We start from the raw sequence: 456,823 nt of genomic DNA on the forward strand, positions 1-456,823 counted from the left end.
GAGGGTCTCGATCAGCACGGCGGTCTGCACCGTCATGTGCAGGGAGCCGGCGATCCGGGCACCCTTGAGCGGCTGGCTTGCGCCGAACTCCTCGCGCAGGGACATCAGGCCGGGCATTTCGTGCTCGGCGAGGCGGATCTGGTGGCGGCCTGCCTCGGCCAGGGAGATGTCCGCAATCTTGTAATCGAGAGTCATTTGAATCCTTTGTTGTTGCCGGCGGGCAGGTCCGGGACCTGGCCGCCTGTGAAGTCGGTAGAGGTGCTTATCGGTGGCTGGAAAGTACTTCGAAGCCGAGCGGCAAAGCGATGGGCCCGGGGGCTAAGCGCCAGTGGGGCGGGAGGCTGCATCGGGCTTGGCTGCGTCGGGCTGGCCGCCGTCGTGCTGGAAAGCCGGGGCCGCCGCGGCGGCCGGAAGCAGTTCCGGCGGCAGCAGCAGGGGGATGCCGTCCTCGATCGCGTAGCGCAGCTTCTCTCCGGAGGGGCCGGCCGTGGCGGTGACGAGTTCCTCGCCGTCCTGCACCAGCGGCGAACCGGTCACGGGGCATCTCAGGACAGACAACAGTTCGGGACTGATCTTCGGCATGGTGAACGCTCCCTGGTGGACGCCGCAGCAGGCGCCGGTGGCTTACGGATTTTGCAGTTCCCAGCCTACCGCCAGTTGCCGCCTACGAAGGTTCGCGCAGGACGCGCAGATGGCCCCGGCGGGTGCCTTCGGCCCCGGCAGGAGCTTCAAGGGCCGGATGGACGCTGCGCTGGCCCTGGCCGGATTCCGGCGCGGCGGGCCGCGAGGCCGCTTCCCGGACGGCATTGGCGAGGGCGAGGAGGTCATCGGGGCCGGGACCTGCGGGGGTCGCCGGCATGGCCAGCCGCATCACTTCCCAGCCGCGCGGGACGGTCAGGGACCCGGCGTGCTGTTCACACAAGTCGTAGCAGTGCGGCTCGGCATAGGTTGCCAGGGGTCCCAGGACCGCGGTGGAGTCGGCATACACGTACGTCAAAGTGGCCACCGCTGAGTTGCGGCAGGCTGACCTTGAACAAAGACGAATTGCACCCACGACATCACAGACTACTCCCCCGCGCCGCCGGACGGCGCCCGGCGCGCTGACGGCGGGTCGGGCGGCCCGTATCGCGTAAACCATTCGCCGGGTTTAGAGTCGAGATATGCAGTCATCGCACCACGATCCGGGTTTTACGGTCCGCTTGGCTGAAAGCGACGCCGGACGTCACGATGCCGGTTCCCCGGCGGGCGGTTCAGGGCGCCCCACGGCGGCCCGGGGGTTCCGCCAGCGGCGCAGGAACCGGCACGGCCGCGGGCTCCGCGGCGAGATCATGCTGCCCACACTGCCCGGCTACCGTACCCGCTCCGACCGCTTCGACGACTTCGTCCTCGACTCAGCCGAGCGGCTGCACGACATTTGGGGCAAGCCGCTGGACGGCGTCCGTTTCGCCGTCGATGAGATTCCGCCGGGGCTCGAACAGCTCGTGGCGGACCGGGCTCCTGCCCCCATGGGTTCCTACTCCCCCGCCACGGCGGACGAAGGTCCCGTGATCACCCTGTACCGCCGGGTCGTCGAGCAGGCCTGCGTGACCCGCGAGGAACTTCAGGACCTGGTCCATGACGTTGTGGTGGAGTACACGGCCGAGATGCTCGGTGTGCCGCCGGAGTCACTGGACCCTGTCTACCGCCGCCGCTACTAGGGCGCCCCGCTGGACCCAACTGCCGGGCCGCCGCTATCCGGCTGCCGCGGGCGGAACTGCGCTGCCCCGGCGTGATCAGTAGCCGAGCGTGACCGGGACCTGCTCCTGGCCCGCCACTCCCGGGGCAATGGCGATCGTTGAAATGTCCTGCCTGCCGTCCTGCTGCAGCAGGACCGCGCCGTAGGCGGGATCGCCCGCGGCGGACACCAGGTAGCCGACAAGCTGTGAGCCCTCGACCTCGGCGGGGACCTTGATGGAGGCAGTCGTGCCGCCGGCGATGTCGGCGGCTGCGGCCGCGCGGATCTTTCCATCCGCAGTGATCGGAGTGTAGGAAATCGTGGCGCGGCCCTCGGGAGCGCCGAAAATGAGGAAGCGGTCCCCCGCGCCCGGGACCGGCACAACGTGTTGGCTTCCCAGCCTCGCCGACGCCGCCGACCACGCGAAGTCGGAGGCGTCTTCGGCTTTGAGGCCCCTGGTGACACGCGCCGCCGCGGTGAAGGAAACGTCCGAGCTGACGGCCACCGTGTAAGGCCCGGCCGGCACGCCGGCGAGCGGAACCTGGGTGACGGATCCAGCCTTCGCCGTGACCACGCCGCCGCCGGGCAGGGCCTTCTGGCCGTCCCGTCCGAACAACTTGATCGCGACGACGGCGTCGGCGGACCCCGGCACCGCGATCTGCAGGGCAGGTCCGGCATCCGCGAAACCGGACTTCCCGGTGAGGTCCGACAGCCCAGCGGGGTCCTGGATGTCGACACCGGAGACCACCTGGCGGAGCGCCGGGGCCGTGGCGGGGGCGATGAACTCCACACCGCCGGGCGTCAGCCCCCGCAGCACGCTCTGCTGGATAACCGCTGCCACGGGTCCGCCGGCGCTGCGCACCCGGACGCTGAGTTGCTCCTGCCCCGGAGCGAGCCCGGCCAGGATAACCGAGCGTGTGGTGCCCGGTGCGACGAGGAGTCCACGGCTGCCCGGGGCCTGGAGGGGGCCTTTGGCTCCGAAGAGATCGAGGCTGACTGTGGCCGGGCTGCTGGAGGCGTTGCTGAGGTTCAGTACGGCCGTCCGGCCCAGCGCGGTGTTCGCACCGACGAGCCAGAGATCGTTGGCAGGCTGCTGGCAGGCGGCGGCCGCCGAACCCCGGAGGTCACCGTCCTCTGCTGTGTAGCGCAGGACGGCCCCGGCGGCGGGCTGGCGGTCGCCCTGTGCATCGGCGCTCAGGACGCCCACACCATCGACGCTGCGCTGGGATACGACGCCGGCCAGTGGCACGGAATTAGCGGGTTTGGGCGCCGCGGCGGGGCTTGCGGACGCCGCTGTGGACTTGGCGAGTTCAACCAGGGTGCTGCCGGTGAGTGAAGCGAGCCTGCTGCCGGGCAGGACGCCAGCACCGGAGCCCAGCACGAGGGCATTGACCTCGGTCTTGGCGGTGGCGGACTCGGGGCTGAACTGCGGATCGGTGCCCACGGGCGCGCCTTCGAGCAGCCGGGCCGGCCCCGGGCAGACGCCGACGCTGCTGCCCGCCGGGACGGCCGCCAGCGGCGCCGCGATGGGCCGGCTGCTGCCGGGACCCTGCGGGGTGAGCGCCGTTGCGGACACGAGTCCGCCGCCGGCAGCGACAAGGACGGCGGCGGAAAGGACGCCACCCAGCCGCCGGGCGCGCGGAGTAGCCGTCAGCCGCGACAGGAGCGGCACGCGTGTCCTGCGCCCGGTCCGGCCAGGGACGCCGGCGTCGTCCGGGGTGTCCGGGGTCTCCTGGGCGTCCGGAGCGTCGTTCGCGGGGTTGTCGTCCCTAGGCATCAAGATGTTCCTTACGCAGGGAGCCTTCGTCCCTGGACAGGCCGGTGTTCGGCCGGCGGGCAGGCATGGGGATGGCAAGCAGGGCGGTCAGGCCAATGATGACGGCCTGGGCGACGCCGGTCCAGACGGCCCAGTGTGCCTCGTAGCGGAGGCTGAGCCGGCCGCCCTCGGCGGGCAGGGTGAAGGCCTGCGCCCACCCTGACGTGGTGGCGGTGAGGCGGCGGCCGTCGAGCCAGGCACTCCACCCCGGATCGGCGCGTTCCGCCAGCACCACGAGCCGTCCTTCCGGTCCGGCGGGAACCCCGGCGTCCGCGGACACGGCCTGGGACGGGACCAGCCCGACCGTTGCGCCGGCGCCGTCGACAATCCGCACGCGGTGCGCGACGTCGGCGGCCTGGATCACCGGCTGGTTAAGGGGACTGATCCGCCAGAGCCAACCGACGTCGGTCTTTCCGACGGCGACGAGGCCGGGGACGGCGTCCATCCGGCTCGCGGTCAGCTGGGCCGCGGTATCGGCGGCCCGCAGAACCACAAAGCCGACACCGAGCCGCTCGAGCTCTTCGCGTGGATCGACGCCCTGGCCGGCCACGATGGTGGCCACGACATTGCGGACGGAAGCCACAACGGCGTCGTCGTCACGCACGGTCTCCTGCCCCGGCTCCCCCATGATCGGGCGGGCGGCGGCAATCGTGGACAGGGCATCAAGGGTGGTGCCGGCACCGCGCATCAGCGCGGCGTCGAATGTTCCGTTTTCGCCGGTCGAGATGATGAGGGTGCGCGCCTGTTCCGGCCCCTCGCCGCGGTCGATGGCCGTTGCCGGGAGGGTCCGGGACTCGGCCGGCTGCACAAGCCTCCAGGCGCCCAGAGAGGCCGTGCCCGGTGAATCAGTGCCGGCCAGCCCGGAGGCCCGTTCCGCGCCGGGCATGGCTGCGGCCTCGGTGGCCTGCGGCAGGACGTTTTGCGCGGCCCACACCGTAAGGCCGGCCAGCGGGCCTGCCAGCAGGAGGATCATGGCCGTGACCGCGGTGGCGCGGGTGAGGACCTTGCGGCCCATCGTTGCGGCGGCGGCCCGGTCCGCGGCGTCCAGCAGGCCTGCCGCGCCGATCAGTGACGCCCCCAGGATGGCGAAGGCTGCGGCCGAAACGGCGGGTCCCGTGAAGGGAGTCACCAGGACGTTGGCGCTGACTCCCGTGGCAACCTGGCCGCTGAGCCAGCCGCCGGCCAGCACCATCAGTGCCGCGGCCCAGAGGGCCCGGGCACTCCGCGGTGCACGGCCCGGCAGGAACAGTGCAGCCACGGCCAGGAGCACGACGGGCAGACCGATCAGGAGGGCGAGCAGGAGCGCCCACGGCACGGCAGTGCCTGGGCCGAACGCCGGGAGGCCGGTGAGGCCGCCGTCGGCTGCGAAGCGCAGCGGCTGGCCCAGGGCCTGTTGCCATAGGGGTGCGGCGTCAAAGCCCAGCGGCAGGCCGGGGTCTGCAAGGAGGGCGCGGGGCCGGTCAATGGTGGAGGCCAGGAACGGTACGAACAGCGCAAGACTGGGCAGCAGTGCCCACCAGACGGTCCGCCCGCGACGGCCCAGGAGCGTGCCGCAGAGTGCCACGAGGACGACGCCGGGCAGCAGCAGCGATGGTGCTGCCGCGGTGACGACCGCCAGTGCCAGGCCGGCCGCGGCGGCGGCGGTCCAGGAGGGTGTGCCGTTGATGCCAGGTTTCGCCGGGGGCGCTTCGGTGAAGCGCCGCTCCCCGGGGGCCGGAACGGCGTAGCGGCCGCGTCCCGCGGCGGTGCCGGTGGCCCGCAGCAGGGCGAGCACCAGCAGGGGCGTCACGACGTGGACAACCAGGGCCCCGACGCGGCCCTGGTTGAGCGCCACCTGCAGGGCAGGCGCTCCGGCCCACACGAGGGCTGCGGCGAGGCGGAGGCGGCGGCGTTGCGTCAGTGCGCCGGCGGCAAACCAGGCGCCGAGGGCGGAAAGCGGCATGGCCAGGATCAGCAGCCAGCCGAGTGCGCTGTTGGCGTTTCCGGCACCGAGCACGCCGAGGACCCACAGGACATAGCCGAAGGGGTCGCCGTGGCCGGGAAGCCCTGCGCCGAGCGTGATCCACCAGCCGGAGGCATGGTTCCAGATTTCGCCCAGACGCAGCGAGACGGGAATCATCGCGCCGCCGGAGACGGCTTCTGCCCGGAAGATGTTGAGCAGGCCGATCAGCGAGGCAGCGGTGGTGACCAGGATGGCAAGCAGCGCGCCGTTGCCCACCCAGCCACGATCGGAGGTAGTGAGTGCGGCGAAGTCGTCGGAAGAGTCGCCGGTGGGCTGTTCGGCCAGCGGGTCGTTCCCGGTCAGGCCTTCCCCGGAATCGTCCGCGCCGATGGCTTCCATCAGTGAGCGGCGGTGCGCCCAGACCTCACGCCGTGGGGTCTGCAGCCCCTTGATGACAGAACGCCGGATGCGGCGCGTCCGGGCAGCGTTTCGCCGCCCCCGGATCACGGCTCCCGGGCGTCCGAGGGCGCCGAACGTGGCCAGGAGCTGCGAGAAACCGTGGCCCGGATCTTTCACCGCGATGCTCAGGACCAGTTTGAAAATGCTGCCCAGCAGGGCGCCGGCGGCGTGCAGCGGAACCTTCCACGCCGGGGCGTGCTTGAGCCGGAGGTGCACCTGCGCCTTGCGGGCCGCTGTGGCGTTGCCCAGGGCGTGCGGGCGGTGCGAGACGTGGAACATCCTTGCGCTGGGGACCACCACCACCCGGTGTCCGGCCAGCCGGTTGCGCCAGCAGAAATCGACGTCGTCGCCGCTGCCCGGCAGGGCGGGGTCGAAGCCGCGAAGGTCCTCCCAGACGTCGCGGCGGACCAGCATGCCGGCGGAGTTGACGGCGAACGTGTCGCTGCGGCCGTCGTATTGTCCCTGGTCGAGCTCGTCGGCTTCGATGAGGGTCAGCCGCTCGGCCCAGCGGCTGGTGGAGAGCCCGACGTCGATCAGCCGGCGTTCGGAGTACCAGTCCAGCTGCTTGCAGCCGGCCACCGTGACGGACGGAGCGCGTTCCACCGCTTGGAGGAGTTCGGCCAGGGCTTCGGGAGCGGGGGCGGCGTCGTCATGCAGCAGCCAGATCCACTCGGCCGGCGCACCGGCAACGGTGCCGCCGCCGGAAGTGCCGCCGCCGGAAGTGCCGCCGCCCCAAGGGGCGAGCGCGCTGAGGCCTGCTTGCACGGCCCCGCCCATGCCGCTGCGGGTCTGGTCGAAAACGGTGACGTTGGCGGCGCCGAAAGTCTGTTCGAGGAGCGCCGCGGACTGGTCGCGGGAACCGGTGTCAACCCCGATGCAGGTGTCCGCGGGCCGGGTTTGGGCCGCCAGCGCCGCGAGGGTCCTGGGGAGAAAGTCACCGCCGTCGTGGGAAACCAGGACGGCGGTGACTCGTACTTCCTGAAGAATTAGATCGCTCGCTTCCTAAGCCGGCGCCGCTCGCGCTCGGAGAGGCCACCCCAGATTCCGAAACGCTCGTCGTTGGAGAGAGCGTATTCGAGGCACTGGGAGCGGACGTTGCACGCCCCGCAGACCTTCTTGGCGTCGCGGGTGGAGCCACCCTTCTCAGGGAAGAACGCTTCCGGGTCGGTCTGTGCGCAGAGCGCGTCCGTCTGCCAGCCCAGCTCGCCTTCATCGTCGAAGTCCTGCTGGGAGGGCAATCCGATCCATACCGGCTGCGTGGTGGTGCCCGCGTGGAGGGTCTGGAGTTCCATCGGTGGATCGTGAAGGTCGTTGTCCTGGTCCGGACGGGCCAGTAGTTCGTCATGCGCCGCGAGGAAGGCGGTCGCCTGGTCCTGCAGCGAGTCTTTGGTGTGTTCGTTATAGCGGTCCGCTGCGTCCGGATCGGCCGGATCTACATACCAGTCGCTCGGCACTCCGCGTGAACGGTACTTGGCCGTGGCCTGCCCAGCAACGACGGCCTCTTCATGGATACGCTCTGCTAGCCCCATTGGCGTTCCCTCTCTGATTTGCAGCCCTTGCCTGACCCTTGAACACTCGGTTGAGTGCCGGTTTCCGCGCATTGGCCTTCGATACCTAATTACACGTGTGTAAGTATCCAGGAGTCAAGCCACGGCGGAGATAATAATCAACTTGAGACCCAAAGCCGGGGCACGCCACGCCCGGGATTTTTCGGCCACACCCCGGAGAACGCGCAGAATAATCAGGGTACTGAGCACTTCGGAGAATTTTTGCTGAATTCACGGGGAACTTCCCGGCACGGTCCGGGGCTGCCCGCCGACGGCGACCGGGATGCGTATGACAGAGATCACACGAGCGGCCGCCGTGGCAAGATGAACCCATGAGCATCCCGGCAATCGAACTGATGACAGCCCTGCGTTCCGGCCAGTCGACCTCCCCCCGGCTCACCTGGTACGGGCCTGATTCGGAGCGGGTTGAGCTCTCCGGCCGGGTCCTGGACAACTGGGTGGCGAAGACTTCCAACCTGCTGCAGGACGAACTCGACGCCGAACCCGGGACGCGGTTGCGGCTGGACCTGCCGGCCCACTGGAAGTCAGTAATCCTTGCCCTCGCCGCCTGGCAGCTTGGCATGGAGGTCGTGTTCAACGACGCCGGGGCGGACCTGCTGGCCACCGCCGATCCGGGTCCCGGGGCGGCGCAGGGGGCTTTCGACGCTGTCCTGGCAGTGGCACTGCCGGCGTTGGCCATGCGGTGGCCGGGCGAGCTGCCCACCGGCGTCGTGGATTATGCCGCCGAGGTGCGCTCCCACGGCGACGTCTTTATGCCACACGTGGATCCGGAAGCCTCGCGGCGTGCCGTGCTGGCCGCCGCGGGAACGGAACACACCCACGGCGGACTGCTTGACGGCTTCGCGGCGGCGCACGCAGACGGCGTGCGGCTGCTGGTGCCCGCCGGCGACGGCCTGGAAACAGCCCTCGCCCACGCCCTGGGTGCCTGGAAAGGCGACGGCTCCGTGGTTCTGGTGCACCCCGGCGTCGCGGTGACGGCGAAGCTGCTCGCGGACGAACGCGTCAATGGCAGCTGAGCACTGTCCCTAGGCCGGCGGGCCCGGCAGCTCGGAATCCTCGACGGTGCGGCTCCCGGCGACTGGGCTGTCCACGCTGCGGCTCCCGGCGACGGGGCCGGGGTGGGTGTGCGGGTGCAGTTCGATGATTTCGTGGTCATGGGAGAACTCCGGCTCTTCGTCGAGTTCCTTGTTGAAGACCAGGAACCGGTAGGCGAAGAAGCGCACCACCGTGGCGACCAGGATGCCAACGATTCCGGCGGCGAACAGCATGTTCTTGTCCGTGACACCGAGACTGTACTTGGCGAGGGCGGTGAACCCGGTAGAGATACCGATGCCGATGCCATTGATCAGGATGAACATCGCGAACTCGCGGATCACATTGTCCTGGCGGCGGTGGCGGAACGTCCAGAAGCGGTTAGCAATCCACGAAAAGATGGTTGCGACGGTGGCGCCGACGAAGCGGGCTTTGGCCTCACTGTCGGTCATCGGCCCGTGCATCAGGTAATACGTGAGTCCGTTGTCAATGATGAACGCGACACCGCCCACCGCACCGAACTTGGCCACTTCGCGCCAGAAGAGCGAGGCAAGCCCGCGCAAGCGCTCGGTAAGTGTAGTAATCATGACCCTCCGTGGCCTTCTTTGAACTGTCGGCCATTGGGCCAAGGGCCCATTTTAGCGCCGATTGCCATCCGCGCGCCCCGGCACGCGGTCCCCCGGCCGCAACCACCCGGGTCGAAAGCCTGCCGGCCGGCGGTCATCAGCCCGGCAATATCCCCCGTCGAACCGCGCCGAAAAGCGGCCGCCGACGGCCCGGTACCAGCACCGGGACTGCCAAAAGCCGGGTTATGGCGAGGTTTTCGGTAGGCTGGGACTTGTGACTTTTCCTGTGATCGGTGTGGTTGGCGGCGGCCAGCTCGCCCGAATGATGGCCCCGGCGGCCACCGCCCTGGGCTTCGAGCTCCGCGTCCTTGCCGAAGGTGAGGACGTCTCAGCCGTCTCCGCCGTGGCCCAGGCCCCGGTCGGTGACTACACCGACCTCGACCATCTCCTTGAGTTCTCCCGCGGCCTGGACGTCCTGACGTTCGACCACGAACACGTCCCCACCGAACACCTCCGGTCCCTGCAGCGGGCCGGCGTCAACGTCCACCCCGGACCGGATGCGCTGGTCAACGCCCAGGACAAACTCGTGATGCGGGCGGCCATCGACCGGCTGGAGCTGCCCAATCCGCGCTGGGCCCCCGTCGACGACGTCGCCGGGCTGATCGCCTTCGGCGAGGACACCGGCTGGCCGGTCGTCCTGAAAACCCCGCGCGGCGGCTACGACGGCAAGGGCGTGCGGATCGTGGACTCCGCAGCCGACGCCGCGGACACCGCGGACTGGTTCGAAGCGATGTCGCCGCTGCTCGCGGAGGCCAAAGTGGAATTCAGCCGCGAACTCTCGGCCCTCGTTGCCCGGACCCCGGACGGCGAGGCGCGGGCCTGGCCCGTGGTGCACACCATCCAGGTCGACGGCGTCTGTGACGAAGTCATCGCCCCGGCCCTGGACATCCCGCTGGACGTCGCTGCCGCGGCGGAGAACGCCGCCCTGCGGATCGCCAGCGAACTCGGCGTCACGGGTGTTATGGCCGTGGAACTGTTCGAGACCCCGGGGGTGGGTGCCGGCTTCCTGATCAACGAACTCGCCATGCGTCCACACAACACCGGCCACTGGACACAGGACGGCTCGGTGACAAGCCAGTTTGAACAGCATCTCCGGGCCATCCTCAATCTGCCGCTCGGCGCCACGGACCTACTGGGCCCCGTTGTGGTCATGAAGAACTTCCTGGGCGGCGCGAACCAGAATCTGTTCTCCGCATACCCAGCAGCCCTGGCCAGCGAACCTGCGGCGAAGGTCCACTGCTACGGCAAGGCCGTCCGGCCGGGCCGCAAGATCGGCCACGTCAACCTCGTCGGAGGCTCCGTTGCCGACGTCGACTCCGTACGCGAACGCGCCACTACGGTCGCCAACATCATCCGGAACGGAACGGCCCAGTCCCGAACCGCAGCGGGAGCCCACGAGGAGAACCCATGAGCGCCAGCAACACAGCCCCTTCCAGCGACGTCCAGTTCCCGGCAGCGTCGGACACCGGCGACGACGCCCCCATCGTCGGACTCGTGATGGGCTCGGACTCCGACTGGCCCGTGATGGAGGCCGCTGCCGAGGCCCTCGCCGAATTCGGAATCCCCTTTGAGGCCGACGTCGTCTCCGCACACCGCATGCCGCTCGAAATGATCCGTTACGGCCAGACGGCCCATGAGCGCGGCCTGCGCGTCGTCATTGCCGGCGCCGGCGGCGCCGCCCACCTGCCGGGCATGCTCGCCTCTGTCACGCCCTTGCCGGTCATCGGAGTCCCGGTGCCACTGAAGACCCTTGACGGGATGGACTCCCTGCTCTCCATCGTCCAGATGCCCGCCGGAGTCCCGGTCGCAACCGTCTCCATCGGCGGGGCCCGGAACGCCGGCCTCCTGGCTGTGCGCATGCTGGCCGCCGGCACGGATCCGCTGGCCGCCCGGCTCCGGACCGAGCTGCTCGACTTCGCCCAGGAGCTCAATGACGTCGCCACCCGGAAAGGCGCGAACCTGCGGCAGAAGGTGAGCGAAGTGTTCGCCGACGCAAACGTCATCACCCGGGGCAGCCGTTAAGGATTACCAGATGACCAACAGTTACGCCCCTTCCCGTCAGCCGGCGCCGAGAAACCCGACGCCTGCCGGGACCCTCACGGATCCCGTCCGCTACCCCTCGGGGGCGGCAGCTCCGGTCCTGACCAAACGTGCCTTCCTGCTGGTCCTGATGACGCTGCTGGTGCCCGGCAGCGCCCAGATTGTCGCCGGCAACCGGCGACTGGGCCGGATGGCGTTGCGCGTCACCCTCACGGTCTGGGTGCTGGCCATCCTCGCGGTGTTGCTCCTCCTGGTTTCACGGTCGACGCTGATCAACCTGTTCACCAGCCCCGTTACGTCGCTGCTGCTGATCATCGGGCTCGTGGCGCTGGCCATCGGCTGGGCGGCCCTCTTCCTCAACACCCTGCGTCTGATCCGCCCCGTGCTGCTGGCACCCGGCGTGCGCCCCGCCGTCGTCGTTGCCCTGGTGCTCGCGATGGTCCTCGGCAGCGGTTCGCTCGGCTACGCCGCCTACCTGCTCAACGTCAGCCGCGACGCCATCGGCAACATCTTCTCCACCGGACCCACCATGCAGCCTTCGGAGGGCCGGTACAACTTCCTGATGATGGGCGGCGACGCCGGGGCCGACCGCACCGGCCGCCGGCCGGACAGCCTCTCGGTTATCAGCGTGGATGCCAAGACCGGCCAGACCGCCATCATCTCGGTGCCCCGCAACCTCCAGAATGCGCAGTTCAGCGAAGACTCCCCGATGCGCACGATTTATCCTGACGGCTACGACTGCGGCAATGAATGCCTCATTAACGCCATCAACACCGAGGTCACCAACGAGCACAAGGACCTGTACCCCGGGGTGGAGGACCCCGGCGCGCAGGCCACGCTGGAGGCCGTGTCGGGATCCCTGGGCATCAAGGTCCAGGCCTACGTCCTGGTGGACATGGACGGCTTCGCCAAGCTCATTGACGCCATGGGCGGCATCCGGATCAAGGCCGGCGGCTGGGTCCCGATCAGCGGCGAGACCGTGGACGAAGCCAACGGAATCCACGGAATGCCGCTGGGCTGGATCCCGGCTGGCGAGAACACCCTGGACGGCTACCATGCCCTCTGGTACGGCCGCTCGCGCGAATTCGTGGACGACTACGCACGCATCGCACGCCAGCAGTGCGTCCAGCAGGCCATGCTCAAGCAGCTGGACCCGGCAACCCTCCTGGCCAAGTTCGAGGACATCGCCAAGGCCGGCACCAAGGTGGTCGACTCCAACGTCTCCGCCAGCCAGCTCGGCAGTTTTGTGGACCTGGCCATGAAGGCCAAGGGCCAGGAATCAAAGCGGCTGACCATCGGACCGCCCGACTTCGACGCCTCCTTCTCGACGGTCCCGGACTTCGACCAGATCCACCAGAAGGTCGACGCCCTCCTCGGACCCGCTCCCGCGGCGGGCCCCGCCGACGACGGCATCCGCCGGCAGGACGCGGCGCCCGGACCGCTCTCGGCGGCCGGCGGGGTGCCGCTCGCCCAGCCCGGCACCCAGCCCGCGCCGTCGTCGGACTTCACTCCGGTAACCACCACTCCGGACGGCGAGCCGATCACCGAAGAGATGCTGAACCAGTTCAAGCTCGACGGCGACGAACAGTCGATCCGCAACCTGGTCGCCACGAACGGCCAGTGCGCGCCGCTCTAGCAGTTATTCCGTAAACAGGATTCCACAATAGACAGGGACACCCCGGCAGTGTATGAACTCGAAAATGTCCTCCGGCCCTATGCCTGGGGCTCCACAACAGCCATTGCCGGGCTCCTCGGCAGGGCAGCATCCGGCGGCCCGGAAGCGGAGCTGTGGATCGGCGCGCACCCGGACTCCCCGTCCGTGGCGCTCAGCCCGGCCGGTGCCGGGTCGGCTGGCGCCCACGCTGCGGTGGCGGACGACGGCGGACGCCTGGCCCTGGACGCGCTGATCGCGGAGGATCCGGAGCACCACCTGGGCAGTGACAGTGTGGCCGAGTTCGGCCCCCGGCTCCCGTTCCTGCTCAAGGTCCTGGCTGCCGACAGCCCCCTGTCCCTCCAGGTGCACCCGACGCTCGAGCAGGCCCGCGCGGGGTTCGCCCGCGAGGAGGCCGCCGGCGTCGACCGCGCCGCTGCGGAACGCAATTACAAGGACGACAACCACAAGCCGGAGATGATCCTCGCGCTGACACCGTTCGAGGCGCTGTGCGGCTTCAAACCGGCGGCGGACGCCCGCGCCGTCTTCGAGCGGCTCGTGGCGGATTTTGAGCTGGCCGGCCTCGAACTCCCGCCGCTTGTTCCGCTGCTGCTGCAGGATTTGGCACAGCCGGACGAACACTCGGCCCTGCGTTCGGCCTTCGAACGGCTGATCGCCGGTGGCGGGGAGGTGGCTGAGGCGACGGCCGCGATTGAGTCAGCCCTCATCTCCGGCGCCCCGACCGCCCCTTACCAGGCGGAGCTGTCCACCGTTGTCACCCTCAACGCGCAGTACCCGGGAGATCCCGGCGTGCTGATTTCGCTGCTGCTCAACCGGATCTCGCTGGCACCGGGCGAGGCTGTCTATTTGCCGGCCGGCAACGTCCACGCCTACCTGCACGGCCTCGGCATCGAGATCATGGCTTCCTCGGACAACGTGCTGCGCGGCGGACTGACCCCGAAGTTCGTCGATGTCCCCGAGCTCCTCCGGACCATCTCCTTTGAGTCGGCCGGCGTGCCGATGCTGAGCCCCGAGACCACCATGCTGGGACAGGAGGTCTTCCGGCCGCCGTTCCGCGAGTTCCAGCTGCAGCGCATCGTGTTGGAGCCCGGCGCGGAGCCCGTCCCGCTGGCGCAGTCAGGAGCCGCAGTCATCATCGTGGTGTCCGGATCCGTGCTCCTTGACTCCCCCAAGGGCGAGCTGCGGCTGGAGCGCGGCTCAAGCGCGTTCCTGCCCGCGGCCGAGGCCCCGGTCAATGCGCACGCCGCGTCCGGCGCCACCGGGCCCGCCCTGGCCTTTGCCGTCACCACCGCCCTGGAAACCTGAGCCCGTGGACCACTTCCTGCAAAGCCCCGCCTGGGCCGATTTCCAGCGCAGCCTCGGCCGGACCGTGCACCGACGCTCCGGCCCCGGCTGGAGTTTCCTGGCCATCGAGGAAAGCAAACCGGCCGGGAAACTCCTCTACGCACCCTATGGCCCGGTCGCCGCATCCCTTGTCGCGTTCGACGCCGCCCTGGCGGCGCTGACGGACCTGGCCCGCAGTTGCGGGGCCGTGTTCGTCCGGATTGAACCGGTCGACGCCGGCTTCACAGCCGCCGACGCCGACGCTGTCCTGCGCACGCGCGGCCTCCGGCGCGCCCCGGCCAAGCAGCAGCCGGACCTGAGCTGGATCGTGGACCTGGACCGGGAGTTCAAGGACGTCCTCGCGGACATGAAACCGGCGAACCGCAACCTGTACCGGAACATCCACAAGAAGGGCGTGACGTTCCGCTCCAGCCAGGACCCGGAGGAGATCTCCATCCTGCTGGGGTTCCTGCATCTGACGGCGGCGCGCAATGGCTTCAAGCCGCAGAGCGACGACTACCTCACCCAGGTGGCCCGCTCACTGATGCCGGCCGGGGCTGCCACGCTCTTCATTGCCGAACTCGAGGGCGCGCCGATCGCGGCTGCCCTGGCCTACGACTCCGCGGACACACGGACCTATGCCCACGCCGCGCTCGATGACGCGCACCGGAAGCTCAGTGCCGGGATTCCGCTGCTGGTCACGCTGATGGCAGATGCCAGGGACCGGGGCCTGAAGCATGTGGATCTCTGGGGGGTGGCACCTGCGGACCAGCCGGACCACAAGTGGGCGGGTTTCACGGCCTTCAAGAAGTCCTTCGGCGGCCGCGAAGTCGCGTACCCCGGAACCTGGGACCTCCCGGTGCGGACCTTGCGCTACGGCGCCTACCAGCTGGCCCGGAAGTGCGCTCAGGCTGCGCGCAGGGGCATCACCTCGGCGCGCAGGCTCTCCGCGGCGCTCCGCCGCTAGCCCGCAGCCCCGGCTGGGCCCACCCTCCCCGGCTGGGCCTACCCTCCCCGGCTGGGCCTACCCTCCCCGGCTGGGCCTACCCTCCCCCACTGGGCATGCCCCCCGTCAGCCCTGGCGGGTGGACATAAACCCACTCTGTCCATTCCTGGGCCCGGCCACCGGGCATGTCCCCCGGGCAGCAGCACTAACCTGGGCCTCAGCACTGAGCATGTCCCGCACGTGCAGGATCAACCTGGGTCTGACCGCTGGACATGCCCCGCGTCAGCCCTGGCGGGTGGACATAAACCCACTCTGTCCATTCCTGGGCCCGACCACTGGGCATGTCCCCCCTTGGGGTGGGCTTGGGGCGAGCCCGACCACTGGGCATGTCTAGAGGGCCGCGGAGGCAGCTTTCTTCTGCGCCTCGTAGGCGCTGGCGACCATGTCCTCGACGGAGTGCCGCATCTTCCAGTCCAGGTCGCGGGCGGCAAGGGTGCCGTCGGCCACGATCCGGTCCGGGTCACCGGCCCGGCGGGGTCCGATCTCGGGCTCGAAGTCGATGCCGGTGACCTTGGCCATGGCCGTCATGATCTGCCGTACGGAGAGGCCGTCGCCGGACCCGAGGTTGTAGACGCGTTCCAGCGGCTTGCCGGCGGCGAGGGCCTGGGCTGCCGAAACGTGCGAGGTCGCCAGGTCGGCCACATGGACGTAGTCGCGCACGCAGGTGCCGTCTGCGGTGTTGTAGTCGGTGCCGTTGATGCGGGGCGTCTTGCCTGCAGTCAATGCGCGGAGCACGATCGGAAAGAGATTGTGCGGGCTTGTGTCGTAGAGCTCGGGCGAGCCCGAGCCGACGACGTTGAAGTAGCGCAGCGAGGTGTGCTTCAGCCCCCGTGCCGTCCCCTGGTCACGGATCAGCCATTCGCCGATCAGTTTGCTTTCCCCGTAAGGGGATTCCGGCTGCGTCGGGGTCTCCTCGGTGACGATGTCCCCGGTGGGGGTTCCGTAGGTTGCGGCCGAGGAGGAGAAGACCAGCTTGTCCACCTCGGCGAGCTCCATCGCCTTCAGCAGTTCCGCCGTCCCGGTGACGTTCTGCTCATATGTCAGCAGCGGCTCCTGCACGGAGACGCCGGCGTACTTGAAGCCCGCGAGGTGGATGACGCCGGTCACGCCGTGGTCCAGCATGGTGCGGGCCACGAGCTCGGAGTCGAGGATGGTGCCGTGCACGAAGGGCACGTCCTCCGGGACGAACTCGCGGTGCCCGCTGGAGAGCGAGTCAATCACCACCGCCTGGATCCCGGCCCCGCGCAAAGCGGAGACCACGTGTGAACCGATATATCCTGCGCCACCTGTTACGAGCCATGTCATGGTTCCACCCTACCTAATGCCGCCCCGCCGCCCGGAAACCGCCGCCCGGAAACGGCGGATCCCGGGGCGCGATTCGCGCCCCGGGATCCGGGTGTTCTGGCTGGTGCGGCAGGCGTTAGCTCTTGCGCGCGTAGCCTTCCCACTTGCTGGCCTGGTGCTCGCCATCAACAAAGCGGATGGTCCCGGACTTGGAGCGCATCACGATGGACTGGGTGAGGACCTTGTCCTTGGAGTAACGCACGCCCTTGAGCAGGTCACCGTCGGTGATACCCGTGGCCGCGAAGTAGCAGTTGTCGCTGGAGACGAGGTCGTTGGTCGACAGCACCCGGTCGAGGTCGTGGCCGGCGTCGATCGCCTTCTGCTTCTCGTCATCGCTCGTGGGCCACAGCCGGCCCTGGATGACGCCGCCGAGGGACTTGATGGCGCAAGCCGATACGATGCCTTCCGGCGTTCCGCCGATACCCATCAGGGCATCGACACCCGTCCCGGCGCGTGCGGCAGCGATGGCGCCGGCGACGTCGCCGTCCATGATGAACTTGGTTCGGGCACCGGCCTCGCGGATCTCCTCCACGAGCCCACGGTGCCGGTCCCGGTCCAGGATCATGACGTTGAGCTGGTTGACCTTGACACCCTTGGCCTTGGCGATCAGGTGCAGGTTCTGTTTGACGGGCAGGCGCAGGTCCACCATGTCGGCGGCTTCCGGGCCGGTCACGAGCTTCTCCATGTAGAACACCGCGGAGGGGTCGAACATGGAGCCCCGCTCGGCGACGGCCAGGACGGCGAGGGCGTTGTTGATGCCGAGGGCGGCCAGGCGGGTTCCGTCAATGGGGTCGACGGCGACGTCGCACTCGGGGCCGGTGCCGTCACCGACGTTTTCGCCGTTGAAGAGCATCGGGGCTTCGTCCTTCTCGCCCTCGCCGATCACCACCACACCATTGAAGTGAACGGTCTGGAGGAAGGAGCGCATGGCGTCGACGGCGGCGCCGTCGGCCTTGTTCTTGTCCCCGAACCCCACCCAGTGGCCGCCGGCGATGGCGGCGGCTTCGGTGACGCGGACCAGTTCCAGAGCAAGGTTGCGGTCCGGCTCGTCGATGCCGACGGCAAGAGACGGGGAGAGCGTGGAGTACTTCTGGGTCATTGGCGCTGGTGTCACGTGAACCTCTTCTTCGAGTGGCGATCATTGAAGCCGTACGGACAGGATCGATCCGTCGCGGTGATTCGTTTGTTTGTGATCTCGTCTGTTACTGATCATAGTCGCGGCGGAAAGCCGCGTCTTGGAATGACCAATCCGTGAACGCCCGCCTGTCGGGCCGCCCGGCACTGCCGAATGTGAGATCGGCCGGGAATGGGCGACTATAGAGGGGTGAGTGAATTGCAGGAAACGCCCCCCTCAGCCCCCGCTTCCCCTGCCGGCACCGCCGGCCCGGAAGCGCATGGCGCGGATGGCCAGCCGCCCGTCAAGCCCGTCCTGACCGCGGGAGCGGCGAAGCGCGCGAACGCCTCGGTAATCGGCATGATCATTGCGCTGGTCGTGAGCATCGCGGCCTTCCTGCCGATCGTCCTGATGAACCCGTCGCCCAAAACCGACGGCTACCGGCCCAACATCGACGTCAGCGCTGTGGCGCGCAACGCGGCCGGTGTGGCGGGATTCACACCCGCGGCCCCGGAAACCGGCGACACATTCCGCGCAAATTACGCCCGCTGGGAATCCGGCGCGGGCAGCGGCGTCCCGACGTGGGAGGTGGGCTACCTCACCCCCAAGGAGTCCTTCATCGCCCTGGTGCAGGCCCGGCAGTCCAATCCCACGTGGCTCCTGCAGCAGGTGAAGAGCGCACCCGTGACCGGCACCCGCAGCGCCGGAGGACGCGACTGGGAACTCCGTGACACGGGCAAGGGCGAGAAGAGCATGGTGCTTGCCGACGCCGGCGGCACCACCGTTATCCTGACCGGATCCGCGCAGCTTGACGAATTCGCGCTGCTGGCAGCCGCTGTGGTGAAGTCCCTTGAGGGCACGTCCGGTGCGGCCGGCGGCGCGTCACCCGGGAGCACCGCGGAAGCCACCGTTTCGCCCTCCGCCGTCCCTTCGTCGTAAGGTAAGGCCGTGGCCACCTATCTCACCCCCGCCCTTGCCTGGCGCCGCCTCCGCGAAGGCAACGCGCGTTTCGTTTCAGGCAATTCTTCCCATCCCAACCAGGATGCGTCCCGGCGTTCCTCCCTCGTGGAGAACCAGCACCCCTTTGCGGTAATCTTCGGCTGCTCGGATTCCCGGCTGGCCGCTGAAATCATCTTCGACCTCGGCCTTGGCGATGCATTCGTGGTCCGCACCGCAGGCCATGTGATCGACGACGCCGTCCTCGGCTCGCTCGAATACAGCGTCAGCGTCCTGTCGGTGCCGCTGATCGTCGTCCTCGGGCATGACAGCTGCGGCGCGGTCACGGCCACCAAGAACGCCATGGAGACCGGGCTGATGCCCGTGGGCTTCATGCGCAGCCTCGTCGAGCGCATCACCCCGTCGGTGCTGACCTCGCTGCGCAACAACCAGAACGACATCAACGACATGGTGGTCGAGAACGTCAAACAGACGTCGCAGCGGCTCGTGGACAGCTCGCGGGTCATTTCCGAGGCAGTTGAAGGCGGCCGGGCCGCGGTAATCGGCCTTGCCTACAGCCTGTCCGATGGCAGGGCCGACCTCGTTTCCGGAATCGGCGAGCTCTGAGTTCCCGCCGCAGCACTCCTGCCGCCTCCGGGTAGCAAGCACTTCACGGTTTTCGATGGAACGCCTCCGCCCAATAAGCTAGCCCCATGACTTCCACAGAAGAGTTGAACACCGAAGAGTTCCGCATTGAACACGACACGATGGGCGAAGTCCGCGTCCCCGTGAACGCCCTGTACCGTGCCCAGACACAGCGTGCCGTCGAAAACTTCCCGATCTCCGGCAAGACCCTCGAGCGCGCCCACATCGAAGCCCTCGCCCGCGTCAAGAAGGCCGCAGCGCAGGCCAACGCCGAACTCGGAGTGCTCGACGGCGAGCTCGCCCAGGCGATCGCGGACGCTGCCGATGAGGTCGCCACCGGAAAGTACGACGGCGACTTCCCGATCGACGTCTTCCAGACCGGCTCGGGCACTTCCTCCAACATGAACACCAACGAGGTGCTTGCCGAACTGGCCACCCGCGCGCTCAAGGCCGCCGGCAGCGACAAGGTGGTCCACCCCAACGACCACGTCAACGCCTCACAGTCCTCCAACGACGTCTTCCCCACCTCGGTCCACGTGGCTGCCACGTCCGCACTGATCAACGACCTGATCCCGGCACTGGGCTACCTCGCGGAGTCCCTGGAGCGTAAGGCCGTCGAGTTCAAGGACGTCGTGAAGTCCGGCCGCACCCACCTCATGGACGCCACGCCGGTGACGCTGGGCCAGGAGTTCGGCGGCTACGCCGCGCAGGTCCGCTACGGCGTCGAGCGCATCAATGCCTCCCTCCCCCGCGTCGCTGAGGTTCCGCTCGGCGGCACCGCCGTCGGCACCGGCATCAACACCCCCGCCGGCTTCCCGGAGCGCGTCATCGAACTGCTGGCCGCCGACACCGGGCTGCCGCTGACCGAGGCCCGCGACCACTTCGAGGCGCAGGCCAACCGAGACGGCCTGATCGAGGCGTCCAGCCAGCTGCGCAACATCGCGATCTCCTTCATGAAGATCAACAACGACCTTCGCTGGATGGGCTCCGGCCCCAACACCGGCCTCGGCGAAATCTCGATCCCGGACCTGCAGCCGGGCTCCTCGATCATGCCCGGCAAGGTCAACCCGGTGATCTGCGAGGCCTCCATCATGGTCTGCGCCCAGGTCATCGGCAACGACACCGCCATCGCCTGGTCCGGCACCAACGGCGCCTTCGAGCTCAACGTCGGCATCCCCGTGATGGCCGCCAACCTGCTCGAGTCCGTGCGCCTGCTGGCCAACACCAGCCGCGTCATGGCGGACAAGATGATCGACGGCATCACCGCCAACGTCGAGCGCGCCCGCTTCCTGGCCGAGGCTTCGCCGTCGATCGTCACGCCGCTGAACAAGTTCATCGGTTACGAGAACGCCGCGAAGATCGCGAAGAAGTCCGTGGCCGAGGGCCTGACCATCCGCGAAACTGTGGTGGCGATGGGCTTCCTGGAGCGCGGCGAACTGACCGAGGAGCAGCTGGACACCGCCCTGGACGTTATGTCCATGACCCGTCCGCCGCACAAGGCCTAGGTCCCCGCGGGCGGGACGCCCGCTCTCCCGCCAGAACGTCCGACGCCGGCCGGCACCTTTGCGTGAAAGGTGCCGGCCGGCGTCGTTCGTGGCGCCGATGTTCCGGCCGCCCTGGGGCCGGGTACCGGCACCGGCCGATAATGTTGCACTTACCAAAACAAAGTGCAAATATTTACTTTGTGAATGAAAGTGCAATTATTGAGGGCGGACTCCGCGAGCGCAAGCGCGCCGCGACGCGGGCGGCGATCACCGCCGTCGCACGTTCCCTGACGGCAGCGCATGGCCTGAACGGCTACACGGTGGAGGAGGTCTGCGAACGGACGGGAATCTCCCGCCGGACGTTTTTTAACTACTTCCCCACCAAGGAAGACGCCATCATCGGACACGTCGACGACGACTTCCCGGCCGCCGTCGTCAGTCGCTTCGTGGCGGGCGGGGCCGGCTCCCCGGCCGGCGCGATCTCCCCCACCCTGCTGTCGGACCTCGTGCAGCTCTCTCTTGACCTGTCCGAACAGATGACCGCCGGCGAGGAAGAAACCCGCCAGCTGATCGGCGTCATCCAAAAGGAACCCCAGCTGATGCTGCGGATCATCGGCGCCTCGGAACAGCGCGAAGCCGAATTCGCCCGAATGCTCGCGGCCCGGGAAAGCGTCCCGCCGGACCACCCGGTGGTCCGTATGGCCGTCCTGCTCCTGGGCAACATCGCCCGGAAGACGAGCGCCGCCTACTTCTCCGCGGACAACACCCGCCCCTACGAGGACATGCTGCTCGAAAACGTCGCAGCCGCCCGCTCACTTTTTTGCCAGCCCCTGGACATCGCCCCGTCCGTCTCCACCGAAGGACCCCAATGAGTTCCACCGCCAGCATCACACCGGCAGCCGAGCCGCTGCTGCTGACCCAGAAACGCATCTGGATCATTTTCTCCGCCCTGATCGCCGGCATGCTGCTCTCCAGCCTGGACCAGACGATTGTCTCCACCGCCATGCCCACCATCGTCGGCAAGCTCGGGGGCGTGGAACACCAGGCGTGGATCACCACCGCCTACCTGCTGGCCACCACCATCGTGATGCCGATCTACGGCAAGTTCGGCGACATCCTGGGCCGCCGGAACCTGTTCCTGGTTGCCATCGCCCTGTTCACGCTGGCCTCGATCGGCTGCGCCTTCGCCACAGACTTCTGGGGCTTCGTCATCTTCCGCGCCGTCCAGGGCCTGGGCGGCGGCGGGCTCATGATCCTCTCGCAGGCCATCATCGCCGACATCGTCCCGGCCAAGGACCGCGGCAAGTACATGGGCCCGCTGGGCGCCATCTTCGGCCTGTCCGCCGTCGCCGGCCCGCTCCTGGGCGGCTACTTCGTGGACCACCTGACGTGGGAATGGGCCTTCTACATCAACATCCCGATCGGCATCGCGGCGTTCACCATTGCCTGGTTCACGCTGACCCTGCCCAACAAGAAGGCCGAAAAGCGGATCGACATCCTGGGTGTGCTCCTGCTGTCCGCGGCCACCACCTGCCTGATCTTCTTCACTGATTTCGGCGGCAAGAAGGATGAAGGCTGGGATTCCCCGCTGACGTGGGCCTTCGGCGCCGGCATGGTGCTTGCCGCCGTCGCCTTCGTCCTCATGGAGCGCAGGGCCGAGGACCCCATCATCCCGTTGAGCCTGTTCAGGAACCGGATTTTCGTCAACTCCACGGCGATCGGCTTCACCCTTGGCCTGGGCATGTTTGCCGCCATCGCCTTTGTCCCCACGTTCCTGCAGATGTCCTCCGGGACCTCCGCGGCGGAGTCCGGCCTGCTGATGCTGCCCATGATGGTGGGGCTGATGGGCATGGCCATCTTCTCGGGCATCCGCATCTCCAAGACCGGCAAGTACAAGATGTTCCCGATCCTTGGGGCCGTCCTCACCATTGCCGCGATGCTGTGGCTGACCACGCTCACCGCCGCGACCCCCATCTGGATCATTTGCGTCCAGCTGTTCATCTTCGGGGCCGGACTCGGCTCCATCATGCAGGTGATCGTGCTGGTGGTGCAGAACTCCGTTCCCGCCGAACAGATCGGCACGGCCACTAGCACCAACAACTACTTCCGTGAAGTGGGCGCCTCGCTCGGCGTCGCGGTCTTTGGTTCCATCTTCACCGCCCGGCTCTCCGAGTCCCTGTCCCGGGCGTTCACCGGAGCGGGCGCCACGGCGGAGCAGGCGTCGCAGTCCACCCGCACCCTGGACCCGCAGGCCCTCAGCCAGCTCCCGGCCCAGCTCAAGGACGCAATCGTCAACGCCTACGCCGATTCACTGGCCCCCGTGTTCTGGTACCTGCTGCCGTTCCTCGGGATCGCCCTGGTGCTCGCGCTGACCCTGAAGCAGATCCCGCTCTCGGACACCGCCGGCATGGTGGCCCGCGGCGAGGCCGTGGGCGGCGAGGAGGCCGAACGCCTTGAGGCCGAACGCCACGCCGGAGTCACCTCGCCTCCGGAGCCGGTCCCAGACGCGCCGGCAGACGACGAACTCCACAGCCTGCACCGCTAGACGATATGAAGTGTGGTGGGCCGGTCCTGATGTAGGACTGGAACCTCGGGTTCAAAGAGGTTCGTGGGTTACCGGTCCGGGTCTTCCCCCGCATACCTGCGGGGGTGTGGACTGGCAGAGCCACATTTGAACGTCTGGAGGTTCCAGCCATGAATAAGCGTACTTACGTCGGTTTGGATGTCCATGCGCGCAGTGTGAAGGGCTGCGCGATCGACCGTGAAACGGGCGAGATCCTGAGGCAGAGCCTGGCCGCCAACGATGCCGGGGTCGCCGAGTGGGTTTCCGGGTTGCCGGGCCCGGTCCTCGTTGTCTATGAGGCAGGGCCAACCGGATTCGGATTGGCCCGGTTACTGGTCGGTGCAGGGATCGAGTGCCTGGTTGTGGCGCCCTCGAAGCTTCAGCGGCCGCCCGGGGACCGGGTGAAGACCGATGCGCGCGATGCTGAGCATCTGGCCCGGTTGGCCCTGCTCGGACAGATAACGTCCGTGCGGGTTCCGGGCCGTGCGGATGAAGCAGCCCGGGATCTGGTGCGTGCCCGTGAGGACGTCCGCGCGGATTTGATGCGGGCCAGGAACCGCGTTTCCAAGCTCCTGCTGCGCCATGGCCTGGTCTACTCCGGCGGCCATGCCTGGACCGACGCCCACCACACCTGGCTGCACCGGCAACGATTCGATGACCCTGCCCTGCAGGCCGCGTACGAGGCCTGTCTGGAAGCGGCAGAACTGACACTGGACCGCAGGAACAGGTTGGACGCGAAGATCACGGCCCTCGCTGCGACCGACCGCTACGCCCCCGTGGTCCACGCTTTGATGTGCCTGCGCGGGATCTCGGTGCTCACCGCTTTCGGCCTCGCGGTGGAGATTGGTGACTGGACCCGCTTCACCGGCTCTACGATCGGCGCGTATCTGGGTCTGGTTCCCTCGGAGCATTCATCCGGCGCTTCCCGGTCCCAGGGCGGGATCACTAAAACCGGCAACATCCATGCCCGCCGCCTGCTGGTCGAGGCCGCCTGGCACCATCGCCGCCCCTACACCCATGCCAGCCGGGACATGCGCGCCCGCTGGGACGCAGCCGATGAGGTCTCCCGGGTCCGCGGCCATCAAGGCAACCACCGGCTGCATCACAGGTGGGACCAGTTCGAAGCCAGGCACAAACGCCGGGTCATCGCTAACGTCGCCGTCGCCCGCGAACTGGCTGGCTGGTGCTGGTCTCTCGCCGCCCAAGTCCAACGGGAGCAGCCATGGACCGATGAATAGAGGTGTGCCGTTCCCGGCCGGCCTGGATGGCTCGGCAGCGTGGAGGAGACCCGCGATACAACTATGGACAACCGGCAATCCCCGGTGACGCCCGACATTGCTAGACCAGCGGCACCCCTCCAGCCGAACACCTCGTCCTGCGGCAGCCAACCCGCGCATATCAGTCTGACAGCGCCGTCGATCATGACGCGCCGGCCGGCCGGACCAGGCAGGGAACGAACACAGGTGAGCGGTCCAAGACATCCAGTCTTGGACCGCTCACCCTTGCCCTCTTGACAAGGAACAACTACATATCAGCTGTACTCGGCCAGGACGTTGGTTACATGTTGAAAAGGGTGAAGACCTCTTAGGTTGGTGGTTACCACACACACCTAACGACTAAGAGGTCTTCATGGTCCACCGTAATGCCCGTCTGACTCCTGCCGGTAGAAGCATCCTTGTCCAGCGTCTTCTGGGCGGCCGTCCCGTGGCGCATGTGGCGAAGGAAATGGGTGTTTCCCGCGCATGCGCCCACCGGTGGCTCAAGCGCTATGTCGAACACGGCTGGGACGGGATGGAGGACCGGTCCTCACGCCCGCATTCGTGCCCGCACGCCACCCCCGAGGCGAAGATCGAGGACGTGCTCGCGGCTCGGGAGAAGCACCGCGAAGGCCCGGTCGAGCTGGCCGAACGCTGCAAGGTCCCGGCCCGCACGGTCTCTAGGATCATCGCCAGGGCCGGGCTGCCCCGGTTGTGGGAACTGGACCCGATCAGCGGCGAACGCATCCGGGCCGGCCGGGCCACCGACCACCGTTACGAACGCGACACCGCCGGAGAGTTGCTGCATATCGACGTCAAGAAACTCGGCGGCATAGCGAACGGCGGCGGCTGGCGGGTCCATGGCCGCAGCGAAGCCGTCAGAGGCCGCGGCATCGGGTACGACTACGTCCACGTCGCCGTGGATGACCACTCCCGCCTGGCCTACGTTGAGGTCCTGCCCGACGAGAAAGGGCCGACCTGCGCCCGGTTCCTGACCAACGCCGCGGCGTTCATGGCCGCGAACGGGGCACCGGTGCGCGAAGTCATGACCGACAACGCCCTGGCCTACATCCGGTCCGCGGACTTCGCTACGGCCATCGCGGATCTCGGCGCCAAACACCGGCGCACCAAACCGCGCAGCCCGTGGCAGAACGGCAAGGCCGAGCGGTTCAACCGCACTCTCCAGGAAGGCTGGGCCTATAAGAACGCCTATGACTCCAGCGACGACCGCACACAGGCCCTCACGGGCTGGCTAGACTTCTACAACCACCGCCGCAACCACCCATCAGCAGATGTAACCAACCTGCTGGCTGAGTACAGCTAGCGCCGGAAGTGGGCAGCCCCGTCGGCCTGCCCGGCACGCTTAATGCTCTCCAGGTGCCCGGGCATCAGCTCGGGGAACTCCTCCGGCCGGAACCAGCCCACGGCGAGGGATTCGTCGTCGTTGACCCGCGCCTCCCCGGAGACATAACGGCACCGGAACACGAGCGTCAGGAAGTGGCAGACGTCGCCGTTCGGATAGGTGGTGGGCCCGACGGCGTCCACCGAGACGAGCCGTTCGGCGGCGGCCACGACACCGGTCTCCTCCAGGACCTCCCGCAGCAGGCCCGTCGCCGGCTCTTCGCCGGGCTCCAGAATCCCGGTGATCAGCCCCCAGCGGCCGTTGTCGGCCCGCTGGCCGAGCAGGACCCGGCCGGCGTCGTCGAACACGACGGCCCGGGCGCCGGGAATCCAGAGGGTCTCGTGACCAACCTTGGCACGGAGCTTGAGAATGAAATCGGGGGTAGCCATCCCGCCAGCCTAGCCAACGGGCACGGGGGTCTCCGCCTCAGGCCGCCGGGAGAAGGAGCATGGCCGCGGCGGCGCCGGCCAGCATGAACGGCCCGAAGGGGATGCTCGATTTCAGGTTGCCGCGCCGCGAAACCAGCAGGCCCAGGCTCCACAGCCCGCCGAAAAGGAACGCGGCGAAGGTCCCGGCAAACACGTGCGGCCAGCCGAGGAAGCCCAGATACATTCCGAGCACGCCTGCCAGCTTGACGTCGCCAAAACCCATCCCCGGCGGGTACGCGGCCCGCAGCAGGAAGTAGAAAAGCCACAACGCCGCTCCCCCGGCCACCACGCGCAGTCCGGGCACCCCGAAGAGCCCGGCCCCGCCGTCGGGCACGGCAGCCGCGGCCGGGGCTCCCGACGCCGCGTGGACCGCCACTGCACCCAGCAGCAGCACCCCGGCGACGGCGTAGGCCGGAAAGACGATCCGGTCCGGCAGCAGATGGTGCCTGACGTCGATGACCGCGAGGCGGACGGCGGTGACCGCAAGGTAGGTGCACGCCAGAAGCACCAGCCAGAAGGCCAGCGGGGTCACTTCGCCCAGTCCACCGAGTCGTTGGATCACTCTCGGATGCTACTGGAATTTCCGGCTGGCGTGGCGGGGCCCGCGCGTAAACTGTGGATATGGCCGCATGGGACAACGCAAACGCGCGCGGGCCGCGCACGCCCGGGGACCCCGCGGAACAGGCGGCCGCTTTCCGGAACCTGTGCCGCTCCTCGCCGTGGAAATGGCACTCCCTGCGCTTCGAGTACCTTGACCGGCCCCTCGCCGCCGGTTCCGGTGCCCCTGAAACGGCACCGCCCCCGGACCTGGTCCGTGCCTGGCTTCGCCGCCCCGGGGCCCTGCGGCTGGAGACGGCCGACGGCCTGGTCCTGCAAAGCACCACCGGCATCAATGATTCCCGTGACGTGTTCTACGTCCGCTCCACCAGGAAGACCTGGTTACTGCCGCCCCACCTCGTCACCCCGGTCTACGACGACCGCGGCCTGGTCCGGCGCCGCCCCGAAGCCGCCTACGGCGAGCCCGGCTTCGGCAACGGCCGGTTCGCCGCCGCGCTGGACCCGGTGGAACTGGCCGGCAACGCCCCCGTCCCGCTCGAATTCCCCAATTCAAATGCTGTGGAACTGGGCACCATCACCGAAGTGCTGCACGAAGGCCGACCCGCGCTGGAAGCCACCGTGACTCCGAACCCCGGCTACCGTCCCAGCGACCCCGGGTCGCCGCTGTGCCGGCCGGGCCGCACGCTGGTGAGGATCGACGCCGGCACGGGCGTTTGCGTCGCGAGCCGCTGGCTGGAGGGCGGGCAGGAAGGGGACGGACCGGACGGGTATGGGCACTGGATCCGGATCCTGGCCGTGGATGAGTACATGCTGGATGACTTGTTCCTCGCCGAGTCCATGAACCTCACGGATGTCCGCCGGCACATCAGCTGGGAACTCCCGGCGGGCTGAAGGCGCGTGTGACTGGCTGGGCCCCGGCTGCGCGGCTAGGCTTCCCGGATGACTGAACTCGCCCGCTACTGGCCGCCCTTCGGCCTCACCCTGACCACACCACGCCTGGCGCTGCGGCCCATCCGCGACGAGGAGATCCCCGTGGCGGTGCAGGCGGCCCTGAGCGGCATCCACGAGCCGGGCCGCAGCCCGTTCAGCCGGCCCTGGGCCGAGGCCCCGCCGGAGGAGCTCGGTCCGAATATGGCGCAGTGGTACTGGCGCTGCCGCGGGAACATGTCGCCGCAGGAATGGACCCTGCTGCTGGGCATCTGGCACGAGGACGAGTTCATCGGCTGCCAGGACATCGAGGCCAGGGACTTCGCCACCCTGAAAACGGTGAGCACCGGATCCTGGCTCAAACAAAGCGTGCACGGCCGCGGACTCGGCAAGGAGATGCGCGCCGCCGTCGCCCTCTATGCCTTCGACTGGCTCGGCGCGGAGGTCGCGGAATCCGAGGCGGCCGCCTGGAACCAGCAGTCCCTCGGCGTCTCCCGTTCTCTCGGCTACGAACTCAACGGCGTCACCCGCGTCACTTGGGGCGGCCAGCGCCAGGAAGCCCAAAAAGTCCGCCTCACCCCCGCCACGTTCAACCGCCCCGACTGGCACCTGCAAGTGCAAGGCCACGACCCCACGGCAAAATACCTGGGGATCCAGGAATAAAGGCGACAAAGGCAACAAAGGTGACAGAGCCGCACGCCGGGTCGCGGTCCTTCGCGTAGGAGCGCATTGCCGACCAAAGCGAAGCGGAGGTCGCCCCGCGACCGCAGTGGGCCCCATGCGACGTAAGCAGCGTCCCGAGGGCCCCGAGGCGAGCTTGCGAGCCTTGGGAAGGGACCTCTGCGCTAAGCGACGGCGAAGGGCCGCGACCCGGCGAACCCGGCCACGGCCCCCAGCAGAGGCGAGTCGAAGAACCCGGCTTAGATCTCCGCCCCCTCGAGCAACTCCGTAACAAGCGCAGCGATCGGCGAGCGCTCCGAACGCGTGAGGGTGACGTGGCCGAAGAGCGGATGCCCCTTGAGCGTCTCGACGACGGCGGCCACGCCGTCGTGCCGGCCGACCCGGAGGTTGTCGCGCTGGGCGACGTCGTGGGTCAGGACGATCTTGGAGTTCTGCCCGATCCGGCTCATGACGGTCAGCAGCACGTTCTTCTCCAGCGACTGGGCCTCATCCACGATCACGAACGCGTCATGCAGCGACCGGCCCCGGATGTGGGTCAGCGGCATCACCTCGAGCATGCCGCGGTCCATCACTTCCTCCACGACCTCCTGGCTGACCAGGGCGCCGAGCGTGTCGAAGACGGCCTGCGCCCACGGGTTCATTTTCTCCGCCTCGGAGCCGGGCAGGTAGCCGAGCTCCTGCCCGCCCACCGCGTAGAGCGGCCGGAAGACGATGACCTTGCGGTGTTCCTGGCGCTCCAGGACGGCTTCGAGGCCCGCGCACAGGGCCAGCGCGGACTTTCCCGTGCCGGCGCGGCCGCCGAGGGACACAATGCCCACGGAGGGGTCCATCAGCAGGTCGATCGCCAGCCGCTGTTCGGCCGACCGCCCGTGCAGACCGAACACGTCGCGGTCGCCCTTCACCAGCCGGACCTGCTTGTCGGCGCCTACCCGGCCCAGCGCAGAGCCCCGCTGAGAGAGGAGCACCAGGCCGGTGTTCGTCGGCATCTCGGCCGCCTCCGGGATGAAGACGGGCTCGTGGCCGTAGAGGGTGGAGACTTCCTCCTCGCTCGCGTCGATTTCCGCGACGCCGGTCCAGCCCGAGTCCTTGACGAGTTCGTTGCGGTACTCGTCGGCCTGCAGCCCCATGGCCGAGGCCTTGACGCGCATCGGAAGGTCCTTGGACACCACCGTGACGTCCCGCCCTTCGTTGGCGAGGTTCTTGGCGACGGCGAGGATCCGGCTGTCGTTGTCCCCGCCGCGGAAGCCTGCGGGGAGCACCTCGGCGGAGATGTGGTTCAGCTCCACCATGAGCGTGCCGCCGTCGTGCCCGAGGGGGATGGGGCGGTCGAGCCCGCCGTGTTCCACCCGCAGGTCGTCCAGGAGCCTGAGTGCCTTGCGGGCGAAATAGCCGAGCTCGGGATCGTGCCGCTTGCCTTCGAGTTCGGTGATGACGACGATCGGCAGGATCACTTCATGCTCCGCGAAGCGCAGCAGCGCCCGCGGGTCCGAGAGCAGCACCGAGGTGTCGATCACGAAGCTCCGGGCCGGTTCCATACTTGCTGTCCCTTCCCCGGAAACAGCAAGACCGGCCGCAGCGTCAATCTCCGCTGCACCGGTCTTTGAGGTGGCTCGCTTGGCGCGAGAGGTAGCTTTCTGTCCCTGGTCGGTCACGACGTCGGGCAGTTGTTCAGAAATAGCCACATCGACTCCAGCCCCGGGGCGCATGCCCGGAATTGTTAGTGGTGAGGCGGCTCGGCCTGGAGGCCGGACGCGGCCTCCCATACACCCGGTGCGAACTTCCGCTCCATGTACTGGCCTCCCCGATCAGCCGGCGGTTTGCCTGCTGATGGGATTAACGTACGTCCGGGGCGCGGCGTTTCTGTGCCAATTCGTCGGCGATTCTTGTTGCCATCGTGTGAACAGCTCATGACGCGTCAGGAACCGTAACGGCGCTGCCTGCCGGCGTAGTCGCGGAGGGCCCGGAGGAAGTCCACTTTCCGGAAGGCGGGCCACAGGGCTTCGCAGAAATAGAACTCGCTGTACGCGCTTTGCCACATCAGGAAGCCGGAGAGCCGCTGCTCCCCGGAGGTCCTGATCACGAGGTCCGGATCGGGCTGGCCGCGCGTGTAGAGGAATCGTGAGATGTCGTCGACGCTCAGTTCGTCGGCCAGTTTTCCGATGTCCGCACCGCGCGCGACGGCGTCGTGCAGCAGTTCGCGGACGGCGTCGACGATTTCGCGGCGTCCGCCGTAGCCGACGGCGACATTGACGTGGAGTTTCTCGCGCGTCGGGGTCCGGGCCGTGAGCCGGTTGAGCCGTGCGGCGAGGTAGTCAGGCAGCAGTTCCGGGGCGCCCATGGCATGGACCGAGATTTCGGCGTCCTCGTCCAGCCGGTCCAGCGTGTTGGCGATGATCGCCATGAGGAGGTCGAGTTCTTCGCTCGAGCGGTTCATGTTGTCCGTGGAGAGCATGTAGAGGGTGACCACTTTGACGCCCAGTTCCTGGCACCAGCCAAGGAACTCGTGGATCTTGTCGGCCCCGGCCTGGTGGCCCTGGCTGGTGGGGGCGTTGAACTGCCGGGCCCAGCGGCGGTTGCCGTCCACCATGACGCCGATATGCCGGGGGATGCGCTCCGGGTCCAGCGAGCGCTGGAGTTTGCGCTCGTAGAAGCCATAGAGGAACCCGGGCATTTCCATCCGGAGATTCACCTGGCTTCCTTGAAGTGCGACTGCTGTGCACATCCTAGGCTACCCGCCGCAGGGGCCGCCGGGGCGCAGGAACGAGACGACTGTGGCCCCCGGGCGTTATTACTCGCAGGTAACTTACCGGACCGTAGTTTATTATGGCGGCATGGACAGCAACACCCCCGAGCCCCGGCCCGAGCATCCCCCGGACCGTGGAACCGGCCCGATAGACGACGCTGCCGTCCGGCTGGCCGAGCTCCTGATGATCAAACCCAAGTGGCGCGGATGGATCCACACCGTGACGGCTCCGCTGGCGCTGGCCGCCGGCCTGGTGCTGGTGATTCTGGCGCCGACACCGGACCTGAAGATCGCCTGCGCCATCTATGCGTTCACCGGGGTGCTGTTGTTCGGCATCAGTGCCATCTACCACCGCGGCAACTGGTCGCCGCGGGTCAAGATCGTGCTGAAGCGGCTGGACCACACGAACATCATGCTGGTGATCGCCGGCAGCTACACGCCGCTGGCCTGGGCACTCCTGGACCGGCCCAAGGCCGAACTCCTCCTGTGGGTGATCTGGACCGGCGCCATCCTGGGCGTGCTGTTCCGGCTGCTGTGGACCCATGCCCCGCGCTGGCTCTACGTGCCGATCTACATCGCCCTGGGGTGCGGCGCGCTGTTCTACCTCCCGGACTTCTTCGCCGCCAATGTTGCCTCCGCCGTGCTGATCTGCGTCGGCGGCGCCCTCTACATCACCGGCGCCATCTTCTACGCGCTGAAGAAGCCAAACTTCAGCTACGAACACTTCGGTTTCCACGAACTTTTCCACGCCCTTACGGTCTTCGCCTTCGCCGCGCACTACATTGCGATTGCCATCGCCGTCCTGAGCTGACGTCCTGCCTCCGCGGACTCACCCCACCTTTGAGAGGAGGACGCCGCGACTCACCGGCTCTTCTGCCCGACACACCGGGCTCCGACTTCAAACGTGGGGAATTTCCGGCGTCAGGGCCCGCCGGTCGGGGCCCCGGCGTGCGGGAGCAGGTCCGGGGTGAGGAGTCATTCCGCCAGTGTAGCCAGCCGGTCCCGCACCTCGTCGGCAGAACCCAGCGGAAGCCCGCAGACCATCCCGCGGCACAGATAGACCACAGGCCTTCCGTCGGGCGCTGCCTCCCGGCCGCGCAACAGGGGCACGGCAGCGTCGTTGTCCTGCCTGGCGTTGTCCGGCCTGGCGTCGTCCTGCAGGGCGACCACCAGCCCGGGGCTGGGCGAGAGCAGCAGCTCCCGGTGCAGTGCCGCCCGTTCCGGCGTGTCCGGCCCGACGACGGCGGCCTCCACCGGGCCGGCGAGCGCGGCCTGCGCCGTCGCGAGGAGCCAGCCCGCCGCCCGCGGCGCGCGGGTGGCCAGCGGTGGCAGCAGCGAAAGGATGTTGCCGGCGAGGGCCCGGTATTCAGAGGAGCCTGAAAGTGCCGCACAGGACAGCAGCGCGCCCGCGAAGGCGGCGGCGCCGCTCGGCGTGGCATTGTCGAAGAGCTCCAGCGACGCGCGTCCGCCGTGGGCGTTGGCGACTTGTGCAGGCTCCACCGCGGTGTCCTTGAGCGTGCCGTCCGAGGTGAACCGTGCGCAGGCTGCAGCCAGGATGTCCTCGGCCAGCCGGTACCAGCGTGTCCGGCCGGAGACGGCGTAAAGCGCGATCAGGCCCTCGACGCAGAAGGCGTAGTCCTCCAGGAGCCCGCCGATCCCCCGGGCGGCGCCGCCGTGGGAGATCCGCATGAGTGTGCCGGGCTGGCCATCGGCACCGGGACGCCAGTGCACCCGTTCCAGGTAGTTGGCAATCCTCCCGGCCGCGGCGGCCAGCCGGGGTTGTCCCAGCACGGCGCCGGCCTCGGCCAGCGCCGCGACCGCCAGCCCGTTCCAGCCGGCCACCACCTTGTCGTCCCGGGCAGGCTGGGGCCGGCGGGAGCGCCCGGCGAGCAGCACCGGCCGGACCCGCTGCCACAGTCCCGCTTCGTCGGCGCTGAACGCCTGGCCGGGGTGCAAGGGGGATCCCTCCGGGGTGACGGTGCCGCGGGGGTGGACGTTCAGGAGGCGGGCGACGGCGGCGCCGTCGGCGGGTCCCAGCACGGAGGCCAGGGCTGCCGGGGTCCACAGGTAGCTGCCCCCCTCGGCGTGGACACCGTTCACGACAGTATCGGCGTCGAGTGACGAGGCCAGGGCCTCGGGCACCGCTCCGGGGCCCGAACCGGCGTGCCCCAGTCCCAGTGAGGCGAGGAGCCAGCCGGCGGTGCGGCCAGCGACGTCGGCGGCTTGCGCGGCGGGGTACCCGGGGGTGCCGCCCAGCCGGACCCAATGGACGTAGACGCGCAGCAGCTGGGCGTTGTCGTAGAGCATTTTCTCGAAGTGCGGCACGGACCAGTCGCGGGTCACGGAATAGCGGGCGAAGCCGCCGGCGAGCTGGTCGAACAGGGCCGAGCGGGACATCGCGGCGAGGGTCCGGCCCGCCAGGTCCCGGGCCATGGCTGGGGTCTCTGCCTCCCCGGCCAGCGAGGGCCCGGCCTGCCGGGAAACAGCCCGGACGGGAACGGCGGCGTGACGGATCAGGAATTCCAGCACGGCCGACGGCGGGAACTTCGGCGCGGTGCCGAAGCCTCCGTATACGGGGTCTTCGTCGCCGGCCAGCGCCCGCACGGCATCCCCGGGCAGGGACGGGTCGAGCGCCTCCGGCACACCGTCCAGCCGCACGGCGGCGCGCGGTTGCGAAGCGGCGAGGCCGCGGGCCAGGGCGTCGGCGTTCTGTTCCACGGTGTCGCGGCGCTCCCGCCACGCATCGGCCACGGCTTCCAGTACCTGGTGGAAGGAGGGCCGGCCCGGCTGCGGCCGGGGCGGGTAGTAGGTGCCGGCGTGGAAGGCCCGGCCATCGGGCAGCAGAAAGACGGACATCGGCCAGCCGCCTTCACCGCTGATGGCCTGGGTCGCGGCCATGTAGACGGCGTCGACGTCGGGACGCTCCTCGCGGTCCACCTTCACGGCCACGAAGTTGGCGTTCAGGAAGTCCGCGGTGTCCGGGTCTTCAAAGGATTCCCGGGCCATGACGTGGCACCAGTGGCAGGCCGCGTAGCCGACCGAAAGGAAGACGGGCACATCGCGGGCCGCGGCGAAAGCGAACGCCGCGTCGCCGAAGGGCCGCCAGTGCACGGGGTTCCCGGCGTGCTGCCGGAGGTAGGCAGAGGGCTCTCCACCCAGGGCATTGGCGGCCTCGGGGAAGGGCGGGGGTGTGCCGCGGTCAGCGGTTTCCGGGTCCTGCATCACCGTCGGCGTCCGGACGGGCGCCGGGCTGGCCGGCCGGATCCTGGGTCCCTGTGGCCTGCGCAGCGCCCTCGTTGACGGAAGCCCCGGCGGCGGCCGCGCGTTCCTCCTCCACCTGGGCCCGGTAGCGGACGCGGCGGATGCGGCGGACCATGTCGACAATGAGCAGCGCCGTCAGCACCACGATGAAGGCGGTCAGGAGGAAGCCCAGCAGGCCGGGCGTCACCTGGTCCTGGGACAATCCCTCGCGGAGCGACGGCGAGGGAGCGGGCGCCGGGGTGGTTGCCAGGGCGGTGAGCAAGGATTGCACGGTGAGGACCTTCTATGGGGGCTAAATGGCGGCCCGACGGGGCTGGCTGCGGAGTTGGAACTGTTTCCACGACGTCTTCTACGCGTCATAGAACTGGCCTGTTGGGTCTATCTTAGCCCGGCGAAGAAGTCCTTTTCAGGCAGGTCGGCGGGGACCCTGGACTGGATCAGCGAGTAGTCCTCCCACGGCCAGACTCGGCGCTGCATCGCAGGCGAGACGGCGAAGAAGAAGCCCTCCGGGTCCACCTGGGTGCGGTGTGCACGGAGTGCGTCATCGCGGGCTTCGAAGAAATCCCCGCACTCGATCTGGGTGGTGGTGGCGTGGGTCGACGCCGGCGGGGTGTGGCCTTCCGCGTCGGCTTCGAGCCAGGCGGCGATCCGCTCGGCGTAGGGCGACTGGAGCCCGGATTCCTCCAGCGCAAAATGCAGGGCCCGGAACCGTTCGGGGCTGAAGGCCCGGTCGTAGTAGAGCTTGCTCGGCGCCCAGGCCTCGCCGGTTCCCGGGTAGCGGGCGGGGTCCCCCGCGGCTTCGAAAGCCTCGACGGCGACGCGGTGCGCCATGATGTGGTCCGGGTGCGGGTAGCCGCCGTTCTCGTCGTAACTCAGGATGACCTGCGGTTTGAAGCTGCGGACCAGCCGGACCAACGGCGCGGCCGCCCGTTCCAGCGGCAGTGTCGCGAAGGAGCCGGCCGGCAGCGGCGGCAGCGGGTCGCCCTCGGGCAGCCCCGAATCCACGAAGCCCAGCCAGCGCTGGCGGACGCCCAGTACCGCGGCGGCGTGCTCCATCTCGAGCCTGCGCGCTCCAGCCATGTCGCGTTTGGGGTGCGGCACGCCTTCCATCGCCGGGTTCTGGATGTCGCCGCGCGAGCCGTCCGTGCACGTGGCCACCAGGACGTCGACGCCTGATGCGGCGTACATGGCCATCGTGGCGGCGCCCTTGCTGGATTCGTCGTCGGGATGAGCATGGACAGCCAACATCCGAAGCGGCGCTGACGGGCTGGTGGACGCTGTCATCGTGGGACGGCTCCTCTTTCATCTACAGGTTTCATCTACAGGTACAGAACTCTTGGCGGGCGCCGCCGGCCGGATCGGCGGAGCGGCGAATACCCGTCCCGATCCACACTAAACTGGACTAGTGACTTCCAAGGATCAGCCTGCCGCGCCCGCATCGGCATCTCCCAGCCTAGCCAATCGTTACGGCGGTCAAAAGCGGACGCTGAGCCGCAAAGCCAAACGCACCGCACTGGTCGTTGCCCTTGCTGCCGGGATGGGCTTTATGGCTTGGATTTCAACGTCCAACGCGACGGAAAGCGTTACGTTCAAGGACATCGGCTACAGCACGCCGGACGCCACCCTGGCCGAGGTGGATTTCCAGGTCACCAAGGAGCCGGCCACTGCCGCCAAATGTTCCGTCAAGGCGCTGGATTCCAAGTTCGCCGTCGTCGGCTGGAAAGTCGTGGACATCACCCCCAACGCCGCCGACGCCGGCCCCGACGGCGGACGCACCATCGCACACCGGGCGACGGTGCGCACCGAGTCCCAGGCCGTGTCCGGCATCGTAGACAGTTGCTGGATCCCCGACGCCGGCAAGTAGCCCGGCGCCGCGCAGCCGGCCGGGGTGCGGGAACACGGTGTGATCCACGCCGCAGCCATCTTTGGTTTATCCACAGGATTGACTACAATGGACCAATACCTTTCCCCCGCTGAGCTGGTTACTGAGTCCCAAAAGTGGCCACCGTGGCGGGGTCTTTGCTTGTTTGACCATAAAGGAGAAGTCCGTGTCTACCACCAACAGCGCAACTGCAGCTTGGCTTACCCAGGAAGCTTTTGACCGCCTGAAGGCAGAGCTGGACCACCTCTCCGGCCCCGGCCGGGCGGAAATCGTCCAGAAAATCGAAGCCGCGCGCCAGGAAGGCGACCTCAAGGAAAACGGCGGCTACCACGCGGCCAAAGAGGAGCAGGGCAAGATCGAAGCCCGCATCCGCCAGCTGACCGCGCTGCTCCGGGACGCCCACGTGGGCGAATCCCCGGCGGACGACGGCATCGTCGAGCCCGGCATGATCGTCGTTGCCAAAATCGCCGGTGACGAGGAATCCTTCCTGCTCGGCTCACGCGAAATCGCGGGCGACTCGGACCTGGATGTCTTCAGCGAGAAGTCCCCCCTGGGCGCGGCCATCGTCGGCCACAAGGAGGGCGACAAGCTCAGCTACACCGCTCCGAACGGCAAGGTCATCACAGTGGAGATCATCTCCGCCAAGCCGTACGCCGGCTAACACAGGACTTCGGCGCAGCCAGCCGCAACGGTCCCACCAGAAAGTCCCTGCCACGGCGGGGACTTTCTGCGTTCCGGGCGCCGGTTACGGCCTGCTGGGCTGGGTCCCCACCCGGGGCGCGCTCAGGAGCAGGGCGGCGAGCACTCCACCGATGGCGCCGCCGAGGTGCGCCTGCCACGACACGAAGCCCACCACAGTGGGCAGGACGCCGAACAAAATCCCGCCGTAGCTCAGGAACAACACCACGGAGAGCAGGATCTGCCACCAGTTGCGGTTGAAGAAGCCCCGCACCAGCAGGAACGCGAAGAGCCCGAAGACCAGTCCGGACGCCCCGACGGTGATGTTGAAGCCGCCGATCAGCCACACCACCACCCCCGAGGCCAGCCAGCTCAGGGCCAGGGTGGTGAAGAACACCCGCGGGCCGGACAGCAGCACCAGGAAACCGAAGATGATCAACGGAAGCGTGTTGGAGAACAAGTGCGCCAGGTTGGCGTGCAGCAGCGGGAACGTCAGAATATCCAGGACCCCGTCGAGGCTGCGGGGGCGCAGGCCGAACATGCCGTTGAGCGAATGCAGCATGAGGGCGTTGATGATCTCGATGACGTACAGCACCAGCACGAACGACCCCACCACCAGCAGTCCCGTGCGGGCGCGCCCCGCCGCGGTCTCGCCGGCTCGTGGCCTGCCGTTCCGGGTGGAGTCCAGCATCATGGTCCCCTAGTGCACCACGATCGGCTGGAAGCCTTCGGCCCGGAGCGCCGCGAGGACCTGCTCGCAGTGCTCGTGGCCTTTGGTCTCCAGGTTCACGGTGATGGACACGTCGCCCATGCTGATCGAGCCGCCCACCCGGGTGTGGTCCAGTCCCGTCACGTTGGCGTCGTTCTCTGCGATGATCCGGGCGATGGTGGCCAGCGAGCCGGGCCGGTCGTCCAGCATCATGCGAACGGTCATATACCGGCCCGCGGCGGAGAGGCCTCGCTGGATGACCTTGAGCATCAGCATCGGGTCGATGTTGCCGCCGGACAGGACCACGGCGACAGTGCCCGGGTTCTCGATCTTGCCCTCCATCAGGGCTGCGACGCCCACTGCGCCGGCGGGCTCGACGACCATCTTGGCGCGCTCCAGCAGGAAGATGAGCGCCCGGGCCAGGGCGTCCTCGCTGACGGTGACGACGTCGTCGACGAGTTCCCGGATGATGCTGAACGGCAACTGGCCGGGCCGGCCGACGGCGATGCCGTCGGCCATCGTGGAGACGCGCTTGAGCGGCACGAGGGCGTCCGCGGCGAGCGACGGCGGGTAGGCGGCCGCGTTTTCGGCCTGGACGCCGATGATCCGGATCTCCCGGCCCAGTTCCTTGGCCCTGGCTTTCACGGCCACGGCGACTCCGGCCAGGAGCCCGCCGCCGCCGACGCCCATCAGGATGGTGTCGACGTACGGGACCTGTTCCAGGATTTCCAGCCCGACGGTGCCCTGGCCTGCGACGACGTCGACGTCGTCAAAGGGGTGGACGAAGACGGCGCCGGTCTCGTCGGCGTAGCGCTTCGCTTCAGCGAGGGCCTCGTCGACGTTGTGGCCGTGCAGGACCACCTCGGCCCCGTGGCTGCGGGTCGCGGCGAGTTTGGGCAGGGCGACGCCCAGCGGCATGTAGATGCGGGCTTTGATGCCCAGGCTCTTGGCCGCGACGGCCACCCCCTGGGCATGGTTGCCGGCCGAGGCCGCCACAACGCCGCGCCTTTTTTCCTCGGCGCTGAGCTTGGCCATCCGGACGTAGGCGCCACGGACCTTGAAGGAACCGGCCCGCTGCAGGTTCTCGCATTTGAGGAAGACCTCACCGCCGACCATGGCGCCCAGGGCACGCGAGGATTCAACCGGGGTCCGCGTAATAATCCCGTCGAGCAGCTTCTGCGCCTCCAGGACATCGTCCAGCGTGACGGGCAGGCTCTCAAGGGTGTTCACGAACTAGTCTCCTTCTACGGCTCAGTCTTCGGACCTGGCATCGTTGCTGCGCCCGGAGGTTTCACCCGGCAGGCGGGCGTCCCTCACGGTGTGGTCGGCGCCGGACGCAGGGGCAAGGACGTCCTGATGGCCCGCGGCGGCCAGCGCACTTTCATGTTCCCACGTTCTGCCGGCAATGTAGCGAATCGACGAGTTTGCTACGGCGAGGATGGGAACGGAGAACAGGGCTCCGGGGATGCCGGCGAGGTAGGAACCGGCGGCGACGGCCAGGATGACGGCCACCGGGTGCAGCGAGACGGCCTTGCCCATCACCAGCGGCTGCAGGATGTGGCTCTCCAGCTGCTGGACCAGCAGGACGATCCCCAGCATGATCAGGGCGTTCACCCACCCGTTGGCGACGAGGGCCAGCAGCACGGCGACGGCGCCGGTCACGAGCGCGCCGATGATCGGGATGAAGGAGCCCAGGAACACCAGCACGCCCAGCGGCAGCGCCAGGGGCACGCCGATGATTGCGGCCCCCACGCCGATCCCGACCGCGTCCACAAAAGCAACGAACATCTGGATCCGGGCGTAGCTCACCATCGAGGACCAGCCCACCCGGCCGGCCCCGTCCGTCGCGGCACGGGCCTTTCTGGGCAGTAGCCGCACAAGGAAGGCCCAGATGCGGTCTCCTTCCAGCAGGAAGAAGATGAGGATAAACAGCGCCAGGATCATTCCGGCCGCAAAATGCCCGGCGGTGCTGCCGAAGGACAGTGCTCCGCTGAGGATGCTGCTGCTGTTGTTCTGCAGTGCTTCGGTGGCGTCCTTGAGGTACTGGTCGATCTGGGCCGCTGTCAGGTGCAGGGGGCCGTCGGCGAGCCAGACCTGGATTTTTTGGACTCCGGTCAGCGCCTCGCTCCACAACTCGGAGAAGCCGGACACAAGCTGCCGCCCCACGAGGGCCAAGGCCCCGCCAATCACGCCGATGAAGCCCAGGACGGTGATGGCGACGGCCAGCCCGTTGGGGACGCGGTTCCTTTTGAGCCAGTTCTTCACCGGTGCCAGCAGCCCGGCCAGCAGCGCGGCAACCATCACCGGAATGAGGAGGAAGCTGACCCGGCTGAGCAGCCACACGAGGGCGCCCGCCACGAGAATGATGAGTCCAAGGCGCCAGGACCAGGACGCGGCGATCCGGACGCCGTACGGGATGTCCTGGTCGATTTCCCGGTCCGTGACAGTCCGCACCTGTGCGGAAATTCCGGCGGAGACGCTGTCGGCGGGGCGGGAGGCGTACGGGAGGTCCCGCGGGGCGGGATCGTCAGCTGGCGTCATAGCCCCATGATTCACCAGCACCCCCCGGATGGGAAACTCGGATGGGAAACTCAGATGGGAAACTCTGATGCGAAACTCTGTGCCCGCTCAAGGTTCCAGGGACGCGCTGATCCCCCAGCTCATGGCGAAGCTCTCGCCCGGCGGCAGCCAGCGGAGGCCGTCGCCGCTGTTGAAGGCGTTGGCCGGGCCGGTCATCGGTTCGATCGCCACCGCTTTGGTCCGGCCCGGGAACTGCGTGGTGACGAAAACGTGGACGTAGCCGCAGCTCCCGTCCTGCCAGAGGCTCACGCTCCGGCCGTCCGGCGCGGTCAGCGTGTGGCGGGCCGCGCCGGAGTCGAACTCCAGGTCCGTGTAGGCGGAATCGAGATCCAGTTCGGCCACGGACTTTCCGGTGCGGAGGTCGAAGTCGCCGCTGACCGGCTCCGTCGCGCGCGGGATCAGGCGCCCGTCCGTCACCAGCCGCGTGCCGGCACGGACGGTGATGGTCAGCTCCTCGCTGCGCACCTCCCCCAGCCGGAGATACGGGTGCGCGCCCAGGACGAACGGGGCCTGCTCCTGGGAGTCGTTGATCAGCTCCTGCCGGACCACAAGGCCCAGGTCCGCGGCCAGTTCGTAGCGCACGCGGTGACGCAGCAGGAAGGGATAGCCGTGCTGCGGGAACACGGCTGCTTCGAGGGTGACCGAGAATTCGGATTCGTCGACAAGCTCATAGGAGGCGTTGCGCAGCAGCCCGTGGCTGGCGTTGTTGCGGGACACCTCCGTGATATCCAGCTGTTGCTTCTTGCCGTTCAGGTACCAGACGCCGTCCTCTACCCGGTTCGCCCATGGCGCCAGTGTGATGCCGGCCGCGCCGGGCGAAATCTCCGCGTCCCCATAGCTTTCCGTCAGCGGCGTCCCGCCTCGGCTGTACAGCCTCAGCCCGGCGGCCAGTTCAGTGACGACGGCGAGCGCGTCGCCGCGCCGCAGCTCGTACTGCCGGCCCGAGGCATAGCGCCGGGCGGCGGCGTCGGGCCCGGGGCCGTCGGGGTGAGGGGAAGCAGGGGGCAGCAGGTTCATGGTCACCACCGTACCCAGCCGCATGCCGCGGCGTATACCGTGGATCCATGACCCGCACTTCCCGGACCGCCGCCGACGGCACGGCATGACACGCCCCCTCAGCGCCGGGCAGCTGGCTGACAGGTTCGATTCCGTCTTCGGCGCGGCGCCGGACGGCGTCTGGCAGGCACCCGGCCGCGTCAACCTGATCGGTGAGCACACGGACTACAACGAGGGCTTTGTGCTGCCCTTTGCGATCGACAAGGCAGCCCGGGTCGCCGTCCGCCTGCGTCCGGACTCCCGGGTCCGGCTGCTGTCAACGTTTGGAAACCAGGGGCTGACGACGGCGGATGCCGGGTCCCTGAACCGCGGCACGGCGAGGGGGTGGACCAAGTACCCGCTGGGTGTCCTGTGGGCGCTTCAGCAGCGCGGACTCCCCGTCCGCGGCCTGGACCTCCTACTGGACTCCGATGTTCCCCGCGGCGCCGGGCTGTCCTCGTCCCATGCCATCGAATGCGCCGTCATCTCCGCGCTCAACGAGCTCGCCGCGGCGGGCCTGGACGCCCGGGACATGGTGCTGGCCACCCAGCGCGCGGAAAATGACTTCGTCGGCGCGCCCACCGGCATCATGGACCAGTCCGCGTCCCTGCGCGCCGCTGCCGGGCATGCCCTCTTCCTGGACTGCCGCGACCAGAGCATACGGCTGGTCCCGTTCGACGCCGAAAGCGCCGGGCTGGTGATGCTAGTGATTGACACGAAGGTGTCGCATTCCCATGCCGGCGGCGGCTACGCCTCCCGGCGGGCGTCCTGTGAGCTGGGCGCCGAGGTCCTCGGGGTCAAGGCGCTGCGCGACGTCGGGATTGGCGAGCTCGACGAGGCGTGCGGCCTGCTGGATCAGGAGACGTTCCGCCGGGTGCGCCACGTGGTCACTGAGAATGACCGGGTCCTGCAGACGGTCGGGCTCCTCGACGGCGCCGGGCCGGCGGCGATCGGGCCGCTGCTCGATGCTTCCCACGCCTCCATGCGGGACGACTTCGAGATCTCCTGCCCCGAGCTGGATCTCGCCGTGGAAGCCGCCCGCGCTGCCGGCGCCATCGGTGCGCGGATGACCGGGGGCGGCTTCGGCGGCTCCGCAATCGCGCTCACCCCGGCGTCGGAAGAGCAGCAGGTGCGTGCCGCCGTCGAACACGCCTTCGCGGGAGCCGGGTACCCGGCGCCGGACATCTTCAGCGTCCGGCCCTCGGCAGGGGCCATGCGCCTGGCATAGCCGGAGCGCAGGCCAAAAACCAGAGGAGCCCCGCCAATGTGGCGGGGCTCCTCTGGTTTTGGTCGTCAGCGACCGGCTGCGGGCTGAAGCTGTTAGTCGTCGCCGCGCAGGATCGCCAGGAGGCGGATGATCTCCACGTAGAGCCACACCAGCGTGACCGTGAGGCCGAAGGCCGCGGTCCAGGAGAAGCGCTGGGGGGCGCCGCTGCGGACGCCGGCTTCGATGCTGGTGAAGTCCATGATCAGCGAGAAAGCGGCGAGGCCGATCGCCAGCAGGCCGATGAAGACACCCAGCGGGATCCCGAAGATCTCCACCTCGGTGCGCAGTCCGAACGGGGAATCGACGACGCCGGTCCACATCATGACCATGTTGATGAGCGCGAAGACGGCGTAGCCGATCGTCGCGATCATAAAGAAGCGCATGGCCTTCGGGGTGGCCCGGACCTTGCCGCTCCGGAAGAGCAGCAGGGTCACGGCGAACACGGAGAGTGTGCCGATCACGGCCTGCAGGCCGACGCCCGGGAACATGCCGTCCAGGATGCGCGTCAGGCCGCCGAGGAAAAGCCCCTCGAGGGCCGCGTAGGCGAGGATCAGGGCCGGTGAGGGCTGCTTCTTAAAGGTGTTGACGAGGGCGAGGGCGAAGCCGCCCAGCGCGCCGACGATCATCAGCAGGTTGGCCAGGCCCGGTGCCACCACGAGGGTGACGGCCGCACCGGCGACGACGGCGCCGAGGCAGGCCGCGGTCTTCATGATGACATCGTCGTAGGTCATGCGGCCCGTGTCGGCGGGTCCGGCGGCGGGCCGGTTGTACAAGTCCTGGAGCTGGTCCTGGCTCATGCCCTGCTGGGCAGGGTTCCAGCCGGTCTGGGTCTGTCCATACTGGGCCTGGCCGTACTGGGCCTGGCCGTACGCGTTCTGTCCGTAAGCCTGCGGGGCAGGCGGTGCCTGGGTTGCTCCACGGAAGTTCTTTCCGTTGAAGACTGGGTTTCCGCCAAGTGCCATTGCGGGTGTCCTCCATATAACGGGGGTGGGTGGTGATCTGGTCGTGCCTTGTTACAACACGCTACCAATTCCAACAGCCGGCGGGCAGCGTTAGTTCCCGGGACGTCCGGGCCGCAACCCAACCGTGACCTCTGCGCCCCGTCACCGCGTCCTGCACCACGACCGGGACCGGCGACTGTTTAGGCATACTCCGGAACAACAAAAGTTTACTTTAGGACAGGTAAACCACCCAGTAGCCTGCGCTTCACGGTCGTTATCCGATCGCGACATTTTGCCTGCTCGCGACGGCATTCATTGCCCCAAGCGGGCTGTAACATGGGCCAAACAGGGTGACGGATATCACAAGCATTACTTCACCAAGCATTACTTCACCACCGCATCGCATCAGGTACCACCCCCGTCACCCGGACTGTTCGCAGCGGTTGCAATGGCGCAACCCACACCACCCCCATGTGGAGGTTTCATTTTGAGAAGCACACCGAGAGGCCTGTCGCAGAGACGGCGCGGCAGACTGCTGAAAGCTGTGGGGGCTGTTTTCGCCGCCGTGGCCGCGCTACTGCTGATCGTCGCGCCGGCATCCCAGGCCACGAGCCCCTCGCCGACACCATCCCCGTCGGCAACAACGTTCCAGAACAGCATCAGCGGCTTCCTGCGCGGCGACGACCGCGCGCCGATCGCTGACGTCACCATCACCGCCAAGAGCGGCGACTTCACCGGAACGGCCAAATCCAGCGCCAACGGATCCTGGACCATCGGGGTACCCACCCAGGGCACCTACGAAGTTAAGCTCGACGAATCCACGCTCCCGGAGGGCATCAAGCTCGCCGACGGCCAGGAAAACCCCCGCCAGGTCACTTTCAGCCAGACCTCCAACCTGTCGGTGATCTTCGCTTTCGGCAAGGGCATCGTGATCCAGCAGCAGGACTTCGGCCAGAACCTGATCAACCGCCTCGTGGCGGGCCTGAGCTTCGGCCTGCTGCTGGCCCTGGCCTCGGTGGGGCTCTCGCTGATCTTCGGCACCACCGGCCTGACCAACTTCGCCCACGGTGAAATGGTCACCCTCGGGGCCGTCCTGGTCTTCGCCTTCAACGCCATGAACCTCCCGTTCTGGCTGGCCATCCTGCTCGCGCTGCTCGGCGGCGGTCTATTCGGCTACGTCCAGGACGCCGGCCTGTGGAAACCGCTCCGGCGCCGCGGCACCGGCCTGGTACCGATGATGATCGTCAGCATCGGCCTCGCCCTGGCCGTGCGCTACGTCATCCAGTTCTTCTTCGGCGGCGCCACCCAGCAGCTGCCCTTCGCCCAGAGCGCGGAAATCCAGCTCGGCCCGATCTCCATTTCCCCCAACAACCTCTGGTCCCTCGTGATCAGCGCTGTCGTCATCGCCATCCTCGGCATCGTCCTGCTCAAGACCCGGCTCGGCAAAGCCACCCGCGCGGTTGCCGACAACCCCGCACTGGCTGCCGCCTCGGGCATCGACGTCGATTCCGTCATCCGGATTGTCTGGGTCACCGGCGGCATGCTGGCCTCCCTCGGCGGCATCCTGTGGGCGTACTACCGGCCCGGCGTCACCTTCGACATGGGATCGCAGATCCTGCTGCTCATCTTCGCCGGCGTCACCCTGGGCGGCCTCGGCACCGTATGGGGTGCCCTGATCGGATCCATCATCGTTGGTATCTTCGTGGAGCTGACCACCGTGTTCGGCCTCGCCGCAGACCTCAAATACGTGGGAGCACTGTTCATCATGATTATTGTCCTTCTGTTCCGGCCCCAAGGCATCTTGGGCCGGCGCGAGCGCGTGGGTTAGGAGACAGCCATGGACTTCGGATTCATATTTTCCAGCGCTGCCGGTGAACTGTTCAGCCCGACGACGGCGGCATACGCCCTCGCCACCCTCGGCCTTGCGGTTCACTTCGGCTACTCCGGCCTGCTCAACTTCGGCCAGGCCGGCTTCATGGCGGTGGGTGCCTATGGCTTCGCCATCTCCACCCTGTCGTTCGGCGTGCCGTTCTTCGTCGGCCTGCTCATCGCCGTGGTCTGCTCGGCCATCTTCGCCTTGCTGCTCGGTATTCCCACCCTCCGGCTGCGGGCCGACTACCTCGCCATCGTTACGATCGCGGCGGCGGAAATCGTGCGCTACATCGTCACGACCAACCAGCTGACCGCCGTCACGGGTTCGGCCAACGGCCTCGCCGCATTCGAGGGAGACTTCTACTCCATGAACCCGTTCCCCCCGGGCTCCTACATGGGGATGAACAACCGGGACTTCTTCATCCGCATAGTCGCCTGGGCAGTCGTGGCCCTGTTCTGCACCCTCGTGTGGCTGCTGATGCGCAGCCCCTGGGGCCGTGTCCTCAAGGGCATCCGCGAGGACGAGAATGCTGTCCGCTCGCTCGGCAAGAACGTGTACGCCTACAAGATGCAGGCCCTGATCATCGGCGGCGTCCTCGGCGCCCTCGCAGGCATGATCTTCACCCTCCCCCGCGGCGCGGTGCAGCCGGCGAACTACGGCACCGAGCTGACGTTCTTCCTCTACACCTGCCTGCTGCTCGGCGGTCTGGGCACGGTGCTGGGGCCGGTCATCGGCGCCATGATCTTCTGGGTCGTGCTGTCCCTCACCCAAGGCATCCTGTACGGCCTCATCGAATCCGGCGCCGTGACCTGGCTGAACACTGTCCAGGCCGGCCAGCTGCGGTACATCCTTGTGGGTGTCGCACTGATGCTGCTGATGATCTTCAGGCCCCAGGGCGTCCTCGGCAATAAGAAGGAGCTGGCGTTCGCATGAGCACGCAGAGCGAAGAAAGTGGCATCGACTACATGACGGATACGCGTCCGATCGCCGCCGGGGAGACTTCCCCCGGCTGCAAGAAGCGCGACCCGATCGTGGTGGCGGAAAACGTCACCCGCAGCTTCGGCGGCATCAACGCCGTCGACGTCGAGTACCTCGAGATCCCGCGGCACAAAATCACGGCACTGATCGGCCCCAACGGCGCCGGCAAGACCACCCTGTTCAACCTGCTCACGGGTTTCGACACACCCAACACGGGCAAGTGGCAATTCGAAGGCAACAGCCTTGCCGGGGTCTCCTCCTACAAGGTGGCCCGCATGGGCATGGTCCGCACCTTCCAGCTGACCAAGGTCATGGGCAAGCTCACGGTGATGGAGAACATGCGTCTCGGCGCCTCGAACCAGTCCGGCGAACGGCTCTCCAAGGCCCTGTTCAAAGGCATCTGGGGCGGCCAGGAAAAGAAGATCACCGCCGACGCCAACGTGCTGCTGGAGAAGTTCAAGCTGGATGCCAAGAAGGACGACTATGCGGCGTCCCTCTCCGGCGGCCAGCGCAAGCTCCTGGAAATGGCCCGCTCGCTTATGGTGCGGCCGAAGCTCGTGATGCTTGACGAGCCGATGGCCGGCGTCAACCCCGCACTGACCCAGTCGCTGCTGGACCACATCAAGAACCTCAAGGCCGAGGGCATGACCGTATTGTTCGTCGAACACGACATGCACATGGTCCGGCACATCGCCGACTGGGTTGTTGTTATGGCCGAGGGCAAGATCGTGGCCGAAGGCCCTCCTGCCGAGGTCATGAAGAACCCGGCCGTGATTGACGCCTACCTGGGCGCCCACCACGACGTGGACCTCGGGGACTCGGAAGGCATCAAGGAACTCGCGGCCGAACTCGTCGCCGACGAGGAGTCGATTGTCGGCACCGAAAATGCCGGCATCATCTCGCTCGACGTCGTCGCTGCGGAAACGGACAAGCCGGCAGGCCCGGACAGCAACGGGCCGGCGCGCGGCAGGCGCAGCGCCGATGAGCCGACCCACACAGAGAAGGACACAGAATGAGCGCCACCAGCGCGGCACCCGCCGCTCAGCCCGTGCACGATGAGGATTCGGTCGTCAAGGTCACCGACCTGGTGGCGGGCTACATTCCCGGCGTCAACATCCTCAACGGCTGCAGCATCGAGGCCCGCAAGGGCGAGCTGATCGGTATCATCGGCCCCAACGGCGCCGGCAAGTCCACGCTGCTGAAGGCGATGTTCGGCCTGGTCAAGGTCCACTCGGGTTCCGTCGTGGTCCGCGGCCAGGACATCACCGGGCTCAAGGCCAACAAGCTGGTCAGCCGGGGCATCGGCTTTGTGCCGCAGAACAACAACGTGTTCGCGGCGCTGACCATCGAAGAGAATCTCCAGATGGGCATGTTCCAGCGCCCCAAGGACTTCGCCGAGCGCTTCGACTTCGTCACGGGCCTGTTCCCGGAACTCGCCAAGCGGCGGGCCCAGCGGGCGGGGTCGCTCTCCGGCGGCGAACGCCAGATGGTTGCGATGGGTCGGGCCCTCATGATGGATCCCGCCGTGCTGCTTCTCGACGAGCCCTCCGCAGGCCTCTCCCCTGTCAAGCAGGACGAGACCTTTCTCCGGGTCCACGAGATCAACCGCGCGGGCGTCTCGGTCATCATGGTCGAGCAGAACGCAAGGCGCTGCCTGCAGATCTGTGACCGCGGTTATGTCCTGGACCAGGGCAAGGACGCGTACACCGGCACCGGCCGGGAGCTCATGAAGGACCCCAAGGTCATCCAGCTCTACCTGGGCACCCTCGCCGACACTGTCGAGTAATTCCCCGCAGCTCCACAGCAGCAGAAGGGCCGTCACCAGCCGGTGGCGGCCCTTCTGCGCGCCCGGGGTGCGCGGTTCCAGGTCCCGGGCCCGTGGAGGCTCCGGGCGCTTCCGCAGCCACGTGCTCCCCCGGCCGAAGGACGGCAGCGTCACGCCTGGCAGGGTTTGAGGCGGGCTGTCCCAGTGTGCCCCCCGAATTTCCGGCGTCTGGCGCTCCTCGGCCCGGCAAGAGTCTGCGGTGCGTGACGCGTAGCCTGGGGCCCTTTGCTGCCGCCCCGCCTGCACCTCGCCCCGCACGCAGGAAACCCCCATCCGGAGCGGACGGGGGTTTCCTGTTGTCAGGGAAGGGGCGAGCTTAGAGCTTGCCGAATTCTTCCTTGACGGCCTTATAGGTGTTGTCATCCTGGAACTCGTAGATCCCGACGTAGGCTTCCGTCGGGTCGCCGGCGTCGGAGAACGTCACGGGGCCGGACTGGCCATCGTAGTCAATGTCCTTGCCACCGCGGAGCAGAGTGACGCAGGACGGGAAGGTGTTGCACTTCTCTCCGACTTCGGAAACTGCCTTGAGCTGGGCGGCAATATCGACACCCTTGGTGCTCTTGGCAGCCTCCGTGGCCAGGGCGATCAGGTTCACGGCATCGTAGGACTCGCCTGCGTAGCTGTAGTCCTTCAGCGCGGGATCGATCGCCAGCAGCTTCTTCTTGAAGTCATCCTTGGCGAACGTGCCCGGGATGGTGCCCTGGGCGCCCTTCAATGTGCCCGGCTGGAAAACCTTGCTGTAGTCGGCCATGTTGCCGTCCACTAGGAACAGCTGGCTGGGCTTGACGCCCTTACCCGTAATCAGCGGAACGATGCTCTTCGCCTCATCGAAGGTAATCAGGGCAATGGCATCCGGCTTGGCTGCCACGACTTTGTCCACCTGGCTGCTGAACTGGGAATCGCCTGTGTTGAAGAGTTCCTCTGCGACAACCTTGCCGCCCGCCGCCTCGAAAGCGGCCCTCACGCTCTTTGCGAGGCCGGTGCCGTAGGCGTCGTTGAGGACCACCAGACCAATGGTCTGGGCCCCACAGGTGGCCATGTAGTTGCCGAGGACCCTGCCCTGGAGAATGTCCGAGGGGGCGGTGCGCCAGTAGAGGCCCTTGTCGTCCCATGCGGACAGTTCTGCGGCGGTGTTGGCCGGGGAGAACTGGACCACACCGGCACCGGTGATCTGGTTGATCACGGTCTTCGTCACGCCGGAGGAGGCAGCACCTATGATGGCGCTGACGCCTGAGCCAAGCAACGCGTTGGTGGACTGGGTGGCGATGTCGGTCTTGGTGTCGCCGGAGTCGCGGTGAATGACCTCCACGGGCTTGCCGAGCACGCCGCCGGCGTCATTGATTTCCTTGATGCCAAGGTTGACACCCGCGATTTCGGGCGGGCCGAGGAAGGCCAGCGACCCGGTGGTCGGCAGGAGCGAGCCGATCTTGAGCGCCGTCGGGGTGGTGGTGGCGGAGGGGGGCACTGCACCGCCGGCACCGGCGGCAGAGGTGGCGCTGCCGGTTGCGCTGGGGGCCGGGCAGGCGATGCCTGCGGCCTTGGCGGTTCCGGATCCGGTCGACGTCGGGGTGGACGAGCCACCACAAGCCGTAGCCAGAAGGGCGACGCCGATGCTAAGCGCTGTCAGCTTAGCGATGCGGGGCGCCACCTGGGGGAGTGAAGTCATTTACAATCTCCTCGATCTAAAGGTGCGAACGGCCTTTGATGCGAAAGATCAGGTGTTCCTGATTTAACTTCAAGCTAGTGCAATTCCGGCCCGATCCAAAGTGACTACGGTCACATCCTTATAACACTCGTTGCATAGAGGAAATCTGGCCGAAGGACCGCCGGGCGCCACGAAGAGTGCCCCAGGTGGGACTCGAACCCACAACACGCGGATTTTAAGTCCGCTGCCTCTGCCAATTGGGCTACTGGGGCCCGGTCCATGATATCCCGCCGGGCGGCGGGCCAGGCGATACCGAACGGCTTGGCGTAGCGGAACGTTCCGCTCACCCCGCCCCGCCAGACGGCCAGCGGAAGCAGCTGGAAGTGGACGCCCCACTCAGGGTCGGGGGCCTCCACCCCGAGCGACGTCGACGGCACGAAGCCGAAACGCGAGTAGTACTCCGGGTCGCCGAGCAGCGCGATGCCGCGCTCCCCCGCGGCGTTGGCCCGGGCAATCGTTTCCGTCATGAGCGCGCTGCCGATGCCGTGGCGCTGCAGGCGCGGCACCACACCGATCGGGCCCAGGCCCAGGAGCTCCAGCTCCCCAACCCAGCCGCGGGTGCTGATCACGTGCCCCACGACTTCGCCGCCGAGCTCCGCGACGATGCTGAACTCCGGCAGGCACTCCTCACAGTCAAAGAGCGCACGCACGAGTTCCACTTCTTCGGGTTCGCCCTCAACGGGCAGCCCGGTGACCGGGGAGACGGCAAAGGCCGCGGCCGTGAGGTCGAGGATGGCGGGCCGGTCCGCGGGCTGTTCGCTGCGCAGCACCAGCTCCGGAGCGGGTTTGGGTTCCCCGCTTGCCGCGACGAGTTCGTGCAGCACCTCAAGCGCCCGGTCAGCGTCAGCGACGGGGACCAGGAGGTGGTCATGGTGGAATCCGGCCAGGACATTGCAGCTGATTTTGGCCTGGGTCAGGGCCGCGCTGACCGCCGCCGTCAGGCCGATGGCTTCGAGCGAGGAGTGGACCTGGAGGGTGATCCAGGCGCCGACGAAGTCGTAGGGCAGCCCGAGGCTGTCGGCGTCGGCGCGCGGCAGCACTACGGTCAGGCCTTCCGCTTCGCGGACGGCGGCCGCGACGGCCCCGGCGAGCGGCCGGCCGTGCGGCCAGAGGACGTAGACGAACTCGCCCTCGCGGACTTCCGGGTGCATCGTGGCCAGCAGGGTGTGGAGGTCCTTTTCAGCTGTCATCCAGCCAGTCTAGGCGCGGCCCCGGCCCGCCCGGGTAAGGCTGGCGGTGACGGCGCACCGGGTTAACGACGACGGCGGCCGCTCCCCCGCAGGGGAACGGCCGCCGTCGGACGCTGATGCGGGCTACTTCGAGTCGGCCGACACAGCTTCCTTGTTTACAGCCTTGCCGGCCTCTGTCGCCGGCTTTTCAGCGGCGGGAGCGGCGGGTGCCGCGGCCGGCTTGGGCGCCGGTGTTGCAGCGGCCACGAACGCGCCGCGCGGGTTGTCAAGGTCCATCAGCTGGGTCGTGTCGCGGCCCATAAAGAAGGCGAGGATCCAGCCGAAGATGACGCGGATCTTGCGTTCCACGGTCGGCATCGCCAGGCCGTGGTAGCCACGGTGCGCCAGCCAGGCCAGCGGGCCCTTGAGCCCGATGCGGCCCAGAAGGTTGATGTTGGCAACACCCTTCCATTCGCCGAAACCGGCGACGGCGCCGAGGTTCTTGTGCTTGTAGTCCTTGAGCTCCTTGTCCCAGCGGGAGGCCCACAGGTTCTTGGCGAGGCGCTTGGCCTGGCGGAGCGCGTGCTGGGCGTTCGGGACACAGGTGCCGTCCGGCAGGCCGTTGCCCGTAAGGTCCGGCACGGCCGCGACGTCGCCGGCGGCCCAGGCGTTCTCGATGATGCCTTCGTCGCCGGCGATGCGCAGGTCCGCGAGGACACGGACGCGGCCGCGGGGCTCAAGCGGGAAGTCGGTGGAACGGACCATCGGGTTGGCCTGCACGCCGGCAGTCCAGACCAAGGTGTCCGCTTGGAACTCCTGGGCGGCGGTCTTGTCCGGGAGGTTGATGAGCTTCAGGCTGCCCTCGGCGCTGTCCAGCGAAGTGTTGAGCAGGACTTCGATGCCGCGGCTGCGCAGGTGCTCGACGACCCACTCGGCCTGGCTAGCGGTGACCTCGGGCATGATGCGTCCCATGGCCTCAACCAGGACGAAGCGGACTTCCTCCTGCTTGACGCGGGGGTTGTTCTTGACTGCGGCCCGGGCGAGGTCTTCCATTTCGGTGATGCACTCGATGCCGGCGAAGCCGCCGCCGACAACCACGAAGGTCAGGGCGCGGGCGCGTTCGGCCGCGTCGGTCATCAGCGAGCCGGCTTCGATCCGGTCGAGGACCTTGTTGCGCAGCGCAACGGCTTCCTCGATGGTCTTGAGGCCGATGCCTTTGTCCGCGAGTCCCTTGATCGGGAAGGTGCGGGTGATCGCGCCGGCGGCGACCACGACGTCGAAGTAGGGAACCTCGAAGTTCTCGCCGCCGTCAGCCGGGGCAACCACGGCGGTGCGGTTTGCGTGGTCGATCGAGGTGACGCGGCCCTGGATGAGCTCGGTCTGCTTGAGGTGCTGGCGGTGCGAGACGACGGCGTGGCGTGCCTCGATGTTGCCGCCGGCAACTTCGGGGAGGAAGGGCTGGTAGGTCATGTAAGGCAGGGGATCAACGACGGTGACGATGCCACCGGCATTCGCGATCTTCTTCTGCAGTTTGAGGGCTACGTACAGGCCGACGTAGCCGCCGCCGACGACGAGTACCCTGGGACGGTCCTGGAGCTGAGGGGAGGATGCCATTCCCCAAGAATACCGTACTTTGTGAAAAACTTCACTAACTACTGTTTCCCGGTGGAATCCACCGAATCGAGCACGCCGGTGTCCGGGTTTTCCGGCCCGTCGGGGCCTGCGTCCGGGGTCGTCCGCGCGGCACGGCGGAGCTGGAAGACGGCGGCCCCCACGATGCACAGGAACAGCCCGCCGAAGCCGAGCACCACCATGGCCGGCACGGCGCTGTCCAGCTCGGATGGGGGCTCCGCGACGGGCACGGTGGCCTCCGGGAGGGTGGGGGCGGCACTGGAGGGGGGCGCCGAGGCGGGCGCGGGCGAGGTGGCCAGGTTGCCCCGCCGGTGGACGCGGATCCAGTCCGAAATGGAGCCCAGTGGATTGATCCGGGTTTCGGGCACGTCGGCCTTAAGGGCCGCCTCGGCGTTGAGGACCCCGAAACCGTACAGGGGGTCCTTCCCCGGCGCGCCGGCGTCCTTCGCGGTGCTGACGATTCGGTTGATGACCTGGCTGGCGGTCATTTCCGGCCATTTGGAGCGGATCAGGGCCGCGACGCCGGCCACGATCGGGGTGGCGCCCGAGGTGCCCGCCCATTCCGCGTAGCCGCCGCCGGGGAGGCCGCCGATCAGATTCTCCGCCGGTGCCGCGACGCCGATGCTGATGCCCTGGGATGAGGAATCGATACTGGCTGCGCCCTTGCGGTCCAGCCCGGCGACGGTCAGGACGCCGGGGATGGTGGCCGGAGCACCGACCTGGACGTTGCCTCCCCCGCGGTTGCCCGCGGCAGCGACGATCACCACGTCCTTCTGCTCAGCGTAAAGGAAGGCTGCGTCCCAGCTTTGCGGCCACTCCGGCGAGGTGCTGCCGAGCGAGATGTTGATGACGCGGGCTCCGTTGTCGACGGCCCAGCGGACGGCCTGCGGGATCTGGTCCTGGTCGGTCTTGCCGCCGGGGTTAACCGATCCGAGCCACGTGGAGACGGACAGCAGCTGCGCCTCGGGGGCCACGCCCACGATTCCGTCCGGGCCGACGGACGGGCCTGCGCCGGGGGTGGGCTTGGCCGTGGAATCGGCGGGCTGGTGGCCGCGGCCTGCCAGCAGGGTGGCGACGAGGGTTCCGTGTTCGGGTTTCGCGCCGATGCTCTTCTGGCCGTCCGGGGCCCCGGCGCCGGAGATGTCGACGCCACCGGCCAGAACGCCGGCGAGGTCGGGGTGTTTGCCGTCCACACCGCTGTCGATCACGGCGACCTTGACGTTGGCGCCCTTGGAGACTTCCCAGGCCTTGGTGATGCCTGATTCGGCGAGCCAGTATTCCTTGTCGCGCCACGCGTCGGCGTGGGCGGCTGGGGCGGCGGTCAGGGCGGCCGCCAAAGTGCTTCCCGCAAGGGCCAAGGCCATCAACGCGGAGGCGGTCCGGCGGCGCCGGGCTGTTGCTCTGGTCATTCGGGTCCGATCGGCGGGGCACCAGGGTGCTGGGGAAACGGGGCGTGCTGCGTTTTGGTGGCGCTGCGGAACGCCGGGAGAGCTCTGGGCGGGGAGCTGGAGGCCGGGTGCCGGCTGGCGGGGCGTCTGGCTGACGCAGTCCAGCCGGGCTACCGCCTAGCTGATACTCAAGGCAATTCCGTCAAGAATATCGTGTTCGCTGGTGACGGCCGTGCCGACCCTGCCGTCCGTCGCCTCGGACAGCCGTTCCATGACGCGCCGCCAGACAAGGGCGCCCGCTCCGATCACGTCCACCCGGCCCGGGTGCATGTAAGGCAGGGCCGCCCGTTCCGCGTGGGACATCTCCAGCAGTTCGGTGCAGGCCCGGCGCACGGCGTCGAGTGGGAGTTCCGTGCCGTGGATCGCCGCGGCGGAGTACTCCGGCAGCGCGAGGGCGTGGGCAGTAATGGTGGTGATGGAACCGGCCACCCCGACGACGGCGGCGGCGCGGTCCAGCGGGACCGTCCGGGCCGCCTCGTCGACGGCCGCGTCGACGTCGGCTTCCGCGGCGGCGATCTGTTCTGCCGTGGGCGGGTCGCTGCGCAGGTGGCGTTCGGTCAGCCGGACACAGCCGATGTCGACGCTCCTGGCGGCGATGACGCCGTCGGCGTTGCCCAGCACGAACTCCGTGCTGCCGCCGCCGAGGTCCACGACAAGGACGGGGTCCTCGCCGCGGGAGGGCAGGACGCTGCTGGCGCCGGCGAAGGACAGGGCGGCCTCGCTGTCCCCGGTGATGACCTCGGGTTCGACGCCGAGGAGCTCGCGGATGCCGTCGACGAAGACCTGCCGGTTGCGGGCGTCGCGGGTGGCGGAGGTCGCGACGAAGCGCACCTTGCTGGCACCGTGGTGGCGGATCTGCCCGGCGTAGTCCGCGGCGGCGGCGAAGGTCCGGTCCAGGGCCTCCTGGGCGAGTTCGCCGGTGGCGTCCACGCCCTGGCCGAGCCGGACGACGCGCATCTCGCGGACGACGTCGTTCAGCCGGGGCGCCGCACCGTCCGTTTCCACGTCGGCGATGAGCAGGCGGATCGAGTTGGTGCCGCAGTCGACGGCGGCGACGCGGGTCACTTGTCCGCTCCGCTGGTGCCGGCGTCTCCGGCGTCGGTGCTGCTGCCGGCGTCCTGGGCGCGTGCCTTGCGGACCGGGGCCGGGCGGCCCACGATCTCCGGGAGCCCCTGCGGGCCGTGCCGGCTGAGGTCCTGCGAGGGGGCCTCGCCGCCGGTGTCCCAGGCGCCGTCGCAATAGCAGCGGTCTTTGGTCCACCATTCGCCGATGGCGGCGACGGCCTCGTCGCCGAGCGGGTTCACGCCCGGTCCGGCAGCGAGTGCATGGCCCACCAGCACGTGCAGGCATTTGACGCGGGTGGGCATGCCGCCGGCGGAGATGCCGTCGATTTCGGGGACGGCGCCGATTCCGGACCGGGCGCCGATCTCTGCCCGGGACGCGAGATAGGCCTCGTGCGCGGCCCGGTAGTCCGCTGCCAGTGCCTCGTTTTCGCCGAGCCTGTCGTTCATCTCGTTCATCAGTCCGGCCGCCTCAAGCCGCGACACAGCGGACGTGATCACCGGGTGGGTGAGGTAGAACGTCGTGGGGAAGGGTGTGCCGTTGCTCAGCCGCGGGGAGGTGGCCGCCACCAGCGGGTTGCCGCAGACGCAGCGGGCCGGGATTTCCACGACATCGCGCACCGGGCGTCCCAGTTGCCGGCTCAGGACATCGAGGTCCCGGGGCGAGGGCCGGCGGGATTCCTCCACGGAACTGGCCGGCTCCGGGGTTCCCGGCGTCACTGCCATCGGGTTCTCTGCCGTGAGGGTCTCGTCCACTCGGTTCTCGTCCACGGGCGCGGCACCTTCCTGCCCTGTCTGGTTTGTCCGGCGGACAATCCTGCGGCGGGCGCCGCTTCTTAGTCTGTTGCCGAACGCCGGATGGAGTCCCAGAGGGAGTCCACCCAGGGCAGATCGGCCGGGTCCTGTTGTGATCCTGCACCGGCCGCGCCACTGGACGTTCCGGCAGGAAGATCACTGCCGAAGACCCAGTAGCCCGTCTCGCCGGGCATAACCATGTTAATGCGGTCGCGGGCCTGTTGCTTCACGTAGTTCGGATCCTGCCACCGGGAGACCTGGCGCCTGAGCTCGTTTTGCTGGGACTGCTTGGCGGAGATATCCGCCTGCAGGGCGGCAATTTCGGCCCTTTTCTCGAAGAAGATCTTGACCGTGGGCGCCAGCATGATGGTGATCGCAATCATGACGACGAACAGTGCCAGCATGCGGCCGGAGAAGGCCTTGGCCGGGACGGGGTCGAGGCTCTCCCCCGCCGGCACTGCGCCGTCCCGGGACTGTTTGGTGCTGGGCTTGACGGTGCCCTGCTTGGCGGTGCCCTGTGTGTTCGTACCTGGTTTCGCAGCGTTCGGCTTTGCAGCGCTCTGCCGCGCAACATTGTGTTGGGCGGCATTGTTCTGGGCCGCATTCTTCTGGGCGGCATTGTGCTGCCCGGCGCCCGACCGGGATCCGCCCGGTGTGGATGCCGGGTTGCCGGCCGTGTGGCCCGGGGCTCCGCGGGAACCGCCGAAATCAGCCTGGATGACGTCGCCGCCGCCGTCGGTGTCCGGAGACTTGGGGGCCGCAGGCGTAGCCCGGGGAACCTTGGGTCGGCGGGTAACCATGTCACTCCTGTAATGCCAGGTTCTCCCCCGGCTGGCTTGCGGCTTGCTGGTTCAGTGCTGTTCAGTGCTGTTCAGTGCTGATCCCCGTGGCCTGGGCCGGGCACCGGCACGGAGCCGACAGCGCGGCGCCACAAGGAAGGTGCCAAAAAAGGACCGGTGGCCATAGTCTTTCAACCATAGCCACCGGTCGGCAGTTCCTGCGGTTACTAGCCCTTGAAACGCGGGAAGGCGCTGCGTCCGGCGTAGCGTGCGGCGTCGTCGAGTTCCTCTTCGATGCGCAGCAGCTGGTTGTACTTGGCAACGCGCTCGGAACGGGCCGGGGCACCGGTCTTGATCTGCCCCGCGTTGGTGGCAACGGCGATGTCGGCGATGGTGGTGTCCTCGGTCTCGCCGGAGCGGTGCGAGGTGATGGTGGTGTAACCGGCGCGCTGGGCGAGGGAGACAGCATCCAGGGTTTCGGTCAGGGAACCGATCTGGTTGACCTTGACCAGGAGCGAGTTCGCGGTCTTCGAATCGATGCCGGTCTGCAGGCGCTCCGGGTTGGTGACGAAGAGGTCGTCACCAACGATCTGGACTTTGTCGCCGATGGCGTCGGTGAGGGTCTTCCAGCCCTCCCAGTCGTTTTCGTCCAGCGGGTCCTCGATGGACACCAGCGGGTAGTCGGCGACGAGTTCGGCGTAGTAGGCGCTCATCTCGGTGGAGCTGAGGGACTTGCCTTCGAACTGGTAGGCGCCGTCCTTGAAGAACTCGGACGAGGCGACGTCCAGGGCGAGGGCGATGTCCTGTCCCGGGGTGTAGCCGGCGTTCCGGATGGCTTCCTGGATGAGGTCCAGGGCGGCGCGGTTGGACGGCAGGTTCGGCGCGAAGCCGCCTTCATCGCCGAGGCCGGTGGACAGGCCCTTGGCCTGCAGGACCGCCTTGAGTGCGTGGTAGACCTCGACGCCCCAGCGCAGGCCCTCGGAGAAGGTCTCGGCACCAAGCGGGACCACCATGAATTCCTGGATGTCGACGTCGGAGTCGGCGTGTGAGCCGCCGTTGAGGATGTTCATCAGCGGTACGGGCAGGACGTGTGCGTTCGGTCCGCCGAGGTACTTGTAGAGCGGCAGGTCGGCGGAGGCGGCAGCCGCGTTGGCGACGGCCAGGGACACGCCCAGGATGGCGTTGGCGCCGAGCTTGCTCTTGTTGGCGGTGCCGTCCAGGTCGATCATCGACTGGTCGATGCTGCGCTGGTCGGTGGCGTCGAAGCCGATCAGGGCCGGGGCGATCTGGTCGATGACCGCGTCAACGGCCTTCTGGACGCCCTTGCCGAGGTACCGGCCCTTGTCGCCGTCGCGGAGTTCAACGGCTTCGTGCTCGCCGGTGGAGGCTCCGGAGGGAACGGCCGCGCGGCCGATCTGGCCGTCCGAGAGCAGGACTTCAACTTCTACGGTGGGGTTGCCACGGGAATCGAGGATCTCGCGGGCGTGGATGGCATCGATAAGCGCCATGGATAGGCTCCTTTGGGTGAAGCGATCTGCTGGGAATCTGATGGGAAATCAAGCTGGGAATCACGCTGAAAAACAGACGTCCTCGTCGCTACCCAGCGTAGTCGAGAGTGGGATGAGTTACAGAAACCTATCCAGCACCCGGACGTCATTTTGGCCGATTATGGGGACGGCGGCGGGGGCGCGCCCTCCTGGAAGCGGCGGTTCGCGCCGCGGAGGGCACGCTCGGCGTCGAGGCCCCGGTCCCGGGCTGCGGCGGCGATGGCGAAGAGAAGGTCCCCGAGGTGCTCTTCCGCGGACGGGACGTCCACCGGCCGGGTGGACGCCGGGAGTCCGGCCCGTTCGGCGCGGTCCTGGAGTTTCTGCGCCCGCGCCAGGGCCGGAAGGGCGGCGGGGACACCCCCGAGCGCCCCCAGCCGGGAAGGATCAGCGCGGGAGGGTTCAGGGCCGGGCTCGGCGGCCCCGGAGTGCAGGACCTGCTCCGAGCGCTTGACCGCGTCCCACGTCTGGACGATTTCCTCCACCGTCGCCGGGAAGGACTCCTGCAGGGTTCCGTCCGGACGGAACACGTGCGGGTTGCGCCGGACCATTTTGGCGGTGAGGCCGCGGGCGACGTCGTCGAGGTCGAAGGCGCCGCGCTCCTGGGCGAGCCGGGCGTGGAGGACCACCTGGAGCAGGACATCTCCAAGTTCGGCCTTCAGCTCGGCGTCGCCGCCGGCCGTCTCGATGGTCTCGGCCACCTCGTAGGCCTCCTCGAGGAGGTACTCCACGAGGGATTCATGGGTGAGGGCACCCATCCAGGGGCAGTGTTCGCGCAGGGCGGCAATCGTTTCGATCAGCTCTGCCAGCTGCCCCCGGACGGGTGGAATGTCCTCTTTAGCCAAGCTCGTCGTAGAACTCGTTGATGTATTCAACGAGGGCTTCCTTCTCTTCGAGCGGCAGGAAAGCAGCTTCGGCCGCGTTGAGCGTCAGCTCCAGCAGGTCATCGAGGTCGTATTCGAAGGTCTCGACCAGCAGTTCGAACTCGTCCGTGAGGGTCACGCCGCTCATGAGCCGGTTGTCCGTGTTGATGGTGACGTTGAAGCCGAGCTGGTAGAGCATGTCCAGCGGGTGGCTTTCGATTCCCTCGCCGAAGCCGGCGATGGCGCCGGTCTGCAGGTTGGAGGACGGGCAGATCTCCAGGGCAATGCCGCGGTCGCGGACCCAGCTGGCGAGATCGCCAAGGGTGACCATGCCGATGTTGTCGTTGGCCTCGTCGCTGCTGCCGTTGAATTCGGCGTCGCCGTCTTCGTCGTCGAATTCGACGGTGATGTCCTCGGCGATCCGGACGCCGTGGCCCAGGCGCAGGGCGCGTCCGTCGACCAGGGCGGACTGGATGCTTTCGAGTCCGGCAGCTTCCCCGGCGTGCACAGTGGCCGGGAAGTTGTGCTGGGCAAGGTAGGTGAAGGCGTCCCTGAACCGGGACGGCAGGAAGCCGTCCTCGGCACCGGCAATGTCGAAGCCGACGGCGCCGTTGTTGCGGTGGCGGACCGCCAGTTCCGCGATTTCCTGGCCGCGGTCGGCATGGCGCATGGCGGTGATGAGCTGGCCGACCTGGATGTCGCGGCCGGTCTCGGCGACGGCGTCGACGCCGGCCTCGAGGCCCGCCTGCACGGCGTCCACGACGTCGTCCAGGCTCAGGCCCTGCTGGAGGTGCTGCTCGGGCGCCCAGCGCACTTCACCGTAGACAACGCCGTCGTCGGCAAGGTCTTCGACGAATTCCTTGGCGACGCGGAAGAGTCCGTCCTTGGTCTGCATCACGGCGATGGTGTGGTCGAAGGTCTCGAGGTAGCGGACCAGCGAGCCGGAGTCGGCGGATTCGCGGAACCACTCCCCCAGGGCGACGGGGTCGGTGGAGGGCAGGGTGTGTCCCACGGCCTCGGCAAGTTCAATGATGGTGGCCGGCCGGAGTCCGCCGTCCAGGTGGTCGTGAAGGGAAACCTTGGGGAGGCCCTTCAGGTCGAAGTCGAGGTCAGGGGCAGCGTCAAGAATTATCTCAGTCACGTTCCAACCTTAGGGTCGGAGGCCCGGCAACACCAGCCGGGCGGAATCAGGCCTCGACGTCGGCCGGTGCTGCCAGTTGCGGCGGCGTGGGCGGGGTGCCGGAGGCCTGTCCGGCCGTGGGCGGGGTGCCGGCCCTGGCCTCGGCCGCCATTGAAGCGGCCCGGCTGGCCGCCGCGGCAGCGCCCTTGGTGTCGCGCCAGCGGTGCAGCCAGGTCAGCAGGTGGTCGATCACGATGCCCAGCACGATGGCGAAGGCGATGGCGATGCCGACCCCAAGCAGCGGGTGTTCGTGGACCCAGTTGCCGGCGAGGATGCCGACGCCGGCGGAATAGGCCACCCAGGTGACGGAGGCGAAGATGTCCAGGATGACGAAGCGCCGGCGCGGGTAGGCGGTGGTGCCGGCGATCCAGTTGACGGCCACTCGTCCCACCGGGATGTAGCGGGCCGTGAAGATCAGCATGGCGCCGCGCTTGTCCAGCTCATAGCGTGCCCAGTTCAGGGCGCGCTGGACCTTGGGTTTGCGCATCCAGCGGAAGCGCTCGACGCCGACATGGCGGCCCAGCAGGTAGGCCATGTTGTCGCCGGCGATAGCCCCGAGGGCAGCGGCCGCCATAACGAACCACATGTTCGGCTGGCCGGACGTGACGGACAGGGCACCCAAGGCGACGATCAGGGTTTCACTCGGCAGAATCGGAACGAATCCGTCGATGAAGCAGAAGATCGTGAGAATCGGATAAATCCACCATTGTCCCGCGGCATGGAGAATTGCCTCATTGATAAATTCCACGCGGGCGTTGCTCCTAGGAAAGTGATGAAAAGCGCTCTTCAGTGTCCCATGACCGGAAGGGATGCGCTACGTTCCGTCCGGATAAATCTCCCTTAACGATGGGCTGCTTCGTCAGGAGGGCTCCACTGGCGGGACGGGCTGTTCGACGTCCTCGGGAAGGGTCCCGCGCAGCCTGCTGATCACGACGTCCACCAGGATGCCCAGGCCGATCGCGCAGATGACGGCGACGATGACGGCGAGCAGGTGGTTGTCTTCGAACCATTGGCCGAAGAACAGTCCGATTGCGACGGAGTAGGCGGCCCAGAGCACCGCGGAGAGGACTGTCAGACCGACGAAGCGTGGCCGCGGGAAATGGGTGGCGCCGGCCGTCAGGTTGACCGCCACCCGGCCGATCGGTACGAACCGCGCGACGAGGATCAGGGACGCGGGCCGTTTGCGCAGCTCCGTGCCGGCCCACCGGAAGGCCCGCTGCATGCGGTAGCCGCGCATCCAGGCCCAGCGCTGCGTTCCGGTGTTGCGGCCGATCAGGTAGGCGATGTTGTCGCCAAGGAAGGCGCCCGCGGCTGCGGTCGCGGCCAGGAGCACCGCGTTGGGGCTGCCGGCGCCGGCGGCCACCGCGGCGAGTCCAACGACCACGGATTCGCTCGGGATGGGCGGGAAGAAGCCGTCAATCACACAGCACGCGAACACAAGGAAGAGCACCCAGGGTTGCCCTGCTGCGGCCAGGATGAAGTCGTTGATTGCCTGCACGGTTTCCTACCAAACAACGGGGGTACGGCTGTCGTGCCAGTGTACCTGCGGGCCCGCGCCCCAGCTTGTCCTTATCCCTTGTGGCGGCTGGGCCCCGGGCAAAGTCAACTGGTTGGGGACCACAAGTGAGAGGGCAAGCCGGCAGCTAGGCGATTCGGTCGATGATGAGCTGCTGCGCCGGCCGGGAACCTTCGGGCGCAATCACAACGGCGTGCTGGAGGGCCTCCTTGGCCCGGTCGAACTTCTCCGGGGTGTCTGACAGGAGCGTCATGAGCGGTTCGCCGGCCTTGACCATGGCGCCGGGCTTGGCGTGCATCCGCACCCCGGCACCGGCCTGGACCTGGTCCTCCTTGCGCGCGCGTCCGGCGCCGAGGCGCCAGGCCGCGACGCCGACGGCCATCGCGTCGAGTTCCACCAGCACACCGTCGGCCGGCGCATAGATCACTTCGGATTCCCGGGCGACCGGGAGCTTGGCCCGCGGGTCGCCGCCCTGCGCCTCGATCATGCGGTTCCAGACGTCCATGGCCCGGCCGTCCCGGAGGGCGGCGCGTGGATCGGCGTCGTGGACGCCCGCGCAGGCGAGCATTTCCTCCGCGAGCCGGACCGTGAGCTCGACGACGTCTTCCGGACCGCCCCCGGCGAGGACCTCCACCGATTCCTCGACCTCGATCGCGTTGCCCGCGGTGAGGCCCAGCGGCGTGTTCATGTTGGTCAGCAGGGCCACCGTGTTGACGCCGGCGTCCTTGCCCAGTGCCACCATGGTCTCGGCGAGTTCGCGGGCGCGGGCCTCGTCCTTCATAAACGCGCCGCTGCCGACCTTGACGTCCAGCACCAGCGAACCGGTGCCTTCCGCGATCTTCTTGCTCATGATCGAGGACGCGATCAGCGGGATGGCCTCGACGGTGCCGGTGACGTCGCGCAGGGCGTAGAGCTTCTTGTCGGCCGGGGCCAGCCCGGCGCCGGCGGCGCAGATGACTGCGCCGACGTCCTGGAGCTGGGCCAGCATTTCCTCGTTGCTGAGCGCGGCCCGCCAGCCCGGGATCGCCTCGAGCTTGTCCAGGGTGCCGCCGGTGTGGCCCAGGCCGCGGCCGGAGAGCTGCGGCACGGCAACGCCGAAGACCGCCACCAGGGGTGCCAGCGGCAGGGTGGTTTTGTCCCCGACGCCGCCGGTGGAGTGCTTGTCGGACGTGGGCTTCACGCTACCGTCGGGGCGGCGCAGGCTGGAGAAGTCCATCCGCTCGCCGGAGGCGATCATTGCCGCGGTCCAGCGGGAGATCTCGGCCCGGTCCATGCCGTTGAGCAGGATGGCCATGTTCAGGGCGGCCATCTGTTCGTCGGCGATCGCGCCGCGGGTATACGCGTCGATCGTCCAGTCGATCTGGGCGGGGCTGAGCACGCCCTTGTCGCGTTTGATGCGGATGATGTCGACGGCGTCGAACGCTTCGGAGCGGCTGTTGGTCTGCGTTATGTGTGTCACCGAGGTTCCTCCAGGTGTTGGGGGCCAAAGGCATCGGGAAGGACCTGGTCCATGGTCTTGATTCCCTGGGTGGTCATGAGCTCCATGTCGGGAGCCCTGAATTCGTAGAGCAGCTGCCGGCAGCGCCCGCACGGCATGAGGACGTTGCCGGCGGCGTCGACGCAGTAAAAGGCGCGGAGCAGGCCGCCTCCGGTCATGTGCAGATTGCCGACGAGGGCACACTCGGCGCACAGGGTGAGACCGTAGCTGGCGTTTTCGACATTGCAGCCGCTCACGATCCGGCCGTCCGCGGTGAGGGCTGCTGCCCCCACCGCGAACTCCGAATACGGCGCATAGGCGTTCCCCATGGCGGCCACCGCGGCGGCCTCGAGGGCAGCCCAGTCGACGTCGATGCTGTCCATCGTCAACCCTTGACGTACGGTATGCCGTCGGCGGCCGGGGGCCGGGACCGGCCGACGAGTCCGGCGACGGCAAACACGGTCACGAGGTAGGGCAGCATGGCCATGAACTGGCTCGGCACCGGGGTGCCAATGATCGTCACAATGCTCTGCAGGTTGTCGGCAAAGCCGAACAGCAGCGCGGCGAAGAACGCCCCGATCGGATTCCAGCGCCCCAGGATCATTGCGGCGAGGGCGATGAAGCCGCGGCCACCGGAGATCTCCTTCGTGAAACTGTCGATCGCGACAAGCGTGAAAAACGATCCGCCGATCCCTGCGACGGCGCCGCCCAGCGTGACGTTCCAGAACCGGGTCGCGTTGACCTTGATGCCCAGGGTGTCGGCAGCCTGCGGGTGCTCGCCCACAGCGCGGACGCGCAGGCCCCACTTCGTCTTGAACAGCCCGATCCACACCACAATCACCGCCACGTACATCAGGTAGCCCACCACGGACTGCTTGAAGAGGATGGGGCCGAGGACCGGGATGCTGGACAGGACCGGGATTTCGATGATCGGAAGCCGGCCCGGCGAGTTGAACAATTCCTTGTTCGCCTGCATCACGGTGCTGAACAGGAACCCCGTGAGGCCCGAGATGAGGACGTTGAGCACCACGCCGACGATGATCTGGTTGACCACGTACTTGATGCTGAAGACCGCCAGGACCATCGAGACGAGGGCGCCGGCGACGGCCGCCGCGAGCAGGCCCAGGTACGGGTTGTTGGTCATACTGGCGACGATCGCGGCCGTGAAGGCGCCGCCCAGGAGCTGGCCCTCAATGGCGATGTTCACAACGCCGGCGCGTTCGCACAGGACACCGGACAGGGAGCCAAAAACGATCGGCACGGCGAGGGTCACGGACCCGGCGATCAGCCCGGCCAGCGAGATGCTGGGCGTCCTGGCGCCGCCGACCACCCAGATCAGGAAGGACACCACAAACAGGACCGTGAACAGGACCGGCAGCCAGCGCGGGGGCCGGACGTTCCTGGTCTTCAGGAACATGGCGTAGCCCGCGAGGCCCAGCATGATCACGGAGAGCACAATCCCGGCAAGGAACGCGGGAACCTCGATGGCGGGGAGCTGGAAGAAGTCACCGCCCGAGGAAATGCCGAACTTGGCCGTCGCGTGCGGGCCCAGAAGGCCAAAGAAGATGAACGCAACGACGGCGAGCACCAGCAGCGTCACCGGCAGCTTCCAGGTGACAGGCTTGGCGGACACTGTCGGCTTGTGGCTTTTCTCCGAGCGGGGGCGTCCCTGCTGGGGTTCCCGGGGGGTTCCCGGGACGGGCGAGGTTGCTGTTGTGCTCATACTGCACCTCCGGTGGCTGCTGCCTTCTGGGACTTGCCGGCGGTTGCGGCTTTCTTCTTGCGCGGGTTGAGTCCGAAGATCGCCCGGACCAGGGGCGGCGCCGCGATGAACAGCACAATGAGCGACTGGACCACCAGCACAATGTCGATGGGCGTTCCGGTCTGGATCTGCATCTGCACGGCTCCGGCGCGGAAGGCGCCAAACAGGACACCGGCGGCGAAGGTGCCCCACGGCGACGAACGTCCCAGCAGGGCGACGGTGATGGCGTCGAAGCCGTACGTTGCCGCGACACCGTCGGTGAGGACCTTTTCGGTGCCCGCCACCTGCGCGACGCCGGCCAGCCCGGCCAGGCCACCGGCGATGGTCATCACCAGGATGGTGGCGCGGGGGACGTTGATGCCGGCGGTGAGGGCTGCCTTGGGGTTGGCCCCCACTGCGCGGAACTCGAAGCCGATCGTGGAGCGGTTCAGCAGCCAGGACACAAATACTGTCGCCGCGATCGCCAGCAGGAAGCCGATGTGCAGCCGGTACTGGCTGCCGAAGATCTGCGGGTACAACGCGGACGGGTCCAGGATCGGGGAAATCGGGGTGGTCTCCCCCGGCCGCTGGAACAAATCCGTGTCCAGCAGGTAGCGCAGGAAATACAGGGCGATGTAGTTGAACATGATGGTCACAATGACCTCATGGGCGCCGGTTCTCGCCTTGAGCACACCGACGAGGCCGCCCCAGACGGCGCCGCCGATGACGCCGGCGACCAGGACGAGCAGCAGGTGGAGCCCCACCGGCAGGTCCAGCGCGAAGCCCACCCAGGCGGCAAGAATGCCGGCCATGATGATCTGGCCCTGGGCACCGATGTTGAACAGGCCCGCACGGAAGGCCAGTGCGACGCCGAGGCCGGCGGTGATCAGCGGGGTGGCGATGGTGAGGGTTTCCATCAACGGAGCGAACTGTCCGCCGACGCCGCTCCCCCGCGGGTTGAACACAGAGCCCTGGAAGAGCGCGACGTAGGAGCTCGTCGCGGCCGACCAGACGGCGGCCAGGAAGTCGGTCGGCCGGGCAAAGAAGTAGCTCGACGTCGCCGCGACCACCTTGTCCGTGGCGGCAATGAGCAGGCCGCCGAGGATCAGGGCGAGGAGGACGGCCAGGATCGTCACGATGCCGTTGCCGGTGAAGATCTTGCGCAGCACCGAGTCCGAATCGTCGGCGCCCGGGAGGGAACCGCTCTGGGCCGAGACCGGAACCGCCGACGGCCGCATCGCCCCGCCGGCTGTGTCCAGCGAGGTGACCAGGGCGGCGTCCTCTACGGGAGCCTCAGGCTCCGCGCCGGGCGCCGGAGCCGGCTGTGGTTCAGGGGGCAGTGTGTCCGGAATCCGGTCCGGATCCGGTGCAACCGAGCGTCGCGGCTCGTTGTTCTCACTCATGGTTGTCTCCTACGGCGCCGGAGCTGGACTCCTGCACGAGCTGGGCGGCGGGCGCCTGGTTCGTTGCTTGGGGTTCGGCGGGGTCTTCCGCGGGCACTTCCCCGGGTTGCCGGGCCGCGTCCTTGCTCGCGGTGTCAGCGTGGGCGTCCTCCGGGGACAGCCCTGCCATCATCAGGCCCAGGACGTCACGACGGGTGCCGGCCGGGACAATCCCGACCAGCTTGCCCTTGTAGAGCACGGCGATCCGGTCGGCGAGCTCGATCACCTCGTCCAGTTCGGTGGAGATGATCATCACGGGGGTGCCGTGGTCACGCTCGGCCACGATGCGCTTGTGCAGGAACTCGATGGATCCGACGTCCACGCCGCGGGTGGGCTGGGAGGCGATGAAGAGCCGCAGCGGCCGGGAGAGCTCCCGGGCCATGACCAACTTCTGCTGGTTGCCGCCGGACAGCGTGCCGGCCGCGAGTGAACCTGAGGGCGTGCGCACGTCGAACTCGTCGATCCGGGTCTGGGCGTTCTCCAGGACCTTGGCCGGGCTCATGCTGATGCCCTTGGCGAACGGCGCCTGGTCATAGCGGTCCAGAATCAGGTTTTCGGCGATCGAGAAGGTGCCGATCAGGCCGTCGACGGAGCGGTCTTCCGGCACGAACCCGACGCCCGCGTTGAGGACCTCCTTGACGCTGCGGCCGACGAGTTCTTCGCCGTCGAGCAGGATGGAGCCGTGGACGCGGTCCTGGAGGCCCAGGATGGCCTCGGTCAGTTCCGTCTGGCCGTTGCCCTGGACGCCGGCGACGGCGAGGATCTCGCCGCGGGCGATGTCGAAGCTGATGCCGTCCACCACGTGCTGGCCGCTGGGCGCGATCACGGTGAGGTCCTTGACCTGGAAGGTGGTCTCCTGGGGATTGGCCGGGGCCTTGTCCAGGGTCAGGTTGACGGCGCGGCCCACCATCATGGACGCCAGTTCCGTCGTCGAGGCGCTGGGATCGGCGGTGCCGACTACCTTGCCGCGCCGGATCACCGTGATGGTGTCCGAGACGGCCTTGACCTCGCGAAGCTTGTGCGAAATGAAGACGATCGAGGTGCCGTGGCTCTTGAGCTGGCGCATGATGTCCAGCAGCTCATCGGTGTCCTGCGGGGTCAGCACGGCCGTGGGCTCATCGAGGATCAGCACCTTGGCGTCGCGGACCAGCGCCTTGATGATTTCGACGCGCTGCTGCACACCCACCGGGAGGTCCTCGATCATCGCATCGGGATCAACGTCGAAGCCGTACCGGTCCGAGATCTCCTGGATCTTCCGCCGGGTGTCATCCAGGTTCAGGAACCCGCCCGCCGTGGTGGTTTCCGCTCCCAGCGCGACGTTTTCGGCGACCGTGAAAACGGGGACCAGCATAAAGTGCTGGTGCACCATGCCGATGCCCGCGGCCATGGCGTCGCCCGGGCCGCGGAAGGTGACGGGTTTGTCGTCAACGAGGATCTGGCCCTCGGTCGGCTCGTACAGTCCGTACAGGACGTTCATCAGCGTGGACTTGCCCGCGCCGTTTTCGCCGAGCAGACAGTGAATCTGTCCGGGTTCAACCACCACATCAATGTGATCGTTGGCTACCAGGGAGCCGAAGCGTTTGGTGATCCCCTTGAGTTCAAGTTTCAAAACTCTGACCAATCTCGAAGTGTCCGGGCGTCTCGGCCGGACGGATGATGGGGCTGCAGGATCAGCCTAGTGCCTGCAGCCGGAAGCGGAGTCGGTCCGCTCAACGAAAAGCGCCACAGCCCGTGCGGTGGATGACCGGACGGGCCGTGGCGCTTAGCGGCGGAAGTTAGACCTTCGGGCTGGCTGCGGATTCAACCTTCAGCTTGCCGTCGGCGATGTCCTTCTTGATCTGCTCCAGCTGGGCCTTCAGTTCGGCCGGAACCGCGGAATCCAGGTCGTGGAACGGAGCCAGCTGCACGCCGTCGTTCGCGAGGGTGCCAACGTACGGCGTGTTGGAGAACTTGCCGTCCTTGTCCTGCTTGACGACGGTCTCGACGGCCTCGCCCATCAGCTTCATGACGGAGGAGAGCATGATGTCCTTGTAATCCGGTGCCGTGAGGAAGCCGTCGGAGTCAACCCAGATGAGCTTGACGTCCTTGCCTGCTGCCTTGGCTTCCTTCAGGGCCGCGCCCGCACCCTTGCCGACCGGACCGGCGACGGGCATGACGATGTCCGCGCCCTGGTCCAGGAAGTTCTGGGTGAACTGCTTGCCCTTGTCCTGCTTTTCGAAGTCACCGGTGAAGGAGCCATCCTGCTTGGCCTTGTCCCAGCCAAGGACCTTGACGTCCTTGCCGTTCTTCTCGTTGTAGTGCTTGACGCCGTCGGCGTAGCCGTCCATGAAGATGGTGACGGTGGGGATCTTGATGCCGCCGAAGGTGGCAACCGTTCCGGTCTTGGTGGTGCCGGCTGCGAGGTAGCCCGCCAGGAACGCGGCCTGGGCCGTGTCGTAGATGATCGGCTTGACGTTGCTGATCGGGGTCTCGTAGCCGAAATCGATGATGGCGAAGTGCTTGTCCGGGTTCGCCGTGGCCTGGGCCTTGGTGGCGTCGCCGAGCAGGAAGCCGACCGTGACGGTCAGGTTGCAGCCGGCAGTGACCATCGCGCGCAGGTTGGGCTCGAAGTCGTTGTTGGTCTTGGACTCGGCCTGGTTGACCTTGATGCCCAGATCCTTCTCAGCCTTCTTCAGCCCCTCGTAGGAGGACTGGTTGAATGACTGGTCGTCGAATCCACCCGAGTCGGAAACGATGCAACCGGTGTAATTGCTGGCCGACGGGGTGGCGCTGCTGCTGGCTGTCGGGGCGGCCCCGCAACCGGTCAGCATAAGTGCAGCCGCACCGGCGGTGGCGACTCCTGCCATTGAACCGCGCTTGAAGGTTGCACGCAGAGAGTTCTTCAATTTTCCTCCAGGAAGAAAGAGTAGGCGCTACGACGGAGCTCAATGAGTGTCTGTTGGCGGTGTTGCCGCTGAAACGCTGTTTTCACTGATGGATTTCGCAGCACTGCGCCGAGGCGCACTGATGGAAGCCACTTTAGTGTCCTGTGACACGTCCAAGTAGCACAGTTCACAGCGATTCCACAGATTGTTGAGAACTTGTTACCAAGCGGTAGAGACAGAAAGCCCCGCACCGGGCATTTCCGGTACGGGGCGTGCAATCTGCGGGGCTGGCGGCCTGCCTGGAACTCGTGCCTAGAGCCGGACCAGCATCTTGCCGGTGTTGGCGCCGTCCAGCAGGTCCATGAAGGCCTGCGGGGCGTTCTCCAGCCCGTCCACGATGGTCTCGTCGTAGCGCACGGTGCCGTCTGCGAGCCAGCCGGACATGGTCTCGACGAACTCGGCCATGTGCTGCCAGTAGCCGCCGACCAGGAAACCCTTGAGGGTCAGCTGCTTGCCGATGGCCTGCATGAGGTTCCGCGGGGCCGGGGTGGGCTCGGTCGAGTTGTACTGCGAAATGGCGCCGCACATGGCCACGCGGCCACCGACAGTGAGCGCCGACAGTGCGGCTTCGAGGTGTTCCCCGCCGACGTTGTCGAAATACACGTCGATCCCGCGGTCCCCCGCGGCCGCGGCGAGCTGCGCGGCCACCGGGCCGTCGTGGTAGTTGAAGGCCGCATCGAAGCCGAGCTCCAGCAGCCGGGCCACCTTTTCCGGGGAGCCCGCGCTGCCGATGACGCGGGACGCGCCCATCGCCTTGGCGATCTGGCCCACGAGCGAGCCGACGGCACCTGCGGCGCCCGAGACGAAGACGACCTCTCCGGCTTTGAAGCCGGCGACCTTGAGCAGTCCGGCGTACGCCGTCAGGCCGGTCATTCCCAGCGCTCCGAGGAACGCGGAAGCGGGGGCCAGGTCGGTGCGGGCCGGCGTGGTGGCGCCTGCGTCGAGTACGGCGTATTCACGCCATCCCAGGGAATGGACGACGGCGTCGCCCACCTTACGGTCCGCGGAGCGGGAGGCAATGACTTCGCCCACGGCGCCGCCGTCGAGCGCGGTGTCCAGGGCAAACGGCGCGGAGTAGGACTTGACGTCGTTCATCCGGCCGCGCATGTAAGGATCGACGGAGATGAAGAAGTTGCGGACCAGGACCTGGCCGTCCTGGAGTTCGGGTAGCGCCGTCTCGGCACTGCGGAAGTTCTCCGGTACGGGACGGCCGTGCGGCCGGGATGCCAGCTGGATCTCCCGCGTGGCGGCGGGAAGGACTGTGGTTTCGGTGTGGGTCCTCATGCGGCTACCTCCAGGATGGTGATGTCGACAGTGATGTTGCCACGGGTGGCATTGGAGTAGGGGCAGACTTCGTGAGCCTTGGCCACGAGGGCCTCAGCCGTTGCCCGGTCCACGGCGGGCAGCGCGATTTCGAGTTCCGCGGCGATGCCGTAGCCGGATCCGTCGCCGAGCGCGCCCAGGTGGATCCTGGCGGCGACGGCGGAATCCGTCAGGTCGGCTTTCTGCTGGCGGCCGACGAGGCGCAGCGCGGAGTGGAAGCAGGCCGCGTATCCGGCGGCGAAGAGCTGCTCCGGGTTGGTGCCCTCGCCGTTGCCGCCGAGTTCCACCGGGCTGGCCAGGGCTACGTTGAGCTTGCCATCCTTGGTGACGGCGGTGCCGTCGCGGCCTTCGCCCGAGGCCAGGGCCTCGGCTGTATAGAGAGTCTTCATGGGAGATCCAATCTGTTTGCGGTGGAAGGAAGTCAGTGGGGGTGGAAGTCAGTGGGAGCCGTGCAGGGCGGCGGCCAGCCGGCTCAGCGTTTCGCGGAGCTGGTCAAGTTCTGCCGGCGAGAGCCCGGCGGCGTCTGCGAGCCGCTGCGGGATGCCGGTGGCCCGGGCGCTGAGGGCGGAGCCGGCGTCGGTCAGGAAGACCTCAACCCTGCGCTCGTCCGTGGCGGACCGGCGCCGCTCCACGAGGCCCAGGGACTCGAGCCGCTTGAGCAAGGGGGACAGCGTGCCCGAGTCCAGCCCCAGCTCCTCCCCCAGCCCGCGGACGCTGCGCGGTTCCTCTTCCCAGAGGACCAGCATGACGAGGTACTGCGGGTACGTAAGGCCCAGCTCCTCGAGCATCGGCCGGTACGCCGCCGTGGCGGCCCGCGACGCCGAGTACATGGCGAAGCACAGCTGCCGGTCCAGGCGGGGGGCGTTGAGGCGCGGGGCGTCGGTCATGACTCTACGATAGCTCACAATTAAATTGTGCACAACTCAAAACGGCCGGCCGGTACACGCCGAGGTGAGAGTTCGCGCCCATGGAGCGCCCAACAATGGGCGCGAAGTCTCACCTCGACGGCGGCACGGAACGGCAGGGGGTTTACCCCGCTAGAGGTCGCGGAGGGTGCGCAGGGCTGCTGCGGTGAGGACCTTGACGCCCAGGCCCAGGGCGCGTTCGTCCAGGATGTAGTCGCCGCGGTGCAGGTCGTACTCCTCGCCGCCGGGGGTCTTGGTGCCGAGGCGCATCATGGCGCCCGGGAGGTCGGCCAGGAACCAGGCAAAGTCTTCCCCGCCCATGGACTGGGGGGTCAGGACCACGGCGCCTTCACCGATCTCGGCGCGCGCTGCGGCCTCGATCAGGGCGGTCTCGTGTTCGGAGTTCACCACGGGAGGCACGCCGCGGGTGTGCTCCAGGTGGACGTCGACACCGTACGGTGCCGCAATCTGCTGGATGACCTCGTCGAGGATTTCACCCGCGCTGTGCCAGGCGTCGCGGTCGAGGCAGCGCATGGTGCCGGCCATGTAGCCGCTGGCCGGGATTGCGTTGGGTGCGGAGCCGGCGGAGATGTGGCCCCAGACCACGGACACGCCGCTGCGGACATCGACGCGGCGGGAGAGCACGGCCGGAACGTTGACCGCGATCTGCGCCAGGGCAAAGACGAGTTCTTCGGTCAGGTGCGGGCGTGAGGTGTGGCCGCCGCGGCCGTTCAGTTCGATCTTGATCGTGTCCGAGGCGGAGGTGATGGCGCCGATCCGGGTGCCGATCTTGCCCACCTCGATCCGGGGATCGCAGTGCAGCGCGAAGATCCGGGGAACGCCGTCGAGGACACCCTGCTCGATGCAGCTCTGGGCCCCGCCGGGCATGGTTTCCTCGGCCGGCTGGAAGATGATCCGCACGGTACCGCGCAGCGGCGACTCCTCGTGCATCCGCTGCAGGACCAGGGCCGCGCCGAGCATGGTGGCGGTGTGGACGTCGTGGCCGCAGGCGTGGGTGACGCCGTGGTTCTTTGAGGCGAACGGAAGGCCCGTCTCCTCGATGATGGGCAGGGCGTCAATGTCGCCGCGGAGGGCGGTGGCGATCGGGCCCTCCCCGATGTCCACCGTCAGGCCCGTTCCTTCGAGGCGCCGGGGCTTGAGGCCCGCTTCCTCGAGTCGCCTTGCGAGCTTGTCCGTGGTGCGGAACTCCTTGAAGGAGAGCTCCGGGTGCGCATGCAAGTCCCGGCGGAAGGCAATCAGCTCCGGCAGGAGAGGCTCGAGCCACGGCCCCACCAGTGTGGTGGGCTCAGCTTCAGTAGAGTAGTTACGCACGGAATAACTCTAGCGAGCGAACAAATAATAGCGTCATCGCGTACGGCGCGTTACGGCCCGGCAAACTAGAGGACGTCGGTGTCGCCACTGGCCTTCAGGGCGTCCACGGCCTGCTTCACGCGCTGCGAGTGTTCCTTGTGCATCACGAGCAAGGCGTCAGGGGTATCCACCACCACCACGTCCTTGATCCCGATCAGCGCGATCACACGCTTGGTATCGGAGACCACCACACCGCTGGCGTCCTCCGTGAAGACACGGGCACCCTCACCGATCACGGTGACGTCCTTGACTTCCTTGGCGCTGTTGAGCCGGCCCACCGAGGCAAAGTCCCCGACGTCGTCCCAGCGGAAGGTGCCGGGTACGACGGCGACGTCGCCGGCGGCGGCGGCAGGTTCGGCCACAGCGTAGTCAATCGCAATTTTCGGCAGGGTGGGCCACACGCGCACCTTGACCTCGTCGCGCTGCGGGGTATCCCAGGCCTTGGCGATTTCCTGCACACCGGCGAAGAGCTCGGGCTGGTTGGCTTCGAGGTGCTTGAGCATCAGCGCGACGGGCGCCACGAACATACCGGCATTCCAGAGGTATTCGCCGCTGTCGAGGTACTCCTGGGCGACCTCTTCGCTGGGCTTCTCCACAAACTCGACGACGGCCTGGGCGCTGGGCGCCCCGTCCACGCCGAGGTTCTTTCCGGCCCGGATGTAGCCGAAGCCGGTGGAGGCGTGGGTGGGCTTGATGCCGATCGTGACGATCTTGCCGGCCGCGGCCGCGTGGATGGCCTCCCTGACGGCCTCGTGGAACAACTCGTCGGGGCTGATCACCTGGTCAGCGGCGAAGGAGCCCATGATGGTGTCAGGATCGCGCTCGTGCAGGATGGCGGCGGCCAAACCGATGGCGGCGCCGGAGTCTTTGGGCTCGCTCTCGAGCACGAGGTCGGCGTCGTCAATCTCGGGGAGCTGGCGGCAGACCGCGTCCCGGTGGGCCATTCCGGTCACCACGAGCATGTGCTTGCCGGCGAGCGGCTCGAGCCGGTCGTAGGTGGACCTCAGGAGGGTACTGCCCGAGCCCGTGAGGTCGTGGAGGAACTTGGGGGCTGCTGCTCGCGACAGGGGCCAGAGGCGGGTCCCCACTCCGCCTGCCGGAATCACCGCAATGAATCGGCTCAGGGCCGAGCCCTGCGCCGAACCCTGCAGTGTGTCCTGGCTTGTCACTTTGTCTGTAGTCATCACCGCTACTTTAGCCGAACGTGCTGTGCCGGCCCTTGATGCCGTGTCGGAGGGGCACGGCACAGCCCTCCCGGGCTCCCATCTTTAAGAAACTCTTTAGGCAATGGCGCTGCCCCCGCGCAGTCCAGAGAATGTGGTGTTCGTCTCAAAAGGAGTCGAAAAGCCTGCCGGGCGTCGTCACCAACGGGTGGCTGAATTGAATAAGCTGTGAGCGAAGCCTAGATTTAGGCTTGAGTTTATGAGTGCTCTCGCAGCAGGCGTTCCCCCCGCGTGGATCCCATGCCAGCGCCGCTGTGTTGCAGGGAGGTTTATTCAGTGCCGACAAAACCAGCTGGCACCTTGTACCGCGGCCGTGAAGGCATGTGGTCCTGGGTTGGACACCGCATTACCGGTGTAGTGATCTTTTTCTTCTTGTTGGTCCATGTGCTGGACACCTCACTGGTGCGTGTGTCCCCCGAGGCCTACACCGCCGTGATTGGTGCCTACAAGAACCCCCTGATGGCCCTGGGTGAAACGGGCCTTGTCGCAGCGATTGTGTTCCACGCCTTCAACGGCCTGCGGATCATCGCCGTCGACTTCTGGAAGAAGGGCGCGAAGTACCAGCGCCAGATGCTGTGGACGGTGCTCATTCTTTGGGTAGTCGTCATGGTGGGCTTCTCCATCCGCCACCTTTCCCTCGCCCTTGGAGGTCACTAGCCATGAGTGCAACTGAAATTCAGAGCCCACGCAGTGCCGCAAAGATCGGCAGCAACCGGATTGCGCCGCAGTACCGCCGCCACGGCGGTTCCAAGGGGAACTTCGAAATGCTCGCATGGCTCTTCATGCGGCTTTCCGGTGTGGTCCTGGTTGTCCTGATCTTCGGGCACCTGGCCGTCAACCTGCTGGTGGGCGAGGGCATCCACGCCATCGACTTCGGCTTTGTGGCCGGCAAGTGGGCCGACCCGTTCTGGCAGATCTGGGACCTCGCCATGCTGTGGCTGGCCATGCTGCACGGCACCAACGGTGTGCGCACCATCATCAACGATTACGCCGAGAAGGACGCCACTCGCCTGTGGCTGAAGATCGTGCTGTACGCGGCCACCACCGCCATCATCATCCTCGGCACGATGGTCATCTTCACCTTTGACCCGTGCCCCGTGGTCAACGGTGTCCAGCTGCCCGGCGGATTCTGCCCCGCGCCGTAGCGGCGCAGCCCCAGCGGCACCCGAACATTGCCTGCCAGTGCAGGCACGGGATTTCCACGAGGTTTCACCGGGCCTGCTCCGCCGGCCGGTGTTGTTAGCGAATTTTGAGAGAAAGAGCGTCTGGTATGCAGGTCCATAAGTACGACGTCGTCATCGTCGGTGCCGGTGGCGCCGGGATGCGCGCGGCGATCGAATCAGGTCAGCGCGCCAAAACAGCAGTACTGACCAAGCTGTACCCCACCCGCTCCCACACCGGCGCGGCGCAGGGCGGCATGTGCGCAGCCCTGGCCAACGTCGAAGAGGACAACTGGGAGTGGCACACCTTCGACACCATCAAGGGCGGCGACTACCTGGTTGACCAGGACGCCGCCGAGGTCATGGCGAAGGAAGCGATCGACGCCGTCCTGGACCTGGAAAAGATGGGCCTGCCGTTCAACCGCACGCCCGAAGGCCGGATTGACCAGCGCCGCTTCGGCGGCCACACCCGCGACCACGGCAAGGCCCCGGTCCGCCGTGCGTGCTACGCCGCCGACCGCACCGGCCACATGATCCTGCAGACCCTGTACCAAAACTGCGTCAAGCACAACGTTGAGTTCTACAACGAGTACTACGTCCTTGACCTGCTCACGGTCGAGGAGGACGCTGTCCGCGAGGACGGCACGCCGTACAAGCAGAAGCGCGTTGCCGGCGTCGTGTCCTACGACCTCGCCTCCGGCGAGCTGCACGTCTTCCAGGCCAAGTCCGTGGTGTTCGCCTCCGGCGGCGCGGGCAAGGTCTTCAAGACCACGTCCAACGCCCACACCCTGACCGGTGACGGCATGGGCATCGCGTTCCGCCGCGGTATCCCCCTGGAGGACATGGAATTCTTCCAGTTCCACCCGACAGGCCTCGCCGGCCTGGGCATCCTGCTCTCCGAGGCCGCCCGCGGCGAAGGCGCGATCCTGCGCAACTCCGAGGGTGAACGCTTCATGGAGCGCTACGCCCCCACCATCAAGGACCTCGCCCCCCGCGACATTGTGGCCCGCTCCATGGCCAACGAGGTCAGGGAGGGACGCGGCTGCGGCCCGAACAAGGACTACGTCCTGCTGGACCTGACGCACCTTGAGCCGGCACACATCGACGCCAAGCTGCCGGACATCACCGAGTTCGCCCGCACCTACCTGGGTGTCGAGCCGTACACGGAGCCGGTGCCGGTCTTCCCGACGGCGCACTACGCCATGGGCGGCATCCCCACCAACATCAGCGCCGAGGTGCTCCAGGACAACGACACCGTGGTCCCGGGACTCTACGCCGCCGGTGAGGTTGCCTGCGTCTCCGTGCACGGCTCCAACCGCCTGGGCACCAACTCGCTCCTGGACATCAACGTCTTCGGCAAGCGCGCCGGCATCGCCGCCGCGGAGTACGCCAAGACCGCCGACTTCGTGGATCTCCCGGGTGACCCGGAGGCCTACACCCTGGACCTCCTGAACCACGTCCGCACCTCTGACGGCACTGAGAAGGTCGCTGCGATCCGCAAGGAACTGCAGGACACGATGGATGCCAACATGCAGGTGTTCCGCACCGCCGACACGCTGAACCAGGTCCTGACGGACATCGCGTCCTTCGAGGAGCGGTACCAGCGCATCAGCGTCCAGGACAAGGGCAAGCGCTTCAACCTCGACCTGCTCGAGGCCGTGGAGCTGGGCTTCCTGCTGGAGCTCGCCAAGGTCATGACCGTGGCGGCTCTGCACCGCGAGGAATCCCGTGGCGGCCACTTCCGCGAGGACTTCCCCGAGCGCGACGACGAAAAATTCATGAAGCACTCCATGGCGTACAAGGATGAGCATGCTCCGGCGGATGGTTCCGCGGAGGCCATTGCGGGCATCCGGCTGGCCACCAAACCGGTGGTCTTTACGCGTTACGAGCCGATGGTGAGGAAGTACTAAGATGACCGCTGAACTTGCTGAGCCAGCCTCCAAGATCGAACTGCCCGCCCACATCGGGGGCGGCGGGGACATCCCCTCCTTCGACGTCCACCTGCGGGTGCGCCGCTACAACCCGGAGGTCTCCGACGAGTCCACCTGGGACGACTTCCACGTGACCATGTACGGCACCGACCGTGTCCTTGACGCCCTGCACAAGATCAAGTGGGAAATCGACGGCAGCGTCTCCTTCCGCCGTTCCTGTGCCCACGGCGTCTGCGGTTCCGATGCCATGCGCATCAACGGCCGCAACCGCCTCGCCTGCAAGACCCTGCTGAAGGACCTGGACACGTCCAAGCCCATCACGGTCGAGCCGATCAAGGGCCTGCCGGTGGAGAAGGACCTGATCGTGGACATGGAACCGTTCTTCCAGTCCTTCCGCGAAGTCATGCCGTTCCTGATCAACCGCGGCCACGAGCCCACCAAGGAACGCCTGCAGTCCGCCGAGGACCGCGAGCGGTTCGACGACACCACCAAGTGCATCCTCTGCGCCGCGTGCACGTCGTCCTGCCCGGTGTTCTGGACCGACGGCCAGTACTTCGGCCCGGCGGCCATCGTGAACGCGCACCGCTTCATCTTCGATTCCCGTGATGATGCCGGCGACATGCGCCTGGAGATCCTCAACGACAAGGAAGGCGTGTGGCGCTGCCGCACCACCTTCAACTGCACCGAGGCATGCCCGCGCGGCATCCAGGTCACGCAGGCCATCGCTGAGGTCAAGCAGGCCATTCTGTCCCGCAAGATCTAGCAACTGGTTCGCCAGAACTTAGACAACAGCACGACGACGGCGCCTCCCACCTTCCCGGTGGGGGCGCCGTCGTCGTCGTCGGCCCCCTTATCGAAAGATCCACGTGTCCCGCTCCGAAAAAGTCTCCTTCCAGGGTTCCACCGGTGAAATCCTCTCCGGCATCGTCGATGTCCCCGAGGGGCCTGTGAAAGGCTGGGGCGTCTTCTCGCACGGCTTCACGCTGGGCAAGGACAGCCCCTCGGCCTCGCGGATGTGCAAGGCTCTGGCGGACAACGGGGTGGGCATGCTCCGCTTCGACAACCTGGGCCTGGGCGAATCGGCCGGGCTGTGGTCGGAGGGCTCCTTCAGCCACAAGGTGGCGGACACCGTGAAGGCGGCCGAGTTCATTCGTGACTCGGGCCGGCCGGTTTCCCTGCTCGTGGGTCATTCCTTTGGCGGGGCCGCGGTGCTGGCGGCCGCACGGGAGATCCCGGAGCTCGACGCCGTGGCAACCGTGGGCGCCCCGTTCTCGCCCAAACACGTGGCCCACGTCTTTGACGCCGCGCTGGACCGGATCCTGAGCGAGGGAAGCGCCGAGGTGGACCTGGGCGGCAAGCGGGTGGCGATCCGCCGGCATTTCGTGGAGGACCTGGAACACGCGGACCTGACGGACTGCATCCGGCAGCTGCACAAACCGCTGCTGGTGCTGCACTCCCCCACTGACAACACCGTGGGCATCGAGAACGCCAGCACCATCTTCCAGACCGCACGCCATCCGCGCAGCTTCGTCTCGCTGGAGGGCTCCGACCACCTCCTGACCGGCAAGGGCCAGGCGGCTCGCGCCGCGAAGATTATTTCAGCCTGGGCCGACCAGTACCTCGACGCCACCGCGTAGCCACGGCCGGGCGGTGGCCCTCGCCGGACTCCACGGGCGTCTTGCCTGGCTGGACCCGGCGGGCGCCCCACCCGGTCTTTTTGGTGGCCGGCTGCAGGCTGAGGTCCCGCTCCCGGACCGCCACCCACGCGGCGCAGACCACGTACACCTGGCTGACCAGGTTGAACCAGATCAGCAGGCCGATGATGATGGCGAAGGGCGCCAGGATGGGGTTTTTCCCCGCACTGGCCAGCAGCTGGGTGCTGAAGATCTGCAGCACGGTGGTGCCCACCGCGGCGAGGAGGGTCCCTTCCAGGAGTGAGCGCCGGGCCAGCTTCAGCCCCGCGGCCACCCGGAACATGATCAGGGCGGTCCCCCAGCCGAGCAGCAGCGGCACCAGGATCGTCACGGAGGTCGTCAGGGGCCCGGCGATCAGCGGATCGAGGCTCAGCTGCCCGGCCACCCAGCCCGCCGCCGTACCGAAGACCAGCGAGGCTGCCGAGCTGATCACGAGGGCCACCCCGAGCAGGAGGAGGGTGCCGGCGTCGCGGAGTATCTGCAGGACCGGATTCATCCCCCGCGGGCCGAGCTGCATCATGCCCCGCACACCGTCGCGGATGCCGCTCATCCAACCCAGGGCAGTGAACACCGTCACCGCGGCCGCGATCACCGCAGTCCAGCCGAGGTTGGAAGGGTTCAGCAGCTGGTAGGGATCAACCAGGCCCTCGCCGCCGTCGACCTGCAGGAGGCCGGGCGCCGCCGTGGCCACGCTCTTGATGATCTGGTCCAGCAGCGCAGGCTGTCCGCTCAGGAACAGGCCCGCCAGGGAGAATCCGGTGGCCAGCAGACCGGTGATGGAAAAGAACATCCTGAAGCCGATGCCGGCGCTCATCAGCGGGCCGTGCTGGAGGTTGTAGTGCTGGAAGGCGCGGAGCGGACGCAAGGTGTTGAGCCGGGCTAGCAGCCACGGCACCATCGCCATCAGTGATGCCATCCCCCCGCCGCCGGAGCGCCGGACCTTGCCCCAATCGAGCCTCTTGCGGATGACTTCCAGCTTGAGCCCGGCCAGATCAGTGGGAAGGGGTGGCTTAGCGGGCGCCTGCGGCACCGTCCTCGCCTCGGTCGCTGTCACGTTCGGTCCCAAAGTCAAGCTCTTCCCGTAGCTGCCAAATGCCGTTGTCGTCGTGTTCGTAAAGTCCCATGCTAGCCACCGGGAACGTGGCCCTGTAATCCTTGAGGGCCGTTTCGGCCTCGTCGAGGCTTTCCGGCGCGACGTCGTGGGCGACCGTGACGTGCGGGTGGTACGCGAACGGCAGCTCCCGCTCCAGCGGTCCGGTCTGGAGCTGCTGGTGAAGGCTGACGCAGTCGCCGAAACCGTCCTCTACGTTGAGGAAGACCACTGGGGACACCGGCCGGAAGGACCCGGTGCCGGCGATGGTGACGTTGAAGGGCTCCTGCTTGCTCGCGACCTCACGCACGTGGTTCCGCGTCGCGTCCCAGTCCTGGGTCATGGTAGTCGTCACGAGCGTGATGTGGGCAGGGATGACGCCCGCCATGGGGTCGCCGAAGGAGGCGCGCCAGCGCTGGAGTTCCTCGGCGATCTCCGCCGGAAATCCCAGGATCACGCCGATGCTGATGCCTTCGCTGCGCTGTCCATTGCCCTCGGCGTCCCGGATCTCCGGAGCCGTGCTGCTGCCGGCGCGCGGGGTGCCGCGTTTCGGCTCGTGAGCGGTGACTTTGCTGACGGAGGACATCGCGCTAGCGGACCCCGGCCAAGCTGAGCGAGGGCAGGAACCCCATGCGCTCGTAGACCCGGGCCAGCGTGACGGAGGCAATTTCGCGGGCACGCTCCGCGCCCTGGGCCAGCAGCCTGTCAAGCTCCGCAGGATCGGCCATCAGTTCGTTGGTACGGTTCCGCAGCGGCGTGATGAAGTCCACCATCACCTCGGCCAGATCCGTCTTCAGGTGGCCGTACATCTTGCCCTGGTACTCGGCTTCCAGCTCTGCCACGGGCTTGCCGGTCAGCGTCGAGTAGATGGTCAGCAGGTTGGAGACGCCCGGCTTGCCTTCCGGGTCGAAGCGGATTTCCGTACCGGCATCCGTCACGGCGGACTTGATGCGCTTGGCGGCGACTTTGGGGTCCTCGAGCAGCTGGATGGATCCGTTGGGCGACTCGCCGGTCTTGGACATCTTGGCTGCGGGGTTCTGGAGGTCGTAGATCTTCGCGCTGGCCTTGAGGATGGTCGCTTCGGGCACCGTGAAGGTCTCCCCGAAGCGGGTGTTGAAGCGCTGCGCCAGGTTGCGCGTCAGCTCCAGGTGCTGGCGCTGGTCCTCGCCCACCGGCACCAGGTCCGTCTGGTAGAGCAGGATGTCGGCGGCCATCAGGGTCGGATACGCGAAGAGGCCCAGGGTCGCGGCCTCCGCTCCGGACTTCTGGGTCTTGTCCTTGAACTGTGTCATGCGGGATGCTTCGCCGAACCCCGTGATGCAGTTCAGCGCCCACGCCAGCTGTGCATGTTCAGGGACATGCGACTGCACGAAGAAGATGGATTTGTCCGGATCGATCCCGGCCGCAATGTACTGGGCGGCCACGACGCGCGTTCGCTTGGCCAGTTCGGAAGGCTCGAAGTCGACGGTAATGGCGTGCAGGTCGGGGATAAAGAACACGGCGTCGTATTCGGACTGCATGTCCACCCAGTTGCGGACGGCACCGATGTAGTTGCCCAGGTGCAGGGAATCCGCGGTGGGCTTGGCACCGGAGAGGATGCGTTTCTTGGGTGCAGCGGCGGTTGAGCTAGTCATCTTGATAAAAACCTTCGGACTTAGAGCCGGTAGTCCACTACCAGCGGGGCATGGTCGGAAAAGCGGGTGTCCCAGGACGGTGCCCTGTCGACAACGGCTGACACTGCGGCAGCAGCGAGAGCGGGCGTGGCCATGTGGTAATCAATGCGCCAGCCCGTGTCGTTGTCGAAGGCCTGTCCCCGTTGCGACCACCAGGTGTAGGGGCCGTCGACGGTGCCCGACAAGCCCCTGTGAACATCCTTCCAGCCGATGTCCTCGCCGAAGAAGCGGTCGAAGTACGCACGCTCCTCGGGAAGGAAGCCGGCACGTTTGACGTTGCCCTTCCAGTTCCTGATATCCAGCTCCGTGTGGCCAACGTTGAGGTCGCCCACCACGAGGGCGTGGTCGCTGTGTTTGGCCAGCTCGGGGAGCCGGTCGACCATCACGTCGAGGAAACGGAATTTGTCGTCCTGTTTCGGGGTGCCCGCTTCGCCGGAGTGGACATAAGCGCTGACGACGGTCAGCTGTGAGGCCTCGCCCGCCGCGTTGCGGACGGTGTAGTCGGCTTCGACCCAGCGGCCCGCGGTGGCGAAGTAATCGTCGCCGATGCCCACCCGGGTCTGCAGGGGTTCGGTTCGGGACGCGATGGCGACGCCGGCGCGGCCTTTCGCCTCGGCTTCCGAGTGCAGGATGTACCAGCCATCGCCGAGCAACTCGTGGACGATCGCGTCAGGCGCGCGGACCTCCTGCAGGCAGAGAATGTCCACTTCGCGCGGCTCAAGCCACTCCGCCATGCCCTTCTTATACGCGGCGCGGAGGCCATTGACGTTCACTGTTGCGATGCGAAGGTTGTCCTTCTTCAATGCCGATATCACCCGATCCACTCTAGTCGACAATGGTTCCGGAGACGGGTTCGTCCGTGCCGCCGGAGGACTTGATCATGTCCCGGGCGTTGGTGGCGGTGATCTCGATGGTTTCGAGGGCCCGGCGGATCGTGTCCTGGTCCGAGGCGGCGCCTTTCGCCCGTTCCTGCTCGACGACGCGGACCTGCACCTGCACGATCTTGAACGAGTGGTCGAGTTTCAGGTCCCGCACTTCGTCGGTTTCGCGGCGGACCTCCACCAGCCTGGTGCTGCCATGGTCAACACTGCCCGACGACGGCGACCGGCCGGCCGCCGCGTTGAAGGCGTTCTGCGCTTCCGTGAGCTTGGCTCCGGCCTTCTTGGCTGCCTTCTGGATGCTGAAGACCACGAAAGAGGCCAGGGCGAGCCAGAAGCCGGCGATGATCGCCACGATCCAGCCGACGACGTCGTTCTGGTTCGCGGCGAAGATGACCGCGACGACGAAGGCGATGATGAACACCATCATCCCGGGACCGCTGATGCGGAACATGGAGAATTTGGCGCCGTTCGTGGACGGCTTGGAAGACGCGGGGTTGCCCAGAGATTGCATGAGCCCATTATCGCAAACCCCCGCAGCACCCCGGGCCGCTTCCACCCCGGGCGAACGGGCGCCTGCGGACGGGGCCGCCGTCGGTCAATCCCAACTAGCTGGCAGCAGGGGCCGTTCTGACCGCTCAAAGCGGCCCCTGCTGCCAGTTAGTTTGGGTCGGCTATTTGAGGAACAGCCGGCGCAGCCGTCCGGTGGTCAGCAGCAGGCCGCAGGCGATCATGACGAGGTAGTAGCCGATGTGGACCGCTGTTGCCGGGGTGAAGGCTCCCACGCTGATCTGCCGGAGCAGTTCCACGCCGTGCCACAGCGGCATCGCCTGGATGAGCCACTGGATGTACTGCGGGTAGACGCTGAGCGGGTAGAAGGTGGCGCTGAACAGGAACATCGGCAACATGACGAAGTTGATCCAGTCCATCTGCTGGAACGTCTTCATGAAGCTTGTGATGCCCATCCCGAAGCTCGCGAAGCCGAAGGCGATCAGGACTGCGGCCGGGACCATGAGGATGGCCCACGGCGTCGTGACCAGCCCCATGAGGCCCATGACGGCGGTGAACCCGGTGGCGTACATCAGGCCGCGCAGCAGGGCCAGGAAGATCTCCCCCATGGCGACGTCCAGCGGGCCCAGCGAGGTGTAGAGCATGCCCTGGTACAGCTTGGCGAAGTTCATTTTGAAGAAGACGTTCCATGTGGAGTCGTAGACGGCACCGTTCATCGCGGACACGGCCAGCAGCGCCGGCGCGATGTAGGCGGCATAGGAGATCTCCCCGCCGCCGGGCCCCTGCACTGAGCCGACGATCGGCCCCAGGCCCACTCCCATGGCAATCAGGTACAGCACGGGCTCGAAGAAGCCGGAGAGCATGACCATCCAGTTGCTGCTCTTGGTGGCCATCAGCCCGCGGGCGATGACGGCCCGGACGTTTCGGGAGTAAAGCGGCCCGAACTTCCGGTTGCGTGCGGCCTCGGTGGCGCTGTGGCTGGTGGTGACGGCGCTCATCCGGCCATCCTCCTGATGAACTGGCGTTTGGTCAGGACCCAGCCGAGCACCGTGAGGGCCAGCAGGAAGACGACGTGCGCGATGGTCAGCAGCGGGGCCTCCGGGTAGCCGTAGCTGAAGACCCTGCCCAGCTCGGTGCCGTGCCAGATCGGTGAGATCCAGCCGATCCAGCGCACGGCGAGGGGCAGCGTGTCCAGCGGGAAGAAGGTGCCGGAAAACAGGAACAGCGGCATCACGATAAACCGCATGACCATGGCGAACTGGCCTTTGTCCTGCTTGATCGAGGCCGCGTAGGCCATCAGCGGCAATCCAAAAGCCAAACCCGCGAGGGTGGCTACCAGGATCGAGACCCAGCCCCAGCCGCTCGGGGACGCCCCGAACAGCGCGACGACGGCGAAATAGATCGCGGACTGCAGCAGGAAACGCACAGTGACGGCGATGATCTGTCCGAGGGCAATCTGCTCCGGCGTCAACGGCGAGGCGTGCGGCCCGTAGAAGACGCGGCGCCACTTGAAACCGTCCATAATCGGGAAGGTCAATTCGCTGGCGGCCGTCATCACCGCGGCCGAGACCAGCAGGGCCGGAGCAATGAAGACCAGGTAGCTGACGCCGCCGAAGATTGGGGTGCTGCTGGTGTCTACGAGGCTTGCGAGCCCCACGCCCATGGCGAAGAGGTAGGCGACAGGCTGCCCGACGCCGTACATGACGATGGTCCAGCCGTAGCTCTTCATCACCCGGAGGACGTGCTCGGCGAAGTAGAGCGAGCCCCAGCGCCGGGCTCGGGCGGCCGAGACCTCCGGCGAGTGGGCGCGCAGCACGGGGGCCGGCGTCGTCTCCGACCTACTCAACGAGGCTCCTGCCGGTCAGGCGCAGGAAAACGTCTTCGAGCGAGGACCGGCGCACCAGCGACGTCACCGGCCGCAGCCCGCGGGCGGAGACCTCTTCGAGGGCGGCCTCGCCGTCGTGGGCGTAGATGAGGACGCGGTCCGGCAGGGTTTCGAGCCGTTCGCCGATGCCTTCGAGTTCGGCACCGATGGTGGCGTTGCGTTCCGAGCCGAAGCGCAGTTCCAGGACCTCGCGGGTCGAGTATTCGCGGATCAGGCTGGCGGGCGAGCCTTCGGCCATGATCCTGCCCTTGTCCACCACGATCAGGCGGTCGCAGAGCTGCTCGGCCTCGTCCATGTAGTGGGTGGTGAGGATCAGGGTGACGCCCTGCTCCTTGAGCCGGAACAGCCGGTCCCAGAGGATGTGCCGCGCCTGCGGGTCCAGCCCGGTGGTGGGTTCATCCAGAAGCAGGATCCGGGGTTCGTTGATGAGGGAGCGCGCGATCGTCAGCCGGCGCTTCATGCCGCCGGAGAGCGCATCCACCTTGGACTTGGCCTTGTCGGTGAGCTGGGCGAACTCCAGCAGTTCATCGGCTTTGGGCTTGAGGTAGCTCATCGGCAGGCCGAAGTAGCGTCCGTAGACCAGGAGGTTGTCCCGGACCTTAAGTTCCTCGTCGAGGTTGTCCTGCTGCGGGACGACGCCCAGGTGCGCACGCACCTCCGGCCCGTTCTGGTCCGGGTCCAGGCCCATGATGCTCAGGCTCCCGGAGGTCCGCTGGGACACCCCGCCGATCATCTTCATGGTGGTGGACTTGCCCGCCCCGTTGGGGCCGAGCAGGCCGAACGCCTCGCCGGCGGGCACGGAGAAGGAGATACCGTCGACGGCGACCACGTCGCCGTAGCGCTTTGTCAGGTTTTCGGCCGTGATCACATACTGCGGCGGGCCGGATTCGGCGGGGCTCACGCGGGCTTCCTTGGGTGAGGATTCTTTCGAGTCGAGTTCAGGCACCCGAATCACGGTAGTGGAAACCGCCGAACTATGAAAGAGTCTTTTCGTAAAAAATCCAGACGTTTGCCATTCCGTTATCTCGGCACCCGCGCCGGGGGCTTAAACGCCGCAGGGCGCCGTCTCCGGGAGGAGGGGCGCCCTGCGTGTGTAGGCTCAGGCGCCGGCCGGGGCGTCCGCCTCCGCCAGGTGGCGTTCCGCGGTTTCCACCACGTTGGCCAGCAGCATGGCGCGGGTCATCGGGCCCACTCCCCCGGGGTTCGGGGACAGCCAGGCGGCGACGTCGGCCGCTGCAGGGTCCACGTCTCCGGTGACCACGGCTTTTCCGGAGCCGTCATCGACGCGGCTCACGCCGACGTCGAGCACGATGGCGCCCGGTTTGAGGTCCGCCGCCTTGATCATGTGCGGCTGGCCGGCAGCGGCAATCACGACGTCGGCCTGCCGGAGTTCGGCGGGCAGGTCCACGGTGCCGGTGTGGGCCAGGATGACAGTCGCGTTGACGTCCTTGCGGGTGAGCAGCAGTCCCACCGGGCGGCCGATCGTGACGCCTCGGCCCACCACCAGCACGCGCTTGCCGCTGAGGCTGATGCCGTGCCGGGTGAGCAGCTCCACGCAGCCCTTTGGGGTGCACGGCAGCGGGGACTTCATGGGGCCGCTGACGTTGGCCACGAGCCGGCCGAGGTTCATCGGGTGCAGGCCATCGGCGTCCTTGTCCGGGTCCATGGCCTCCAGGATGACGTCCTGGTCGATATGCTTGGGCAGCGGGAGCTGGACGATGTAGCCGGTGCATTCCGGGTTCTCGTTGAGCTCCCGGACCACGGCCAGGAGCTCCTCCTGGGTGGTCTCCTCCGGCAGGTCACGCCGGATGGACGTGATGCCCACCTCGGCGCAGTCCTTGTGCTTGCCGCCGACGTACCAGGTGCTGCCCGGGTCGGAACCCACCAGGATGGTGCCCAGTCCGGGCACCATCCCCCGGGTCTTGAGCGCGGCCACGCGTTCGGTCAGTTCGGCCTTGATGGTGGCGGCGGTGGCTTTGCCGTCGAGGATCTGCGCCCGTTCAGGTGTTTGTGCAGTCTCTGCAGAAGTCATGGCCTACCACTGCTCGTGCTGCGGGTACAGCGGGAAGTCGGCGGCGAGCTTGTCCACGCGGGACTGGAGCGCCTCGATGTCGGCGGCGGAACCGGCCTTCAGGGCGGTGGCGATGATCTCGGCGACCTCCGTGAACTCCCCGGCGCCGAAGCCGCGGGTGGCCAGGGCCGGGGTGCCGATGCGCAGGCCCGAGGTGACCATAGGCGGCCGGGGGTCGAACGGCACGGCGTTGCGGTTGACCGTGATGCCGACCGAGTGCAGGAGGTCTTCCGCCTGCTGGCCGTCGAGCTGGGAGTTCCGCAGGTCCACCAGGACCAGGTGCACGTCGGTCCCGCCGGTGAGGACGGAAACGCCGGCGTCGGACACATCGGCCTGGTTCAGGCGGTCGGCGATGATCCGGGCGCCTTCCAGGACGCGCTCCTGGCGCTCCTTGAATTCCTCCGTCCCGGCGATCTTGAACGCGACGGCCTTGGCAGCGATGACGTGCATGAGAGGTCCGCCCTGCTGGCCCGGGAAGACGTTGGAGTTGATCTTCTTGGCCCACTCCTTCTTGGCCAGGATCACGCCGGAGCGGGGGCCGGCGAGGGTCTTGTGCACAGTGGAGGTGACGACGTCGGAGTACGGCACCGGACTCGGGTGCAGGCCGGCGGCCACAAGGCCGGCGAAGTGCGCCATGTCGGTCCAGAGCAGCGCCCCGACCTCATCGGCGATCGAGCGGAAGGCTTCGAAGTCCAGGTGCCGCGGGTAGGCGGACCAGCCGGCGATGATGACCTGGGGCTTCTCGGCGATGGCCTGCTCGCGGAGCTTGTCCATGTCGATACGGAAGTTGCCTTCCTCGACCTGGTACGCGGCAACCTGGTAGAGCTTGCCGGAGAAGTTGAGCTTCATGCCGTGCGTCAGGTGGCCTCCGTGGGCCAGGGACAGGCCGAGGATTTTGTCCCCCGGGGTGATCATGGCCGAGAGCGCCGCGGCGTTGGCCTGGGCGCCGGAGTGCGGCTGGACGTTGGCGTATTCGGCGCCGAAGAGCTCCTTGACCCGGTCGATCGCGAGCTGCTCGGCGATGTCGACGTATTCGCAGCCGCCGTAGTAGCGGCGGCCCGGGTAACCCTCGGCGTACTTGTTGGTCAGGACCGAACCCTGGGCTTCCATCACAGCGCGCGGGGCGAAGTTCTCGGAGGCGATCATCTCCAGGGTGCCGCGCTGGCGGCCAAGCTCCTGGGCGAGGACTGCGGCGATTTCGGGGTCAAGTTCGGCCAGCGGCTGGTTGCTCACGGCGGCGGAAGAAAGGCTAAGAGAGGTGGTCACGGGGGAACTCCTGGCTAGGCAACGGGCAGTGCTTAAGGTCAGGTTACCGGCTGGCCCGCGGCGGCGCCCCTAGATTACGGCCCCGGAAGAGGAGGCGTGCCAAGGGACCGGCACCCGTTGAGGGTGCCGACGGCGGGCCGGCAGCAAGGCGCTGCCGACCGGAAAACATGACCCTCGGCCCAGGCGTACGATCCGTGGTCTTCGTGAGTGCCGCTCCCTGGTGGTTAACCACCCAACGCCAGTTGCGACCGTTCCAGAATACCCCAGGCCGGCGGCCCGGACCGAGCCCCTGAGTGACCGCGGGTAGGCTGTCTTCCGTGACTGATGACCAGCTGACTGCTTCCTATATCCTGACCCTCTCCTGCCCGGACCGCCCCGGGATCGTGCACGCCGTCGCGGGCGCCCTGCTCGTTGCGGGCTGTAACATCACCGACTCGCAGCAGTACGGCAGCCAGGGCACCGGTACCTTCTTTATGCGCGTCGAGGCCACGACGGCGAACTCCCAGCTGGAGCTTCAGGCCGCCCTGGAGCCCGTGGCCCAGGCCTTCGGGATGCAGTGGAGCCTCAACCCGGCCGGCCGGAAGATCCGGACCCTGTTGATGGCCAGCACGTCTGCGCACTGCCTCAACGACCTGCTGTTCCTGCAGCGATCCGGCACCCTGCCCATCGAGATCCCGGCCATCGTGTCCAACCACCGGGACCTGGCGGGCCTGGCCGAGTTCTACGGCATCCCCTTCCACCACATCCCGGTCACCCCGGACACCAAGGCCCAGGCCGAAGACCAGCTGCGGGCGCTGATGGCCGAGCACGACATCGAGCTCACGGTCCTGGCCCGCTACATGCAGATCATCTCCGACGAGCTGTGCCAGCACCTGACCGGCAAGGCCATCAACATCCACCACTCCTTCCTGCCGTCCTTCAAGGGCGCCAAGCCCTACCACCAGGCTCACGCCCGCGGCGTGAAGCTCATCGGCGCCACCGCCCACTATGTGACGGCCGCCCTGGACGAGGGCCCGATCATCGAGCAGGAAGTCATTCGGGTGGACCACCGGCGCACTGCCGAGCAGTTCGTCCAGATGGGCCGCGACGTCGAGGGCCGCACCCTGGCCCAGGCCGTGCAGTGGCATGCAGAACACCGGGTCCTGCTGGACGGGAACCGCACGGTTGTTTTCAACTGACCTGCGGTCATTGAATAGGGGTATGGCACTTTCCCCGGAAGACCCGCTGACCGAGTTCGTCGCCCTGCTCAAGGCTGAGGGCCGCAAGGGTGTGCTCGGCCTGGACTGCGGCCGGGGCACGGACGGGCTGCGCTTTGTCCAGTCCGGCATCCATTTCACCGGCGTGGACCGGTCCGAGGAGAACATCCACGCGGCACGGGCCCGGGGCCTGGAAGCCTCGGTCGCGGCGGCCGGGGCCCTGCCCTTTGCCGACTCGGCGTTCCCGTCGGTGTGGGCGGTGGACGCCCTGGCAGGACTGCCGCCGGAGGAATGGGACGACGTCGTCCGCGAACTGGGGCGCGTCGCGGCACCCGGGGCGCCGATCGCCGTCGTCTTCCCCGAACCCGACGTCCCCGAACCCGAACCCGACCTCCCCAAACAAGTCCTTTCCGAACAGCGCGCCGGCGTCACGGTGCTCCGCTCCCCCGCCTGACCCCTCTTTCCCGTTGAGCTATCAGTTGGGGCTGTTATCCGGCCCCCATAAGGACCACAACTGATAGCGCAACGCGGCGGGAGACGTGTCCTAGGCTGGAGGCATGGCTCCCATTTATGCTTTCGCCGGCGACACCCCGGCTGTCCACGAATCCGCCTTCATCGCACCGAGCGCCTCGGTGATCGGCAAGGCAACGCTCGCCGAGAACTCCAGTGCCTTCTACGGCGTCTCCGTCCGGGCCGACACCGCCGCGATCACCGTCGGTGCCGGCACCAACCTGCAGGACAACGTGGTGCTGCACGCAGACCCGGGCTTCCCCTGCACGGTCGGCGCCCGGGTCAGCGTCGGCCACAGCGCCGTCGTGCACGGCTGCACGGTGGAGGACGACTGCCTGATCGGCATGAGCGCCACCATCCTCAACGGCGCCGTGATCGGCGCCGGCTCGCTCATCGCCGCCGGCGCGGTGGTCCTGGAAGGCACCGTCATTCCGCCCCGCTCGCTGGTCGCCGGCGTGCCGGCCAAGGTCCGCCGCGAACTCAGCGACGAGGAGTTCGCCGGCGTCCGGCAGAACGCCGCGCATTACCAGGACCTGGCCCGCGCCCACCGCGAACTGCACGGCTGAGGGCCTCAGTCCAGGGAGATCGGGCCCAGCTCGTCCAGCACATCGCCCGGGCCCGGGTTCCCGGTGGCCGATGACCCGCCAAGGTGGTTAACGACCCCCCAGACCGCGTTCAGCCCGGTGGTAACCGCGCCTTCGGCCCATCCCGCGGTGAAGGATACGTCGTCGCCGGCCAGGAAGATGCCGCGCTGCCGGTCGGGGAGCTTGTCCTGCTTGAAGTGGCTGAAGAGCCGCTGCTGGTAGCGGTAGTGCCCCGGCAGGTTGGCCTTGAAGGCCCCCATGAAGTTGGGGTCCGCCTCCCACGAGACGGTGATGGGCTGGCCGACGATGTGGCTGGCGATGTCCACGTCCGGGTAGATCTGCGCGAGCGAGTGCAGCATAAGCTCCACCCGCTGGTCCGCGTCCAGGGCCAGCCATTTCAGCGCGTCGTCATTCCATGTGTAGGACAGCAGGATCACCGCCGGCTTGTCCGGACCGTTGTCCAGGAGGTAGGTGGCACGGTTCAGCCGGTCCGTCAGCGTCATGGACATGACCTCGCGGCCCGTCCGGGGATCGAGGTCTTTCCAGAAGGGCCGGTCGACCATCACAAAGGTCTTGGACGACTGCATGTAGTGCGAGCGTTCGATCGCTGTCCACAGTTCGGCCGGGAACAAGGTTTCTTCGGTGTGGATCCGCGTCGACAGGAGCCACGACTGGCACGTCGTCACGACGGCGGGATAGGCAGCCTCGCGGCCCCACCGTTCCCGGATGCGGAAGTCGCTGCTGCCGTCCCGGGCGATCCTGTCCACGGCGCCCCGCGGCGCACCGGCGTGCAGCGACGCCAGCGACGTTCCGTCGGGCCAGTGAACCATGCCCGACGGCGCGTGCTGCCAGAGCGCTTCCGGGAGCCGTTGCGCTCCGCCTTCAATGAGCCGATGCGCGTCGTCGGCGTCGGTGTAGACCACACGCAGGATCTCGAGGATGGAGTTGGGGAAGTCCGTGTCCCAGCCGCCCGTGCCGAAGCCCACTTGACCGAACGCCTCGCGGTGGGCGAAGCCGGCCTGCTTGAACGAGTCGCTGCCGGCGATGAATCCGTAGAAGGTCTGTTCATCCAGGAGGGGAAGGAGCCCGTTCCACAGTTCCTTGATCCGGGCGGTGTCCCGGGCGCGGATGGCGTCCTGCATCTCGGTGAACTTGGCCCCGTCGTTGACGGCGGCCTTCCATGCCTCCGCGACTTCCCGGAAGAACGGCGGGAGGTCCGCCGGGGTGCGGGCGTAGTATTTCTGCCCGGCAAGCTCGATCACCGTGCTGGAGGTCGCCGCCGCCAGCGGGTTGGGGAACTCCGCGGTCTCCAGCCCGAGCAACTCGACATAGTGGTAGAACGCCTTGCCCGAGACCGGGAAGCGCATCCCGCCGAGGTCGGCGACCACGCCGGCGGCGGACGGGAAGCTTGCGGTCCGCAGCCGGCCGCCGATCTGGTCCGCCTCGTAAATGACCGGGCGCAGGCCCAGTTTCATCAGCTCGTAGGCCGCAACCAGCCCGGAGAGCCCGGCACCGACGACGGCGACCTCCGTCCCGTACAGTTCGGGCGGTACCGCACCCAGACCGCCGGGGTGGGCCAGGTAATGGTCGTAGCTGAACGGGAAATCCGGATTCAGCATGGTGATGGGCGCCCCGGCGCCGGAGTCCGGCGTCGTCGGTCCGGGGGCCGGGAGTTCTGTGGCAGTTGTCATGAGTGGTGTGCCTTCATCGGTTCGGGGCTCGAGGTGGTGTCGGAGGGGGCTGCGGCGGATAGTTCACGGTATTCCTCGTGGCTGAGCGCCGCTACCCGGGAGTTCCTGCGGCCGTAGCCGAAGTAGACGGCCCCGCCCACCAGCATCCACAGCCCAAAGACCACCCACGTGTCGGTGCCAAGGTTGAGCATGAGATAGCCGCACATGGCAGCACCGAGAATGGGCGTCAGCGGAAACAGCGGGACGCGGAAGCTGCGCTTGAGTTCCGGCCGGCTGCGCCGCAGGTAGATGACGGCGATGTTGACCAGGGCGAAGGCGAACAGCGTGCCGATGCTGGTGGCGTCGGCCAGCGCGCCGAGCGGGACGAGGCCGGCGGTGAGTGCGACCACGATGCCGACAATCAGGGTCCCGGCAACCGGGGTGCCGGTGCGGGGCGAGACGCGGCCAAAGATCCTGGGGACCATTCCGTCCCGTGCCATGGAGAGCAGGATGCGGGTCTGGCCGTAGAGGACCGTCAGCACGATGCTGGCGATGGCCAGCACGGCGCCGACGGCGAACACCAGGGCAATCCAGGGCTGCCCGGTCGTCTCTTCCAGGATCTTCACGAGGGCGGCTTCGGTGCCGTCGAACCAGCCCCACGGACGCGCACCGATCGCTGCGACGGCGACGAGCACGTAGATGGTGGTGACGATCAGCATCGAGAGCAGGATGGCCCGGGGCAGGTCGCGCTTCGGATTGCGGGCTTCCTCGCCTGCTGTGGAGGCTGCGTCGAATCCGATGTAGGAGAAGAACACCCGGGACGCTGCGGCCGAGACGCCGGCAGCGCCCATCGGCATCAGCGGCTCGAAGTGTGCGGCGTTGAAGGCGGTGAAGGCCACGGCGCAGAAGAACACCAGGATGCCGACCTTGACCAGCACGATGGCGGTGTTGATCCCGGCGCTTTCCTTGGCGCCGCGGACCAGCAGCGCCATGGCCAGGACCACGATCACGACTGCCGGCGCGTTCAGGACGCCGCCGTCGCCGGGGGGCTGCGATATGGCGTCCGGGAGTTCCAGGCCGAAGACGGCAAGGGCTTCGTTGACGTACTGGCCGGCGCCGACGGCGACGGCGGCCACCGACACGGCATATTCCAGCACCAGGCACCAGCCGCAGATCCAGGCCATGCCTTCGCCCATGGTCGCGTACGTGTAGGAGTAGCTCGATCCCGCTGCGGGCACCAGCCCGGCCATTTCGGCGTAGGAAACAGCAGAGAGCAGCGCCGCGAGGCCGGCGATCGCGAAGGAGATCCAGATGGCCGGTCCGGCCAGCGGCACGGATTCGCTCAGGATCACGAGGATGCCGGTGCCGAGGGTGGCGCCCACACTGATCATCGTCAGTTGCAGCACACCGAAGCTGCGGACCAGCCGCGTGCCGCCGTGGCCCGTTTCGGCTTCGCTGACGAGCTGTCCGATCGGCTTGCGGCGAAGCAGTTGCGCCGTCAGTCCGGGACGGTCCGTGGTGGCCGGTGGCCGTTCCCCAATAAGAGTTGGCACAGTCATCGTTGACGTCCGTTCTTCAGTAGTGGTCTTTTCCCCGCGTCCAGCCTAGGCGTGTGAGCCAGCTCTCACGGTTGTGCAAAATGACCTATAGTCTTCAGCAATGAGACTTAATGCACTGTGGTCCCCGGTTCTGGACTCCCGTGGCAGCCATGGCTGCTGAAGACACCGAACGGCTGGGGTTCGTTACCCTGGCGCAGTTCCTGCGCCAGCTGCCGCCGGAACTGTCGGTCCTGAACGACGGCGGCAACGGGGCTGAGCGGCTGCGTTGGGTGGAGCCGAGCGAACTGGAGGATCCCACCCCGTACCTGCTCGACGGCGAGTTCCTGCTCACGGCCGGCCTGCCGTTCCTGGGCGCGGGCGGGCACGAGGAGTTCGGGGATGCCTATGTGCAGCGGCTCGTCGCAGCGCGTGTCTCCGCACTGGGCTTCGGGCTGGAACCCTACTTCGACGCAGTGCCGGAATCCGTGGTCGTGGCCTGCCGGCGGCACAACCTGACGCTCGTGGCCGTCCCGAAAACCGTTCCCTTCGCCGCCGTCGGCCTTGCGTTCTCCCAGCTGCTGGAATCGGACAACGCCACGACGTTCCGGCAGCTTGCGGACACGAACAGGCAGCTGATGCGCGCCGTGCTGTCGGCGCGGCCGGAACACGAGCTCCTGGCCGCCCTCGCGCAGCGGGTTCCGGTCTGGGCGGTGCTCGTGGGTGCCGACGGACGGCTGCGTGCCCGCGGAAGCGCCGGCACCCCAGGGGAACACGCAACACCGGGCGTGGACCTGGCAACGCTGCAGCCCCTGCTGGCGAGGCTGCGGTCGGGCAGCGGCCCCCGCGTGGAGATGGACTCGTTCGGCGCGGCAGGTTCGGCACTGGTTTTCGGGTACCCCCTGCGCAGCACCCGCGACGCCAACCTCGGTGCCCTCATCCTTGGGACCGATGCCCCGCTGACCCCGGCACAGAACAGTGTCGTCTCCACCGCTGTCGGGCTGCTGGAACTGCTGGTGCGGCAGCGGACCAGCGGCTCACTGGCGCCCAGCCAGCTCGCCACCGCGCTGTTGCTGCATCCGGAAAGCCTGGTGTCGGGGGGCACGCGTCATCTCAACGGGCTCAAGGACCTGCTGGCGCAGAGCGTTTCCTCCACCCGGTCGGGGCAGCTGCGCGTGCTCCTGGGCATCCGCCCGGACGCTGCCGGGACCCCCGCCGGCCCTGCCGGCACCGTCGCGCCTGCCAGCACCATTGCGCCGGCCGGCACCGCAGCCCCGGGCCGCTCCGGCCGCCCGGGCGACGGTCCCGTCCGGGAGCTGCTGGAGTGGCGCCGGATGTTTGATACCAAGCTGGTGGAGATCACCGATGACGGTTTTGCCGCCATCACCCGGCTGAAGGTCGACGACGCCGTGCTGGCCGGCGTTGAACGGCTCGGCTGGCGCCTCGTCATCGGGAGCCCCACCGAACTCTCCGGCCTGGCGGAGGCCTACCAGCGGGCCTGGTCCCTTCGCGGCCGCGTTGTGGCCACCGGGCGCAGCGTCCGGGTTGATGAGGTGACGTGGTCCGTGGCCGGGCTGCTCGGCAAGGACGCGGGCGCCATGCTGGCAGCCCGGCTGCTCGCCCCCGTCCTGGCACTGGAGCCGGAGCGGCGGGACGCCCTGCTCGGCATCCTCCGCGCCTGGCTCGCCGAGAACGGCAGCTGGGATGCGACGGCCAAATCCACGGGCCTGCACCGCAACAGCATCCGCCGGCAGATCGGCATCCTCGCGGAGCTGCTGGAGCTTGATCTCAACCAGGCGCAGGCCCGGGCGGAACTCTGGATTGCCTTGCAGTACACGGACGAGCTGCCCGGGATGCGGGCGTCGGCTCCGGCGTCCCCGGATTCCGGCACCCTCCTGCCCGTTCAGCTGCCCGTTCAGCTACCCCAGGAGCGGTAGATCTCCGGCCGAAGATCGTCCAGATATGCCACGTCCTGCCCGGCCGCCCCGGGCGCGGGCAGCTCGGCGAACAACAGCTCGGTCCCGGGCCCAGCCGACGCCAGGAGGCCGCCATCCGGGGCCGCGACGACGCTGCCGCCCAGGAAGTCACAGCCGTCCTCGGTCCCGGAGTGGTTGGCGTAGGCCACCGTCAGGTGGTTCTCCAGCGCCCGCGCCCTGACCAGCACCTGCGGCACGGCCTCAAAGCCCTCGCCGAGGGCTGTCGGCACGAGCAGCAGTTCAGCGCCGCGCAGCGCGGCGGCGCGGACGGACTCGGGAAACTCCACGTCGTAGCAGATCACCATGGACACCCTGACTCCGTGGAAGTCCACCACGCCGGGGCTTGCCACGGCCGGGACAAACGCCTGGCGTTCCTCCGGGCCGAAGAGGTGAACCTTGGCGTAGCTGAGGAGCTCGTCCCCGTGCTCGTCGACGAGGGTGGCCGTAATCTGCCACTCCCCTGCTGCGGTGACGGCGGGGAGGCTGTAGACCAGCGCGATGCCGTTCGTGCGGGCAATACCCGCCAGGGCCCGACGGATCGTGGCAAGCGCCGCCGGGTCAAGCTCCGCCCGCAGCCGGAGGGGCGCATACCCCACCGGAAAGAGCTCCGGGGTGAGGAGCAGCTGGGCACCGGCCGCAGCAGCCGTTGCAGCGGCGGCATCCACCGCACCGCAATTGGCTTCGATGTCCAGCACGACGGCGTTCGCTTGCATCAGGGCCAGTAGCACCATTACCACCTCAGCATCCTTAGGGTCCGCCCTTGGCGGCGGGCCCTCGCCCCTCCAGCCTAGCCACGCGGCACCCACGCCGTCCCGGTGCATTTCCGCCCGGCCGGGGCCGCAGCAGGGCGGAATGTCCCGCCCTGCCCCGCGGACTCTCGCACGGACCCCACGGCCGGGCTCGCACCGGGCCCGGCAGTGGCCCGGCAGCGGACTTCCCCGCCCGTGTTGCGTTAACTTCTTGACTACAAGACTCGAATGGGGCAATCTTCATTGCATGCCCTCACCAACGCGCTCAACGAGGAGCCGAACCAAGAACCCCGGATCACAATCCGCACTCCGGCATCTGAACCAGCAGCGGATCATTGAATGCCTTCTCGCCGGGCCCTCCACGCAGGCGGAACTCGCCCGGCAGACCGGCCTCTCGACGGCCACGGTCTCCAACATTGTCAAGATCATGCAGGACGCGGGACTGGCCTCCACCGAACCGATCACCAGCTCCGGCCGGCGGGCCCTGAACGTCCGGCTCAACAGCAACGGGGCCGTCGCCGTCGGCATCGACTTCGGACGCCGGCACCTGCGCGTCGTCCTGGCCTCCCTCAGCTACCACGTCATCGCCGAGGAATCGGTCCTGCTCCCCCTGGGCCACCACGCCGAGGAGGGGATCAGCGCCGCCGTCGGACTGCTGGACCGGCTCCTGGCCGGCAGCGGCGTGGAACGCAGCGCGGTGGTCGGCGCCGGCGTCGGCATCCCGGGCCCTATCGACCGGCGCACGGGGACGGTGGCGCAGGGGGCGATCCTGCCCGAATGGGTAGGCATCAACATCCTGCAACGCCTCGAGGAAGCGCTGGATCTCCCGGTTTTCGTGGACAACGACGCCAACCTCGGCGCCCTGTCCGAGGTCACCTGGGGGCCCCATAGCGGCATCAGCAACCTGATGTTCCTCAAGATCGGCTCCGGCATCGGCGCGGGCCTGATCCTGAACGGCATGCCCTATTACGGCAACGTCGGAATCACCGGCGAAATCGGCCATGCGACCATCCATGAGCACGGACTGGTCTGCCGCTGCGGGAACCGCGGCTGCCTCGAAACCATCGCCTCGACCACCACCATGATCGAGCTCCTGAGCCGCGGCGAGGACAAGCCGCTGACCCCGGAGGACATCGTCCGCAAGGCCCTCGCCCGGGACTCCGCGACCCTGCGCGTGGTGGACGACGCCGGACTCGCCGTCGGACGCGCCCTGGGCAATGTGGCGAACCTGATCAACCCCGAAGTGATCGTGGTCGGCGGTCCGCTGGCGGGACTCGGGGAGCTCTTGCTGGACCCGATCCGCCGGGGCCTCGTCCGGCACGCGGTGCCCGTGATCGGCGAGACCACAACACTGACAATGTCCTCCCTGGGGAACCGCGCCGAGGCGCTCGGCGCCACCGCATTGGTCTTCCAGCATGCCGGAATCCGGCGCGACTGAGGTTTTCGTTATCGGCCCGTTGCGTTAAAGACTTGACGACAAGGCCTGTGATCCAGTTTACTTTTCCATCAGACGGCCCTGCGGTTTGCAGGGGCGGACAACGAAGTCATGCATTGGAGGCGTAAGGGCAGATGACGTCCCTCAACACGCACAGCGATCCGATTATTCTCGAGATGCGCTCCATCACTAAAGAGTTCCCCGGCGTTAAAGCATTGGCCGAGGTGAACCTGCGGGTGAAGGCCGGTGAGATCCACGCGATCTGCGGTGAGAACGGCGCCGGAAAGTCGACCCTCATGAAGGTGCTCTCCGGGGTATACCCGTTCGGCACCTACACCGGGGACATCGTCTACCAGAGCGAAGTCCAGCAGTTCAAGGACATCCGGGCCAGCGAGCACGCCGGCATCGTGATCATCCACCAGGAACTCGCGCTGATCCCCGAGCTGTCCATCATGGAGAACATCTTCCTGGGCAACGAGCCCACCAGGCGCGGGGTGATCGACTGGGCCGAGGCCCGGGTCCGCTCCACCGAGCTGCTGGCACGCGTCGGGCTGCGGGAAGACCCGGAGACCCCAATCAAGGAAATCGGCGTCGGCAAGCAGCAGCTCGTCGAAATCGCCAAGGCCCTGAACAAGTCTGTGAAGCTGCTCATCCTCGACGAGCCCACGGCGGCCCTGAACGAATCCGATTCCCAGCACCTGCTGGACCTGATGCTCGGCCTGAAGGGCCGCGGCATCACCTCCATCATCATTTCCCACAAGCTGAACGAGATCGAGCAGATCGCGGACTCCATCACCATCATCCGCGACGGCAAATCGATCGAGACGCTGGACGTCAAGGCCGACGGCGTCGACGAGGACCGCATCATCAAGGGCATGGTGGGCCGGACCCTGGAATCCCGCTTCCCGGACCACGAGCCGAAGATCGGCGAGGTCTTCTTCGAGGTCAAGAACTGGAACGTGGGGCACCCGCAGGTCCAGGACCGCCTGGTCTGCAAGAACTCCAACTTCTTCGTCCGGCGCGGCGAGATCGTCGGCTTCGCCGGGCTGATGGGCGCGGGACGCACCGAGCTGGCCCGCTCCGTCTTCGGCCGCTCCTACGGCCGCTTCCTCTCCGGGCAGGTGTACATGGACGGCAAGGAGATCGAGCTCAAGAGCGTCAAGCAGGCCATCGACGCCGGACTGGGCTACGTCACCGAGGACCGCAAGTCCCTGGGGCTGAACCTGCTCGATGACATCAAGGCCACCACGGTCTCGGCCAACCTCAAAAAGGTCAGCAAACACAATGTGATTGACGCCAACAAGGTGTTCACCGTCGCCGAGCAGTACCGCAAATCGCTACGGACCAAGGCCCCGTCGGTGGAAGAGGGTGTCGCCAAACTTTCCGGCGGCAACCAGCAGAAGGTGGTGCTGGCGAAGTGGATGTTCACCGACCCTGAGCTGCTGATCCTGGACGAACCCACCCGCGGGATCGACGTCGGCGCCAAGTACGAGATTTACGGCATAATCCAGCAGTTGGCCAACCAGGGGAAGGGCGTCATCGTGATCTCCTCGGAACTGCCCGAGCTGCTGGGCCTCTCGGACCGCATCTACACCATCTTCGAAGGCGCCATTACCGGCGTGCTCAACAAGGACGAAGCAAGTCAGGAAAACCTTATGAAGCTCATGACCTCGGCACGCAAAACCGCCTGACCCGCTGGGGCCAACTGCTCCGAAGACTCCGAACCCTCCGAACACTCCGGAAACAAGGACTGAAACAATGAACGCGCTCAAGAAGCTCTTTGGCGGCAACACCCGCCAATTCGGCATGATCTTCGCCCTGGTGGCGCTGATCATCTTCTTCCAGATTGCAACAGATGGCCGCACGCTCACCCCGGGCAACGTCATCAACCTCTTCAACGGCAACTCCTACATCCTGATCCTCGCCATCGGCATGGTCCTGGTCATCATTGCCGGCCACATCGACCTCTCCGTCGGCTCGGTAGCGGCGTTCGTGGGCGTCTGCGTGGCCCTCTTCATCCGGGACTGGGGCATTCCCTGGTACCTGGGTGTCCTGCTGGGGCTGCTGCTGGGCGTCCTGATCGGCGCCTGGCAAGGGTTCTGGACGGCCTACGTCGGTATCCCGGCGTTCATTGTCACGCTGGCCGGCATGCTGATCTTCCGCGGCGCCAACCAGTACGTGGGCAAGTCCAACACCATCCCGGTACCGGCCGATTTCCAAAAGATCGGCTCCGGCTACCTGCCCGAGATCGGGCCACCCACCGGCTACAACAATCTGACCCTGCTGCTGGGCCTCGCCGGCGTGGCATTTGTGATCTTCAGCGAGATCCGTTCCCGCCGCAACGCCAAGGCCCTGGGCGCCGAGGTACCCGAAGCCTGGGTCAGCATCACCAAGCTGGTCCTGATCTGCGGGGCCATCCTCTACGCGACGTACCTGTTCGCCACCGGCCGGCCGGGCACGTCCTTCCCGATCCCGGGCCTGATCCTGGCAGCCCTCGTGCTCATCTACGGCTTCATCTCCTCCAAGACCGTCATCGGCCGCCACATCTACGCGGTCGGCGGCAACCGGCACGCCGCCGAGCTCTCCGGCGTCCAGTCCAAGAAGGTCAACTTCCTGGTCATGATGAACATGTCCGTCCTGGCGGGCCTCGCCGGCATGATCTTTGTCGGCCGCTCCACCGCCTCAGGACCGTTCGACGGCGTCGGCTGGGAACTGGACGCCATTGCGGCCGTGTTCATCGGCGGCGCCGCCGTCACCGGCGGCGTCGGCACCGTGATCGGCTCGATCGTCGGTGGCCTGGTGATGGCCGTGCTGAACAACGGCCTGCAGCTCCTCGGCGTCGGCGCCGACCTCACCCAGATCATCAAGGGCCTGGTGCTCCTGATCGCCGTCGCGTTCGACGTCTACAACAAGACTCAGGGCAAGAAATCGATCATTGGCCTGATGTTCAAGAACTTCGGCCGCAGCAGCGAGTTGAAGCCCGACGAGACCACGTCCACCAAAGAGGTCATCTCCAAGGGCGCCTAGTTCGCTCCCTGATCCGTTCCCCTGTACTCATTTCACCGAATTTCCGCACACCACCTAAAGAAAGTGAACCAAGCAATGCGAATGATTGGTAAAGCAGGAAAGGCAGCAGCAATCGCTGCTATTGCGGCACTGGCGCTGACAGCCTGCGGCCGCAGCGACACCGGGACCACCGGCGGTTCCTCCTCCGGCGGCGAAGCGTTCCCGAAGGACTCCCTGATCGGCGTCGCTCTCCCGCAGAAGACCAGCGAAAACTGGGTCCTCGCGGAGACGCTCTTCAACGACGGCCTCAAGAATGCCGGCTTCAAGCCGGACGTGCAGTTCGCCAACGGCGGCGTTTCGGAACAGCAGAACCAGATCAGCGCCATGATCACCAAGGGCGCCAAGGTCATCATCGTCGGCGCCATCGACGGTGCGCAGCTGGGCACCCAGCTCCAGCAGGCCAAGGAATCCGGCGCCACGATCATCGCGTATGACCGTCTGCTCCTGAACACCGCCAACGTGGACTACTACGTGGCCTACGACAACTTCAAGGTCGGTGAACTCCAGGGCCAGGCGCTGCTGGAGGGTATGAAGGCCAAGAAGCCGGCCGGCCCGTACAACATTGAGCTGTTCGCCGGTTCCCCCGACGATGCCAATGCGAAGGTCTTCTTCGACGGCGCCATGAGCGTCCTGAAGCCGAAGATCGACGACGGCACCCTCAAGGTCCTGTCCGGCCAGACGACGTTCGAGCAGGCTGTCACCCAGGGCTGGAAGGCAGAGAACGCCCAGCGCCGCATGGACACCCTGCTCGCCGGTACCTACGGCAGCGCAACGCTCGACGGTGTGCTTTCCCCGAATGACACACTCGCCCGCGCGATCATCACCTCGGTCAAGGCCGCCGGCAAGCCGATTCCGGTCGTTACGGGCCAGGACTCCGAAGTTGAGTCCGTCAAGTCCATCATGGCCGGAGAGCAGTACTCCACCATCAACAAGGACACCAGCAAGCTCGTCGAGCATGCCATCACCATGGTCAAGGACCTCCAGGCCGGCAAAAAGCCTGAGGTCAACGACGACAAGTCCTACAACAACACGGTCAAGGTTGTTCCGGCGTACCTGCTGCAGCCGGTCATCGTGACCAAGGAGAACGTCAAGACGGCTTACGTCAACGATCCGGTACTCGGACCGCTGACGAAGTAGTTCCTTCGTCGCAGACACCAAAGGGCCCCGGCTCCGCCTCCTGGCGGGCCGGGGCTTTTTGCTGCCCGCATGCCCTGGGCCGGGCTTCACAGCGGAGTCCTCACAGCGGAGTCTTCACAGCGGAGTCTTCACAGCGGATCCATAGCTCCGGACAGCGGTCCGCACAGCAACCCGTACCAGTGTGGTGTCAGCCGCCGGCCATTCCGGCCGGCCTGAGATCCCTAGGAGTCACGTGAGCGTCCTTGCCCGGAGTATAGGCAACGCCTTCAGAAACAAGGTCCGAACAGCAGCTGTGGTGGCCGTCCTGGCGGTTGCCATCGGCCTCGCGCTGGCCATGCTGGTGGCCAACCAGGCTGTCGCGGGGAAGGTCGCGGAACTGAACGCCTCGGTGGGCACGGTGCTCACCGTCAATCCCGCCGGCGGCCAGGGCTTTGAAGGCGGCGGCGAGCCGCTCACCGCAGACCAGGCCACGACGGCGGCCGCCGTTCCCAATGTGAGCACCGTCGTCGGCACCAAGGCGCTGCGGCTGCGTAACGCGGCTGCGGCCGCAGCGCAGACCGCGGCGGGCGCGCAGGGCGGACCAGGCGCGCAGGGAGGTCCGGGAGGTCCCGGCGGCCAATCAGCCACCACTGTAACCACGAGCCTCACGGCCGCCGTCGACGCCGGCACGCTCGGCAACCGCAACCAGTCCGCGACCGGCAGCACGGGATCCACCGGCACTTCCGGAACCGCTGCGCCGGCACCGGCGTTCTCCGTGCCCATCACGGCCACCGGCATCGGTGCCGAGGTGGACACCACCGGCAAGGCGCTTGAGCTGACAGAGGGCACGGGACTGGGCGACTACACGGCGGCCTCCACCGGCGCCCTGCTGGGCACCACCCTGGCCGAGAAGAACGGCCTCACCGTCGGCTCCACGTTCACCATCAACGACCAGAGCTTCACCGTGGCGGGCCTGTTCGACGCCGGCACCGCCTTCGGCAACAACGCCCTGTACGTCACGCTCCCCTCGGCCCAGACACTCGCGCAGCTCCCCGGGGAACTGTCCACCATGATCGTCACCGTCAATTCCATGGAGAACGTCGACGCCGCCAAAACGGCGCTGCAGACAGCGCTCGGAACCGACAAGGCCGACGTCAGCCAGGGCCAGCGCAACCTTGAAACCGCGGTCAGCTCACTCGGCAGCGTCAAGAACATCTCCTTCATTGCCTTCGTGGCAGCCCTGGCCACCGCGGGCCTGATCATCCTGCTGATCATGGTCATGCTGGTCCGCGAGCGCCGCCGGGAAATCGGTGTCCTGAAGGCGATCGGCGCCCCGAACCGCACCATCGGCCTGCAGTTCGTGCTGGAGGCGCTGGTCCTCGTGGCCATGGGCAGCGTGGTGGGTGCCGCCGTCGCATCCTTCGCCAGCGGCGGTATCGCCACTGCCCTCATCAGTTCCAACTCATCCTCCGCTACGGCGGCGCCCACCGGCCAGCGCGGCCCCGGCGGCGGGTTCCCCGGCGGCGGGTTCCCCGGCGGCGGGTTCCCCGGCGGCGGTGCCAACGGCCCCTTCGGCGGGGCCAGCCAGCTGTTGACCTCCGTGACCGCAAGCGCGTCCCCCGGCGTGATTGCCGCCGGCATCGCTGCCGTGTTCGGCGTCGCCATCATCGGGGCGCTGGTTCCGGCCCTGCTCACCGCCCGCATCCGCCCCATCGAAGTCCTCCGAGGAGAGTAGCCATGCTCGAAGTCAAGAACCTGGTCCGAACGTTCAAATCCGGCGACCGCACCATCAAGCCGGTCAACGACGTCAGCTTCGAGCTCCAGCAGGGCACCCTGGCCTCGATCGTGGGCAAGAGCGGCAGCGGCAAAAGCACCCTCCTGTCCTTGCTCGGCGCCCTCGACAAACCAACCAGTGGGGATGTGCTCGTCAACGGAGTGAGCCTGGCGGGCATGCCGGACAGCAAGCTCACCGAATACCGGCGCCGGGACATCGGCTTTGTCTTCCAGCAGTTCAACCTGATCCCGAACCTCTCCGCCCTGGACAACGTCATGCTCCCGATGGAGTTTGCCGGGATCCGCAAAGCCGCACGCCAGGAACGTGCCCGCCAGCTGCTCGAACAGGTGCAGCTCGACCCGGATAAGCATGTCCGCCGCATCAACCGGCTCTCCGGCGGCGAGCAACAGCGCGTGGCCATCGCCCGGGCGCTGGCCAATTCCCCCAAGCTGATCCTCGCCGACGAGCCCACCGGCAACCTGGACGAACAGACCGGCGAGCACATCATCGAACTGCTCAGCTCGCTCAGCCGGGACCACAACACCACGATCCTCGTCGTCACCCACGACCGGTCCCTGGCCAACAAGACAGACCGGCGGTTCCGGCTCCAGCAGGGCCGGCTGACGGAGGAGCCGGCGAGCAGCCGGGTCGCGGCCGGGTCGCCCGCGTAGCGCCCCGCCCCACAGACGCCGCGGAAGCCGGGGGCTCCCTCCTCAACCCGCCCCCAGCTTCCGCGGCCAACACCCCGACGCTCCCTCAGGTCTCGCGCCCAACACCCCGACGCTCCCTCAACCGGGTGAGAAGATGGCTCCATGACCGCCCACATCGCCACGCCCTGGTTGTCCAGCCAGCCGGACCCCGATCCCCGCACTGCCACCGGTGCCAGGCTGCGCTGGGGGGTCATCGCCACGGGAGGCATTGCGGCGTCCGTAACCCGCGACCTGGAGCTCCTGGCCGACGCCGAGCTCTACGCCGTCAGCTCGCGCACCCAGGCGGCAGCCGATGCGTTTGCCGCCGACTTCGGCTTCGCCCGGGCCTACGGTGACCTGGACGGGCGGACCGGCTATGAACGGCTGCTCGCCAATGACGCAGTCGACGTCGTATACGTCGCCACGCCGCACGCCCACCACCACGAAATCGCGCTGGCGGCCCTGACCGCCGGCAAGCATGTCCTGTGCGAAAAGGCGCTCACCGTCAATGCGCGCGAGGCCGCCGAGCTCGTGTCCCTGGCCCGGGCCAAGGGTCTGTTCCTCATGGAGGCCATGTGGAGCCGCTTCCTGCCCAGCATGCAGCGGGCCTTCCAGATCGCCGCCTCCGGTGAGATCGGCGAGGTCAAGTGGGTAGGGGCGGACCTGGGCTTCCCGGCGCCGTATTCGCCCACCTCACGCCTCTGGGCACCGAAGGACGGCGGCGGCGCCCTGCTGGACCTCACCGTCTACCCGCTGCTCTGGGCGCTCGGCACCCTGGGTTTCCCGCAGACCGTCAGTGCCACCGGCTGGCTGAACGACGACGGCGTCGACGCCCAGAACGCGCTGACCCTCGGCTACCACCACGGCGGCCAGGCACAACTGACCTCATCCCTCCTGGCCCACGGTCCCCGGACCGCCACCGTGGCCGGCAGCCAGGGGTTCCTGCAGGCCATCGGTTCGATCAACAACCCCAAGGAACTCCACATTCGGGTTGGCTTGGACGAGCCCCGCAGCGAGTCCTTCGACGTCGTCGGGCGGGGCTACAGCTATGAACTGCGCGAGGTGACCCGCTGCATCCAGCAAGGACTCACCGAGAGCCCCGTGATGCCCCTCGAGGACTCCCTCAACACCATGCGGCTGTTCGACGGCGTGCGCGCCCAACTGGGTGTGAGCTACCCGAACGACGCCCGGTGACCCGGGATTCCGCCTCCTGAACCCCACGAGTTTACGGTTCACTCTGGACTCGCCCACGCGCGCGGACTTACCCTATAGGCAACCGTCGAGCTTTCCGGGGAAATGGGGTGTGCGCGTGGACCCAGCATCAGTCCCGTTGCGCGCGCGCCGACCACTCCGGCGGGTCATTCTGGGAGGCGTCGCCGGAATCGCCTGGCTGGCCCTCTCCGCGGCAGCTGCCAGCGCGGAAGACGCCGCCACTCCCGGCCCGACGGCCGGCGCCGCGGCCGCAACTGTCATCACGGTTCCCGCGGACGCCGTCCCAGCCCTCATTGTCGCAGCGCCGCCGGCTTCCGCGGCTGTCGAGGCGGCTGTCGGGACGGGCTCCATACCCGGGGGAACGCCCTGGGCCGTTGTTCCGGTCCCGGCCCCCACCGCGGACCCTGCACCCGACCCCGGTGTTCCTGTCCCCCCGCCCGCGGCTGCTGTTCCCCCGCCGGCTGCCGAACCTGCCCCCGAGCCCACCGCTGTGCCGGCTCCCCCGCAGTTTGAGGTTCCGGCGGCCGCGCCCGAGCCCACAGCAGTGCCGGCCCCTCCGCCCGCTACGGAACCCGCCCCCGAACCCACTGCCCCGCCCGCTGCGGAACCCACGCCCGAGCCGGTCACCAATCCGGCACCGGCACCGTCTCCAACACCCACCCGCCCGGGCCCCACGCCGTCGCCCGCTCCGGACCCGGAAGTGACCTACCCGGCGCCCGCCCCGGATTCCACGCCACCCGTCGTCGCACCCGAGCCAACGATGCCCGCAACCGGCCCGGTCCTGGACCCCACGGCGCCGGTCCTCGATCCGGCGCTCCCGGCACCGGCGCCTGCCGACCCGGTGGTGGCGGTACCGTTGCCGGCGGACCCCGCGGCAACGGTACCGCCGGCCGAACCAGTGGCTCCAGATCTGGCCCTGCTTGACGGGGCGCTCCCTGCCGGGGCGCTCCCAGGGCCGGGTCCTGTTCCTCCGGACCCCGTCATCGCCGCAGAATCCGGAGTCCCCCCGGACTGCCACGTCACCGACGCCGTTCTTGCCGCCTTGCAGGAGGCCACGCCCGTGCCCGCCGCCGATGTCTTTGGCGGCGCACTGTATCTCCCTGCCCTGGATACCGCTGTCCGGCCGAAAGCCGACGCCCTGCAGACCGGCACCGCTCCTCCGGCAGGCTCTGCCCCGGGGGGCAATGTGCCGGCAGCGCCCGGCGGCAAGGACCACCGGAACCCGTGGCCAAACGGGACAGGTCTGCCCGCTCCCGATGCCCTGCCTGCAGCTCCCGGCTCCGGATCCGGAAACACCCTCTCGTCCGGTGGCCCCGCAGGTGGGGCTGCCTGGCTTCCCAGCCCGTATTTGGTGATTCCCACCGCCGGTGCTGATCCAATCCGTGGCCCGCTGCAGCACGTGCACCCTGCCGTCGCAGCTGACCCCGGTTCATCTCCTGACTAGTTAGCCGTCTCTGCCCTCCACAGAGCACGGCCAATCGGGCTGCCTTGAGCGCCCGCCAACAGTCATTCAGGAGATCCCCGATGGACGCCACCGTCCGCCGCCGGTGTTCCGGCACCCCCTTTTCCCTTCTCGCCGTCCCCGTGAAGGGACCCGCGCCTTCGGCGCCCGCGGCGCTGCGCCCTGCGACGGCCCGCCCGTCTGGACCACCGGCGCGCCGCAAACCCATGCCGCACCACGAGGAGCGCCCACCCTAGGGGCGCCGCCGCCAAGCAAAGGTCTTGTGACGCCGGAGTGAAGTCGTTGGGTCCGCTGGGGGATCCAACGGCGACGCAGGCTCCGGTACAGCATTCAGTCGTTGGGTCCGCTGGGGGATCCAACGGCGACGCAGGCTCCGGTACAGCATTCAGTCGTTGGGTCCGCTGGGGGATCCAACGGCTTACAAGGCTCCGGCAGCATCCACCCGCACGGCGGCCGTCGGTCGGCGGCCGCAGTGCGGGGAGCCAATACCCGTCCCGGTATCATTCTTCAGAGGCGCCGCCGTGGCGCCGGGGGAAAGGACGGGGACAAGCGTGGACAGTTCGCCCAATAGCGACACGGTGGAGCTCTTGAGCGGCCGCTACCGGCTGGGGGAAGTGATCGGCCGGGGCGGCATGGCCTCCGTCTATTCAGCCAAGGACACGAACCTCGGCCGCGACGTGGCACTCAAGCTTTTTGCCCCACAGTCCGCCGACCCCGACGAACTCAGGCGCCAGGAAGCCGAGATTGAACTCCTCGCCACCCTGAACCATCCGAGCCTGGTGACCCTCTTCGATGCCGGCACAGACACCCGGATCCCCGGGGAACCCCGGCCGTTCCTGACCATGGAACTGGTCGACGGGCAAGACCTCCGGGCCCGGATCCGGCACAGCCCGCTGCCGCTGGATGAGATCGCGGTCATCGGCGCCGGTGTGTCCGACGCCTTGGCCTACGTCCACTCGCTCGGCATCGTCCACCGGGACATCAAGCCGGCCAACATCCTGCTTGTCCCCGTCCGCCCAGGGGAACCGCTGCGGCCAAAACTCACCGATTTCGGGATCGCCCGCATCATGGACGGGACCCGGCTGACGGCTACAGGAACCATGGTGGGCACCGCCGCGTATTTGAGCCCGGAACAGTCCCGGGGCGCCGACCTGGGCCCGGCCAGCGACATCTATTCCTTGGGGCTGGTCCTGCTCGAATGCATCAAGGGCGAGATCGAGTACCCCGGCGGTGCTGTGGAATCCGCCGTCGCGAGACTGCACCGAGCCCCGGCCATCCCCGATACCGTGCCCGTGGAATGGGCCAAGCTGATCCGGGCGATGACAGCACTGGACCCCCTGGACCGGCCGTCCGCCGCGGACCTCGAAGTGGCGCTGCGGCATGCCCTGGTCTCGCCCGAGTCACTACCCGGGCTCCTCGCCGAAGAGCGCACCCGGGTGCTGCCCGCACCGCCGGCCCGGCCCCCGCGGCGGTCCTCCCCCGGGCCAGGTGCCAGCCCCGGCATCCCGGGCGGTTATCTTCTGGACCCGGACGCAGCACCCGGCCCGCGGTCAACCCGCGGCTCCTTCGTGTCCCGGACCGCATCGCGCTTCCGGCGGGCCCGGCGCCGCTCCCAGATCCTGCTCTCCCTGGCCCTCCTGGCGGCGGTCACCGGTGGAGTCGCGGCCGCCGTCGCCCTCTCAGCACCCGAACCGACCGACGTCGTTCCCTCCTACCCGGCCGTGACCGGGGACCTGGGCCAGCACCTCCAAGAGCTGCAGAAGAGTGTGGAGCCATGAACCTGACCACCCCGCCGGTTCCGGAAGCCAGGCCCGGACGCTCCCGTCGGATCCTCGCCGGACTGCTCCTCGGTTCGGTGCTGGCCACTGGCTCGCTCGCCGGCTGCTCCGCGGCCCCGGAGCTGGACCGCGATGCCGCCCGGCAGCTTCAATCCCAGGTCCTTGCCGTCACCGAGGCCGCCGCCTCCAGTGATCCGGCAGCGTCGCTGAAACGCCTCGACGAGCTCGTGGTGAACCTGGACGAGGCGGCCGCCCGCGGTGAGGTGTCCTTCAAGCGGCACCAGAGCATCAGGAAGTCCGTCGATACCGTCCGTGCGGACCTCACTGCCCAGCAGGCCGCTGCCGAAGCGGCCCGTGCTGCTGCCGCTGAAGCTGCCCGCGTTGCTGCCGAGCAGGAAGCGGCCGCACAGGCAGCCGCGGCCGCCGCGTCGGCTTCGCCGCCCGCCGTCGCGCCCGTGCCGGCCGACAGCGGCAAGGCCAAAGGCAAGGGCAAGGGCAAGGGCAACGGCTAGCCACGACAGCAAAACGCCCCGCTTCCCTGGTGGGAGGCGGGGCGTTTGTGTGGCGCTGAACGGCTGTTAGCCGAGCATGGACAGCACTTCGCTGAACTTCGCCGAGGGCCGCATGGCTGCAGTGACCTTGGCCTCGTCCGGGTGGTAATAGCCACCGAGATCCACCGGGGAACCCTGGACGGCCAGGAGCTCGCCGACGATGGTCTCCTCACCGGAATCCAGCGCTCCGGAAACGGCGGCGAACGCCGCGGCCAGCTCGGCGTCGTCACTCTGGCGGGACAGTTCCTGGGCCCAGAACTTGGCCAGGTAGAAGTGGCTGCCGCGGTTGTCGAGCTCGCCCGCCTTGCGCTTCGGGGACTTGTTCTCCAGCAGGAAGGTGCCGGTGGCGCGGTCCAGGGTGTCGGCCAGGATCTGCGCGCGGGCGTTGCCCGTGGAGGTGGCCAGGTGCTCGAAGCTGACGGCGAGGGCCAGGAACTCGCCCAGGCTGTCCCAGCGCAGGTGGTTTTCCTTGAGCAGCTGCTGGACGTGCTTCGGGGCGGAGCCACCGGCACCGGTTTCGAAGAGGCCGCCGCCGTTGATCAGCGGAACCACGGAGAGCATCTTGGCGCTGGTGCCGAGTTCCAGGATCGGGAACAGGTCCGTGAGGTAGTCGCGCAGCACATTGCCGGTCACCGAGATGGTGTCCTCGCCCTTGCGGATACGCTCCAGGGTGAAGGCCATCGCGTCCTCAGGGGTCATGATGTCGATCTGGAGGCCCTCGGTGTCGTATTCCTTGAGGTATTCCTCAACCTTGGCGATCATCTGGGCGTCGTGCGCGCGGCCCTTGTCCAGCCAGAAGATGGCCGGCATGGCGGAGGCGCGGGCACGGGTGACGGCCAGCTTGACCCAGTCGCGGATCGGCACGTCCTTGGTCTGGCAGGCACGCCAGATGTCGCCCGGGGCAACCTGGTGCTCGATCAGCACGGTGCCGGCGTCGTCGACTACCTGGACGGTGCCGGCGGACTGGATCTCGAAGGTCTTGTCGTGGCTGCCGTATTCCTCGGCGGCCTGGGCCATCAGGCCAACGTTCGGGACGGTGCCCATCGTGGTCGGGTCGAAGGCGCCGTGGGCGCGGCAGTCGTCCAGGACCACCTGGTAGATGCCCGCGTAGCTGCTGTCCGGGAGGACGGCGAGCGTGTCGGCTTCCTGCCCGTCGCGGCCCCACATGTGGCCGGAGCTGCGGATCATGGCCGGCATGGAGGCGTCCACGATCACGTCGGAGGGGACGTGGAGGTTGGTGATGCCCTTGTCGGAATCGACCATGGCCAGTTCGGGGCCGTCGTTCAGGCCCTTGGTGATGGCCGCCTCGACGTCGCCGCGGATCTCCTCGGGGAGGTCCTCGAGGCCGTTGAGAATGGAGGCCAGGCCGTTGTTCGGGCTCAGGCCGGCGGCGGCGATCTGGGCGCCGTAGGTGTCGAAGAGCTCGGCGAAGTATGCCTTGACGACATGCCCGAACATGATCGGGTCCGAGACCTTCATCATGGTCGCCTTGAGGTGGGCGGAGAACAGCACGCCCTCTTCCTTGGCACGGGCAACCTGTGCCGCGAGGAAGGTGTCCAGGGCGGCGGCGCGCATTACGGTGCCGTCAATGACCTCGCCGGCGAGGACGGGGAAGGCCCGCTTGAGGACTTTGACTGTGCTGTCTTCCTTGACCAGCTGGATCTTGATGTTCCCGTCGGCCCTGATGACCACGGACTTCTCGTTGGCGCGGAAGTCATCGGCGTCCATCGTGGCGACGTTGGTCTTGGACTCGGAGGTCCAGGCGCCCATGCTGTGCGGGTTCTGGCGGGCGTAGGCCTTGACCGAAAGCGGTGCGCGGCGGTCCGAGTTTCCTTCACGCAGCACCGGGTTGACGGCGGAGCCCTTGATCTTGTCGTAGCGGGAGCGGATGTCCGTCTCCTCGTCCGAGGACGGGTTGTCCGGGTAGTCCGGGAGGGCGTAGCCCTGGCTCTGGAGTTCCGCGATGGCGGCCTTCAACTGCGGCGTCGAGGCGCTGATGTTGGGCAGCTTGATGATGTTGGCTTCGGGCTTCTTGACGAGGGCGCCAAGTTCGGCCAGCGCGTCACCGACGCGCTGCTCTTCGGTGAGGTAGTCGCCGAACGCGGCGATGATGCGGCCGGCCAGCGAAATGTCGCGGGTCTCCACTGCCACACCGGCCGTCGAAGCGAAGGCTTCGACAATCGGCAAGAACGAATAGGTTGCCAGCATCGGCGCTTCGTCGGTGTGGGTATAGATAATCTTTGCCATTGCTCGGGCGTCTCCCTGAAGGTCTGGGTATTTCCGGAATTTAGTGCCATTTCAACATCCCTAACTTACCCGAGGGAGCCGGGTTGCCGCCTACCGGTGTCGTACGCCCCACATTCCATGACGACCGCAACATGGCATGACAGAAGTTGACAAGATGCTTTACAGATTCGTCAAAGTCCCGTAGTTTCGTTCCCATCACAGCGGCCATCAACGGCGGCCGCCCCGCTTTCCACCGGTTAGGACACCCATGAGAACACCCAAGACTCTGGCCACCAGCCTTCTCACCCTCTCGGCAGCGGCGCTGTTGGCGCTGGGCGCTGCGGGCGCAGCGACCGCCGCCCCGGCTTCAGGCAAGGCACCGACGGAGACGTCGGGCGTCAGCAGCCACGCCGTCGTCGAGACCGGCGGAGCGGAGTACTGGACGGAGGAGCGGATGCGCAACGCCATCCCCGGTGACGTGCTGGCCGACAAGGCAGTGCAGCGCGGCGCCAATTCCAAGGCCGCCCTGAACCGCCCGGCGGAAGCGGGAGCACCAAGCACCGTCGAGGCCCTGGCCCCGAGCCGGCAGGCGAAGGAAGTCCAGCCGCTCCAGCCGAGGGCCAATGCGAGCGAAACCCCGGTCAAGCACATCGGCAAGGTCTTCTTCACCCTCGGCGGCACCAACTACGTGTGCTCCGGCAACTCGGTCTCCTCCACGAACAAGAGCACCGTCTCCACGGCCGGGCACTGCGTCAACGAGGGCCCCGGCGCTTTCGCCACCAAGTTCACGTTCGTCCCCGCCTACCTCAACGGCTCCGCCCCCTACGGCATGTGGACGGCCAAGGCCCTCTACGCCCCGACCCAGTGGAGCTCCGGCGGCGACATGACGTACGACACCGGCTTCGCGGTCATGAACACCCTCAACGGCCAGAAGCTGGCGGATGTCGTGGGCGCCTCGGGCGTGCAGTTCAACGCTGCCCGCGGCCTGAGCTACAAGTCCTTCGGCTACCCGGCGGCGGCACCCTTCAACGGCGAGTCCCTGAAGAGCTGCAGCGGCACCGCCACAAACGACCCGTACAACCCGCAGTTCAACTCCCAGGGCATCCCCTGCAACATGACCGGCGGATCCTCGGGCGGCCCGTGGTTCATCGGTTCCAGCTCCACCGGCTACCAGAACTCGGTCAACAGCTACGGCTATGGCAGCAATTCCACCACGATGTACGGTCCGTACTGGGGCTCCGTCGTCCAGCAGGCCTACAGCACGGCGGCAGCTGCCTAGGACAGCCAGCCACACCACCAGCGCGGGGTCACATGCGGCCCATCTCCAGCAGCGGGGATGGGCAACGGTGGCCCCGCGTTGCCGTTTAACCCCGGCGCCACCGCGGGACATGCCCTCCGCGCAGACCCAGGGCTGGACACAATCCCATTCTGCCCACTCCTTGGCGCGAACAATGGGCATGTCCCGCGCGCGGGCTGGCCGCACACAGGCTGGCCCTCCCCGGGCACCACGCAACATGTCCCCGGCACCACGGGACATGCACTCCGCGCCGACCCAGGGCTGGACACAATCCCATTCTGCCCACTCCTTGGCGCGAACAATGGGCATGTCCCGCGGGGTTCCGGGTCCGGGGCTCTGGGTAGGGTGGGGCGCATGACAATCCGGGACGAGACCAAGACGTTCGAGACCTCGGGCGGCCCGGGCACCTCCGCCGGCGATACTGCGGGAATCAGCCAGGAAGGTACGCGCGGCGCCCGCCACGCGGAGCTCCTCCGGCTGGTCAACGCCGTGATCTGGCCGGGATTCTGCGGCCAGACCGTGCCGCAGTGGCTCGCGGCCGCCCTGCGCCAGGGCGTTGCGGGCGTGGTCTACTTCAGCCAGAACATCGACCCCGACGACCCGGCCCAGCTGGCCCGGCTCTCGGCGTCCGTCAGGGATGCCAACCCCCTCGCGGTCATCGGCAGCGATGAGGAAGGCGGGAACGTCACCCGGCTGGAGTCCCGCCTCGGCTCGTCGATTCCCGGTGCCGCCGTGCTCGGCTGGATCGACGACGCCAGTGTCACCGAGGCCGCCGGCCGCGCCATCGGCGAGATGTGCCGGAACGCGGGAATCAACCTGGTCCTGGCACCCGTGGCCGATGTGAACACCAATCCCCTGAACCCCGTGATCGGTGTGCGGTCCTTCGGCGACCGGCCCGGGCTTGCAGGCAGGCACACGGCGGCCATGGTCACCGGGATCCAGTCCGCGGGAGTCGGGGCCTGCGCCAAGCACTTCCCCGGCCACGGCGACACCAGCGCAGATTCCCACCTGGAACTCCCCACCCTGCGGCAGACGCTTGACGAGATCAAGGCCGGGCACCTGCCGCCATTCCGCGATGGCGTCGCCGCCGGGGTCAAAGCCGTCATGACCGCCCACATCGTGGTCCCCGGGCTCGGACCGGCCCCGGCAACCCTGAACCCTGCGGCCGGTTCGCTGCTGCGCGGCCTGGGATTCGAGGGCCTGCAGATCACGGACGCGTTGGACATGGCGGCCATCCGCGCCACCACCGGGTCCGGCCGCGGTGCCGTCCTGGCCGTTCTGGCCGGAGCTGACCTGCTCTGCCTCGGCAACCCGGCGACGTCCGGGGATGGCGTCGACGCCGCCACCCGCAACGACGACGGCGACGGCGACGGCGGCATCCGTCCCGACGAGGCCGCCTACCTCGAGGTGCGGGACGCCCTGCTGGCAGCCGTGGCCGACGGCACCCTCACCGTGGAGCAGCTTCGGGACGCCGGGCGCCGGGTGGCGGACTTCGCCCACTGGGCCGGGGACGCCTCGGCTGCGGCAGCGGCACGCCCCACACTGCCGGTTCCGGACTGGGTGGCGGCCGCCGCCGGAGCCTGCAGCTTTAGCCACCCCGCCGGAACAGGCGACGACGCCGGGACAGACCAAGTGCAACCCGTAGTACTGCCGCCGGGGACCAGAAAGGTGCTGCTGGTCGACGCAAGACGTGGCCAGAACCAGGCCGCCGGACGCACCTCGGACCTCTTTGCCGCGGCCCTGGCGGACTACGTCACGGTGGCGCCGCTGCCGGCCTCGGACCTCCCCGGCGCCGGACGTCGGCACACACACCACGACACGCCAGCCCACGGGGAGTCGGTCGTGGTCCTTGTTGGGGGCCTGGCCGCCGGGAGCCCCGGGCTCGCCGCGGCGGAAGCCGCCCGGGCCATCCCCGGGGCCGTCTGCATCAACACCGGCGTCGCGGCGCCACCGGACCCGCCGCTGCCCACGCTCAACTGCTTTGGCTCGTCCCGGGCAACGGCGCAGGCAGTGGCCCGGATCCTGTGCGCGGCCGGACCGGCCGAACGCCGGACCGTTTAAGCGCCCGGGCCAAGCGCCGGGCCGGCCAGGCCCGTCCGCGTGAAGACGACGGCTAGTGGCTCGGCCCCGGCCGGCCCAGCACGGCCTCGCGGGTGGTCTCCAGCGCCTCGAGCGTGGCCCCGTAGCTCAGCCGCGCCACACTGACAAAGAGACAGTCCACCACGGAGAGCTGGGCAATCCGGGACACCATCGCGCCGGAACGGAATGCCGTCTCCCGCACCACGGTGAACAGGCTCAGGTCTGCTTCATGGACGATCGGAGAGGCTGCGGCATTGCTGACCGCCACCGTCGTAGCTCCCGAGGCCTTGGCCCGGCGGAGGAATTCCAGGGTCTCCCGGGTCCGGCCGCTGTGCGAAAAGGCAATCGCGACGTCCTCCGGACCCATGAGGGATGCCCCCATCAGCGCGTCATGCTGGTCGCGGAACGACGTCGCCTGCCGCCGGATCCGGAAGAGTTTGTAGCGGAGGTCATCCGCGACGATGGCCCCGGCGCCCACCCCGTAGATCAGCGTGTGCGGCGCAGCATTGATCTTCTCCGCGACAGCGCCGAGGACGTCGAGGTCAAGGCCGTCCAGGGTCTCCTGGATGCCCATGGTCTCGGTGTACCGGACTTTGGCGACGGCGTCCGCGAGGGAATCCTCCGGCCGGATGTCCTCGCCGAATTTCTTCCCCATCGCCCCCGTGCTGTGCTCCCGGCCGATTTCCGTGGCCAGGGCCAGCCGGAGCTGGACGTAGCCGCTGAACCCAATGGCGCGGCAGAACCGCACCACGGACGGTTCCGAGGTGTTGCACATGGTGGCGAGCTCGGAGATGGTCAGTCCCAGCACGACACCCGGGTCGGCGACGATCACCTCGGCAACGCGCCGTGCGGCGGGCGCCAGCGAGGGCAGGAGGGAATGAATGGTGGACTGGATACTCACGTACGGCTCCCCTGGGCCCGGGCCCTGCGCTGCGGTCCCTGAGGCGCCGGCCGCCCAGGGTTCTCGGATTCTATGTCCTGACGGGCGCCACGGCATCGACCGGCGTGGACGTGACGGCCGAGAACGTCAGGCTCTGCACCCTGGGGACCGCCTCGGGGGTCATCGACAACTCGCAGTGGAGGCCGCCGCGGGATCCGGGAATCACCCAATCGAGCCTCGCCGCCGTCACGCTGAGGCCGGGCTCCGACGCGCCGTGCCGCAGCGGCCCTACAGTTGCGAGCGCCAGCTGGAGCCGGTGTCGCCTGTCCGCGATCGCTTCATCCAGCTCGACATTTCCGGCGAAGACCGAGCGCGCCAGTCCGTCATCCCACGCTTCCACCAGACGTTCGACGACGGCGCGCGCCGCCAGCGTTTCCGGCCACGGGGTCACCCCGGCCCGTGCGGGCTCCTCGGCGGCCGGTGTCGCGGGTTCGCCGGAAGAGCGGCCGCCGGAAGGGGCGGTCTGACCATCCAGCACCCCGCCGAGCACTTCGCGGACCAGCCCGCCGACCTTCGCGTAGCTGGCATTCTCGAAGCCGACGACGGCGCTCCCGCTCGCGGGGTGCCACGTCATGTGCGAGCTGAAGCCCGGATAGCCGCCAGAGTGGCCGATGACCAGTCCCCGGTCCGGGTCCTCCAAGATCCGGAGCCCAAAGCCATACCCCCCGATGCCGGCCACCGCGCCGGTCCCGCCAGACCCGCCGGTCCCCTCCGGGACGAGGTTCTCCGGGCCGGAATACCGGTGCAGCTGCTGCATTTCCCGACGGCTTGCCCGGCTCAGTGGTTCCCCGGCGGGCTCCGGCCCGTCGGTGAAGCCGTCGGCGAGCCAGTCCGCCCAGCGGCCGAGGTCCTTGAGTGTGCTGAAGAGCCCGCCGATGGCCGAGAAGGCGCCGGGTCCGCTGAACGGCTGCGGTTCCCACGCCTCGCCGCAACGGCAATAGCCCTGGGCCACTCCCCCGGCCGCCCGGACGCGCGCGTCGAAGCCGGTGCTCCACAGCCCCAGCGGCCCCAGCAGCTCCTCCCGGACAACCTCGGTGTAGTCGCGTCCGGCTGCCGCCGTGATGACCGCTCCGAGCATGGCGTAGCCGAGGTTCGAGTATTCGTAGGCCGTGCCGGGCGTGCGGACCAGGCGGACCCCGGCCCGGAGCAGCGCCTCGAAGTCCGTGCCGGACATCGCTTCCTGCCGGTCGGCCCAGGGATCGTCGGTGGGCAGGCCGCCGGACATGGTCAGGAGCATCCGCAGGGTCAGCGGACCGTTGGGCATGTCCTCCCCCGGGCCGATCAGCCGGAGGTAAGGCAGGTGGGCCGAGACCTCGCTGTCGAGGTCCAGGAGCCCGCGGTCCCGCAGGATCAGGACGGCGGCAGCGGTGAACGATTTTGTGCAGGACGCGATCCGGAAGGCGGTGTCGGCCCGCGGCGGACGGCCGGCCCCATCGATGCCGCCGCGCAGGACGGTGGCCCGCAGCTTCCCTCCGGTGAAAACGCCGACGGCGAGCGCCGGGGCCGTTCCGGCAGCGGCGCGGTCCGCTGCCAAGGCATCAAGGCGCGCCGCCAGGGAAGCCCCAGCCCGGTCCCGGAAATCCCTGTCGGGCTGCCCGTCCACACCTGCGGCCGGCCGGGGACTCATACGTTCTCCAGGAAGTCCTGCAGGATGAGCTGCCCGCTGCGGACACTCGCCACCGGGACACGCTCGTCCACACCGTGCACGCCGTCCACGGTCCGGCCCCCGGGGTCGGCGCCCAGTGGCGCGAAACCGAAGCAGGAAATCCCCAGCCGGGCGAACGCCTTGGCATCCGTCCCGCCGCCCATGCAGTACGGCACCACGACGGCGGCCGGGTCGTGCCGCAGCAGGGCACTGCTCATCGATTCGAACCAGTGCGAGCCCGCGTCCGATTGGGTCGGCGGCTGGTGCGAGAGGAATTCCCGCGTGATCCCCGGCCCCAGCAGCGCATCGATGGTCTCCATGGTGGATTCCTCGGTCCCCGGCAGGCAGCGGATGTCGATGTCGGCTTCGGCAACGCCCGGGATGACGTTGACCTTGTAGCCGGCGCGCAGCACTGTGGGGGTGGAAGAGCAGCGTATGGTCACCCCCGCCACGGTACCCGCCGCCCCCATGGCGTCAATAGCCAGCCCGACTCCTGCCTCGGTCTCCAGGTCGGCGTTGTGCCCCAGCGCCGCAGAGGTCTGTTCGATGTAGGCGCGCACGGCCGGCGTGAGGGTGAGCGGCCAGCGGTGGCTTCCCACCCGCTCGAGCCCGGAGATGAGGGTTTTGACGGCGTTGGCGGGCACCGGGCGGGAGCCGTGGCCCGAGTTCCCTTCGGCGCGGACCCGGATGTGCAGGGTGCCGCGCTCCGCCACCGCCACCGGGTACAGCCGGACCGGGGCGCCGTCGACGGCGGTAAGGAGCGTGGCGTGGCCGCCGGACTCGCCGATGGCAGCCCCGACGCCGTCGAACAGTTCGGGGTGCTCGGCCACCAGCCAGAGCGCGCCATGGTCGCCTTTGTCCTCCTCGTCTGCCACGAACGCCACGACGATGTCCCGCAACGGCCGGGTTCCGGCTGCCGACCACTCAAGCAGGGTCGCGAGGGTCATGGCCACCATGTCCTTCATATCGGAGGCACCCCTGCCGTGGATGTAGCCGCCGTCGATCTCGCCGGAGAACGGATCGCGGCTCCACTGCTCCGGTTCGGCCGGCACAACGTCGAGGTGGGCGTGGACCAGCAGGCCCGGCAGCGACCGGTCCGTGCCCTCGATCCGCACCACCACCGAGGCACGTTCCGGCGAGGGTCCCAACAGGAGGGGGGTGTAGCCGGCGGCCTCCAGCAGCGAGGCAATGTATTCCGCGCACTCCCGTTCCCCGGCGCTCCTGCCCTCCCCGTGGTTGGTGGTGTCGAAGCGGATCAACCGGGCGCACAGCGCGGCCGCGTCGATGGGCGGAGCAGCCGCCGGTCCAGGGGTGGTCGTCGCAGTGCTCGGCGCATTTATGGTCACGGTTGGGTCTCCCTGGATGGTTTTCTGAACACCTCGGCTATAGGGTGAGCGTAAGTGAATTGCATCACGTTATTCAATCCGGTAATTCATTTACATGCTGGTTACATCCGCGACACAACTCCCGGATACCTTGAAGCCGTCCCCCGGCCCAGCCAGGGGATACTGCGCCAGCCGCCACCAGACGCACTGATCACAGCACCACGATGATCACTGAACCACTAGGGGAACGCGATGACACCGACACGGACCGCGACAGCACCGACACCACCGCCGGGAAGCAGGAAACCGGGAGGCAGGACACTGTCCGGGATGCGCCTTCCGGCGGCCCTGGCTGCCGCCGTCGTCGCCCTCGCCCCGGCCGTCATGGCCGCACCGGCAACGGCCACCACCTCCAAGGCGAGCAGCACCACCCTCAAGCTCGCCCTGACCGGCGACATTGACTCGCTCAACCCCTTCAAGGCGATCCTCTCCAGCAGCACCGGCATCCTCGCCCTGCAGTACCAGTCCCTGGTGGCTTACGGGCCGAAGAACAACGAGGACATCCCCAGCATGGCGGACAAGTGGGAGACCTCCACCGACGGCAAGGTCTGGACCTTCCACCTGCCCAAGGACCGCAAGTGGTCCGACGGCCAGCCGATCACGGCCAAGGACGGCGCCTGGACCTTCAAGGCCATCCAGACGAACGACCAGCTCAAGCAGGCCAACGGCTCGCTCCTGTCCTCCGTCGCCGCGGTGGAAGCCAAGGACGACGAAACGCTCGTCATCACGCTCAAGGCCCCGCAGGCCCCCAACCCGGGAACCCAGCTCCCGATCATGCCCGAACACGTCTGGTCCAAGGTCGAGAACCCGGCCACGTTCGCCAACGACAAGGATTCGGTGGGCTCGGGCCCCTTCACGGTCACCAGCTACGACAAGGCAGCCGGCGTCACGATGAAGTCCAACCCCTACTACTGGCGGGGCAAGGCCAAGATTGACGGCATCACCTACGCGCCCTACAAGAACAGCGATGCCGCTGTGCAGGCCCTCAAGACCGGCGAAGTGGACCTGATCAGCGGCCTGACGCCGGCCCAGTACAAGGCCCTGCAGAACCAGCCCGGCATCACCACCAATGCCGGCACCGGCCGCCGCTACCAGGCCATCGGCATCAACCCCGGCACGCAGACCCCCGACAACACCCCCATCGGCGACGGCAGCCCCGCGCTGCACGACGTCGAACTGCGCCGCGCGATCGTGATGGCGGTCGACAACAAGACCCTCCTCGACAAAGTCCTCCAGGGCCTCGGCCAGGAGGCGACCGGCGAGGTTCCGCTGGCCTACCCGCAGTACAACTGGGACACCAAGGACCTGCCGCTGAAGTACAACCCGCAGGGCGCCAACGAGCTGCTGGACAAGGCGGGCTACACCAAGGGCGCCGACGGGATCCGCCTGGACAAGTCCGGGAACCCGCTCAAGCTGCGCCTGATGGGCCGCAACACCGATCCCACGCACCAGCAGATGGCCGACTACGTCAAGCCGTGGCTGAAGGAAATCGGCATCGACGTCACCACCGTGATGAAGTCCTCCGCCCAGGTCAACGACGACTCCACGGTGGGCAACTACGACCTCTACTTCACCGGCTGGGGCATGGGACCGGACCCGGACTTCCAGCTCTCCATCAACACCTGCGCCTCCCGCCCGAACGCTGACGGCACCGGCGCCACGTCGGAGAACAACTACTGCTCCCCCGAGTTCGACGCGCTCTTCAAGAGCCAGCACGAGGAACTCGACCAGGCCAAGCGCAGCGCCCTCGTCAAGCAGGGCCAGGAAATGATCTACAACGCCGCCGTCAACAACGTCATGTACTACGCCAACACGCTGGAGGCGTACCGGTCGGACAAGTTCCAGCCGTTCGTCACGCAGCCGGAGAAGGGTGGCGTCATCACGGGCCAGAACGGTCCGTGGGGCTACTACAGCGCCACGCCCGTCGGCATGAACACCGGCACCGGCACTGATGAGGCCTCCGCCGGCTTCAACCCGGCCACGGTGATCGTGCCCGCCGTCGTGGTCCTGGCCCTGGCCGCCGGCGGATTTGTGCTCTACCGCCGCCGCAGCGTGACTGCAGGAGACCGCGAGTAACAATGGAATCAACGCTCAGTGAACCCGTCCTCGGAGGGGCAGTGCCCGCACCGGCTGCCCCTCCCGGCGGGGCCCCGGCAAAGGATACCGACGAACCCCGGCGCGGGGGCTCCTGGCTGCGCTACATCGGCGCGAAAGCCGGCGGCGCGGCGGTGTCCCTGGTCATGGTGGTCCTCCTTGGCTTTTTCGCCTTCCGTATCCTGCCGGGCGACCCGGTCCGCTCGCTGGCGGACGGCCGGCAGGTCACGCCGGAGCAGATGGACATCCTGCGCCGGCAGTACGGCCTGGACCAGCCGCTCCCGGCGCAGTTCTGGCGGTACCTGACGGACCTGTTCCAGGGCAAACTGGGCGATTCCTACACCTACAACCGGCCGGTGATGGAGCTGATCCTGGACCGGATCGGCCCCACCCTGCTGCTCACCGGCACCGCCGCCGCGCTGTCCGTTGTCCTGGGCCTCTGGCTCGGGCAGCGGGCCGCGTGGCGGCGCGGCAGCCGCTTCGACAAGACCCAGACCGGCCTGGCCCTGGTCTTCTGGTCCGTCCCCACGTTCTGGCTGGGCCTGCTGATGCTGCTGGTTTTCGCCGGCGGGCTGCACTGGTTCCCGACCGGCGGCATGGTCACCGCGGGCGTCCGGGCCACCGGCTTCGAGTACGCCTGGGACGTGGCCCGCCACATGGTCCTGCCGGTCCTGACCATGGTCGCCGTCGTCTATGCCCAGTACCTCATGGTGATGCGGGCCTCCCTGCTGGAGGAAATGAGCGCCGACTACCTCGTCACCGCGCGGGCCAAGGGCCTGCGGGAGGACGAGGTGCGGCGCAAGCACGCCGTCCCCAACGCGCTGCTGCCCACCGTGACGCTGATCTTCCTGACCCTCGGCGGGCTGGTCGGCGGGGCCGTGACGGTGGAGACGGTCTTCTCCTGGCCGGGCCTGGGCTACCTGACGTTCCAGGCCCTATCCGCCCCGGACTTCCCGCTGCTGCAGGGAACCTTTGTTGTCTTCTCCTCGATTGTGATCATCATGAATTTCTTCGCCGACATCGTCTACCGCCTCCTCGACCCCCGGCTGCGTGCCTCATGAGCACTCTCACGACCAGCCGGCGCAGTGTGGCCACCGCCCGCCGGGTCCAGCGCCTCCGCGAGGTGTGGGCGGAGTTTGCCGCCAACCGCGCCGGGCTGATCGGGCTGGTCCTGCTCGGCGTCGTGATCCTGCTGGCCTTCCTGGCCCCCGTGCTGGCGCCGGAGGAAACACTCAACGTCACCCGGATCACCTCGGCCCAGAACGAGCCGCCCACCTGGGCGAACCCGCTGGGCACCGACCCTGCCGGACGGTCCATCCTGGCGATGCTCGTCTGGGGTGCCCGGATCTCGCTGCTGGTGGGCTTCGCCGCCACCGCCGTGTCCATGCTGATCGGCACCGTGGTGGGCATGGCGGCCGGGCACTTCACCGGCGTCACCCAGGGCGTGCTGATGCGCGTCATCGACTTCTTCCTGGTGGTCCCCAGCCTGGTCCTGGCGATTGTGCTGTCCTCGGTGATCGGTCCCGGCGTCGCCACGATCGTGATCGCCATCGGGATCACCTCCTGGGCCGGCACCGCCCGCCTGGTCCGCTCCCAGACGCTCAGCGTGGAGTCCCGCGCGTACATCGAACGCAGCTGGGCGCTCGGCGCCTCCGACGCGCACATCATCGGCAAGCACGTGCTGCCGGCTGTGATGCCGCTGGTCCTGGCCAACACCACCCTCACCGTCGGTTCGGCCATCATCGCCGAATCCACGCTGTCCTTCCTCGGCATGGGAGACCCCGGGCAGATCTCCTGGGGCTCCATGCTGAAGGCCGCCCTGGACACCGGCGCCGCCACCGGCGGCTACTGGTGGTTCGTGCTGACCCCCGGCATCGCCATCGTCCTCGTCGTGCTGTGTTTCACCCTGGTGGGCCGCGCCTTCGAGTCAGTCATCAACCCGACCCTGAGAGGCCGCTAATGCCGCGTCTTGAATTCAAGGACCTCCGCGTCACCTACGCCACCCAGGGCGAGGACGGCCCCCGCACCCTGACGGCGGTCGACGGCGTCAACCTCGTTGTCGAGCCCGGCTCAACCCTGGGCCTGGCCGGCGAATCCGGCTGCGGCAAATCCACCCTTGCCATGTCCGTGCTCCGGCTGCTGCCCGCCAACGCCAAGGTTGAAGGCAGCATCCTGCTCGGCGAGGAGAACGTCCCGGACCTGAGCTGGGGCCGGCTCCGCACGGTCCGCTGGACCGAGGCCTCCATCGTGTTCCAGGGTGCCATGCACTCACTTAATCCGGTCCGCAAGGTCCGGGAGCAGATCGCTGAAGCCCTCCGCATCCACGCCAAAGCGCTCCCCTACAAGGACGAGGCCGCGCGGGACGCCCGGGTTGACGAACTGCTGGAACTCGTGGACCTCTCCGCGGCCAAGGGCGCCTCCTACCCGCATGAACTCTCCGGCGGACAGAAACAGCGCGTCATGATCGCCATGGCCCTGGCCTGCGACCCCGAGCTCATCATCGCCGACGAACCCACCACTGCCCTGGACGTCATCGTGCAGGCCCAGGTCCTCAACGTCCTCACCGCCCTGGTGGCCTCCCGCGGGCTGTCCCTCATCATGATCAGCCATGACCTCTCCGTCCTCGCGGCCACGTGCGAGCGGATCGTCGTGATGCAGCAGGGCAAAATTGTGGAGGACGGACCCTCCGCGGACGTCATGCGCACCCCGCAGCATCCGCACACCCAGGCCCTCGCCGCCGCGTTCCCGCTGATCGGCGACCCGGCGTCCCGGCTCCGGCTGCCCGGCTACACCGCACCGGACGCGCCCGGCGCGACGCCGCTGGAAAAGGCCGGCACGTTCACGGCCCCGGACCCGGCGGACGTTGTGCTCGAGGCCCGGAACCTGTCGGTGACCTTCGCCGGCCGCGGCGGCAACGTCAAGGCTGTGGACTCGGTGAACCTCACGTGCGGCCGCGGCGAAATCGTGGCGCTCGTGGGACAGTCCGGCTCCGGCAAGACCACTCTGGCCCGCACCATGCTGGCCCTGCCGCGGCCGACGTCGGGCGAGGTGCTGTTCGAGGGCAAGGCCCTCTCCCACAACCGGAAGGCCCTGAAGGACTACCGGCGCAGCGTCCAGTTCGTGCTGCAGGACCCCTCCGCGGCACTGAACCCGAAGCACTCGGTCTACGAGGCCGTCGCCGAGGGTCCCCGGCTGCACAAGCTGCCCGGCAACGAGCGGGAGACCGTCACCGCGGCCCTGCGGAAAGCGGAACTGAACCCGCCGGAGCGCTTCCTCGCGGCCATCCCCCAGGAGCTCTCCGGCGGGCAGCGCCAGCGCGTCGTCATTGCTGGCGCCCTGGCCCTGGACCCGGAATTCCTGGTCGCCGATGAGCCCGTGGCCAGCCTGGACGCCTCCGTGCGCGCCGAAATCCTTGCCCTGCTCCTGCGGCTGCGCTGCGAGCTGGGCCTCGGCGCCCTGGTCATCACGCACGACCTCGGCCTGGCCTGGAATATCGCCGACCGGGTTGTGGTGATGTTCGAAGGCCGGATCGTCGAGGAAGGCCGGGTCGAAGATGTGCTGCTGAACCCGCAGCACGAGTACACCCGGAAGCTGCTCAGCGTGGTGCCCACCAACAACGTTGTGGAGGACGACGCCAGCGTCGCGATCGGTGCCGGGTCATGACGGCACCGCTGGGCATGTCCCCCGCCCCGGGCGCCGTCCCTGCAGCCGTCCCGGCCCTGGCACCGCTCAGGCCCGGGGACCGTGTGGGGCTCGTGGCGAGCTCGGGGCCGCCGCTGCCGGCGATGCTGGAGCGGTCCGTGGCGCTGCTGGAATCGTGGGGGCTGGTGCCGGTCCCCGGGCAGCACCTCCGGGCGACGCACCCCCGCGCGGCGTACCTCGCCGGCGGGGATGCCGAGCGGGCCGCCGATCTGCAGGACGCCTGGTGTGATCCGACGCTGTCCGCCGTTTTCGTGATCCGCGGCGGCTACGGCGCCGTGCGGCTGCTGGACCTGCTCGACGTCGACAAGCTCCGCGCCGCTGCCCCGAAGCCGCTGTTCGGGTCCTCGGACGTCACCGGGATCCACGAGTTCTGGGCCGAACGGCTGGACATGCCCTCCTGGTTCACGCCGATGCTCGCCACCGGCGCGCTGCTCGATGACCCCGCCGCGGCCGCGAGTTTGAAGCAGGCCGTGTTCGAGCCGTTCACCGGCCGCCGGTACACGGCGGACGCGGCCGAGACCCTCGTGCCCGGCACCGCCCGCGGAAGCCTGACCGGCGGGAACCTGAGCCTGCTCGCGATGACCCTCGGCGCCCGGGGCAGGCCGCCCCTGGACAACGCCGGCCGGATCGGCCTGCTGGAGGATGTCACGGAGGCGCCCTACAAGATTGACGGGATGCTCCACTCGCTGCTGCGGGCCGGCTGGTTCGACGGGCTGGCCGGGCTCGCCCTGGGCTCCTGGCAGGACTGCGGGGATCTGGCCGAGGTCAAGGACCTCTGCGCCGAGCTGCTCGCCCCGCTGGGGATCCCGCTCGTCTGGGAACTCGGTTTCGGCCACGGACCGGCGGCGCACAGCATTCCGCTCGGGGTCCATGCCACGCTGCACGCGCCCGCGTCCGGCCGGCCCAGCCTGGTGCTCGGCTGATGGCCCGGCACGGCCGGCTGCACGCCGAGCTCCAGCGCCTGCTCGACTCCGCAGTGAAGGATGGCATCACGCCGTCGGCGGTCTGCGCCGTCGCGGTCGGCGGCGAACGGCTGCCGGTCGTTACGGCCGGTGACGCCGTGCGCTTCGGCGCTGACGGCGTCGAACTCCCGGAGGGACAGCGCACCGCGGCCGACGCCGGGACGTACTACGACCTCGCCTCCGTCACCAAGGTCTTCACCGCGGTCACCGCGCTGGCGTTGGTCGACGGCGGCGTCCTGGCGCTCGACGAGGCGGTGCCGGTCCCGGTGGGCGGATCCGGAGTGACGCTCCGCCAGCTCCTCACCCACACCTCGGGGCTGCCCGGGATCTGGGAGGGCTGGCGCGGACCGCTCGCCGCCGGAGCGGGTTTCGACCGGCGGGAGCTGATCGTGGACCTCCTCGCCCTGGAGCCTGTGCACCCGCCGGGGACACGCTTTGAGTACTCCTGCGCCGGGTTCAACACCATCATGGCCGTCGCCGAGCACACCACGGGACGGTCCTGGCCGGAGCTGGTCGCGGAGCATGTCCTCTCCAGGCTGGCCCCGGACACCGCGGTGGGCTTCGTCCCGGACCCCGGCCGCACCGCCGCGACCGAATACCAGCCCGAACACGGCCGGGGCATGATCCGAGGCACCGTGCACGACGAGGCAGCATGGTCCCTCGGCGGGGCCAGCGGCAACGCCGGAATGTTCGGCACCGCCCCGGCGCTGCTGGACTTCGGCGAGGCACTGCGGGCCGGCCTGCCCGGCATTCTCTCCCACGCGACGGCGGACGCCATGTGGACGGACCAGCTCCCGGCGGTGCTGGGCGCGTCCCTGCGGACGTCCGGCACCGAATTCGGGCACGGGCTTGGGCTGCGGATCGGGCAGGCGGCGTGGATGGGTTCCCCCGCCGCCCGCGGCCACAACGGTTTCACCGGGACCTCGCTGCTGGTCGACCGCGATGCCGGAATCAGCGTCGTCCTGCTGGGCAACCGGGTCCACCCCCGCCGCGAGCTCTCCGATTTCCAGCCCGTCCGCCTGGCCGTGTCCCGCGCGGTCTACGCCGCCCTCAGCTAGGAGCATCCCGTGCCTGTTCGTTCCGACTACAGCGACGGTGTCCCCGCGATCGCCTACTGCCTCACCGCGATGGACGGCACCGTCCTGGCCCACCGGGACGCGGACCTGCCCTTCTATTCCGCGAGCACCATCAAGCTCGGCGTGCTGGCGGCGGCCATCCAGGCGGTGGAGCGCGGCGCCCTGGATCTGGAGCAGCCGGTCATCGCGGCGCACACCTTCCCCTCCGCCGCCGGCGGCGGGGAGACCTTCAGCTTCGAGCCCGGGGAGCGCGACGCCGGCATGCCCGCCCCCGGAACCGCCATGCCCCTGCGCGCCGTGCTGCGCCGCATGGTCACCGTCTCCTCGAACGAGGCCACCAATCTGGCCGTGCAGCTTGTCGGGCTGCCGGCGGTCAACGCGGCCCTGTCCGCCTGCGGCGCCGGCTCGTCCCGGATGGAGCGGCTGATCGGTGACATTCCCGCGCTGCGGGCCGGGCTGAGCCATCAGGTTACGGCCCGGGACCTGACCGCAGTCGTCCGGGCGATCGTGACCGGGGCCGCCGCCGGGCCGGTGCTCACCGCGCTCATGACGGAGTGGCTCGTCGCGCAGGAGTTCGGCGATCTCGGCGCGGAACTGGACGCCGCAGGGGCCGACGTCGTCTGGGGCAGCAAGTCGGGCTGGGTCACCGGGATCCAGCACGACGTCGCGTTTGTCGCCCCGCGCAGCGGCCCGCTCAGTGCGGGCTATGTGCTGGCGGTCTGCACCCGCGCGTACGACGAACAGGACGCACCGCCGGCCATCCGGTCGATCTCGCGGCTGGCCTGGGAACTGCACGGGGTGAAGGTGACGGGGTGAAGGTGACGGTGTGAGGGTGACGGTATGAAGGGGACGGCCCTCAGCTGAGCCCGGTGATCCCGAGCCCGGGCGCCGGGGCAAGCCTGATGGTCCGGCCGCTGTAGCCGGCGCCGCCGTGCACGGGGGACGCGGCCAGCCAGAGTCCGCCGTCGAGGTCCTGTGCTGCGGACCGGCCTGTGGCGGCCGGGAGCAGCGAGGCGAGCGAGGCAGCGGCGGCGATCCCCACCGGGCTCTCCAGCATGCAGCCGATCACCACACCCAGGCCCTCGGCCCGGGCGCGTTCCAGCAGCCTGCGGCCGTGGCGCAGCCCGCCGGATTTGGCCAGTTTGATGTTGACCAGGGGCGCGGCCCGGTGCGCGAGCAGCCGGTCCAGGTCCGCGAGGGTCCAGAGGCTTTCATCGGCCATGACCGGGGTGTCGACGGCGGCGCTGACCTGCGCCAGTGCCGCCCAGTCACCGGCCGGTACGGGCTGTTCCGCGAGCTCGATCTCCAGCCCGGCGTCCTCGAGTTGCCGGATGATCCGGATGGCCGTCCCGGCGTCGAACGCCTGGTTCGCGTCGATCCGCAGTATGACGTCCGGCCCGGCGGCCGCCCGGACCGCCCGCATCGAGGCGAGGACATCCATCCGGGCATCCAGTTTCACCTTCAGGCAGCGGAAGCCGGCGGCCGCGTGCACCGCCGCCTTCGCCGCGAGTTCCTCCGGCGGCGCGACGGAGAGCGTCATGTCCGTCTCGACAGTTGCTCCCGGAGCGGCTCCGGGAGCAACTCCGGGCCCGGGCTCAGACGCAGTGCCGGCTCCAGTTCCGGCTCCGGCGCCGCCGAGGTACGCGCCGAGTGTCAGCCCGAGCTGCTGGGCGGCCAGATCATGCAGGGCACAGTCCACCGCCATCCGGGCAGCTGCCGGTTCACTGCTGTGTTCCAGCCTCGCCAGGACGCCGTCGAGTTCCACTGTCCCCAGCACCAGGGCAGCCAGCGGACCCTGGATGCTGGCCACCGCCTGCTCGGTGGAGAGCCGGGTGACCCGGCTGATCGGCGCCTCGCCCCAGCCGCTGCGGCCGTCGGAATCGACGGCTTCCACGAGCACTGTCTCGAGTTCCGTCGCGCTGCGCACCGCGGTGGTGAAGTGCCCCACCAGCGGCACGCGGACGCGGTGGACGCGCAACACTGTCAGCCTGGCCATCGGCTCCCCCTGCCTGTTCGTCCGGCTTAGTGGAAGAAGTGCCGGGCGCCGGTGAAGTACATCGTGATGCCGGCGGCGTTGGCCGCGGCGACGACTTCCTCGTCCCGGACCGAGCCGCCGGGCTGGACGACAGCGCGGACGCCGGCGTCGATCAGGATCTGCAGTCCGTCGGCGAACGGGAAGAACGCGTCCGACGCCGCCACGGCGCCGCGGGCACGCTCCGGTGCACCGCTGGCATCGGCATTCGAGGCACCGCCCGCACCGTCGACGTCGGAGTCCACGCTCACGCCGAGCGAGTTGGCGCGCTCGACGGCGAGCTTGCAGGAATCGAGCCGGTTGACCTGGCCCATGCCGATGCCCACGGCCGCGCCGTGGTCTGCCAGCAGGATGGCGTTGGACTTGGCCGCGCGGCAGGCGGTCCAGGCGAAGGCGAGGTCCGCCAGGGTCTCGGCGTCGGCGGCAACACCGGCGGCGAGGGTCCAGTTGGCGGGGTTGTCGCCCTCGGCGTCGACCTTGTCCGTGGCCTGGACCAGCATGCCGCCGGAGACCTGGCGGAACTCGGTCGGGTAGCGGCCGTAGCCCTCGGGCAGAGCGAGGAGGCGGATGTTCTTCTTCTTGGAGAGGATTTCCACGGCCTCGTCCTCGAAGCCCGGGGCGATGACGACCTCGGTGAAGATGCCCGCGACGGTCCTGGCCATGCCGGCGGTGACGGTGCGGTTGGCCGCGATCACGCCGCCGAACGCGGACACGGGATCGCAGGCGTGGGCCTTGGCGTGGGCTTCCGCGATCGGGTCCGCCGCGGAAGCGGACCCCACTGCCACACCGCAGGGGGTGGCGTGCTTGATGATCGCGACGGCGGGCTCGGCGAAGTCGAACGCGGCGCGCAGGGCGGCGTCGGCGTCGACGAAGTTGTTGTAGCTCATGGCCTTGCCGTGCAGCTGGTCGGCCTGGGCGATGCCGGCCGGGGCGGCCCTGTCCACGTAGAGGGCGGCCTGCTGGTGCGGGTTTTCGCCGTAGCGCAGCACCTCGGAGCGCTCCAGGGCCAGGCCGGCGTACGCGGGCCAGTCGATGAGGCCGTCGCCGTCCTCATCGAGGAACTGGCTGGCGGTCCAGGTCGCCACGGCGGTGTCGTAGGACGCGGTGTGCGCGAACGCCTTGGCGGCGAGCCGGCGCCGGGTCTTCAGGTCAAACCCGCCCGAGGCGGCGGCAGCAACGACGTCGTGATAGGACGACGGGTCAACCACAATGGCGACGGCGGCGTGGTTTTTCGCGGCGGAGCGGACCATCGCGGGGCCTCCGATGTCGATCTGCTCGACGACGTCGTCCTGCGCGGCGCCCGACTTCACGGTGTCCACGAAGGGGTAGAGGTTCACGACGACGAGGTCGAACGGCTCGATGTCCATCGACGCGAGCGTGTCCATGTGGGCCGGGACGCGGCGGTCGGCGAGAATGCCGCCGTGGACGCGCGGGTGGAGGGTCTTGACGCGGCCGTCCAGCATTTCCGGGGAGCCGGTGACTTCTTCGACTTCCTGCACCGGGATGCCGGCGGCGGCGATCTTCTTGGCGGTGGAACCGGTGGAGACGATCTTGACGCCGGCGTCGTGCAGGCCCCTCGCGAGCTCCTCCAGACCGGTCTTGTCGTAGACCGAAATCAGGGCCCGGCGGATGGGAACACGGTCGATGGATACACGGTCAAGCGGCGTGAAGCTCACAAAAGTCTCCGTCTTATATCGCGGCGGGGCCGCGGGTGGTGGGGATGGGGCCAGTTTATCGCGTCGACGCCCTGTGCCTTCCCGCGGGGCTGCCCGCGCGCCGGAGTATGAAGCGCAGCGCACCGGCGGATGGCCACGTAGAGTTTTCCCAGGAGGCTGAGAGATGAATACGTACACCACTGTGCCCAGCGGCGAACAAGTGGTCCAGGAACTGCCGTGGCGCTGGAAGGTGCAGGGCCGGATCTTCCTGATCGGCGGCCTGGGCTTTATGTTCGACGCCTGGGACGTCACGCTCAACGGCATCCTGATTCCGCTGCTGTCCAGGCACTGGTCCCTCACACCGGGCGAGGCCGCCTGGATCGGCGCCTCGAACCTGATCGGCATGGCCCTGGGCGCCTTCGTCTGGGGCACCATCGCGGACACCATCGGACGGAAGAAGGCCTTCACGGCCACGTTGCTGATCTTCTCGGTCTTCACCGTGCTCGGCGCGTTCTCCCCCGACTTCCTCTGGTTTGTCGCGTTCCGCTTTATGGCCGGCTTCGGTTTGGGCGGCTGCATCCCGGTGGACTACGCGCTGGTGGGCGAGTTCACCCCCCGCAAGCAGCGCGGCAGGGTCCTCACCGCGATGGACGGCTGGTGGCCGATCGGGGCGGCGCTGTGCGGCTTCGTCTCCGCCGGGCTCGTTGCGGCGTTCGCGGACTGGCGGCTGACCATGCTGGTGATGGTGCTTCCGGCGCTGCTGGTGTTCTGGATCCGCCGCAGCGTCCCGGAATCCCCGCTGTTCCTGATCCGCAAGGGCCGCCGGGACGAGGCCGCCAAGGTGATCGACGACCTCGTCGCGGCCACCGGCGCCGAACCCCGCGTCTACAGCCTGCCCGAGCCGCAGGATGCTCCGCGGCTCTCCGCCGGGAGCGCCTGGACGCAGTTGCGCGCGCTCTGGCAGTACGACTGGAAAATCACGACGGCGGCCTGGTCCCTGTTCTTCTCCATCCTGCTGGTCTACTACCTGTCGCTGACCTGGATGCCGCGGATCCTGATCGGCGCCGGCTTCGAGGAATACAAGGCCTTCCTCACCACCGCCTCCATGGCCGCCGTCGGGCTCCTGGGCGTGGTGGTGGCCGCGCTGCTGGTGGAGCGCGTGGGCCGGAAATGGATCCTGGCGATCACCGGCCCGCTGTCCGCGCTGACCCTGGTGATCGTGGCGATCGTGGTGGACATCCCGACGGCGGCCGTGTTCTGGCTGCTGGTCTTCGGCTTTGTGGTGCAGGTGGCCATCCCGGTGCTCTACGCCTATGTCTCCGAGCTGTACCCGACCGAGCTGCGTGGCTCAGGCTTCGGCTGGGCGTCGACGTTCTCCCGGCTCGGCGCGGGGTTCGGCCCGCTGGTCTTCGCGGCCTTCCTCTGGCCGGAACTGGGACTCGCGACCTCGTTCGCCCTGGCCGGCGCTCTGGTGCTGGTCTCCGTGCTGTGGATGGCGTTCTTCGCCCCCGAAACCAAGCAGCGCCACCTCGAATAGCCCGCCCGTCAACTTCCCGGCGGTTGCGCTATCACTTGTGGTGCTTCTGGGCCTCGGAGGAGCACCACAAGTGATAGCGCATCGAGGCGGTCAGGGCGTATGTGCAGCAGCCAGGGCAGCCAGCGTCGAGACCAGCAGGCGGCGCTCGACGACCTTGATCCGCTCGTGCAGGGAATCCTCGGATTCGCCCTCGGCAATCGCCACGGCCTCCTGCGCGATGATGGGCCCGGTGTCCACCCCGGCGTCGGCCCAGTGGACGGTGCAGCCGGTGACTTTCACGCCATAAGCCAGTGCGTCGCGCACCCCGTGGGCGCCGGGGAACGACGGCAGCAGGGCCGGGTGGGTGTTGAGGTACTTGCCACCGAATGCGTCGATGAAGTCCGCGCTGACAATCCGCATGAACCCTGACGACACGACGACGGCCGGAGAATACGCGGCCACGGCCTCGGTGAGCGCGGCGTTCCAGGCGGCCCGGTCGGGGTAGGCCTTGAAGTCCACCACGAAGGTCGGGATTCCGGCGGCGGCCGAGCGCTCCACCCCGTAGGTTCCGGGCCGGTCCGCGCCGACGGCGGCGATCTCGACGTCGAGCCTGCCCTCCTGAACGGCGTCGATGACGGCCTGAAGGTTGGAGCCGGTGCCGGAGACGAGGACTACGATGCGCATTGTCCTAGCTTATGGGGCCGCTCGCGTAGGCTGGAAAACATGAATCCCCCGAACGACTCCGCCGGCAGCCCGGGCAGCCAGCACCCGCTCAGCGACGCGGCCAAAGCCTCGCAGGCGAAAACCCACAATCTGTTCCGCAGCTTCATCGTGGCGGTGCTTGGATCGTTCTTCGTCTACCAGCTGGACATCAACTACCTCTGGCTGAGCGCACTCCTGACGGTGATCGCCATCATGCTGGGCATCATGGTGCTGGTCCGGTACGCCAGGCTCAAGGAATCCAAGCTGGTGCTGTTCGGGACGATTTCCGGGATGGTGGTCCTGGCCGTCCAGGTGCTGCTGCTCCTGACCTCGGCGCTGTTCTTCACCCAGGTCCGGGACTACCAGCAGTGCAGCCGCCAGGCCCTCACCCAGCAGGCCGCCTCCATGTGCCAGACCCAGCTGGAAAAGTCACTGCCGCAGTTCCGCTAGGCGCGGGGCCGCGTTACAGGGAAGCCGACTCAAGGTCCGCTTCGCGCAGCTTCTGCTGGCGTTCCAGCCACGGTCCCGCGGCGTAACCGATCACGACGCCGATCGCCACCTCCGCGGCCACGAACAGTGCCGTGCGGAGCGGGTCGGGGCCAATCTCGGTGAGCCGTCCGATGCCCGCGGATCCCCCGGCCAGCCAGGCCAGGCCTGCCGCGAGCAGCCCGGCGACGCTGCCGACCATCACGCCGAGCGACAGCGTGGAGACCGTGGCAGTGAACCAGCGGGCGTGGACCTTGATGGAGAGCCATTCGTCAAAGTGGTTCTCTCCTTCGCGCAGGAACCACCAGCCCGCCAGCGTTCCGGCGAGAACCGGCACCACCAGCACGGCCATGCCGTAGTCCAGCGACCCGGCCGGCAGCGCCGCGAACACGGGGATCGACGGCAGGGGGCCGACCGCAGTGCCGAGCGCCCCGGTCTGGGAGCCGACGCCGAGGGCGACGCCCGCGCCGGAGGTCCAAGCGAGCGCGAACACGGCCAGGTTGGGCAGGAAGCCGAGCTGCGCAATGGTGAGCACGGCACCTCCCAGGGGTCCGGCGTCGAGCGCTTCATAGACCGCGATCACGAGGTTCCAATGGATGAACAAAGTGGCGGCGAGGAGGGCGCAGGACATCGCCAGGCTGGCCATCAGCGCCACGAAGCCGGCTTTGACGGCGGACCCGAGGTAGGAGCCGGCCCAGCGCGAATGCTGGCTGGTGCGGGAAAGCCAGGCGACAGCGTCGACGCCGATCAGGCGGCTCCAGGAGCCGGCTTCACGGCGCGCGCCAATCACCATGCCGAGCCCGAACGGAATCAGGGGTATGAGGGCGGCGGACCAGAGGCCCACGCCGACGTCGGGGGTGCGGCAGATGAAGCCGGTGGCCAGGCCGAAGCCGGCGTACATCAGCCAGGAACCGAGCAGCGCCTGCCAGAGCTGGTCGGTGTAGGACGCCCGGGCGAGCCGGCGGCCGGCGCGCCAGGCGAGCAGGAACGGAATCAGGGTCAGCCCGAGCGGGGTAAGCGACAAGACGCCGGCCTGCGGCTGGGCCACCGAGCCCATGCCCGCGGTGTCGAGCAGCAGCGGAACGCCGTGGATCAGGAGCCAGGCCTGGCCGGCGAGGCGGGCCAGGGCGTCGGTGGCGCCGTTCTGGAACCCGGCCGTGGCCCACACGGCGACAATCGGCAGGGCCACCGCCAGGGCTGAGATGATGGCTGCCTGCGCGGATTCGAGGGCTCCCTGCAGCCACAACGGCATCGGAAGTCCACGTTCCCCGGTCTGATCAGCGCGCAGTTTCATCGTGTTCCATGGTGCCATGTGCGGGGCGCGCCACCGGGATCCGACAGGCTCTTGCGGAAAATCAGGAGGGGGCGCCCCTGAAGTGTGGGACACACGCCGTTTGCGGGCCCACCAACCAGTCCGAAACTCTGCGACCCCGGCTATGCTCGCACCATCATTGGTTGGGGCGGGGGCTGCAGTGGCATTGAGTGACGGGCGTGTTCATCTACGGAGCCTGACGGGTTTTCGTTTCTACGCAGCGATGGCGGTGGTTCTCTACCACGTGGCGCTCTACTTCCCTGGCCTCGGGCACACCCTTGATGTCTTCGGATACGGGTTCGCGGGGGTGAGTTTCTTCTTTATCCTGTCCGGGTTTGTTTTGACCTGGTCTCATGGTGCTGGGGATCGGGCGGGGAAGTTCTACTGGAATCGCGTCGCCCGGGTTTGGCCCCTCCATGCCTTGACCACATTCCTGGCAGTCCTCGCTCCACCGTTGGCATCCACAACGACCATCTGGCCGGCCCTCCCGTTCGTCCTGACCCTCACCCAGTCATGGTTCCCCGGGGGCGGATTCGTCACGGCATTCAACGGAGTGTCCTGGTCGCTCTCCTGCGAGGCCTTCTTCTACCTGCTGTTCCCGCTGCTCATCAAGGGACTTCGAAACCACCGAAGGCCGGAACTTGTCGCCGGCGCCCTGTTCACTGCCATGGTCGGCGTCGGAATTGCAGTCTCGGTGTCAGTACCGGGGCCGGTCGCGGGCTACCTGCTCGGTTGGTTGCCGCTCTATCGTCTCGGTGAATTCGCTTTGGGCATCTGCCTTGCGCTGCTGATCAAGAACGGATGGCGTCCGCGGTTTACGCTGGGCCACGCCGTCGGCCTTACCGGTTTCCTCTACGCATCACTGCTCGCAGCATCCTTGATCACGTCCGGCACGCCTGGTTCCGCGCCCGTAACCTATGCCGACCTCACCATGATGCCCGGGTTCCTGGCCATGATAGCGGCGGCCGCCGCGTCTGATCTGAAGGACAAGGCCAGCAGCCTCAGCTCGCACACCATCGTCCGGTTGGGGCAATGGTCGTTCGCGCTCTACTTGGTTCACGAACTGGTCATCCGCATGGTCAGGCCACTCGTGGACGGGTCACCGATTGGGACCGTGTTCATCGCGTCCGCGCTTGTCATTGCAGCCTCTGTCCTTCTCTCCGGCGCGTTACACGAACTGGTGGAAAGGCCTGCTGAGCGCTGGCTCAGAGCGTGGAGAACCAGCGGGAGAGCGCGCATCGGACAGGATCAAGGTCCGGCACTCCCCTAGACGACCGGTGCCATTCAGGGCTCTACGACAGCGCTTTTTTCCCTACCCGGCCGTAAAATTGTAATGTCCGCAATCATTGGTTGGAGGCAGAAAATGACTACCGCATCTCCACATGCACACGGCGTTCACTTCGGACGGACAGATGTCCAGAACGTCGGCATGGGTGTAGGTATCGTCCTTATAGTCGTGGGCATCCTGGGGTTCATCCCCGGCATCACCACGCAGTACAACTCATTGGCGATCATTGGACCGAATTCCACGGCCCTGTTCCTGGGCCTGTTCCAGGTATCGATGCTGCTGAACATCATTCAGGCCCTCATCGGCGTCATAGGCGTGGTGATGTCCCGGAACAACCCCATGGGCGCCCGGAACTTCCTCATGGGCTTTGGCCTGCTGTACATCGTCCTGAGCGTCTACAGCCTCATTGTCGGTGTGGGGTCGGCGGCCAATTTCCTGTCGCTGAATGTCATGGGCGCGTGGGGTTTCATGATCATGGGCGTAGCAATGGTAGGCGCCGGTTGGCTGATGTCCAGGCATCTGGCCGAGGACGCAAAAACCCGGTAAGTGAACAACCGGGACAAAGGGAGCCGCGAATGAGTAACGTTTCATAGCAATCCGAAAATTCGTACTACCTGCTGGTGCAGTCGCCTCGCGGAAACGCAGCGACTGCACCAGCTTTCTTTGTGCGGGGGGCTTGGCGGCGCGGGCTCATCGCCGACCCCGGCGTCCGCGCCCCGGGGGCACCGTTCCCGGAGGTCCTCCGGCTGAGCATGCTCAATCATCTGGCCGAGGCGGCCGCGGCTTTGGCAGCGCGTTCGACGACGGCCCTCACCACCGCTGGGAGCTACTGATGGATCTCGGAATCACCGGCAGGACAGCCCTCGTCGCCGCCTCCACCGGCGGCCTGGGGCTCGCCATCGCCCGGGCCCTCGCCGCGGAAGGCGTCCGCGTCGCCGTCACCGGACGGCGCCAGGAACGCGCCAGGGAGATCGTTGCCGAACTCACGGATGCCTACGGGCCGGGCGCCGTCGCCATTGGGGCGGACCTCAGCACCCCGGACGGCGCGGCAGCCGCCGTCGAACAGACCGTGGCGGAACTCGGACCCATCGACATCCTGGTGCTCAACGGCCCCGGCCCCAAGCCCGGAGCCGCGGCCACGCTCAGCGCCGACGACATCGCCGCTGCGTTCGAGCTGCTGGTCAAGCCGCACCACGCCCTCGTGTCCCGGGTGCTGCCCGGCATGCGGGAACGGCGCTGGGGACGGATCCTCGCCGTCGGCTCCAGCGGCGTGGTGGCGCCCCTGCCCAACCTGGCCGTGTCCAACACCGGGCGCGCCGCCCTGGCCGGCTACCTCAAGACCCTCGCCGCCGAGGTCGCGCTGGACGCGGTCACGGTGAACATGCTCCTTCCCGGCCGGATCGCCACCGACCGCGTGGCCGAACTGGACCATGCCGCCGCCAAACGCCGCGGCACCACGGTGGAGGAAATCCAACTCGAGTCCCGCAAGACCATCCCCGCCCGCCGCTACGGCGAACCCGAGGAGTTCGGTGCCGCCGCCGCGTTCCTCTGCGGCGCCCCGGCGTCGTACATCACCGGCGTCGCACTCAGGTGCGACGGCGGCCTCATTCGCAGCCTCTAGACCTTCCTCGCACTGTCCCCACCACCCGAAGGAACACCATGACTTCCACGGCAACAGACCTCTCCACTGTGACCCCCACCGACCGCGGGCTCATCACCGCCCGGCACCTCATCAACGACGTCCCGGACGAGTGGGCCGACTACGTCCGGGCCAATGTGGAGTTCTTCGAGGAACTGGGGTCCCCGCAGGGAGCCTCGGCCCTCGGGAACCTGGGGCGTGACCACCCTGTGGTGGCAGGGGAACCGCTGCCTGGGGCGGTCGCTGCGGCCGTGCCGGTTCCGGCCCCCTGACCACCGGCCCTTCGCCCATTCGCCACAATCGGCCGCTCTGGTTCCGGCATAGCGGCCACTTGAGTCCAATCGCCCGACGAGCGCCTGCAACCAGCCCCGGACCGCTCCTGCGAGAATGGCCAGATGACCGCCATCATCCTGGGCTGGAACCCGGACCACTGGAATGACTGGACCTACACGGACGCTTTCGGGCGCGTCGCCGGGACCGGGCTGTCGCTTCACCCGTGGAGCGTGGGCCGCCACACGGCTGTCCCCGCGGGAACCGACGTCTGGCTGCTCCTGCAGGGCGACCATGGCCGGGGACTGGTCGGCCACGGCGTCGTGGCCTCGGATGTGGCCTTGGAGCTGCCCGGATCCGACTCGCCTGTTGCCAGCGACGGCACCCCGGGCCCGGCCCGGATGCTGGTGCAGGTTGCGTTCGACGCCCTTCTGCCGCCCGGGGAGCAGATCGCCGTCGAGGTTCTCGGGGATGCCCTGCCCGGGATCGCGTGGGGTGCCGATGATGTCTCCGAGCTGATCGTGGAACCGGCCGATGAAGCGACGATCAGGGCCTTGTGGCGCGATTTCGGACCCCAGCCCGGCCCGGACCCCACCCAGCCCGTTCCCGGCACCTACCCGCAGGACGCGGTAACGCGGGTCGAGGTGAACCGCTTCGAACGGGACTCCGACGCGCGGCGGGCCTGCATCGCGCACCACGGCACCAATTGCGCGGCCTGCGGGTTCTCCTTCGAACAGAAGTACGGCGGGATCGGGGCGGACTTCATCCCGGTGCACCATCTCGTCCCGGTATCCCTGCTCGGCGGCAGCTACGAACTCGACCCCATCACGGACCTCGTCCCGCTCTGCGCCAACTGTCACGCCATGGCCCACCAGGGTGTGAGCACTCCGCGGACCGTGGCCGAGCTTCGCCGGATGATCGCCGACGCCGGGTTCCTCCGCGGCTCCATCGTCACCGCCGAACAGCTCGAGGCCCAGCGGCAGGCGAGGGAGCTCCTGGGACCGCAGTAGGTTCGCACCGCTCACTCAAGCGGACCAGACCTGCCGGAACTTGCCGCTGCGGTCGGTCCGGGGCGGCTCATCGGCAGGTTCGATGGCAACCGCTCCAGTCCCTTGGGCGGCGAAGAAGCTGCCCAGTCGCTCCTCGACTGCGTTCCGCACATGCGCTATGTCGGCGCCCGGCGCGACTTCCAGCCGCAGGCGCAAGGCCGCCGGGCCGGTCCGGATCGCCTGGAACCGGCGTACCCCGGCGGTCTCCTCGATCACCGTGCCCAGTGCCAGCGGCAGGACGGTGACCGTGCCGCCGCCGGACGCCCCGAAGACCAGCACGTCTCCGGAACGGCCCTCGATCTTCACCGCAGGAAAAGGACTGCCGCAGCGGCACGGAGCTGTTGCCGGCGTGACCCGGTCGCCGAGGTCATAGCGGATGATGGGCTGCACCCGGTTGGCCAGGTTGGTGACCAGCACCGTGTGGGAGGTGACGCCGGCCGGGACCGGCTGGTAGTCCGCGTCCACCGGCTCGAGGATGTACCAGTCAGTGTTGACGTGGAAGCTACCATTCCGGCACTGGCTGGTCAGGGCCGGGACTTCCGAGGAAGGATAGCGTTCGGTCACCCTGCAGCCGAGCTGCGCTTCGATGGTGGCACGCCCAGCGGCGGACAGGTTTTCGCCGGAGCTGATGGCCAGGACTGGGCGGATCCGCAGCCGCCCAGCCTGCTGCTCGGCGGCCAGTTGCAGCATGGCGCTGGGGTAGCCGTAAAGTGCCGTGGGCTGGAAGCCGTTGAGCTCCTGCACCAGTTCGGCCAGAGGCCTCAGCACGGAAAAGACCCGGACCCGCCGGGCGACGATGGGGGCGCGCCGCCGCACGGATTCCGTCAGGACCACGCCCGCGAAGTGGCCGCCTCCGGCGACGAGGGCCGCAGCCCGCAGCCCGTGGCGCAGAAACTCCCGTACTTCCGCAGCCCGGACCAGGGTCCGCCGCTCGCGAACCCGCACCACCAGGTTGACCACGACCCACGAGAACCGGTCGTGAACCAGGATGGCCGGCTCCCCGGTGGTGCCGGACGTGGTCACCACCAGGTATTTCCCGCGGTAGGACCTCCCAAGCTGGGAGAGGTCCGAGAGCAATTCCGACTCCAGCTTCGCCAGGGTGATGTGCGGGTCCGTCACCCAGTCGTCGAAGTTCTCCATCAGCTCCCGTTTGCCTACCCGGGGAAGCTGACGCGGATCCGTGATGTCGTCCGGCACGTCCCGGTACAAGCGGCGGTAGTAGGGCGACGCTGACCGGGCAAACTCCACGAGCTCGGCCAGCCGGGCCTGCTGCCGGCGTGCGATCCCTTCCGGGCCGCCGCGCTCAGCCCGCCAGATGTCCCAGGCGACGCCGATCATCGTTTCGGATACGCCGCGCATCGCGAATCACCTTTCCGGGACCGCCCGGCGGTCCCACCTCCACCCTTCCACTGCGGCCGACGCCGTGACAGGGGCTTTCGTCCCCGCCACATCCAATCGCTGGACTTTAGGCCGCGGAGCGCCTAAGACTGTCTACATCAGCTGGATTGGCGGCCCCGCACTTCCGCATTCGCGTCCGGCCGGGCTCTATCGGCGGAGCGGTTGGGGGCCGTCCCGCAACACCTTTTCCAGCATCGCGAAAGGACCCGGTATGCCGGATTTTTCAATTTTCTTCCCGCTATTTGCCACGCTCATCGGCGCGGCCGTTGTCATCGCCGTTATTTGGCTGACGACAAAACTGATGTGGAAAGTGGCTGAGCCCAATGAGGCCCTTATTATCTCGGGGCTGACGCGGGGAACCCTGGAGACCCGGGAGGGAATGGACTTCAAGATCGTCACCGGCAAGGGCGCGCTTGTGTTTCCCGGGCTGCAGACCGTCAGGACCCTGTCCCTGACCCTCAATGAAACCGAGCTCAAAGTCTCCTGTGTGACGTCGCAGGGCATCCAGGTGATCGTCGAAGGTGTCGTCATCTACAAGATCGGGGACGCCCCTCCGTTTATCGCCAACGCCGCGCGGCGCTTCCTCGGCCAGCAGCCGAAAATGGAAAGCCAGGTCTACAACGTTTTCGAGGGGCACCTGCGTTCCATCATCGGCAGCATGACCATGGAAGAAATCATCCGCGAGCGCGACAAGCTCGGATCACAGGTCCGCAGCGCCAGCGGTGTTGAAATGGAAAAGCTCGGATTGGTGGTCGATTCGCTCCAGATCAAGGACCTGCAGGATCCCACCGGCTACATCGAGAACATCGCCAAACCGCACATCGCCCTGGTCAAGATGGAGGCGCGCATCGCCGAGGCCACCAGGAACCGTGAGGCGGCGGAAAAGGAAGCCGAAGCGGAGGCGCTGATCGCGGACGCCCGGAGCGTCTCAGCCATCCGCCAATCCGAGGCGCAGGCCAACGCCGAACGGGCCAAGGCTCACGCCGCCCAGGCCGGCCCCCTCGCCGACGCGACGGCCCGCCAGCAGGTGGTGGTCCAGGAGACTGAGGTGGCCAAGCTTGAGGCGGACCGGGAGGAACAGAAGCTGCAGACCACCGTCCGCAAGCCCGCCGATGCCAAGGCCTATGCCAAGCGCACCGATGCCGAGGGCCAGAAGTCCGCCGATATCAGCGCCGCCGAGGCCCTGGCCCGGCGCACGGAGCTCGAAGCTGAGGTCAATGCCAGGCGCACGGAACTGCAGGCCAACGCCAATGCCACGGCGGCGGCAGCTGCGGCCGGGGCCACCCGGGTTACCGGTGAGGCGGAGGCGGCGGCCACGAAGGCCCGCGGCGATGCTGCTGCCTCGGCGATCAAGGCCAAGGCGTTGGCCGAGGCGGACGGCATCAAGGCACGCGCCGAGGCCCTCGGCACGAACCAGGAGGCTGTGATTTCGCAGCAGCTGGCGGAAAACATGCCGGCCATCATCGCGGCAGCAGCGGAACCGTTCGCCCACGTCGGACAACTCACCGTCCTCAACGGCGGCGAGGGCATCAACCGCATGATCGGCGGAATCCTGGCCCAGGTGGGCGACTACCTCCCCGCTCTCAGGTCCGCTCTCAGGAGCGGCCGGGAGGGTTCAAAGGGGCCCGCGAAAGCTCCGGATGCATGATGCACAGGGACGTTGACCGGAGCCTCACCGGCAGGGTCGGGCGGGTTACCGGACGCATCGCGCCGGGCACCATCGGCGAAGTGATGCTGCCGTTCCGTGGTGGAACAAGCGCCTTCCACGCCCACCCATTCGACAAGACCAGCGTCTTCGCGGTGGGCGAGGAAGTGCTGGTCATCTACTACGAGCCGCCACAAACCGTTTACGTTGATGAGCTGCCGGAGGTCCTGAGGAAGGACACCCGCGGTTAGAAACGCCACACGGAGCACGGGACACTCGGCAGGTTGTCCGCCTTCCAGGGACGCTCCGAGGCCTCGACGTGGCGGCCATCTCGGGCAAATCGTGCGACTCCCGGGCGTGCAGCCGGACTTGCCCCCGGTGGACATGCCCATTTTTCGTGGCAACGAGAGCGCCCATGGGCATTATGTCCAGGCCCTGGCCCGGCAGGAGGGCATGTCCAGCGGACGGTCTCGCCCGAGCCCAAACCAGCCCTGCGCCGCGGACCTCGCTCCACGCGGACATGCTCATTTTTCGTGGCAACGAGAGCGCACATAGGCACTATGTCCAGGCCCTGGCCCGGCAGGAGGGCATGTCCAGCGGACGGGGTGCCCCAGAGGCTGCCGCCACGCACCCCCGCCCCGCCCCGCATCCCCGCCCCAACCACACCCCGTTAACCCACTCTTCCCTCCCCCGCCATACGCCCACCCCCGCGCCGAAAGCCTGCCCCCGCACTGTGGAGGGGTGAGGATCGCAATTGTCGCCGAGTCATTCCTGCCGCTCATGAATGGGGTAACCCACTCGATCCTGCGGGTCCTGGAGCATCTGCAGGAGCGCGGAGACGAGGTGCTCGTGATCGCGCCGTCCACGCAGGACACGGAGGCCCCCACGGAGGTCTCCGGGGCGCATGTCCACCGGCTGCCGTCGGTTCCGCTGGCCGGCTACGCGAACGTTCGAGTGGCGATGGGCGGTGTCTATCGGGTCAAGCGAATCCTTGCCGACTATGCACCGGACGTGGTCCACCTGGCGTCGCCGTTCGTGCTCGGCTGGCGCGCGGCACAGGCCGCCCACCAGCTGGGGATCCCCACCATAGCCATCTACCAGACCGAGGTCCCCGCCTACGCCGGGCGGTACGGCGTGCCCTTCCTGGAGAACTGGGCCTGGAACCGGGTGGAGAATATCCACCTGCTGGCATCCCGGACCCTCGCCCCCTCCAGCTTCGCGCTCAACCAGCTCCGCGGCCGCGGCATTCCGCGGGTCGAGATGTGGCGCCGCGGCGTTGACACCCAGCGGTTCTCCCCGGAGAAGCGCGACGCCGGGTGGCGGGCCGCCGTCGCCCCGGCCGGCGAGCGCATCATCGGCTACGTGGGCCGGCTCGCGGTCGAAAAGCAGGTGCAGGACCTCGCCGTGCTGGCCGATGTTCCCGGGACCCGGCTGGTGATCGTGGGCGACGGACCGCAGCGGCAGGCCCTCCAGGACGCCCTGCCGGACGCGGCCTTCACCGGGTTCCTCGGCGGCGAGGAGCTGGCCCGCGCGGTGGCGTCCTTCGATCTCTTTGTGCACCCCGGCGAGTTCGAGACCTTCTGCCAGACCATCCAGGAGGCGATGGCCTCGGGCGTGCCGGTGGTCGCCACGGGCCGCGGCGGCCCGCTGGACCTCGTCGAGAACTCCCGCACCGGCTGGCTGTATGAGCCGGGCGACCTCGGCGCGCTGCGGTCCCATGTCATGGACCTGATGGGCGACGACGCCAAGCGCCGCGCGTTCGCGGCGGCCGCCCACGCTTCGGTCCAGGGACGGACGTGGTCCGCCCTGGGCGCCGAGCTGGTCCAGCACTACCAGGCGGTCCTCGCCGCCGACATCCCCCCGACAAGACCTACAGCAACTACAAATCCCCAAGGAGTCGCCCTGTGAGAATTTCCGTGATCGGCTGCGGTTACCTCGGAGCCGTGCACGCGGCCACCCTCGCCTCGATGGGCCACAGCGTGGTCGGAATCGACGTCGATGCCGCCAAGGTGGACCAGCTGGGCCGCGGTGCGGCGCCGTTCTTCGAGCCGGGACTGGACGAGCTCCTGCGCGACGGCATCGCCTCCGGCCGGCTCAGCTTCTCCACGGACTTCTCCGACGCCTCCTGCGCGCAGCTGCATTTCCTCTGCGTGGGCACACCGCAGTCGAAGACCTCCGACGGCGCCGACCTCAGTTACCTCGTCGCCGCCACGGAGGCGCTGCTCCCGCACCTGGCCGACCGCGCCGCCGTCGTGGGCAAGTCCACCGTCCCGGTCGGAACAGTGGACATGCTCAGCGGTGTGTTGTCCGTGCGGCCGGACGTGCTCCTGGGCTGGAACCCCGAATTCCTGCGCCAGGGCACCGCGGTCAAGGACTCCCTGGTCCCGGACCGCCTGGTCTACGGCGTCCCGGAGGACGGCACCGCGATCACTGCAGCCCTCGACGCCGTCTACACGCCCCTGCTGGCCGCCGGGATTCCGCGGCTGGTCTGCAACTTCGCCACGGCGGAACTGATCAAGTCGGCGTCGAACGCGTACCTTGCCACGAAACTCAGTTTCATCAACGCCATGGCCGAGCTCTGCGACGCCACGGGCGCCGACGTGAAACAGCTGGGCGCGGCCATGGGCCTGGATCCGCGGATCGGCAGCCGGTACCTCCATGCCGGCCTGGGGTTCGGCGGCGGCTGCCTGCCCAAGGACATCCGCTCCCTCCGGGTCCAGGCCGCCGGGCTGGGGGTGGAGTCCGTGGACCGGTGGATGGACGTCGTGGATTCCATCAACCGGGACCAGCGTTCCCGCACGGTCGGACTGGCCCGGGAACTGTGCGGCGGCCAGCTCGGCGGCCGCCGGCTCACGGTGCTCGGCGCGGCCTTCAAGCCGGACACGGACGACATCCGGGACTCCCCCGCGCTGGACGTCGCCCTCCAGCTGGCGGCGGCCGGCGCCCACGTCACGGTGACCGACCCTGCCGCAATCAACAACGCCTGGCTCCGCTTCCCGCAGCTGCGCTTCGAGCCGTCCACGTCCCAGGCGCTGGAAGGGGCGGAACTCGTGCTGCTCCTGACCGAATGGGACGAGTACGCCTCGCTTTCACCCGCCGACGCCGGGACCCTGGTCCGGCGACGGACGCTGTTGGATGCCCGGAACGTCCTCGACGCGGCCGTCTGGGAGGCGGAGGGCTGGACGGTCCGCGGCCTGGGCCGCGCAGCCCGTGCGACGGCAACCGGTCCCAAGACCACCAGCACCGGCCCAACGAACCCCGGCCCGGCCCGCCTGAGCCCCGCGGGATACCGGCCCGCCTGACCCGCCACCGCCGCAAAAACCCGGCCGCCGAAACCGGGGCCCCCAAAACGCCGCACCCCCGGCTTGGACGCGGGCCGGCGGCGGGACCCCTATGATTTCCTGAGGGGAGGGCTTGATCAATGGCATACCGGTGGTCTCATATTTTCACGGCAGTGGCCGCGTGATGGCTTCGCCGCACCCTGCCCCAGCCGTCGAGGCGGTGCTGGAATCCAGCCCGGACGCCATCCTGGTGATCACCGAGGACGGAACCATCCGCTTCGTCAACGCCGCCACCGAGCGCATGTTCGGCTACTCCCGCGACGAGCTCCTGGGCCAGGACCACCGGATGCTCCTCGCCGAAGGCTTCCGCAGCGGCCAGCAGCGCATCTTCTTCGCCCTCCGCAAGGACGCTGACGCCGGCCCGGTCACCACAGACGCCATGGCCGCCCCCGCCTTCCCGCCGGTCGAGGCCTACGGTGTGCGCCGGGACGGCACCGAATTCCAGGGCGAAGTCGCCTGCTCGCTGCTGGCGGAGGACAACGCCGACGCGCCCATCAGCATGGCCGTCGCCGTCCGGGACACGTCCCACCGGCTTGCCGCGGATGCGGGACTCCGGGAAGCCATGTCCCTGCTCAGCGCCACGCTGGAATCCACGGCCGACGGCATTCTGGTGGTCGGCGGGGACGGCCGGATCGCCGGTGTCAACAACCAGTTCGTCTCCATGTGGGGCATCCCGCGGGAGCTCCTGTCCGCCCAAAACGACGACGCCGTCCTTGGCTTCGTCGTGGACCAGCTGGCGGATCCCGCGCAGTTCATGGAGAAGGTCACCGCGCTCTACGCCGATCCCACCGCGGAAAGCCACGATGTCCTGGACTTCCGCGACGGCCGGACGTTCGAGCGCTACTCCCGCCCGCAGAAAGTCGCGGACCGGGTGGTCGGGCGCGTCTGGAGTTTCCGGGACGTCACGCCGGCCCGGATCGCGCAGGAGCGGATCACCCGGGCCATGACCGACCTCGCCGAGCAGGCCGCACAGCTCAAGGCCCTCGCGTTCCAGGACCCGCTGACCGGCCTGTCAAACCGCCAGCTCTTCAACGACCACCTGGCGGCAGCGCTGCGCGGGCCGTGCGGGACCGCCGTCGACGTCCTCCTCCTGGATCTGGACGACTTCAAGGAGGTCAACGACATCCTGGGCCACCACGCCGGCGACCAGATGCTGATCGAGGTCGGCCGGCGGCTGCGCGAGTGTGTCCGCCCGAACGACGTTGTAGCACGCCTGGGCGGTGACGAATTCGTGGTGCTGCTGGTCGGCTCGCTGGACCCCGAGGCAGTGGCCGAGCGGACCGTTGACTCCCTGCGGGTGCCGCTCTGGATCGAGGGGACCATGCTGCGCCCCAGCCTGAGCCTGGGACTGGCGTCCATCCACGAGGACGCCGTGGACGCCTCCGAGCTGCTGCGCCGCGCCGACGTCGCGATGTACGCGGCGAAAACTGCCGGGAAGAACAGGTACCTGCGGTTCCGGCCGGAGATGATGAAGTCGCTCGTGGAGCGCACCGAGCTGGAGGCCGGGCTGCGGGTGGCCGTGGACGCCGGCCAGATCGCCGTGCACTACCAGCCGATCGTCTCGTCCCGGCTCGGCGTCGTCGTCAAGGTTGAGGCGCTGGCCCGCTGGGTGCGCGACGGCGAAACCGTCCCGCCCGAGCAGTTCATCCCGGCGGCGGAGCGCAGCGGCCTGATCGTCGAGATCGGCACCGAGGTGCTGCTGAAGGGCTGCACCGAGTTGAAACCCTGGCTCGCGGAGGACTCCTCCCGCGCGCTGGCCGTCAACGTCTCCGGGGTGCAGCTGCAGCATGGGGACTTCGCCGAGCTGGTGCAGGCCGTCGCGCGGTCCGCCGGCGTGGATCCGCGCCAGCTGGTCCTGGAAGTCACCGAAAGCGTCTTCTTCGACGACGACTGCCACGTCATCCAGCAGCTCACGGCCCTGCGCACGGCGGGCGTGCGGGTCGCCCTGGACGACTTCGGTACCGGCTACTCCTCGCTGGGCAGGCTCCAGGGGCTGCCCGTGGACACCCTGAAGATCGATCAGTCCTTCACCTCCATGATCCGCACCGGCGAGGAGAATCTTCCGATCCTCAGCTGCATGATCGCCATGGCCCACGGCCTCGGCCTGACCGTCACGGCCGAGGGTGTGGAGACGCCCGCGCAGGCCGAATACCTGATCAATCTGGACTGCGATTCGCTGCAGGGCTTCCTGTTCTCCGGCGCCGAAGCCCAGCCGGCCCTGGCCTCCGCCATCGACCGGTCCGCCAACGCGTTCGCCGCCTTGCGGGGGGATCGGGTCGCCGGGCACCGGTGACGCGGTGGAAACGCGCGGGTAACGCCCCTGTGACGCGGCACGTTCCAGTGCCCGGGTACTGGACACCGGCGAAACGGACCCTATGATGCAGGAAGCGCATTGTCCCGGGCCCCGGCCCGGACAGCCATCAACACACCATCCGTCGCTTGGGGGCCGGTATCGCCGTGGGAACTGGGATTGAAGAGAGCCTGCTCGAACAGGGCCCCGATGCCTTCTTGCTGCTGAACGCGGTCGGAAACATCGTGTATGTGAACTCTGCAGCGGAGCGGCTCTTTGACTATCAGCGCGAACAGTTGCTCGGCGTCGGGCACAACATCCTGCTCTCCGAGGACGAGCGCGGCGGATTCCTGCGGATGTTTGGCCGGCTGGGCCGCGGCAGCGCGGCGGGCCGCCGGCCGTTCGCGGCGGCAGGCCGGCGTCGGGATGGCAGCGAACTCCCGCTGGAAATCACCTGCTCGCTGGTAACGCTCGGCGACGGCCCGGCGATGGCGGTTGCCATCCGGGACGGCAGCTACCGGGAGGACACCGACTCGGGCCGCCGCCTGGCGGTCTCGCTGCTCGACGCGACGCTGGAAACCACCGCCGACGGGATCGTGGTGGTCTCCACCGAAGGCATGATCACCGGTATCAATGACCAGTACCTCAAATTGTGGGGCATGCCGCCGGAGCTGATCGCGGCAGAGGACCCGACGGCGTTGGTCAGGTTCATCTCCCAGCAGCTGCTGGATCCGGACTACTTCCTGCGGAAGGTCGCGGAACTGCACGCCGACAGGGCCCGGCAGAGCCACGACGTGCTGGAGTTCACCGACGGCCGAACCGTGGAGCTGAACTCCCGGCCGCAGAAGGTCGCGGACGTGATCGTGGGCCGGATCTGGAACTTTCGCGACATCACCACGCGGCAACGCGCCCAGGACCAGGCCCGCCGTGCCATGGAGGAGCTCGCCGAGCAGGCCGACAAGCTGAAGGAACTCGCATTCCAGGATCCCCTGACCGGGCTGGCCAACCGGATGCTCTTCAATGAACGCGCCGCCGACGCGCTGCTGACCCCCGGCCCGGTGCACGTGCTGCTGCTGGACCTGGACGACTTCAAGGAAGTCAACGACGTCCTGGGCCACCACGCCGGGGATGAGATGCTCGTGGAGATCTCCCGCCGGCTGCAGCAGTGCGTCGGGCCGCACGGCACGGTCGCACGCCTCGGCGGCGACGAGTTCGTCGTCCTGCTGGTCGACTGCAACGATGCCGACACAGTGGCCCAGCGGATCGTGGCCACCTTGAACGCCCCCGTCTCCATCGAGGGCACCCTCATGCGGCCTGCGCTGAGCCTGGGCGTGGCCTCGCGCGGCTCCGGGACCATGACGTCCTCCGAGCTGCTGCGCCAGGCCGACCTCGCCATGTACGCGGCCAAGGAGGCGGGCAAGAACTGTTACGTGCACTTCCGGCCGGAGATGCTCGCCGCCCTGCTGGAGCGCACCCAGCTGACCGCGGGCCTGCGGCGGGCCGTGGAACTCGGGCAGATCGTCGTGCACTACCAGCCGGTGGTGTCTACGGAGAAACTGGAAGTCGTGCAGTTCGAGGCCCTGGCCCGCTGGCAGTGGGAAGGCCAGCTGGTTCCGCCGGATGAGTTCATCCTGACCGCGGAGCGCAGCGGCCTGATCCGGGACATCGGTGCTGACGTGCTGCGGCGCAGCTGCACCGAGCTGCAGCCCTGGCTTGCGAAAGACCCGTCCCGGTCGCTGGCCGTCAACGTCTCCGGCGTGCAGCTGCAGCACCCGGACTTCGCCGAGCGCGTCCTGGATATTGCGGCGTGGAGCGGTGTGGACCCGCACCAGCTGGTGCTGGAGGTAACGGAGAGTGTGTTCTTCGACGCCCACTGCCAGGTCATTACCCAGCTCGTGACCCTGCGCGGGGCCGGGGTCCGGGTGGCGCTGGACGATTTCGGCACCGGCTATTCCTCCCTCGGCCGGCTGCAGGAACTCCCGGTGGACGTCGTCAAGATCGACAAGTCCTTCGTCTCCATGCTGCGCACCGGGGCGGAAAAGCTGCCCATCCTGACCTCCATGATCCACATGGCCCGCAGCCTGGGCCTGAAGGTCACGGCGGAAGGCATCGAAACCCCTGAGCAGGCGCGATACCTGATGGGCCACGGCTGCGATGCCCTGCAGGGCTTCCTCTTCTCCCGCCCGCAGCCCGGGCCCCGCCGGGAGATCGGCATCCGCAGCGCGGCCGCCGCCATTGCCGCGCTGGAAGGCGTCCCGCTGCCCGCGTAGCATCACGCCCCGGCGACGCTGCGGCCGCCGCCGAAAAAGACACATTAATCGGCACGGCATGACGCGTATCACTGACGGCGCCCGCACCACATATGATTCAGTGAGCGCAGCCCGCCGTGTTCTCCGCAACACCGGCTGCCACTTCACATCCGTCGCTTGGGGGGCAGGCAAAAAACATGGAACCAGGACTCGCACAACTACTGCTGGAGCACAGCCCGGACCCGCTGTTGCTGCTCGCTCCGGACGGGTCCATTTCTTTCCTGAACGCCGCCGCCGAGGGCCTCTTCGGCTACTCCCGCGCCCAGCTGCTGGGCGCTGATTCGTCCCTGCTCCTGGCCGAGGCCTCCCGTGAACCCTTCCACGGCGTGCTGTCCGGCCTCGGCGCCTCCACGCCACGCTCCGGCCAGCCGTTCGCCGGCTCCGGCCGCCGCGCCGACGGCACCGAAGTCCCGGTCGAGATCACCTGCTCCCTGCTGCCGCCCGACGCCGGTACCGGCTCGCCCGCGCGGTCCGTCGCGCTCTCGGTCCGCAGCGCCGGTCACCGCCCGGATGTGCCGTCCGGGAGTGGCACTGCCGGGACCAGTACTGCCGCCAGCCAGGGCGGCGCCGGAGCCGCCGAGGACGCCGCGGCGCACCGCCGTCGGACGCTTGCTGCCTCCGCGGCCGTTCCCGCCGCCTTCGCCGCGCACGATGACCAGTTGCGGGCCGGGGTGCTGCGGGATCCGCTGACGTCTCTGCCCAACGGCACCCTGTTCAACGAGCGGCTCGCCGCGGCGCTGCGGCGGCCGGACCCGGTGGACGTGCTGCTGCTGAACCTGGATGACTTCAAGAACCTCAACGACATGCTGGGCCGTTCCTCCGCAGATGAGCTCCTGGTGGAGGTCGCGAGCCGGCTGCGCAACTGCGTCCGGCCGCACGACACGGTGGCCCGGCTCGGCGGCGACGAATTCGTGGTGCTGCTGACCGAATGCCTCAACGCCGACGCGGTGGCCAAGCGGATTTCGGAGTCCCTGTACGAGCCGGTGCGCGCCGGCGGCTCGCTGATCCGGCCCGGCGTCAGCATGGGCCTGGCCTCCCGGACCGCCGGGACGCTCGACGGCGCGGAGCTGCTCCGGCAGGCCGACGCGGCCATGACGGCGGCGAAGTCCGGGGGCAAGAATGCCTGGCTGCGGTTCCGGCCGGAGATGCTGAACACTGTGGTGAGCAAGGTGGACGGCCAGGCCGGGCTCCGGCAGGCGGTGGAGCTGGGCCAGATCTCGGTCCACTACCAGCCCGTGGTGAATCCCGGGCTCGGGGCAGTGGTGCAGTTCGAGGCGTTTGCGCGCTGGGAACGGCACGGCCGGCTGATCCCGCCCAACCAGTTCCTGCCCGTGGCCGAACAGAGCGGCCTGATCCGCGAGATCGGCGACGAGGTCATGCGCCGGGCCTGCGCCGAAATCCGGCCCTGGCTGGCCGGCGATGCCGCGTACAGCGTCGCGGTGAACGTCTCGGGCCTGCAGTTCCAGAACCGCGACTTCGCCACGGACGTGCTGTCAATCCTGGCGTCCACCGGCGTGGATCCGCGCCAGCTCATGCTGGAACTGACCGAGAGTGTGTTCTTCGAGTCGGATTCGGACGTGCTGCGGCAGCTCCGTCAGCTGCGGGCGGCCGGTGTGCGGATTGCGATGGATGATTTCGGCACGGGCTACGCGGCCCTGGGCCGGCTCAAGGAACTGCCGCTGGACAAGGTAAAGATCGACCGCTCCTTTGTGGCCATGATCAAGACCGGCCAGGAACACCTGCCGTTCTTCGGCACCATGATCAATGCCGCGCATGACCTGGGACTGAAGGTCACGGCCGAGGGAATCGAGACTCCCGCCCAGGCCCGGTACCTGATGGAGCGCGGCTGCGACTCCCTGCAGGGCTACCTTTTCGCCAGGCCGGCCCCCGCCAGTGAACTGGCCGGGACCATGGAAAGCGCGCTGACGGCGATCGACAAGGTCGACGCCGCGCGGTAGCCCAGGCGACGCTCCCTCAGAACCGGCAGGACCAACAGCGACGCTTTACGAGCAGGATGTCGTTACGCCGGGGAGTCGAGCTTGTCGACGTCCTGTGACACCATCGCCTCGCTGCGGTCCCACAGCTCCCTAGCGATTTCCGGGTCGTACGCCACCTTGTTCGCCTTAGCCAGCGCGCGCTTCGCGTAGTAGGCGCCGGAGATCCAGTCCTGACCCGGCGTGGCCGTGGCGAGCCACACGAGAGTGTCCGCGCCCTGTTCAGGGCTCAGCATGAACCTGTTGAGGAAGCTCCGGTACATGAAGCGGAACGGGCTGGTGGTGTCAGCTGCAAAGTTTGTGGCCACGACGCCGGGGTGGAAGGCTGCCGTCGAGATCCCAGCTGCGTGGTAGCGGTTGTGCAGCTCTGCAGTGAAGAGGATGTTCTCCAGCTTGGCGTTGCCGTACGCGAGGTTGGCGGAGTACTTGTTCGCTACCTCGAGGTCATTGAGGTCCAGCTTGCCGTAGAGCGAGTTTGCGGCGCTGGAGGTGTTGATGACGGTGGCGTTGCTGGCCGTGAGCACGTCCAGCAGCTCGGTGGTGAGCAGGAACGGCGCCAGGTGGTTAATCTGGAAGGTCTTCTCGTGGCCGTCCACGGTGAGCCCGCGGCGACCCATGATGCCGCCGGCGTTGTTGGCCAGGACGTCGATCCGCGGGTATTTCTCCTTCAGCCGCGCGGCGAGTTGGCGCACCTGTGCCAGCTCGGCGAAGTCGCTGACGAAGTAGTCCGCGCCGATCTCCGTCGCCATCCGCTCGGTCTTCTCTGGGGAACGTCCGACGACGACCACCCGTTCACCCTGTTCGCTGAGGGTCCGGGCGGCGGACGCGCCGATGCCGTCGCTGGCTCCGGTGATGACAATGGTCCGTGCGGTCATGAAGGAGTCCTTTGTTCGGAAGCGGTTATCTGGCTGTCGAATCGAGCCTACCGAACCACAACGACGCCGGGTTGACGGCTCATCGACTTTTAGCGTGGTGTCCTTCAAATGAAGGGGCTCGTAGCCCTGCGAGCATAGGTGTTGTCGAGACATCTATTGCTGAGGACTACGAGCCTTGTTACAGATTACGCAGACGTGCGATGCCGCGTCGATTCTGTTCAATTTGGAGGGCCATGTTGTGCTCTCCGCCGAGCGCGCCGGCGGGGTCCGGACGGTTCTTGTCGAGCCGGTCGAGCGGGAAGGGGCTTGTCCTGACTGCGGGGTGTTGTCGTCCCGGATCCAGGCCCGTCCGGTTCACCGTGTCCGGGATGTCCAGTGCGGCGGAGAGCCCTTGGACGTCAGGGTCCGGAAGCGGCGGCTGGCGTGTCTGGAACCGCAGTGTCCGCGGCGGTCCTTCGTGCAGACCACCGATGAGATTCCGCTGCGTTCCCGGCTGACCAGCAGGCTCGTGGCCGGCATTGTCGCAGACCTGTCCGCGGAGCTTCGGGCCGTCTCCCGGGTTGCCGCGGCCTCGGGTGTGTCGTGGACGACCGCCATGCGTGTCATGGAGGACACTGCCGTCCTGGACGGCGGTGTGGACCGTCGCCTGGTCCGCCGTCTGGGCGTGGACGAGCACCGCTTCCGGCGGGTCCGCTACCTGAAAAACGATGCCGGAAAAGTCACCCGGGTAGAGCCCTGGTCGATCGTTTTCACGGACCTGGACACCGGCGCGATCCTGGACATTGTGGACGGCCGCCGCGGCCAGGCGGTGCGTGACTGGATCGGCGCACGACCGCGCTGGTGGCGTAACAAGGTGGAAATGGTGGCCATGGACATGTCCACCGAGTTCCGCCGGGCCATCCGCAAGGTCCTGCCCAAGGCAGCCATCACCGTGGACCACTGGCATGTGGTGGCCCGGGCGAACCAGATGGTCACCGATGTCCGGCGGCGCCGCGCTCACGACCTCCACGGCAGGCGCGGCAGGGCCACGGATCCGGCCTGGAAGTACCGGAAATTGCTGACCTGCAACCAGGAAAACATGTCCTCCGCCCAGCGCGGACGGATGCAGGAAATCATTGGCTCTGACCTTGAACTCGGTGTCGTCTGGGGCATCAAGGAACACGTCCGCCAGCTGCTGAAGACCAATCACATCGACGGCTTCCACCGAGCCTGGGCCGAGCTCGAAAACGCCGTGAAAGCGACCAGAATGCGCGAGGCGAAATCACTGTTCCTGACCCTGAAAATGTGGCGCAAAGAACTGCTCACGTTCTGCCGGGCCAGGGTCACGAACGCGCGCAGCGAAGCGGCGAACCTCAGCGCCAAGAACCTCAAACGAGCGGCCCGCGGATACCGGAATCATGAGCATTACAGGCTCCGGCTATTGTTGTACACGGCAGCCCAACAAGCATGCTGAACACCTGCCGCCACGCCAAAAGTGGAAGAGCCGGGTTGACCAACATTCCCTCTGTGGATTTCCGGGTTAAATGCGGGAGAGCCCCAACCAGTGTGGTTGGGGCTCTCGACCGTTTAATGATGTTCCGGCGGTGACCTACTCTCCCACACCCTCCCGGGTGCAGTACCATCGGCGCTGTGGGTCTTAGCTTCCGGGTTCGGAATGGGACCGGGCGTTTCCCCCACGCTATGACCGCCGTAACCTTATGTCCCGTTCCCCCTGGGGGGTGGGAAGTCTGGTGTTACAACTGTGGTGTTATTCAGTTGGTTTGGTTCCTCGAACAACGGGTTTGTTGTTTGGGAACCACATAGTGGACGCAAGCAGTCTTGTTTCTTTGTACTCTCTTCATGGTGTGAACGTCTTTTGAATCCGTTCACGAAGAGAGTGTGTGGTGTAAGTTATCGGCCTATTAGTACCGGTCAGCTTCACGAGTCGTTAGTCCTCGCTTCCACATCCGGCCTATCAACCCAGTGGTCTGGCTGGGGGCCTCTCACACACAAGGTGTATGGAAATCTCATCTCGAAGCGAGCTTCCCGCTTAGATGCTTTCAGCGGTTATCCCATCCGAACGTAGCTAATCAGCGGTGCACTTGGCAGTACAACTGACACACCAGAGGTTCGTCCGTCCCGGTCCTCTCGTACTAAGGACAGCCCTTCTCAAATTTCCTGCGCGCGCAGCGGATAGGGACCGAACTGTCTCACGACGTTCTAAACCCAGCTCGCGTACCGCTTTAATGGGCGAACAGCCCAACCCTTGGGACCTACTCCAGCCCCAGGATGCGACGAGCCGACATCGAGGTGCCAAACCATGCCGTCGATATGGACTCTTGGGCAAGATCAGCCTGTTATCCCCGAGGTACCTTTTATCCGTTGAGCGACGGCCATTCCACAATGTACCGCCGGATCACTAGTCCCGACTTTCGTCCCTGCTCGAGATGTCTCTCTCACAGTCAAGCTCCCTTGTGCACTTACACTCGACACCTGATTGCCAACCAGGCTGAGGGAACCTTTGGGCGCCTCCGTTACTTTTTAGGAGGCAACCGCCCCAGTTAAACTACCCATCAGGCACTGTCCCTGACCCGGATTACGGGCCGAAGTTAGATGTCCAAAGTGACCAGAGTGGTATTTCAACGATGACTCCACCCGAACTGGCGTCCGGGCTTCAACGTCTCCCACCTATCCTACACAAGCCACTCCGAACACCAATACCAAACTATAGTAAAGGTCTCGGGGTCTTTCCGTCCTGCTGCGCGTAACGAGCATCTTTACTCGTACTGCAATTTCGCCGAGTTTATGGTTGAGACAGCGGGGAAGTCGTTACTCCATTCGTGCAGGTCGGAACTTACCCGACAAGGAATTTCGCTACCTTAGGATGGTTATAGTTACCACCGCCGTTTACTGGGGCTTGAATTCTCAGCTTCGCCTTGCGGCTAACCGGTCCTCTTAACCTTCCAGCACCGGGCAGGAGTCAGTCCGTATACATCGTCTTGCGACTTCGCACGGACCTGTGTTTTTAGTAAACAGTCGCTTCCCCCTGGTCTCTGCGGCCCCTGCACGCTCCGGACAGCTTGTGTCCATCACGATGGGGGCCCCCCTTCTCCCGAAGTTACGGGGGCATTTTGCCGAGTTCCTTAACCATAATTCTCTCGATCGCCTTAGTATTCTCTACCTGATCACCTGTGTCGGTTTGGGGTACGGGCGGCTAAAACCTCGCGTCGATGCTTTTCTAGGCAGCATAGGATCACCGAATCCCCCCTTACGGGAGTCCCATCGGGTCTCAGGCATCATGAACGGCGGATTTGCCTACCGTTCGCCCTACATCCTTAGACCGGGACAACCATCGCCCGGCTCGGCTACCTTCCTGCGTCACACCTGTTAATACGCTTGCCTCCCAGGATCAGGTCCCGCGCTCCACCAAAACCCTTCACCCACAAGGGGTGTCAGGCAGGCTTCGGGCGGTTAGTATCCCCTGTTCAGCATGGGCGGTTTTTCGCCGGTACGGGAATATCAACCCGTTGTCCATCGACTACGCCTGTCGGCCTCGCCTTAGGTCCCGACTTACCCAGGGCAGATTAGCTTGACCCTGGAACCCTTGATCATTCGGCGGACGGGTTTCTCACCCGTCTTTCGCTACTCATGCCTGCATTCTCACTCGTGTAGGCTCCACCGCTGGTTTACACCGCGACTTCACTGCCCACACGACGCTCCCCTACCACTCCAGACGCCTGAACCAACCCACAAGGGGCGGCTTAGCTAATATCTGAAATCCACAACTTCGGCGGTGTACTTGAGCCCCGCTACATTGTCGGCGCGGAATCACTTGACCAGTGAGCTATTACGCACTCTTTTAAGGATGGCTGCTTCTAAGCCAACCTCCTGGTTGTCTTCGCAACTCCACATCCTTTCCCACTTAGCACACGCTTAGGGGCCTTAGTTGGTGGTCTGGGCTGTTTCCCTCTCGACTATGAAGCTTATCCCCCACAGTCTCACTGCTGCGCTCTCACTTACCGGCATTCGGAGTTTGGCTGACGTCAGTAACCTTGTAGGGCCCATTAGCCATCCAGTAGCTCTACCTCCGGTAAGAAACACGCAACGCTGCACCTAAATGCATTTCGGGGAGAACCAGCTATCACGAAGTTTGATTGGCCTTTCACCCCTACCCACAGCTCATCCCCTCCATTTTCAACTGAAGTGGGTTCGGTCCTCCACGACGTCTTACCGTCGCTTCAACCTGGCCATGGGTAGATCACTTCGCTTCGGGTCTAGATCACGCCACTGCAACGCCCTATTCAGACTCGCTTTCGCTACGGCTTCCCCACACGGGTTAACCTCGCGACGTAACACTAACTCGCAGGCTCATTCTTCAAAAGGCACGCCGTCACAACTACAAGGTTGCTCCGACGGATTGTAAGCACACGGTTTCAGGTACTGTTTCACTCCCCTCCCGGGGTACTTTTCACCTTTCCCTCACGGTACTGGTCCGCTATCGGTCATTAGGGAGTATTTAGGCTTATCAGGTGGTCCTGACAGATTCGCACGGGATTTCTCGGGCCCCGTGCTACTTGGGATACTCCCCGGGCGGTACACAACATTTCGGTTACGGGGCTCACACCCTCTCTGGCCGGCCTTTCAAGACCGTTCACCTATGCCTGCACTACACACCCCACTGTCCCGGCAGAGACAGAATGGGAAGTCCCACAACCCCGACCATGCAACGCCCGCCGGCTATCACACATGGAACGGTTTAGCCTGATCCGCGTTCGCTCGCCACTACTGACGGAATCACTATTGTTTTCTCTTCCTGCGGGTACTGAGATGTTTCACTTCCCCGCGTTCCCTCCACGCACCCTATGTGTTCAGATGCGGGTCACCAGGCAGCTCGCGCCCCTGGCGGGGTTTCCCCATTCGGACACCCTGGGATCACAGTCCGGTTATCGACTCCCCCAGGCTTATCGCAGATTCCTACGTCCTTCTTCGGCTCCTAATGCCAAGGCATCCACCGTGTGCTCTTAAAAACTTGACCACAAAAGATCAAAAACGCTAATTTTCGAGAGAACCATGAAAACCACACCGCCACCCCAGCCACACCCCCAAAGGGCACAACCAACGCAACGGCACAGATCCAGGTTCATATTCTTGGAAATTGCTTCTTATAAAAGATGCTCGCGTCCACTATGTAGTTCTCAAACAACAACCCCATACCACACACCCCACACACACGTGTGCGCTCGGTGCAGCCAGGAAACCAGAAACACAAGTCCCGGACACCACAGCCAAAGCCGCGGACCCCGGTCCTGTTGCCTCAGGACCCAACAGTGTGCCAAACACTAAACCGCCCGTACCCCCCGGACACCGTTCCAGGAACCCCGCACTTCCAAAGAAGCACAAAAGGATCCGTACTGGGTGCCGCAGGAAAAACCAGCGGCCGCTATTTGTTGATATTCCACCCGTGAGCACCCGCCGCAGAACTAGCGTCTGCGCAACGGGCGTACTCCTGACAACACCACCACACAGACATAACGCCTGGCGAGGTTGTTGTAGGTGCTCCTTAGAAAGGAGGTGATCCAGCCGCACCTTCCGGTACGGCTACCTTGTTACGACTTAGTCCCAATCGCCAGTCCCACCTTCGACAGCTCCCTCCCACAAGGGGTTAGGCCACCGGCTTCGGGTGTTACCAACTTTCGTGACTTGACGGGCGGTGTGTACAAGGCCCGGGAACGTATTCACCGCAGCGTTGCTGATCTGCGATTACTAGCGACTCCGACTTCATGGGGTCGAGTTGCAGACCCCAATCCGAACTGAGACCGGCTTTTTGGGATTAGCTCCACCTCACAGTATCGCAACCCTTTGTACCGGCCATTGTAGCATGCGTGAAGCCCAAGACATAAGGGGCATGATGATTTGACGTCGTCCCCACCTTCCTCCGAGTTGACCCCGGCAGTCTCCTATGAGTCCCCGCCATAACGCGCTGGCAACATAGAACGAGGGTTGCGCTCGTTGCGGGACTTAACCCAACATCTCACGACACGAGCTGACGACAACCATGCACCACCTGTAAACCGACCGCAAGCGGGGCACCTGTTTCCAGGTATTTCCGGTTCATGTCAAGCCTTGGTAAGGTTCTTCGCGTTGCATCGAATTAATCCGCATGCTCCGCCGCTTGTGCGGGCCCCCGTCAATTCCTTTGAGTTTTAGCCTTGCGGCCGTACTCCCCAGGCGGGGCACTTAATGCGTTAGCTACGGCGCGGAAAACGTGGAATGTCCCCCACACCTAGTGCCCAACGTTTACGGCATGGACTACCAGGGTATCTAATCCTGTTCGCTCCCCATGCTTTCGCTCCTCAGCGTCAGTTAATGCCCAGAGACCTGCCTTCGCCATCGGTGTTCCTCCTGATATCTGCGCATTTCACCGCTACACCAGGAATTCCAGTCTCCCCTACATCACTCTAGTCTGCCCGTACCCACCGCAGATCCGGAGTTGAGCCCCGGACTTTCACGGCAGACGCGACAAACCGCCTACGAGCTCTTTACGCCCAATAATTCCGGATAACGCTTGCGCCCTACGTATTACCGCGGCTGCTGGCACGTAGTTAGCCGGCGCTTCTTCTGCAGGTACCGTCACTTTCGCTTCTTCCCTACTGAAAGAGGTTTACAACCCGAAGGCCGTCATCCCTCACGCGGCGTCGCTGCATCAGGCTTTCGCCCATTGTGCAATATTCCCCACTGCTGCCTCCCGTAGGAGTCTGGGCCGTGTCTCAGTCCCAGTGTGGCCGGTCACCCTCTCAGGCCGGCTACCCGTCGTCGCCTTGGTGAGCCATTACCTCACCAACAAGCTGATAGGCCGCGAGTCCATCCAAAACCACAATAAAGCTTTCCACCCCCCACCATGCGATGAGGAGTCATATCCGGTATTAGACCCAGTTTCCCAGGCTTATCCCAGAGTTAAGGGCAGGTTACTCACGTGTTACTCACCCGTTCGCCACTAATCCCCCCACAAGTGAGGTTCATCGTTCGACTTGCATGTGTTAAGCACGCCGCCAGCGTTCATCCTGAGCCAGGATCAAACTCTCCGTTGAAGTAAAACAGACACAACACGCGCCCCCGGGAAAACGGGATGCACGCGCTGCACAAAATTTGAAACCAGCTGTAAAAACCAGACCACACCACGGGGTGGCGGACCTGGTCAATTCAACCAATTCAATACAATAAATTGGTATCAACAAACTTGGCACACTATTGAGTTCTCAAACAACAGACACACCCGGCACCACCACAACCAAGGCCGTGGATCGCTCCGGAGCAACTTATCAAACTTACCCGAACCCGGAAGCCTTTGCAAATCAGCGTTTCCGCGACTCACAACTCCACGAGGGGATCCCCACCCGAAACACCGGCACGCCACAAAGCGCGCCATATTCAAGGCCATTCAATCAGGGGGTCGGTCGCAATCTCTCCGCAACAGCGGCGGCGACTCGAATTACTTTACACGCCACCAGACCCCCACACAAATCCACCCCCACCACCACCCCCACACCCCCAAAAACCCCGCCACCACACGAAAAACAGACACCCCACAAGGCCCCCGCACCCCAATACACGAAAATCTGGTACCTGTGTACTGGCTCACATCCGCGCGGGCCCTGTAGACCTTCTTACGGGCCTTCGAGCAACCTCTGAACCTGCATGAGGAACTTCCGTCCGCCGTCGGTCAGGTTTGCCGTTTCGCCGAACGTGCGTTCCGGAACTTTCAGCTGCAGGCAGTCCAACATCCAGCGCACGTCCGAATAGAGATCCTGAGCAGCATCCAGGGGCACCGGTTTGCCTCCCTCCACCCGGAACCCCGCCGCATTCAGGGTGTCCGCAATGATCTGTCTCCGCTGTTCCCAGGATGGCGTAGCCCCCTCTAACAGCCAGTGGACCATCATCCGGGTCACGACGGCCGTTGCCTGATCCGCGGGGAAGGCCACCGCTTCGGCGAGGTAGTCCCACAGCGGGCGGCCGCCGTCGCGCATCTTGCGTCCGGCCGGTGACAGGACCAGGCGGCCTTTGCTCTTGCGCAGCAGCTTCCAGGCCTGCACCTGCTGCCGCAGCATCAGAACGGGCAGGGTCTGGCTTTCGCGGTTCGCGGCTCCCGGCCAGCGGTAGGCCCAGTCGAGTTCGCGGACGGCCTGGTTGACCACGGCAGGTTTGAGATAGCCGTCCTGGGTTAATTGCAGTCCGTCTGGGCCCGCCTGGTTCAGCAGCCACTGCACGGGCCGGATGACGGCGTCGATCTCCTCGTCCGTGGGCGGTTCCGGCCAGAGGCGTTTCGCCAATTCATCCAAACGTCGGTTGAGGGCGGCGGCGTCGAACGTATACGGCTCAAAAGTGCTGGCGTCCTGTCCCGTCGCAAATTTGTACCAGCCGGAGAGCTCCTGGTGTTCCTCATGCGAGGGATCGGCGAGGGCTTCAATGAGGCGCGCATAACCGTAGGTCCCGCCGGCGTCCTCCACCGGGCCCCGGTTGGCGCCGCCGATGCAGCGCACGGCACCCATCTGAAGCTCGGCCGGCCCCATCACTTCTACGAGGTGGGTCCACGAATCGCCATAGTCGTACTCGTATTCGAGCGTGCTCGCCCCGGCCTGCTCCGCGTCCAGTAGTTCAAGGAGCACGACGCCGGAAGCGGGCTCGTCGCCCATTTCCTCCGCTGCGTCGTCGGGGCCGATGATGACGCGGGGCTGGCCAAGCCGGTCCACGCACCGGATGCCAAAAAGGTGCCGGTTCTCCCAGCCGAAGGCCGTCTGGAGCACCCGGTGCAGTTCCGGGACGGTGATGGTTTCCGGCACCAGCGGGCGTCGCCAGATCTCGGGTTCGGTGTCCTGGATGCTGACGCGGAGGTCGTAGGCGGGGGCGGGGGTTGGGGACTCCATGCTGGCTATCCTGCCAGAGCCCCGCCGCATGATCGTGGAGTGGCGCGGCTAGCGCATCCACGCCCCGGGCAGATACCAGGCGTCCGGCGCCGAGTACGGTTCGCTCGGCAGGTTACCCGCGCGCCAGGGCTCCGCGGAACGGACCTCGGGGGTGTGGCCGTGGCCGTCCTTGAGGACGGAGCGGAGGGTTCCGGGGACGGCGACGAGTATGGTTCCGGCTAGAACGGCGATCAGGACTTCCATTGTTGGGTCACCTCAGGTGGTGGGCGGGTTTGTGATCCCAGTGTCTTCAGCCGCCGTGTGAGCAGGCGTGTGACGCGAAGGGTTTGCCCGGGGCTGTTCTCCTGACGCACCCACGCTGCTACCTTTTCTGGATGGAACAATCACTGATGAGGCCACGGAACCGCAAGATCATCGCGGGAGTCTGCGCGGCCATTGCCGGCCGCTTCGGCATCTCTGTGACGCTGGTCCGCCTCGGCTTCGTGTTCTTCGGCCTCTTCGGCGTCGGTGAGCTCGTCTACATCGCGTTGTGGATCCTCATCCCGAAGGCTAAGTAGCGGTCAGACCGGCAGCGGCTCTCAGACGGGCGCCGGCGTCGAAATCCCCCTTGAAACCTGCCGGGCCGGGCGTATCGTTTTTTCATGGGACCGATTGACGCGCCCCGCCAGGTGGACACCCTCGTGATCGGGGCCGGCCAGGCGGGCCTGGCCATAAGCTACTGGCTGAACCAGTCCGGCGTCGAGCACCAGGTGCTGGAACGCCGCCCGACCCTCGGCGGCGCCTGGCACGACCGGTGGGACGGGTTCTGCCTGAACACCCCGAACTTCTCGCTGCAGTTGCCGGGCATGCCCTACGCCGGCCCGGAACCGGATGCCTTTATGCCGCGCAATGACCTCATCGACTACTTCCGGCACTACGGCGAGTCCATCGGCGCGCCCGTCCTCACCGGTACGGAGGTCACGCGCATCGCGCCCGCGCAGGACGGCGGCTTCGGCGTGGAGACAACCCGCGGCAGCTGGTCCGCGCGCAGCGTGGTGCTGGCCACCGGGGCGTTCCAGAAACCGAGAATCCCCGCTCTGTCCTCACAGCTCCCGGGGCACGTCCTGCAGCTGCACACCCATGACTACCGCAACGCGGGCCAGTTGCCGGATGGCGCCGTCTTGGTCGTGGGGACCGGCCAGTCCGGCGGGCAGATCGCCGAGGAGCTGCTGGCCGCCGGCCGCGAGGTCCATCTGGCCGTGTCGGCCTGCCCGGAGGCGCCGCGCCGGTACCGCGGCAGGGACGCCATCTACTGGATGATGCAGCTCGGCTTTCACGGCCCGGAGTACGGGCTCAACGGCCTCACTGTCGCTCAGCTGCCCTCCCCCGCGGCGCGGTTCATGTGCAACCCGCTGCTGTCCGGCGCGGACGGCGGCCACGACATTCACCTGCGGGACCTCGGCCGCCGCGGCATCCGCCTGCACGGCCACCTGGAAGCAGCCGACGACGGCGGCCTCGTCTTCACCGACGACCTCCCGGAGCGACTGGCCCTGGTGGAGGCCGGGTTCGGCCAGCGCCTGCAGCCGATGTTCGATGCCTACATTGCCGCGGCGGGGATCAAAGCCCCGGCGGCGGACCCGCCGCGGGCGGACAATTGGCTGCCGTCAACACCGCCGCGGCTGGATCTCGCCGCCGGGAACATCACGTCCGTCATCTGGGCCACCGGCTACCGGCTGGACTTCAGCGTCCTGGACATCCCGGTCCTTGACGAGTGGAACTACCCCCGCCACCGGCGCGGGGTCACGGACTACCCGGGCCTCTACGCGGTGGGGCTGCCGTGGCTCAACGGGCACTGGTCGGCGATCGTCGGGGGCGTGGGCCGCGACGCCGAGTATCTTGCCGGGCACATTGCGGGGCGGTGAGCCACCGGCCCACCGCCCCGCAATCGTTCGTAGCTACTGGACCCGCGCCCCCGGCCGGTACCAGGTCAGGGCCGAGATGTAGGGTTCGCTGGGCAGGTTGCCGGCGTACCAGGACTCGGTGGACCGCACCTCGGGGGTGTGTCCGTGGCCGTCCTTGAGCATCGCGCGGACCGTGGCGGTGCCGGCGGCAATCACGAGTCCGAACAGCAGGACTACAAACAGTTCCATTTTTAGTTCCTCGGGTGGAGTTCGGATTTGATGAGTCCAGTTTCTGCAGCCGCCGTGTGAGCAACCGTGTGAATCCGCCGGGCTGAATACCCCGGCTGAATACCCCGGGACTGATTTCCCCAGCACGCTGGGGGCCCCGCGGCGTAAAATTACTCCTATGGCCGAGACATGGATTCGGCTCCTCGGTCCGCCAACGATCGAGTCCTCCGGCACCACTCCCCCACAGCCCAAGGGCCGCAAAGCCTGGGCCGTGCTGGCTTACCTCGCCCTGCAGCCGGAGGGCATCAGCCGGTCCCGGACCGCCACGCTCCTGTTCCCGGATGCCGCGGATCCGCTGGGTGCCTTGCGCTGGAACCTCTCCGAGCTGCGCCGGACCCTGTCCGGCGTCGCCATCAGCGGCGACCCGCTGCGGCTGGCCTTCGTGCAGCCCTGGCGCTGCGATGCCCTGGAGCTGGTCGGCACGGCCAACGGCCCCGGCCTGGACCCGCGGCGGTTCAACGGCCAGCTGCTGGAGGGCCTCACCCTTGCGGACAGCCCTGTCTTTGACTCCTGGCTGGCGGACCAGCGGTACCGGCTCGAGAACTGCGTCCAGTCACTCCTGTACGAAGGGGCGCTGGCCGCCTTGGCCTCGGGCACCCCGGCGGACGCCGTCGAGCTCGCCACGCTGGCGCTGCGCCGGGACCCCTTCCACGCGGACTGCACCGCCGTCCTGGTGAAGGCGCTGGTTGCCCTCGGTGAGCACCGGCGGGCTCGGGATGAGGTCACCAAATGCGCGGACCTCTACCACCGGGAGCTGGGCCTGCCGCTGCCGGCGGAAGTACGTCGTGCGCTGTCCGACTCTGTGCCGGTCGCCGACCCCGAGCTCCACGCCACCGTGGCCACCGTCCGGTCGTATCTCGACGCCGGCAGCGCCTCCCTGTCGGCGGGCGCCGTGGACCGGGGCCTCGACCAGTTGCGGCTCGCCGTCGTCCTGGCCCAGCGCACCGTTGACCGCCACCTTGTGGCCGAGTCGCTGGTGACGCTCGCCGGGGCGCTGATCCACCAGGCCGGCGGCCGCGGCGCCGAGGTGGCCGATTTCCTGCACCGTGCGTTGTCGGCGGAAGCGCCCGACGGCGTCTCCCGGACTGCCGCCGCCGCGTTCCGCGAGCTGGGCTACTTGTCCGTGCAGCGCGGTGTTCCAGACCGCGCGGCCGGCTGGCTGGAGAGGGCGATGCAGGCGGCGCGGGGAATCCCCGACGAGCAGGCCCGGATTCTGGCGATCCAGGGCATGCTGGCGTCGGACACCGCGCACTACGGCGACGCGGTGACGGCGTTCACTGAATCCGGACGGCTCGCCAAGGCGGCCCGGAACCGCCGGCAGCAGGCCTTCAGCGAGGCATTGCTGGGACGCGTGCATTTGCTCCGCGGGGACCTGGAGCTGGCGGCCGCCTGCCTGGACCGGGCGCTGGACTGGATTGCGGAGGAACACTGGACAGCGTTCGAGCCGTTTGTCGCCGGGGTCCGCGGTGAGACCTACCTGGCTGCCGGCCGGCTGGAGGAAGCCGCGGCCCTGATTGACCGGTCCTGGGTGATGGCCGATCTCGCCGGCGACCACTGCTACATGGCCCTGGCGGCAGGTGCCCAAGCGCGGCTGTTCCTGGCGCACGGCGACCTCGCTGCCGCCGAGCACTGGATCGGCCGGGGCCTGGAACCGACTCCGTGGTACCTCTGGTACACGGCCCGGCTGCTGGACACCGCGGCGGAAGTCGCCATCGCCACGGGTTCGCCGCGGGCCGGACAGTTCGCGGACCGGCTGGCCGCGCTGGCCAGCCGGAGCGGGATGCGGGAGTTCGTCGTCCGGGCGCAGTCGCACCGGGCGGTGCTCGGCGACGAGGCCGCCGCCCAGTCCGTGCCTTGGCTGGCGAAGGAGATCGACAACCCTGCGCTGGCCGCGTTCCTGGCCCGGCGGCACGGCGTTTGAGTGGGGAGGGCGAGCGGGTCCGGAGGTGATTGCGGAAGCCCTGTCCCGCCGTCGTCCGCGGGACTACCATGCTCCTGTACCGATGGGATTACCACCGTGCTCACTACTGCGTGGAAGGAAATCTGTCATGGAATGCATTACGTGGTTCGCGCCGATTTTGCCCGGGAAACTGGAGGAGTGGAAGGCGCTCGATGCGGAGATGAGCGGCTCGCGTCGGGAGGAACATGCACGCTCGAGGAAGCGCATGGGCGTCACCCGGGAGGTCGCCAGCCTCGTGCAGACCCCGCAGGGGGATTTTGTCTGCCTGTTCCATGAGGCCGAGGATCTGGCCAAGGCCTTCCAGACCCTCGCGGCCTCGGACGATCCCTACGATGTCTGGTTCCGGGAGCATCTGGTGAGCCTGCACGGGCTGACGGCCGAGATGCTGCAGGGTCCTCCCCCGGCGACGCTGCACTTCGACTACCACGACGCCGGCTGAGCGGCTTAGGATGCGCAAACCGGTCCACGACGCGCAAATTTCCTGACGCGTCCCGAATTCCGGTAGCGACAGGAATTCCGCGCATCGTGGGCCGGAATTCGGGGTTATAGGACAAAACGTGTGTATGGATTGTGCCTGTTTCCCAGTGACGGCGGGGGAAATCCGGGGTAGCTAAGCTTTGAAAGCTTAGGGTGGCTGGGGTGCTTGTATATCTCTGGAATGTTTGATTTGTGGTCGTGCGCTGGTTCGGAACGGAAAAACGGCGGCTGGCAAGCAGCGGTACCGGTGTCTGGAATGCGGGGCGAGCCGCTCGGGTGAACGCCCGGATGTGAGCCGGCGCGCGGAGCTGGACGCCTTTCTGGGCTGGTTGTTGGGCGCCGGCAGCCAGGCAGGGGCTGTCTCGTTCGGCACGGCCCGGTCGTTCCGGCGCCGCACGGCATGGTGCTGGAATATTTCCCCGGCGATACCGGCCACTGGCGAGGTCCATGATCAGGTCCAGATCGACGGGATCTACGTCGGGTCGTGGTGCTGTCTGATCGCGATCGCCGGAGAGCACGTGATCGGCTGGCAGTGGTGCGACACCGAGAAAAAGGCTGCCTGGGCTGCCCTGCTTCAACGGTTCCCCGCGCCGCGCGTGGTGATCACCGACGGTGGTTCCGGGATCGCGGCCGCATTGTCTGACTGCTGGTCCGATAGCGCCGTGCAGCGCTGCCTCGTCCACGTCCAACGCAACGTGCGCACCCACTTGACCAGCCGGCCCAGGACCGAGGCAGGAAAAGCCCTCCTGCGCCTTGGCCGGGCACTGACACGGATCCGCACCTCGGCGCAGGCCGCGGCGTGGCTGGGCCACCTCAACGACTGGTACCAGGACTACGGGGACCTGGTCCGGGCCCGGACCTACCGCGGCACCACCACCCCGGCGCCGGCCTGGGTGCGGGCGAATCAGACCTGGTGGTTCACCCACGACAGGCTCCGCAAGGCCTACCGCCTCCTGGAACGAATCAGCCAGGCAGGGACGCTGTTCACCTACCTCCGCCACGAGTTCATCGGACTCGACATCGCCGCGACGACCAACCGGATCGAAGGCGGCACGAACGCCCAGCTTCGCCTGATCCTGCGGGCCCACCGCGGGATGAGCGAGGAGCACCAGAAACGGGCCATCGAGTGGTATCTGTACCTGCATAGCGAAACCCCGGTCCCGCCCGCCCGGCTCATCCGCCCGGAGCACCAAACGCCCATACGCCTACCGGCTCAGACCGCCCCCGACCAACCCCACGGACCCGAGGAATACGGCAAAGCAGCCACCGCAGAAGAAGGCCTCTGGGCCCGCAAAGGATGGGCAGGACGACCCTGACACGCCCGGAATTTACACACGTTTTGTCCTATAACCCGGAATTCGTCGCGCGACGTGGGTCGACGCAGCACACCCGGGTTAAACAAAAGCAGGGCCCGTCAAAGACGGACCCTGCTCGAAACCTGTAAGGTTCCGGACTCAGAAGAGTTAGCTGGAAGCTAAGTCTTAGAGAGCCTGGATGTTTACGGCCTGGGGACCCTTGGGGCCCTGCTCGGTTTCGAAGGAGACCTTCTGGTTCTCTTCGAGGGAGCGGAAGCCGGAAGAGGCGATCGCGGAGTAGTGTGCGAAGACGTCCTGTGAGGAGTCATCGGGGGAAATGAAGCCGAAGCCCTTTTCAGCGTTAAACCATTTGACGGTACCAGTAGCCATTATTTTTTGTCCTTCGTGAAGGTGGAGGAAAAGTCCCGACTTTCGGGTCCTCCTGTGTGGGGTGCTCAAAACCGCTGCTTCAGAAGAACAAGGTCTTGCAACCTTGCGTACTGCCTGAACTACGAACTGCATAAACACAACAACAGGATCAACTCTACAGGAGATTCTCGGGCCGGGTTACCACACGTGTTTTGGGGGTGCCCCGGCCGCATCAATGGGCCCCTCCGCCGGGACGCCTCCGGATCTAGAATGGCGGCATGACACCGCAGGAGTTGGCCAACCTGGCGCACCTGCGCCGGGCCCGGGACCTGATCGACCGCGACTACGCGCGGCCGCTCGACGTCCCCACGATGGCCGCCGGTGCCCTGATGTCCCCGGCGCACTTCTCCCGCCAGTTCAAGGCCGCCTATGGCGAGACGCCCTACAACTACCTCATGACCCGGCGGATCGAACGCGCCATGGCTCTGCTGCGCGCCGGCGCCAGCGTGACGGATGCGTGCATGGAGGTCGGCTGCACCTCGCTGGGATCGTTCAGCTCGCGGTTCACCGAGATCGTCGGCATGACCCCCAGCGCCTACCGGGCCCGGGAGCACCACGCGGTGCAGGCCATGCCGCCGTGCATCGCCCGGCTGCGCACACGGCCCGCCCGCAAGCCGAGCAGGATTGAAGAAGCGCCCCCGCAAGCGCTGCAATAGCGTGGAAGACATGAACATTTCACTGCAGTACTCACAAATCACCGTCAACGACCTCGACGAGTCGCTCGCCTTCTACCGGGACGTGCTCGGCCTGGAAGTGCGCAACGACGTCGGCTCGGACGGGCAGCGCTGGGTCACCCTCGGCAGCGCGGCCCAGCCCGATCTGGAGCTGGTGCTCTCCGTCCCGCACGCCGGCCGCTCCCGGGACGACGGCGACGCCCTCCAGCAGCTGCTCGTCAAGGGCGCCCTCCCTATCCTCGTATTCCGCACGGACGATCTCGACGCCACGTTCGAGGCGGTCCGGGCCTCCGGTGCGGAGGTCCTCCAGGAACCCATCGTCCAGCCCTGGGGCCCACGCGACTGCGCCTTCCGCGACCCGTCCGGCAACATGGTCCGGTTTAACCAGGCCTAAGGCACGAAGACGCGAACGACGCCGGGGCGGGGCAATACGATGGACAAATGCATGCACACTCAAGCCCGGATGGCACCATCCAAGCCCCTGACAACATCAGTATTTCGTTTGACGGGGACGTCGTGGGCCAGGAGGCCATGTCGGCCAGGGCCGCTGCCGACTTTTTGGGCCGTCCGGGCGGCAGCAGCACCATTCGGGCCGTCCCGCTCCTGCATGTCTCTGGGGAACCGGGACAGCGCCTCGTGATGGTGGGTCACTCACGGGTGATCGTCCAGGACGTCGACCACGTGGCCGTGGAGTGCTTCCTGAGCAACATCTGGACTGAAGGCGCGGACGAGGGCGAGTTCACCCTGGTGGACAAAGGCGACGCGGCCGGCAACGCCCGTGTCACGGAGGCAGTCTTAAGGTTCAAGGACGCCCTACCTGCGTGGCCGGAGGCGTCCGAAGCCGGGGATCCGCAGATGCATGCGGCCCGGCATGCCAAGGCTCTGGCGGAAATGTCGCGAAACTCAGTGGCCCAGGTCCGGGAAATCCGCTATGGACTCGAACACCGGTTGGCGGTGTTCAGCGGCAAAGGACATCAAACGTCCAGCAATACACCCATCGTCGCTTCGCTGCTCGAATTGAATATCATCTGCGGCCGCGCGGCTGACCAGGCGAGGGAAGCAGTTCGGGAAGGCCTCTGGCTGCACCTTTCGGACTCCGTGGCCTATCACTCATACCGCAGGCTGCAGGACCCGTCGATCATCAATGAAGCCGCCGTGGCGACGCCCGGCACACGCACATGGATGAGGCTCCATGACGCCGCCATCCGCCAGTGCCTGGAAATGCGCAAGCAACTGGATGCTGAATCGGCCACCACGCGGGCCCTCATGGCCGCGGCAGCCAGCATTTCGAACTCCAGGGAAGCCGACGCGCAGTCTTCCTTCAACACCCTTGCGGCAGTGGCCTCTCTGGGCCTCGGCATACCGGCGCTGGTCTTGGCCCTCTATGGCGCTGACCGGCTCCTGCCTCTGAACACAGAGTCCAAGCAGCTCGCGTTCATTCCGGTTGCGGCCGGCTTGTTCTTCGCTGCGCTTATCGCGATCTGGCGGGCCCCGAAGGGGAAGTCCAGCCGTGTCTGGATCTTCGCGGCCATCGGTATCATCCTTATTCTGCTCAGTCTTCTGATCACGGCAGGACTCCTCGCACCTTCCAATTAGCGCCGCCCAACGTTACCGGGAGCGGGACCCGGCATATTCCCGTGCTACTGGAGGCGACGGCGCTTCTGCCGGTTGTGGGATAGCCGGACTGTCCGCGGGAGCGTCGCGGCGGATCCGGCGGCCCACGGCACGCCCCACGGCCATCGAGAGCCGGTGGGCGGGCTGTTCCACGTAGCGGAAGAACAGCTCCGCGATCGCGAACGAGGCGGCCACGGAAACGGCGAGCGCCATCGGAAGCGAGACGGATCGCAGCAGGGTGACGCCGGCCAGGATGATCGGAAGGTGCACCAGGTAGAGGCTGAAGGACACGCGGCCCAGCCATTGCGCGGCGGCGGTGTCGCCGAGCCGCTTGGCCGAGCCGCACGAGATGAACAGCAGGACGATCAGCGTCGCGCCCACCGTGACAACGGCCTCGACGCCGGGTATCGGCTGCTCGCGGCTGATCCATTCAGCGTTGGCCAGGAAGAGTCCCGCGGCGGCCACGAGGAACCAGGCGACGCGCGGCCACTTCCGGGTCAGCTCGCGGATCCGCTCACGCTCGACGCCGAGGACGGCCCCGATGAGGAAAATCGGGAGGTAGGACAGCCAGTCGAGGTGCTGCAGGGCTCCCACCAGGGCCAGGAGCAGTGCCAGGCCGATCTTCACGTGCCAGAAGCGCCGCCAGCGGAGTGCGAGGAAGACGTAGGCCGGGAGCAGGAGGGAGAACAGGACTTCCCATTTGAGCGACCACAGCGGGGTGTTGATGGTGCTGGCGTTCAGCAGGAGCAGGCCGTCCTTGAGGACCTGGCCCACGCTGGGGTGGATCACGTACATGTCCGCCCACGGGCTCTGCAGCGGCGACGCCGTCCGGGGAATCAGCAGGATCAACGCAACGGCCACCGCCAGCGACGCCCAGGCCGGTATATAGAGGCGGAAAAAGCGCTTGGCGTAGTACTGCGCCCAGCTCCTGGCCGGGCCCGGCCGGGTGAACGGCAGGACCAGGACGAAGCCGGAGAGCACAAAAAAGACGTGGACAGCCGGCGTGCCGTTCCAGAGGACGTGCAGCGGAGAGAACACAGCCCAGGTCTCTGCCGTATTGAGCGCCGCGGACCGGTTGCCCTTTACGACGTTCCCGATTCCCGGGAGCGTGGACACTACGTGGCAGGCAACAACCACCAGGGCGGCAATCCCCCTGAGGCCATCAAGCTGCGTGACTCGTGTTTGACCAGACTTAGACAGCATCCGTCCCATGTTACCAGTTCGTTACATTTGACGGCGGCCGGGGAGTCGCCAAGACTGAGGTCCCTGCCGGCCAACAGGTCAGTTTTGGCTTGCCCTTCCCCTGATGTACGCAGCCGCCCTGCCCGGCGGATTGCGGAGCCCAGATGCCATTCATCTCGCCGCCGCCATCCGGCTGCAGTCCGACGTCCTGGTAGCCTACGACGCCGACCTGCTGGCTTCCGCGGTGGACGCCGGCCTTAACGTCGCGTCCCCCGGAAGCGCGGGCTGATCGTGGCCTGAGCCAATCCCGGTCGGGTTGCGTCCGGGGCCCCAGTTCAGCTCCGGCGCAGTGGCCAGGGTTTCCATCCGCGGGCCACCTCCCGCAGCCGGACCTCCGCGTCGTGCAGTCGCCCGGCACTGGCCGGGGGCGGTTCGCCCTGGCCGCTCTCCGAGCCGGAACCGTCGAACGCTGCCAAGGCATACTCGCTCCACCGCTTGCGGCCCACCGGGTAGCGTTCGCTGTATCCGCCGGCCGCGACCGAGAGCACCAACAGCTCCAGCCGATCCGCTGTTGTCTCCACCGTTTCGTCGCAGGAATCGCAGCCGCACACCGGAAACGCGAAGTCATGCAGCACTCCGGCGTGCACCATCACGCCCGGGTAGACGGTCAGCACAATCGTCAGGGCCGCCGCCCCGGAATCCCGCGGGATGATTTTGACGGCCTGCAGGACGCCCGGCCCCTGCATCAGCAGCTCCCCGCCATGGGCCGGATCATCCTGGACATCGACGTCGTACACCGCCGTCAGGTGCTCGATCAGCGCACGGGCGACGACGTGGAGCCCGGCGAAGCGCTCGGGGTGGCTGTCCACGCTGTAGGAATCCGGGTCGGGCCCGTCCGCGCCCCAGTGCCGGCCGTAGGGAATGGGCTCCCCGTCGCGGGAGTAATAGGTGGTCGTCGGCAGGTCCGGCCGGACGTAGCGGGGCCGTCCTGCCGCCGGGCGTACCGGAACGGGCGGACGGGCCGGGGGCTCATCCGGCTCGTCCTGCGCCCAGTCCGAGAGCACGTCAATCAGCCCGCGGACCGCGTCGTCGTCCGCGCTGCGAAGAGCTTCGAGCAGGCGGTCCACCTCGAACGCTTTGTCCCGGTTTCCCACCGTAGATGGGGCCCCTTCATAGGCGGCCCACTGCGCGTCGGGCCGCAGCCGGGCGATGGTGTTCCCGGCGAAGACCGCCGCAGCCGCGCTGAGGGTGCTGTCGTCGGCGAGCTGGGAGCCTGCCGTGCGCAGGAACCGGATGAGCCGTTCAGGGTCTGCAGCCAGTTCGCCCGCCCGTGCGCCCTGCGCCGCGCAGAAGTCAACGAACGGGGCATAGCCCTCCAGGTGCCGGACCACCGCGGGACCGGACCCTTCCCGATACAACGCGGTGCCGCGCGGCATCGGTTCCGGCATTCCGGTGGCCTGCCCTTCAAACAAGTCCTCTGCTGTCCCCATACCGCGATCCTAATCCGCCGCCGGAACCGCCACGCACTAAAATAAGGCTTTCGAAAGGCTGCGGGGCGAACCCCGTCCGATTAGGTAGGCCCGGCCCGCAGCCGGCGCCGGAGATTGTATCTCAGCTCCCCAGACCCAGAAAAATGGCCAGCGACTGCTCAACTGCAACCATCGTCTTGGCATCCACTCGTCCCATTCGCTGCCCGAGGCTGGCGCGACGCACCGTTGTCAGCTTGTCCACCATGATCTGGCTAACGCGTTCCAACCCGGTCAGCTGTCCTGGCTCCACGGTCAACCTCAGCAGCGGCGCGTCCGTCAATTGGGACGTCAGCGGCAGAAGGGTGATCGACTCAGACGCTGCAAACAGATCATCTTGAATGATGAGCGCCGGCCTGGGTTTTTGCGCATATGTGCCACCCGAGACCGTCCAAAGCTCGCCCCGATTCACTCGGGCCAGTCTTCCGAAATCTGTTCGATGAAGTCCTGGTCGTCACCCGCGCGGTCCGCGGCGGCAACCGCAAGCGCCTGGCGCCGCGCCTCGCGCTTGAACTCTTCCGTGCGGGCGTCTGGCACCCACATCTGAATCTGCCGGAAGCCACGCTCGCGCATAGCAGCCCGGTGCCGTGCGACGCGATCCCTAACGCTCATAGCCCAATGTTACATGTAACTTCTGACTGCCAGCCGGTCAGCCGGGCCAAACGGACGAGCGTTGGCGGGCGGCTCTCCTGCTCGCGGCAGCCTGAGGAGCCAGCTACCTGAGGCTTCACCTTCGCCGCGCCTACTCCCCGCGGGCGATTGCCAGGTGGCTGGCTGCAGCGATTTCGAGGTGCGTCAGGTCCGAGGCCACGGTCACAAAGGTGAAGCCCTCCTCGATGCGCTGCCGGGCAATTTCTCCGCTGGCCGTATGAATGGCCGCGATGACGCCCGCGGACTGGGCTGCCTCACGGATGGTGACCAGCGCGGCATTGAATTCCTCGGCCACGTCCGGATCGTTGGGAAATCTTCCGCCCACAGCCAGGCACAGGTCGGACGGACCGATGTAGACGCCGTCGATTCCCGGGACCGCGCAGATTTCCTTGACGTTCTGCAGTCCTTCGGGCGTCTCGATCATGGCCAGGCACAGCACGGTGGCGTCGGCGTCGGCGGGTTTGGGGCCGATGCGCAGGGCAGACCTCATCGGCCCGTAGGAGCGCATGCCATGTGGCGGGTACCGGACTGCCCGGACGGCGTCGGCCGCTTCGGCCGCATTGTTCACCAGGGGGACGATCACCCCGGCCGCGCCGGCGTCGAGTGCCTGTCCGATAAGGGCCGCGTTGTTGGCCGGAACCCGGACGATGCCGGCGGCGCCCGCGGCATCTATGGCCATGAGTCCGTTCAGCCACCCGGAGTACCCCATCAACCCGTGTTGTGCATCGAGCGCGACGTAGTCGTACCCGACGCGGGCAACCCGTTCTGTGGAAACGGGCGAATCCAAAACGATCCAATAGCCGACGACGGCCTCGTGGGCGCGGGCTTTGGCAGCAAATGATGCGGCGGTCATGGCAGTTACCTCTTCAGTTTGGCGTTGTGTGAGCCGGGGCGGTTATCGGTTGTAGTTGGGCATCGGTCCGCGGATTTCCGCGGCAACGTCGTCGCAGGCGCGGACGATGTCCGCCGGCAGCGGGCCCTTGGCCGCGGCGTCGATGTTGGCCTGGAGCTGTTCGATTTTGGAGCCGCCCAGCAGGATGGAACCGACCCCCGGTTTGCTCAAGAGCCACCGGAAGGACAGCTCCGGCAGCGGCAGTCCCGCGCCGTCCGCAATGTCGCCCAGCTGGCGTATCGCCTCGAAGAGCCGGGGATCCCAGTACCGCTTCTTGTACATTTCGGCCAGCCGGGAACTGCCGAACCGGCCCTCCGTGGGCGACTCCGTGAACGCGTGTTTGCCCGTGAGAAGGCCGCCGCCGAGCGGGTTGTAGACCATGGTCAGCAGGCCCGTGTGCTGGGCGAACTCAAGGTATTCGTCCTCGATCCGGGTCGCCAGCAGGTTGTACAGCTGCTGCGCCACCACCGGCCGGGGGGTTCCGGAGGCGTCGGCGGCCGCGTTCAGCTCGCTGATCTGCCAGGCCGCAAAGTTGGACACGCCCCAGGCGCCGATCTTGCCTTCGGCGATCAGCTGCCCGACGATGGCGAGCGTCTCTTCCAGCGGGGCCTTCCGGTCCGGCTGGTGGAGGTAGAAAAGGTCCAGCCGGTCCGCCGCCAGCCGCCGGAGGCTGCCCTCGACGGAGCGCCGGAGCCCTTCGGCCGACAGCGGGGAGTGGTCTCCCGCATCCGGGTGCGGCATTCCCGCTTTGGAGGCCAGGATGACGGCATCGCGCTTTCCCGGCAGGAGCTTGGCCAGCATTTCCTCGGTGGCGCTGCCCGCGTACCCGTTGGCGGTGTCAACCACCGTGATCCCGGCGTCGAGCGCGGCAGACAGCATGCCGGCGGCAACCTCCTCCGACACTGTGTCGCCAAAGGTCATGGTGCCCAGGGCCAGCTGCGAAATGGGAAGCTCGAGGCCTGCCACGTTGGTTCCCTGCATCAGCTTGCATCCTCCATCAGTACGGGGTCACCCTGCGGGGCTACCTTGTTCAGTCTTGAGACCAGCTGGCGCGGTTTGCGGCCGGTCATGGTCAGCGGATCCAGGGCGGCCGCCCGCAGCGCCCGCGTGTAAGGGTCCCTGGGTCTGCTGAGGACCTGTTCAGTGTTCCCCTGCTCCACGATCTTTCCCTTGGACATCACCACGACGTGGCTGCTGCTTTCGCGCACCACACCGAGGTTGTGGCTGATCATCAGGTACGTGAGTCCGCTGTCCCGCTGGATGTCCGCGAGGAGTTCCAGAACCTGCGCCTGGACCGACACGTCCAGGGCGCTGGTTGCCTCATCACAGACCAGCAGTTCAGGCTGGGACGCGAGTGCCCGGGCAATGCCGATCCGCTGGCGCTGCCCGCCGGAAAATTCCGCCGGCCGGCGGCCCAGGGCCGAAACGGGAAGGCCCACCTGGTCCATCAGTTTGGCGGCTGCGGCCCGGCGTTCCTTGCCGGACCGGATGCCCCGCAGCGTCAGGGGTTCGGCCACGATGTCCTCGGCCGTGAGGTGCGGGTCCAGTGAACCGTAGGGATCCTGGAACACCATCTGAACCTTTGACCGGAGGGGACGCAGCTGCCGGGCGGGCATCCGGGCGATGTCCTGGCCGTTGAGCAGGATCTCCCCGGATGTTGGGGTGAGCAGCCGGACGATCGCCTTGGCGATGGTGGACTTGCCGCAGCCCGACTCCCCCACAATGGCCACCGTGCTGCCGCGCGGGACGTCGAAGCTGACATCGTCCACGGCCCGGAAGCTGGTCCGGTGCACGGCGTAGTCCACCGTGAGGTTGCGAATGGACAGCACCAGGTCCTGCCCGATGGGCGTGCTGCCGGGCGTGCTCGCGGCAGTGTTCGTTGCAGGGCTCACGGGTGTGCTCCGTTCAGGGCTGCATGGCTGCCGGACTCCAGCGGATCCGGCTGGGATTCGCCGTCCCAGGCGCCCAGCCGGGGTACCGCGGCAAGGAGTTTCTTCGTGTAGTCCGTCTGCGGATACTCCACGATCTGTTCCACCTCGCCGCTTTCCACAAACTGTCCGTTCTTCATCACGTGGATCCGGTCCGAGACCAGCCGGGCCACGCCCAGATCGTGCGTGATCATCAGGATGGCCACGTGGGTGCGCTCCTGGAGTTCCATCAGGAGGTCCAGGATGCCGGCCTGCACGGTGACGTCCAGCGCGCTGGTCGGTTCGTCGGCCACCAGCAGTACCGGGTCCACGGCGAGCGCCATGGCGATCAGCACACGCTGCAGCATGCCGCCGGAGAGCTGGTGCGGGTACTTCTTCAGCTGCGCTTCCGGCGCGGGGATCCGGACCTGTTCCAGGAGCTCCACGGACCGCCGGGTCGCCTCGGCCTTGGACGCGGGACCTTTCCGGAGGACCGCCTCGCCCAACTGCCGCCCGATGGTGTGCACCGGGGACAGCGCGGTCATGGCGTCCTGCGGGATAAGGGCAACCGAGCGGCCCCGGAGCTTGGCAAATTTCCGTGGCTCGGTCACCACGTCCACGCCGTCCAGCACTGCGTGGCCGGAGATGACGGCGAGGTCGTCCGGCAGGAGCCTGAGGAGGCCCATCGCCGTCGTACTTTTGCCGGAACCGGACTCACCGATCACGGTGACGGTCTCTCCGGCGTCGATGGAGAAGGAGATGCCGTCCACGGCGCGGATCACACCGGCAGTGGTCATCAGTTCGACGGAAAGGTCCTTGACTTCCAGGACGCTCATGACGTTGCTTCCTTCCGGCGTCGTACGCGGTCCCGCAGGCCGTCGGCCAGCAGGTTGACCCCCACCACCAGGGTGGCGATCACCGCTCCGGGGAAGGTGACGATCCACCAGGCGGTGGTGAGGAAATCCTGGCCGTCGGAGATGATCCGGCCCCAGGTGGCGAAGGGCCGCTGCGGGCCTGCTCCGAGGAAGCTCAAGGCGCTTTCCATCAGGACGGCCGTGGCCAGGAGCAGCAGGACCACCACAATGACCTGGTTGATGACGTTGGGGATGACGTGCTTCACCAGGGTGGTGATCTGGTGCAGACCCAGGACCTTGGCGGCCTGGACGTAGGGCTTTTCGCGTTCCACCAGCACCAGGGAGCGGGTGAGGCGGGCGGGCTCGGGCCACTGGGCGATGGCGATCACAAAGGTGATCACCGGAATGGAGGGGCCGAAGAGCGCCACCACCAGCAGGAGCATCATGAGCAAGGGCAGGGACAGCTGTGCCTCGATCAGGCGGGACACCACGGCGTCCACCCAGCCGCCGAAAAAGCCGGCGAGCGCACCGAGGACCACGCCCACCAGGCCGGAAATCACCACGGCCAGCACGCCGATGGTCAAGGAGACCTGGCCGCCGTGCAGGACCCGGGAGAGGATGTCCCGTCCCAGCTGGTCGGTGCCGAACAGGTGGCCCGGGCTGAACGGGGGCAGGAAGCGGGACGCGATGGCCTGGGCATCGGCATCCGGCAGCGGAAGGACCTGGGCCAGGACAATCGGCAGCACCACCAGCGCGGTGAGGACGGCGCCCAGCAGCATCTTGACGTTGGCCGAGCGCTCCCGCCGTGCGGCCGAGGAGCGCCGGAGCAGGCGCTTCGTCACCGCCGTCCGCGGTTCTATGGTCTCGGCGACGATCGGGATTTCCTTGACAGTACTCATGCGACGGACACCTTTCCGAGCCGGACCCGCGGGTCCAGCAGCGGGTAACACAAATCGATGAGGAGCTGGACTCCGACGGCGAGCACGGACGTCACCAGCACCGTTGCCTGGATGAGGGGATAGTCGCGGGTTTCGAGGGCCCGGACCACCAGCGACCCGAGGCCGGGCCAGTTGAACACCACTTCCACCACCACCACACCGTTGAGCATGCCGGCGAACCGGGTCCCCAGGGTGGTGAGGATGGGGATGGAGGAGTTGCGCATGGCGTAGGCCCAGGTGAGCTTCTGCTCGCCGGTGCCGCGGGCCCTGGCCACCGTAAGGTACGGGGCCGTCATGTTGGCGCCCACCTCGCGGCGGACCATCCGGGACACCAGCGCGATCTGCATGATGGCCACCGTCGTGACGGGCAGGACCACCCCGGACCAGCTGGTGAAGCCGGAGGACGGGAAGATCGGGATCACCACCGCGAACAGGGTCAGCAGCATGATGCCGATCCAGAAGTCAGGCATGGACTGCCCGGCGATGGTCAGTACGTTGACCCCGAGCTCGCGCTTGGTGTCGGCGCGCTTGGCCATCCACACCCCCAGCGGGATGGCCACCACAATGGCCGCGAGGATGGCGAGCACCGCCAGGAAGACGGTGTTGGGCAGCCGGGCCATCACGACGTCCAGGGCGGGTGCCTGGAACGAATAGGACTTTCCGATGTTCCCGGCGGCAAGCTCCCGGAGGAAAATGCCGTACTGGGTCAGCAGGGGTTCGTTGAGCCCCATGGAGGTCCGGATTTTCTCGAGGTCTCCGGTGGAGGCCAGCGGACCGGCCAGGGCGTAGGCCGGGTCGCCGGGAGCCATCCGGATCAGGACAAAGACTGTGGACACGGTCAGGAAGATCGTGAGCAGGCTCTGCCCCAACCGCTTGGAGACGTATCTGAGCATGGGACTAGCCGTTCACCTTGACTGAGGAGAGCTGGTACGAGTTGATCGGGCGGAGCTTGATGCCCTCCACCCGGGCGCGGCGGGCCAGCACGGCGTTGGGAATGAAGGCCCACATGCAGGGCCACTGGGCCCAGATGTCCTTCTGCACGGCGCTGAGCAGCTGCGTGCTCTTGGCCGCATCCGTCTCCGAGGTGGCGGCGATGATCCTGCTGCTGATCTCGGGGAAGACGAAGCCGTGGTACGTGTCGCGGGTGGCTTCCTTCTCGGCAGTGCCGGCGTACATGCCCTGCAGGTTGGTCAGCGCCAGGCCGGTCTGGTTCCCGTAGCCGTTGCCCAGGATGTCCCAGTCGCCCGCCTTGCCCTGGCGCCAGGCGGAGATGTCGCCGCCGGGCTGGAACTGCTGGAGCTCGGCCGTGACGCCGATGTCCTTCATCATCTGGACGAGGGCTTCCATGATGGATACGTCGCCGGCGAATTCCCCGGTCTCCCAGATGACCTTGACCGCCAGGTTGGACACGCCCAGGTCCGCGAGCATCTTCTTGGCCTTGGTGGGATCGAACTTGTACTCTCCGGTCTCCACCGCGCCGGCCAGCGTCTGCGGGACAACACCCTTGGCCGAGGTGACGGTGCCGCCCAGGATGCCGTCCACCACGCTCTTGCTGTCGAAGCCGTAGGACAGCGCTTCGCGGACCTTCGGATCCGACATGGGGCTGCCCGCGGGCTTGCGGAAGTTGTAGAAGAGCTGGTTGTAGCGGGTGCCCGTGACCGATTCGATGGTGATGCCGTCAACGGTCTTCAGCTGAGCCACGGAATCCGGGGTGATGGAGTCGATGACGTCCACCTCGCCGGAGCGCAAAGCAACCACGCGGCTGGATTCCTCGGACATGAACCGGACGTTGACCTCGGCGACGCTCGGCTTGTCGCCCCAGTAGTTCTCGTTGATGACCAGCTTGTAGGTGCCGGTGCCGCGGTCCGCGGAGGCCACCTTGTACGGGCCGGTGCCCACGCCCTCCTGGAGCTCTTCCGGCTTGTTGGCGGCGGCCGGCGTGATGAGGATGTTGGACATCAGCGTGTTCAGCACGGGCAGCGGGGCCTTGGTGTTCAGGGTGAAGGTCGTCTCGTCCTTCTTGGTCACGGTGGGCCACTCCGGGAACTGGGGTGCCAGGAAGGAGCCGTTGACCTGGCTGTACATCTGAAGGGCCTTCGCCACATCCTCAACGGCAACCTTGGTGCCGTCCGAATACTTGATGTCATTGCGGAGCTTGACGGTCCACTGTGTGGGGCTGGTCAGTTCGAAGCTTTCCGCCAGGACATTGCGCGGTTTGAGGTCGTCGCCGATTTCCGTCAGGGCCTGGCGGACGGCGCGCTGGACGGTGACTGCGGCATCGAACTGGTTGAGCTTGTTGTCCAGGCTGACCAGCGAGCGGTTCAGTCCGAGGGTTAGGGTGCTGGTGCCGGTGGCGCCGCTACTGGCGGCGGACGGACCCACGCAGGCGGTGACGGCGGGACCCAGCACGGCGCCGGCTCCGGCCATGGCGCCCCACCGGAGGAGTGAACGCCGGGAGAGCGAACGCTGCGCTACTTCGCCGAGGAATCCGCTGCCGCCGGCAACGCTGTCGGGCTGAGTCATCTTTGACCTCCAAGTAAGGGCCGGCTCCTGCCGGCTTTGGCGTTGCATCCTGCTGATACGACCGCCGCGGTTTGTTGCTTCGATCACAATGCCACGATTGCGCATACCGCGCAAGTGAGTTAGCGTGTTTTGTGCAAGCACGTTCTCAACGGCCTGGTTTGCCCTACATCTCACCGCACCCGGATCCCCGCTTATGCCAAAGGAGGCAGCAGTGCAGCGCATCATCGCCATTGCTGACGACCTCTCCGGCGCCGCCGAGACGGCAGTGGCCTTTCTGGCCGGATCCGACGGGCCGGACACCGGCACTGCGCAAAGCGCGCATCCCGGCACTCACCTGGACGCGGCGGACGACGGCGGCCCGCTGGTCTGCATGTTGCCCCACCTTCCGGAGGAGCTGGGGCCCGCGCTCGGGGAGCTCCGTCCGGGCGCCGGACCCTTGGTGCTGGATACGGACAACCGCAGGTTCCCCGCTGATGAGGCCGCCGTGCGGCTGCGCCGGATCCTGGACGCGCTCCCCGCAGGAGAGGGCGCCCCGACGGTGTTCCTCAAGATCGACTCCCTGCTCCGCGGCCCCCTGGCGTCCCAACTCGCGGTTTTTTCTGCGGCCGGGCCCGTCATCCTGGCCCCGGCCCTGCCTCCCCTGGGCCGCAGCACTGTCGACGGAACGGTGCACCATCAGGGGGTGCCGCTGCACCAGACAACGCTGTGGCATGCCGAACCCTCGGCCCCGCCCGCCACCGTAGCCGCACTCCTCGCCCCGCTGCCCACCGCCGTGGTGGACCTTGCCACCGTCCGCAGCGGCAGCAGGGAACTCCGCGCCGCGCTGCACACGGCCACCGCCGGATACCCCCATCCGGTGGTGATCTGCGACGCCGAGACCCCCGACGACCTGGACGCGATCGCCGCCGCGGGCCTCAGCCTCCCCGGCATCCGCTTCGCCGGTGCTTCCGCTCTGGGAGCCGCGCTGGCCCGGACCGCCGGCCAGGCACCCCCCGGCGGTGCCGCCGTCGTCCGTTCCCCAACCGGCCCGCCCGGCTCCACGAGGTTTCCGCTGCTGGTGGTCGGTTCGGCCTCCGGCCCGGCACGGGAGCAGCTGCAGGCGCTGGCCGAGACCGGCGTCGCCGTCATTACCCTCTCCCCCGCGGACCTTCTGGCCGGAACGGCTGATCCCGCTCCGCTGCAGGAGGCGCTGGCGGCAGGTCCCACGGCGGTGACCGTGGATGCGTCGGCGGTGGACCCCGGGGTTTCGTCGCGGATCGCGGCCGCGTTGGCCCGGGCGGTAGCTCCCCTCGCCGCCGGCCGGCCGCTGATGGTCACGGGCGGGGAAACCGCCCGCTCGGTGCTGGATGCCCTGGGCGTCAAGCGGCTGAGCGTGCTGGGCGAAATCGAACACGGCGCCGTCCTGTCGCTGGCTCCGGGGGGACACCCCGTGGTCACCCGTCCCGGCAGCTTCGGGAACGCCACCAGCCTCCGCACCATCGTGGCCGCACTGGCCAACCACCGCGCAGCGGCTTCCCCGACGGGGAATCCCGCTCCGAAACACTTCCCTCTGCCGACGGCATCCCGGCCGTCCCTGCCCGGAAAAGGACCTTCCATGAACATTGTCGATTCCCCGGACCTCCCCTACGTCGCCGTCACCATGGGCGACGGCGCCGGCGTGGGGCCCGAGGTGGTGGTGGCCGCCGTCCTGGACCCGCAGATCAACGCCGAGTGCCGGCCCGTGGTGATCGGGGACGCGCTGCGCCTCCGCCAGGCGGCGGACGCCCTGGGGATCCAGGCGGACATCCAGCCCGTGGCCACCGTGCAGGACGCGGTGTTCAGCCCGGGCCGGGTGAACGTGATCGACCTCGCGCTGCTTCCGGAGGACCTCGCGTGGGGTGAACTCTCTCCGGTGGCGGGCCATGCCGCGTACGAGTACATCCGGGTGGCCAGCGAGCTGGCCATGGCCGGAACGGTGCAGGCCATTTGCACGGCGCCGCTGAACAAGGAGGCGCTGCATGCCGCCGGCCACATCTTCCCCGGGCACACCGAACTGCTGGCGCAGCTGACCGGGACGGAGGAAGTGTCCATGATGCTCTCCACGCCCAAGATCAAGGTCATCCACGTGACCACGCACATCGGCCTGATGGACGCCGTGCGGAAGATCAACCCGGCGCTGGTGGAGCGCACCATCCGCCGCGGCCACGACGCGCTGATCCGGGCGGGCGTCCCGCAGCCGAAAATCGGGGTGTGCGCCATCAACCCGCATGCCGGCGAGGGCGGGCTATTCGGCCAGGGCGAAGAGGCGGAGAAGATCGAGCCCGGCGTCCGGGCCGCCCGCGAGTCCGGGATCGACGTGACCGGCCCGCTGCCGGCGGATACCCTGTTCTTCCTGGCCGGCCGGGGTGATTACGACCTCGTGGTGGCCATGTATCACGACCAGGGGCACGGCCCGGTGAAGGTGCTCGGTATCGAGGCCGGCGTGAACATCACGGTGGGCCTGCCGGTGATCCGGACTTCCGTGGACCACGGCACCGCCTTTGACATCGCCGGCAAGGCGATCGCCGATTCCCGCAGCATGATCGAAGCCCTGCACCAGGCGGCCGAGATGGCCACCCGGCCCAGCATGGCAGTCTAGGCGGAGCAGGCGATGCTGCAGGCAGTCACCCCGGGCCGGAACTAGCATGGGTACCACGCCCACGGGAAGGAGACCGGGAATGCTGTCCGCAAACGCCAGGCGCGAGGAGATCTACCATCTGGCAGTCACCACCGGACTGGCCTCCGTGGAGGAACTTTCCGCCCGGTTCGAGGTCACGGCCTCCACGATCCGCCGCGACCTCGCACTGTTGAACGGGCAGGGCCGGCTGGCCCGCACCTACGGCGGCGCCATGGCCATGGGCGCGCACCCCGAGGCATCGCTGCGGCAGCGCATCGGCGAAGCCTTCGAACAGAAGCACGCCATTGCCCGTTGGGCGGCGTCCGTGATCCGGCCCGGGGAGAACATCCTGCTCGACGCCGGCTCCACGGTGGGTGCCCTGGCGCACGAGCTGCGCAACTTTGACCCGCTCTCCGTCACCACGCCCGGGATCAACACCCTGCAGGAGCTGGCAGACTCCGAGGGCATCGAGGTGAACTGCCTCGGCGGCCGGCTGCGGACCCTGAGCCAGAGCTTCGTGGGCCCGCTTGCCGAAGCGGCCCTGGAACGGATGAGCTTCGACCGCGTGTTCCTGGGCGCTGACGCCGTGACGGCCGAGGACGGCATCTGCGAGGCCGACCACGCCCAGACCAGGCTCAAGGAGCTCATGGCCCGGCGCGGCAACACCGTCTACGTGCTGACGGATTCCTCCAAGCTGGGCCTGCGGCCCTTCCACGCGTGGGCGCGGCTGGCGCTGCCCTGGACGCTGGTGACGGACGACGGCGCGGATCCGGGGCAGGTGCAGAAGTTCCGGGAGGCCGGGGTGAACGTTGAGGTCGCCGCCGTCGGTGTGGAGGCCGCGGCGTCTTAGCCTGACCGCCTGTACTGTGTCCGGCGGCGGGCATATCCTGCAGGAAGACCCGTTCCTGATCAGCAATTCGGGAGGTACCCCGTGGAAATGCCCAAAGCGTCCGACGCCGACAAGGAACACTTCCGCTCGGTACTGCCGGACATTCCCGAGGTGGTCATCAAGCCGATGTTCGGAAACCTCGGCGCCTTCGTGAACGGCAACATGTTCGCGGGCCTGTTCGGCCCCACCATCGGGGTGAAGCTGGCGGCGTCCGACAAAGAACTGCTCGAAAGCACGGAGCGGACCGTTCCGTTCGGGCCCGCCGAGCGGCCCATGGGCGGGTACACCGGGTTGCCGGACATCTGGAACGCCGAGGGCGACGGCGACAAAGCGCGGGCCCGGGCCTGGGTGGAGAAGGCCTTCGAGCATGTGGCCGGACTCCCGCCCAAGGCCCCCAAGATTCCCAAAGCGAAGGCCGCGAAGAAGTAGCCATGCTCTCCCCCCGCCGCAGGCCCAGTCCACGGGGTCGACACCCTGGTGATCGGCGCGGGGCAGGCCGGCCTGGCCACCAGCTGCTGGCTGACCCGGCACGGCGTCGAACATCAACTGCTGGAGCGGCGGCCGGAACTGGGCGGCGCCTGGCAGGACCGCTGGGACTCGTTTTACCTGAACACCCCGAACTTCTCGTTCCTGCTGCCGGGGATGACCTACGGCGGGCCCGAACCGGACGCCTTCCTCCCCCGGGACGAGGTGATCGGGCTCTTCCGGAACTACGCCGCGAGGATCGGGGCGCCGGTCCTGCTCGGCACGGAGGTGACCCGGGTCAGCGCGGCCAACGGCGGCTTCGCCGTGGACACCAACCACGGCCGCTGGCAGACCCGGAACGTGGTCCTCGCAAACGGCGCCTTCCAGCGCCCGCGCATCCCGCCAGCCGCCGCCGCGCTGCCAGCGCATATCCGCCAGCTGCACAGCCACGACTACCGCAACCCGCAGCAGCTCCCCGACGGCGCCGTGCTGGTGGTGGGCACCGGGCAGTCCGGCGGGCAGATCACCGAGGACCTGCTCGACGCCGGCCGGGAGGTCCACCTTTCCGTCTCGGCCTGCCCCGAGGCCCCGCGGCGGTACCGCGGCCAGGATGTTTTCCACTGGATTCTGGAGGTTAACCTCCATGGCCCCGAGCACGGCATCAACGGCCTCCAGTCGGACCAGCTTCCCTCCCCCGCCGCGCGCTTTATGTGCAACCCGCTAATCTCCGGCAACGGTGGCGGCCACAGCATCCATCTGCGGGACCTCGGCCGCCGGGGCGTCCGGCTGCACGGCCGGTTTGAGGGAACGGACGACGGCGTACTCGTCTTCAGCGACGACCTCCCCGCGCGCATCGCCCTGGTGGAGGCGGGGTTCGGTGCGCGGCTGGGGCGGATGGCCGACGCCTACATTCACGCCGCAGGCATCGACGCTCCGCCCGCTGACCCTGTGCCGGCGGACGACTGGCTGCCCGCGGACACCGGGGCACGCCTGGACCTTGATGCCGAGGGAGTCACCTCCGTCATCTGGTCCACCGGATACGGCCTCGACTTCAGCTTCCTGGACATCCCGGTGCTCGACGAGTGGAACTACCCGTGCCACTCCCGCGGCGTCACCGACGTCCCGGGTCTCTACGCCGTGGGCCTCCCCTGGCTCACCAAACATCTGTCGGCCACGCTGTCCGTGGTGGGCGACGATGCCGAATTCGTGGCGGCGCAGATCGCAGCCCGCTGACTGGGCGGCGAGGGCCACGGCGCGCTCAGGTTCCTCTCCCCGGTCACCGCCGAATCGGCAAACGCCAGGAAGCCGCCAATTGGGCAAGTCTCAAACGCTATCTGGAATCAATGCCGGCAGCTGGCACACCGGAAAGCGGCCGGCGCTAACGTCAATCGACGGGGTGTTAACCCGGTCAACAGGTCTTGTCACGTAGTTAACCGCGCATTCACATCGTCCACAGAACCTGTCCAACAAGCCTTCGTACGGTCGAAGGCATGGACAACATTTCACGCAGATCCGTTCTTTCCGCAGGCCTCGGGGCCGGGCTCGTCGCCGCCTGGCCGGGTGCCGCCGTCGCCGCTTCCACCGCGGACGACGCCGGTCTCCGCGCCGATCCGTTCCAGCTCGGAATCGCCTCCGGCGAACCGTGGCCGGACGGCTTCGTGATCTGGACCCGGCTGGCGCTGGACCCGGTGGCCGTAGACGGCCTGGGCGGCATGCCCTCGCGCAACGTCGCGGTGGCGTGGGAAGTGGCAGAGGACGCCGGCATGCGCAAGGTAGTCGCCCGCGGCGTCGAGCACGCCCGGATCGAAACCGCGCACTCGGTGCACGTGGAGCTGAAAGGCCTCCGGCCGGGACGTGAATACTTCTACCGGTTCCGTACCGGACGGAACCTCAGCGCCGTGGGCCGGACGCTCACCAGCCCGGCGCCGCACGAGACGCCGGCGGCGCTGGCCATGGCGTTCGCCAGCTGCGCGCAGTTCGAACACGGCTGCTTCACCGCCTACGCCCGGCTGGCGCAGGACCACCCGGACCTGGTGCTGCACCTGGGCGACTACCTGTACGAGTACAAAAAGGACAGCTACGTGATCGGCGGCGGCAACCCGCGTGACCACGCGGGCCCCGAGACCACCAACCTGGCCAGCTACCGGCAGCGGCACGCGCAGTACAAGGCCGACGCCGATCTGCAGGCCGCGCACGCTGTGGCGCCGTGGCTGGTGGTGTGGGATGACCACGAGGTGGACAACAACTGGGCGGACGAGGTCCCAGAGAACAAGGACGCCGGGCAGCTGAACGACACCACCGAGCATTTCCGGCAGCGCCGGGCCGCGGCGTTCCAGGCGTACTACGAGAACATGCCGCTGCGGCCGTCGTCCGTGCCCGCGGGCGCCGACATGAAGATCTACCGGAAGCTGCAGTGGGGCCAGCTTGCCAATTTCCACATGATGGATACCCGGCAGTACCGGGACGACCAGCTCGCCGGCGACGGCTGGCAAAAGAACGTGGCCGGGCGTCTGGCCGAGGACCGCACCATCACCGGCGCGGAGCAGGAGAAGTGGCTGCTGGACGGCTTCAAGAACTCCACCCAGCGCTGGGACATCCTGGGCCAGCAGGTGTTCTTCGCCGAGCGGGACCGGGACAGGGCGCCGGAGATCGACGACGTCTCCATGGACGGGTGGGACGGCTACGCCGCGTCGCGCCGCCGCATCACCCAGGGCTGGGTGGACGCAAAAGTGCGCAACGCCGTCGTCCTCACCGGTGACGTGCACCGCAACTGGGCCAACGACGTCAAGGTGGACTACAAGGACCCGGCCTCCCCCGTGGTGGGCTCGGAACTGGTGTGCACGTCCATCTCGTCCACCGGCAACGGCACAGGCTCCACCACGGATGCAACGATGGCCTGGAACCCGCACCTGAAGTTCTACAACGACAACCGCGGCTACGTGAACACCCGCATCACGAAGGACGCCATGACCGCCGACTTCCGGACGCTGGACTATGTCACGACGCCGGGATCCCCGGTTGGCACGAAGGCATCCTTCGCGATCCGGGACGGGGTTCCGGGGCTGCCGTAGCGGGGGTAGAACCTGTCGAAACCAGCCAGGACGACGACGGCGGGCGCGCCCGCCGTCGTCTCCCCGGCCGTTAGGCCTGCCGAAACACCTCCATGGCGACCGCGTAGCCACTGCACATCAGCCTTACTCACGAGGAAGAAGCGCGAAAACAGCAGAATTTTGTACCCGACGGTACGATCTCCGCAACGCAGCCACCGCCGCTGGAATTCTTCGCGGCATGCTCGACGGCGTTCTGGCTGCGGTCGCCCTCCCCCGGCTTTTCGTGGTGGTTCTTACGATTGTTCGGGCCGTCATCCGCGCCAGAGACCTGAAACGCCGGGGGTATGGCCCGCGCCGGTGGCCAGTGCGAGATGGAGTCCGGACTCCGGCAGCAGTGCCATCTGCCATCGTAAATAAGTGTGAACTTGGAAGAAATGTAGATCTACACAATTGACAAATATTACACAAAACTAATGACAGAAATTGTTAAGTGGAAAGCCTATTTTGAACTGGCGTCCCAGTGCTAAGGTCGGCGAGAACTTTAGTCAAGATCTGATTTATTGGGGGCACAAGTGAATACATTCTTTTGGCGCAAAGATGTTCGACTTCCGGACTTAAAAGTCTCTTGCCAGCCTGCTAACGACAAACGGCTTTCGCCAGCTTCGGGTCGGCTGGCAAAAACCGCCACCGTGGCGAGCGCCGCTCTTCTGGCTCTGACTGCATGTGGAGGCCAGGCCGCTGCCTCGCTGCCCACATCGCCAGGTTCCACACCAGCTTCCGCGACTGCCGCGGCGTCGGCAAAAACTACTGCGCCGACGACAGTTTCCTGTACTGCAGAAAATTCGCGCGAAACGCACGAGCAAACGGTCTTTGTCTGCACGAAGACTGACGATGGAAAACTGCAATGGATGGAAAAGTCGGCCTCGCAGCGTGTGACGGATGCTCGAGCGGCGGCCGCCTCGCTTGCGGTCAAAGCCGGTGCCGACAAAGCAGCATCTGATGCAGCCGCCCAGGAAGCGCAACTGAAAGCTGCGCAGGAACAAGCGGCGGCCGAAGCCGCACAGCAGCAGGCGGCCGCCGCTGAAACCGCACGGCAGGAGGCAGCTGCAGCAGCGGCAGCGAAGGTTCCGGCTCCCGTCCAGCCAGCTGTCCCGGCCGCTCCCTCCGGATGCGACCGCAATTATTCAGGGGCATGCGTACCGATCGCATCTGATGTGGACTGCGCGGGCGGGAACGGCAACGGACCGGCCTACGTAAGGGGACCGGTAACTGTCGTCGGAAGTGACATCTACGGATTGGACCGAAACGGGGACGGTGTTGGCTGCGAATAGTGACGGATTCGCCATTTCAGTGGACGACCCGGGACTGGTCTTGTGGGTCACTGCAAAATTGGTGAGACAGCACTAGCGAAACAGGCTTACGGGACACACCTGGCCGGTAAAGCCCGGCTCGGTTCGGACGGTCGACTCTTCTATGTCTGTCAAGCCGCGTTTATCGCTATTGCCGCCGCGCTGAGCGTGCGGTAGATGCGGCGGGCCAGGTAGCGTTTGATGCAACGACGAATTTCCTTGTCCGTACGACCCTCGGCGCGTCGCTTTTCCACGTACTGGCGGGTTTCGCCATCATGGGTCATCCTGACGACCGCGACCATGTGCAAGGCGCTGTTCAGGGACCGGTCACCGCCCCGGTTCAAGCGGTGGCGGACAGTGTTCCCGGAGGACGCGGGGATCGGATTTACCCCGGCCAGGGAGGCAAATGCTGCCTCGTTGCGGACTCTGCCTTCGTGCGACCACGCGGCGAGGCACTTCGCGGCGCTGATCGCCCTGAACCCCGTCTCCTCCAGCAAGGGTGCGGCATCGCTGACCTTCACCAGCTCGTCCAGCTGGTTCTCGTTGGCCGTGAGTTGCTCATCCAGCGCCAGGACGTGTTTGGCCAGCCGCACGGCCTCAGCACGGGCGATGGACAAGGCGAGCTCTTCCTCGCGGGAACGCCACTTTGAGACCTCGGTGATCTGGGCGCCTGTGAGCTTCTGGCGGGCATCGATGCCCAGGTCATTGCCCCGCACCAGGGCGTTGAGCGCGTTGACCGACCGGGTCCGGTCCTTGCTCATGGACCCCCGCGCTGTGACCAGGATCCGCACGCCCTGGCGGACCCCGTCATGAAGGCGTGGTCGGCGCAGCTTGTCCACCGGCAGGGGCAGAACGGCCATGGCGATCTGGTGGGCGTCCAGGGCATCGGACTTGCCCACGCCACGGCGCTTCTTGGCATCCATGCGCGGCGCTTCGGCGACTGGGAATCCGTGGGTTGCCACGGTGCCGGCGAGGATCGCTCCGTAGGATGCGGCTCCTTCGATGACCCAGAGGGTGTCTGCGTCGGCGTTGGTGCGGCGTGCGATCCATTTAATGGCCCGGTTGATCCCGGCTGTGGTGGTGGGGAATGACTGCGTATCCAGTAGTGCGCCGTTGGTGGCGTCGAGGATGGCGTAAACATGGTTTCGGGCGTGCGTGTCGACACCCACGACAAATGGATGGGCATGCGCGACGATAGACATGGCGGTCATTCCTACCTTCCTCTTCACGGATGTGGTCATGGCCGTCACCGGCCAGCGCCAGTCCGGGTAGAGGTCACCAAAGGAACAGCACTGTGATGGGTCACGCCCCGCAAGGGGTGGACAATCTTCTGATCAAGCTACCGAGGTGGGCCGGACAGGTGCCGGCCGGACCACCCCGATGGACGGACAAGTCGATCGAATGACACCTGGGGGTCAGTCGCAACAGGAGTCACGTCCACGGGATGGAACGGCCGATATCTATCCTGCCAGCCAGTCCCAGACCAGCTACAACCAATACTCACAGTCGCAACAACTGTCGGTGACGGTCGAAAGTGAGCCATTCTGACGGCGGCAGAATTCATTGGTCGTTGCACTAGCTATGAACCTGCCGGTGCTGCAGACGGTCTAGTCAGGTGCCCCAGAGGGCATTCCAGCCCAGAGACTGACGGTCAGGGAAGTTCGGGGACGGAAACAGGATATGAAGTTCCAGTGCAGGTCGATCTCGTCCATCGGCAATGGCTCAGGATCCACGCCGGGGGCTCCCGTGAGGACAAAGGCGTCCTTCGCGATCCCGGATGGGGTTCCGGGGCTTCAGGCACGGTAGCCGAAGAACCCCCACCTAGGGGAAGCGGACGACGACGGGTACGCACCCGCCGTCGTCCGCCGCTTCCCCGGGGGTGTTCTGCCCATGGCCGGACGCGACGCAGGTGTGACAGCATTCCCTAGTGGGCCCGTCACCGGATCCCGTCCGCAGAACTGGGGGAAAATGAACGGCCGAACGCAATCGCACCTGTCGTCCGGTGTCCGGACGGTTTTCCTGATCCTCGTCGCAACCCTGATGGCTGGCTGCACGGCACCGCAGCAGCCCCCCGTAGCGACAAGCAGCGCCCCGCCGGCCACCCAGGCCCCCGCGCCGGTGGCGGAAAGCTTCGCCAAGTACGAGGCCCTGCGTGCAGAGATGATTGCGGCGCTGGAAGCGAAAATGCCGGACATCAGCTGGACCGTGGACAAGCCAGCCACCCTGGCCGCTTCGAAGGACGGCAGATGCCTGCTCACGCCGCAGACCATGAAGAGCAGCGCCGACGTGGTGGAGCCCTCCAACCACTTCGCTGACATTTTCGCGGCTGGCGACCCGGTCCTGGCGCGGCACGGATTCCCTGCCTTCGGTGGAACGGACGCAGTTCCCGGCGGCTGGGTGGTAGCCCGCAGCACGGACGCCGACGGCGCCACCCTGACGATCGAATCAAAGAGCCCGGCATACCTGCGCATCAGCGTCCCGGTTGACTCCCCCACTTGCAACGCGGACGAGATCCCCCCGAAATGACGGAGGCATAACTCCCCGGCAGGAGAACCGCGGCAGACAGACAACACCACAGCTTGACGTTATCTTAAGGGGAGAACCGGATGCCGGGATTTTATGGCGCCGACATTGGCCAGTTGCGGGCACTCGCAAAAACGATGGCGCAGCATTCCGACAAGGTGGGCGCATTGTCCACGGAACTGGGCCAGCTGCTTTCCCGGGCACCTTGGGAAGGGCGTGACGCCGTCGCGTTCCGGGCCGACTGGCTCTCGGAACACCGGCCAACGCTCCAACGCGTTGCCGCCGGACTCCGCGATCAAGCACAGGAACTGACCCGCAATGCGGACCAGCAGGACCGTGCCAGCGCGGGAGCTGCTGGGTCTGGAGGTTCAGGAAAGCCGGACTCTAATCCTCCCGGGGATCCGGGACCGCTGGACCCGGACCGCCCCGACGTCGACGTGCCCGGTGACGTCCGCGAGGACCCGGATGCCGGCGATCCCGGCGATATCCGGCAGGGACAGATTGGCGACTGCTGGCTCCTGGCAGGGATCGGATCGGTTGCCCAGACCCTGGAACGGGAAGACAAGCTCGATGAATTCCTCGCCGAACACATGCGCCCCGTGGGTGATCCGGCCACGCAATGGGTGGTCACCCTTCACGAAGACGGCGAGCCTGTGGAAGTCACGGTTGAAGCCAAGTCCACCGACGGCGGCGTCCGGGGTGAAGATGGCGAGCCCAGCTGGCTGTCCATCTACGAACGCGCCGCGGCGGAGCACCGGGGCGGTTCCTATGACGACATCGACGGCGGCTTCAGCCACGAGGCCATGGAACTGATGACAGGTAGGTCCGCGGACAAGGACGGCGAACTGGACCTGGCTGAGATCGAGGACAAGCTCGCCGGCGGCCAGGCTGTGTCCGTGGGCACCGAAGACACCAAGGACGACGATTTTGACTGGGTCTGGGAGTCCGACGAGGTCAACCGCACCGACGTCGTGCCCAACCACGCGTACGTCGTGGTTGAGGTGAAAACCAACGATGACGGCGAGAAGGTAGTTGTTCTGGCTAACCCATGGGGACCGTCCGGCGGCTTCATGAGCGGCGACGACGACCGCAAGGCGGGGACCCTGGAACTGACCGAGGATGAGTACAAGGAAAACTTTGATTCCGTGTACTCCGTGGATACGAAGTGAGGGCGGCAGTGGAACAGCTTGTAACAGTCAAACAGGGCATGCAGCCCACGTTCGGCGGTGTCCAGGTGGGGATCGTCAAGATCGGCGTGGCTGACGGCGCCCCGGCCATCCAGGTCTGGATACGGACCTCACAGCAGCAGCGTAAGCAGGCATTCCGCGAGGGCCACTCGGTCGCCTTGCCCGGCGCAGGAACCCTACGGTTCGCTTCCATTCAGCCAGCGGACGGAAACACTCCCGCGTCGGCAGTCCTGGCCTACGAGGCCGTCAGCACCACAGCCCCGGGAGCTAGCGACTGATCGGACTCCGGCCGGAAATGCGGGAGGGGCCGGGGGAAAGTCGCAGGTAGTGAGTGAGGGTTCAGCGTTCTGGCCCGAAATCTGAGAGAGCGTCGGGTGAGAGGGGGCGACTCCGCAAATGACGTGGTTCTGACCGGTGATGGACTTTCTGTGCGGCTTCAATAGCCGCCCAAGCAGGCGTCCGCAGCGGGCTGGCCGCCCAGCCGAGATCGTTCAGTATCGGGGTGTCGGTAGGGCCCGGCGGCGAGAGCTCCTGCGCTCACGTCCGGCCGAGCCCCATTACAGCCTTGGTTGCGGCGTACTGGGCTTTTGCACGGCGACCCCGTGGAGGTGCGGCTTCCTAGCAGCAGCACCCTCCCGCCTTCGGGCATGGACGACACCAGGGCGTTGGCCGCTGCCACGTGGATGGTCCGGCGGCATGGACCAGCGACTCCGGCGTCGGGAAATCTGCCTGCTGCCACCTGAAGTTCTTGTCCAGGCACGACTCGCTGTGGCCAGCCCGGTCACCGCCACCTGTCGGCAGTCGTTCGGCAATCGCCTGGCGAGCAGCCCTTGGATCCGGTCGTCTTGCGTACATTCCTGGAAGGCCCAGAATGGCTCATGCACAGTCCAGACATTTGCCTCGTCAAGACGAAGAGGCCGGAGGACTGGCAGTACCAAGATTACGAGCTCTACCGACGCCAGAGCTGTCGAGTCACAGGTGCAGGCTAAGTCACGGCGGGGGCTGTCATCGACTGGAGACGATGGAAGGCCAGCGTGGGCCCGCCCCCCACCGTTCCGATCCGCAGATGCGCCACTGATTGGTCAGAGGCGCCACGTCAGGCCTTTGCCCAGGCGGATCGTAATCCTGCCCCGACTATTCACGGTCAATGGACCCGCCTTGCGCGAAACTGACACGCCGCTTTTGGAAAGGTTTAACTTGGTGTTCTTACCAAGCTTCTTTGTGCGACGAAAAATAATCCCCAACGACTTACCCTTCCACGAAGTTCGACACGCACTTACGCCGGTTACTTGTACCAGACAGAAACGCCTCTGTGACCGGAGCACGTTCCGCGATGATTGGCCGAAAAGGACAACGTGCCATCGACACATAGGGCTGTGGCGCCGCTCGCATTCTGCTGAGTTGGCGCTTGGTTCGCTGCTTGTTGAGCTGCCGCAGCTTGATCCGCAGCTGCTTGCTGGGCGGCTGTCTGCTGGGCTGCCAGCGTGTCAGCGGCCGCTTTGTCAGCAGCAGCCTTGTCAGCAATTGCCTTGTCTGCAATTGCTTTGTCCGCAGCAGCCTTATCAGCTGCCACCTTGTCTGCCGCGGCTTTATCCGAAGCTTGCTTCTGAGCCACGACCCGTTTGGACTCGGACTCGGACATCCACACCAGACGCTGATCGCTTCCCATGGTGCATATGAAGAGGTCGCCGGTGTAATTCCGTGTCTCGCTTGCGGTAAGACACGCCGAGTTGGCCGGGCTCGTGGCTGTGGGCGTTGCAGTGGGCGTTGCAGTGTCCGACTGCTGCGCGGAGGCTACCAAGGCCGACTTATCGGAGACGACGCTTGGGGCCGCGGTAGCGGCCGCCACACCCGCCCCCACGATGAAGGCAACAACACCAGACACTGCCACCAAACCTGCTGACTTCCGGTGCGGAAGCCCGACCCAGGATTTCCGCTTGAAGAGCAGGGCGTACAACCCAGTGAGCACGGCTACGATTCCGAGAATCAAGAGGACCCCGCCAACGCCGCCCACCGCAGCGAAGATTATGACCAGAAACAGCACCAATGCTGCCACTATCCAAAATGACACAGAGGGCTGCCAGCGGCGCTTTGGGCGCGAGGCAGCGCCAGGACTTTCGATCATTGTTTCCCCCATAGAAGATGTGACGCGGTGTGCGGCTGGGTCAATATAACACCCGTTCTCGCCACCGTTCCACTGATGCGCATCCCGGGAAGGCCGGAGATTGTTCAGACGCAGTGCAAATCGGGCCGCGGTTTCGTTGAGCGCAATCCCACCGGCATGCTCGATGGCCCAATACCTCTCGGGCGCAATGCAAAGCAAGCGGCGCTCTGCCCATGAAAAAGGGGCCCCAAGGATTCCCCTGGGGCCCGTCGGCGCCGCCGCGGCTACGCGGGGCGCAAAGCGCTGGTCACGTCTCCAAACAGCTGATCGATGAGCTTGGCGGTCCGCGAGCCCTGCTGGATCTGCCCGCCCACTTTGCCCACGCCGTTAACCTTCAGAGTCGAGCCACCTTCCGCGGGAACGACCTGGGCTGTGAACTTCTCTCCCCACGTGAATGCGCTAGCACCGCTGCTGAAGGTGCAGAGCATGGTGAAATCGTCCGCGGACTTGAGCGAGAAACGCTTCTTGACCGCACCCTGGAGTGCGGAAAACGCGGCGGCCGGCGGTACCGGCAGGTAGAGCTCATTGCTCTGCTGGTTGTTCCCAAACATTGATTGTCCCCCTATGAAAATTGCGACCGCTGAGCGGCCGATTGCTGACAGGAGTCATCTTAGTTCCGACATTCGTGAGCGGAGCTCCTATGCTGTCGACACGCTGACCGCCATTTCCGCAGCGCCGCATGGCCGCACGGCGGTCGGATTGACCGCCTGAGAATTGTGCCCAGTCGGGACGCCCAGAACTCCTTTAAACGCAATACAAGGCTCCGGGGTGGAAAACTCGGTCCGCTGCTGTGGCTCGCTAGACTCAGGGCAGCATCCGCAGTGGCAAGAGTTAGGACACGAGTGAACCGCGAGGAACAGGACCAGGCTCTGGCGTTGGCAGAGGAACTCCTTCAAGACATCGAATTGGATCGAACCACGGTTGACAAGCAAGTGCTGAAGGCGTCGAGACTCGCACGTTTGATGAACGATGAAAAGATTTCAGACTGGCTAAGAAGGGAGCGTCAAGGCTATTCCGCCAAGGACGTTGACTACACGTACTTCGTCCGAACATCGCGGAAGTATATGAAATCGGAGCATCACGTTTTCTCCAGCGCCGCGCAAATCCAGGCCAAAGTGGAGACATACGAACGTGAACTGGCATCCATGCGGATACCAAACGTATCGGGCGAGTGGGCCAACAAAGTGAATGTCGATGCACTAAATCGAATGACTAACACCCGTAATATGATCGTTAAGCAGAGGGGGATACTGGCTTCCGTCTCAGGGCATCTCCATACCTTTGCATCCGCGACATACCACTCGCTTCGTTTCAGCACGACGCAAAACACGATGTTCGAGAAAGCCAAAGAGGAAATTGACTCACTGCTCTTGCAGCTTGACGAAAACACGCTCAGGAGGATTGACTCGGCATACTCCAACTTGCAGGCCGAGGACGCGGAATCAATCTCAGGGGCGATGAATAGCCTGAGGCGATTGATCGACGGCTTCACAGACGCGGTATTTCCGCCCACGCATGAAACGCGGCCTCACCCCCAGGCGGGTAAACCTGCCATCCAGCTTGGTCAGCAACAACGCATGAACAGGTTGCGTGCCTTCATCGACGACCATGCATTGAGCAAGTCGAGAGCCAAGCGCCTCGGAGAATCCGCCGAGTCCATCTACGCAAGAGTCTCGAACGGGGTGCACAACGACGCGTCGAAGACAGAAGCGGATTACTTGTTCCTGACAACGTACGTGCTTCTTGGGGAAATATTGAACCTCAAAGCGAAGTCTCATGAAACAACCATGACCGTCACTGTTGGAGAAAACTCCTGACTTCCGAGCACTACGGGAGCCTGCGAGCGTCACGAGAGGGCCATGTCGCGCGGCCCAGCTCGCCAGCCGCCGTGGTACTGAAGGAGGTGCATGCCGACGTCGGGAAGGCCGGGCTGGCTGTCACGAGACGCAATGCATAACGGTCAGTCCGAGGAGTTGAGCAACTGGGGCGAGCATCTGGTGTGTCTGGTAATTCCGGCAGGCCCAAGTTGAGGTCGATGAGTTAGGAGAGATCCCCCGCAGGTCATGTTCAGGGGGACTAGGTATCTTCCGATGTCAGCTATTGAGCTACGGCGGCCGCCGTCGCAAACACGTCCGCCGGCATCGGCCGGTGCAGCTTCCAGGTAATGGCGATCGGCCTCTCCCCCGAATGCTGCACATAGTCCACCTGGCCGAGGCACATGTAGGGAACGGTCAGCCCCGTCTCGTCTTCCGAGGTATCCCGGGTGAACATCAGGATCTTCGAACCGTGCGCAGTCCGGTCCAGGTACCGTTTGCCCGTCGGACTCCCCGGCGACGTCGCGTTCTGCGATTCCCAGTGGAACAGTTCCGGGCTGATGGCGTAGTCCTTGTACATCGTCGTGGCCGCATGCTTCTTGTCGTCCTTGTTGAGCGTGACAAAGAAGGCGTCCGTGGAGGTCTGAGGGCACCAGGCGACCCCCTCGCGGTGCTGCACGTTTTTGCCGAGCTCCAGCGACCCGTATTGGAGTGCGGCCAGTATCTCCTCACGCCGGTAGGTCGCGTGCGAGAGCAGCGGAACGTGCTGCAGCCCCGTACCCAAACCCTTGGCTGCATGCTTTGACGCTGCCACTCCGAGCTTCACGAGCTGACGGATCTCGCTGCAGACAAACTGGTAGCCGCGCAGATAGTCCAGGCCGGCGTCGTACGACTGGAAACCGCCGCCGTCGTCCCAGAGGGTGTAAAACAGCATGCGCGCGAACGTCTGCTCGCGCATGCCGAGGTCCGCGTAGCGGAGCGCGTCGGCGCCGACGAGCATCGAGTAGGCCTCGGCGCGCTCTGGATCGTCCACATGGATCAGCGCTGCCATGCGGCCGAGGAGCTTCTTCTCGTCGGCATCGGACAGCTCCTGTATCTTTCCGCTGAGGACGGCCTCCAACGGAGAGAACCCCTCGATCAACCCGGCCTGGCGAAGGTAGCCGGTCCACGAATCCTTGGTCGACCGGTAAATCGACTTCGCGTCATTCCCAGACCGCTCCAGATACGCCTCCAGCTCGGTCTCCGCGTACGAGGCGATGTCCCGGACCAGCTGCGCCCGGTTGAACCGCAGCTGCGCCTTGATGTTGTCCAGCACGACCTTCTGCGCCACTCGGTCCAGCACGATCTGCGAGCCCGACGGCAGATAGGGGAATTCGTCCTCGACGGCCTTTTCCAGCTCCTTGCGCCCGTAGCCGGTGAGCGCCCGGTAGCGCAGATCGAAGCGGAACTCACGGCGTTGCTGGCCGATGAAGTCCATGACAGTCAGCACCGCTTTGCCCTCGGCACGGCGCAGCCCGCGCCCCAGCTGCTGGAGGAAGATCGTGGCGCTCTGCGTGGGCCGGAGCAGCAGGATGGTGTCCACCTGCGGCAGGTCCAGGCCTTCGTTGAAGAGGTCGACGGCGAAGATGCAGTTGATCTCCCGGGTGCGGAGCCGGTCCAGTGCCGCCGCGCGGTCAGCGTCGTCGGTGCTCCCGTCGACGGCAACGGAGGCGATGCCGGCGCGGTTGAATACCAGCGCCATGTAGTGGGCGTGCTGCACCGAGACGCAGAAGCCGATGGCCCGCATGTGGTCCGTGCTGGTCACCTTGTCGCGCAGTTCGCGGATCACCTTGGCAGCGCGGGCATCGTTGCCGGTGTACAGGTTGCTCAGTTGCGCGGTGTCGTAGTTGCCGCGTTTCCACTCCAGCTGGCTCAGGTCGACGTCGTCCGAGACGCCGAAGTAGTGGAACGGCACCAGCAGGTCGGCTTCCAGGGCATCCCAGAGGCGCAGTTCGCTGGCGGTGCGGCCGTCGAAGAACTGCTTCGCGACGTCGACGCCGTCACCGCGTTCCGGCGTCGCCGTCAGTCCGAGGAGCTGCTGCGGCTGGAGGTGGTCCAGCAGCCGGCGGTAGGTGGGCGCCATGGCGTGGTGGAACTCGTCGATGACGACAACGTCGAAGAAGTCCGGTTCCAGCTGCTCGATGCCGAGGGAGGACAGCGACTGGACGGAGGCGAAGATGTGCTTCCACTGCCGGGGTTTGTGTTCCCCGACATAGAGCTCGCCGAAGACGCCGTTCTGCATGACGTCTCGGTAGGTGCGCATGGCCTGTTTGAGGATTTCCTGGCGGTGGGCGACGAACAGCAGTTTCAGGTCGCGGCCGGCCGCCTCGCAGAGGCGCTTGTAGTCCAGCGCGGCGATGACCGTCTTCCCGGTGCCCGTGGCCGCGACCACGAGGTTGTGGTTGAAGCCCTTGAGCCGTTCGGCTTCCAGGTCCTCGAGCATCTCTTCCTGGTGGAGGTACGGCTGGACTTCGAGGCCGGTGGCTGCCCCCGGGATGGCCGTGCGCCGGCCGCCGTTGCGTTCGAGGGCGGCGTCCAGTTTTTCGCCGTCGCGTTCCGGGTCGTAGCTTTGGAAGGCGCGCTGTGCCCAGTAGCTGTCGAAGGTGACCTCGAACTTGTTCAGCAGGGCGGGCGTGCCGACGGAGCTGAGCCGGACGTTCCATTCGAGGCCGTCCAGCAGGGCTGCCTGGCTGAGGTTGGAGCTGCCGACATAGGCGGTGTCGAATCCTGAGTCCCGGCGGAACAGCCAGGCCTTGGCGTGGAGGCGCGTAGCCTGCGTTTCATAGCTGATCTTCACCTCGGCCCCGTAACGCGAGACGAGTTCGTCGATGGCGCGGCGTTCTGTGGCACCCATATAGGTGGTGGTGATGACGCGGAGTTTCGCGCCGCGCTCTTTGAGTTGTTCGAGCGCGGGGTGGAGGAGGCGCAGCCCGGTCCAGCGGACGAAGGCGCAGAGGAGGTCTACGGTGTTGGCGGACTCGATCTCGGTTCGGAGTTCCGCGGCGAGGTTCGGATCGTCTTTGCTGTTGGTAAGGAGGGCGGAATCGCTCAGTTTGGTGGTGGGCCGGCGAAGGTTGCGGCGTTTCAGGGTGTCCGGGCGGTACAGGGACTGGAGCTGGGTGGGACCTTCGGCGATGCGATCTGTGTGGTGAAGCTCTTTGAGGAGCTTGTTTGCGAGGGCCACGCGTTCCGTTGGCTTGGCTGCGGCCAGCGCCTGGCGAACGGCGTCGGCAACGTGACGGGAGAGGATGTCCGGGCTGTCTTCATCATCCATGTCTGCGAAGATCGGCTGCAACTCTGCTGCTTGGTCCAGGCGTGTGCCGAGTAAATCAGTACTGAGTAGTTCGTACAAGCCCTCGGGCAGCTGCTCCGCTGCCATTCCCCCAATGAAATTAGTCACTGCGCCAGGCTATGGCCCGCCCGGACAAATTGCGAGTCGGATCAAGCGTCCTCAGAGTCGTTCTGGTCGTCATAACCGGAGATGGAGTCCGAGCCCCTCCTCCGCGGACAGGCAATCGGTGCCCAGAGAACCAAAAGCCAGAGCCTCGAAAAAGTCTCCGTGGAGAACGTGAAGCTTCGGATAGAAGTGGCGGTAGACGAAATCGACAAATCTTCCGACTCGAATCGGCGCAGAACAAGCGATCCGACATGTCGAAGAGTTGATCGTCAAGTGCGACGCAGGGTGGCCGGGCTTCGCCTGGGCTGGTGCGAAATCAAATCGCAGAGGAGAACGCAATCTTACATCGCCCAGCTTCTCAAGCTTATAGAGCTCCACGGCATCGCCCGGAGTCATTTCCAGCATGATGCCAGAATCAATATCAAAGGGACACGGGACGTATGCCAACCGATGACCTGACACCTCACCCTCGTCGAAATCATAGGAAATTTGGAGGAGAGAACCATCCATTAATATGGCAGAGTAGTGTCCGTCTATTATCCATTGATGATATTGCTCGATGGTCGGATCGCCCCTGTAAGTAAGAAAGCCGCTTCCTTTCCCTGCAGCCCAAGAAATCGTACTTACCGTCTTTGACACAGCATTGGTAAAATATGCCAAATCCTTCTTCTGCATATAATCTAGGATATTTTGAGTTTCCTGATGCAGGCTATTCCAATCACTCATCTCTATCAGGCATGGCGGGTTCCGAAGAAGAAATTTTGCTCCGGAAATCCAATGGCAGATCATCCAAAGATAATGAGCCATTTTTCAAAGCATTCAGCAGGTTCTCCAAAATCCCCTCTGCGGGTGCAAGAGTTGATCCCACATTCTCCTGATGTCGCAATACGGCCAAGGACTCAGCGCTGGGGATATTAAATTCCAATTTGTAATCAGAACGAACAATTTTATCGATCTCATCACGGATAACAGAAATCCTGGCCCCAAAACCGCAAACGCGTACCCACGCGCGGCTTCTAGTAATGGCTGTGAACAAAGTGTTTCGTCGTGAAACGTGATTCTGACCGAGGACGGTTCGCTGTGCATCCAGGACGTAGACCATTGGGGCCTCATTGCCCTTGGCGCGATGAATGTGGGTTATCGCAACCGATCCGTCCCTGAAGACCTCGTCTTGGCTTGAGTTGACGCCGACCAAATGAGCAGCAATGCCAAGACGGGCAAGCATTGATATAATGGCGGCGGCGCGCGACTTTGCAGTGTAGGCATCGGGAAGGACAATCAAGATGTCATCTGATTCAAGCTCGTCATGACCGAGGTTAATACGGATTTGCTCCGCCACCCAACGATCCTGCTGTTCTTCCACTTCAAAAGCGTGAACCGAAAGTGCATCGCTGTCGCTGAGCAGCGTACGGAAATACTCCGGCGTGTGACGACTGGATCTTTGTAGGGAGACGCGCTCACCCAACTCAAGCTTCCCGGCCTTTACGTCATACCCGATTTCCGACCAGAGTTTCGGGTTGTCCGGATGTTGAACGAGACCTTCAGTTCTATAAACACCTATTCCCAGTCCGTGCGCCACTGCCAGCGCCCATGGCGTATTGCGATAGCAAACCGGTAGGATAATGTCCCGCTGAGGAGCATTTTCCGCCTGGTGAAGACTGACCAAACTTTCGCCATCCTCACCTTTTCCGAAAAGCTCATCCGTTTCTGGCATCATGGCTTCTGAAAGCTTCTGGAGCTCGTCAAAGCCCCAAACAATTCTCTTTGGCTCCCGCGTAAACTTGTAGATCAGCTGAAAGAACTCCGGAGGAAGATCCTGAGCCTCATCAATAAGCACGGCGTCAAACAAAGGAACTACGTCAATACCCCGAGAATAGTCTAAAAGCTCCCTACAGATACCCTGAAACGCGTTATCGCGACCATACATTCCGCTGGCATAAGCAAAGTCGCGAATAGGCGCATTTAGGCTCGAAGCAATCCGACTGTAGATCCCCGACTTGCTGGCCGACCCCCATGAATGAAGAACCTGCAACTTGGCAGGGTCTGGCCTGTCGCTCATGTGCTCAAATGTGAACCTTGTGATTAAATCGTCTATTTGCTGATACAGGGCACGGGACTGAAAAGTAAAAGCGATATCCCATGTTGGATTATTTGAGTGAAGAAGAGCCGCTTTCAGTGCGAGGACTACGGTCTTCCCAGAACCTGCCAGACCGCGAATTCTTTGGGGCCCGTCAGGTGTCTCGATGGCTGCAGCTTGCTGCCAACGGTCGAGATTGGCAATCGATTTTTCGATTATTTTCAGTTTGGATCCACGAGAACCCTCACGGATGGCGTCAACCCGCTTCTTCAAGGGTTTGATGTTCGTAACACGCTGGAGGACAGAAAGAAGCCTCGCCACTAGGGCGTCGTCCAATGGATCAAGACTCTGCAACCATTCGGACAGTTGCCCGAATGAGAGGTACACACCATCCGTTTCGGGTACTTCTCCGATTGGGTGTGGGTACAGCGTCACGGTATTGACATCGAAAGCTAGTCCCCGCCTGTGCCGGAGTGACTCATGCCTGCGAAGATGCGCCTCTAGCCCGGTAAAGAGTCGGTCCTGATCTCCGATTGCTTCCTCCCAGCTTGGAGCATCCGAAGGGCTTTCGTCGGCAAATCGAAACGCGACAATCCCATGATCGGGGCTGACCAGGATGGCGTCGACATTTATCGGTTCATCCGCAGTCGCCAGAAGCGGATAGCCAAGGTACAGCGTCCCTGAAGTGTTCAACTCCGTGAGAACCGCTATCAACATAGCCGCCGCGGGCTGGTTCTTGCCCGTCCCCATAATGATTGTGAGATTCTTTGTCACTGCCACCTCTTAGCTCGGTCCCTTTTAGAAGCATAAGCTTCCTGCGGGGTCTCGATGACATCCGCAAGGTGGTGCGCCACGGCCAACTCAGCCTTGCATACCGAGGCGCCCAGGAATGACGCGCGTGCTCTAGACCTCATGACGGCACACAGGGCTGTGTTCTCGGATCCCGCGAGAGTCAGCAGGGTGACCGACGGCCGCGGTATCAACCTCCCGCGAGCAAACTGGTCCTCGGGGCCGTTTACGAAACGCAACGCGATCCCCCGACCACCCCCTACTGTTGATCCTGCACCTAACGAAACCGTTTACGTAAACCGTTTTCCGAAACCGATTACGTAACCAACGCAACGGACAACGAAGACACCTCAGGGAGGAGGAACAGTGGTCACCATCCGCGATGTCGCCAAGCACGCCGGCGTCTCCCCGGCCACCGTCTCCCGGGTTGTCAACGGCCTCGTCGGCTACTCCGACGAGACCCGGGAACGGGTCGAGACTGCGGTCAAGAGCCTCAGCTACGAAACGGACTACCTCGCCCGCGGCCTGAAAACCCGGCAGACGTCCGTGATCGGGCTCCTCGCCCCCATGGTCTCCGACGCCCTGGCCTCCCAGGTCATGCAGGGCGTGGAGGAGGAAGCCCAGGAACGCGGCTACGCCGTGATGCTTGGCCGCACCGGCGCCAAGTCCGCGTACATCGCCGGCTACCTGCGGACCCTGCGCACCTACCGGGCCGCCGGCGTCATCCTCATCTCCGCGGTGATCACGCCGGAGACCAGGCAGCTGCTGGGGCCCCACGTCCCCATCATCTCCGTCGCCATCAGCGACAAGTCCGGCTCCCCCAGCGTGGCCATCGACGACGACCAGGCAGCCTACGACGCGACCCGTCACCTGCTGCGGCTAGGTCACAGGCGCATCGGCCTGCTGACCGGCGATCCGGCGTCAATCTACGTCGCACAGCCCCGCCAGCGCGGCTACGCCCGCGCCATGACCGAGGCGAACTGCAACCCGGTCACCGCCACGGGCAGCTTCTTCTACGAAAGCGGCGCTCAAGGCGTCGACCAGCTCCTGCAGCAGGATCCCGGACTCACCGCGATCTTCGCGATGAGCGACGAGATGGGCGCCGCCGTCGTCAATGAACTGCAGCGCCGGGGCCTCCGGGTGCCGGAAGACGTCTCCGTCCTGGGCTTCGACAACACCTCCACCTCCCTGCACGTGAACCCGCCGCTGAGCACCATGGCCCAGCCGCTCGAGGACATGGGACGGATGGCCGTGAAAAAGCTGCTCCGCTCCCGCGACCTGGGGCCGAAGATCATGCCGCACCGGCTGATCGAGCGCGGCTCCACCGCGCCGCCGCATCAAACGGCGCCAGATCCGCCCGGCAGCCAAGCACCTTCCAGCTAGCCCCAACAGACCACACCCACCACCGGCGGCAGCCGGCACTCCCCCGTGCCACAAACCAGGCAGCCGCCGCAGTTCCGCATGCACCAAACCACTTGCACCACCACACATAACAAGGAGCACTACATGAGGCAGCGCCGCCGCACCTGGCAGACTCTTCTCGCCACCACCGCAACCCTGACCGTCGCCGCCGTCGCCCTCACCGGCTGCGGCGGGGCCGCCACGGAAGTGAAGAGCACCCCGAAGGCCGCCGCCGCGTCCTTCGAGGGCAAGGGCCCCATCAACTACGTCTCCAACCGCGACGCCTCCGGTGCCGCGAACAAGAGCATTGACGAGTGGAACGCCGCCCACCCGGAAGAGAAGGTCACGTTCATCGAACTGCCCGACTCCGCGGACCAGCAGCGCCAGCAGCTCATCCAGAACGCCCAGATCAAGTCGGACACCTTCAGCGTGCTGAACCTGGACGTCGTCTGGACCTCCGAATTCGCCGCCAACAAGTGGATCCTGCCGCTGCCGGCCGACGCCGTCCCCACCGACAAGATGATCCCGGCCACGGTCAACGCCGCGACCTACCGGGACTCCCTGGTCGGCGCCCCGTACTACACCGACGGCGCCCTGTTCTACTTCCGCTCCGACCTGCTGAAGGCCGCCGGCATCGCCGCCGCGCCCAAGACCTGGGACGAAATGAAGACCGCCTGCAAGGCGATCCTGGCCCTCCCCGAAGCCGCCGGCATGTCCTGCTACGCCGGACAGTTCGACAAGAACGAGGCCCTCACGGTCAACTTCTCCGAAGCCGTGGCCTCCGCCGGCGGCCACATCGTCGACGCCGACGGCAAGCCCACCGTCAACACCGCCGAGGCCAAGAAGGGCCTGAACCTGCTGGTAGACGGCTTCAAGGACGGAATGTTCCCGTCCGACGCCATCACCTACCTTGAAGAACAGGGCCGCCGCGCCTTCCAGGACGGCAAAGTGGTCTTCCTGCGCAACTGGCCCTTCGTCTACGCGTCCCTGAGCGCCACCGACGGCTCCAGCAAGGTCAACGGCAAGTTCGACATCACCTCCATCCCGGGCACCGACGGCCCCGGCGTCTCCACCCTGGGCGGCCGCAGCCTGGCGATCTCCCCGTTCACCCCGAACAAGGCCACCGCGCTGGAATTCGTCAAGTTCTTCACCAGCCAGGAGCAGGCGCAGAAGCGCCTCGCCCTGTCCTCCCGCGCCCCGGTCTACGGCGCCCTCTTCGAGGACCCCGCCGTCGTCGCCAAGCGCCCGTTCTTCCCCACGCTGCTGACGTCGCTGAACAACGCCCAGCCCCGCCCCAAGGTGGTCCAGTACGGCGCCACCACCAAGGCCATCCAGGAAGAGGCCTACGCGGCCATCACCGGCAAGAAGGACACGGACACGGCCCTGAACGACATGCAGGCCAAGCTCGCCGAGCTGTCCAAGTAGTTCAGCAGTAATCGAGTAACTCAGTAATTCCCCAGCAGTTCAGACCACCCGCCTGGCCGGCCGGTTCATCCCGGCCGGCCAGGCACGCTGCAACTCCAGTTAGGTACCCAGCATGACGACGACGACGACCGTCCCGCCCGCCGGCGCGCAGACCGGCACGCCCCAAGCACCCCGGCCCCGCAAACGCGCCCGGCGCACCGCCGGCGAAGGCCGCATGGCCGCGATGCTGCTCTCCCCCACCATCCTGGTGCTGGCCCTAGTGATCGTGTACCCGCTGCTCTCGGCGCTGCACCAGTCTCTCTACCGCGCCGAATCCGGCCTGGACGCGGACGGCTTCGTCACCGATGTGGATGCCTTCGTGGGCCTGGCCAACTACGCCGACCTGTTCGTCGGCGAATCCGGCCGGCGCTTCCTGAACGCCTTCGCCAACACCACGTTCTTCACCGTCACCACGGTCTTCTTCGAAACCGTCCTGGGCCTCTGCCTGGCCCTGGCCATGAACCGCGCCTTCCGCGGCCGGTCCTTCCTACGCGCCAGCATCCTGGTCCCGTGGGCCGTCCCCACCGCCGTCTCCGGCCTGCTGTGGCGCTGGATCTTCCAGTCCGACGGCATCGCCAACACCCTCATCGGCAGCGAAATCCTCTGGACCGCCGAGGGTGACGCGTCCAAGCTCGCCGTGATCGTCGCCGAAGTCTGGAAGACCGCCCCGTTCATCGGCCTGCTGGTCCTCGCCGGCATGCAGGTCATCCCCGGCGAAGTCTACGAAGCTGCCAAGATCGACGGCGCCGGCTGGTGGCGCCAGCTCGGCTCCATCACTCTCCCACTGGTCAAACCCACCCTGCTGGTGGCCGTGCTCTTCCGCATGCTCGACGCCCTGCGCATGTTCGACCTGCCCTTCGTGCTGATCGGCCCCGGCAAGGAATCCGTGGAAACCCTCTCCATGCTCGCCTGGGACGAATCCAACCAGCTCCGCTACGGCTCCGCCTCCGCGTTCGCCGTCATGCTCTTCCTGTACGTCGCCGTCGTCGCAATCGTGTTTGTGAAGGTGCTCGGCGCCGACGTCACCGGCGCCAAGGAACTGAAGCTGCTCTCGAAGAAAAACGCGAAGAAGTCCCGCACCCAGGCCAACTCCGAACAGAAGAAGGCCGAGGCCACCCGATGACCATCTCCGACCTCCGCAACGCTGCAGCCGACGCCGGCGCCGTCGCCCCCGACGCACGCACCGCCGTCGTACCCAAAAAACCGAAAGCGCAGCGCACCTGGCGCTCCTACAGTGTCTACGCCGGCCTGGCGCTGATCTTCGCCTACTGCCTGGCCCCGTTCTACTGGATGCTGGTCTCCAGCCTGCGCCGCACCGCGGACATCTTCGACAACACCCTGCTGCCGGCCCCGTTCTCGCTGGAGAACTACACCAAGGTCTTCGACGGCTCCACGATGTTCGGCCAGGCGCTGCTGAACTCCCTGATCGTCGCCGGCACCACCACGGCGTTCGCGCTGGTCCTGGGCATCTTCGCCGCCTACGCCATCTCCCGGCTGAACTTCCGCTTCAAATCGGTGATCCTCGGCGTCATCATCGCCACCTCGATGTTCCCCGGCATCTCCGTGGTGGTCCCGCTGCTGCGGCTCTTCACGGACATCGGCTGGATCAACACCTACCAGGCGATGATCGTGCCCAACCTGTCCTTCGCGATCCCGCTGGCGGTCTGGAACCTCACCACGTTCATGAAGGCCCTGCCGTTCGACCTCGAGGAAGCCGCCATGATCGACGGCTGCACCAAGTGGCAGGCGTTCCGCAAGGTCCTGCTCCCGCTGGCCGCGCCGGGCGTCTTCACCACCGCGATCCTGACGTTCATCCACAGCTGGAACGAGTTCATCATCGCCCTGTCCATGGTCAACGACCCGCGGATCCAGACCGCCACGGTCGCGATCTCCAAGTTCACCGGCGCCACCGAATTCCAGGCGCCGTTCGGCGAGCAGATGGCCGCCGGCGTGATCGTCACCGTACCGTTGGTCATTATGGTGCTGATCTTCCAGCGGCGGATCGTCGAAGGCCTCACCGCGGGCGCCAGCAAATGAGCCCTGTTGAATCGACGGCCCAGGCGCCCTCCGCTGAGTGGTGGCAGTCCGCCGTCATCTACCAGGTCTATCCGCGCTCGTTCGCCGACGGCGACGGCGACGGCGTGGGCGACCTCGCCGGTCTGACCTCCCGGCTACCGTACATCGCCTCGCTCGGCGTCGACGGCATCTGGATGACTCCGTTCCAGCCCTCCCCGCAGGTGGACCAGGGCTACGACGTGTCCGACTACTGCGGCGTGGACCCGCTGTTCGGCACCATGGAACAGTTCGATACTTTGCTGGAACTGGCGCACTCGCTGGGCCTGCGGATCCTGCTCGACGTCGTCCCCAACCACTGCTCCTCGGAGCACCCGCTGTTCCAGGCTGCGCTGGCGGCCGGTCCGGGCTCGCCGGAGCGGGACATGTTCCACTTTGTCCCGGGGCCAAAGGACATGTCCGACGGCGCCGGCAGTAACGTCGCCAGCGACGTCGCGCCGAACAACTGGCAGAGCGTCTTCGGCGGCCGCGCCTGGAGCCGCGCCACCGCCGGCTCCGGGACGGACACCGACTGGTACCTGCACCTGTTCTCCCCCGAGCAGCCGGACTGGAACTGGCGGAACCCCGCCGTCGGCGACTACTTCGACGGCGTGCTGCGCTTCTGGTTCGACAAGGGCGTGGACGGCCTCCGGATCGACGTCGCCCATGCCCTGTTCAAGGCCGACGGCTTGCCGGACTCGCCCTCCGAGGGCGGCGTGGTGGACGGGCTGCGGTCCAACCCGCAGGTCTCGGACCAAGAGGAAGTCCACGAGGTCTACCGCCGCTGGCGCACCCTGGCCGAGAAGTATGAGCCGCACCGCCTGCTGGTGGGCGAGGTCAACCTCGAACCGGCCCGCGCCGCCCGCTACACCCGGGCCGATGAGATGCAGCAGGCGTTCGCCTTCGCGTTCGTGAAGCTCGGCTGGGACCCGGAGGCCTGGGCCGCCGTCGGGAACGAACTCGAGGCCGCCCGCCGGCTCCACGGCGCCACCCCCACCTGGGCGCTGGAAAACCACGACATCGTCCGCTCCGTCACCCGCTTCGGCGGCGGCGAGGTGGGCGCACTGCGTGCCCGCGCCGCGCTGGTTGCCCTGCTGGGGCTGCCCGGCCCGGCGTACCTCTACCAGGGCCAGGAACTCGGGCTGCCCGAGGTCATCGTCCCGTCCGAGGCCCGGGTGGATCCCATGTGGGCCCGCGGCGGCGTCTGCCGCGACGGCGCCCGCGTCCCGCTGGCCTGGACCGAGGACGCGGCGCTGAACCACGGCTTCTCGCTCACCGAGAGCGCAGCGGCACCGTGGCTCCCGCTGCCCGCGGACTGGGGCAGGCACGCGATCGAACTCCAGCGGCAGGACCCGGGGTCCCAGCTGGCGCTGGCCATCAGAGCGCTGGAGATGCGCCGGCTGCTCTGGAAAAACGAAGTCTTCGGCCCGGACGACGGCGGCACCTGGCGCGTCGAAGCTGGCAACCTACTGATCTGCGAACGCAGTGATGACTTCTTCGTCGCTGTCGCGATGGGCACCCAACCGGTGCCGCTACCCGCGGGAACCGTACTGCTTAGCGCTGCGCCGCTGGCCGAGGACGGCTGGCTGCAGCCGAACAACGCCGCGTGGGTGCTGCGAGACCAAGCCCAGTCCGTTCGGGGCCGCCCGCGTTCCAGACACACCCCCGTTGCGCTATCACTTGAAGCTGCTATCAGCGGCTGAGAACGACCACAGGTGATAGCGCAAACGGGATCACGTTCCGTCACCAAACAACCTCTTGCCAACATGGAGGTACCCCGACGATCCTGCCTGCTTCATGCCCAACTCGCCGGATACTCGAACGAAAGAACAACGAGTGGGCACCCGTGATTGAGTGCGCTCAGAGCGCGACTAGTGCGGAGTCACTCGCTGGAGCGCACGAGTACTAATTCCCCAGGCACAAGTGAGGACCAATGTCGGATTCGGATACAGATGAGCAGGCTGGCGTGTCCACCCGGATCAGCGTCTTCAACCTCGACCCGGTCGAGCAGTCGAAGCTGTGGTTGCAGGTCGGGCCGACCGAGGCGAGGCGGATACTTGTCGGGGTCTTGCGCGCCGCGCTGCTCTTCGGCGGCACGGTCGTCGTCGACCGCAATCAGCTCCTTGAGGGGATATTCTTCATTGCCATGCCTCCGGAGCGCTTGGCCTGGCACCTCGGATTAGAGCCGGGAGCGCCGCTTCCGATCGAAGTGCAACTGCTGCCGGCGCCATCCAGCCCGTCGACAGTATCGGGACCATGGGAACTCGCCGACGGACAGAAACGCTGGGGCGTCGACGACGATCTAGTGACGGCAATAGAGGCGAATCACGCGGCGATCCGTGACGACCTCCACCGGGTATCGTCTCCGCTCATCGCCCTGACCGGCGGAGCCTACGAACGTGCCTCGGATGCAAGCCAGAGGTCCCATTCGTCCTCCGGTGCAAAGTTCGATGAGGCGTGGCGCGTTTCGGACCCGGTCGTGGTGCCACAGGCTCTCTGGGCCGAGCGGGACATTGGAGTGGCGAAAAAAGTGCGGGAGAGCGGCCGGAGCGCCTGGGTCGAGGCAATGCGGGACGGGCGCGTCCAGGTCCGCAGCAGCGCCAGCCTGGGACCGAATCCGCTTGGACCCGAGCTCGATTCCGAGCTTCCCCCGAACGATGATCAGCTCCCGGAGGTGGATGAACTCGTTGCCGCGCTGATGAATCTCGAGTATGCGAACGATGCTGACCGGCGCAAGACCGCTCCCTGCCTGGTGGTGCACTCGGGCGGTGCCGAGCCATGTCAGAGAGCCCATGTGACGACTCGGTCCCTTGTGACTCGGTGGCTTGACGGCGAGCACGTGGAACTATTGAACCCGTCGCAACTGCCGGACTCCCTGCAGCATGACGAGTTGGCGGTGCACCGCAGCTCTGCACTCGGCTGGTGGACACTTGCCTACAACCGTGCCATCTGCAATCGGGACGACCTGAGGTTGCTCACTATCTTTAACGCGCTGCCGTCGCCCTCGGGCATCCGTGGCGACGATGCCGAGGCTGCCGAGCTCGCCTGGGGACTCCGGCGGCCTAAGGAGAGAATCAGCGCCCGGATGCGCGCGCGCCTTCGACGCCGGTCGCGGTCCTCGGTCGCGAGCACTCTGCCTATCGCTGGCGATGTTGTCACGCGCCTCGCGGCATTCACGCCCGCCGAGTACTCACGGCTTCAGGCGTTCGATGCTGTTGGCTCGCGCGAGTTGTTGCGTAACCCGGGGCGGCGGTCGCTCTTCGACCTCGTCGTCGCTATCGACGAGATCGCCGGTGACACGACGTCACGATCCCGGCGGATGCGGTCGACGATGCTGCGTGCCGCCGTCGTCACCATCGGTGGGCTCGCGGTGGTGCTTTACGACAACGGGGTCATCGCCCTTACCGGCCCAGTGTGGGCGATCATCGCATTCGTTGCCGCTGCTCTCCTCGCGGCACCCTGGTCGGATCTTGGCAGCCTTCGCCGCATGAGCGGCTCTCAGTTGCAGTCCCCCCTTCGGTTCAAGGCATGACGGCGGCCCGCCGCTGGCGCGACGTCTGGACGGCACCCGGAGAACGGCTCTTCGTGCAGGCGCGCGACGAGGAAGGTTGGACTCGTCACAGGATCCTGTCGAATTCCGAAGGTGACGGGGCCGTTGCCGTCGTCGTCGACGGATCACGGGTCTTGTTCATTGACGCGGAACGCCCTGCAATCGGGAGGAATCTGTGGGAACTGCCGCGCGGACAGGCCGACGCCGCGGACGGATCCCCGGAGGCGACGGCTGCACGGGAACTTCTCGAAGAGACCGGTCTGATCTCGGTTGAGTCCCGCCTGCTCGGCCAGATCTGGGCGGAGAGCGGCCTGAGCGGGGATGCGGTGAACGTCGTGCAAGTCCGCGTCGATCCTCTTGCCAGGCGGGCCGTTGCGGAATATTCGGCGCTGCGGTGGATTGATATGCACCGGATCAGTCAGGAGATAGCCGACGACCAGATCCGTGACGGCATCAGCATTGCCGCCCTCGCGCTCGCGTGGGCGAAAGGCCAGCTCAATACTGCATCACCCGCCTAGAGCGTCGAGCCAAGTGCCCTAAATACCTCGACGCGCGGGCCAGCTGACAGACGGACCTAGGCGTGTGCCGATGCAACAAGGACCAAGATGCGCCACAGCTGCAGCGCGCACCAAGCCGCGCGCCGGCGCTCTCTCCGATGGCACGAAAAAGGAGGCCGATGACGACACCCAGTGTCGCCGTCGGCCTCCTTTTAATGCCCGGCGGTGGTGCTGCCCCCGCATGGGGCTGGACCCTAGGCCGCCGTTGGAAGCGTTACGTAGCTGCCCTCGATGGCGCCGGCGGCAACAACGGGAGTGCCGTCTACTGTGACATAGCTGCCACGGGTGACGGGGGGCAGGTTTCGAGCGCCAGCGACGGTGACATAGCTGCCCTCGACGCCGACGGGGACGCTGCCGGCGGGGAGAGTCACGTAGCTGCCGCCGCGCACTGCGGTGTCAGCGACGGTGGTAGCGGTAGCGGCCTTGAGGGTGGCTTCGGTGGTGGATGAGGAGGTTGCGGGGCGTTCGGTCAGCAAAGTCATGGGTTCTCCGTGGGGTTTCGCGATGAGGGGCGTACAGGTTCTTGTGCCGCTCAAGCAGGAGGGCGGTTGCGCGTTGTGTCGCTTGCCCCGCTGGCCCGGGTGTCTTCACCGGTGCGGTACTCAAGGGCTACGTCGGCCTGCACCTAACTTTACAGGCTTATCGTGAGTTACTCACAATAAGGTGGGAAGGCTCACGTTCATGCAAGGCGGCTGACCAGAGCGGGGTAGGGGAAGTTCAGTGCAAACTGCCTCGAGAATGGTCTTGCGGAGGCAACGGCAGGTCCCAATGATCCGGGGCAGTTCTCCCACGGCACCCAGGCAAAACTGCAGGCCGGGAACCTCGTGGTCCCCGGCTATGCCCCCACCTTCGACGGACGGGCGGTGGCCATCATGTGTACTTCACCGCTTCCCTCGATCCGGCCAGGCGGGGCGCTGAATTAAGCGCGGGCGAGGGACTAGGGGCATTTAACCACGGACGTTAGTGACAGTCGGCGTCGTGGGGTGACATGAAGAAGACCTCCGAGTGGAGTGGGGCTTGTCTAGAGTCCAGTTCCACAAACGGAGGTCTTCTTCATGTCCTAGCCTCATGCTTTTCTCGCTCCCCGGGAACGACGGATCATCGCGCTAAGGGTCAGCCGCCGCTGGGGCCGGCCAGAATCGGCTACCTGCTGGTTATCCATCCCTCCACGGTGAACAAGGTCCTCTCCCGGTACCGGCTGGCACGGCTATCCCCAAGCTCCCGAGCGGAGCTGGTTCGGATTCTGCCGAACGGCGGAATCAGCGGCTGGCGCCGAGCGCCGCCCACGCCTCGTTCTTGCGTTCAGCAAGTTCTTTGCGCGCCAAGAGGGCCTCTTCCTGGCTGACCGCTTCAAACCGGGTGGCCGTGCCGGGAGCCGCGCGGGCCACCAGGTCCATGTCGGCGCTGATCACGGTGCCCACCATGGCGTACCCGCCGCCGGAGACGGCATCACGATGCAGGATGATCGGCTGCGTACCGCCAGGAATCTGGATCGAGCCTACCGCGTACCCGGCATCCACAATGTTGGACGGGTCCGACCCCGCGCCGAAGGGCTGCACCCGCTCCTTCCATTTCACGCCTGGGCCCGAATACCGCAAACCCATCCGGTCTGCCACCGGGGTCACCTTCCATTCGCCGTTGAGAAGGTTGTCCAGTCCGTCCTCGGTGAGGCGGTGGTCATACAGGCCCAGGACGATCCGGACGGTCTGTTCCTTGGTGTACGCGGGACGGAACTCGTCCGCAACCGTATCGCCGGCGGGGAGCTGACCGCCGTTGAGCGGACTGCCGACCGGGACCAGGTCGCCGGCCTCGAGTTTCCGGCCCTGGAATCCGCCGATCGCGCCCAGGCTGTAGGTGGAGCGGCTGCCGAGCACCTCGGGCACGTCGATGCCGCCCTGGACGGCGATGTAGTACCGCGTACCGCCCTGGATGACGCCGAAGCTGAGTTCATCGCCGGCTTTGAGCAGTAGCCGGGTCCACTGGGGCCGGGACTCGCCGTTGACCTTCACGTCCACGGGCGCTCCGGTGACGGCAATGACGGCATCCCGGCCAGTGGTCAGTGCCGGACCGAGGTAAGTGCACTCGAGGACGGCCTCCTTGGGGGTGTTACCTACCAGCGCGTTGCCGAGATCTGCCGAGTATTGGTCCATTGACCCGCTCTGCGGGATGCCCACGTTGTAGTGGCCGGTCCGACCCTGGTCCTGGACCGTGGTGGCAAGGCCCGGGGTCTTGATCTCAAATGCCATTGAGTGCCTCCATGAGTTCCTGGTTGTAGCCTGCCGGGTCGGCCAGCGCCTTGGAGAGCTCGAAGGTCGCCGGCGCCTGCCGGTACCGGAACGTTCCCTCGGAGATCTGCGTCTGGATCTCGTTGTACTCGGCCTCCGTGACCGGCCTGAACTTCACGATGTCACCCGGGCGGAAAAGCACCATGAAGTCCTTGAAATCGTCCAGGGCCTGGGCCGGATCGAAGATCGGCGCGGCAGCGACACCGAACATCTGGTAACCGCCTGCGCCGCGGACTGAGTAGATGCAGGCGAAGCATCCGCCGTGGCCCACCGTCAGTTTGGGGGTGTCGGTGCGGGGGCTGAGATACTTCGGGACCTCCAGTTGCTTGTCCTGGTCCACCAGTTGGAAGAGGAACGGCAGCCCGGCCACGAATCCGACCATCGAAACCAGCCACGGCTGCTCGTGGTGGCGCTGGATGAATTCGGCGGCGTCCTTGAGGTTGTTGACCTTCGCCGCGTAGTCAATGTCCGTGCCGCCGGGCTCCTGATGGAACCCTTCACGGAAACGCTCCGCCACCTCAGCGGTGAAGGGATCGTCGTACCAGACGGGGACCTCGATGATCCGGGTTTCGAGCGCCTGCTCCTCTTCGTTCCCCAGGTCCCGTTCGATGTCCCGGACGGTTTCTTCCAGGGTCGAGGGCGCCAGGACGTCCGGATCGAACCTCACCAGCAGCGAGGCGTTGGCGGGGCAGATGTCCACGATGCCGGGAAGGTCCGCGGCGGACAGCTTGCTTGCCAGGGTCATGACTTTGAAGTTGGCGGCGAGGCTCATGGATTCCGAGACTTCAACGAACAGGAATTCGTCGCCGCCCCAGGTGTAGCGGGCCTGCTGCGCAGCAGCAGTGCTTGGGCTGGTCATTGTGCCTCCGTTAGGTCCGCCGCAGTTTCAATGAATTTCGAGTGGTGGGTCACGGCCGCAAATTCGGGCCGTGCCAGCAGCATCTTGTGTACTGGAATGGTGGTCTTGACTCCTTCGATGCGCGTCCCCTCCAAGGCAGCCAACATGGCGGCGGTAGCCGCCTCACGGTCGGCGGCGTGGACGATCAGTTTGGCGAGCATGGAGTCGTAGTACGGGCTCACCACGGATCCTGCTTCAACGCCGGTGTCTACCCGGATGCCCTCGCCCGAGGGCCATTCCATGGTCTGGATGCGGCCGGGGCTGGGGAAGAAATTGTTGTCCGGGTCTTCGGCGTTGATGCGGCATTCGATGGCGTGGCCGCTGAAGCGCACGTCATCCTGCCGGACCGACATGGATCCCGTGGACGCGATGAGCAACTGCTCCCGCACCAGGTCGATACCGGTGATCTGCTCGGTGATGGGGTGCTCAACCTGGATGCGCGTGTTCATTTCAATGAACGCGGCTTCGTGGTTGATCGGGTCATAGAGGAACTCGACCGTTCCGGCTCCGCTGTAGCCGCATTCCCGGGCGAGTTCCACCGAGGAGTCCCGGATCCTCTGGCGGACGGCGTCGGGAAGATCCGGAGCCGGTGCTTCCTCGATGACCTTCTGCGAGCGTCGCTGCATGGAGCAGTCACGGTCTCCGAGGTGGATGAAGTTGGTGCCGTCGCCGAGGATCTGCACCTCCACGTGGCGGGCATGCTGGACGAAGCGTTCCAGGTAAACCGTGGGGTCGCCGAAGACGGACCCCGCCTCACCGCGCGCCAGCTCGATCGTTTCCAGCAGTTCGTCTTCGCTCTGTACGAAACGGATGCCGCGGCCACCGCCGCCGGCGGAGGCCTTGACCACGAGCGGATACCCGATTCCGCGGGCGACTTCAACGGCGTCAGCCTCGGGGTCCAGGGGGCCGTCCGAGCCCTTGAGCACAGGGACGCCGGACTTCCGGGCGGATTCCCTGGCCAGGGACTTATTGCCCATCATCTCGATGGCTGCCGCGTCGGGGCCCACCCAGATCAAGCCCGCGTCCACGACCTTGCGGGCGAACGCCGAGTTCTCGGAGAGGAAACCATAGCCCGGGTGGACCGCATCACAGCCGTGGTCCAGCGCGGCAGCGATAACGGCGTCATGGTTCAGATAGCTGGCCGTGGCAGGAGCCGGGCCGATAACCGCCACGTGGTCAACCGAACGCGCCGCCAAGGAATCGGCATCGGGTTCGCTTGCCACCAGGACGGTCTCGATGCCCATGTCCCGGGCGGTGCGGGCGATTCTTACCGCAATCTCGCCGCGGTTGGCGATCAGAAGTTTCTTCACGGCTATCCCTCGCGGATGACGATGATCGCATCGCCGGGGTTAACCATGTCGCCTTCGTTGACCTCAAAGGACTCAAGGACTCCGGCCACATCAGCCTGGATTTCGGTGAATTGCTTCATGATTTCGACGATGCCCAAGGTCTGGCCGATCTCGATGGTGTCGCCTTCATTGGCGAAGGGCGGTTTGCCCGGTCCGGGCTTGCGGTAGAAGATTCCGGGGAGCGGGGAGACGATGGTTGCCACGTGATTTTTCGCTTTCAGTTGGTCGGATAAGTCAGAGTGAACCGAGGACCGCACGTACGGCGGACGCCACGGCGGGTGAGTTGGGCGCGTCGGAATGGACGCAGATGCTCTGGAAAGAGATGTCCAATTCGGTGCCGTCAACGGCGAGGACCGGCTTCCCGGCTATGGCCCGGCTGACGCGCTCGGCGGCGGCAGCGGGATCCGTGGGCGCCGGACGGCGCTGGATCAAGAGCTCGCCCCCGGGGCCATAGTTGAGGTCCACATAGAGTTCGCCCACGAATTCCACACCCATCGCCCGGCACACGGATTCGTGCGCGGTGCCAGCCAGACCGTAGAAAGGCACGCCGAACTGTTTGGCAGTTCCGGCGGCCGCCTGCATCAGTTCCTCGTCGCCCGCCAACATTCCGTAGAGGGCGCCGTGGGGTTTGATGTGGTTGAGTTCGAGCCCGTGTTTTCCGAGAAACGCGGTGAGCGCCCCTGTCTGGTACAGAATGATCGACTCGACCTCTTCAGGGCTGAGCGCCATGCGGCGGCGTCCGAATCCCACCACGTCCGGAAGGCCCGGGTGGGCACCGACGGCCACGCCATGCTCCGCCGCGAGGGCCACGGTGCGGTTCATGACGTCCGGATCGCCGGCGTGAAAGCCGCACGCAACGTTGGCGACATCGATGATGCGCATAAGGTCTTCGTCGTTGCCGAACTCGTGGAGGCCCAAGCCTTCACCCATGTCGGAGTTCAAGAGCACACGGCCTGAAGTGCCGGGGGTCACAGATTTTTGCATGTGGGCAACGCTACCCAACCGGGACGACAGCCGGTATTGTGCAAAGCGCTGAAACCACATGACCGAATTATGAAGACTGCACTATTACGCGGGGGGATCTCGCGATTTGGAGGCTTACTTGCGCATTTCTGACCTGGTGGACGACCCCGATCTGAAAATCCGCTTGCGCGTGAGGGGAGGCGAGGGCCGGCTGGAGCGGCCCATCACTTGGTGTGCTCCGACGGAACATATGGATCCCACGCCCTTTCTCGGCGTCAACGCCCTTGTGTTGACCAACGGCATGGGCCTCAATGTCAAGGACTTCAGGATCTGGGATGCCTACGTCGAACGGCTGATGTCGATACCTGTTGCGGGCCTGGCGTTCGGCTTGGGCGCCGCACACCGTGAGCTCCCCGTCGGCTTGATCCAAGCCTGCGAAGCCCATGGCCTGCCACTGCTGGAACTGCCGCCGGACGTGCCCTTCCTGCTGGTGATGAGGCACGTCGATCTGATCATCGGCTCCGAGCGGTATGCGGAACTGCGCGCGGGCTGGGAACTGGCCGACGAATGCACCCGGCTGGCGGCCGACGGCCATTCCCTCGCCGAGGTTCTGGAGCGTGTGGCCCATGCCATCAAGGCACGGGTGGCAGTCATCGACCACAATTCGTTCGAGCTCCTCTCCGCTGGAGCGGCGGGCGGCGGGACAGCCCGGAGCACGCTCCGGCTCCCCAGCGGGGACTCCCACCGCTTCCAGCTGATCATCGAGGGCATCAATAGCAGCGTGGTGCTGCAGCCCATCCTGGGGCCGGTGGCCGCCGTCATCGCCATGCAGCTGAGCTACACTCTCGGGTCACGATCACCGCTGCATTCACGGGAGGCCGCGCGCTTTATCGAAGCACTGTACGAGGGCGGAGGGGCGCCCTCCGCGCCGCTTCGACGCTACGCCCTTGAGGCCGGTTTTGAGCCCGACGGCGAATGGGGTGCGGTCCTCATCGGCGGCGCGGAACACGAGGCCCCGGCGAAGCTCCGAGCTGTCGCATGGCGTGCGCGCGTGGGGCTTCAGGCCAGCTTCGGCACGGTGCGCTTCATGGAGGAAACGGCGCTCACCACCTTGCTTGTGCAGCACCGCGCCGGCGTGGTTGAACTGCTTGACGCCGTTCAACAGTTTTTCACCGACGCCCCGGAACTTTCCGTCATTGTTTCGGAATCCGGAAGCCTCAGCGAGCTGTCCCTGTCTCTGCAGTTGGCCCGCCGCCAGGTAGGAAAGCCCGGCGTTCGCCGCGCTCCGCTGGCCGACCTTGCCGGCGTCGTGCGGGGGCTGCCGAGTCCGGGGCTGGTCGCGATGTCCCAGCGACTCTTGGCGCCGCTGGCCACGGACGGCAGCGGACCGCTGCGCGAGACCCTCGATGCCTACCTGCGCCACAGCGGAAGCTCGCGGGAGATTTGCGATGAGCTCTTCATCCACCGGAACACGCTCAGCTACCGTCTACGGAAAATCGAAGAGCTCCTGCAACTCGATCTATCCGACGGCGAGGTCCGCGCCACCTGCCTGCTGGCCCTGGGTATCGTGGCGGCGCTTCAGTAAGGCGGATATGACGTAGTGGGTAGCCGCTCGCCTCTGCGCCAAGAGCTTCGACGGCCCACCAGGGCGGCCGCCCTTCTGTTCCCTTGTGCAGGCAGCACAGTTAAACGCCATAACAGTGGGCAAACGGCTACTGGGATCTGCACCGAAGCCTACGTATGGTTTCCCTCATGCTGAGCGAAAATGTGAAAGAAATCATAAGCAGAGTCGAAATCAACTGCGATATGGGAGAGGGCTACAGCCTCTACAAATGCGGCGACGACGAAGGCATCATGCCGTACATCGACCTCGCAAACGTGGCATGCGGGTTTCATGCGTCCGACCCCTCGGTAATGTACTCCACGGTTGCGTTGGCGAAGAAGCATGATGTGAAAGTGGGCGCGCACCCTTCGTTCCCCGACCGGCAAGGATTCGGACGGCGGGTCATGGCCATGGAGCCTGAGGAAATTACCGCGGCTGTGCTGTACCAGGTGGGTGCCCTTACGTCGTTCCTCCGCCAAGCGAAAATGGACCTTCACCACATAAAGGCTCACGGCGCCCTGTATATACTTGCCAGTCGCGACCGTACGGTGGCCTCCGCAATCGCAGCCGCGGCCGATGTCTACGGCGTGCCGCTGATGGGAATGGCAAACACTGTCCACGAGGAGGTCTGGGGACCTCGCTCGAGCGGGTTCCTCGCGGAGTACTACACCGATCTCGACTACAACCCGGACGGGTCCCTGATCCTCACCCGTGATCACATCGCTTACGATCCCCAACTCGCGGCAGAGCGCTCGATCCGCGTTCTTACCGACGGCGTGGCGAGTGCTGTCGACGGCTCCGACATCCCAATGCGTGCCGATTGCATCTGCATCCACTCAGACACACCCGGCGCGGTCGAGTTGGCCCGGTCAGTCAGCCATGCGGTGAAATCCCACCTCAGCGCGGCGTAACGCTAGCGGGCCGGACAGGCCACTGACCGAACACCTGAAATCCCTCAACGAAGCGAGCTGTCACCATGCCACTTGTCCGTATCGATATGTTTCCAGGCCGGACCCTCGACCAGAAGCGCGAAATAACCGAAGTGCTCACGAAGGAACTTTGCCGCATCGCCAAATGCCGACCTGAGACGATCACCGTGATGTTCAACGAAGTGGCTCGAGATGACTGGGGCCGCGCTGGAAAGCTGTTCATCGACGAATACCCTTACGACACTCCAGACTCTGGACCGGGAAACTGACAACCGTTAGGCGGCTTGGACCCAACGGCGCGGCTCCGTGGACGATCATGGCCGTTCTTGGGCGCTGCTTTCCCTTACGCAGAGCGCCGGCTTTAACGCCACGGCTTCAACGCGTTCACCATGGAGCACACGTTGAAATAGCTGAACAGCAGTCCGGCCGATGTCGAGCATCGGCGAGCGCACGGAGGACAGCGGGATCGGCAGTTCCGCGGCCAGGGAGGTGTCGTTGAATCCCACCACCGCCACGTCCCGGCCCACAGTCAGGCCATGGGACCGCAGTGCTCCCATCGCACCGATGGCGGCGAAGTCGTTCACCGCGAAAAGGGCGGTGGGCTGGCAGTTCATCAGAATCTTTTCGGCTGCTTCACGGCCTCCGGCCGTGTCGAAACGGGACCAGACCACGTTGCTGTCGGCGATGTCGCCGCCCAGGGACCTCCAGCGAGCCACGAACCCGGCCGTTCGATCAATAGCCGTGCTGGCGTAAGGCTCGCCGGCGATCACGGATACCTTCCGGTGGCCCTTCTCCCACAGGTGGTCCGCGACGAGCTCGCCACCGAGGACGTCGTCACACGTCGCCGAGGGGTACCCCGCCGCCCGGCGGTTCATCAAGACAAAGGGAACTTTCCGGGCCGTCAACTCCTGCAACAGACTGCTGCCCAAGTGCACATCGCCAATGATCAACCCATCCACCCGCCGGGCCAGCATGATGTCGATTTTCCGACGCTGTTCCCCTGGGTCATCAAGGGAGTTCATCACGAAAGTGGAGACACCGAGCTCAGCTGCCGACTCTTCAATACCCTCGTACATGGTGGCAAGTACCAGGTCCGACAGCCGGGGAACTATCACGCCGAGAAGCCGGGTCCGCCTTGTCCGGAGCCCCATGGCCTGCGGGTCCGGGGAGTAGCCGCGTTTTCGCGCCAGCTCGCGCACGCGCTCGGCGGTGGCGGCAGAAGCCGCTCCCTTGGCTATCTCCGAGCTGGAATGCAGGACCCTCGAGACGGTCGAGGGATGAATTCCAAGCTCGACCGCCAGATCCTTCAGCGTGACTGCCTGGCCGCCGTCGCCATTGTCCCTCATTCGCTCCCCGCCATGTCTACGTCGCGCACGTTTCCCGGCTTCCAGAAATGTCCAGGAAAACCCTTGACGTGCTCCCTCTCACATTTTACAGTTACGAAGCGGTACCCAATCGATTGGGTAACGCGGCGTCCCGCCCCTCTGAGTTCAATTTGTTTACACTCCCGAAACTCGCGGGCGCAACCACCGAAACATCCCACGGATACTTTTTAGCCCATCAACCCAATCGATTGGGTAAACCTGTCAGACGGCAGGTGCACGACAAAACGGAGCAGAAATGAGCGTCAGAGATTTGCCACCAGCCCACGTGGTGCTGCTGGCCACCGGAGGCACCATTTCGTCACGTGCCGTGGCACCGGGGGCGGGCGCCGTGGCCTCAGACACCGGAGAGCAGGTATTTGCCAGCCTGGGCTCGGCAACCTCCTACCCGGTGCGGGTGGTCGACGTCTTTCAGAAGGGTTCCTACCTGCTGGCCGTCGATGACATGATCACGATCTGCGGAATGATCAAGGAAGCGCTGCAGGACCCCCAGGTACTGGGGGTTGTCGTCACGCACGGCACCGACACCATGGAGGAGACTGCCTACCTCGCTGAGCTCGTTCACGATGATGAGCGGCCCGTGGTGTTCACGGGGGCACAGCAAGCAGCCGATTCGGCGTCCCCCGACGGCCCGGGGAACTTGGCCCGCGCGATCGCTCTCGCTGGTTCTCCCGAGGCCCGGGGCAGGGGCGTGCTGATTGCCTTCGCCGGCACGGTCTTCCCGGCTAGCGGTGTTCGCAAGAGCCACACCACCAGACTGGAGGCTTTCGCCAACCCGGACTTCGGAGTCGCCGGGCGGGTCTCCGATACCGGCGAGGTTCGTTTGACGGAGGCCCCGCCCCGACTTGCGCCGCTGCCGTTCACCGGATTCGAATCCGGTTCACCGCGGGTGGACGTCATCCCTTCCTACCCTGGGGCGGATGCCACCCTTCTGCGGGCCGCTCTGCAGGCCGGCGCGGCGGGAATTGTGCTGCAAGGGACGGGAGCGGGCAACGCCAATGCGGAGCTCTGCGCCGAGGTCGCAGCCGCGACCGCGGCGGGCGTCATCGTCGTGACGAGCACCCGCGTCGACGCTGGAGCAGTGCTGCCCGTTTATGGTGCCGGCGGGGGCCAGGACCTGAGGGCGGCCGGCGCCATACCTTCAGGGCTGCTCAGACCCTCCCAGTCGCTCATTTTGCTCAGCCTCCTGCTCCGACTCCGCACCCCGAGGGACCGGATTGCACAAGTTTTCGCCGGAAGGGCCAGACTTCCCGACCGTTCCGGCGAATAGCGCACAACACACCAACTACAAACACAGTGAAAGGTAACTACTCAATGGCTAAGGACATACAAGTAGCGTTCGGCGTCGACGTGGACGCTGTCGCCGGAATGCTCGGCTCGTACGGGGGCGAAGATTCCCCGTGCGATATCTCCCGCGGACTTTTCAGCGGAGAAGTCGGAGGTCCCAGGCTCATCCGGCTGTTCGAGAAATACGGACTCCCGGCGACCTGGTTCGTACCCGGTCATTCAATTGAAACCTTCCCCGAACTGACCCAGATGATCGTGGACGCCGGACACGAAATCGGCGTTCACGGGTACTCGCACGAAAACCCCATCGCCATGACCCGGGAACAGGAAACGGCCATCCTTGACCGCTCGATCGAACTGATCGAAAAGGTCTCCGGCCGTCGCCCCACGGGCTACGTTGCGCCGTGGTGGGAGTTCTCCCCGGTCACGAACGAGATCCTCCTCGAACGCGGAATCAAATACGACCACTCCCTGATGCACCGCGATTTCGAGCCCTACTACGTCCGGGTCGGCGACAGCTGGAAAAAGATCGACTACACCAAGGACGCCGAAACCTGGATGGAGCCGCTGGTCCGCGGCGAGGAAACCGACCTGGTTGAGATTCCGGCGAACTGGTACCTCGATGACCTGCCTCCGATGATGTTCATCAAGGCCGCCCCCAACTCTCACGGCTTCGTCAACCCCCGTGACATCGAGCAGATGTGGCGTGACCAGTTCGACTGGGTCTACCGGGAAATGGACGAGGCAGTGTTCACCATGACCATCCACCCTGATGTCTCGGGGCGCCCGCAGGTACTGCTCATGCTTGAGCGCCTCATCGAACACATCAACTCCCACGAAGGCGTCCGCTGGCAGACCTTTGACCAGATTGCCGACACTTTCCTCGACCGGAACCCACGTAAAGGAAGCAACTCATGAGCACGCCCACCACGCAGATCGACCTCACGCCGCCCCAGTCGAACGAGAAGCGCAAGCTGCCCCCGTTCTCCAAGAAAAACACCACCATCGCTTCGACCATCGCACTGCTGGCCTGGACGGTAGCTGTCTTTGACTACGGCCTCTTCGGCACGCTGCTGCCGGCGATGCAGGAGGACTTCGGCTGGACAGAAACCGAAGCCTACGCCATCAACACTTGGATTGCCGTCGGTACTGCCATCGTCTGCTTCGGCATCGGACCTGTCATCGACCGGCTCGGACGGCGGAAGGGCATGATGGTCACCGTGGGAGGCACCGCCGCCGTCTCCGGGATCACGGCGCTGATTCCCACTGGCATTCCGTTCCTCAGCAACGGGCTGATGGTCCTGGTCCGTTCCTTCGGCGGCCTCGGTTTCTCCGAGCAGGCCGTCAACGCGACCTACATGAACGAGGTCTACCAGGTCACCGAGGACGAAAAGAAGCGCAAGCGGCCCGGCTTCTACTACTCCTTCATCCAGGGCGGCTGGCCGCTGGGATTCCTGCTGGCCAGCGCGCTGGCCCTCGCGTTCCTTCCCTCCCTCGGCTGGCGTGCCTTGTACCTCATGGCAACCATCCCGGCATTCATCATCGTCTGGGTCATCTCGAAAAAACTGAAAGAAACACCCCAGTTCGAACTCCACCACAAGCTCACCGAACTTGAAAAGCAGGGTAACACCGAGCAAGCCCACGCTCTCGCGAAATCCTACGGCGTGGAGCACTCCTCAACGGCCCCGCTGAAGCGCATCTGGGAGCCCCACCTGCGCAGGAACACCATTGTTTTCTCCCTCGCCTGGATCTTGAACTTCTTCGGCATCACCATCTTCAGCGTGCTGGGCAGCTCGGTGCTCAAAAACGCCAAGGGCGTGGAGCTCTCCGACGCCTTCTGGATGCTCATCGTCATCAACCTGCTCGCTTACTTCGGTTACGTCTTCCACGGCTGGCTCGGCGACAAGGTGGGGCGCAAGAAGACCATCATCGCTGGCTGGATCATCTCCGGCATCGCCTTCGCCGTCATGCTCAGCCCCATCGCCACCAGCCCCTTCATGATCATCCTGACCTACGGCACCGGCTTGTTCTTCCTGGTCGGTCCCTACGCTGCGATCCAGTACTTCATGGCCGAGTGCTACCCGGTGAGCTGCCGGGCCACGGGCACCGCCTTCATCGGCGCCATGAGCCAGCCCGGCACCATCATCGGCGGCGCCATCTTCACCGCCATCGCCGCCGGGTCCGGCACCGGGCCCGCAGCCCTCTGGGTCGGCGCGCTGGGTACGCTGATTTCCGGATTGCTCATGTTCGCGGCCAAGCCGCCGGTCGAAGCCCTGCTGGAGGACCACCCCCATGACGTCTGAAAATAGGGTGGCGGTGATCACGGGAGCAGCCAGCGGCATCGGACGCGCCCTGGCGGTCCACTACGCCCGGCAAGGTGTGCGTTCCATCATCGGGACCTTCCCCGGGGATCCGCACGACCCCGAGGAAACACTTCGCCTGGTGAAAGAGGCCAAGGGTGAAGCTGTCATCCAGGAGGTGGACGTCCGGTCCAGCGAATCGGTCGAAGTCTTTGCCCAGCGGGCCGTCGACGAGTACGGCCGGCTTGACTACGCCATCGCCAACGCAGGGATCCTCCGCAACTCGCCGCTCGGTGAGATGACGGACGACCGCTGGAACGACATGCTCAACGTCGACCTCACCGGAGTCCTGCGCACCCTGCGTTCCGGTGCCGCCAGGATGACAGAAGGCGGCTCCATGGTCGCCGTCTCCTCCATCGCCGGCGGCGTCTACGGCTGGGAGGAACATTCCCACTACGCGGCTGCCAAGGCCGGATTGCTCGGCCTGATCCGCAGCGTGGCTGTGGAACTCGGGCCCCGCCGGATCCGCGCCAACGCCGTAATCCCTGGGCTTATTGAGACCCCGCAGTCCCTGGACCCCGTCAACTCCCTGGGCCCGGACGGGCTCCGGCGGGCCGGGGACGACATCCCGTGGGGCCGGGTGGGGAAGCCGGAGGAAGTCGCCAGTGTCATCGGCTTCCTGACTTCGGATGACTCCCGGTATGTGACCGGGCAGTCCCTGATCGTCGACGGTGGCCTCACCGTCAAGATGCGCGCCTAGGAGCAGGACAATATGAACACGTCAGCATTGAGTTATCCGGAAGGAGCGGGACGTGCGGTGGTCGTCACCGGCGGTGCCAGCGGAATCGGCGCGGCGATCGCCGCCGCTTTCACGGACAACGGGGACCGCGTGGTGGTCATGGACCGGTTCAGCGGCAACGGGACCATCGGCGTCGACGTAGCCGACGAAGCCAGCGTGCGGGCCGCCTTCGTGGAAGCCCGGGAACGCCTCGGATCGATCGACGTCCTTGTCAATAGCGCGGGCCTGCTCACCGAGTCGCCGCTGGAAAGCATGTCCTTGGACAAGTGGAACGAAACGATCGCGGTGGACCTGACCGGGGTGTTCCTTTGCTGCCGTGAGGTGGTCGGCGGGATGCGCCAGCAAAAGTGGGGGCGCATCATCAACATCGCCTCCCAGCTCGCGATCAAGGGCGGGGTGGGGCTGAGCCACTACAGTGCCGCGAAAGCCGGGGTGGTGGGCTTGTCCAAGGCGCTGGCGCTGGAAATGGCTGCGGACAATGTCCTGGTCAATTGCATCGCACCGGGCCCGATCGACACTCCCCTGGTTGACGGCATTTCCGAAAGCTGGAAGGCCGCCAAGCGCGCGGAACTTCCGCTGGGCCGTTTCGGCACGGCGGCAGAGGTGGCGCCCGCGGCGCTGCTTCTCGCCAGCGACCCCGGAGGGAACCTCTTCGTCGGGCAAACCCTTGGGCCTAACTCCGGCGACGTGATGCCGTAGGAAGGGGATCGCATGTGCGGAGCGTGCGGAAGCGCGGTCGTGCCGGATCCCGTTTTGGGGGCGGTGCGGACCCTCCGGCAACATCTGATCGTCGCGCAGACGGTCAACACCGTGTGCGGCGGATTACCCGGAGCCCCCAAGGTGAAGGCACTCTCCGATGGTTGGCTGCTGTCCGGACCGTCGGGGGCGTCACTGCTGTGCCGTACCGTCGAAGAGCTGTGGACGGCTGTGATCCGGGGCTTCGTTGCCGGGCCACAGCTGGATGCCCTCATCGAACACCAGCAGGCCTTTGCCGCCGGCTCTGACGGCGCGGGGCTGCCCGCCCGCGCCGTCAGCGTCGGGCGGGCGCTCGCGGCGGCGGCACAGGCGGTCGGCAGCCAGCGAGACGACGCGCCAGAAATATCCCCCGGCCAGGTGGCGTTGGCACCCACGGGAGCAGGTCCCAATGCGGACCGGTTCCCTCCATTTAGACAAACTTGAAGGAGCAATACATGCCCGATTTCACCCCGCTCTGGTCAGCTGTTCAGATCGGTTCCACCACACTGGCCAATCGAGTCGCTTTGGCGCCCATGACGCGAGTCAGTGCAAGCGAGGACGGACATGCCACGGAGAGAATGGCCTCCTACTACGAGAGGTTTGCCCGGGGAGGCTTCGGTCTGCTGATCACCGAGGGCATCTATCCGGACACCAGCTACAGCCAGGGCTACCTGTTCCAGCCGGGCATCGCCACCAAGGAACAGGCACAGTCCTGGGTCAAGGTGGTCGAGCGCGTCCATGCCGCCGACGCGCGGATATTCGCCCAGCTCATGCACGCCGGAGCCCAAGCCCAGGGCAACCGATTCGTGGACTCCTCGGTCGGTCCGTCGGCGATCGCCCCCAAGGGTGAGCAGCTGGCTTTCTACCGTGGAGAAGGGCCCTTCCCGGTTCCTACGGAAATCACCGCTGCCCAAATGGACGAGGTCCGGCAGGGGTTCGTCACCGCGGCGCTCCACGCCAAGGACGCGGGCTTCGACGGCGTCGAGATTCACGGCGCCAACGGCTACCTCCTCGACCAGTTCCTCACCGACTACCTGAACAAGAGGACCGACAACTATGGCGGCTCCCCCGAAAACAGGGTGCGTTTCGCCGCGGAGATTTGCCAGGCGGTCCGCGAGGCCGTCGGCCCGGACATGACCGTGGGGATCCGTATCTCCCAGGGCAAGGTCAGCGACAACGACCACCGGTGGAGCGGAGGCGCGGAGGAAGCAAAGGTCATCTTTGCCGCCCTCGGGGCCACCGGCATCGACTTCATCCACACCACCGAATACAGGGCCGCCGCTCCGGCGTTCGAGGACGGCCCGGAGTCCCTGGCAACTCTGGCCAAACGGCACTCCGGAGTAACCGTCATCGCCAACGGCAACCTCGACGACCCGGAAACGGCCGTGTCCCTGCTTCAGGACGGCGCCGCCGACGTCGTCGCGCTCGGCAAGGCCGCTCTGGCCACCCGGGACTGGCCGCACCGCGTCCGGAACAACCAGGCCTTCGACGAGCTCGACGGCAGTGTGTTCGCTCCGGTCGCGGACGTCAAGGACTGGGAGCTGGAACTGCCCGCATAAGGGTGCAATTCCATTGGGCAGGCCAGGCGGACATCGCCTGGCCTGCCCTGTTGTTGGCCCCAAGCCGAAGCGGGCGCACGGGGCTTGGGCGGTCAGGGCAAAATGGACACATGACTGACAGTTCGGGCGTTCGCAGCGATGGCATCCCGCCAGCCGGAATCCCGTCGGCCGCTACCAAGGGCGCCGGCGAACTCATGGCGATGCTCGACCATGGCGTTTCCGCGGCTGATCTGGAGACCACGCTGTCGGCCTGGCTGGAATCCGGGGCCATCGACCAGTCCACTGCGGCGGCCGCCCGCCGTTTGAACGCCCAGTTGTGGGAGGCGAGTCGCCGGGAGGGCCTGCTGCGCGTCCTTTACGATACGGCCACTGATCTGACCGGCATACGCGACGTCGAGGCGGTGCTCAAGGCCATCGTCCGGCGCACCCGGTCCTTGATCGGCAGCGACATCGCCTACTTGAGCCTGAACGACTACGACAGCGGCGAGTCCTACGTCCGGGTGACCGACGGCGCAACCACCGCTCTCTTCCGCAACATCCGCATGCCCCTCGGCGAAGGCGTGCTCGGCGCTGTGGCGACGGGCGAGGCGCCCGCCCAGAGCCCCGACTACTTAGCGGATGAGTCTAAATCGCATCTGGAGTCCAGCGACACTGCTGTGGCAGCGGAGGGTGTCCGGGCGATCATGGGGGTCCCCCTTCGCGCGGCAGGCAAAGTGATCGGCGCGCTCCTGGTCGCTGACAGGCATGCGCACCAGTTCAGCAGTGATGACGTGGCCTTGATGGAATCCATTGGTACACACGCAGCGGTCGCGCTGGAGAACGCCCGGTACATCAGTGAAATGGCCGGTGCCCTCAGCCGACTCGACCAGGCACAGCAGCAGAACCTGGCCCACGTGCGAGCCCTGGAAGAACTCTCAACCCTGGACCGGCGGCTTATGGAGACGCTGGCCTCAACCGGCAGCCTTCCGCACCTCCTCAACCTGCTGACCGAGTCCCTGGACACTCCTGTCTTTTTGGTCTCTCCCATGGGCGAGCCGCTGGCAGGGCTCGAATCCGAGGGAGAGTTCGGCAGCCTGTCGGCCCTGAGCGCCGCTGAGGAGTCTGCGGCCAGGAGGGCGGCGGTACGTTTTGAGGTCAAGGGCAAGAAGTACACCGTCATGTCCGCCGTAGCGGGCGACCAACACCTCGCCTCTCTCATCGTCGCCGAGCAACTCAGCCCGGCCCGACTCGCGGTCCTGGAACGCAGCGCCCTGGTGCTCAGTGTGTCGCTGCTGTTCGAACGCACCTTCCAGGACGCGCAATACCGTCTGCAGCTGGAACTTATCGATGACCTGCTCAGCCCCCGCTCTGAACACGCGGCGGCGCTTGGCCGCCGGGCCGGTCAGTTCGGTCTGGCGAACCACCTCCAGCTCGTAGTGCGGGTGGTGGGGGTCAGCGACGACCAGCGCCAACGGGCGCTCTCCGTGCTGAGGCATCGGCCCGAAGGGACTCCGGGAATCATCGCCCTGCACGAATCACACCTATGCATCATCGAACCCTTCGAACGACGCGACAGCCGCCCGAACGAAGCCCGCGGTGCCGCACACACCGGCCAGTCCATCGTTGACGAACTGAAACGACGCCGCATCACGGCCAGCGTGGGAACGTCGGAGCCAGTGACCGGCTTTGCCCGTCTGTCCGCTGCTCACACCGAAGCCCACGCCGTCCTCCGTGCCCTGCAGGCCCTCTCGCGCAACGGGGAAGCAGCGAACCGGGCCGCCTTGGGTACCGCAGGAATGTTGCTCGGAGCGATGGACAGCCCCTTCGCTGGACAGCTACTGGCTGCCCAGCTGGGGCCTCTTCTGAGCTACGACGAGCGGCGGGGAACACAGCTGGTCCTCACAGCGTGGACGTTCCACGAAAACGGCGGCGCCCTCCAGGAAGCCGCCGACTCCCTGCACATCCACTCCAATACCCTGCGGCAACGCCTGGACCGGATCGACGCCCTGATCGGTGCCCCGTGGCGCCGGGGAAGCCGTTCCCTGGACGTGCAAGTGGCGCTGCGCCTATGGCGGCTGAAGACAGCTGGCGTCAGCTCCGGCGGCTCCTGAACAAAGGGACCGCTTTCCACGACCTGAAGCACATGGCGCAGGCACACATGCGCACGGGCTTTATATGGCACGAAGCCACATGGTGGGTGTCACGTAGCTCTGGAATGCTGAGATCTGCGGCACCTTTCAGGTAACCGCCCATCCCATCTCTAGGAGTTATTCACAATGTCGTGTGCGCATGCAGCGGGTATCCGTCCCGCAACTTTCGGCGTCCTCCGCCTGCCGCGGAGCGTCGTCGTCGGCGCCCAGCAGCGCTTCGCCGTCGCCAATATCGCAGCCGAATTCGGGACCAACGTCCTGGTCTGCACCGATCCGCGGCTGGCCGTCTCAGAGGAACTTCAGGCCCTGGTCCGCAGCCTCGAGGACCGGGACCTGACCGTGCGGGTCTACGGTGACACCCAGGCCGAGCTTCCGGTGCCGGGAATCATCGCTTGCGTCGAGGAGCTCAAGGGCCAGGAGATCGACGTCATCATCGGTTTTGGCGGCGGCAGCTGCATGGACATGGCGAAGGTCGTGTCCGTGCTGCTCACCCACGGCGGCAAGCCGAGCGACTACTACGGCGAGTTCGCCGTTCCCGGCCCCACCAAGCCTGTCATCGCCCTGCCCACAACGGCGGGCACGGGTTCCGAAGCGACAGCGATTGCCGTCGTGTCCGATCCGGAGCTGGGCATGAAAATGGGCATCTCGAGCCCCCACATCATCCCGTTCGCTGCAGTGTGCGATCCCGAGCTCACCTACTCCTGCCCGCCGTCCCTGACGGCTGCCACCGGCGCTGATACCTTCGTGCACCTGGTCGAGTCCTTCACCGCCATCACACGGGAACCCACCTCTACCCTGGCCACGGAACGGGTCTTCGTCGGCAAGAACATCCTGACGGACTCAATTGCCTTGAACGGCATCGGGCTGGTGGGCCGCAGCCTGGTCACCGCCTACAAGGACCCGGAAAACACCGAGGCCCGTGGCGGGATGATGCTCGCGGCACTCTACGGCGGTGTGGTCCTCAGCAACGCCGGAACCGCCGCGGCGCACGCCATCCAGTACCCGGTAGGCGCACTTACCCACACCCCGCACGGGGTGGGCGTCGGCCTCCTGCTCCCCTACGTCGTCCGCCACAACTTCCAGGCGATCCAGCCGCAGCTGGCGCAGATCGCCGAGGCCCTGGGGCGCGATATCCGCGGACTCGACGAGCGCGCCGCCGCCGTCGCGGGCGTCGAGGCAATCGACGAGGTCATCGCGGCCATCGAGCTGCCGCCGACGCTGCAGGCCCTTGGCGTGCAGGAAAGCGATCTCGACCAGATCGCCAAACTGTCGTTGAACTCCAAGCGGCTCATCGACAACAACCCCGTGCCGCTTGATCTCGACGCCGTAACCTCCATCGTTCACGCCGCCTACGCCGGCGACCGCACGATCCGCTAATCAGGACTAAGGACCACTGATGACTCTTCTTTCAACCTCTGAACCGCTCGACGTCGACGGGCTGACGGTGCCCCGCCAGCTGCTGATCGCCGGAAACTGGCAGGACGCCAGCGGCGGTGACACTGTCGAGGTGATCAACCCCTCCGACGCTTCCGCCATCACCGGCATCGCCGACGCCGACGTCGAAGACGGCCTCGCTGCTGTCGACGCCGCGGCCGCAGCCTTCCCGGACTGGGCCGCAACGCCGCCGCGCCGGCGCGCCGAAATCCTGCGCCGCTGCTTCGAACTCATGACCGAGCGCAGCGAGCAAATCGCCCACCTCATCTCCCTCGAAAACGGCAAGGCCCTGGCCGACGCCCGCGGGGAAGTGGCGTACGCCGCCGAATTCTTCCGCTGGTACGCCGAAGAAGCGGTCCGGATCATCGGCGATGTGTCCGTCTCGCCGTCGGGCGCCAACCGGATCCTGGTCCAGCACATGCCGATCGGCGTCTGCGTGCTGATCACCCCCTGGAACTTCCCGGCTGCCATGGCCACCCGGAAGCTGGCACCGGCCTTGGCCGCCGGCTGCACCGCCGTGCTGAAGCCCGCCACGCTCACGCCGCTGACCACCCTGGCGATCGCCCAGCTGATGATCGACGCCGGTGTCCCCGCCGGCGTCGTCAACGTCATCACCACGAGCAAAACCAGCGAGGTCATGACCCCGATCCTCGCGGACCCCCGGGTTCGCAAGCTGTCCTTCACCGGTTCCACCAGCGTGGGACGCCACCTGCTGCGCCAGGCAGCCGACAACGTGCTCAAGTGCTCCATGGAACTCGGCGGCAACGCTCCGTTCCTCGTCTTCGATGACGCAGACCTCGATCTGGCCCTCGACGGCGCCATGATTGCCAAGATGCGCAACGGCGGCCAGGCATGCACCGCCGCCAACCGGATCTACGTCCAGCGCGGCATCCACGATGAGTTCGCCCGCCGTCTTGCGGAACGTATGGGCGCCATGCGCGTGGGCCCGGGCACCGACGCCGACACCGAGGTCGGTCCGCTCGTGGATGAGGCCAGCGTCCGCAAAGTCGACTCGCTGGTCCGCGACGCGGTCAGCCAGGGAGCCAGGCTCCTCGCCGGCGGCAAGGCCATCGACGGCGCCGGGTACTACTACCCGCCCACTGTCGTGACCAACGTGCCGCTGCACGCCCGCATGGTCAGTGAGGAAATCTTCGGACCGGTGGCCTCGGTCATCCCCTTCGACACCGAAGAGGAAGTCATCGCCGCCGCCAACGACTCCGAGTACGGCCTCGCAGCCTACGTGTTCACAGAGGACCTTCGCCGCGGACTCAGGGTCTCCGAGCGCATCGAAAGCGGCATGGTGGCCCTCAACCGAGGACTCGTCTCCGATCCCGCAGCACCCTTCGGCGGAGTCAAGCAGAGCGGCCTCGGCCGCGAAGGTGCCCACCAGGGCCTGCTGGACTTCACCGAAACCAAATACATCGCCCTCGACTGGTAGCACTGCCGCTCCCCTTTGTTTCCACCCGAAAGAAAAGACCAATGACGATCTCCACTTCCAAAGCCAAGACGAAGGCGCCCTGGCGCGTTCCGGCAGCCAGCTTCATCGGCACCACCATCGAATGGTACGACTACTACATCTTCGGCCTGCTCGCCGCCACTGGCGTCTTCAGCCGCCTGTACTTCCCCGAACAGGACCCGGCCACCGGGCTCCTCCTGGCCTTCGTCACGTACGCCGTCGGCTTCGTCGCACGTCCCTTCGGCGGCATGTTCGCCGGCCACTTCGGGGACAAGATTGGCCGCAAGCCCATGCTTGTGCTCTCGTTGCTCATCATGGGCTTCGCCACCCTGGCCATGGGGCTGCTTCCCACCTACGCCCAGATCGGCGTCTGGGCTCCCATCCTGCTGACGGTGCTGCGCCTCATGCAGGGCTTCGGCGCCGGCGCCGAATGGGCCGGTGCGGCCGTCATCTCCATCGAACACGCGCCTCCCGGCCGGAGCGGGTTCTTCGGCAGCTTCACCCAGATGGGTGTCCCGGCCGGCATGTTGCTGGCCAACTCCAGCGTCCTTGCCGTCAAGGCCGCCGTGCCGGCGGACGTCTTCGACGCCTGGGCCTGGCGCCTTCCGTTCCTCCTCAGCGTAATCCTGATCGTGACCGGCATGGTGGTCCGCGCCAAGCTTGAAGACTCCAACGACTTCAAGGAACTCGTGGAGACGAACCAGACCTCGAAGAAGCCGCTGGGCGAGGCCATGAAGAAGGAATCCAAGGGCATCTGGCTTGTGGTCGGCATGCGGCTTGCAGAAAACTCCGCCTTCTACCTGTACACGACCTTCTCCGTGGTCTACATCATGAAGACCTTCGGTGCTGAACGCGCCAACCAGGGCACCATGTCTGTCCTGATTGCCTCCGCCATCGGCGTCTTTGCCGTGCCGCTCTGGGCCATCCTCTCGGACAAGATCGGGCGCAAGCCCCTGTACCTGTTCGGTTCCATCGGCGGACTCCTGTTCTTCCCGTTGTACTTCGTCATGACGGACACCGGCAGCGCACTGCTGGCAACACTCGCCATCATCATCGGCCTCGCGGTCTTCCACAACTCGATGTACGGCCCCCAGGCTGCCTTCTTTGCGGAGCTGTTCTCCACCAAGCTGCGCTACAGCGGCGCGTCCATGGGCTACCAGTTCGGCTCGGTCCTGGCCGGCGGCATCGCGCCTCTGGTCGCCGTGGCCCTGCTCACCGCCGGCAACGGCAAGCCGGGCTGGGTGATCCTGTACTTCAGCATCATCGGCGTCATCACGGTTGTGGCGACCATCCTCGCACCGGAAACGCTCGAGAAACTGGACAAGCGCATCACCGCCGCCCAGGAGCTGGACGAGAAAAACGCAGCAATTGCACAGGAGCGCGCCAGCGCTAACTGATACTCCCTAAAGTAAGGCGGGCGTCGTCCGGGTCAAAGGCAGACCTGGACGGCGCCCTTCTTTCTGCGCCTTCTACTCCTTGCCGTCGGGACGGGAGTCCTGACGGCATCGCTGTGTGTTGCCGGGCATGACAAGCACCCTTGCGAGGCAGCGGAACCGCGGGACCTTCCCAGGCCCCATATATAGACTGCTCGGGTACGTGTCCCTCGACTATTAGGAGAAGTTCATGAGCTACAGCGGAAGTCCGTCCGAGAAGCCGGTCGCAGCCGGTGACCTGGACCGCAGCCATATCGGTCAGACTGTGAGCTTTGAACCTAACGACTTCACAGTTGTCTTCGGAACACTCTCCGGCATCGCCCGGACGGACGCCATGGTCTACCTGTCTCTTCAGGGCGTGGGCGGCGGCACCCATCTGAAGGATGAGTACGACTTGCCTGTCGGCCACAACGTCTACGTTCAGATGGATCCCCTGAGCAGTGCGAGCAAAACCCTCTCGGAGGCAGAACGGGTCATCAAGGAGAAGTTCGACGAGATCAAGAAGAACCTCCGGGACCGGGAACAGAAACCCGGTTCCGAGTAACCTGGGTCCAGTCAGCGAGGAACCCCGCAGTGCCCGGCACTGCGGGGTTCCTCTGTTTGTCGTTGCGCCCGGGGCGCCGCCCATAAGATGAGGCATGGACTTTGAGGACACGCTCTGGACGGTTTTGGGGGCCGGGCTGGTTCTGCTGATGCTCGTCGACGTCTTTCGTACGCTGCTTTATCCCCACGGTTCCGGTCCTGTGGGCCGGGCGATCATGCGTGGATTCTGGCTGGTGTCGAGAAAACTGCGGGGCCGGGGCTCCTTCATCGCAGCACCTTTGGCCATGGCGGCTGTCATTGGCGCATGGGCGGGCCTCGCGGCCATCGGCTGGGCCCTGCTGTACTTGCCGCATCTGACGGACGGTTTTGTTTACGGACCCGGGATTCCGCTGCGGGCCGACTTTGCCGAAGCCCTCTACATCTCCCTGGTCACTCTCTCCACGGTGGGGTTCGGCGATATCGTTGCAGTGCATCCGCTGCTCAGGCTGGTTGTGGCCCTCCAGGCCGTCACCGGTTTCGGGTTGCTGACAGCAACGGTCACCTGGATCCTGCAGATGTACCCGGCCCTTAACCGCCGCCGGGCCCTTGCCCACGAGCTGAACCTGTTCAGGGAGGCTGCCGGTCCTGCAGGTGTTCTGTCCCTGGAACCCCGGCATGCCGCCGGGCTGCTGGAGTCAATGGCCGGAAACGTAGCTTTGGTGAGCATCGATCTGCTTGCGTTCCATGAAACCTACTACTTCCGTGAAGTCGAGCAGCGCGGCTCCTTGCCGGCCACAGTCGCCTACGCCCAGGAGCTGGCCTCCCAGGCCCAGCGCAGCGACAACCCTGAGCTCCAGTTCGCCGGACGGATGCTCCGCGCGGCGCTGGACGGACTCGCGGACGTCCTTCGCGGGAAGTTCGGCCATTCAGGAGCCACCTCTTCTGATGTGTTCGACAGCTACGAATTGCACCACCGTCACCTGCGGGGCGGGAACTAGACGCGAACTAGCGGGCGGGCACTGATTTCCAAGTGCCGCGTTCTCATCGTTCGTAGCTACGCTGAAACCGGCTCCCGCCTTGGTCGCGGAAGCCGGCTCCCTTCGGTTCGCTGCTGGCGGCAGCGCTGCTTTGCGTCGTTGATCGGTGCGGGACTGCGGCCTACGCGCGCTGGGCGATGTTGATGATGTTTCCCTCGCTATCCAGGAACCAGGCTGCCTTCCCCCAGTCGGCGGTGGCAACGCCGTTCTCCGTCTTCAGGCCGGGAAAATCGTAGTCTTCAAAGACGACGCCGCGGCCCCGCAGTTCCTCCATCTCGCCTTCGAGATTGTCCGTTTCCCAGCCCATCTGGGTGTTCTTCGCTGACCCGGCATTATCTGTCTGGTAAACGAGGAAGCGGGTTCCCTGGCCGCAGCTGTACATGAGGCTGCCCTCCTCCATGGATTCGGAGGGTTCGATTCCCAGCTTGTCCCGGTAGAAGTCCTTCGCCCTGTTGATGTCCTTCGCGGGGAGGACAGCCATGATGTTTGAGTCCTTGAGCATGATGATTCCCTTCTGTGCGTTGATGATCGCAGCGATGGTGTTGCTCCCCCCGGTTTTGGTCCCCGGATTCCTTGTCCGAGGCCCGTGACCGCCCCTTTGCGCCGAGCCGGGGCAGCCACCTGGGACTCTTCAACGCCGCGCCACCCAGAACCAGCGGGAGGGGTCCCCGAAGCTTATGTGGCCATTATGGACCGATTTGGTCCGGCGGAAAATGGGGTGGCTGGCACCCGGCTGACGTCCTGAGCGCAGCGCCGCCGTGTCGGCCGCACCGCTTCCGTCAGCTTCCGCAGGATGACAGAGTTGAATGATGAATGAGGAAACTGGTGGGCTGGTCCTGAACCTCGAATACACGCTCGATGCTCCCCCGGAAGAAGTCTTCAGGATGCTGACGGAATCGACCGAACTGGTGAAGTGGTGGGGTCCGCACGGCTTCACCATCCCTGCAGCCGAATTGAGCCTCACGGAAGGCGGCGGCTACCGGTTCCGCATGACGCCGCCGGACGGCGAGCCGTTCCACCTCTCGGGCGAGTTCCTGGAGGTCGATCCCCCATGGCGCCTGGTGTACACATTCCGCTGGGAGGAACCGACGCCGGATGACCGGGAAACCGTCGTCGACCTTGCACTCGGGAGTACCGGCGAAGCCACTCACCTGGTGCTCTCGCAGGGCCCGTTCCTGACGGAGGAACGGCTGGCTCTGCACCGCGACGGCTGGACGGAGTCGTTCGAGAAATTGCAGGCGGTCTTAGACAGTCGCACCTGACAACGCCGTCTGGTGCTGCGGGACTGACGCGACCATGGCAAAGTTGCTGGCATGGCAGCTTTCAGTCAGTCCGATGACCTGCAGGGAGCACAATTCGTCGACGTGAACCTGCGGGGCGCCCGGTTCGTCCGGTCGGACCTGTCCGGCGCGGTGATGCGCGGGGTGGACGTGGCCGGGGCGGACATCGATGCGCCGTGGCTGTTGGAGGGCGGGAACGTCCTTCGCGTCAACGGCGTCGACGTGGTCCCCTTCGTCGAGGCCGAACTCAACCGCCGATTCCCCGGCCGCACCGAAAAACGCGCGGGAGATCCGGATGGTCTTCGTGCCGCCTGGGCCGCGCTTGAGCGGACCTGGTCGGCGACGCTCGAGCGGGCCGCGGCCATGCCGGCGGGCACGGTCGAGATCTCGGTGGATGGTGAATGGTCCTTCGCCCAAACGCTGCGTCACCTGTTCATGGCTACGGACACGTGGCTTGGCCGGGCGATCCTGGAGATCGAACAGCCGTATCACCCCATCGGTCAGCCACATGCAGAGTACGAGACCGACGGCTACGATCTGGCGGTCTTCTCGGCGGCCGCACCCTCGTACGCGGAGGTGCTCGAGGCCCGGGCCGGCCGGGTAGCCATGGTGCGCGACTTCCTCGCCGCTGTCACCCCGGCGGACCTGTCCCTGGCCCGCAAGAACCCCTGGGGCCCGGAGCATGTGGTGACGGTCCTGTCCTGCCTGCACACAATTCTCGAGGAGGAGTGGGAGCACCACCGCTACGCCGTCCGCGACCTGGGGGCGATCGAAGCGGGGTCACACCTGTAGAGCCAACGTCCGCAGCCGGCGCGGCGATGAAGTGTTCACCCGCGGTCCAGTCCCCCGAACACAGCAGTCCACCTCGCCTCCCTACGGTTGTCGGGTCGCCGGCGCAGTGCCGGCAACCGTCACCCAGGAGGAACCATCACCATGCGCACAATCCTGACTGCCGCGGCCACCGCCGCGCTCGTCGCCTCTTTGGCGAGCCCCGCCGTCGCCGCTTCACACGCCGAAGCCGGCTCGGCGCCGTCGTCGAACGCTGCCGGAACGGCTGCCGAGAAGTCAACAACCGGCATCAAGACCAAGGAGAGCAACGGTTCCTTCGACCTCCAGTCCCATCGGGGAGGCCGCGGCGAGTGGACCGAGGAATCCCTGGCCGCCTTCGCCAACTCGCTGAAGCTGGGAGTGACAACCCTGGAACTGGACACCCACCTCACGTCCGACGGCAAGACCATCGTCTGGCACGACGACACCATCCAGGCCGACAAGTGCGCTGACACCGCGCCGGCCGCGCCGGGCGACGCCGCCTTCCCGTATGTCGGCGACCGGGTTGCCGAGCTGTCGCTGGTCCAGATCAAGACCCTGGACTGCAGTTTCACCCAGTTGACGGGTTTCCCGGAGCAGGACGTGATCGAGGGCAACCGGATCGCCGAGCTCAAGGACGTGTTCCAGCTGGTGCGCGACACCGACGCCAAAAAGGTCCGCTTCAACATCGAGACCAAGGTGGAGGCCGGCAAGTCCGGCGGCGAGGGCATGGTGGCCCTGACCCAGGCCGTGGTCGCGGAGATCCAGGCGTCCGCGGCGGATCCCTCGCCAAGGCAGCGGCCGCCCAGGGCTACGACGTCATCTCCCCCGCCTTCCGCTCCGTGACCCCCGCAATGATCGCTGAGGCCCACGAGCTCGGCCTGCCCGTCATCCCCTGGACCGTCAACACCACCGCGGACATGAACCGGCTGATGGACCTCGGCGTCGACGGCATCATCAGTGACTACCCCACCCGCCTGCGCGCCGTCATGGAAGAGCGCGGCCTGAAGCTCCCGAAGGCCTACGCACCGAAGGTCTAGACGCACGACGGCGGCGGGCGGCTGCCTCACGACGCCGCCCGCACGTGAATTTGCAGAATTCCGGCACTCCCGGGGCGTGATGTTCGTTGGTCTAGGTGACCAGCCCCGCCGACCATACCGGCCGACACCAAATGAGGCAGCATGCAAGTCCCCACCATTGTCTGGATATTCACGATCATCGGAATAGTGGGCCTGCTGGCCTTCGATTTCTTTTTCCACGTCCGCAAGGCCCACACCCCCACCCTGCGCGAATCGGCCATCTGGTCGTCGATCTACGTCGGCCTCGCCCTGCTGTTCGGCGTCGGCGTCCTGGTTTTCGGCGGCGTCGACATGGGAACGGAGTACTTCGCCGGCTACGTCACGGAGAAGGCCCTCTCCGTCGACAACCTCTTCGTTTTCCTCATCATCATGGCCAGCTTCCGGGTTCCCCGCGCCGACCAGCAGAAGGTGCTGCTGTTCGGGATCGTCTTCTCGCTGATCGCGCGGACGGCGTTCATTTTCCTCGGCGCCGCCCTGATCAACAGCTTCTCCTGGGTGTTCTACATCTTCGGCCTCATCCTGCTGCTCACGGCGGGCAACCTGCTCCGGCCGAATGCGCACGACGACGACTCCGACGGGCTCATCGTCCGGCTGGCCAAGAAATTCCTCCCCGCTTCCTCGCACTACGACGGCGACAAACTGTTCACGGTCGAAAACGGCAAGCGCGTCCTCACCCCGATGCTCCTGGTTATGCTAGCCATCGGCGGGACGGACATCCTGTTTGCGCTTGACTCGATTCCCGCCATCTTCGGCCTGACCCAGAACGTTTTTGTTGTCTTCACGGCCACGGCGTTCTCCCTGATGGGCCTGCGGCAGCTGTTCTTCCTGATCGACGGTCTGCTGGACCGGCTGATCTACCTGTCCTACGGCCTCGCCGCCGTCCTGGGATTCATCGGCGTCAAACTGGTCCTGCACGCCCTCCACGAGAACAACCTGCCGTTCATCAACGACGGCGAACACGTCACCGTCCTCGAAATCAGCACGGGCACCTCGCTCCTGGTGATCCTCGGAGTTCTCACCGTCACCGTCCTCGCTTCCATCTTCAGCCCCAAGGGCAAGGCGAAGAACGCCGTCTCGGGCGCCAAGCGGCACGCCGTCGACTACCTGGACCTCAACTACGAAACCGACATCGTGGAACGGGAACGGATCTTCGCCAAGATGGTCAGCGAAGAAGAGCAGCTGCGGGCCCTGCCGGAGAAGTACAAGCGGCTCATCCGCCATGAAACCGAGGTCAGGGACCTGCTGCACCGTGCCCACGCCGAACACGACAAGGCCCTCCAGCGGGAGGAACAGCGCTAAGGCCGGGCCTGCCCGCACAGGCCGCCTAACACAATAAAGCAGACAAAAGAGGCTGTCCGCGTTTCCTTGGGGAACGTGGACAGCCTTTTCTGTTCCCGACGGCGGTCGTTCCGGCCGCCGTCGTGGGTCGGTATCGCTCAGCCAACGGCCACCGCGCCGATCTGCTGCATCAGGCTCAGGTTGTCGGTGGTGCCCCAGTGCTCGGCCACCTTGCCGTCCTCGACCCTGATGATGTCAGTGCAGTCGAATTCGACGCTCTTGCCCGTTGCCGGGATGCCAGCCATTTCCCCACGATGTGTCCCGGTGAGGATCACGTGGCACGCCTCCATGTTTCCGGCGCTCAGCGAGGGCTCGATCGCTTTGACCTTGATATCCGGGAAAGCCGACCGCATGGTATTCACAAAGAATTTGACCCCGTCCCTGCCGGACGGCTGCCCGGGGAGGCCCTCCTCGTGATCCACATAGCTGTCCGTCGCCAGCTCATCAATCAGGGCGAGGTTTCCACTCTCCATGACGTCCTTGTAGAACCGTTCTATCAGTCCAATACCTTCCGACATTTCCGACTCCTTGTAGGCGAGAGACCGAATTTAGATCCCCCCAGGCCAGGTGCACCGGCGCCGTCGCCAGAAAGAATCGGCCCGCGCGGAGCGCCGATGGAGACTGTGCAAGTTGGTGGGGAACGGGCGAAACGCCTCGTTAAGGCCGAAGTTATTCCGGGGCTGGAAGCCTGTCAAGATGCGCTGGCTGATGACCGTCCCACGCCCCCGGTTATTGTCACACCGGCCCCGTAGTCTGCCGTCACTAGCTTGAACCGTCCTACAGGGGATGACATGGCTGAACTGACTCACCTAAGCACCGACGCCGTCGGGGACTACCTGCGCCGGCTAAGCCAATATCGCTTGCTCACCGCCGAGCAGGAAGTGGAATTGGCGCAAGAGATCGAGGCCGGACTCTTCGCGGAGCAGCTCCTGGCGGGCGGTGCATTGCCGCCCGGTCAGGACGCCAGGGAGCTGCGGACGATCATCCTTCTGGGCAGGCAAGCTTCCGACGCGCTCTTCCACGCCAACCTGCGGCTGGTTGTGTCGATCGCCAGGCATTACACCCGCCGGGGTCTCGACTTTGAAGACCTGATCCAGGACGGAAACCTGGGACTGTACAGGGCCGTCCGCACCTTCGACTTCGCCAGGGGCTTCAGATTCGCCACTCACGCCCCGTGGCACATCCGGAGTGCCATCAGCGGGGCGGTGGCCAACCAGTCAAGGCTTATCCGGCTGCCGGCCGTGGACCAGCCGGTCTGTTCGTTGGACTCCGAGGTGCCCGACGGCCGGGGCGGAACCGAAGCCCTGGCCGAACAGCTGTGGGATTCCTCCGCCCCCGACGCGAGCGCTGGGCTCTTCCATCAACAGCTGAAAGCGCAGGTACGGGCCATACTCGGCACGCTCGAGGAGCGGGAGGCCCGGATCATTGCGATGCGCTTCGGCCTGACGGGCGGCGGAGGGCAAAGCCTGGAGGAGGTAGCGAAACTTCACGGCACCACCCGCGAACACATCCGCCAGATCGAGGCCGCGGCGATGGAGAAGCTCAAGGAACCTGCCCGGTCCGACGTCCTGCGTCAGTATCACTTCGACCGCGCGAGCCTCTCTGGCGGGGAGGCGGCGTAGGAGTCCGCGCCACGGGGCCTCAGCCCCGCCGCTCCCGCCACAGCAACGACACCACAAACACCACCGCGCCGAGACCCAGCATCATAAAGACCATGAGCCCCCAGTTGGCCTGGTTGACGCCCGTGCCATAGAAAATGCCGATCAGCACGGTGGCCGTGATCGCCCCGAGGTACCGGCAGGTCTGGAAGATCCCCGCGGCCACGCCGCGCTCCTCCGGACGCGTGGAGACGTACATGCCCTGGCTCGAGGCGATGCTGACCACTCCGTACGGCACGCCCAGCAGGGCGGTCAGCGCCATCACCAGCGGAATGGCGAACGACGCCGTCAACAGCCACATCATTCCCGACGCGGACACCAGCAGTACGACGCCGGCAATCAGCACCCGCTTTACCCCGAACCGGTCGATCGCGCGGACCGCGAACGGCGTGACGACCACCGACATCGCCGCCAGCGGCAGCATCAGCAGCCCCACAACACCGGGCTCGTAGCCTCCGGCTTCCTGCAGCAGCTGCGGCAGGCCGATGAACGCGAAGTAGTAGACGCCGTTGAACAAGGCGAAACCGAGGTAGACCAGCAGCAGCGGCCGGTTCCTGCCCAGCAGCCGCAGGTCCAGGAACGGCGGGGCGAAGCGCAGTTCGCGCCACACGAACAGCACGGCCAGCAGGGTGCCTCCGCCGAGCAGCCACCAGCGGTAGCCGGGCACGACGTTGAGCAGCGCCATCATCACCAGGACCATGGAGCCGATGAAGGCCAGGATTCCGGGGATATCCGAGTCCCGCAGCAGCTCCGAGGCCCGGCCGCGTTCCCGGTCCTCGTCCGCCGGGGCGAATTGCCGGACCAGGACGATCGCGGCCAGGGCCAGCGGGACGTTGATCAGGAACAGGGCCTCCCAGCCGACGAAACCCACCAGCAGCCCGCCCACCACCGGCCCGACCGCCGCGGCGGAGGTGTTGGCCATCTGGATCCGGCCCAGCGGCCGGGTGGACTTCACCTTCGCCTGCTTCGCCAGGGCACCGACCATCACGACGGCGCTGGGGTAGGCGGTCGCGGTGCCCAGGGCCATAAAGGCGCGGGCCACGCACAGCACGGCGAAGTTCGGCGCGAACGGAGCCAGCGCACAGGTCACGACCACCAGTGCCATGCCGAGCATAAACAGCCGGCGCGGGCCGAAGCGGTCCGCCAGCCGACCCATGAGCGGCTGGCCCGCGGCGGAGGTGAGATAAAAGGAGGTGATCACCCAGGTGACAGTGGCGACGTCGAGCCCGAAGTCCGCGCGCAGCACCACAAGCGCGACGGCGATCATCGAGGAGTTCAGCGGGTTCAGGGCCGTGCCCAGGCTGAGACCTGCGACGGCGAGGCCCGTCCGGGGAGAGTTGCTCACGGCAACAGTCTGTCCCATGGTGCCAGCCAAAATCGAACCGGAGGACACCTGCCGGCCGCGGCGCCTCCCTGTCGGGTACCGCCGACGTTGAGTCCAGCCGTTAGGAAATCCCCGCGTCGGCCCATTGGCACAGCCGCTGGTATTCCGCTGTGAGTTGCTGGTGTCGCATTTGGGAAAGCTGCGCCGCAGCCAGCTCGGTCTGGATGGCATTCTGTTCCAGAAAAGTTCGTTGCACATTTAGTTACTGGCGGTCGGTGATAAACGTTCCGACATTTGCCGCCGTGTTCAGGCGGTTGCCCTTCATCTTGCCCACCGGTGCCGTCCCCTCCGCGGCCCTTTAGTTTCGCGGGTTGCCCGCTGGACTGCAGTTGATTTGCTGCTCGAACGCTGAATCGCCGAAGTTTCGGATGCTCTGGACATTATCCAAAATCTTCCAGCGTTCCGGCCGTTCTGGCACTTTCTGAATTCAAGGAAGCTACAGACAAAAACGACCCGTCACAGGGCGCCTCCGGCTTAATATCGAGTCAAAGTCGGCGGCCCCGGCACTCTTCTGTGTATTCTCTGAATGGGCGGCGACGCCGTACATTGCTTTGGGGGAAACATGGGCACAGCTGCCTTTCTTGGCGCGCTAAATCCGCGAGCGTTCCTTGCTGCTCCCAGGGCAAATATCGCCCCCCACAACTGGCCACATTGCCAGTCGAAACCTCGCACCGCATCCAACACATATCCTCCGTTGCCCATCACAGGGCTGCCCACGAAAGGGTCTCAATGAGCCAGCCAACACCCCCTCCCTCAGGTCCCCCCGCAAACTACCCGCCTGCGACCGCGCCCTACCCGGGAGCTCCCGCAGCTTACCCAGGGGCGCCCGCCGCATTTCAGGGTCCTCAGCTTGGCCAGCAGTACGCCGTGGGTGGCAAGTCGTTCCTGACTGCCTGGCTTCTGTCCCTGCTCCTCGGCGTCTTTGGGGTTGATCGCTTCTACCTAGGCAAGATCGGTACCGGAATCCTCAAGCTGGTCACAATCGGTGGCTTCGGAATCTGGGCCCTTGTGGACCTGATCCTGATCCTCACCAACAAGCAAACGGACAAGCAGGGATACAAGCTTGCGGGTTACGACCAGCACAAGAAGGTCGCCTTCATCGTCACCGCAGTCGTCATGGTGCTTGGTTTCATCTTCAACGCTACGCGACCCGCTCCGGCGTTGACCCCGGCGGTTGCTCCTGTGGTCTCCCCGGCGGCGACTGCTGCCGCCGCCGCTCCTGCCGCCCCCGCCGCCACGAAAGCGGCCGAAGCCGCGACCGGAGCCAAAGTAGGCGAACCGTTCACCGCGGACATGGGCAACGGGAATGTCGCACGGATCACCATCGTCTCGGCAACCTACGGACCGGCCGCCGCCACGGGTCCGTTCGCGACCCCGGCGAAGAACGGCGGCTACTTGGTTCTGGATGTTCTTTGGGAAACCGACAAGGGCGAAACGTCTAGTAACCCGCTGTACTTCAAGGCCAAGGATGCCGACGGCCGCTCCGCAAACAGTGAGCTCGCCATTGATGACCAGCTCGGCTCGGGTGAAGTACCTGCCGGCGACAAAGCGCGCGGCAAGGTTGCTTTCGACATCAAGGCCGGTACGTCGACGGTCATCGTCACGACTCCGCTACTGCAGGAAGCGGCCCGGGTCCAGGTCACGCCGTAGTTGTATTTTGCCTCAACCAAGGCCCCGGCGACTGTGATCGCCGGGGCCTTCAGAATCCCTGCGTGATGTCACGGTTGTGGGGGACCGGCCTTGATTCTGAATTTGTGAAAGCCAATTGATATCGAAATATAAGAAAATGGGGAGATATGAAGAAAGCATTGGCCTTGGGTGCCGTCCTGTGTTTGGCCCTGTCGGGATGTGCTGGGGGAAGCGCGCCGCAGGCCGCTCCGACTGTGACTCAGACGGCAACGGCTACCGTTACGGCGACAGTCACGGCAGCTCCCGTAACAGCCGCTGCCGCGGCCCCAGTGGTAGCCGCACCAGCTGCTCCGGCCGTGCCCCTCACGGCTATCATTCCGGCAGTCGTGGCAGGCACCAACGCCGAAGCATTGGACGACGACTTGACGGCTTTGGGTTTCAAGAAGGTCGTGTACAACGCTGACACCGGGAAAACCGTCCTTTTGCTCCGAAACTGGACCGTAACAGGAATCGATAATGCTGGCGTTGAACAGTCAATTGACAAGACTGTCGTCGTCCACGTGACGAAGTAGTCCACCGGTCTCCGACGCGGACGGGATCCACGAGCGTAGTCCGCGTCGGAGCCGCGCACTGCGGCATCAGATCTCGGTCAGCGCATCACGACTTGCGGGCGATCACATCAAGAATGTGCCAGTGTTTGGCGCCCCGGAACGACTGCCCGTCGTCGTCGTAGACCTCAAACTTCAGGATCTCCAGCCCGTCGAAAAGCTGCCGTGCCTCGGCCTCGGTGTGGAAGTTCCACTCCGGGACGTCGGCCCAGGAATCACGGTCGCCGAACAGGTTCACGGCCACAATCCCCGGGCGCCGGAGGACGTCCAGCATCATCCGCCAGAAGCTTCCGAAGTGATCCGGGTGGATGAACGGCAACGAATATCCGGCGAAGATCAGGTCCGCTGCCGGGAGTGCCCGGAGATCCTGGAACGCCCGTACCTCGATGCTGAGCTGGCCGTCCGAGTCCGCCGGAGCGATCCCCAGCAACCGTTCCCTGGTGTCCGGCAGCGAGTCCACGGCGTGCACCCGCCAGCCGCCGTTCAGCAGTGCCAGCGTTTCCTTGCCTGCGCCGCACCCCAGATCGATGGCCCGGCGGCCGGTGCCCGGACCGGCAAGGGCTATGGCCTCGAGACATAGCGGGCGCACCGTACGCGTCGCCTGGGCCGCGTTGTAGTCCGCCCAGACCTTGCTGTCCGCGAGGCTTTCCACAGGATCATTTTTCCCCTCGCGCGGCGGCGAAGCCACAGCTCAGGGCCGGACCCCGGCGCCGGCCGCGCCCGCCGCCGCGCGGTCGACTCCGGTGTCAGAGAACCTTGGAAAGGAACGCCTTGGTCCGGTCGTGCTGCGGATCGCTCAGGATTTGCCGGGGCGGGCCGGCCTCCACCACCACACCTTCGTCCATAAAGACCAGGGTGTCCGCCACTTCGCGGGCGAATCCCATCTCGTGGGTCACCACGATCATGGTCATGCCGCTCTTGGCCAGTTCCTTCATAACGTCCAGCACCTCGCCCACGAGTTCCGGGTCCAGGGCGCTGGTCGGCTCGTCGAAGAGCATCAGCTTCGGGTCCATGGCCAGGGCGCGGGCGATGGCCACACGTTGCTGCTGCCCGCCCGATAGGTGCGCCGGATAGGCATCGCCCTTGTCCCCCAGGCCCACCCGCTCCAACAGTTCCACGGCCCGGGCGGTGGCTTTCGCCTTAGACAGGCCCTTCACCCGGATCGGAGCCAGCGTGATGTTCTCCACGGCGGTCAGGTGCGGAAACAGGTTGAACCGCTGGAAGACCATCCCGATTTCCTGGCGCTGGAAGGCTGCTTCCTTGAGCTTGAGTTCGTAGAGCTTGTCTCCCTTTTGACGGTAGCCAACCAGCTGTCCGTCGACTGAAAGCCGGCCGCCGTCAACCCGTTCCAGGTGGTTGATGCACCGCAGGAACGTCGACTTGCCCGAACCGCTGGGCCCCACAATGCACAGCACCTCCCCGGGGTCGACCTCGAGGCTGATGCCGCGCAGCACCTTGTTGGTGCCGAAATTCTTGGAGACCCGCTCCGCGAGCACCATCGGCGCGTCCGTCATCCTTTTCCTCCAAAGTCTGTGCCGAGCGGTCCGCCGGGTTCGCCGGGACCCGCCGTCGTTGCCGTTTCCGGCGTCGCCGGTTCCTTGCCCGTCTTGACCCGCCCGGTTCCGCGGGAGAACCGCTTTTCAATGAAGTGCTGTCCCACCATCAGGACGGAGGTGAAGAGCAGGTACCAGAGGGATGCCACAAGCAGCAGCGGCACCGGAGTGAACGTCACGGCCGAAATACCGCGGGACACACCATAGAGGTCAATGCTCAATGGGATCGCCGCCACCAGTGAGGTGGTCTTGAGCATGGAGATCACCTCGTTGCCGGTCGGCGGAATGATGATCTTCATGGCCTGGGGAACCACCACGAACCGCATCGTCTGCCCCCAGGACATCGCCAGTGCAGTCGATGCTTCTGCCTGACCCTCGTCCACTGACAGCAGGCCGGCCCGAACGATCTCGGACATGTAGGCGGCCTCGTTGAGGGCCAGCCCGATCACGGCGGTGATGAAGAGGTTGGTGAAGACCTCATTCGGGATGGTGACCCACGGCTCTGTAAACGGGATACCCAGCGTGAACACCGGATAGATCAAGGACACGATGCCCCAGAAGACCAGTTGCACGTAGACCGGGGTTCCCCGGAAGATCCAGATGTATAGCCAGGCAATGCTCTTCAGCACTGGGTTCGGCGAGAGGCGCATGATGGCCAGCAGCAGTCCGATGACGATCGCGCCGATCATCGCGTAGATGGTCAGCCACAACGTCACCCACGCTGCTTGGCTGATCCGGCGGTCGAAGATGTACTTGCCCACGTCCGGCCAACCATAATCCGGGCGCTGGGCGGCGTCCAGCACAAAGACCGCCAGCCCGAGGACGAGGAGCACTGCCACCACATTCCGCCACGGGTGGCGCAGCGGGATGGCGACGATCGCTTCCGGCGGCGCGCCGTCGTCGTCCCGCCCCCTGCGGGCCCGGGGCGTCCTGCCGGGCTCCCCGTGCCTGCCGGGTTCGGCCTCAATCATCCGGTCGGATTCCGGCTCGCTCATGAGCTATCACCCTTTTGCTGCCACGTTGAGGTCCGCCGTCCTGACTCCGCCGGCTTCCACTCCCCACTTGGTCAGGATCTTGTTGTAGGTACCGTCATCGATCAGCGACTGGAGGGCCTTCTGCAGGACGGGCGTAAATTCGCTGCCCTGGGCCACGGGGATGCCATACGGTGCCACTTCGAAGGCGTTGCCGGCGGTCTGCAGCTTGTCCTTGGTCTTGGAGATCGCGTAGAGGGTGACGGGCGAATCGGCGCTCATGGCGTCGACCTGTCCCACCACGAGTGCATTGGTCGCCTGGTCCTGCGCGTCGTACTTGAAGATGGTGATGGCCGGCTTGCCGGCGTCGGTGCAGGCCTTCGATTTTGCCGGCACTTCGTGGGTGTCCTCATAGGTGGTGGCCTGCACGGCGACCTTCAGCCCGCAGGCGTTGTCGGGGTCAACGGTTTTGCCCTTGGGGGCGGCCCACTGGATCCCGGCAGAGTAATAGTTGATGAAGTCGACCTGCTTTTCGCGTTCCAGCGTGTCCGTGAAGGAGGACATGCCCATGTCGTCCTTTCCTGCACGCACGGCGGGAAGGATGTTGTCGAAGGTTCCGATGTCGAAGTTGACCTTCAGGCCCATCACTTGGCCCAGGGCGTTGGTGAGGTCCACTGACCAGCCGGCCGGGGCACCGTTATCGTCCTTGAACTCGTTGGGCGGGTAGTTGTTGGCCATGCCGACGTTGAGCACCCCCGCGCTCTTGATCTTCGCCGGGAGCATCGCGGCAATGGAGTCGTTCTTTTTTACGACGACGGCGTCAGCCGTTCCGGAGGCCCCGCCCGTGGCGGCCGGTTCGCTGTTGTTGACACACCCCGAGAGGGTGAGGGCGGTGGCTATGGTGAGAACGGGAAGAACGTATCGGGTGCGCATGGTTTCCTTAGCTGTTCAAGAGATCTCTAGGCTCCCGCAACCCTGCGGGAGGGTACTGTCTGCCTGCTTATTCAGAACTCATTTGTGCATGGTGCCTGACGCTGTTGTTTCGAGAATTTCTCCCGAATGGCGGATGTCCCGAAGAATTTCCCCGCCCCGGGCTTTCAATTCCGCAATGCTGGAAACGCCTACTAACGTCATGGTACGCCGCAGTTCGTCCGCAAAGATCTCAATGATGCGCCCGACTCCGGGAGAGCCCGCCGCGACCAATCCGTACAGGTAGGCCCTTCCGATCGAACAGGCGTCGGCACCCAGCGCCAGCGCCTTGAGGACATCGCTCCCCCGCCGGACGCCGGAGTCCACATAGATTTCGATCGAGTCACCCACCCGCTGCCGGGATTCCTGCAGGACGTCCATGGGGCTCAGCATGTGGTCCAGCTGGCGGCCGCCGTGGTTGCTCAACTGGACGGCGTCCAGGCCAATCGTGGAAGCCTTCGCGACGTCGGCCGGGTTGACGCAGCCCTTGAGTACGATCTTGCCGTGCCAGGCCTGACGCAAGGCAACGAGTTCCTTCCATCCGCTGGTCGCATCCGAATGGCCAAGGATGTGCTGCCACATGGACGGGGTGACGACGGATGTGGCCGCTGCACTGCGCGGATCGAGGTTCGGGAACCTGATGCCGTCCGATTTCAGGAAGTTGATCCACCAGGAAGGCCGCCGGGCGATGTCCGCGATGGTTGACAGTGTCAGGGCGGGCGGGGCAGTGAAGCCGTTGTGGAGGTCCCGCTCCCGGGAGCCCAGTGCGCGCGTGTCGACGCCGACAATCAGCGTGTTGAATCCGGCGGCTTCGCAGCGCTCCAGCTTGTCCTTCAAGGCCTTGGCGTCGGAGGTCAGTCCGAAGTTGAACCAGCGGTCGAGGCCCGGGTGGCTTTCCGCGATCGATTCCATCGGCACGGTGCTGAGCCCGGCCAGCCCGTAGGGGATGCGTGCCCGGTCGGCGGCCGCGGCGACGGCCAGCTCGCCGTCGGGATGAAAGAGGCGGGTTGCGCCGGTGGGGGTCAACGTCAGGGGCAGGGCACTGACTTTCCCGAGCAATGTGGTGCTGGTATCGGGTCCGGAAACCGGTCCCCAACTTGGCATCAGCGCCCACGAGTCGAAGACGGCGCGGTTGCGCCTCAGCGTCACCTCGTCTTCGGAACCACCGTCGAGGTAGTCGAAGATCCCGGCCGGCAGGACTTTCCGTGCCGATTTCCGGTATTCCTCGACGTTGTAGGCGTTAGCCAGGACCCGGCGTCGGCGTGATAGGACGGGCGCCTTCACTTGGATGAGCTGCCTGGCGTCGCTGATCTTCAATGAGGGCCTTTCCTGGTGCTGTCTTGCGTTATGGTTCAGCGTAGAAAGCGAAAGGCCGCTCCACTATGGAGAATGCGACAAATTGAGGGGCCCATGATTAGTAGCAACTACCAAGCACCATCCGGGATGAAACCGTGACTGCGGCTCCGGCCGCGGAGAGGCACCCGCTGCCCACCCTGGCAGACGTCGCCCGCTCGGCAGGCTCGGAAGTTGTCAGCCTCGTCGAAATGCCGGCCGATGATCAGCAGATCGTGGGGGGCGCTGTTCTCTATGACTCGATGGCCCGTCCTGCCAGGTTCCCCGGTGCCGTTGCGCTGGCCATCGGTTTGTCCATGTCGGGGAAGCGTCTTGGGGTGAAGGTCCGGGAACTCAGGGATGCCGGGTACGTGGCCATTGTCTACAAATCCAACGGCACCTCCGATGCCGCTTTGCGGGCGGCGGCACGGGACACGGGGATGGCGCTTTTCCGGGCCTCCGACGCGGTGCCGTGGAACCAACTGGCGGAGATCATGAACGCCGCTGTGGTCCCGCACCGGCAATCGGGCCGCACGCTGGTGGACATCCGCCCGGGTGACCTGTTCGACCTGGCCAACACTGTTGCGGCCCAGGCGGGCGGCGCCATCGCGATCGCCGATCCGGACCAGACAATCCTGGCGTATTCGACGCTCCCGGACCAGCCCATTGATGAGACGCGCAGGAGTTCCATCCTGCGGCTGCATGTTCCGCATTCCGTCGAAACCGACAAGGACTACCGCCGCGTCCATGCCGCCACCGATGCATTGAATGTGGCGACGGCGGATCCCCTGCTCCGGCGGACGGCCATTTCCATCCGCGCCGGCGGCTCCGTCCTGGGCTCGCTGTGGCTCCTCGAACGGGCGGAGGACCACAACGAGGACGCGGACCGGATCCTGCGTGAAGCCGCCAATGTTGCGGCGCTCCATATCCTGCACAAGCGAACCACCTACGTCTCAAACCTGACGCGCCAGATAGATTTGGTCCAGCCATTGCTGTTCGAGCCGCGACGCGCCGAGCTGGCAGCGATCCGGCTGGGGATCTCGGCGGCCTCCGTCCGGGTGGCCGCCCTCAGCGTCTGGCCGGCGGACGCCGTAGCGTCCGAAACCCTGCAATCCCGGCTCCGGCTGTTCGACACCATCAGGACCGCCTGCGCCATCCGGCTGCCCTCCGCCGTCTGTGGGTTCTCGGACAACATCGTCTACATCGTTCTGCCACAAACCACGGAGTCTTCTCGGCAATTTCAACGCACCGCGGTCCTGAAAATTGTGCAGAATGCGCGGCGGCTGCTCGGACGTCCGGTCCTGGCCGCCCTGGGCGTGGCGGCCACGATCGAGCGGCTCGAGGAGTCCCGGGTCAACGCCGAACTGGTCCTGTCCGAGCTGGTGCGCAACGTCGCCGAGGGGCGGATACCTGCCGACTCCGACGACGTTGTGGCCGACGACGACTCCCTCGGCTCACGTCTGCAGCTGCGCCAGATGGTCGCTTCGTTGACGACGTCCGGTCAGCTGCCCGGAACCCACGCGCTCAGGATCGCCCGGCACGACGAACAGCATCAGAAGTCTTTTGAAGCGACGATTCACGCCTACCTGAGCTGCGGAGGCAACGCGATCGAGACCGCGAAGTCCCTGAACGTGCACGTCAACACGGTCCGCTACCGCTTGTCCCGGGTGGAACCACTTTTCGGCATCGACCTGGACGATCCCGAGACGCGTCTGCTCGTCTGGCTGCAACTGTGGGCGAGGCACAACCAGTAGTTCCGCAGCTCAGGCCCCGGCGGATGCCGCGACGTGTGCCGCAGTCCGGCGCCCCCACGCCAGCTCGCGGAGCCGGACGAGGTCCAGCGCCGGCTGGGCGGGCGGGACACCCGGACGGTGCCGCGGAACGAGGACCCGCAGGGCGCCGGGTTCGATACTGCACCGGACCGGGGTGGGAATCAGCAGCGCCTCGCCGTCCACTCCGACGGGGATCTCGGGCACATCGGCGTCGACCACAACCTCCACACCGGTGCGCTGGATCAGGCCACGCTTCGTCGCCCGTCGCAGCAGGCCGACAGCCTCACGGGTACTGGAGGCGGAGAGTGCCACCGCGCCGAGCACTCCCCGGTCGAGCCGGGTGCGGCGGCCCAGGCCCGCGAGATCGTGACTGCCGTACGGACCGTTGCTCACCAGCACCGCCTGCGGCCCGTCCACGGTGGTGCCGTCAATCTTGGCGAGCAGCCGTGCGCCCTTGTCGCCCTTGATCAAATCCGGAAGCATTTCCAGCACCGTACCGGCCTTGTCGTCGCGGTACTCCGGGCTCTGCACCACCTCGGCGTAGACCCCGAAGGATGAGTTGTTGACGAAAGTGCGGCCGTTGATCTTGCCGAGGTCCACGTGCAGTTCCATCCCGTCGCGGAGGGCGTCGAGGCAGCCGGTGGGGTCCTCCCGGTCCAGGCCGAGATCCAGGGCGAAGTGGTTGCGGGTGCCGGCACTGATGACCAGGAACGGCAGGTTGTGCTCGGCCGCGATGCCAGCCACCAGCGCCTGGGTTCCGTCACCACCGGCGACGCCGAGCAGATCAGCGCCCCGCGCCACCGCGTCCCGGGCCAACACCGCGACATCCACGTGGCCAGGCCCGTCGAGCAGCGCCACCTCAGCGCCGAGCTCCTCCGCCTTCCGCTGCAGGTCGAACTTCACCACTTTGCCCCCGCCGGACCGCGGATTCATCACCAGGAACGGACGCCGCGCGTCGGGAGCGGGGTACTCGGTCATCTTCGAGCCCTCCCGACGTTCCCGGAGGGCAGCGCGGGCACACACCACCGCAACAAACACCAGCCCACCGGAGATCATGACCTCCAGCAGCAGGCCGGCCTGAACGAACAGGAACAGGACCACCAGCGGGGCGATGACGGCCAGCGCCAGCGCACACCAGCGCAGAACACCGCGGCTGATGAGGAACCAGTAAATCCCGGCCACGGTCACCACCACGCCGCCCGCACCCGTCAGGAGCAGCGCAACTGTGCCCGCCACACCGGCGGCCACCAGCGGGACCGCCGCCGCGCACAAGACCGCGGCGAAGGCCGCCCGCGCCCACCACCGCCGGGTCTGTGGGACGTCTTCGAAGGGCATGACAGTCATGTGCTGCTCCTTGCGGTAATCCGGATGGTCGATTGCCCCGGCCCGGTCTCCCCGCCTGGCCTCCCCGCCCGGGCGGGGCTGTCAGGTCTTGATCTTCGCGACGGTCATCAGGACCGCCGAGTCCTCTTCCGCTTCCAGGCTGTGCAGCCCGTCCGGCACGATCAACAGGTCACCGGCCTTGCCCTGCCAGGATTCGTTGCCGGAGCGGAGCCGGACGCACCCGCGGAGCACAAAGACGGTGGCTTCGCCGGGATTCTGGTGTTCGCTGAGCTGGGTCCCGGCCCGGAACGCCATCACCGTCTGGCGGAGGGTCTTCTCATGCCCGCCAAACGCAGTGTCCGCAGCACGTCCGCTGGGTGCCGCCACCGCCGCCGCAATCTGCTGACGGGCAAGGGCATCGAGCGATATCTTCTGCATGGGGCCACCCTACTCAGAAACCTGCCCGCTGCCGAGGGTCCTTTGCCCCGGCCACGGCTACCCTGAAATCAACGTACCCGTCCCGTCCGCCCCGCCTCACCCCCACCTGCCGCAACGGAGCTGCACCATGACCGTGAACGACGACGCCGGCCTCCGCCGGCTCGCTGACCTCACCTTTGGCCTGCCGCACCTCCGCCAGGGCCAGCTGACGGGGATGCGCGCCCTGGCTGCCGGCCGGGACGTCCTCGCCGTGATGCCCACCGGCTACGGGAAGTCGGCCATCTACCAGGTCCCGGCCCTCCTGCTGCACCGCCAGCAGCAGCGGCCCACCGTCGTCGTGTCCCCGCTGATTTCCCTGCAGGAGGACCAGCTGGACGGGCTGCGGGAAGCGGCGGGGCCGGGCGGCGCCGTCGCGGTCAACTCCTCGCACAGCGCCGCGGAGCAGGAGCGCGCGTGGCGGGCGGTGGAACACGGCGGGGCGGCCTTCCTGTTCCTCGCCCCGGAGCAACTGGCCAAGCCCAGCACGGTGGAGCGGATCGCGGCGCTCAACATCGCCCTGTTCGTGGTGGACGAGGCCCACTGCGTGTCCTCCTGGGGCCACGATTTCCGGCCCGACTACCTCCGGCTCGGCGAGGTCCGCGAGCGCCTGGGCAACCCGACCACCGCGGCGCTGACGGCCACCGCTTCTCCGCCGGTGCGCGAGGAGATCCTGGCCCGGCTCGGCGTGGCCGGCCCCCTGGTCCTGGTCCACGGTTTCGACCGGCCCAACATCCGGCTGGAGGTGGTCCGCCACCATGAGGACAAGGCGAAGCGCCGGACGGTGGTGGAGCAGGTCACCGCGCTGGTCACCGGGCAGGTCTCGGGGAGGCGCGGACCCGGGCTGGTCTACGCCGCCAAACGGAAGGACACCGAGAGGTACGCCGCACGGCTGGCCCGGAACGGCCTCCGCGCCGCGGCCTATCACGCCGGCCGCACGCCCACCGAGCGGGAGCTGGTCCACCAGCAGTTCCTCGACGGCGGCCTGGACGTGGTGGTGGCGACCACAGCGTTCGGCATGGGGATCGACAAGCCGGATGTCCGGTTCGTGCTCCACGCGGACATCCCCGAATCCCTCGACAGCTACTACCAGCAGATCGGCCGCGCCGGACGGGACGGGCAGCCCGCCGTCGCCATTTTGCACTACCGCTCGGAGGACCTGGGGCTGCGGCGTTACTTCGCCACCCACACCCCGGATGAGGCCGCCCTGCTGGCGGTCCTCACCGTGCTGCGCGAGGCGGGCCGGCCGCTCCCGCCCCGGACGCTGGCCGAATGGACCGCTTTCCCCGCCCGGCGGATTACCGGCCTGCTGAACCTGCTGCAGGAGACCGGCGCCGTCACGGCACACCACAACGGCATCCGGTTCGACGTGGCGCTCGACCCGGTGGCGGACCCCGCCCAGGTGGTGGAACGCGCCGTCGAACTCGCCAAGGCCCGCGAGCGCGTGGACAAGTCCCGCATCGCCATGATCCGCAGCTACGCCGAAACACACCGCTGCCGCCGCCAGTTCCTGCTCGGCTACTTCGGCGAGGACCTGCCCGGGCCCTGCGGGAACTGCGACACCTGCTCCGACGGCACCGCGCTGCTGCCGGAGCACCATGGCCAGCACGACGGCGGTCCTGCCGCCGGTGCTGCCGTTGGTGCTGCTGGCGGCGCTGAGGCGTTCCCGCTGAACTCCCGCGTGGAGCATGCCCTTTGGGGTCCCGGTCTGGTCATGGGGCACGACGGCGACCTCCTCACCGTGCTGTTCGACCGCGAGGGCTACCGGACGCTGTCCCGCACAGCGGTCCTAGGCCACGGCCTGCTCACGCTCAGTACACCACCCGGAAATTGCTGAACGCCCCCGTGGCCCGGGAGATCGCTTCCTCCACGTTCTCCACCCTGCCCGGTGCCTCCGGCGAGCGCAGCCAGCGCCGGAACTCCAGCACCACCGACTGCGGGCCCTCGGCTGTGATGCCCACCGTGCCGTCGTCGTTGTTCCTGACCGTGCCGGTCAACCCGAGCTCGTCGGCCTTGCGCACCGTCCAATAGCGGAACCCGACCGCCTGCACCACGCCGTCTACCCGCGCCGTCAGCCGGACCCACTCGCCGGAATCGCCCCTCGGAAACTCAGCCATGCTCCCAATGTAGCGCCCACCGGGGAGGCCGCCGCCAGAGGAACAGTGCACTGTCCACATAGGGACCTTTGCCCCTTACCTTCCCCGGGCCCCGGCAGGAACGATAGTCAAGTGCACTGCGGGGACGTGTCGAGAAAACGGCATGGCACATGGATGTGCCTCACCCTCCCGCGGTCTGCATTGCCCGAAAGGACAACACGATGGCAGGACAATTCGAACTCTTCACGGACTCTGAGGCAAACGTCCGTTTCCGGCTCCTCGGCGCCGACGGTACGGTCTTGGCGGTTTCCAAGGCATTTGAGGACAAACGCTCGGCAGCGGACGGCATCATGGCAGTCCGCGAATGCGCCGGCACAGGCCTGATCAAGGAAGCCCGCTCCAACACCTGGGGCGGCACAGGGACCACCAGGGCAGGCCTGCCGAAACCGGCGCACCGCCGGCACCGGCATATCCCCGCTGTCTAGGCGGCGAACCAGCAACACCCCGGGCGGGCAGCCCGGCACCATCGGGAGCCGCAATGGACGAAGCACGGGTCCACATCAGCGGCTTCCGGATGGACTTCGGCGACACCACCGTGGTGCGCGACCTCTCCTTTGACGTGCACGCCGGCGAGACGTTCGGTTTCCTTGGCAGCAACGGCTCCGGCAAGACCACCACCATCCGGGCCCTGCTGGGCATCTACGAACCCACCGCCGGAATCCTCCATATCAACGGCCGGGACTTCAAACCCGAGCACGGCGACCGGCTGGGCTACCTTCCCGAAGAGCGCGGGCTCTACAAGAAGGAAAAGGTCATCGACATCATGACCTACTTCGGCCGGCTCAAAGGGATGGAGCGGCGCACCGCGAGGCAATGGTCCCTTGAGTACCTGGACCGGGTGGCGCTCGCGGACCGGGCCTCCGCCGTGCTGGACAAGCTCTCCAGCGGGCAGCAGCAAAAGGTCCAGCTCGGTGTCACCATCATGAACAATCCCGAGCTGCTGATCCTGGACGAACCGACGAAGGGCTTCGATCCCGTCAACCGGCGCCTGCTGATGGACATCATCGCCGAGCAGAAGCAGGGCGGAGCCACCGTGGTGATGGTGACCCACCAGATGGAGGAGGTGGAGCGGCTCTGCGACCGCGTCATCCTGCTCAAGGACGGCACCGCGGAGGCCTACGGGACCATCGACGAGGTGCAGAACAAGTACGGCGGCCGCATCATCCGGATCAGGCACAGCGGCCCCATCCCGCCCTCACCGCACTACGAGGCGATGCTCCACGAGACCAACTACTCGGAGCTCTCCATCACCGACGCCACCGATGAGGCCGCCATCCTCAAGGACCTGATCGACGCCGGCGTGACCGTCCGGAGCTTCACCACCACCAAGACCTCCCTTGAGGACATCTTCATCCGGGTCTACGGCGACCAGAACAAGCCTTCCGCCGCCGGTCCGGCCGGTACCGCCCCGTCCCCCGCGCGGGAACGGACGTAATGCCATGGCCCAGCACAACCCGCATCACAATTTAGGTACCGTCCTAAGCTTCGAGTTCATCCGCACCGTCACCAAGCGGCGGTTCTGGATCGGCACCCTGTCCGTCCCGCTCATCATTGCCGTGGTCTTCGGCCTGATCTTCCTCAGCAACAGCACCACGGACACCGCAGCCGAAGCCCAGAAAACCGCCCACTTCAGCATCTCCTACACGGACGCCTCCGGACTGATCACCGCCGGGGACGCCGCGCTGTTCGGGGCCACCACCGCGGACTCCCCCGACGCCGGGATCCAGGCCGTGCAGTCCGGCACCGTCGACGCCTACTTCGACTACCCGGCCCACCCCGAATCGACGCCCGTGCGCGTCTACGGCGCGGACAAAGGCCTGTTCGAGAACGGCAAGTATGCCGCCGTCGCGCAGGCCATGCTGGCGCACGCCGTCGACCGTCAGATCGGTTCACCGCAGCTGTCCGCGCTCGCCGCCGGGAAGGTGCAGACCGAGACCGTCACGTATGACGGCACCAAAGAGTCAGGCGGCCTGGGCTCGGTGATCCCGCCGATGGTCTACCTGGTGATCTTCTACGGGCTGATCGTGCTCCTGGCCGGGCAGATGCTCAACTCCACGCTCGAGGAGAAGGAGAACCGCGTCACCGAGATGATCCTGACCACCCTCAAACCAACCACGCTCATCGCGGGCAAGGTGATCGCCCTGTTCGCGATCGGACTGGTGCAGATGATCGTGTTCCTCTCCCCCATTATGATCGGCCGGCTGTTCTTCCCCGAGGAGCTCAGCCTCGCGGCCCTGGACCTGCCCCCGCTGACCTTCGACCCGGTCCGGATGACCGTCGGCCTGCTGATCCTGGTCGGCGGGTTTGCCCTGTTCACCACCACCCTGGTGGCCATCGGCGCCGTCATGCCCACCGCCAAGGAGGCGGGTAACTTCATGGGCGTGATGATGGCGCTGATCTTTGTGCCGTTCTACGCCGTGTCCCTGGTGATCTCCGATCCGCAGTCCTTGATCGTGCAGATCTTCACGTTCTTCCCGTTTTCCGCCCCGGTGACCGCCCTGTTGCGCAACGGCTTCGGCTCCCTGAGCCTGCCCGAGGCAGTCATTGTGATCGTGATCCTCTACGCGGGCGCCGCGGTGATGCTTCGCGTCGCCGTGCGGCTCTTCCAGTACGGCTCCATCTCCTACACCTCGAAGGTCAATGTCCGTAACGCGCTGCGTGCCGGGTCGCGACACCCCGCTGCTGAGAAGCCCCCGACGACGGCCCGCTGAGGCGGTCGGCCAGCGGCACGATCTCGTAGGAGGAATGCTGCTCGTGGCGCCTGCCACCTACTTTCCTGCTGAACTCCCCGCCGGCGCCCCGGCCGGCCGCAGGGACGTGATCATCGTCCGGACGTCCCGGTACTCGGGCGTGGAGGCGTACAGCCTGGCCTTTTCCAGATAGGGCAGCGAGGGGTCCCCGGGCGTCTGGTTGGACTCCGGGTTGTAGGTGCCGCCGAAGAAGGCGCCGCTGGGCGGCCAGAGGAACAGGTGGAACATCGGGCACGCTGTGTCGCCGGGCTCCTCGGGGACCATGGTGATGCCGTAGGCGGCGATGGTGGGTCTGCGTGGCCACCGCGTCCGTGTCCCCGCCCCGGGACTCGAACACGTAGCGGGGCACCCCGCCGTCGCCGCCCCCGCCCTCGGCGAGCGCGACCACCGGCGCGGAATCGTAGACCTCGTACGGGGTCTTATCGAGGCATTCCGCCCCGGTGACGATGTTGGTCCGCAGCCCCGCCATCGGTTTCCCCGCGGCGTTCAGCACGTCCACAAAATCCCCGGCGAGCGCACCGCCGGGGTCTCTAACCGTCCAGCCGGCGGAGTAGTCGAACAACAGTCCCCCGTTGGTCGTCGTGAACGTCTTCCAGCCCGACGCCGGCCCTTCCGACGCCGGCGAACCGGGCGGTGTGGTGGCGGACGGGGACGCAGCCGCCGTCGTGCCCTGGGTCTGGCTTTCCGACGCGGAAGGGCCAGCCGGCGGGGGGCGGCGACAAACCGCAGGACGCCAGCAGCAGGACCGAACTGAGGGCACTGCCCACGGCAGCGCACCGGGTGGCGCCGGGTGAACCCGCCGGCCTCCTCACGTCATTGCTTTCCGGCGGGCCGCAGGGACGTGATCGCCTGTTTGACGTACTTGTATTCGGTGGTGTCCTTGTATACCTCGGGGGTGTCCACGTGCGTGGGGCCTCCCGGGGTGGTGTCGAACGGGTTATAGGCGCCGCCGAATATGGCGCCGCTGGGCGGCCAGGTGAAGAAGTGGGAAATCGGGCAGGCCGCATCCCCTGTGGGCTCCGGCTCGGAGGTGATGCCGTAGGCCAGGGTGAGGGACCCCGCCGGGTCGCTCGAGGCCGGGTCGCTCCGGCCCTCGTAGACGAACCGCGGGATGACTCCGCCCTGGGCCAGCGCAGGGACGGGCTCGGAGTCGTACATCATAAAGGGGAACTTTTCCGGGCACTCGGCGCCCGCGACCATGTTGGTCCGCAGGCTGGCCATGGTCTTGCCGTAGTCACTCACCAGGTCGACCGCGATACCGCCCTCAGCGGGTTCATCGGCCGGGTCCTTGATGGTCCACGACTCCGGGTAGTCGAACGCAAGCGTGCCGTCCGACGTCGTGAACGTCTTCCAGCCCGCCGGCACCGTGACGGCGGCCGACGTCGCCGCGCTGGGCGAGGGGCTGGCCGTCGCCGCTGGCGGGGAACTCGTGGCGGGGGCCGCCGCCGGTGACCCGCATGCTGCGAGAACCGCAGCAGCGCAGAAAGCGGAAAGTGTTGTGGCGATTGACGCGGCCCGGCGCATGGCACCCTCCCCCTGGGAAAACAAAGTGGTTGGACAATTCTCGGGGATTTCCGCGCGGAAGCTAGGGCCTTAGGACCCTTGGCGCCCGTCCGTCAGGGGCCGGGGTCCCGGAGCGCCAGCCGTGATGCTTCCCACGATGTCCCCTGCAGATTTCTATTGGCCGCGGAAGCTTGCTAGAGCTTAAGTAATGCAAGACGTCCTTGATCCCGCCATGCCCTTTCTGGTCCCCATCCTCGCAGTGGCTCTCGCCGTCGCCGGCGGGCTCCTCGCCTCCTGGCTGGTGCGCCGGGTTGTGCTCCGGCTCAACCGCAACCAGCCCGCCCTCCGCGAGACCTCCCGGGTGGCGCGCCTGCCGTTGCGCTTTGCGCTCTGCCTGATTGCCGTGCGGATCGCCCTGGGCCTGACCACGGACGACGCCGAATGGCGCCGCAACCTTGACCACGCGCTGCAGATAGTGCTTATCGGTTCCCTCGCGTGGCTGGCCATCGCTGTCATCCTCATCATCGAGACCATGGTGCTCACGCGCTACCGGGTGGACGTGGCGGACAACCGCCGTGCCCGCAGGCTCCGCACGCAGGTAATCCTTGCCCGGCGGATCGGCGTCGCCCTGATCGTGATCGTGGCCCTGGGCATCGCCATGCTGACGTTCCCCGCGATCCAGGCCCTTGGCGCCGGGCTGCTGGCCTCCGCCGGCGTGATTTCGATCGTCGCGGGCCTTGCCGCCCAGACCTCGCTGGTCAATGTCTTCGCCGGCATCCAGCTCGCCTTCACCGACGCGATCCGGGTGGACGACGTCGTGGTGGTGCAGAAGGAATGGGGCCGGATCGAGGAGATCACCCTGACCTATGTGGTGGTCCACATCTGGGACGACCGGCGGATGATTCTGCCCTCGACCTACTTCACCACCACCCCGTTCGAAAACTGGACCCGGCGGCAGTCCGAGGTCATGGGCACCGTGGAGTTCGACCTCGACTGGCGCGCCCCGGTCGAGGACATGCGCGCCGAGCTCAAGAGGGTCCTGGCAACCACCGAGCTCTGGGACAAGCGCGTGGGCATCCTGCAGATCACCGACGCGACGGCCGGCTTCGTCCGGGTCCGTATCCTGGTCAGCGCCGCCGACAGCGCCACGCTCTTTGACCTGCGCTGCCTGATCCGCGAAGAGCTGGTGCTGTTCCTGCAGCAGGAACACCCGACGGCGCTCCCCCATGTCCGGCTCGAATCCCTCGGCGCCTTTTCCCTAGGTTCCGGCACGCCCGGCACCGCCGGTTCCGCTGCAACCTCCGGCCCGGCGAGCTCCGGCAGCTCCACGACCTCCGGTAGCGCAACCTCCGGCGCTGGCGCGAAGCAGCCGGGCAAGGTCTCCGCCGCGGACGAACACAGCCGGCACCCTGCCGATCCGCACGACTCCCAGCTCTTCACCGGATCGATCGAGGCGATCGAGCGCTCCAAGGCGTTCACGGGCCCCGGCGAGGAAGTGTTCGAGGACCGGGACAAGAGCATCGCCGCGCAGAACTAGTCGTCTCCGGGCTGGGGCGCCATCCTGGGCGGCCGCCGGCCGGGCGCCGGCGGGGTCTTCCCTGCCTGCGGGAACTGTTCAATAATCAGACTTCGGCGAGTCAGCGTCGGCGCACCACGCACCACGCACCATCCACAACGAGTGAGGGAGCCTGGCATGACAATTCCACCGCCGCACGAACCTGAGCCGTTTCCGCCGGAGCCCGGCCCCACCACCCCCGAGCCCCAGCCCGGCGACCCGTTCCCGCCGGAGCCGGGTCCGGTCCCGCCGCCGGCGCCGATTCCGGAACCTGGCCCTGCACCAACACCCGGCCCGTTCCCCGCCCCGGGACCGCTGCCGATTCCCGACCCCGGCCCGGTCCCGCCGCGCCCGGACCCCACACGGTTCTAGGGTCGCCCGGTTCCGGGGGCGCAGTTCCAGGGTCGCCCGGCCGGCGGCCCGGCTCAGGCCGCTGCTATGCCGTGCAGGAAGTTCCGCACTTCCGTGTTGAAGGCGTCGGGCGCCTCCATCGGAGCCAGGTGTCCGACGTCGGGAATCACCGCAAGTTTTGAACCCGGAATCTGGCGATGGAGCTCGTGGGCGACGTTCAGCGGGGAGCGTTGATCGTCCTCGCCGTACAGCAGGAGTGTCGGAATGGCGATGGTGGGCAGTACGGGCCGGTAATCAGCCCGGCCGCTGGCGGAGAGCAGGGCCCGCATTCCTGCCGGGCGCACGTCTGCCATGATCCTGGTGGCCTCGGCCACCACGGCGGGATCGGCCTTGTCGGTGAAAAGTGTCGGCAGCCACGCGTTGATGATCGTCTCCGGAGGCTGATCGATCTCGGCCAGCACCTGGGCGTAGCGCCGTTCCACCTCCTCGGGCGGCAGGGATCCCGCCCAGCCGGCATAGGCTGACGCCAAAATCAGGGACGCCGGTATCTCCGGGTACCCGCGGTACAGCTCCAGGACAACCAGGGAACCCCACGACAGGCCCAGAAGGTGCGGCTTCGCAGGAACGGCCGCGCGCAGGAATCCGGCGGTGATGGCCCCAAGCTCCCCGGCGGACAGATCCGGGGCGGGGTCATCGGACTGGCCGCACCCCGGAGCGTCCCAGGCGAACACTGTGAAGTCGTCCGAGAGGCCCTCCAGCTGTTGACGCCAGCTCCGGCTGTCATCCCCGGCCCCGTGGAACAGGACCAGCGGCGGTCCCTGGCCTACCCGCTGGTACGCGATCCGCAGCCCGGCAACCTCGACGGCTTCCATGATCCAATGCTAAGCCGGTCTGGGCTTGCCGGGCAGGGCCAGTTCAGGACGCGCAAAACCACCCGCGACGCGCAAAAGACCCCTCGCTACCAGGATTCGGGCGTCGAGGGGTCTTTTGCGCGGCGGCAGGAAGAATGCGCGTCGCCAGCTACGGCAGGACGATGTCGTGGGTCCGGTGGTCGTAGTGGATGACCAGCTGGCCGCCGGAGTGGTGTACCTCGTGGTTGGCGCCGTCGAAAGCACCAAAGGCCCCGAAGTTCTCGTCCCAGGCGCGGTTCAGCGCGATCTTGAAGCTGTAGGAACCGGCCGGGAGGTCCGCCGCAAGCTTCCAGAGCTGATCGACGAGGTCCAGTTCCATCTGGGATTCGTCGTACTGCGGGGCCCAGTTGGCCGGGGCGCCCAGCAGGATATTGAAGTCGCCTGCAACGGCAACGGCGTCCGGCTGCTCGATGGTCTCGACGCTGGTGGCGGGGGCTGCGGTGGCGGAGGCCAGGGACTTGGCGGCCGGGGCTTTGCGCTTGCGGACCGCCTTGGCGACGGGGGCAACGGCCTCCTCGACCAGCTTGGCAGCCTTGCCGGCGACCTTTTCGGCCACCTTGGCAGCCTTCGGGGCGCCCTTCGCGGCAGCCTTCGTGGCGGGCTTGCCGGCGGGCGCCGACGGCAGCGGGGTGTCGGGGGGAACGGGAGTTCCGGCGTCGAGCGCTGCGGCGAACGCGGCGGGGTCAGCGAACGCGACGGTGGCGCGCTGGCCGTCCTCGGTGATGGTCCAGCCGGAACGGCCCTTGACCAGCCAGCCGGCCTTGACCAGCTTCGCGGTGGCGGTAGTCAGCGTCTTGTGGCCGCGGGGAATCCCGCCGCTGAGCAGCTCACGCTCAAACTCGTTCAGCGGAACGCGTGCGATTGCCTCGCCCAGCACTGCTCCGGCGTTCAGTTTCTCATCCGTCCACACGCCCTCGGCAAGGACATCCAGTACGGCCTTCAGTCGGCGGGTGGTGTTTTCGGCAGTGTTCGCGCCCATGGGTCTCCTCTAGAAGCAATTGATCCACCTGCATTTTGCCAAGGATCGTCGAGTTTCCGCGAGTCGGTATCGGTTAACTCTGTGTGTCGTGACCCACTATTACACCCCATGGCGCCGGGCGCGAGGGGACTAGGGCTGCGTACTCACGAGTAGGTTTTCCGGCCGGAATCCTCGGCCCTGCGGCGGCGCGGGCTGGGACTGCTAGAACTTGGGGATGAGGACGGGAGTGTTCTTCTTGTGCGCGTCGTAATCAGCCTGGCCGCCCCACTTTGTGTCGGACTTCTTCTCAAGAAGCGGCACGCCGCTGACTTTCGTGAGCAGGAGGGTGACAAACACCGGGGAGATCAGCGCAACCCACTGCCACCCCTCCAGCGCGGGCAGGGCGATGATCGCGATGCCGATCCAGAGCAGAATCTCGCCGAAGTAGTTCGGGTGGCGGGACTTCGCCCAGAGCCCGGTGGAGATGAACCTGCCCTTGTTGGCCGGGTCGGCGTTGAAGCGGCTCTTCTGCTGGTCGGCCACGATCTCGAATCCGAAGCCGACGGCCCACACGAGGAAGCCGATCAGGGCGAACCAGTCGAGCGCGACCCTGGTCGCCGAAGTGATGGCCACCCATGCGGCGGCCGCGGTGAAGACAACCCAGAGTCCCTGGATGGTCCATACGTTCAGGAACCGCACGAAGGAGGGCTTTATCTCGTCAAAGCGGTCGTCCTTGCCGGCCTTGCTGATGCGACGGAACAGGAACGTCCCCAGCCTCAGGGTCCATGCGAGGACCATGGCGGCCAGCAGCAGGGCCCGCGCGTCGACTCCGGGGGTGAGCAGGATGAGCAGCAGCGTGATGGCGGTGTAGGTGACGGTGCCGGTCAGGTCGTAGAACTTCTCGGTCTGGGCCCTGAAGGAGGGGATGAACACCAGCCACTGAATGAGGAACGCTGCCCCGACCGCCATCGCGAAGACGGGGATCCCGCCCAGGGTGGCCCCGCCCTGGCTGCCGGCCACGGCGATGAGCACCCCGATCAATACGACCACGGGGATGGCAATGAGCGACCTGCGGTCTGTGTCCTTCATCAGGGTTCCCTTCATAGGCCGGACTGGATGACGGCAACGCCAGGAGCCCTTTCCGCTAGGCTGCCTATTATTCAATCCTGTTTGATGATCAAACATTATTCAGTATCCTTGATACATGCAAACGCAAGTAGGTGGGCCATGAGCACAGCCTCTTTCCACCCGGCCGCATTCACGCTGCAGGGCATGTTCACCCTCGCCAACGAGACAGAACGGGAACTGGCCCGCAACCTGGAACTGAACCTCACGGATTTCCGCGCCCTCTCCGTGCTGGCACAGCTTGGCCCCGTCACGGTGGGCAAACTCGCCGCGGAGCTCGGCGCAACCCCGGCAACCACCACTGCGATCGTCAGCCGGCTCGTGTCCCGCGGTTACGTGGCACGCCACCGAGGCACCGGCGACCGGCGCCAGGTCCACGTGAGCGCCACTCCGGCGGCCGCCCGTAAAATCACCACCCTGATGCAACCCCTGGTGAACGCCACCAACGAGCACATCCAGGCACTGCCCGCCTCACAGCAGAGCGTCGTCGCGGACTTCCTCGACGTCGCCCAGCACCTGATGCGCGACCACCTCCACACACTTTCCACGAACGACGCCCCATGAGAGAGTTCACCACCCCGCTGCTGGTTGAGGCGTCCGGGCATCGCAACGCGACGGAGCTGCTTCTGCAGCGGTTCCGCACCTCCCCCGACCACATTGCCTTCGAAGTACGTGCCGCGAACGCCGCGATCACGGAACCGTGGCGGCAGGTGACCACCCGACAGTTCGTCGACGAGGTCCGTGCACTGGCCAAGGGCCTCATCGCCGCCGGCCTTCGTCCCGGCGAATCCCTCGCCATCATGTCCCCCACCCGGTACGAGTGGGCGCTGGCCGACATGGCAGCGTGGTTCGCCGGCGCCGTCGTCGTCCCGATCTACGAGACGTCGGCCGCACCCCAGGTGACCGCGATCCTCGCCGATGCCGACGTGCGCCTCGCCATAGCTGGCACCGCTGAGCATGCCCTCCTGTTGGAGCAGGGGTTCGCGCAGGCGGGGACGCCGGGCCTGGGGGTCTGGACGATGGACGAGAGGCCGGGCGCTGACGTGGCCGACCTCGTGGCCCGCGGCGCCGAAATTTCCGACGGCACTGTTGAGGAACGCCGGCTGCTGGCCGATCTCGACTCGGTGGCAACCATCGTCTACACCTCCGGCACCACTGCCGCGCCCAAGGGTGCGCTCATCACCCACAGCTACTTCGTGGGCCAGGTCCTGAACGTGGCCGCCGCCTACACCGGCGTGGTCCGCGAGGGCGGCAACACCATCATCTTCCTGCCGATGGCCCATGTGCTGGCCCGCGGACTGCAGCTGACCTGTCTGGCCAACGGCATGCGCATTGCGCACCTGTCAGACTCCGGGGACGTGGTGCCCGCTCTCGGCGTCCTGAAGCCCACCTTCCTGGTGGTGGTCCCCCGGGTGCTGCAGAAGATCCAGGCGTCTGCCGCGGCCGCTGCGGCGAAGAAGCACCTCGGACGGGTGTGGGCGTCAGCGCAGGCCACCGCGGTCGCCTGGGGCCGGTTCGCCGAAGCCCACGACAACGACCCGGCGGCCAGGGCCGCGCTGGGCCTGCGGGTGAAGCATGCCCTGTTCGATCGCCTGTTCTACGCCCGGCTCCGGACGCTGATGGGCGGGCGCCTCGACTACCTGTTGTCCGGCGCCGCCGCACTCGACGCCGAGCTGTCCCTCTTCTTCCGTGGCCTGGGCCTGCCGGTGGTGGAGGGCTACGGCCTGACGGAGACCACCGCCCCGCTGACCGGGAACATGCCCGGGTCGATTCGGGCCGGGACGGTGGGGGTCCCGATGCCGGGAACAACCGTGCGCATCTCGGACCGGGGAGAGGTGCTGGCCCGCGGCGTCGGGGTGTTCGCCGGCTACCGCAGGCCGGCCGACAACGTGGACGCCTTCGCGGACGGTTTTTTCCGCACCGGAGACCTCGGGGAACTCGATGCGCTGGGACGCCTGACCCTCAAGGGCCGGATCAAGGACGTCATTGTCACCGCGGGCGGCAAGACCATCTCCCCCTCCATCTGGGAAGGCTATGTCGAGGGCGACCCCCTGGTGGCCCACGCCGTGATGGTGGGAGAGGGCAAACCCTACCTGGGTGGGCTTGTACTGCTGGATCCTGAGTCCGTCGCGGCCTGGGCGGAGCGCGAGGGCATCGCCGACCTGCCCGGCTTGCAGCTCCCGGACGACGGCGGCGCCGTCCAGATCCACGACGTCCGGCTCCTCACCGCGATCGGCAAGGCGGTCAGCGCCGCCAACGCGAAGATCGCACGGTCCGAGCAGGTGCGCCGGTTCGTGCTGCTGCTCACCGATCTCAGCGATCTCAGCGAGGCCAACGGAATCGTGACCCCCACCATGAAACTCAAGCGCGCCGCCTTCACCGAACGCGCCCATCACATCGTCGACAAGCTGTACGCCGACACGAGGAGCCAAGCATGAACGTCCGGGCCAAGAGGTGGCTGCTTTCCTACGCGGCCGCCGCCGTGATCTTCGCCGCCATCGACGTCGTCTGGATCGGCACGGTGGCGAACAAGCAGTACGAAAGCCAGATCGGTGACCTGCTCGCGCCCAGCGTCAACCTCGCCGGCGCCGTCCTCTTTTATCTCGTCTATGTCGTGGGGATCGTGCACTATGGAGTCCGGCCCAACGACCCGGACGCTACCCTCCTGCACCGTGTCCTCGCCCGGGCCGGCACGCCGGAGTAGCGCCCGCGGGAAGCGGCGCGCAAGTCACTCGCCGGGGCTCCATTGTGCCCCGGTCTCGGCCATGTAGGCGGCCACCGCGGCATCGATGGTGCGGTAGAAATGGCGCGGGTCGATTTGCCGGGTCAGTTCGTACCGTTCGATCTTCTCCCGGACCCCGTGCTTGAGCTCCGCGAAGACCAGCGAGGTGCCCTGCGCGTTCAGCTCAACGTCCAGCTCGAGCAACACATCCGCCGCCGTCGTGTCGACGTCGGTGATTGGTTCGGCCGCGATGACGATCCACCGCGGCTTGGGTTCGGCCCGTGCCAGCCGCCGCACGTTCTCGCGGAACGGCCGAACGTTGGCGAAGAACAACGGCGCGTCGAAGCGGTAGATCACCAGCCCGGGCAGGTGCTTCGCGTCCGGATGGAAATGCACGTCGTGGAACCCCTCGACTCCCGGCACGCGCCCGATCACGGTCTCATAGGGCCACCAGGCCCGGCGGAAGATGTTCAGGATGGACAGTCCCACCGCAATGCCGATGCCGGGCAGGACACCCAGCAGCGTCACCCCGAGGAAGGCCGCGATTGAGAGGTTGAACTCGGTTTTGCGCTGCTGCCAGAGTCGCCGGGTGCCCGGGATGTCGGCGAGGGATATCGAAGCGGTAATCACAATGGCCGCCAGGGCCGGCTGGGGCAGGTTCCGGAACAGTCCCGGCAGCAGCACCAGCATGAGCAGGATCAGCACGGCACCCGTCACGCCCGTGAGCTGGGTCTTTGAGCCGGAACGTTCCGCGACCGCCGTCCGGGAGCCGCTGGTGCTCACGGGGAAGCCCTGGAAGAGGCCCGCCGCCAGGTTCGCCGCACCAATGCCGATCATTTCCTGGTTGCCCCGGATCTCCTCGCCGGAGCGGGCGGCGAACGACGACGCCGTCGAGATCGTGTCCGTCAACGACACCAGCGCAATCCCCAGGGCGCCGGCGAACATCAGGGCGAAGTCCGAGAACTCCAGGAAGGGGATGGTGAACGGCGGGAACCCCTGCGGGAGTTCACCGACCAGGGATACGCCCCGATCGGCGAGACCAAAGACCGACGCCGCCCCGATCGCAAGCACCACCATCACGAGCACCGAGGGGACCTTGGGCAGCCACCGTTGCAGCGCCAGGATCAGCACGATCCCGGCGATCCCGACGGCGGCCGCGGCCACCACCGCTTCGCCCCCTGCCAGGCCCTGGACGAAGCCGACGAGGTCCCCGATGAAGCCCTCGCCGCTCACCGAGAACCCGAAGAGTTTCGGGAGCTGGCCGACCAGGATGGTGACCGCGAGGCCGTTCATGTAGCCGATCATGGTGGGCTTGGAGATGAGGTCCGCGATGAAGCCAAGCTTGGCCACGGACGCGAGGATCATGATGACGCCGACCAGCGCAAGCATCGACGCGAGCACAACCGCCTTCTGCGGGTCGCCGTCGGACGCGACGAGCGGCAGGACCGTCGCCGCGATCATCGGGCCCAGCGAGGAGTCCGGCCCCAGCACCAGGATGCGCGACGGACCGAAAATTGCGTAGGCGAGCAAGCAGAGAACGGTGGTGTACAGCCCGGTGATCGGGGGCAGCCCTGCCAGCTCCGCGTAGGCCATGCCCTGGGGAACCAGCAGCGTCGCCAGCACAATTCCGGCGACGATATCCTTGCCGAACCAGCTCCCCTGGTACTTGGCGGCGACGTCGAGTCCTGGCATCAGCTGGCGCAGCCAGCCCGTCCGCCGTTGTCCAGTCGTCGTCATAGGAGCACTCTGCAGGGCGGGGCCGCCCGGTGCATCCTCCGCCGAGGGTGAACCGGCCCAGCCGGCCGGACCCTTGTCGCAATAGGTGAAGTATGCTTCACTATTTGTACGGAGGGGAGTATCCCCTGGATGTCCCGTCGTCATTACGGCCGACCCTGAGCGGCCCGGCGGTACAGGTCCTCTGGGGCCGGGAAAGACCTCCAGTTGGTGGTACTGACTGGAAACGGGTGTCCCCTCGTGAATGTTCCTTTTTGGGCCTGGTTGGCCGTTCTTGCTCTCATCTTCCTGATGCTGGCCATCGACTTGTTCGCGCACCGCCGGGCGCACGTCATCGGTGTCCGTGAAGCCGCTCTGTGGTCCGGTATCTGGGTCGCCTTCGGCGTCGGCTTCGGCGCCTTGGTCTGGCAAATCTACGGCGCTGAGTTCGGCCAGCAATACTTCGCCGGATACCTGATCGAAAAATCCCTCGCGGTGGACAACGTGTTCATCTGGGCGATCATCTTCACCTATTTCGCCGTCCCCCGCGAATACCAGCATCGGGTGCTGTTTTTCGGGGTCCTGGGCGCCCTGGTCTTCCGCGGCATCTTTATCGCGGCGGGTTCCGCCATCATTGCGAGCGCCGGGTGGGTGCTCTATATCTTCGCGGCGTTCCTTCTTCTCACCGGCTACAACATGATCCGCCACCGCAACGAACACCTGGATCCGGAAAAGTCCCGGGTGCTGCAACTCTTCCGCCGGCGCGTGCCCATGACGGACGACTTCCACGGCCAGCGCTTCGTGATCCGGAAGAAGGGCGCCGTGCTGGCCACCCCGCTGCTGGCTGTCCTGGTCCTCATCGAGGTCACCGACATCATCTTCGCCGTCGACTCGATCCCGGCGATCTTTGCCGTCACCGACGAGGTGTTCCTGGTCTTCACCGCCAACGCCTTCGCCATCCTCGGGCTCCGCGCCATGTACTTCCTGCTCGCTGACCTGATCCACCGCTTCATTTACCTCAAGATCGGACTTGCGCTAGTCCTGGTCTGGGTGGGCATCAAAATGCTCCTCAAAATCGACATCTACTACATCCCCACGCCGGCGTCCCTGGCCGTTATTGCCACTATCCTTGGGGTGTCCATCGGCGCAAGCCTCTGGGTCACGCGCGGCCAGGGCCGCAAGCCTCCGACAGCTCCCGTGAACCCTCCGTTCGGAACCGCCACCCCCGAGGAGATCGCAGGTCTCGAACCCCTGTGGCGCAAACGCAAGGACACGGAGGCGTCGTCGGAAGCTGCGGCGGATATTGCCAGTGAGGAACAAAAATGACGGCCTCCCCGCAAGGACCTGATCAGGGCCCGGAGCCGCAGTTGGCTCCGGCCCCCGCACGCCCCCCGTGGACCTTCTTGACGAACCACGGGCACGTCCTGCTGTCGGTGGCCGCAGACCCGCAGGCCCGCATTACCGATATCGCCGCGAGGGTCGGCATCACCCCACGCTCAACCCTGCAGATCCTCAAGGACCTGGAAGATGCAGGATACCTGCACCGCGTCCGCGCCGGGCGGCGAACCCGATATGCCCTTGAACCCCACCAGCACTTCCGCCACCCGGCCACGGCAAGCTGGGAAATCGACGGACTGATCGGACTCTTCGCCGGCCCCGCGCCGTCGGCCTGACCGGCGTTGCCCTGTCAGTTATGGTTCCCATCCGCCGGTTTTGGCAACCAGGAGTGATAGGGCAACTGGAGGGTTAGTGTCCGGACGCGGCCAGTTCTGCCAGCAGCTCCGTCTTGCGTTCCTCGCTCGCGAAGGAGGACCGGATCGAGTTCGCGGCCATCCGAACGCAGTCGAACTCGGACAGGCCAATCACCGACTTGAGCTGCGCGAAGTTGTCGTCCACGTACCCGCCGAAATACGCCGGATCGTCCGAATTCACGCTCACGTTCAGGCCCGCGGCGAGCATGGCCGGCAGCGGATGCTCCTTCAGGGTGTCCACGGCGCGGAGCCGGACGTTGGACAGCGGGCACACGGTCAGCGGCATGAGCTCGTGCACCAGCCGTTCCACCAGTTCGGGGTCCTCCATGCAGCGGATGCCGTGGTCGATCCGCTCCACGTCCAGGAGGTCCAGCGCATCGATGATGTACGACGGCGGGCCCTCCTCGCCGGCGTGCGCGATCCGGCGCAGCCCGGCGTCCTTGGCCCGGGCGAACAGCCGCTGGAACTTGGCCGGCGGGTTGCCGACCTCGGCCGAGTCGAGGCCGATGCCCGCGATCGGGGCGTTCATGGCGAGCAGCTGGTCCAGCACCTCCAGCGCGGAGTCCTCGGACAGGTCCCGCAGGAACGCGGCAATCAACAGGGTGGAGATCCCGAACTCCTCGCGGGAGTTCGCCAGTACCGACGCCACCCCTTTGACACAGGTCTCCAGGGCCACCCCGCGGGACAGGTGCGCCTGCGGATCCAGCATGATTTCGGCGTGCCGGACGCCGGCGACCGCTGCCCGGGACAGGTAGGCCCGGGTCATGTCGGCGAAGTCCTGCTCGGTCTGCAGCACGGCCATGTTGGCGTAATAGAGGTCCAGGAAGGACTGCAGGTCGGTGAACTCGTAGCGGGAGCGCAGCTCCTCCAGGTCCGCATACGGCAGTTGGATGCCGTTGCGTTCGGCCAGGACGAAGATCAGTTCGGGCTCGAGGGTTCCCTCGATGTGCAGGTGGAGTTCCGCGACCGGCAGCGGGCCGTGAACCTCCTCGGGAACGTCGGCGAATGCGGGGATCTCGGGGGTGGCCGTTGCTGGGCTGTCCGGTGCAGCGCCCTCGGTGGCGGCGGCGCCGTCGTTAGTTTCCATTCGGTAAGGATATGCCCGCCGGCGGCAGACCCGGATAGAGTCGATTGGATGCACAGTGATCAGTATGCTTCCAATCTGTCCGGACCGGCCATTCCAGGGCTGAGCGCCGACCGTCCCGCGGACGGCTTTGTCCGCGTGCGCGGCGCCCGCGAGAACAACCTGCGGAACGTGGACGTTGATGTGCCCCGCGACGCCATCGTCGCGTTCACCGGAGTGTCCGGTTCCGGCAAGTCTTCCCTGGCCTTCGGCACCATCTACGCCGAGGCCCAGCGCCGGTACTTCGAGTCCGTGGCGCCCTACGCCCGGCGGTTGATCCAGCAGGGCCACAACCCCAAGGTGGAGATGATCACGGGACTGCCGCCCGCCGTCGCGCTTCAACAGCGCCGCGGCACGCCCAGTTCCCGCTCGACGGTGGGGACGGTCACCACGCTGTCCAATTCGCTGCGGATGCTCTTCTCCCGCGCCGGCAGCTACCCGGACGGCGCCGCGCCGCTGGATTCGGACGCGTTCTCCCCCAACACCGCCGCCGGCGCCTGCCCGGAATGCCACGGGTTGGGCATCGCGCATACCGTCACCGAATCCTCCCTGGTGCCGGACACGTCGCTGAGCGTCCGCGACGGCGCGATCGCCGCGTGGCCCGGCGCGTGGCAGGGCAAGAACCTGCGCGATATCCTCACCCACCTGGGCTACGACGTCGATACTCCCTGGCGGAAGCTGCCGAAAAAGGACCGCGACTGGATCCTGTTCACCGAGGAACAGCCCGTGGTGGAGGTGACGCCGCAACGCGACCGGGTCGCGAAGCCGTACAAGGGCCGGTTCTGGAGCGCGAAGAGCTACGTGCTGCACACCCTCGCCGATTCCAAGAGCACCACCATGCGCGACCGCGTGCTGCGCTTTATGGAGACCGGGCCGTGCCCCGCCTGTGGCGGCGCCGGCCTGACCCCGGCCGCCCTCGCGGTGACCTTCGCGGGCCGCACCATCGCGGACCTCAACGGCGTCCCCATGACGGAACTGGCCGAGATCATCCGCCCCACCACCGAGCTGACGGCCGCCGGGACCGCCTCGCGCAAGCAGAGCTCCGGCGAGGGCAACGAAGTGGCCGTCGCCATCACCCGGGACCTGCTGCAGCGGGTGACGGTGCTGCTGGACCTCGGCCTGGGCTACCTCGCGCTGGGCCGGTCCACCCCCACACTCTCGCCCGGCGAGATGCAGCGCCTGCGGATCGCCACCCAGCTGCGCTCCGGCCTCTTCGGCGTCATCTATGTACTCGACGAGCCGTCCGCCGGCCTGCACCCGGCCGACGCCGAGCCCCTCCTGGCCGTCCTGGACCAGCTCAAGTCCTCCGGCAACTCGGTGTTCGTGGTGGAGCACAACATGGACATCGTCCGCCGCGCCGACTGGCTGGTGGACGTCGGCCCGCGCGCCGGTGAAGGCGGCGGCGAGGTGCTCTACAGCGGCCCCGTCGCCGGGCTCGCCGAAGTGGAGGCGTCCGTCACCCGGCCGTTCCTGTTCCCTGATGGGTCAGGGAACGCGGGCGGCTCCGGAACGGCGGGCGACGGCGGCTCTTCTGCGGGCGCCGCCCGCCGGGAAGCTGCCGGCTGGCTGGAGCTGCGCGGCATCAGCCGCCACAACCTGCGCGAGCTCGACGCCGACTTCCCCCTCGGCGTCCTGACCGCGGTCACCGGCGTGTCCGGCTCCGGCAAGTCGACCCTGGTCAGCCAGGTCCTCGCCGAAGTGGTCGGCGCCCACCTGCATCCGGAAGGCGGCACCGTGGCTGCCCCGGAGGATTTGGAGTCCGAACCGGCCGAATCCGCCGAGCCGCTCAGTGTTGGCCCGGTCTCCGGGCTGGACCGGGTGGACCGGCTCGTCAAGGTGGACCAGAAGCCGATCGGCCGTACCCCGCGCTCCAACCTCGCCACCTACACCGGGCTGTTCGACGCCGTCCGCAAGGAATTCGCCGCGACGGACGAGGCAAAGGCCCGCGGCTTCGGCGCCGGCCGGTTCTCCTTCAACGTCGCGGGCGGCCGCTGCGAGACGTGCCAGGGCGAGGGCTTTGTCGCCGTCGAGCTGCTGTTCCTGCCCGGCAGCTACGGCCCCTGCCCGGAATGCCACGGCTCGCGCTATAACCCGGAAACCCTTGAGGTGACTTACCGCGGCAAGAACGTCGCCGAAGTCCTCGGCATGACGGTCAACGCCGCCGCAGAATTCCTGGCCGAGGTCCCCGCCGCCGCACGCAGCCTGCAGACCCTGCGCGAGGTGGGCCTGGGCTACCTGCGGCTCGGCCAGCCCGCCACGGAGCTCTCCGGCGGCGAAGCCCAGCGCATCAAGCTCGCCACCGAACTGCAGCGCGCCCAGCGCGGCCACTCGCTCTACCTCCTGGACGAGCCCACCACGGGCCTGCACCCGGCCGACGTCGAACTCCTCATGGCGCAGCTGCACCGGCTGGTCGACGCCGGCAACACGGTGATCGTGGTGGAACACGAGATGGACGTGGTGGCCGCAGCGGACTGGGTGATCGATCTCGGACCGGCCGGTGGTGACGCCGGCGGCAAGATCATCGCGGTCGGAACGCCCGCCGTCGTCGCACGGTCCAAAAAGAGCCGGACGGCGCCATATCTGGCGGCAGTGCTCGGCGGCTGAACCGCGTCTGGGCACTGGAAGCCGTTGATTTTACCGTGAATCCGCGGAAAATAACGTCTTGATAACGGCAGAAGCCTGACTTAGCCTTGTGGTCATGCCCGTTGACCGGGCATTGAGTGCCCGGTGCTGCCACCACCAGATACTGCCCGACCGGTAGCCACCGCAATGACCTCTATTGTCAGGGGCGGGCAGTAGTGCGACAACGTCCGGGGACGGACCGAGCACCGGTGGCCCTCAGGAGCATCTATCCCATGAAGAAAACCACCTACAGCACTGCCGCGCGCCGCGGCGTCACCCTTGCGGCCGTCTCGATCGCCGGCGTCGCCTTGTCCGCATCGGCGGCCAACGCAGCCATCCCCGCCGCCACTGCCACGTCCGTCTGGGATTCCCTGGCGCAGTGCGAAAGCGGCGGCAACTGGGGCATCAGCACGGGCAACGGCTACTCCGGCGGGCTGCAATTCAGCCCCGGCACGTGGGCGGCCTATGGCGGGACAGGGTCTGCGGCCAGCGCCAGCCGCGAGCAACAGATCGCCGTGGCCGAGAAGGTGCAGGCCGGCCAGGGCTGGGGCGCGTGGCCGTCCTGCGCCGCGCAGCTTGGCCTGACCGGCGGCGCCATTGCCCCGCAGAGCCTGCCGGTGGCCAAGGCACCCGCCGCGGTTCCTGCGCCGGCCAAGGTGCCTGCCCGGACCGCCGCCCCGAAGGTCGCGGCACCCAAGGTCGCGGCGCCGAAGGCGGCTGCCCAGGCGCCGCGGCACGTTGCGGCTGTCCCCCTGAGCGGCGAGAGCTACACCATCCAGAGCGGCGATACCCTGAGCAAGATCGCCGACAAGCTCAACATCGCAGGAGGCTGGCACCTGCTGGCCGACGCCAACGCGGCCACCATCAGCGACCCTGATCTGGTGTTCCCGGGCCAGGTGCTGCAGCTGCCGGCCTAGTCTGTCCGCCCTCGGCGGCACGGGTTAAAGCGCGACGCCGGGGCGTCCCCTCAGGGGGACCCTCCGGCGTCGTTCTTTGGCTGTTCCTGGGTATGTAGCCGGCAGGCTCAGGCGGCCCGGGGAATCTCGCGGACAATCCGCACTTTCCAGGCGGTGTCGTCGCTCGTGTCCAGCAGGGCGACGGTGCCCATGGCGAGGTGCAGCGCCACGCGTTTGGCGGCGAGCAGTTCGAGGTAGAGGTTCTCATTCATGCGGCCCGGGGCATCGATGACGTATTTCACGGCGTCGCGGACTTTGCGGTAGTTGTCGCTTTTCTCGCGGTTGAGATGCAGTTCCAGCATCCGCCGCTGGCGGATCTTGGGTTCGTGACGGTTCAGCCAGGACACCGCGGCGTGGACCGCGACCACAAGGATGAGCGAGACAACGTAGACCTCCCAGCCGCTGGAAAGCAGGAACAGGGGAAGATTCGCGATCGCCACCACGGCAATGAGGAGCCGGAACGCCAGGATGCGCCGCATGGTCAGCGCTACGGCCGCCAGGGCCGTCCGGAATCCGTGCTGCTCCTTGCGGGCAGCCGCCGGATCGATGGTGAACTCCTCCAGGACCAGGATCCCGTTCGCTTCGGGACTGAGCATTTGCCCGTACTTGGGCAGGTGGCCGGACGCAGGCTGCGCCGGAGATTCAGTGACTGGCTTCTTCGGCATGGGGCGTGTCTTCCGTGCGGCAGGGGTATTTTGTGCTAGTTTACGCGCCCAAGCTGAGAGCCGTCTGTCCCGTTCCGAAATGTGAACACGCTCACCCGCGGCTGCCAGCAATTGGTGCATTGGCTCCGTGGCCTCAAACTGGAGAGATGCAGACTTTTCTCCCCTTCCCCGATTTCCAGCAGAGCGCAGCGGTTCTGGACCGCGAGCGGCTCGGCAAGCAGCGCGTTGAAGCGCTGCAGATCCTGCGCGCCCTGGTGATCCCGGAGTACGGCTGGCAGTCGCACCCGGCCATCCGGATGTGGATGGGGTACGTTCCCGCGCTGACCCTTTACGGCCTGACCATGGCCGACGAGTGGACGGCCCGGGGCGGCGAGGACACCACTCGCGGGAAAATCATGGAGTTCGCTCCCCAGGCTGCGCACCCCGACTACGCCGCGAAGATCCCGATGCCGCCGTGGCTCGGTGCCCCGGAGCTGCACCTGAGCCACCGCTCCCGGCTGATCGCCAAGGACCCCCGGTTCTACGCGCCATTGTTCCCGGACACGGACCCGGACCTTGAATACGTCTGGCCGGAGCCGACGCTCGACCTCCTGCCGGAGGACCCTGCCGGTGAGCGGATGTGGGTCCTCCGCCTGCCGCTCGGCGATACTGCGCCGGAGAAGCTGGACACCGTCAGCCTCCCGCCCGTGGGCAAGGCCAAGGCAGCCGCCGGGGACGATGAGTACCAGTTCGTCTACGCCGACTCAGGCGCGCGGCGCCCCGCGAAGCAGCGCAAGCTCCCGCCAAAGCAGCTCGTCAAGAAGCCGACGCGCAAGCGCCAGCAGCAGGAAGAGGCGTTCACCACGCTGCCCGGCAACTCGGTGGTAGCCATCCCGATTGCGGGTGGCACGTCCTTTGCCGTGGGCAAGGTCCTGGGCCGGCCGATCACCGTGGACGGCCATTTTGCGCGCAACTTCCAGGTGGACGAGATCCTGGACCGATCGGACTTCGACTACCCGGCACTGCTGCAGGATCCCCGGGTCTTCTTCCCGATCCCGGCGCGATAGTCCGGGTTCGGCGGCCGTGGCCGCCGAAAACTGGCAGACTGGCCAGCATGACTGTACTTATGGCCGGTTGCGGCGATCTGGGCACCGAAGCCGGGCTGCGGTTCGCTGCGGCGGGCCACCGGGTGGTGGGCTGGCGACGCTCGCCGGAGAAACTTCCGGCCGCGATCGAAGGTGCAGCGGCTGACCTGAGCGCCGGTGAACTGCCGCCCATCCCGGCGGACACCACCGCCGTCGTCGTCGCGATTGTGGCGGACTCCCCCACCGAGGCTGCCTACCGCGCCGCCTACGTGGACGGGTTGTCGAACGTTGTGGACGCAGTCCTCACGTCCGGCGCCCCGGTCCAGCGCGTGCTGTTTGTCTCCTCAACCGCCGTCTACGGCGACGCCGGCGGGGACTGGATCGATGAACGCACGACGCCGGAACCCGGCGGGTTCTCGGGCCGCATCATCCGCGAGGCGGAGGACCTCCTCCACAGCCGGCTGGGCGGCACCGGGATCACTCCGGTGGTGCTGCGGCTCGGGGGTATCTATGGCCCCGGACGGACCCGGCTGATTGACCAGGTCCGCGGCGGCTCCGCGGTGATTCCGGCAGAGTCACGTTTCACCAACCGCATCCACCGGGACGACGCCGCTGCCGCGATCGTCCACCTGTGCACCATGGAGCCAGTCCCGGCGCCGGTGTATTTGGGCGTGGACAACGAGCCTGCCGAGCTCGGCGAGGTGCTGCGTTTCCTGGCCGCCGAGCTGGGACTTCCCCACCCGCCGTCGGGCGCTGCTGAAAGTGGCGGGCAGAGCGGCGGCTCACAGAGCGGCGGCGGCGAGCCGTCCCGCGGCGAGCCGTCCCGCGGCGGCAACAAGCGCTGCAGCAATGCACTGCTGCGGGGCACCGGGTTCGACTTCCGGTACCCCAGTTTCCGCGAGGGCTACCGGGCTATCCTTTCCGGAGCGGGAGTCCGGCACCCCTGACCGGGGGCCCGGACCGAACCACCCATTTCTTTGAGGGGAACGATGGAATTCAAGGACAGTATCCAGTCGGTCGGCGGGTTCATGGACATCGCCGGTGTGGCTGTCATGGTGCTCGGCGCCGTCATCTCCATCCCGATGGCCCTGCGCGGCTTCCAGCCGCGCAAGCTTCCGGAAGGGGCCGAACCGCTGTCGGTGTACCGCTCGTACCGGCAATTGCTGGGCCGTTCGATCCTGCTCGGGCTAGAGCTCCTGGTCGCGGCCGACATCATCCGGACCGTCGCCGTCACGCCAACCTTCGAAAGCGTCGGTGTGCTGGCCATCATCGTGTTGATCCGGACCTTCCTGAGCTTCTCACTCGAGCTCGAAATCACCGGCCGCTGGCCATGGCAAACACAGCCCGGGGGCTCCTCCGCAGCCCCCGAACTAGCGGATCGCGACCGATGAGTCCTGATCCTTGGCCGGTTGCCCCTGAGCTTCCGACCCCGATCATCATGGATCAGCAGTGGACAGATGCGGTCTTCCTGCACTGGCGGATCCCTGAGGCCGTCGCTGCCCCGTTCATGCCGCCGGGTGTAGTCCCGGACACCTTCGAAGGGTCCGCCTGGGTGGGGCTGATCGGTTTCCGCATGCAGGGCGCCGGCCTGGGCCGCGGGCCGGGGATCCCCTATTTCGGGAGCTTCAACGAGATCAACGTCCGCCTCTACTCCCGGGAGCCCGACGGCACCCGGGGTGTGGTGTTCCTGAGCCTGGATGCGACGCGGCTGGCGGTGGTTCTGGCGGCCAGGACGGCCGGGATCCCTTATGTGTGGTCGCGGGCGGGTTTCCGTGGTGCGGGGGCTGTGGAGCCGGTGGCCGGCGTTGTTCCGTCCGGCGAACTGGACGGTCCCCGCGCCGGATACTGGGTGCGGCGGTTCCGGGGCGGCGCCCGGAGCGACTTTGCCGTGGCCCCGGAGTCCGACGCCGCAGCCACCGACCCGCTGTCCCTCCACCTCACCGCCCGGTTCGGTCTGCACACCCGATTCCGGGGCAGGACCCTGTACGTTCCCAACACCCACACCGCGTGGCCGCTATACCGGGCAGAACTGACCCAGCTTGAGGACCAACTGGTCGCCGCGGCCGGCATCAACGTCGAGGGGCCGCCGGAATCGGTGCTCTTCTCGCCCGGGGTCCGCACCCAGTTTGGCCGGCCACGCGTGCTGGATAGCGGGTCCTGAACCTGCCGTCCGGCGGATTTCTGGCTCATACTGCGGAGGGAGTCCGGCCGTGCGTTTAATGTCGTAGCCGGTCACTAGTGTGGGTTTATGGAAACCGTCAGGGATTTCATTGCTTTCCAGGACACAGGCCGGGGCGTTGCGCCGGCCGGGCGGTCTGGTGTGGATGATGCTCTGGCCGCGCTCCGGGAGGTGGCTTTGACGGCGGCCGGGGACGCCGCACTCTGGGGATTCCGGGAGGCCTCGGATTTCGCCGGCACGGTGGAGGAGTTCTCGCGGATCGCGGAGTATCTGCAGCTCGTCGCGGCCGGCGCCGTGGACCGGACCCGGAAGCAGGCCGCGGCCGCCGGCCCGAAGGCGGGCACCTCGTGGACCACGGGCTGGCGGGAGAACCCCGGCGGCACTGACGACCCGGCCGCTGCGGATGAGCCTGCTGGTGCTGTTGATGACGGGTACCGGAACACTCCGGAGTTCCTGCGGGCGCGGCTGCGGATCGGCTCCGCGGAGGCCCGGCGCCGGTTGTCCCTGGCCGAAGGCCTGCTGCCCCGCCGGGGATTCACCGGAGAAGAGTTGCCTGCTGTGCACGGGGAGCTGGGGGCCGCCGTTGCCTCCGGCGCGGTCGGGTCCCGGTCCGCGACCATCGTCAGCCTCGCCCTGGACCGTGTCCGGCACGTCTGCGACACCGAGACCGCCGCAAGGATGGAACACGCCCTGACCCGCACCGCCGCGGAGCACGACCCGGACTTCCTGGCCCGGGTGTCCCGGAGCTGGACCGACGCGATCGACCAGGACGGGGCCGAGCCCTCCGAAGAGCTCCTGCGCCAGCTCCAGGGCGCGTTCCTCCGCAAGCCCCGGCACGGGCTGCAGCACCTGGAGATCTTCGCGACCGCCGAACAGTTCGAACACCTCCTGACCGTTATGAACACCGCCACCAACCCCCGCACGCCAGCCCCGGACGCCGGGGTGGACGCTGCCGCCAGCCCCGATTCCGCAGCGGACGGTTCCGAGGCGGGCGCGGACGTCCCGCTTGACCTGCGCTCGAGGCCGCAGAAACTCCTCGACGGCCTCATCGGTGCCTGCAAAGCAGCCCTCGCCGCCGGGACCCTGCCCGTTACGGGAGGGCTGCGCCCGCAGGTCATGGTCACCATCGACTACCGCGCCCTCCTCGCCCGGCTCAACACGCCTGGCGGAAGCCGCGACGCTCACCACGGCGCCCGGGAATGGGGTTCCGGAGATTCCTTCCACCGCGGGCAGGTCACGGCGCAGACCGGGTCGCTGCTGTTCACCGGCCCCGTCACGGCCTCGACGGTCCGGAAGATCGCCTGCGACGCGGACATCATCCCGGTCCTCCTTGGCAGCGCAGGCCAGGTCCTGGACATCGGCCGCACCACCCGGGTCTTCCCGCCCCACATCCGCAAAGCCCTCACCGCCCGCGACGGCGGCTGCGCGTTTCCCGGCTGCACCATCCCCGCGCCCTGGTGCGAAGCCCACCACATCACCTACTGGTCCCGCGGCGGGACAACGGGCACGGACAACGGTGTGCTGCTCTGTTCACACCATCACCATGTGATCCACAAGGAGCAATGGAGCATCCAGGTCCGTACCGGCATCCCGTGGTTCATCCCGCCACCACACCTTGACCCCCGCCAAAAACCCCGACGCAACCACTACTTCCGCCCCGCCAACCTCGACACCCCCGGCTGACCCCTCCGGACCTGCAGCCAGCCAATTGTCTCTATCATGGAGATACCATCGAAGGGTGAAAGCCACGATGCCGGAGGACCCGGGCAGCCCCAGGGCCGCGGCCCTTGGGTCGGCCGTGCTGGAGTGGAGCGGCGCGCTCGCTGCCGGAACGCTGGTGGTGGTTCCGCTCTGGATGTTGTTGGGCAACAGCGCCGTCCTCGGCGGCCACCCGGCGCTGCCCGTCCTGCTCTTGGCTGCCGTCGCACTCGGCCTCCTGTGGATGTTCCTGCTGGCCAAAGATTCGGGTCTGAACAAAGCCCGGAGCGTGACAAATCGCGGGCAGGAAAACCCCGAAGTGTCGCGCTGGCAACTGGCCCGCGGCATCCTGGTCCGGCTCGCCGCTTTGGTTCTCGTCGCCGGGCTGGCGTGGCTCAACCCGTTTGCCTACGATCCCAGCGGCGAGGCCGGCCAGACCACCGGAACCACCGCCGAGGACGCCACCTCGATCACGCTTGCCCCGGAAGGGAAAGCCAGTGCGGGCCTCGTTTTCTACCCCGGGGCGCGGGTCGATGCGCGCGCCTATCAGGACATCCTGGGCCCGATCGCGAACGCCGGCCATCTGGTCGTCATCCTGAAAGTACCCTTGGGCATCCCCCTGCTGGACATAGGCCAGGCCCGCGGCGCCATGGACGCCCACCCGGAGATCACCTCGTGGGCAGTCGGGGGCCACTCACTGGGAGGAGTCAGCGCAGCTTCCTTCGCAAAGTCGAACTCGGATGTCTCCGGACTTCTGCTCTTCGCCTCCTACCCCGCGGACAGCATGTCAGATTCCTCAGGGCTCTCCGTGCTGTCCATCTCGGGCTCGAATGATGGCCTCACTACTCCGGACAAGATCGCTGCGTCGAAGTCCCTGCTGCCGCCGACCGCCAGATACGCAACAGTAGAGGGTGGAGTGCACGCATTTTTCGGCGACTACGGTGAACAGCCCGGGGACGGCGAGCCGGGCATCACCCGTGAATGGGCGCAGAAGCAGATCACCGCGGAGTCCGTCCGTTTCATGGACCGGCTCCGCGCCGCGAGCTGACAGGCGCCGGCTGATAAGCAGCGGCTGACAAGCGAACAGGTGGCCTTCGCTCTGGCCCACGATCAGCTTCGGCCGAACCCGCGCTAACGCCCCGCGGCGTACCCCTGTGCGCCGCGGGGATTGGCCGCTGCCTGCAGCACTCCGGTCGAAGGATCCCGCACCACCGCGGACAACCGTCCCAGCGTCCAGCCGCCCGCGCGGGTGACGATATGACCGCGGCGTTCGAGTCCGGCGATGACGTCCTCACCGATCCGGTCCTCGACGACGGCGCCGCCGGGCTCCCAGGTGCGCGGCCAGAACGAACCGGGCATCGACGTCGTATGGAACGTGGGTGCGTCGACGGCCTGTTGCGGTGAGTAGCCGCCGATGATCGTGCGCAGCAGGTACGGCAGCTGCCATTGGTCCTGCTGGTCACCACCGGGCGAACCCAGGGCGGTCACGGCCTGGCCGTCCCGCAGCACGAGGGTGGGCGTCAGCGTCGTGCGCGGCCGCTTGCCCGGGGTCAGGGTGGACGGCGTGCCCGGTTCCAGCCAGGTCATCTGCAGCCGCGTACCCAGGCAGAAACCCAGCTCAGGGATGGCGGGCGAGGACTGCAGCCAGCCGCCCGACGGTGTGGCCGAGACCATGTTGCCCCAGCGGTCCACGACGTCGATATGGCAGGTATCGCCGCGGGTCTCACCGCTTGGCGCCACAGTCGGCTCCCCCACCCCGAGCCCCGGGGAGCCCGCCCCCACGAGCGCCGGCGGCGTGTAGTGCGTCCGCAACGGCGGCAGATACGGCTCACGGCCGGGCACCGCACCGGGCCGGAATTCGCGCGAGGCCCGTTCCCCGATCAGCGCGCGGCGGCCGGCGCAGTACTCGGCGGACAGGAGGAACTCCAGCGGCACGTCCGTGTCCCCGTAGTACGCTTCCCGGTCCGCGAGCGCCAGCTTCTGGGCTTCCAGGATGGTGTGCGCCCCGAGCTCGGTGGACGGGTCGAGGTGCCGGTCATCGAATCCGTCAAGAATGGCAAGCGTCTGAAGCAACGCCGGCCCTTGCCCCCACGGCCCGGTTTTGGCGATCGTGTGCCCGCGGAACTCCACGGTGGCGGCCGGCTCGTAGCCAGCCTCGAACCCCGCGAGATCCTCCAGCGCCACGACACCCCGATGGTCCGTCCCGGAGGAATGCCGGTGCGGGGTCTGGACCGAGTCCACCATGGCCCTGGCCACGAAACCTTCCCGCCATTCGCGGCGGGCAGCGTCGATCCGGGCCTCCCGCGAGGACTCCGCTGCCCCGAAGTCCATCAGCCGCTGCAACGTCCTGGCATAGGCCGGATTCCGGACCAGCTCACCTTCCGCCGGGATCCGTCCGCCGGGCATCCAGAGTTCGGCCGACGTGGGCCAGTGCGTCTGGAACAGTGCTGCCACGGCAGCGATCGTCGTCCCGACCCTCCCCAGCATGGGGTGCCCGTCGCGGGCATAGTCGATGGCGAATTCCAGCACGTCGCCCAGTTCCCACGTCCCGTGGTCCCGGAGCACCAGGAGCCAGGCGTCGACGGCGGCGGGCACCGCGGCGGCCAGGGCACCTGAGCCGGGTACCAGGTCCAGGCCTTCGGCGAGGTAATGCTCCACGGTCGCCCCGGCCGGGGCCGGGCCCTGGCCCATGAGCACGACCGGTGTGCCGGGTTCCGCCGCGGTGACGAAGACACCGGTCATGTCCCCGCCGGGTCCGTTCAGGTGCGGTTCGACAACATGCAGGACGAAGGCTCCCGCGGTCGCGGCGTCGAACGCGTTACCGCCGCGTTCCAACACCGCTTGGGCAGCCGCCGTCGCGAGCCAGTGCGTGGAGGCGCTCATCCCGAAGGTGCCCTGCAGCGTGGGCCTGGTGGTGAACGGATCCGGCCGGGTGAACTCCACGGTGCCGGATTCCGCGGAACCCTGGGATTTGTCAGCGATGTCAGCCAAACAGGGCCGCCACCCGCGTGAGGGTCTCGTACACGCCGTACCCCAGCGGGACTCCGACCAGTGCCCACGCAATGACCAGTTTGCCGGTGGACTGTTTCACCGATGTCTCTGCAGTACTCATCTCAGGCCTCCAAGGCGGGTTCTTCGGCCCGGACGCGGTCCGGGCGTGGTTCGTGGAACCGGTCGTCGACCGGTTTGACCAGCAGGTTGGCCACAAAGCCGATGACCAGCAGCCCCACCATGGTCAGCAGCGCGGGCTGGTAGGACGCGGCCGTGAGCTGGCCGGGCTTGCCCTGGGCGTCCAGGAACGCGTTGACGATCAGCGGCCCGGCAATGCCGGCCGCGGACCAGGCCGTCAGGAGCCGGCCGTGGATCGCCCCGACCTGGAAGGTGCCGAACAGGTCCCGCAGGTAGGCCGGGACGGTCGCGAAACCGCCGCCGTAGAAGGAGATGATGACGAACGCGAGCGCCACATAGAGGAATGTGGTGGTGGAACCCGCCAGCGCCAGCACCAGATAAAGGACCGCGCCAACGCCGAGATACATCATGTAGATGCGCTTGCGGCCGGTCACATCCGAGGTCGCGGACCAGGCGAAGCGGCCGGACATGTTGCCGATCGAAAGCAGCCCGACGAAGCCGGAGGCGACGGCGGCACTGACCAGGGACACGCCGTCGGACTGGCGGAAGAAGTCCTGGATCATCGGTGCGGCCTGCTCCAGGATGCCGATGCCTGCCGTGACGTTGCAGAAGAGGGCGATCCAGACGAGCCAGAACTGCCTGGTCTTCACGGCGTTCTTGGCGGAGACGTTGTCGGTGGTGACGAGCTTGGCGGCCTTGACCTTGGCCGGGTCAAAGCCGGCCGGCTTCCATCCCTCAGCCGGGACCTTGATGGTGAACGCGCCGAACATCATGTACGCGAGGTACACGACGGCGAGGGTCAGGAAGAGTTTGCCGACGGAGTCGCCGCTGGCGACCCAGCCCTTGGCGCCGGAGTTGGGGTCGTACATCTTCAGCAGCGCGGTGGAAACCGGGCTGGCGATCAGGGCGCCCCCGCCGAAGCCCATGATGGCCATGCCGGTGGCGAGGCCCGGGCGGTCGGGGAACCATTTGATCAGGGTGGACACCGGCGAGATGTAGCCGATGCCCAGGCCAATGCCGCCGATGAAGCCGTAGCCGAGATAGACCAGCCACAGCTGGCTGCTGAAGATGCCGAGCGAACCGATCAGGAAGCCACTGGCCCAGAACACGGCCGACGTGAACATCGCCTTGCGCGGGCCGTTCTTGTCCACCCAGGTGCCCATGATGGCGGCGGAGAGGCCCAGCATCACGATCGCGATGGAGAAGATCACGCCGATTTCGGTCAGGCTGGCGCCAAAGTGCTTCACCAGCGCCGTCTTGTAGACGCTTGTGGCGTACGCCTGTCCGATGCACAGGTGCACGGCGAGCGCTGCGGGCGGCACCAGCCACCGGTTGAATCCCGGTGGGGCAATCGTTCGTTCACGGTCCAGCCAGCCCATAATGTGCTCCCCTTGCTTGTCGAAGACGTCGGTGTCCCGGCGGCATAGAGGCGAATGGCCCCCAATGCGGGCCGTTGCCTTCGGCAATCATGGTGCAGATCATCAGCAAACGTATGATCCGTGCGCCGAGCGGTAGGGAATCCGCGATGAGCGGTCGGGCTACTTTCCCAGTCCTGCCTTCCGCAGCGCCTCGGCCATCGCGGTGTTGGCCGGTGCCGGCACGGGCGCCGGCTTCTGCGGCTGCCTGGCGGGACTCCTGCGATCGGGCGCCGGCTTCCCGGACGGCTGCCTGGAGGGCGCCGGTGAAGCCGCGCGTCCAGCGGGGGCCGCCTGACCACCCGGGGCCGCCGGCTCGTCGTCGAGCCGCAGGGTCAGCGAGATGCGTTTCCGCTCCGGATCGGCCTCCAGCACCTTGACCCGGACCACCTGCCCGGACTTCACCACCTCCCGCGGGTCGGAGACGAACCGGTTGGCGAGCGCCGAGACGTGCACCAAGCCATCCTGGTGGACGCCGACGTCGACGAACGCGCCGAACGCCGCCACGTTGGTGACGGTCCCTTCCAGGATCATGCCGGGCCTGAGGTCGGAGATCTTCTCGATACCCTCGGAGAAGGTGGCCGCGGCGAAGGCCGGTCGCGGGTCCCGCCCGGGCTTCTCCAGCTCGGCGATGATGTCCTGCACCGTGGGCAGGCCGAAGGAGCCGTCGACGAAATCCTGCGGATTCAGGGTGGCGTAGCTTCCCGCGGCCGGCGCCTTTCCGGCCGCGGCTTTGATCTTCCGCGCCACCGGGTACGCCTCCGGGTGCACGCTGGAGGCATCCAGCGGCTCCGCTCCCCCGGTGATCCGCAGGAAGCCGGCGCACTGCTCAAACGCCTTGGCGCCGAGCCGCGGCACCTTCTTCAGCTCACTGCGCTTGCTGAACGGCCCGTGCTCGTTCCGGTAGGCCACGATGTTCTCACTCAGCAGCTGCCCGACGCCGGCCACCCGGCTCAGCAGCGCCGGCGAGGCCGTGTTGACGTCCACGCCCACGGCGTTCACGCAGTCCTCGACGACGGCATCAAGACTGCGGTCCAGCTTGGCGGCCGTGACGTCGTGCTGGTACTGCCCGACGCCGATCGACTTCGGCTCGATCTTCACGAGCTCTGCGAGCGGATCCTGCAGCCGCCGCGCGATGGACACAGCGCCGCGCAGGGACACGTCCATGCCGGGCAGCTCCGCGGCGGCCAGTGCCGAGGCCGAATATACCGAGGCGCCGGCCTCCGAGACGACGATCTTTTGCGGCTTGGGGCTCTGGTTCCCAAGGGACGGGCCGGCAGAGTCCGGGCCCGCCGTGAGCTGTTTGAGCAGCTCCGCGGCGAGCTTGTCCGTCTCCCGGGAGGCGGTGCCGTTGCCGATCGCCACGAGTTCGACGCCGTGCCTCCTGGCCAGGGTGACGAGCGTCCGCAGCGCCTCGTCCCATTTCCGGGCCGGGGCGTGCGGGTAGACCGTGTCCGTCGCAACTACCTTGCCGGTGCCGTCCACCACCGCGACCTTCACCCCGGTGCGCAGTCCCGGGTCCAGGCCCAGGGTGGTGCGGTTCCCGGCCGGAGCTGCCAGGAGCACGTCGCGCAGGTTGGCGGCGAAGACCCGCACGGCCTCGTCTTCCGCGGCAGCGAACATCCGGCTGCGCAGGTCAGCCGTCAGCCGGGCCAGGACGCGTGAGCGCCAGGCCACCTGGGCGGTCTGCAGCAGCCAGGCGTCGGCGGGCCGGCCGCGGTCGGCAACCCCGAGGAACCGGGCCACGGCGGCTTCGTAACGGCCGCGCGCGGCGGTGAGTGCGGCGTCGTCGTTCGGTTCCGCCTCGGCGAGGTCCAGCTCCAGCACCCCGCCCTTCTCGCCGCGCAGCAGCGCCAGGACCCGGTGCGAGGGCATCCCTGACGGCTGCTGGGAGAACTCGAAGTAGTCCTTGAACTTCTGGCCCTCGGCGTCCTTGCCCTTCTTGACCCGGGACACCATCCGGGCCTGCGTCCAGAGCCGCTCCCGCAGTGTGGCGGCAAGGTCGGCGTCCTGGGCGACGCGTTCCACCAGGATGGAGCGGGCGCCGGCGAGCGCCGCGGCGGTGTCGCCAATGGAGTGCCCGGCGTTCAGGTAGCGGGCGGCTTCGCGTTCCGGATCGAGCTCGGGCCGCTTCAGCAGGGCGTCGGCCAGCGGCTCCAGCCCGGCCTCGCGGGCGATCTGCGCCTTGGTGCGCCGCTTCGTCTTGAACGGCAGGTAGATGTCCTCCAGCCGCGACTTCGTGTCCGCGCCGACGACGGCGGCCTGCAGCTCCGGAGTCAGCGCACCCTGCGCGGCGATCGCCTCCAGGACGGTCCGACGGCGGTCCTCCAGCTCGCGGAGGTAGCGCAGCCGCTCCTCCAGGTCGCGGAGCTGGGTGTCATCGAGGGTCCCGGTGGCTTCCTTGCGGTACCGGGCGATGAACGGCACGGTGGACCCGGCGTCGAGCAGGTCCACGGCCGCCTTCACCTGCCAGGCCAGCACACCGAGCTCTTCGGCGATCTGGGCGGCGATTCCGGACTCCTGCGTGTGCGGAGCCTGGGCCTTGGGCGACGGGGTCCTAAGGGACGGGGTCTTGGCTGACGGGGTCGGGCGCTGCGGGAGTTGGGTCACCCTGCCATTTTGCCTTACCGGGCCCGTCACCCGGCGGCGCCGGCAGCGGGCTGGGGCTGTTCGACGTCCTGGAGGACCTCGTTGCGGCGGAGGAACCAGGGCTTGAAGGGCGGATCAAAACGGGCGAACCGCGGGAGTCCGACGGCGGTAAGACCGGCCGCTGCCAGCGCGGCCTGCAGTTCCTGGTTCCGTTTCCCGAACGCACTCTTCGATCCGCCACCGGAAAAGTTAAGGGCAGCGGCAAGGGAGCCCGGCACGGTCCGGATCCTGACGTCCGGATTGGTGGGGATAGGGGCGGTCTCAGCCGTCATCCCCGCCGGCAGGACGAAGGCCACGACGAAATCGGTTGATTCCTCTCCCCCGGTCAGCGATCCGCTTTGCAGAACCGGGGCCGTCATGGCCAGTTTCTGTGGCGGCCCGAAGCCCTGGACCACCGGGGCGGTAATCGCCACCGCTTGCCGGGACGTGTTGTTGCCGCCGATGTAGTTGAAGAGGTGCCGGAACGCTGCATTGCCGGCCCGGTCGAAGGTCGCGTTGACCTGCACTTCGGCCACCACATGCGCGGGATACCGGCGCAACTCGAAATCCTTGTAGCGCTGGACCAGTTCGAAGGGTTGCTGTTCAGTCATCGTCTTCAGACCATACGCCGAGCCTCTGACAGGAACCAGCCCGTTCCACCGGAGTGCGCGCCGGATTGTCGGAGGGCTTTGATAGCTTGAAGAACAGAGGGCGAGGCTGCAATGAGGTCCAAGGCGGCCAAGCCTTGACCAAAGCAGCGCGTCGACATCGGGGGCACAGTGTTTTTTCTTGAACCGGAAGTGCCGGGTTCCGCACCGGACCTGGTTTTCTCCGCGAGCGACCTCGTGATCGCTGCCAGCTGCGAGTATCAGCTGTTGCGCAAGCTCGATGAGAAGCTGGGCCGCTCCCCCAAAGCGGTATTCGACGCCGACGAAATGCTCCAGCACGCGGCCGTGCTGGGTGACCGCCACGAGCGAAAGGTCCTGGATGGTTTCATTGACGAGTTCGGCCACTGGGATCCTGCCGCCGGCCGCGGCGTGTACGACGTCGTCCCGGCCGGGGCCATGGACCGCGCCACGCTGCTGGCCAAGCACCATGAGTCCATCGAGGCCCTGCGCTCCGGCGCCGACGTCGTATTCCAGGCGGCTTTCTTCGACGGGCAATTCCATGGCCGCTCCGACTTCCTGGTCCGCCAGGCCGACGGCAGCTACGCCGTGTTCGATACCAAGCTTGCCCGCCATGCGAAGGTCACCGCGCTGCTCCAGCTTGCCGCCTATGGGGACCAGTTGCTGAAGGCCGGGATCACGCCGGACCCGGCAGTGACCCTGGTCCTCGGCGCCACGGTCCAGCTCCCGGGCGGTGGCTTCGACTACGTCCGCAGCCACCACAAGCTGGCGGAGATCCTGCCGGTCTTCCGCGAACGGCGGGACCGTTTCCTGGCGCTGACCGCTGCACATGTAGCGCAGCCCCACACCGTGCAGTGGGGTGCCCCCGGGCTCAGCGCGTGTGGCCGCTGCGACTACTGCCACGAGCAGGTTGTGGCCACCGATGATCTGCTGCTGGTGGCGCGGATGAATTCGGCACAGCGCAAAGCACTCCATGAACGGAAGGTTTTCACGGTCAAGGAGCTCGCGGAAGCACACCTTCCCGGCGCGAACGGCGCGCTGCTGCGCCTGCAGGACCAGGCCCGGATGCAGAGCGGGGTGGGCCCGTCCGACGGCGGCGTCCGGTACCTCAAGGAGGGAACGGAACACACCATCAGCTACCGGGTGGTCCCGGAAAACACGCTCTCGGAGTTGCCGCAGCCCAGCGCGGGAGACATCTTCTTCGACTTCGAGGGCGATCCGCTGTGGCAGGAAGGCGCCACCGGAGTCTGGGGACTGGAGTACCTGTTCGGCGTCATCGAAGCGCCGACCGGGCCAAGCGACCCCGGGGCATTCAGGCCGTTCTGGGCGCACAACCGCGAGGCGGAGAAACAAGCGTTCCTCGACTTTCTCGACTACGTGGAGAAGCGTCGGCGGGACCACCCGGACATGCACGTCTACCACTACGCCGCCTACGAGAAAACTGCCCTCCGGAAGCTCTCCGTGATGCACGTTGCCGGCGAAGACACCGTCGACAGGTGGCTGCGTGAGGGGCTCCTGGTGGACCTCTACCAGACCGTCCGGAACAGCATCCGCATCTCCGAGAATTCCTACAGCATCAAGAAACTTGAGCCGCTCTACATGGGGACGAACCTGCGCTCCGGGGACGTAAAAGACGCCGGCGCCTCGGTGGTTGCCTACTCCCACTACTGCGACGCACGCGACGACGGCCGGGCCGAGGAAGCCGCAACCATCCTCGCCGGGATCTCCGACTACAACGAATACGACTGCCTCTCCACACTGGAGCTGCGGAACTGGCTCCTGGGTTTGGCCCGGGATCGCGGCATCATGCCGGACGGCGACGGCGCACCTGGTGCAGCCTCGTCCCCGGCCGCCGGCACCAGCGCGGCCCCAGCGCCGGACACCACTGAGCTGCACCCGCTGGAAGTGGCACTGGCAGAACTGGCGGATCACGGCGTCGGGCTGTCCGAGGACGACCGGAAGGCGGTTTCGATGCTGGCGGCGGCGGTCAGCTATCACCGCAGGGAGCGCAAGGCGTTCTGGTGGGCGCACTTCGACCGCTGCGAGAACGGTCCCGACACGCATCACCAGCAGGACCGCAACGTCTTCCTCGTCGAGGATGCCGAAGTGCTTGAGGACTGGTGGAAGGACGGCGCCAAGCTGCCGGAGCGGCGGGTGAAACTGATCGGCACGGTCAGCCCGGGCTCGGACCTGCGGGAGGGCAGCACCTGGTTCCGGATGTATGAGCCGCCGCTTCCGGCCGGACTTGAAGGCACGGGGATCAACGGGACCGGGCGCAATGGCTGGTTCGGCACCGAGGTTCTGGAGTTGGGTCACGAGGACGGCAGGGACACCGTCATCATCCGGGACAAGCTCCGCAAGACCATCGAACCCTACAGCCAGGTCCCCGTCGCGCTGACCGAAGACCAGCCCATCCAGACCAAGAGCCTCGAGGACGCGCTGGCTGCCCTGGCCTCCACCGTCGCCGCGGCATTGCAGTCCAACCCGCCCGTTTTCCCGCGTCATCCGGCGCTGGATCTCGTCCGCCGGGTTGCGCCGAGGCTGGCCTCCGGTGCGCCGCTACCCGCGCCCGGCGAGGGCCCGGACCGGTTCGTCGACGCGATCACGGAGGCGGTCGGCGCTTTGGACCACTCCTATGTCGCGGTCCAGGGGCCGCCCGGGACCGGCAAGACCCATGTGGGCTCCCATGTCATCGCCCGGCTGGTGGCCCGGGGCTGGAAAGTCGGCGTCGTCGGCCAGTCCCATGCCGTGGTGGAAAACCTGCTCACGACAGCCGTGACCAAGGCCGGCGTCGATCCGCTCCGCGTGGCCAAAGACGTGAAGCACAGGGAACCGCTCCCCTGGGCGCAACGCTCGGCGTCGGATGTGGCGCGCCTGCTCGGTTCCCCGGGCGGGGCGCTCATCGGCGGGACAGCCTGGACCATGACGGGAGCCAACGTCCCGGCCGGGTCCCTGGACCTGCTGGTGATCGACGAGGCCGGCCAGTTCTCGCTGGCCAACACCCTGGCCGTGGCGCAAGCCAGCAGCCGGCTCCTGCTGCTCGGCGATCCGCAGCAGTTGCCGCAGGTCAGCCAGGGCTCCCACCCCGAACCCGTGGACGAATCGGCTCTGGGCTGGGTGTCCGCCAGCCATGCCACGCTGCCGCCGGAGCTGGGCTATTTCCTGGCCGACTCATGGCGGATGACCTCGGACCTGTGCCGGGCCGTCTCCGAACTCTCCTACGAGGGCAAGCTGCGTTCAGCCCCGGCCGCGGACCTCCGGCGGCTCGAGGGAGTCCCTGCCGGGATCTTGACCGTGCTGGTGGAGCACAGCGGCAACGTCACGTCCTCGCGCGAGGAAGCCGCCGAAGTCGTCCGGCAGGTGCGGCGTCATCTCGGCCTCAGCTGGCATACGGTGGACGGCACCCGGCCCCTGGACCTTGCGGACATCCTGGTGGTGGCTGCCTACAACGCCCAGGTCAACGTGATCCGCGAGGCTTTGGACGGGGCCGGCCTGTCCGGGGTTCGAGTGGGGACCGTGGACAAGTTCCAGGGCCAGGAGGCCGCCGTCGTGATGGTGTCCATGGCGTGTTCGGCGGTGGCGGAGGCCCCGCGCGGCATGGAATTCCTGCTCTCCCGCAACCGGATCAACGTTGCGGTGTCCCGCGGCCAGTGGCGCGCCGTCGTGATCCGCGCACCTGAACTGACCAACTACCTCCCCACCCACCCCGAAGGCCTGGAACAGCTGGGCGGGTTCATCGGGCTGTGCCAGCGGTCGGTCGCGACCAGCTAACACGGGACATGCCCATTCTTCGTGCTCGAGCCCACGGGACATGCTCATTGTTAAGCGCGAACAGTGGGCAGAATGGCATTCTGCCCACTGTTCCTGGCCACGACTGGACATGTCCAATGGTCAAGGTCGCCGTGACTGGACATGTCCAGTGGCGAGCGTGACCACCGCGGGACATGTCCAGTGGCGACCTTCGGTGCTGCTGCCTTAGTTCTGGTACGCCGGGTAGTCCGTGTAGCCCTTGGCGCCTTCGGTGTAGAAGGTGGACTGGTCCGGCTCGTTGACCGGGAGTCCCTCGCGCCAGCGGCGGACCAGGTCCGGGTTGGCGATGGCCGGTCGTCCGACGACCACGGCGTCGGCGTGGCCGTCCGCAACAATCGCGGTGGCTTCCTCGCGGGTGGTGATGACGCCGAAGCCCGTGTTCAGCAGGAAGGTTCCGCCGAAACGGGTGCGCAGATCCTGGACCAGTTCGCTCGTCGGCTCCTTGTGCAGGACGCTCAGGTAGGCGAGCTTGAGGGGCGCCAGGGCATCCACGAGGATCCCGTAGGTTTCCCGGACGTCTGCCGCGTCGAGCTCCAGGGCTCCCTGGACGTTGTGTTCGGGCGAGATGCGGATGCCCACGCGGTCGGCGCCAATGGCATCGACCACGGCCCGGGTCACTTCGATAACGAAGCGCGCACGGTTCTCCGGCGAGCCGCCGTAGATGTCGTCGCGCTGGTTGGCGGACGGGGCGAGGAATTCGTGCAGCAGGTAGCCGTTGGCTGAGTGCAGCTCAACGCCGTCGAACCCTGCACCGATCGCGTTGCGGGACGCGGTGACGAACTCCTGCACGATACCCGGCAGTTCGTCGGTGGTCAGGGCATGCGGAACGGGGAATGCCTGCTTGCCCTCGTAGGTGCGGGTCTCGCCGTCGATCGCGATGGCGCTGGGCGCAACCACCTGGTGACCGCCGGTGGTGTCTGCATGGGTAACCCGTCCGGCGTGCATGACCTGGGCGAAGATGCGGCCGCCCTCGGCGTGCACGGCGGAGGTGACCTTGGCCCAGCCCTCAAGCTGAGCTTCGGTCACCAGGCCGGGCTGGCCCGGGAACCCCCGGCCGGCCCGGCTGGGATACGTGCCCTCACTGACGATCAGGCCGAGCGAGGCCCGCTGGCGGTAATGCTCGACAACCAGCGGGCCGGGAACGCCTTCTTTGCCGGAGCGGACGCGGGTCAACGGCGCCATCACGAGTCGGTTGGGCAGTTCCAGCTCGCCGAGAGTCATCGGGGAAAACAGCATGCGCAGTTCCTTTCACCAGGGATTGGGTTCACTGGCGGCAACTGCGGGGCGTCTGCAACTATTCCTGATGAGACCCGGATCACTAGGGGTGGACGATGATCTTCACGGCGGTGTCGTTGTGGTTGATGAGCGTGTCGAAGCCCTTGTCCACGAGGTCGTCCAAGGCGATTCTTCCGGTGATGAAAGGCTTCAGGTCGACTTTCCCTTCCTGGACGAGCTTGATCGCGGCCGGGTGATCGCCGCAATAGGCAATGGTGCCGCGGAGGTCGATTTCCTTCAGGACGACCTTTTGCATGTCCACGGTGGCAGGACGTCCCCAGATCGACACGTTGACCACAACGCCCGCGGGCTTCACGACGTCGAGCATGGTGTCCAGCACGGCGTTCACTCCCGCACATTCAAACGCTGCATCTGCCCCCAGGCCTCCGGTCAGTTCCAGCACCCGGGCCTTGACGTCGTCGGAGCTTGGGTCCAACACATGATCCGCGACCCCCGAGGAAACCGCTTTCTCCTTCCGGGCCGTCGACAGCTCGGTGATGATTGTGGTGACGCCAAGGCCCTTCAGGACCGCCGCGGTCAGCAGACCAATGGGGCCCGCACCGCCGACGACGGCGACGTCCCCGGCCTTGACGTCGCTCCGGCCGACGGCGTGGTACGCCACGGCGAGCGGTTCGATGAGTGCGGCTTCGTCCAGCGGGATGTCCCCGACAGGGTGGACCCACCGCGTGTCGACGACGACCTTCTCACTCAGGCCCCCGCCGCCGCCCGCCAGGCCGATGAAGCCGAGCTTGGTGCACAGGTTGTAGTGGCCGCTGAGGCACGGGCCGCATTCGTTGCAGACGATATATGGCTCCACCACCACGCTGTCTCCGACGGCGAGTCCGGTCACACCCTCCCCGAGTTCCTCGACGGTGCCGGAAAATTCGTGCCCCAGGGTGACCGGGGCTTCCTCGTGGGAAATCGGATGGGGGTGGCCGGGCGGCGGGGTGAAGATTGGCCCTTCCAGGAATTCGTGGAGGTCGGTCCCGCAGATCCCGCACCAGGCGACGGCGATCTTCACTGCTCCGGGGCGCAGCTCCGGCTCCGGAATGTCTTCGATCCGGAGGACTTCGCGGGCATGGAATCGTGCTGCTTTCATGGTGTTTTCCTTCGTATTGCGGGCCGTGGATGCGCCCGGTCAGGCGCATCCACGGCCCGTCGTTGGATTATCACAACGGAGGCCGTCACCCCAGTGTGGTTCCCGGGGCTGTGATTGTCACGGCCCGTCCGGGTCAGCGCGTGTGGTGCGTGGGCTGGCGCTCGAAGACCGGCGTCGGCAGCCCTTCCATCCTGGCCTTGAGCTGCAGCGCCAGATAGTTGGAGTAGTGGCGGCTTTGGTGCAGATTGCCGCCGTGGATCCAGAGGTTGTCCACGTTGGTGGGCTTCCACATATTGCGCAGTTCGCCCTCCCACGGCCCCGGGTCTTTGGGCGTATCTGAACCAAATCCCCAGCACTTGCCGACGGCGTCGGCCACCTCGGGTGAGACCAGATCGGCCAGCCAGCCGTTCATGGATCCGTAGCCGGTGGCGTAGATGATGGCGTCCGCCTCCAGCTCCGCTCCGTTGGCCATCACGACGGCGTTCCCGGTGATCTTGCCGACCTCGCCGTTGGCCAGCTTGACCCGGCCGTCGATGATCAGCTGAGAGGCGCCGACGTCGATGTAGTAGCCGGAGCCGCGCCGCAGGTACTTGAGGAACAGGCCGGAGCCGTCGACGCCGAAGTCCAGGTCAAAGCCGGCGGCCTCGAGTTGGGAGTAGAACTCGGCGTCGCGTTCGGCCATCTCCGCGTAGACCGGGATCTGGGCTTCGGGGAGGATCCGGTAGGGCAGCGAGGCAAAGAGCAGGTCGGCCTTTTCCGTGGTGACCCCGTTGGCGAGTGCCTTCTCCGAGTACAGGCCTCCGAGGGCGAGGTCCATGAGGGATTCGCTCCGGGCGATGTGCGTGGAGGACCGCTGGACCATGGTGACGTCCGCGCCGTGTTCCCAGAGGTCCGCGCAGATGTCGTGGGCCGAGTTGTTGGAGCCGATGACCACGGCCTTCTTTCCGGTCCAGTCTCCGCCGCCCGGGTGCTTGGACGAGTGGTACTGCTCCCCCAGGAAGGATTCGGCGCCGTCGAACGTGGGGACGCTGGGGTAGCCCGAGACACCCAGGGCGAACACCAGCTGCTGGGGGCGCAGGGTGACCGGTTCGCCGTCGCGCGTTACCTCCACGATCCATTCCTGCGAGGATTCGTCGAAGCGGGCGCTGGTGCATTCGGTTTTGGACCAGTAGTTCAGCTCCATGATCCGGGTGTAGTTTTCCAGCCAGTCGCCGATCTTGTCCTTGGCCGCGAAAACCGGCCAGTCGTCGGGGAACTTGATGTAGGGCAGGTGGTCGTACCAGACCGGGTCGTGGAGGTGGAGGGACTTGTAGCGGTTCCGCCAGGAGTCGCCCGCGCGTTCGTTCTTCTCGATGATGATGGTGGGCACGCCGAGCCGGCGCAGCCGTGCCCCCAGTCCGATCCCGCCCTGGCCGCCGCCGATGATGACGGTGTAGGGCTGGTCTTCGTAGCCGAGCCGGGCTTCCTGTTCTTCCTTCAGTTCCAGCCAGGATTTGCGTCCCTTGGTGATCTCGTGGGCAACGCCTTTCTCCCGGTTGGTCCCCTTCTTCTCCTCGAAGCCCTTGAGCTCCTGCATGGTGGTGAGCAGGGTCCAGCACTTGCCGTTCCGGAGGCGCAGATGGGCGTAACCCCGGGCCTGGGCGGTCTCGAAATTGACCCACGCCTCGGCGTTGGCAGCGTCCCCGGTGGCGTCCTCGGCCAGGGTCCAGTTGCTGGGCCGCACGTCGTCGAGAGTTGCCTCGAGCATGCGCCGGATGTCCTCTTTGCCTTCCAGGGTCTTGAGGTTCCAGGTGAAGGAGACGAAATCGCGCCAGTACGAATCGTCGTCGAACAGTTCAAGCACGTCGTCCGTCTTGTGGCTGCGCAGCGCCTCATCGAACTGCGCCAGCCACGCCTCGACCACGCCGTTTGGAGTCTCAGGCATGTTTCCTCTTTCCGTTGCTTACTGTGGGCCGTTCCCGTTGCATGGCGTCCAGTCCACGCAGTGACCCGCATCACAAGTAAAGTTCGCCGGGGGTTACAATCGGGTTACACAGAGCTCTCAAGCTCCTGGCCCGCGCGTTAGCTGGTCAGGGGTTGGCGGTAGCTGGACGAGTGCGACGATTCGAGGGCGAGTTGGGAACATGAGCATGCGGCCGGGCAGTCGCTCCATCACGCAGCTCTCGGACCTGAGGTTTTCCGCTCCGGCGGAGTACGCGCGCGCCCTCCGGAAGGCACACGAGGCCACGGTTTCCGGCACTCCCAGTCCGCATTTGTCGCCGTCCCTCGTCAAGTCCTGGCAACGCTCCCTCGCAATGGGCATCAATCCGGACCAGCACCGGCCGGTCCACCGGCATGAAGTCTCCGAGGCGCGCTCGCTCAGTGCCGGCCACCGGCTGGCCGCGGTGATGCCTGCGCTGTCACAACTACTGGCCGATGAGACCGCGACCGGGCGCCACCTGTTGATCGTGACCGATCATGAGGGCGAAGTGCTGTGGCGCGTTGGCAGCAAACAGGCGTTGAAGCTTGCCGACTCCCTGGAGTTCGTGGAGGGGGCCGACTGGTCCGAAGCCGGGGTTGGGACCAACGCCATCAGCGAAGCCCTGGTGACAGGTGCTCCGGCGCAGCTCTTCTCGGCCGAACACCTCGTGCGGACGCATCACGACTGGGCGTGCACGGCGTCTCCGATTCGCGACCCTCTGACGGGGGAAGTCCTCGGCGTCCTGGACGTGTCCGGGTCGTTCGAATCCGTCACGCCGGACAGCCTTCGCCTGGTGCGCTGTGGCGTACGGCTGGCCGAGGAGCTGCTGAAATCTGCTGCCCCACCCGTAGGCTCCGAGCACCGGACCCGGAATGCCTCCGGGATCGATTCTTCGGGACGGGCCGACGCCGGGGTCCAGTCAGAGCTGATGCTGCGGCTGCTGGGAGACGCGCCAACTGCAGCGCTCGACGGCGGCACGCGTCGCCCGCTGACGCTGCGCCGGGCCGAGATCCTGGCGCTGCTGGCCTCCCGCACCCAAGGCTGGAGCGCCGACGAGCTGGCCTACGAGATCCACGGCGACGCGGGCACCGCGTCGGCAATCAGGACCGAGATGCACCGGATCCGCAGCCTCCTGGGCAGCATGGTGGAAGCGAACCCCTACCGCTTCTCGTCCACGGTCAGGGTGGTTACGGACGCCTCGGTGGTGGCCGGCCATTTGCGGGATGGCCGGGTTGCCGAGGCATTTGCTGCCTATCCGGCCAAGTTCCTCAACCGATCGAACAACCTCGCCATCGGCTTCATGCGCGACGAGCTCAATGAAGCCGTCGGCGCCTCCGTGCGGGCCAGCGGTGATCCCCGGTTAATGCTGCAGTGGTGCACAAGCGATATGGGCTCCTCAGACACGGCCGCTGCGGCCCTTGCTGGCACACTGATGGGCCCGCTTGACCCACGCGGCCAGCTGGTGACCGCCCGGATGGAACGGGTCGAGCGGGAACTGCGGGCGTAGGTTCGGACTGTCGCGTCGCGGTCCTTTGGTCCCGGTCCTTTGTCCCGAAGCCGGGCCCGACCCTACGGAGCAGGAGGAACGACGCCGGGGCACCCCTGGCCTTGCGGGTTCCGGAGGCAGTCGTCCGCGTAGTTCCGGGTGATGGAGCGCCAGACGCTCACAGTCTGCGGCGGCGAACTGAATTGCCCCTGGCCCGGGATGGGCAACGGCGGCCCGCCGTTGACTGAGTACGTGCCTTGGAAATGGGTTGTCAGCACCACCGGGAAATCGCCGGTCTGGGTGTACACGTGGCTGGTGGCGGTCTTTTCGCCCCAGCGGTCCTGCGGGAGGGACCCTCCGGCCGCAGTCTGCGGCCCCAGCGAGGTCCCGTCGCCGTAGCTCCAGGTGTATTGGACGGGCTTGGCGATGACGTGCACTTTCTGGCCCAGTATCGTGATGTCGAACTGCTGCTCACCCGCGTCTGCGAAGAAATTTGTCTCGGCTCCCCGGAGCGTGTGCGGACTAGGTTGGGCCGTGACTGAGCCTGGAGAGACGGGCAGTTTCTGGAACTCCGTTTGGATCATGGCTGCGATCCTAGGCAGCAAGTCCTCTGGTCTCGGGTCAAAGAGACACGTGGGTCCGGAGTGAAAGGTCCAGGTTGGATTAGGCACGCCAGCCGGGGCTTTCAGCCACACGACGGGAATTCCATCCTTTCCGTCAGGACCGTTCTTACAATCCACGAGGACGGCGAGGCACTCCGTGTCGAAGTCGCCACCGCCCAAGTGGCATTGGAGTTCGTACTTGTACTGGAACGGATCGGACGCTACGGTTCCGGGCCCGGCCCAAACGAACCGACCCGTGCCTGCATCGATCGTCCACCCACCGACATCAATAGTGTCCTCGCCCCAGTCCCCCGTTGTTGGAGGCTCGTCGCTGCCGGCAAGCGCCGGGAACGGTTGTCCTGCCAGAGCCAGTGATAGCGCCGTGGCCCAAATTGCCCTATTCCACCACCATGACTTCATTTGGCTAGCCAACTATTGGCTGAATATTGTTCACGTACCAAGCACCATCGCGGAAGACTGCGAGCATGAGATTGCCGGTGTCATCGGGCTTTGGGTCGGCTTGATGCAATGATCCATCCGCGTTGTAGTAAGAGATGCCGCCTTGCGAAACTTGGATAGCGACCTGATAGTTCCCATCGGGCGCCACGACGAATGTCGTGCTTACTGATGGCGTTTCAGTCTTGCCGCCAACAATCCAGCGCCCAGACTCATGCCAGCCCGTCATAACTGTCTTTGCCCGATCGCATGCCCGCAAGCGGGACTTGTGATTTCCACAATCCGCGACACATCGCCAGTCTCATAGCCGTAGCTGAGCAATTGAAACCAGTACCGCGCAAACGCCTCCAGCCCTTCCTTCGTCTCCGCTTTCGCAGCGTCCGGCAGCACCGGAACCGGCACGTTCTGGGCTCTCCCCGAGGCATCGGCCGGTTTGTAGCTGGCCGTCGGCGTGGGGCTGGGAGTAGGCGTCAGCGACGCCGTCGGACTCGAAGACTCGGGGGCGGCCGTTGCCCCTGGCGTTGTTCCGCCACTGGTGCAGGCTGTGACCGGCAACAGGGTAAGCACAACCAAAACGGCGCAAACACCTCTGCGGCGGACGAAGAATGAAGTGCGGGATGTCATGGTCAGCTATTCCCCCCGATAGAAATCAAGCCCCCTGTTGCCAAACGATGACTTAAGGGTAACCGACATCACATTTTGGACATTCAAGTTATCCACAGGCGGTCGCTTCACCACCAGGGCTACCGGCACGGGGCGAACAGCAACACGCTATGGAAGAGGTCCGACAATATGCCGCCGCGCAACCGCTCCCCGCAAATGCACCGGTCCCTGCCGACTCACACCGACTTTCCCGCGTTAGCCTCTGGCGTTTTTCTACAGAGGCCAGAACAATGAACCCATGATGTTCGAACATGCAGACGAAAACCCCATCCTCGTCCTTGACGACGATCAGAGCTGGAAGCTGATTGAGGGCACCAAGCACGGCAGGCTCGTGGTCATCGTGGGCGGCGAACCCGATATCTTTCCGGTGAACTATGCCGTGAGCGGCAGGAAGCTCTATCTCCGGACTGCCCCCGGCAACAAACTCGCTGAAGTGACCATCAATTCCAAAGTGCTATTCGAAACGGATGGCATTCTCTCCGATGAGGCCTGGTCGATTGTTCTTCGCGGCACGGCCCGGGTGTTGGACCAGTCTGCCGATATCGCAGCGGCAGAGGCCTTGGGGCTGAAACCGTGGGTACCCACCCTGAAGGACTTCTACGTCGAGATCGAGCCGACCTCGGTCAGCGGTCGGCATTTCCAGTTCGGCGAGCACCCGGAGCGGGAGATCTAGCAGCCGCTCGACGCCGGTGGCGCCGGCCGGGCACCGCCGCGCCCTACGTGGCCGCCTAGACTTTAACCATGGCGGACAAGCTGACCCCGGAGCGGCGCAGCTGGAACATGTCCCGCATCCGCGGGAAGAACACCAAGCCTGAACTGCTGGTCCGGAAATTGCTCCATGCCAAGGGCTACCGCTACCGGCTGCACGGCACCGCCCGCGGAGGCCGACTGCCTGGCAACCCCGACCTGGTCTTCGCCAGCCGCCACAAAGTCATCTTCGTCAACGGCTGCTTCTGGCACTTCCATGACTGCCGGGTCGGGCAGCACGCACCCAAGGCCAACGCGGAGTTCTGGGAAACCAAACGCACCCGGACGAGGAACCGCGACGCCGAACAGCGCCATCAGCTTGAACGTTCCGGCTGGGACGTCCTCACCGTCTGGGAGTGCGAGCTCAAGGACCTTTCGGCGCTGGAAAAGCAACTGGACGACTTTCTACGACCCGGCAAACCGCGACCCGGCAAACCCCGGCCCAGCAAACCCCGACCCAGCCACGCCAGCGAACGCGCCGGGCTAGGCCCGGTGGTGCTCGATCAGCCAGCCGGCCATTTGCCGGGCCCGGCCGGCCGCGGCGAGGTCGCCCTCGGCGGCTGAAACGATCGAACCCTTCATCAGAATGTGCCAGGAACGCGAAAAGCCGGCTGGATCGCGAAGGCCGGCTTCCTCGGCAAGCTGCTGGACGTGGCCGCGGATCTTCGCAAGGTAGTCGATGCTTGCCCTGCCCAGCGGGTGATCGGATCCCATCTCAAGCAGGACGTTGACGAACGAACACGCTTCGAAGTCCGCGCGTGCAAACCAGTCCGCGAAGACGTCAAAGATGGCCAGCAGCTGCTCTTCGGGGCTTGTGCCCTGGCGCCGTGCTTCGGAGACAACCTTGTCCACGGTCCATAGCTGGTCCCTGCGCGCCAGGAAGGCGAGCACCAGCTCATCCTTGGAAGCGAAATGACGGTAGAAGCTCGCCTTGGCCACGCCGGAGCGGTTGATCAGTTCATTGACGCCGACTCCGCGGACACCGCGGGTGGAGAGCAGCTCGTAGGCAGCCGCAAGAATGCGCTCCCGCACGCCGGGCGCCACAGATCCGGCACCGGAGCCGCCGGGCGGTCCGGAACCCGAATGACCGGAATTCATTGAAAGTGACATCAAGAAAATATCCTAGCGCCACGCGAGACAGACTGGTCTGTCTCGGGTAATATCCGAATCTGGGGACAAGGACTCTACCGGGTCCGCACTTACTCGTACTACTACGCCAGGGGAGAGCGCCAGATGCCGAACTTGCTGATGTCCACCACGTCGCTGAAAACCACAACCCGGCAATCGAAGTCTTCCCGCGATTCCCGTCCGCAGGAGTACCGGCGGACCCCCGAGGTCGATTCCGATCTTGGCCCCTTGCGCCTGCAGGTATCCGCAATCCTTGATGCGATTCTCTCCGACACCAAGCCCGAAGAGGCGGAGGTGCGCGAAAAGCTTCGCTGGCATGTCGCCAACAACCCCGGCCAGCCAGAGAAAGCGCTCTTGAGCCATCTCTTGTCGGTGTCCGTAGAACAGGAAGCCGGCTAGCGGAAATTCCCGGGGAGTACGTCAGCGGCTGATGGTCGCCTGACGCACCACTTCGCCCCATGACTGCTGCGCGAGGTCCGCTACGGAGGCCAGGATTTCCGACGGCGGCCGCGACAGGTCCAGGGGGAACTCGACCACGTCGATATCCGTGTTGAGGATCCGGCGCAGTTTGATCTCCCCTGCCCCCGGATACACCAGCCAGGCCGTCGGGACCCGCAATGACGTGCAATACGCCAGCATCCGGTAGTGATCCCCCGACAGGGACGCCCCGGCGTCGGCCGCGGCCTGGTACTTGGCGTCGTAGACCATCACGGGCCGCCCGCCCAGCAGATGGACGGCGCCGGGCTGCACCACGATCCGGTCCGAGTCGCGGACGGCCTCATTGAGCAGGGCGTTGTACCGCAGCCGCATCTCCCCCGGGTATGCCGCCATGGCCTCGCGGAGCGCAGTCCCGACGAAGTCCTCGAACACCACGGACATGTCCACCACAAACGACGCCGACTGCTGCGTGCCGTCGCCAGCCTCCGCCGAGGAATGGCGCAGGATCACCTCGGCGAGCCGCAGGGCGGCCTGGTAGCGGGTGTTCATCCGGCTGGCCCGCCACACCGGCAGGGGCGCGCCGGACTGCAGCCGGGTCACGGCCGCGAGCTTGCCCTTAAGCTGGCGGAGCCGGCTCAGCACCTCTGGCCGCACCCCCGGAACCTGGGACATCCGTTCCAGGGCCGCCCGCAGGATCCGGTTCTCCGCAATGTCCTCGGTGAACTCGTCATAGGAAACCTCTAGGGGAACCAGCATGCCGGGCCGCCGCGAGATCTGGTCAGAAATTCGGATCCGGCCCTTGACCGTCCGGAGCGATTCGTCGACATTCAGGTAGCCCTGCAGCACACCACGGCTGAGCGCCCGGTCCGAGAGTTGGGCCAGCGACTCGGCCAGCGCACTCCACAGATCCGCTTCCTCGACCGCGGCGACGGAATCCTCCCGGAAGCCCTGGTCCCCGGCGTAGCCCAGCAGGAACAGGAGCCGGGCCAGGCCGAGCCGTTCCTTCGGCCGGACTTCGAGCTGCACCGTCGGGGTGCGCACCGCGCCGACCTTCCCGACCGGCTCGATCCGGTACAAGCCCATGCCCAGCGGCGAGGCATTGGCCAGGCCGCTGCCGTTGACGTAGGCCGCGCTGGCAGGGTCGAGCCGTTCGACGGTGCCACCGGAAAGCTCGTCCAGGACCACGTGGTGGACCGGCTGCGAACCCGGCGCCCCGTGCTGGCCGGCCGGCCTCGGCTGGCTAGAGGCGCGCAAGGCGGTCGAGCAGTTGGTCCAGTCCGAACCGCTCCTGAAGCTGCGCGCGGTTCAACTGGCCGTGGTAGTGCTCCTCCAGCAGCGGCATGAGCTCGTACTTCCAGATCCGGCGCAGGCCCTTGGGCGTCTGCGCGGACGGCTTCATGAAGTAGGACGGGCCGATCATCAGGTCCCGGTCCCACTCATCGATGGCATCGTTGAGCGCGTCCATCAGCAGCGCCGGCGTCGTATCCAGATCCCGGGCCTGCAGGAACCGCAGCAGCGAACCCTTCACCGGTTCGGTCTTGGGGTGGAGTTCGATGAAGGAGAAGCGGCGGCGAATGGCCGCGTCCATCATCGCAATGGAGCGGTCCGCGGTGTTCATGGTGCCGATGATGTAGAGGTTGTCCGGCAGCGTGAAGGGCTCGTTGGGGCTGTACTGGAGGTAGATCCGGTCGTCGCGGTATTCGAGCAGGAAGTACAGCTCACCGAACACCTTCGCCAGGTTCGCCCGGTTCATCTCATCGATGATCAGGAAGTACGGCTTGCTCTCGTTCCCGGGCTTGGCGGCCTCTTCGGCGATGCGGCGCAGCGGCCCCGCGACGAGCTTGAAAGACACCTGGCCTCCCTCGGTCTTGTCCGGACGGAAACCCTCGAAGAAGTCCTCATAGGCGTAGGAGGGGTGGAACTGCACCAGCTTGACGCGTTCGTCGGTGGTGTCGCCGGCGAGCTGGGCGGCGAGGTGCTTGGCCAGGTACGTTTTGCCGGTGCCGGGCGGGCCGTACAGCACCAGCTGGCGGTTCTCCTCCAAGAGTTCGGCGATCTCCTGCAGCGGCTCCAGGTCCATGTGCAGCGACGCGGCAAACTCCTCCGTCAGCGGGCGGAATCCTTCACAGGCAGGTTCGACGACGGCGGCCGGCTCGGTGCCGTCGCCGGGCTCGGCTTCCGCTTCGGCGGGCAGCAGCGATTCCAGTGCCTGGATGACGCGGGTGACGTCCACAACGATGCCGGAGGTGGCCAGCTGCCGCTGCACGTGGCGGGGCAGCTCGGTCATTGTGTGCGCCTCGTCGAACCAGCGGACCTTCCGGCGGAGCCGGCGGTTGTCCTCGCGGTGCTCAGGCTCGCCGAGGACCACCCCCACCCGGACGGTGCCGGCGCTCTGGTACAGGGTCAGGTCGCCGGGCTTCATGACGGTCAGGAAGGCGAAGACAGCGGTTTTGGTGTCCTCGCGTTCCACGTAACCGAGGTGTTTGTAGTCCTCATCGACGGCGTGCTGGACCAGCCCGGCGGTGACGCCCGGGTCCAGCAGGCGGAGGTGCTCGACGTCGAGCGTCACCGATTCCTCGGCCTCCCAGGTGCCGAGCAGCTCGGCGTTCTCGTGGTGGGTGCGCAGCAGCCAGGCGCGCCGGCCGGGGTCCCCGACCTTCCGCCACTGGCTCACCAGTTGCCGGGAGTACCAGTCGATCCGCTGGCCGGCCTGTTCGTCGAGGTGCAGCCGGATGCGGTGGATGTCCGCGGAGATTTCCTCGTCGCTGTCACCCTTGGCGCCGCCCACGAGGGAGGCGAAGGCGTCGCGGATCTCCTGGCGTTCGACGTCGGCCACGACGGGTTCGAAGTAGCTGGGCCAGACCAGGAACTCGATGCTGCGGCGGATGGCCGGCTGGTCATCGGGCGTGCCTGCCACCAGCAGGTGGAAGGCCAGCGGATCCTTGACGGCGGCCGCGACTTCCCCCGACGGACGCCGGGCGACGTGCTGCACGAAGCGGCAGAGCCATTTCAGGTGATCCCAGATGGTCCAGTTGAATTCGGCGGTGCGGTCCCGGATGACGCCGTGGTCCGTCATGCCCGCGTACAGCTCGTCCGGCAGTGCCAGGGGAGGCTCCAGCCAGGTTGCAGCTTCGGCCACCCGTGCGCGCTTGACCTTGAGGGACTTCACCTCGTGGGCCAACGGCAGGGACTGCAGGAAGAGCAGCTCGACGGCCAGTTGCTTGGCACCCCGGGAGGCACCCGCCAGGTTCTGACGCAGGTTGGTCATCATGGGCGCCTTGGGATCCGGTACCCCGCGGTCGAGGCGATCGAGAAGCTCCGCGGCGGCCGGCACCGACCAGGTTTTGGTGCGGCCGTCCAAGGCTGACGCTTTGCCCAGCAGCCCTGGCCCCAGGACAAACCAGGCCGCGTCCTCAATCTCCTTGGAGATGCCGAGGGCGCGGTGCATGGCAGGCTTTTTGGATGGGGTCATGCCATCAATTTACAGGCTTAAGCTGAACGCCCGCATCATGGCGGCGACCCGAATCTACTGACCGGTAGCTCCGCGGGGTGCCGGAAACGGCTGCTACTTGGCTGCCGGGCGCTTGACGCCGAAGGTGAAATAGCTGCCCGGGCCGACGAAGTTCACCAAGGTTGCCAGCCGCCACAGCGTCTTGCTGCCGCGGATCTGCTCAGCCGGGCGGCGTGAGATGTCCCGCTGGGCGGCGACCAGCAACGAGAGCTGAACGACGGCGGCAGTGATGGTTCCGAACTTCGCCATCGGCGAGAGTTCCTTCCAGGACTTCTTCCGGGCGTTCCTCTTGCGCTTGTTCGCCATCATCTGTCCTCGTTTGTTCACCATGATCTGGGCTCCTTGGCTTCCGGGCTGACTGCCCGCGGGGTGTTTATTCTAGGGATCATCCGTGGTCCGAGGTAGAGGCTATGGGACTGGTTTGGCGGGTTCAGCGGGAACCGGAGTGAAGCGGTCGAGCTTCTCCTTCTGTTCAGGCGTCAGCCGCAGCACCCGCCCGGTGGCCTCGTCCACAAAGGCCAGGTGGCTTGTGGCGCGGACGCAGTCCTCCCGGGTCACGGGGTCCTGGACGAGGTAGTGGATGTCAAAACTGGCACCCTTGATCGCGCCGACCCACAGCTGCACGACAGCCGGCACGTTGCGGTATTCGAGGGTCCGGACGTAGCGGATCTTGTGCTCGACGATCAGCGCCAGGGTCCCCTCCGGGATGTCGTTGAAGAGGGACACCGGGGGCTCGATGCCGGGCAGCCCCGGTCCGCGCGGCGGCCCGAAGGCCGCGATGCGGGCTTCCTCCAGGATCCGGACAATTTGCACATTGTTGATGTGGCCGTAGGCGTCCATGTCGCCCCAGCGCATCGGGATCTGCACCTCGATGCGCCGGGCCTGAGCAGACACTGACTCTGCGGGCTCTGCCGCACCGCCGGCGGCGCTCAGCTGCGCACCGCCGTCGCGTCGTCGGCCGTGTTTTCCGAAAAGGCCGTCTCCGCGTCTTCGCCCGCGAACTGGGACATGTACAGGCGGTAGTAGGCACCCTTAAGGTCCAGCAGCTGCGCGTGGGCACCCTGCTCCACGATCCGGCCGGCCTCCATCACCAGGATGGTGTCGGCGTCGCGGATGGTGGAGAGCCGGTGGGCGATCACGAAGCTCGTGCGATCGGTGCGCAGCGCGGCCATGGCCTTCTGGACGAGCACCTCGGTGCGGGTATCCACGGAGCTGGTGGCCTCGTCCAGGATCAGCAGCGAAGGATTGGCCACGAAGGCACGGGCGATGGTGATCAGCTGCTTCTCGCCGGCGCTGACGTTGTTGCCTTCCTCGTCGATGACGGTGTTGTAGCCGTCCGGGAGGGCGCGGACGAACCGGTCCACGAAGGTGGCTTTCGCTGCCTCCATCACCTGTTCCTCGGTGGCGTCCAGCTTGCCGTAGCGGATGTTGTCGTAGATGGTCCCGCCGAAGAGCCAGGCGTCCTGCAGCACCATGCCCACCTTGGCCCGCAGTTCCGCACGGCTCAGATGGGTGATGTCGACCCCGTCCAGGGTGATGCTGCCGCCCTGGAGCTCATAGAAGCGCATCACGAGGTTCACCAGGGTGGTCTTGCCCGCACCGGTGGGGCCGACGATCGCCACGGTGTGTCCGGGCTCCGCGGTGAAGGACAGGTCCTCGATCAGCGGTTTGTCCGGGGTGTAGCTGAAGGTGACGTGCCGGAACTCGACGTGCCCGTCGGTCTTGGCCGGCAACTGCTCCGTGGCGGTCTCGGCGTCCTGTTCGTCGGCGTCGAGGAATTCAAAGACCCGTTCCGCGGAGGCGACGCCGGACTGCAGCATGTTGGCCATGCCCGCCATCTGGCCCAGCGGCTGGGTGAACTCGCGCGAGTACTGGATGAACGCGGTGGCGTCGCCCAGGCTCATCCCGCCGGAGGCAACGCGCAGGCCGCCGACGACGGCGATGCCGACGTAACTGAGGTAGGACACGAACTGCATGACGGGCATGATCATGCCGGAGACGAACTGCGCGCCGAAGCTGGCCTTGTAGAGGGCCTCGTTCCGCTCGTCAAAGCGCTCCAGCATGTCGGCGTCGCGGCCGAAGACCCGGACGAGGTCGTGGCCGGAGAAGGACTCCTCGATCTGGCCGTTGAGCTCGCCGGTGTTCTTCCACTGGGCTGCGAAGAGCTTCTGGCTACGGGACCCGATGATGCCGGCCGCCACGGCAGAGAGCGGCAGCGCGACGAGGGCAATGAGGGCCAGCTGCCAGGACACGATGAACATCATGATGACGATGCCGATCACCGTCAGCGCCGAGTTCACGAGCTGCGCGAAGGCCTGCTGCAGCGCCTGCTGGATGTTGTCCACGTCGTTGGTAACCCGGGAGAGGATGTCGCCGCGCTGGCGGGTGTCGAAGTAGTTCAGCGGAAGCCTGTTGAGCTTCTTCTCGGTGTCGTCGCGCAATTTGCGGACCACCCGCATGACCAGGATGTTCAGGACGTAGCCCTGCAGCCAGAGAAAGATGTTGGCGACGAAGTACATCACCAGGACCACGCTGATCAGGAACGCTAGCTTCTGGAAGTCGATGCCGGCGCCGGGGATAACGTCCATCTTGGCGAGCATGTCCGCGAAGTTGTCCTGGCCCTGGGCGCGGAGGCCTGCGACGAACTGCTCCTTGGTGCCGCCGGCGGGTAGCTGTTTGCCAACGACTCCGCCGAAGATCACGTCCATCGCCTGGCCGAGGATCCGGGGCGCCACAACGTTGAGGACGACCGCGACCGTCACCATCGCGAGCACGGCGGTGATGCCGGCCCGTTCGGGCTTCAGCAGGCCCATCAGCCGTTTCGCGGAGGGCCAGAAGTGCTGGGCTTTCTTTGCCGGCAGGTCACCGAACATGCCGCCGTCGGCCTCGCCGGGGGTGTATTCCTCTTCGTGGAAGTCGTCGTCCGGCTCAGCGGCCGAGGGATCGGCGGCCGCAGCATCGGCGGCGGAGACCCCGGTGCCCGAGGGAGGGAGGTTGACCTTTTCGTTGGTGCTCATGCCACGGCCTCCGCGGTCAGCTGGGATTCGACAATTTCCTGGTAGGTGCTGGAACTCTGCAACAGTTCCTCATGCGTGCCGCGGTCCACGATCCGTCCGTTGTCGAGCACCAGGATCTGGTCCGCGTCGGCGATCGTGGAGACGCGCTGGCCGACAATGATCACGGTGGCGTCAGCGGTTTTCGCCTTGAGGGCGCGACGGAGCCGGGCGTCGGTGGCGACGTCGAGGGCGGAGAAGGAGTCGTCAAACAGGAACACCTTGGGCTCCGTGACGAGCGCCCGGGCGATGCAGAGGCGCTGGCGCTGGCCGCCCGAGACGTTGGTGCCGCCCTGGGAAATCCGTGAGCCGAGTCCGTTCTTCTTCTCGCGCACAAAGTCGGCTGCCTGGGCCACGGTCAGGGCATCCCAGAGCTGGCTGTCCGTGGCCTCGGGCTTGCCGAAGCGCAGGTTGTGTTCGATCGTTCCGGAGAACAGGTAGGGCCGCTGCGGAACCATGGCCACGCGCTGCGTGATCTCCGCGCGGTCCAGGTTGGTGACGGGGACGCCGTCGAGCAGCACCTCCCCCGAGGCGGCGTCGTAGAGCCGGGGCAGCAGGGACAGCAGGCTGGTTTTGCCGGCGCCGGTGGAGCCGATGATGGCCACCGTCTGGCCGGGCTCGGCGGTGAAGCTGATGTCGCTCAGGACCGGCGCTTCGGCGCCGGGGTAGGCGAAGGACACGTTCCGGAACCCGACGCGGCCGGCTTTCCTGGCCGGGGTCACCGGGGTGAGGGCCTCGTGGATGGAGGGTTCGACGTCGAGCACCTCACCAATGCGGTCCGCGCACACGGAAGCGCGGGGAATCATCATCGCCATGAACGTGCCCATCATGACGGCCATCAGGATCTGCAGCAGGTACTGCAGGAACGCCGTCAGCGAGCCGACCTGCATTTCCCCGGCTTCGACCCGCTGGCCGCCGAACCACAGCACGGCCGCGGTGGAGACGTGCAGGATCATGCCGATGGCGGGGAACATCAGGACAAACAGGGCGCCGATCTTCAGCGAGACGTCGGTGAGTTCCTTGTTCGCGGCGCCGAAGCGTTCGGCCTCGTGTGGCTCGCGCACGAAGGCGCGGACAACGCGGATACCGATGATCTGTTCGCGGAGGATGCCGTTGAGCCGGTCGATCTTCTTCTGCATCGAACGGAAGAGTGGCATCAGGCGGACCACGAGGTAGCCCACCACCAGCACGAGCACCGGAACGGAAACCCAGACCAGCCAGGACAGGTTGAGGTCCTCGCGGATGGCCATAAAGATGCCGCCGATGCACATGATGGGCGTGGCCACCATAAAGTTCAGCCCCATCAGCATGAGCATCTGCACCTGCTGGACATCGTTGGTGCCGCGCGTGATCAGGGTGGGGGCGCCGAAAACGTTGACGTCCTTCGCGGAGAAGCTCGTGACCTTGCGGAACACCCCGCGGCGCAGGTCGCGGCCGAACGCCATCGCAGCCTTCGACCCGAAGTAGACCCCGGCGATCGCGGTGGCAACCTGCACCAGGGCGACGCCGAGCATCACCCCGCCGGTCCGCCAGATGTAGTCCGTGTCGCCGCGGGAGACACCCTCGTCAATGATCTGGGCGTTCAGGCTGGGAAGATACAGCGCCGCGATGGTCGAGGCGAGCTGGAAGAAGATGACGGCACCAATGTATGGCAGATACGGCTTTGAATAGCGCCGTATGAGGGTGACAAGCATGCCCACGAGTCCTTAGGAATTATCGAGTAGATGAGGCTGGAGGAGAGTCTGGGAAGGGAACAACAACCGGTGCTCCCAGTACTAGCAGAGGGGGCTGACAGCCATAGCCATCCAACTCTACGAAACGACGTGCCCGCGCGGAACATTGGAGACTGAAAATCATCCAAACGGCGTACTTTTCGGGACTGTCGACAAAGCAGCGCGGCACCGCGGCCGCCCCGTTAGCCGGGGTGGCCGCGGCGCCGCTTGCGTGCAGACGGTGCGTTCAGTCGCCCCGGCGCTGGCTTTCGCGCTGCTGGCTGAGCACCTCAACGAATTCCCGGTCGAGGTCGACGATTCCGGTCCCGGATGCGGCAGGTGCGGACGGGTTGACCTTCGCAGTCGCGGCCGGGCCGCCGTCGGGCCCTGTGACGCCTTTGGCGGCGGGGCTGACGATGTCCACGGTGCGCCGCAGCGGCTCTTCCTTGATGAAGAGGATCGCCACCAGGGCGACCAGCCCGATGATTGCGGAGACCATAAAGATCTGGGCCGTGGCGTCACCGTAGGCGGCCCGCATGATTTCGCGGACTGGCTCCGGCAGGTCCTTGAGGTCCATGCTGGCGCCCGCGCCGCCGGTAGTGGGAATCCCCGCGGCGGCGAAGCCCTCGGTGGCGAGTTCCTTGACCCGGTTGCCCATGATGGCGCCGAGCACGGAGACGCCGATGGCGCCGCCGACCGACCGGAAGAATGCCACGGAGGCGCTGGCGGTTCCGATGTCCCTGGCCCGCACGGTGTTTTGCACGGCCAGCACGAGGTTCTGCATCAGCAGGCCCAGGCCGAGGCCGAGGACCGCGGTGTAGACACCGGTCTGCCAGAGTGCGGTGGTGTGGTTGATGGTTCCGGTCAATCCGAGGCCGCTGATCAGCAGGATGGAGCCCTCCACCAGGTACCGCTTCCACTTTCCGGTCCGGCTGATCAGCTGTCCCGAGACGACGGAGCCGATCAGGTTGCCGGCGATCATCGGCAGGGTCAGGAGCCCGGCTTCGGTCGGTGATGCGCCGCGCGCCACCTGGAAGTACTGGCCGAGGAAGGTGGAGGAACCGAACATACCGACGCCGACGGCGATCGAGGCCAGGATGGCGAGGGCTGTGGTGCGCTGGGAGATGATCTTCAGCGGAATGATGGGCTGGGAGACCTTGGATTCCACCAGGACCAGCAGGGCCAGCAGGGCAACGCCGCCGCCGACCATGGCCACCGTCTGCCAGGACCACCAGTCGTAGTAGTCCGGGTTGCCGGCGAAGGACACCCAGATGAGCAGCAGGCTCACGCCGGAGGTCAGGAGGACGGAGCCGAGCCAGTCGATCTTGGCAGGGCGCCTGACGTGCGGCAGCTTCAAGGTGACCTGGAGCAGGATGAGGGCAACGACGGCCAGCGGAACACAGACGAAGAAGGTCCAGCGCCAGCCCAGCGGGCTGTCCACGATGAAGCCGCCCAGCAGGGGGCCGCCGGCGGTGCCCACGGCCATCACGGCACCCATGTAACCGGAGTACTTCCCGCGGTCGCGGGGCGGGATGATGGAGCCGATGATGGCCATGGCCAGGGCGGTGAGCCCGCCCATGGCGACGCCCTGGATCACGCGGGCGGTGAGCAGCAGCGGGATCGTCTCGGACAGGCCAGCCATGACGGAGCCGGCCACGAAGATCACGATGCTGAGCTGGACCAGAACCTTCTTGTTGAAGAGGTCGGCGAGCTTGCCCCAGATGGGGGTGGTCGCGGCGTTGGCCAGCAGGGCCGCGGTGATGACCCAGGCGAAGTCGGTCTGGGTTCCGTTGAGCTCGGACATGATCGTGGGGAGGGCGTTCGCGACGATCGTGCTGCTGATGATCGCGGTGAAGAACGCGGCCAGGATGCCCGTGAGGGCTTCCATGATCTGGCGGTGGGTCATCACCACCGCAGGCGCGGGGGGCATTTCTGTCGTTGCTGCCATGGGGGCTCCTTAAACAATTTCGGTCGTATTGGTGGATCCGGCCGTCGTTGCCCGGGCTGAGGTCCTGAGGGACTCAGCAAGTTTCTGCAAGGTTCTCGTTGTCTCTTCGACGTCCTGCTCGCTCCAGTCCTGCAGGAAGCCAAGGAGTGTGACGGTGCGCTGGTCCTCGATGGAGCGGAGTTTCCCGATTCCTGAAGCGGAGAGGGCGATCAGTTGGGCCCGCCCGTCCAGCGGGTCGGGACGGCGGACCACGTAGCCCTGTTCTTCCAGCTCGGCAATGTGCCGGCTGAGGACGGGGGCGCTGACTCCGAGCCGCTCTGCGAGTCCGGTGGCGCGGGTTTCCCCCTCCCCCACGAAGCGCAGTACGCCCTGGAGCGCCACGCCGGTGTCCTCCCCGCGAAGCTTGATCGCGGCGACGCAACGAACGGCGCGCTGCAAATCGAAAATCTGGTGGACGAGTCTGGCTGCGGTGTCCGGCGCAACTGCCATGGGAGAACCCCTTATGTTTGCCTAAGGCAACAATGTACCAGAAATTTAGTTACTTTGGGAAACTAACCCTTTTCCGGGAGGCGTCCTGCTTAAACGCCAAACGCGGACCGGCAGCAGTGCTGCCGGTCCGCGCTGGGCGTTTTGCGCAGGGAGTTGGGCGTGGGCTCAGGCCTCGATGTGGGTCGGGGCGAACATCTTGAGCAGGGTTTCGACCACGACGACGTTCGGCCCGTCGGCGGCGAACCCCGCCTTGAGCGCGTCCCCGACGTCCTCGGGGGCAACCCGGACAGCCGGAACCCCGAAGGCCTCGGCCAGCTTGACGAAATCGGGACGGGCGAGTTCCGTGGCGGTGGCCTTGCCGAAGGCGCCGACCATGTATTCGCGCAGGATGCCGTAGCCGCCGTCGTCCACAATCAGCCAGGTGACGGGGACATTGTGCTGCTTGGCCGTGGCCAGTTCGGAAATGGAGTACATCGCCGAGCCGTCGCCGGAGACGGCCAGCACCCGGGCCGAACCCCCCGGCTTCCCCGTGGTTTCCAGGCCGACGGCGCCGCCGATCGCCGCGGGGAAGCCGAAGCCGAGTCCGCCGGCGCCCTGGGCCGAGTGGAACTGGCCCTCGCGGGCGTCCCAGCAGCTCCACGCCCAGTACGCAGAGATGGTCATGTCCCAGAACGTCTGCATGGCCGGGGGAACGGCCTCCCGGATGTCCGCCATGAACTTCAGTTCCTTGCCGAGGTCCTGGGATTCCAGCCTTGCCCTGACCTTGGCCAGGGTGTCCTTGACCAGGGCCTCGGGCGGAGTGCCGTGCCAGTCCGCGCGCTGTCCGCGCGGCTCCGTCAGGGCGGTGTCGAGGGCGGTGTCGAGGGCGGCGTCCAGGGCGGCGAGGGCCTGGCCGGCGTCGGCCCGGATGCCCAGGCCGGGGCGGTTGGATTCCAGGACCCGGGGTTCGGCGTCGATCTGGATGATCCGGCCGCGCGGCTCAAAGGTGAAGTAGTTCGACGTGACCTCGCCCAAGGATGAGCCGATGACGATCAGCACGTCGGCGTCCTCGAGCAGCTCCGTCATGTGCTGGTCCTCGATCCAGGACTGCAGCGAGAGTTCGTGGTTCCACGGGAAGGCGCCGTTGCCGCCGGGGGTGCAGATGACCGGAGCCCGCAGCTTCTCCGCTATGGAGAGCAGCGATTTCTCGGCCCGGCCGCGGCGGGTGCCGCCGCCGGCGATGATGGCGGGACGTTCCGCCGTCGCGAGCCATTTGACCGCTTCGTGGACCAGTTCGACGCGGGGCGGATTGTCTGCCGCTTCGGCGAGGGCGTCCTCCACCGGGGGCACCATGATGGGGTCCAGCAGCACGTTCTGCGGAATTTCCAGCCACACGGGACCCTGCGGCGAGGAGATCGCCTCGGTCCAGGCGTCCTGGATGGCCGAGGGGATGCCGGAGGCGTGCTGGATCAGCCGCTGGCTCTTGGTGACGTTCGCGGCCGAGGCCTTCTGGTCATCGAGCTGGTGGAGCATGCCCTTGCGGCGCGCGCCGAGGCCCTCCAGCGGGATCTGGCTCGCGATGACCACCATGGGAACGCCGGTGGCATAGGCCTCCTGCAGCCCGGCGAGGGAGGTCAGCGCGCCGGGGCCGGTGGAGAGGAAGAGGACACCGACCTCGCCGGTGGCGCGGGAGTAGCCGTCCGCGGCGAAAGCCGAGTTGTTCTCCACCCGGGAGGAGACGAAGTGAAGGTTTCCGCGGCCCATGGCGTCGAAGAGGCCCAGGGCGTGCTGGCCCGGGATGCCGAAGACGGTCTTGGCGCCGAGCGCCTCGAGGGTCTCGACGACGAGGTCGCCGCCGTTGCGCACGCCGGTCACTGGGAGGCTCCGCTCTGGACGCGCTGTGCCGCCGGTGTGGCGAAGCCGGCCGGGCGGCGGGACTCCTGGCCGAGCGACTGGGCGGCGTAGCCGTTGGCCGCGCCGAAGCGGTCGCCGTCCACGGCGCGGTCCGCCATCAGGGTGACCAGTTCGTAGGCCACGTGGCTGGCCGCGACGCCGGTGATGTCCGCATGGTCGTATGCGGGGGCGACCTCGACGACGTCGGCCCCGATGAGGTTCATGCCGCGGAAGCCGCGGATGATTTCCAGCAGCTCACGGCTGGTGATGCCGCCGGCTTCCGGTGTTCCGGTGCCGGGGGCGTGCGCGGGATCCAGGACGTCGATGTCCACGGAGATGTAGAGCGGGCGGTTGCCGATCCGGTCGCGGACCTTGGCGACGGTTTCCAGGACGCCCTGGTAGTAGACGTCGGCGGAGGTGACGATGCCGAAGCCGAAGCGGTGGTCGTCGTCGAGGTCCTTCTTGCCGTAGAGCGGGCCGCGGGTGCCGATGTGGCTGATGGCCTCGGTGTCGAGGATGCCTTCCTCGACGGCGCGGCGGAACGGGGTGCCGTGGGTGTACTCGGCGCCGAAGTAGGTGTCCCAGGTGTCCAGGTGGGCGTCGAAGTGCAGCATGGCGACGGGCTGGCCGGCGCGTTCGGCGGCGGCGCGGAGCAGTGGCAGCGCGATGGTGTGGTCCCCGCCGAGGGTCAGCAGCTTGCTGCCGGAGGCGGTCAGGTCCAGGGCGTTCTGCTGGATGGTCTCGATCGCGTCATTGATATTGAAGGGATTGACGGCCATGTCGCCGGCGTCGGCCACCTGGATGTTTTCGAAGGGGCTGACATCCCAGGCCGGGTTGTACGGGCGCAGCAGCCGGCTGGCCTCGCGGATATGGTTGGACCCGAAGCGGGCACCGGGGCGGTAGGAGACGCCCGAATCGAAGGGCACGCCGACCACGGTGACGTCCGCCTTGGCGACCTGGTCCAGCCGCGGCAGGCGCGCGTAGGTGGCGGCTCCTGCGTAGCGCGGAATGCGGGATGAATCGATGGGGCCAAGGTTGCCATTGGCCTCGATGCGCAGCTCTTCCAAAAGAAAGCCTCTCCTTCGAGGATTGACCGACGGGTGTGACAGCCATCATACACTTCAAGTTGCCCCTTGTGCATCAAATGTTTACAAAACCCTGGGCTGACGTTCCCGCCCAGTTTCTGTCCGCCGCAGCCGGACGGCGCCCCAGGGAACCCTGGAAATCCGGGGTTCTCCGGCCGCCCGGGTCCGGTGCCGCGGCGAGTAACTGGGCAGGAGCGCAGGCCGCCCTCAATACCCGTTGTCCAGATAGCCCGCCTTCCCGCTTTTGCGGGCATCCGGGACCCCGTGTACTGGCCTGATGGACCCCTTGGACTACCTGACCCAACTCGGCGGCGCCGCCCGGACCGGGCAATTGCTGGCCGCTGGCTTTTCCCGGACGGATATTGCCCATTTGGCCGACGCCGGTGTGCGGCAACTCCGGCGGGGTGTGTTCGCCCTTCCCGACTGCCGGCCCGAGTTCATGGCCGCAGTCCGGCACAACGCCCGGGTCAGCTGCGCCAGCGCGGCCGGCCACTACGGGCTCTGGCTCCGCGAGCCGCCGGCGCAACACCACCTGGCCTGCAACCACGGCCATGGTGCGGGCTTCGTTCGGCACCGCACGGTACGGCTTGACGGGCATCCGACGCTGCCGCTGGCCGCGGTCGAGGACGTCGTGCTGCATGCCATGTCGTGCCTCGCACCCCCTGCGTCAACGGCCATCGCGACTTCGGCGATCCGCCTGCATGGCGTCCCGCTGGAATTGTTGAAGGCCCAGCTCACGGCCGACCGGTCCGGCCAGGTCCGCAAGGCGCTGCACCAGCTGGACCTGCGGGCCGAGTCCATTGTGGAGGTCGACGCCCAGCACCTCTTCCAAACCAACGGGATTGGCTACGACGCCCAGGTCTTCCTGTCCGGGATCGGTCGGGTCGACTTCCTCATCGAGGGGTTTCTGATCGTGGAAGTGGACGGCTTCGCGTTCCATTCCAGCCGCGAGGCCATGCGCCGGGACCTGGGCCGGAACAATGCCTCGACACTGAACGGTTTTGCGGTACTCCGGTACATGCCCGAGCACATCTGGTTCGAACCCCAGCGCGTCCTGGCCGAGATCCGGGCGGTGCTGGATCGGCGCCCGCAACCCAGGCCCTGACGCTCCCGCCCATTTGCTCCGACAGAACCCCGGCGCGCCCGCGGATTTCCGGGGTCCGCCACGTCCAACGGGGGGCCAGGGGGAAAGTAACTGGGCAGGAACGCGGCCCCGGCCCGTGGAAACCTAGCGGCTTGCGGCGGGGACCAGGACCCAGAGGACCTCGACGGCTTCATCCGTCGGGTTGACCCAGGTGTGCGGCTCGCGGCCCGGGAAGGTCACGGTGTCCCCCGTGTGGAGTTCGAATTCCTCGTTCGTGAGGATCAGCCGGATGCTGCCTCTGACCACGTGCAGCACGTCGACGTCGCAGTCCACCGCGTACAGTTCCGATTCGCCGCGACCGCGGGGCTCGATCACGGCCTGGATGATTTGGACACGGCGCTCCGAGCGCGCGGTCAGCAGGCGCTCCACGATCCCTTCGCCGCCCAGTGAGATCCGCGGGCCTTCATTCTTCTTGGTGAGATGCGTTTCCGGCGCGGCAAAAAGATCGCCGATCGAAATGGAGAGCACCTGGCACAGCGTCACCAGGGACGCGACCGAGGGTGAGGTGAGGTCCCGCTCAACCCGGCTGAGGAATCCTTTGGTCAGCCCGGTGGCGTCGGCAACCTGCTCGATGGTAAGCCGCTGCGACTGCCGGGCGGCACGGATCCGGGAACCGATGGCAACGGGAACGTTGCTCGGTTCAACAGGTAGAGCCTTCATTTTGGAACCTTTCACGGCCGGCCGCTCGGCCCCATCGTTGGAGCAATACTAGCGGGACGGCACCGCCGGGAGGCCGGATCGGCCCGCGACGCGTAATGCGTCTTGACTGTTACCCGGATCACACATACTGTTTGGCAACAAGTGTTGCCTATTGGGCAATAGTTGCCAGCAAGCGCGGTCGTGTGACCCGTTTCAAGGAAACACTTCCGCCGGCAAGAACCGTTATCGTACCCGTCAAGAAGCAGCTGGACCCCGGGCGCCCCGTAGCGTGCCGGCCGGTTCAGCCCTGCCCTGAACAGCTCCAAGGAGCCCTTAATGGATGCAAGTTTCGTCAACATCGCCATCGTGGTGGTGTACCTGGTCGCCATGCTGGCGTTCGGGTGGTGGGGCAAGTCCCGCACCAAGAACAACAGCGACTTCCTGGTGGCAGGCCGCCGCCTCGGCCCGTTCCTGTACACCGGAACCATGGCCGCCGTCGTGCTCGGCGGCGCCTCCACCGTGGGCGGAGTGGGCCTCGGCTACAAATTCGGAATCTCCGGCATGTGGCTCGTGGTCGCGATCGGCGCCGGCGTGCTGCTGCTCAGCCTGCTGTTCGCCAGCACCATCCAGAAACTGAAGATCTACACGGTCTCGCAGATGCTGAGCCTGCGGTACGGCAGCAACGCCACCCAGACCTCGGGAATAGTGATGCTGGCCTACACGCTGATGCTCTGCGCCACGTCCACCGGCGCCTACGCCACCATTTTTGTGGTGCTCTTCGGCTGGGACCGCGCCCTCGCCATCGCCATCGGCGGCGCGATCGTCCTGGTCTACTCGACCATCGGCGGCATGTGGTCCATCACCCTGGCCGACCAGGTCCAGTTCGTCATCAAGACCGTCGGCATCTTCTTCCTGATGCTGCCGTTCACGCTCAACGCCGCCGGCGGCTTCGAGGGTATCCGTGCCCGCGTCGACGCCAGCTTCTTCCAGGTTGACGGCATCGGCATCCAGACGATCATTACCTACTTCGTCGTCTACACCCTGGGCCTGCTGATCGGCCAGGACATCTGGCAGCGCGTTTTCACCGCCAAGACCCCCACGGTCGCCCGCTGGGGCGGCGCCACTGCCGGCATCTACTGCATCCTCTACGGTGCGGCCGGCGCCCTGATCGGCCTCGGCGCCCGCGTCGCCCTGCCGGACATCGACGTCAAGGCCCTCGGCAAGGACGTTGTCTACGCCGAGGTCGCCACCAACCTGCTGCCGATCGGCATCGGCGGCCTGGTGCTCGCCGCGGCCGTCGCCGCCATGATGTCCACGGCCTCCGGCGCCCTGATCGCCGCTGCCACCGTGGCCCGCGCCGACGTCCTGCCGTTCGTCGCCAGCTGGTTCGGCAAGGACATCAACACCGACGACACCGATAACCCGGAGCACGACGTCAAGGCCAACCGCATGTGGGTCCTGGGGCTCGGCGTCGTCGCGATCGTCATCGCCATCATTACCAAGGACGTCGTCGCGGCGCTCACCATCGCCTACGACATCCTCGTCGGCGGACTCCTCGTCGCCATCCTGGGCGGCCTGGTCTGGAAACGCGGCACCGGTGTCGCCGCGGCTGCCTCCATGGCCGTTGGCTCGGTCATCACCCTCGGCACCATGATCATCCTCGAGATCAATGCCGAGGTCCCGCTGGACGGCATCTACGCCAACGAACCGATCTACTACGGCCTGCTGGCCTCCGCGGTCGTCTACATCGCAGTGTCCCTGCTGACCAAGCCGACGGATCCCGCGGTCATGGCCAACTGGCACCGCCGGGTCGCCGGGGGCGCCGCCGAGGAGGAAGATCAGGTGCCCGTCCTGACCTACTAGGGTCCTGACAGCGGGTTAAAGGTCGAAGGCGGCGCTCCCCTTCCGGGGGGCGCCGCAGTTGGTCGTTCAAGCCAGTGGGAGGATCATTCCTTCTCCTCCGGCTCAAGGAATTCTTCGCCTTCCAGGGGAACCACCGGTTTCTCGTCGCCCAGGAAGTCGTCCTTGTCGAGGGGAACGAGCCGGTCGGCTTCTTCGAAGAGTTCTTCCTCCTCGGTTTCCTCGGAATCGCTCACGGGCGCATCCTCGGCGTAGTCGTAGGTGGGATCGGACTCGAGGGAATCCCGGGCCGGCTGGATTGGACGTGAGCCGATGTTGTCCATGATGCAACCTCCGTGTGACTGGGGTGGCGGCTACGGCCCCGGAGAGCCCGCCCTGGGTTTCATTCGAACACCGCGAACCCGGGCGGTCAAGGGCCCCAGCGAACGGGACCCCGGCAGCCGCGAAATGGCCGGCGGCGCGGGCCCTTTTTACGGTTTGCCTAAAATCCGCGCTGAGGACCACCAGCCGAAATTCCGCGGAAAGACGGGGTACGCTGGATACGCAACGGGGCCGAACCATGCCCTTTCAAGCCCAGGAGCTTCCGTGTCCCAGCACGCCACATCTGACCCGTTCAACCCTGAACCCCACCACAGCGAACCCGGCGATGCACCGCGCCCCGAAGCACCCGCAGCAACACCACCCGCAGCAACACCGCCCGCCGCCGCACCGAGCTCCGCGGACATCAAGCGCTGGCGGCAGTACCTCGCCGACGAACGGGCCGAAGCCGCCGTCTACCGCGACCTCGCCCAGAACCGCCGCGGCGAAGAGCGTGCAATCCTGCTCGCCCTGGCCGAAGCCGAGGGACGCCACGAGGCGCACTGGCTCCAGCTGCTGGGCGAGCACGCCGGCCGCTCCCGGCCCGCCTCGCTCCGCAGCCAGTTGTTGGGCTTCCTGGCCCGCCACTTCGGCTCGGTCTTTGTCCTGGCCCTCGCCCAGCGGGCCGAAAGCCGTTCGCCGTACGCCAACGACCCCTCGGCCACCCCGGCCATGGTCGCCGACGAACAGATCCATGAGGAAGTCGTCCGCGGGCTCGCCACCCGGGGCCGCAACCGGCTGGCCGGCACCTTCCGCGCGGCCGTCTTCGGCGCCAACGACGGGCTGGTGAGCAACCTCTCCCTCGTTATGGGCATGGCCGCCTCCGGCGTCGGCAGTTCGGTGGTACTGCTCAGCGGCGTGGCCGGGCTCCTGGCCGGGGCACTGTCCATGGGAGCCGGCGAATTCATTTCCGTGCGCTCCCAGCGCGAGCTCCTCGCCGCAACCCGCCCCACCCAGATCACCCTGGCCGCCGCACCGTCGCTGGACATCGAACACAACGAACTCCTGCTGGTCTACCTGGCCCGCGGCATGTCCCGGGAAGCCGCCGAACACCGCGTCGCGGAGCGGATGGGCCTGCTCGACTGCGACTGCGATCCCAGCCTCTCGCTGCAGCCGGAACTTCCGGAAACCCGTGACGAGCACGAAGCCGTCGGCACCGCCTGGAGCGCGGCGGCGTCGAGCTTCTGCTTCTTCGCCTCCGGCGCCATCGTGCCGATCCTGCCCTTCGTCCTGGGCATGACCGGCGTCGCGGCGCTGGTGGTCTCCGCCGCCCTCGTGGGCCTGGCACTCCTGTTCACTGGCGGCGTCGTTGGCCTCCTCTCCGGCACCTCCCCGACCTCCCGGGGCCTGCGCCAGCTGGCCATCGGCATGGGCGCGGCAGGCGTGACATACCTGCTGGGCCTGGCCTTCGGCGCCGTGGTTGCCTAGTGGACGGTCCTGAGTTCCGGGACCGGACACCGCGGCACAGCCGCTCCCGCACCATGTGGCGGATCGTCCGCGGCCTCGCCACGGCCGCCGTGATTGCCGGTGCCGCGTTTCTGGCTGCCGGTCTCATGTACGGTGATCCGCGTTTTGCCGGACTCTTCGAGGTCAGCCGCGGGGCCACGCCGGGCACCGCGAGGGCCGGCCAGCCCGGGCAGCCGGCGTCCGCTGAGGCGGTCCGCACGGACACTCCCCCGGCCGGACTCGAAGAACAGGGCGAGCCGCTCGGCCGCCCGCAGAAGCCGGCCGTGGCCAGCAGCTCGTACAGGTTCCTGGCCGTGAACGACGACGGCACCCCGGTGGGCTACTCGCCGTGCCGGCCGCTGCATTATGTTGTCAACGCGGCGCTCGCTCCGAACGGCGCCGAGCGCCACGTTGAGGACGCGATCAGGACGGTGTCCCGCGCGACCGGCATCAAATTCATCGACGACGGGCCCACCACCGAGGCGCCCTCCCAGTCCCGCATCCCGTACCAGCAGCCCGCTTACGGGGACCGCTGGGCGCCGCTGCTGATCGCGTGGACCACCCCGGACCAGGCCCCGCAGCTCGCCGGCCCGGTGATCGGCACCGGCGGCAGCACCCACTTCAGCTTTGGCGACGGACCCAAGAGTTTCGTCACCGGCAGCCTGGAACTCGATGCCCCGCAGATCGCCGAGGACCTCAGCCGGCCGGACGGAGCCGCCTATGCCACCGCGGTGATCCTGCACGAGCTCGGCCATGTCATGGGGCTGGAGCACGTGGACGATCCGGTGCAGCTTATGTACCCCGAGATCGGAGCGCCCGACGGCCTCGCCGCGGGCGACCTGAACGGTCTCTATGAGCTGGGCAAAGCGCAGTGCCGCAAGGACCTCTGAGCGCCTAACGGTCCAGGACGGCGAGCGCCTCCTCCACGGTATCCACCAGGAAGATCCGGCTTTCCATCCGCCGCCCTGCGGCGAGACTCTGCAGCAGGGGCCACGCCGGGTAGCGCCGCAGCCAGTGTTCCTCCCCCACCAGCACCATCGGCATGATGGTCTCCGGGGTGCCGTAGTAGTTTTCGCAGGCATCCTGGAAGATCTCCTGCACGGTGCCGCCGGAACCTGGCAGGAAGACAATGCCGCCGTTGCACAGTTCCAACAGGACGGCCTCGCGGATGGAGTTCGCGAAGTACTTGGCAATGTGGGTGGCAAAGAAGTTGGGCGGTTCGTGGCCGTAAAACCAGGTGGGGATCCCCAGCGACGGCGTACCCTCCGGATGGCGTTCGACGACGGCTGCGGCGGAGCGCGCCCACGCCGAAACGGACGGCCGGAATCCGGGCACCGCCGCGAGGTCGTCCAGTGCGCGCCGGAAGTCCGGCTCCGGGGTCCCGCTTAGGTAGGCGCCGAGGTTGGCGGCCTCCATGGTGCCGGGACCGCCGCCGGTGGCAACCACCCGGCCCTCCCTGGCCAGCAGCCTCCCCAACAGCGCCGCCTCCTCGAAGACAGTCGAAGCGCGGCTCGCAGTATGTCCGCCCATTACGCCCACCATGGTCCGGCCGGCGCAGAATTCCGAGCGGGTCAGCTCCTCGAGGGCATCGCCGATCGAATGGTCATGCAGGGCCGCGGCGAGGGTCGCGTTCAGGCGGTGCCGCTGTCCCGGCCGGATGCTCCACTGGTACACCTTGGCGTCCGGAGTGTCTTCATAGCGCGAGTCGGCGATGCCGTCGTAGAGCTCCTGCGGGGTGTACAGCTGCCCGCGGTAAGGGTTAAACGGGACGGCTTCGAGTTTGGGAAAGATCAGCGCGCCGCGGCTGCGCAGCGAATCCTCCTCACCGCCGTCGAATGTGCACCCCAGGAAGATCCCGCCCTGGGCGTTCATGGCCTCCAGCTGCGCTCTCCGGCCACGGAGGTCCAGCGACTGGGCATGCCAGCCCTGCATCGACTTCGCCCCGGCCGCGACCAGCCGGTCGAAGCTGTCCAGGCTTTCGACCTCCAGCGTGCGCGGACTGGGGTGCAGGCTGCGGGCAGCACTCATCCGGCGGGCCTAGTCGAGGTGTTCCGGAGCGGTGCCGGACCCTGCCCTGGCTTCCGAGGTCATGTAGGCGTCAAGTTTGGCGAGGGTCTGTTCGATGTTGGCCGGGTGCCGGCGGACGTAGCCGGCCAGGCGCAGGAGGATCCTGGCGCGCACTTCCCGCGCGTCCCATTGTTCGATGACGAGGGTGCCCGGTTTGCCGGCGGAATCGGTGGCTGGCTCCAGCAGGTAACGCCAGACGTGGCCGCCGAAGTGCCGCCACGCGATCCGCCGGCCCTCCTCGAACTCGCAGACCGTGTTGAGAATCTTGTAGTCCAACTTCATGTTCATTTCCATACCGAACTTCGCCCCGAGGGCCAGCCGTTCAGGGCCGCGCGGCTGGGCGCCCTTCACGGTGTCGGAGCCGTCAATCACGCTGTGCAGGGCGGGGGTGGCCAGCACTTCGAAGATGGCTTCCGGAGCGGCCGCGATGAAGCGGCTGCGGGACACGAGATATCTGTTGGTCATCCGGCAATCCTAGACCTGCGTTGAAATAGGGAGGTTCTGTTGCAGAATAAACCATGCAGATTCAGCCCCTCCCCCGCAGCAGCCGGCCCCGCATTGGCATCCCGGTCCGCCTGAGCAGCTCCACGGAGGCGGATCCGCGTGTGGCGGAGGCCAACAAACTCTTCGATTACATCGTGGAACTGGTACGCGACGGCGGCGGCGAACCGGTGCTGCTCACCGCAGCCGAGGATCCGTTGGAGACGCTCGACGGCGTCGTCCTTCCGGGCGGCGGCGATCTGGACCCCGGGCTCTACGGCGAGGAACCCGGCGATGCCTGCTATGACGTCAGCCGGGCCCAGGATGAACTGGACCTGGCGGTCGCCCGGCGGTCGATCGGCGCCGGGCTGCCCGTCCTCGGCATCTGCCGGGGGCACCAGTTGCTCAATGTCCTCTATGGCGGCACGCTGGTCCAGGACATGGATCCGGGCTCCGTGGCGCACCGGGAACCCGAGCCGGTGCACGGGGCGGGGCCGTGGGCCTGGCACGAGGTCGGGTTGCAGGGCGGAAGCAAGGTTGCCGGCCTGTACAGCGTGATGGGAGCCGGCGCCGGCGGGGCCGGCGGAAATAGCGGGCCCGGAGGCGACTCCCCTGCCGTGACGGTGAAGATTGCCTCCGGACACCATCAGGCCGTGGCCCGGGTGGCGGACGGCCTGGTCGTGACGGCCGTGGCGGAGGACGGGACGGTGGAGGCGCTGGAGGACCCCACCCGTTGGGTGGCGTCGGTGCAGTGGCACCCGGAGGCCCAGGAACTTCCGGCCGGGGAGCGGCTGGCACCGTTCCGCGCCTTTGTTGAGGTGTGTCGCAGCTCTCCAATGGGCTGAACAGCCCTGCTATCATGGACTTAGGCAGTATGTCCTATCAAGAGAACATATGCCGAGGCAGGTGATCGGCGGCCCACCCGGGGGGGCCAAGGTCCGGGGCACAAGGGAGCTTAGAGACGTGGCTATTCAAAAAGTGGCTAATCCACTTAATCTCAACATCGACCGGTCCTCCCCGGTGCCGCTCTACCACCAGGTGGTCCAGGGCATCGAAGCCGCGATCCACGGCGGGACGCTTCCCCCTGGCAGCCGCCTCGACAACGAGATCGACCTGGCCGCGCAGCTGAACCTGTCCCGCCCCACCATGCGCAAGGCCATGGACGAACTGGTCCGCTCCGGCCTGCTGGTGCGCAAGCGTGGCGTCGGCACCCAGGTGGTCTCCAGCCAGGTCCGGCGCCCCCTTGAGCTCTCCAGCCTCTTCGACGACCTCAGCAACAACGGCAGCAAGCCCACCACCGACGTGCTGAGCTTCTCCCACGACGAGGCCGACGCCGCCACCCGGACAGCACTCCAGCTGCCGGCCGGCGCCAAGGTCTACCACTTCACCCGGCTCCGGAAAGTCGGCGGCAAACCGCTGGCGCTGATGGAGAACTGGGTGCGTGATGACATCACCACCATCGATGAAGCGCTCCTGGCCTCGCAGGGCCTCTATGCCATCCTCCGCAACGGCGGCGTGAACTTCCGGCTCGCCTCGCAACGGATCGGCGCCATGATCGCGAACAACTATCAGGCGCCCCTGTTGGAAACCTCCCCCGGCTCGGCCCTTGTCACCATGGACCGCACGGCCGTCGACGACACCGGGCGCCAGGTGGAGACCGGCCACCACGTCTACCGTGCGGATTCCTACAGCTTCGAAATGACGCTGGTTCAGCGATAACACCGCGCCCTCTTCCGGCGCGACAACGAAAGGGCAGAACTGATGGCCAACTGGGTCTATCCGCTCGGCACCGCCGCCCAAGGCAACTGGGACATCTCACTGGGAACTTCCGATTCCACCGTGGAGGTGGAGGGTTGGGCCCACACCGGGCTGAAGGTCGCCACGCTGGGGGCTTCGGCCGCCGTCGAACTTCCCGCAGCAGACGAGGAACGCATCATCATCCCGCTCAACGGGTCCTTCACGGTGACCGTCGACGGCGGGGAGTACCGGCTGGCCGGCCGGACGAATGTCTTCAGCGGCCCCAGCGACGTCCTCTACACGGGAACTGGCAAGGCTGCGACCATCAGTTCGGCCGACGGCGGACGGGTCGCCGTGGCCACCGCGCCGGCCAAGGCCTCCTACCCGACCCGCCTGATCACGGCCGCGGAGACTCCGGTGGAACTGCGCGGGGCCGGCAACTGCTCCCGCCAGGTCCACAACTTCGGCACCCCCGCCGCGCTGGAGGCGGACCGTTTTATCGTCTGCGAGGTCCTGACGCCGGCCGGCAACTGGTCCTCCTATCCCCCGCACAAGCATGACGAGGAGAAGGACGGCGAGACCAGCCTCGAGGAGATCTACTACTTCGAGACCCGGGTGACCCCCGGCGCCCCGGCCCGGCCGGTCTCGGACGACGCGATCGGCTACCAGCGCGTGTACGCCTCGGACGATCGTCCCATCGATGTCTCCGCGGAGGTGCGGACCGGCGACGTCGTCCTGGTGCCCTATGGCTGGCACGGCCCGGCCGTGGCGGCTCCGGGCTATGACCTGTACTACCTCAATGTGATGGCCGGCCCCGGCCCGGTCCGAGAGTGGCTCATCAGCGACGACCCGCACCACGGCTGGATCCGCCAGACGTGGGAGAACCAGGACCTGGACCCGAGGCTGCCCTTCGGCGCCTGAGACAGACCAGTTACCGCGCAGCACCCCGCCGGGACGAACGAACCCCCGGAGCCTTTGGGCTCCGGGGGTTATGTGCGCTCCACCCGGCAGTGAAACCGGGCGGGCGTTCAGCCGCCCACAGTCTGGGCCACCCGGACCGGCGCGCCGGTCGCGAGGGATTCCTGAGCGGCGTCCGCGACCCGGGAGGCGGCCACGGCATCCTCGGGGGTGCAGGGGTTTTCCCGGCGGCCCAGGATCAGCTCGATGAAGGCAGCCATCTCGGAACGGTAGGCCGCCTCGAAGCGCTCGGCGAAGGTCCGGTGGGGCTCCCCTGCCGGGAAGGTGATCCCGGCTTCGGCCGAGGCCAGCGCCGATTTCTCGTCCAGACCGACCATGATCGACCGGCGGGAACCCTGGATTTCCAGCCGCACGTCGTGGCCGGCCCCGTTGTAGCGGGTGGCCGAGACGGTTCCCACGGTGCCGTCGTCGAAGGTCACCAGCGCGAGTGCTGTGTCCACATCGCCGGCTTCCCCGATGGCCGGGTCCCCGTTGTTGGAACCCTTGGCGTAGACCTCGACGATTTCCCGGCCGGTGAGCCAGCGCAGGATATCGAAATCGTGGACCGAGCAGTCACGGAACAGACCGCCGGAGCTGGCCAGGAACTCGACCGGCGGCGGCGTCATGTCGCAGGTGACGGCGCGCAGTGAGTGGATCCAGCCCAGTTCCCCGGCCTGGTAGGCGCGCCGGGCCTCCAGGTAGCCGGCGTCGAAGCGGCGCTGGTGGCCGATCTGGACAACGCCATTCCGTTCCCGGATGTAGCCAAGCACGGGCAGGGCGTCTTCCACGTTCAGGGCTACGGGTTTCTCGCAGAACACCGGGATTCCGGCGTCCACTCCGGCCTTGATCAGGTCCGGGTGGGTCCCGGTTCCCGTGGCGATGACGAGTCCGTCCAGCCCGGAGGCCAGGAGCGCCTCCACGGAGGGCAGGAACTCGGCACCCAGCCCGGCGGCGATTCCCCGGGCGTGGTCTGCCGCGACGTCGGTGAGCCGGAGCCTGACGTTGATGCCCTGCGGGTTCAGGACGTCGTTGAGCGCGGCGATGTTGTTGGCGTGCATCACGCCGATCCGCCCCACCCCGACCAGTCCGAGGATGACTTCTTTCATTCTTTTACTCCCGCGTGTAATGCCGGCACGGCAAAAGCCGCCCGGAAAGCCTCCAGCGCCGCGTCACTGTCGCCGCTGGCCCAGGCTTCCATGCCTACGGTTCCGTCGTAGCCTGCCTCGGCGAGCGCCCTGGCGACGGCCGCGTAGTTGATCTCACCGGTTCCGGGTTCGCAGCGGCCCGGAACATCCGCCACCTGGATCTCACCGATGTGGGGCAGGGCGGCCCGCACCAGCTCGATGAGGTTCCCCTCCCCCAGCTGGGCGTGGTAGAGGTCCAGCATGAGTTTCACCCTGGGGTGGCCGGCGGCCGCCACGAGCGCGAGGGTGTCCTTCGCGCGGGCCAGCGGGATGCCGGGGTGGTCGAGGATCGTGTTGAGGTTCTCAAGGCAGAACATCACCCCGTATTTCTCGCCGAGCCGGCCGAGCCGCTCGAGGGTCCGGGCCCCGGTGATCCACATCGGCCCGCTGGACCGGTAGACGGGACGGGCCGCGTGGCCGTCGATGAGTTCGGCCGGGTGCACCACCATCCGGCTCACGCCGAGCTCCAGGGCGGTGGGGATCAGCGACTCGGCCGTCCGCACCACCTCATCGGCCGACTTTGTGTCCACCAGGCTGCCGGCGGTGTATCCGGTCATGGACGAGAACACGGCCCCGGTGGCCTTGAGCGCGGCGATGTCCTTGGTCCTGGAGTCCCAGAGTTCGACGTCGAACCCGGCCTCGTGGATCCGGCGCACCCGCTCCGTGAACGGGAGGTCGGTGAAGACCATCTCCGCGCAGACGGCCAGGCGCATCAGAGGACTGCCGTCTCGTTGGCGGCGGCTGTGTTGACGGCCACGGGGGTGCCGCGCTTGACCGACTCGATGCAGGCCAGCGCCACGGCCAGCGCGCGCCGGGCGTCCGCGGCCCCGGGCGTGAGTGAGTAGGCGGCCGACTGCGCCGTGGTGCCGTCCCGCCGCGCGCGCACGGCGTCGGTGAAGTCGACCAGTTCATCGGTGTAGGCCTGGCGGAAGAGCTCGACGTTCAGCCGTGGTGTGTCGGCCGACATCCCGTCGGCGGTGTACCGGCGGGCGGCGGTTTCCGTGGCCCGGCCGGCCTGGACCATGCCCTTGGAGCCGAAGACTTCCCCGCGGATGTCGTAGCCGTAGAGGGCGCTGAAGTTTGCTTCGGCGACCGCGATGGCACCGTTGCTGTAGCGGATGGTCACGACTGCCGTGTCCAGGAACCCCTGCTCGCGCAGTCCGGGTTCCACGAGCGCATCGGCAAGGGCGTAGACCTCGACCGGCTCGGCGCCTTCGTTGAACCAGTTCAGGGTGTCGAAGTCGTGGATCAGGGTTTCCAGGAAGACGGTCCAGGCCGGGACCCTGGCCGCGTGCGGAATGTTTCCGGTGCCTGGGTCCCGGGTCAGGGAACGCAGCAGTTGCGGCGTCCCGACGGTTCCTGCGGCGATGTCCTTCTTGGCGGCCTGGAAGTCCTCCGCGTACCGGCGGTTGAAGCCGATCTGGAAATGCACTCCGGCTGCCTCCACGGCGGCCAGGGCGGCGTCGAGCTCGTCGAGTCCCTGGCCGGCCGGTTTTTCGCAGAACACGTGCTTTCCGGCGGCGGCGGCTTGGGCGATCAGTGACGAGTGGAAACGCGCCGGGCTCGCAATGATCACGGCGTCGATCTCCGGGTCGGCGAGGATGTCGGCGGCGTCGGCGGTCACCTTGCCGGTTCCCAGGGTGGTTGCGAGCGCAGCGGCGGACTCTACGTTGGGGTCCGCGATGGCCGCGAGCTCGGCGCCCGGGACCCGGCGGGCGATGCTCTCTGCGTGGAAAGCACCCATCCAGCCGGAGCCGATAAGTCCGATGCGCACAGGCGCCGGGAGATTGGTGGAATCTCGATTCAGGTAAGCCACTGGCTCGTCCTTTCAGATAATCACAACTGTCTGAGTGTGGGCTGGCCAAGGGGCCGCGGCTTCTTCGCCGCGGCTCGGCCAGCGCAAGAAAAAGCAGGGCCGGGCCCTGCTGGGCGGGCCCTGCTCTCCCTTGGTGCTAGTAGGTCTTGCCGGTCGTTTGGGCCACCTCGGCCACCTCGCCCTGGACTTCCTTGACGATGTCGCCGTGGCCGCCGAGCTGTTCGAGTTCGTGGGCGAGTTCGGCGAGTTCGGCACCGCCGGCCATCTGGGCGGTGAGTTCGTCGAGGGTGATGTCCTTCTTGTCGTAGTAGCCGATGGACTTGCCGCGTTTGAGCAGCAGGAACCGGTCGCCGACGGGGAAGGCGTGGTGCGGGTTGTGGGTGATGAAGATGACGCCCAGGCCGCGGTCGCGGGCCTGCAGGATGTAGCGGAGCACCACGCCGGACTGCTTCACGCCCAGGGCGGCGGTGGGCTCGTCCAGGATCAGGACCTTCGCGCCGAAGTACACGGCCCGGGCGATCGCGACACACTGGCGTTCACCGCCGGAGAGCTGGCCGATGGGCTGCTCGACGTCGCGGAGGTCGATGCCCATCGCGGCGAGTTCCTTGAGCGTGATCTCCTTCATCTTCTCAACGTCCATGCTCTTGAACGGGCCGAAGCCGGACGTCAGCTCGGAGCCGAGGAAGAAGTTCCGCCAGATCGGCATCAACGGCACCACCGCGAGGTCCTGGTAGACGGTCGCGATGCCGGCGTCCAGGGCGTCGCGGGGGGAGGTGAATTTGCGTTCCTCGCCCATGACCTTCAGGATCCCGGCGTCGTGCTGGTGCAGGCCGGCGATGATTTTGATCAGGGTGGACTTGCCCGCGCCGTTGTCGCCCAGGACGCAGGTGACGCGGCCGTTGTCCACGGCCATCGTGACATCACTCAGGGCGATGATGTTGCCGTAGTGCTTGGCGACCCCGTCGAGGGAGAGCAGGTGCACCGGGGTGTGGGTGAGGGGGTCCTTTTCGTTCTGCAGGAGTGTTTGCTGGTCGATTTCTTTGGCGTTCATGTTTCTCTTAGGCCCCTTTACTTCAGTTCCGCGCGGCGCTTGACGATGAGGTTGACGATGGTGGCCAGCAGCAGCATCAGGCCCAGGAAGAACTTGAACCAGTCCGGGTTCCACTGCGCGTACACGATGCCCTTGTTGGCCATGCCGAAGATGAACGCGCCGATCGCGCCGCCGATCGCCGAGCCGTAGCCGCCGGTGAGCAGGCAGCCGCCGATGACCGCGGCGATGATGTAGAGGAATTCGTTGCCGACGCCTTCACCGGACTGCACGGTGTCGAAGGCGAAAAGGTTGTGCATGCCCAGGATCCAGCCGCAGAACCCCACGGCCATGAACAGGCCTATCTTGGTGGCCTTGACCGGCACGCCCACGGCGCGGGCGGCGTTGGCGTCCCCGCCGACGGCGAAGATCCAGTTCCCCACCCGGGTCCGCATCAGCACCCAGGTCGCCACAGCGACGAGCGCGAACCAGATGAACACGGTGATTTTGACTTCGACGCCGCCGATGCTGACCGAGGAGGCGAACACCGCCCGGGCCGAGGCGAAGCCGTCCATGGCTGCGATGGACGGTGAGGACACCGAGCCGCCGATCAGGCGGGTCAGGCCCAGGTTCAGGCCGGTCAGCATCAGGAACGTCGCCAGGGTAACGATGAAGGAAGGCAGCTTGGTCTTCATCAGGATCCAGCCGTTGATGAAGCCGATGGACAAGGAGACCAGCAGGGCCAGGGCCACGCCGACCCAGACGTTCGTGCTGAAGTACCAGCTGAACATCGACGCCGTCAGGGCCGAGGAGATCACGGCGACACCGGTGGAGAGGTCGAACTCACCGCCGATCATCAGCAGGGACACCCCGACCGCCATGATCCCGATCGTGGAGGAACCGTAGAGGATGGTCGCCAGGGCGTTGGGCTGGGTGAACGTCGGGGACACCAACGCGAAGAAGACGAAAAGGACGATCGCGCCCACAAGGGCACCAACCTCGGGCCGACCGAGGAGTTTCTGGAACGGACTGCGCTTGGCGACGCGCTCATCGGGCGCCGGTGCTGTGGTCTTTGTCTGGGTGATGGTCATGATAACTCTCCTTGCTGCCGGGCCGGCCATGGGCCGGCCCGGCCAGCGGGCTGTTAGCGGATACCCTGCTTGGCGAAGGTCAGGACATCAGCCGCATTGCTCTTGTCGACGAGGCTCGGCCCGGTCAGGACCGACAGGCCGCCGCCGATGCTGAAGCCGCCGCGCTTGTTCTGCCACAGCGCATCAACGGCGCCGTAGCCCTGCAGCCACGGCTGCTGATCCACTGTGAACAGAACTGCACCATCCACGATCTTCTGGGCGAGGTCCGCGTTCAGGTCGAAACTTGCAACCTTGGCAGAGCTGCCCGCATCCGTGACCGACTTGAGGAGTGTCAGTGTGATGGGGGCGCCGAGGCCGATGATGACGTCGGCGTCCTTGGAAGCTTGCAGTTTGGCTGTCGCGGTGGACTGGACGGAGGTCATGTCCTTGCCGTCGACGTAAAGGATCTCCGTTCCAGGCACCTTCGCCTTGACGCCGGCGCAACGTGCTTCAAGTCCGACGTGGCCCTGCTCCTGAATCACGCAGACCGGGTGTTTGAAGTTCTCCGCCGCGAGCCGGGTGCCGACGGCCTCGCCGGCGAGCTTTTCGTTCGAGCCGAAGTGGGTGAACGCCCCCAGCTGTGCCGAGACCCCCTCTCCGGCGTTGAGGCTCACAATCGGGATGCCGGCGTCGGTGGCCTTTTTCAGCGCGTCCTTGAGGGCTTCGGGCTTGGCGAGCGTGACCGCAATGCCGTCGACCTTCTGGTCGATAGCCTGCTGGATGAGCTGGGCTTGGCGCCCGGCTTCGGGATCGGACGTGTAGAGAAGCTCAACGTTGTCCTTCGCCGATGCCTCCTCGGCACCCTTGCGAACGATGTCCCAGAAAGTGTCACCTGCTGCGGCGTGGGTGATCAGGGCGATCTTCATCCGCTCTGTGGCGGCGACCTGGCCACCGCCGGCCGCATTGCCTGAGTCTGCGGGCTTGCCGCCGGTGCTGGAACACGCGCTCAGGGCCAGCATGGGAACAACCGCCGCAACCAGGGTCGCCTTGCGGAAAGAAAATTTAGCCACCGTGAATCTCCTTTGATTTCAGCTCCGGGCTGCTACCTTGCAGCCGCCGGAATAATGCCTACCTCGATCATGGTGACTTAGCTCACTCATGTCAATAGTTTGTCCTGACATTAGGATGTAATCACGTAACTAACGGCGCTGTGCGCGTAACGAACCTCCGAAATGATGGCTACCTTAGGACCCGCTGCAAAGCCGGAAACAGGGTTCGATTCATTGTCAGAGCTCCCTGATGTACTTGGTGGATGGATATCTCAGCCTGGAGTGCCGAGAGCAGGGAAGCCCTGGCGGCGGTCGGGGCGGCGTTTGCCGCGCTGGTTGCCTCCACGGGGGCCGGCGCTGAGCGCGCCGGCTCCTCTGGCGGTAACCGTACTGATCCGTTGCGGGATCTGGTGGATGGTTCCCTGGACGGCCTGGCCTTGGTGGCCCGGCTGGAAGCCCCGGTAGCGGCGCTGAAGGTGCGGCTGGCCGCGGACTGCGTGCAGGGCTCGCAGGCTCGGGCGCCCCGACGGCGTCGCTGCGGGACTCTGCCTGCCAGGAGATGGCGGTGACGGCGGAGGTCGCGTGTGTCCTGACCGTGAGCGAGGGGACCGCGGGTGCGTTCCTGTCCGAGTGCCAGGCCCTCACGACGGCGTTGCCGCTGACCCTCGCGGCACTCACGGCAGGGACCATTTCGTGGGCGCACGCCCGGATCATCGTCGACGAAACCAGCAGCCTGGACCCGGCCGGGGCGGCCGGGCTGGAAGCGCACTTCCTGGACCCTGACGCGCCCGACCCGGCACGCGGCTGCCCGGCCGGAGAACTGGTTCCGTCCCGGTTCCGGGCCAAGGCCCGCACCTGGCGGGAACGCCACCACCAGGACAGCATCGAGACACGCCACACCAAGAGCGCTGCGGACCGGCGGGTCGAATTCCGCCCGGACTCCGACGGGATGGCCTGGTTCTCCGCGTACCTGCCGGCCGATACCGCGGCGGGGATCTGGGACCGGACCACCGCCGCCGCCCGCGCCCTCCAAGGCCCGGACGAGGCCAGGACCCTCACCCAGCTCCGCGCCGATGTCGCCGCGACCTGGCTGCTCACCAGCGGACTCGCCGACGGCGAAGTGGCAGGCGCGGGTGTGCCGTCGCCGCGGGCGCAGGTCCTGGTACCGTCCCGGTCCTGTCCCTGCTCGGCGCCGGGGAGGAACCGGCGGTCCTGGACGGCTACGGGCCGATCCCGCCCTCGATGGCCCGCCGGCTCGTCGCCGAAGGCGCGGATTCGTTCTACCGGGTCCTGGTTGACCCGCGGGACGGGGCGCCGCTGGAAATCGGCCGGTCCAGCTACCGGGTGCCGAAGGCAGTGCAGCAGTGGCTGCGGCTCCGCGACGGGAAGTGCCCGTTCCCGGGCTGCAACAACACGTCCCTGGACAACGACGCCGACCATCTCCTGGCCTGGGCCGACGGTGGCACCACCGGGATCTCCAACCTCGGCCAGCCCTGCCGCAAACATCACCGACTGAAAAACAGCTCAGCCTGGACACCCGCCGGGGCCAGCAAAGACGCACCGCCCGGCTGGACCTCACCATCCGGAAGGCACTACCCCAGCGAACAGCAGGACTGGGAACCACCCCACTGGCCCCCCGGCATCCTCGAAACCAACCCGGAGCCGAACACGGACGCCGAGAACCCGGTCTTCCATGAGCCCCTCGAGGAATCCATCCTGGACTACTTCCTGTTGCACTACGCCTGACCGACTAAGTTTGGGGCCGCTCCCGGGAATTGTCCGGGCAGGCAGGTTGGTAACAAGCGGTTAGGCCCGCTGGAGTTCCACGCCCTCGTGTTGGCTGTCCACGTCGTCACCGACAACGGACGCGGGGGCACCGCCGTCGTGCCGTTTCTTAGCGGCGGCCGCCGCGAACGCCATAACCCCCAGACCGAGCAGGGTGATGCCGGCGCCAGCCCAGATCGGCGAGGTGTAGCCGAGGCCGGCGGTGATGGTCACGCCGCCCAGCCAGGCGCCGAGCGCGTTTCCGACGTTGAAGGCGCCGATATTGGCTCCCGAGGCCAGGGCGGGAGCCGTCGTGGCGTACTTCATGACGCGCATCTGCAGCCCCGGAACGGTGGCGAAGCCAAAGCCGCCCAGCAGCACCATGGACGCGATGGTCATCGGCTGGCTGCCGGAGGTGAAGGCGAAAGCCACCAGGACCACGACGAGGGCGGAGAGCGCCACCAGCAGGGTGCGGTCCACGTTGCGGTCAGCCGCCTTGCCGCCCACGGTGTTGCCGATGAAAAGGCCCACGCCGAACAGGATGAGCAGCCACGGCACAGTGGAGGCGGAGAATCCGGTGACCTCGGTGAGCGTGTAGGCGATGTAGGTGAAGGCGCCGAACATGCCGCCGTAGCCGAGGATGGTGACCAGGATGGAGAGCCAGACCTGGCCGGAGCGGAAGGCCCGGAGTTCCCCCCGCAGACCTCCTGCCGCAACTTCGCCGGCACCCGTCCTGGGCACCAGCGTCAGGATCCCCACAAGGGCCAGGACGCCGATACCCGTAATTGCCCAGAAGGTGGACCGCCAGCCGGCGGCCTGGCCCAGCATCGTGCCGAACGGCACGCCCAGCACGTTGGCGGCCGTGAGCCCGGTGAACATGATGGCGATTGCCCCGGCCTTTTTGGTGGGGGCGACCATACTGGCGGCCACCACCGCGCCGATGCCGAAAAAGGCGCCGTGCGCGAGCGCCGCAATGATCCGGCCGGTCATCATCAGGGCGTAGTCGGGGGCGATCGCGGAGACCAGGTTGCCGGCGATGAACAGCACCATCAGCACGGCCAGCACCGGCTTGCGCTCGAAGCGTGTGACGGCGGCGGTCAGCAGCAGTGCCCCGACGACGACGGCGAGCGCGTAGCCGGAGATGAGCCAGCCCGCCGTGGCCTCGCTGACCTGGAAGTCTGCGGCCACTTCGGGCAGCAGGCCCATGATGACGAACTCGGTGAGTCCGATCCCGAACCCGCCGAGGGCGAGTGCTATCAGGCCAATGGGCATGGAGGAGCTCCTTCAAAACTGTACGGAAAGAATTGCGAGGCGTAAGCTATTAGTTGCAGACGCGTTATTTATTGTTGCACAAGCAAGTATGCCGCGCAAGCAACTAATTTGTGGGCTGCCTGTGCTTCGGGATCTCCCGGGGCGGGGCAGGCTGATTTGAAGGGAAGAACTGATGGGCATCAAGGACGACGCCGTCGAGGTCCGGGCGCAAGGCTGGCGGACCCTGGCGGCCCTGCACGGACTGATCGAGGCCGAGCTGGAGCGCGCACTGCAGGCCGTGGCGCAACTGTCCGTCGTGGAGTACACCGTATTGGATGCGTTGAGCCGCCAGGACGGCTGGCATATGCGGATGCAGCAGCTGGCCCGCGCCACTGCACTGAGCGCCAGCGCCACTACCCGTCTGGTCAACCGGCTCGAGGACCGGGGCCTGCTGACCCGGATCCTTTGTGCCGATGACCGCCGGGGAATCTACACCGAGCTCACCCCGAGTGGCATCAAGCTGCTGGAGGCAGCCCGGCCCAGCCACGACGCGACGCTGGAGCGTGCGCTGGCCGAGGCGCAGGACATACCGGAGCTCGCGCCCCTGGTCGACGCCCTCCCCAAGCTGCACGCCGCCGTTTAGCGCGACAGAGCAACCTCCGGACACACACTGAGCCCTGCCCGCGTCGGACCGCGGGGCAGGGCTTTGTGGTGGTGACGCTTGGCTGGTTACTTGGCGGCCAGTTGTTTGAAGTGGTGCTCGAGGTCTTCCAGGCTCTTGTCCTTGGTTTCCGGAATGAACTTCGCGGCGAACGCGATGGCACCGACGCCCAGCACGGCAAAGACGAAGAAGGTGTTGGAGAGCCCGATGGCGGCAAGGAGCTGCGGGAAGCCGAAACCCACCAGGAAGTTCACCGTCCACAGCACGAAGGCCGAGGCGCCCATGCCCAGGCCGCGGATCTTCAGCGGAAAGATCTCGGACAGCATCAGCCAGGTGACCGGGGATATCGCGCCCTGCTGGAACGCCAGGAACGTCACCGTCAAAGCGAGGATCACGAAGCCGCGGGTGGTGCCTTCGGGCAGGACCAGCGAGAAGAACCCGATCAGGAGCAGCGCCGCGGTTGTGCCGAGCTGGCCGGTGATGAGCATCCTGCGCCTGCCTACCTTGCCCAGCAGCCAGATCCCCATAAACGTGGCCACGACGGAGATGACGCCGTTGGCGATGTTCGCCGTCAACGCGGCCTCCCTGCCGAAGCCCGACTGGGCGAGGATCTGGGTGCCGTAGTACATGATCGAGTTCACGCCGGTGATCTGCTGGATGACAGCGAGGCCGACACCCACTACGAAGATGCGGCGTAGCCAGGGGACGCCGAGGTCCTTCCAGGAACCCATCTTGGACTTGTAGTCCTCCACGGCCATCGCCTTGACTTCCTCGAACTCGGCCCGGGCCTCCGACTGGGAGCGGATCCGTTGCAGCACGCTGAGGGTTTCGCCGAAGCTGCCCATCGAGGCCAGCCAGCGGGGGCTTTCGGGCATAAAATTCATGCCGATCCAAAGCGCGATCGCGGGCAGCGTGGCGATCACGAGCATCCACCGCCAGATCCCGCCGGATTCGCCGAAGGTGTTGCCAAGGTAAGCGTTGAAGATGAAGGCCAGCAGCTGGCCGGTAACGATCATCAGCTCGTTCTGGGTGACGATCCGTCCGCGCCGGGCGCTCGGCGAGACTTCGGCGAGGTACACCGGGACGGTGACGGAGGCGCCGCCGACGGCGAGGCCGAGGACAAAGCGGGCCAGGATCATCACCTCGGTGTTCGGGGCGAAGGTGCAGGCCAGGGTGCCGATCAGGAAGATGACGGCTAGCACCATGATCATTTTGCGTCGTCCGTTGCGGTCAGCGAGGCGCCCGCCGAACAGGGCGCCCAAGGCGGCGCCGAAGAGCAGCGAGGAAGTCACGAGCCCTTCGGTCAACGGCGTGAGGCCCAGGTCCTCCTGCATGTAGGGCAGGGCGCCGTTGATGACGCCGGTGTCGTAGCCGAAAAGCAACCCGCCGAAAGTGGAGATGATGGTCGCAGTGCGCAGCGCCCGCTTGTGGTTTCCGGGCGCCTTCCGCTGTTGGGCGGTTGCCGTCGACGTCATACGCTCACCTTCTGGATCTGCTGTTTCATGGTCTCCAGCTGGTAGCGGGAAACCTCCGTGGCGTTGTCGTCCTCGGCGAAGACGCTGGAGACCATCACGGTGTCCTCGCGGTCGAGGAAGCCGATTTCCTTCAGGCCGCCGAAGAACTCGTCCCAGTTCACGTCGCCGTCGCCGATCTTCAGGTGCTGGTGCACCCGGACAGGGTTTCCGGGCGGGTTGGTGATGTAGCGCAGACCGTGCGAGGCGTGGTGGTCCATGGTGTCGGCGACGTGGACCAGGCGAAGCTTGTCCCCCGCCGCGCGCATGATGTCCAGCGGGGCGTTCTGCATGTGGAAGCTGTGCGAGGCGACGTAGACGAGGCCGACGTTCTTGGAGTTGAGTCCGCGGATCACCCGGATCGCGGCCAGGCCCTCCTCGACGAAGTCGTCCGGATGCGGGTCGATCAGCAGGTCGATGCCCTCCCGCTCGATGATGGGGAGCAGTTCCTCCATGGAGCGGTAGAACGCGCGCTCGGATTCCTCGGCTTTCTCCGGGCGGCCGCTGAATTCGGTGTTCATGGTGTGGACGCCAAGGTCCACGGCAATCTGGATGGCACGCTTCCAGTACCGGACAGCAGCCTCGCGGGCATCCTCATCCGGGCCGGACCAGCGCAGCACCGGCAGGACGGAGGCTATTTCAATCCCCGCGTCCCTGCAGGCCTTGTTCAGCTGGCCCACCAGCTCGTCATCAGCCTTCGGGTGGTTGAAGAACGGGATGAAATCGGCGTGCGGGGTCATCTGCATGTACTTGTAGCCGAGGTCAGCCACCACGCGGGGAAATTCGAGCAGGCTGTGCGAGTGGTGGAACGGCGTGGGATCAAGGGCGATTTTCACTTCGGAACACTCCATTGTGGATCTGGCGGGGACCTGGGCGCCGGCCGGCGCTGCGTTCTTGGCAGTAGTGGTCACCGGCCGGCGGCGCGTTCTTAGCGGTACAGTGCGGGCTTGGGGTTCAGTTTCACAGCGACCTTTTCGCCGTTCTTCTGCGCCTCGACGCCGGCCTCGCAGCAGGCGGCGGTGGCGTACCCGTCCCAGGCGGTCGGGCCGCCTATTTCGCCGCGCAGGGCGGCGTCCACCCAGGACTGGATTTCGACGTCGTACGCGGCACCGAAACGCTCCTCGAAGCCGGGGGTGACGTTGCCGCCCCAGCGGCCGTTGCTGCGGGTATAGGGGCCCTGGTCACCGCCGATGCTGACAATGCCGTCCTCGAAGGACGCCTGGGTGGCCACCTCGTAGCCGAACTTGGCGTTGACGTAGATCTCGACGTCGGCCAGGACACCGGACTCGGTCTCGATCAGGACGTGCTGCGGGTCGTGCTGGCCGGCCGGGGCGTTCCGGGTGGCCTTGCCGAGACGGACCTGGACGGACGTGATTTCCTCGCCGGTGAAGTAGCGGATCGCGTCGAATTCGTGGACCACGGAGTCGTTGATCAGCATCTCGTTGGTGAAGCCCGCGGGGGTGGTGGGGTTGCGGTGCTGGTGGTGCAGCATGAGCAGTTCGCCGAGTTCGGAGTCGCGGATGATCTTGCCGAGGGCGGCGTATTCGGCGTCGAAGCGGCGCATGAAGCCGACCTGGATGCGCTGGTGGCCCAGCTTTTCCTCGGCCTGGACGATCTTCCAGGCGGACTCGGCATCCGGGGTGAGCGGCTTCTCGCAGAGGATCGGGATGTCCTTGGCGATCGCCTTGAGCAGGATGTCCTCATGCAGGAAGCCCGGGGTGGCGATCAGCACGGCGTTGACGTCGCCGTTGTTGAGGGCTTCGTCGGCGTCGGCCAGGGCGACGGCGCCGGGGATGCCTTCGATGGCGGCCTGGGCGCGAGCGAGGTCGACGTCGACGACGGCGGCGACTTCCGCGCCGTGGATGCGGGTGTTGAGCCGCTGGATGTGGTCTGCGCCCATACGGCCGGCGCCAATGACAGCTACGCGGAGGGTTCTGGTCATGATCTTGTCCTCAGTTCTAGTTGACAGCGGAACGGGAGCCGCAGGAGAGCAGGTAGTTGCGGGTGCGCTTGGCGATCGGCATGGGCACATCGAAGGCCACGGGGTACATGTCCTGTTCCACAATGCCAAAGATCGGCCGGTTCAGCGCCTCGACGGCGTCGATGACGGCGCGCAGGTCCGGGAGCCCGTTCGGCGGTTCGGTCATGACGCCGGCCAGGTTGGCCGCGGCCCACGTCATGTTCTCCTCGTTGACCTTTTTGAGGATGTCCGGGTTGATCTGCTTGAGGTGCAGGTAGCCGATCCGGTCGGGGTAGTTCTTGATCAGGTCGAGGCTGGAGGCCCCACAGTATTCGGCGTGGCCGGTGTCCAGGCACAGGTTCAGGTACTTCGGGTCGGTGGAGGCGAGCAGGGTCTCAATGTCCGCCTGCGCGCCGACATGGGAGTCAGCATGGGAGTGGAACTGCTGCTTCAGGCCGAAGTCCTCCAGCAGGGTCTTGCCCAGGCGGTTGTGGCCGGCGAAGAGATCGCTCCAGGCCTTTTCCGTGAGCACCCCGCTTTCCACGGCTTCGCCGGTGACGTCGTCGCGCCACATGGCCGGGATGACCACCACGTGTTCCCCGCCCATGGCGGCGGTGAGTCCGGCGACCTTGCGGGCCGGCTCCCACGCGGATTCCCACTGGTCCAGGCCCCGGTGGAACGCGGTGAACACGGTGCCGGCGCTGATCTTGAGGTCGCGCTGCTTGAGTTCTTCGGCGAGGCGTGCCGGGTCGGTCGGGAGGTAGGCGTAGGGGCCGAGTTCGATCCACTTGTAGCCGGATTCGGCGACCTCGTCGAGGAAGCGTTCCCACGGGGTCTGCTTCGGGTCATCCGCGAACCAGACACCCCAGGAGTCCGGCGCGGTGCCGATGATCAGCTTGTTCTCAGTCATTGCCATTCCTTCTCATCGATTGCTCCGCAGGTGCCGTTTTGGACGCTCAAAACGGCGGTTACGGAGCAGTCGATCGTGGTTGGTGGGTGGGGATTAGTTGGAGGGGAAGTTGTAGGAGGCGCCCGAGACGTGGGTCGGTTCGGGCCAGCGGGAGGTGACCACCTTGCCTCGGGTGTAAAAGGACACTCCGTCGGGACCGTACATGTGCTTGTCGCCGAACAGGGAGGCCTTCCAGCCGCCGAAGGAGTGGTAGGCCACCGGGACGGGCAGCGGCACGTTGATGCCGATCATGCCCACCGTGACGGAGCGCTGGAACTTGCGGGCGTTGGCGCCCGAGGAGGTGAAGATGGCGGTACCGTTGCCGTAGGGGTTGGCGTTGATCAGCGCGATGCCGGCGTCGAGGTCCTCGACCCGGACGACGACGAGGACGGGGCCGAAGATTTCCTCGCTGTACGCGGTCATTTCGGTCTTGACGTGGTCCAGGACGGTGGGACCGATCCAGAAGCCGTCCTCGTGGCCGGGGACCACGAGGCCGCGGCCGTCCACCACCATCGCGGCACCGGCGGTTTCGGCTTCGGTGACGATCCGGACGATGCGGTCCTTGGAGGCCGGCGTGATGACCGGGCCCATTTCGGCGTCGGGCACGGTGCCGTTGTTGACCTTGACGGCGAGCGCGCGCTCCTCGACTTTTTTGACCAGCAGATCGGCGGCCTCGCCGACGGCGACGGCGACCGAGATGGCCATGCAGCGTTCGCCGGCGGAGCCGAAGGCGGCGGCGGCGAGGTGGTCCGCGGCGTTGTCGAGGTCGGCGTCGGGCATGATGATGGCGTGGTTCTTCGCCCCGCCCAGGGCCTGGACGCGCTTGCCGTGCTTGGTGGCGGTTTCGTGGACGTACTGGGCGATGGGGGTGGAGCCGACGAAGGAGATGCCGTCCACGTCCGGGTGGGTGAGGAGGCCTTCGACGGTTTCCTTGTCGCCGTGCAGGACCTGGAAGACGCCGTCGGGCAGGCCCGCGTCCTTCCACAGCTTGGCCAGCAGCATTGAGGCGGAGGGGTCGCGTTCGGAGGGCTTGAGGATGAAGGCGTTGCCCGTGGCGATCGCCATCGGCGCCATCCACAGCGGCACCATAACCGGGAAGTTGAACGGGGTGATGCCGGCGACGACGCCGAGCGGCTCGCGGAAGGAGAACACATCGATCCCCGTGGAGACCTGGTCTGAGTAGTCGCCCTTGAGCAGTTGCGGGATGCCGCACGCGAATTCGATGACCTCCAGTCCGCGGCCGATCTCGCCCTTGGCGTCGGAGAGGACTTTGCCGTGCTCGGCCGTGATCAGCTCGGCGAGGTCGTCCACGTGGGCAGCGACGAGTTCGCGGAACTTGAACAGGACGGCGGTGCGCTTGGCGAGGGAGATGTCGCCCCAGCTGTCGGCGGCCGCGCGGGCGGCGGCGACGGTGGCGTCCAAGTCGGCCCGGTTGGCCAGCCGCAGCTCTGCGGCGACGGCACCGGTGGCGGGGTTGTAGACGGGCTGGGTGCGGGTGCCGACGCCTGCGGTTTCGGCGCCGTTGATGAAGTGGTGGATGGTGTTGGTGGTGACGGTGGTCATGGGAAGGTCCTTGGGAGTTGGAGTCTGGGGTGGCCCGGGAGGCCGGGTCAGCCGAGCAGCTTGCGCTGGCGGCTCTTGTGGTCGACGTAGGTCTGGAAGGCTTGTTTCGTGGAGTCGAGCTCGGAGACCTGGGAGACCGGAACGTCCCACCAGGACTCGGAACTGGGCGCGTCCAGCAGCGGGTCGGATTCAACGTGGATGACGATCGGGCCGCCGCGCTCGGGGGCCGCTTTGGCATCGCGAACGGCCTGTTCGAGCTCGGCGATGACCTTCTCCCCCGGTTCGATCCGGATCACTTTCACGCCGAGGCTTTCGGCGTTCAGGGCCAGGTCCACGGGGAGCCGGTCGCCGTCGTCGAAGCTGTGGTGCTCCTCGTCCAGGGCCCGGTACTGGGTGCCGAAGCGCTGGGAGCCGAGGGATTCGGAGAGTGAGCCGATGGAGGCGTAGCCGTGGTTCTGGATCAGGACCACGATCAGCTTGATCCGCTCGGCGACGGCGGTGACCAGTTCGGTGTGCATCATGAGGTAGGAGCCGTCCCCCACCATCACGACAACGTCGCGCTGTGCCCCGCCCTTCGCGGCTTCTGCCAGCGCGGCACGCTTGACGCCGAGACCGCCGGGGATTTCGTAGCCCATGCAGGAGTAGGCGTATTCGACATGGTATCCGAACGGGTCCCGGACGCGCCACATTTTGTGCAGGTCGCCCGGGAGGGAGCCGGCGGCGCAGATGACGACGTCCTGGGCGTCCATGGCACGGCTTGTGGCGCCGATGATCTCGTTCTGGGCCGGGAGCGGGGTGAAGCGGGTGTCGAAGGCTTCGTCCACGGTGGCGTTCCAGCGGGTCTTCTCGTTCGCGATCTGCTGTTCCAGGTCGGCGCCGATCCGGTAGCCGCCGAGGGCCTGGTTCAGCTTGATGAGGGCCCTGCGGGCGTCGGCGACGATCGGCAGCGAGGTGCCGTGTTTGTAGGCGTCGATCGCGGCGACGTTGATGTTGATGAACTTCACGTCCGGGTTCTGGAACGCGGTCCGGGATGCGGTGGTGAAGTCCTCGTAGCGCGTGCCGATGCCGATGATGAGGTCCGCCTCGGCTGCGATGGCGTTGGCCGCCGTCGTGCCGGTGGAGCCGATCGCGCCGAGGGAGAATTTGTGGTCCCAGGGCAGGACACCGACGCCGGCCTGGGTGTTGCCCACCGGGATGCCGGTCAGTTCGACGAACTTCGCGAGTTCCTCGTTGGCGTAGGCGTAGAGCACGCCGCCGCCGGCGATGATGAGCGGGCGCTTGGCGGCGCGGATGGCGTCGGCGGCGCGGCGGACGTCCTCGTCGTCGGCGTCCGGGCGGCGGATCCGCCATTCGCGTTCGGCGAGGAATTCCTCCGGCACGTCGAAGGCCTCGGCCTGGACGTCCTGGGGCAGCGAGATGGTTACGGCACCGGTTTCGGCCGGGTCGGTGAGGACACGGAGGCCGTGGTGGAAAGCGGAGAACAGCTGCTCGGGCCGGGAGACGCGGTCGAAGAACTTCGAGAGGGGCCGGAAGGCGTCGTTGACCGTGATGTCGTAGGCGTAGGGCTGCTCGAGCTGCTGCAGGACGGGGTCCGCGGCGCGGGTGGCGAAGGTATCGCTCGGCAACAGGAGTACGGGCAGCCGGTTGGTCGTGGCCAGGGCCGCGCCGGTCAGCAGGTTCGAGGAACCCGGGCCGATCGAGGTGCTGATCGCGAAGGTCTGGCGGCGCCGGGTGTGGCGGGCGTAGCCGACCGCCTGGTGGGCCTGGGCCTGTTCGTTGCGGCCCTGGTAGTACGGCATGATCGTGGGATCCAGCTGCTGGTACTGCTTGAGGGCCTGGCCGACGCCGGCAACATTGCCGTGGCCGAAGATCCCGAAAGTTCCCGGGATCAGCCGCTCCCGATAGTCCTGGCCGCCGATTGAATCGACGGTGTACTGCTGGGACAGGTATTCGACGACCGCCTGGGCGACTGTCATTCTGCGTGTTCCTGAGGCAGTTCTGGTTCCCATGGGAAGTTACTCCGATACTTCTGCGGCGCGGGTGGATTCGGTGCGGGTGGATTCGGTGTGGTGCAGGAGCGAGGCGGCAGTTGCCACGGCTCCCGCGACGTCGCCGTCTTGCGGGTAGAGCAGGGTCCGGCCGACGGTGAGGCCCTGGACGCCCGGCAGCGCGAGGGCGTCCTGCCAGCTGGCGAAGACCTCGTCCTGGCTGCTGTCCGGGTCTCCGCCGAGGAGCACGGTTGGCAAGGTGGTGGACGCCATGACGCGCTCCATTTCGGCCACCACGGGAAGTTTCATCCAGGTGTAGGCGCTGCTGGAGCCCAGGCCCTCGGCGATGGCGACGGACTTGATGACGGCGTTGGTGGACAGGTCGTTGCGGACCCTGCCGTGCTCGCGGACGGAGAGGAACGGCTCCACCATCGCGATGAGCCTGCGCTCGGAGAGGGAGTCGATGGCTTTGGCCGTTGCCTCGAGCGTGGCCACAGTGTCCGGGTCGCCGAGGCAGATGCGCGTGAGCATCTTGCCGCCGTCGGCGCCGAGGGCTTCGAGGGCGGCCGCGGTGTGGCCGGTGAAGCGGTCGTCGAGTTCATTCACGAGGCCGGAGAGCCCGCCGCGGTTCATCGAGCCGAAGAGCAGCTTGCCCTCGAGCGCGCCCAGCAGGAGCAGGTCGTCCATGATGTCCGGGGAAGCCAGGACACCGTCCACATCCGGGTTGGCCAGGGCGATCTGGAGCCGGTCCAGCAACTGGCGGCGGTCGGCCATGGCCACGGGATCGCTGCCGACCGCAAGCGCACCGCGGGCCGGGTGGTCGGCGGCGACGATGAAGTTCTGTTTGCCGGCCTTGACGCCGGGATGGCGGCGGCGGGCCTTCGCGGCACGGGAGATCGCAGCCGGATCCTCGAGCCGGATGATGCTCAGGTGCTCGTAACGGCGGGGATCGTCGTCCACCGTGAGGGTGGCGGCGGCGTGGTTGACACTCACAGGGTTGCTCCTTCGGTGGCGTAGGTGCCCGGCACAAGGCGGCCGCGTTCGGCGAGCAGGCCGGTGACTTCCTCCGGCGTCGGCATCGCGTCGGCGCAGGACAGCCGGGACGCAACGAGGGCGCCGGCGGCGTTGGCGAAGTCGAGGACCTGGGCGAGCGGCCAGCCGGAGAGCATCCCGTGGCAGAAGGCTCCGCCGAAGGAGTCGCCGGCGCCCAGGCCGTTGACGGTTTCCACCGGCACGGGGGCGGAGACGACGCGTTCGGTACGGGTCTTGGCCATGACGCCTTCCGGTCCGAGTTTCACGACGGCGATCTCGACGCCGGCCGCGAGCAGGCGGTCGGCCTGCTCGTCCGGGGTGCCTTCGCCGACGGCGACGGCGCATTCCTTGTCGTTGCCGATCGCGACGGTGACGTGCGGGAGGATTTTGGCGACCTGTTCCCGGGCATCGGCTTCGGAGGCCCAGAACATCGGCCGGTAGTCCAGGTCCAGGATGGTGTACTGGCCGGGCTTCAGTCCTGTGCGGGACCGCGCCTCATGCGCCTTGATATGGGCGGTCCGGCTGGGTTCCTGGCAAAGGCCGGTGACCGTGGACCAGAAGATTCCGGCGTCCCTGATGGCGTTCAGGTCCAGCTCCTCGGCCTTGATCTGCAGGTCCGGGGCGGTGGGGAACCGTCCGTAGAAGTAGAGCGGGAAGTCCTCCGGCGGCTTGATCGCGCAGAACGTGACCGCGGTGGGCCATTCCTTGACGGCGGTGACATAGGAATCGTCCACCTTGAACTTGCGCAGTTCGCGGTGCAGGTATCTGCCGAAGGCGTCGTCGCCGGTGCGGCTGATGACGGCGGTGCGGCGGCCGTGCCGGGCGACGGCAACCGCCACGTTGGACGGAGATCCGCCAAGGTACTTTCCGAAGGACGTGACATCCTCCAGATCCACCCCGATGTCGTTCGGGTAGATATCAACGCTGATGCGCCCGATCGTGAGCAGTTCGTGGGTCACGGTGATCGCGGACCTTTCTGGTGAGAACTCGGTACCTTTGCGCAGCCTGAGCTTCGGCGTTTAGGCGGCCGGCGTGAGCCAGGCCACATCCACTACTTTGCCCTAGAATCCATGTACTGTCAAAGGTTTGTACTGACATATTTACAAGATGACACGAGGGGGCGTATCGGCCCCGGCGCGCGGCGGCGTCGGGGGCCGCCCGGCGTGCCTCGAGGGCTACTTGCCGGGGACGCCGAGTTCGCCGGTGACATACTGCGCCCGGCCAAAACCGAACGACCAGTCCCCCGCAGTGTTCTCGACGTAGCCGATAAAGACGTCCTCGCCGGCGACCCCTTCGGCAGCCAGCCTTGCCGCGATGGCGGCAAACAGGGACTGCTTGGCCTCCTGGCTGCGCCCGGCCTGGGTGAAGATCTGGATCATCACGACATCCGGCGTCCGCTCGAAGCCGAGGCCGGCGTCCTGGGCGACGATCTGCCCCGCGGGATGTTCGGTCAGGACATGGAAGTAGTCCCGCTCCGGAATGCCGTATTCACCCACGATGGCGCCGTGGATTCCCTGGCTGAGCGCGCGGAGCTGCTCCGGGGTCCGGCCCTGATTGACGTCGATTCGCACGAGAGGCACTCGCCACTCCTTCAATAGTTTGTCCTGACATACTAACAAAGCGGAGGTGAGGGATGCAAGGCTTGCCTGCGGCGCAAAAAACAACGCGGGGTCACTTCGCGCCTATCCCAGGGGGCGTGGGATGGGCGCGAAGTGACCCCGCGTTGTCTTATTCGGAGCCTGTGAGGCAGACCCGGGCTACCCGGTGAAGGCAGAGCTCCGGGCCGTGCCGTCGTAGCCGCCGGCAGGGGGCTTCAGCCCGTAGATCACGCCGAGGGTCGGCGCGACGTCGGCGGTCCGGGCAGCTTCGGAGGACACTGCCCCCTTGACCACCCGCGGGCTGCCGCCGGTCACGAAGAACGGAATCGGCTCCGTGGCGGGGTGGCCGTGGTTGCCCGGAATGGGATTGTACGCCACGTATGGGTCGGAGAAGCGCCAGCCCGCGCGGCAGTAGGCCACGAGGTCTCCGGCCTCGGCGCCCAGCCGCAGGTCCGCCGGCCTATTGACCGACAGGACGCCCTCATGCGCACTGACCAACTGTTCGACGGCGGCCAGTCCGGCTGCGCGGTCCGGTTCGGGGCCGGTCCAATACAGCAGGTCCGCGCCGCCGTTCTGGGCAATCGTGATGTTGGACTGCAGCTCCGGATGGGACTGGAGGACGAGGTTGATCGAGATGACGTTGCTGGGGATGGACCAGTCCATAGAATGGTCGGCGAGCACCATCACCACGCTGGAGTCCCACTTGCCGGCACTCTTGAGGTGGTCGATGAAGCGGCCCACCTGCATGTCGGTGTCCGCGAGGGCAGCTTCCCGCGCGGCCCGCAGCGTGGTTCCGGAAATGTCAGAGTGGCCCATGCGGTCAATGTCACCCAGGTTGGTGAACACAAAGTCCGGGTCCGGCCCGCTCACCATCGCCAGGAGTGCGTCCATCGTGGCGGCGTCGGGCGCGTGTCCGGTGACCGGCAGCAGCGGCTGGGGTTCCCAGCGGAAGCTGGCGCGGGTGCCGAAGATGCCGTAGAGATACTTCTTGCTCAGCACCGATCCGGTGGTGAGGCCGCGCTCCTGCAGCCGCTCCAGGAGGGTCGGGAAGTGCAGGTCGCTGGACCGGTCGAGGTCGCGGACCACGCCTTCGGCCCGGTCGAAGATGGCGTTGGCCGGCACGCCGGAACGGTCCGGCCGCGCCCCCGTCATCATCATGACGTGGTTCGGAATGGTTTCCATCACCGGCAGGGAGCGTGCCGCGGGGAAGTTGGTGCCGGCATCGCGCAGGGCAGCGAGTCGCGGCGTCAGGGCGGGTGTGATCTCGTCCGGCCGGCAGCCGTCCACCACCAGCACGTAGCTCCGGGTGCGGCCCGTCGCCGGGGCGGCCCAGGCGGTGCCCGGCGCGGCGGAAAGCAAGACGGCGGCACCGCCGGCGGCGGCGAGTTGCAGGAACTGCCGGCGTCCCGGCGTCGAGAGTCTGTTGCTGGCGGGCGTGCCCTGCTGAAGTGAACGGCCCTGCTTCGGTGAACGGCTCACTGGAGTCCTCCCTGCGTCGGCGTGACTTTGCCGGTGTTGGCTTGAACGTTGAATGATGTGGACAGGGTGGCTCCTGAACCGGCGGCGGTGCGTTCGGCGAGGACGTACCAGTCCATCCTGACGCCGGCGGCGGTTACGTCCAGGACGGAATAGCCGTGCGAGTCGAAGTCCAGGTATTTCACGTGCGGGTTGGCCGCCTTGATGGCGTTCTCCACGGTAACGGATCCGGTCCGGGGCGGAACGTTCAGGATGTCGTCGAGGTTGTCGCTCGTGACGGACGTGCAGACCAGTTCCGCGGCCACGGAATCGCCGGTGGCCGGGTAGGTGGCCGGATCCGCGGGGATGTCGCAGGCCCAGCCGGAGTGGATGTCGCCGGTGAGGAAGACGGTGTCCTTCACGGCGTTATCCCGCAGATGGCGGACCACGCGGTTGCGGTCCGCCTCGTAGCCGTCCCACTGGTCCACGTTGTATGGGACACCGCTGATGCTGGTCCCGCCCATCAGCTTTTGCACACCGGCCAGCTCGGCGATGCTCAGCGTCGAGGGGACGCGGACGGGCGCAATCATGACGGGGTTGCCCACGAGCTTCCACTGCGGGCCCGCGGACTTGAGGTTCTCCAGTAGCCAATCCATCTGTGCGGCGCCCGTGATGGTCCGTGCGGGGCTGCCGACGGCGGGATCCGTACCGTTGGCGGCCTGCTGGTCGCGGTAGGAGCGCAGGTCCAGCATGGACAGGCTGGCCAGGGAGCCGAAGTCCAGGCGGCGGTAGATCTGGCCACCCGGCTCGTAGCGGACGGGCATCCACTCGGCATAGGCCTGGTGCGCGGCGGCGAAGCGCTCACTCCAGTCGCCTTCGACGCCCGGAGTGTGGTTTTCGGCCCCGCCCTTCCAGGCGTCGTTGGCCGATTCGTGGTCATCCCAGGTCACGATGAACGGAGCCGCGGCGTGCAGCGACTGGAGGTCGGGGTCGGTCTTGTACTGGGCATGGCGGCGGCGGTAGTGCGCCAGCTGGGTCATCTCGAAGGCCGGATCGTGCGGGCGGACCACCACGTCGCGGGCCTGGTAGTCGCCGGGTGCGTATTCGTAGAGGTAGTCCCCGAGGTGGAGGACGGCGTCGAGATCGCCCCGAGCGGCCAGATGGCGGTAGGAGGAGAAGTAGCCAGCCTGCCAGTTCGCGCAGGACACGACCCCGAATTTCAGCCGGTCCACCGCCGCCCCGGCCGCCGGTGCGGTCCGGGTGCGGCCTACGGGTGAGGTCTCCTCCGCGAGCGTGAACCGGTACCAGTAGCTCGTGGCGGGCAGCAGCCGGCCGGCAACAACCTTGACCGTGTGGTCGCGGGCCGGGCCGGTGGCGGCTGTACCGCGGGCCACCACTTTTGTGAATCCTGAATCGGCGGATATTTCCCAGCGGACGGAAACGTCCGGGCCGGCACCGCTGCCGGGCAGTGATTCCGGGGTGGGCGTGACGCGGGTCCACAGCAGCACGCTGCCCGGCATGGGATCTCCTGAGGCGATCCCGTGGCCAAAGAGGCCGGTCTGGGAGGCTGAAAACGCGCCCGCGGGAGTGCTGGTGGCCATGGCTCCGGCCACGGCAGCGACCCCTGCTGAACGCAGTACTTGACGACGAGTAAATGTAGTCATGCCTTCCAGTATCCGGATGATTCCACCACCAACCGGCGGTTTCCCACTCAGTTAACCCGACGTTCGCCCACTGTTCCCCGTGGCGCAGTGCCCATTCCCGCAGTCGGAGCGATAGACCCCCTTGCGTTGCTGCCGGCCACGTTTTATCCTTAAACAACCACACGGTTGATCAACCTTTAGATTGATTAGGCGCGGCAAGGAGGTGGTGCACGCAGTGGACGAACGCGACGACGGAATGCTCGACTCCGCGTTCCTGGCCCTTGCCGACCCCGTCCGCCGCCGCATCATCTCCCGGCTCAGCCGGGGTCCGGCCACCGTGAATGAATTGGCGGAACCTTTCGCGATCACCAAGCAGGCGGTCTCGAAACACATCCAGGTCCTCGAGCAGGCACAGCTGGTCACGCGCACCCGTGACGCCCAGCGCCGGCCCGTCCACCTGAACCCCGCACGGCTGGAGGCGCTCACCGCATGGATCGACCAGTACCGGCTGGTCCGCGAGGGGCAGTTCCGCAGCCTTGACGCTGTGCTCCAATCAGAGGCCGCGGCACGCGGCACCCAGGCAAAGGAATCACCATGACCAACGCCCTGAAAGTCACTGTTCCGGAGGGACTTCCGTATATCGATTTCGAGCGGGAGTTCGATTTTCCGGTCGCCGATGTCTTCCGGGCCCACCAGGAGCCCGAGCTGGTCGCCCAGTGGCTCGGACCCCGGCGCATGAAGATGGACATCGACCACTACGAGTTCCGTACCGGCGGCAGCTACCGCTATACCCACACCGGACCGGACGGCGTCCCCCACGGTTTCACCGGGGTCTTCCACACGGTCCGGGAAAACGACTTCGCCATCCAGACCTTCGAGTACGACGGCTACCCGGACGTCGTCAGCATCGAGTTCCTGACCTTTGAGGATCTTGGCGGCGGCCGCACCCGGCTGACGGCGCACGCGGTGTACCCCAGCATGGAGGCCCGCGACGGCATGGCCCAGTCCGGCATGGAAGGCGGATTGACCGAAGCCTACGAACGGCTCGAGGAGGTCCTGGCCGGCGCCAAAGTCTGAGGCGCAGCGCCGTCGTACTTAAACAGACAACGCGGGGTCACTCCGGGCCCATCCCAGCGAGTGGGACGGGCCGTTAGTGACCCCGCGTTGTCTTGGTGCTTGGTGGTGCTTCGGCCCTAGAGGGTGGCGAAGACCTCGCGCAGGAGCTTGGCGGTCTCGGACGGCGTCTTGCCGACCTTGACGCCGGCAGCCTCGAGGGCTTCCTTCTTGGCCTGGGCGGTGCCCGCGGAGCCGGAGACGATGGCGCCTGCGTGGCCCATGGTCTTGCCTTCCGGAGCGGTGAAGCCGGCCACGTAGCCGACAACCGGCTTCGTGACGTGTGCCTTGATGTAGTCCGCGGCACGCTCTTCGGCGTCGCCGCCGATTTCGCCAATCATGACGATCGCCTTGGTCTCCGGGTCCGCTTCGAACGCTTCGAGGGCATCGATGTGGGTGGTGCCGATGACCGGGTCGCCGCCGATGCCGATGGCGGTGGAGAAGCCAAGGTCCCGCAGTTCGTACATCATCTGGTAGGTCAGGGTGCCTGACTTGGAGACGAGGCCGATGGGACCCTTGCCCGTGATGTTCGCCGGGGTGATGCCGACGAGGGCCTCACCCGGGGTGATGATGCCGGGGCAGTTCGGTCCGATGATGCGGGTGACCTGCTTGCCGTTGGCGTCGACCTTGGACTGGGCCAGTGCCCAGAACTCGGCGGAGTCCTGGACCGGCACGCCTTCGGTGATGACAACGACCAGGCCGATGCCGGCCTCGATGGCTTCAACGACGGCGTCCTTGGTGAAGGCCGGGGGTACGAAGACGATGGAGACGTCAGCGCCGGTCTCGGCCATGGCTTCCTTGACGGTGCCGAAGACGGTGATCTCGGTGTCGCCGTGCAGGACCGTGGTGCCGGCCTTGCGGGCGTTGACGCCGCCAACGACGTTGGTGCCGGCCTTCAGCATCAGGGCGGTGTGCTTGGTGCCTTCGCCGCCGGTGATGCCCTGGACGATGACCTTGGAGTCCTTGTTCAGATAAATAGACATAGTCGGGTCCCTTTACTTCGCTGCGTTGGCGAGCTCGGCGGCCTTGTCGGCGCCCTCGTCCATGGTGGCGGCCAGGGTAACCAGCGGGTGGTTGGCCTCGGCCAGGATGCGGCGGCCTTCCTCAACGTTGTTGCCGTCGAGGCGGACTACCAGCGGCTTGTTCGCGGAGTGGCCCAGCTCGGCCAGTGCACCAACGATGCCCTTGGCGACGGCGTCACAGGCGGTGATGCCGCCGAAGACGTTGACGAACACGGACTTGACCTGCGGATCGCCCAGGATGACGTCGAGGCCTGCGGCCATGACTTCGGCGGAAGCTCCACCGCCGATGTCCAGGAAGTTGGCGGGCTTCACGTTGCCGTGGTTCTCGCCGGCGTAGGCGACGACGTCGAGGGTGGACATGACCAGGCCGGCACCGTTACCGATGATGCCCACGGAGCCGTCCAGCTTGACGTAGTTGAGGTCCTGCGCCTTGGCCTTGGCCTCCAGCGGGTCGGCAGCGTCCTTGTCTTCAAGGGCCGCGTGCTTCGGGTGGCGGAAGTCGGCGTTCTCGTCGAGGGAGACCTTGCCGTCGAGGGCAACGATGTCACCGGCACCGGTCAGGACCAGCGGGTTGACCTCAACGAGGGTGGCGTCTTCCTTCTTGAAAACGTCCCAGAGCTTCAGGATGACGCCGGCAACCTTGCCGCGCAGTTCCTCGGCGAAGCCTGCAGCGGCGACGATTTCGTCGGCCTTGGCCTGGTCGATGCCGACGGCCGGGTCGATCGAGATCTTGGCCAGGGCCTCGGGGCGCTCAACGGCGAGCTGCTCGATTTCCATGCCGCCTTCTACCGAGCACATGGCCAGGTAGTTGCGGTTGGCCCGATCCAGAAGGACGGAGAAGTAGTATTCCTCGGCGATGTCCGCACCCTGGGCGATCATCACGCGGTGGACGGTGTGACCCTTGATGTCCATCCCGAGGATGTTGGTGGAGTGTTCAAACGCCTCGTCAGCGGTCTTGGCGACCTTGACGCCGCCGGCTTTGCCGCGGCCTCCGGCCTTGACCTGCGCCTTTACGACAGTTACGCCGCCGATTTTCTCGGCAGCTGCCTTTGCTTCTTCAGGGGTGTGCGCCACGATGCCAGCAAGCACGGGTACACCGTGCGCCTCGAACATATCGCGCGCCTGGTATTCAAACAGGTCCACGGTTTAGTGTCCTTCTACGTCGAAGTAGTTTCTGTACAGCCGGACCCCACGTTCTCGCGGTTACCGGGCTGCGGAATAAACGCACCCTGGGACTAGCTTGGAAACGAGCCACACGGCGCAATACTCCTTTCGGAACTCTAGTCCTTCCTTGGGAGCAGCCCGTCCCAGAGTACCCGTTATGTGAGTAAGGACACTATTCTATGAAGCGTAGAAAAACCGCGGGATTACGGGGATTTTGGGGCTTCCGACGGGCCCGGGGAGGCTTGTTTGCCGGCGTCGGAGATCAGTTCGTAATGGTCCCGCGCAACGAAGAAAGCGACGCCGGCTGAGACGTTTCCGCAGGCAACCCCGCCGTTGTAGGCGGAGCAGCGAAGCCCGTTGCGTTCCAGGTTCTGGCCCTCTTCGAGCACGGGAAGCCCGGCGATGGGGCCGGCGCGGTTTCCCTTGGGCCCGAATTCCGCTTCCTGCTCTGTGACGCCGGAGCGGCATTCGCCGTAGGCGGCGTGCTCCGGGGTGAGCAGCGCGGCACCTCCCAGGTAGCCCAGACCCGTCCCGCCGCAGTCGTCGGCGATGTCCTTCGCCGCCGGTGCGGGGTAGGCCGCCAGTTCGCAGTGCGCTACCGGGACGTTCGCCAGCTTGTTGTTGGCGGGGTCCGAATAACCGTTCTGCTCATACGGGAGGTTCACGTGCTCGCCGCGGGCCGACGTCAGGGAGCAGACCACGTTCCGGTCTGCCGTGACGAAGCTGAGGATGTCCTGGCCGGCGGAGTAGTTCCCCGCGTCCGCGAGGGGCGCCTGCATGAGCTGCTCCAGCGCGGGCAGGGGTGCGGGCGGGATATAGTCCGGGTCTTTCTGCGTGACAGTGCACGCCGTGGCCGCCAGCAGGAGGAGGGCGGCCAGGATCCCCAGAAGTGTCCGTCGCATGCGCTCCATTATGCCTGCAGGCACGCCCGGCTTCTGCGGCTGCCGGCGTCAGGCCCCGCTGCCGGTGCCGGGCGTTCCGCCGGACGCGACGGCGGCTTTGATGACGTCGACGGCGGCGCCGACGCTGTCTTCCGCCTCGAACTGTCCGCCCATCGCCTCCGCCCGCGCACGCCAGGACGGATCGCCCAGCACGGTGTCGACTGCGGAACGGATGGCTGCGGCGCTGGGCGTCTCGGTTTTCAGGTTCACCCCGACGCCGGCGTACGCCACCCGGGCATTGACGTCGTTCTTCCCCTCGTTGAGTCCGGCCGTCACGAGCGGAACCCCGTGCGAGAGGGCAAGCAGCACCCCGCCGAACCCGCCCTTGGTGACGAAAACGTCCGTGACGGGGAAGACCTGGGCGAAGTCGACGAAGTCCTCGATGACCACGTTGGGCTGCGGGTACGTGCGCCTCAGTTCGCCGGTGCCCGCACCGCCAGTCGCGACGACGATGAGGGCGCCCGTATCCTTCAGCGCCTCAAGGGTGGGGACCATCAGTTTGGCCGGATCCCTGTTGTCCACCGTTCCCTGGGTGACGACGACGGTCCGGCGGTAGGTACCGGCCGCCGTCGTCCGCCGGACGTCCGGGACTTCGTCGGCGGCGGTGTCGGCGGCTCCTGCTGCGCGGTGCGGCAAGAGGGCGCCGACGTAGTGGACTTTCGGGTTGACGTTCCGCCGCGGGAAGTCCAGCGACGCGGTGCCGGTCTGGATGATCGCCTGCGACCACCGGTAGGGCTCATCGGTGATGGGCTTCCCGCCGTCGGTGCGGAGGCCGTAGCCGCGCAGTTGCCGGACATAGCTGATGCGCGCCGGCTTGGTGACGAACTGGTCCGAGACCAGCCGGGCACCGGCATGGAGGATCTTGTGGGCCGGGGTCCGGGCCGGGGAGAAGCCGAAGAACATCGGGGGCACCAGCGGGTCACTTTCCATGTTGCCGATGGGGACGACGCTGACGACCGGTTTGCCCAGCACAACGGCCAGGAGCCGCTGGACGAACATGGTGTTGTCCGCGACCACGACGTCGAAGGGGAACCGCTGTTGCACGTCCCTGATGTCTTCGAAGAAATTCGTGACGTTGCTCGCGAAGATCCGTTCGCCGTCGAACCGGATGGCCATGGGCCCCTTGAGACTGGCGCGTTGCGGGTAGAGCTCGTTGAGGTTGTCCGCGGTGTGCTCAATCGCGCGATCGAACGGGTAGTGCCGGATGCCCAGCTCGTCGACTTTGCCGGCGAATGTGCGGCCGGTGTACCAGCCGACGTCGTGGCCCTCGTCCTTGAGGCGGACGCCGATGCCCGTCATGGGATTGAAGTGTCCGGCGATGGCCTGGCTGGCCAACAGAACTTTCATGCCGCAGCTCCGTCGCAATCCTGACGTTTCGCCACGCAGCGGAGTCCGCGTGCTGGCGCCCCATTCTCGACTTTAGGCGCGTCGGGTCCGCGGCACAATGATCCTGGACGGCAGCATTTCTCCGGACGGCAGCGACCTTGGTCAGGCGTCGGGCTCGGTCAGGCGTCGAGCTTGGTCAGCGGGGCGTAACGGAGCAGGAGCCGCTTCTCGCCGACGCCGAACCTCACCTTCGCGACCGTCTTGTCCCCCGCGCCTTCGACGGCCAGCACAGTGCCGTTGCCGAAGCTCGTGTGGTTGACCTTGTCGCCCACGCTGACGGCGACGATTTCCTTCTGTGGCTGCACCCGGTTCTTGGCGATGGCGGCGGGAACGTCCGCGTTGAAGCCCGCAGACGGGCTGGCCTCGGCCCCGCGTGCGGTGCCGGCCCCCCAGAAGGATCCGCCGTAGCGGCTCGAGCCAATCGAGGCGCCGCTCCCCCAGCCGCCGGCCTGGCGGGTGGAGCCTTCGCGCCTCCACTCCACCAGCTCGGCGGGGATTTCCTCGATGAACTGGCTGGCGGGGTTGTACTGGCTCTGGCCCCACATGCTGCGGACCTCGGACCGGGTCAGATACAGGCGCTTCCGCGCCCGGGTCAGGCCTACGTAAGCCAGCCGGCGTTCCTCGGCCAGTTCCTTGGGGTCCGTGGCGGAGCGCTGGTGCGGGAACAGTCCGTGCTCCATGCCGGTCAGGAAAACCACCGGGAACTCCAGCCCCTTGGCGGTGTGCAAGGTCATCAGGGTGACAACGCCGAGCCTCTTGGCTTCTGCGACGGCGGCGGCCAACTGGTCCGCGCTCCCCGCGGGCGCGTCCGGAATCTGGTCGGCGTCGGCGACGAGGGAGACGCCTTCCAGGAAGGCGCCGAGCGAACCCTCGGGGTTGTCGCGCTCGTATTCACGCACGACGGCGACCAGTTCCGCGAGGTTCTCCACCCGCGATTCGTCCTGCGGGTCGGAGCTGGACCGGAGTGTGGCGAGGTAGCCGGTCTGTTCAAGGACTGCCTCCAGGGCCGCGGCCGCGCCGGAGCCGGACGCCACCTCGGCGAGGTCGTCGAGGAGCTTCACGAAGCCCTGGACGGCGTTGACGGAGCGGGTGGCCATGCCCGGTGCCTCGTCGGCGCGGCGGGCCGCTGCCATAAAGGAGATCCGGTCGCGCTGCGCGAGGGAGGCCACCGCACCCTCGGCCCGGTCGCCGATGCCGCGTTTGGGCTCGTTCAGGATGCGGCGCAGGTTGACGTCGTCGTCCGGGTTAACCAGGACCCGCAGGTAGGCGAGCGCGTCCTTGATTTCCTTGCGCTCGTAGAACCGGGTGCCGCCGACCACCTTGTACGGGAGTCCGACGCGGACCAGGACATCCTCAATCGAGCGGGACTGGGCGTTGGTGCGGTAGAAGATCGCGACGTCCCCGGGGCGGAGGTCGCCCTCGTCCTGCAGCCGGTCGATTTCCTTGGCGATGAATTGGGCTTCGTCGTGTTCGTTCTCGCCGACATAGCCGATGATCTTCTCGCCGTCGCCCTCTGCCGTCCAGAGCCGTTTCTCCGGCCGGTTGGGGTTGCGGGAGATGACCGAGTTGGCGGCGCTGAGGATGGTCTGGGTGGAGCGGTAGTTCTGCTCGAGCTTGATGGTGCGGGCGTCGGGGTAGTCCTTTTCGAACTCCACGATGTTGCGGATGTCGGCGCCGCGGAAGGCATAGATGGACTGGTCCGAGTCGCCGACAACTGTCAGCTCCGCCGAGCCGGGGCCTTCGCCGACGATCTCGCGCACAAGGGCGTACTGGGCGTGGTTGGTGTCCTGGTATTCGTCGACGAGGACGTGCCGGAAGCGGCGGCGGTAGGACTCGGCGAGCGCCGGGAAGGCGCGGAACATGTAGACCGTCTCGGCGATCAGGTCATCGAAGTCCATGGCGTTGGCCTGGCGCAGCCGCTGCGTGTAGCCCTTGAAAACCTCGGCGACGGCCTGTTCGAAGGGCTCGTTGTGGTTGGCGCTGGAGGAGTAGCTGTCAGCGTCGATCAGTTCGTTCTTGAGCGCCGAGATCTTGTGCTGGATGGCCTTGGGGGCGAACCGCTTCGGATCGAGGTCCAGGTTCTTGGCCACGAGCGTGATGAGGCGCAGCGAGTCGGCGGAATCGTAGATCGAGAAGTTGGAGTTCAGGCCGACATTCTGGGCCTCGCGGCGCAGGATCCGGACGCAGGAGGAGTGGAACGTGGAGACCCACATGGTCTTGGCCCGGCCGCCGACCAGGGCTTCGACCCGCTCCCGCATTTCGGCGGCAGCCTTGTTCGTGAAGGTGATGGCCAGGATCTCGCCGTGGTGCGCCCGGCGGGTGGCGATCAGGTAGGCGATGCGGTTGCTGAGCACGCGGGTCTTGCCCGATCCGGCGCCAGCAACGATCAGCAGGGCACTGCCGGCGTGCTTCACGGCTTCTTCCTGCTGCGGGTTCAACCCCTCGAGGAGCTCCGCCGCACCCGGGAGGGCGGGCTGGTCCCAATCCCCGGCCGGGTTGTTCCTCCGGACGCCGTTTGGCCCGACGCTTTCCGCGGAATCCAGCCCGGCCACGCCCGTTCCGGCGGGCGTTTTCGTGCGCACCGCAGCCTTCGAGGCAGCTGGGAAAGGTCCGTCGGCGTAAGGGTCAAACAACATATCCATGGTGTTAACAAGTCTAGGCGGTGCCACTGACACCGGAGTCCGTCCCTCGGGACATGCCCTCCCCTGCCCGCGGCCACGGGACATAATGCCCACATGCCCACCCGCCGCGGCCAACAATGAGCATGCCCCACGGAGCTCGCAGCGAAGAAGACTGGGCATGTCCAGCCGTGAGCCCCGGGGAACGAGCATGTCCCTCGAGGCTGGGCTCCAGAGCCCCCGCAGCTAGGCTACGGAGCCGGATTCGAGGGCCGCGCGGAGCTGCCGGACCGCCGTCGCACCTCCGGCGACGAACCAGTCCAGTCCGTTGACCCGCACGACGTCGGCGGCGCCCCCGGCCGCGAGGACAATGGCCTTGCCCGGCAGCCAGTCCCATTCCGGGCAGCTGTGCTGGAACCAGCAGCCCAGTTCGCCGTCGGCCACCCGGCTCAGGTCGCAGGAGCCGGAGCCGAACATGCGCAGCGCGGCGGCGGCGGTCGCTGCGGCGTGCCACGGCATCGCGCAGAGCGGGTCGGCGAGCCAGGTGGGGTGGATGTAGGTCGCGGCGCCGAGTTCGGACAGGGGCGTGTCGGACCGGCTGGTTCCCGGGGCGAAAGTGGTCAACTGTTCGCCGTTGAGCGTTGACGGCCGGTCCGTTCCGCCGAGCCAGAGCTTGTCCTCCTCCGGCTGGAAAATCCCGCCGAGCAGCACTCCGGACGAATCCTTGAGGGCAATCGCGGAGCACCAGTAGGTGGAGCCGTGGAGGAAGTTGTAGGTCCCGTCGACCGGGTCGATAACCCAGGTCCTGCCGCTGGTGCCCGCCACGGAGGCACCCTCTTCGCCGAGGATGCCGTCGTCGGGCCGGCAGCGCTGGAGCTGTTCCAGCACATAGACCTCGGCTGCGTGGTCCGCGGCGGTCACGACATCGGAGACCGACGTCTTTTGCCGGCCTTCCAGCCCGGCCTGGCGCATGAGCAGCGCCAGGGTTCCGGCCTCACGTACAAGGGCTTCGGCGAGCTGGTAGTCGTCCAAGGCGGGATTGAGTTCAGCGGTGCTGTGCCGGCCGAGCCGGTGCTTTCCTAGTTCGGTCACGCGCTCCAGCCTATCGGCGCCCACCGGCAGTGAACAGGCGGCGGGCGAACTGTGCCGGACCGCGCGTCGGACGGCGCCCAGCGTCGCACTCGGGCCGGGCGATAATGGAGCCATGGCCAAGACACCCGCACAGCGAATCAAGAAGCACGGCGCCAACGCGGCCGTCCCCCAGCACCACCTGCCGTCGGTGATCAACCCGAGCACCAGCCGCACCCCGCAGAAGGCGCAGAACAACAGCAACCTGATCCTGATTGCCGGTGTCGTGGCGAACCTGTTCCTGTTCTGGTACCTCCACCTGCTCACCCTGAACCAGTTCACCCAGCTCAGCGGGGGCATGGCCATGCCAGACTCCCTGATCGGCGGCTTCGACCAGGGCCATGTCGAGCAACTGCGCAGCACGATGGACGAGGATGCCCGCGGACAGCTCAACTACGTCCACAAGACGGCCGGCACGCTGTTCCCGCTGATCTTCGGTTTCACCTGGCTTCTGCTCATTGGCACGAACGTGGCCCGGAAGGGACTGCGCTGGGCGCTGTGGGCCGTGCCCTTGCTGTTCGCGGCCGTCAGGCTGTGGGGCAACGCCGCCATCGACTCGATGCTGTCGGCGGAAACTGTTGACGCCGGCCAGGTGGCCCTGGCGTCGGGCCTCACCGTGACCGGCTGGGTGCTGTTGGTGCTGAGCCTGGTGGCTGGCGGCGCTGCAGTGTTCCTGGGCCGCAAACGCGCCTCCGCCGCGGCTCCCACCGCGGGACATGCCCAGTCGTAGCAGCGGCCACTGAGCACAATCCCACTATGTCCATCCGTGACGGCACCCGGAGGGCATGCCCAGTGGGGAGTCCGGGGATCGCCCAAAACGCTCCGGCGGCGGGGGCTCAGGCCTCGTTGGCGAGGAACTCCCGGGCCTGGTCCGCACGCTGCTGCGCTCCCGAAGCTTCGAAATGGAGGGCGGCCCGAAGCAGGTTTTCCCTGGCCGCGTCCTGGTTGCCGATGACAGCATTGGCCCGGCCCAGCAGAAGGCATGCCTCGCCCAGGATTTGAGGGGAAGGCTTCTCCGGGTCTGCAATGATCTGATCGAGCAGTTCGATGGCGGCGTTGGGCTCACCAGCCAAGAAGTTCCAGTGGGCCCGGTTCAGCTTCATCAGCAGGTAGTCGTTGGCACTTCCGCCGATCACGTCCGTGGCGAGTTCTGCCCGCTCGATGCATCGCAGTGTGTCGGCATCCGCGACTTCGGCAGCGAGCCGCATGGCTGCAGACGCTTTGTTGAATTTGGCCCAGACGTCAAGGTTCCGTGCAGGAGAAAACGTCGACGCCGCGAGCTCGTGATATTCGAGCCCCTCCTGCACCTTGTTGCAGAGGAATGCGACGTTCCCTATGACCCAGTAGACCTTACCTATCAGCTGGTCATCGACTTCGGCAGAAACCGCATCGGCCAAGCCGAGGCATTCGGCCCAGGCTCCATCCAGCCTTCCACTGTCCGCCAGCGCGGCGATCAACGCCTGGCGTGCCTTGACGTTGGTTTCCACATCGTCTTCTGACACAAGGTCCACGGCATCCCTCGCGGCGTCCGCTGCTTCTTCCAGCAAACCAGCCCCCTGCCGCGCCTTGGCCACCAGGATGTAGGCCCGGGCTTTCGCGTGTGGTTCCGTCGTCGCGTGGGGGCCGCCCACCAAGTCCGACGCAAGTGCGGCGCAGGTCTCGAACTCCTCAGCGTCCAGAAGGTTCTCGGCCCTGAGAAACGTCATGTTCCACCAAGCGTCCATGTCGCCATCATTACGGGCTATCTCTGCGGCATCGTGCGCGCTGCTGGCCGCTTGGATGAAGTCATGGTTGGTCCGGTGCTCGTACGCCCTCAGTTCAGCGGCGGCGTATGAAGGCGAAGCGGAGTGCAAAGTCATGCCTACATTATCCGCTGCCACGGATGCGCATCGGCACAGCACGCGCAAGCAGGATGCGCTCAGATTTCGCGCGGGAAGCGTCCTGCTCCGCGCGAATAACACAGTTTCCGAGTTGCCAGCCAGATTGTTACCACACGGCGTGTCCTATGCCTCTATACTGAACTCGCATCACATCAGTCCCATCAGCCTCTTACGTATCAGGAGCCTTACATGAAGAAGTCCCTTGCAACACTCCTCGTCGCCGGTGCGCTGGCAGTCGCAGGCCTTTCCGCAACGTCGGCGATCTCGGCTTCCGGCGACAACGCCGGCCAGGGATCCGTTCAGGCCGTCAACTGGTGGCCGAACTCCACCCCGAAGAACTAATCAAAACAGTAGAACGAAGGCGGGCATCGGATCCATTTCCGATGCCCGCCTTTTTCATGTCCGGACCTCTTCGAACATGTTCGGGTTGGACCTGTTATTCCGGCGCAGCCCCCCTACGCACCAGCATCGCCTCGAGGTCCGACGCCGGGACGGGACGGCCGAAGTAGTAGCCCTGGCCGCTCGCGCAGCCCAGCCGGATCAGCTCGGCCGCCTGCTCCGCCGTCTCGATGCCCTCGGCAACAGCCGTGAGCCCGCAGGCGTGGATGAGGTGCAGCACCGCCTCGACGAAGTTGCTCTGCTCCACGTCGGTGCCCAGCCCGTCGATCAGGCTCTTGTCGATCTTTACCACGTTGACCGGCAATTTCCGCAGGTAGCTGATGGACGAGTACCCGGTGCCGAAGTCGTCAATTTCCAGCTGGACGCCCAGGCGCCGCAGCCCGCTCAGGGAGTACTTGTCCACGTCCCCGCCGTTGACGGCCATGGACTCCGTCAACTCCACGATGAGGTTGGCGGCGTCCACTCCCGTTTCGCGGAGGATATCGCGGACATGTTCGATCAGATCCAGGTTTTGCAGCTCGGTGGTTGAGATGTTGACACGGACGTTGAATTTCCCGTCCGCGTTCAGTTCCTGCTGCCAGTGCCGCAGCTGGCGCACCGCGTTCTTCAGGACCCAGTGGCCAAGGTCCACGATCATCCCTGTCTCTTCGGCCAGCGGGATGAACGAATCAGGCATCAGGAGCCCGCGTTCCGGGTGGTTCCAGCGCACCAGCGCCTCAACGCCTTCAATCCTGCCGGTGGCCAGTTCCACCACCGGCTGGTAATGCAGCGTGAGCTGGTCCTGGCGGATCGCCTCGCGCATCTCAGTGATCATGACGCTCTGCAACCGGCGGGCATAGAGCAACGCCGGTTCGAACACCTTGATGCTGCTGTGCGGCTGGGCCTTGGCCGCGTACATCGCCGTGTCAGCTTCCATGACAAGATCATCGACCGACTGCCCAGGCTCGGCCACCCGCAGTCCGATGCTGGTGCCGCAGGTAATACGCAGGTCCCCGACTTCCAGGCTCTCGCCGAGGGCCTTGAGGATCCTGTTGGCGACCCGTCGGGCCCGGACCAGGTTCGATTTCGGAAGCATAACGGCGAACTCGTCGCCGCCGAGGCGGGCGACGGTGTCCGTCTCCCGGACGGCATTCTGGAGCCGTCGCGAGATCACCCGGAGGACGTCGTCGCCGGCGCTGTGTCCCAGCGTGTCGTTGATGCCTTTGAACGAGTCGAGATCCAGGACCAGCAGCGCCGGGGGCATTTCGCCCCGGGACGTCTCGGCAAGTGCGTGGCTGAGGACCGAGTTGAGCGCGGTCCTGTTGGCCAGCTGGGTCAGCGGGTCGGTCAGGGCCATCCGCTCGAGCTCAACCTGGGCGTCCCGCAACATCGCCGTTCGGCTTTCGACGCGCTCTTCAAGTTCCTGGTAAATGGTCTGCAGGTCGTCAGCCATCAGGTTGATCCCGGCAATGACCGCGGCGACGTCGTCCCTGGCGCCGGAGTGGGGAATCCTGGTCGTCAGGTCACCGCCCGCTATCCGGACGATGCCTTCGACGAGGGCGTGCAGCCTGGGGTCCGGAGGATCATTCTTCACTCGCGTACTGCCCTAACCAATCAATGGCCTCAGCCTCGGACGTGAAGAACCGCGCCGGGATGGACTCGGTCTTCGACCGCAGCAGGTAGTGCGCAATCACCCGGTCGACCGGGCTTTCGCCGACGAGCGCAAACGCGGACGCCGCGATCGAGGTGGAGTAGACGTGCCGTGCCTCGACGCTGACACCCACGACCCCCGTGATGACCAGCAGCACCGGCATGCGCCGGCCGTTCGCCAGGGCGCGGACCATGGCGCCGGCCGCTCGCGCCTCCGGACCGGCGATTTCCCCGTTGGCGGGAAGCGCGACCGCGATGATGCCGCCGTCGAGCATGCGGACGCCGATCGGCGCACCTGCGGGCGTCACCGCTGCCGCGCGAACAGCTCCCGCAGATTCGTCTGGTATCCGCTCATCGGGCCCGGCAAGGGCATCGACGCTCACCGGACGGCAATTCGACGACGGCGGTCGGTTGACCCGCGGAGGTCCCGGTTTAGCCGGCGGTCGCCATGGTAAAGAATGGTCTCCCAGTCGACTTCCTCGGCTGTTTTCTCAACCACGAGACTCTCCTTTGCTTTCTTGGGCCGCGGACTGACGTACAGCCAGTTGACCATACCGAGGAACACATCCACCACAGAGTTGCGCACGCCGATGTAGGCCCGGATTGCCCCGGCCGCCAGGACGGCGTTCAGCGAGGCGAATGCCACGTTGCCCCAGTTTCCCAGCTGGGCATCACGCCAGACGGTCAAGAGGGAGAACGCGACGATCGCGTAGGGGGTGAGGACGTAGATGGCCGGGGCCGCCGTGCGGTCCTTGACCTTGGGTGTGCGGGCAAACGGAATCTTGTCGCCGGTGACGGCCTGCTGCAGCGACTTGAGTACGCCGGCAAGGTTCACCGGAAGCAGCACCAGGTTGAAGCCGTAGATCCGCAGGATGTCGCTGAAGCGGTGCCCGCAGTCCCGCAGATCGCTGCCCATGGCCAGGAAGTAGGGCAGCGCGGCGAGGAAGACGATGGGGCTCAGCAGCCGGCTGTCGTAGGGGTAGGCCAGCAGGAAGAGCAGGCCGAAGCTCGCCCAGGCGATGGACGCCATGTAGTTCACCCGCAGGAGGACTTCCCGGAACAGGATCTTGCGGCGGTCGGAACGGCTCTGGAGGAGCTGGGCCCAAAGCTTGGGCAGGATCAGCAGGCCGCCGTTGGCCCAGCGGCGGCGCTGGACCACCAGCGAGCCGAAGTCAGGCGGTGTGGCGCTGTAGCTGAGGCGCTCCGGGTAGTTCACCAGGGTCCAGCCGTGCTGGCCGAGGTCGATGCTGGATTCTGTGTCCTCGATGACCGTGCGGTCCTGGATGTACGTCCGGATTTCGAAGGCACCGTTGGTCTCCACTTCAACAATGTCCTCCAGGGCCCGCTTGCGGATGACGGCATTCGCGCCGACCCAGAAAGTGGCCCCGTAGTAGGTCATTCCCTGGTGGAGGATGTGCTGGATGTCGGTGGTGGCGCCTGCGACGCGCTCGATCCGGGTGGGCGCCCCGCGGAAAGAGGAGTACGGAGTCTGGGTCACGGCGACCTGCTCGTTGCCGGCCGATTCCAGGAAGTAGACCAGGCGGAGGCAGTAGTCGCGCAGAAGGAGCGAGTCGGCGTCGAGGGTCAGGAGGTAGGTGGTGTCCGGGAAATCCAGGATCCGGTCAGTGCCTTCAAATTCCGCGTCGCGCTCGACTTTGCGCAGGACCACGCCGTCGGCGGTGGCCTCTTCCCGCCAGGAGTGTCCCATCAGGGAAATGTAGGCATTGAGGTTCATCGCCTTGTTGGCCTCGTGGGAGAGGCTCGCGTACGTCTTCCGCTCGAACGTTTCGGTGGAGACGTTGAAGATCCAGGTCAGGCGGAGGTACAGCTCTTCGCACCGGGACCAGGATGGCGAGGTCTTCTGCGCCAGGGCTGCGTTCAGGCCGACGAGGACGAGCCGCAGTTCGCGGGCCAGACCCATGAGGACAAGGTCCACGAAGAACTCGTCGACGTGGTCTTCCACCTGCTCGCCGGCTGCCATTGCCTCCAGCCAATCCGCGGCGGCCTCATACTCGGCGATCAGCGATGCCAGCTCGGCGGGTTCGTTCCGGGGGTCCGTCTTGGCCCGGCGACGGGCGTCCGCCAGGGCGGCGTTGAACCGGGCCGCGGGAACGCCCATCGCAGCGGAGATTTCTGCCGTCAGCGCCCGGGTTTTTTCCAGCTTGGCGAGGTCCCCGGGGTCCGTGGGGTTGGGCGGATCGTCGACCAGCAGCACAACTTTGAGATCGGGGAACTCCTGCAGGGCGGCGGACCACAGCGTGGCCCGCACCACTTGGGGCTCTTCGGCATAGGAGGGGACCAGCACCGTAATGCCTTCGGCATATTCGGCGAAGTGGCGATCCAATTCTCCGCGCGGAACCCGGGAATGGTCCCGGAATCGATAAAGGGCACCTTGCCGGGCCATCAAGTACATGAGCGCCGAAAATGTCAGGAATGTTACGACAATCAGGTACGAGACCGTCTCAAATTGGAACCTGAACCCGGCATTCGGGTTATCGGCCAGCTCCCGCAGAATGGTCGTAATGACGTAGCTGACCCACGCGAGCAGGGTCGTAAGAATTCCCAGCCGGCCGAGAATTATCTTCCGGCGTGACGGCCGCGGGTGAACGATCGAAAGCGGCTCGGAGCGCCTTTCAGCCCCCCACTGGCGGCGGCGCACCACGTCTTTTTCCCCGGTGGAGACGCTTTCTGCGTCAGGGAGCGGCAAGACTAGCTGATCAGACATTGGTCCCCATAGACTGCAAAGTCGCTGTTTGAACGCGCGCATGTGTAACACAGCGCCCGGCGCACCGGAAAGTTCCAGTGGTGCCCTTAGGATAATGCAAGGTCAGACCGTTGCCGGACATCAGACACTCTGGAATATGACGCGCTGATCCCGATGGCCGGCGTGTGCCCGGCGGTTCACAATAAAGTCATAAGGGGGCCCTGTGTCCGCAAGATTCCCAGGCCGTAAATTATCGCTCGTCCGGCTGGGCGTTCTCACCGGTGTCGTCGTGGCGGTCACCGCCGGCGGCGTGACCGCGTGGGGCAACTTCAAGGACGTCAGGGCAGCACAGGCTATTCCGTCCATTTTCTCCGGATATGTGGACGTTACGGCGACTCCACGCTACGCCTTCGAGGACCCGGTATCCAAGGAGGCGGAGAAAGTACTGCTGTCCTTTATCGTGTCGGACGCCGGTGATGCGTGCACGCCGAGCTGGGGCGCCGCCTATTCCCTTGACGAGGCAGGGTCTGCCCTGGACCTGGACCGGAGGGTTGCCCGGCTCCAGCAGCTGGGCGGGACAGTTGCTATCTCCTTCGGCGGCCTGATCAACAACGAACTTGCCACGGGCTGCACTGACCCGGGCAAGCTGCAGGCCGCGTACCGCGCCGTGGTGGACCGGTACAACGTCAGCAGCATCGATCTGGACATCGAGGGCGGCGCCCTCAGCGATGTCGCCTCCCTGGACCGCCGCGCGGCAGCGGTAGCGGCACTCCAGAAGGACCGCCGCGGAAGCGGGAAGGACCTCGATGTCTGGCTGACCCTGCCGGCGGACCCCAACGGTTTGACGACGGCGGGCACCGACGCCGTGCGCCGGACGATCGCCTCGGGGACCGATCTCGCCGGGGTGAACATCATGACGATGGACTACGGCGGAAGCCGGCTCCCGGACCGTTCGATGTACGAGAATGCCGTCTCGGCGGCCGAGGCCACCCACCGGCAGCTCACCAGCCTGTACCAGGATGCCGGCAGCGAGCTGGGCAGCGAGACCGTGTGGCGCAAGATCGGGCTGACGCCGATGATCGGCCAGAACGACATTGCCGGTGAAATCTTCACCCTCAAGGACGCGGAGGAACTCAGCGGATACGCGAGCGCCAAGGGCGTCGGCAGACTGTCCATGTGGTCCCTGAACCGTGACCGGACCTGCAGCCCGAACTACCCCGATGTCAAGAAGGTGTCCGACGGCTGCAGCGGCGTCGAGCAGGGCGCAGCCACGTTTGCCACCATCCTCGGCGCCGGCGTCGCAGCTTCCCCGGGCGCAACCGGGAACACCGCAACCCCGCCGGAGTCATCGGTACAGCCCACACGGGCACCCGCAGCGGCCGATGATCCCTCCACCAGCCCGTATCCGGTCTGGAACGAAGGCACTGCCTACACAACCGGCGAGCGGATCGTCTGGCACTCCAACGTCTATGAGGCCAAGTGGTGGACGCGGAACGAAGCCCCGGACAACCCCGTCCTCCAAGGCGCCGCAACCCCCTGGCGGATCATCGGCCCGGTCCTGCCCGGTGACAGGCCGACCCCGCAGCTGACCGCCCCCGCCGGCACCGCGCCCCAATGGGAACCGGCCAAGGTCTACCGCAAGAGCGACCGTGTGCTCTTCGAGGGCCGGGTTTACGAAGCAAAGTGGTGGAACCAGACGGACAGCCCCGAGGCTGCGATGCAGGGTGCACCCGAGTCGCCGTGGACTAAGCTTCGCGATGAGGAGCTGTTGAAGCTGATGGCGGCGGCGTCCGCGTCGCCCGCCGCGTCCCCGACGCCGACGCCGTAAAGACCGGCATGCGCAACCGGGGGCCATGGGGAGGGAAGTTGTCCCCATGGCCCCCGGCTATCCCCGGCTGTAGCGTGCCTCTCATTGCTGGTTGAGCCTTCGACCGGTTCGAACCGAAGGTCTCCGACATGCCAGATTCTGCAGTGATACCCGGGACAACCACCTACCGGATGTCCAGCCTCGCCTGGGCCATGGCCGTGCAGAGCGCCACGGAAACGCTGCGGCTCGAAGACGGCGTCGACCTGGCCGGCTCCACTCCCGGACCGGGGGCCGCCATCCTGGCGGGGCTGGACGACCTGACCCGGGCCGGAATCGCCCGCGAGCTGAACACCGCCGGGATAACGGACTCCGCCGGAAGAATCCGGCCGCAGTGGCTGCAGGCGCTGGGCCAGGGTGCAACAGCGCCGATCCGGCTGAGCCTGGTGGCACGCTCCGCCGGCGCCTCGACGCATTGCCGGGTGAACCTCTTCGATGGCCGCGGGCTCGCCGTCGAATTTACCCGCCCGGTCGCCACAGCCGCGGACGGAAAGGTCGCCGCGGCCAGCGTCGCCGACGCCGTCACCGTCACCCTGCTGCCGGAGGCGGTCCTGTGGCCGGTGATGGCCCGGTCGATGCCCCCGTTCCCGGAACTAACCACCGGGGCAGCGGGCCCGGACGCCGGCTCCGCGGATTCCGGTCCGGTTCCCGGACGGGACGGCGGGAAGACCACGCTCTCGGCAGCCGACGCCACCGCACTGGCCCGCGGCGGGTCCGACGATATTCCCCCGGGCGTCGCCGCCGCCGTGGCCGCGGCGAAAGCCACGGTCTACCTGGATGTGCAGTCCCAGGCAGCCGGCACCGGGTTGCCGTACCGCGCGGCCGGAGTCTGGGCGCTGTCCGACAGCTTGTATTCCGTCCGCACCACCGGGCCTGCCGGGGCACGCCGCCTGGTGATGGTGGAAGCGGCGAGCGGCGACATCGCCCGCCAGCTTGTCTGGCACACGGTCGGCGCCCACGAATTCCTGGCCCGCCGCACCAGCGCGGAGCCGGCATCATGAGCCTGCACGGAATGGACCTGGCGCAAGGTGAGCAGCTTGCCAGGGAACTCACGCGTGCCAGCCAGCGCTTCGCGCAGCTGAGCGGGCAATTGACACCGTTCATCACCGCCGCCCCGTGGCGGGGGCCCGATGGCGAGCAGTTCCGCAGCGACTGGAAGGCCCACAGCAGGATGCTGCTGGCCACCTCGGACGCGTTGCGGACAGCCTCTGACGCCGTACGGGAAAATGTCCGCCAGCAGCAGGACGCCAGCTCCGGACACACCGGTGCCGCCCAGCCCGGCGGCGGCAACGCGGTGGCCACCCTCATTGGCAGCTTCCTGGCGGATGCCGGCGAAGCTGCCGGCGACCTGTGGGACGGAACCGGTGAAATCATCGACACCGTCGGCGGCAAGGTCAGCGACGGCCTGGGCTGGCTGGCACACCAGGCCTCCGGGGCAGTATCCAATCTGGGCGACGCGGGCGGCGACGTGTTTGACGGGCTGGGCGACATGGGCGGCCTGGGCTGGGATTTCCTCAGCACGGGCGAGCCGCCGTCGATCACCGAACTGCTCGCAGGCGGAACGGGGCTGCTGGCCGCCGGGATGAACGCCAGCGTCGCCCTGTCCACCGGCGGGTTCATCCACCCGCACATCCTCGATGACGGTTCGCCGGTGGCCGGTGACCCGCAAACCCTGGGCGTCGGCCCGGACCCGGCGCAGAACGGCCACCGCAGCACCCCCGTGCCCAGCAGCCTCGCACAGATCATGGGAGGAGTCACGGCGGCCTACGACGACGGCGGCAAGGCCGGGACGCCCGACGCGGCAGTCCGGATTACGGCCGTGGACAAGGGCAACGGGCCGGCGTACATCGTGACCATCCCGGGCACCTCGGAGTGGAACGTTCGCTCGGGCTCCAACCCCATGGATACCGTGGGGAATTTGTCCTCCGCGGCCGGCAACATGTCAACGGCTTCGCAGGCCGTCGAGATGGCGATGCGGCAGGCCGGGATTCCAAGTGGCGCGCCGGTCATGCTGGTGGGGCACTCACAGGGCGGGATGACTGCCGCCAACCTTGCGGCTGACCCGGAATTCCGGAGCCGCTTCAACGTCACCAATGTCATGACCTACGGCTCCCCGATCGACTCGACCCGCATCCCCAGCGACGTGAAGACACTCGCGTTGCAGCACCCGTTCGACGTCGTGCCACGCCTGGATCTTGGCAACTCAAAGCCCGGGGGCCCTGTCCCGTTTCCCTGGGAAAGCAGTAACGGCGCCACCGTCGTGACCCTCCCCAGCCCGCCCGGCTCCGGAATGGGCGACGTTGTGGCCAATCACGACTACAACGCTTACGTCACATCCGTCGAGGCCAACGAATCGTCGGGTGCCCTCGCTGCCTACCGGAATGAGCCGTCAACCCAGGCGTTCATCACGGCTGAACCCAGCCAGGTCCGGTCAACGACATCCGGCATCGGCCGAAAAGAATAGAGTCGAAACATGCGAAAGATCTTCACCGCACTGACCGTGGGTCTGCTGGCCATGGTCCTGTCGGGTTGCGGGGCAAACCCGGGAACCTCGGACACTGACTATGCTGCCAAGTACAAAGCGGCGGTCGAGTCGCTGGCTCACGTGGCCGCGGTGGACGCCAGCTACAAGTCCTCCGGCGGCATGGGCCGCAGCGGTGACGTCTTCATGCATGCCGACACCTCGGACCGGGAAACAATGATGGGCGTGCTCCGGGATGCCTTCCCGGCGATTGTGGACGCCGCAGCCGGCGACCCGGAAGTGAACCTGGCAATCCAGGTGATTTCTGCCGATGGAGCGTCGGCGGTCTCGCCCGCCGATCTGGGGTATTCCGGGACCGGGTCTTTGAGCAGTTACCGGACATTCCTCGGCAAATAGGCGTTTCCGGGACACCATTCCGGGGGCGCGGCTCGGGTCAGCGCGCCGTCACGGCCCGGGCCCGCCTCACGGCGGCCCGCTGCTCCCCCACCCGTTGGGCGACCACCAGTCCCACGGCGGCTGCCCCGATCGTGATGGGGTATCCCATCAGCCGCTCGAGGGTGCCGGGCTCGGGCACGTCCATCCCCGTCACACCGCTAGTGATGAGGGCACCGAGGGACACGAGCCCGCAGGCGGCGATGAACCAGCCCAGCGGCGTCTGCCGGAGCCATAGCCAGCCCAGGACCACCAGCGCCAGGGCCCCTGCGGCGAAGTACATAATGGCGCCGACAGCGTGCCACCGGGAGCCCGCGTCCTCGGGGACCAGCCCCACCAGCACGGTTCCGGCGCCGGCGAACAGACGTCCCGGCCGTCGAAACCCCCGCAGCCCACGGCACCCAGGTCGCTGATGTACCCCGTCCGGCGGCTGTACGGCTGCTGCCCCGTCCACGCACCGATCACGGCGGCCTCCGCGACGAAGTACTGCAGCACGCTGAGCAGTGCCAGGGCGCCGGCGTAGAACCGGGTGGACGGCAGGCCAGGGATGTAGATGATGTCCTTGGACGGCGAATCAGCTGGGGCGGTCATGCCAAGAGCGTAGTACGGCGCCTCACCTTGTATGCTTATATCCGTGTCCAAACGGGCCGGCCCGCGGCCGGCCGGAACGGACGCCCGCCCTCGTAGCTCAGTGGATAGAGCACGGCTCTCCTAAAGCCGGTGTCGTTGGTTCGATTCCAATCGAGGGCACTTGAACCCCCAGTCCCCGGGCGACGCTCCGGCCTTCGATCTCCGTGCCTACCTTCTGGGCAGCTGGACCGTGGACCGGACCCTGCTGGACAGGTCCACCGGTAACCGGGGAACCTTCACCGGCGTCGTCCGCTTCACAGCAATGGACGACGACGGCGGCCTGCGGTTCCGCGAAGACGGCACCGTTGCCTGGGCGTCCGTCCCTGGCGGACCGGCCGGCACACCGTTCACTGGCCCTGCCAGCCGGGAGTACCTGCTGCGGCCCACGGGCGCGCCGGACACGATGGACATGCTCTTTCCCGACGGCCGCCCGTTCCACCGCATGGGCTTCGGCCCGCAGAACAGCCACGACCAGCACTGGTGCCACCCCGACAGCTACCGTGTGAGCTACACCATGACCGGACCGGACGACTTCCGCTACGAGTGGGACGTCACCGGGCCGGCCAAGGACCAGCTGCTCACGTCGTTCCTGCGCCGCACCGCGGACCCCGCATGATGAACCCGCTCATTGTCGTCTCCGCCGTCTGTGTCTTCGACGCGTCTGGACGGCTCCTCACCGTCCGCAAGCGGGGTACGGACAAGTTCATGCATCCCGGCGGCAAACCCGAGGCGGGCGAGACAGCTGCCCAGGCGGCCGCGCGGGAACTGGCCGAAGAGGTCGGGATCGTCCTCGCTGCCGACGAGCTGGTGTTCCTCGGAATCTGGTACGCGGACGCCGCCAATGAGGCCGCTACGCAGATCCAGGCCACGGTCTTCACGGCCCCGGGCGTGTGGCAGGCCTGTCCCGCCGCGGAAATCGCCGAGATCCGCTGGCTGGACCTGGCCGGGGAACTGCCGCACGACCTCGCTCCGCTGCTCACCGACCATGTGCTGCCGGCCCTCGCGGGCCCGGCCGGTTAGAGCCCGGGAACGGCGTCTTCCGCGACGGCGCTGGCTTCGCTGAACTGGGTCCGGTAAAGCTCGGCATACCGGCCCTCGGCGGCCAGCAGCTCGCTGTGCGTTCCGCGCTCCACGATCCTGCCGTCCTCCACCACCAGGATGGCGTCGGCGGCCCGGATGGTGGAGAGACGGTGCGCAATCACGACGGCGGTGCGGCCCTCGAGCGCCGCGCCGAGCGCCTCCTGGACAGCGGCTTCGTTTGTGGAGTCCAGGGCCGCGGTGGCCTCGTCCAGGATCACGACGCGCGGCTGTGCGATGAGCAGGCGGGCGATGGTGAGGCGCTGGCGTTCGCCGCCGGAAAGCCGGTAGCCGCGCTCCCCCACCACCGTATCCAGGCCGTCCGGGAGCGAGCGGATCATGTCTTCCAGCCGGGCCTGCCGCAGGACATCCCACATGAGCTCGTCGCTGGCGTCCGGGCGGGCCAGGCGCAGGTTGGAGGCGATGCTCTCGTGGAACAGGTGCCCGTCCTGGGTCACCATGCCAAGGGTGTGCCGCATCGAATCGAAGGTGAGGTCACGGACGTCCACCCCGGCCCCGGGCACTGCGCCGCCGAAGCGGACCGCACCGGAATCGACGTCGTACAGGCGCGACAGCAGCTGCGCGATGGTGGACTTGCCGGCGCCCGAGGAGCCCACAAGTGCGACCGTCTGGCCGGGTTCGACCCGGAAACTGATGCCGTGCAGCACCTCTTCGCCGCCGCGGGTGTCGAGGGTGGACACGTCCTCCAGTGAGGCGAGCGAGACCTTGTCCGCCGACGGGTAGGAGAAGCGGACGTCGTCGAACTCCACGGACAGCGGCCCGGCAGGGGACGACACCGCGTCGGGCTTCTGCTGGATGAGCGGCTTGAGGTCCAGGATCTCGAAGACGCGCTCGAAGCTGACCAGGGCGCTCATGATCTCGACCCGGGCGTTGGAGAGCGCCGTGAGCGGCGCGTAGAGGCGGGTAAGCAGCAGTGCCAGCACCACGACGTCGCCCGCGGCCAGCTGCCCCTGCAGTGCCAGGAAGCCGCCGAGGCCGTAGACCAGGGCGAGGGCCAGCGCCGAGACCAGCGTCAGGGCGGTCACGAAGGTGAACTGCAGCATCGCCGTCCGGATGCCGATGTCCCGGACGCGTCCCGCGCGGAGCGCAAACTCGCGGGATTCCTCGTCGGGGCGGCCGAAGAGCTTCACCAGGGTGGCGCCGGGGGCCGAGAACCGCTCAGTCATCTGGGTGCCCATGGAGGCGTTGTGCCCGGCGGCTTCGCGGCGCAGGTCGGCCAGTTTGGAGCCCATCCGGCGGGCCGGGATCAGGAAGATCGGCAGCAGAATCATGGCGAGCACGGTGATGAGCCAGGACTTGCCCAGCATCACCACGAGGGTCAGGGCGAGGGCCACGACGTTGCTGACCACGCCGGACAGGGTCCCGGCGAAGGCCGACTGGGCGCCAATCACGTCGTTGTTGAGCCGGCTCACGAGCGCCCCGGTGCGCGTGCGGGTGAAGAAGGCGATCGGCATCTTCTGGACGTGGTCGAAGACCTTGGTGCGGAGGTCGACAATCACGCCCTCACCGATGGTGGAGGACAGCCAGCGCGTGACGAGTCCCAGCCCGGCCTCGGCGACTGCCACGATCGCGATCAGCACGGCCAGCCAGACCACAACCTCGGTGGCCGCGCCGGCGATGATCGCGTCAACCACCTGCCCGGCGAGGACCGGGGTGGCGACGGCCAGCACGGCCATCACGATCGACAGCAGCACAAAGGCGATCAGTTGCGCCTTGTGCGGCCGGGCGAAGCCGAAGACACGTTTGAGCGTCTCCTTCGAGAACGGCTTGGAGCCGCTTGAGGCGCGCGTGATGTTGTAGAGGGAGCTCCAGGCTACCCGGTCCATGCTCATGTGTTGGTGCCTTTCGCGGCGGTGTGGCCCAGTAGTTCGGTGACGACGCCGCTGTCCACGTTCCAGCGCGCATCGAGGCGGACGTTTTCCAGCAGCCGGCGGTCGTGCGTGACCAGCAGCAGGGCGCCCTCATAGCTGTCCAGGGCTTCTTCGAGTTGTTCGATCGCGGGGAGGTCCAGGTGGTTGGTGGGTTCGTCGAGCACCAGGAGGTTCACGCCGCGGGCCTGTAGCAGGGCCAGTGCGGCCCGGGTCCGTTCCCCCGGCGACAGGGAATCCACCGGGCGCGAGGTGTGGTCCGCCTTGAGGCCGAACTTGGCCAGCAGGGTCCGGACTTCGGCCGGGGTCTGGTCCGTCAGCACGGCTTCGACGGCGTCTGCCAGTTTCAGCCCGCCGGCCAGCAGCCCGCGGGCCTGGTCGATCTCGCCGACCGCCACAGAGGCGCCCATGGAGGCGTCGCCGGAATCCGGCCGCTGGATGCCCAGCAGCAGGCGGAGCAGGGTGGATTTGCCGGCGCCGTTGGGGCCGGTGATGCCGATCCGTTCCCCGGCGTTGAGCTGCAGGTTCACCGGCCCGAGTGTGAAGTCCCCCTGATGGACGACGGCGTCGCGGAGCGTCGCCACGACGGCGCTGGAACGGGGCGCCTGTCCAATGCTGAACTGCAGCTGCCATTCCTTGCGGGGTTCTTCGACCTCTTCGAGCCGGGCGATGCGGGATTCCATCTGGCGGACCTTCTGGCCCTGCTTCTCAGAGGACTCCGTACTGGCCGCACGCCGGATCTTGTCATTGTCCGGATTCTTCTTCATGGCGTTCCGGACACCCTGGGAACTCCACTCGCGCTGGGTGCGGGCGCGGGAGACGAGATCGGCCTTGGTGTTGGCAAACTCTTCGTAGCGTTCGCGGGCATGCCGGCGCGCCACGGACCGTTCCTCAAGGTAGGCCTCGTAGCCGCCGTCGTAGACCGCCACGGAGTTCTGCGCGAGGTCCAGTTCCACGATGGTGCTCACGCAGCGGGCGAGGAACTCACGGTCATGGGAGACCAGCACAACGCCACCGCGGAGGCCCTGCACGAAGGACTCGAGTTTGGCCAGTCCGTTGAGGTCAAGGTCGTTCGTCGGTTCGTCCAGGAGCACGATGTCGAAGCGGCTGAGCAGCAGCGCCGCGAGCGCCACACGGGCCGCCTGCCCGCCGGACAGCCCGGTCATTTCGGCGTCCTGGCCCACCTCGAGGCCGAGGTCCGCCAGGACCGCCGGCACGCGTTCCTCCAGGTCCGCGGCGCCGGACGCCATCCAGCGGTCGAACGCGAGGGAGTACGCGTCGTCGGAGCCCGGGGCGCCGCTGCCAAGAGCCTCCGCCGCGGATTCCATGTCGGCGGTGGCCTGGGCACAGCCGGTGCGCCGCGCGATGTAACCGCCCACCGTTTCGCCGGCGATCCGTTCGTGTTCCTGCGGGAGCCAGCCCACGAACGCGTCTGCCGGGGCCAGGCTGACGGTTCCTTCCTGCGGCTCGTCGACGCCGGCGAGCAGCCGGAGCAGGGTGGACTTGCCCGCGCCGTTGGCGCCTACGACGCCGACGACGTCGCCCGGCGCGACGGTCAGGGAGAGTTTGGAGAAGAGTGTGCGGTGGTCGTGTCCACCGGAGAGGTCCTTGGCAACAAGGGTTGCAGTCATTAGTCCATTCTCTCACCGCGGCCCACAACGGCCAGCCAACGGGCCGTCCGGGCGGCCAGCGGCCGCCGGGCATTAAAAAGAACCCGCTGGTCCGGACTTGGGGGGTGTACGGACCAGCGGGCTCGAGCATTTAGCATAGTTGAATCAGCACCTCCGGTAAAATCAACGCAGTCCCCGCTCCGCCTAACCCCCGAAGCCGCACTTCCATTCGACTCCGCAGGAAGCCATAGATGCCCTTACCCGCCAAGGCGTTTCAACTCTGGCTCCATGTCGTTGCTCCCACTGCAAGCACGGCCGACATCTGCAGGATCTCCGGGATCAAGCGCACCACGCTCGCCCAGCAGCTGGTCCGCGGAAAAGTCGCGGAAACCACCCTGGTCAGCATCAGCCGTGCGCTGGGACGCAGCCCGCTGGAAGACCTCAGCTCGTTCGACAGCTATGCGGGACTGGCCGGTCAGCCGCAGCCGCCGACCGCGGCCGAACTGGTCAGCCAGATCGCCACCATGGACTTGCTGCGCGCGGTCATTTCCCGCTCGTCCCCGGCGTACGGCGGCTACGGGGACGACGGCAGCGCGTTGACGCCGGCGCTTGGGCCGGCTCCGCACGCCACGTCGGTCCGGAACTGGGTGGACGCGATCGACGACGGCGAATTGCGGCACCGGGTTTCGGCCGCCACCGGGGTCGCGCCGCAGAACTATTCGACCCAGCTGACCGCGAACAGGCTCTCCCCGGAGCTGGCGGTCGCGACCGCACGCGCCGCGGGCGTAGGATTCACAGGCGGACTGGTGGCTACGGGCCTGCTGACGGAGACCGAGGCCGGCTGGGCGCCAGAGGCAAAGCAGGCCGCCCTGGACGCCCTCTCCGATGGCGAACTCACGGCTTTGGCCGGAGAGCGCTTGCAGTCGCTCGGCAGGACCCTGCGCCGCCAGGAGCAGGAACTGGAACAAACAAAAAAGATATGGGAGAACCTCGGATGATCGCGATCCTGCAGTGGACCACCCTGGCGGTCTGCGCTCTCGTCGCGGCCGCGCGGATTCCGAGTGCCGTCCGGGGGGAGAACAGATCACTGTTCTTCGTCTACGCGTTTATGACCGTGGCTATCCTGTTGAGCATTGATGCGCCGTACCTGGCCGTGGACAGGGTTCTGGGCGGCATGAACCTTGCCAACCTGCTTCTGCGCTTCATCATCTTTGGCACCGTCTTCGCGCTGGGACTCAGAATCGCACGGGGCTTCGGCGCCGACGACGCCCTCCGGTTGATAACCGGCCGGCCCGGGATCGCGTTTGCAGGCGCTGCATCGGTGGCGGTTGTGGTGGTCTTCCTGATGATGGACACGGCGGGTTCATCCGCCGGATTAATCGCGGTCTACGACAAAGACGCACGCAATGCGGCCCTCGTGGAGTACTACGGAGCCGCCGGGCGCCTCTATCCCGCTTTCATTACGATCGCCCTCTTTCCCGCCATGGTGAGGGCAGTCCGCAGCAGGCTGCCCCGCCTTGTGCGGCTCGGCGCCGGCCTGGTCGCGGTTGGAACCGTAGCAATCACACTGAGCCTCCTGTCCCCGGTGATCCCTGCATCCCTGGCATTTCTGCGCTTTGTCTTCAGCTACACCGCCATTTTGTGCCTCGTCGTCGGACTGGCCGTGATCTGGTTGTCGAAGCTAGTGGCCAAGGGGAAGCCGTCGGCGCGCACTCATTTGGCCGGATAGTCCCTGTGCTCCGCTGCGGGCCGCACGTACCCCGCTTACATTTCGCCCATCCTGGTTCCTCCCGGCTCACAGCTTTTCCCGGACCCATCTGGTAACGCTAAGGCAACATTAAGCAGGAACCCCGGCTAGGCATTCACAAAATCATTAGACCGTGAGAGAATCATGAATGTGTGAAAGCGGCATTCGCTTCGTGAACGGGAACAGTCCGTGCGGAGCCGAGGCAGCCGCCCAAGCGCCATTGGGGGGATGAGTGGTAGCGGTCCGGCTGGACCGCTACCACTCAGCCTGTTTAACGGCCCGTTTCCGGGTTATAGGACAAAACGTGTGTAAATCCCGGGTGTGCCGGGCGCGTCCTGCCTGGACCCTGAGAAACGCACTCGGGCGCGCGCCTGGTTTCGCCCCTCGTGGGCGGTCCGGGGGCACTTTGACACGGACACGCCGCAAACACCGGACCTAAGGGCCGGAAAACGTGTTCAAAGGCGCCCCGGACGGCGAACGGCGCCGTCCGGAGTTCAAGTCAGATGAACCGGAACGAATGCCCTGGACTCCCGTGTGTGCAGGTACAACTGCCTCTCGATGGCGCACTCCTTCTCCGCTCATGTCCCGGGTGGCACGCGTGTCCTATAACCCCCATTTCCAGTTGACAGCCGCTTCCGGGCCCTCGGCCCGGGCCCCCGGACCGGCCTCCCGCTCCCTGGCCTTTCCGGACGCCGGGTCCTCAGCGCACAAACCTCAACGTCACCAGCTGGAAGGGCCGCAGCACCAGTGCCGCCGAGGCCCCCTCAAATGTCACGCCCGGCGCAGCCGCCGGCCGCTCCAGCAAATCCACGGCCTGGACGTTGCGGACGCCGAAGTCGGCCCTCACACTCCCCGCGGACCGCTCCCCCAGCGACTCGTAGATGCGCACAATCACGTCGCCGGAGCCGTCCTCCGCGAGCTTCACGGCCTCCACCACCAGGGCCGGGTTGGAAACTGTGAGGAGCGGTTCGACCCCGTGGGCGCCCTTGAGCACCCGCGGGGCCAGGTTCGTGCGGTACCCCTCTTCCACGGCGTCGGCGATGCTGGCGCCGGGCCGGATGGTGACGTGCAGTTCGTGCCGGCCGCGGTCCGCACCGGGGTCCGGGAACCTGGGCGCCCGAAGCAGCGAGAGCCGCACCGTGGTGGTCGTACCGCCGTCCTCCTCCCGGATGTTCCGGGTGACGTCATGGCCGTACGTCGACGAGTTGGAAACGGCCACCCCGTAGCCGGGTTCGGCGACGTGGATCCAGCGGTGGGCGCAGATCTCGAATTTCGCGGCTTCCCAGGACGTGTTGAGGTGCGTCGGCCGGAACACGTGGCCGAACTGGGTCTCCGAGGCTGAGCGGTCCGCCCGGACGTCGAGCGCGAATCCCAGCTTGAGCAGCTTCTCGCTTTCCTGCCAGTCCACCGCCGTCGAAATCGCCAACGACCCGGCGCCCGGCGCCAGCGATATCCGCTGGGTGACAGGCGAGGAGCCGGCCAGCCGCTCCACGACGACGACGGCGGCGTCCGTGCCGCCGGACTCCAGCGTCACCGAGCGCGCGTCGGTCAAGGGGACCACATTGCGGCGGTAAAAGGCGTCGATGTCCCAGGCGTCCCATTCGTTGGGGGTGTCGCGGTGAAGCTCGAGCAGGTTGCCGAACTGCCCGGGAGCGATCGCATCGCGACCGCTGGCATGGTCGATCAGGGATGCCAGCAGACCGTCGGCGTTGATGACCGCGCGGATGATTCCGTTGTCGAGGATGTAGCCGCCGGCGGCTTCGGTGGCCCGCACCGGCTGCCCGGCAGAGTGCGGCTCGGCCGCGGCCAGCGCCGGGACGCCATGGCGCCCATGCGGGGCGGCATTGAGCAGGAAATCCGTGTCCCCGGCGCCCAGCAGCGCCGCGGCGGCGTCGGCGATGATCGGCTCGAGCTGCTCGCCGACGGCGGCGTAGTTCCGCTCGGCGTCCTGGTGCACCCAGGCGATGGAGCTGCCGGGGAGGATGTCGTGGAACTGTTGCAGCAGGACCAGGCGCCAGAGCCGCTTCAGCTCGGCCGCCGGGTACGGGTACCCGGCGCGAACGGCGGCTGTGGCGCACCAGAGTTCGGCTTCCCGCAGGAGGTGTTCGCTGCGCCGGTTTCCCAGTTTTGTCTTGGCCTGGCTCGTATACGTGCCGCGGTGCAGTTCGAGGTACATCTCACCGACCCAGACGGGGAGCGCCTCGTACTCGGCCTGGGCACGGGCGAAGAAGCTGGCCGCCGATCCGAGTTCCACCTTCGGAGACCCCTCCAGGTCCGCGGTGCGTCGCGCCGCTGCCAGCATCTCGCGGGTGGGGCCGCCGCCGCCGTCGCCGTAGCCGAACGGGACCAGCGAGGTGGTGCCGCGGCCGTGGTCGCGGTAGTTCCGCTCGGCGTGGGCGAGCTCCCGGCCGCTGAGTTCGGAGCTGTAGCTGTCCACCGGCGGAAAATGTGTGAAGAGCCGGGTGCCGTCGATCCCCTCCCAGTTGAAGGAGTGGTGCGGCATCCGGTTGACCTGGTTCCAGGAGATTTTCTGGGTCAGGAACCACTTGCTGCCGGCGGCCTTGACGATCTGCGGCATGGCCGCCGAATAGCCGAACGTGTCGGGAAGCCATGCTTCCTCACACTCCACGCCGAACTCGGCCAGGAAGAAGCTCTTCCCCTCCAGGAACTGGCGTGCCATGGCCTCGCCGCCGGGCATGTTGGTGTCCGCCTCCACCCACATGCCGCCCACGGGGACGAACTGGCCCGTGGTGACCTTCTCGCGGATCCGCCCGAACAGCTCCGGATACAGCTCCTTGACCCAGGCCAGCTGCTGCGCCGAGGAACAGGAAAACACGAACCCGGGATCCTCGTCCATCAGCGCCACGACGTTGGAGAAGGTGCGGGCGCACTTGCGGATCGTTTCGCGGACGGGCCAGAGCCAGGCGGAGTCAATGTGCGCATGTCCGGTGGCGCGCAGGCGGTGGGCCGAGGCGTAGGCCGGCCGGGCCAGGACGCCGGCCAGGGCCTCGCGCCCCGCACCCGCCGTGCCGGGCACGTCATCGGGATCCATGACATCCAGCATGCGTTCGAGCGCGCGCAGGATTTCGTGACGGCGGGGCAGCTCCATCGGCAGTTCGTGCATGAGGCCGCTGAGGGTCCAGATGTCCTGTTGCAGCTCCCAGACTGCCTGGTTGAGTTCTGCGATGACGATCCTGCCGAGACGGTACTTCGGTTCGTCGCCCGAAGTCGCCTTGTCGCCGTAGGGGGTGGCCGCGAAGGTCCAGCCCTGCGACAGATCGGGGTTGGCGGCCGCCTCGACGTAGAAATCGACGGACATCCCGCTGCCCAGGAGCTTCAGCGGAATGTACTGGTTGCGGGGGGAAATGGCCTTCACGATGGTCCCGTCCGGCCGCCAGGCGATCCCTTCGCATTGGAAACCGGGAAGGTCACTGCTGAAGCCCAGGTCGACGATCACTTCCACTGAGGTGTCCGCCGCCGTGCCCCAGCCGTCCGGAACCTGCCCCTGCAGCCGCAACCACTTCGTGCTCCACGGCCTCCCCCAGGCCGCTCCGTGCTCCTGGGGGATGAACTGTTGCCGGAGCGCCTCCATGACCGGGACGGGTTCGCCCGGGACATCCCAGCTGCTCAGGGTGAGCGGCACGGTGCGCGGATAGACCGCGGGGACGATGCGTTCGCGGACAAAGCGGTCCAGCCGGACTTCCGTGAGACGGCGGTCGTCGTGCAATGTGTTCCTCTTAGCGCTGGCGTGGATGACGCTGAAATGCATCCAATCGATGGATAAAACTTACTTCGCCGCCAGCCCCAGGCCAAGCGGCGTCCAGGGGGCGCTAGCCGCCGACGGGTGCGGGCACGCCCACGCGGTGGGCGCCCGCATACACGTTCAGCGAGGTGCCACGGCTGAAACCGGCCAGCGTGATGCCGCTGGACTCGGCCAGCTCGACGGCCAGGCTCGACGGCGCGCTGACCGCAGCCAGGACCGGAATGCCGGCCAGGGCAGCCTTCTGCACCAGTTCGAAGGACGCCCGCCCGGAAACCTGGAGCACGGTCCCGCGCAGCGGCAGCAGGCCCTCGCGCAGGGCCCAGCCGACCACCTTGTCCACGGCATTGTGGCGACCCACGTCCTCGCGCAGGCACAGCAGCTCGGCGGAGCCGTCGGCGGCGGTCCGGAACAGGCCGGCTGCATGCACACCGCCGGTGACGTCGAAGACGGCCTGGGCTTCCCGCAATTGGTCCGGAAGCCCCGCGAGGGTGGCCACGGGGACCACCAGCGGGTCGTCGGCAGGGCTGAAGTGCGAGGACTTGTGCACTGCCTCAATCGAGTCCGTGCCGCAGATGCCGCACGAGCTGGAGGTGTAGACGTTCCGTCCGGTGTCGGGGCGGACGACGTCGGGCCTCAGCTGGGCTTCCACAACGTTGAACGTCTGGACGCCGTTTTCGTCCTCGCCGGCGCAGAACCGCAGCGAGACGAGCTGTTCGGGGCCCCAGATGACGCCCTCGGAGACGAGGAAGCCGGCGACGAGGTCGAAGTCGTTCCCCGGGGTCCGCATCGTGACGGAGAAGGACAGGCTGCCGATCCGGATTTCCAGCGGCTCCTCGACGGCGAGCACGTCCTCCCGGTGCCGGACCGGGAATTCGAGAGCCTGGGGGGATCCGTCCAGGACATACTTGTGCACCTTGCGGCGCTGCGTGACACGGCCCATTAGGTACTCCTAACCAACATAGCTCCATCATGGCAAGCGCTGGGCCGGGTGGCCAGCGCGCGTTCAAGACCGGGCGTCAGCCCAGCAGTTCACTCCAGTCCACGGGCCCACCGGTGCCGGCAGGCTTCCGGGCGGACCGTTTGGGGGCGGCTTTTTCATTCGTCGCCGCCAGATCCGGCAGGGGCGGCCCCCAGGGAAGGGTGAAAGCGGGCACGGGTTCGCCCAGCTGCACTCCATGCGGCGGGACCACCAGTACGCCGTCGGCTGCGGCCAGCCCGCGCATCATCCCCGGGCCGGTGTGCTGCGCCGGAGAAGCCATGCCGTAGAGAAGCCGGAAGGGCATCAGCCGGGTCCGGCCGGGGTCCGCGTCGATCGTGGAGCCGCACGGCACCTCGGTGACGGGCGGCAGGGGCCGGTGCCCCAGCGCCGCCAGGAGCGGCGCCCCGATGGTTGACAGTGCCATCATGGCTGCAAGCGGGTTGCCCGGCAGCCCGATGATGAACCTGCCGTCCGGCAGTTCCGCCAGCACGGCAGGATGGCCGGGGCGCATGGCGATACCGTCGATCAGCAGGCGCCCGCCGAGCTCGGCCACCGCACGGCGCAGGTGGTCGGTGCCGGACCGGCCCGTGCCGCCGGTGGTGATGACGACGTCGGCGGGCAACAGCTCAGCGGCAGAACGAGAAGAAAGCGGCACCGGGTCGGCAGCCTCCGGGTAGGCGTCCTCGAGGGCGGCGAGCCACTCCTCGTAGCTGTCGCCAATCTTCGTTTCGCCGGCGCAGCTCCCCCCGAGCATTTCCACGACCCCCGCGAGCTGGGGGCCGAAAGTGTCGCGCACCTCCCCCGGCTGCGGGATCCCTGCCGTGACCACCTCGGAGCCGGTGAACACCAGTCGGACCACGGCTTTGCCCAGGACCGGGAGGCTGTCGTGCCCGGCGAGTGCGGCGAGGGCAAGGTGGGCGGGGTTAAGCACGGTGCCGCGCTTGATCAGCACCTCGCCGGCGGCGGCTTCCTGGGCGGCGTTCCGGATGTGCTCGCCGTTCCGCGGCTCGCCGGGCTTGGCGGCGCCGCCGAGCTGCAGGACCGGGAGCCCGTCCTCGTCGGCCGCAATCCTGCCGCTTTCGCTGCGCAGCACGGCCTTCGCTCCGGGAGGCATCAGCCCGCCGGTGACAATCGGGCTTGCCTGGTGCGGGGCCAGCCGCTGGCCGGGCTCCGCGAGGATCCACGGTCCGCTGCCGTTGACGGCCCAGCCGTCCATGGCGGAGGAGGCGTAATGCGGCATGTCCACAAGCGCTTCCACGTCGGCGGCAAGCGTCCGGCCTAAGGCGGCACGAAGGACAACCGGTGCGGCGGGGATGGGAGATGCGCAGTCGAAGGCGAGTTGCCAGGCTTCCGGCCAGGTGTGCGCAAGGTGCCGGTGCGCCTCGGGTTCCGGTTCGCCGGGCGTTGCGGCCGGGCCGTCCTCGGAGCGGCCGGCAACTGCCTCGGCCGGGCCTTCGGCAGGGGCGCCCCCTGCAGGCTCATCCCGTGCGGCAGCCGCGCTGCCGTGAGGGGGTGCAGGTGTCATGCTCCGGGGGCTTCGTTGGCTGCGTAGTCGTTGGCGAGTTTGCGGGCAACGCCCATCGCGGCCCGCATTGCGACGGCATCTGTGGCCTGGCCGGAGCCGGAGGCCAGGCCGGCCGCGAAACCGGCAATGAAGGTCGTCAAAGGAGCAGCCGGTCGCACCACCGAGTGCGCTGCCACCCCGGCCAAGGCCAGGACCTCGTTCACGTCAACCTCGACGCCGTCCAGTTCCAGGGCCTGAAGCAGGGCACGGCACCAGTCTTCCAGTGTTTCATCCTTGCTCTTCACCGTTTGCCTCCAAGGTCGAGTTCAGCTGGGGAGCCCCGGACCGGATGCCTGGATGGTGGCGGCCACGGCCAAGGCTGTCGCGGCCCTGCCCCTCGGGTGGGCCGCTTACCCCTAACGCGGAGGCATCGTCCCAAGTATCCACATCATCCGTGGACCCTCTGGGGACGCTGACTTCGCGCACCTTCAGCGTAGCAAGAAGGGCGAAAACGGAGGCATTCTCCAGCGCGCCGCGCTGCCGGGCCTCGTCGACGCAGTGTTGTAGCGCAGCTGTGCCATATAGGCCCACCAGCGGCTGCCGGCGCCCGTCAGCAGAGACCGCCATCAGCCCGTCCCCCGGCGCGGCACCCGCGGCCGCTTCCCGCAGCGCCTGGACGGCGGCCCCCGCCCGGGGCATATCGACGGCGAGGACAAGGGTGAACGGGGCCGCGCCCGGGTGCCGGGGGTCCCCACGGCGGTGCTGTTCCAGGGCGGACAGCCCGGCGGCAACGGCAGCTGCAGGGCCGGCAAAGGGCGGATCCTCGCGGCAGCTCAGCACCCCTTCCGGCAGGGCCCCCGGGTCGGGCCCGACTACGGCGACGGCCGCCGCGCCGCGGGCGGCCTGCAGCGCGCGTTCCAGGAGGGTGGCGCCGTCGTGCATCAGCCCGGACTTGGGAACGCCTCCCAGCCGGGCGGACCGGCCCCCGGAAAGAATGACAGCATCGAATTCCACCGGCCCAGCCTAGCGTGGTCCGGGCCAGCCGGTCAGGCACCAAAGGCCAGGCAGCGGCGGGCCGCGTCAGGCAGCGGATTCCGGCAGCAGGAACGGGTCCCAGGCCGGCGTCGGCTTCTCCAGCTCCTTGATTTGCCACGTGGTGCCCCTGGGAGGTGCCGGGCTGAAGCTGAGCTTCCATCCCATTTCACCCGGGGTGTGGTCGCCCTTGGCGTTGTTGCACCGCAGGCAGGCAGCGACGAGGTTTTCCCAGGAATCCGCACCGCCCCTGGATTTGGGCTGGACATGATCGATGGTGTGGGCAGCTTTGCCGCAGTACGCGCAACGGTGTCCGTCCCGTCGGAGCACTCCGCGGCGGCTCACCGCCGTCATCGTGTTGTACCGGGGCCTGATGTAGCGATTCAGGAGAATCACCGACGGCCGGCCAAGGACGTCCTGCGGCCCGACGACGGGATCGTCGCCTTCCGCCACGACACTGGCCTTTCCAGTCAGCACAAGGACGAGCGCCCGGCGGAAGGTCACAACCGCCAGCGGCTCATATCCAGCATTCAGAACGAGTGTGCGCATCCGCATACCTCTTCACGGCCGCACCCGCCAGGGGCACGAGGGCCGGCTGCCCTCTGCATGGTCGGGCTATGGATCGACAAAACAAGAGTAAACATGGACATGCCAATTCGCCGAATCTTTTTTGCCTGCCGCGACCCGTGTCGGCTGAAGTTCACGCCCCGGCAACGCAAAGGACCCCCGCCGAATGGCAGGGGTCCTGTGCTTTGATTACTTTGCTACAGCTGCTGTCTTAGCCGCCGACGCGGATGAAGACCGGGCCGGAGCCGACGTTGACAGTCTGCAGGGACGTGGTTCCACCGTTCCAGCCGCCGTGAACGGCCATGCCGTTGCCGACGTATACAGCGATGTGGGCCATGCCGGCGCCACCGTTCTGGTAGTACGCGAGGTCGCCCGGCTGTGCCTCGGCGGCGCTCACGGTGCGGCCGAGGGACAGGTAACCTGCCGGCCAGCCGTGGTAGTTGATGCCCGCAGCAGCCAGAGCGTTCGTGGCGAGTGCGGTGCAGTCCTGGCTGACGCCGATCTGGGCGTAGGCAGCGGCGGCGATCGTGGCGCCCATGCCGCTGGCGACGGCCGGGGCAGCGGTGCCGGCGGCGCCGACCTTGGTGCCGGCGGTCTTGGCGGTGTTCGCCGTGGGAGTCTCCTGGACCTTCACGACAGGCTTCGGGGCCTCGACGACCGGTGCCGGGGAGGTGGTGACGGCCGGCTTCTCGTAGGAGATGGCGATGGTGGAAGCTGCCGAGATGGTCGCCGGGGTGGCCGACTGGACTTCGAGCGTGGAAGCCGAAGTGGATTCGCGCTGGACGTTGGCCTCAGCAGCGTTGGCTGCGATACCGCTGGTCAGGACGAGGCCGGAAGCGGCAGCGATAACTGCGGCCTGACGGCCCATGCCGCCGGCGTTGTCGCCGACAGCCTTGGCAATGACGGCCAGCGAGTTGGTCTTGGTGACCTCGGCGCGGTGCCGTGCGTTTGCACGAGTAGTCATTAAGTTCTCTCTTTCGTGATCCTGGGTCCGCGCTTTTCAGGCGCAGGCTGAGGACGCTCCGGCATCTTGGGGGTACGCCGGATCGCCCCGAAATGGGTTACTTAGCGAAGGGTGTACTGCGAAGACGCGCCAAAAGCGGGAACTGCATGCAGGTGCATGGCCTGCGGGCCGGACTCAGTAGAGATTGAAACGGCGGTGCGGGATCCGTTCCGGGCGCCAGCAAGGGCGGCACGGAAGTTGGATTCCAGCGGGCTCGTAAGAGCCGCGCAAGCGCGGTGACGCGCAGCATTGTGGCGTGAAGACACGAAAGTAGCCTCTCCCAATGCCTGCGAGGTGAGCTGTCGGATTCGGATGGGAGTCACCCGGCCGCGCTGCTTCCTGGGAAGCTTTGCGACTTAACCCCAAGGTCTTCTTGCGAAGACCAAAATTGGTTCCCCCGCCCCTGCCAGACGATGTAATGCGAACGGACCTTGAGCGGTGGCAGAGCTAGGCAATCCACTCAAGAGCGCCAACTTCGGAAAAGTTGGCGTAGGTCAAACGGTACAGCAGTCGGGGCCCAATGTCACATTCGGATCACGGCGTGTCACAAGAATGCGAGAGCTTCCCTTCAGCTTTGTCAGAGCCAACCGGTCGGGTCAACGACTTCGCCGTTGACCATGACCTCGAAGTGCAGGTGGCAGCCCGTAGAGGCGCCGGTGGTGCCGCTGAGCGCCACGACATCGCCGCGGGAGACCTGCTGGCCCACCTTGACGCTGGACGAGGACAAGTGGTTGTAGGTGGTCTCCAGGCCGTTGCCGTGATCGATCACCACCCGGTTTCCGCCACCGTAGGGATGCCATCCCGTGAAGGTCACGGTGCCGCTCGCGGCAGCGTGGACGGCAGTGCCGCACTGGGCCGAGTAGTCCTGGCCGCGGTGGAATTCCCCGGAGCCGCCGGTGATGGGGCTGACGCGGTAGCCGAAGGGCGACGCGGTCTTCATCTGGTCCAGGGGCGGGCCGAGGCTGCCCGAGGAGGCTGCCCGGGTGATGGAGCCGACGGACTGGGCGCCCAGCAACTGCTTGAGCTTTCCGTCCGGGTCACCCTGGGTGGTGATAGCGGTGCGGTTGAAGTCGATCTTGGCGTCGGCGGCGGTGACGTCCGGTTGGACGGCGGCCGAGACGGATCCGGAGGAGGAACCCGTGTTCGTGGCCATCACGGGGCCCGTCGCGGGGACCGTGACGGTGAGGACCAGACCCGTGGCGGCCAGCGCAATGCCGGCCTTTTGACCAACGCCGCTGGCGGCGGCAAAGTCTGTTACCTGACGGAACGGGCTGCGGCGGCCTCTTCGTTCATCGCGGTGCGCGTCACGGGGGCGGTCTGCCATGACGGCGACGGCCGGACGCGGCTCCGGTGCGGGACCGGACGCGCGACGTCGGCCCCTGGCGGTCTGGGTGGTCAAGAACGATTCCTCTCTGGAGAAGCCTGCGGAGTTAGCTGTCGGATTCGGGTCAGAGAGATCAAAGACCCGGTCCGCCGTAGCAAGCATCCAGGCGCAGGGGCATCCAGGGGAGTCCCTCGGTCCAGTGTGCTTGCCGCTGACGGACTTCACCCCAAGGCTGTTGAACAGCCAGAAGTGGTTCCCCCGCCTCTGCCAGAAGGTGATTCGGCGACTGATCCGCTGGCAGAGTTCGGCTTCGGATCAGATAACGCTTTGGTATCGGTACTAGTGATCAACTATAGGCGATTAAGCCGTCCAGAGATAAATCCGTTATCGGCCCTGTGCACAACTCATGGGTGGTCCATGAGTCCTCGGATAGCTCCTGTTAACTGACGGTAACAAAGACGTGGGCCGCGACCTCGGGCGGTAGTTCCAGGGCACCTTCGATGTCGGGGACCCGCACCGAGATGTACTCCCCCACACGCTCCAGCGACACCAGGGCGCCCGGGCGGATGCCACCCTCATCGAGCTGGACCAGCAGTTCCGGTTCCACCTGGATGGGCTCGGCAAGCCGGTTAACCCTGACCGTGGAATCGGGCCCGTAGCCGGTCATGGCTTCGAGCAGGTTCACGACGCCGTCCGCGAGGGGCTGGGACGGCAGGCCGCCCAGTTCCGCGAGGCCGGGAATCGGGTTGCCATAGGGCGAGACGGTGGGGTGGTTGAGCAGTTCGAAGATCCGTCGTTCGACCCGTTCGCTCATGACGTGTTCCCAGCGGCAGGCTTCCTCGTGGACGTAGGCCCAGTCGAGCCCGATCACGTCAGCCAGCAGCCGTTCGGCAAGACGGTGCTTGCGCATGACTTCGATGGCGCGTTTCCGGCCGGTTTCCGTCAGTTCAAGGTGCCGGTCGCCGGAAACAACCACCAGTCCGTCGCGTTCCATCCGGCCGACCGTCTGGGACACAGTGGGTCCGGAGTGGCGCAGCCGCTCGGCGATGCGGGCTCGGAGGGCGACGATGTTTTCTTCTTCAAGTTCCAGAATGGTCCGAAGATACATCTCGGTTGTATCGATCAGATCCGTCATTCAGCTCAGCTCCTCGAGCGCCGTCCTTGCGTAATTCCCACCGTACCGCGTGCTGCTGGCGCCCTGGCGGGGTCCGCCGTACGTTCGCAGGCCAGCTTAGCCTAATTTGAATTACTCCGGATAATCTCAATGACCGGACTGTGACGGTCCTTTTTCCCTCCCCCGCGGGGCAGTCAGGCAGAATGAAAGGACAGGCTCCGCTGCAGCCACCCTGCCGGGCCACCTCCCGAGCCACACTTTGTACCAGCCGAAAAATTGGAGCCACTGTGAGCGACACCAGCATCACGATTCCCGCAAACCTCCTTCCAAAGGACGGCCGGTTCGGCGCCGGGCCGTCCAAGGTCCGCCCGGAACAGATGGAAGCACTCGCAGCGGCCTCGAATCTGCTGGGAACATCCCACCGCCAGGCGCCGGTCAAGAACCTGGTGGGGTCGGTCCGGACCGGGCTCAGCCAGTTCTTCCGTGCTCCCGAGGGCTATGAGGTCATCCTGGGCGTCGGCGGATCAACCGCGTTCTGGGACATCGCCAGCTTCGGGCTGGTGGAGAACAAGGCACAGCACTTGTCCTTTGGCGAGTTTGGCTCGAAGTTCGCTTCCGCCACCAACAATGCACCGTTCCTGGCCGATTCCTCCATCATCAAGTCCGAGCCGGGCACCCGGCCGGCGGCCCGGGCCGAGGCCGGCGTCGACGTTTACGCCTGGCCCCAGAACGAGACGTCCACCGGTGTCGCCGCTCCGGTCCGGCGCGTGGCCGGCGCCGATGAAGGGTCCCTCGTCCTGGTTGACGCCACCTCGGCTGCCGGCGGGCTGGACGTCGACGTTGCGGAAGCGGACGTCTATTACTTCGCCCCGCAGAAAAACTTCGCGTCCGACGGCGGCCTCTGGCTTGGCCTGTTTTCCCCGGCAGCGCTGGAACGTGCGGCCCGGATCAAGGCCGGCGGCCGCTGGATCCCGGACTTCCTGGACCTCCAGACGGCGATTGACAACTCGCGGCTGAACCAGACCTACAACACCCCGGCCCTGGCCACGCTGGTCACCCTGGACGCCCAGGTCCAGTGGCTCAACGCCAGCGGCGGACTGGACTTCGCCTCGGCGCGCACGGCGGATTCGGCCGGAAGGATCTACCGATGGGCCGAGGCCTCGGAGTACGCCACCCCCTTTGTGGCGAAGGCTGAGGACCGCTCCAACGTGATCGCGACCATCGACTTCGATGACTCCATCGACGCCGCGGCGATCGCCAAGGTGCTGCGCGCCAACGGCATCGTGGACACCGAGCCGTACCGCAAGCTGGGCCGCAACCAGCTGCGGATCGCTACCTTCGTGGCGATCGAGCCGGATGACGTGTCGGCGCTGCTGGAGTGCATCGATTTCGTCCTGGGCGAGCTGAAGAAGTAGCTCCGCCGCAACACGCGCGCTGCTACGTCAGCGTTCGTCAGCGTTCGACGGCGTCGTCCGGTTTGTGTCCCCGGCCGGCGCCGTTGGCGTCGGGGCCTCCACCGGGGCCCGGCCCGGTCCCGTCGGTGCGGGCGGACACGACGCGGAAGTGGTGGATCCCGCGGGCACGGCGGTCGAACCGGATCCGCAGGTGTTGGGCCCGGACAATCCACACCAGCCCGATCAGGGCAGCGATCAGACCGGAAGCAGCGGCGACGCTGAGGGACCAGCGGGGACCGGCGACGTTCGCGACCCACCCCACAAACGGCGCCCCGATGGGCGTGCCGCCCATGAAGATTGCCATATAGAGCGCCATCACCCGGCCACGCATCACGGGGTCCGTGGTGGTCTGCACGTAGCCGTTGGCGCTTGTCATCATCGTGATCGCGAAGAGCCCCACCGGAACCAGCGCCACGCCAAACCAGAAGTAGCTGGGGGCCAGCGCGGCGACGCCGGAGGCCACACCGAAGGCTCCGGCCGCGCCGAAGATGAACCGCAACCTCGGCTTCTTGCGGCCGGCCGACAGCAGGGCTCCGGCGACGGAGCCAACGGCCATGACGGAGTTCATGAGGCCGAACGCGCTGGCATCCAGGCCGAATTCCGTTCCGACCATGGCCGCGATAAACAGCACGAAGTTCAGTCCCAGGGTCCCCACAATGAAGACCGCGACCAGCACCACCACGATGTCCGGCCTGAACCGGACGTAGCGCAGCCCTTCCCGGATCCGGCCTTTGCCGGCCGCGGCCCGGGGCAGCTGGCGCAGCGAGGTGGTGGGGATCTTCCACAGGCTCAGGAGCAGCGCCACAAAGGTCAGGGTGTTGATCAGGAAGACCCAGCCCGGGCCCACGGCAACCGTGAGGATGCCGGCCACTGCGGGTCCGATCATCCGGGCCACATTGAAGGAGGCGCTGTTGAGGGCCACCGCGTTGGGCAGGTACTCGTCGCGGACCAGTTCGGAGACGAAGGTCTGCCGCACGGGGGCATCGAGTGCGGACACGACGCCCAGCAGCAGCGCGAAGCCGTAGACATGCCAGAGCTGCGCGGCCCCTGAGATCACGAGGATTCCGAGGCCTGCACTCAGCACAGCCATCGCGGACTGGGTCAGGACGAGCAGTTGTTTGCGGTTGAAGCGGTCAGCAATCAGCCCGGCCACGGGGGCGAGGAAGAGCTGGGGGCCGAGCTGCAGGGCCATCGTGATGCCCATGGCGCTGGCATCGTGCTCGGTCAGGTGGTCAAAGACCAGCCAGTCCTGGGCTGTGCGCTGCATCCAGGTCCCGATGTTGGAGACGACCGCCCCGATGAACCAGATCCGGTAGTTCAGGATGTGCAGGGACTTGAAGGTGGACATCATGTCCAGCCCTCACTGTGCAGCGTCCCTGATGGTTCCAACCGCTAGTCAACCTGCGCTGCGGGCAGTTCGTCGTCCGGGTCGTCGCCGGCAGCCGTTGCGGGGTCATCGTCGTTGTCAACATCGTCGTTGTCAACATCGTCGTTGTCAACATCGTCGGCGTCGTATTCGTCGCCGGCGCCGTCGGCGTTGCCGTCGGCGTCGTCCGAGTCGTCCTCCGGCGCGTCGTCAGCGTAGTCTTCGGGCGCCTCGCCGGGGGTGGCGACGGCGTCGCCAGGTTCGCCTGCGTCCTGGCGCGGAGCCGCACCGGCGGCTTCGGGGCTTTCCTCGTCGCCCTGCTCATCGCCCGGGCGGACACGCTCTGCCCACGGGATCCACTCAGGCGCCAGGATCGAGTCCTCGGAGGGCAGCAGGCCGAGTTCATCGACTGTCACAACCTTTGACCTGGAGTTCCGGGTCAGCACGGCGTACCACTGCCAGCCGCCGTAGCCGGCCAGCTTGGACTCGAACAGGTGCGTGACCAGGCGGTCGCCTTCGCTCTTGGCCGCGAGATGCCGGCCGATCTGTTCGGCGGGGGCGATGCCCTCGAGGGCGGCACGCGCGTCGTCGACGGCGGCCGCCAGGAAAGCATCGGGCTTGCCGGTGCGCCAGACGGGAACCCCGGCGCGTGGCCTGGTGCCGTCTTTGGTCCCGGTTTTTTTGGGATCCGGAGTCATCGCCGGGTCCTACGCGTCCAGCTCGTCGGCAACCTTACGCAGGGCGACCGCGATCGCCTTGCCCTTGTTGCCTTCCGGGTACTTGCCCGCGGACAGCGTTCCGGACAGGTTGTCCAGGACGCTGACGAGGTCCTGCACCAGCGGGGCAAGATCCTTCGCGCTGGGCCGCTTGGCCTTGGCGATGGACGGCGTCTTGTCCAGCACGCGCAGGCCCAGGGCCTGGGCGCCCTTGCGGCCGTCGGCCACGCCGAATTCAACCCGGGTGCCGGCCTTGAGCTCGGTTACGCCCTCGGGCAGCGCGGACTTCGGCAGGAAGACTTCCTGGCCGTCCTCGCCCGCGAGGAATCCGAAGCCCTTTTCCTTGTCATACCACTTGACCTTGCCGGTAGGCACGTAATCAACCTTCTTCGTTCTGCTGGTGACACGGCCGGCGGTCACCGCATCCGCATGGATATGCGGGTTCAGGGTATGACTGCCCGGACCGTGTTGGTCTGTTCCTTCAAGGTTATCCTGCCCAGTCCACTTTGGCCGTTTGGGGCGCGGGACAAGCCGGGCTGTTAGCGTTAGCTCCATGACTCCACTGCGTTTCCGGCGGCCACTGTTGATCGTTGCGGCTGTTGCGGCTGTGCTGTCGCTCACGGCCGTCGGCGTCGTGATGGCGATGGCCTTCAACAATTCCGTGCCGCCCGTGTGGATCACGTCCACCGCCCTCTACGGGCTCCCGGCGGCATTCCTGCTGATGCTCCTGCTCGTGATCGACGGCGCCGCGGCCCGGCGACGGACCGGAAAGCCGGACGGAAGGTAGCGTTGCACTGATGTCCCTGATCCGCGCGCTCAGCAAGGAACTGCAGGCACGCAGCGATGACTCGCTGCGGGCCTTGTTCTCCGCGCGGCCGGACCTCATTTCCCCTGGCGTGCCCGACTTTGCGGCCCTTGCGGCCCGCGCCAGCGGCCGGGTCAGCGTCCAGCGCGCCCTGGAACGGCTCAACCGCCCGCAGATGCAGGTCCTCGAAACCCTGCACTTATGCACGAACACGGACACCGGGCACAGCGCCTCCGCCCCGATGCTGAAGAAGCTGATCAACGGCGCCACGCTCACCGCGATTGAAAAGATGCTGCACTCGCTCCAGGAACTGGCCCTGGTCCACCGGGCCGAACCGCCGCACGGCGCCGCGCCGGCCGCCGGCACTAAGCAGCGCTACTACCTGCCCGTGGGCAGCCTCAAGGACGTGATCGGGATCTACCCGGCCGGTCTGGGGCGCAGCTACACCGAACTCGTGCGGCTCCAGCCGGCCTTCGCGCAACGCGTCGTGCAGCTGGTCGGGGAACTGCACCACAACGGCGCGGCTGTCTCCCCCGCGGCCACCCCGATGGAGGCGGCACTGTCGCTGCAGCACTGGACGGCCACGCCGGAATCCCTCCGGCAGATCCTGGAGACCGCCCCGGAACGCACCACGGCGCTGCTCGCACGGTTCGGGAACTGGGCCATGGGCGCCGTTCCCCAGGCGCAACGGCGCGCGTCCGTGCTGCACGAGGCCACCGACGTCGGGCCGGTGGACTGGCTCCTGGCCCGCGGGCTGCTGGTGCCGCTGGACGCCGCCCACGTGGAGCTTCCGCACAGCGTCGGGGTCGCTTTGCGGGGCGGCTTTGTCATCGAGAAGTTTGCGCTGACTCCCCCGGCCCCGCGGCTGGGATCCACGTCCGCCGCACTGCGCCGCAACGCCGCACTGGGCGCCATCGCCGAAACCCTGCGGCTGGTGGGCGAACTGCTCTACATCGTCCGCGACCAGCCCCTCGTCACCCTGCGCAGCGGCGGTGTGGGCGTCCGGGAACTCAAGCGCCTGGCGGACGCGCTGCGGACCGAAATGCACGACGCCGGCGTGCTCGCGGAATTGTGCGCCCTGGCCGGCCTGATCCGGCTGGACGTGGACAGTTCCGCCTGGATCCAGCCCGCGCAGCTTGAGTGGCTGACGCTTCCGCGGCAGGAGCAGTGGCTCTGGCTGGTCAATGCCTGGCTCGCCAGCGAGCGGGCGCCCTCCCTCGTGGGACAGCCCGTCAACGGCTCGGCCGCGGTCCCGGCCCTCCACCGCGGCCTGGCCGGCAACACCATCAACGCGCTCTCGGCCGAAGCCCAGCGTCCGGACGCCCCCGTGGTCCGGAAACGGATCCTGGAAATCCTGGCCGAGCTGACCGCGGAGGCCGCCGCCCCGGACGGGCAGGCGCCGGTGCTGGACGCCGCCGCCGTGCTGGAGCGCGCCGACTGGGCCCAGCCCCGGATGGCCCGGCGTTTCAGCTCGCTGATCCGGGGGGTCCTGGCCGAGGCCGAGCTGCTGGGACTCATCGGCTCGGGTGCGCTGAGCCAGATCGGGGCGGCCATCGCGGCAGAACAGCCCGATGAGGCGATGGGAATCCTGGGCGAACACCTGCCGGCCGCCCTGAACCACGTCCTGCTCCAGGCCGACCTCACGGCAGTGGCACCGGGCTACCTGGCGCCGGACCTGACCGAAAAGCTCCTCACCATGGCCGACGCCGAGGGCCAGGGGCCCGCCACGATCTACCGCTTCTCGGCGTCCTCGGTCCGGCGCGCGCTCGACTCGGGCCAGGATGCCCAGGGCATGCTGGACTTCCTGGGCCTGCACTCGGCCACGGCCATCCCGCAGCCGCTGAAGTACTTGATCGAGGACACCGCCGCCCGGCACGCCAGGCTGCGGGTGGGGTCCGCCGCGAGCTTCATCCAGAGCGACGACGAGACGGCCCTCCTGGAGCTGCTCAACACTCCCGGCGCCTCCGGACTGGGTTTGGTCCGGATCGCGCCCACGGTGCTGGTCTCGCACGCCGCTCCGCGGGAAACAGCCCAGCTGCTCCGGAGCCTGGGGCTGTCCCCCGCGGTGGAAGAATCCGGGGCCGGGAGCATCCGGCTGCGCCGCACCACTGCCGTGCCCGGAAGTGTCCGGCCGGTCTACAGCGCCCCGCGCACCGCGCCTCCGGAGGCCGACGTCGACGCCCAGCTGGCGGTCCTGCGCAACGAACGGACTGCCGCGGACGGCACCGGCGGTCATCCCGCCGCGGCCCCCGGCAGCGAGGAAGCAACCCAGCTCGGGCTGGAAACCCTGCAGAAGGCGATCCGGCTCAAACAGCGCGTGGTGATGAACGTCGTCGACGGCATGGGGAATGCCGTGCGGGAAACGGTTGTTCCGGTAGCTGTGAACGGCGGACGGGTGCGGGTTTTCGATCCGGCGAAGGAAACCGAACGCGTATTGTCCATCCACCGGATTATTGACGTAGAAGCCGCAGAGGAATCGCTCCAGTGAACGATGGACCGCTGATCGTCCAGAGTGACAAGACCATCCTGCTCGAAGTGGACCACGAACTTGCCACCGAGGCACGCCACGCCATCGCCGCGTTCGCAGAGCTGGAACGTGCCCCCGAGCACATCCACAGCTACCGGCTTACTCCGCTGGGCCTCTGGAATGCCCGGGCGGCCGGCCTGGACGCCGAAAAGGTGCTGGACACGCTGCTGAAGTACTCCCGGTTCCCGGTTCCGCATTCCCTGCTCATCGACGTCGAAGAGACCATGTCCCGGTACGGCCGGCTGCGGCTCGAAAAGGACCCCCAGCACGGCCTTGTGATGCGCACCTCCGACTATCCGGTGCTGGAGGAGGTCAGCCGCGCCAAGAAGATCGCCCCGCTGCTGGGCCCGAGGATCGACGGCGAGACCGTCGTGGTGCACTCCTCCCAGCGCGGGCAGCTCAAGCAGCTGCTGCTCAAGATCGGCTGGCCGGCCGAGGACCTGGCCGGCTACGTCGACGGCACGCCGCACCCGATCATGCTCAACCAGACCGGCTGGAAGCTCCGCCCCTACCAGCAGCTGGCGATGGAGAATTTCTGGGCCGGCGGCAGCGGCGTCGTCGTGCTTCCCTGCGGAGCCGGCAAAACGCTCGTGGGTGCCGCCGCGATGGCCACCAGTTCCACCACCACCCTGATCCTGGTCACCAACACGGTGTCCGCCCGGCAATGGAAGGACGAGCTGCTCAAGCGGACGTCCCTTACCGAGGAGGAGATCGGCGAGTACTCCGGCTCCGTCAAGGAAGTCCGTCCCGTCACCATCGCCACGTACCAGGTCCTGACCACCAAGCGGGGCGGGCTCTACCCCCACCTGGAGCTGGTGGACGGCAACGACTGGGGACTGATCATCTATGACGAGGTCCATCTCCTGCCCGCCCCGATCTTCCGGATGACCGCGGACCTGCAGGCGCGCCGCAGGCTCGGCCTCACCGCCACGCTGATCCGGGAGGACGGCCGCGAGGGCGAAGTCTTCAGCCTGATCGGGCCCAAGCGCTACGACGCGCCGTGGAAGGACATCGAGGCGCAGGGCTACATCGCGCCCGCCGACTGCGTCGAGGTCCGGATCGACCTGCCCCGCGACGAACGTGTGGCCTATGCGATGGCCGAGGACGCGGACAAGTACCGGCTCTGCGCAACGTCCGAGTCCAAGACCCTGGTGGTGGAACAGCTGGTGGCCGAGCATGCCGGCGAGCAGCTGCTGGTGATCGGCCAGTACATCGACCAGCTGGACGAGATCGGCGAGCGCCTGCAGGCGCCGGTGATCAAGGGCGACACGTCCGTCAAGGAACGCCAGAAGCTCTTTGATGCCTTCCGCGCCGGCGAGGTGCAGACCCTGGTGGTGTCCAAGGTGGCCAACTTCTCCATCGACCTGCCGGAGGCGTCGGTCGCGATCCAGGTGTCCGGCTCCTTCGGCTCCCGGCAGGAAGAGGCCCAGCGCCTCGGCCGGCTGCTGCGCCCCAAGAAAGACGGCCGGGCCGCACGGTTCTACTCCCTCGTGGCCAGGGACACGCTGGACCAGGAGTTCGCCGCCAAGCGCCAGCGCTTCCTGGCCGAGCAGGGCTACGCCTACCGGATCATGGACGCCAAGGACGTCGGGACCGCAAGCTAGCACGCGCCCATTCAACACACATCCGACATTCAGAAAACTCCCAGATTCTGGGAGCATCATGGGAACCATGAAAAAGACCGGACCAGAAGCCAAGCTGCTCGTCGTCGACGATGAACCCAACATCCGCGAGCTGCTGTCAACGTCGCTGCGCTTTGCCGGCTTTGAAGTCGTCTCGGCGTCCAACGGCCGGGAAGCCCTGGCGGCGGCGGATCTCCACTCCCCGGATCTGGCCGTCCTGGACGTGATGCTGCCTGACATGGACGGCTTCACCGTCACCCGCCGGCTGCGCGCCGCAGGCAAGCACTTCCCCGTCCTCTTCCTGACCGCCAAGGATGACACCGAAGACAAGGTCATGGGCCTGACGGTGGGCGGCGACGACTATGTCACCAAGCCGTTCAGCCTCGACGAGGTCGTGGCACGCATCCGCGCCGTCCTGCGCCGCACGCAGCCGCTGCAGGATGACGATGCGGTCATCCGCGTCGATGACCTCGAACTCGACGACGACGCCCACGAGGTCCGCCGCGGCGGGACGGTCATCGAACTGTCCCCGACCGAATTCAAGCTCCTGCGCTACCTCATGCTGAATCCCAACCGCGTGCTGTCCAAGGCCCAGATCCTGGACCACGTCTGGGAATACGACTTCAACGGGGACGCCTCGATCGTGGAGTCCTACATCTCCTACCTGCGCCGCAAGGTCGACATTGATCCCGACGCCCCGGCCCTGATCCAGACCAAACGGGGCGTGGGCTACGTGCTGCGGACGGCCGAGAAGCGCTGACCTTGCTGCTCCACCGTTGGAAGTCGGCGTCCCTGAGGTCGCAGCTTGTCGCGATCATGACGGCGCTGATGCTCGTGGCCCTCACCGCCACCGGCGCCGGAACGCTGACCCTGCTGCACAGCTATCTGCAGGGGCAGGTCGACGACAAGCTCCATGCCGCCGTGGCCTCGGTGCGGCAGCAGCAGTCCTTCAGCCAGTTGCAGGACCAGAGCCAGAGCATCCCCACCGACTACTCGCTGATGCTCTTCGCGCCGGGACAGCCGCCTCTGCCCTTTGGCGGCAACAAACAGGTCCACCCGGACATCGCCAGCATCAGCGCAGCGGACGCCGCGGAACGCCAGCAGACTCCGTTCCAGGTCCGCGGCACGGACGGACACAACTGGCGGGTGGTCGCACTCAACGTCGTCGACAGCAACGAGCGCAGCTCCGTGGTGGTGATCGGGCTGCCGCTGTGGCCGGTCGATTCCGTCATGGAACATGCGGTCCTGGTGGTGGTCGGCGTCGGGCTCCTGACCCTCATCCTGGCCTTCTTCATCGCCACCTGGAGCATCTCCCGGTCCTTCCGGCCGCTGGCCCGGGTCGAGAAGACCGCAGCAGCCATTGCCGCCGGCGACCTCTCCCGGCGCGTCGAAATTGAAAACCCCAACACCGAGGTGGGCCGGCTGGGCAGCTCCCTCAATGCCATGCTCGCCCACATCGAGACGGCCTTCGCCGCAAGGATGGCCTCCGAGGCGAGGATGCGCCGCTTCGCCGCCGATGCGTCGCACGAACTGCGCACCCCGCTGGTCACGATCCGCGGCTTCTCCGAGCTGTACCGGCACGGCGCCCTGTCCACCCCGGAGGACGTGTCCACCGCCATGGGACGGATCGAAAGCGAAGCCAAGCGGATGGGGACCATGGTGGAGGACCTGTTGCTGCTGGCCCGGATCGATGAGCAGCGGCCGCTGCAGCAAAAGCCTGCCGATCTGCTGCTGGTGGCCAACGACGCCGTGGTGGACACCCAGGCGAGCGACCGCGGCCGTGTCATTTCACTGACCGGGCTCGACGGCGGTCCGCCCGGGCCGGCGCCGGTCCTCGGCGACGAGGCAAAGCTGCGGCAAGTCGTGGGCAATCTCGTGGGCAACGCCCTGCGCTACACCCCCGGGGGCACGCCGATCGAACTGGCCGTAGGCGTCCGGACCGGCACCGACGGAACCCGGCAGTCCGTCATCGAGGTCCGCGACCACGGCCCCGGGGTCCCGGACGAGGAAGCCGCGCGGATCTTCGAGCGGTTCTACCGCGCGGATACCTCCCGCACCCGGGAGACCGGCGGCAGCGGGCTGGGACTGGCGATCGTCGCGGCCATCGTCGGTGCGCATTCCGGCACCGTCAGGGTCTCGAAGACCGACGGCGGCGGGGCCACGCTGGTGGTCAGCCTTCCGTACCTGGACGAGGCCACGGACGACGCGGCTGCCGCTGCACGCGCCAGCACGGCCGCCCCCTCCGGCGACGGCTCCAGCTCCGGTGACACTGACGCTGACGCTGCCGCGAGTTAGCCTGTCCGCGGTCCCTGCAGCCTTTTCCACATACCGCGACCGACTGCTCCCCGGGCCACGGCGGCCTGCCTAGGCTCGCAGTGACCGGAAAGTCCGGATCAGCCACTCCAGAGAGGCCATCCCATGAGCATCATCTCCGTCGACACCGAACTCCTTCAGCTCAAGTCCGCGAACGTCAAGGCCACGGTCGACCGGATCAGCGCCGACGTGCAGGCCATGAAACGCGGGCTCGACGAGCTGCAGGCCACGTGGCGCGGCTCGGCGGCCACCAACTTCCACGCCCTGGTGTCCGAGTGGACCCTGACCCAGGGAAAGGTCGAGGCGTCCCTGGCGTCCATCAACCTGGCGCTGAACTCCGCAGCGGCGAGCTACGCCCAGGCCGAACTGAACAACACCCAGCGCTTCAGCTGACCGGCCGCCTGTCCGCCGGAGAACGGCTCACGCCTCGGGGGTGCCCTGATGGAAGCGGAGCCGCCACTGCGCGCCGTCGTGGACCCACAGGGAGCTGCGCAGCGCAGTTCCCGACCGGGTGTGGCTGCGGTAGGTCAGGAGCACGGTCTGCTCCCCCAGCCGGTCTGCGCCGAGCACCTCCAGATCGGCGGGGCCGCCGGGCTGCTCCGCCAGGGACATCATCACGGCGTCCCGGGTCCACATCCGGCCCGAGCTGCCGATTTCGGTGAAATCCGGGTGCAGCAGCACACCGGTGCGTCCGATGTCGGCACGCGTTTCCGGCCGGAGGAGCTCACGCTCGAGTGCCTCGACGATTGCTTCCGGGCTCGCGTCCGTGCCCGGGGCGGGCGTAGTGTCCTCGTCGAACTCGCTGAAGAGGTCCGGCTCGTCGAAGAGCGAAGGCTCGGCGAACAACTGCGGCTGGCCGGTCGGCGCGCCCTGGGGCACCGCCGGCGCGGCCGCAGGTGCTGGCGGTGCTGCCAAAGACGGTGCCCCGGCCGCGGCCCCGAACCCTGGCCCCTGGCGCACGGCCACGCCCCGCTGGTAGGCCGTGGCCGCGGCCCTGGCGCGGTCATCCGCTGCCTCGTTGAGGTCATGCCCGGCGTGGCCTCGCACCCATTCGAACGTGTACTTGCGGCCGACCAGCGCCTGGTCAATTTCCTTGAGCAGCTCGACGTTCATCACGGGCTTGCCGTCAGACTTGCGCCAGCCCTTGCGCTTCCAGCCCGGCATCCATTTGGTGACGGAGTTGATGACGTACTGGCTGTCGCAGAGGATGTGCAGATGCTCGCCCGGCAGGTGCGCTGTGGAGCGGAAGAGGTCCAGCACGGCCATGAGCTCGCCCATGTTGTTGGTGCCGTGCGGCCATCCCCCGGCCCGCCAGCAGTCGTCGTCCACGTACCAGGCCCATCCGGCCGGGCCGGGATTTCCTAAAGCCGAACCGTCGGCTGCTGCTGTAATTGTCACTGCACCATCCTGCCAGACCGTCGCCGCCAACGCTGTCCCCGCCGGCTGTAAGCCTGGATTAACGCCGACGGCGGCCCCACCCGAAGGAGGGACCGCCGTCGTTGAACTGGACGTTCAGGACCGGTTTCCCGGCCCCGGAAGCCGGGTGGTTAGAAACCGCCCATGCCCCCCATGCCGCCCATGTCGTCGCCGCCGCCCATGGCCGGGGAGTTCTTCTCCGGCTTGTCGGCCACAACGGCCTCGGTGGTGAGGAACAGGCCGGCAATGGACGCCGCGTTCTGCAGGGCAGAGCGGGTGACCTTGACCGGGTCGTTGATGCCGGCAGCCAGCAGGTCGACGTACTCGCCCGTTGCTGCGTTCAGGCCGTGGCCTGCAGGCAGGCCGCGGACCTTGTCGACCACAACGCCAGGCTCGAGGCCGGCGTTGAAGGCGATCTGCTTCAGCGGGGCGTCGATGGCAACGCGGACGATGTTCGCGCCGGTTGCCTCGTCACCTTCGAGCTGCAGGTTGGCGAATGCCTTGGCACCGGCCTGGATGAGGGCGACGCCACCGCCGGCGACGATGCCCTCTTCAACAGCAGCCTTCGCGTTGCGGACAGCGTCCTCAATGCGGTGCTTGCGTTCCTTGAGCTCAACTTCGGTTGCGGCACCGGCCTTGATGACTGCAACGCCGCCGGCCAGCTTGGCCAGGCGCTCCTGCAGCTTCTCGCGGTCGTAATCCGAATCGGAGTTCTCGATCTCGGCGCGGATCTGGGACACGCGGCCGGCGATCTGGTCAGCGTCGCCTGCACCCTCGACGATGGTGGTCTCGTCCTTGGTCACAACAACCTTGCGGGCGCGGCCCAGGAGTTCGAGGCCGGCGGTCTCAAGCTTGAGGCCGACTTCCTCGGAGATGACCTGGCCACCGGTGAGGATGGCGATGTCGGCGAGCTGCGCCTTGCGGCGGTCGCCGAAGCCCGGAGCCTTGACGGCGACGGACTTGAAGGTGCCACGGATCTTGTTGACGATCAGGGTGGCCAGGGCCTCGCCCTCGATGTCTTCGGCAATGATCAGCAGCGGCTTGGAGGACTGCATGACCTTTTCGAGGACAGCAACCAGTTCCTTGACGTTGGAGATCTTGGAGTTGACGATCAGGATGTACGGATCCTCAAGGACCGTTTCCTGGCGCTCGGCGTCGGTGACGAAGTAAGCGGAGATGTAGCCCTTGTCGAAGCGCATGCCTTCGGTGAGCTCCAGCTCGAGGCCGAAGGTGTTCGACTCCTCGACGGTGATGACGCCTTCCTTGCCGACCTTATCCAGGGCCTCGGCAATCAGGGCGCCAATCTCGTTGTCACCGGCAGAGATCGACGCGGTGGCGGCAATCTCTTCCTTGGTTTCGATTTCCTTGGCGGAGGCCAGGAGCTCGCGGGTGACAGCTTCGACAGCCTTCTCGATGCCGCGCTTGAGGGACAGGGGATCAGCGCCGGCCGCGACGTTGCGCAGGCCTTCCTTGACCAGGGCCTGAGCCAGCACGGTAGCGGTGGTGGTTCCGTCGCCAGCGACGTCATCCGTCTTCTTGGCAACTTCCTTGACCAGCTCGGCGCCGATCTTCTCGTAAGGATCGTCCAGCTCGATCTCCTTGGCGATGGAAACACCATCGTTGGTGATCGTGGGGGCGCCCCACTTCTTTTCGAGGACGACGTTGCGTCCACGCGGGCCGAGGGTGACCTTGACGGCGTCGGCGAGGATGTTCAGGCCCCGCTCAAGACCGCGGCGTGCCTCTTCATCAAATGCAATGATCTTGGCCATAACGGCAGTAGTCCTTTCGGGACAGTCGTTAAGAATGAACCTTTGCTGCGGTGCCCGCGACGGACGATCCTTGCCCGGCGGCCTCTGTATGCCGCTGGGTCAGGGATCTCACCCCAGCCAGGTGTTTCTTTCGCTCCAGGACCGGCTGCTGCAACTTCGCGGCCGGGCGAACCGGGCGTCGTTTTAGCAGTCAATACGCAGGAGTGCTAACTCAATAATTAGCACTCCCCCGGGGAGAGTGCAAGCAGTGGGCGTGCCGGAAGGCCGGTATCGGCCAGCTGGCGCCACTCCGGCACGACGCAATACGCTACGGGAGATTAACTCCCGCTGCTGCCGGCAGTTTCGCTGCCGCTCATGGTCGACATGTTGTCCGCCCCATAGGTGTAGACCACATAGTTTGCGGAGCTGACGTCACCGTGGGCATCGAAGCCGATCCGCCCGGATTCCCCGTCGTAGTCGGGGCGCTTGCCGGCCCGGAGAAGGTCGAGGCACTCCTGGTAGTTCTTGCACACCGCGGCGTCGCCGGTGGGTCCGCTGCCGGAGGTCTGGACCTTGCCGCCCGAGACAGCGATCAGGCCGGCCGCAATGGAGGCTCCGGCGTCGTCCTGCGCCGCGGCGGCCGCGACGGCGGCGAGGTTGACGGCGTCGTAGGTCTCCGCGGCGAAGGTCATGTCCTGCAGCTGCGGATCCACGGACACCAGTTCGCCCTGGAAGTGCGCGGAGGCAAAGGTCCCCGGAAGGATCCCGCGCGTACCGTCGAGGGCACTGGAGCCGAGGCCAGAACCGTACTGGTTGACCGCCCCGTCGCTGAGAATGAGCTTCTTCCCGGCAACCCCGGCGTTGTTCAGTTCGGCGATCGCGCCCTGGGCCCCTGCGCGGGCGACCAGCACGACGGCGTCGGGAGCCGCGGCTTTTGCGGCAGCGGCCGCCTGCTGCGCATGGCCCGGGGCGAACGCGGTGACGGCGACGGTCCCGAGGCCGGACTGTTTGGCAGCGGCGGCCACTGCGTTGGACACGTCCTTGCCGTAGCTGCCTTCCTCGTACACGACGGCAATGGTTGCCGCGCCGCTGTCCTTGGCGAGCTTGACCAGGACCGGGGCCTGCGCGATGTCGGCCGCCGAGGTGCGGAAGTAGTAGCCCTTGCTCTCATAACCGCTGAGCCCGCTGGCGGAGTTCGCGGGCGAAATCATGGCGATCCTGGCATTGGCCAGGACATCGATGGCGGCGGGCGCCCGGCTGGAGTCCGTCGGACCGATGACGACGTCGGCTTTGGCCGCAGCCAGCGCCTTTGCCTGCGCTGCGGTGTCCCCGCTGATGGTTGTCGGCAGCAACTCCACCGGCTTGCCCTTGTGACCGCCGGCAGCGTTGATTTCCTTGACCGCAAGTTTCGCGGCGGCCAGCTGGGGGGCGTTGAGGAAATTCTGCGGGCCGGTGTTGTCAAGGATCAGCCCGATCCGCAGGGTGCCGTCACCGCTCGCGTCAGCCTGCTCCACGCGGGCGCCGCCTGTCGGGCCCAGGCATGCGGTGGTGGTCAGCGCGGCTGCTGTTGCCACGGCGGCGGCCCGGCCCAGCCGCAGTGCCACAGCCCGGCGTCGGACAGTGCTGCCGGCGGCCTTTCGGGCGGTGGCTTTTTCGGCAGGGTCCTGCGGGGCGTGCGACGCGGCGGTGAAGGTCACGGGGCGGGCCGGACGCTTTCGGCCTGCGGCCCTTTTTCGCCCTCGCCGACTTCGAGTTCCACGCGCTGGCCCTCGTCCAGGGCACGGTAGCCGTCCCCCGCTATGGCTGACCAGTGCACGAAGACGTCGTCCCCGGAGCCGTCCACGGTGATGAAGCCGTAGCCCTTTTCGGCGTTGAACCATTTGACGGTTCCCAATGCCATGGTGTCCACACTTTCAGTCGGCTGGCGGGCGCCCCACCACAATGTGGGCGGCGGAATGCAAATACTGTACCCACAGCCTCAGGCAGTGGCGCAGAACGGGGACGGGTCCGGCGGCCAATAGTTATTCAGGCGTAACCGGAACGGTTTACTTGAAACCGGGCGCCAGGACGACGACCAGCGGCTGCTGGAATTCGGCCGAGTCCACCACGCTGGGGATGCCGAGGAGCTGGCCGAGGGCCTCGGCATTGCCCTTCTGCGCGGCGCCGCTGTAGAAGATCACGGAGCGCTGCTGGGGCACCCCGCCCCAGTTTCCGAGTGTGCCGAGGGTCCAGCCGGCCGTGGAGACCGTACTGCCCACGCGGTTCGCCAGTCCCGCGGTCGTGGTGCCGTTGAACACTGCTACCGGCTGGGTCTTGTCGATGGCGGCAACCGCCGAGGGGGTAGCGGAGGGCGCAGCAGGCGCGGACGGCGTCTCGCTGGCCGTCTGGCTCGCGGGGGCCTCGCTGGACGCCGTGGGAGCGGGGGACGCGGCGGCGCTGCTGCCGCTCTGCTCAGCCGATACCGCCAGGGTGTCTCCGGCGGAGGTGAAGCCGGGTTTCGGCATGAACAGGAAGGCCACGAGGCCGATGGCCAGGGCTGCGACGCCGACGGCCAGGATGGGAACCAGACGGCGGCGGTGGCGGGATTCGGCAACTGCCCGGTGGACACCCTGGCGTGCGGAGGTCTCCGGGACCCGATCAAATTCATCCCGAGCGTATTTGGTCATGGTGAAACGATGTCCTTGCTGATTTCTGACGAATTGGCCACGCCGGCTTCCGCGCGGGAATCCGCGCATTCGGCTGTGCTTTTACGCGTCTGAGCCCAAGCGGCGAGCAGTCCGCGCACGTTGGCGTGACGTACGTAGTCTACGCAGTCTCTTCACCAACATGGGATCGTGCGCCAGCGCATCCTCGGTGTCGATGAGGGCATTGAGGATCTGGTAGTAGTGCGTGGCGGAGAGGTCGAAGAGCTCGCGGATGGCCTGTTCCTTGGCGCCGGCGTACTTCCACCATTGCCGTTCCAGCGCCAGCATCTGCTGGTCCCGGCTGCTCAGCGGCGACTCGGGCCTGGTCCCGGCGGCAGGCGATTCCGCCGTCGAAAGGTGCTCTTGCGCTTGTTCGGCCATGCCACGCTCCCTGCTTGTTCCGGTACGGCTGGATCCGGTGAAAAGTCTTCCCCCATGCTACGGGCGAATAACAGGGTTGTCATTTGCCACCCTGCGAGAATGGACCCTGTGCCTAACTCCGACTCCCCTGATTCCGATGCCCTTTTCGAGCTGGAGCCGGCGTCGAGCCAGGCCGTCAGCTTCGCGGAGATGGCCGGCCTGCCCTTGAATGAACTCGTGGCCGCCGGCTGGGCCGAGGCGCTGGCCCCGGTCGAGGGGCAGTTGCGGGACGTCCTGGCTTTCCTGGGCCGGGAAGTAGCCGGGGGCCACGATGTCCTGCCGGCGCCGTCGAAAGTTTTGCGGGCGTTCCGGCAGCCCCTGGCGGGCGTCCGGGTCTTGATAGTGGGCCAGGACCCGTATCCGACCCCCGGCCATGCCGTCGGGCTGTCCTTCGCCGTGGACGGCGCCACCCGGCCCATCCCGCGCAGCCTTGCCAATATCTACAAGGAGCTCGACGCCGACCTGGGGCTGCCGCCGCGGATCCACGGTGACCTCAGCGGCTGGGCGGAACAGGGTGTGCTGCTCCTCAACAGGGTCCTCAGCGTCCGGTCAGGGGCAGCCGGATCGCACCGGAACAAGGGTTGGGAAGCCATCACGGCAGCGGCGATCAGCGCCGCGGCCAACCGTGTCGCCGCCGACGGCTCCCGCGCGCCGCTCGTGGCGATCCTCTGGGGCAGGGACGCCGGGACCGTCCGGCCGCTGCTGGGTCCCACACCGGTGATCGCCAGCGCCCACCCGAGTCCGCTCTCAGCCTCACGGGGCTTCTTCGGATCCCGGCCGTTCAGCCACACCAACACCCTGCTTCAGGAACAAGGCGACGGCACTGTGGATTGGGAACTCCCGCCGCTCCCCTAGCCGGCTTCACAGTCAGGGTTCCGCACGGGCTCTTTAGCTAGGCTTAGCCCCATGACCTCAGTCCCCGCTGCCACCTCGGCCACCCGGAATTCCCGCCCGCAGACCAATCTCTCCGTCCTGCGCCGAGAGCAGCTCTCGCCGCACATGGTCCGGATCATTGCCGGCGGTCCGGGTTTCGCCGGCTACGTGAACAACGCCTACGTGGACCGGTACATCAAGATCGTGTTTCCGCAGCCCGGGGTCGAGTACCCGGAACCACTGGACCTCTGGCAGATCCGGGAGACCTTGCCTCGCGATCAGTGGCCGCACACCAGGACCTACACCGTCCGCTGGGTCGACGAGGCGGCCGGGGAAATCGCCATCGATTTCGTGATCCACGGCGACGAAGGCCTCGCGGGTCCGTGGGCGGCGTCCGCCCGGCCCGGCGACGCCCTGGTTTTCACCGGCCCGGGCGGCGGCTACAACCCGGATCCGGCCGCGGACTGGTACCTGTTCGCGGGCGACGAATCCGCCCTGCCGGCCATCGCGGCCTCCATCGAATCGCTTCCGGCGGATGCCCGCGGCCTTGCCTTCCTCGAGGTGGATGGCGACGCCGACATCCAGGACGTTGCCGCGCCGGCCGGCGTCGAGCTGCACTGGCTTATGCGCGGCGGCGTGCCTGCCGGCGCCAGTGACCTGTTGGTCACTGCCGTGCGCGACGCGCGCTGGCCTGACGGCCGGGTGCAGGTCTTTGCGCACGGTGAGCGCGGCTATATGAAAAGCCTGCGGGAGGTGCTCTACGCCCAGCGGGGGCTGGAGCGCTCCCAGGTCTCACTGTCCGGCTACTGGGCGAAGGGCCGCGTGGAGGACGACTTCCAGGCCGAGAAGAAGCTCCCCATCGGACAGGTTTAGCCGGGTACACAGGAGACCTACCGGCGCCGTGCCCGGCGTCGTTCGTTGCTGGCCAGGCTGCGGGTCAGGGGCCGGGCGAGCGTGTCACCGAGCACGATGCCGGCCGCGACCCCCATCACGATGGCGCCGGCATTGAGCATGCCCCCCGCACCCAGCAGGATCTCCGATTCCTCAATCGTCAATACATACATGGACCGGAATATGGTGAGGCCGGGCAACAGGATCAGGGCGGCGGGAACGGCCACCACCAGCTGCGGGGCCCCCATCCGGAGTGCCACCACCCGGGCCAGGAGCCCGATGACGACAGCGGCCAGTGCGGGCGAAAAGCGCACTCCGATACCCAGGGCGTCGCCCCCGATCAGGACCAGATAGCCCACCACGCCGACGGCCGCGGTCGGCAGGAGCAGGGTCCAGCTGGTCTGTTCGGTGATGCCGATCATCAGCACCGCGACGGCGATCAGAATGACCACCACCCATAAGTCATACGCCGGCGGGAATGTTTTGGTGACGTTGATGGGTTCCATCGCCATCATGTCCCCCACCACGAATCCCACGGCGATGCCCGCGACGAGCGCGCCGAAAGTCAGCATCGTGGAGAGGAAGCGGCCGGCGGCTGTGACCGGGAAGCCGTTGATCGCGTCCTGCACCGAGGAAACCAGCCGGCCGGTCGGCAGGAGCAGCAGGATGCCGCCGACCACCACGATCTCGGGGGCGATCTGGAACCCCACCAGGCCGCCGAACCGCCACAGCAGCAGGGCGATGAAGGTGACCAGGAACGAGCAGGACGCCGTGATGAAGAAGTCCGGGGTGCGCCAGCGGCCCAGCTGCCGGGCGAGCAGGCTGACCAGCAGGTTGGACAGGAACGCCACCGCGGATGCACCGGGGCCGCCGCCCAGCACGCCGACAAAGGCGGCGGAGAAGACACCGAACGCCACAGTGACCATCCAGCGCGGGAAGGGCTTGGCGCTGCGGGTGATCTCCTCCAGCCGGCGCACTGCCTCCTCGCGGCCCACCCCGCCGGCCACGATTTCAGTGACCAGCTGGTGCACCTGGGAGAGCCCGGCGTAGTTGTTGGTCCAGGACCGGACTACGCGCAGCAGCGAGATGGGGGTCTGGTCCTTGGGCGCGTAGTTGATGGCCACTGACTGGTTGGTGATGTCCACTTCGATGTGCTTGAGGCCCAGCGCGGCCGTAATGGCGATGATGCTGGTTTCCACTTCGAGGGCGCCGGCACCATACCGGAACATGGACTCGGCCAGGTGCAGCGCGAAGTCGATGGTCTTGCGGGCGGAGGTGTCCACCCCGCCCACCTGGATCATCGGGTTGGCATACGGACTGCCCGCCAGGCGGTCCACGATGCTCATCGGAGCGGTCGGCGGGTTTTCCCCCTGGACCAGACGGCGCAGCATCCGCTTGGCAGCGGCGTTCTGGCGCACCTGCGAGGCAGACATCGGCTCGGTCCTGGGCAATCCGTCGGTGTGCGGCCGTCGGCGGCCGTCGGTTTCCTTGGTCATTCCGGCGTCCTCAAATTTCCGTGGCAGCCGGTTTAGTAAAACTGCTGGCCCGTGCGGCGGGTGTAGAGCTGGCGCGCGACGCGCTCCCCCGCGGCCATCCAGGCCTTGTACTTCAGTGGGCTCAGCACCTGGTCATAGCAGCCGACAAAATCGGTCACGGTCTTGCTGAAGCTGGTCTTGAACAGGCCCAGTCCGTGGAACGGGTTGGACGTGTCCTTAAGCTGGTCGCTGGGGGGCGTGCCGCAGAAATCGTATTCGGTGCAGCCGAGTTCCTTGAACTGGTTGATGGCCGTCCACTGCACCAAATGGGAGTCGCCGTACTGGTTGCGCTTCTGCAGCGAGCCGCCGTCCTTGTACGTTCCCTTCCGGCCGTAGTTGATGACGAAGGCGCCCACCGAGGGTACGCCGTCCTCGTAGACGAACAGCAGCCGTCCCTGGCCGCGCTTGATGAAGTTGGTCCAGAACTGGCGGTAGTACTCATATTCGCGGACCCGGACCTGGGACTTGGCTTCCACGGTGTTGGTCATGAGCGCGTACATGGCACGGAAGTTCTCATCTGTGGGTTCCACGTTGTGGACCGCCACGCCCTCGCGGATGGCACGGCGGACGGCGTTGCGGCCGCGCGAGTGCAGGTTGCGCAGCAGCTGGTTCTCATCCGGGGAGATGTCCAGCAGGGCCGTCGAGTCGTTGGGCTGCAGGTTGTGGGTCTTGACCAGACCAGCACCTTCGATCACGTGCCGGGCTGCCTCAGAGAGCACGATATCCGGCTCGATCTTGATGGCAAAGACCCCCAGCCGGGCACGCTTCACGAACTCGGCGTTGGCTGCGGCTATGCCGGGGATGTCCTCGACAGCGGCCACATCCGGGCCCTTGATCAGGTACCAGAGCTTGCCGAGCAGCGGGAAGGACTTCTCCAGGACAAGGTTGTAGCTCGTGTAGTCGGCGGTCTCGTACACAAGGTGCAGGGGCTTCCAGCCAAAGTGCTGCTTGACCTCGGCAAAGGCCTCCGACTGCAGGAGATTGCCGCCATTGGGGTTCGCAGTGACGTGGGTGTCCCAGTTGGCGATCTCTTCAGCAGAGGCAAAGCGGGCGGTGAATTCACGCAAGGGTGCGGCATCCAATCATTGCGGTACGAGCGTCGGCGGCATGCGGGCATGCAGGTTCAAGTCTATCCGCCCGGGCCCATGCTCCCGCCCGGAACGGACCGGCTACGCTGGAAGCATGCCGCCCGATCAGCAACCAATAACCGCAGGATCCGGAAGCCAGGAACCCGCGACCGGACGGCGCGCGCCGGGCGCCCAGCTGCCGGGACTGCTGGTCTTCCTCGCCGCCTCCGCCCTGGTTGCAGGGCTCGGCGGACTGGCCACGGCCAACAACGTCAACGGCTGGTATGCCACCGCGGACAAAGCGCCATGGTCGCCGCCGAACTGGGTGTTCGGGCCGGTCTGGACCATCCTCTACATCGCGATGGCCGTGGCCGCCTGGCTGGTCTGGCGCCGGCGGCCCGACGGGACCAGGCCCGCCCTCACCGCCTACGCCGCGCAGCTTGCGCTCAACCTGCTCTGGACCCCGGTCTTCTTCGGCCTGTACCCCGCACTCGGCACGTCGGCCCTGTGGATCGCCTTCGGCATCATCGTGGCGCTGGCGGTGGCCGTGGCCGTCACGGTGCTCTACTTCGGACCGATCAGCCGGATGGCCGGGCTGCTGATGCTGCCTTACCTGACCTGGATCGTCTTCGCCGCATCATTGAACCTCTGGGCCGCGCTGAACAACTGACTCAGCACTCCACGACGTTCACGGCGAGGCCGCCCATGGCGGTCTCCTTGTATTTGGAACTCATGTCCTTGCCGGTTTCCCGCATGGTCACGATGACCTCGTCGAGGGACACCCGGTGCGTCCCGTCGCCCCAGAGCGCCATCTTGGCGGCGTTGATGGCCTTCGCGGCGGCGATTGCGTTGCGTTCGATGCAGGGGATCTGGACAAGCCCCCCGATGGGGTCGCAGGTCAGGCCGAGGTTGTGTTCCATCGCAATTTCCGCGGCGTTTTCGACCTGCTGCGGCGTGCCGCCCATAACTTCGGCCAGTCCGGCGGCCGCCATCGACGACGCCGAGCCCACCTCGCCCTGGCAGCCGACCTCGGCGCCGGAGATCGAGGCCTGTTCCTTGTACAGCACCCCGATCGCGGCGGCGGTGAGCAGGAACTTCACGATTGTCTCGTCGCGGTCGGCTTGGGTGGCCTTGTCCATGCCCGGGGCGAAGTGCAGCGCGTAGTAAAGCACCGCGGGGATGATGCCGGCGGCGCCGTTGGTGGGGGCGGTGACGACGCGGCCGCCCGAGGCGTTCTCCTCGTTCACGGCGAGCGCGATCAGGTTGACCCATTCCTGCCAGTACTTCGGGTCCCGGTAGTCGGGGTCCTGGCCGCGGGTTTCCTTCATGAGGCGTTCGTGCCAGTCGGGCGCACGTCGGCGCACCTTGAGGCCGCCGGGCAGGAGCCCGACACGTTTGAGGCTGACCTCGACGCAGCCTTCCATCACGGAGTAGATGTGCAGGAGTCCTTCGCGGATCTCCGCCTCGGTCCGGGAGGCGCGCTCGTTGACGAACATGATCTCGCCGATCGAGAGGCCCTTGGACTGGCAGCGGCCCAGCAGTTCCGCGGCGGTGCGGAAGGGCAGGGGCAGTTCCTTCTTGGATTCGTCGAGTTCCTTCAGCGCGGCGTCCTCCTCGCCCTCGCGGACGATGAAGCCGCCGCCGACGGAGAAGAAGGTGGCGCTGTGCAGGACTTCACCGTCGGCGGCGGAGACGGTGAACGTCATGCCGTTGGTGTGCCGCGGGAGGATGGTCAGGGGGCGCAGGACCATGTCCTTCACGCCGTAGGGCAGCGCCACGCCGGTTCCTTCGCCGGCAAGCTGCAGGGTGCCGGTCTCGGCGATCGTGGCGAGCCGTTCCTCCACTTCCTCGGGAAGGATCAGCTCGGGGTGGAAGCCCTCGAGGCCGAGCAGGATGGCGGTCATGGTGCCGTGGCCGTGCCCGGTGGCGGCGAGCGAGCCGTAGAGGTCAACGCGCAGCCCGGTCACCCGGTCCAGCACACCGGAGGTCTTGAGTTCTTCGGCAAACACTGCCGCAGCCCGCATCGGGCCCACGGTGTGTGAACTCGAGGGCCCTATTCCGATGGAAAAAAGGTCAAAGACTCCAACGGCCATGGTCGGTTCCTAACTGGCTCAAACTGTGTCCCGGCAGATGGTCCTGCCGGATGGCGGTGCGGCCGCCGGTTGGCTGCTGTTCCGCCGGATGCACGACGCCGGGCGGCAGCTTGTGGCGGCGGCCCGGCGTCGTGATCTGTACTGCTTCTACTACCTGTATTACGGGCTCTACGCGAGGTTGGCAACCGAGGGGTAGAGCGGGTGAGCGGCGGCGAGTGCCTGCACCCGGTGGCGCAGGCCGCTCAGGTCCGCGCCGGCGTCGGCGATCAGCGCCTCCGCGATGATATCCGCAACCTCGGCGAATGCCGCCTCGCCGAACCCGCGGGTGGCCAGCGCCGGCGTGCCGATGCGCAGACCCGAGGTAACCATCGGCGGCCGCGGGTCGAAGGGGACGGCGTTGCGGTTGACGGTGATGTCGATTTCCGCAAGCCTGTCCTCGGCCTCCTGGCCGTTGAGCTCGCAGTTGCGCAGATCCACCAGGACCAGGTGCACGTCGGTGCCGCCGGAGATCACGTTGATGCCCTTGGCGGTGACGTCCGGCTGGACCAGGCGCTCGGCCAGGATCCGGGCGCCGGCCAGGACACGCTCCTGGCGTTCCTTGAACTCGGGGGACGCGGCGATCTTGAAGGCCACGGCCTTGCCGGCGATGACGTGCTCCAGTGGGCCGCCCTGCTGTCCGGGGAACACGGCCGAGTTGATCTTCTTGGCGATGTCGGCGTCGTTGGAGAGGATGATGCCGCCGCGCGGACCCGCCAGGGTCTTGTGCGTGGTGGACGTGGTGACGTGCGCGTGCGGCACCGGCGACGGGTGCAGCCCGGCGGCCACGAGCCCGGCGAAGTGGGCCATGTCCACCATGAGGTAGGCGCCCACGGAGTCGGCGATCCGGCGGAACTCGGCGAAGTCGAGCTGCCGGGCGTATGCGGACCAGCCGGCGACGATGAGCTGCGGCTTGTGCTCCTGGGCCAGGCGTTCGACCTCGGCCATGTCGATCCGGTGGTCGTCCTCGCGGACCTGGTACGGGATGACGTTGTACAGGCGGCCGGAGAAGTTGATCTTCATGCCGTGCGTGAGGTGCCCGCCGTGCGCCAGGTTCAGGCCCATGATGGTGTCGCCCGGGCGGATCAGCGCGTGCATGACGGAGGCGTTGGCCTGCGCGCCGGAGTGCGGCTGGACGTTGGCGTATTCGGCGCCGAACAGGCCCTTGACCCGGTCGATCGCGAGCTGCTCGATAACGTCCACGTGCTCGCAGCCGCCGTAGTAGCGCTTGCCCGGGTAGCCTTCGGCGTATTTGTTGGTCAGCACGGACCCCTGGGCCTGCATGACGGCCCTGGCGGTGTGGTTCTCCGAGGCGATCATTTCCAGGCCGTCGCGCTGGCGGGTCAGCTCGGCGTCGATCCGGGCAGCGATCTCCGGGTCCAGCGCGGACAGGTCCGCGTCCAGGCTCGCAGAGACGACCTGCTCAAACACGGTCTCGGTGCCGGTCGCTGCGCCGCTCACAGTTCGCCGCCATTCTTGGACGCGTAGTCCTGCGCGGAGAGCAGCGGGCCATCGGATTCAGCGGCGACCCTGAAGAGCCAGCCGGCGCCGTAGGGGTCGCTGTTGATCAGCGCGGGGTCGTCGACGACGGCGGGGTTGATTTCGGTGACCTCGCCGGTGACGGGGGCGTACAGGTCCGAGACGGACTTGGTCGACTCGACCTCGCCGCAGGTCTCCCCCGCGGTCACCGCGGAGCCGACCTCGGGCAGGTCCACATAGACGATGTCGCCGAGGGCGTCGGTGGCGATGGCGGAGATGCCGATGGACACAACGTTCCCGGCCTCCCGGGCAACCCACTCGTGCTCGTCGGAGTACTGCAGTTCAGGGGCAACTCTTGCCATGTGTTTTTCCTAAGTCTTGGAGTGGTCGTTGGTGCTAAATCTATTGTGGCTTGGTTACGTGGCGGGTTTTGGCCGGGTTACGCGGCCACCGTGACCGGATTACGCGGCGGGGTTCGCCATCCTCCGCGTGCTCGGTCGCGAAGGCGCCCGCTGGGCGGACGCGACGCTCCCTTAGACGCACGCTTCCGGATGCCGCGCCCCCACCGTTAGAAGCCAGTTCAGTTTTCGGGGCCAACGGTTCTCCGGAAAGGAACCGTGGCCGTCGAAATCTTCTAGAGCCGAGCCCCGGTAGGCGGTTCATCCTCCAGCACCTTTGGCTTTCGAAGGCGCCCGGTTCCGTTGGTCCTGTTGTGGTTTTTTGTCCTAAAGGTGAGTTGAACCTCGGGTGAGCTGCCGGGCCCTTCGGGCCCGGCATCCGGCAGCATGCGCTAAGGGAGCGTCACGTCCGCCCGGCGGGCGTCTTCGCGACCGAGCATGCAGAGGATGTCGGGTCCGACGGGCCAACGCAACCCGGGGCCGGGTACCGCTGAGGTACCCGGGAACCGCGAACAGCCGGGCTACTTTTGGCGCTTGTAGAAAGGCAGTGCGACAACTTCGAAGGGTTCCGTTTTGCCGCGCAGGTCGATGTCCAGGGCCGTGCCGGGTTCGGTGAACTCGACGTCGACGTAGGCCATGGCGACCGGGTAGCCCAGGGTGGGGCTGGGCTGGCCGGAAGTGACTTCGCCGACCGTGGTGCCATCCTTCAGCACCGGGTAGTGGCCGCGGCCGGCCCGGCGGCCGAGGCCTTTGAGCCCGACCAGCTTGCGGCCCGTGGTGGCGCCGGCGCCGGCTTCCTTCTCGGCGGCCAGGGCGGCCTTGCCGACGAAGTCGCCTTCCTTGGAGAGCGCCACGACCGGGCCCAGCCCGGCGGCGAACGGGTCGCCGTCGAGGGAGAGCTCATTGCCGTAGAGCGGCATGCCGGCCTCGAGCCGGAGCGAATCGCGGGACGCGAGACCGGCGGGCGTCAGCTCGCCTTCCTCGGCGATGGCGATGAGCGCCTGCCAGAGGGCGGCGGCGTCGCCGTTGGACACGAAGATCTCGAAGCCGTCCTCACCGGTGTAGCCGGTGCGGGCGAGGAGGAGTTCCTTGCTCGTGCCGCCGACCATGAACGGGACGTCGACGGCGGCGTAGTACTTCAGTCCGGTGACGAGCTCGTGCTGGGCGGCAGGGACCAGGCGGAGCAGGATGGCTTCTGCCTTGGGGCCCTGGACCGCGATCAGCGAGGTCTCGGCGGAAGCGTCCTGGACAGTGACATCAAATTCTGCCGCCCGGTCCGCCAGGGCCGCGGCTACAACCTTGGCGTTGCCCGCGTTGGGGACCACGAGAAACTTCTGGTCGCCGCGCCGGTAGGTGATGAGGTCGTCGATGATGCCGCCGTCCTCGTTGCAGATCAGCGAGTATTTGGCCTTGCCGACCGCCACCGCGGAGATCTTGCCGACCAGGGCGAAGTCCAGGAAGGCGGCGGCATCGGGGCCGGTGACCCAGACTTCACCCATGTGGGAGAGGTCGTAGAGGCCCGCGGACGTGCGGACGGCGTGGTGCTCGGCAAGTTCGGAACTGTACTTCAGCGGCATCTGCCAGCCGCCGAAGTCCGTGAAGGAGGCGCCGAGCTTCTTGTGCTCTTCGTACAGGGCCGTGTAGTTCTCAGTCATCGTTGGCTGTCCCTAGTTTTTGGAGTCGGAGTTGGCGGAGTCGTCGGAATGGACTGCTGTGTCTTCTTCGAAGGCCTCGAGGGGAGGGCAGGAGCAGATCAGGTTGCGGTCCCCGGCGGCGCCGTCGATCCGGCCGACCGGCGGGAAGTACTTGTCCTGCTTGAGCGTGTGGACCGGGAAGACGGCCTGTTCGCGCGGGTAGCCGCGCTCCCAGTCGGTGCTGATGACGGCGGCGGCGGTGTGCGGGGCGTTGCGCAGCGGGCTGTGCTCCACGGTGAAGTCGCCGTGCGCCACCTGGTCGATCTCGGCGCGGATCGAGATCATGGCCGTGATGAACCGGTCGATTTCGCCGAGGTCCTCGGATTCGGTGGGCTCGACCATCAGGGTGCCGGCCACCGGGAATGCGAGGGTGGGGGCGTGGAAGCCGTAGTCGATGAGGCGCTTGGCGACGTCCTCCGCGGTCACGCCGGTCTTGGCCGTGAGTTCGCGCAGGTCCAGGATGCACTCGTGGGCCACGAGGCCGCCTTCGCCGGTGTAAAGCACCGGGAAGAAGTCGTTCAGTCGGGCCGCGATGTAGTTCGCTGCGAGCAGGGCCGACTTGGTGGCCTCGGTGAGTCCCTGGCCGCCCATGAGCTTCACGTACGCCCAGGAGATCGGCAGCACACCGGCCGAACCGTAGCGGGAGGCGGAGATCGGAGTGCCGTCGGCACCGTCGGCAGGATTGGCGGCGTTGCCGGGCATAAAGGGTGCCAGGTGGGCCTTGGCAGCGACCGGGCCGACGCCGGGCCCGCCACCTCCGTGCGGGATGCAGAAGGTCTTGTGCAGGTTCAGGTGCGAGACGTCGCCGCCGAACATGCCGGGCTGGGCCAGCCCGACGAGGGCGTTGAGGTTGGCGCCGTCGATGTAGACCTGGCCGCCGGCGGCGTGGACCGCGTCACAGACCTCGCGGACGTCGGCGTCGAACACCCCGTGGGTGGACGGGTAGGTGATCATGATCGCGGACAGCGCGTCCTTGTGCAGTTCGATCTTGGCCTGCAGGTCGGCGTGGTCGATCGTGCCGTCGGTGGCGGTGGCCACGACGACGACCTTCATGCCGGCGAGCACGGCCGAGGCGGCGTTGGTGCCGTGGGCGGAAGCGGGGATGAGGCAGATGTTGCGCTGGGCCTGGCCGCGGGAGTGGTGGTAGCCGCGGATGGCCAGCAGGCCGGCCAGTTCGCCCTGGGAGCCTGCGTTCGGCTGGATGGAGACCTGGTCGTAACCGGTGATCTCGGTCAGCTGGGCTTCGAGGTCCTCGATCAGTTGGCGCCAGCCGGCGGTCTGGGATTCGGGGGCGAAGGGGTGGATGGAGGCAAACTCCGGCCAGGAGATGGCCTCCATTTCGGCTGTGGCGTTCAGCTTCATGGTGCAGGAACCCAGCGGGATCATGGTGCGGTCCAGGGCGAGGTCGCGGTCCGAGAGGCGGCGGATATAGCGCAGCAGCTGCGTCTCGGAGCGGTGGGTGTTGAAGACCGGGTGCTGGAGGTAGTCGGAGGTGCGCTCGACGGCGGAGTCCAGGCCGAACCCGGAATCACCGGTTGATTCTGCGTCTGCGACGCTGGCACCGAAGGCGTCGACGACGTCGGCGACGATGGCCGCCGTCGTCGCTTCATCGGTGGAAATGCCGACCGTGTCGGCATCGATGGCGCGCAGGTTGATGCCCTTGGCCTCGGCGGCGGCGATGATCTGCGCGGACTTGCCCGGCACCGAGACGGTGACGGTGTCGAAGAAACTGGTGTGCAGCACGTCCAGGCCCGCGGCCTTGAGCGAGGCGGCGATGGTCCGGGCGTGGCCGTGGGTGGTCTCAGCGATGGCCTTCAGGCCGTCGGGGCCGTGGTAGACGGCGTAGAAGGAGGACACGATCGCCAGCAGGGCCTGCGCGGTGCAGATGTTGGACGTCGCCTTCTCGCGGCGGATGTGCTGCTCGCGGGTCTGCAGGGCCAGCCGGTAGGCCGGGACGCCGGCGTTGTCCTTGGAGACGCCGACGAGCCGGCCGGGCATGGACCGTTCAAGGCCCTTCTGGACGGCCATGTACGCGGCGTGCGGGCCGCCGAAGAACAGCGGGACGCCGAAGCGCTGGGCGGAGCCGACGGCGATGTCGGCGCCCTGCTCGCCCGGGGAAGTGATCAGGGTCAGGGAGAGCAGGTCCGCGGCGACCGTGACGAGGGCGCCGCGTTCCTTGGCCTCGGCGATCACGGCAGCGTGGTCGAACACTCGGCCGGAGACACCGGGCTGCTGCAGGACGACACCGTTGATGATGCCCCCAGGCAGTCCCTCGGAGAGGTCGGCGACCTCTACCTCGAAGCCGAGGGCCTCCGCGCGGCCCTTGACGATCGCGATGGTCTGCGGGAGGCAGTCGGCGTCGAGGACAGTCTTGCCGTCGTGGGCCGTTTTGTTCTTGTTGGCGCGGCGCATCATCAGCACGGCCTCGGCCACGGCGGTAGCTTCGTCCAGCAGCGAGGCGTTCGCGATCGGGAGCCCGACGAGGTCCTGGACCATCGTCTGGAAGTTCAGCAGCGCCTCGAGCCGGCCCTGGGAGATTTCCGGCTGGTACGGCGTGTAGGCCGTGTACCAGGCCGGGGCCTCGAGGATGTTGCGGCGGATCACCGGAGGGGTGAGGGTGTCGTAGTAGCCCTGGCCGATCATCTGGACGGCCGTCTTGTTCTTCGCAGCGAGCTTGCGCAGTTCGGCGAGGACTTCGACCTCGCTGAGGGCTTCGGTGAGCCCCAGCAGGGAGTCCTGCCGGATGTCCTTCGGGACGGCGGTGTCCACGAGCGCATCGACGGTGTCGTAGCCGACAGCCTTCAACATGGCGTCGACGTCGGCCTGGCGGCGGGCGCCGATATGCCGGTCAACGAAGGACGTGGAGGCTGAGGTAACAGTCACAAGGAACTCCATAACTAAGGCGGCGCAGGGTACGCCGCATTGATTCGGGTTCCTCCCCGCTCTGTATTGGACCTGAGAGTTTCCGCGCAGCCGTGCTCTCGCATGGCTCCGCTTGCACCGTCGGTGAGCACAGCATGTCGATTAGACAGCGTGCTACTTTCCAGAGTTGCCTTGCCGCGGCGGTACATGGGCCTGAGAGATTCCTGGGGAGGGTTTGCTCCTACGGCGCCTGCTTGTACCTACTTGCAGAACTCTCCCGCCGCAGATCAAAGGCATATTCAATTGCTCGTGACCGCAGTCACAGCTCCCATTGTCCTACGCCGGGCCAGCGTCCGCAAACCAGCGACCGGGCGTCCGCGAGAGTTACGCGCAGGGACCGCCGGCGGCCCACGAAAGACGCTCCCGCACCTCCGGCGCAAAAAAGGGGAAACGCTCCCGCACCTCCGGGGAGGATTGCCAAACGCTCCCGCAAGGGTGCTGCGGGAGCGTCTCGTGCTCAGCCGCCAGACATGCGGGAGCGTTGTGTGCCGAACCAGCTCAGCCGCGGAGCCGCTCGAGGGCGGTGAGCAGGCTTTCGATGTCGGGGCCGACCTCCGGGAGCGGCCCGCCCGGGCCGCGCGCCAACATCGCGTTGAAGTACAGCCCGTCCCCCATGTACAGGACGGGCTTGGCCATGGCGGGGCCGACGTCGGCGGCCAGCAGTTCCAGCCAGCTTGCCTGGACGGAGGCCATGCGGCGCAGGGTTTCCTCGTGGGCCACTTCCGCCAGCCGGGTGGCGGCGACGAAGACCCGGTCCAGCGGCGTGTCCGCCCAGACAGAGGACTTGATGAAGAACGCAGCGGCGCCCTCCGGCGCAGCGGCCATGGCGGCGAGGTCCTCGGCGAGCAGCCGGTCCAGCCGTTCCAGCAGGACGGAGATCATCGCTTCCTTGTTGGGGAAGTGGTACAGCAGCCCGCCTTTGGACACGCCGGCCAGCCGGGCGACGGCATCGAGTGTCGCAGCGCGCTCGCCCTCTTCAATCAGGAGGGATTCGAACGCATCGAGGACGGCTTCGCGGGCGACGGGTTTTCTGGCCATGGTTCCTATCATGCCCCGCGGAGGGGGCTGTCGCTCACACTAGCCAATTCCTAACTATACCGTCCAGACGGTACAGTTATTGTCATGAGCAACACGTCCCTCACCCGCAGCAGCCCCGGCACCCTCAGCAATCACGCCGTCGGCACACCGTCAATCCAGGCACCGCGGGCACCGTGGCGCGACTGGCTGGCTCTGGCGCTGCTGATGTTCCCGGTGCTGCTCGTGGCCGTCGACAACACGGCCCTGACCTTCGCACTGCCGGCCATCGCACGGAGCCTGGACGCCTCCGGGGTGGAGCTGCTTTGGATTGTCGACGCCTACCCCCTGGTCCTGGCCGGTCTCCTCGTGGCGATGGGCAGCCTCGGCGACAGGATCGGCCGCCGCCGGCTGCTGTTCATCGGCAGCACCGGATTCGCGGCCGTCTCGGCGGTCACGGCCTTCGCCCCCAGCGCCGAGTGGCTGATTGCCGGCCGCGCGGGGCTGGGGTTCTTCGGCGCGATGCTGATGCCGTCCACCCTGTCCCTGATCCGCAACATCTTTCCCGAGCCGAACCGGCGGCGGCTGGCCGTGGCCATCTGGGCCGCCGGCTTCTCCGGAGGCGCAGCGCTGGGCCCGATCTTCGGCGGCTGGCTGGTGGAGCACTTCTGGTGGGGCGCTGTCCTGCTCGTTGCCGTGCCGATTATCATGCCGTTGCTGGCCCTCGGTCCGGCCCTGATCCCGGAATCCCGCGACCCGAACCCGGGACGGGTGGACATGCCCAGCATCATCCTGTCCCTGCTGGTGATGGTGCCGGTGGTTTACGGCATCAAGGTCCTGGCCACGCACGGCCTGGCTGCGGAACCACTGGCGGCCATCATCTTTGGCCTGCTCATGGGGTATGTCTTCATCCGGCGCCAGCGGCACCTTCTGGTGGCCGGCCTGTCACAGGGCACTGCCGGGGCGCGCAACCGTACCGCTCCCCTGCTGGACCTCAGCCTCTTCGGCAACCGGGTCTTCAGCACCGCCATCGTCGCGAACGTGCTGGCGCTGTTCTCCTTCAATGGCTTCATCCTGTTCCTCGCCCAGCACCTGCAGCTGATCGAAGGGCAGTCGCCCTCGGAATCCGGGGTCGCCATGGTCCCCGCCCTCATCGCCACCGTCCTGGCCGGCCTGCTGGTGGTGCCGCTGGTGAAAAAGTTCCGCCCTGGTTTCGTGGTCGCCGGCGGGTTGCTCCTGAGCGCCGCCGGCTACTTCCTGGTGGCCTTTGGCAATCATGGCAACGGTCCGGCGCTGCTGCTGGCGGCCCTGCTGGTGCTGTGCCTTGGCGTCGGCGCCGCGGAGACCATCTCCAACGACCTGATCCTCGGGGCAGCACCGGCGGAGAAGTCCGGGGCGGCGGCCGCGATTTCCGAAACCGGCTACGAAGTCGGCTCCCTTCTTGGCACCGCCATCCTGGGCTCCATCCTGACGGCCTCCTACCAGGGCAATCTCCGGCTCCCCGCCGGCGTCGCCGGCTCGGCCCCGGCGGAGGTCTCGGCGCAGGCCGGCGAGACGCTCGCCGGGGCCGTGGAGCTGGCGCAGGCCCTGCCGGGACCGCTGGCGGAGGCCGTGATGACAGCCGCCCGGACCGCCTTCGATTCCGGTGTGCACATCACGGCCACGATCGCCCTGGTGCTCATGGCCGGGGCATCGGTTCTCGCCGCCGTCGTGCTCCGGAAGGTGCCGACCGCCAAATAGCCGGGAAGCGGTCGAGCAGGGACGGGGCGCCCGCCGAAACCCGCTTAAACGCCAAGCGCCCGGCCACCGGTGGAAACCGGTGCCGGGCGCTTGGCGCTTGGTGATGCCGGAACGCTACTTACTGTCCGCCGTCGTGACACTGGCGTTGGCCCGCATGGTTTCCGCGTTGACCATCCAGGCGTATTGCTCAAACTTGGCAATGAACGCGTGCAGCAGGTCCGCCGTCGTGGGATCCTCTTCGTCCACCGCGTCGTGGACTTTGCGCATGGTGCCCACAGCGGCCTCGAGGGCCGCGACGATGCGCTCAATGGCGTCCTTGGTGTTGATCAGGCCGCTCGGGAACTCGGCAAGCGAGGTGGACTTGGACACCGTGGAGCTGCGGCCGTCCGGGAGGGCATGGAGGGCGCGCATGCGCTCCGCCAGGTCGTCCGCGAAGGCGCGGGCAGCATCGATTATTTCGTCCAGCTGCAGGTGCAGGTCCCGGAAGTTCGTTCCGACAATGTTCCAGTGCGCCTGCTTGCCCTGAACGTGGAGTTCGATCAGGTCCACGAGCACTGCCTGCAGGTTTGTCGTGAGGGTCGGTGAAGCTTTCATGCGTCCTCCTTGTAGTCCGATACCGTGGCGCACGGGACTGCTGCGTCCGGTACCGCTGGATCCGATGCCTCCGACGCTACCGCAGGGCACTCCAGGACGGCGACGGTCCCGGGAGAATTTCTCGGTCAGCTTACTAAGTCGGCTTACTAAGGACGTCGGGGAGGTTCCGGGGCGGCTCAGACCGCCTCGTTGAGCACCGGCCCCTGCGGGAAGACGGCCCGCGTGATGCCGCCCGTGGTGGCCTCCGCCAACTGGGAAAGGTAGTCATTCCGGCGTTTCGGCGCGATCCGGGACTGGGGCTCGAAGCCCTGCCCGGGATCGTCCGTGTAGTGCGCGGTCAGGCCGTCCCGCATGAGCCGGATGGCTTCGGCCCGCTGCTGGGACACCGCTGCGTGGGTGGATCCCAGTTCGGCGGCCAGGTCCTTGACCGTCCTGTCGCCAAAGTAGATCTCCTCGACGACGTAGCGCATCCGCTCGGGGAGGGACTTCACCGCCGCGCGGAGGTACTGGAGCCGCTCGTCCGCGAGCACGGAGTGCTCCGGCGTCAGGGTTTCTGCGGCCAGCGTGTCAACAACAGCTTCATCCAGCGGCGTTAGCGTGCGGGAGGCGTCGGCGAGGGCTGCCTCGACGACGCTCTGCTGGACGCCGAGGGCCGAGGCGATCTCATCAACGCTGGGGGTGCGTCCGAGGGCTGCGGCGAGGGTCTCCTGGACCGACATGGTTTCTTTGATCCGGCGGCGCGCCGAGCGGGTGGCCCAATCGCTCGCGCGCATCTCGTCCGCGAAGGCGCCCAGGATGCGCCGGCGCGCGAAAGCGCCGAACGGCACACCCAGGTCCGGGTCGAAGGAGTCGGCCGACGTGATCAGGGCAATGGCGCCGGCAGACGCCAAGTCATCGCGGGAAAGGTGTGACGCTTTCGAGCACAAGTCTGAGACGAGGTAGCCCACCAGCGGAAGATGCTGTGTGACCATCTCGTTGCGTTCCACGCGATTCAATAGAGTGTCCCCCCATGAGACAGGTTCCGGAAGCCTTAAAAAGCCGAGAGCCGCGCCCCTGAATGGGCCCCGTGCTCCCCCCATGGAAGTCGGTGTTCAAAACCCGGGTGCAGCACCCAAGACGAAACCTATCACCTGAGTCACAATCTGCGTGTAACCTCAGGACAAAGCTTGGCTGAAAATGCGGTAACGCTTCTCGGCCGGGGGCGGCAAGGGGAATGGGGCCCATGGGTGCAGGTGATCTTTCGGCGGCTCTCTGGCAGGAGCGCCGCCAGCTGGAACTGCTGATATTCAGGCTGGAAACACAGCGGCTCCATGTCCTGGCCGGAAACCTCCAGTGGCTCAGTTTTACGGCCGCCGAAGTGGAGGGCGTCCTCGAACGCCTACGTTTCGAAGCCCTGGCGCGGAGTGTCGAATCGGCGGCGGTGGCGGCCGAATGGGGACTGCCGGCGCAGGCCACACTGGCCGAACTCGTCGCCGGGGCTCCCGCCGGCGCGTGGCCGGAGATGCTGCAAGACCATCTGGACGGTCTGCGCGCTTTGCTCGCGCAGCTCAGCGACGCAGCCCGCGCCAATGAGGACACACTGCGCCATCTGGACTTTCCGGTGCCGTCAGGGGCGTCCACAGCGCCAGGCAGCGACGCGAATGGCACCGCGTCCGTGCCCGCGGACACCAAACAGGTCCTTGATCAGCTGACGACGGCGGGGAACATTGAGCATGCCCTCGCGGTCACGCGCCGGACACCGCAGCCGCTCCTGACCCGATACCTCGACGGTAAGCGCGACTGACCGGTCTCCCGCGCGGGGTTCAGTCCGGAGCGGGGTTCAGTCCGTAACAGCGGCTGGCTTCGTGGCCGGTGCCGGCGGCAGGAGCCCCCGCAGCGCGTCTTCGGTGTCCGGGCCTGCTCCCGCGCCGGCTTCAGCGGCCGCCAGGTTCGCCGCTGCAATGGCCTCGATGACTTCCCGGCGCTGGATCGGAACACCCCGGGGGGCCTCAATGCCTATCCGAACACCGTCACCACGGCCTTCCAGAACCGTGATGACGATCCCGTCGCCGATCATGATCTGTTCGCCCGGCTTGCGTGTTAGTACCAGCATTCTCTCAATCTACCCTTCGCGGCGCGGCGCTGCCGACGAACCCGGCCGCCGGTGCGCGGACAATGCCCGCCATCTCAGACCCTGGCCGGGCGGGCGGGGCCTGAGTCGATCCAGCCCACCGGCAGTCCCAGCGAGTTGACGGTTTCCGGCGTGGCGGTTTCCGCCGCACCGACGACTGCCACCGCGGTGATGTCCAGTTGCGCGGCCAGCACGCCCACCCAGCGCGCGGAGTCCTCCGGCTTACGTCCAGCGTCGACCACTACCCAGACCTGGTCTGCGGACAGTGCAGCTACCGACTGGAGCCGGGCGAGGGCGTCGCGGGCCCTCCCCAGACCGAAAGCCACCATCACGGTCTGGTCTGTCAGGACAGCGTGGGCGCGGGCCGCCGTCGCGCCCTGGCGCCCTTCCACGTGCAGATGGCCGTAAGCGGACAGCTTCCCCGCCGTGCGCACATCGGCGCCGCCGGCCGCCGTGGACATGGCCAGCGCGGTGTCCAGGGCGTCGTCGCCAAGCCCGACGAGGACCACGAGGTCACCAACCCCGCTGAGCGGAACCGGGAGGGACACGCGCGGCGCAGCGGGCTCGGACACTGGCGCCTCTGCCACCGCCAGGTACACGCCCGCCGTCGGCTCCGACGCAGTCGCCGGGGCCGGGGCGGCTCCGGGTTCCTGCCGGTTGCGGTTGTTGGGAACGGCAGCGGCGCCGGCGCCAGGGCCGCGCAGCCCGGCGCCGAGCTGTTCGAGCAGTTCGGCGAAGTCCGGAGATTCCGTGGAAAGTCCCGCATTGCCGGGCCGGTGCAGGCTCAGTTCGGCCGCATCGGCTTCTTCGAGCAGGGCCGCGATCGCAGCGCCCTGCAACTCGTGGGCGGGCGCCGCCCCTGCGAGCGCGACTGCCGGAGCGACTGCCTCGGCAAGCACGTCCGGTTCCGGAACGACCTCCTCCAGCGAGGCGCCCTTAAGCCGAAAGCGGTTCTGCATGGCGAACGACTCCTACTGTTTCGATCCGGACGTTGGCTGACGTGACTTCCCGGTAGGAGAGCACCGGCACCGAGCCGGGTTGCGCCCCCACGAGCCGGTGGATGGCGGGGCGGAGCGCGGGTGCGCAGACCAGCACGGCCGGGCGGTTGGCTGCGGCCGCGGAGTCGACGGCGGCACGGACCGAGCGGAGCACGGCGTCCAGCCGGTCCTGGCCCATTACGATCTGGCTGCCGCCCTCGGCAGGGCGCATATCCTCGAGCATGTGTTGCTCCAGGAGCGGGTCGATCATGATCACGTTCAGCACCGGGCCGTCCATGAATTTGGCCGTCAGCGCCGGGCCCAGGGCCTGCCTCGCGGATTCGACCAGTGATTCCGGGTCGGTGGAGACCTTGGCGCGGAGCGTGAGCGCCTCGTAGATCCGGGCGAGGTCGTTGATTGGAACCTGCTCGTCCAGCAGGCCCTGGAGCACGCGCTGCAGCTCGGCGAGGGAGAGCAGCGCGGGCGTGAGTTCGTCGACGGCGGACGGGCTCTGCTTCCGCACGCCCTCGGTGAGGACCCGCACGTCCTCGCGGGACAAGAGCCTGGCGGCGTTGGCCGTGACGATCGAGGACAGGTGGGTGACGAGGACCGAGACACGGTCAATGACGGTGGCGCCGGTCATCTCCGCGTTGTGGCGCATTTCCGCCGGGATCCACTTGCCGGCCAGGCCGAACACGGGCTCGATCATCGCGACACCGGGGAGCGAGTCGAGGCTGTCGCCCAGGGCCAGCATCTGGCCGCTGGGGGCAGTCCCGGCGCCCGCCTCGACGCCGGCGATCCGGATCGAGTAGCTCGCCGGCGGCAGATCCACGCTGTCCCGGGTGCGGACCGGCGGGATGACGAGGCCGAGCTCCATGGCGATTTTGTGGCGCAGGGACCTCACCCGGGCCAGCAGGTCGTCCGAGGCGCCGGAGACCATGTCCACGAGGTCCGGGGCCAGCAGGATCTCCACCGGGTGGACGCGCATGTCCTCAAGGAGCTTCTCGTTGGGGTCCATTTCGGGGAAGTTCAGGGCACTGGCCTCGGCGTCGCGGGTTCTTGCCTCCTGCGACTGTTGGGCGGCGATCCGGCGCGACGCGAACAGCAGGCCTGCTCCGACCAGGAGGAACGGCACCGGCGGCATGCCCGGGATCAGTGCCATCGCGATGGCTGCGACGCCGGCGATCATGAGCGCGTTGGGCGACTGCATCAGCTGGGTGGACGCCGTGCGGCCCATGTCGGATTCTGCGTTGGAACGGGTCACGATCATGCCGGTGGAGACGGCCATCAGCAGGGCCGGGATCTGCGAGACGAGGCCGTCGCCCATGGTCAGCAGCCCGTAGGTGCCGACGGCGTCGCCGATTTCCATGCCGCGCTGCAGCATGCCGATCGCGATGCCGCCGATGAAGTTGATGATGATGATGATCAGGCCGGCGATCGCGTCGCCCTTGACGAACTTCGAGGCACCGTCCATGGCGCCGTAGAAGTCGGCCTCGGCCGAGACTTCGGCGCGGCGTTCGCGGGCCTGAGTGTCCGTGATCAGCCCCGCGTTGAGGTCGGCGTCGATCGCCATCTGCTTGCCCGGCATCGCGTCGAGGGTGAAGCGGGCACCCACTTCGGCCACCCGCTCCGCGCCCTTGGTGACCACCACGAACTGGATGACCACGAGGATGAGGAACACGACAGCGCCGATGATCATGGATCCACCCACGGTCACCTTGCCGAAGGCTTCAATGACCTGGCCGGCATACCCCTCCCCCAGCACCAGCCGGGTGGAGGCGACGTTCAGGCCCAGCCGGAACAGCGTGGCCACGAGCAGGAGCGACGGGAAGACGGAGAAATCCAGCGGCTTCTTCACGAACATGCTGGTCAGCAGCACCAGGAGCGCCAGCAGGATATTGCAGACGATCAGGACGTCCAGCAGCGGCGCGGGCACCGGAACAACCAGCAGCAGCACAATGCCGACGATGCCGATCGGCACAGTCAGCGGGGCGAGCTTCTTCATGGTGCGGTCCTTTCACAGACGCTGGTTCGGGCAGTGTTCATACGGCGGCCGCCATCCGGTGCATGCCACGGGCGGCGCCCCGCGCCTTGAGTGACATTACGAACGCGAGGACGCCGGCCACCGCGCGGTAGAAGTCCACCGGGATCTCCTGGCCCAGCTCGCAGGCGCTGTGCAGGGCCCGGGTCAGCGGGATGTCCTGGACCATCGGGACGTCCTTGGCCTCGGCCTCTTCCCTGATCCTGGCCGCGATGTGGCCTGAGCCCTTGGCCACCACGCGGGGGGCGGACTTTCCGGGTTCGTACTTGAGCGCCACCGCGAAGTGCGTGGGGTTGACCAGCACGACGTCGGCGTCCCCGATCGCCGCGATCATCCGGTTCCGGCTCATCGTCATCTGCCGGGCCCGCCGCTGGGAGCGGATCAGCGGGTCGCCTTCGCTGCTCTTGTTTTCGTCCTGGACTTCTTTCTTGGACATCCGGGTCTTTTTGCGGTTGCGGCGCATCACGACAAAGAAGTCAGCCGCCGCGAGGACGATACCGGCCGCCACGGCGAACTGGACCAGCGAGGCGATACCGCCGCCCGCGGCCTGCACGACCCCGGAAACGGGCATTCCTCCGGCTGTCAGCAGCACCGGCACCAGCCCCTGCACGACGCTGTAGAGGACCAGCCCCACGACGCTGGCCTTCAGCAGCGCCTTGACGCCGCCCCACACCGCTTGCATGCCGAACATCCGTTTCAGCCCGTCGAGAAGCTTGAAGTGCTCGAAGTCCAGCTTGAACTTCTTCAAGTGCACGCCGCCCTGGAGCGCGGCCCCGGCGAGAACCACGATGAAAACCACCAGCAGCATGGGCCCGACGATCCCGGCGATGGCGGCGAGGCCGTCCTCCAGGGCCTTGACGGCCTTGCCGGGATCCGGGGCTGCAACGATGCCGCGGACGCTGAAGAGCTGGTCCGTGGCGGCGTTGGAGGCGCGTTCCACGGTGGCCGGAATCATGATGGCGGCGGCGCCGACGCCGACCCAGGCGGTGAGGTCCTGGGAGCGGGAAAGCTGACCCTTGGAGCGGACCTCCTTCATGCGTTTGTCGGTGGCTTGCTCGGTTTTTTCCTGTGAATCCGACATCAGCCCACCCCCAGCACCGTTTTGGCGGCCTGCCCGGCAAGGCTGGAAACAATCCTGGGCAGCGCCAGGAAGATGAACCCGGCAAGCATGAGGGTGAGCAGGATCTTGAGCGGGAAGCCCAGGGAGAAGGCGTTGAGTGCCGGGGCAACGCGGGTCAGCAGGCCGAGTCCGACGTCGGCGAGGAACAGGACCACCACGAGCGGTCCGGCGATCTGGACGGCGGCCAGGAACATTCCGGTGACCGCCGACGTCATGGCCTGGACCGGCTGGGCCAGATCGATGCCGCCGGCCAGCGGCAGGGCACCAAAGCTGCCGGTGAGTCCGGTGATGACGAGTTGATAGCCGTCGGAGGAGAACAGCAGCGCCAGCGCCGCCATCTGCAACAGCCTCGTGAATTGCGCGCCGTTGACATTCATCTGGGGGTCAAAAGCCTGGGCCATCTGAAAGCCGCTGAAGAGGTCGATCAGGCTGCCGGCGGACTGGACGGCGGAGAAGATCACGAGGACCAGGAAGCCCAGGGCCAGCCCGGTCACCAGCTCCAGCACCACCCCGGTAAGGAAGCCGGCCGTGTCGCGAGCCGTGTACCCGGCGGAGACCCGCTGGGACACGGCAAGGCCGAGCCCGAGCCCGAGCATGGCTTTGACGCGGCCGGGGAACGCCTGGTGGGCGAAAGGCGGTGCCACGATCAGGAATGCCGTCATCCTGACGGTGGCCAGCAGGAGCGCTTCCAGCCACGTCGGGTCGATCGGGATGCCCACCTCACAAGCCTCCGAGCAGCGACGGGATCTTGGCGAAGAGATCGTTGGTGAAGGCAACCATCTCCGAGATCATCCAGTGGCCGCAGATCAGCAGGGCGATTGCCACGGCCGCGGCCTTGGGCACGAACGACAGGGTGGCTTCCTGCAGCTGGGTAATGGATTGCAGCAGGGCGATGGCCAGGCCGACCACGAGGGCTGTCACCAGGACGGGGGCGGAGAGCTTGGCCGCGACGATCATGGCCTGGAGACAGATGTCCAGGACGGCATTGGCGTTCATCCGGTGGCCGCATAGCTCTGGATGAGTGAGGTGATGATCAGGCCCCAGCCGTCCACCAGGACGAACAGCAGGATCTTGAAGGGCAGCGAAATCATCACCGGCGGGAGCATCATCATGCCCATGGACATGAGGGCGGCGGAGACCACGAGGTCGATCACGAGGAACGGGATGAAGATCACGAAGCCGATGATGAACGCGGCGCGGAGTTCCGAAATCATGAAGGCGGGAATGAGGGTCTGCAGGGGCACGGCCTCGGGCGTGGCCGGGTTTTCCGCCGCGGCGGCCCGGGACATCAGGGCGATGTCCTCTTCCCTGGTGTGGGCCAGCATGAAGTGCTGCAGCGGGCCGCTGGCAGCGCCGACGGCGCCGTTGAAGTCCAGGGTGCCGTTGAGGTAGGGCTGGATGCCGATGGTGTTCATCTCGTTGATAACCGGCCACATGACGAAAATCGAGAGGAACAGTGCCAGCCCGGCGAGCACCTGGTTCGGCGGGATGGACGGCAGCGACAGGGCGTTGCGGGTCATCGCGAGGACCACGAAGATCTTGGTGAAGGACGTCATCATCAGCAGCAGCGCCGGCGCCACCGACAGCAGGGTGATGCCGATCAGGGTCAGGACCGCCGTCGACGGTTTGCCGTCGAGTCCGTTGATCTCGATGTTGACGCTGCCGCCGCCGGGGTTTGCCGGATCTGTCGGGGCGACCGGCGGGTTGGGGTCGATGGGGGCTGCCTGGCCGGCCGAGGCGGTCAGCCAGAGCAGCAGCACCGCGAACAGGACGGCGGCGAGGCCCAGCACCATCGCCCTGGCGGTCAGGGCAGCGCCCGCGGGGACAGTTGCCGGGCGGACCGTTGCCGGGCGGTTTGCGCCAGGCCGGATCAGCTCAGCGCCGGGGGCGGCCGGGAGTGAGGAGGCGGAGTGGAAAGTCAGCGAGCGGATCAATTGCGGCGCCCGCTCCTGAGGGCGGCAGCGGCCTGCTTCCACGTGGAGCCGGCCAGGATTGACCCATGGAGGGGCGGATGGCCGGCCGCGCCGGAGTTGTTGCCGCGCGGCGAAGATCCCCGCGCATGGGAGTCCCGGTGCAGGGTGCTGCGGCGGGGCAGCGGGGCGTTCGCGGGGCTGGCGTCGGCAGCGTCGACACTGTCCTCGGAGAGTTCCTCGAAGGCGGCCTGCCGGCCGGGCAGCGGGCCGAAGCCGGACAGGATCCGGGCAAATTCGCCGGCTCCGCGGCGGGTTTCGGGGACGGCGGCTTCCTCGGCTTCGGCCGGGATGTCACCGGTGTGCAGGACGTTGACGGCGTGTTCTGTGACGCCCAGGAGGAATCGCTGCCCCGAGGCGTCGACAACCACGACGGAGGCTTTCTGGCCGACGCTCTGCCGGCTGACAATGGTCAGTGCGCCGTCGGCCCGGCGCCGTCCGGTGCCCTTGCCGAGCCGTCGTTGCAGGAGCCACATGAGGCCCAGCACCGCGCCCAGGGCCACGAATACCCGCAGCCCGAGGATCAGTGCGTCCATTCAGCTAAGTCCCTCGGCAACATCGAGGATGCGGGTGATCCGGACGGCGTAGTCCTGGTCCAGGACCACCACTTCGCCGTGGGCGATCAGCCGCCCGTTCAGCAGGACGTCCGCCGGGGCGCCGGCGGAGCGGTCGAGTTCGATGATCTTGCCCGGTTCGAGCGAGAGCACATCGCGCACCGACATGCGGGTGCGGCCGATCTCCACGGTAAGGGCCATTTCGATGTTGTTGATCCTGCCGAGCCGGCCGGCAACGGCCTCGCCGCCGGCGAACACGTCGCCCGCGCGGTCCTGGCTGGTGTTGTGTTCGCGGAGGCGGACGGCGAACCAGGCGGCGGCGTTGACACCGTCGGAGAGTTCGAAGACCGCGGTGTCGGGGTCCGAGAGCAGGCCGGAGGCGTCGGACTCGCGCAGGTCGCTCAGGACTCCGGCGCCGAACACCGAGCTGGCGCTTTCCATCGCAGGGCGCAGCACGTCCGTCACCGAGACGACGCCGGGCTGGGCTCCCGCCATGCCGCCGGCGGCTTCGTCGAGGAAGGTGCGGTCGCTCAGCATCAGCGCGAGGTCTGCGGTGACGGAGCCGACGAACGTGGCGGTGACAGCCTGGCGGGCGTAGGCCGCGGCCGCGCGGGCCGGCACGAGGGCCAGCACTTTGAGCGCCACCGGGCTCGGCAGTTCTTCAACGAGCCGTTCCGCCGACGATTCGTGCCTGGTCAGGGTGATGCTCATCGGTGATTCTCCTCGATTGTGACAATGACTGCGGCCGCGCGGGACCCGTTGCGGGCCGGGGCGGCCGTGGCGAGCCGGGTGCCGTCCAGGGTGAGGTCAAACGGCCGGTTCTCCAGGTGCGGCAGGGTCAGGACGTCTCCCACTGCGAGGCCCAGGACCTGGCTGGGGGTGACAAACGACGTCGAGAGCCGCACCGAGAGTTCCACCGGAACCCGTTCCAGCTGGGCGCTGACACGCGCGGCGGCGTCCTCCCGGTTGTCGGTGGGGTTGACCTTCTTGAGCCGTCCCAGCAGGAGTGCTGCGGGGACGCCCAGGGTGGCGGGGGCGCTCATGTCGCCGACGTTGATGGTGAACGCCGCGACGATCATCAGTTCGCTGGGGGCTGCGGCCTGGGCGAACTGGGAGTTGTACTGGATGGTGTCCACCCGGACGGTTTCGCTCAGCAGCGGCCCCAGGGAATAGCCGAGGTCTTCGAGCGCCTCATCCATGAGTCCCTTGACCAGCGCCTGTTCAATCTGGGTGAACTTGCGGTCCGGCATGGGCGCATCGTTGGAGGCGCCGAGCATGCGGTTCACCCAGCCGAGGGCCGCGGGGGCGGGGAACTGCACCACGAGCTTGGAATCGTGTCCCTCGACGGTGCAGAGCACCATGGCGGTGACCGCGGGCAGGGAGGCTGCGTACTCGTCGTAGCTGAGCATGCTGACGTCTTCGAGCCGCACCACGGACTTGACGCGGACCTTCGCGGTCAGCTGGGTTCCCCACTGGCGGGCGAAAGTTTCAAAGGCGAGTTCCAGGACGCGGCTGTGTTCCCGGGCGAGCGTCGCGGGACGCCGGAAGTCGTAGACGCTGACCGCCCGCTCCCGTGCCACTTCCCGCTCATCCAAAACACTCACGGTTGCCACTATCGGCAGGGGATCCGCAGCGGTAAGCAGCCCGCCGCACGCAGTAACAGCCTATTTCCCGCTGTGTTTCAGCACTTCCGGAATCAGTGCCCGGACGACGTCGGGCTGGTCCGAGATGATCACGATGTCCACCCGGCGGTTTCGTTCCATGAGCTCGGGGGTGGAGTCGTCGTTGACCTGCCGCGCGGAGCCGAAGGCGACGGCGCCGATGGTTGCCGGCGCGATCCCGCCGCGGTCCACCATGTAGCGCAGGACGTTGACGGCCCGGGCCGAGGACAACTCCCAGGTGGACGGGTAGGCGGTGATGCCGTTGGCAGCGTGGCCTTCGACCATGATCTCCAGGGACGCCGGGCCGAGGATCGGAGAGATGATTGTCAGGACCTGGGCCGCCCGGTCAGTCAGTTCCGGCCGGTCCGGCGCGAAGAAGGTCTGGGAACCGATCAGTTTGACCGTAAGTCCGCGCTGGTCGATCTGGAATTCAACGTTCTCGCTGAGCCCGGCGGCCGCCAGGCCTGCCTTCATCTGCGCTTCAAGGGCACGCAGCCGGTCAACTTCCTTCAGGGCCGCTTCGAGGGCATCGGGTGCTGCCGGTGAACCCGCGGACTGGAGCGCGGCGAACGCCTCCAGGTTTTTGTCCGCAAGTTCAGGCGGGACCACTGTGCCCTCTGCCGTGTCCACTGTCTCGCTCGCAACCGCCCCAAAGCCGGTGGCGAGGGAATTGCGCAGCTTCTCGAACTTGTTCGCGTCGACTGTGGACATGGCGTAGAGGACGATGAACAGGCACATGAGCACCGTGACCATGTCCATATAGGACGCCATCCAGCGTTCGTCGACGTGGTGTTCTTCGGGTTTCTTGCGGGGGCGACGGCGGCCACTCACGCCGCGGTGTCCATCGTTCCGGCGTCGCCGTTGGCGGCCTTGCGGCCGCTTCCGGAACTCTTGAGCTGGTGCTCGGGAACCATGGAGCGGAGCCTCTCGGCGAGCAGCAGCGGCTGCGCGCCGGACTGCACGGCGAGCATGCCTTCCATCAGCAGCGTCCGGCGTTCGATGTCCAGTTCGGACAGCCGGGCCAGGCGCGAACTGAACGGGAGCCAGATGAAGTTGGCGGACAGCAGGCCCCAGAGGGTGGCAACGAAGGCCGCCGCAATCATGTGCCCCAGCTCATCCGGCTGGGACAGGTTTTCCAGCACGTGGGTCAGGGACACCACGGTTCCGACGATGCCGACGGTGGGGGCGTATCCGCCGAGGGACGCGAAGAACTTCGACGAGGCGTGATCGCTGCGGGATTTCGTATCGATCTCGTCCTCCATCTGCATCCGGAGGTCCTCGGCGTCGGTGCCGTCGGCAATGTTCTGCAGCGCCCGGGCCAAGAAAGGATCGTTGACGCCGGCGGCCTCCTCCTCCAGGGAGAGCAGGCCCTCGCTGCGGGCCTTTTCTGCGAAGCGCACCATCTGGTCGATGCTGTCCTGCGGTTTTGCCGTCTTACCGATGAACATTCCCGGCACGGATTTGAATGCCTGGATGACATCCTTGAGCGTGTTTCCGGCCAGTCCGATGGCCAGGGTGGCCCCGAAAACGAGGATCATGGGGGCCGGCAGCACGAGGGAGCTGAGGCTGCCGCCCTCGAGAAGGACCATAACGATGAGGGAACCAAAGGCGAGAAGCAGTCCGATGACTGTTGCGGGATCCATGGATTACTTTCTTGGGGGCTCAGGTGCTGGGCGGCGGCGGCCGTCCGCGGGGTCCGACGGCGGGACGAGGCTCAGGGGGTATCCGGTCACCGCGGGAAAGTCCCGCGCTTTGCTCAGGACGTAGGCCCGGTAGTCGGCAATGAGTTCAACCACTTCGGCGAGGCTTTCCAGCACCACGTACGCGGCACCGTCGAGGGTCACCAGATGGGTGTCCGGGCTCTCGTGGATACGCTCGATCAGATCCGGATTGACCGCGAAACGCGTTCCGTTGAGGCGAGTGACGACGATCATGGGCCGATTCTGCTCTGTTTTCTGCTCAGCGTTTGTCCTGCTCAGCGATGCCAGGCAGGGGGAAGGGTGTTCTCCTTCTACTGTCGGCAGAGAGGCCCTGTTCGTTAGGCGGCGGGCCGTTCCGGCTGCCTAACGAAAAGAACCGCCGCACCGTTGCCGGCACGGCGGTTCTCCCCACATGGTGTTCGGGAAATCTAGCGCTTGAGGTTGCCGAGCTCCTGAAGGACCTCATCCGAGGTGGTGATGATGCGGGCGTTGGCCTGGAAGCCGCGCTGGGCGACGATCAGGTTGGTGAATTCCTGGGACAGGTCCACGTTCGACATCTCCAGCGAACCGCCGGCCAGGGTGCCGATGCCCGCGTCCCCTGCTGCGCCCAGCTGGACGTTGCCGGAGTTGGCGGTGGCGACGTAGGAGGAGCCGCCGGCCTTCTCCAGACCGGCAGGGTTGGTGAACTTGGCCAGCGCGATCTTCGCGAGGACCTGCTTGGTGCCGTTACTGAAGGAGCCGATCAGCGAGCCGTCGTTGCCCAGCGTAAAGGATTCCAGCTTCCCGGCAGCAGAACCGTTCTGGCTGGCGACAGTCAGGGAGCTCATGGAGGCATAGCCGGAGACCTTTGAGAGGTCGATGTCGACGTTGCTGCTGCCAACCTTTAAAGCGGCCAATGGTGTGAGGACACCGTTCGGGTCTTGCCTGAGGGAAACTGTTGAGGCGGCGGCGGTATCGTCGTTGCCTGTGACGTCCCAGCCAGTGAGGGTCTTGTCGAAAGTCAGGGTCAGGCTACGCTCAGTTCCCGCGCCGTCGTAAACCTTGACGATGCGCTGAAGACTGGTCGGCATGGACGCGTCGCTGGGCAGGTTGCCGTCCAGCGTGACCTTGTTCGTGGCGTTGGCGATCATGGTGTTCGGGTTGAGCGTGATGTCGCCGATGGCATTGCCCTGATTAACGACGCCGGTCGGGTCGGCGGTCCAACCCTGCAGGATGCCGCCGTCGGGGCTGACAAGCTGGCTGGCGGCGTCGAAAGTCATTGATCCGGCGCGGGTGAAGAGCTGCTGGCCGCCCTTGCTCGTGACGAAGAAACCGTCGCCGGAGATCATCATGTCCGTGGCGCGGCCGGTGCTCTGCGAGGAGCCCTGGGCGAAGTTGGTGCTGACGCCGGCAACCCGGACGCCAAGGCCGATCTGGGCCGGGTTGCTGCCGCCGGTCTCGCCCTGCGGCGCGGAGGCGCCCTGGGTCATCTGGGACAGCGTGTCCTGGAACTGGGTGGAGGAAGCCTTGAAGCCCGCCGTGTTGACGTTGGCGATGTTGTTGCCGGTGACGTCCAGCATGGTCTGGTGGGCGCGAAGGCCGGAGATTCCGGAGTACAGCGAGCGGAGCATGGGAACTGCCTTTCTGCGGGTGGAAAACTGGTCAGGAAGCGGCCGGAGCGGTGAGCCCGGTGATGGAGTCGAGGGGGATGGAGAGCTCGCCGACCTTGACGGTCGGAACAGCTCCGGAATATGACACGGAACTGGCGATGCCCGTGCCGGTGGTGCCGTCGCCGAGCGTGTAGCCGACGGAATGGCCGATCAGCTGGGCCGCCGCCTGCCGCATCTGCAGGGAGAACCCTTCCTTGCTGTTGGTGGTCAGTTCCTGCATCTTCTCCATCATGGAGAGCTGGATGGTCTGGCTCATCATCTGGTTGGTGTCCATGGGGGCGCTCGGGTTCTGGTTCTTGAGCTGGGCCACCAGGAGGGACATAAAGACCTCCGAATCCATGGCCTGCACGGGCGTCCTCACGGCAGCAGCCTGCGGGGTCTCCCCCGCAGCCGTGACCGGCGATGAAGCGATGGGCTGGATCGTCATGTGTCGCGTTCCTTCGTGTCAGACAAGAATGTCGAGGGTGGTCTGGGGGCCGTTCAGGATCCGGGCGGTGCGCAGGGTGTCCCCGTCGGCCAGGGCATCCCAGCGGTGGCCGGGGCGCGGATCGCCCAGGCCGTGGCGGGGGCCCGGGCCGGCGCTGGAGTCGTGCCCGGCGCCTTGCCCGTTCGGGTCCGGGCCGGTTCCGTCCCGTGCTGAGCTGCCCGGGCCGTTGTGCTCGGAGACGTCGAGGCTGGCCCCGAAGCCGGCATCGGCGAGTTCCTTGCGGAGTTCCGGCAGGATCCCGCGGATGGCCTCGCGTCCGGCGTCTCCCGGGGCGAAGAGCTCGATCCGGACTCCGGCGGCGTCGATGTGCGCCCTGACCGTCATGGGGCCCAGGTCCCCGGGGTTCACCTGCAGGGTCATGATGTGCTGGCCCTGCGGCGCCCCGGCGAGGGTGAAGAGCGGCTTCGCCAGTTGGGGCTGGAGCGTGGCAGTGGCCGGTGCGGGTGCGGGTGCCGGCAGCGTGGTGTGCGGCGCGGCGACGACCGACGACGACGACGGCGGCTGGCTGGCCGGCGCCGCGGCGGCGGCTGCGCTTCCGGCCGCGGCGAGCGCATCCGAGGGTGCCGCGGCGGCGCTGGTTTCGGTGCGCGCAGGGGCTGTTGTTCTGCCTTCGGCCTTGCCTTCAGCGGGCGCTGCGGCGCTAAGACCGGGTGCGGTGCGCGCGACCGCCAGGGCGGTTCCCGGTGCCACGGACGATTGCGATCCGGGCGGCTGCGCAGTGGCCGTTGGCGACGTTGGGGACAACGGCTGTCCAGCGGGTGCCGCCTTTGCGGTGGCAGCGCCCTGTTCCGCCCCGGTTCCCTGCCGGGTCCCTTGGGGTGCCACTTGGGGGGGTCCGGCCGGGGCAACTGTGCCCGGCGCGCCGGCGGCCGCGGCGGGTGCCCCAAGGATGGCAGCGCCGGCAACGGCAGTGCCCGCGGCCGGGGTCGGAGAGGAGGCGGCAGGGGCCGCTGCCGGCAGGGCCTCCCGCTGGCCGGCTGCCTGTTCGCTCGTCACCGAGCCCGTCGTCTGGAGACCGGGAACCGCAGTCGGCGGGTTCAGCGCAACAGCCTGGATAACTGCGGCCTGCTGTGCACCAAAGGGCACATACGGTGCAGCGGCAAGGGCCAGGACGCTGTCGGCGGAAGCTGCGAAAGATGCATCCTGCGGCGAGGCGGAACCGGCGTCGGCTCCCCCGCCGGGAACGGGCGCGGCGGCGCCGGACGAAGCGCCGGACGAAGCGTCAGCCGGTGTGCCGTCGGCGACGGTGCTGCCGGCGTCGGGCGTCAACTCCTGGCCTGCGTCGTTGGCGCCCTGCACGTCGTTGAGTACGGCACCGAACGTGTCGCCGTCCTCGTCCGCGCCGGGAGCCGCGGAACGTGCGCCCTGCTGGGCGCCGCGGCCCGGAACGGGCGCGGTCAGCGCGGAAGCCAGATCCATGCCTTTCATGATGCAGTCCCAGCCGGCACGATGCGCCGGATGGAGGTCAGGTTGGAGTACTGCTCCCAGGCGTCGCGGATCTGGATGGTCTTGCCGGGGACCGGCGCGTCAATGGCCTTGCCGTTGCCCAGGTAGATGGAGATGTGGTCGCCGCCGAAGCTCACCAGCAGGTCGCCGGGCTTTGCCTCCGCCAGGGAAGCCACCGGGGTGCCCTGGCGCATCTGGTCACTCACCACGCGGGGAATCTCGATGCCGAGGTCCTTGAAAACCCGCTGGGTGAAGCCGGAGCAGTCCATGCCGGTGGCCGGATTGGTTCCGCCCCAGACGTAGGGCACGCCGATGTACTTCTTGGCCATGGCCACGACGTCGGTGCCTGTCGCCGCGCCGGCAGCGGGCACGCTGGCGGGTGCGGCGAGGCCCTTCAGGGCTCCGACCGCCGTCGTGCTTCCCAGCCCCAGGCTGTTGGCGAGCGAGGAGATGTCGGTTCCGGCGGTCCCGCCCAATGCGGCGGTCAAAGCCTCGGTGAAGGATGCCGCGTCGCCGCTCCCGGTGCCGGTGGCCAGGGATGTTGCCGCCGCCGATTTCATGGCGGCGGTATTGGTCTCGGCCGTCGTGGGGCGGGTGAGCTCGGTGATCATCGACTGGATGCCCTGCATCCGGCCGATTGCCTCGGTCATGCTCATGACCTCACCTCCTGCTCTTCGCGGTGCCAGACGGTGGAGGCGATCTCGTCCAGGGCCGATTGTTCGGCACGCAGGTCCGCGGTGTGGACGTCTTCGTTGTGGCGGGCCTGCAGCTTCTCCAGGCCGACGGAACGGGTGCGGGCGGCGATGAACTCCTCGCGTGCGGTGGCTTCGTCGGTCTCCGCGATCCTCGAAAGGGCCTGCAGGTCCGCGAGCATGCTGTGGGATGAGGACCGCGCTGCGGCGACGGCCCGCAGGGAGGCGGAGCTGGAGATCGGCGCATCGCCCGAGGCCAGGTCGCGGCGTGCAGCGGCTTCCCGGGCCCGCACGGAGCTGGAACGGGAGCGGGCGCTGGCCAGTCCGGTGGCTGCCTGGTCCTGCTGGATCTGGCGCAGGCGCAGGAGCCCTGCCAGTGAGAATTGGCGGTTCATGCTGCTGCTCCCAGGATCGAGGTGAGGTGGTTGAGCCGTTGCCAGGACTCGGGGTGGGCCGTTGATTCGTCCATCGGCTGCTGCAGGAAAGTGCTGACGTCCTGCTCGTGGTTCAGGGCCGCATCGACCAGCGGGTTGGTGCCTGCCTGGTAGGCGCCGACGTCGATCAGGTCCTGTGCGGCCTTGCGGGCCGCGAGGACGCGCCGCAACGTGGCCGCCGCTTCGAGGTGCGGGCGGGAATTGACCTTGGTGGCAACTCGGGACACCGAGCCCAGCACGTCCACCGAGGGGAAATGCCCGGTGACGGCCAGTTTCCGGTCCAGGACGACGTGGCCGTCGAGGATCGAACGGGCTGCGTCGGCAATCGGTTCGTTGTGGTCGTCGCCGTCGACCAGCACCGTGTAGATGCCGGTGACGGAGCCGGTCTCGGCCGTGCCGGCACGCTCCAGCAGCCGGGCCAGGATGGAAAAGGTCGACGGCGGGTAGCCGCGGGTGGCGGGCGGCTCGCCGGCGGAGAGGCCGATCTCGCGCTGGGCCATCGCCACCCGGGTGAGGGAATCCATCATCAGGACCACGTCCTGGCCCTTGTCCCGGAAGGATTCGGCGATCCGGGTCGCGGTGAACGCTGCACGCATGCGCATCAGGGCCGGTTCGTCGGAGGTGGCGACCACAACGACGGAACGCGCCAGCCCGACAGGGCCGAGGTCGTCCTCGAGGAACTCACGGACTTCACGCCCGCGCTCCCCCACGAGGGCGATCACCGAGACCTCCGCGTCCGTGCCGCGGGCGATCATGGAGAGCAGGGACGACTTTCCGACGCCGGAACCGGCGAAGAGTCCCATGCGCTGGCCCTTGCCGAGCGTGGTCATCGTGTCCAGCACCCGGACGCCGGTCTGCAGGGCCGTGTCGATGCGGGCGCGTTTCATGGCATTCGGGGCTTCGTTGTCGATGGGCACGCGGGGGCCGCTGTTGAGAGGACCCTTGCCGTCGATTGGCCGGCCCAGGCCGTCAATGACCCGGCCGAAGAGTCCGGCCCCGGTGGGGACCAGGACTGCGCCGCCCTTGGCCCGGACGGGATCGCCGGCCGCCACGCCGGCCAGCCGGCCCAGCGGCATACAGCGCACCGAGCTGTCCAGTGCGGCGACCACCTCGGCGTCCAGTCCCGGGTTCGAGCCCACGGTCACCAGGTCGCCCAGGGCGCAGTCGAGTCCGGACACTTCAAGGCCCAGCCCCATGACCGAGGTCACGACGCCGACCCGCTGCGGGGCGGCGGCACGGAGTGCCGCGGCGTAGTCCGCGCCCATGGGACGCCACTCGGCGATCACCGCTGGTCCCCCGGCGCATTCTCTCCCCAGCCCTGGTCACCCAGAAGCGCTTCGCGGGCCCGTGCCAGGGCGCTGCCGAGGCTCGCGTCGAGCCAGCCCTGCTGGTATTCGACCTTGGCGTCGCCGCGGTTGAGCGACGGGTCCGCGTGCAGCGGCAGGCCGGCCGGCAGGCCCTGGCCTTCCTTGGCGAGGACCTCGATGTCGGCCGGGTTCAGCCGGATGGCCAGCACTGTGGCGGCGTCGTTTCCGGACAGGGCGCGGTCCAGCGCGGCGCGGGCCGTCCTGGTGCCGTGCGCCAATTCGTAGCCCAGGATGGCCTCGGCGAGTTCCAGGGCGGTCCGGGCGAGGACCTCCTCGGCGTCGTGCAGGGCCTGGACGTTCCGGTGCGCGAAGTCCGCGCGGGCCACGGCGAGGGCCCGGACCGCACGGTCGAGGTCCTGCTGCCCGGAGGCGAGCGAGGCGGCCTGCTCGGCAGCCATGCGGTCCCGCCAGCGGCGCTGTTCCTTGGCGGCGGCACGGACACCGGCGGCGTAACCGGCAGCGTGCCCTTCGGTGTAGCCTGCCTGTTCGCTGGCAGGTCCGCTCGCGCGCAGCGAGGGGAAGATGATCCGGGTCGGGCCGCTGTCGGTGGCGGTCCCGTCAGTAGACATAGTCTTCTTCGTCCCCGCGCTGGATCGTGATCTGGCCGTCGGCTTCAAGTTCGCGGATGGACCGGACCACGGCGGCACGGGCTTCCTCGATCTGGGAGGCGCGCAGCGGACCGAGGGCGGCGATCTCGGATTCGAGGATTTCCAGGTTGCGGCCGGACACGTTGGTGGTGATGGTCTCCAGGACGGGCTCCGAGGCTCCCTTCATGGCCACGGCCAGCACGGAGGCATCGAGGCCGCGCAGGACCAGCTGCACGTCGCGGCGTTCCAGCTTCACGATGTCCTCGAACGTCACCATCTGGGCGCGGATTTCCACGGCGAGGTCCGGATCCAGCAGGTCCAGTCCGTCCAGCACGGAGCGTTCGGTGCCGGCGTCGGTCCGGTTGATGATTTCCAGCAGCGGCTGGATGCCGCCCACCACCTTGGAGGCCTGCTGCGAGACGGCTGCGCCGCCGCGAAGTTTGAGGGTGTCGGCCACAATGCCGATGGCCTCCGGCGCGCCGGAACCCATCGTCGCGATGCTGAGGGCGACGTCGGCCCGCAACGAGCCGGGCAGGCCGGACATCACGGCGGAGGCCTTGCGCGGGCTGAGGTGCGCCAGGACCAGGGCGATGGTCTGCGGCAGTTCGCCGTCGATCAGGGCGAGGATCTGGACCGGTTCTATGTCTTCCAGGAATTCAAAGGACTTGCCGGCCATGTTGACCGTGAGCCGGTTGAGCAGGCCGGCGGCCTTCTCCGACCCGAAGGACGCTTCCAGGAGGCCCTCGGCCAGTTCACGGCCGCCCCGGGCCTGCCGGGGACTGGACATTGCGGCTTCGTGGAAGTCCTTCATGATCTGCTCGGCGACCTCGGGATCCACTTTCCGGAGCCGGACGATCTCGGCGGCGATGTCCTCGGCCTCGGCGTCGTTGAACTGAGCCATCACCTTCGCGGCGTTGGCCGGGCTCATCTGCATGAGGACGACGGCGACCCGCTGGGTGCCGGTCAGGGTCGAATCCGCGAGTTTCATACCGGCTGCCTGTCATCCATGAGGCCGCGCAGGTAGTCGGCCGCTTTCTCCGGGTTGGCGGCAACCATGTTCTCGATCTCGAAGCGGCGGCGCTCAGCCTCCACCTGGGCGGGCGGCGGCACCATCGGCGGCAGGGCCGTGAGCGGGATGGCCGACGTCGCGGGTGCCGGGGGCAGCGCCGTGACGGTCGGCATGACCGGCATCATCTCCAGGTCGAGGCGTTCGCCGAGATCCACCGGTTCGCGTTTCTGCCGGCGGCGCAGCACCAGCGCGATGACGAGGGCCAGAATCAGCAGGCCCAGCAGGATGCTGCCCGCCGTGATCAGCGTTCCGAAGAACGCGGACTGCTTCTGCGCTTCAAGATCTGCCTTGGCCGCATCGAGGGACGCGGCGGCCTGGTCCGCGGCCGCGGTGCTGAACGGCACCACTTCGACGGTCACGACGTCGCCGCGGGCAGCGTCGACGCCGGCGGCGGCGGTGACAAGCGAGGTCAGTGAGGCCAGGTTGAGTCCGCCGGCTGCGGCCTGGTCGACGGCGACGGAAATGGTCTGCCGCTTGACGGCGCCCGCCGGGATCACGCGGTCCTCAGTGACTTTGTTGACGGCGTTGTTTTTGGTTTCGGTGGAGGAATCGAAGCTGCCGTTCCCGCTGGTGCCGCCGGGAACCGCAATGTTGTCCGGGCCGAGGACGCCCGCGGCGCCTCCCCCGGTGCCGGTGTACTTCTCGGTTTTGGAGGATTCGCTGAGGGGCAGGGCGCCCTGGGCGTTGGAAAAAGTTTCGCTTTTCTGCTGGGCGGATTCGCCCGTGACGTCCGCGGCCACGGCCACGGTGGAGTTTCCGGGGCCCACCACGCGGTCCATGACGGCCCTGACGGCGTCGGAGGTTCGCTGCTGGTAGTCGGTTGCCTGCTTGGACGCCGATCCCGCCGCACCGGCGCCGACGGCGGAGAGAACGTTGCCCTGGGAGTCGACGACGGAGACGTTGGCCGGCTTGAGGTTTTCGATGGCGGCGGAGGTGAGGTGGACGATCGCCTGGACCTTGTCACCGGAGAGTGTGGAGCCAGGGGCGGTTTCCACGAAGACGGAGGCCGTGGTGTCCGGGGTCTTGGAGACGAAGACGGTCTTTTCCGGAATCGCGAGGCGGACGGCGGCGGTCTTCACGCCGTCCATGGCGGAAATGGTGCTCGCCAGCTCGCCTTCGAGGGCCCGCTTGTAGGTGACGGACTGCTGGAACTCGGAGGACGTGACACCCATCTTGTCCAGCAGCGAGTAGCCGGTGGCGGCGGCCGTCGGGAGCCCCGCGGCGGCGGCCTTGAGTCGCTCGTCGTATACCTTGGCCTCCGGCACCAGGATGGTGGAGCCGCCGTCGCTGAGTTCGTAGGGGACGTTGTCCTTGCGCAGCTGCTCCACGATGCCGTTGGCGTCGGTGTCCTTGAGGCCGGAGAACAACGGCGTCATGGTGGGCTTGGAGAGCCAGGCGGACAGGGCGATGATGCCGACCACCAGCAGGGCCGCACCGATCACGGCGACAGTGCGCTGGCCGGTGGTGAATCCTTTGAGGCCTGATCCAAAGCGCTGGAAGAAGCCGGTGATCTGCGGTGGCATTAGGCCTGCATCCTCATGATCTCGTTGAACGCGTCAACGCCCTTGTTGCGGACGGTGGCCACAAGCTCGAGGGTGATCTGGGCGCGGCTGGCCGCGATGGTGGCGTTGTGGATGTCATCCAGGTTGCCGGTGACGGCAGAGACGGCGAGCTCTTTCGACGTCGACTGCAGCTGCTGGAGGTTGTCCACCGCACCGGTGAGCGAGGCGCCGAAGGCGGAGCCGTCAGTGCCGGTGGCCGCGCCGGCGCCGGAAATGTAGTCCGTGGGCATAACGCCCTGGACGGGGGCGATGGGGGAAACAGGCATCAGGATCTTCCAATCTCAAGGGCGGCCAGGTAGGTCTCACGGGCGCGGTCCACAACCTGCGCGTTTGCCTGGTAGCCGCGCTGGGCGATGATGAGGGCGCCCATCTGTTCGGCCATGTCGATGTCCGGGTACTTCACGTTGCCGTCGGCGTCAGCCAGGGGGTGGTCCGGCTGGTAGACGATGCGGCCTTCGCCGCTGCCCAGCTGGGTGCTCTTGACGTAAACGCCGGTTCCCTCGGAACCTTCGGCGGCCTCCACGTACCTGGCCTGGAAGGCAGGTCCGTTGGTGCTGGAGGCGTTGTTCATGTTGGCAAGGTTGTCCGAGACAGCGTCGAGCCATTTGCGGTGCACCGTCAGGGCTGAGCCGGCGATGCCGATTGCGTCAAAGGTCATCAGTTGGTCCTCATCGCGGCGCGCACAGCGTTGAATTCCCCGCCGATGGCACGGGCGGCGAACTGGAAACGCAGCACGGTGTCGATGTTGGAGAGGGTTTCGGTATCCAGGTTGACGTTGTTGCCGTTCAACTGGGTGGGCTCGAGCGAGGTGCCCGTCGTGGCGCCAACCGTGCCTTCACCGGACTTTACGGAGTCGGCGAGGGCCGCCTCGAAACTGACGCGCTTCGCGTGGTAGTTCGGCGTGTTGACGTTCGCGATGTTGTTCGCGATGGCGCGCTGGCGCAGCGCCAGGCCGTCCATGGCGCTGGCCAGGGCGGCGGAAGTCACGGATTCGAGCACAGAGTCCTGCCTGGGAAAGGTGGGGGTGGCCGATCCGTGGCCGTTAAACGAGCGATCCGTGCTCTATCAGTGGTTATCGGCACTGGTCAGCCGCGCGTTAGCAGAAAATATGAAAGTACTTGGCAGGTTTTTCGCCGGGTGTATTACCCGGTGGTCTGCGGGCTCTTCCTAAGGGACAGGTCAGCCGTTGACGTCGAGGTAGACAGCGCCGGCGGGATCCCCGACGCCGGGAACGGAGGAGACCGCCTGCAGCTGCTTGGCGACGTCCAGCCGGGCTTCTTCGAGCCTCTTGGCGACGCGCTCCTGGGCGGCGGACAGTGCGAGGGCGCGGCGGCGGGCAACGGCCGGCAGCGGTCCGGGGAGCACCGGCGGCTGCCAGCGTTTCTCGGCGTGGGGCTCCACACCGGTCTGGGGTGCGGCGGACAACGGGCCAAGCGGGTCCTTCAGGGTGCGCTCGGCGGCGCCCACGGCCATCTCCAGTACATCCAGGATCGCCGTCCAGGCTGCCAGTGCGGTGTCCGCGGGCGCCGTCAGGGTTGATTCGGAGTGCTGGATCCCGGCTCCCCCTACGCCGGTTTCCACGTCCGCCCATTTACCCAAAACCTAGACTCCCGCCACCTGTTCCGGGCTGGGTGTTCCAGGCGCTGGATGCGGGGAAGCCCGTGGCGGCGGCCCCGAAAGAGGCGGCATCTGCCGGGGCCGGGGCGGGAACCGCAGCGGCGGCGTCGTGCCAGGCCTGGCGCAGCGGTTCCAACAGTTCGATTGCTTCCCGGGTCAGCGCCGGATCGCGCTGGATGTTCGCGTTGACCAGGGCCGTGGAAACGTAGTTGTACAGGCCAAGGAGGCCGTCGGCGCCATCCCAGGCGTCCGTTTTGAGCGAGGAGATGAGTTCGGCGATGATGGCTTGGCCGTGCAGGAGGTTCTCAGTGGCGACGGGCCAATTCGCCGTTTGCTGGGCTGTCTCCGCACGGCCAAGGTCGAGCAGCAACCGGTCGTAGAGCATGGTGAGCAGCCGTGCCGGCGGAGCCGAGAGCACCGAATCCGCCAGGTACTGGTTGCGCTGGCCGGCATTCCCGTAGCCGCTGCCGAAGGAGGTCAAGGTCATGATGATGAGCTTCCTGAGAGACCGGCGAGTTGGGAGGACAGCCAGGATGACTGGGCCTTCATGCCGCTGAGTGCGACTTCAAGGGCGGAGTAAGTGCGCTGGAGCGTGGTCCTGCGCATCTCCAAGCGGTCGTCCCAGTCGGCGATCTGCTCGGTGAAGTCCTTGGCGGCGCTCTGCTGACCCTTGATCTTGGTGCTGAGGAGGCCGGCAGTGGGATCGGAGGCCTGCTTGGCGGCGTCAGCAACGCGGCCAGCTATGGTTGCCACCGCAGCCATTGTTCCGGCCGGGTCCTTTGCCAGGGCGTCCCCGAACTTGGTGGCGTCGAATTCCATCGTTCCGGTCTTCGTCAGGCTAATCCCGAACTCAGCCGGCGACTTCCCGTCAACCGGCTGTGAAGCCGCGGAGAGGATTGCTGCATTAACCTGGCGGATGGTGCTGTCACCGGTGAATATTCCGCCGGAGGTAATCGGCGCGCCCGCAGCGTTAGTGCTGACGACAACCGCGGTCTTGGTGGAAATCTGGGCAAAGACTCCGTTGACGGAACCCACGAGGTCCGAGGCGGCCTTACTGATCTGGGCATTGTCACGGGCAACGGTGACCCGCGTGGTGGTGGCTGAGACTTCGGAGACAGAAATCGAGACTCCACTGAGTACATCCGCGAACGTGTCAGTGGAGGAGCTGAGCGTAGTTTCGACCCCAGGTATTCCCGCCCACAGCTTGATCTGCGCGTCCTGGGCCGACTGCACCTTCGTCAGCCCGGCGGTACCGTCCGGATCGGCGATGGTGAACCCGCCGGCAACGCCGGTCATGGAGGAGGCAAATTGCAGCCTGTATTCGCCGCCGCCCACTGAAACCTTCGACGCCACAATACCCGCGCCGGACAGGTTCACGGCGGAGACGACGTCGTCGAGGGAGGACGTGAGCGGGGTGACGGTGATGGCCTGGCCCCCTTCGCCGGTGACTGTCATGGTGGTGTAGGGCCATACGGCAAGGTTCTTGCTGACGGAGACCTGCGTCTGGGCCAGCTGGGAGACGGTGAAATCCACGGCTCCGGGCTTCGCCCCGGCACTGACCGTGCTGGTGACCTTGGCGGAGCTGCTCGACGCCGAGTAGAGCTCCAGGCCCTTGGGGTCGGCGAGCTTGCCCGCCTTGCTAGCGAGGTCAGCGACTGCGGTATTGAGTCCCTGTAGGGCCGAGATGCGGGTCAACACGGCCGCGGCCTTGTTCTTGACGAGGTTTTGCGGCACAGCCTCCACGGCCATGAGCGAGTTGATCAGTGACGTGGTGTCCAAACCGCTGGAAAGTCCGTCGATAGAAAGTCCCACGCCTACAACTCCTTAGAACAATGGTCGGCTGAAAAGGTAATGGCTGGTGGTACTGCACAGCGCCCGGGGAGAAGAATCCACTCCCCGGGCGCTACATGCTGGCTGAACTTTGTAGCGGAAACCACCGGAGTGATCGTGTCCCGCTGTTGTTTAGCGCAGGAGCTGCAGAACACCCTGGTTGGACTGGTTTGCCTGGGCCAGCATCGCAGTGCCTGCCTGGGACAGGATGTTGTTGCGAGTGAACTTGACCATTTCCTCAGCCATGTCCGTGTCGCGGATACGGGAGTTGGAAGCCGTCAGGTTTTCCTTGGCGACGTTGATCGTCTGCACAGCCGACTCGAGGCGGTTCTGGGTGGCACCCAGATCTGCACGGGCCGTTGAGACCTGAGTGATCTGCGCATCGATGAGGTCGATCGACGCACGAGCCGCGGTCGCGCTTGTGAAGTCGAGGCCGAGCGGAACAGTTGCCCCGGCAACACCGGCGGCAACGCCCGTACCGGCTGCTACACCGGGCGTCACAGTGCCACCATCCAGCGACTTAACAATGATGCCCGTGCCAGCTCCGTTGGCATCCTTCTCAACTGAAACAGAGAACTTTGAAGAGAAGTTGTCATCTGCGCGCAGCGCACTGGCAAACTGCTCCACACTCGTGAAGGAAGCCGCGGCGCCGAGGTTACCCGTCGTGATCGCGGTCTCGACACCGGCCTTGGTCGTGGTGAAGGTGTACGCGCCAGTAAGAGCTGCGGGGGACGCGATCGCGAAGGTCGCGCTGGGAACAGCGTTTCCGCCCGAAACGAGAGCTGCCTTCACATCGGACACGCTTGCCGCACCGAGTTTTACGTCAATCTGGCTGCTCGTGTCAGAGCTTGCACCGACCTGAAGGCTGATCGACGGGACCGATCCGTTGAGCAGCTTGACACCGTTGAAGTCTGTTGAGTCTGCAATCCTGCCCAACTCCTCAACAAGGCTTGCGGCTTCCGTGCCGATGGCTTCGCGAGACTTGACGCTGTTCGTATCATTCGCTGCCTGGACGCCCAGGTCACGCAGACGCTGCAGGATGGAGTGGGTCTGGTTCAGGCCGCCTTCAGCGGTCTGGACGGCGCCAATGCCATCCTGGGCGTTGCGAGCGGCAACCGTGAGGCCACCGATCTGGGATTTCAGGCCTTCGGAGATTGCCAGGCCGGCCGCGTCGTCCCCGGCGCGGTTGATGCGCAGGCAGCTGGAAAGCTTCTCCAGCGACTTGGACAGGTCGGTCTGGGTGTTGCTGAGGCTGCGGTAAGCGTTGTTCGCGGCCATGTTGGTGTTGATCTGCATTCCCATGATGTTTCCTCCATGATGTGGGACAGTGTGCGATGGCCCATCCGTGGGCCTTCACGAGTACTTATCGCCGTTACTCAAGCACAGGTAAGCAAAATCTCGAATTCATTTTCAAACTCGGCCGAATCCGTTTCACCAGCCGGCAATCACTAACGCATTCCGTAGCCCTGCCGATAGTTTCTACGAACCCTGCTGAAGGCTGAATCGTCCGCACGATGAAATAGACGCCTCGGCACCACCGCACTAGTCATCTATGAGGGAGCCGTCCGGACCATGGCCATCCACGAACTTTCAGCCCTGCTGTGGCGGGAGCGTGAACTCCTGGACGTTCTCACCTTCAAGCTTGAGGAAGAGCAGCTGCTGCTCACCTCGGGCAAGTCACGCTGGCTGCCGCACGGAACCAAAGAAGTAGAACAGGTTCTGGGGCATCTCTCCCAGGCGAGCCTGGCGCGCACCATTGAAGCGGCTGTCGTCGCCGAGACCTGGGGCCTCCCCACCAATGCGTCCCTGGCGGAACTGGCCGCCGCAGCGCCGGAAGGTGCCTGGTCCGAGATCCTCACCGCGCATCTGAACGCCCTGACTAAGCAGACGGCCCTGATCAAGGAACTACGCGATTCCAACGAGCAGTACCTGCGCACCGCCGTCCGTTCCACGCAGGAGTCCCTTGCGGACCTGAGGCCAGTCGCTGCGGCCGGCACGTATGATGCGCAGGGCAAAACAGGGGAAACCGCCGGCTCCCGCATCTTTGACAAGCAGTTCTAAGGAAGCGAGCATGAGCACCTTCGGCGCATTGAACACGGCCTACCGCGGGCTGACGGCAGCCCAGCAGGGCATGAACGTTGCCGGGCAGAACATCGCCAACGCGGCGACTGAGGGGTACACCCGGCAGCGCGTCGATCAGTCTTCCCTGGCGGCACCCGCGCGGGGCCTCTTCAGCGGCGGACTGTTGCAGGCCGGCCAGGGCGTGTCCGTGAACGCCATCTCACGGCTCGGCAACAGCTTCCTGGACGCCGGAGTCCGCTCGGCGGGCGCCCAGGCGGGCTACGCCAGCACCCGGTCCTCCGCGCTCCAGGGGATTGAAGGCATCCTTCAGGAACCCGGCGAAAACGGCATCTCCACCGCGCTCCAGGGCTTCTGGTCCGCCTGGCAGGGCGCATCTAACCAGCCTGACGATTCCACCGCCAAGGGTCTCGTTCTTCAGGCCGGAAATGACCTGGCCACGAAGGTCTCCTCGTCTTACCGCGCCCTCGAAGCACAGTGGAGCAGCGTCCGGGGTCAGGCCGAGGGCGCCGTCCAAGCCGTCAACGCCGCCGCCGCCCAAGTGGCCGCCTACAACACAACTATCCGTTCCACCCTCGCCGCGGGCGGATCTGCCAACGAGCTGATCGATGCCCGGGCCAAGCTCACCGAGACCATCTCCCGTCTGACGGGCGGCACGGTCCGGGAACAGGCCGACGGCACCCTGGATGTCCACGTTGGTGGCAACGCGCTGGTGATGAGCGGCTCTGTCCGGGCACTCACCTTGTCCGGAAGCCAGACTTCGGACAAACTCGGCGCCTCCGTTCAGCTCGAGTGGGCGGACAGGCCGGGCGCGGCCATAGCCGTCGCCGAGGGTGAAATCGCCGGTGCATTGTCGGTGTTGGCCCCTGCCGCCAAGGGCGGCGCCATCGACGCTGCCGCGCAGGCAATCAACAAGTTCGCCGGAGACTTGAGGGACGCCGTCAACGCCCTTCACTCCGGCGGACGGAAATCCGACGGCACTCCTGCCGACAACTTTTTCGACCCAGCACCAGCTGGCCCGGCGGCCCTCGGTCTCGCCGTCCTACCTAAGGGCGCCGCTGAGATCGCGGTCGGCGTCGCCGGTGCAGGGAACCTCGACGGCAGCCTGGCCGACAAGATCTCCCAGCTCGGCGCAGGCCCGGGGTCCCCGGACAACGTTTGGGAAAGTGTCGTCACGGGCATCGGTGTGCAGTCCCGCGGAGCCCAGCAACATGAATCGCTGAGCTCGACGGCGGAGATCTCCGCTCAAACCAGCCGCGCCTCGCAGGCATCAGTGAGCCTGGACGAGGAAAACGTCAGTCTGCTCACCAACCAGCACGCCTACCAGGCTGCGGCCCGCGTGATGACCGCCGTCGACGAAGCACTTGACGTGCTGATCAACCGCACTGGATTGGTAGGAAGGTAGAACCATGCTGAACCGGGTAACAAACCTGACCATGAGCACAAATGCCCAGCGGACGTTGCAGGCTCAGCAGTCGAAGCTGGCAGAGCTGCAGGAGAAGGCCACAACGCTGGACAAGATCTCGCGGCCCTCCGACGATCCCACAGCCACCGGACAGGCTTTGCAGACCCGCGCCCGGCTGGCCGCCACCGCACAGTACGGACGCAACATTGAGGACGGCGGACGCTGGCTCACGGCTGCCGACTCGGCTTTGGGGAACGCCAACAATGTGCTTAACAAGATCCGCGATCTGACCGTCCAAGCCGGCAACGGCACTCTCAACAAGACGGCAAAGGACGCCATCGCTATCCAGTTGGACGGGCTGAACCAGGATCTGCTCTCGATCGCCAATACCAAACACTTGGGACGCAACGTCTTTGCTGGCAGCTCCGACGCAGCGACTGCCTTTGGCCCGGCGGACCCCTCGGCTTTCAACGGGGCCGCGAACAGCTCAGTGGAACGCCGCATCAGCGGCGACCAGACCATCCGAGTCGATGCCGACGGAGCCAAAATATTCGGAGAGGGGCCCACTTCGGTCTTCAAACTCGTCAGCGATATGGCGAATGCGTTGCGGTCTGGCGCGGATATTTCGGCGAAATTGACGGATGTGGACACCGTGTTGTCGAACGTCATCTCCGGGCGTGCTGAAATAGGAACCCAGCAAGTACGGCTGGAACGTGCCGGCACCGTCAACACAGAATTGGAGGCCACCTTGGACGCCCAGCGGACCGGCATTGAAAAGGCAGATCTCGGCAGCGTCATCATGGACCTGAAACTTCAGGAAACCAACTACCAGGTGGCTCTGGCCGCCACGGCGCGGGTCCTGCAGCCGACGCTGATGGACTTCCTCCGGTGAGTACTGCCGTGCTGAACACACCAGTGTCATTCACCGTCCCGATGCCGGGACTCGAGAACGCCCACGACTTCACCCTCCGGAGCGTCGATGGCGCAACCGGGTTGTACGCGCTGGAAGCGACCTCCGGCACCCCCGCGAGGTTGTTCCTGGCCGACGCGGCCGTCTTCGTGCCCGGCTACAACCCGCCGATTCCAGCTGCCGCGCTGGAGGCCCTGGAGCTGGAGGAGGGCGAGGCACCGCAGGTACTGGTCGTACTCAACCACTCCCCCAAAGCCACGACGGTGAACCTCATGGCCCCGATTGTGCTGAACACGGCAACCCGCCGTTGCAGCCAGCTGGTCCTGGACGGCCGCGAATACCCGCTTCGGGCGGACCTCAACTCGCTCTGACGGTCACTCCCGGACCCAGGACTCACCAGAAATGCGCGACGTCGATCACCAGTCGTGAGCCTGTATCCGGCCCCGCCAGGGAGAAGACGCGGAACGGCAGCCGGGCACGGACCCCGAGGCCAAGGGTTGAGTACCCCTCGAAGCTGCCCGCCCATGCCGCTTGCCGGAACGTCTGGTAGCCGTTGACGTCGGTCAGTTCATTCGGGTTTGCCGGGTTGTAGGTGGCGTTGCCGTTGTCGTCATAGGCCGGGGCGTTGGCGGTGATCTGGAGGAACGCCTGGCCCCGCAGCGGGACGGGGAGGCCCGATCCGTCCTGCGTCACTTGTGGAACGTAGCGGACGGTGTAGCCGCCGACAGGTCCGTTGAGATCAATGACCAGCCGGTCGAAGCAGTAGTGCTGGCCGGTGCGGACGTTCGTCAGCTTGGCCTGGCTCAGTGCCGGTTCCGCTTTGACCAGCGACCCCCACACCAGCCCGCAATAGGGAGCCGCTGATGCGGGACCGGGCGCCACAAGCCCGGATCCAACCGCCATCAGGATAGCTATCAACCACACCCTGAACGTCTTCATGTGGGCCCCCTAAAGAGATGAGATAGCTTCAGAATAGGAGCATTTCGGGGCTGAATCGAGGGGCCTGCCGGATCGGCGCCCAACCGTTAGGCTGCGCCGCGGCCGGTCACAGGACCGTTGCACCGGCGTCGTCCGCTTGTTATTGAACCCGCTGGTTGGAGAAGTCCCGGCGAAACGGCGAAACGCCGGTCCCCTTGCGGGAGCCGGCGTTTCGCAGTGCCTTGCTGTCTTGCTATGAAGTGGTGGTGCGCGGTGGAAGGTCCCCTAGCCTTCGCAATCGCGGCAGTACTTCATGCCGTTCTTTTCCTTGGCCACCTGGGACCGGTGACGGACCAGGAAGCAGGAGGAGCAGGTGAATTCGTCGGACTGTTCGGGAACAACAATGACCGTTAGTTCTTCGCCGGAAAGGTCGGCGCCGGGAAGGTCGATGCCTTCAGCCGTGTCGTTCTCATCGACGTCGATGACAGCGGTCTGGGCGCCGCCGCCGCGGGACGCCTGAAGGGCCTCCAGCGATTCAGCGGGAGACTCTTCTTCTGTCTTGCGTGGTGCGTCGTAATCGGTAGCCATTTGGGGGTTCACTTTCGTTGCTGCGCAGCGCCATTTCAGGCACCTCAGTGAAGAAGTTTAGGACATTATGCACGCAGTTGAAGAATAGTGTGGCGAATCCGACACTTTGCGTCGGACAGTCCCAGCAGCCCGCTCAGGTTACCGGCCAGACAATGAGCGTCTTCCACTTGGCTGGGTCGGGCTCCGCCGCCGGGTCGCTGAGATAGTACTCCCACATCGCATTCCCCGGCGTCAGGCCGTCGGCCTGCATCTTCCCCATAATCGCCCCGTACGTTTCGGGCAGAGTCTCGTACGGGCCCACGTGCATCGCTTCGAACGCCTGGCCCGCCGGGAGGGTTCCCGCGGTCACCCCGCCGTCGCCCCCGCCGGGAAAGGGCGCCGCCACGGGAAAGCCCGCCTCAACGTCGACGACGTCGGTCGGCATTCCGCGGTACATGGCGAATGGCGGTCCCGCCAGCTGGACGTGCTGTTGTTCGGCCGCGCTCATCACCAAGCTGTAGGCGCGGCTGAAGAACCCGCGCAACTCCTTCATGGGAACGGTCTCCCGCAACACCGCCGTCGGCTGCTCCTGGAGCTGCGTGGACTTGATGTCCGGCGTCTTTTCCGGATTCGTTTCAGTCATACGCCCAGACTCCGCCGTGCGGATTCCGTGGACTAGGGCCTAACGTCCCGCGGGCCAGGTGTCCGGACGTTGGCGAACAGGTTCGATTAGTCGATCACGGCCAGGTCAGGAATCCATTTGTCCTGTGATTCCTGGGCGTTGAACATCAGGATCCAGACGCCGTCTTTGACCCCGTGGATGTCCGTAAACGGCGTGTACGCGAACCAGAACTGGCTGCGGGCTTGGGTTTCCGTGTTCTGCATTTCGACGACCTTGAACGGAAGCTCCTCCCAGGTGCCGTCCATGGGAATGAAGCTATTGGATTCGGCAACGAGGAGCATGCTCGTTGAATCCGGGAGAGGGGAAGTGCTGGGCCTCCCGCTCGCGGCCGCGGCCGCGGAGACCTCCGCGTAAGCCATGGGAAAGAGGGGCGAAACCCGTGACGGGGCCATCTTTGCGTAGTTGCCGCCGGGGTCCGCCGGGGTGGCCGTGGCGCCGGGGTCCGGCTGGGCGCTCCAGCGGGCCGTCGCAGCCTTAAGGAGTTCGTCGTTGACGATCTGCTCGCCGGTGTCTGAGCTCGACACTTTCCTGGCGGCCCGGAGTCTGGGGTCCGGGGCGATCCCTGCCGTCCCGGTGATCGCGCTGTCCTGGTAGACCTCCCGAAGGAACGCCCCGTAGGCCAGTTGGTCCTCCCGGCTCTGCTTCTCAAATGTGGCAACGTCCATGGCCTCCAGCGCACTGACCTTGGCCTGCTGCTCCGCCGTGAGCGCCTTGTACGGCGCACTGTCTTGCAGGACAGTCCGGGCCGGGGCCGCTGGGGCGGAGGAGGCTGCGGGCGGGGTAGCGGCAGTCGACTGGGCGGGGGTGCCAGGCTGGGTTGAGGCGCCGGATCCGGCCGGGGCGCCGGCCGTGCAGCCGGTGAGCAAGGCGGCCACGGTAAGCAGCGTCAGGCCGGCGGCAGCGGTGTGTCGGTACAGGTGCCTGACGGTCATGGTGTCCCCCCACAAACTCAGCCCTGCCGGTCATCCCGGCTGGCCGGTTGAAGAATCAAAAAGTGTGCGCCGGATGGCCTTGGCAAGCCATCTGAGACGTGCTGCGCAGTGTACGGACATTGTCCACAATTTCCTTGTTGATTGCCACGGTTGTCGTGCCAGGA

Annotated in this window: 407 protein-coding genes, 2 tRNA genes, 3 rRNA genes, 6 pseudogenes and 5 riboswitches (1 of these 423 running past the window's edge); of the genes and pseudogenes, 182 read left to right on the forward strand and 236 right to left on the reverse strand. The window is 66.9% G+C overall.

The window, feature by feature from the left end; translation table 11 throughout:
• The 3 genes from ahcY to GXK59_RS12175 all read right to left on the reverse strand — a co-directional run.
• Positions 1-195 carry the beginning of an adenosylhomocysteinase gene (gene ahcY, locus GXK59_RS12165; protein WP_160667092.1) on the reverse strand. The gene continues 1,284 nt to the left of window position 1, outside the view, so the window shows 195 of its 1,479 coding nt (coding positions 1-195); it begins with the start codon at positions 193-195; the stop codon falls past the left edge of the window.
• Positions 196-318: 123 nt separating this feature from the next.
• On the reverse strand, positions 319-582 hold the full coding sequence (locus GXK59_RS12170; protein ID WP_160667094.1) for a Trm112 family protein: 264 nt from the start codon (positions 580-582) through the stop codon (positions 319-321).
• An 82-nt stretch (positions 583-664) separates the two neighbouring features.
• Positions 665-1,054, reverse strand: a complete 390-nt coding sequence (locus GXK59_RS12175) for a DUF3499 domain-containing protein (RefSeq protein ID WP_160669137.1) — start codon at positions 1,052-1,054, stop codon at positions 665-667.
• 106 nt (positions 1,055-1,160) lie between these two features.
• Between GXK59_RS12175 and GXK59_RS12180 the strand changes: the two genes are divergently transcribed.
• Positions 1,161-1,697: a metallopeptidase family protein gene (locus GXK59_RS12180; protein WP_160667096.1), complete on the forward strand. Its 537-nt coding sequence runs from the start codon at positions 1,161-1,163 to the stop codon at positions 1,695-1,697.
• Positions 1,698-1,772: 75 nt separating this feature from the next.
• Here GXK59_RS12180 and GXK59_RS12185 read toward each other — a convergent pair whose 3' ends face one another.
• The 3 genes from GXK59_RS12185 to GXK59_RS20725 are packed head-to-tail and all read right to left on the reverse strand — an operon-like array spanning position 1,773 to position 7,460.
• Positions 1,773-3,491 carry a DUF5719 family protein gene (locus GXK59_RS12185; protein ID WP_237393874.1) on the reverse strand — a complete coding sequence of 573 codons (1,719 nt, stop codon included), beginning with the start codon at positions 3,489-3,491 and terminating at the stop codon, positions 1,773-1,775.
• On the reverse strand, positions 3,484-6,888 hold the full coding sequence (locus GXK59_RS12190) for a glycosyltransferase (RefSeq protein ID WP_160669138.1): 3,405 nt from the start codon (positions 6,886-6,888) through the stop codon (positions 3,484-3,486). The genes GXK59_RS12185 and GXK59_RS12190 overlap by 8 nt, the downstream gene beginning before the upstream one ends.
• 29 nt (positions 6,889-6,917) lie before the next feature.
• The gene (locus GXK59_RS20725; RefSeq protein WP_160667098.1) at positions 6,918-7,460 is read right to left on the reverse strand and encodes a WhiB family transcriptional regulator; all 543 of its coding nucleotides are present in this window, start codon (positions 7,458-7,460) and stop codon (positions 6,918-6,920) included.
• Between the two features lie 350 nt (positions 7,461-7,810).
• On the opposite strand from GXK59_RS20725, the gene GXK59_RS12200 reads away from it, so the two are divergent.
• Positions 7,811-8,515, forward strand: coding sequence for a TIGR03089 family protein (locus tag GXK59_RS12200; RefSeq protein ID WP_160667100.1), 705 nt, complete (start codon positions 7,811-7,813; stop codon positions 8,513-8,515).
• A 9-nt stretch (positions 8,516-8,524) separates the two neighbouring features.
• On the opposite strand, the gene GXK59_RS12205 is transcribed toward GXK59_RS12200, so the two are convergent.
• Positions 8,525-9,118 (reverse strand): GtrA family protein, encoded by a 594-nt coding sequence (locus GXK59_RS12205; protein ID WP_160667102.1) that lies wholly within the window; start codon positions 9,116-9,118, stop codon positions 8,525-8,527.
• 301 nt (positions 9,119-9,419) lie between these two features.
• On the opposite strand from GXK59_RS12205, the gene GXK59_RS12210 reads away from it, so the two are divergent.
• The 5 genes from GXK59_RS12210 (at position 9,420) to GXK59_RS12230 (ending at position 15,159) form a co-directional block, all read left to right on the forward strand.
• Positions 9,420-10,568, forward strand: a complete 1,149-nt coding sequence (locus GXK59_RS12210; protein ID WP_237394010.1) for a 5-(carboxyamino)imidazole ribonucleotide synthase — start codon at positions 9,420-9,422, stop codon at positions 10,566-10,568.
• 86 nt (positions 10,569-10,654) lie between these two features.
• Positions 10,655-11,179 (forward strand): 5-(carboxyamino)imidazole ribonucleotide mutase, encoded by a 525-nt coding sequence (gene purE, locus GXK59_RS12215; RefSeq protein ID WP_160669139.1) that lies wholly within the window; start codon positions 10,655-10,657, stop codon positions 11,177-11,179.
• A 10-nt stretch (positions 11,180-11,189) separates the two neighbouring features.
• Positions 11,190-12,833 carry an LCP family protein gene (locus tag GXK59_RS12220; RefSeq protein WP_160667106.1) on the forward strand — a complete coding sequence of 548 codons (1,644 nt, stop codon included), beginning with the start codon at positions 11,190-11,192 and terminating at the stop codon, positions 12,831-12,833.
• 48 nt (positions 12,834-12,881) lie between these two features.
• Entirely contained in the window at positions 12,882-14,174 is a 1,293-nt protein-coding gene (gene manA / locus GXK59_RS12225; protein WP_160667108.1) for a mannose-6-phosphate isomerase, class I, read from the forward strand.
• A 4-nt stretch (positions 14,175-14,178) separates the two neighbouring features.
• Positions 14,179-15,159, forward strand: coding sequence for a lipid II:glycine glycyltransferase FemX (locus GXK59_RS12230; RefSeq protein WP_160667110.1), 981 nt, complete (start codon positions 14,179-14,181; stop codon positions 15,157-15,159).
• Between the two features lie 369 nt (positions 15,160-15,528).
• Here the strand turns inward: GXK59_RS12230 and galE are convergent, their stop codons facing one another.
• Together galE and glpX are read right to left on the reverse strand one after the other, a co-directional pair.
• Positions 15,529-16,503 carry a UDP-glucose 4-epimerase GalE gene (gene galE, locus GXK59_RS12235; RefSeq protein WP_160667112.1) on the reverse strand — a complete coding sequence of 325 codons (975 nt, stop codon included), beginning with the start codon at positions 16,501-16,503 and terminating at the stop codon, positions 15,529-15,531.
• A 115-nt stretch (positions 16,504-16,618) separates the two neighbouring features.
• Entirely contained in the window at positions 16,619-17,641 is a 1,023-nt protein-coding gene (gene glpX / locus GXK59_RS12240; protein WP_024366327.1) for a class II fructose-bisphosphatase, read from the reverse strand.
• Between the two features lie 207 nt (positions 17,642-17,848).
• Between glpX and GXK59_RS12245 the strand changes: the two genes are divergently transcribed.
• The 7 genes from GXK59_RS12245 to GXK59_RS12275 all read left to right on the forward strand — a co-directional run bounded on the left by GXK59_RS12245 (position 17,849) and on the right by GXK59_RS12275 (position 25,864).
• Entirely contained in the window at positions 17,849-18,595 is a 747-nt protein-coding gene (locus GXK59_RS12245) for a DUF4245 domain-containing protein (RefSeq protein ID WP_160667114.1), read from the forward strand.
• Between the two features lie 9 nt (positions 18,596-18,604).
• Positions 18,605-19,219, forward strand: coding sequence for a carbonic anhydrase (locus GXK59_RS12250; RefSeq protein ID WP_160667116.1), 615 nt, complete (start codon positions 18,605-18,607; stop codon positions 19,217-19,219).
• 86 nt (positions 19,220-19,305) lie between these two features.
• Positions 19,306-20,742 (forward strand): class II fumarate hydratase, encoded by a 1,437-nt coding sequence (locus GXK59_RS12255; protein ID WP_160667118.1) that lies wholly within the window; start codon positions 19,306-19,308, stop codon positions 20,740-20,742.
• 179 nt (positions 20,743-20,921) lie between these two features.
• Complete coding sequence (locus GXK59_RS12260; RefSeq protein WP_160667120.1) at positions 20,922-21,593, forward strand: TetR/AcrR family transcriptional regulator; 672 nt, start codon at positions 20,922-20,924, stop codon at positions 21,591-21,593.
• On the forward strand, positions 21,590-23,266 hold the full coding sequence (locus tag GXK59_RS12265) for an MDR family MFS transporter (RefSeq protein ID WP_160667122.1): 1,677 nt from the start codon (positions 21,590-21,592) through the stop codon (positions 23,264-23,266). The genes GXK59_RS12260 and GXK59_RS12265 overlap by 4 nt, the downstream gene beginning before the upstream one ends.
• A 149-nt stretch (positions 23,267-23,415) precedes the next feature.
• A complete protein-coding gene (locus GXK59_RS12270; RefSeq protein WP_160667124.1) occupies positions 23,416-24,522 on the forward strand; it encodes an IS110 family transposase in 1,107 nt (368 codons plus the stop codon).
• 391 nt (positions 24,523-24,913) lie between these two features.
• A complete protein-coding gene (locus GXK59_RS12275) occupies positions 24,914-25,864 on the forward strand; it encodes an IS481 family transposase (RefSeq protein WP_160667126.1) in 951 nt (316 codons plus the stop codon).
• Here GXK59_RS12275 and GXK59_RS12280 read toward each other — a convergent pair.
• Together GXK59_RS12280 and GXK59_RS12285 are read right to left on the reverse strand one after the other, a co-directional pair.
• On the reverse strand, positions 25,861-26,331 hold the full coding sequence (locus GXK59_RS12280) for an NUDIX hydrolase (RefSeq protein WP_160667128.1): 471 nt from the start codon (positions 26,329-26,331) through the stop codon (positions 25,861-25,863). The genes GXK59_RS12275 and GXK59_RS12280 overlap by 4 nt on opposite strands.
• A 37-nt stretch (positions 26,332-26,368) precedes the next feature.
• Positions 26,369-26,932 carry a prepilin peptidase gene (locus GXK59_RS12285; RefSeq protein WP_160667130.1) on the reverse strand — a complete coding sequence of 188 codons (564 nt, stop codon included), beginning with the start codon at positions 26,930-26,932 and terminating at the stop codon, positions 26,369-26,371.
• 59 nt (positions 26,933-26,991) lie between these two features.
• On the opposite strand from GXK59_RS12285, the gene GXK59_RS12290 reads away from it, so the two are divergent.
• Together GXK59_RS12290 and GXK59_RS12295 are read left to right on the forward strand one after the other, a co-directional pair.
• Positions 26,992-27,819, forward strand: coding sequence for a hypothetical protein (locus GXK59_RS12290; RefSeq protein WP_160667132.1), 828 nt, complete (start codon positions 26,992-26,994; stop codon positions 27,817-27,819).
• A gap of 48 nt (positions 27,820-27,867) precedes the next feature.
• On the forward strand, positions 27,868-28,518 hold the full coding sequence (locus tag GXK59_RS12295) for a GNAT family N-acetyltransferase (protein ID WP_160667134.1): 651 nt from the start codon (positions 27,868-27,870) through the stop codon (positions 28,516-28,518).
• 257 nt (positions 28,519-28,775) lie between these two features.
• Here the strand turns inward: GXK59_RS12295 and GXK59_RS12300 are convergent, their stop codons facing one another.
• Positions 28,776-30,218 (reverse strand): PhoH family protein, encoded by a 1,443-nt coding sequence (locus GXK59_RS12300; RefSeq protein ID WP_160667136.1) that lies wholly within the window; start codon positions 30,216-30,218, stop codon positions 28,776-28,778.
• Positions 30,219-30,451: 233 nt separating this feature from the next.
• On the reverse strand, positions 30,452-31,213 hold the full coding sequence (locus tag GXK59_RS12305; protein ID WP_160669140.1) for an isoprenyl transferase: 762 nt from the start codon (positions 31,211-31,213) through the stop codon (positions 30,452-30,454).
• Positions 31,214-31,367: 154 nt separating this feature from the next.
• Between GXK59_RS12305 and trhA the strand changes: the two genes are divergently transcribed.
• Positions 31,368-32,090: a PAQR family membrane homeostasis protein TrhA gene (gene trhA, locus GXK59_RS12310; protein ID WP_202129121.1), complete on the forward strand. Its 723-nt coding sequence runs from the start codon at positions 31,368-31,370 to the stop codon at positions 32,088-32,090.
• Between the two features lie 164 nt (positions 32,091-32,254).
• Here trhA and GXK59_RS12315 read toward each other — a convergent pair whose 3' ends face one another.
• The 3 genes from GXK59_RS12315 to mca form a co-directional block, all read right to left on the reverse strand.
• Positions 32,255-34,501, reverse strand: coding sequence for a thioredoxin domain-containing protein (locus tag GXK59_RS12315; RefSeq protein ID WP_160667138.1), 2,247 nt, complete (start codon positions 34,499-34,501; stop codon positions 32,255-32,257).
• On the reverse strand, positions 34,479-34,811 hold the full coding sequence (locus GXK59_RS12320) for a hypothetical protein (RefSeq protein ID WP_160667140.1): 333 nt from the start codon (positions 34,809-34,811) through the stop codon (positions 34,479-34,481). The genes GXK59_RS12315 and GXK59_RS12320 overlap by 23 nt, the downstream gene beginning before the upstream one ends.
• A 107-nt stretch (positions 34,812-34,918) precedes the next feature.
• Positions 34,919-35,824, reverse strand: coding sequence for a mycothiol conjugate amidase Mca (gene mca / locus GXK59_RS12325; RefSeq protein ID WP_160667142.1), 906 nt, complete (start codon positions 35,822-35,824; stop codon positions 34,919-34,921).
• A gap of 121 nt (positions 35,825-35,945) precedes the next feature.
• Between mca and GXK59_RS12330 the strand changes: the two genes are divergently transcribed.
• Positions 35,946-36,404: a DUF4307 domain-containing protein gene (locus GXK59_RS12330; protein WP_160667144.1), complete on the forward strand. Its 459-nt coding sequence runs from the start codon at positions 35,946-35,948 to the stop codon at positions 36,402-36,404.
• A gap of 184 nt (positions 36,405-36,588) precedes the next feature.
• Positions 36,589-37,083 carry a transcription elongation factor GreA gene (gene greA / locus GXK59_RS12335; protein WP_024366144.1) on the forward strand — a complete coding sequence of 165 codons (495 nt, stop codon included), beginning with the start codon at positions 36,589-36,591 and terminating at the stop codon, positions 37,081-37,083.
• 84 nt (positions 37,084-37,167) lie between these two features.
• Here greA and GXK59_RS12340 read toward each other — a convergent pair whose 3' ends face one another.
• From GXK59_RS12340 to GXK59_RS12355, 4 genes are all read right to left on the reverse strand, one after another.
• Positions 37,168-37,791 (reverse strand): rhomboid family intramembrane serine protease, encoded by a 624-nt coding sequence (locus GXK59_RS12340; RefSeq protein ID WP_443094314.1) that lies wholly within the window; start codon positions 37,789-37,791, stop codon positions 37,168-37,170.
• A gap of 9 nt (positions 37,792-37,800) precedes the next feature.
• Complete coding sequence (gene ilvA / locus GXK59_RS12345; RefSeq protein ID WP_160667148.1) at positions 37,801-39,039, reverse strand: threonine ammonia-lyase; 1,239 nt, start codon at positions 39,037-39,039, stop codon at positions 37,801-37,803.
• Positions 39,040-39,060: 21 nt separating this feature from the next.
• Positions 39,061-40,350: an AI-2E family transporter gene (locus tag GXK59_RS12350; protein ID WP_160667150.1), complete on the reverse strand. Its 1,290-nt coding sequence runs from the start codon at positions 40,348-40,350 to the stop codon at positions 39,061-39,063.
• A gap of 87 nt (positions 40,351-40,437) precedes the next feature.
• On the reverse strand, positions 40,438-41,406 hold the full coding sequence (locus GXK59_RS12355; protein ID WP_160669142.1) for an aldose 1-epimerase family protein: 969 nt from the start codon (positions 41,404-41,406) through the stop codon (positions 40,438-40,440).
• 85 nt (positions 41,407-41,491) lie between these two features.
• Between GXK59_RS12355 and galK the strand changes: the two genes are divergently transcribed.
• Positions 41,492-42,652: a galactokinase gene (gene galK / locus GXK59_RS12360; RefSeq protein ID WP_160667152.1), complete on the forward strand. Its 1,161-nt coding sequence runs from the start codon at positions 41,492-41,494 to the stop codon at positions 42,650-42,652.
• A gap of 92 nt (positions 42,653-42,744) precedes the next feature.
• On the opposite strand, the gene GXK59_RS12365 is transcribed toward galK, so the two are convergent.
• Positions 42,745-43,653, reverse strand: coding sequence for a Bax inhibitor-1/YccA family protein (locus GXK59_RS12365; RefSeq protein ID WP_160667154.1), 909 nt, complete (start codon positions 43,651-43,653; stop codon positions 42,745-42,747).
• A 523-nt stretch (positions 43,654-44,176) separates the two neighbouring features.
• On the opposite strand from GXK59_RS12365, the gene GXK59_RS12370 reads away from it, so the two are divergent.
• Genes GXK59_RS12370 through GXK59_RS12385 form a run of 4 tightly spaced genes read left to right on the forward strand, consistent with a single transcriptional unit; the run spans position 44,177 to position 48,269 of the window.
• On the forward strand, positions 44,177-45,460 hold the full coding sequence (locus GXK59_RS12370) for a branched-chain amino acid ABC transporter permease (RefSeq protein WP_237393875.1): 1,284 nt from the start codon (positions 44,177-44,179) through the stop codon (positions 45,458-45,460).
• A 9-nt stretch (positions 45,461-45,469) separates the two neighbouring features.
• Complete coding sequence (locus GXK59_RS12375; RefSeq protein WP_160667158.1) at positions 45,470-46,438, forward strand: branched-chain amino acid ABC transporter permease; 969 nt, start codon at positions 45,470-45,472, stop codon at positions 46,436-46,438.
• Positions 46,435-47,499, forward strand: a complete 1,065-nt coding sequence (locus GXK59_RS12380; protein ID WP_202129122.1) for an ABC transporter ATP-binding protein — start codon at positions 46,435-46,437, stop codon at positions 47,497-47,499. Before GXK59_RS12375 ends, GXK59_RS12380 begins: the two co-directional genes overlap by 4 nt.
• Positions 47,496-48,269: an ABC transporter ATP-binding protein gene (locus GXK59_RS12385; RefSeq protein WP_160667160.1), complete on the forward strand. Its 774-nt coding sequence runs from the start codon at positions 47,496-47,498 to the stop codon at positions 48,267-48,269. Before GXK59_RS12380 ends, GXK59_RS12385 begins: the two co-directional genes overlap by 4 nt.
• A 355-nt stretch (positions 48,270-48,624) precedes the next feature.
• On the opposite strand, the gene GXK59_RS12390 is transcribed toward GXK59_RS12385, so the two are convergent.
• The 24 genes and pseudogenes from GXK59_RS12390 to GXK59_RS12505 form a co-directional block, all read right to left on the reverse strand.
• The gene (locus tag GXK59_RS12390) at positions 48,625-49,974 is read right to left on the reverse strand and encodes an ABC transporter substrate-binding protein (RefSeq protein WP_160667162.1); all 1,350 of its coding nucleotides are present in this window, start codon (positions 49,972-49,974) and stop codon (positions 48,625-48,627) included.
• A gap of 177 nt (positions 49,975-50,151) precedes the next feature.
• Positions 50,152-50,225 (reverse strand) — tRNA-Leu (locus GXK59_RS12395).
• Positions 50,226-50,447: 222 nt separating this feature from the next.
• A pseudogene (locus GXK59_RS12400) lies at positions 50,448-51,203 on the reverse strand (N-acetyltransferase); the annotation flags it as partial.
• A 123-nt stretch (positions 51,204-51,326) separates the two neighbouring features.
• Positions 51,327-52,796, reverse strand: a complete 1,470-nt coding sequence (locus GXK59_RS12405) for an NAD(P)/FAD-dependent oxidoreductase (RefSeq protein ID WP_160667165.1) — start codon at positions 52,794-52,796, stop codon at positions 51,327-51,329.
• A 38-nt stretch (positions 52,797-52,834) separates the two neighbouring features.
• Positions 52,835-54,223 carry a S8 family serine peptidase gene (locus GXK59_RS12410; protein WP_160667168.1) on the reverse strand — a complete coding sequence of 463 codons (1,389 nt, stop codon included), beginning with the start codon at positions 54,221-54,223 and terminating at the stop codon, positions 52,835-52,837.
• A 156-nt stretch (positions 54,224-54,379) separates the two neighbouring features.
• Positions 54,380-55,327, reverse strand: a complete 948-nt coding sequence (locus GXK59_RS12415; RefSeq protein ID WP_160667170.1) for a Ppx/GppA phosphatase family protein — start codon at positions 55,325-55,327, stop codon at positions 54,380-54,382.
• Positions 55,324-56,049 carry a DUF501 domain-containing protein gene (locus tag GXK59_RS12420; protein ID WP_160669144.1) on the reverse strand — a complete coding sequence of 242 codons (726 nt, stop codon included), beginning with the start codon at positions 56,047-56,049 and terminating at the stop codon, positions 55,324-55,326. Before GXK59_RS12420 ends, GXK59_RS12415 begins: the two co-directional genes overlap by 4 nt.
• A 110-nt stretch (positions 56,050-56,159) precedes the next feature.
• Positions 56,160-56,918 (reverse strand): FtsB family cell division protein, encoded by a 759-nt coding sequence (locus tag GXK59_RS12425; protein WP_160667172.1) that lies wholly within the window; start codon positions 56,916-56,918, stop codon positions 56,160-56,162.
• A 206-nt stretch (positions 56,919-57,124) separates the two neighbouring features.
• Positions 57,125-58,405 (reverse strand): phosphopyruvate hydratase, encoded by a 1,281-nt coding sequence (eno, locus tag GXK59_RS12430; RefSeq protein WP_160667174.1) that lies wholly within the window; start codon positions 58,403-58,405, stop codon positions 57,125-57,127.
• Positions 58,406-58,563: 158 nt separating this feature from the next.
• On the reverse strand, positions 58,564-59,199 hold the full coding sequence (locus tag GXK59_RS12435; protein WP_160669145.1) for a MazG nucleotide pyrophosphohydrolase domain-containing protein: 636 nt from the start codon (positions 59,197-59,199) through the stop codon (positions 58,564-58,566).
• Positions 59,200-59,278: 79 nt separating this feature from the next.
• Entirely contained in the window at positions 59,279-60,445 is a 1,167-nt protein-coding gene (locus GXK59_RS12440) for an adenosine deaminase (protein WP_160667176.1), read from the reverse strand.
• A 46-nt stretch (positions 60,446-60,491) separates the two neighbouring features.
• Positions 60,492-61,232 carry a DedA family protein gene (locus GXK59_RS12445; protein WP_160667178.1) on the reverse strand — a complete coding sequence of 247 codons (741 nt, stop codon included), beginning with the start codon at positions 61,230-61,232 and terminating at the stop codon, positions 60,492-60,494.
• A gap of 111 nt (positions 61,233-61,343) precedes the next feature.
• Positions 61,344-61,982, reverse strand: a complete 639-nt coding sequence (locus tag GXK59_RS12450; protein WP_160667180.1) for a DedA family protein — start codon at positions 61,980-61,982, stop codon at positions 61,344-61,346.
• Between the two features lie 145 nt (positions 61,983-62,127).
• Positions 62,128-63,450: a thymidine phosphorylase gene (locus tag GXK59_RS12455; RefSeq protein ID WP_160669146.1), complete on the reverse strand. Its 1,323-nt coding sequence runs from the start codon at positions 63,448-63,450 to the stop codon at positions 62,128-62,130.
• 5 nt (positions 63,451-63,455) lie between these two features.
• The gene (locus GXK59_RS12460; RefSeq protein ID WP_160667182.1) at positions 63,456-63,860 is read right to left on the reverse strand and encodes a cytidine deaminase; all 405 of its coding nucleotides are present in this window, start codon (positions 63,858-63,860) and stop codon (positions 63,456-63,458) included.
• 2 nt (positions 63,861-63,862) lie between these two features.
• Positions 63,863-65,200: an ABC transporter permease gene (locus tag GXK59_RS12465; RefSeq protein ID WP_160667184.1), complete on the reverse strand. Its 1,338-nt coding sequence runs from the start codon at positions 65,198-65,200 to the stop codon at positions 63,863-63,865.
• Complete coding sequence (locus tag GXK59_RS12470; protein ID WP_160667186.1) at positions 65,197-66,621, reverse strand: ABC transporter permease; 1,425 nt, start codon at positions 66,619-66,621, stop codon at positions 65,197-65,199. The genes GXK59_RS12465 and GXK59_RS12470 overlap by 4 nt, the downstream gene beginning before the upstream one ends.
• Positions 66,614-68,269, reverse strand: coding sequence for an ABC transporter ATP-binding protein (locus GXK59_RS12475; RefSeq protein WP_160667188.1), 1,656 nt, complete (start codon positions 68,267-68,269; stop codon positions 66,614-66,616). Before GXK59_RS12475 ends, GXK59_RS12470 begins: the two co-directional genes overlap by 8 nt.
• A 166-nt stretch (positions 68,270-68,435) precedes the next feature.
• Positions 68,436-69,545, reverse strand: coding sequence for a BMP family lipoprotein (locus GXK59_RS12480; RefSeq protein ID WP_443094286.1), 1,110 nt, complete (start codon positions 69,543-69,545; stop codon positions 68,436-68,438).
• Positions 69,546-69,836: 291 nt separating this feature from the next.
• Positions 69,837-70,868, reverse strand: coding sequence for an NADP-dependent oxidoreductase (locus tag GXK59_RS12485; protein WP_160667190.1), 1,032 nt, complete (start codon positions 70,866-70,868; stop codon positions 69,837-69,839).
• The gene (locus GXK59_RS12490) at positions 70,865-71,296 is read right to left on the reverse strand and encodes an organic hydroperoxide resistance protein (RefSeq protein WP_160667192.1); all 432 of its coding nucleotides are present in this window, start codon (positions 71,294-71,296) and stop codon (positions 70,865-70,867) included. Before GXK59_RS12490 ends, GXK59_RS12485 begins: the two co-directional genes overlap by 4 nt.
• Positions 71,297-71,344: 48 nt before the next feature.
• Entirely contained in the window at positions 71,345-71,794 is a 450-nt protein-coding gene (locus GXK59_RS12495; protein ID WP_160669148.1) for a MarR family winged helix-turn-helix transcriptional regulator, read from the reverse strand.
• Between the two features lie 150 nt (positions 71,795-71,944).
• Positions 71,945-73,144, reverse strand: a complete 1,200-nt coding sequence (locus GXK59_RS12500) for an amidohydrolase (protein ID WP_160667194.1) — start codon at positions 73,142-73,144, stop codon at positions 71,945-71,947.
• Positions 73,145-73,209: 65 nt separating this feature from the next.
• Positions 73,210-74,367, reverse strand: coding sequence for a mannose-1-phosphate guanylyltransferase (locus GXK59_RS12505; RefSeq protein WP_160667196.1), 1,158 nt, complete (start codon positions 74,365-74,367; stop codon positions 73,210-73,212).
• Positions 74,368-74,682: 315 nt separating this feature from the next.
• On the opposite strand from GXK59_RS12505, the gene sdhC reads away from it, so the two are divergent.
• The 5 genes from sdhC to GXK59_RS12530 all read left to right on the forward strand — a co-directional run bounded on the left by sdhC (position 74,683) and on the right by GXK59_RS12530 (position 79,134).
• Positions 74,683-75,063 (forward strand): succinate dehydrogenase, cytochrome b556 subunit, encoded by a 381-nt coding sequence (sdhC, locus tag GXK59_RS12510; RefSeq protein ID WP_084507261.1) that lies wholly within the window; start codon positions 74,683-74,685, stop codon positions 75,061-75,063.
• A gap of 2 nt (positions 75,064-75,065) precedes the next feature.
• Positions 75,066-75,551 (forward strand): succinate dehydrogenase hydrophobic membrane anchor subunit, encoded by a 486-nt coding sequence (locus tag GXK59_RS12515; protein WP_024365821.1) that lies wholly within the window; start codon positions 75,066-75,068, stop codon positions 75,549-75,551.
• Between the two features lie 125 nt (positions 75,552-75,676).
• The gene (sdhA, locus tag GXK59_RS12520) at positions 75,677-77,476 is read left to right on the forward strand and encodes a succinate dehydrogenase flavoprotein subunit (protein WP_160667198.1); all 1,800 of its coding nucleotides are present in this window, start codon (positions 75,677-75,679) and stop codon (positions 77,474-77,476) included.
• Position 77,477: 1 nt separating this feature from the next.
• Positions 77,478-78,260 carry a succinate dehydrogenase iron-sulfur subunit gene (locus GXK59_RS12525; protein WP_024365819.1) on the forward strand — a complete coding sequence of 261 codons (783 nt, stop codon included), beginning with the start codon at positions 77,478-77,480 and terminating at the stop codon, positions 78,258-78,260.
• Between the two features lie 103 nt (positions 78,261-78,363).
• The gene (locus tag GXK59_RS12530; protein WP_160667200.1) at positions 78,364-79,134 is read left to right on the forward strand and encodes an alpha/beta hydrolase family protein; all 771 of its coding nucleotides are present in this window, start codon (positions 78,364-78,366) and stop codon (positions 79,132-79,134) included.
• Here the strand turns inward: GXK59_RS12530 and GXK59_RS12535 are convergent.
• From GXK59_RS12535 to glyA (GXK59_RS12580), 10 genes are all read right to left on the reverse strand, one after another.
• Entirely contained in the window at positions 79,091-80,095 is a 1,005-nt protein-coding gene (locus tag GXK59_RS12535) for a YihY/virulence factor BrkB family protein (RefSeq protein ID WP_160669149.1), read from the reverse strand. The genes GXK59_RS12530 and GXK59_RS12535 overlap by 44 nt on opposite strands.
• A gap of 106 nt (positions 80,096-80,201) precedes the next feature.
• A complete protein-coding gene (locus tag GXK59_RS12540) occupies positions 80,202-80,867 on the reverse strand; it encodes a 2'-5' RNA ligase family protein (RefSeq protein WP_160667202.1) in 666 nt (221 codons plus the stop codon).
• A gap of 4 nt (positions 80,868-80,871) precedes the next feature.
• Positions 80,872-81,915 (reverse strand): tryptophan--tRNA ligase, encoded by a 1,044-nt coding sequence (gene trpS, locus GXK59_RS12545; protein WP_160667204.1) that lies wholly within the window; start codon positions 81,913-81,915, stop codon positions 80,872-80,874.
• A gap of 20 nt (positions 81,916-81,935) precedes the next feature.
• Entirely contained in the window at positions 81,936-82,769 is an 834-nt protein-coding gene (locus tag GXK59_RS12550) for an exodeoxyribonuclease III (protein WP_160667206.1), read from the reverse strand.
• 10 nt (positions 82,770-82,779) lie between these two features.
• The gene (locus GXK59_RS12555) at positions 82,780-83,346 is read right to left on the reverse strand and encodes a hypothetical protein (protein WP_160667208.1); all 567 of its coding nucleotides are present in this window, start codon (positions 83,344-83,346) and stop codon (positions 82,780-82,782) included.
• A gap of 160 nt (positions 83,347-83,506) precedes the next feature.
• A complete protein-coding gene (locus GXK59_RS12560) occupies positions 83,507-84,340 on the reverse strand; it encodes an ABC transporter permease (RefSeq protein WP_160667210.1) in 834 nt (277 codons plus the stop codon).
• Entirely contained in the window at positions 84,337-85,188 is an 852-nt protein-coding gene (locus GXK59_RS12565) for an ABC transporter permease (RefSeq protein WP_160667212.1), read from the reverse strand. Before GXK59_RS12565 ends, GXK59_RS12560 begins: the two co-directional genes overlap by 4 nt.
• Positions 85,181-86,128: an ABC transporter ATP-binding protein gene (locus GXK59_RS12570; RefSeq protein WP_202129212.1), complete on the reverse strand. Its 948-nt coding sequence runs from the start codon at positions 86,126-86,128 to the stop codon at positions 85,181-85,183. The genes GXK59_RS12565 and GXK59_RS12570 overlap by 8 nt, the downstream gene beginning before the upstream one ends.
• Before the next feature lie 198 nt (positions 86,129-86,326).
• Positions 86,327-87,259: a bifunctional methylenetetrahydrofolate dehydrogenase/methenyltetrahydrofolate cyclohydrolase gene (locus tag GXK59_RS12575; protein WP_160667214.1), complete on the reverse strand. Its 933-nt coding sequence runs from the start codon at positions 87,257-87,259 to the stop codon at positions 86,327-86,329.
• A 3-nt stretch (positions 87,260-87,262) separates the two neighbouring features.
• On the reverse strand, positions 87,263-88,564 hold the full coding sequence (glyA, locus tag GXK59_RS12580) for a serine hydroxymethyltransferase (protein WP_160667215.1): 1,302 nt from the start codon (positions 88,562-88,564) through the stop codon (positions 87,263-87,265).
• 170 nt (positions 88,565-88,734) lie between these two features.
• Positions 88,735-88,820: riboswitch (ZMP/ZTP riboswitch) on the reverse strand.
• A 61-nt stretch (positions 88,821-88,881) separates the two neighbouring features.
• On the opposite strand from glyA (GXK59_RS12580), the gene purU reads away from it, so the two are divergent.
• The 3 genes from purU to GXK59_RS12595 all read left to right on the forward strand — a co-directional run bounded on the left by purU (position 88,882) and on the right by GXK59_RS12595 (position 90,836).
• Positions 88,882-89,742 carry a formyltetrahydrofolate deformylase gene (purU, locus tag GXK59_RS12585; protein ID WP_160667216.1) on the forward strand — a complete coding sequence of 287 codons (861 nt, stop codon included), beginning with the start codon at positions 88,882-88,884 and terminating at the stop codon, positions 89,740-89,742.
• Between the two features lie 22 nt (positions 89,743-89,764).
• Positions 89,765-90,214 carry a class I SAM-dependent methyltransferase gene (locus GXK59_RS12590; protein WP_160667218.1) on the forward strand — a complete coding sequence of 150 codons (450 nt, stop codon included), beginning with the start codon at positions 89,765-89,767 and terminating at the stop codon, positions 90,212-90,214.
• 103 nt (positions 90,215-90,317) lie between these two features.
• Positions 90,318-90,836 (forward strand): gamma carbonic anhydrase family protein, encoded by a 519-nt coding sequence (locus GXK59_RS12595; RefSeq protein WP_160667220.1) that lies wholly within the window; start codon positions 90,318-90,320, stop codon positions 90,834-90,836.
• Positions 90,837-90,841: 5 nt separating this feature from the next.
• Here the strand turns inward: GXK59_RS12595 and GXK59_RS12600 are convergent, their stop codons facing one another.
• Positions 90,842-92,545, reverse strand: a complete 1,704-nt coding sequence (locus GXK59_RS12600) for a flavin monoamine oxidase family protein (RefSeq protein ID WP_202129123.1) — start codon at positions 92,543-92,545, stop codon at positions 90,842-90,844.
• On the reverse strand, positions 92,542-94,083 hold the full coding sequence (locus tag GXK59_RS12605; protein WP_160667222.1) for an amino acid permease: 1,542 nt from the start codon (positions 94,081-94,083) through the stop codon (positions 92,542-92,544). Before GXK59_RS12605 ends, GXK59_RS12600 begins: the two co-directional genes overlap by 4 nt.
• Positions 94,084-94,232: 149 nt before the next feature.
• On the opposite strand from GXK59_RS12605, the gene GXK59_RS12610 reads away from it, so the two are divergent.
• The gene (locus GXK59_RS12610) at positions 94,233-95,996 is read left to right on the forward strand and encodes a PucR family transcriptional regulator (RefSeq protein WP_160667224.1); all 1,764 of its coding nucleotides are present in this window, start codon (positions 94,233-94,235) and stop codon (positions 95,994-95,996) included.
• On the opposite strand, the gene GXK59_RS12615 is transcribed toward GXK59_RS12610, so the two are convergent.
• The gene (locus tag GXK59_RS12615; RefSeq protein WP_160667226.1) at positions 95,975-96,766 is read right to left on the reverse strand and encodes a nitrilase-related carbon-nitrogen hydrolase; all 792 of its coding nucleotides are present in this window, start codon (positions 96,764-96,766) and stop codon (positions 95,975-95,977) included. The genes GXK59_RS12610 and GXK59_RS12615 overlap by 22 nt on opposite strands.
• A 265-nt stretch (positions 96,767-97,031) precedes the next feature.
• Between GXK59_RS12615 and GXK59_RS12620 the strand changes: the two genes are divergently transcribed.
• The 10 genes from GXK59_RS12620 to GXK59_RS12670 all read left to right on the forward strand — a co-directional run bounded on the left by GXK59_RS12620 (position 97,032) and on the right by GXK59_RS12670 (position 109,828).
• A complete protein-coding gene (locus GXK59_RS12620) occupies positions 97,032-98,222 on the forward strand; it encodes an ROK family transcriptional regulator (protein ID WP_160667228.1) in 1,191 nt (396 codons plus the stop codon).
• A gap of 131 nt (positions 98,223-98,353) precedes the next feature.
• The gene (mmsA, locus tag GXK59_RS12625; RefSeq protein WP_160667230.1) at positions 98,354-99,910 is read left to right on the forward strand and encodes a multiple monosaccharide ABC transporter ATP-binding protein; all 1,557 of its coding nucleotides are present in this window, start codon (positions 98,354-98,356) and stop codon (positions 99,908-99,910) included.
• A 67-nt stretch (positions 99,911-99,977) separates the two neighbouring features.
• Entirely contained in the window at positions 99,978-101,246 is a 1,269-nt protein-coding gene (gene mmsB / locus GXK59_RS12630; RefSeq protein WP_160667232.1) for a multiple monosaccharide ABC transporter permease, read from the forward strand.
• A 75-nt stretch (positions 101,247-101,321) separates the two neighbouring features.
• Entirely contained in the window at positions 101,322-102,422 is a 1,101-nt protein-coding gene (locus GXK59_RS12635; RefSeq protein WP_160667234.1) for a substrate-binding domain-containing protein, read from the forward strand.
• Positions 102,423-102,654: 232 nt separating this feature from the next.
• On the forward strand, positions 102,655-104,136 hold the full coding sequence (locus GXK59_RS12640; RefSeq protein ID WP_160667236.1) for an ABC transporter permease: 1,482 nt from the start codon (positions 102,655-102,657) through the stop codon (positions 104,134-104,136).
• Positions 104,137-104,138: 2 nt separating this feature from the next.
• Entirely contained in the window at positions 104,139-104,846 is a 708-nt protein-coding gene (locus GXK59_RS12645; RefSeq protein ID WP_160667238.1) for an ABC transporter ATP-binding protein, read from the forward strand.
• Between the two features lie 141 nt (positions 104,847-104,987).
• Positions 104,988-106,058 (forward strand): Gfo/Idh/MocA family protein, encoded by a 1,071-nt coding sequence (locus GXK59_RS12650; protein WP_160667240.1) that lies wholly within the window; start codon positions 104,988-104,990, stop codon positions 106,056-106,058.
• 115 nt (positions 106,059-106,173) lie between these two features.
• A complete protein-coding gene (locus GXK59_RS20500; protein ID WP_202129124.1) occupies positions 106,174-107,520 on the forward strand; it encodes a hypothetical protein in 1,347 nt (448 codons plus the stop codon).
• Between the two features lie 569 nt (positions 107,521-108,089).
• Positions 108,090-109,316 (forward strand): serine/threonine-protein kinase, encoded by a 1,227-nt coding sequence (locus tag GXK59_RS12665; RefSeq protein WP_160667246.1) that lies wholly within the window; start codon positions 108,090-108,092, stop codon positions 109,314-109,316.
• Positions 109,313-109,828, forward strand: coding sequence for a mucin-associated surface protein (locus GXK59_RS12670; protein ID WP_160667248.1), 516 nt, complete (start codon positions 109,313-109,315; stop codon positions 109,826-109,828). Before GXK59_RS12665 ends, GXK59_RS12670 begins: the two co-directional genes overlap by 4 nt.
• Positions 109,829-109,894: 66 nt before the next feature.
• On the opposite strand, the gene GXK59_RS12675 is transcribed toward GXK59_RS12670, so the two are convergent.
• A complete protein-coding gene (locus tag GXK59_RS12675; RefSeq protein WP_160667250.1) occupies positions 109,895-112,114 on the reverse strand; it encodes an NADP-dependent isocitrate dehydrogenase in 2,220 nt (739 codons plus the stop codon).
• Positions 112,115-112,361: 247 nt separating this feature from the next.
• Here GXK59_RS12675 and GXK59_RS12680 point away from each other — a divergent pair, with 247 nt between their 5' ends.
• Both GXK59_RS12680 and GXK59_RS12685 read left to right on the forward strand, forming a co-directional pair.
• Entirely contained in the window at positions 112,362-113,372 is a 1,011-nt protein-coding gene (locus GXK59_RS12680; protein WP_160667252.1) for a trypsin-like serine peptidase, read from the forward strand.
• A gap of 372 nt (positions 113,373-113,744) precedes the next feature.
• The gene (locus GXK59_RS12685) at positions 113,745-115,451 is read left to right on the forward strand and encodes a glycoside hydrolase family 3 protein (RefSeq protein ID WP_160667254.1); all 1,707 of its coding nucleotides are present in this window, start codon (positions 113,745-113,747) and stop codon (positions 115,449-115,451) included.
• Positions 115,452-115,503: 52 nt separating this feature from the next.
• Here GXK59_RS12685 and GXK59_RS12690 read toward each other — a convergent pair whose 3' ends face one another.
• The 3 genes from GXK59_RS12690 to GXK59_RS12700 all read right to left on the reverse strand — a co-directional run bounded on the left by GXK59_RS12690 (position 115,504) and on the right by GXK59_RS12700 (position 119,400).
• Positions 115,504-116,370: a MurR/RpiR family transcriptional regulator gene (locus GXK59_RS12690; protein WP_160667256.1), complete on the reverse strand. Its 867-nt coding sequence runs from the start codon at positions 116,368-116,370 to the stop codon at positions 115,504-115,506.
• A 70-nt stretch (positions 116,371-116,440) separates the two neighbouring features.
• On the reverse strand, positions 116,441-118,036 hold the full coding sequence (locus GXK59_RS12695) for a serine hydrolase domain-containing protein (RefSeq protein ID WP_160667258.1): 1,596 nt from the start codon (positions 118,034-118,036) through the stop codon (positions 116,441-116,443).
• On the reverse strand, positions 118,033-119,400 hold the full coding sequence (locus GXK59_RS12700; RefSeq protein ID WP_237393876.1) for a M20/M25/M40 family metallo-hydrolase: 1,368 nt from the start codon (positions 119,398-119,400) through the stop codon (positions 118,033-118,035). Before GXK59_RS12700 ends, GXK59_RS12695 begins: the two co-directional genes overlap by 4 nt.
• A 309-nt stretch (positions 119,401-119,709) precedes the next feature.
• On the opposite strand from GXK59_RS12700, the gene GXK59_RS12705 reads away from it, so the two are divergent.
• Genes GXK59_RS12705 through GXK59_RS12735 form a run of 7 tightly spaced genes read left to right on the forward strand, consistent with a single transcriptional unit; the run spans position 119,710 to position 128,089 of the window.
• Positions 119,710-121,515 carry an ABC transporter substrate-binding protein gene (locus tag GXK59_RS12705; protein WP_160667260.1) on the forward strand — a complete coding sequence of 602 codons (1,806 nt, stop codon included), beginning with the start codon at positions 119,710-119,712 and terminating at the stop codon, positions 121,513-121,515.
• Between the two features lie 2 nt (positions 121,516-121,517).
• On the forward strand, positions 121,518-122,594 hold the full coding sequence (locus tag GXK59_RS12710) for an ABC transporter permease (RefSeq protein ID WP_160667262.1): 1,077 nt from the start codon (positions 121,518-121,520) through the stop codon (positions 122,592-122,594).
• A complete protein-coding gene (locus GXK59_RS12715) occupies positions 122,591-123,493 on the forward strand; it encodes an ABC transporter permease (protein WP_160667264.1) in 903 nt (300 codons plus the stop codon). The genes GXK59_RS12710 and GXK59_RS12715 overlap by 4 nt, the downstream gene beginning before the upstream one ends.
• The gene (locus GXK59_RS12720) at positions 123,493-125,196 is read left to right on the forward strand and encodes a dipeptide ABC transporter ATP-binding protein (protein WP_160667266.1); all 1,704 of its coding nucleotides are present in this window, start codon (positions 123,493-123,495) and stop codon (positions 125,194-125,196) included. Before GXK59_RS12715 ends, GXK59_RS12720 begins: the two co-directional genes overlap by 1 nt.
• Positions 125,193-126,158, forward strand: a complete 966-nt coding sequence (locus tag GXK59_RS12725) for a S66 peptidase family protein (RefSeq protein WP_160667268.1) — start codon at positions 125,193-125,195, stop codon at positions 126,156-126,158. Before GXK59_RS12720 ends, GXK59_RS12725 begins: the two co-directional genes overlap by 4 nt.
• Positions 126,158-127,255 carry a serine hydrolase domain-containing protein gene (locus GXK59_RS12730; RefSeq protein ID WP_160667270.1) on the forward strand — a complete coding sequence of 366 codons (1,098 nt, stop codon included), beginning with the start codon at positions 126,158-126,160 and terminating at the stop codon, positions 127,253-127,255. Before GXK59_RS12725 ends, GXK59_RS12730 begins: the two co-directional genes overlap by 1 nt.
• A 9-nt stretch (positions 127,256-127,264) precedes the next feature.
• Positions 127,265-128,089: a serine hydrolase gene (locus GXK59_RS12735; RefSeq protein ID WP_237393877.1), complete on the forward strand. Its 825-nt coding sequence runs from the start codon at positions 127,265-127,267 to the stop codon at positions 128,087-128,089.
• Positions 128,090-128,129: 40 nt separating this feature from the next.
• Here the strand turns inward: GXK59_RS12735 and GXK59_RS12740 are convergent, their stop codons facing one another.
• Together GXK59_RS12740 and purH are read right to left on the reverse strand one after the other, a co-directional pair.
• Positions 128,130-129,269, reverse strand: a complete 1,140-nt coding sequence (locus GXK59_RS12740; RefSeq protein ID WP_160667272.1) for a dipeptide epimerase — start codon at positions 129,267-129,269, stop codon at positions 128,130-128,132.
• 26 nt (positions 129,270-129,295) lie between these two features.
• On the reverse strand, positions 129,296-130,981 hold the full coding sequence (gene purH / locus GXK59_RS12745; RefSeq protein WP_160667274.1) for a bifunctional phosphoribosylaminoimidazolecarboxamide formyltransferase/IMP cyclohydrolase: 1,686 nt from the start codon (positions 130,979-130,981) through the stop codon (positions 129,296-129,298).
• A gap of 163 nt (positions 130,982-131,144) precedes the next feature.
• Here purH and GXK59_RS12750 point away from each other — a divergent pair, with 163 nt between their 5' ends.
• Entirely contained in the window at positions 131,145-132,497 is a 1,353-nt protein-coding gene (locus tag GXK59_RS12750; RefSeq protein WP_160667276.1) for an MFS transporter, read from the forward strand.
• A gap of 90 nt (positions 132,498-132,587) precedes the next feature.
• Here the strand turns inward: GXK59_RS12750 and purN are convergent, their stop codons facing one another.
• Positions 132,588-133,160, reverse strand: a complete 573-nt coding sequence (gene purN / locus GXK59_RS12755; RefSeq protein ID WP_160667278.1) for a phosphoribosylglycinamide formyltransferase — start codon at positions 133,158-133,160, stop codon at positions 132,588-132,590.
• A 39-nt stretch (positions 133,161-133,199) separates the two neighbouring features.
• On the opposite strand from purN, the gene GXK59_RS12760 reads away from it, so the two are divergent.
• Positions 133,200-133,628 (forward strand): hypothetical protein, encoded by a 429-nt coding sequence (locus GXK59_RS12760; RefSeq protein WP_160667280.1) that lies wholly within the window; start codon positions 133,200-133,202, stop codon positions 133,626-133,628.
• Positions 133,629-133,641: 13 nt separating this feature from the next.
• Here the strand turns inward: GXK59_RS12760 and GXK59_RS12765 are convergent, their stop codons facing one another.
• A complete protein-coding gene (locus GXK59_RS12765) occupies positions 133,642-134,958 on the reverse strand; it encodes a cell division protein PerM (protein WP_160667282.1) in 1,317 nt (438 codons plus the stop codon).
• A gap of 178 nt (positions 134,959-135,136) precedes the next feature.
• On the opposite strand from GXK59_RS12765, the gene GXK59_RS12770 reads away from it, so the two are divergent.
• The 5 genes from GXK59_RS12770 (at position 135,137) to GXK59_RS12790 (ending at position 139,183) form a co-directional block, all read left to right on the forward strand.
• The gene (locus tag GXK59_RS12770; protein WP_237393878.1) at positions 135,137-136,246 is read left to right on the forward strand and encodes an acyltransferase family protein; all 1,110 of its coding nucleotides are present in this window, start codon (positions 135,137-135,139) and stop codon (positions 136,244-136,246) included.
• A gap of 93 nt (positions 136,247-136,339) precedes the next feature.
• On the forward strand, positions 136,340-136,810 hold the full coding sequence (locus GXK59_RS12775; protein WP_160667286.1) for a DUF4383 domain-containing protein: 471 nt from the start codon (positions 136,340-136,342) through the stop codon (positions 136,808-136,810).
• 286 nt (positions 136,811-137,096) lie between these two features.
• Entirely contained in the window at positions 137,097-137,885 is a 789-nt protein-coding gene (locus GXK59_RS12780) for an SDR family oxidoreductase (RefSeq protein WP_160667287.1), read from the forward strand.
• A 38-nt stretch (positions 137,886-137,923) separates the two neighbouring features.
• On the forward strand, positions 137,924-138,175 hold the full coding sequence (locus GXK59_RS12785; protein WP_160667289.1) for a hypothetical protein: 252 nt from the start codon (positions 137,924-137,926) through the stop codon (positions 138,173-138,175).
• A 123-nt stretch (positions 138,176-138,298) separates the two neighbouring features.
• Positions 138,299-139,183: an HNH endonuclease gene (locus tag GXK59_RS12790; RefSeq protein WP_160667291.1), complete on the forward strand. Its 885-nt coding sequence runs from the start codon at positions 138,299-138,301 to the stop codon at positions 139,181-139,183.
• Between the two features lie 15 nt (positions 139,184-139,198).
• Here the strand turns inward: GXK59_RS12790 and GXK59_RS12795 are convergent, their stop codons facing one another.
• Entirely contained in the window at positions 139,199-140,581 is a 1,383-nt protein-coding gene (locus GXK59_RS12795) for a phenylacetate--CoA ligase family protein (protein WP_160667293.1), read from the reverse strand.
• A gap of 250 nt (positions 140,582-140,831) precedes the next feature.
• On the opposite strand from GXK59_RS12795, the gene GXK59_RS12800 reads away from it, so the two are divergent.
• From GXK59_RS12800 to GXK59_RS12830, 7 genes are all read left to right on the forward strand, one after another.
• Positions 140,832-142,268 carry a flotillin family protein gene (locus GXK59_RS12800; RefSeq protein ID WP_160667295.1) on the forward strand — a complete coding sequence of 479 codons (1,437 nt, stop codon included), beginning with the start codon at positions 140,832-140,834 and terminating at the stop codon, positions 142,266-142,268.
• Positions 142,268-142,516 (forward strand): hypothetical protein, encoded by a 249-nt coding sequence (locus GXK59_RS12805; protein ID WP_160669154.1) that lies wholly within the window; start codon positions 142,268-142,270, stop codon positions 142,514-142,516. Before GXK59_RS12800 ends, GXK59_RS12805 begins: the two co-directional genes overlap by 1 nt.
• A gap of 490 nt (positions 142,517-143,006) precedes the next feature.
• Positions 143,007-144,173 carry a glycosyltransferase family 4 protein gene (locus GXK59_RS12810; protein ID WP_160667297.1) on the forward strand — a complete coding sequence of 389 codons (1,167 nt, stop codon included), beginning with the start codon at positions 143,007-143,009 and terminating at the stop codon, positions 144,171-144,173.
• Positions 144,170-145,567, forward strand: coding sequence for a UDP-glucose dehydrogenase family protein (locus GXK59_RS12815; protein WP_160667298.1), 1,398 nt, complete (start codon positions 144,170-144,172; stop codon positions 145,565-145,567). Before GXK59_RS12810 ends, GXK59_RS12815 begins: the two co-directional genes overlap by 4 nt.
• A 163-nt stretch (positions 145,568-145,730) precedes the next feature.
• Positions 145,731-147,899 (forward strand): sensor domain-containing protein, encoded by a 2,169-nt coding sequence (locus tag GXK59_RS12820; RefSeq protein WP_160667300.1) that lies wholly within the window; start codon positions 145,731-145,733, stop codon positions 147,897-147,899.
• A 164-nt stretch (positions 147,900-148,063) separates the two neighbouring features.
• Positions 148,064-150,166, forward strand: a complete 2,103-nt coding sequence (locus tag GXK59_RS12825; protein WP_237393879.1) for a putative bifunctional diguanylate cyclase/phosphodiesterase — start codon at positions 148,064-148,066, stop codon at positions 150,164-150,166.
• Between the two features lie 176 nt (positions 150,167-150,342).
• Positions 150,343-152,163: a putative bifunctional diguanylate cyclase/phosphodiesterase gene (locus GXK59_RS12830; protein WP_160667303.1), complete on the forward strand. Its 1,821-nt coding sequence runs from the start codon at positions 150,343-150,345 to the stop codon at positions 152,161-152,163.
• Positions 152,164-152,225: 62 nt separating this feature from the next.
• On the opposite strand, the gene GXK59_RS12835 is transcribed toward GXK59_RS12830, so the two are convergent.
• Positions 152,226-153,074, reverse strand: coding sequence for an SDR family NAD(P)-dependent oxidoreductase (locus GXK59_RS12835; RefSeq protein ID WP_160667305.1), 849 nt, complete (start codon positions 153,072-153,074; stop codon positions 152,226-152,228).
• 175 nt (positions 153,075-153,249) lie between these two features.
• On the opposite strand from GXK59_RS12835, the gene GXK59_RS12840 reads away from it, so the two are divergent.
• Positions 153,250-154,527: an ISL3 family transposase gene (locus GXK59_RS12840; protein ID WP_160666086.1), complete on the forward strand. Its 1,278-nt coding sequence runs from the start codon at positions 153,250-153,252 to the stop codon at positions 154,525-154,527.
• Positions 154,528-154,649: 122 nt separating this feature from the next.
• On the opposite strand, the gene rrf is transcribed toward GXK59_RS12840, so the two are convergent.
• The 5 genes from rrf to GXK59_RS12865 form a co-directional block, all read right to left on the reverse strand.
• Positions 154,650-154,766 (reverse strand): 5S ribosomal RNA (gene rrf / locus GXK59_RS12845).
• Between the two features lie 188 nt (positions 154,767-154,954).
• Positions 154,955-158,088 (reverse strand): 23S ribosomal RNA (locus tag GXK59_RS12850).
• A gap of 529 nt (positions 158,089-158,617) precedes the next feature.
• Positions 158,618-160,141, reverse strand: a 16S ribosomal RNA gene (locus GXK59_RS12855).
• Together the 16S, 23S and 5S rRNA genes form the textbook arrangement of a ribosomal RNA operon.
• A 576-nt stretch (positions 160,142-160,717) precedes the next feature.
• Positions 160,718-161,974, reverse strand: a complete 1,257-nt coding sequence (locus tag GXK59_RS12860) for a plasmid pRiA4b ORF-3 family protein (protein WP_160667307.1) — start codon at positions 161,972-161,974, stop codon at positions 160,718-160,720.
• Between the two features lie 48 nt (positions 161,975-162,022).
• Positions 162,023-162,217: a hypothetical protein gene (locus GXK59_RS12865; RefSeq protein ID WP_160667309.1), complete on the reverse strand. Its 195-nt coding sequence runs from the start codon at positions 162,215-162,217 to the stop codon at positions 162,023-162,025.
• Positions 162,218-162,348: 131 nt separating this feature from the next.
• On the opposite strand from GXK59_RS12865, the gene GXK59_RS12870 reads away from it, so the two are divergent.
• Positions 162,349-162,531: a PspC domain-containing protein gene (locus tag GXK59_RS12870; RefSeq protein WP_160667311.1), complete on the forward strand. Its 183-nt coding sequence runs from the start codon at positions 162,349-162,351 to the stop codon at positions 162,529-162,531.
• A gap of 84 nt (positions 162,532-162,615) precedes the next feature.
• On the forward strand, positions 162,616-163,875 hold the full coding sequence (locus GXK59_RS12875) for a flavin-containing monooxygenase (protein ID WP_160667312.1): 1,260 nt from the start codon (positions 162,616-162,618) through the stop codon (positions 163,873-163,875).
• Between the two features lie 33 nt (positions 163,876-163,908).
• Here the strand turns inward: GXK59_RS12875 and GXK59_RS12880 are convergent, their stop codons facing one another.
• On the reverse strand, positions 163,909-164,103 hold the full coding sequence (locus GXK59_RS12880; RefSeq protein WP_160667314.1) for a hypothetical protein: 195 nt from the start codon (positions 164,101-164,103) through the stop codon (positions 163,909-163,911).
• Positions 164,104-164,260: 157 nt separating this feature from the next.
• On the opposite strand from GXK59_RS12880, the gene GXK59_RS12885 reads away from it, so the two are divergent.
• The 3 genes from GXK59_RS12885 (at position 164,261) to GXK59_RS12895 (ending at position 167,895) form a co-directional block, all read left to right on the forward strand.
• Positions 164,261-166,063 carry an SARP family transcriptional regulator gene (locus GXK59_RS12885; RefSeq protein WP_160667316.1) on the forward strand — a complete coding sequence of 601 codons (1,803 nt, stop codon included), beginning with the start codon at positions 164,261-164,263 and terminating at the stop codon, positions 166,061-166,063.
• 127 nt (positions 166,064-166,190) lie between these two features.
• Positions 166,191-166,541, forward strand: a complete 351-nt coding sequence (locus GXK59_RS12890; protein WP_160667318.1) for a DUF6176 family protein — start codon at positions 166,191-166,193, stop codon at positions 166,539-166,541.
• A gap of 223 nt (positions 166,542-166,764) precedes the next feature.
• Positions 166,765-167,895, forward strand: coding sequence for an IS1249 family transposase (locus GXK59_RS12895; RefSeq protein ID WP_160667320.1), 1,131 nt, complete (start codon positions 166,765-166,767; stop codon positions 167,893-167,895).
• Between the two features lie 165 nt (positions 167,896-168,060).
• Here GXK59_RS12895 and GXK59_RS12900 read toward each other — a convergent pair whose 3' ends face one another.
• Positions 168,061-168,264, reverse strand: coding sequence for a cold-shock protein (locus GXK59_RS12900; RefSeq protein ID WP_024365339.1), 204 nt, complete (start codon positions 168,262-168,264; stop codon positions 168,061-168,063).
• A 257-nt stretch (positions 168,265-168,521) separates the two neighbouring features.
• Here GXK59_RS12900 and GXK59_RS12905 point away from each other — a divergent pair, with 257 nt between their 5' ends.
• From GXK59_RS12905 to GXK59_RS12915, 3 genes are read left to right on the forward strand one after another with little or no spacing between them, the layout of a single operon-like run.
• Positions 168,522-168,959, forward strand: coding sequence for a helix-turn-helix transcriptional regulator (locus GXK59_RS12905; RefSeq protein WP_160667322.1), 438 nt, complete (start codon positions 168,522-168,524; stop codon positions 168,957-168,959).
• A 10-nt stretch (positions 168,960-168,969) separates the two neighbouring features.
• A complete protein-coding gene (locus GXK59_RS12910) occupies positions 168,970-169,371 on the forward strand; it encodes a VOC family protein (protein WP_160667324.1) in 402 nt (133 codons plus the stop codon).
• A 47-nt stretch (positions 169,372-169,418) separates the two neighbouring features.
• On the forward strand, positions 169,419-170,573 hold the full coding sequence (locus tag GXK59_RS12915; protein ID WP_160667325.1) for a hypothetical protein: 1,155 nt from the start codon (positions 169,419-169,421) through the stop codon (positions 170,571-170,573).
• A gap of 12 nt (positions 170,574-170,585) precedes the next feature.
• Here GXK59_RS12915 and GXK59_RS12920 read toward each other — a convergent pair whose 3' ends face one another.
• The gene (locus GXK59_RS12920; protein WP_160667327.1) at positions 170,586-171,794 is read right to left on the reverse strand and encodes an acyltransferase family protein; all 1,209 of its coding nucleotides are present in this window, start codon (positions 171,792-171,794) and stop codon (positions 170,586-170,588) included.
• 103 nt (positions 171,795-171,897) lie between these two features.
• Here GXK59_RS12920 and GXK59_RS12925 point away from each other — a divergent pair, with 103 nt between their 5' ends.
• Positions 171,898-172,062 carry a type II toxin-antitoxin system VapC family toxin gene (locus GXK59_RS12925; protein ID WP_160667329.1) on the forward strand — a complete coding sequence of 55 codons (165 nt, stop codon included), beginning with the start codon at positions 171,898-171,900 and terminating at the stop codon, positions 172,060-172,062.
• A gap of 46 nt (positions 172,063-172,108) precedes the next feature.
• Here GXK59_RS12925 and GXK59_RS12930 read toward each other — a convergent pair whose 3' ends face one another.
• The 10 genes from GXK59_RS12930 to GXK59_RS12975 form a co-directional block, all read right to left on the reverse strand.
• Positions 172,109-173,263, reverse strand: coding sequence for a DUF6226 family protein (locus GXK59_RS12930; RefSeq protein WP_160667331.1), 1,155 nt, complete (start codon positions 173,261-173,263; stop codon positions 172,109-172,111).
• A gap of 121 nt (positions 173,264-173,384) precedes the next feature.
• Entirely contained in the window at positions 173,385-173,711 is a 327-nt protein-coding gene (locus tag GXK59_RS12935; RefSeq protein ID WP_160667332.1) for a type II toxin-antitoxin system PemK/MazF family toxin, read from the reverse strand.
• A complete protein-coding gene (locus GXK59_RS12940; protein ID WP_160667334.1) occupies positions 173,708-173,911 on the reverse strand; it encodes an antitoxin MazE-like protein in 204 nt (67 codons plus the stop codon). The genes GXK59_RS12935 and GXK59_RS12940 overlap by 4 nt, the downstream gene beginning before the upstream one ends.
• Before the next feature lie 130 nt (positions 173,912-174,041).
• Entirely contained in the window at positions 174,042-174,803 is a 762-nt protein-coding gene (locus tag GXK59_RS12945) for an HpcH/HpaI aldolase family protein (RefSeq protein WP_160667336.1), read from the reverse strand.
• Positions 174,804-174,845: 42 nt separating this feature from the next.
• On the reverse strand, positions 174,846-175,823 hold the full coding sequence (locus tag GXK59_RS12950) for an aldo/keto reductase (protein ID WP_160667338.1): 978 nt from the start codon (positions 175,821-175,823) through the stop codon (positions 174,846-174,848).
• Entirely contained in the window at positions 175,823-176,686 is an 864-nt protein-coding gene (locus tag GXK59_RS12955; protein WP_202129215.1) for an ATP-binding cassette domain-containing protein, read from the reverse strand. Before GXK59_RS12955 ends, GXK59_RS12950 begins: the two co-directional genes overlap by 1 nt.
• Positions 176,687-176,730: 44 nt before the next feature.
• A complete protein-coding gene (locus GXK59_RS12960; RefSeq protein WP_160667340.1) occupies positions 176,731-177,585 on the reverse strand; it encodes an ABC transporter ATP-binding protein in 855 nt (284 codons plus the stop codon).
• A complete protein-coding gene (locus tag GXK59_RS12965) occupies positions 177,582-178,502 on the reverse strand; it encodes an ABC transporter permease (RefSeq protein WP_160667342.1) in 921 nt (306 codons plus the stop codon). Before GXK59_RS12965 ends, GXK59_RS12960 begins: the two co-directional genes overlap by 4 nt.
• Positions 178,499-179,434, reverse strand: a complete 936-nt coding sequence (locus GXK59_RS12970) for an ABC transporter permease (protein WP_160667343.1) — start codon at positions 179,432-179,434, stop codon at positions 178,499-178,501. The genes GXK59_RS12965 and GXK59_RS12970 overlap by 4 nt, the downstream gene beginning before the upstream one ends.
• Positions 179,435-179,438: 4 nt before the next feature.
• The gene (locus tag GXK59_RS12975) at positions 179,439-181,064 is read right to left on the reverse strand and encodes an ABC transporter substrate-binding protein (RefSeq protein ID WP_160667345.1); all 1,626 of its coding nucleotides are present in this window, start codon (positions 181,062-181,064) and stop codon (positions 179,439-179,441) included.
• 211 nt (positions 181,065-181,275) lie between these two features.
• Here GXK59_RS12975 and pdxA point away from each other — a divergent pair, with 211 nt between their 5' ends.
• The 6 genes from pdxA (at position 181,276) to GXK59_RS13005 (ending at position 189,434) form a co-directional block, all read left to right on the forward strand.
• Positions 181,276-183,681 carry a 4-hydroxythreonine-4-phosphate dehydrogenase PdxA gene (pdxA, locus tag GXK59_RS12980; protein WP_237393880.1) on the forward strand — a complete coding sequence of 802 codons (2,406 nt, stop codon included), beginning with the start codon at positions 181,276-181,278 and terminating at the stop codon, positions 183,679-183,681.
• Positions 183,682-183,760: 79 nt separating this feature from the next.
• Positions 183,761-184,549, forward strand: coding sequence for a DeoR/GlpR family DNA-binding transcription regulator (locus tag GXK59_RS12985; RefSeq protein ID WP_160667349.1), 789 nt, complete (start codon positions 183,761-183,763; stop codon positions 184,547-184,549).
• 81 nt (positions 184,550-184,630) lie between these two features.
• A complete protein-coding gene (locus GXK59_RS12990; RefSeq protein WP_160667351.1) occupies positions 184,631-185,017 on the forward strand; it encodes a TfoX/Sxy family protein in 387 nt (128 codons plus the stop codon).
• A 48-nt stretch (positions 185,018-185,065) separates the two neighbouring features.
• The gene (locus GXK59_RS12995; protein ID WP_237393881.1) at positions 185,066-186,286 is read left to right on the forward strand and encodes a flavin-containing monooxygenase; all 1,221 of its coding nucleotides are present in this window, start codon (positions 185,066-185,068) and stop codon (positions 186,284-186,286) included.
• 257 nt (positions 186,287-186,543) lie between these two features.
• The gene (locus tag GXK59_RS13000) at positions 186,544-188,124 is read left to right on the forward strand and encodes an alkaline phosphatase D family protein (protein WP_160667353.1); all 1,581 of its coding nucleotides are present in this window, start codon (positions 186,544-186,546) and stop codon (positions 188,122-188,124) included.
• Positions 188,125-188,675: 551 nt separating this feature from the next.
• Positions 188,676-189,434: a hypothetical protein gene (locus GXK59_RS13005; RefSeq protein WP_237393882.1), complete on the forward strand. Its 759-nt coding sequence runs from the start codon at positions 188,676-188,678 to the stop codon at positions 189,432-189,434.
• Positions 189,435-189,583: 149 nt separating this feature from the next.
• On the opposite strand, the gene GXK59_RS13010 is transcribed toward GXK59_RS13005, so the two are convergent.
• Complete coding sequence (locus GXK59_RS13010) at positions 189,584-190,663, reverse strand: IS110 family transposase (RefSeq protein ID WP_160667007.1); 1,080 nt, start codon at positions 190,661-190,663, stop codon at positions 189,584-189,586.
• 757 nt (positions 190,664-191,420) lie between these two features.
• Between GXK59_RS13010 and GXK59_RS13015 the strand changes: the two genes are divergently transcribed.
• The 3 genes from GXK59_RS13015 to GXK59_RS13025 all read left to right on the forward strand — a co-directional run bounded on the left by GXK59_RS13015 (position 191,421) and on the right by GXK59_RS13025 (position 193,440).
• Positions 191,421-191,978 (forward strand): hypothetical protein, encoded by a 558-nt coding sequence (locus GXK59_RS13015; protein WP_160667355.1) that lies wholly within the window; start codon positions 191,421-191,423, stop codon positions 191,976-191,978.
• An 80-nt stretch (positions 191,979-192,058) separates the two neighbouring features.
• Positions 192,059-193,144, forward strand: coding sequence for a C2 family cysteine protease (locus tag GXK59_RS13020; protein ID WP_160667356.1), 1,086 nt, complete (start codon positions 192,059-192,061; stop codon positions 193,142-193,144).
• Between the two features lie 8 nt (positions 193,145-193,152).
• Entirely contained in the window at positions 193,153-193,440 is a 288-nt protein-coding gene (locus GXK59_RS13025) for a hypothetical protein (RefSeq protein ID WP_160667358.1), read from the forward strand.
• Between the two features lie 804 nt (positions 193,441-194,244).
• On the opposite strand, the gene GXK59_RS20735 is transcribed toward GXK59_RS13025, so the two are convergent.
• The 3 genes from GXK59_RS20735 to GXK59_RS13040 form a co-directional block, all read right to left on the reverse strand.
• Entirely contained in the window at positions 194,245-194,532 is a 288-nt protein-coding gene (locus tag GXK59_RS20735) for a DUF4236 domain-containing protein (RefSeq protein ID WP_237393883.1), read from the reverse strand.
• On the reverse strand, positions 194,448-195,218 hold the full coding sequence (locus tag GXK59_RS20505) for a DUF3761 domain-containing protein (RefSeq protein WP_202129125.1): 771 nt from the start codon (positions 195,216-195,218) through the stop codon (positions 194,448-194,450). The genes GXK59_RS20735 and GXK59_RS20505 overlap by 85 nt, the downstream gene beginning before the upstream one ends.
• A 332-nt stretch (positions 195,219-195,550) precedes the next feature.
• Positions 195,551-195,877, reverse strand: a complete 327-nt coding sequence (locus GXK59_RS13040; RefSeq protein WP_160667361.1) for a hypothetical protein — start codon at positions 195,875-195,877, stop codon at positions 195,551-195,553.
• A 291-nt stretch (positions 195,878-196,168) separates the two neighbouring features.
• On the opposite strand from GXK59_RS13040, the gene GXK59_RS13045 reads away from it, so the two are divergent.
• Positions 196,169-197,143 carry an AbiTii domain-containing protein gene (locus GXK59_RS13045; RefSeq protein ID WP_160667363.1) on the forward strand — a complete coding sequence of 325 codons (975 nt, stop codon included), beginning with the start codon at positions 196,169-196,171 and terminating at the stop codon, positions 197,141-197,143.
• 280 nt (positions 197,144-197,423) lie between these two features.
• Here GXK59_RS13045 and GXK59_RS13050 read toward each other — a convergent pair whose 3' ends face one another.
• From GXK59_RS13050 to GXK59_RS13060, 3 genes are all read right to left on the reverse strand, one after another.
• A complete protein-coding gene (locus GXK59_RS13050) occupies positions 197,424-200,558 on the reverse strand; it encodes a DUF3427 domain-containing protein (RefSeq protein ID WP_272927731.1) in 3,135 nt (1,044 codons plus the stop codon).
• A 90-nt stretch (positions 200,559-200,648) separates the two neighbouring features.
• Positions 200,649-201,251, reverse strand: coding sequence for a DUF2290 domain-containing protein (locus tag GXK59_RS13055; protein WP_160667367.1), 603 nt, complete (start codon positions 201,249-201,251; stop codon positions 200,649-200,651).
• Positions 201,252-201,294: 43 nt separating this feature from the next.
• Entirely contained in the window at positions 201,295-203,427 is a 2,133-nt protein-coding gene (locus GXK59_RS13060; RefSeq protein WP_202129126.1) for a DEAD/DEAH box helicase, read from the reverse strand.
• A gap of 381 nt (positions 203,428-203,808) precedes the next feature.
• Here GXK59_RS13060 and GXK59_RS13065 point away from each other — a divergent pair, with 381 nt between their 5' ends.
• From GXK59_RS13065 to GXK59_RS13095, 7 genes are all read left to right on the forward strand, one after another.
• Positions 203,809-204,825, forward strand: coding sequence for a LacI family DNA-binding transcriptional regulator (locus GXK59_RS13065; protein WP_160667368.1), 1,017 nt, complete (start codon positions 203,809-203,811; stop codon positions 204,823-204,825).
• A 123-nt stretch (positions 204,826-204,948) separates the two neighbouring features.
• The gene (locus GXK59_RS13070) at positions 204,949-206,268 is read left to right on the forward strand and encodes an ABC transporter substrate-binding protein (protein WP_160667370.1); all 1,320 of its coding nucleotides are present in this window, start codon (positions 204,949-204,951) and stop codon (positions 206,266-206,268) included.
• Between the two features lie 112 nt (positions 206,269-206,380).
• On the forward strand, positions 206,381-207,430 hold the full coding sequence (locus tag GXK59_RS13075) for a carbohydrate ABC transporter permease (protein WP_237393884.1): 1,050 nt from the start codon (positions 206,381-206,383) through the stop codon (positions 207,428-207,430).
• The gene (locus GXK59_RS13080) at positions 207,427-208,344 is read left to right on the forward strand and encodes a carbohydrate ABC transporter permease (RefSeq protein WP_237393885.1); all 918 of its coding nucleotides are present in this window, start codon (positions 207,427-207,429) and stop codon (positions 208,342-208,344) included. Before GXK59_RS13075 ends, GXK59_RS13080 begins: the two co-directional genes overlap by 4 nt.
• The gene (locus GXK59_RS13085; RefSeq protein WP_160667371.1) at positions 208,341-210,062 is read left to right on the forward strand and encodes an alpha-amylase family glycosyl hydrolase; all 1,722 of its coding nucleotides are present in this window, start codon (positions 208,341-208,343) and stop codon (positions 210,060-210,062) included. The genes GXK59_RS13080 and GXK59_RS13085 overlap by 4 nt, the downstream gene beginning before the upstream one ends.
• A gap of 230 nt (positions 210,063-210,292) precedes the next feature.
• Positions 210,293-211,891: a hypothetical protein gene (locus tag GXK59_RS13090; RefSeq protein ID WP_160667373.1), complete on the forward strand. Its 1,599-nt coding sequence runs from the start codon at positions 210,293-210,295 to the stop codon at positions 211,889-211,891.
• On the forward strand, positions 211,888-212,427 hold the full coding sequence (locus tag GXK59_RS13095; RefSeq protein WP_160667375.1) for an NUDIX hydrolase: 540 nt from the start codon (positions 211,888-211,890) through the stop codon (positions 212,425-212,427). The genes GXK59_RS13090 and GXK59_RS13095 overlap by 4 nt, the downstream gene beginning before the upstream one ends.
• Positions 212,428-212,660: 233 nt before the next feature.
• Here GXK59_RS13095 and GXK59_RS13100 read toward each other — a convergent pair whose 3' ends face one another.
• Entirely contained in the window at positions 212,661-212,948 is a 288-nt protein-coding gene (locus GXK59_RS13100; RefSeq protein WP_160667377.1) for a hypothetical protein, read from the reverse strand.
• Positions 212,949-213,554: 606 nt separating this feature from the next.
• Here GXK59_RS13100 and GXK59_RS13105 point away from each other — a divergent pair.
• Positions 213,555-213,673, forward strand: a pseudogene (locus GXK59_RS13105) (IS481 family transposase); the annotation flags it as partial.
• 52 nt (positions 213,674-213,725) lie between these two features.
• Here the strand turns inward: GXK59_RS13105 and GXK59_RS13110 are convergent.
• The 5 genes from GXK59_RS13110 to pxpA (GXK59_RS13130) are packed head-to-tail and all read right to left on the reverse strand — an operon-like array spanning position 213,726 to position 217,982.
• The gene (locus GXK59_RS13110) at positions 213,726-214,712 is read right to left on the reverse strand and encodes a biotin-dependent carboxyltransferase family protein (RefSeq protein ID WP_160667379.1); all 987 of its coding nucleotides are present in this window, start codon (positions 214,710-214,712) and stop codon (positions 213,726-213,728) included.
• Positions 214,702-215,610 carry a 5-oxoprolinase subunit B family protein gene (locus GXK59_RS13115; protein WP_160667381.1) on the reverse strand — a complete coding sequence of 303 codons (909 nt, stop codon included), beginning with the start codon at positions 215,608-215,610 and terminating at the stop codon, positions 214,702-214,704. Before GXK59_RS13115 ends, GXK59_RS13110 begins: the two co-directional genes overlap by 11 nt.
• Entirely contained in the window at positions 215,607-216,959 is a 1,353-nt protein-coding gene (locus GXK59_RS13120; protein WP_160667382.1) for an acetyl-CoA carboxylase biotin carboxylase subunit, read from the reverse strand. Before GXK59_RS13120 ends, GXK59_RS13115 begins: the two co-directional genes overlap by 4 nt.
• A gap of 2 nt (positions 216,960-216,961) precedes the next feature.
• Complete coding sequence (locus GXK59_RS13125) at positions 216,962-217,201, reverse strand: acetyl-CoA carboxylase (protein ID WP_160667384.1); 240 nt, start codon at positions 217,199-217,201, stop codon at positions 216,962-216,964.
• A gap of 31 nt (positions 217,202-217,232) precedes the next feature.
• Positions 217,233-217,982, reverse strand: coding sequence for a 5-oxoprolinase subunit PxpA (gene pxpA, locus GXK59_RS13130; protein WP_160667386.1), 750 nt, complete (start codon positions 217,980-217,982; stop codon positions 217,233-217,235).
• A 118-nt stretch (positions 217,983-218,100) separates the two neighbouring features.
• Between pxpA (GXK59_RS13130) and GXK59_RS13135 the strand changes: the two genes are divergently transcribed.
• From GXK59_RS13135 to GXK59_RS13145, 3 genes and pseudogenes are all read left to right on the forward strand, one after another.
• Positions 218,101-219,546, forward strand: a complete 1,446-nt coding sequence (locus tag GXK59_RS13135; protein WP_160667388.1) for a PucR family transcriptional regulator — start codon at positions 218,101-218,103, stop codon at positions 219,544-219,546.
• A 167-nt stretch (positions 219,547-219,713) separates the two neighbouring features.
• Positions 219,714-220,475: a 5-oxoprolinase subunit PxpA gene (gene pxpA, locus GXK59_RS13140; RefSeq protein ID WP_160667390.1), complete on the forward strand. Its 762-nt coding sequence runs from the start codon at positions 219,714-219,716 to the stop codon at positions 220,473-220,475.
• Between the two features lie 62 nt (positions 220,476-220,537).
• Positions 220,538-220,762: pseudogene (locus GXK59_RS13145) on the forward strand (tautomerase family protein); the annotation flags it as partial.
• A 45-nt stretch (positions 220,763-220,807) separates the two neighbouring features.
• Here GXK59_RS13145 and GXK59_RS13150 read toward each other — a convergent pair.
• Entirely contained in the window at positions 220,808-221,839 is a 1,032-nt protein-coding gene (locus tag GXK59_RS13150) for a LacI family DNA-binding transcriptional regulator (protein WP_160667393.1), read from the reverse strand.
• A gap of 274 nt (positions 221,840-222,113) precedes the next feature.
• Here GXK59_RS13150 and GXK59_RS13155 point away from each other — a divergent pair, with 274 nt between their 5' ends.
• From GXK59_RS13155 to GXK59_RS13215, 13 genes are all read left to right on the forward strand, one after another.
• On the forward strand, positions 222,114-223,145 hold the full coding sequence (locus GXK59_RS13155) for an asparaginase (protein ID WP_160667395.1): 1,032 nt from the start codon (positions 222,114-222,116) through the stop codon (positions 223,143-223,145).
• 44 nt (positions 223,146-223,189) lie between these two features.
• The gene (locus tag GXK59_RS13160; protein WP_160667397.1) at positions 223,190-224,080 is read left to right on the forward strand and encodes a polysaccharide deacetylase family protein; all 891 of its coding nucleotides are present in this window, start codon (positions 223,190-223,192) and stop codon (positions 224,078-224,080) included.
• The gene (locus GXK59_RS13165; protein ID WP_160667398.1) at positions 224,077-225,465 is read left to right on the forward strand and encodes an MFS transporter; all 1,389 of its coding nucleotides are present in this window, start codon (positions 224,077-224,079) and stop codon (positions 225,463-225,465) included. The genes GXK59_RS13160 and GXK59_RS13165 overlap by 4 nt, the downstream gene beginning before the upstream one ends.
• Entirely contained in the window at positions 225,455-226,222 is a 768-nt protein-coding gene (locus tag GXK59_RS13170) for an SDR family NAD(P)-dependent oxidoreductase (protein ID WP_160667400.1), read from the forward strand. Before GXK59_RS13165 ends, GXK59_RS13170 begins: the two co-directional genes overlap by 11 nt.
• A 12-nt stretch (positions 226,223-226,234) precedes the next feature.
• On the forward strand, positions 226,235-226,960 hold the full coding sequence (locus GXK59_RS13175) for an SDR family NAD(P)-dependent oxidoreductase (protein ID WP_160667402.1): 726 nt from the start codon (positions 226,235-226,237) through the stop codon (positions 226,958-226,960).
• 39 nt (positions 226,961-226,999) lie between these two features.
• A complete protein-coding gene (locus GXK59_RS13180; protein WP_160667404.1) occupies positions 227,000-227,440 on the forward strand; it encodes a hypothetical protein in 441 nt (146 codons plus the stop codon).
• Between the two features lie 11 nt (positions 227,441-227,451).
• Positions 227,452-228,555, forward strand: coding sequence for an oxidoreductase (locus tag GXK59_RS13185; protein ID WP_160667406.1), 1,104 nt, complete (start codon positions 227,452-227,454; stop codon positions 228,553-228,555).
• A 110-nt stretch (positions 228,556-228,665) separates the two neighbouring features.
• Positions 228,666-230,645 (forward strand): helix-turn-helix domain-containing protein, encoded by a 1,980-nt coding sequence (locus GXK59_RS13190; RefSeq protein ID WP_160667408.1) that lies wholly within the window; start codon positions 228,666-228,668, stop codon positions 230,643-230,645.
• Positions 230,646-230,810: 165 nt separating this feature from the next.
• Positions 230,811-232,061, forward strand: coding sequence for an iron-containing alcohol dehydrogenase (locus GXK59_RS13195; protein ID WP_160667409.1), 1,251 nt, complete (start codon positions 230,811-230,813; stop codon positions 232,059-232,061).
• 19 nt (positions 232,062-232,080) lie between these two features.
• Positions 232,081-233,556 (forward strand): NAD-dependent succinate-semialdehyde dehydrogenase, encoded by a 1,476-nt coding sequence (locus GXK59_RS13200; RefSeq protein ID WP_160667411.1) that lies wholly within the window; start codon positions 232,081-232,083, stop codon positions 233,554-233,556.
• 41 nt (positions 233,557-233,597) lie between these two features.
• On the forward strand, positions 233,598-234,971 hold the full coding sequence (locus GXK59_RS13205; RefSeq protein WP_160667413.1) for an MFS transporter: 1,374 nt from the start codon (positions 233,598-233,600) through the stop codon (positions 234,969-234,971).
• A gap of 226 nt (positions 234,972-235,197) precedes the next feature.
• The gene (locus GXK59_RS13210) at positions 235,198-235,551 is read left to right on the forward strand and encodes a hypothetical protein (RefSeq protein ID WP_160667415.1); all 354 of its coding nucleotides are present in this window, start codon (positions 235,198-235,200) and stop codon (positions 235,549-235,551) included.
• 94 nt (positions 235,552-235,645) lie between these two features.
• Positions 235,646-236,527 carry a potassium channel family protein gene (locus tag GXK59_RS13215; RefSeq protein ID WP_160667417.1) on the forward strand — a complete coding sequence of 294 codons (882 nt, stop codon included), beginning with the start codon at positions 235,646-235,648 and terminating at the stop codon, positions 236,525-236,527.
• Between the two features lie 160 nt (positions 236,528-236,687).
• Here GXK59_RS13215 and GXK59_RS13220 read toward each other — a convergent pair whose 3' ends face one another.
• Entirely contained in the window at positions 236,688-237,068 is a 381-nt protein-coding gene (locus GXK59_RS13220) for a VOC family protein (protein WP_160667419.1), read from the reverse strand.
• 307 nt (positions 237,069-237,375) lie between these two features.
• On the opposite strand from GXK59_RS13220, the gene GXK59_RS13225 reads away from it, so the two are divergent.
• The 5 genes from GXK59_RS13225 to GXK59_RS13240 all read left to right on the forward strand — a co-directional run bounded on the left by GXK59_RS13225 (position 237,376) and on the right by GXK59_RS13240 (position 241,031).
• The gene (locus GXK59_RS13225) at positions 237,376-237,828 is read left to right on the forward strand and encodes an SRPBCC family protein (RefSeq protein ID WP_160667421.1); all 453 of its coding nucleotides are present in this window, start codon (positions 237,376-237,378) and stop codon (positions 237,826-237,828) included.
• 51 nt (positions 237,829-237,879) lie between these two features.
• Positions 237,880-238,638 carry a DinB family protein gene (locus tag GXK59_RS13230; RefSeq protein WP_160667423.1) on the forward strand — a complete coding sequence of 253 codons (759 nt, stop codon included), beginning with the start codon at positions 237,880-237,882 and terminating at the stop codon, positions 238,636-238,638.
• 141 nt (positions 238,639-238,779) lie between these two features.
• Entirely contained in the window at positions 238,780-239,499 is a 720-nt protein-coding gene (locus GXK59_RS13235; protein ID WP_237393886.1) for a glycerophosphodiester phosphodiesterase family protein, read from the forward strand.
• The gene (locus GXK59_RS20740; protein WP_237393887.1) at positions 239,496-239,693 is read left to right on the forward strand and encodes a glycerophosphodiester phosphodiesterase; all 198 of its coding nucleotides are present in this window, start codon (positions 239,496-239,498) and stop codon (positions 239,691-239,693) included. The genes GXK59_RS13235 and GXK59_RS20740 overlap by 4 nt, the downstream gene beginning before the upstream one ends.
• A gap of 141 nt (positions 239,694-239,834) precedes the next feature.
• A complete protein-coding gene (locus GXK59_RS13240) occupies positions 239,835-241,031 on the forward strand; it encodes a TerC family protein (protein WP_160667425.1) in 1,197 nt (398 codons plus the stop codon).
• Between the two features lie 137 nt (positions 241,032-241,168).
• On the opposite strand, the gene GXK59_RS13245 is transcribed toward GXK59_RS13240, so the two are convergent.
• Entirely contained in the window at positions 241,169-241,588 is a 420-nt protein-coding gene (locus GXK59_RS13245) for an ester cyclase (RefSeq protein WP_160667427.1), read from the reverse strand.
• A gap of 273 nt (positions 241,589-241,861) precedes the next feature.
• On the opposite strand from GXK59_RS13245, the gene GXK59_RS13250 reads away from it, so the two are divergent.
• The gene (locus GXK59_RS13250; RefSeq protein ID WP_160667429.1) at positions 241,862-242,692 is read left to right on the forward strand and encodes a sigma-70 family RNA polymerase sigma factor; all 831 of its coding nucleotides are present in this window, start codon (positions 241,862-241,864) and stop codon (positions 242,690-242,692) included.
• 19 nt (positions 242,693-242,711) lie between these two features.
• On the opposite strand, the gene GXK59_RS13255 is transcribed toward GXK59_RS13250, so the two are convergent.
• Entirely contained in the window at positions 242,712-244,073 is a 1,362-nt protein-coding gene (locus tag GXK59_RS13255; RefSeq protein ID WP_237393888.1) for an MFS transporter, read from the reverse strand.
• A gap of 906 nt (positions 244,074-244,979) precedes the next feature.
• Here GXK59_RS13255 and GXK59_RS13260 point away from each other — a divergent pair.
• Both GXK59_RS13260 and GXK59_RS13265 read left to right on the forward strand, forming a co-directional pair.
• On the forward strand, positions 244,980-245,762 hold the full coding sequence (locus GXK59_RS13260) for a TM2 domain-containing protein (RefSeq protein WP_237393889.1): 783 nt from the start codon (positions 244,980-244,982) through the stop codon (positions 245,760-245,762).
• Between the two features lie 365 nt (positions 245,763-246,127).
• Positions 246,128-246,313, forward strand: a complete 186-nt coding sequence (locus GXK59_RS13265; protein WP_237393890.1) for a hypothetical protein — start codon at positions 246,128-246,130, stop codon at positions 246,311-246,313.
• 85 nt (positions 246,314-246,398) lie between these two features.
• Here GXK59_RS13265 and GXK59_RS13270 read toward each other — a convergent pair whose 3' ends face one another.
• The 5 genes from GXK59_RS13270 to GXK59_RS13290 all read right to left on the reverse strand — a co-directional run bounded on the left by GXK59_RS13270 (position 246,399) and on the right by GXK59_RS13290 (position 251,159).
• Complete coding sequence (locus GXK59_RS13270) at positions 246,399-247,001, reverse strand: class I SAM-dependent methyltransferase (RefSeq protein ID WP_160667434.1); 603 nt, start codon at positions 246,999-247,001, stop codon at positions 246,399-246,401.
• A 94-nt stretch (positions 247,002-247,095) separates the two neighbouring features.
• Positions 247,096-247,863: an amino acid ABC transporter ATP-binding protein gene (locus GXK59_RS13275; RefSeq protein WP_160667436.1), complete on the reverse strand. Its 768-nt coding sequence runs from the start codon at positions 247,861-247,863 to the stop codon at positions 247,096-247,098.
• Complete coding sequence (locus GXK59_RS13280; RefSeq protein ID WP_160667438.1) at positions 247,860-248,897, reverse strand: amino acid ABC transporter permease; 1,038 nt, start codon at positions 248,895-248,897, stop codon at positions 247,860-247,862. Before GXK59_RS13280 ends, GXK59_RS13275 begins: the two co-directional genes overlap by 4 nt.
• 6 nt (positions 248,898-248,903) lie before the next feature.
• Positions 248,904-249,806 carry an ABC transporter substrate-binding protein gene (locus GXK59_RS13285; RefSeq protein ID WP_160667440.1) on the reverse strand — a complete coding sequence of 301 codons (903 nt, stop codon included), beginning with the start codon at positions 249,804-249,806 and terminating at the stop codon, positions 248,904-248,906.
• A gap of 78 nt (positions 249,807-249,884) precedes the next feature.
• Positions 249,885-251,159, reverse strand: coding sequence for an alpha-hydroxy acid oxidase (locus GXK59_RS13290; protein ID WP_160667442.1), 1,275 nt, complete (start codon positions 251,157-251,159; stop codon positions 249,885-249,887).
• Positions 251,160-251,293: 134 nt separating this feature from the next.
• Between GXK59_RS13290 and GXK59_RS13295 the strand changes: the two genes are divergently transcribed.
• Complete coding sequence (locus GXK59_RS13295) at positions 251,294-252,928, forward strand: PucR family transcriptional regulator (RefSeq protein ID WP_160667444.1); 1,635 nt, start codon at positions 251,294-251,296, stop codon at positions 252,926-252,928.
• Between the two features lie 9 nt (positions 252,929-252,937).
• Here GXK59_RS13295 and GXK59_RS13300 read toward each other — a convergent pair whose 3' ends face one another.
• The gene (locus GXK59_RS13300; RefSeq protein WP_160667446.1) at positions 252,938-254,290 is read right to left on the reverse strand and encodes a diacylglycerol/lipid kinase family protein; all 1,353 of its coding nucleotides are present in this window, start codon (positions 254,288-254,290) and stop codon (positions 252,938-252,940) included.
• An 81-nt stretch (positions 254,291-254,371) separates the two neighbouring features.
• The gene (locus tag GXK59_RS13305; protein WP_160667448.1) at positions 254,372-254,707 is read right to left on the reverse strand and encodes a cupin domain-containing protein; all 336 of its coding nucleotides are present in this window, start codon (positions 254,705-254,707) and stop codon (positions 254,372-254,374) included.
• Positions 254,708-254,834: 127 nt separating this feature from the next.
• Between GXK59_RS13305 and GXK59_RS13310 the strand changes: the two genes are divergently transcribed.
• Positions 254,835-256,580: a RecQ family ATP-dependent DNA helicase gene (locus GXK59_RS13310; protein WP_160667450.1), complete on the forward strand. Its 1,746-nt coding sequence runs from the start codon at positions 254,835-254,837 to the stop codon at positions 256,578-256,580.
• On the opposite strand, the gene GXK59_RS13315 is transcribed toward GXK59_RS13310, so the two are convergent.
• Positions 256,555-256,860 carry an acylphosphatase gene (locus GXK59_RS13315; RefSeq protein WP_160667452.1) on the reverse strand — a complete coding sequence of 102 codons (306 nt, stop codon included), beginning with the start codon at positions 256,858-256,860 and terminating at the stop codon, positions 256,555-256,557. The genes GXK59_RS13310 and GXK59_RS13315 overlap by 26 nt on opposite strands.
• A 200-nt stretch (positions 256,861-257,060) precedes the next feature.
• On the opposite strand from GXK59_RS13315, the gene GXK59_RS13320 reads away from it, so the two are divergent.
• Genes GXK59_RS13320 through GXK59_RS13330 form a run of 3 tightly spaced genes read left to right on the forward strand, consistent with a single transcriptional unit; the run spans position 257,061 to position 259,610 of the window.
• Positions 257,061-257,324 (forward strand): YegP family protein, encoded by a 264-nt coding sequence (locus GXK59_RS13320; RefSeq protein WP_160667454.1) that lies wholly within the window; start codon positions 257,061-257,063, stop codon positions 257,322-257,324.
• A gap of 53 nt (positions 257,325-257,377) precedes the next feature.
• Positions 257,378-258,334, forward strand: a complete 957-nt coding sequence (locus GXK59_RS13325; protein ID WP_160667456.1) for an ABC transporter ATP-binding protein — start codon at positions 257,378-257,380, stop codon at positions 258,332-258,334.
• Positions 258,335-258,338: 4 nt separating this feature from the next.
• The gene (locus GXK59_RS13330) at positions 258,339-259,610 is read left to right on the forward strand and encodes an ABC transporter permease (protein WP_160667458.1); all 1,272 of its coding nucleotides are present in this window, start codon (positions 258,339-258,341) and stop codon (positions 259,608-259,610) included.
• Positions 259,611-259,667: 57 nt separating this feature from the next.
• Here GXK59_RS13330 and GXK59_RS20745 read toward each other — a convergent pair whose 3' ends face one another.
• Positions 259,668-259,913, reverse strand: coding sequence for a hypothetical protein (locus tag GXK59_RS20745; RefSeq protein ID WP_237393891.1), 246 nt, complete (start codon positions 259,911-259,913; stop codon positions 259,668-259,670).
• Positions 259,914-260,221: 308 nt separating this feature from the next.
• Here GXK59_RS20745 and GXK59_RS20750 point away from each other — a divergent pair, with 308 nt between their 5' ends.
• A complete protein-coding gene (locus GXK59_RS20750) occupies positions 260,222-260,443 on the forward strand; it encodes a hypothetical protein (protein ID WP_237393892.1) in 222 nt (73 codons plus the stop codon).
• Positions 260,444-260,462: 19 nt separating this feature from the next.
• Here GXK59_RS20750 and GXK59_RS13340 read toward each other — a convergent pair whose 3' ends face one another.
• Positions 260,463-261,173 carry a hypothetical protein gene (locus GXK59_RS13340; RefSeq protein ID WP_160667460.1) on the reverse strand — a complete coding sequence of 237 codons (711 nt, stop codon included), beginning with the start codon at positions 261,171-261,173 and terminating at the stop codon, positions 260,463-260,465.
• A 187-nt stretch (positions 261,174-261,360) separates the two neighbouring features.
• Here GXK59_RS13340 and GXK59_RS13345 point away from each other — a divergent pair, with 187 nt between their 5' ends.
• Entirely contained in the window at positions 261,361-262,689 is a 1,329-nt protein-coding gene (locus GXK59_RS13345) for a mechanosensitive ion channel family protein (RefSeq protein WP_160667462.1), read from the forward strand.
• Between the two features lie 443 nt (positions 262,690-263,132).
• Here the strand turns inward: GXK59_RS13345 and GXK59_RS13350 are convergent, their stop codons facing one another.
• The 3 genes from GXK59_RS13350 to GXK59_RS13360 all read right to left on the reverse strand — a co-directional run bounded on the left by GXK59_RS13350 (position 263,133) and on the right by GXK59_RS13360 (position 266,016).
• Positions 263,133-263,930 carry an alpha/beta fold hydrolase gene (locus GXK59_RS13350; RefSeq protein WP_160667464.1) on the reverse strand — a complete coding sequence of 266 codons (798 nt, stop codon included), beginning with the start codon at positions 263,928-263,930 and terminating at the stop codon, positions 263,133-263,135.
• Positions 263,931-264,078: 148 nt separating this feature from the next.
• Positions 264,079-264,948, reverse strand: a complete 870-nt coding sequence (locus GXK59_RS13355) for a pullulanase X25 domain-containing protein (protein ID WP_160667466.1) — start codon at positions 264,946-264,948, stop codon at positions 264,079-264,081.
• A gap of 201 nt (positions 264,949-265,149) precedes the next feature.
• Complete coding sequence (locus GXK59_RS13360; RefSeq protein ID WP_160667468.1) at positions 265,150-266,016, reverse strand: DUF1295 domain-containing protein; 867 nt, start codon at positions 266,014-266,016, stop codon at positions 265,150-265,152.
• Between the two features lie 138 nt (positions 266,017-266,154).
• Here GXK59_RS13360 and GXK59_RS13365 point away from each other — a divergent pair, with 138 nt between their 5' ends.
• The 3 genes from GXK59_RS13365 to GXK59_RS13375 are packed head-to-tail and all read left to right on the forward strand — an operon-like array spanning position 266,155 to position 268,756.
• A complete protein-coding gene (locus tag GXK59_RS13365; RefSeq protein WP_160667470.1) occupies positions 266,155-266,616 on the forward strand; it encodes a MarR family winged helix-turn-helix transcriptional regulator in 462 nt (153 codons plus the stop codon).
• Positions 266,613-268,490 carry an AMP-dependent synthetase/ligase gene (locus tag GXK59_RS13370; protein WP_160667472.1) on the forward strand — a complete coding sequence of 626 codons (1,878 nt, stop codon included), beginning with the start codon at positions 266,613-266,615 and terminating at the stop codon, positions 268,488-268,490. The genes GXK59_RS13365 and GXK59_RS13370 overlap by 4 nt, the downstream gene beginning before the upstream one ends.
• Complete coding sequence (locus tag GXK59_RS13375; RefSeq protein WP_160667474.1) at positions 268,487-268,756, forward strand: DUF2177 family protein; 270 nt, start codon at positions 268,487-268,489, stop codon at positions 268,754-268,756. The genes GXK59_RS13370 and GXK59_RS13375 overlap by 4 nt, the downstream gene beginning before the upstream one ends.
• 24 nt (positions 268,757-268,780) lie before the next feature.
• Here the strand turns inward: GXK59_RS13375 and GXK59_RS13380 are convergent, their stop codons facing one another.
• Positions 268,781-270,511: a SulP family inorganic anion transporter gene (locus GXK59_RS13380; protein ID WP_160667476.1), complete on the reverse strand. Its 1,731-nt coding sequence runs from the start codon at positions 270,509-270,511 to the stop codon at positions 268,781-268,783.
• Positions 270,512-270,748: 237 nt separating this feature from the next.
• Between GXK59_RS13380 and GXK59_RS13385 the strand changes: the two genes are divergently transcribed.
• Positions 270,749-271,813: a TerC family protein gene (locus tag GXK59_RS13385; RefSeq protein WP_160667478.1), complete on the forward strand. Its 1,065-nt coding sequence runs from the start codon at positions 270,749-270,751 to the stop codon at positions 271,811-271,813.
• Complete coding sequence (locus GXK59_RS13390; protein WP_160667480.1) at positions 271,810-272,160, forward strand: helix-turn-helix transcriptional regulator; 351 nt, start codon at positions 271,810-271,812, stop codon at positions 272,158-272,160. The genes GXK59_RS13385 and GXK59_RS13390 overlap by 4 nt, the downstream gene beginning before the upstream one ends.
• Before the next feature lie 73 nt (positions 272,161-272,233).
• On the opposite strand, the gene GXK59_RS13395 is transcribed toward GXK59_RS13390, so the two are convergent.
• Positions 272,234-273,325: an adenosine deaminase gene (locus GXK59_RS13395; RefSeq protein ID WP_237393893.1), complete on the reverse strand. Its 1,092-nt coding sequence runs from the start codon at positions 273,323-273,325 to the stop codon at positions 272,234-272,236.
• Positions 273,326-273,373: 48 nt separating this feature from the next.
• Here GXK59_RS13395 and GXK59_RS13400 point away from each other — a divergent pair, with 48 nt between their 5' ends.
• Both GXK59_RS13400 and GXK59_RS13405 read left to right on the forward strand, forming a co-directional pair.
• Positions 273,374-275,965, forward strand: coding sequence for an excinuclease ABC subunit UvrA (locus GXK59_RS13400; RefSeq protein WP_160667482.1), 2,592 nt, complete (start codon positions 273,374-273,376; stop codon positions 275,963-275,965).
• A 251-nt stretch (positions 275,966-276,216) separates the two neighbouring features.
• Positions 276,217-276,900, forward strand: coding sequence for a transglycosylase family protein (locus GXK59_RS13405; RefSeq protein WP_160667484.1), 684 nt, complete (start codon positions 276,217-276,219; stop codon positions 276,898-276,900).
• A 107-nt stretch (positions 276,901-277,007) separates the two neighbouring features.
• On the opposite strand, the gene GXK59_RS13410 is transcribed toward GXK59_RS13405, so the two are convergent.
• Positions 277,008-277,535: a hypothetical protein gene (locus GXK59_RS13410; protein ID WP_160669164.1), complete on the reverse strand. Its 528-nt coding sequence runs from the start codon at positions 277,533-277,535 to the stop codon at positions 277,008-277,010.
• 215 nt (positions 277,536-277,750) lie between these two features.
• Here GXK59_RS13410 and GXK59_RS13415 point away from each other — a divergent pair, with 215 nt between their 5' ends.
• The 6 genes from GXK59_RS13415 to GXK59_RS13440 all read left to right on the forward strand — a co-directional run bounded on the left by GXK59_RS13415 (position 277,751) and on the right by GXK59_RS13440 (position 283,593).
• Positions 277,751-278,650 carry an MSMEG_6728 family protein gene (locus tag GXK59_RS13415; protein ID WP_160667486.1) on the forward strand — a complete coding sequence of 300 codons (900 nt, stop codon included), beginning with the start codon at positions 277,751-277,753 and terminating at the stop codon, positions 278,648-278,650.
• 47 nt (positions 278,651-278,697) lie between these two features.
• A complete protein-coding gene (locus GXK59_RS13420) occupies positions 278,698-279,615 on the forward strand; it encodes an SDR family oxidoreductase (protein WP_160667488.1) in 918 nt (305 codons plus the stop codon).
• Positions 279,616-279,657: 42 nt separating this feature from the next.
• A complete protein-coding gene (locus tag GXK59_RS13425) occupies positions 279,658-280,059 on the forward strand; it encodes a DUF1622 domain-containing protein (protein ID WP_160667490.1) in 402 nt (133 codons plus the stop codon).
• Positions 280,056-280,829 (forward strand): YqjF family protein, encoded by a 774-nt coding sequence (locus GXK59_RS13430; RefSeq protein ID WP_202129127.1) that lies wholly within the window; start codon positions 280,056-280,058, stop codon positions 280,827-280,829. The genes GXK59_RS13425 and GXK59_RS13430 overlap by 4 nt, the downstream gene beginning before the upstream one ends.
• An 87-nt stretch (positions 280,830-280,916) precedes the next feature.
• The gene (locus GXK59_RS13435; RefSeq protein ID WP_160667492.1) at positions 280,917-282,530 is read left to right on the forward strand and encodes an HNH endonuclease signature motif containing protein; all 1,614 of its coding nucleotides are present in this window, start codon (positions 280,917-280,919) and stop codon (positions 282,528-282,530) included.
• Between the two features lie 55 nt (positions 282,531-282,585).
• A complete protein-coding gene (locus tag GXK59_RS13440) occupies positions 282,586-283,593 on the forward strand; it encodes an alpha/beta hydrolase (RefSeq protein ID WP_237393894.1) in 1,008 nt (335 codons plus the stop codon).
• A gap of 83 nt (positions 283,594-283,676) precedes the next feature.
• Here GXK59_RS13440 and GXK59_RS13445 read toward each other — a convergent pair whose 3' ends face one another.
• The 5 genes from GXK59_RS13445 to GXK59_RS13460 form a co-directional block, all read right to left on the reverse strand.
• A complete protein-coding gene (locus GXK59_RS13445; RefSeq protein ID WP_202129219.1) occupies positions 283,677-285,428 on the reverse strand; it encodes a gamma-glutamyltransferase family protein in 1,752 nt (583 codons plus the stop codon).
• 100 nt (positions 285,429-285,528) lie between these two features.
• Complete coding sequence (locus tag GXK59_RS20905) at positions 285,529-285,657, reverse strand: MFS transporter small subunit (protein ID WP_272927721.1); 129 nt, start codon at positions 285,655-285,657, stop codon at positions 285,529-285,531.
• A 1-nt stretch (position 285,658) separates the two neighbouring features.
• On the reverse strand, positions 285,659-287,053 hold the full coding sequence (locus GXK59_RS13450) for an OFA family MFS transporter (RefSeq protein WP_160667494.1): 1,395 nt from the start codon (positions 287,051-287,053) through the stop codon (positions 285,659-285,661).
• A gap of 159 nt (positions 287,054-287,212) precedes the next feature.
• Positions 287,213-289,699 (reverse strand): Tex family protein, encoded by a 2,487-nt coding sequence (locus tag GXK59_RS13455; protein WP_160667495.1) that lies wholly within the window; start codon positions 289,697-289,699, stop codon positions 287,213-287,215.
• A gap of 26 nt (positions 289,700-289,725) precedes the next feature.
• Positions 289,726-290,328 (reverse strand): SOUL family heme-binding protein, encoded by a 603-nt coding sequence (locus GXK59_RS13460; RefSeq protein WP_160667497.1) that lies wholly within the window; start codon positions 290,326-290,328, stop codon positions 289,726-289,728.
• Positions 290,329-290,496: 168 nt separating this feature from the next.
• Here GXK59_RS13460 and GXK59_RS13465 point away from each other — a divergent pair, with 168 nt between their 5' ends.
• Entirely contained in the window at positions 290,497-294,114 is a 3,618-nt protein-coding gene (locus GXK59_RS13465) for a TM0106 family RecB-like putative nuclease (RefSeq protein WP_160667499.1), read from the forward strand.
• Between the two features lie 204 nt (positions 294,115-294,318).
• Here the strand turns inward: GXK59_RS13465 and GXK59_RS13470 are convergent, their stop codons facing one another.
• The 3 genes from GXK59_RS13470 to GXK59_RS13480 form a co-directional block, all read right to left on the reverse strand.
• Complete coding sequence (locus tag GXK59_RS13470) at positions 294,319-295,389, reverse strand: alkene reductase (RefSeq protein WP_160667501.1); 1,071 nt, start codon at positions 295,387-295,389, stop codon at positions 294,319-294,321.
• 82 nt (positions 295,390-295,471) lie between these two features.
• Positions 295,472-296,527, reverse strand: a complete 1,056-nt coding sequence (locus GXK59_RS13475) for a 2,3-butanediol dehydrogenase (RefSeq protein ID WP_160667503.1) — start codon at positions 296,525-296,527, stop codon at positions 295,472-295,474.
• A gap of 133 nt (positions 296,528-296,660) precedes the next feature.
• Positions 296,661-298,451: an NAD(P)/FAD-dependent oxidoreductase gene (locus GXK59_RS13480; protein WP_160667505.1), complete on the reverse strand. Its 1,791-nt coding sequence runs from the start codon at positions 298,449-298,451 to the stop codon at positions 296,661-296,663.
• A 205-nt stretch (positions 298,452-298,656) separates the two neighbouring features.
• Here GXK59_RS13480 and GXK59_RS13485 point away from each other — a divergent pair, with 205 nt between their 5' ends.
• Positions 298,657-299,994, forward strand: a complete 1,338-nt coding sequence (locus GXK59_RS13485) for a GAF domain-containing protein (RefSeq protein WP_160667507.1) — start codon at positions 298,657-298,659, stop codon at positions 299,992-299,994.
• Between the two features lie 62 nt (positions 299,995-300,056).
• Here GXK59_RS13485 and GXK59_RS13490 read toward each other — a convergent pair whose 3' ends face one another.
• Positions 300,057-300,557, reverse strand: a complete 501-nt coding sequence (locus GXK59_RS13490) for a PKD domain-containing protein (RefSeq protein ID WP_160667509.1) — start codon at positions 300,555-300,557, stop codon at positions 300,057-300,059.
• Positions 300,558-300,999: 442 nt separating this feature from the next.
• Positions 301,000-301,655 (reverse strand): annotated as a pseudogene (locus GXK59_RS21045) (DUF6318 family protein).
• A 277-nt stretch (positions 301,656-301,932) separates the two neighbouring features.
• Here GXK59_RS21045 and GXK59_RS13500 point away from each other — a divergent pair.
• Positions 301,933-302,367, forward strand: a complete 435-nt coding sequence (locus GXK59_RS13500) for a pyridoxamine 5'-phosphate oxidase family protein (protein ID WP_160667512.1) — start codon at positions 301,933-301,935, stop codon at positions 302,365-302,367.
• A 68-nt stretch (positions 302,368-302,435) separates the two neighbouring features.
• A pseudogene (locus GXK59_RS13505) lies at positions 302,436-302,849 on the forward strand (very short patch repair endonuclease); the annotation flags it as partial.
• Between the two features lie 75 nt (positions 302,850-302,924).
• On the opposite strand, the gene GXK59_RS13510 reads toward GXK59_RS13505, so the two are convergent.
• Positions 302,925-303,551 carry a TetR/AcrR family transcriptional regulator gene (locus tag GXK59_RS13510; protein ID WP_443094316.1) on the reverse strand — a complete coding sequence of 209 codons (627 nt, stop codon included), beginning with the start codon at positions 303,549-303,551 and terminating at the stop codon, positions 302,925-302,927.
• Between the two features lie 123 nt (positions 303,552-303,674).
• Here GXK59_RS13510 and GXK59_RS13515 point away from each other — a divergent pair, with 123 nt between their 5' ends.
• Positions 303,675-303,968 carry a hypothetical protein gene (locus GXK59_RS13515; RefSeq protein ID WP_160667516.1) on the forward strand — a complete coding sequence of 98 codons (294 nt, stop codon included), beginning with the start codon at positions 303,675-303,677 and terminating at the stop codon, positions 303,966-303,968.
• A 21-nt stretch (positions 303,969-303,989) separates the two neighbouring features.
• Here GXK59_RS13515 and GXK59_RS13520 read toward each other — a convergent pair whose 3' ends face one another.
• The 10 genes from GXK59_RS13520 to speB all read right to left on the reverse strand — a co-directional run bounded on the left by GXK59_RS13520 (position 303,990) and on the right by speB (position 317,659).
• The gene (locus GXK59_RS13520) at positions 303,990-305,261 is read right to left on the reverse strand and encodes a 5-methylcytosine restriction system specificity protein McrC (RefSeq protein ID WP_443094287.1); all 1,272 of its coding nucleotides are present in this window, start codon (positions 305,259-305,261) and stop codon (positions 303,990-303,992) included.
• Entirely contained in the window at positions 305,248-307,479 is a 2,232-nt protein-coding gene (locus GXK59_RS13525) for an McrB family protein (RefSeq protein WP_160667518.1), read from the reverse strand. Before GXK59_RS13525 ends, GXK59_RS13520 begins: the two co-directional genes overlap by 14 nt.
• A 93-nt stretch (positions 307,480-307,572) precedes the next feature.
• A complete protein-coding gene (locus GXK59_RS13530; RefSeq protein ID WP_237393896.1) occupies positions 307,573-307,848 on the reverse strand; it encodes a hypothetical protein in 276 nt (91 codons plus the stop codon).
• Between the two features lie 78 nt (positions 307,849-307,926).
• A complete protein-coding gene (locus GXK59_RS13535; RefSeq protein ID WP_160669171.1) occupies positions 307,927-308,373 on the reverse strand; it encodes an acyl-CoA thioesterase in 447 nt (148 codons plus the stop codon).
• Positions 308,374-308,447: 74 nt separating this feature from the next.
• Complete coding sequence (locus GXK59_RS13540) at positions 308,448-310,535, reverse strand: ABC transporter ATP-binding protein (protein WP_160667520.1); 2,088 nt, start codon at positions 310,533-310,535, stop codon at positions 308,448-308,450.
• On the reverse strand, positions 310,532-312,265 hold the full coding sequence (locus GXK59_RS13545) for an ABC transporter ATP-binding protein (RefSeq protein ID WP_160667522.1): 1,734 nt from the start codon (positions 312,263-312,265) through the stop codon (positions 310,532-310,534). The genes GXK59_RS13540 and GXK59_RS13545 overlap by 4 nt, the downstream gene beginning before the upstream one ends.
• 265 nt (positions 312,266-312,530) lie before the next feature.
• Positions 312,531-314,231: an MFS transporter gene (locus GXK59_RS13550; protein WP_237393897.1), complete on the reverse strand. Its 1,701-nt coding sequence runs from the start codon at positions 314,229-314,231 to the stop codon at positions 312,531-312,533.
• Positions 314,232-314,240: 9 nt separating this feature from the next.
• Positions 314,241-314,720, reverse strand: a complete 480-nt coding sequence (locus tag GXK59_RS13555) for a MarR family winged helix-turn-helix transcriptional regulator (RefSeq protein ID WP_160667524.1) — start codon at positions 314,718-314,720, stop codon at positions 314,241-314,243.
• Positions 314,721-314,885: 165 nt separating this feature from the next.
• Complete coding sequence (locus GXK59_RS13560) at positions 314,886-316,574, reverse strand: thiamine pyrophosphate-binding protein (RefSeq protein ID WP_160667526.1); 1,689 nt, start codon at positions 316,572-316,574, stop codon at positions 314,886-314,888.
• Positions 316,571-317,659: an agmatinase gene (gene speB, locus GXK59_RS13565; protein WP_160667528.1), complete on the reverse strand. Its 1,089-nt coding sequence runs from the start codon at positions 317,657-317,659 to the stop codon at positions 316,571-316,573. Before speB ends, GXK59_RS13560 begins: the two co-directional genes overlap by 4 nt.
• 295 nt (positions 317,660-317,954) lie before the next feature.
• On the opposite strand from speB, the gene GXK59_RS13570 reads away from it, so the two are divergent.
• Positions 317,955-318,782, forward strand: coding sequence for a DUF559 domain-containing protein (locus GXK59_RS13570; RefSeq protein WP_160667530.1), 828 nt, complete (start codon positions 317,955-317,957; stop codon positions 318,780-318,782).
• Positions 318,783-318,905: 123 nt separating this feature from the next.
• Here the strand turns inward: GXK59_RS13570 and GXK59_RS13575 are convergent, their stop codons facing one another.
• A complete protein-coding gene (locus GXK59_RS13575) occupies positions 318,906-319,481 on the reverse strand; it encodes a helix-turn-helix domain-containing protein (RefSeq protein ID WP_160667531.1) in 576 nt (191 codons plus the stop codon).
• Positions 319,482-319,796: 315 nt separating this feature from the next.
• Here GXK59_RS13575 and GXK59_RS13580 point away from each other — a divergent pair, with 315 nt between their 5' ends.
• Complete coding sequence (locus GXK59_RS13580; protein WP_202129128.1) at positions 319,797-321,323, forward strand: sodium:solute symporter; 1,527 nt, start codon at positions 319,797-319,799, stop codon at positions 321,321-321,323.
• A gap of 83 nt (positions 321,324-321,406) precedes the next feature.
• Here GXK59_RS13580 and GXK59_RS13585 read toward each other — a convergent pair whose 3' ends face one another.
• Entirely contained in the window at positions 321,407-321,643 is a 237-nt protein-coding gene (locus GXK59_RS13585) for a hypothetical protein (RefSeq protein ID WP_160667533.1), read from the reverse strand.
• 262 nt (positions 321,644-321,905) lie between these two features.
• Between GXK59_RS13585 and GXK59_RS13590 the strand changes: the two genes are divergently transcribed.
• Together GXK59_RS13590 and GXK59_RS13595 are read left to right on the forward strand one after the other, a co-directional pair.
• On the forward strand, positions 321,906-323,105 hold the full coding sequence (locus tag GXK59_RS13590) for a VIT1/CCC1 transporter family protein (protein ID WP_160667535.1): 1,200 nt from the start codon (positions 321,906-321,908) through the stop codon (positions 323,103-323,105).
• On the forward strand, positions 323,105-324,013 hold the full coding sequence (locus GXK59_RS13595) for a matrixin family metalloprotease (RefSeq protein ID WP_237393898.1): 909 nt from the start codon (positions 323,105-323,107) through the stop codon (positions 324,011-324,013). The genes GXK59_RS13590 and GXK59_RS13595 overlap by 1 nt, the downstream gene beginning before the upstream one ends.
• Before the next feature lie 4 nt (positions 324,014-324,017).
• Here the strand turns inward: GXK59_RS13595 and GXK59_RS13600 are convergent, their stop codons facing one another.
• Positions 324,018-325,151 (reverse strand): LOG family protein, encoded by a 1,134-nt coding sequence (locus GXK59_RS13600; RefSeq protein WP_160667537.1) that lies wholly within the window; start codon positions 325,149-325,151, stop codon positions 324,018-324,020.
• A gap of 9 nt (positions 325,152-325,160) precedes the next feature.
• Entirely contained in the window at positions 325,161-325,655 is a 495-nt protein-coding gene (locus GXK59_RS13605; protein ID WP_160667539.1) for a polyketide cyclase / dehydrase and lipid transport, read from the reverse strand.
• A gap of 53 nt (positions 325,656-325,708) precedes the next feature.
• Here GXK59_RS13605 and GXK59_RS13610 point away from each other — a divergent pair, with 53 nt between their 5' ends.
• The 3 genes from GXK59_RS13610 to iolB all read left to right on the forward strand — a co-directional run bounded on the left by GXK59_RS13610 (position 325,709) and on the right by iolB (position 328,328).
• The gene (locus tag GXK59_RS13610; protein WP_160667540.1) at positions 325,709-326,515 is read left to right on the forward strand and encodes a gamma-glutamyl-gamma-aminobutyrate hydrolase family protein; all 807 of its coding nucleotides are present in this window, start codon (positions 325,709-325,711) and stop codon (positions 326,513-326,515) included.
• Between the two features lie 133 nt (positions 326,516-326,648).
• A complete protein-coding gene (locus tag GXK59_RS13615; RefSeq protein ID WP_160669175.1) occupies positions 326,649-327,389 on the forward strand; it encodes a GntR family transcriptional regulator in 741 nt (246 codons plus the stop codon).
• A 42-nt stretch (positions 327,390-327,431) separates the two neighbouring features.
• Positions 327,432-328,328 (forward strand): 5-deoxy-glucuronate isomerase, encoded by an 897-nt coding sequence (iolB, locus tag GXK59_RS13620; protein ID WP_160667542.1) that lies wholly within the window; start codon positions 327,432-327,434, stop codon positions 328,326-328,328.
• 107 nt (positions 328,329-328,435) lie between these two features.
• Here iolB and GXK59_RS13625 read toward each other — a convergent pair whose 3' ends face one another.
• The 6 genes from GXK59_RS13625 to GXK59_RS13650 form a co-directional block, all read right to left on the reverse strand.
• Positions 328,436-329,470 (reverse strand): Gfo/Idh/MocA family oxidoreductase, encoded by a 1,035-nt coding sequence (locus tag GXK59_RS13625; RefSeq protein ID WP_160667544.1) that lies wholly within the window; start codon positions 329,468-329,470, stop codon positions 328,436-328,438.
• Positions 329,467-330,261 carry a TIM barrel protein gene (locus tag GXK59_RS13630; protein WP_160667546.1) on the reverse strand — a complete coding sequence of 265 codons (795 nt, stop codon included), beginning with the start codon at positions 330,259-330,261 and terminating at the stop codon, positions 329,467-329,469. The genes GXK59_RS13625 and GXK59_RS13630 overlap by 4 nt, the downstream gene beginning before the upstream one ends.
• Positions 330,261-331,364, reverse strand: a complete 1,104-nt coding sequence (locus tag GXK59_RS13635; protein ID WP_160667548.1) for a Gfo/Idh/MocA family oxidoreductase — start codon at positions 331,362-331,364, stop codon at positions 330,261-330,263. The genes GXK59_RS13630 and GXK59_RS13635 overlap by 1 nt, the downstream gene beginning before the upstream one ends.
• Positions 331,365-331,500: 136 nt before the next feature.
• Positions 331,501-332,415: an ATP-binding cassette domain-containing protein gene (locus tag GXK59_RS13640; RefSeq protein ID WP_160667550.1), complete on the reverse strand. Its 915-nt coding sequence runs from the start codon at positions 332,413-332,415 to the stop codon at positions 331,501-331,503.
• A gap of 17 nt (positions 332,416-332,432) precedes the next feature.
• Entirely contained in the window at positions 332,433-333,482 is a 1,050-nt protein-coding gene (locus GXK59_RS13645) for an ABC transporter permease (protein ID WP_024365518.1), read from the reverse strand.
• 53 nt (positions 333,483-333,535) lie between these two features.
• Positions 333,536-334,531 carry a substrate-binding domain-containing protein gene (locus GXK59_RS13650; protein ID WP_160667552.1) on the reverse strand — a complete coding sequence of 332 codons (996 nt, stop codon included), beginning with the start codon at positions 334,529-334,531 and terminating at the stop codon, positions 333,536-333,538.
• 242 nt (positions 334,532-334,773) lie between these two features.
• On the opposite strand from GXK59_RS13650, the pseudogene GXK59_RS13655 reads away from it, so the two are divergent.
• A pseudogene (locus GXK59_RS13655) lies at positions 334,774-336,256 on the forward strand (DUF222 domain-containing protein).
• 60 nt (positions 336,257-336,316) lie between these two features.
• On the opposite strand, the gene GXK59_RS13660 reads toward GXK59_RS13655, so the two are convergent.
• Entirely contained in the window at positions 336,317-337,546 is a 1,230-nt protein-coding gene (locus tag GXK59_RS13660) for an MFS transporter (protein WP_160667554.1), read from the reverse strand.
• 172 nt (positions 337,547-337,718) lie between these two features.
• Here GXK59_RS13660 and GXK59_RS13665 point away from each other — a divergent pair, with 172 nt between their 5' ends.
• Entirely contained in the window at positions 337,719-338,168 is a 450-nt protein-coding gene (locus GXK59_RS13665) for a MarR family winged helix-turn-helix transcriptional regulator (protein WP_160667556.1), read from the forward strand.
• A gap of 86 nt (positions 338,169-338,254) precedes the next feature.
• Here GXK59_RS13665 and GXK59_RS13670 read toward each other — a convergent pair whose 3' ends face one another.
• The 11 genes from GXK59_RS13670 to GXK59_RS13720 all read right to left on the reverse strand — a co-directional run bounded on the left by GXK59_RS13670 (position 338,255) and on the right by GXK59_RS13720 (position 351,906).
• The gene (locus tag GXK59_RS13670; protein ID WP_160667558.1) at positions 338,255-339,661 is read right to left on the reverse strand and encodes a sugar porter family MFS transporter; all 1,407 of its coding nucleotides are present in this window, start codon (positions 339,659-339,661) and stop codon (positions 338,255-338,257) included.
• Complete coding sequence (locus GXK59_RS13675; protein WP_160667560.1) at positions 339,658-340,533, reverse strand: sugar phosphate isomerase/epimerase family protein; 876 nt, start codon at positions 340,531-340,533, stop codon at positions 339,658-339,660. The genes GXK59_RS13670 and GXK59_RS13675 overlap by 4 nt, the downstream gene beginning before the upstream one ends.
• Positions 340,534-340,625: 92 nt before the next feature.
• Complete coding sequence (locus GXK59_RS13680; protein WP_160667562.1) at positions 340,626-341,639, reverse strand: Gfo/Idh/MocA family protein; 1,014 nt, start codon at positions 341,637-341,639, stop codon at positions 340,626-340,628.
• A gap of 16 nt (positions 341,640-341,655) precedes the next feature.
• Positions 341,656-342,567 (reverse strand): sugar phosphate isomerase/epimerase family protein, encoded by a 912-nt coding sequence (locus GXK59_RS13685; RefSeq protein ID WP_160667564.1) that lies wholly within the window; start codon positions 342,565-342,567, stop codon positions 341,656-341,658.
• Positions 342,568-342,660: 93 nt separating this feature from the next.
• Entirely contained in the window at positions 342,661-344,169 is a 1,509-nt protein-coding gene (locus GXK59_RS13690) for a CoA-acylating methylmalonate-semialdehyde dehydrogenase (RefSeq protein ID WP_160667565.1), read from the reverse strand.
• A 47-nt stretch (positions 344,170-344,216) separates the two neighbouring features.
• Entirely contained in the window at positions 344,217-346,145 is a 1,929-nt protein-coding gene (gene iolD, locus GXK59_RS13695) for a 3D-(3,5/4)-trihydroxycyclohexane-1,2-dione acylhydrolase (decyclizing) (RefSeq protein WP_160667567.1), read from the reverse strand.
• 39 nt (positions 346,146-346,184) lie between these two features.
• The gene (locus GXK59_RS13700; RefSeq protein WP_160667569.1) at positions 346,185-347,150 is read right to left on the reverse strand and encodes a Cgl0159 family (beta/alpha)8-fold protein; all 966 of its coding nucleotides are present in this window, start codon (positions 347,148-347,150) and stop codon (positions 346,185-346,187) included.
• A complete protein-coding gene (gene iolC / locus GXK59_RS13705) occupies positions 347,147-348,148 on the reverse strand; it encodes a 5-dehydro-2-deoxygluconokinase (RefSeq protein ID WP_160667571.1) in 1,002 nt (333 codons plus the stop codon). Before iolC ends, GXK59_RS13700 begins: the two co-directional genes overlap by 4 nt.
• 216 nt (positions 348,149-348,364) lie before the next feature.
• Complete coding sequence (locus GXK59_RS13710) at positions 348,365-348,769, reverse strand: tautomerase family protein (protein WP_160667573.1); 405 nt, start codon at positions 348,767-348,769, stop codon at positions 348,365-348,367.
• A 177-nt stretch (positions 348,770-348,946) separates the two neighbouring features.
• Entirely contained in the window at positions 348,947-350,179 is a 1,233-nt protein-coding gene (locus GXK59_RS13715) for an alkaline phosphatase family protein (protein ID WP_160669176.1), read from the reverse strand.
• Positions 350,180-350,262: 83 nt separating this feature from the next.
• Positions 350,263-351,906 carry an alkaline phosphatase D family protein gene (locus GXK59_RS13720; protein ID WP_160667575.1) on the reverse strand — a complete coding sequence of 548 codons (1,644 nt, stop codon included), beginning with the start codon at positions 351,904-351,906 and terminating at the stop codon, positions 350,263-350,265.
• Between the two features lie 235 nt (positions 351,907-352,141).
• Between GXK59_RS13720 and GXK59_RS13725 the strand changes: the two genes are divergently transcribed.
• Together GXK59_RS13725 and GXK59_RS13730 are read left to right on the forward strand one after the other, a co-directional pair.
• Positions 352,142-352,483, forward strand: a complete 342-nt coding sequence (locus GXK59_RS13725; RefSeq protein WP_160669177.1) for an ArsR/SmtB family transcription factor — start codon at positions 352,142-352,144, stop codon at positions 352,481-352,483.
• The gene (locus GXK59_RS13730; RefSeq protein ID WP_160667577.1) at positions 352,480-352,962 is read left to right on the forward strand and encodes an SRPBCC family protein; all 483 of its coding nucleotides are present in this window, start codon (positions 352,480-352,482) and stop codon (positions 352,960-352,962) included. Before GXK59_RS13725 ends, GXK59_RS13730 begins: the two co-directional genes overlap by 4 nt.
• A 116-nt stretch (positions 352,963-353,078) precedes the next feature.
• Here the strand turns inward: GXK59_RS13730 and sucD are convergent, their stop codons facing one another.
• The 6 genes from sucD to GXK59_RS13760 all read right to left on the reverse strand — a co-directional run bounded on the left by sucD (position 353,079) and on the right by GXK59_RS13760 (position 361,221).
• On the reverse strand, positions 353,079-353,981 hold the full coding sequence (gene sucD, locus GXK59_RS13735; protein ID WP_018776033.1) for a succinate--CoA ligase subunit alpha: 903 nt from the start codon (positions 353,979-353,981) through the stop codon (positions 353,079-353,081).
• A gap of 12 nt (positions 353,982-353,993) precedes the next feature.
• Positions 353,994-355,163 (reverse strand): ADP-forming succinate--CoA ligase subunit beta, encoded by a 1,170-nt coding sequence (gene sucC / locus GXK59_RS13740; RefSeq protein ID WP_024365876.1) that lies wholly within the window; start codon positions 355,161-355,163, stop codon positions 353,994-353,996.
• Between the two features lie 224 nt (positions 355,164-355,387).
• On the reverse strand, positions 355,388-356,095 hold the full coding sequence (locus GXK59_RS13745) for a hypothetical protein (protein ID WP_160669178.1): 708 nt from the start codon (positions 356,093-356,095) through the stop codon (positions 355,388-355,390).
• A 39-nt stretch (positions 356,096-356,134) separates the two neighbouring features.
• Positions 356,135-357,472, reverse strand: coding sequence for a glycosyltransferase (locus tag GXK59_RS13750; RefSeq protein ID WP_160667579.1), 1,338 nt, complete (start codon positions 357,470-357,472; stop codon positions 356,135-356,137).
• Between the two features lie 158 nt (positions 357,473-357,630).
• A complete protein-coding gene (gene pcrA, locus GXK59_RS13755) occupies positions 357,631-360,147 on the reverse strand; it encodes a DNA helicase PcrA (protein WP_443094317.1) in 2,517 nt (838 codons plus the stop codon).
• 228 nt (positions 360,148-360,375) lie between these two features.
• Entirely contained in the window at positions 360,376-361,221 is an 846-nt protein-coding gene (locus tag GXK59_RS13760) for an inositol monophosphatase family protein (protein WP_237393899.1), read from the reverse strand.
• Between the two features lie 112 nt (positions 361,222-361,333).
• On the opposite strand from GXK59_RS13760, the gene GXK59_RS13765 reads away from it, so the two are divergent.
• Positions 361,334-361,987 (forward strand): hypothetical protein, encoded by a 654-nt coding sequence (locus tag GXK59_RS13765; RefSeq protein ID WP_160667585.1) that lies wholly within the window; start codon positions 361,334-361,336, stop codon positions 361,985-361,987.
• Positions 361,988-362,093: 106 nt separating this feature from the next.
• Here the strand turns inward: GXK59_RS13765 and GXK59_RS13770 are convergent, their stop codons facing one another.
• The gene (locus tag GXK59_RS13770) at positions 362,094-363,116 is read right to left on the reverse strand and encodes a hypothetical protein (RefSeq protein ID WP_160667587.1); all 1,023 of its coding nucleotides are present in this window, start codon (positions 363,114-363,116) and stop codon (positions 362,094-362,096) included.
• Positions 363,117-363,326: 210 nt separating this feature from the next.
• Here GXK59_RS13770 and GXK59_RS13775 point away from each other — a divergent pair, with 210 nt between their 5' ends.
• Positions 363,327-363,479 (forward strand): hypothetical protein, encoded by a 153-nt coding sequence (locus tag GXK59_RS13775; RefSeq protein ID WP_160667589.1) that lies wholly within the window; start codon positions 363,327-363,329, stop codon positions 363,477-363,479.
• Between the two features lie 94 nt (positions 363,480-363,573).
• Here the strand turns inward: GXK59_RS13775 and GXK59_RS13780 are convergent, their stop codons facing one another.
• Genes GXK59_RS13780 through GXK59_RS13790 form a run of 3 tightly spaced genes read right to left on the reverse strand, consistent with a single transcriptional unit; the run spans position 363,574 to position 367,578 of the window.
• The gene (locus GXK59_RS13780; protein WP_160667591.1) at positions 363,574-365,109 is read right to left on the reverse strand and encodes a putative bifunctional diguanylate cyclase/phosphodiesterase; all 1,536 of its coding nucleotides are present in this window, start codon (positions 365,107-365,109) and stop codon (positions 363,574-363,576) included.
• On the reverse strand, positions 365,099-365,548 hold the full coding sequence (locus tag GXK59_RS13785) for a DUF7793 family protein (protein WP_160667593.1): 450 nt from the start codon (positions 365,546-365,548) through the stop codon (positions 365,099-365,101). Before GXK59_RS13785 ends, GXK59_RS13780 begins: the two co-directional genes overlap by 11 nt.
• Positions 365,545-367,578 carry a glycosyltransferase family 2 protein gene (locus GXK59_RS13790; RefSeq protein WP_237394013.1) on the reverse strand — a complete coding sequence of 678 codons (2,034 nt, stop codon included), beginning with the start codon at positions 367,576-367,578 and terminating at the stop codon, positions 365,545-365,547. Before GXK59_RS13790 ends, GXK59_RS13785 begins: the two co-directional genes overlap by 4 nt.
• Positions 367,579-368,092: 514 nt before the next feature.
• Between GXK59_RS13790 and GXK59_RS13795 the strand changes: the two genes are divergently transcribed.
• From GXK59_RS13795 to GXK59_RS13810, 4 genes are all read left to right on the forward strand, one after another.
• Positions 368,093-369,697, forward strand: a complete 1,605-nt coding sequence (locus GXK59_RS13795; protein WP_160667597.1) for a chitinase — start codon at positions 368,093-368,095, stop codon at positions 369,695-369,697.
• A gap of 128 nt (positions 369,698-369,825) precedes the next feature.
• Positions 369,826-370,734: a hypothetical protein gene (locus GXK59_RS13800; protein ID WP_160667599.1), complete on the forward strand. Its 909-nt coding sequence runs from the start codon at positions 369,826-369,828 to the stop codon at positions 370,732-370,734.
• Positions 370,731-372,197 (forward strand): PGAP1-like alpha/beta domain-containing protein, encoded by a 1,467-nt coding sequence (locus GXK59_RS13805; protein ID WP_160667601.1) that lies wholly within the window; start codon positions 370,731-370,733, stop codon positions 372,195-372,197. The genes GXK59_RS13800 and GXK59_RS13805 overlap by 4 nt, the downstream gene beginning before the upstream one ends.
• A 9-nt stretch (positions 372,198-372,206) precedes the next feature.
• Entirely contained in the window at positions 372,207-372,611 is a 405-nt protein-coding gene (locus GXK59_RS13810; RefSeq protein ID WP_160667603.1) for a hypothetical protein, read from the forward strand.
• Positions 372,612-372,648: 37 nt separating this feature from the next.
• On the opposite strand, the gene GXK59_RS20945 is transcribed toward GXK59_RS13810, so the two are convergent.
• Positions 372,649-372,984: a hypothetical protein gene (locus GXK59_RS20945; RefSeq protein WP_337248070.1), complete on the reverse strand. Its 336-nt coding sequence runs from the start codon at positions 372,982-372,984 to the stop codon at positions 372,649-372,651.
• Between the two features lie 340 nt (positions 372,985-373,324).
• Between GXK59_RS20945 and GXK59_RS13820 the strand changes: the two genes are divergently transcribed.
• The 3 genes from GXK59_RS13820 to GXK59_RS13830 all read left to right on the forward strand — a co-directional run bounded on the left by GXK59_RS13820 (position 373,325) and on the right by GXK59_RS13830 (position 374,297).
• A tRNA-Arg gene (locus GXK59_RS13820) sits at positions 373,325-373,397 on the forward strand.
• 1 nt (position 373,398) lies between these two features.
• Positions 373,399-373,893: a DUF6314 family protein gene (locus GXK59_RS13825; RefSeq protein WP_160667605.1), complete on the forward strand. Its 495-nt coding sequence runs from the start codon at positions 373,399-373,401 to the stop codon at positions 373,891-373,893.
• Complete coding sequence (locus GXK59_RS13830; RefSeq protein ID WP_160669179.1) at positions 373,893-374,297, forward strand: NUDIX hydrolase; 405 nt, start codon at positions 373,893-373,895, stop codon at positions 374,295-374,297. Before GXK59_RS13825 ends, GXK59_RS13830 begins: the two co-directional genes overlap by 1 nt.
• Here GXK59_RS13830 and GXK59_RS13835 read toward each other — a convergent pair.
• On the reverse strand, positions 374,294-376,207 hold the full coding sequence (locus tag GXK59_RS13835) for an ABC transporter ATP-binding protein (RefSeq protein WP_160667607.1): 1,914 nt from the start codon (positions 376,205-376,207) through the stop codon (positions 374,294-374,296). The genes GXK59_RS13830 and GXK59_RS13835 overlap by 4 nt on opposite strands.
• On the reverse strand, positions 376,204-377,874 hold the full coding sequence (locus tag GXK59_RS13840) for an ABC-F family ATP-binding cassette domain-containing protein (RefSeq protein WP_160667609.1): 1,671 nt from the start codon (positions 377,872-377,874) through the stop codon (positions 376,204-376,206). The genes GXK59_RS13835 and GXK59_RS13840 overlap by 4 nt, the downstream gene beginning before the upstream one ends.
• 230 nt (positions 377,875-378,104) lie before the next feature.
• Here GXK59_RS13840 and GXK59_RS13845 point away from each other — a divergent pair, with 230 nt between their 5' ends.
• A complete protein-coding gene (locus GXK59_RS13845) occupies positions 378,105-378,851 on the forward strand; it encodes a hypothetical protein (RefSeq protein WP_160667611.1) in 747 nt (248 codons plus the stop codon).
• Positions 378,833-379,582, forward strand: coding sequence for a hypothetical protein (locus tag GXK59_RS13850; RefSeq protein ID WP_337248071.1), 750 nt, complete (start codon positions 378,833-378,835; stop codon positions 379,580-379,582). Before GXK59_RS13845 ends, GXK59_RS13850 begins: the two co-directional genes overlap by 19 nt.
• A gap of 718 nt (positions 379,583-380,300) precedes the next feature.
• Here the strand turns inward: GXK59_RS13850 and GXK59_RS13855 are convergent.
• The 9 genes from GXK59_RS13855 to GXK59_RS13895 form a co-directional block, all read right to left on the reverse strand.
• Positions 380,301-383,327 carry an alpha-mannosidase gene (locus tag GXK59_RS13855; protein WP_160669181.1) on the reverse strand — a complete coding sequence of 1,009 codons (3,027 nt, stop codon included), beginning with the start codon at positions 383,325-383,327 and terminating at the stop codon, positions 380,301-380,303.
• Between the two features lie 103 nt (positions 383,328-383,430).
• Positions 383,431-384,303 carry a formate dehydrogenase accessory sulfurtransferase FdhD gene (gene fdhD, locus GXK59_RS13860; protein WP_160667613.1) on the reverse strand — a complete coding sequence of 291 codons (873 nt, stop codon included), beginning with the start codon at positions 384,301-384,303 and terminating at the stop codon, positions 383,431-383,433.
• Between the two features lie 76 nt (positions 384,304-384,379).
• Positions 384,380-385,867, reverse strand: a complete 1,488-nt coding sequence (locus GXK59_RS13865; protein WP_160667615.1) for a molybdopterin molybdotransferase MoeA — start codon at positions 385,865-385,867, stop codon at positions 384,380-384,382.
• Positions 385,864-386,151: a DUF6457 domain-containing protein gene (locus tag GXK59_RS13870; RefSeq protein ID WP_160667617.1), complete on the reverse strand. Its 288-nt coding sequence runs from the start codon at positions 386,149-386,151 to the stop codon at positions 385,864-385,866. The genes GXK59_RS13865 and GXK59_RS13870 overlap by 4 nt, the downstream gene beginning before the upstream one ends.
• Positions 386,135-386,860, reverse strand: coding sequence for a molybdenum cofactor guanylyltransferase (gene mobA, locus GXK59_RS13875; RefSeq protein WP_160667619.1), 726 nt, complete (start codon positions 386,858-386,860; stop codon positions 386,135-386,137). The genes GXK59_RS13870 and mobA overlap by 17 nt, the downstream gene beginning before the upstream one ends.
• A gap of 66 nt (positions 386,861-386,926) precedes the next feature.
• Positions 386,927-387,427, reverse strand: coding sequence for an HNH endonuclease (locus tag GXK59_RS13880; protein ID WP_160667620.1), 501 nt, complete (start codon positions 387,425-387,427; stop codon positions 386,927-386,929).
• A 229-nt stretch (positions 387,428-387,656) separates the two neighbouring features.
• Positions 387,657-388,409 carry an NlpC/P60 family protein gene (locus GXK59_RS13885; protein ID WP_160667622.1) on the reverse strand — a complete coding sequence of 251 codons (753 nt, stop codon included), beginning with the start codon at positions 388,407-388,409 and terminating at the stop codon, positions 387,657-387,659.
• Positions 388,410-388,718: 309 nt separating this feature from the next.
• Positions 388,719-388,888: riboswitch (cyclic di-AMP (ydaO/yuaA leader) on the reverse strand.
• Positions 388,889-389,025: 137 nt separating this feature from the next.
• Positions 389,026-389,847: a M23 family metallopeptidase gene (locus GXK59_RS13890; RefSeq protein WP_160667624.1), complete on the reverse strand. Its 822-nt coding sequence runs from the start codon at positions 389,845-389,847 to the stop codon at positions 389,026-389,028.
• A gap of 4 nt (positions 389,848-389,851) precedes the next feature.
• Positions 389,852-390,067: riboswitch (cyclic di-AMP (ydaO/yuaA leader) on the reverse strand.
• Positions 390,068-390,211: 144 nt separating this feature from the next.
• A complete protein-coding gene (locus tag GXK59_RS13895; RefSeq protein ID WP_160667626.1) occupies positions 390,212-390,907 on the reverse strand; it encodes a metal-dependent transcriptional regulator in 696 nt (231 codons plus the stop codon).
• Positions 390,908-391,173: 266 nt separating this feature from the next.
• Between GXK59_RS13895 and serC the strand changes: the two genes are divergently transcribed.
• Positions 391,174-392,301 carry a phosphoserine transaminase gene (gene serC / locus GXK59_RS13900; protein WP_160667628.1) on the forward strand — a complete coding sequence of 376 codons (1,128 nt, stop codon included), beginning with the start codon at positions 391,174-391,176 and terminating at the stop codon, positions 392,299-392,301.
• Between the two features lie 37 nt (positions 392,302-392,338).
• Here serC and GXK59_RS13905 read toward each other — a convergent pair whose 3' ends face one another.
• From GXK59_RS13905 to GXK59_RS13915, 3 genes are read right to left on the reverse strand one after another with little or no spacing between them, the layout of a single operon-like run.
• Positions 392,339-393,688, reverse strand: coding sequence for an MFS transporter (locus GXK59_RS13905; RefSeq protein WP_160669182.1), 1,350 nt, complete (start codon positions 393,686-393,688; stop codon positions 392,339-392,341).
• A gap of 44 nt (positions 393,689-393,732) precedes the next feature.
• Positions 393,733-394,404, reverse strand: a complete 672-nt coding sequence (locus tag GXK59_RS13910) for a DUF3027 domain-containing protein (protein ID WP_160667630.1) — start codon at positions 394,402-394,404, stop codon at positions 393,733-393,735.
• 9 nt (positions 394,405-394,413) lie between these two features.
• On the reverse strand, positions 394,414-394,797 hold the full coding sequence (locus tag GXK59_RS13915; protein ID WP_024366560.1) for a cold-shock protein: 384 nt from the start codon (positions 394,795-394,797) through the stop codon (positions 394,414-394,416).
• 178 nt (positions 394,798-394,975) lie between these two features.
• Between GXK59_RS13915 and GXK59_RS13920 the strand changes: the two genes are divergently transcribed.
• The 6 genes from GXK59_RS13920 to GXK59_RS13945 all read left to right on the forward strand — a co-directional run bounded on the left by GXK59_RS13920 (position 394,976) and on the right by GXK59_RS13945 (position 402,082).
• Positions 394,976-395,209 (forward strand): hypothetical protein, encoded by a 234-nt coding sequence (locus GXK59_RS13920; protein ID WP_160667632.1) that lies wholly within the window; start codon positions 394,976-394,978, stop codon positions 395,207-395,209.
• A 10-nt stretch (positions 395,210-395,219) separates the two neighbouring features.
• The gene (locus tag GXK59_RS13925) at positions 395,220-397,715 is read left to right on the forward strand and encodes a helicase-associated domain-containing protein (protein WP_160667634.1); all 2,496 of its coding nucleotides are present in this window, start codon (positions 395,220-395,222) and stop codon (positions 397,713-397,715) included.
• Entirely contained in the window at positions 397,712-399,358 is a 1,647-nt protein-coding gene (locus GXK59_RS13930) for a DNA repair helicase XPB (RefSeq protein WP_160667636.1), read from the forward strand. Before GXK59_RS13925 ends, GXK59_RS13930 begins: the two co-directional genes overlap by 4 nt.
• Before the next feature lie 67 nt (positions 399,359-399,425).
• Positions 399,426-400,136 (forward strand): response regulator transcription factor, encoded by a 711-nt coding sequence (locus GXK59_RS13935; protein ID WP_024366556.1) that lies wholly within the window; start codon positions 399,426-399,428, stop codon positions 400,134-400,136.
• Positions 400,137-400,141: 5 nt separating this feature from the next.
• On the forward strand, positions 400,142-401,671 hold the full coding sequence (locus tag GXK59_RS13940; RefSeq protein WP_202129221.1) for a sensor histidine kinase: 1,530 nt from the start codon (positions 400,142-400,144) through the stop codon (positions 401,669-401,671).
• Positions 401,672-401,794: 123 nt separating this feature from the next.
• On the forward strand, positions 401,795-402,082 hold the full coding sequence (locus tag GXK59_RS13945; protein ID WP_160667638.1) for a WXG100 family type VII secretion target: 288 nt from the start codon (positions 401,795-401,797) through the stop codon (positions 402,080-402,082).
• A gap of 27 nt (positions 402,083-402,109) precedes the next feature.
• Here the strand turns inward: GXK59_RS13945 and GXK59_RS13950 are convergent, their stop codons facing one another.
• From GXK59_RS13950 to GXK59_RS13975, 6 genes are all read right to left on the reverse strand, one after another.
• Entirely contained in the window at positions 402,110-403,087 is a 978-nt protein-coding gene (locus GXK59_RS13950; protein ID WP_160667640.1) for a ribonuclease HI family protein, read from the reverse strand.
• A gap of 149 nt (positions 403,088-403,236) precedes the next feature.
• Positions 403,237-404,874 carry a chaperonin GroEL gene (groL, locus tag GXK59_RS13955; protein ID WP_160667642.1) on the reverse strand — a complete coding sequence of 546 codons (1,638 nt, stop codon included), beginning with the start codon at positions 404,872-404,874 and terminating at the stop codon, positions 403,237-403,239.
• Between the two features lie 317 nt (positions 404,875-405,191).
• Positions 405,192-406,451: an ABC transporter substrate-binding protein gene (locus GXK59_RS13960; RefSeq protein ID WP_160669184.1), complete on the reverse strand. Its 1,260-nt coding sequence runs from the start codon at positions 406,449-406,451 to the stop codon at positions 405,192-405,194.
• A 95-nt stretch (positions 406,452-406,546) separates the two neighbouring features.
• Complete coding sequence (locus GXK59_RS13965) at positions 406,547-406,753, reverse strand: cold-shock protein (protein WP_160667644.1); 207 nt, start codon at positions 406,751-406,753, stop codon at positions 406,547-406,549.
• 145 nt (positions 406,754-406,898) lie between these two features.
• The gene (locus tag GXK59_RS13970) at positions 406,899-407,519 is read right to left on the reverse strand and encodes a LytR C-terminal domain-containing protein (protein ID WP_160667645.1); all 621 of its coding nucleotides are present in this window, start codon (positions 407,517-407,519) and stop codon (positions 406,899-406,901) included.
• 81 nt (positions 407,520-407,600) lie between these two features.
• Positions 407,601-407,918: a DUF3263 domain-containing protein gene (locus GXK59_RS13975; protein WP_160667647.1), complete on the reverse strand. Its 318-nt coding sequence runs from the start codon at positions 407,916-407,918 to the stop codon at positions 407,601-407,603.
• 189 nt (positions 407,919-408,107) lie between these two features.
• Between GXK59_RS13975 and GXK59_RS13980 the strand changes: the two genes are divergently transcribed.
• Both GXK59_RS13980 and GXK59_RS13985 read left to right on the forward strand, forming a co-directional pair.
• Positions 408,108-408,812: a uracil-DNA glycosylase gene (locus tag GXK59_RS13980; RefSeq protein WP_443094318.1), complete on the forward strand. Its 705-nt coding sequence runs from the start codon at positions 408,108-408,110 to the stop codon at positions 408,810-408,812.
• 51 nt (positions 408,813-408,863) lie between these two features.
• Positions 408,864-409,703, forward strand: a complete 840-nt coding sequence (locus GXK59_RS13985) for a siderophore-interacting protein (protein ID WP_160667651.1) — start codon at positions 408,864-408,866, stop codon at positions 409,701-409,703.
• Between the two features lie 17 nt (positions 409,704-409,720).
• Here the strand turns inward: GXK59_RS13985 and GXK59_RS13990 are convergent, their stop codons facing one another.
• Both GXK59_RS13990 and GXK59_RS13995 read right to left on the reverse strand, forming a co-directional pair.
• Positions 409,721-411,217, reverse strand: a complete 1,497-nt coding sequence (locus tag GXK59_RS13990; RefSeq protein ID WP_160667653.1) for a threonine/serine ThrE exporter family protein — start codon at positions 411,215-411,217, stop codon at positions 409,721-409,723.
• Positions 411,218-411,249: 32 nt separating this feature from the next.
• A complete protein-coding gene (locus GXK59_RS13995; RefSeq protein ID WP_160667655.1) occupies positions 411,250-412,323 on the reverse strand; it encodes a lipid II:glycine glycyltransferase FemX in 1,074 nt (357 codons plus the stop codon).
• Between the two features lie 115 nt (positions 412,324-412,438).
• Between GXK59_RS13995 and GXK59_RS14000 the strand changes: the two genes are divergently transcribed.
• On the forward strand, positions 412,439-412,993 hold the full coding sequence (locus GXK59_RS14000) for a TspO/MBR family protein (protein ID WP_160667657.1): 555 nt from the start codon (positions 412,439-412,441) through the stop codon (positions 412,991-412,993).
• Position 412,994: 1 nt separating this feature from the next.
• On the opposite strand, the gene GXK59_RS14005 is transcribed toward GXK59_RS14000, so the two are convergent.
• Positions 412,995-414,416: an L-serine ammonia-lyase gene (locus GXK59_RS14005; RefSeq protein WP_160667659.1), complete on the reverse strand. Its 1,422-nt coding sequence runs from the start codon at positions 414,414-414,416 to the stop codon at positions 412,995-412,997.
• A 25-nt stretch (positions 414,417-414,441) separates the two neighbouring features.
• Here GXK59_RS14005 and GXK59_RS14010 point away from each other — a divergent pair, with 25 nt between their 5' ends.
• Positions 414,442-414,612, forward strand: coding sequence for a hypothetical protein (locus GXK59_RS14010; RefSeq protein WP_157835684.1), 171 nt, complete (start codon positions 414,442-414,444; stop codon positions 414,610-414,612).
• On the opposite strand, the gene glyA (GXK59_RS14015) is transcribed toward GXK59_RS14010, so the two are convergent.
• The 5 genes from glyA (GXK59_RS14015) to GXK59_RS14035 form a co-directional block, all read right to left on the reverse strand.
• A complete protein-coding gene (gene glyA / locus GXK59_RS14015) occupies positions 414,585-415,913 on the reverse strand; it encodes a serine hydroxymethyltransferase (RefSeq protein ID WP_272927722.1) in 1,329 nt (442 codons plus the stop codon). The genes GXK59_RS14010 and glyA (GXK59_RS14015) overlap by 28 nt on opposite strands.
• Positions 415,910-416,293, reverse strand: coding sequence for a glycine cleavage system protein GcvH (gcvH, locus tag GXK59_RS14020; protein WP_160667661.1), 384 nt, complete (start codon positions 416,291-416,293; stop codon positions 415,910-415,912). Before gcvH ends, glyA (GXK59_RS14015) begins: the two co-directional genes overlap by 4 nt.
• A gap of 557 nt (positions 416,294-416,850) precedes the next feature.
• Positions 416,851-417,984: a glycine cleavage system aminomethyltransferase GcvT gene (gene gcvT / locus GXK59_RS14025; RefSeq protein ID WP_160667678.1), complete on the reverse strand. Its 1,134-nt coding sequence runs from the start codon at positions 417,982-417,984 to the stop codon at positions 416,851-416,853.
• Positions 417,985-417,996: 12 nt separating this feature from the next.
• A complete protein-coding gene (gene gcvP, locus GXK59_RS14030) occupies positions 417,997-420,918 on the reverse strand; it encodes an aminomethyl-transferring glycine dehydrogenase (protein WP_443094288.1) in 2,922 nt (973 codons plus the stop codon).
• Between the two features lie 39 nt (positions 420,919-420,957).
• A riboswitch (glycine riboswitch) is annotated at positions 420,958-421,075 on the reverse strand.
• A 1-nt stretch (position 421,076) separates the two neighbouring features.
• Positions 421,077-421,175: riboswitch (glycine riboswitch) on the reverse strand.
• Positions 421,176-421,443: 268 nt separating this feature from the next.
• Entirely contained in the window at positions 421,444-421,983 is a 540-nt protein-coding gene (locus tag GXK59_RS14035; protein ID WP_160667682.1) for a TetR/AcrR family transcriptional regulator, read from the reverse strand.
• Between the two features lie 84 nt (positions 421,984-422,067).
• Here GXK59_RS14035 and GXK59_RS14040 point away from each other — a divergent pair, with 84 nt between their 5' ends.
• A complete protein-coding gene (locus tag GXK59_RS14040) occupies positions 422,068-423,699 on the forward strand; it encodes an MFS transporter (RefSeq protein ID WP_160667684.1) in 1,632 nt (543 codons plus the stop codon).
• Between the two features lie 114 nt (positions 423,700-423,813).
• Here the strand turns inward: GXK59_RS14040 and GXK59_RS14045 are convergent, their stop codons facing one another.
• Together GXK59_RS14045 and GXK59_RS14050 are read right to left on the reverse strand one after the other, a co-directional pair.
• Positions 423,814-424,293 (reverse strand): Dps family protein, encoded by a 480-nt coding sequence (locus GXK59_RS14045; RefSeq protein ID WP_160667686.1) that lies wholly within the window; start codon positions 424,291-424,293, stop codon positions 423,814-423,816.
• A 176-nt stretch (positions 424,294-424,469) separates the two neighbouring features.
• Positions 424,470-425,288, reverse strand: a complete 819-nt coding sequence (locus tag GXK59_RS14050) for a sigma-70 family RNA polymerase sigma factor (protein WP_160667688.1) — start codon at positions 425,286-425,288, stop codon at positions 424,470-424,472.
• 227 nt (positions 425,289-425,515) lie between these two features.
• On the opposite strand from GXK59_RS14050, the gene GXK59_RS14055 reads away from it, so the two are divergent.
• Entirely contained in the window at positions 425,516-426,076 is a 561-nt protein-coding gene (locus GXK59_RS14055) for a flagellar protein FlgN (RefSeq protein ID WP_160667690.1), read from the forward strand.
• Positions 426,077-426,112: 36 nt separating this feature from the next.
• Here the strand turns inward: GXK59_RS14055 and GXK59_RS14060 are convergent, their stop codons facing one another.
• The 29 genes from GXK59_RS14060 to GXK59_RS14200 form a co-directional block, all read right to left on the reverse strand.
• Positions 426,113-426,385, reverse strand: coding sequence for a carbon storage regulator (locus tag GXK59_RS14060; RefSeq protein ID WP_160667692.1), 273 nt, complete (start codon positions 426,383-426,385; stop codon positions 426,113-426,115).
• 74 nt (positions 426,386-426,459) lie between these two features.
• Positions 426,460-427,362 carry a hypothetical protein gene (locus GXK59_RS14065; RefSeq protein ID WP_160667694.1) on the reverse strand — a complete coding sequence of 301 codons (903 nt, stop codon included), beginning with the start codon at positions 427,360-427,362 and terminating at the stop codon, positions 426,460-426,462.
• On the reverse strand, positions 427,340-429,385 hold the full coding sequence (locus tag GXK59_RS14070; protein ID WP_160667696.1) for a flagellar biosynthesis protein FlhA: 2,046 nt from the start codon (positions 429,383-429,385) through the stop codon (positions 427,340-427,342). The genes GXK59_RS14065 and GXK59_RS14070 overlap by 23 nt, the downstream gene beginning before the upstream one ends.
• 37 nt (positions 429,386-429,422) lie before the next feature.
• Entirely contained in the window at positions 429,423-430,502 is a 1,080-nt protein-coding gene (locus GXK59_RS14075) for an EscU/YscU/HrcU family type III secretion system export apparatus switch protein (protein ID WP_160667698.1), read from the reverse strand.
• Positions 430,502-431,260 (reverse strand): flagellar biosynthetic protein FliR, encoded by a 759-nt coding sequence (locus GXK59_RS14080; protein WP_160667700.1) that lies wholly within the window; start codon positions 431,258-431,260, stop codon positions 430,502-430,504. The genes GXK59_RS14075 and GXK59_RS14080 overlap by 1 nt, the downstream gene beginning before the upstream one ends.
• A 1-nt stretch (position 431,261) precedes the next feature.
• Positions 431,262-431,537, reverse strand: coding sequence for a flagellar biosynthesis protein FliQ (gene fliQ / locus GXK59_RS14085; RefSeq protein ID WP_160667701.1), 276 nt, complete (start codon positions 431,535-431,537; stop codon positions 431,262-431,264).
• Positions 431,534-432,334 (reverse strand): flagellar type III secretion system pore protein FliP, encoded by an 801-nt coding sequence (gene fliP / locus GXK59_RS14090; RefSeq protein WP_160669186.1) that lies wholly within the window; start codon positions 432,332-432,334, stop codon positions 431,534-431,536. The genes fliQ and fliP overlap by 4 nt, the downstream gene beginning before the upstream one ends.
• A 137-nt stretch (positions 432,335-432,471) precedes the next feature.
• Complete coding sequence (fliO, locus tag GXK59_RS14095; protein WP_160667703.1) at positions 432,472-433,047, reverse strand: flagellar biosynthetic protein FliO; 576 nt, start codon at positions 433,045-433,047, stop codon at positions 432,472-432,474.
• Positions 433,048-433,776: a flagellar motor switch protein FliN gene (gene fliN, locus GXK59_RS14100; RefSeq protein WP_160667705.1), complete on the reverse strand. Its 729-nt coding sequence runs from the start codon at positions 433,774-433,776 to the stop codon at positions 433,048-433,050.
• On the reverse strand, positions 433,773-434,669 hold the full coding sequence (locus GXK59_RS14105; RefSeq protein ID WP_237393901.1) for a flagellar motor switch protein FliM: 897 nt from the start codon (positions 434,667-434,669) through the stop codon (positions 433,773-433,775). The genes fliN and GXK59_RS14105 overlap by 4 nt, the downstream gene beginning before the upstream one ends.
• A gap of 60 nt (positions 434,670-434,729) precedes the next feature.
• Positions 434,730-435,557 carry an OmpA/MotB family protein gene (locus GXK59_RS14110; protein WP_160667707.1) on the reverse strand — a complete coding sequence of 276 codons (828 nt, stop codon included), beginning with the start codon at positions 435,555-435,557 and terminating at the stop codon, positions 434,730-434,732.
• The gene (locus GXK59_RS14115) at positions 435,554-436,369 is read right to left on the reverse strand and encodes a motility protein A (RefSeq protein WP_160667708.1); all 816 of its coding nucleotides are present in this window, start codon (positions 436,367-436,369) and stop codon (positions 435,554-435,556) included. The genes GXK59_RS14110 and GXK59_RS14115 overlap by 4 nt, the downstream gene beginning before the upstream one ends.
• Positions 436,370-436,372: 3 nt before the next feature.
• Entirely contained in the window at positions 436,373-436,660 is a 288-nt protein-coding gene (locus tag GXK59_RS14120; protein WP_160667710.1) for a flagellar FlbD family protein, read from the reverse strand.
• Positions 436,661-436,854: 194 nt separating this feature from the next.
• Positions 436,855-438,036, reverse strand: a complete 1,182-nt coding sequence (locus GXK59_RS14125) for a flagellar hook protein FlgE (protein ID WP_160667712.1) — start codon at positions 438,034-438,036, stop codon at positions 436,855-436,857.
• 31 nt (positions 438,037-438,067) lie between these two features.
• Positions 438,068-438,502 (reverse strand): flagellar hook assembly protein FlgD, encoded by a 435-nt coding sequence (locus GXK59_RS14130; RefSeq protein ID WP_160667714.1) that lies wholly within the window; start codon positions 438,500-438,502, stop codon positions 438,068-438,070.
• A gap of 18 nt (positions 438,503-438,520) precedes the next feature.
• Positions 438,521-439,990, reverse strand: coding sequence for a flagellar hook-length control protein FliK (locus GXK59_RS14135; protein WP_160667716.1), 1,470 nt, complete (start codon positions 439,988-439,990; stop codon positions 438,521-438,523).
• Positions 439,987-440,664 (reverse strand): C40 family peptidase, encoded by a 678-nt coding sequence (locus GXK59_RS14140; RefSeq protein ID WP_160667718.1) that lies wholly within the window; start codon positions 440,662-440,664, stop codon positions 439,987-439,989. Before GXK59_RS14140 ends, GXK59_RS14135 begins: the two co-directional genes overlap by 4 nt.
• Positions 440,661-441,095: a flagellar FliJ family protein gene (locus GXK59_RS14145; RefSeq protein ID WP_160667720.1), complete on the reverse strand. Its 435-nt coding sequence runs from the start codon at positions 441,093-441,095 to the stop codon at positions 440,661-440,663. The genes GXK59_RS14140 and GXK59_RS14145 overlap by 4 nt, the downstream gene beginning before the upstream one ends.
• Complete coding sequence (locus GXK59_RS14150; RefSeq protein WP_160667722.1) at positions 441,092-442,420, reverse strand: FliI/YscN family ATPase; 1,329 nt, start codon at positions 442,418-442,420, stop codon at positions 441,092-441,094. Before GXK59_RS14150 ends, GXK59_RS14145 begins: the two co-directional genes overlap by 4 nt.
• Complete coding sequence (locus tag GXK59_RS14155; protein WP_160667725.1) at positions 442,417-443,070, reverse strand: FliH/SctL family protein; 654 nt, start codon at positions 443,068-443,070, stop codon at positions 442,417-442,419. The genes GXK59_RS14150 and GXK59_RS14155 overlap by 4 nt, the downstream gene beginning before the upstream one ends.
• Positions 443,060-444,076, reverse strand: coding sequence for a flagellar motor switch protein FliG (gene fliG, locus GXK59_RS14160; RefSeq protein WP_024366492.1), 1,017 nt, complete (start codon positions 444,074-444,076; stop codon positions 443,060-443,062). The genes GXK59_RS14155 and fliG overlap by 11 nt, the downstream gene beginning before the upstream one ends.
• A complete protein-coding gene (gene fliF / locus GXK59_RS14165) occupies positions 444,073-445,680 on the reverse strand; it encodes a flagellar basal-body MS-ring/collar protein FliF (protein WP_160667727.1) in 1,608 nt (535 codons plus the stop codon). Before fliF ends, fliG begins: the two co-directional genes overlap by 4 nt.
• Positions 445,680-445,985, reverse strand: a complete 306-nt coding sequence (fliE, locus tag GXK59_RS14170) for a flagellar hook-basal body complex protein FliE (protein WP_160667729.1) — start codon at positions 445,983-445,985, stop codon at positions 445,680-445,682. Before fliE ends, fliF begins: the two co-directional genes overlap by 1 nt.
• Positions 445,985-446,377 carry a flagellar basal body rod protein FlgC gene (locus GXK59_RS14175; RefSeq protein ID WP_024366495.1) on the reverse strand — a complete coding sequence of 131 codons (393 nt, stop codon included), beginning with the start codon at positions 446,375-446,377 and terminating at the stop codon, positions 445,985-445,987. Before GXK59_RS14175 ends, fliE begins: the two co-directional genes overlap by 1 nt.
• Positions 446,377-446,718, reverse strand: coding sequence for a flagellar basal body rod protein FlgB (locus GXK59_RS14180; protein ID WP_160667731.1), 342 nt, complete (start codon positions 446,716-446,718; stop codon positions 446,377-446,379). Before GXK59_RS14180 ends, GXK59_RS14175 begins: the two co-directional genes overlap by 1 nt.
• Positions 446,719-446,898: 180 nt before the next feature.
• Positions 446,899-447,300 carry a hypothetical protein gene (locus GXK59_RS14185; protein WP_160667733.1) on the reverse strand — a complete coding sequence of 134 codons (402 nt, stop codon included), beginning with the start codon at positions 447,298-447,300 and terminating at the stop codon, positions 446,899-446,901.
• Positions 447,301-447,310: 10 nt separating this feature from the next.
• The gene (locus tag GXK59_RS14190; RefSeq protein WP_160667735.1) at positions 447,311-447,823 is read right to left on the reverse strand and encodes a flagellar export chaperone FliS; all 513 of its coding nucleotides are present in this window, start codon (positions 447,821-447,823) and stop codon (positions 447,311-447,313) included.
• Positions 447,820-449,148 carry a flagellar filament capping protein FliD gene (gene fliD, locus GXK59_RS14195; protein ID WP_160667737.1) on the reverse strand — a complete coding sequence of 443 codons (1,329 nt, stop codon included), beginning with the start codon at positions 449,146-449,148 and terminating at the stop codon, positions 447,820-447,822. The genes GXK59_RS14190 and fliD overlap by 4 nt, the downstream gene beginning before the upstream one ends.
• Positions 449,149-449,298: 150 nt before the next feature.
• Entirely contained in the window at positions 449,299-450,462 is a 1,164-nt protein-coding gene (locus tag GXK59_RS14200) for a flagellin N-terminal helical domain-containing protein (RefSeq protein ID WP_443094289.1), read from the reverse strand.
• A 276-nt stretch (positions 450,463-450,738) separates the two neighbouring features.
• Here GXK59_RS14200 and GXK59_RS14205 point away from each other — a divergent pair, with 276 nt between their 5' ends.
• The 4 genes from GXK59_RS14205 to GXK59_RS14220 are packed head-to-tail and all read left to right on the forward strand — an operon-like array spanning position 450,739 to position 453,931.
• On the forward strand, positions 450,739-451,227 hold the full coding sequence (locus tag GXK59_RS14205; RefSeq protein WP_160667741.1) for a flagellar protein FlgN: 489 nt from the start codon (positions 450,739-450,741) through the stop codon (positions 451,225-451,227).
• 10 nt (positions 451,228-451,237) lie between these two features.
• The gene (gene flgK, locus GXK59_RS14210; RefSeq protein WP_160667743.1) at positions 451,238-452,650 is read left to right on the forward strand and encodes a flagellar hook-associated protein FlgK; all 1,413 of its coding nucleotides are present in this window, start codon (positions 451,238-451,240) and stop codon (positions 452,648-452,650) included.
• Positions 452,651-452,654: 4 nt separating this feature from the next.
• The gene (gene flgL, locus GXK59_RS14215; RefSeq protein ID WP_160667745.1) at positions 452,655-453,542 is read left to right on the forward strand and encodes a flagellar hook-associated protein FlgL; all 888 of its coding nucleotides are present in this window, start codon (positions 452,655-452,657) and stop codon (positions 453,540-453,542) included.
• Positions 453,539-453,931 carry a flagellar assembly protein FliW gene (locus GXK59_RS14220; protein WP_237393903.1) on the forward strand — a complete coding sequence of 131 codons (393 nt, stop codon included), beginning with the start codon at positions 453,539-453,541 and terminating at the stop codon, positions 453,929-453,931. Before flgL ends, GXK59_RS14220 begins: the two co-directional genes overlap by 4 nt.
• Before the next feature lie 22 nt (positions 453,932-453,953).
• Here the strand turns inward: GXK59_RS14220 and GXK59_RS14225 are convergent, their stop codons facing one another.
• The 4 genes from GXK59_RS14225 to GXK59_RS14240 form a co-directional block, all read right to left on the reverse strand.
• Positions 453,954-454,499, reverse strand: coding sequence for an AMIN-like domain-containing (lipo)protein (locus tag GXK59_RS14225; RefSeq protein WP_160667747.1), 546 nt, complete (start codon positions 454,497-454,499; stop codon positions 453,954-453,956).
• Positions 454,500-454,763: 264 nt separating this feature from the next.
• On the reverse strand, positions 454,764-455,066 hold the full coding sequence (locus tag GXK59_RS14230) for a DUF4193 domain-containing protein (protein WP_056424304.1): 303 nt from the start codon (positions 455,064-455,066) through the stop codon (positions 454,764-454,766).
• A gap of 133 nt (positions 455,067-455,199) precedes the next feature.
• Entirely contained in the window at positions 455,200-455,688 is a 489-nt protein-coding gene (locus GXK59_RS14235) for a GyrI-like domain-containing protein (RefSeq protein WP_160667749.1), read from the reverse strand.
• Positions 455,689-455,774: 86 nt separating this feature from the next.
• Complete coding sequence (locus tag GXK59_RS14240; protein WP_160667751.1) at positions 455,775-456,659, reverse strand: hypothetical protein; 885 nt, start codon at positions 456,657-456,659, stop codon at positions 455,775-455,777.
• Positions 456,660-456,823 lie beyond the last annotated feature (164 nt).

The organism is Pseudarthrobacter sp. ATCC 49987, from assembly GCF_009928425.1.
Lineage (GTDB): Bacteria > Actinomycetota > Actinomycetes > Actinomycetales > Micrococcaceae > Arthrobacter.

Excerpts from the sequence above, each read along its gene's own strand:
- GXK59_RS12170 (WP_160667094.1), bottom strand. The coding sequence starts at position 582 with ATGCCGAAGATCAGTCCCGAACTGTTGTCTGTCCTGAGATGCCCCGTG.
- GXK59_RS12180 (WP_160667096.1), top strand. The coding sequence starts at position 1,161 with ATGCAGTCATCGCACCACGATCCGGGTTTTACGGTCCGCTTGGCTGAA.
- GXK59_RS12185 (WP_237393874.1), bottom strand. The coding sequence starts at position 3,491 with ATGCCTAGGGACGACAACCCCGCGAACGACGCTCCGGACGCCCAGGAG.
- GXK59_RS20725 (WP_160667098.1), bottom strand. The coding sequence starts at position 7,460 with ATGGGGCTAGCAGAGCGTATCCATGAAGAGGCCGTCGTTGCTGGGCAG.
- GXK59_RS12200 (WP_160667100.1), top strand. The coding sequence starts at position 7,811 with ATGAGCATCCCGGCAATCGAACTGATGACAGCCCTGCGTTCCGGCCAG.
- GXK59_RS12205 (WP_160667102.1), bottom strand. The coding sequence starts at position 9,118 with ATGATTACTACACTTACCGAGCGCTTGCGCGGGCTTGCCTCGCTCTTC.
- GXK59_RS12210 (WP_237394010.1), top strand. The coding sequence starts at position 9,420 with ATGATGGCCCCGGCGGCCACCGCCCTGGGCTTCGAGCTCCGCGTCCTT.
- purE (WP_160669139.1), top strand. The coding sequence starts at position 10,655 with ATGGGCTCGGACTCCGACTGGCCCGTGATGGAGGCCGCTGCCGAGGCC.
- GXK59_RS12220 (WP_160667106.1), top strand. The coding sequence starts at position 11,190 with ATGACCAACAGTTACGCCCCTTCCCGTCAGCCGGCGCCGAGAAACCCG.
- galE (WP_160667112.1), bottom strand. The coding sequence starts at position 16,503 with ATGACATGGCTCGTAACAGGTGGCGCAGGATATATCGGTTCACACGTG.
- glpX (WP_024366327.1), bottom strand. The coding sequence starts at position 17,641 with ATGACCCAGAAGTACTCCACGCTCTCCCCGTCTCTTGCCGTCGGCATC.
- GXK59_RS12245 (WP_160667114.1), top strand. The coding sequence starts at position 17,849 with ATGGGCGACTATAGAGGGGTGAGTGAATTGCAGGAAACGCCCCCCTCA.
- GXK59_RS12255 (WP_160667118.1), top strand. The coding sequence starts at position 19,306 with ATGACTTCCACAGAAGAGTTGAACACCGAAGAGTTCCGCATTGAACAC.
- GXK59_RS12265 (WP_160667122.1), top strand. The coding sequence starts at position 21,590 with ATGAGTTCCACCGCCAGCATCACACCGGCAGCCGAGCCGCTGCTGCTG.
- GXK59_RS12270 (WP_160667124.1), top strand. The coding sequence starts at position 23,416 with ATGAATAAGCGTACTTACGTCGGTTTGGATGTCCATGCGCGCAGTGTG.
- GXK59_RS12275 (WP_160667126.1), top strand. The coding sequence starts at position 24,914 with ATGGTCCACCGTAATGCCCGTCTGACTCCTGCCGGTAGAAGCATCCTT.
- GXK59_RS12280 (WP_160667128.1), bottom strand. The coding sequence starts at position 26,331 with ATGGCTACCCCCGATTTCATTCTCAAGCTCCGTGCCAAGGTTGGTCAC.
- GXK59_RS12290 (WP_160667132.1), top strand. The coding sequence starts at position 26,992 with ATGGCCGCATGGGACAACGCAAACGCGCGCGGGCCGCGCACGCCCGGG.
- GXK59_RS12295 (WP_160667134.1), top strand. The coding sequence starts at position 27,868 with ATGACTGAACTCGCCCGCTACTGGCCGCCCTTCGGCCTCACCCTGACC.
- GXK59_RS12305 (WP_160669140.1), bottom strand. The coding sequence starts at position 31,213 with ATGGAAATGCCCGGGTTCCTCTATGGCTTCTACGAGCGCAAACTCCAG.
- trhA (WP_202129121.1), top strand. The coding sequence starts at position 31,368 with ATGGACAGCAACACCCCCGAGCCCCGGCCCGAGCATCCCCCGGACCGT.
- GXK59_RS12315 (WP_160667138.1), bottom strand. The coding sequence starts at position 34,501 with ATGCAGGACCCGGAAACCGCTGACCGCGGCACACCCCCGCCCTTCCCC.
- mca (WP_160667142.1), bottom strand. The coding sequence starts at position 35,824 with ATGACAGCGTCCACCAGCCCGTCAGCGCCGCTTCGGATGTTGGCTGTC.
- GXK59_RS12340 (WP_443094314.1), bottom strand. The coding sequence starts at position 37,791 with ATGCTGGACTCCACCCGGAACGGCAGGCCACGAGCCGGCGAGACCGCG.
- GXK59_RS12350 (WP_160667150.1), bottom strand. The coding sequence starts at position 40,350 with ATGACGCCAGCTGACGATCCCGCCCCGCGGGACCTCCCGTACGCCTCC.
- GXK59_RS12355 (WP_160669142.1), bottom strand. The coding sequence starts at position 41,406 with ATGAACCTGCTGCCCCCTGCTTCCCCTCACCCCGACGGCCCCGGGCCC.
- galK (WP_160667152.1), top strand. The coding sequence starts at position 41,492 with ATGACACGCCCCCTCAGCGCCGGGCAGCTGGCTGACAGGTTCGATTCC.
- GXK59_RS12365 (WP_160667154.1), bottom strand. The coding sequence starts at position 43,653 with ATGGCACTTGGCGGAAACCCAGTCTTCAACGGAAAGAACTTCCGTGGA.
- GXK59_RS12375 (WP_160667158.1), top strand. The coding sequence starts at position 45,470 with ATGGACTTCGGATTCATATTTTCCAGCGCTGCCGGTGAACTGTTCAGC.
- GXK59_RS12380 (WP_202129122.1), top strand. The coding sequence starts at position 46,435 with ATGAGCACGCAGAGCGAAGAAAGTGGCATCGACTACATGACGGATACG.
- GXK59_RS12385 (WP_160667160.1), top strand. The coding sequence starts at position 47,496 with ATGAGCGCCACCAGCGCGGCACCCGCCGCTCAGCCCGTGCACGATGAG.
- GXK59_RS12390 (WP_160667162.1), bottom strand. The coding sequence starts at position 49,974 with ATGACTTCACTCCCCCAGGTGGCGCCCCGCATCGCTAAGCTGACAGCG.
- GXK59_RS12405 (WP_160667165.1), bottom strand. The coding sequence starts at position 52,796 with ATGGCATCCTCCCCTCAGCTCCAGGACCGTCCCAGGGTACTCGTCGTC.
- GXK59_RS12410 (WP_160667168.1), bottom strand. The coding sequence starts at position 54,223 with ATGACCAGAGCAACAGCCCGGCGCCGCCGGACCGCCTCCGCGTTGATG.
- GXK59_RS12420 (WP_160669144.1), bottom strand. The coding sequence starts at position 56,049 with ATGGCAGTGACGCCGGGAACCCCGGAGCCGGCCAGTTCCGTGGAGGAA.
- GXK59_RS12425 (WP_160667172.1), bottom strand. The coding sequence starts at position 56,918 with ATGGTTACCCGCCGACCCAAGGTTCCCCGGGCTACGCCTGCGGCCCCC.
- eno (WP_160667174.1), bottom strand. The coding sequence starts at position 58,405 with ATGGCGCTTATCGATGCCATCCACGCCCGCGAGATCCTCGATTCCCGT.
- GXK59_RS12435 (WP_160669145.1), bottom strand. The coding sequence starts at position 59,199 with ATGGGTGCCCTCACCCATGAATCCCTCGTGGAGTACCTCCTCGAGGAG.
- GXK59_RS12460 (WP_160667182.1), bottom strand. The coding sequence starts at position 63,860 with ATGGACAGCATCGACGTCGACTGGGCTGCCCTCGAGGCCGCCGCGGTG.
- GXK59_RS12465 (WP_160667184.1), bottom strand. The coding sequence starts at position 65,200 with ATGAGCACAACAGCAACCTCGCCCGTCCCGGGAACCCCCCGGGAACCC.
- GXK59_RS12470 (WP_160667186.1), bottom strand. The coding sequence starts at position 66,621 with ATGAGTGAGAACAACGAGCCGCGACGCTCGGTTGCACCGGATCCGGAC.
- GXK59_RS12485 (WP_160667190.1), bottom strand. The coding sequence starts at position 70,868 with ATGAGGACCCACACCGAAACCACAGTCCTTCCCGCCGCCACGCGGGAG.
- GXK59_RS12490 (WP_160667192.1), bottom strand. The coding sequence starts at position 71,296 with ATGAAGACTCTCTATACAGCCGAGGCCCTGGCCTCGGGCGAAGGCCGC.
- GXK59_RS12495 (WP_160669148.1), bottom strand. The coding sequence starts at position 71,794 with ATGACCGACGCCCCGCGCCTCAACGCCCCCCGCCTGGACCGGCAGCTG.
- GXK59_RS12505 (WP_160667196.1), bottom strand. The coding sequence starts at position 74,367 with ATGACTACAGACAAAGTGACAAGCCAGGACACACTGCAGGGTTCGGCG.
- GXK59_RS12515 (WP_024365821.1), top strand. The coding sequence starts at position 75,066 with ATGAGTGCAACTGAAATTCAGAGCCCACGCAGTGCCGCAAAGATCGGC.
- sdhA (WP_160667198.1), top strand. The coding sequence starts at position 75,677 with ATGCAGGTCCATAAGTACGACGTCGTCATCGTCGGTGCCGGTGGCGCC.
- GXK59_RS12525 (WP_024365819.1), top strand. The coding sequence starts at position 77,478 with ATGACCGCTGAACTTGCTGAGCCAGCCTCCAAGATCGAACTGCCCGCC.
- GXK59_RS12535 (WP_160669149.1), bottom strand. The coding sequence starts at position 80,095 with ATGGCGATGGTGCCGTGGCTGCTAGCCCGGCTCAACACCTTGCGTCCG.
- GXK59_RS12540 (WP_160667202.1), bottom strand. The coding sequence starts at position 80,867 with ATGTCCTCCGTCAGCAAAGTCACCGCTCACGAGCCGAAACGCGGCACC.
- trpS (WP_160667204.1), bottom strand. The coding sequence starts at position 81,915 with ATGACTAGCTCAACCGCCGCTGCACCCAAGAAACGCATCCTCTCCGGT.
- GXK59_RS12555 (WP_160667208.1), bottom strand. The coding sequence starts at position 83,346 with ATGCAATCTCTGGGCAACCCCGCGTCTTCCAAGCCGTCCACGAACGGC.
- GXK59_RS12560 (WP_160667210.1), bottom strand. The coding sequence starts at position 84,340 with ATGAGCGCCGTCACCACCAGCCACAGCGCCACCGAGGCCGCACGCAAC.
- GXK59_RS12575 (WP_160667214.1), bottom strand. The coding sequence starts at position 87,259 with ATGACTTCTGCAGAGACTGCACAAACACCTGAACGGGCGCAGATCCTC.
- GXK59_RS12590 (WP_160667218.1), top strand. The coding sequence starts at position 89,765 with ATGGCACTTTCCCCGGAAGACCCGCTGACCGAGTTCGTCGCCCTGCTC.
- GXK59_RS12595 (WP_160667220.1), top strand. The coding sequence starts at position 90,318 with ATGGCTCCCATTTATGCTTTCGCCGGCGACACCCCGGCTGTCCACGAA.
- GXK59_RS12600 (WP_202129123.1), bottom strand. The coding sequence starts at position 92,545 with ATGACAACTGCCACAGAACTCCCGGCCCCCGGACCGACGACGCCGGAC.
- GXK59_RS12605 (WP_160667222.1), bottom strand. The coding sequence starts at position 94,083 with ATGACTGTGCCAACTCTTATTGGGGAACGGCCACCGGCCACCACGGAC.
- GXK59_RS12610 (WP_160667224.1), top strand. The coding sequence starts at position 94,233 with ATGGCTGCTGAAGACACCGAACGGCTGGGGTTCGTTACCCTGGCGCAG.
- GXK59_RS12615 (WP_160667226.1), bottom strand. The coding sequence starts at position 96,766 with ATGGTGCTACTGGCCCTGATGCAAGCGAACGCCGTCGTGCTGGACATC.
- GXK59_RS12620 (WP_160667228.1), top strand. The coding sequence starts at position 97,032 with ATGCCCTCACCAACGCGCTCAACGAGGAGCCGAACCAAGAACCCCGGA.
- mmsA (WP_160667230.1), top strand. The coding sequence starts at position 98,354 with ATGACGTCCCTCAACACGCACAGCGATCCGATTATTCTCGAGATGCGC.
- mmsB (WP_160667232.1), top strand. The coding sequence starts at position 99,978 with ATGAACGCGCTCAAGAAGCTCTTTGGCGGCAACACCCGCCAATTCGGC.
- GXK59_RS12635 (WP_160667234.1), top strand. The coding sequence starts at position 101,322 with ATGCGAATGATTGGTAAAGCAGGAAAGGCAGCAGCAATCGCTGCTATT.
- GXK59_RS12645 (WP_160667238.1), top strand. The coding sequence starts at position 104,139 with ATGCTCGAAGTCAAGAACCTGGTCCGAACGTTCAAATCCGGCGACCGC.
- GXK59_RS12650 (WP_160667240.1), top strand. The coding sequence starts at position 104,988 with ATGACCGCCCACATCGCCACGCCCTGGTTGTCCAGCCAGCCGGACCCC.
- GXK59_RS12670 (WP_160667248.1), top strand. The coding sequence starts at position 109,313 with ATGAACCTGACCACCCCGCCGGTTCCGGAAGCCAGGCCCGGACGCTCC.
- GXK59_RS12675 (WP_160667250.1), bottom strand. The coding sequence starts at position 112,114 with ATGGCAAAGATTATCTATACCCACACCGACGAAGCGCCGATGCTGGCA.
- GXK59_RS12680 (WP_160667252.1), top strand. The coding sequence starts at position 112,362 with ATGAGAACACCCAAGACTCTGGCCACCAGCCTTCTCACCCTCTCGGCA.
- GXK59_RS12685 (WP_160667254.1), top strand. The coding sequence starts at position 113,745 with ATGACAATCCGGGACGAGACCAAGACGTTCGAGACCTCGGGCGGCCCG.
- GXK59_RS12695 (WP_160667258.1), bottom strand. The coding sequence starts at position 118,036 with ATGAGTCCCCGGCCGGCCGCAGGTGTGGACGGGCAGCCCGACAGGGAT.
- GXK59_RS12705 (WP_160667260.1), top strand. The coding sequence starts at position 119,710 with ATGCGCCTTCCGGCGGCCCTGGCTGCCGCCGTCGTCGCCCTCGCCCCG.
- GXK59_RS12710 (WP_160667262.1), top strand. The coding sequence starts at position 121,518 with ATGGAATCAACGCTCAGTGAACCCGTCCTCGGAGGGGCAGTGCCCGCA.
- GXK59_RS12715 (WP_160667264.1), top strand. The coding sequence starts at position 122,591 with ATGAGCACTCTCACGACCAGCCGGCGCAGTGTGGCCACCGCCCGCCGG.
- GXK59_RS12720 (WP_160667266.1), top strand. The coding sequence starts at position 123,493 with ATGCCGCGTCTTGAATTCAAGGACCTCCGCGTCACCTACGCCACCCAG.
- GXK59_RS12725 (WP_160667268.1), top strand. The coding sequence starts at position 125,193 with ATGACGGCACCGCTGGGCATGTCCCCCGCCCCGGGCGCCGTCCCTGCA.
- GXK59_RS12730 (WP_160667270.1), top strand. The coding sequence starts at position 126,158 with ATGGCCCGGCACGGCCGGCTGCACGCCGAGCTCCAGCGCCTGCTCGAC.
- GXK59_RS12740 (WP_160667272.1), bottom strand. The coding sequence starts at position 129,269 with ATGGCCAGGCTGACAGTGTTGCGCGTCCACCGCGTCCGCGTGCCGCTG.
- GXK59_RS12750 (WP_160667276.1), top strand. The coding sequence starts at position 131,145 with ATGAATACGTACACCACTGTGCCCAGCGGCGAACAAGTGGTCCAGGAA.
- purN (WP_160667278.1), bottom strand. The coding sequence starts at position 133,160 with ATGCGCATCGTAGTCCTCGTCTCCGGCACCGGCTCCAACCTTCAGGCC.
- GXK59_RS12760 (WP_160667280.1), top strand. The coding sequence starts at position 133,200 with ATGAATCCCCCGAACGACTCCGCCGGCAGCCCGGGCAGCCAGCACCCG.
- GXK59_RS12765 (WP_160667282.1), bottom strand. The coding sequence starts at position 134,958 with ATGAAACTGCGCGCTGATCAGACCGGGGAACGTGGACTTCCGATGCCG.
- GXK59_RS12775 (WP_160667286.1), top strand. The coding sequence starts at position 136,340 with ATGACTACCGCATCTCCACATGCACACGGCGTTCACTTCGGACGGACA.
- GXK59_RS12780 (WP_160667287.1), top strand. The coding sequence starts at position 137,097 with ATGGATCTCGGAATCACCGGCAGGACAGCCCTCGTCGCCGCCTCCACC.
- GXK59_RS12785 (WP_160667289.1), top strand. The coding sequence starts at position 137,924 with ATGACTTCCACGGCAACAGACCTCTCCACTGTGACCCCCACCGACCGC.
- GXK59_RS12790 (WP_160667291.1), top strand. The coding sequence starts at position 138,299 with ATGACCGCCATCATCCTGGGCTGGAACCCGGACCACTGGAATGACTGG.
- GXK59_RS12795 (WP_160667293.1), bottom strand. The coding sequence starts at position 140,581 with ATGCGCGGCGTATCCGAAACGATGATCGGCGTCGCCTGGGACATCTGG.
- GXK59_RS12800 (WP_160667295.1), top strand. The coding sequence starts at position 140,832 with ATGCCGGATTTTTCAATTTTCTTCCCGCTATTTGCCACGCTCATCGGC.
- GXK59_RS12805 (WP_160669154.1), top strand. The coding sequence starts at position 142,268 with ATGCACAGGGACGTTGACCGGAGCCTCACCGGCAGGGTCGGGCGGGTT.
- GXK59_RS12820 (WP_160667300.1), top strand. The coding sequence starts at position 145,731 with ATGGCTTCGCCGCACCCTGCCCCAGCCGTCGAGGCGGTGCTGGAATCC.
- GXK59_RS12830 (WP_160667303.1), top strand. The coding sequence starts at position 150,343 with ATGGAACCAGGACTCGCACAACTACTGCTGGAGCACAGCCCGGACCCG.
- GXK59_RS12835 (WP_160667305.1), bottom strand. The coding sequence starts at position 153,074 with ATGACCGCACGGACCATTGTCATCACCGGAGCCAGCGACGGCATCGGC.
- GXK59_RS12860 (WP_160667307.1), bottom strand. The coding sequence starts at position 161,974 with ATGGAGTCCCCAACCCCCGCCCCCGCCTACGACCTCCGCGTCAGCATC.
- GXK59_RS12865 (WP_160667309.1), bottom strand. The coding sequence starts at position 162,217 with ATGGAAGTCCTGATCGCCGTTCTAGCCGGAACCATACTCGTCGCCGTC.
- GXK59_RS12870 (WP_160667311.1), top strand. The coding sequence starts at position 162,349 with ATGGAACAATCACTGATGAGGCCACGGAACCGCAAGATCATCGCGGGA.
- GXK59_RS12875 (WP_160667312.1), top strand. The coding sequence starts at position 162,616 with ATGGGACCGATTGACGCGCCCCGCCAGGTGGACACCCTCGTGATCGGG.
- GXK59_RS12880 (WP_160667314.1), bottom strand. The coding sequence starts at position 164,103 with ATGGAACTGTTTGTAGTCCTGCTGTTCGGACTCGTGATTGCCGCCGGC.
- GXK59_RS12885 (WP_160667316.1), top strand. The coding sequence starts at position 164,261 with ATGGCCGAGACATGGATTCGGCTCCTCGGTCCGCCAACGATCGAGTCC.
- GXK59_RS12890 (WP_160667318.1), top strand. The coding sequence starts at position 166,191 with ATGGAATGCATTACGTGGTTCGCGCCGATTTTGCCCGGGAAACTGGAG.
- GXK59_RS12900 (WP_024365339.1), bottom strand. The coding sequence starts at position 168,264 with ATGGCTACTGGTACCGTCAAATGGTTTAACGCTGAAAAGGGCTTCGGC.
- GXK59_RS12905 (WP_160667322.1), top strand. The coding sequence starts at position 168,522 with ATGACACCGCAGGAGTTGGCCAACCTGGCGCACCTGCGCCGGGCCCGG.
- GXK59_RS12910 (WP_160667324.1), top strand. The coding sequence starts at position 168,970 with ATGAACATTTCACTGCAGTACTCACAAATCACCGTCAACGACCTCGAC.
- GXK59_RS12915 (WP_160667325.1), top strand. The coding sequence starts at position 169,419 with ATGCATGCACACTCAAGCCCGGATGGCACCATCCAAGCCCCTGACAAC.
- GXK59_RS12920 (WP_160667327.1), bottom strand. The coding sequence starts at position 171,794 with ATGCTGTCTAAGTCTGGTCAAACACGAGTCACGCAGCTTGATGGCCTC.
- GXK59_RS12925 (WP_160667329.1), top strand. The coding sequence starts at position 171,898 with ATGTACGCAGCCGCCCTGCCCGGCGGATTGCGGAGCCCAGATGCCATT.
- GXK59_RS12930 (WP_160667331.1), bottom strand. The coding sequence starts at position 173,263 with ATGGGGACAGCAGAGGACTTGTTTGAAGGGCAGGCCACCGGAATGCCG.
- GXK59_RS12940 (WP_160667334.1), bottom strand. The coding sequence starts at position 173,911 with ATGAGCGTTAGGGATCGCGTCGCACGGCACCGGGCTGCTATGCGCGAG.
- GXK59_RS12945 (WP_160667336.1), bottom strand. The coding sequence starts at position 174,803 with ATGACCGCCGCATCATTTGCTGCCAAAGCCCGCGCCCACGAGGCCGTC.
- GXK59_RS12950 (WP_160667338.1), bottom strand. The coding sequence starts at position 175,823 with ATGCAGGGAACCAACGTGGCAGGCCTCGAGCTTCCCATTTCGCAGCTG.
- GXK59_RS12960 (WP_160667340.1), bottom strand. The coding sequence starts at position 177,585 with ATGAGCGTCCTGGAAGTCAAGGACCTTTCCGTCGAACTGATGACCACT.
- GXK59_RS12965 (WP_160667342.1), bottom strand. The coding sequence starts at position 178,502 with ATGAGTACTGTCAAGGAAATCCCGATCGTCGCCGAGACCATAGAACCG.
- GXK59_RS12970 (WP_160667343.1), bottom strand. The coding sequence starts at position 179,434 with ATGCTCAGATACGTCTCCAAGCGGTTGGGGCAGAGCCTGCTCACGATC.
- GXK59_RS12975 (WP_160667345.1), bottom strand. The coding sequence starts at position 181,064 with ATGACTCAGCCCGACAGCGTTGCCGGCGGCAGCGGATTCCTCGGCGAA.
- GXK59_RS12985 (WP_160667349.1), top strand. The coding sequence starts at position 183,761 with ATGCTGTCCGCAAACGCCAGGCGCGAGGAGATCTACCATCTGGCAGTC.
- GXK59_RS13000 (WP_160667353.1), top strand. The coding sequence starts at position 186,544 with ATGGACAACATTTCACGCAGATCCGTTCTTTCCGCAGGCCTCGGGGCC.
- GXK59_RS13010 (WP_160667007.1), bottom strand. The coding sequence starts at position 190,663 with ATGACCGCCATGTCTATCGTCGCGCATGCCCATCCATTTGTCGTGGGT.
- GXK59_RS13015 (WP_160667355.1), top strand. The coding sequence starts at position 191,421 with ATGAACGGCCGAACGCAATCGCACCTGTCGTCCGGTGTCCGGACGGTT.
- GXK59_RS13020 (WP_160667356.1), top strand. The coding sequence starts at position 192,059 with ATGCCGGGATTTTATGGCGCCGACATTGGCCAGTTGCGGGCACTCGCA.
- GXK59_RS20735 (WP_237393883.1), bottom strand. The coding sequence starts at position 194,532 with ATGTGTCGATGGCACGTTGTCCTTTTCGGCCAATCATCGCGGAACGTG.
- GXK59_RS13040 (WP_160667361.1), bottom strand. The coding sequence starts at position 195,877 with ATGTTTGGGAACAACCAGCAGAGCAATGAGCTCTACCTGCCGGTACCG.
- GXK59_RS13050 (WP_272927731.1), bottom strand. The coding sequence starts at position 200,558 with ATGGCAGCGGAGCAGCTGCCCGAGGGCTTGTACGAACTACTCAGTACT.
- GXK59_RS13055 (WP_160667367.1), bottom strand. The coding sequence starts at position 201,251 with ATGCAGAAGAAGGATTTGGCATATTTTACCAATGCTGTGTCAAAGACG.
- GXK59_RS13070 (WP_160667370.1), top strand. The coding sequence starts at position 204,949 with ATGAGGCAGCGCCGCCGCACCTGGCAGACTCTTCTCGCCACCACCGCA.
- GXK59_RS13075 (WP_237393884.1), top strand. The coding sequence starts at position 206,381 with ATGACGACGACGACGACCGTCCCGCCCGCCGGCGCGCAGACCGGCACG.
- GXK59_RS13080 (WP_237393885.1), top strand. The coding sequence starts at position 207,427 with ATGACCATCTCCGACCTCCGCAACGCTGCAGCCGACGCCGGCGCCGTC.
- GXK59_RS13085 (WP_160667371.1), top strand. The coding sequence starts at position 208,341 with ATGAGCCCTGTTGAATCGACGGCCCAGGCGCCCTCCGCTGAGTGGTGG.
- GXK59_RS13090 (WP_160667373.1), top strand. The coding sequence starts at position 210,293 with ATGTCGGATTCGGATACAGATGAGCAGGCTGGCGTGTCCACCCGGATC.
- GXK59_RS13095 (WP_160667375.1), top strand. The coding sequence starts at position 211,888 with ATGACGGCGGCCCGCCGCTGGCGCGACGTCTGGACGGCACCCGGAGAA.
- GXK59_RS13100 (WP_160667377.1), bottom strand. The coding sequence starts at position 212,948 with ATGACTTTGCTGACCGAACGCCCCGCAACCTCCTCATCCACCACCGAA.
- GXK59_RS13110 (WP_160667379.1), bottom strand. The coding sequence starts at position 214,712 with ATGGCATTTGAGATCAAGACCCCGGGCCTTGCCACCACGGTCCAGGAC.
- GXK59_RS13115 (WP_160667381.1), bottom strand. The coding sequence starts at position 215,610 with ATGACCAGCCCAAGCACTGCTGCTGCGCAGCAGGCCCGCTACACCTGG.
- pxpA (WP_160667386.1), bottom strand. The coding sequence starts at position 217,982 with ATGCAAAAATCTGTGACCCCCGGCACTTCAGGCCGTGTGCTCTTGAAC.
- pxpA (WP_160667390.1), top strand. The coding sequence starts at position 219,714 with ATGCTGAGCGAAAATGTGAAAGAAATCATAAGCAGAGTCGAAATCAAC.
- GXK59_RS13150 (WP_160667393.1), bottom strand. The coding sequence starts at position 221,839 with ATGAGGGACAATGGCGACGGCGGCCAGGCAGTCACGCTGAAGGATCTG.
- GXK59_RS13155 (WP_160667395.1), top strand. The coding sequence starts at position 222,114 with ATGAGCGTCAGAGATTTGCCACCAGCCCACGTGGTGCTGCTGGCCACC.
- GXK59_RS13160 (WP_160667397.1), top strand. The coding sequence starts at position 223,190 with ATGGCTAAGGACATACAAGTAGCGTTCGGCGTCGACGTGGACGCTGTC.
- GXK59_RS13165 (WP_160667398.1), top strand. The coding sequence starts at position 224,077 with ATGAGCACGCCCACCACGCAGATCGACCTCACGCCGCCCCAGTCGAAC.
- GXK59_RS13170 (WP_160667400.1), top strand. The coding sequence starts at position 225,455 with ATGACGTCTGAAAATAGGGTGGCGGTGATCACGGGAGCAGCCAGCGGC.
- GXK59_RS13175 (WP_160667402.1), top strand. The coding sequence starts at position 226,235 with ATGAACACGTCAGCATTGAGTTATCCGGAAGGAGCGGGACGTGCGGTG.
- GXK59_RS13185 (WP_160667406.1), top strand. The coding sequence starts at position 227,452 with ATGCCCGATTTCACCCCGCTCTGGTCAGCTGTTCAGATCGGTTCCACC.
- GXK59_RS13190 (WP_160667408.1), top strand. The coding sequence starts at position 228,666 with ATGACTGACAGTTCGGGCGTTCGCAGCGATGGCATCCCGCCAGCCGGA.
- GXK59_RS13195 (WP_160667409.1), top strand. The coding sequence starts at position 230,811 with ATGTCGTGTGCGCATGCAGCGGGTATCCGTCCCGCAACTTTCGGCGTC.
- GXK59_RS13200 (WP_160667411.1), top strand. The coding sequence starts at position 232,081 with ATGACTCTTCTTTCAACCTCTGAACCGCTCGACGTCGACGGGCTGACG.
- GXK59_RS13205 (WP_160667413.1), top strand. The coding sequence starts at position 233,598 with ATGACGATCTCCACTTCCAAAGCCAAGACGAAGGCGCCCTGGCGCGTT.
- GXK59_RS13210 (WP_160667415.1), top strand. The coding sequence starts at position 235,198 with ATGAGCTACAGCGGAAGTCCGTCCGAGAAGCCGGTCGCAGCCGGTGAC.
- GXK59_RS13215 (WP_160667417.1), top strand. The coding sequence starts at position 235,646 with ATGGACTTTGAGGACACGCTCTGGACGGTTTTGGGGGCCGGGCTGGTT.
- GXK59_RS13220 (WP_160667419.1), bottom strand. The coding sequence starts at position 237,068 with ATGCTCAAGGACTCAAACATCATGGCTGTCCTCCCCGCGAAGGACATC.
- GXK59_RS13225 (WP_160667421.1), top strand. The coding sequence starts at position 237,376 with ATGAATGAGGAAACTGGTGGGCTGGTCCTGAACCTCGAATACACGCTC.
- GXK59_RS13230 (WP_160667423.1), top strand. The coding sequence starts at position 237,880 with ATGGCAGCTTTCAGTCAGTCCGATGACCTGCAGGGAGCACAATTCGTC.
- GXK59_RS13235 (WP_237393886.1), top strand. The coding sequence starts at position 238,780 with ATGCGCACAATCCTGACTGCCGCGGCCACCGCCGCGCTCGTCGCCTCT.
- GXK59_RS13240 (WP_160667425.1), top strand. The coding sequence starts at position 239,835 with ATGCAAGTCCCCACCATTGTCTGGATATTCACGATCATCGGAATAGTG.
- GXK59_RS13245 (WP_160667427.1), bottom strand. The coding sequence starts at position 241,588 with ATGTCGGAAGGTATTGGACTGATAGAACGGTTCTACAAGGACGTCATG.
- GXK59_RS13250 (WP_160667429.1), top strand. The coding sequence starts at position 241,862 with ATGGCTGAACTGACTCACCTAAGCACCGACGCCGTCGGGGACTACCTG.
- GXK59_RS13275 (WP_160667436.1), bottom strand. The coding sequence starts at position 247,863 with ATGACGGACGCGCCGATGGTGCTCGCGGAGCGGGTCTCCAAGAATTTC.
- GXK59_RS13280 (WP_160667438.1), bottom strand. The coding sequence starts at position 248,897 with ATGAGCGAGCCGGAATCCGACCGGATGATTGAGGCCGAACCCGGCAGG.
- GXK59_RS13285 (WP_160667440.1), bottom strand. The coding sequence starts at position 249,806 with ATGCGCACCCGATACGTTCTTCCCGTTCTCACCATAGCCACCGCCCTC.
- GXK59_RS13300 (WP_160667446.1), bottom strand. The coding sequence starts at position 254,290 with ATGACTGTCATGCCCTTCGAAGACGTCCCACAGACCCGGCGGTGGTGG.
- GXK59_RS13305 (WP_160667448.1), bottom strand. The coding sequence starts at position 254,707 with ATGCAGAAGATATCGCTCGATGCCCTTGCCCGTCAGCAGATTGCGGCG.
- GXK59_RS13310 (WP_160667450.1), top strand. The coding sequence starts at position 254,835 with ATGACCGTGAACGACGACGCCGGCCTCCGCCGGCTCGCTGACCTCACC.
- GXK59_RS13315 (WP_160667452.1), bottom strand. The coding sequence starts at position 256,860 with ATGGCTGAGTTTCCGAGGGGCGATTCCGGCGAGTGGGTCCGGCTGACG.
- GXK59_RS13320 (WP_160667454.1), top strand. The coding sequence starts at position 257,061 with ATGGCAGGACAATTCGAACTCTTCACGGACTCTGAGGCAAACGTCCGT.
- GXK59_RS13325 (WP_160667456.1), top strand. The coding sequence starts at position 257,378 with ATGGACGAAGCACGGGTCCACATCAGCGGCTTCCGGATGGACTTCGGC.
- GXK59_RS13330 (WP_160667458.1), top strand. The coding sequence starts at position 258,339 with ATGGCCCAGCACAACCCGCATCACAATTTAGGTACCGTCCTAAGCTTC.
- GXK59_RS20745 (WP_237393891.1), bottom strand. The coding sequence starts at position 259,913 with ATGGTCCCCGAGGAGCCCGGCGACACAGCGTGCCCGATGTTCCACCTG.
- GXK59_RS13340 (WP_160667460.1), bottom strand. The coding sequence starts at position 261,173 with ATGCGCCGGGCCGCGTCAATCGCCACAACACTTTCCGCTTTCTGCGCT.
- GXK59_RS13345 (WP_160667462.1), top strand. The coding sequence starts at position 261,361 with ATGCAAGACGTCCTTGATCCCGCCATGCCCTTTCTGGTCCCCATCCTC.
- GXK59_RS13350 (WP_160667464.1), bottom strand. The coding sequence starts at position 263,930 with ATGGAAGCCGTCGAGGTTGCCGGGCTGCGGATCGCGTACCAGCGGGTA.
- GXK59_RS13355 (WP_160667466.1), bottom strand. The coding sequence starts at position 264,948 with ATGGGCGCGAACACTGCCGAAAACACCACCCGCCGACTGAAGGCCGTA.
- GXK59_RS13360 (WP_160667468.1), bottom strand. The coding sequence starts at position 266,016 with ATGAAGGACACAGACCGCAGGTCGCTCATTGCCATCCCCGTGGTCGTA.
- GXK59_RS13365 (WP_160667470.1), top strand. The coding sequence starts at position 266,155 with ATGAGCACAGCCTCTTTCCACCCGGCCGCATTCACGCTGCAGGGCATG.
- GXK59_RS13370 (WP_160667472.1), top strand. The coding sequence starts at position 266,613 with ATGAGAGAGTTCACCACCCCGCTGCTGGTTGAGGCGTCCGGGCATCGC.
- GXK59_RS13375 (WP_160667474.1), top strand. The coding sequence starts at position 268,487 with ATGAACGTCCGGGCCAAGAGGTGGCTGCTTTCCTACGCGGCCGCCGCC.
- GXK59_RS13380 (WP_160667476.1), bottom strand. The coding sequence starts at position 270,511 with ATGACGACGACTGGACAACGGCGGACGGGCTGGCTGCGCCAGCTGATG.
- GXK59_RS13390 (WP_160667480.1), top strand. The coding sequence starts at position 271,810 with ATGACGGCCTCCCCGCAAGGACCTGATCAGGGCCCGGAGCCGCAGTTG.
- GXK59_RS13395 (WP_237393893.1), bottom strand. The coding sequence starts at position 273,325 with ATGGAAACTAACGACGGCGCCGCCGCCACCGAGGGCGCTGCACCGGAC.
- GXK59_RS13400 (WP_160667482.1), top strand. The coding sequence starts at position 273,374 with ATGCACAGTGATCAGTATGCTTCCAATCTGTCCGGACCGGCCATTCCA.
- GXK59_RS13405 (WP_160667484.1), top strand. The coding sequence starts at position 276,217 with ATGAAGAAAACCACCTACAGCACTGCCGCGCGCCGCGGCGTCACCCTT.
- GXK59_RS13410 (WP_160669164.1), bottom strand. The coding sequence starts at position 277,535 with ATGCTCAGTCCCGAAGCGAACGGGATCCTGGTCCTGGAGGAGTTCACC.
- GXK59_RS13415 (WP_160667486.1), top strand. The coding sequence starts at position 277,751 with ATGCAGACTTTTCTCCCCTTCCCCGATTTCCAGCAGAGCGCAGCGGTT.
- GXK59_RS13420 (WP_160667488.1), top strand. The coding sequence starts at position 278,698 with ATGACTGTACTTATGGCCGGTTGCGGCGATCTGGGCACCGAAGCCGGG.
- GXK59_RS13425 (WP_160667490.1), top strand. The coding sequence starts at position 279,658 with ATGGAATTCAAGGACAGTATCCAGTCGGTCGGCGGGTTCATGGACATC.
- GXK59_RS13430 (WP_202129127.1), top strand. The coding sequence starts at position 280,056 with ATGAGTCCTGATCCTTGGCCGGTTGCCCCTGAGCTTCCGACCCCGATC.
- GXK59_RS13435 (WP_160667492.1), top strand. The coding sequence starts at position 280,917 with ATGGAAACCGTCAGGGATTTCATTGCTTTCCAGGACACAGGCCGGGGC.
- GXK59_RS13445 (WP_202129219.1), bottom strand. The coding sequence starts at position 285,428 with ATGAGCGCCTCCACGCACTGGCTCGCGACGGCGGCTGCCCAAGCGGTG.
- GXK59_RS20905 (WP_272927721.1), bottom strand. The coding sequence starts at position 285,657 with ATGAGTACTGCAGAGACATCGGTGAAACAGTCCACCGGCAAACTGGTC.
- GXK59_RS13450 (WP_160667494.1), bottom strand. The coding sequence starts at position 287,053 with ATGGGCTGGCTGGACCGTGAACGAACGATTGCCCCACCGGGATTCAAC.
- GXK59_RS13460 (WP_160667497.1), bottom strand. The coding sequence starts at position 290,328 with ATGACTGAACAGCAACCCTTCGAACTGGTCCAGCGCTACAAGGATTTC.
- GXK59_RS13470 (WP_160667501.1), bottom strand. The coding sequence starts at position 295,389 with ATGCTGTTTTCCCCGATGACTCTCGGCGAGCTGGAACTGCCCAACCGA.
- GXK59_RS13475 (WP_160667503.1), bottom strand. The coding sequence starts at position 296,527 with ATGAAAGCAGCACGATTCCATGCCCGCGAAGTCCTCCGGATCGAAGAC.
- GXK59_RS13480 (WP_160667505.1), bottom strand. The coding sequence starts at position 298,451 with ATGCCTGAGACTCCAAACGGCGTGGTCGAGGCGTGGCTGGCGCAGTTC.
- GXK59_RS13485 (WP_160667507.1), top strand. The coding sequence starts at position 298,657 with ATGCGGCCGGGCAGTCGCTCCATCACGCAGCTCTCGGACCTGAGGTTT.
- GXK59_RS13490 (WP_160667509.1), bottom strand. The coding sequence starts at position 300,557 with ATGATCCAAACGGAGTTCCAGAAACTGCCCGTCTCTCCAGGCTCAGTC.
- GXK59_RS13500 (WP_160667512.1), top strand. The coding sequence starts at position 301,933 with ATGATGTTCGAACATGCAGACGAAAACCCCATCCTCGTCCTTGACGAC.
- GXK59_RS13510 (WP_443094316.1), bottom strand. The coding sequence starts at position 303,551 with ATGTCACTTTCAATGAATTCCGGTCATTCGGGTTCCGGACCGCCCGGC.
- GXK59_RS13515 (WP_160667516.1), top strand. The coding sequence starts at position 303,675 with ATGCCGAACTTGCTGATGTCCACCACGTCGCTGAAAACCACAACCCGG.
- GXK59_RS13525 (WP_160667518.1), bottom strand. The coding sequence starts at position 307,479 with ATGACCCCATCCAAAAAGCCTGCCATGCACCGCGCCCTCGGCATCTCC.
- GXK59_RS13530 (WP_237393896.1), bottom strand. The coding sequence starts at position 307,848 with ATGGTGAACAAACGAGGACAGATGATGGCGAACAAGCGCAAGAGGAAC.
- GXK59_RS13535 (WP_160669171.1), bottom strand. The coding sequence starts at position 308,373 with ATGCGCTGGGGCGACATGGACGCCTACGGCCACATCAACAATGTGCAA.
- GXK59_RS13540 (WP_160667520.1), bottom strand. The coding sequence starts at position 310,535 with ATGAGCACCAACGAAAAGGTCAACCTCCCTCCCTCGGGCACCGGGGTC.
- GXK59_RS13545 (WP_160667522.1), bottom strand. The coding sequence starts at position 312,265 with ATGCTTGTCACCCTCATACGGCGCTATTCAAAGCCGTATCTGCCATAC.
- GXK59_RS13550 (WP_237393897.1), bottom strand. The coding sequence starts at position 314,231 with ATGGCAGCAACGACAGAAATGCCCCCCGCGCCTGCGGTGGTGATGACC.
- GXK59_RS13555 (WP_160667524.1), bottom strand. The coding sequence starts at position 314,720 with ATGGCAGTTGCGCCGGACACCGCAGCCAGACTCGTCCACCAGATTTTC.
- GXK59_RS13570 (WP_160667530.1), top strand. The coding sequence starts at position 317,955 with ATGGACCCCTTGGACTACCTGACCCAACTCGGCGGCGCCGCCCGGACC.
- GXK59_RS13575 (WP_160667531.1), bottom strand. The coding sequence starts at position 319,481 with ATGAAGGCTCTACCTGTTGAACCGAGCAACGTTCCCGTTGCCATCGGT.
- GXK59_RS13580 (WP_202129128.1), top strand. The coding sequence starts at position 319,797 with ATGGATGCAAGTTTCGTCAACATCGCCATCGTGGTGGTGTACCTGGTC.
- GXK59_RS13585 (WP_160667533.1), bottom strand. The coding sequence starts at position 321,643 with ATGGACAACATCGGCTCACGTCCAATCCAGCCGGCCCGGGATTCCCTC.
- GXK59_RS13600 (WP_160667537.1), bottom strand. The coding sequence starts at position 325,151 with ATGAGTGCTGCCCGCAGCCTGCACCCCAGTCCGCGCACGCTGGAGGTC.
- GXK59_RS13605 (WP_160667539.1), bottom strand. The coding sequence starts at position 325,655 with ATGACCAACAGATATCTCGTGTCCCGCAGCCGCTTCATCGCGGCCGCT.
- GXK59_RS13610 (WP_160667540.1), top strand. The coding sequence starts at position 325,709 with ATGCAGATTCAGCCCCTCCCCCGCAGCAGCCGGCCCCGCATTGGCATC.
- iolB (WP_160667542.1), top strand. The coding sequence starts at position 327,432 with ATGGCCAACTGGGTCTATCCGCTCGGCACCGCCGCCCAAGGCAACTGG.
- GXK59_RS13625 (WP_160667544.1), bottom strand. The coding sequence starts at position 329,470 with ATGAAAGAAGTCATCCTCGGACTGGTCGGGGTGGGGCGGATCGGCGTG.
- GXK59_RS13630 (WP_160667546.1), bottom strand. The coding sequence starts at position 330,261 with ATGCGCCTGGCCGTCTGCGCGGAGATGGTCTTCACCGACCTCCCGTTC.
- GXK59_RS13640 (WP_160667550.1), bottom strand. The coding sequence starts at position 332,415 with ATGAACGCCAAAGAAATCGACCAGCAAACACTCCTGCAGAACGAAAAG.
- GXK59_RS13645 (WP_024365518.1), bottom strand. The coding sequence starts at position 333,482 with ATGACCATCACCCAGACAAAGACCACAGCACCGGCGCCCGATGAGCGC.
- GXK59_RS13660 (WP_160667554.1), bottom strand. The coding sequence starts at position 337,546 with ATGCCCATTGGCCTGATAGCACTCGCCCTCGGCGGGTTCGGGATCGGA.
- GXK59_RS13665 (WP_160667556.1), top strand. The coding sequence starts at position 337,719 with ATGGGCATCAAGGACGACGCCGTCGAGGTCCGGGCGCAAGGCTGGCGG.
- GXK59_RS13670 (WP_160667558.1), bottom strand. The coding sequence starts at position 339,661 with ATGACGTCGACGGCAACCGCCCAACAGCGGAAGGCGCCCGGAAACCAC.
- GXK59_RS13680 (WP_160667562.1), bottom strand. The coding sequence starts at position 341,639 with ATGACCAGAACCCTCCGCGTAGCTGTCATTGGCGCCGGCCGTATGGGC.
- GXK59_RS13685 (WP_160667564.1), bottom strand. The coding sequence starts at position 342,567 with ATGACTGAGAACAAGCTGATCATCGGCACCGCGCCGGACTCCTGGGGT.
- GXK59_RS13690 (WP_160667565.1), bottom strand. The coding sequence starts at position 344,169 with ATGACCACCGTCACCACCAACACCATCCACCACTTCATCAACGGCGCC.
- iolD (WP_160667567.1), bottom strand. The coding sequence starts at position 346,145 with ATGACAGTCGCCCAGGCGGTCGTCGAATACCTGTCCCAGCAGTACACC.
- GXK59_RS13720 (WP_160667575.1), bottom strand. The coding sequence starts at position 351,906 with ATGACTACATTTACTCGTCGTCAAGTACTGCGTTCAGCAGGGGTCGCT.
- GXK59_RS13725 (WP_160669177.1), top strand. The coding sequence starts at position 352,142 with ATGCTCGACTCCGCGTTCCTGGCCCTTGCCGACCCCGTCCGCCGCCGC.
- GXK59_RS13730 (WP_160667577.1), top strand. The coding sequence starts at position 352,480 with ATGACCAACGCCCTGAAAGTCACTGTTCCGGAGGGACTTCCGTATATC.
- sucD (WP_018776033.1), bottom strand. The coding sequence starts at position 353,981 with ATGTCTATTTATCTGAACAAGGACTCCAAGGTCATCGTCCAGGGCATC.
- GXK59_RS13745 (WP_160669178.1), bottom strand. The coding sequence starts at position 356,095 with ATGGAGCGCATGCGACGGACACTTCTGGGGATCCTGGCCGCCCTCCTC.
- GXK59_RS13750 (WP_160667579.1), bottom strand. The coding sequence starts at position 357,472 with ATGAAAGTTCTGTTGGCCAGCCAGGCCATCGCCGGACACTTCAATCCC.
- pcrA (WP_443094317.1), bottom strand. The coding sequence starts at position 360,147 with ATGTTGTTTGACCCTTACGCCGACGGACCTTTCCCAGCTGCCTCGAAG.
- GXK59_RS13765 (WP_160667585.1), top strand. The coding sequence starts at position 361,334 with ATGGCCAAGACACCCGCACAGCGAATCAAGAAGCACGGCGCCAACGCG.
- GXK59_RS13770 (WP_160667587.1), bottom strand. The coding sequence starts at position 363,116 with ATGACTTTGCACTCCGCTTCGCCTTCATACGCCGCCGCTGAACTGAGG.
- GXK59_RS13775 (WP_160667589.1), top strand. The coding sequence starts at position 363,327 with ATGAAGAAGTCCCTTGCAACACTCCTCGTCGCCGGTGCGCTGGCAGTC.
- GXK59_RS13790 (WP_237394013.1), bottom strand. The coding sequence starts at position 367,578 with ATGTACTTGATGGCCCGGCAAGGTGCCCTTTATCGATTCCGGGACCAT.
- GXK59_RS13800 (WP_160667599.1), top strand. The coding sequence starts at position 369,826 with ATGCCAGATTCTGCAGTGATACCCGGGACAACCACCTACCGGATGTCC.
- GXK59_RS13805 (WP_160667601.1), top strand. The coding sequence starts at position 370,731 with ATGAGCCTGCACGGAATGGACCTGGCGCAAGGTGAGCAGCTTGCCAGG.
- GXK59_RS13810 (WP_160667603.1), top strand. The coding sequence starts at position 372,207 with ATGCGAAAGATCTTCACCGCACTGACCGTGGGTCTGCTGGCCATGGTC.
- GXK59_RS13830 (WP_160669179.1), top strand. The coding sequence starts at position 373,893 with ATGAACCCGCTCATTGTCGTCTCCGCCGTCTGTGTCTTCGACGCGTCT.
- GXK59_RS13835 (WP_160667607.1), bottom strand. The coding sequence starts at position 376,207 with ATGAGCATGGACCGGGTAGCCTGGAGCTCCCTCTACAACATCACGCGC.
- GXK59_RS13840 (WP_160667609.1), bottom strand. The coding sequence starts at position 377,874 with ATGACTGCAACCCTTGTTGCCAAGGACCTCTCCGGTGGACACGACCAC.
- GXK59_RS13845 (WP_160667611.1), top strand. The coding sequence starts at position 378,105 with ATGCCCTTACCCGCCAAGGCGTTTCAACTCTGGCTCCATGTCGTTGCT.
- GXK59_RS13850 (WP_337248071.1), top strand. The coding sequence starts at position 378,833 with ATGGGAGAACCTCGGATGATCGCGATCCTGCAGTGGACCACCCTGGCG.
- fdhD (WP_160667613.1), bottom strand. The coding sequence starts at position 384,303 with ATGGGCCGTGTCACGCAGCGCCGCAAGGTGCACAAGTATGTCCTGGAC.
- GXK59_RS13865 (WP_160667615.1), bottom strand. The coding sequence starts at position 385,867 with ATGACACCTGCACCCCCTCACGGCAGCGCGGCTGCCGCACGGGATGAG.
- GXK59_RS13880 (WP_160667620.1), bottom strand. The coding sequence starts at position 387,427 with ATGCGCACACTCGTTCTGAATGCTGGATATGAGCCGCTGGCGGTTGTG.
- GXK59_RS13885 (WP_160667622.1), bottom strand. The coding sequence starts at position 388,409 with ATGACTACTCGTGCAAACGCACGGCACCGCGCCGAGGTCACCAAGACC.
- GXK59_RS13895 (WP_160667626.1), bottom strand. The coding sequence starts at position 390,907 with ATGACGGATCTGATCGATACAACCGAGATGTATCTTCGGACCATTCTG.
- GXK59_RS13905 (WP_160669182.1), bottom strand. The coding sequence starts at position 393,688 with ATGTCCACCTTCAAGTCCCTGCACATCCTGAACTACCGGATCTGGTTC.
- GXK59_RS13910 (WP_160667630.1), bottom strand. The coding sequence starts at position 394,404 with ATGACTCCGGATCCCAAAAAAACCGGGACCAAAGACGGCACCAGGCCA.
- GXK59_RS13920 (WP_160667632.1), top strand. The coding sequence starts at position 394,976 with ATGACTCCACTGCGTTTCCGGCGGCCACTGTTGATCGTTGCGGCTGTT.
- GXK59_RS13925 (WP_160667634.1), top strand. The coding sequence starts at position 395,220 with ATGTCCCTGATCCGCGCGCTCAGCAAGGAACTGCAGGCACGCAGCGAT.
- GXK59_RS13935 (WP_024366556.1), top strand. The coding sequence starts at position 399,426 with ATGAAAAAGACCGGACCAGAAGCCAAGCTGCTCGTCGTCGACGATGAA.
- GXK59_RS13945 (WP_160667638.1), top strand. The coding sequence starts at position 401,795 with ATGAGCATCATCTCCGTCGACACCGAACTCCTTCAGCTCAAGTCCGCG.
- groL (WP_160667642.1), bottom strand. The coding sequence starts at position 404,874 with ATGGCCAAGATCATTGCATTTGATGAAGAGGCACGCCGCGGTCTTGAG.
- GXK59_RS13965 (WP_160667644.1), bottom strand. The coding sequence starts at position 406,753 with ATGGCATTGGGAACCGTCAAATGGTTCAACGCCGAAAAGGGCTACGGC.
- GXK59_RS13970 (WP_160667645.1), bottom strand. The coding sequence starts at position 407,519 with ATGACCAAATACGCTCGGGATGAATTTGATCGGGTCCCGGAGACCTCC.
- GXK59_RS13975 (WP_160667647.1), bottom strand. The coding sequence starts at position 407,918 with ATGGCCGAACAAGCGCAAGAGCACCTTTCGACGGCGGAATCGCCTGCC.
- GXK59_RS13980 (WP_443094318.1), top strand. The coding sequence starts at position 408,108 with ATGGCCGGCCTGCCCTTGAATGAACTCGTGGCCGCCGGCTGGGCCGAG.
- GXK59_RS13985 (WP_160667651.1), top strand. The coding sequence starts at position 408,864 with ATGACCTCAGTCCCCGCTGCCACCTCGGCCACCCGGAATTCCCGCCCG.
- GXK59_RS13990 (WP_160667653.1), bottom strand. The coding sequence starts at position 411,217 with ATGACCAAGGAAACCGACGGCCGCCGACGGCCGCACACCGACGGATTG.
- GXK59_RS14000 (WP_160667657.1), top strand. The coding sequence starts at position 412,439 with ATGCCGCCCGATCAGCAACCAATAACCGCAGGATCCGGAAGCCAGGAA.
- GXK59_RS14005 (WP_160667659.1), bottom strand. The coding sequence starts at position 414,416 with ATGGCCGTTGGAGTCTTTGACCTTTTTTCCATCGGAATAGGGCCCTCG.
- gcvH (WP_160667661.1), bottom strand. The coding sequence starts at position 416,293 with ATGGCAAGAGTTGCCCCTGAACTGCAGTACTCCGACGAGCACGAGTGG.
- gcvT (WP_160667678.1), bottom strand. The coding sequence starts at position 417,984 with ATGACTGAGAACTACACGGCCCTGTACGAAGAGCACAAGAAGCTCGGC.
- gcvP (WP_443094288.1), bottom strand. The coding sequence starts at position 420,918 with ATGGAGTTCCTTGTGACTGTTACCTCAGCCTCCACGTCCTTCGTTGAC.
- GXK59_RS14035 (WP_160667682.1), bottom strand. The coding sequence starts at position 421,983 with ATGGCCAGAAAACCCGTCGCCCGCGAAGCCGTCCTCGATGCGTTCGAA.
- GXK59_RS14040 (WP_160667684.1), top strand. The coding sequence starts at position 422,068 with ATGAGCAACACGTCCCTCACCCGCAGCAGCCCCGGCACCCTCAGCAAT.
- GXK59_RS14045 (WP_160667686.1), bottom strand. The coding sequence starts at position 424,293 with ATGAAAGCTTCACCGACCCTCACGACAAACCTGCAGGCAGTGCTCGTG.
- GXK59_RS14055 (WP_160667690.1), top strand. The coding sequence starts at position 425,516 with ATGGGTGCAGGTGATCTTTCGGCGGCTCTCTGGCAGGAGCGCCGCCAG.
- GXK59_RS14060 (WP_160667692.1), bottom strand. The coding sequence starts at position 426,385 with ATGCTGGTACTAACACGCAAGCCGGGCGAACAGATCATGATCGGCGAC.
- GXK59_RS14065 (WP_160667694.1), bottom strand. The coding sequence starts at position 427,362 with ATGCAGAACCGCTTTCGGCTTAAGGGCGCCTCGCTGGAGGAGGTCGTT.
- GXK59_RS14070 (WP_160667696.1), bottom strand. The coding sequence starts at position 429,385 with ATGAAGAAGCTCGCCCCGCTGACTGTGCCGATCGGCATCGTCGGCATT.
- GXK59_RS14075 (WP_160667698.1), bottom strand. The coding sequence starts at position 430,502 with ATGTCGGATTCACAGGAAAAAACCGAGCAAGCCACCGACAAACGCATG.
- fliQ (WP_160667701.1), bottom strand. The coding sequence starts at position 431,537 with ATGAACGCCAATGCCGTCCTGGACATCTGTCTCCAGGCCATGATCGTC.
- fliP (WP_160669186.1), bottom strand. The coding sequence starts at position 432,334 with ATGGTGCTGGGCCTCGCCGCCGTCCTGTTCGCGGTGCTGCTGCTCTGG.
- fliO (WP_160667703.1), bottom strand. The coding sequence starts at position 433,047 with ATGGACGCACTGATCCTCGGGCTGCGGGTATTCGTGGCCCTGGGCGCG.
- fliN (WP_160667705.1), bottom strand. The coding sequence starts at position 433,776 with ATGAGCATCACCCTGACCAGGCACGAATCGTCGGCGGAACGGCTCGTT.
- GXK59_RS14115 (WP_160667708.1), bottom strand. The coding sequence starts at position 436,369 with ATGGATCCCGCAACAGTCATCGGACTGCTTCTCGCCTTTGGTTCCCTC.
- GXK59_RS14120 (WP_160667710.1), bottom strand. The coding sequence starts at position 436,660 with ATGATCGTCGTCACTCGCCTCAACGGAACGCGTTTCGCGGTCAATCCG.
- GXK59_RS14125 (WP_160667712.1), bottom strand. The coding sequence starts at position 438,036 with ATGCTCCGCTCGCTGTACTCCGGAATCTCCGGCCTTCGCGCCCACCAG.
- GXK59_RS14130 (WP_160667714.1), bottom strand. The coding sequence starts at position 438,502 with ATGACGATCCAGCCCATCGCTTCATCGCCGGTCACGGCTGCGGGGGAG.
- GXK59_RS14135 (WP_160667716.1), bottom strand. The coding sequence starts at position 439,990 with ATGAAAGGCATGGATCTGGCTTCCGCGCTGACCGCGCCCGTTCCGGGC.
- GXK59_RS14140 (WP_160667718.1), bottom strand. The coding sequence starts at position 440,664 with ATGAGCATGACCGAGGCAATCGGCCGGATGCAGGGCATCCAGTCGATG.
- GXK59_RS14145 (WP_160667720.1), bottom strand. The coding sequence starts at position 441,095 with ATGAACCGCCAATTCTCACTGGCAGGGCTCCTGCGCCTGCGCCAGATC.
- GXK59_RS14155 (WP_160667725.1), bottom strand. The coding sequence starts at position 443,070 with ATGTCTACTGACGGGACCGCCACCGACAGCGGCCCGACCCGGATCATC.
- fliG (WP_024366492.1), bottom strand. The coding sequence starts at position 444,076 with ATGAAACTCGCGGATTCGACCCTGACCGGCACCCAGCGGGTCGCCGTC.
- fliF (WP_160667727.1), bottom strand. The coding sequence starts at position 445,680 with ATGCCACCGCAGATCACCGGCTTCTTCCAGCGCTTTGGATCAGGCCTC.
- fliE (WP_160667729.1), bottom strand. The coding sequence starts at position 445,985 with ATGCCTGTTTCCCCCATCGCCCCCGTCCAGGGCGTTATGCCCACGGAC.
- GXK59_RS14175 (WP_024366495.1), bottom strand. The coding sequence starts at position 446,377 with ATGACCTTTGACGCAATCGGCATCGCCGGCTCAGCCCTGACGGTGCAC.
- GXK59_RS14190 (WP_160667735.1), bottom strand. The coding sequence starts at position 447,823 with ATGACCTTGACCTCCTTCGGCAGCGGCTACGGGAATGCCGGCCAGCGC.
- GXK59_RS14200 (WP_443094289.1), bottom strand. The coding sequence starts at position 450,462 with ATGCAGATCAACACCAACATGGCCGCGAACAACGCTTACCGCAGCCTC.
- GXK59_RS14205 (WP_160667741.1), top strand. The coding sequence starts at position 450,739 with ATGGCCATCCACGAACTTTCAGCCCTGCTGTGGCGGGAGCGTGAACTC.
- flgK (WP_160667743.1), top strand. The coding sequence starts at position 451,238 with ATGAGCACCTTCGGCGCATTGAACACGGCCTACCGCGGGCTGACGGCA.
- flgL (WP_160667745.1), top strand. The coding sequence starts at position 452,655 with ATGCTGAACCGGGTAACAAACCTGACCATGAGCACAAATGCCCAGCGG.
- GXK59_RS14225 (WP_160667747.1), bottom strand. The coding sequence starts at position 454,499 with ATGAAGACGTTCAGGGTGTGGTTGATAGCTATCCTGATGGCGGTTGGA.
- GXK59_RS14230 (WP_056424304.1), bottom strand. The coding sequence starts at position 455,066 with ATGGCTACCGATTACGACGCACCACGCAAGACAGAAGAAGAGTCTCCC.
- GXK59_RS14235 (WP_160667749.1), bottom strand. The coding sequence starts at position 455,688 with ATGACTGAAACGAATCCGGAAAAGACGCCGGACATCAAGTCCACGCAG.
- GXK59_RS14240 (WP_160667751.1), bottom strand. The coding sequence starts at position 456,659 with ATGACCGTCAGGCACCTGTACCGACACACCGCTGCCGCCGGCCTGACG.